Origin of the sequence: Helicobacter bilis (assembly GCF_001999985.1) — a bacterium.
GTDB classification, from domain to species: domain Bacteria; phylum Campylobacterota; class Campylobacteria; order Campylobacterales; family Helicobacteraceae; genus Helicobacter_A; species Helicobacter_A rappini.
The window spans coordinates 173,014-634,386 of record NZ_CP019645.1 but is presented as its reverse complement, the minus strand read 5'-3'; the positions used below and the strand labels follow the sequence as shown (position 1 = coordinate 634,386).

Sequence of the window (461,373 nt, the reverse complement as noted above, 5' to 3'; positions counted from 1 at the left end):
TATCTCTTTAGATTCGCTAGAAGTGCATTCTAACTTGATATTAAGACTAGAATCTAGGAGGGAATAGTTTAAGAGTGTTAGGGTGCTGTTATTTAGGAATATTTGGAGAGTTTGGGTAAAGCTCTCTTTAGAATCTTTTGTGTCATAGTCTGTTTCGCCGATTAAGTGATACACAGGCTTAGATTCTATAAACACGCCCTCTTTGTCTAATTCACCAAAGAATAAGGGATTGTTAGGAGTTTCTTTAGAGCCTGCAAGAGTGCAACCATCAAAAGTTATAAAGACATTGTATTCTTGAATGCTTTGTTTGTCTTGTTTGGTATAGGAATTAAGGATTGGGAGAAGTTCTTGTATATCAAGGATAAAATTATCTTTTTCTATGCTAAGGATTATGTCGTTGTCATTCTCAAAGATTCTAAACCTCTGTGTTTTAAATTGATTTCTCATTGTGCCATTCCTTGTGTTGCTCTAGGGTATAATGCTAGAGTTTCATTTTTATAGCATTTTATTAATAACTCATCGGCTTTGCGGTTTGGATTACAAAAGATTTGTGTCCTAGCCGTGATATATCCGATTAATGAAGTGGCAGTGTGGCTATCTTGTATCAGTGGATTAAGCTCTTTATCCACACTCACAAAAAATGAACTCTCTTGGATAGCAAAAAGATAGGCTAAAAGAGATTCTGCTTCTAAGCCTTTAATTACATCTTCTTTTAAGATTTGGATATACACTCCCTTTTCTTGTAAATACAATATTGCTTCAATGATGTTGCTTGTATCTTTTTCTAAGAGAAATTTTGCTTCCTTTGTTTTTATCTGGGCTTCGAAGACTCTTTGCTCTATGATAGCATAGAGCCAATTTGGTGGGCTTTTTACTTCATAATAACCATTTTCTCGTGCTTCTTTTGGAGCTTTTTCTGCTTCTCGTTTATAGAGAATCTTATGCACCGCTAAAGCAATGGTATTGCAATATTCCAAAGCCTTTTTGCATTCTCTATATTCTTTTGTATCTATTTCGTTATGTTCTTTTAAAAACTCATCTTTGTGTAGCTCGTATTCTGTTTTAACCTCTTTGCTTGTTGTGTCAATAAGAGATTCATTTACCTCATACAGATAAGCATAAAAGTATAAAATCTTTGCCATAGAAGTGATTCTATGTGAATCTAATCCCCCAAAGTTGAGATTTAAAAGAAAGTAATTTCCCTCTATGTCTTTGCCTAAATGCTGTGTGGCATTTTCTTTGATAGATTCATTAGCGTGGTGCTTTTCATTAGTTTTATTTTGGGATTCTATATGGAAGATTCTATCGCTTACGCTTAGTTTATAGCTCTCTTTATTTCTATTGTTGTAGTTATGGGTTAGAGTTTGATAGGCAAGCAGAAAAATATCGCTTATAGGATAGACTTGATAAAGTATCGCGTGAGCCATACCTGCATTAACAATATAACTATGTAAAAATATCTTATGTGGTTTTAGCTCACTACTAGGTATCTTAGAAAAATAGATTTGAAATGCTAGTGAGATATTTTGTTGCTGAGTTAGTGTATTTGCTAGAGTTTCCCACCATTCTGTGTTTGCATTGGGGTCTCCTTTTGTAATTTTAGCAAACATTGCCTGGGCTGGATTAGAAGCCTTAATAATACTTTCATCAACTTCATAGATTTGCTTAGAATCTAGTATGATATGCGGTTTTAGATTCTTCGCACCAGGTGCATTAAAGGTATACACTTCATTAATGATAGAATCTTGATTGAATTCAGTAGCCAAAACATCAGGATTCTTAGCAAAACAGAGGGCAAATATTTGAGCCAAACAACCACCTAGAGAGTGTCCTACTATATTTAAGCTTTTAGGCTTAGTAATCTCTGGATATTTCTTGGCACAAGATTCATAAAAAAGTATCATTGCATGGAGATATTCAAAAGGTATAGTAGAATCTTTAAGGAGATTCACAAAGTCTGTTGTGTAATCAGCAGAATCAAAGCTTCCTCGTATGGCTAAAGTATATTCTTTAGTTTCTTTATCTTGAAATAAACAAGCGTGAAAGCCTTCTTTTTGTCTATTATTTTTTGTATCAAATTTTGGATAGTAATCTAAAAGTTCATATTTTTCAAAAAAGTTTTTTACTTGAGTGGGAGTCATGTCGCCCTTGAGTTTGAGGGTATTAGTAAATGTGCTATCTTGTGTTTCATAGTTGTAGTATTCAACATTCATTACATCAATTAGCGTTATATCTTTAAATTCCCGATATTTATATTTATTGTTGGCAATCTCCCCAAATTTCTTTCCTATCAAATCATAATACCCATACGCAGCCTGTGCTAATTCCGCATTATCTTTGAGTTTGTTAATCATTTCTTTGTTTTTCATTACTTTGCTCCAAAAAAATAGGCTGTATCCCTAAATCTCTACAAGTAAAAGATCTTTCGTTCCACTCCCAAGAATACGCAGTAGAACCTTTTGGTTCTAAAAAATAACGATTTGTCTTAAAAAAACTTGCAAATGTTTTAATATATGTAATATGCTCTTTTGACACGCCATTATTATTAAAATATAAAGTAACATCATACCAATATTTTCTTGTTTTGTTGGCAAGCACATTACTTCTATATACCCTTATAGATGGTAAATAATCTGCATATTTGCCATCTATACTATTACTCAAATCTATTGCTACTTCTTTTAACCCTTCCCAATCCAAATTATCTAAATCTGTATCAAAATACCCTAGAATCTTATTATATTTATATTCATCATTTGGAAGCTCATTTAATTTACATATTCTCCTAAACTGCCAATAACTAGGCTCTACATAAAAAGAATAAGGTGTATAGTAAAAAATAATTAAAATAATACTTCCAAGAAAAACTAAAAACTTAGAGATTTTCTTTTTAGATTTAAAAATGATTCTATAAATAAATTTTAATATAAGATAGGAAAGAATAGTAGAAATTGACATTAAAAGAAAGATATAAATCATTAGACTGCCTTTTTAGATTCTAAATGAGAATTAAAAGTATAAACTTCATTAATATTTGCTTCATTGCTATCATCACATATACTTAAAGCAAGCATTTGAGCTAATGCTCCACCTAGTGAATGTCCTACTATATTTAAACTTTTAGATTCTGTCATAGCAGGATATTTTGCTTTGCATTGATTGTAGAAACTTAGCATATCATTATATTGTCCTTGTGGAATGTATCCTAGAGCCATTCTTGCATCTGTTTTTAAATCTCCTGTATCACTTGGCTCTGTGCCACGAATGGCTAAAGTGTATTCCTTAGTTTCCTTATTTTGAAACAAGGTCGCAGAAAAACCTGAATCTGTATTAGGGCAATGTTCTACAAGATCGTAGCGTTCAAAAAATCTTTTAGTTTGAGTTGGAGTGAAGTTTCCTTTGAGTTTATCATTAAATATCAAACCTGTATCTTGAACTCTATGATTCCGATAAGTCATATCTAAGATGTCATAGAAAGTTATAGTTGGATTATTTTTTCGATTTGTGTTTTTAATATCTTCGCCTTCAAACTCTTTTCCTATAAAATGAAAATATCCATAGGCAGCTTGGGCTAATTCAGCGTTATCCCTCATCTTGTTGATTAATATCTTATTATTCATTTCTTGGTCTCCAAGTTGTATTTTGTTATCTTGTTGCAATATAAATCTTCTTCACTCCAATAAAATCCACTTCCTTCATTGCCATCTAGGTAATAGCGTCTTGTATGCCATTTTCCAAGTATTATAGCCAAAGTGATATTACTTTTTTTAAAAATCTTTTCATTGCTATACAAACTTGCAAAAATAGAATACCTTGAGTTTCTTATTTCACCTATGAAAAATTCATATTCTACTTCATTAGGGGAGTAAAAATGTGCTTTCTCACCCATTGCCTCTACTTCCCTATTCAACTCTTCCCAATCTAAACTATCCAAATCTGTATCAAAATACCTTAGAATCTTATTATATTTTTCCTCATCATTTGGCAGTTCATTTAATTTACACATATTCCTAAATTGCCAATAACTAGGCTCTAAATAAAATGAATATGGTGGTGTGTAATAAAAGATAATTAAACCTATACTTCCAAGAAAGACTAAAAACTTTGAAACCTTTTTCTTTGATTTAAATGCTTTTCTATAGATAAGCCATAAAAGAAAATAAGAAAGAGATAGGGCAATACAAAACATAATTAGAAAAAACATTGTAATTCCTTTAGGAGTTTAGATTCTGCATTCTTTTGTTTGCGTTTTTCACCAAATAAAGTAGCAGAGAATCCTGAATGTGTATTTGGTTGGTGGATAAGTAAATCATACTTTTCAAAGAATCTTTTAACTTGAAGTGGGGCGAAGTCGCCTTTGAGTTTGTCATCAAAAATCCAACCTGTATCTTTAACTTCATAATCTTTGTAGGTAGAATCTAGGATGTCGGTTTGGGTGATAGTGAGATTATCTATTCTAGGGGAATTTTTAATTCTTTCATCTTTTATATCGAACTTTTTTCCCACTAAATCAAAATACCCATAACTAGCCCATGCAAGCTCAGCATTGTCTCTAAGCTTTTTGATTTGTTGTTTATTTGTCATTGCTTATCTCCTTGATATTGAAAAAATTTCCTTTTTATAATGTATGTGCAACCTATACTATCCTCGAACCACGTAAGATTATAACTAGCCATAGATTCTCGCTCTAAATGATAGCGTCTTGTATACCAAGCACCATGGACATTAATTTTAGTTAAATTTTGAGGTGCAAATCCATTTTTATTGGCAAATAAATTAACATAACCATAAATTCTTCTTGTTTTCTTTTCTGCTGGGGAAACTCGATATTCTACAATATCTTTTATATAATTATCGCTTCTTTCATCTAATTTTGCAGCCTCCCTATTCAACTCCTCCCAATCCAAACTCTCCAAATCTGTATCAAAATACCCTAGAATCTTATTATACTTCTCCTCATTGTTTGGTAATTCATTAAGCTTACACATATTTCTAAATTGCCAATAACTAGGCTCTAAATAATAAGAATAAGGTGTGTAATAAAAGATAAAGAGAAAAAATAGTATTACTAAAACACTGCCTATGTTATATTTAAAGCGAATAAACAAAACCAAAGGAATAATAATAAAAACTACATATAAAGGGATTTCTATAAGATAGATAATCCCAATAAGGAATAAGATTGTAAATTTTTTTAGAATCTTTTTTATCTTAATAAGATTCTTTTTTCTTTGAAGCCGTTTTTCCATTGTTGTCATTATTTGTGCCTATGTAGTAGTCATTTATTAAATCTTTGATTTGCTCGAGCTTAAATTCTGTGCCTCTAATAGCTAGGGTGTATTCTTTAGATTCTTTATTTTGGAATAAAGTAGCAGAGAATCCAGATTCTGTATTTGGTTGATGAATGAGTAAATCATAGCGAGAAAAGAATCTTTGTGTTTGATTGGGAGTGAAGTCACCATCGAGTTTGCCTACCTTTATTTCATCATCTGGTTTATGTGGATTTGATTCCACTGCAATGTATTTATTGTAAGTTAAGTCTAATATGTCGGTTTGGGTGATAGTGTCTTTTTGTCGCGTTTTGCTTTTTTTGTGAAACTTCTTTCCAACCAAATGAAAATATCCATAACTTGCCATTGCTAATTCTGCATTATCCCTTAGTTTTTTAATCCGTTCTTTGTTGGTCATTTTTTACTCCTCATTTTCTTTAACAATATCACCACAACCTAAAGTTTCCTCACTCCAATAAATTCCTGTCCCTTCGTTACCACTTAAACAATAGCGTCTTGTTTGCCAAACACTAGAAAAATACATGAAGTTGATATTATGGCGATTTATCTTTGACTCATTGCTAAAAAAAAAAGAATTGTCATCTCTATTCGTGAATTTTTATATTTCCAATCTGTTGCTGTTCGGTATTCAAATATATTTTTTTTGTACCAACCATTTGTTTGTTTAAGTTTCTCCACCCTACCATTCAACTCCTCCCAATCTAGTGTATCTAAACTTGTATCAAAATACCCTAGTATCTTATTATACTTCTCTTCAGTATTAGGTAATTCATTAAGCTTACACATTTTTCTAAACTGCCAATAACTTGGCTCTAAATAAAAAGAATAAGGTGTATAGTAGAAAATAAAGAGAAAAAAGAGTATTACTATAATACTTCCTATATTGTATTTGAAATAAAAAAACAAAACTAAAGGAATAACAATAAAAAATATTATGGCTAACATTAGGCTGCTTTCTTAGATTCTAAAGAGGTATTATAAGTATAAACTTCATTAATGATATGAGAATAGCTTAAAGCAAAGAGTTGAGTGAGATAGCCTCCTAAAGAGTGTCCTACTACATTAATCTTTGTAATACCTTTTTCTTGCATTAAAGGCTTTAGAGTTTCCTCATAAAAGATTAGCATATCAAAGTATTGCTCTATTACTTTATCCAAATCATCATTATTTGTGCCTATGTAGTAATCATTGATTAAATCTTTGATTTGCTCTAGGTTAAATTCTGTACCTCTTATGGCTAGGGTGTATTCCGAATCTTTAGAATCTGCTTTTGTGTCTTTAAAAAGCGTAGCAGAGAATCCTGAATGGGTGTTGGGTTGATGAATAAGCATATCATATTTATCAAAGAATCTTTTGGCTTGGGTTGGAGAGAAGTCGCCACCAAATAACTTATCATCAAAAAAACTATCTTTTAGCTTTCCTGTTTTTTCATCTCTGAAGTATTTGTGTTCTATATTGAGAATGTCAGAGTGGGTTGGATAAGTGTTTTGTAGTTCTTGGTCTGTGGTATTGGGATTTTGCTTTATTAATTCATCTCTTTTAATATCTCTAAAATGCTTTAACCTCTCTTTATCTATCTCATCTTTATTAAAATCATAATTAGGGTTTGCGAAATGGAAATACCCATAAGCAGCCCAAGCTAATTCCGCATTATCTCTCAACCTATTGATTTGTTGCTTGTTGTTCATCATCAATTCCTTTCTTCAAAATGACTACAACCTAATCTGCTTCCAGATAAATAAAATCCTGTTCCCTCATTACCTGCTGGGAGTCCTCTTAAATCACGCCACCAAACATTAAGCTCAATCAAAGAAATATTATCTAAATTTCCTTTAATGATATTGCCAGCTTCATTACTCCCCTTAAAAAGAATAGTGATACTGCTTTGAATCCTATCATTTTGTCGTTTTCTAAGTATACTCCAATTTCTTTTATTATCATTTAAATATTTAATGAAATCATCAATATTTGCATCAAAATACTTTAACACTTTATTATAATACTCCTCATCTAGCTTACCACCATTAGCTTGATAAATCTCTGGGTTTAACTTACATATATTTCTAAACTTATGAAAGCTTGGCTCAAGGTAGTAAGAATAAGGTGTGTAATAAAAGATAATCAATCCAATACTTCCAAGAAAGACTAAAAACTTTGAAACTTTCTCTTTGGATTTAAAGAGGATTCTATAAATAAATGTAAGTATGAGATAAGAAAGAATAGTAGAAATTGAAGTTAAAAGAATTATATAAAACATTAGACTGCCTTTTTAGATTCTGTGTTATTGTAAGCTATCAGCAAAGAATCTGACATTTTAGAATCTTGTTTTTGTTGCTCTCTTTGTGTTTGTTCTTTTTCTAGTATTGCTTTAGATTCTTTAGAGTTACATTCTAATTTGATGTTAAGACTAGAATCTAGGAGGGAGTAGTTTAAGAGTGTTAGGGTATTGCTACCTAGAAATACTTGGAGGGTGTTTAGGGAATTGTTAGAATCTCTATTGTTGCTTGTAGATTCTATAGAGTTAGAATCTATCTCACCGATTAAGTGATAGATGGGTTTAGATTCTATAAACACTCCATTTTTGTCTAATTCTCCAAAGAATAGGGGATTATTAGGGGATTCTTTAGAGCCTAATAATAATTGAGAATATAAAAAGATTTGAGTATTACTAGAATGCAGAGAATCTAAAGTAAGTTTAGATTCTTGATTGCAATCAATATGGGATTTTTGATTGCTAGATTCTGTGTTATTAGATTCTGTATATCTTTGTTTATAGTTCGCGATAAGAGATTCTAACTCTTGTATATCTAGCGTTGTATTATCTTTTATAAAAATGTCTATCTTGCTATCGTGGATATGGATAAGGTTACTCATTGAAATATGTAAGGTGTTAGAATCTAATTTATCTAAAAATATGATTGTAATACTTTTATCATTAGATTCTAAGATCATAGAATCTTGTTTGCTGAAACAATTTGTGTGTAATCCTGCTTGTATTCTCTCTTGTCGTTGTTTTTCTTTTTGCTCTTGTGTGTATTTCTCATAACTTAATTGCGAGATTCTATTCCGTTCCTTTTGATATTCCTTTAATCTTTCATCTTTTAATTGCATTATGGATTTATACAAAGCTTTTCTGGCTTCAAGGTATGTAGTGCTTAGAGAATCTTTTCCATATACAAAAATGTTTGCAAAGTCAGATTTATAGCCTAGTATCTTACTAGCATTTTCCTTTGTGATAAAGCTTTCATCGTTTTCTTTACAAATAGCAAAACTCTTGCAAGTGTATAAAGCTCTAAGCAAATGGATAGGGGAATCTTTTGTGAGGGAATGAATAGTCTCTAGGTCCAAAGGTTTAACAAAAAAGTTTTTATCCTGATTTCTGATATTAAAGAAATTTTCGCTCACAATATTTTCTTGTTCTTTGGCTATGTAGTGTAACTCATAATGTAAATCATCATATTGCATAGCTTGTCCTTTATCTCAATAACATTAATTGTTCCCAACCACACCAATAGCAATCTATCATAGGGGTAGAATCTTCTGTAATTCTGGATTGCACCAAAAGCTCGTCATAAATATTTTTTATGGATACTAAAATAATCAACCACCCAGCCACATTCGTTATTTTCATAGCTTTTAAAGCCCCTTTTACTGCCCCACTTCTTTTGAAATCATCAAATTTTGTTATCAATTTAACAGCATCAAGCTTTAATTCAATGGTTTCACTAGGGAGTATATGATTACCAAATTGTTGCATTATCGTTTCTGTATCTGCTATATCTATAGTGTAGATTCTATAAATTTCACTTTGTTGTAGAGCAGGTGGTAGTTCTTTATGACTATTTGGTAGATATGCAATGAGATTATCGACTGCTTTACTTAACTCTTGATTAAGCGTAAAGACTTCGGTATTAATGGTATGTGGGATAAAGCCATCAAGGCGTATTTTTACAAAGATATTTTTTCCTATCTCTGCTTTATGGATTTCAGAGAAAAGCAAACTCGCTCCTAGCTTTGCGGTTTGGGAGTTATAAGTATTAAAGTGCTTTTCTAAAAACTCTCTTTGTAGATATTGTGGAATCTTGTCTTGTATTTCTTTATCATTACAGACAAGCAGTCCTTCATCTAATTTCACATTATTTTTAAGTCTCTCATCAACTTGAATACTTACAAACTCATCAAGATTGCTATCATAAACACTAAAGTCAAAGGCAACTTGTTTTGTTATTTCATTAGCAATATTAACAGCCACATTGACATATTGTGTTGTGGTATTTTGTGTTACTCCTGTGGCATTAAAGGTATAGACTTTATTAACTTTATCAGGAAAAGAGAGGGCAAAAAGCTGGGCAAGATACCCACCAAATACATGTCCTGTGATAGTAAGTTTTTTATCTTGGATAATGGGCTTTACCTTTTCATCATAGAATCGCAACAAACTTAAATAATAATTGATAGATACCTCACCTCGAATAATCTTTATTCCAGACTTCACAGCATTCACAAGATTCCAATTAATCCTAAATATATCAATGCCCCTTATAGCTAGGATATATTCATTATCCTCTGTATCATAGAATAAAGTAGCAGAAAACCCTGTATCATTATCTTGGCTAAAGGCTAAGACTTCAAATCGTGTAATGAAGTGATTGGCTTGAGAATCGCTAAAACCGACATTGTATTTTTCAAAGATAAGATATTGAGATTCACTAAGGGCTTGGTGGTAGGTGGGATTGTCTTCATTGTTATTTGCTCTTTCTTTAAAAATTTCACTATTTCTATTACCAAACTTTCTTTCTTCATTCCCAAACATTCCTTCATTAAGCCCCTCACTATAACTCGCCCAACAGAGTTCAGCATATTTGACTAATTGCATATATTGTTGCATTCTTGTCATTTTAGCCACCATCTTTGTTTGATAAGTTCTTTGGTTTTGTTTATGGAAGCACAACCAATTATTCTCTCACTTTTGGGAATCATACCTATATCTATCCAAAGATATGTTTTATGTTTTTCAAAGAGATTTTCTGTTCCATATTCATAATAATAAACTTCCTTTACTTTTATTCGCCAAGATTCTTGTGTTAATTCTGTTTTGAGGTCAAAACCATAGCCTGTAGTTTGTATTCTCTCATAAATCTCCTGATTATATATAGTAGTCGTATCACCCCCATCCTCCTTGCACAACCTCTCAAATTCCCTAAAGCTAGGTTGCCACTCAAGTGGGACAAAGCTAAAGCCAAACCAAGAAAGCATAATAAGCGGATAAGGTAAGGCTAAATAAAGCTTTTTAACTCTTAGATTCTTTTTAAAGATTTTATTAAAGCTATATACGCAGAATCGTAAAAAAAGATATACCCATATACAAGAGAGAATAAAAAGTGTAATCCAACCAAAAAATGGAAAAGGAATAAATGTAAGAGGATAAAATAAAATAATATTAAGCCAAGTTAACAATACAAGCAAACCATACTTAAAAGTGTTTTTCATCGTTTTCCATAATTGCTTTTTGTTTTTTGGAGGAGATGGAGTGCCTAGTAAATCAAAGTCTATCATTATATTGTTTCCTTAGTCAATTCATAATGGCATCGTGTCAAAGATACTGCTTCTTAAGCCCACTAAATCGATATTATATTATTATAGTATAAATCTATACATTGCAACACATTGAGTATCTTTTTTAATAAAATCCATTATACCTACATCCTCATTCCCTACCTCACCTCCACCCTCATTCTCTCACACCCATTAGGCGCTAGTAATACCTTGCCTTGTATATGAAGTAAAGATATTTCTGTGTCATTTTCTTTATTTCCGTCTTTATTGCCCACATCGCATTCTCTCACATAATCCCTATTTGAATCTATAAAGCTTCCATAGCCATAGCTTAATTCATCTTTATTTCTTTTCTCTTGTAATAGCTTTATTATAAACTTAGGCATAATCTTTGGTACAATAAGCAAGTATTCATAGATACTATAAGTTATTCGTAGAGTAAGGATTCTATAACTAAAGAATATAGGATTATATATCTTGCTTATATCTTGTAGTATTGGCGTAAGAGTAGGATTAGAATCTAGTCTAGCATAATCTGTGTTTTTAGATAATGGGGGGGGGGGGTAGTGTTATCTCTAGTGTATCATTTGGCGCATAAAAGCCACTTTGTGAAGAAATGTATTGTTCTTTAGATTCTCTATTTTCATAAGTGCCTGGTGTGAAATAATATTCCTCTAAATCTCTATAAGGCGTAATAAGAGTGAAAGAGGGAATAGCAATATCTATTTGAGAATCTAGGGCTTCTTTACTTTGTGCCCTTGCATTATTAGGAGCTGGAGCATTAATCTTAAAAGTATTTTCTTTAGGTGTGCAAATAATAGGAAATCCTTTATCACTCATTACACCACTAGAGACTAAATCTTGCATAATTGGATAATCATCATTAAATTTTTTTAACCCTCTTACATTTGGAAGTATAGTAGCTACCATAGTGCAAGGTCCTCCACTAAGTATAGGATTAGTGCAACCTATGATAGAGCTATGTAATAAATCAGATTCTAGAATCATAGGTATGCCTTTAGACTTAAAAGATTTACCTTTATTACTCTTTAGTTTTACTACTCCATTATGAGGACATTTTAATTCATTATCTTCTAGTATGGGGTGCAAGAATGCGGTGCTTGTTGTAGAATCTATGGGGGTGGATTCTTTTTGTTCTTTAGTGGCTAGAGCAAGTCTATGTTGTTGTTCTGTTTGTCTTGAAGGCTTTGTTTGTGTAGAGAGATTGATACCAAATCTTTTATCTATTGGTTGTATCTCTTTAATACCGCTTATATCATCATTATGGCTAGATTCTCTGCTATTATCCCTTTTTGTTGTGTTGGTTTTCATTATTTTGCAGCCTCTTTGTTATCTCCATAGATATTACTTCTTGTCTTTCCTTTATGCTTTATATAATTAGCTATAGGCATGATAATAGTAATTTGTCATACATAATCTTGCATTATTATATAAGACTTCTATATTATCACGCTCATCACTAATATCACTTCTCCATTTTCTCCATAGAAATATCTAGGCTTATTCATATCTTCTTTACCACCCCTAAGTGCTAAAGAGTAAAAATACACATCACAAGGCAAGTTAAAATCTAATCCCAAATCTTTTTCTAAATGCTTAGAATCTATAATGCTGTTGTCTTTGGCAAAGATGGTGATTTTGTTAGAATCTTTAACTAAACCTACACCTACAATTTTATTCATTCTACTTCAATTCTTTATATTATGCTTTTTGGCATAAGATTGTATTTTATCACGCAATTCTTGCGGGAAAGATTCTCTATATATAGCTGGGATTGTGGGGTTTAGTTTAAAATCTAACTCCCCTTTTTCGAACCTTTCCTCTATCTCTTCAGGAAAATAATAAAATGGTGCATTAGGATAGCCTTGAGGGGGAGTAAGGGCTAATATCTTAGCTCGTAAAACAACTCTCTTTGCATGTCTCTCTACTTGATAATCTTCCCATTCTTCTTTAAAGCCAATAGCATCATAGGGATTTTTATGCCAACTCATAGCTATTTTTCTATAAGTTTCTCTACTTTCTTTGGTCGCCTTTGGATCTGTAGGGCTTAAAAGCTCACCGCTTTTTATCTTTTCATTTAAAAATTCTAAACGCAAAAAGCTAGGATCTCCCTCATAATTTGTTCTATTTAGCTCCTCACTAAAAAGAATATCTATATATTCCGTTAAAAAAGGGCGTAATCCATACTCATCTTTTGGAATCTTTTTGAGTAATTTCATATATTGCTTTCCTAGCCTTAATTCATTCTCATAGCCAAGCTGTAGGGCTAGAATATGAGCTTGTGATGCCCTTGTAGCAAAGCCCCATCGATTAAGCCCAAGCTCTGCCCATATAAAACCATCTCTATTGCCTAATATCCCAAGGGAGAGGCAATATTCTGCATTAAGCAACTCCCTATCCCAGTCATTACTTAGTGTCCTAAAGGCATCATAACTACCATACTGCAAGGCTAACTCAAACCAATATTCTGGTGTTTTGATGGTGTTTGGGGCATTATAATACACCTTTACAACACTACCAGATTGTTTTTGTATAACACAATAGCGATACATACCATAATAGGCATCAGGAAGACTATAGGCTTCTATGAGTTCAAGTAAGATATTTACCGATCGTTTTGTTTTTGCTTGAATGGTTGATTTTATTCTTTTAATAGATAATGAAAGTTCTTCTTTGTTGTCATATGGATATGGTGCTAATGCTGCAGCCACATAATAATCCTCATTCATATACACTTCAGCTAAAAGCAATCCTGCTTTATAATCCCTGCTCTTAGTATAGACAAACTCAAGCTTTTGTATTACGCTTTCAAACTGAGCATACCTTGTTTTATATATTTGGCCTATCTCATCATCACTCTTAAAATAAAAGTTCTCGTTTTGTATAGATAGCAACAAAGCTTCATATTCCTCTTTTGCCTTATCATAAGTTTGCAAATAGACTTGTTCCCTAGGTCGCTCTATCTCTCTTAGAGCAATATGCTTATACACAATGATACTGCTTTCTATCCCACTTCTTGCAACAAGATAATTATATCTTTCTCTACCATTAAGACTTTGATAATAGGCTTTTTCACTATTTGTCCAAGGTGCTATCTCTTTTCCTTTTACACTCTCCTTCAGATAGATCTTTTTCCACTCTAGCATATAGAGATTTGAAGTTTTAGCTCCCATAAAACCATTCACTATAGAATCTTTTTTATATAGCAATGGTTTGTAGTTTTTATATGGGGAGCTATCCATCTCTTTTCTTGCATCAAGTATCATTTTTGCCTTTATTTCTGGTGCTTTTGTTAAATCTGGATATTTTTCATTTGGATATTTATTATTTGGGATAATAAGGTTTGTTTTAGAATCAAATATAACCTCTAATCCATTTGGTGCTTTTATGGTATATGTCTTTACTTCCCTATCAAATAAGAACATAATCTTTCCTCCAAACCAATTATTCTATTTTTCTCCATCTCTTGCTTTATTTCCTCCTTTAGACTAACACAAACCCAGCTGCTACTAATAAGAGCACCTGTGCCACATTCAAGCGATGCCTTTCCGGCTGCTTCTCTATCTAGCTTATCTTGTATGATTGCAATGTGTTTTTTACAAGTGCTTTCAAATCCGGATTTATTAATCATAAAAGCTATAGGCAGACCAAGTGATAATCCAACTATACATTGGATAATTCTCTGTTTTTTATCTTTTGGTTTTTTAGCCTTTAGGTAATGTATCAGATCTTCTATTCTTTTCATCTTTTATCCCCTTATCCTAAGTAAAATCCATCTTGCTGTATAATTGTCGTTGCTATGCGTCCAAATATTTTTGGCTGTTTTACTCTGTTTGTATCACTCACTCCTTCATATATGGCTAAGATATTATTCTTTGCAATATTTCTAAGGGCTTCCATAAAGTTTCTTGTATGTGTTGTTTTATGTCTCCCAGAAATCTTAGCAGTTAAATAATCAATGCAGAAATTATAAGAATCTACAATAACATTGGCATTTGATTTGAAATTTATCTTTTGTTTTTCACACTGAGATTGCGAAAGATTGTAAGATTGTATAATCTCATTTATATCTTGCCCATTTTTTCGCAATCTTATGTTATTGGTGTCTAGGCGATATTCACTCTTAAGTGTATTTGGGCTTAGTTCTTTTGTAAGGAAGGTTTTATAAAAATCCCTATCTTCCATTCCGCCTCTTAATTCATCTGAGATAATAAAAGCTAGGATTTGCTTTATTATCATATGTCTTGTAAAGGCACTTTGATTTGTTGTTTTACCTGTAGTTGTGAGTTTTTGTAAGGCTGCATATAGCAGTATATTTGGTGCAATCTCTAGACCACCTGCGCTTAAACTCCCACCAAATAATCCATAAGCGAAATTGTAAATAATCATTCTTGAGTGAATTGGCATAGGATAGGTGAAAAATGTATCGCTGTCCATAATCAATGGTGCATGGTGTAGAGATTGTAGTTTATATTCTAAACTTTTGTATCTTTCTAATAGTGTTTTAGAATCTGTTTTAAAGAGAGAGTTTATGATCTGTGTAAGTGTTGCGTCTGCTAGTGCAATAATGAAGGCTTGAGAACTTGCTTTGAGTGCCTGCTTGCCAATAGCTTTTGTAGTTTCCCTATTTATTTGAGTATTATCTGCTTGTATTGTAATATGTTTTGGTTGTTTTATTGGATTATTATTGTTATCTATAATGATTAATTTAATACTTTTACTCTCTTTGCTTATAATAAGTTTGTTTCCCGCTCTATCGTGTTTAATATCAGATGTTTTAATATTTTTTAGATCTATTTTTTTTAGCAAGTCATTAATTTGTTGATTTTTCTTTATATTATTTGAAATTTTTATAGAATCTTTTTTATTATTCAAAGCACTTTCTAGTATTTCAAGTGTAGCATTTTTTATGATGTTTGGTATGTCTAAAATACCTTTTATACCAGTTGCAGTGCTCAAGAGAGATAATGTAATTTTGTTATTGTTTTTGGTGAGATACATAGCAAAGCTAAAGGTTATAAAAAGGATTGATAGGGCTTCTAGTTTTTTAGATTCTGTGTCTGCAAAAAATATTTTTGTGGTTGGTAAAATATTTGTAAGTGTGTTTTCTCCAATAGATTGCATTATAAGTGGCAGTGCTTCATCAAGTTGTTTATGCTTAAAGCCTATGTATTGCTCTTTTATATGATGGCTTATAGATGAGAGGCTAAGTGTATTTGTATCATTTGAAAATGGGTGTAGTGCAATATTTCCGAAAGAATTACCAAGCACTATCTTGTAGTTGTTATTTGCGTTTTCTTTATATTGTTTCATAGCTTCTTTAATCTGATCTTTTAAGTCAATTAAATCAATAGGGATCGCTTGATTTTGATTATACTGAACGAAAAATGTAGTCCTTTTTCCTTGAAGTATTGTTTCTACACTTTGGGCTTCTGCATACATTTTGCTCATCACATATCCCTTTTTAATCTCTGCACCATCTTGCTCTAAATAATATAAAAACAATGCTTTTAAAAAGATATTTTCTGGCGTATAAAAATATTTTTCTCCACCAAAACCAATATCATTACTTGCGGTATATACCTTAAATTTTACACTATCAAATAAAAACTTATAATACCCAATATGTTCCTTGATAAATGTTTGTCGCAATTCTTTGATAAATTTTATATTTTGTTCTTGTATCATAAGGCTTTGTATATGTTGTTTATCATCATAAGATAGTGCCTTGTTATCTTTGTATTCCCCCTTTTTTGTCTGATGTATCTTTATAAATGGAGAGATATATAAGAATAAATTTTTTGTATCTATATCGTCATGCGTGTAGCTACTATAATCTTGTGTTGGATTGTTATTGGTTAGTTTTGGTGGATTTGGTCTGCCTTGTATCTGCAAACCCATCTCTTTTAAAACTGCCTGCATACTGCCAGCTCTTTGTTTATCTGGCGGTGGAGTAAGTGTAATATAATTTCTATTAGATTTTGTTGTATTTTCTTCCTTTATAGTGGTTGCTAGCCTTTTTGATGTAAAGGCTGGATGTGCCATATAGATAAAATTTGTATATGATTTTGCAAGTTTATTAAAAAGATTGTATGCTGGGCTTTTAGTATTAGAATCTGTATGTAAAGGAGATATACACATAGATGAATATTCATTATTGTCATTTGTGATATATTCTTGTTGTTTTTTAAGTATATCTATAATACTTTGTATATTTCCATGATATTTTCCCTGTATGATTTGATTAAGCTCTGGCGTAAGATTAAAAGACTTTTCTTTAATCAGAAAATCAGCCTCTAATCCACTAAGATCAATAAAATTACCATCGCTATCAAGTAGCATAAAGATATGAGATTCTACCAAACATACTGCAAGAACTTCGCTAATATCCTTAAAAAATGCAGTAAGTATAGGCACTGCAACTGCCCTATAATATCTATCGTTTCCCAATATATTGAGTTCTTTTGAAATATCATACATCTCTCTTATAGTCGAAGCTGTTCCCAAACTTAAAGCAAGGAATACAAAGAGACTTCCACTACCAAGAGATAGACATACACTAATAATTGCTATCCCAATCTTTAATGCTATAAGCAGAGTAGTCCTTGTTTCATCATCTGCCTTATTCTGCTTTGTGTTGCTTAGATTTGTTAAGATCTCATTGCGAGTATGCATGAGTTTTGTTTTGAGGTCTTCTAACTTTTTGTCTCTTAGTTGTTTATCTTCAATATATGCCTCATAATAACTCGTTACCCTCTCTACAATATCAATAAAAAACTCTTTTATATATTGTATGCCTATGGAATCTGTATTTTTTATATCATAAAAGTTTAGTGTCGGCTCTTTTGGGATATAGGCATTTGAATATTCAAGCAATTCTATATCTTCAAAGAAGCTATGCCTTCTTAGTTTTTCTTGATTTTCTCTTACAGAGTTAATATTGTATAAAACTCCCATGCTACCAGATCCAACTTGTATTGAAGCAGTGGTAAGAACACTTGCTATACCATAAACAATATTAGTTTGTTTTTCTTCTTTTTGTTGGTTGTTTCTTATCTTTTGTGCCTCATTTGCCACTTTATTAATGAATATTTCTAATGGATTGTTACTATCTTCATTTATGTATTGAATATTGAGTTTGCTTTTATTCCTTTGTCTTTGTTGCTTGTAGATATCTGATAATAAATTATCAAGCTTAATTGGATAAAAACAAAGAGTCTTTATCTTACTAGCGTCTATATAACTATCAAATTCTTGATACAATCTCTCTGCTATAAAGTCAGTAGGCGCGATAATATGTAGAGCAAGATGCTTGTCTCTAGCATTCTTTAAAAATTTCTCTATAATTTCTTTTATCTCTTGTGTAGGCTTGATGTTATGTATCTTTTCTATACTAATAGTATTTTGCACATATTTATCCTCTCTCATTCTCTACCTCACATATATATTTGACAAAGCATTATAGCTATTATGATTGCCTTGCGTATCTTCTCTTTCTTCATTGCCAAATTCTATCATTAGTTTTTCAGCTCTAGTAGGATATAACCATATTTCTCTACTATAGATTCTATGTTCTTCATAAAGTCTTTTTGTGTTATCTAAAAGCTTAAACCCTCCATAACCATAGTCTTTATGTTTTTTAGCTTGTTCATTCTCTTTATAGAGTTTCTCTAATATTTTTGGAATATTTTTGCGAATAATGGCTATATACTCTCTTGTGTGATTGTCAAACACTATGCAAAAGCTTTTATGTATATAATGCTTTGTAGGATACTCTGCTTGTATTGTTTGTGGAAGCGTTGTAAAATCTACTTCTTTGCATTCTGAAAGATGAAGCATATAGTTTTGTAATGGCATATCCTGTGTTATATTCTCCATATTGATTTGACAAGCATAGATATTAAGAGAATTTTTTTGTAAAGAATCTATTTTATAGCATATTGTAAATATTGGCTTTGTATATTGTATTTGAGATTCTAATGCTTCTTTGCTTTGTGTATTAGCATTACTAGGATTTGGTGAGTTTATCCTAAAAGTATTTTCTTTAGGTGTGCAAGTTAGAGGGAAGCCTTTGTCAGTGAGACAACCACTAGAGACTAAATCTTGCATAATAGGATAATCATCATTAAACTTTTTTAATCCTCTTGCATTTGGAAGTATAGTAGCTACCATAGTGCAAGGTCCTCCACTTAGCAATGGATTAGTGCAACCTATGATAGAGCTATGTAATAAATCAGATTCTAAAATCATAGGTATGCCTTTAGACTTAAAAGATTTACCTTTATTGCTTTTTAGCTTTACTACACCATTATGAGGACATTTAAGCTCATTATCTTCTAGTATTGGGTGCAAGAATGCGGTAGCGATTACATTGTCATTCTGAGCTGTAAGCGAAGAATCTTTTTGTTTTTGTGCTTTTCCTCTCTCTAATATTTCTTTAGATTCTTTGCTTTTAGATTCTAGTTTAATGTTGAGACTAGAATCTAGGAGGGAGTAGTTTAATATTGTAAGGGTAGAGTTGTTTAGGAATATTTGGAGTGTTTGAGTAAAACTCTCTTTAGAATCTTTTGAATCATAGTCTATTTCGCCGATTAAGTGATAAATAGGCTTTGTATCATCTAATCCCATAGTATCTTTAGAATCTAACTCACCAAAAAAGCATTCGTTATAGGGTTTGTTAGATTCGCTGCCACCTGTGAGTTCTATTCCCATAAAGTATATTGTAGAGCTTAGAGAATCTATGCCTTTAGATTCTAAAACTTTGCAATCTATGATTTGGTTATCACAAGCATATAATGTTTCTCTGTGTCCTGTGCTAGTTTGCTGTGTGTCTAAAGAAGTAGCCTTTGTCATAAAAATCCTTTATGCGTTGGCTGCTTTTCGTATCTTATGGAGTGTTTCACTCCAATATCTCAAATCATCGTTGCCACTTAGGATAGCAAGGTAGCTTTGAAAGATAGAATCTGTATAGCCTTGAGAGATAGAGGGATAATGATAGTTTTTATACAAACATCTTGAAAGGATAGTGTCTTTGGGGTTAAAGATATATGGAGCGTATTGATTAAGTGTCCAATTATTCATAGGTATGCTTGGGTCAAGCTGACTTTCCTCATAAGGCTCATAATCCTTATCTTTACTTCTTAGCACTATTTTATGCGATTGTTTGTCATAGCTAATAAAAGTAAAATCCCCTTGTATATTCGTGTATCCTAAGTTTTCTGCCTTTTGTATTTGAGAGCTTAGAATCTTATCAAGCATAGCATACACATATCGTAGCTGCTCTCTTGTGTGTTGTAGCTTTTCTTTCCACGATTGCAGTGTCGCTACAAATCCCTCATCTTCACTAGAGCAAGTAATATCGTGTTTTGAAAGTCTATTGTAGTTTTGGTCTAGTTTGCATACAAAGCGATTGCCTATCATACCTCTAGCCCAAGTCCTAAAGGCTTTTGCTCCTTTGATAGATTTTAGGTTAGAATCTATACTTTGGAATTTGCGAAAGATAGTATGGTAATATGCGAGGTCAGCAAGAGAATCTTTTAGAGTATTGATAAAATTAACTTCCATATCAAAGGCATATTTCATAAACACCTTTCTTGCTAAGGCACTAGGGCTAAGATTGGGGATTACATCAGGCAGCCACTCTTTGCTATCAATAATCTCTATACCTATGGAATCTAGTTTGTTGAGAACCCAAGTAACGCAGTTGTGGATAGGATCAGAACTCATCGGATTTGAGTTATAGTATAAGTTTTTGATAGGATTATCAAGTTGCGTATCATCTTGCTTCAAATTCGGTGTCCTTTTCCTTGTCTGCTCTACTTCTGTTTTAATAGAATCTAAGAGTTTTTCATATTGTTCTTTTGAGATTTCAAACACACAGCGGTTTTGTTGCCAAAAGGTAGAGAGTGAGCGTTCTTTGTAATAATAGGGCTCTACATATTCATTGACTACATTATTGCCTTCTGGTGCATATTGATTATTTTCATACACTTTGCCCCAATGATTTCTAGCGTGTGTAACGGGACCAAAGCCAAAGAATCCTTCACCTTCAAATTCATCGCTTAATATACTAGGATACACTCTCTCATACCATTTGCCTTTGTCTTTTTTGATAGTATTAAGATAACAACCTATGAAAGAATCATATCGTGGATTAGAATATTTCTCTATCTCAATATTGCCTTGTGAATCTAACTCATCGGGGTGGGTATGTGTCAAGCCCAAAAAGGCGTGAGGAATGGTAAAGGGCATAAAATCTAGTTTTGGTTTCATAGTATCGATATAGATTGTTACAAAATACTGCATAAAAAATCCTTTTTATTTAATTGGTCCTGTGCAAAAACTTATAGCACAAAGCCACCAAAAACTTGTTAGCAAAACAAAACAAATCAAAAAACTTGATGCATAGATTCTGTATTTTAACTTATTTTTCTTATAGAGAAAACATATAATGATAAAAGGAATAAGTGAAAGAATACTAAATTCTAAAGCCAAATCATAAAAATCACATTTAAACAAATGCAATCCAGCTTTACCAAAAAAGCTATAAAAATAATAAAGTGGTTTTATAAATATAGCAATGGAGACTATCATCAATGCCACGCACACAAAGCAATCTAGGATAAATTTAGAAAAATCAAACTTTTCTTTTTTCATACGATTTCCTTGAAGTTAGAATCTAATATGCTAGGATAAATATTATTATGCCACATATCTTTTACATGTATAAGCGTAGGCTTGTCAGAATCATATCCTACTTGATATTTGTATATATCAATATCTTTGAGTTTATCTAGCTCATCAGGATGAGTATGTGTCAAACCTAAAAATGCGTGAGGAATGGTAAAGGGTATAAAATCTAGTTTTGGTTTCATAGTATCGATATAGATTGTTACGAAGTATTGCATAGGGAATCCTTAGTTATTAATTATTTGCTAAAACCGCCATTAGCAAGATGATAAGCCGCAAGCCACCAATAGCTATTTATGCTTATAAAAACAAACCAAAAGCTTGACTTGTAGATTCTGTATTGTAACTTATTTTTCTTATAGAGAAAATATATAATGGCAAAAGGAACAAGCGAGAGAATATTAAATTGCAAAGCTATGAAATAAAAACCATCATAACCAATAATGTTAAGACCATTTCTAATAAAAAAACCATAAAGATAATAAAGTGGTTTTATAAATATAGCAATGGAGACTATCATCAATGCCACGCACACAAAGCAATCTAGGATAAATTTAGAACAATCAAATTTTTCTTTTTTCACACGATTTCCTTAAAGTTAGAATCTAATATACTAGGATATACCCTTTCATACTATTTGCCTTTGTCTTTTTTTATCGTATTAAAATAGCAACCTATGAAAGAATCATATTGTGGATTAGAATATTTCTCTATCTCAATATCACCTAGTGAATCTAGCTCATCAGGGTGTATATGGGTAAGTCCTAGAAATGCGTGAGGGATAACCATAATATCTGTAGTGTTAAAAGCCATTGGATTAATATAGATTGTTACAAAATACTGCATAAAAAATCCTTTCTATTTTCTGAAATTATAACTGAGTGTGTAATCTACAAAAACAACAAATATCACTAATATCAAAAAACAAAAGATAAGGCTTGTTTTGTAAAACTTATAAAATTTACTATAACAAACCAATGGTAAAATCAATGATGGTGGAACAAATATAATAGTGAATGAAAAATTACGAAAAAACTTCGAGCTGTCTATGAATAAATTTAATGAATATTCAATCATTTGTGTAAGATATGAGATAGGCATAAAAAATACAATGCTTGATACTATCATCAATCCCAAACAAATAAAACAATCTAAAATAAATTTAGCAAAATTAAACTTTTCTTTCATTTTCTAGCCTTTTATTTTACTGATTATTTTCATACACCTTACCCCAATGATTAGTAGTAGATTCTACAGGGGCAAAACCAAAGAATCCCTCACCGCCAAAGTTAGAATCTAATATGCTGGGATAGATTTGTTCATACCATTTGCCTTTTTCTTTTTTGATAGCATTACAGTAAGATTGCGTAAAAGGGTCATATTGCGGATTAGAATATTTTTCTATCTCAATATTGCCTAACTTGTCCAACTCATCAGGGTGTTTGCGTGTTAAGCCCAAAAAGGCGTGAGGGACAACCACAATATCTCTAGTATTGAAATCCATTGGATTAATGTAAATAGTTACAAAATATTGCATAACACTTCTTTATAAATGACTAAAAAAATAATATCCAAATACGGTATAACATACCATAAAAATTAAACTCAAGCCCAAACTCACCTTGTGTATCTTATAGGAAATATTGATTACAAAAAATACAATAAGGCTTAGTGAAAAAAAACCAACGATAAATTCCGCTATATCACCAATAGTATGAATGTTAATATCAAAAAGCCATTGCGTTGGATATAAAAGCCATTGCAAATTATCACTTTTTACTAAAATAGAATATACAATTGGAGAGATTATTACAACCCCAAAACATATAAAACAATCCAAAATAAATTTCTGCCATTGAAATTTATCTTTCATAGATTCTCTCTTATTGCATATTGATTATATTTAAATACCTTACCTGCCACATCACATACTTCGCTTACACCCGTGCCAAAGCCCCAAAAGCCATTGTTATATTCATTTGTATCCATTGTTTCATACCATTTCTTATCGAAATCTTTCCAATCAGCATTTTTAAGCTTTTTATCTCTTAGTTCTTTATCTATTTTATCTAATTCATCAGGCGATTTACCTTTGGTGAGTCCTAAGAAAGCGTGGGTGAAGTCGCCACTAAATAACCTTAATTCTTTTAATATATCTATATAAATCGTTACATAATATTTCATTTCACAAGTCCTCCTAGTATTTTAAATAATTGAAACATTAAAGTGATAAAAGTTATGCCAAAACAAAAAACAATAAGAAACCTCCATTTTCTAGCTATCACACAAACGCTCACTACACATAGAAATGATATACCTAAAGCTACCCAAATTGCACTATTAAGGTAATTTACAAAGCCAAAAAATAAAATGATAAAAAATACAACTAATAATAATGGTGGTATATTTTTTAGATAAAAGAAATTAAATACAAAAATAAGGAGCATATATAATAAAATCACATTCTGATTATTGTCTGCGAAATAGAAATACAGCATAGGAGGGATAAAGATTCCCACACTACACATAAACCACGCAATCTGCCCACTTGTGATAGAATCTAGCCCTTTAGATTCTAGCTTTGCTTTGATATGTGAGTAAATAGGAAGTTTCATTTTACACGACCTTTTTAGATTCTAAAAATAAGATTCTACAATATGGTTGCTAATCCCATCATTACACTTTAATCTATATATAGGGATATTATCTTTTTGTAATGGAGTGATTTTATAATGCAGTCTTAGTGTTGGTTTATAGAGCTTTATTTGTGGCTCTAGCTTTTGTTTATTTTGTGTATTAGCGTTTGTGGGCTTAGGCAAGTTTATCTTAAATGTATTAGGCTTAGGTGTAGCAATAAGAGGGAATCCTTTATCACTAAAGACATTGCCATTAACTAAATCTTGCATAATTGGATAATCATCATTATATTTCTTTAATGCTCTAGCACTAGGGAGTATTACAGAAATAAGAGTGCATGGAGTAGGAACACCTGCGATATTATTAGTGCAACCTACTATGCTAGAGTTGATTAAATCAGATTCTAAAATCATAGGGATATCTTTAGATTTAAAGCTTTTACCTTTATTACTTTGCAATCTTACTGCTATCACAGGATTATGCTTTGCTTCTTTAGTCCTTAATATTATGCTTTTTAGCATAAGCTAGTATCTTTTCTCTTAGTTCTGCTGGGAAGCTTTCTCTATACATTGCTGGGATTCTAGGGTCTAGCTTAACATCAAACTTACCATCTTTATAAAGCTCTTCTAAATACTCTGGGATATAGTAAGTAGGAGCATTAGGATAGCCTTGAGGGGGAGTTGCTGCCATGATTTTGGCTTCTAAAAGCATAGTATCTATATACAAATCTGCTGATTGCTGCGTCCGTTCATTATTTAAATCAACATCATACCTCCAAAAGCTTATTTTTCCCATGCTTTCTTTAAACTCTCTTCTTGTTTGTTCGGTAGCTTTAGGATCTCTAGGGTCTAGCAGTTTGCCTTCATATATCTCATCATTGAGTCTTTCAATAGTAAATCCATTTTCATCTACTGAATATCCATAGTGTATATTCAAATCCATTACCCAATCCACCCCCATTATCTCATCAATGTATGGAAGCATACCAAATCTATCTGGCTTTATTTTCTTAGCTAGGGCAGAGAGCTGTTGTTTGCGTAAAGGGTTTTTTCTTATACCTGTTTTAAAACTCCCCAAATAATCTTCTCCATACACTTCTATTGGCTTTGATATACCTCTATAATCTATTTTTGGATTGAGTTGAATGTATAATATTGTAGATTGCACATATCGCGCACTAAAGCCTGTTAAATCTGAAGCAAAATATTCTGGATTCCCTAGTATCCCCGCCGCTATACCCCATTCTGTTGCAAAAAATTCAGATCTTAAAGTATCTTTATTTTTATCTACCTCATAAAATATCTCTTCATGTTCTGGATTTATCACTCTGCCATTCTCATCTACTCCACCTATGGCATCAAATGGTATATCTATGACTGCACTTCTTAAGCCACTTCTAATAACAAGATATTGATATCTCTCTCTTTTTGTCTTTAGAGATTCATAATATGCTTTTTCGCTCTTAGTCCAAGGGGCTATCGCTCCTTTTATAGGGTCTTTATAATAAAGCTTTTGGATTTCTCTAAATTCTAATAGAGTAGAAGGCTGTCCTGTCCTTATTGTGGGGTCTAGATAGTTAGGTTTATACTTTTTCTTTGCCTCCTCCATTATCTGCCAAGCTTCTATAAGAGCTTTAGAATAAGCTTCTGTGTATTTACCTGTTTTCACATCATTTCTAGGGGTAAAATGAATTTTATTTGTGCTTTTATCAACTTGCAATGCCAGTGCATTAGGTGTGTAGATTTGATAAGTATCACTCACATATTCTCCTTATATTTTGGTTTATAAAATCTAGCCTAACCATAGTCCATCTTCTATGATTATCGTAGTGGCTAGTCTACCTATGAGTTTAGGACATTTCTCCTTGTTTTTATCTTCACCTACATCTGTTCCTACAATATGTGGTGTTGGCGATGGATTGTTTAGGTTTTCCTTATCGTTTATCCCCACATATAAAGCCCTAATATTGTTTTGTCCTATGGTATTGAGACATTCTAAAAATCTTCTTGCTTTATTCTTATCTTCTTTATAGCTTAACATTATACCTTTATCATTGACTTTTCTTGTATAAGTAAAATAATAGTCTGCATAATCAGCAAGTATGCTTATAGCTTCATTATACGCATCAATGGCTGATGCTACCCCTTTTCTCTCCAAATCCTTAAACTTCCGATACAAGCTACTCTCTTTTGGCACTTGATATTTTAGGATATTATCTAGTGATATTGTAAAATCATCATTAAAAAACACTTCATCGCTGATAAGATTCGCAGAATCTCGCTTTTCACTTCGCATTTCATCAATGATGAGATAGCCAAGCAATCGTTTCAAAGCAAAATGATGACTTTCTTCTGATTTTGCATCTAACTCATAATGAAAGCTTAGATGATTATGAAATACTCCTGTGCAAAGATTAATACCATAAAAAAGTTTTTTTAAATCAAAGCTCATAAATCTAGCATTTACAACCATAGGATAGGTTACAAAATCATCTTTGATTAAGGCATATGGTGCATCATACTTGAATGTATAAAACCTATATATAAGATTATCGTATTGTTGTTTTATGGCGTCATAATTACTTGGAAAAATTAATTCTAATGCTATGACGAATACAGCTTCCCTTGCCATTTGAGCCATATTGCTTTTAACTTCTTTTATTATTTTTGTATATGTGAGGTTTTTTGCATCGGCTATAATTTTAAGAATTTGATTTTTACCGACAAGATAGCTTTGATGGGGCTTTGAGCCATCATAATAAAAATACATTCTATCTATAAATTTCTCATCTATTGCATTTATACTTCCTTTAGCTTTTAAATGTTGTTTGATAGATGATTTTAGGTTAGAGAGATTAAGTTCTTTTTGGTTATCTAATTTTTGCTTTATCCCTGTGATAATAGCTGATTTTGCTTCAAAATGCGCTAATTGTTTTTTTGTTAGTCTTAGTTCTGTAATAGCATAATCTTTGGTAGTTTGCTTAATTTTCTCCCCTCCTTCTTTAATAGATTTTTTGTTATTGTTTAATTCTACATAGCTCTCATCTGGAAAAAATTTTTGTTTGGTCAAATGAAACACACCTAACATATCAAGTATAGCCTGATCCAACCCTTGCGTAGCTTGTGTAACCATAAATTTAATTATACGCTCCATAATTTTTATATAATTATCATCAAGAGCAAAGTTGATAAAAGGACAAGTGCAAGCTAATATGTTGTAAAAAGAAATGGTTACAATTTCTTCTATCTTATACTGATACCTATCTTTCAAGTATTCATCACCATACAAAAATGTAAGTTCTTCGTCAAAATTATTAATTGTTTTTACCTTGCCATTAAGCTCTATTTTTTTAGGGTATTCTAAAGATTCTTGGTTGTCTATTTGTTTTTCTAAATCTTGAAAAAATTGTGATGTTTTGATTTCATCAACAGGTATATTTGTATTTGATTGTAAATAATCATAGATTTTTACAAATATATTATTATAACCCTCAAGATAACGACACTTTATCTCGTATTTTGTATCAAGATAGTTTATTACGCACACTCCTTTATCTGTTATAATTGTTATATGAGGAAAAAGTTTCTTTGTGTGATGCAGGGATAGTGCTACCTTCAAAAACATTATTGATATATCACTTGTTTTTAATTGTTGTTTGTTTGCCATATTGTTTATATTGTTGAAAATATTTTGAGAGAAATCTTGCAACATTGTTAAATACTCTTTTGTAAGTTCTTTTTCTTTTTCTATAATACTTTTTTTATCTTCATTATTTTTAAAGAATTGGTTGATATATCTGTAATTATATATATTATCATTTGCAGTATATAATTTATTTATATCATTTTTAATCCCTTCATTATCGCTATGTGTTATATGTAATATATTCCACTTACTTTGTGCTTCGTCTAACTGAGTATTTAATTCAAGCAATTTTGTATAAGATTCTTTAAATTCATTATATTTATTTCTTGTGATTTTCACAAATGGAGAAAGCTGCAAGATAAATGGTTTATCATTGTCAGCTTCTATCTGTATCGCATAATTGCTATAATCTCTGCTACTATTGTAAGTATTTTGTCGTTCATTATATGTAAATCCTATCTCATTCCTATGTTTATCTTGGATATGATTATTTGCTATAGTTTCAGTGATTACCTCTGTGAGTTTTGCATTATGTTTGCTTGGGGCATTAGTGATAATAAGATAATTTTTACCCATATTTGTGATTGTTTTATTCTCCTTATTAGCAAATGATTCGGCTAGTTTGGCAGAATTAAAGTAGGGACTTTCTATATAAGAAATATGATTAAAACCTACAATACTTTTACTAAGAATTGGATATATACTATTGCTAGCTTTATGATTAAGATAGAGGGTTGAATCAAAAGTATTATTAAACAATTTAAATGAATTAGATTGATCGTGACTTTGTAAGAAAAATTTTTCTATATCTATTTCACCATTGGGTATAGAAGCCTTATAAGCGAGGTTAGATTCTATACAAGATGAATGAGCCATAACATCAATATTAAATGAAGAAATATCTAAAATTTCTTTTTTATTAATAATCAAGGCACAAGTTAAAAGATGAGTATTTGCATAACCTATAAACATACCAAATTCTGTTGCCAATAAATTTGCCAAAGGAGTTAGAAGGTGTTGATATTCTCTATTTTGTAGTTCATTAAACTCATCCATAAATAAAGCCACACTAGCACCTATCCCCACGATACCTATAGCAAGGCTATAAGGGTTAGATAATAAAGGTATGTTTATTGCAACATCAAATACAAGTTTAATAGCTATCTTCCATGTATCATTGTCTTTATTTTCCAAGAGTTTTTTTATATGCTCAATCAATGATTCTAAAGAATGCTTGAAACTATCATTCAAATAAGGTTTAATTTTTTCTGTAAAAAGCTTAGATTCATCAATATTGTTAATATAATTTTTCATATATTCCTTTAAGCTTTGAAAATTCGCATTTCGTAATTTATCCTTATCAAGAGATTCAAATAAATCTTTCAGTGTTTCTACATTTTTGTTATTAGTTTGGTTTTTAAATTGCTGAATGAGCTTAATTAGCGGATTATCTGTATAATGATATGAATTGATTGTAATACAATTTTTTCCTTTGGGAGAATGTGAAACTAATTGATCCCCAAAAGATTCTAAATATCTTATATATTTTTGCTTTTCTAAAACTGCCAAGTTCATATTTTGATCAATTTCATTAAATGTATGAATAGTAATTTCTACACTAGTATTTTTATTTTGCAAGGATTTAAGTTCTTGGATAATCTTTTTAAAAATGTCAATATTCTTTGGAGGTATATTATCGTTTTGTGTTTTTGCATAAAGATAATTAAAATAATTAAAATTTGGACAAATAAAATCAATTTTGCTTATCGAGTATCCATCTTTTGGCTTTAGTAAGGCTTCAATCTCCCTCAAAAGCTCTTTTCTAGTATGTATTAGCATACATTCTCCTCCATAATTTGCCTTTCAACACCGCTCATAGCATTTTTGCATATATCTTTAGTGTCATATATCACTATACCATTTTATCCTGCATTATACACCAAGTATCCTTGTAGTTTCATATATCTCCCCACAATCTCTCACTATGTCCTCCATTGATGACACTACACTTTAAGATATGAGAATCCACATCATCTTTAGATTCTGTCATAGAATCTACTCCATTAGCTAAATGTATTTCTATTTTCTTTGCTTTAGCTGGAGTGAGGAGAGTAATGATATATTGTGTGAGTGCATCTCCATGTAGTCCTATATTAGTATAGTCATTATTCTTTACTTCTAATTCCCTACATTCACAATACCTATAAACATACTGAAACCTCCCTACACCATAATCTTTATATTCATACTCTTTATATGCTTTATCATAGACTTTAGGGATTTTCTTAGGGATAATGAGTATAAGTGATAAAAGATTAGTATCTAGCTGTAAATCTATCTCTTTAAACTCATAGTATTTAGGATAATCCTTAAGGAGTAAGGATAGTAATGAAGTAGTAGAATCTGTAGCATTGTTGTCTGTAGTGTTTGTATTATTATGAGTAGTAGTATTATGTGTAGATTGTGAGCTATATGCTCTCTTATCTAGCTTTATAGTAGAATCTAAGTCTTTAGTATCCTTATGTATATCAAGAGTTATACTTTTCAGCGCCTCATCATCACTACTAGATTCTATAATCTCACCATTAAGCTTTAGTCTATATATAGGCAGATTATCTCTTTGAAGTGTATTTATTTTATAACGCAATCTCATACTTGGTTTAGTAAGTCTTATCACTGAAGCTAATGCTTCTTTACTTGTATCTTTAGTATGAGTGGGCTTAGGCGAGTTTATCTTAAATGTATTAGGCTTAGGTGTAGCAATAAGAGGGAATCCTTTATCACTAAAGACATTGCCATTAACTAAATCTTGCATTATGGGATAATCATCATTATATTTCTTTAATGCTCTAGCACTAGGGAGTATTACAGAAATAAGAGTGCATGGAGTAGGAACACCTGCGATATTATTAGTGCAACCTACTATGCTAGAGTTGATTAAATCAGATTCTAGAATCATAGGTATGCCTTTAGACTTAAAAGGTTTACCTTTATTACTCTTTAGTTTTACTACTCCATTATGAGGACATTTTAATTCATTATCTTCTAATATTGGGTGCAAGAATGCGGTGCTTGTTAGAGAATCTATGGGGGTGGATTCTTTTTGTGTCTGCTCTCTTTGTGTTTGTTCTTTTTCTAGTATTTCTTTAGATTCTTTAGAGTTACATTCTAATTTGATGTTAAGGCTAGAATCAATAAGAGAATAATTAAGGAGGGTTAGGGTATTACTACCTAAAAATACTTGGAGGGTGCTTAGGGAATTATTAGAATCTATATTATTGCTTGTAGATTCTATAGAGTTAGAATCTATCTCACCGATTAAGTGATACACAGGCTTAGATTCTATAAACACGCCCTCTTTGTTTAACTCACCAAAGAATAACGGATTATTAGGGGATTCTTTAGAGCCTAATAATAATTGAGAATATAAAAAGATTTGTGTGTTGCTAGAATGCAAAGAATCTAAAGTGATACCATAATCTTGATAGGCTTTTGCTAACTCTTGTATATCAATAGTGTTTGTATCTTTAGTAAAAATATCTATTCTTTCATTATGGATATGGATAAGGTTGGATAGAGAGTTAGCAGAATCTAAAAAGATAATCACATTATTTTTGTCTTTAGATTCTAAGATGAGATTGTTGGTGTTGGTGTTTCTACTTGAAAATCTCTCTTGCCTCTCTTTTTTTCCTTGCTCCTCTTTGTATTCCTCATAGCTCAATTGTGAGATTCTTGTCTGTTCTTTTTGATATTCTTGCTCTCTTTCCTTTCTTAGATTCATCATTGTTTTATATAAGGCTTTTCTAGCTTGTAGGTATGTATCATTTAGAGAATCTTTATTGACGATGAAAGAGAGATAAAAATCATCTTTGTAACCAAAATTTTGCGTAATGACTTTGCTATTGAGTGTTGTATTATTTTCATTATCTAGCACTAGCAAAGGATTGCATTGATACAAACAATAAAAATATCCTAGCTTAGATTCATTATCTAAATCATTAATACTTAGATTCTCTATGTCTTTAGAATCTACATAAGTATAGTAGGCATTGTGAGAGTAGAGGGAGGATAGGAGGTTATAGAGATTGTGGTCTTGCTCTTGTGCAATATCTTTAGGAAGTTGTCTTATAATTTGCTCTCTTAAAGAATTATTAAACAGGGCAATTTTGTAGGTTTGCTGCTCCAAGGCAGCATGACTCGTTTCTGTAAATTGTTTTAAGTTTATCAATTTATCAAACATAACTTTCCTTATCAGTAATATAAGAAATTGCATATAAAAAATCAGTTGGATAATCCATTTCCATTATCATTGTTTCTAATTCCTCTTGACTTATATCAATATCATTAGATAATTTTTCTTCCAAAACAATGTTTTCTTGTGTTATATGGGTAGAGTAGGATTGATATTCATGTATATTAATTTGCTCTTTGTATTGATTGTATTCTAATAAATTATTTATGCCATTATTAACCTTACTATTGATTAGCATTATAGCCTCCTGCAATGTCATAATTAGTGGTGATAGATAGTGAGAATCAAACCATTTATCGACTCTAAAATATCGTATTCCTGTAAAATGCTCCCCTAAAATATTAATCGCATAATGCTTCCCATCTATGTCTTTACCTAAATCTTGTATAAGATTATCTATTTTTTTATTATTATCAGGATTAGAGTCATCATCGGCTTCTATATGGTGGATAGAATCTTTACACGCTAAGGGTTGCTCCAGTCTTTTATTGGTAAATAAATTTTCTATTTTATTGGCGTAAAATTCATTAAGACGAATCGCATAAAGGGTAATTTTTATCTGACTATAAGAGTCAATATCTCTTTCTACTTTACCGCTAATAAACAAATGATGAAAATTCGCATTTGGCATATCATAGCCACTCTTGCACTTTTGATAGATTTCTCTTAAAAGTTCATCTACTTTATTTTTGTGTGATTTTATTCTCTTGAGCGTTAAAACCTTTTGGAGATTATCCTCATAACTATTATTCATATCAATTAATACGGCATTGAGTCCAAGCTTTTTAGCACCAGGAGAGTTATAAGTGTAGATTCCCTTAATAATGCCAGAATGGGTAGGTGTAGCAAAGGATAAGGCAAAAAGTTGTGTTAAACACCCACCTAGCGAATGCCCCACAACAATTAAGGGAGTAGATTCTGTGATATAACTTTTCTCAATACATTCGCCATAAAAGTCTAGCATATCCAAATATTGCTTTTTAGGTATAACACCACCAATCAAAGAAACATCAGCTTCAAATTTATCTTTAGAATCTTCTGTGCCTCTAAAGGCTAAGATATACTCTGAATCTGCAAATTCTGCCTTAGTATCTTTAAAGAGTGTAGCAGAGAAACCTGAATCAGTATTAGGCTGATGAAATAAAAGCTTAAAACGATTAACGAAGTTTATGGTTCTATCGCTTAACTCTTTAGGATATAGCTTTATACATTTATTTATTTCTGCATTAAAGATATGACAGCCATTGCTATCTTTGTGTTGCGTAGAATCTATTTCTTTAGATACATTTTGGATTTGATTTTTGTATTCTTTGCCTTTTGTATCTTGTTCAAATCGTGCTTCAATAGCTCGGGCGTAGGTGGAAATTTGCTCTGTGTTGGTGTCTTGATGAAAGTAGGTTGAGCCTAGAGTTTGTTTATCACCCTTTACCTCTACCTCTTTGCCCTCATTATCAACATCTTTAAAATTTTCCTTTTACTACTTCTAAAAGAGCATAGCTTGCATCAGCACATTCCGCATAATCTAAAAATTTCTTAACTAAATTTATGTCTGCTTCGTGTGTTCTAATGTCTTTTTTCATTTTTTAAATCCTCGCATATTAATATGTTGCTCGTTTTCCAATGCCACCCAGCCGCTTCATCGCCTTTTAAGTATAATCCAAAGTATTTATAGTTATATTCTATTTGGGTTGCATAATGTATATTGTTGTAATACCTTTTTATTGAAAGTTTGCTTAAGCTACCTCTTTTATACTCTGTGCAACTTTTATAATTAAAATTACCAAAACAAATCTCTTGTTTTAGTTTTTGACTATAAAAACAGCCTCTATCATTGGTTTCAATATCGCTATGCTTTTCTATAATTTCCCAATAGTCCTCATTATAAATAGTTACTTCATCTTCAGCTTTCTTGCACAACCTCTTAAACTCATAATATTGCGGGTCAATGTATTTAAAAGAAAAAGAACAACCATTCAACAATGCAATCACGAAGATTCCAAAGATAAAATATAAGGCATATTTTGAAGAAGCATAACTTGCATCAGCACAATTAGCATAATCTAAGAATTTCTTAATCAAGTTTATGTTTGCATTATGTGTTTGTATGTTTTTACTCATTGTGTATCCTTAGTCAATTTTTCAGTAAATCTTGTTTTAACGCCTTTTTGAAACCATAAAACATTTTTGTTTCCCTGTGTGTAGCCAACTTGATAACTTAATGGTAGTTGTTCTAAAAATGCACCATATAGCCATCGTTCGCCCTTTTCTAAGATAAACTCATTAGCAACAAGACATCGTGAGTTACTGCTAATAGGTGCTAAAAAATAGCTTTTTTCATAAATAAAGTCTATTGTAATTGCATTGGTGCTTGTTTTTATCACATAGCCATCTTTGTTTTTTAGCTGATTGCCATACATTGTAACAACTTGTGCTATATTGCCTTGTTTGTTTAATATGTATTCATTCGTTTCATACGACTCCCATTTCTCATTATTATCTAACTGCTCATTAGAGAATGATTCAATTAAGGGGGTTGCGTATTTATAAGTGCCACTTATTTCTTTACATAAATCTCGAAATTTATGGTATTCTGGGCTAAATATTGAAAAGAAATTAAAGTTTGATTGTCTTTCAGAAATGCCCATACCTCCAGCAAACCATAAAGCCACATAGATAATAGCTCCAAAGAATGCAGGCAAAAAAGCAAAAAGTAGATAAGGAAGTGTCTTTTTGTTTTTCCTCTTACACAAGAAGTTAAAGATAAAAACAATAAGGACACATACGATAAATATATGCAAGAATGCCCATAAAGGCACAACGACAAATATATACAACGCAATCATTTACTTACCTTTAAAAGTATTTTCTTTAGGTGTGCAAATAATAGGAAAGCCTTTATCACTCATTACACCACTAGAGACTAAATCCTGCATTATAGGATAATCATCATTAAACTTTTTTAATCCTCTAGCACTAGGGAGTATTACAGAAATAAGAGTGCATGGAGTAGGCATACCTGCTATATTGTTTGTGCAACCTATAATGTGAGAGTTGATTAAATCAGATTCTAGAATCATAGGTATGCCTTTAGACTTAAAAGATTTACCTTTATTACTCTTTAGTTTTACTGCTCCATTATGAGGACATTTAAGTTCATTATCTTCTAATATTGGGTGAAGCATAGAAGTAGATTGAATAGAATCTTGGGTTTTAGAATCTTGGTCTTTTTGTTGCAAGGCTTGTCTGTATTGTTGTTCTGTATGTTTTGTAGGGGGAGTTTTGGTAGAGAGATTGATAGCAAAACGAGTGTCTATTGGTTGTATCTCTTGTATGTCTTTATGTATTGGCATAGCAATCCTTTATGTATTTATGTATGATTAGAATCTTTTCTTGCATTCTCTTAGATTCATTGTGTATTCCCTTGATTCTTTTATACATTAGCTATATGCGTGATAATAGTAGTTTGTCATAGATACTCTTGCATTATTATAAAAGATTTCTATATTATCACTCTCATCACTCATATATACCTCTCCCTTTTCTCCATAGAAAAATCTAGGATTGTCTATATCCTCTTTACCACCTCTAAGCAGTAAGGAGTAAAAATACACATCGCAGGGCATATTGCTCACATCTATACCAAAGTCTTGTTCTATTTGTTTAGAATCTATAATGCTATTGTCTTTGGCAAAGATAGTTACTTTATTATTGTATTGCAATATGAGATTAGAAAAACTAATGGGTGTGTTGTCAGGTATTGGCATAAGCTTTAGAATGAGTATAAGTATGTTTTAGAGAATCTAGGAATATGATTTTTGTGTCATTAGATTCTAATACAAGATACGAATCTTTTGTGATATAAGCATTATTGTTTATGGTTAGATTCTGTGTAGTGCTTGTATTATAGGTATTTGCTAGATTCTTAGAGAATCTTGCTTGTCGTTGTTCTTGTCTCTCTTTTTGCCTTTGCTTCTCTCTTAATTCTCTTTCTTGCTTTCTTTGTAATTCTTGCAATTTAGATTCTCTTACTTTAGAATCTAATCCTTGTAATTGCTGCTCTAGCTCTTGTTGACTTCTTTGTAACTCTTGTATTTCTTTATCTTGTTGTTCTTTTCTTATTTGCATTATGGCTTTATAGAGGGATTTTCTTGTATTGAGGTAGTCTTGGGTTAGGGTTTGTTTGTCAGCAATAAAGATAGTATAAAAGTCGGATTTGTAGTTATAAAATTCTCTCCAATTTGATTCTTTTAATAACGGCTCTTTATTAGAATCTAAAAGTATATAATCCTCACAGAAAAAGAGGGCTTTAAGGAGGTGTAGGGGAGAATTTGGTGTGAGAGATTGTATATCGTTAGGATTTATTTTTTGAATATATGCTACCTTTGGATTTGTAAATGAAACAATAGGAATAGGCTTATACGCATTAAATTCTGTGTTAGTTTTTTGGATATTATGGTAGAGCCTTTGCATTTCTTGTTGTAGAGATTGTGTTTTAGATTCTTGATTTTCATTTTGTAAAAAGCTACATAGTATCATATCTTGGTTAAAGAGATTAGTATAGTTTTTATCATTGCTATATAGTGAGCAGATATTGTTTTGGAGGGTTTTGTAATTGGGATAAATATATTTATTTGAAGCATTAAAGCCCTTTTGAACAAACACTCCACCAGAGTATGCGACTTTAGCCCCAGTATTCTTAATAAGAGAGGCGATTGCTGAAGGTCCAATCAAAGAACCAAGATAATACAATGGTCGCTCCTTTGCGTCTTGGATTATTTGATTAACAACCATATCTCTAATGGTAGAGTTATCTTTTATAAGTTTTATTGAATCGACAAATACCTTAAATTCCTCAATAGCCTCCTGTTGCTCTTTATCCTCACTATCAAAAATAAAATCTTTTAACCCAGAAACTTTGTATAAAAATTCAGAGAAACCATACGCAGTACCCACCACAGAATCCCAAACACCATCGGCTAAATCATCAATATGCTTTACAATAAAATTCTTCTCTGACATAATTTATTCCTTAACTTTATGTAATGGCATAATAGCTAAAATACATAACTTAAAAACATTATATACAATGATTGAGAAAAGAAGTCCGACATTACTACTAAAGCCAAGTTTTTCAAAAAAATTTAACATTGTTAAAAAAAATAATAGTATAGGCATAAAATCCGCAAGCATCATATAAAGAAAGGAAATAAACTGACTAACCTTATATTTTGCATTACAGTTCTTACAATACAAAACACGACCATAGCCGATAAGATACAGATTCCAAATACTCTGTAATTTATTAATTTTATTCCCACATACTTCGCATTTTTTATACAAAAACATTTTAAAATCTCCTAACTCTCTAATCCGAATATATTGTAACATATATTACTCTTTAGCTTTACTGCTCCATTATGAGGACATTTAATCTCATTATCCTCTAGTATTGGGTGAAGCATAGCAGTGCTTGTTGTAGAATCTATGGGGGTGGATTCTTTTTGTGTCTGCTCTCTTTGTGTTTGTTCTTTTTCTAGTATTTCTTTAGATTCTTTAGAGTTACATTCTAATTTGATGTTAAGGCTAGAATCTAGGAGGGAGTAGTTTAGGAGGGTTAGGGTATTGCTACCTAAAAATACTTGGAGGGTGCTTAGGGAATTATTAGAATCTCTATTATTGCTTGTAGATTCTATAGAGTTAGAATCTGTTTCATTGATTAAGTGATAGATGGGTTTAGATTCATCTAAGCCTAGACTATCTTTAGAAACTAATGTGCCAAAGAAGCATTCATAACCTAAACTCTTAGATTCATTACCACCTGTGAGGAGGGTAGATTCTAAAAAAATCGAGATATTGTAATTTTGTAAATCCTGTTTGTTCTGGTTGGTAAGATTATTTATATCTTGTAATAAATCCTTGCAATCAAACACATCCCCATTATAAGTAAAAATATAGATTACATCTTTTTCTTTATCAAAAAATATTTTGCATTCTAAAGAACTATAGAGACTTTTGGTGGTCTTGTAAGGATTCTTTGGTGTGATAACCAAAGGACTTGATGAAAAAAGTAGCTCTCTGCTCAATGCGATATAGGCTTTTTGATATTCATTCATTATTGTAGATTCCTTAGGCAGTTTTATAAGATTGCAAAATTTGCGAGACTAGATTATTAAAGGTTTTATAGTAAAAGATTTCTGCTCTATTGCTTTCATTAAGTATTTCTTTGTTGTTTTCATCAACTACCATAAAGGGCTGACATTTTAGCACACTTCGTAATTCTGCTACACTGCATTGCTTGTTTTCTAATTCATCAAAGAATTTTTTATCTAGAATTCTTATATAAATTTTTGCTTCTTGTAGTTGCGTGATTAAATCTATCATCTTATATATGTTAAATTCCTCTATGTCCTTGCTATTTTTAAATCTTGCTATATAACTCACCTCATTTAAAAGATATACAAGAGGAAATATCTTTTTTGGCGGATTTGATGTATTTTTATCGTTCTTTTTTTGCTCTTTGTATTTGTTTTTAACTTCACTCAAGACTACTTCATTCACTTCCCTTAGGGAATTGTAATTCCATTGCATAAAGTCATTAAGTAAAGCAGTAATGAGTTGATATTTACCTTTGTTTTTAGCAGCCTTGTATCCTATGTGATTTAAGGTAGTAGGATATTTAGGATTAGATTCTAACTCCTTAATACGATTTGAGAGCTTTTCTCTATTTGTCTCCAAGTCTAAGAGATATTCATAGAAATACAATATAATCACAGAGCTTTTGATAGAGTGGCTATCCATGCCCTTTATATCTATTCCAATATTAAGATAATAGTGTTTGCCTTCTATATCTTTACCTAGATTCTGTATAAGCTCATCTTGCCATTGATTATTTTCTGTATTGTTATCGTTATCTGTTTCTATGTGATATACTCTATCGCTTACGCTTAGTTTATAGCTCTCTTTATTTCTATTGTTGTAGTTGTGGGTTAGGGTTTGATAGGCAAGCAGAAAAATATCGCTTATAGGATAGACTTGATAAAGTATCGCGTGAGCCATACCTGCATTAACAATATAACTATGTAAAAATATCTTATGTGGTTTTAGCTCACTACTAGGTATCTTAGAAAAATAGATTTGAAATGCTAGTGAGATATTTTGTTGCTGAGTTAGTGTATTTGCTAGAGTTTCCCACCATTCTGTGTTTGCATTGGGGTCTCCTTTTGTAATTTTAGCAAACATTGCCTGGGCTGGATTAGAAGCCTTAATAATACTTTCATCAACTTCATAGATTTGCTTAGAATCTAGCATGATATGCGGTTTTAGATTCTTCGCACCAGGTGCATTAAAGGTATACACTTCATTAATGATAGAATCTTGATTGAATTCAGTAGCCAAAACATCAGGATTCTTAGCAAAACAGAGGGCAAATATTTGAGCCAAACAACCACCTAGAGAGTGTCCTACTATATTTAAGCTTTTAGGCTTAGTAATCTCTGGATATTGTTTAGCACAAGATTCATAAAAAAGTATCATTGCATGGAGATATTCAAAAGGTATAGTAGAATCTTTAAGGAGATTCATAAAGTCTGTTGTGTAATCAGCAGAATCAAAGCTTCCTCGTATGGCTAAAGTATATTCTTTAGATTCTTTATCTTGAAATAAACAAGCGTGGAAACCTTCTTTTTGTCTATTATTTTTTGTATCAAATTTTGGATAGTAATCTAAAAGTTCATATTTTTCAAAAAAGTTTTTTACTTGAGTGGGAGTCATGTCGCCCTTGAGTTTAAGGGTATTAGTAAATGTGCTATCGTGTGTTTCGTAGTTAACATAAGTAGAATCTAAAATGTCGTGGAGAGTTATTTTTGTATTTGTTCTATTCCCATATTCCTTTTTGTGTGCAAACTTCTTACCTATCAAATCAAAATATCCATATGCCGCCCAAGCTAGTTCAGCAGCATTTTTAATTCTGTTGATTGTATCTTTATTTTTCATTTATTACTCTCCATTAATTAAACTTCTTGATGCTTGTACAAGAAATATCTCTTTCTGTCCATTCTGCTTGAAATGGAAAATCTGTCATATACTTTCGCTCCAAAAAATAGCGTCTTGTTTTCCAGCTACCATATGTTTCAATATGAGTTATGGCTTCCTTTGAGAATCCTTTATTGTTAGTATTAGTATATAAATCAACCGAAATATCGTAACGTCTCTTTTGAATTGTTGCAACCTTTACTCTATATTCCAATCTACCTTCAATATAATCCAAATTGAAGCCCTTAGTTAATTTTAATGCTCTCCCATTCAACTCCTCCCAATCCAAACTCTCCAAATCTGTATCAAAATACCTTAGAATCTTATTATACTTCTCTTCAGTATTAGGTAATTCATTAAGCTTACACATTTTTCTAAATTGCCAGAAACTAGGCTCTAAATAAAAAGAATAAGGCGTATAGTAAAATATCCCTAAGCCCATAAGAATCAAGAATCCATAAAATATTTTTTTCATTTTAACTTCCCTTAACTATTAAACTTTTTTATTTTGAAACAAGCGTGAAAACCCTTTTGCTGTTTATTGTTTTTGTTATCAAACTTAGGATAGAAATCTAGTAAATCATATTTATCAAAGAATCTTTTTGCTTGAGTGGGAGACATATCACCTTTGAGTATGCCTACTTTATCAGGTTTAAATTTTGGCGATAGTTGTGGTTTATATACCTTATAATCTGCAAATGTGTTATCCATAATATCAATAAGAGTAATATCTTTTTTGATGAAATCTTCATTTTTCTTGTTTTGTATTTCTATAAATAACTGATTATCGCTATTTGTCATTAAATCATAATATCCATAAGCAGCCATTGCTAATTCTGCAGCATTTTTGATTTTATTGATTAATAGCTTATTTTTCATAGATTTCTCCTCTTTGTATTTTTATTATATTAATTCTTATCCCATTTGTTATAAAAATCAGTGCAATTTATATAAAACTCGTCCCACTTAAGCTTTCCACGAGAAAAATCAGAGGCACTTAGGTAATATCTGCCAGAGTACCAAGTGTTAATATTATTGAAACCATTTTTATTTTTATAGTTATTTATACTTTCTTCATTGCCTATACCTTTCTCATAAAAATCATATTGCATTCTGCACATTTTCTTAAACTTATGATAACTGGGCTGAAAAGAATAAGGCACAAGCCACCCCCAACCACAGCCATTAAAAAATAAAGCAACACTAGATAATATTATAAAGTTTAGAAATTTTTTCATTATATAACTCCTTTAGATTCTGTATTCCTTTGTTTTCTTTTTTCACCAAATAAAGTAGCAGAAAAGCCACTTTCAGTATTTGGCTGATGAACGAGCAAATCATAGCGAGAAAAGAATCTTTTGGCTTGGGTGGGAGTCATGTCGCCTTTGAGTTTGCCTACTTTTATTTCATCATCTAGTTTATATGGATTTGATTTTACTGCGATGTATTTATTGTAAGTTAAGTCTAGGATGTCGGTTTGGGTGATGGGTTTATTTTTTTTATCACCATATTTTTTCTCATTTTTGATTTTCTTGCCTATTAAATGAAAATATCCATAACTAGCTTGTGCTAACTCTGCATTATCTCTTAGTTTTTGTATTTGTTGTTTATTATTCATTATTTGCTCCTTTTGGTGTCATATTGTCTGCATTTACATCAACACATGATAAGGTTTCTTCATCCCAATAAAAGTGATAACTGGTCATAGATTCTTGCTCCAAATGATAGCGTCTTGTATGCCAAGTGCCATCAATTGCCATTACATTAGTGTTGTGTCTAGTGATTGGGGATTGATTACTATAAAAGGCTGCTATTATTCCCAAACGAAAATTTATTTCTTTCTCTCTTGATAAAGTTGCATATTCAAATACTCCTTTTTTATAATCCCCACTATCTTCTGAAATTTTCCAAGTTTTCTTATTCAACTCCTCCCAATCTAGTGTATCTAAACTTGTATCAAAATACCTTAGTATCTTATTGTACTTCTCCTCATTATTAGGCAATTCATTAAGCTTACACATTTTTTTAAACTTATGATAACTTGGTTGCAAGTTATATGGCACAAGCCACCCCCAACCACTAATACAACCATTAAACAACAAAGCAACACTAGATAGTATTATAAAGTTTAGAAATTTTTTCATTATATAACTCCTTTAGATTCTGTATTCTTTTGTTTTCTTTTTTCTCCAAATAAAGTAGCAGAAAAGCCAGATTCTGTATTAGGCTGATGGATAAGTAAATCATAGCGTTCAAAAAATCTTTTTGCTTGTGTGGGGGCAAAATCGCCTTTGAGTTTATCGTCAAATATTAAGCCAGTATCTTTGACTTTATAGTCTTTGTAAGTTAAGTCTAAGATATCATGGAGGGTTATGGGTTTGTCAGCTTTATCACCATATTTTTCTCTATCATTCTCAATTTTCTTCCCTATTAGATGAAAATATCCATAGGCAGCTTGAGCTAATTCAGCATTATCTCTTAATGTTTGTATTTGTTGCTTATTGCTCATTATTGTTCCTTAAGTATTGCATTTCTGCATTTACATCAACACATGTTAATGTTTCCTCACTCCAATAAAACCCACTCCCTTCATTACCGCCTAAAAAATAGCGTCTTGTTTGCCAAGTAGCTAAAATGCCTATTATGGATAAATTTTGTTGAGAAAATTTCTTTTTGGAATGTGGGTATAAAAAAACATAATTATAACCTAATCTACCCTTATTTTTTGGAGCAGAAGAAGAGTAATTGATTACTTTTCTTCGATAATCAATTACAATAGGTGAGCTATGGGCTATTTGTGCTTCTTTATTCAACTCCTCCCAATCTAATGTATCTAAACTCAAATCAAAATACCCTAGAATCTTATTGTATTTATATTCATCATTAGGCAGTTCATTTAACTTACACATTTTCCTAAATTGCCAGAAACTAGGCTCTAAATAAAATGAATAAGGTGTATAGTAAAAAATAATTAAAATAATACTTCCAAGAAAAACTAAAAACTTAGAGATTTTCTTTTGAGATTTAAAAATGATTCTATAAATAAATTTTAATATAAGATAGGAAAGAATAGTAGAAATTGACATTAAAAGAAAGATATAAATCATTGGGCTACCTTTTTAGATTCTGTGCTTATTATAGCTAGAATGTAGTTTATATAGCCATTTTATTTGTATATTTTATTTCTTTAGATTCTGTATCCTTTTGTTTTCTTTTTTCACTAAACAATGTAGCAGAGAAGCCCGATTTTGTATTTGGCTGATGAAAACAAATTTTATAGCGTTTTGCAAAGTTTTGTACTTGAAGTGGGTTAAATTCTCCATTAAGTTGATCGAAGTTGGTTTTTTCATCTAGTGTATTTAGCAAATTTGATTTCCAAGTATCATCTTGCTTTAAATTTATCAATGCTTCTTGCCCTCTATATTCTTTGCTTACTATGTGTTCCAAGCTAATTGCTACTTCTTTATATCCTCTTGGATAGCTTGTATCCTCAATTTTATTACCTTTAGAATCTAATTCATAAATCTTTCTAGGGATACCATTAGAATCTTTTAGTAAATCAAAATAAAAATAGGAAGCCCAAGCTAGTTCCGCATTATCCCTAAGTTTTTTAATTATTTCTCTATTTGTCATCTATTTTTCCAAAGCTCAAAAAAATTTGAGATAATATATAAGCGTAAAAAATAACATTAAAACTAAATTTATCAATTTCCATACCCTAAAGCTTTTTATTATTTCTATAATTAAAGATATGGTAACATATGGCATTAATAACCAAATCATATAAAGACAAAAATGCACAATAGCTTTAGGCATATCTGACCCAGTTCCATTGAGCCCATAACCGAGTATTGCAAAAAATCCAGCCACAATTATACATACTATAAAATATAGTAATGCTATTTTATTAGAAGTTCTCATATAACCCCTTATCATTATAATTCTGTGCCTCTAAAGGCTAGGATATAGTTTGTATAACCATAGTCATTAGTGTATTGTGTTGCTTTAGATTCTGTGTTGGTTTGCTTTCTTTTTTCACCAAACAAAGTAGCAGAAAAGCCTGATTCAGTATTGGAGCAATGTTCTAATAAATCATACTTTTCAAAAAACCTTTTAGCTTGGAGTGGGGAGAAGTCGCCACCTAAGAAATGTTTATGATACCAAGAGTCTTTCGGTTTGCCATTATTGTCTTTAAAATATTTGTGTTCTATATTAAGAATGTCTGCGGGAGTGGGAATAGCAGTTTGATTTTTTGCGATTTTTTCTCTAAAATATTCTAATCTCTCTTTATCTGTGCTATCTTTATTAAAATCATACTTAGAATCTGCTAAGTGGAAATAGCCATAAGCTGCCATTGCTAACTCTGCGTTATCTTTTAGTCTATTAATCATTTCTTTGTTTTTCATTATTTAGCCCTTTTTTAAAATATATGCAACTTATTGGGACACTTCCTAAAAAAAAATCCAGTTCCCTCATTACCTGCTGGGAGTGGTCTTATTTTATCCCAATTAATATAAAACATTATATTTTTAATATTATCTCTTCTTGCTTGATTATCTTTAAAAAGTAATGTAAAATCCTGATATATTCTATTATGATACTTCTCGAATTCATACCAATATGTTCCTCTATCATTAACTTTTAAATTCTCCTGAATATACTCCCAATCTAAACTCTCCAAATCCGTATCAAAATACTTTAACACTTTATTATAATATTCCTCATCAAGCTTACCACCATTAGCTTGGTAAATCTCTGGGTTTAGTTGGCATATTTCTTTAAACTTATAAAAGCTAGGCTCTAAATAGTAAGAATAGGGCGTATGGTAAAATATAATCAACCCAATACTTCCAAGAAAAACTAAAAACTTAGAGATTTTCTTTTTAGATTTAAAAATGATTCTATAAATAAATTTTAATATAAGATAGGAAAGAATAGTAGAAATTGACATTAAAAGAAAGATATAAATCATTAGACTACCTTTTTAGATTCTGTGCTTATTATAGCTAGAATGTAGTTTATATAGCCATTTTATTTGTATATTTTATTTCTTTAGATTCTGTATCCTTTTGTTTTCTTTTTTCTCCAAATAAAGTAGCAGAAAAGCCTGATTCTGTGTTAGGGCAGTGTTTTAATAAATCATACTTTTCAAAAAATCTTTTAGATTGGAGTGGGGAGAAGTCGCCTTTGAATTTGCCTACTTTTATTTCATCAGTTTGTTTGTGTGGATTTAATTTTACTGCAATATATTTGTTATAGGTAATATCTAAAATATCAGTTTGAGCGATGATGGGAGTCGATTCTCTGTTTATGTCTTTTAAAATCTGTTTATCAAACCTTTTGCCTATTAAATCATAATATCCATACGCTGCCTGAGCTAATTCAGCGTTATCTTTGAGTTTGCTAATCATTTGCTTATTTGTCATTGTTTAAATCCTTTGGGTGTCATATTTTCTTTTGCCACATCAACACAAGCCAATGTTTTTTCTATCCACATATCACCGTAACTTAACAAATTTGTTATTTCAAAAAAATAGCGTCTAGTGCGCCAAGAAATATTAATTGCCATTTGATTAATATTATAACGATTTATTTCCGCTTCATTGCTTAAAAAACTCGCTACCATTCCTAAACGAGAATTTATTTCCTTTTCTTTTGTTAAAGTTGCATATTCATAAATTCCTTGTCTGTAATACCCGTGTTCTTTGGTAATTTTCCACTTCCTTTTATTATCGTTATTATTATTCAATTCCTCCCAATCCAACCTATCCAAATCCGTATCAAAGTAGCTTAGAATCTTGTTGTATTTTTCCTCGTTATTTGGAAGTTCATTAATCTTACACATATTTCTAAATTGCCAATAACTAGGCTCTAAATAAAAAGAATAAGGTGTATAATAAAATACAATTAAGCCCACTGCTCCAATAAAGACTAAAAACTTTGAAACCTTTTTCTTTGATTTGAATATGATTGTATATATACTTTTAAGTATCAGATAAGAGAGAATGGTAGAAAATGTGGTAAGAAGCAATATGTGTATCATTGGATTATTTCCTTAGATTCTTTACTTTTAATACAATAAATGATTGATTAGTATCATTTGTTATTAAGTCATAATATCCATAGGCAGCTTGAGCGAGTTCGGCAGCATTTTTCATTTTATTTATTAATAGCTTATTTTCCATAAATTTCTCCTTTTTGCACCTTGCTATACCAATCCTTGTCCCATTTGTTGTAAAAATCAGTGCAATTTATATAAAATTCATTCCATTTAAGTCCATACAAAAGAGCGTGAACAGTGGGATAATACTACCAGAATGCCAAGTGGCAACATTATTATAACCATTTTGCTTTTTATAGTTGTCTATATTATTCTCATTGCCTATGCCTTTCTCATAAAATTCATATTTCATTTTACACATTTTCCTAAATTTCCAATAACTCGGTTCTAAATAAAAAGAAAGTGGCGTGTAATAAAAAATCCCTAAGCCCATAAGAATCAAAAATATTTTTTCATTCTACTTTCCCAATTAACTTTTTTAGATTCTCTATCTTGGAATAAGCAAGCGTGAAAGCCTTCTTGCTGCTTATTATTCTTTTGTAGATGAGAATCATCATAATATGGTGTAACATCAGTATTAAAAGTTTCGTTATAAATCTTTTCTATTGCATTTCTGCGTTCATAATCTTTGTATATCCATTCTTTAAAATTAAACTTCAATTGTTCAACTTTTGTGTTTGCAAGAGTGCCTTCTTTTGCATTAATTCTCTTACCTCTTTATCATTTTTCATGTATGTATCATAGATTTTAATAGGCTTTCGCTGCAAAGCATGTTCTATAAGCTTTGCAACACTTATACACGATTAGTTGCATAATTTGTTCGTGCTTTATTGGAAATTACATCATTAATTTTAAAAGTCCATTCACCTGTTTTGTCATTATAGTGTAACACAATTGTTTCTCTTGGGGATTCTAGAATCTGTGTAAAAAAATCATAATAGATAGGACATAGGAATCCACGCTGCACCAAATTCAGCGTTAATCTGTGTTGCTTTTAAATCCTTAGGCAATATTTGTTCTAAACTTTCTAAATTAGATTCCAAGTGCATTCTTAAATCATTTGACATGGAACTTTGCATATCCTCTAAAATTGCCTTTACTTCTTTATATTTTTTCTTAACATTACCTGACAAATAATGATTGGCAAGTATATACTCAGATGGATTATTATGATTAATAAAAATAAGTTTCTCATGGAGTAATGAATTTTTTATAGAATCTTTTGAGTATTGGGTAATTTTATTTGAAGAATTATTTATATCATTTACACTCTTTTGCAAAAGCTCTTGCATATAGTCCAAATCTATATTACCAAATTCATTTAAACTTGCAATTAATGCTTCCTTAGGAGCATGAGCAACAACCTTTGTGTATAGGGCTATTGTTCTTTTATAAAAAATATCAGATTTTTCTGCACTAGGATTCATAGGTGCTACACCATGTTTTATAGCCACACTTTTTGAAATGCCTTTATTATAATTCTTTTCCAAAGCTAAAATCTTATTGCTATGCCTATCATACCTAAAGGCTTTCTTATTCACATCTCTATTAAGATAGCCTTCTGTTTTTACAAAATCATCATAAAGTCTATTTAGTTTTTGTCTTAACGGATCTAAAACTTGATTCTCTTGGCTATTCTTTTCTAAAGTTATTAAAGAATTTAAAGTATCCCTGATGGCAATCATCTTTACAATGCGTGTTTTATCTTTTTGATTAGGAATAAGCGAAATAACTACTTGAATATTATCTTGTGTTTCTAATTTGGTTTTTTGATAAATTTCATCCTCCAAAACAAAATAATTACCACTTTCTATAGTTGCCAAATAATCTTTTATGTGTTGGTATTGTAAAGAATCTTTTGGGATTATTTTCATGTCTTGCTTATAAGTAGTTTCTCTATATCGATAGACATCTTTAGGCAAAGATTTTATGAAAGCATCAAGTTGTAATGTTAAGACTTTATCTTTATTTGGAGTACATATAATCTTGTAATCCTTATGTTCAGTTGTAACAAGTTCTAAATCTCCTGCAATATGTTGTGGGTTTAACAAACATTCGTTAATGTTATACTCTTTACCTTCTCTTTGAATATAGCTTTTACTCTCAATCCAATCTTTGTTGCTTGTTGCATCAAAACCTTTTTTAAAGAGCACTATATCAGTTGTTACACCTGTATTTGCTCTACCCTTAAAAGTATTGTTTGGCAATCTTATTGCATCCAAAAAAACTTGCTTCCTTTGCGATTAATTCTCTTACATGGTTTTGCGTTTTATCTAGGAATCTATCAGAAACTACAGATGCAATAATTCCATCTTGCTTTGTATTTTGGATAGACTTAGCAACAAAATAATCACAAACCAATAATCCATTTAAATTAACATTCAATTCATCTGCGATCTTCTTTTCACCATAAGGTGGATTACCAACAAAAGCATCATAATCTCTATTAAATCCATGATTCTGAAAGCCACCTAAAAATATTTCTTGATTAGGGTAGAGTTTCTTTGCTATTCTGTAAGTAATATCATCTAATTCTATTCCACTAAAGGCATAATTATTGCCATATTTATGTGCATGTGATAAAAATGAACCAATTCCAATTGAGAGCCCAAAGATTTCTTTTGTATGTGGAGTATTATTTAATCCTAGTTGTTCTAATCCCTTATAGATTGCACCAATAATGATCTCTGGTGTATAAACGCATCTTGTGTTGCATTTCTAGCTCTTTCATATTCTTCTTTACTGAGAATTGATTGTAAGAGCCCATATTCTTGCTGCCAATCCTTATTATTTATATCAAATGCCTGTGGAATTCCGCCTCAACTTGAAAAAAGATTGAGTACTTTTTGTTCTTCTAGTGTAGCATATCGTTCTTCTTACTCTAATTGTTTTAACAGAGTAATTGCCTCTATATTCTTATTGAATCTTGATTTTGGAGAACCAATGTGTGGATCTCCATTCGCTCTAAAATCTATTCGTAAGGACTCTTGCTCCACGCTTTTGGATAATTCTTGGCGTATTTCTGTATGATCGGTAGGATAAACTTGTAATAATTCATTTCCCTCATCTGTGCTATATCCAAGTCCAAATAACCCTCTTGCTTCAACTTCTGTGCTTCGTTGCTCTCTAGTATTTCTAGTTCGTAATTCCTTTGTTCGCATAAGGCTTTGCGTATTTCTGGATTGTGAATCCCTAAATCTGCCATCATTCCCCTCAATAATACATCCACCGAATGAGTATCTTCATTCCATAATTGTCGTAGAGATCCGCCCTCCAAGTGTTCTCGCACCTCATTGTGAGTATTGCTATGTAATCTTGTTGTGGCAATAGTCTCTCTAATCTCTCCATGTCCTTGTCGTCTGGATAGGTATAATTCTCTTGTGCTGGTATCGGATAGCCCTCTTCCTTTCTCTTCTCTTCCAGCAATCTCTGTTTCATCATGTTTTCCCTCTCTTCCCATTTCTCCTTGTTCATAAGAGAATAAAGATTGTCCTCCATACGCATCCGTGTGTCTATTTGTTCGAGTGTTTTTAACTCGCATGAGTCCATCATTTCCATCATAAACAACACTTTTTCTTTGTTTGTTTGCCACTTTGTCTTTTCCCAATATTCTACTGGAAGTGTGAATATATTCTGCGGTGTTACTTGTTACCTCATTTCCTCGAGTGTTATTTCCTTGTTCATTAACTTCTCCTTGATCTAAAGTTTTAAAATTATGCTTTATGTCTTGCTCGATGAAATCAAATAAACTTCTACCTTGATATAAATCTTTTTTTGGTCTTGCCATCGTCTTTCCTTATGTTTAATGACAAGAACTATAAAATAAAAAGGTAAGAATTTTAATATTTGATACAATGCAATACTTAAATTTATTAGGTATTAAAAATTTTAAATCGCATATATTGCGATACATTCATTTTTAACTTTTGTGCTTCAAGGCGTATTTCATTTAATTCATCTTCTGTAAAATTGATTGTAAAGGGTTTGTTCTTTTTTGCCTTTTTTAAAACGATGTTTGTGCTTGTTTCACCACGAGCACTATTAATAAAACTTTCCTCAGTATTGCCTTGTTCGCTTAGTTTTTTAAATCCCATATAATTCTCCTTATTCATAAATGATAAACAATTGCTCTTTGGAGTCATTCTTTATCATTTTATACAACATTATACTATATTAATATAATACATATATTATAAATATAATCTAAATATATTAAACATTAAATAACTAAGTAATATTAATGTAATTTACATACATATTACATAAAATATTTTTTGCGTTTGTAAGTAATTCTTGATAGAATGCCTCAAAATCTATTAAAGCTTTATCAGAATTATCACAATACTCTTTTATACTCTTGCCCTCAATAACTGCCTTACGATAAGCCTGTCTTTCATAGATAACAGAATCTCAGACTTTTACATCTTCTAAGCACATTTCTTGTTTTGTAACATGAATATAATCTTTAAGATTTCTCAGTTCTTTTGTAAGAAATGGATTAGGTGAAACACGATTAACCAAAATAAGCGAGAGTAGCTTAGGGTTTAAATCCTTTGCTTCAGCATAAAGTTCTAACATATGATCTAGCACATTGACATCATATTGTGATGGAATTGTGGGGATAATGATAATGTCTGATACCAATATTGCCTTTCTCATCTCCTTAGAATCTCTTCCACCTGTATCCACTATAATGCTATCAAAATGGCTACGCATACGCTTAATCTCATCGCCTAGACTTATACCAGTTTTTGAAACACTAGAAAAAAGTGGCTCTAAGTTAGCTTGACCTCTCATATCTGAAAACACTTCAGTTGATTTTTGTGGATCTGCATCCACTAATAAAACATTATCTCCATCTTCTGCAAGTCGTGCAGCAAGATTAACTGCTAGGGTTGTTTTACCGCTCCCGCCTTTTTCATTTACAATCGAAATAATCATGCACTAATCCTATTTATATTATTTACTTAATGTAATAATATTAAATAGTTAATATCAATATAAAAAATAAATATAACACTATAATACACATATATAATATAGTTATAAATAGTCTATATACAATATTATATATGTATAATAAAAGTATATTTTATGTATTATACATGTAGTTTTATTTACTAGAAATTAATGCTAAACTCTGTGCTTGGCATTCTTGCAAAAATAGTGTAAAGGCGGTAATATCATTTTGCATTTGACATTGTTCTAAAAGTTCCAAATATGCTTTTCGTTGCTCGTTTATAATAAGCGGAGGAATAAAATCATTTTGAATGGCTTGATATGTCATAATAAGTCTACCTGTCCTCCCATTACCATCAGAGAATGGATGGACTTTTTCAAAACTTATATGAAAATAGGCAATTTGTTCTAAACTTAAAGCATTACTAGGATATAAAAAAAGCAAATTCTCTAATTCTTGGGCAATAAGGTGAGGCAGTGTTAATTTTACTTGCAAACCTATAATCTTTGCCTGATTTGTCCTAAATGCACCAATAGGTTTAGCAACTAAATGCGGCATAACCTTAAAAGCATTTTCAAAAATAAGATAATGAATATCCTTAATAAATGAAGATTCTAGAATCCTACTCTTATCACTTGCCTCTCTTATAATTACATCATAAGCATTTGCAAACCCTAAAACAACAAGTTGCTCATCAAGAGGCTTATTATTTGCCGTCTTACCACTTTCAAGTAATGTTTTTGTTTCTCCAAAGCTTAGTGTCAGTCCTTCAATAGCATTACTATGATGAGTAATGTTTATACGCAGTGTTTTAAAAAGCCTCTCTCGCTCTAATACAGATAGTTGACTTAATGCAAACATTTCATTCCTTTATATTTTCGGTATTTATCTCATTAATCTCTATTAATCCCAATATCTGCCCATCGCACATTTGTATTGGGTTTTTCTGATCTTTCTTTGAATATGTTAGGTAATGCATTTTGTTGCAAAAGCATTGCAACTTGTGGTTGGTTATAAACCATAGGGAGCTTGGGCAATACTCGCACAAATTTTCTATTGGTGGTAGCATGGATGTTATATCGTGCTCGTTTTGCTTTTTTTCTATTTCTATTTCTATTTCTATTAATATTGGACTCCGATAAGATTCTCTGTCTATATCCCTTGTAATAATTTCTCTTGTCATAATTTTGCTCGGTAATTCACTGCAATCTATTTGCCTATTTTCTTCAGTATCTGTTTGATTGTTATTCTTATTTGTGAATGCTTGAATAGGATGATTCACTTTTTTCGTGTATCTTGAGAGAATTTTAATAAATCAGCACACCCTACAAAACTCATCAAAGATGTTGAAAGCAATGTAAAAAAAGCCCATGTTGTATAAATGGCATACCACTCCTTTTTTTGTATATTAATTTACATACACAAATATTATACACAATATCAAAAAAAATACTTTTGAAATATTTTTTAATTAAATTCTTTGAAATAGTTGTGTTTTTCCACCCAATAAATTTTGTAAAAATTCTTTACTTTGTTGTATTTCTTTGGCTTGGCATTTGATAACCTTTATCCTCTTTCATTTTTGTTCCTAATCTTTTTTACTTTTATTTCAAGTTCTGGTAGAATTTCGCTAAAATGTTTCATAGCAGTTTGTGCTACCTTTTCTCTTTACTATTTGTGTCGATATTTTTCATTATCACCTCTCTTCCCTATTTGTATTCTAAGCTCTGCTGATAAAATATCTTGGATTTTCATTAAATCACTTTTTGATAATTCTCTAAAAATAGTTTTGTTAGTTTCTTGATATAGATTATTAAAAGTAGTATGAGCGTGATAATTTTTAATTACTTTACCGTTAAATTTACTCACATGTTATTCATCTCTATAAATGGAGATATATAATATATTTGCCTTTTTTAGTTTGGGCATTTTTATTTAAGATTCTCAAGAGCCTTTTTTGAGATCTTGCATTGTATGACCTTTTTATATTCATTATAACTTCTTTTACTAAACTTCCATTTGACCTTGCTTTATTCTGTGGGTTTGTAATTTTATGTCAATTATTGCTTTTTTCTCCAAGAGTTCTTTTTGTTTTCTGTCTTCTCTTTTTTGACTTAATCTTTCAATTAATTTTATAATGCTTTATCGTTATAATTATCGGGGATAGGTAAAAGTTTAACAAAAATAGTAAATGCGTAGTAGGTGATGTCTTGGAGATAAATACTTGAAATAGAATAACTATGGAAAATTAAGATTCAATTTAAGTATTATAATTTTATGGTATTTTTCTGCATATTGACCAAACCCTATTATAATATCAAGAATTATAAAACCTTAACAAAGGATGCGTATGGCACAACCAGCTTATATTAGGATAGAAGGTGTTACTCAAGGTCTCATTTCCAGTGGAGCTTCTACTGAAGCAAGTATTGGTAATAGATATCAATCAGGACATGAAGATGAGATAATGGCTCAAGAAATATCTCATATTGTAACAGTTCCAACAGATACTCAAAGTGGACAACCAAGTGGTCAAAGAGTGCATAAACCTTTTGTTTTCACTTGCTCTTTAAATAAAGCGGTGCCGCTTTTATACAATGCTTTAACAAAAGGCGAAAGATTGAACAATGTAGAGGTGCATTGGTTTAGAACATCAATGAGTGGTGGAGCCGAACATTATTTTACAACAAAGCTTGAAGATGCTATTATTACTGATATTAATCTTGTTATGCCTAATGCGCAAGATAAAAACAATAATGATAAGACAGAGCTCTTTCAAGTTTCTTTAAATTATAGAAAAATCATTTGGGAGCATGTTGTTGCTGGAACGAGTGGAAGCGATGATTGGAGAAATGCTTAGAAGTAAGTGACACAAGCCAATATTTCTCTATCAAACCTCTAGGATTAGATGGGATTAGCATTACACTGGATTATTAAAACGAAACTATTTAAAAAATAATTCATCTCGCAAATAAAATTAGAGTTTTTCTTATGCTCTTCAATCATATTACTTCTTAATTACCAAAGGGTTATTATGCAATCTTATCTCTCACTCTCCATCTTTTCAAATCTAAAAAAACATTATTCTAGTCAAGACACAAAAGAATCTAAACCATCTCTCAATCTTACACTTACTCAAGCAACTATTAAAGAAAGTCTAGAAACTCCATTGAGTATAGAATGCAATGGTTTTATAGAATCTATGCAAAAAAACCTTTTATTAGAAGTAAATTCCCATAATTCAAATATCTCTTTGCAGCCAAAAGACTTTCTTAATTGTTTAGCCACTCTCAATATTTCTCATTCCCCTCACAATAAGGATAGTAAGATAATTTATTTTGATCGTTCTTACTCAAATATGCAAACCACAACCTATAAAGGCATTATCACGCATTTGCAATACCTTGGTTCTTTTCAACAAAATACCACAAATACACTTACCTATAGACATAATTTTACCCTTACATTGCAATCACCGCTTCTTCGCTTATCACTCAATACTGCTTATAGAATCTATACTGATATAACACCAATAGAAGTTATCAAACACACCTTAAAATTTTATGAAGGATACTTAGAAAAAACTCTTGATTTTTCTCAAATCATTCAAACATATAATACGAAAGAAATTATTTCTCAATATAATGAATCTGATCTAGATTTTATAACTAGAGTAGCTCATAACCATGGTATTTACTTTTATGAAGATGCAAATACTATTTATTTTTGTGATAGTTTGACAACAAAACCTACAAAAAATATTGCTTACAATCCTCATGCAGTTGCTAATACACTTCAAGAAGAATGTATCCATAACTTTTCTAAAGAAGAAAACTTACATAGCAATTTATTTACTTATTCAAGTCATGATGCAAATGCTCCAATTGATATATTTTCTTCTCAGATTTATACATATCAAGATGAAGAAACAGGGCAACCAGATAATACATTGACTTCTTTTACACATACTTATGATAGCAGCTCTTCTTTTACACAATCTATTGATACAAGAAAGCCACTGCATCTCAAAGCAAAAAGATTACAAATGCTTGATGCAACCCTAAAGGCACAAAGCAATATTTATCATTTAGGTCTAGCAGACTTTCTGCAAATAGATTATGAAAAATATAAATATGCAAATAATGATAACACTCTGCTTAATAAACATAAAGAGTTTATTGTTGTGGCCATAGAACAAACACTCATAGATAATGCACTTTTAACACAATACAGCACAACACAAGGAGATGTCGCTCACACAGCAATAAGTAACTCTCATGACAATGAATCTATAATATCATCATCATCTAAAAATCAAAATGGCTTTATGCGATCTTATAGCAACACTTTAAAGCTTATGCCTTCTCATATGCTTTATGTCCCAGATACTAAAGCTAAACCAAAAGCACCATTGCATACACAAGGTATTGTAATAGGAGAAGGTTATCTAAGAGCACCAACACAAGAGAGGGCAAATCAAACGATTTTGCAAGAACACAACACAATCTATACAGATGAATATGGTCGAGTAAAAGTGAGAATGAATATCTATGCAAATCAAGAAAAAAGAGATAATGCCCTCTTAGAAAGAATCCAAAAAGATAACGCACAAGATAGTGATTCACAAAGTAATATGCACACTAATATACAAAATAATGATTTACAGAATAATCAAATTACTAGCAATAGTAGCAATATTGTAAGTAGCAATAACAATAGCATAAATCAAACAAACACTAATCAAGAAAACATAATCACAATAACCAACCAAACACAACACAATAAAGATACCACCAACACAAATACTATACAAACACATTCTAGCCCTAACAAAAGATACTCTTACACTCCATTCCTTAGAGTAGCTTCTCCTATTGCAAGCAACTCTTCTGGCTTCTATCATACTCCAAGAATTGGAGATGAAGTTATAATCTCTTTCTTAGATAATGATATAGATAAGCCATTTATATCTGGAAGTTTATATAATACAACTAATCCTAGCCTAATACATAATCCCCTAGATTCCCATAAGACTTCTTTATCAAGTAGAACAATAAACTTAACAAATATAAGAAACTCATCAGATTCACTAAACCAAGCAGATTCATCACAAACAGAGCATTCAAACACAGCAAATATCATTGAACAAGGTTATAATGAACTTACCCTATCAAATATAAAAGATAATGAAGAAATCTATATAAGAGCACAAAAAGACTATAGAGAATCTATAAACAATAATTTCTCTCAAACCATACACAACAATAAAGATTCTAAAGTCAAGGGAAGTTACACAGAATCTATTACTAAATATCATAAACAAGAAATACTCGGCTTAAAAGATGTAAGAGTTGGAGCAGAATATCTTACCAATGTAGCACTCTCTAAAGATACCATAGTAGGATTAAGTAATACTCTAAATGTAGGAGCAAGTAATACACTAAGAGTAGCTAATGATAGTAGTGAATATGTAGGAGGGGATAAGAGGGTAGAGGTTGGGGGGAAATTTCAAACACATATTGAACGCTATAAAATTGAAACAATTGATGACAATGCAACACAAATTGTGCAAGGTTACAATAATATACAAACTAACAAAGATTTGCAAATCGATACACAAGGTGAGACCTTGATTAAATCTCAAAATAATATTCATGTGCATACCTCACAATCTGTATCTATAAATGCTGAAGTTAATAGCACCTTATTGAGTGATGCTATTCATACTATAGCTAAGAGTGATATATATAATCAGGCACAAAACCAAATCCTACACCAAGTAGGAGAATCTACTATCACAACCAAAGGAGACTCTGTTATAATCAAAGCAGGTGGAGTTGAAGTCATAATAGATTCCAATGGGCTTGTGGTTAAAGGTGGGGAGATTAAGAGTGAGTGAAAAATAAAGACAACAAAAGCAATACAATCTTTGGATAATTTCATATAAATTTCATATAATATAAAGAACAACTAATGAAGTGAGACAATAGATGGTAAAAACACAGCAATTAAAAGTCAAAGTATATCTTGAAGATGCTTTCACTCCTGTAAATGGCGTAAAAATAACACTTATTCCGCTGCATGTTAAAGACTCCACAACACCCAAGAATGAACAGCAAGAACAAATTTCTAAAAACGGAGAAGCAATCTTTACTCTTCCTAATAATGCTAACAAATTTAGATTTGAAGTTTTTGATGAAAGATTTTATAAAGAAGCGAAAAGTAATATGGAGAGAACTACAAATAGCTACAATGATACAAATAATACAATCTCTCTTAATCTCTTATCTAAGCCTAGCCTATATTTCAATGGGAAAGAACTCTATATAAATAATGGCAATAAAGTGATAGATTATTTTAGGGCTTATAGTGGAAATGCTTTAAGCATAAAAGAAAAAGAAAGCTTAAAAGAGCAATATGGATATGAAAACTTTGTAAGTTATAAAGAAAAAGAGAATGCTATTTCTTATTTTTGTTTGGATAAAGGATGGCAAAAAGAAAAAGATAAAGGAGCAATACCAGAAGGAATCTACTACATAGATATAAACAAAAGCACAGACAATACACAAAGTGGCATAAGAACATACAATAATACTTGGTATTCTCTCTCAAGAACTAAAGAAGGTGAAAAGCAATGGGGTAAATATAATATCCCTATCTATACTGATAAAGATTGCACAAATACACTAGAATCCACCACACAAAGAGATAGCTTCTATCTACATGGGGGAGATAAATATGGCAATGCTGGTGGGATTGATTTGGCTAAAGAAATCGATAGCTTTGTAGCTTCCTTGCAGAGATTTAGCAATCAAGCCAAAGATGATAAACTTTCAATAAAGCTTTTAGTAGAATATGCCCATATTCTCTCTAGCACAGATTTGCAATCTGTCGATTTACACAGGGAGATTCAGATTCAAATAGCAAATAATACTCCCACAATAAAAAAACACAGAGTAGCACTCACTGCTAATTACACTAAGCCAGATTCTATGAGTGAAGAAAGCTTTAAAGCACAAAAACAACAAACCTATTGGGGATATAAAGAAATAGCACAAACAGAGGAGTATAACCTTGAGGAAGTAAGGATTAAGGATATAACACTCTTTCAAAAAAGACAAAAAGATTATAAAGGAAAAAATATAGAGATTAATTTAAAAGACTATGATTGGCAGCACTGCAATAAACAAATCATAGTCTTTGCTTTTTTAGATACAGATAGAAATATCAATGCAAAGGGAGAAGAAGTGCTAAAGAAGCCTAAATGGAGAATCATTACTTGGCATAATCCTATTGTAAATCCTAGAGTAACATTGTTTAGTTTTAGTGGGAACAGTGATAGAATAGAAACTGCTATGTTTGGATATTTTACTAAAAGGGGTTCAAAAAAACATCAAGGCATAGATTTATTTGCAAAGATTGGCACAAAGCTTTATGCCCCACTAGATTGTGAGGTGGTAAGCATAGGAAATTCTTCTAGTTATGGATACACCATTACCCTAAAAGTTACAGAATCTAGCTTAGAGATTCTAAAAATACGACGAGCATTCATAAACTACCAATTGCAATATGTTACATATAATAACAATGGGAGTGTTAATGAAAAGAATAGCGAAATAGAACAAGAGAAATTCAATAAAGAGGCAAAATCTTATTATCTCTTCTATGCACATTTATCAGAAGTTCATGTGAAAAAAGGAGATAAGGTGGTCGCAGGACAGATTCTAGGCTTAAGTGGGACATCAGGCAATGCAAAAGGCACAAAAGCACCGCATTTACACTTTGAAATAAGGGATACAGATAATGTAGAAAAAGGGCTTACAAATAGAATTAATCCAGCATACTATATAGAATGTAAAAAGCTTTACAGCGAATTTAGCGAAGACGAAAAGCAAGAGCAACTAGGAGTTTGCAAAACAACTTGCAAACTACCTAAAGAATAAAGGAGAGAGAATGCCATATATTGCACGAGGATTAGATACTTATGAGGAAGAACATCAAGAACTCCCTAAGGACATAACATTAAGAAAACAAATCATTAAAGATTGGTATATTACACGCCTCATTGCATCTATAGACAAATGTGTAGCAGACAAAAGTAGAATACTTAGTGATACAACGACAAAAATATATAGGGAGAGAGAATATGATACAGGTTTCATTGTTCTTGATAATTTACCCTTAGAAGAACCTTTTAAAGAATATGGTTGGCTAAGTGATACCAGACTCACAGAATACACTTATTATAATTCAACCATTCCCTATATTTATCATCTCAAGCATCTAGAATACATTAATGGTTATAAAGAAGAAAACACTTTATCCTTTCTAGAACTCATTTATCCCACAAAAATGCCTACAAAAGATTATTTTCCCTTTGTAGAGTTTGATATTGCCACAAAGATACCCCTACTACTCACAGAAGAAGAAAAACAAAGATATAAAGAAAATTTAGATGAGTTTTCAAGCCTAACGATAGACGAAGATCTTTGGCATTATTGTATTCTTTGGATAGATAAGAATAGAATGTTTGTGAGTTTAGAATACACAGTTTATTATTTCAAACAAATAGGCAAAAATGTGCATTTATTTGATTTGGGATTTCAGTAAAAGTAACCTACAAGTTCTCTAGCCTCCCATCTTCTGTCTTTAGATACTAATGATACTGCCCTTCTTATCAGCACACTTATATTAAAAAGCTTGGATACTTCTATCACAACCAAAGGAGACTCTGTTATAATAAAAGCTGGTGGCATAGAAGTAGTTATAGATTCTAATGGACTTGTAGTTAAAGGTGGAGAGGTTAAGAGTGAGTAGGACAATACAGAAATATCAAGCAAGAAAATACATTATGAAAGGCTTTAGAAGCAAATCACAAAAGATTTCAACAAAACCAAGCAAATTTTACAAAAAGACAATGCCAATATTACAAAGCGATATTTATAGTATAAGATTAACTAGGAATTAATGGGGAGAACAAATGTCAAATAGAGAAAACACCCAAGAGTATAGTAAAGATATGCTAAGAATACAGATTGTAGATTCCAATGGCATAGCTATAATAAACAAATCATAGTCTTTGCTTTTAGCCCTAAGGATATACTACAAAATGAGAGTGGGGAAGAAGTGTTAAAGAAGCCTAAATATAAAATCATTACAAGAGGTTTTCGATACGATATGCTAAAAAGAGTGTTTAATGGTATTAATTATGCGATATTAGAAACCACGCCCACCACACAAGCACAAAGAAATCAACACAATGAAGTAAATACTAAAGTGCAAAAACTAAAAGATATGGTAAATGAGTTTAATAGACTCCATACTAATAATGAACCTATGTTTGTGCATTATAAGCTTGATACTAGGGCAAGGATAGAGCATTTCTTTGCACAAAGTTGGGTAGAGACTTGGGCTGGGCAGTTAAGACTTGCTGAAAGTATTTCTAAAGAAAATGCCAACAAAAATTACAATCGATATGGCAATAGACCCAACACAGATGATGGCTATAACTTTAGAGGGAGAGGATTATTGCATTTAACCTTTAAAGATAATTATCATGCTTGCACAAGATATTTGCACAATCAAGGTTGGCTAAGTAGTGATATAGATTTTGAGGCACAGCCACAGCTAGTTACAGATTCTGGAGTGTATGCTTTGCTTAGTGCGGTGTATTATTGGAATACAAAAACTTATCCTAATGGAGTCAATGTTAGTATTCCAGCTTGGAGAAATTTTCATCTCTATGAAATAGCAGATGATGAAGCTAATGGTAATACTATAATCCCAACAATAGATGAGGACACACAGCAAGAAATTGACCTGACACAAGCCCAAAGAACAATCAGTGTGCTTGTAAATGGTGGAAGAAAAGGTTTAACAAGTAGAAGAGATTCACACAATAGGATTAGAAATAATCAAATATTTGTAGAGTTTGACAATCAATAATCACTTAAGGAGGCAATAAATGCTTAGAATCTTGCTTATTACATTACTATCCAGTTTATCTTTTGGGGCAGATTCTCTTGGTATCTTTGAATATTATTCTAAGAATGAAGCCAAAATGGGAGAATTAGAGCCTAGCTTTAATTGTGCTAAGGCTATAGATGGTGTAGAGGAATATATCTGTTTTTCTGCAAATGCTGGTATGGCTGCTACTCCTGCATTGATATTGATTGATAATCTTTTTACATCATACTACAAAATGATTATGCAGTATACCGCTACACTACACAAAGATAATATAAGATCCATAACAAAAAAGGCGATGAAACAAAGGGATAAAGATTTTAATGCTATTGTATGTGATACTCAAATGAGTAGTGCCTACTGCCAAATCTTAAAAAATGATAGCGTATTTCGATCGTATAGTTTGGGTATTATGGAATTATCAAAAGTCTTAGCGGAAACTAATCCAACTTTGTTGCATAGCATATTTTTAAATCATACGGAGCAGATTCTACAAAATGGCATTAGTGAGCAAATACTAGATTCTCTGTATCAAGACAACCTAATTAATGAAATAGGTAAGTTGATTGTCAAGGTGGATTCTAAGTAATGAGACAAGGCGATGGCTATAACTTTAGAGGTAGAGGATTATTGCATTTAACCTTTAAAGATAATTATCATGCTTGCACAAGATATTTGCACAATCAAGGTTGGCTAAGTAGTGATATAGATTTTGAGGCACAGCCACAGCTAGTTACAGATTCTGGAGTGTATGCTTTGCTTAGTGCGGTGTATTATTGGAATGATAGAAAATGCTATCCCAATGCCAAAAAACATCAAGAAGTTTTAATATTTAAAGGAAAGCATCTCTATGAGATCATAGATGATGAAGCTAATGGTAATATAATAATCACAAAAGAAAATGTAAATACTACAAAAAGTGTTTTAGCAATTAGTCTTACCATAAATGGTGGCACAAATGGGCTAAGTGATAGAACTAAGCAACATACAAGAATTAAATCTCAAAATATCTTTAAGGATTTTGAAACATAAGGAGCAAATAATGAAAAAATGGATATTTATGTGCTTGATAGTGCTTATAGTGTATGCTCATGATACAAACAAGAAAGAAGGCATATATGATTATTTCTATAACAATGAGGAAAGAATGCTAGAGAGTTTAGAGCCTAGTATTGATGATGATTTTGAGTGTAGCGATGAAGTCGCAGCAGTGATAAGTTGCGCTGCAGGTTGTGGAATGGCAAGAAGTCCCACAATAATCTTTTTAGATAATTTTTTTACTAGCTACTACCACCTCATAATGCAACACATATCTGAATATAAAAAGCAAGAGATTAAAAACATAGCAAGAGAAGCGATGAAAAAACGGGAATATATAGGTGAATGTAATAAGAAATTTACAAGCGGTGCTGGAATCCAAATGTGTTCACACGATTATATTGGAGTAGCATATGAATATGGGATACAAGAATTAAGCAAGTATCTCGCTTTCAATAACCCAAAGCTTTTAGATTCTATATTTTTACAATATGCAAAGGAAGTTGAAAATATCAGTGTTAAAGATGATATGGCTAGGCTACTTGATAAACTTTATATTGACAACTTAATTGATGAAACAGGCAAATTAATCGTCAAGGTAGATTCTAAATGATAGGACAAGATGATGGCTATAACTTTAGAGGTAGAGGAATGATTCATCTTACAGGGAGAAACAACTATCGAAATTTCACAATAAGAGCTAGAGAATGGGAGTGGATAGACAATGCAATAGACTTTGAAGTAAATCCAAACCTACTCTTTGAAAATGGTGGTTATGCTATAATGAGTGCGGCGTATTTTTGGAGGCAGAATAACTGCTTTGTAAATGCTAATGCTGATACGAGAGCTAGTGTAGATTCTGTAACAAGAATCATCAATCGATATACCGATAGCTATCAAGCAAGGTGGAATCAATATGAAAGGATACGAGATGATAGGATATTTGATGAGGATTGGTTGTAGTAATTGTATATTTTTTTTGATATTTGCATCTCTAGTCTTTGCTAATAGTTTTGAGGATATTGCGAAGCAAAAGTATATTCTAAACCTACCCTATAATAAAGAAAATATCATCACAAAATCTTATAATATACATACGGACAAGAAAGATTTTATTTTAATAACTTTATTTAATTGGGACAATGATGAGCTAGGGAGAGCTGTTAAGAAATATAGTTGTATAAGCATTTTTGATAGTGATGTAATCATGCAAGGTTTTTGCTTTAGTGACAATATAGGTATCGTTGCTAACAAAAATGATTTCTTTACTCTCACTTCTTTATGGCAAGACAGAATAGGTAATATCACCAATACTTATCTTACTTTTAAGCTTATTGAGAATAGATTCTATCTACATCAATATAGTAGGGAACTAGGGCATATTGATGAATATATTGATAAGGAAATTATAGATACAACCCACATCTACTACCGCCAACCACGAGATGACCCAAAGAAAGAGAATCTTATCCCTTTAGATTCTATAAATGATGAGTTATTGCAAAGATTAGAGAGTGGTAATGCTGTAATATTACAAAATAGAGAAACGCAATGACAAGACTGCAGTGAAAAGAACCAATGACAATGGGAGAGGTAAGCAGATGAGTATAGTAGCAAAGAAAGTGATGTCATACAAAGACATTAGAATGAGTGCAAATATACAAGCGAGTAACCCAAAAACCTCACAATCCATAAAAATAGCTAAAATAACAAGAACAATATAAGTTAAATTAGGAAAAGCAATATGACAGGACAAACTATATTAACTATCAAGGTCTTTCTTGAGGATAGCTTTACGCCATTAAACAATGTCCGCATACGACTTACTCCTCTTGATACAAAAGATTCTAAAAAGCCAAAAGATGAAACGCAAGAGAGCATAAGCCAAAATGGAGTATTGCGGTTTAATCTGCCTAGTAATGCCAACACATTTGAGCTCAAAATCCTTGATACAAGATTCTTAGAAAAAGCAAAAGGCGATAACATAAAAACAACAAATAACTACTCCAACACCCCCAATCCAACCATTACTCTTAATCTTATTGGTAAACCTTCTTTGTGTTTTAATGGCTATGAGCTCCAAATCCATCAAAATAATAAAATCATACAATCTTTTAAAGCCTATAGCGGCAATGCCCTAAGTGAGCAAGAAAAGGTAGATTTACAAAACAATAAGAGCTACAAGAAGTTTGTTGCTCATGAATATACAGATTCTGCACAAAACATTATTCAATATTTTTGCCTAGATAAAGACTATCAAAAGCAAAAAGATAAAGGAGCAATACCAGAGGGGATATATTATATAAACATTAGTCGAAGCACAGATGATAAACAAAGTGGCATAAGAACATACAATAATACTTGGTATTCTCTCTCAAGAACTAAAGAAGGCAAGAAGCAATGGGGGAAGTATAATATCCCTATCTATACAGATAAAGACTGCACTAACACTACAGAATCTAGCACAAAAAGACAAGGCTTTTATATACATGGAGGAGAAAGCTATGGCAATGCTGGTGGGATTGATTTAGCTAAAGAAATAAATGGCTTTATAGCTTCCATACAGAGGTTTAGCAATCAAGCCTTAATGAGTAATGCTATAGAATCTAATAATACAATTCCAATAACACTTCTAGTAGAATATACCCATATTCTCTCTAACACAGATTTACAATCTCTCTATTTACACAGAGAGATTCAAAAAGCAGATAGTAATACCCATACAACAGAAAAACACAGAGTAGTCCTCACTGCCAATTATATAAAGCCAGATTCTATGAGTGTAGAAAGCTTTAATGCACAAAAGCAACAAACCTATTGGGCATATAAAGAACTCTCACAAACAGAGGAGTATAATACCGATAGTATCTTACTAAGTGAACTACAATTCTTTAAAAGAAATAATCAAAAACACAGAGGTGAACAAATAGAAATTAATCTCATAGAACACCAATGGCATAGCTATAATAAACAAATCATGGTCTTTGCTTTTAGTCCTAAGGATATACTACAAAATGAGAGTGGGGAAGAAGTGTTAAAGAAGCCTAAATGGAGGATTGTTACTTGGCATAATCCGATTGTAAATCCACAAATAACGATATATACACAAAGCCAAATAAATAATCCACAAAATGCTACATTTATGCATATACGATTTTACAGATATAATACCTCTACACAACAAAGAGAACCTAGACCACATCAAGGCATAGATTTGTTTGCAAATATCGGAACACCTGTGTATGCATGTTTGGATGGAAAGGTAATAAAAAAACGTTTTGCTACAGGCTATGGTAATGGTATACTAATAGCAATAACAGGATTAGATTTAGAAATTATGAAACATAAGCTAAGAAACTCTACTTATTCTCCATATTATATTAAAGGTAACTTAAGAGAAAGTGATAGTAATGAAAATAGTGAAGTATTTTATTTGTATTATGCTCATCTAAGCACAACAAGTATGTTAGAAGATGGGGAAGAAGTAGTTGCTGGACAAATTATAGGATATAGTGGGGTAAGTGGCGTTGGCTCTACTTATGGACCACATTTACACTTTGAAATATCATCTAGTCAAAATAATGGAATTCCCCGTTACAGAATCAATCCTGCCTATTTTTTCCATTACAAAAATCACAATGAATTAACGAATGAAGAAAAAAATGTTCAATATAATGCTTCACGAATACTGCATAGGGAGTAAAATGAGACATTTGATATTTTTTTTATGCTTTATTTTTTGTATTTACGCACAAGATTCTCACGCATTGCAATGGCAAAGTATGGATTGCAAAGAAAGCGATAATCTGCTCATAAGGTTGTATGGCTTTATCCCTGCATGTATGGATAAAGATTGCAAAATAAGTTTGTGTCAAGGCGGACTACAAAATGCACGAAAAGTATTTATCAATTCAAGTGATATATCAGATGCTTATAAACAATGGTATCAGCAAGATGGGGTTATGTCTCAGATGTTGGGCAATATGCCTTTAGTAAACACGACTATTGCACTTTATAAAGATATTATAACACCATATATACGCTATACTTGGAAAGATTATAAAACACTTATTATAGAAGAAGAATACGAATGCGGTGAAGTTGATAACACATACCCTATTGGACGATATATAATCTTTCAACAAATAAGAGATAAGGTATTGATTATAGAAATTTATAATCAAGTGTGTTGAGGACATTCATTGCGTGATCATTTTTTGGCATTCCATGCAAACTTTATCATAAGAGGTTTTCGATACGATATGCTAAAAAGAGTGTTTAATGGTATTAATTATGCGATATTAGAAACCACGCCCACCACACAAGCACAAAGAAATCATTACAATGAAGTAAATGCTAAAGTGCAAAAATTAAAAGATATGGTAAATGAGCTTAATAGACTCCATACTAATAATGAACCTATGTATATGCGCTACAATCTTGATACTAGAGCAAGACTAGAGCATTTCTTTGCACAAAGTTGGGTAGAGACTTGGGCTGGGCAGTTAAGACTTGCTGAAAGTATTTCTAAAGAAAATGCCAACAAAAATTACAATCGATATGGCAATAGACCCAACACAGATGATGGCTATAACTTTAGAGGGAGAGGATTGTTGCATTTAACCTTTAAAGATAATTATCATGCTTGCACAAGATATTTGCACAATCAAGGTTGGCTAAGTAGTGATATAGATTTTGAGGCACAGCCACAGCTAGTTACAGATTCTGGAGTGTATGCTTTGCTTAGTGCGGTGTGGGTTTGGAATACATACAGAATCAATGAGCAAAATCTTTATAATATCGCGAAACCAAGATATTATTCATGCACAATATAGTTTTACCAAAAATCGAAATGGCACAGGTGGAACTATTACATTAAATAATGTGAGTCAAAACCTAAGGTTAATTACTGAAAGAATTAATGGTTGGTATAATAATTTGGCAGAAAGACAACAAACATACACAAGGATAAAAAATGCTGAAATATTTAAAGATTTTGAATAAATTTTATATTGTATTTATTTTGGTCTCAAGCCTCAATGCCTTAAGCCTTGAAGAAATGTTGCAACAAGATAACATTAAGCCTAGCTTTGATTGTGATTTGCCAAAACTTTCAGAATCTGAAATGGATATATGTGGTGGTGTGGGCATGATACCTGCTTCTTATTTTGCCATTATTGATAATTTCTATTCAAGTTATTATAAAGCAGTAATCAAACATATAGATTTAAAAGATAAAACAATCATTAAAAATATTTCTTTAACAATGCTTAAAGAGCGAGGTAAGGTATGCCCAAATACAAAGTTTGACGATAATGTAAGCTCTGGATTAAATTCTGCATTAGCCGCACAATGTTATTGCTATCCATACAACAAAGCCCTGCGAGAAATCACAGAGTTTATTTATAATAATCCTAAATATAAAAATATTTTTGAACAAATCTTTTATCCGAATCCAAAAGGTTATTACCAACTCATAATGAATAAGAAACCACTAAATCCAGACTCTCCATTTGATGATGATGCCGAAGTGATATTTGATGTAATTGACAAAGCCGCTAAGGATAATCTCTTAGAATCTAATGGGGCGTTAAAAAAGCATGAGTGAAACCTATTTTTTGTTAAGACTAATACTGATACTAGGGCTAGTGTAGATTCTGTAACAAGAATCATCAATCGATATACCGATAGCTATCAAGCAAGAAAATACATTATGAAAGGCTTTAGAAGCAAATCACAAAAGATTGCAACAAAACCAAGCAAATTTTACAAAAAGACAATGCCAATATTACAAAGCGATATTTATAGTATAAGATTAACTAGGAATTAATGGGGAGAACAAATGTCAAATAGAGAAAACACCCAAGAGTATAGTAAAGATATGCTAAGAATACAGATTGTAGATTCCAATGGGAAGCCTATTCCTAATGCGGAAGTTGTTTTATTAGCTATGGGGCAAAAAGTAGGGCAAAAGATTGCTTTGCCTAATAAAACAAATTTTCAAGGAGAAACTCTTTTTAATATCCAAGAACACATTAAAAATATCAATAGATTTGAAATTACAATCAATCACCCAGATTATTATTCATACCCTATAAACCGCAATAGGAAAATATGTAGAAGTTATGAGTATGGGCATTTGTGTGTAGAAAGTTTTGCTAAGATACCTACATTTTATTTTAATGGTAAAATGCTCAATGTGTCTCACTATTCAAACCCCACTAAAACATACGCTTTAAAAACCCTATTAAATCAAGATTCTAATAATCAAACACAAAAAGAATATTATATACAATTACAAGAAAACTCAACCTCTCTTAAAATCTATACAGATGAAAATCTCACCAAAGAAAGTGAGTATGCTTTATCCTTAGAGACTGCCACACAAACAAAATCCAATCAAATACAGCACACACAACAGATAAGACAAACACAAGACTTACAACCAGAATCTACACTATCACAATCTAATACTACTATGACATTAAACTTTGATTCTAAAGAAAGCCTAGAGCAATTCACAAAAGATATACAAGAGATTATCATTAAAGACAAAAAGAAAGGGTATACTAAATTGGTACATAGGTTTGTGGTGAGGGAAGAGAAAATACAAATATTCAACAAAGAGGGAATCTATCTCTTTAGTATAGAGAGAAAAGATAGAACAGAGACTAGGCTTAGTGTCAGTGGGTTATATAAACTACAAGGGATCCAATGGTTTGAAAGCAGCGCAGAGAAATATCATAAGCTTTTAGATGTCAATCCAGACTTAAAAGATAAAGAAAAATGTCAAAAACTTGGTGTATTGTATTTTACTTGGAGGGATATTGTGGAGTTTGCGGAAGTGGATAGATTTAGCTCATCTTTTCGTAGTGGTGGCAGTGGTGATTGGAAGCAACTTCCAAAAGGTGCTAGAGGTTTTATTCTTGTCTCAATGGAAGGGATTCCATATTGGGCTGATGCAGTGGGACAGATACCTTATGCCATTGGAGTGTATCGCAATTCTTTAGAAGCACCATTTGCTGAACAAAAAGATGCTGAAGAAGCAGTTATAGTCAATAAATATGCCTTTTATGATGGCAATTTGCCAAAAGGTACTTTAAGAAAACTAGGTATTTTATCAATCCCAAAAGATGAACTTGCTGATAATTATGATAATAAAATGGTAGATAGGGGATTAAAGTTTGCTATACAAAAATATATAAAGAAAAAAACGAAGTCGCTACCTACACACGATGAATATGAGATTATAGACTTACAACCAAACCCATGTCTTTTGGCTTTAGATTCTAACAATAAGGTAATTTATGAATAAAAAGTCTATCGCATTATTTTTAACTTTTTTGTTTTCAATACTTATCAATTTTATTGTGGGCTTATTAGTTGCAAATTATGGTATTGTTTTTATTAACTTTATAGCCTTTAGGCTATTTAATGAAATAGATTTGTATGTATATCGTAATACAGGGGCTATTTTTGGGCTTTATATGTCGCATCTAATCAACATAGCATTTTGGTCGCTTTTTATGTATAGCATTTTTTGCTACTATTTATACATAAAATATCAAGACACAAAATTCTTTCTTATCATTTTTGTGATTTTTGTAGCGTATTGTGTTATTTTTTGCTTGGTATTTTCTAGCTATAGATTAGTAAGTTTATTGTTGCATTTTACCACCTTTTGGCTTATGTATATAGAAATTATTCTTTTGTATCGTATAAAAAGTAAGGCTAGGGTGAATGATTGCGAGCAACAATGCAATGATTCTAAGAGGTGTAAATTGGGCTGAAAAAAGATATTATAAGCCAACGGTCAGTGATTGTTTTGATGAGATTTCTATCAAAAATTGCGGTTATAAAACCTTGAGGGTTACTGATTATCCAATATCAAATTTATCAAAGGATTCTGGTGGAAAAGATATATTGTAGGAAAATCTATTATCCAACGATTACTAGCCTATGTTTTGCGGTTACTCTAATGTTTGCTAGAATCTTGTTTGATATAAGTTATTCACTTATTTATGATATTTTGGCGGTGTGCTGCGGGTTTGTAGTGGCAGTTATTTTTAGTAGTTTGACAAAGCTTAAAGCCTTGTGTGTTGCAATGTTGCTTTTTATATTGTATTTTTGTTTGTTTAATGTCCCTATGAATGCGATAATCATCACATTATGTGGCTTTGGCATTCAAGTTTTAAGTTTGCATTTATCTAATACATTAAAATTACTCATCATTATCTTAGGCTTTCTTACATTAGCGTTTGTGGCATATAAAAGTGGGGCTATGAGACTTACATTTTTCTTGCAATTTGTGCTTTTGTGGCATGTATTGTGGTTTATTTTAGGGTTGGTTGCCATTAATATTCTAAGGAGATAATAAGATGGTAGATAGAGGATTAAATTTTGCTATACGCAAATATGAAGTAAGAGACAAAAGATTTGATTAATGCAGGATTACTCTTTGAGAAAGAAACTTTTTTTAAATTCAAAAGCCATTGGATAGTATGGAATACTATACCACAAAGTAATGGCAAAGACATAAATTCTCACATACGAGATAATGTCACCATTACACAAAATGCTATAACTTGGGGATATGATAACTACAAAGTGCCACATAGAGAGTTACAACAATACCTGAGCTATAACTTTGGAAGCTTGGTAATCTTGCCTATATCTTATGAATTGGGAGAATATGAATAATGAATATAAAACTTTGCCTCTTGTTTTTTGTCGTATGTTTTTTACATGCTTGTAGTCATAATAGTGATTTGCAAACAACAAACATTGCTATAAAAAGCATCACTTCATTAAGCCAAAAAGATATGGAAAAATACATTCCACCCTCTTTGGACTATGGCGAATTAGACGAGAAAGCTAGCCAATTAGCCCTAGAGTGCAATGGTACGCGTGAAGCTGAAAAGCGTGCGAGTTTATTTATAGCCAACCCTAGACAAATAGACAATATATTGATTTGTTATGATTATTATCATGCTAGCATGCTTAGTTCTAGTAAAGTTATTTTGCATATTAGGGATTTAACAAACAATAAACATCTATCGTTTAAGAATGCGGGCCTTTCAGATATATCTGCAGACAAAGAGTTAATATTAATTGCTCAAAAAGGCAAGTTTTTTCTCTTTTCAAAGACGCTTGATATTATTAAAACATTTAATGAAAACCCAATATTTTCAAATACTAGGTTTAGTTCGGCACATTTTTCACAAAATCAAAAATATATTGTGCTTGAAACAGATGATCAAGTCTCTATTTATGACTTTAATACATATAAACTTCTCTATCGTATTAAAGCAAACTCCAATACTGATTTTTACATAACACCCACATTTGTATATATTGAATCAAAAAAGACAAATGAAATGCAATTTATCGCATTAGGGGATAAGCTACATACATTTGTCATTTCATCGAAAGAGCTACTTGAAGCTTATCCTTATATTTCATTTGCAAAGTTTCCTAAGTATCTCATTGCAATGGATAGAAAGTTGGAATTTTATCTTGTTGAGTTAGAAAGTTTGTAGCAAACATAGCAAATACCATTGAACCAAATATCATTGAACAAGGTTATAATGAACTTACCCTATCAAATATAAAAGATAATGAAGAAATCTATATAAGAGCACAAAAAGACTACACAGAAACAATCAAGCATAATTTCTCTCAAACCATACACAACAATAAAGATTCTAAAGTAGAAGGAAGTTACACAGAATCTATCACTAAATATCATAAGCAAGAAATATTAGGTTTAAAAGATGTAAGAGTTGGAGCAGAATACCTAACTAATGTAGCCCTAAGCAAAGATACTATAGTAGGCTTATCTCATACTCTAAATGTAGGAGCTAGTAATAAACTAAGAGTAGCTAATGATAGTAGTGAGAGTGTTGGAGGGGATAAGAGGGTAGAAATACAGGGCAATTATACAGAATCTATACAGGGGGATTCTAATGCAATAATAAAAGGGGAGAGACAAGAGCATATTGAGGGGAGTTTGACACAGAACATTCAACGAGAAATGTTTCTTGATATTCAGCAAAACTTCTCTACCAATGTAAAAGAAAATCTTGCCACTAATGCCAAATCGATGCAACATAATATAGAAGAACAATATTCACTTCAAGCCGACAATACTACACTAGAATTACAAAGCGATTGCTCCATACAGGCAGGAAATGAAATTGCATACAAAGTAGGTGAAACCACTATAACGATTTCGGGTGATAAAATAATCTTAAAAGCAGGTGGAGTTGAAGTAGTTATAAATTCCAATGGTTTAGTAGTAAAAGGTGGGGAGGTTAAGAGTGAGTAGAGAATCTAACAACCAAAAACATATAAATCCTACAATGTTAGAATCTAACAATGAGACAAAACCCACAGAATCTATAAAGCGAGATTCTATACAAGAAACTTCTATAAGCACAGAATCTAACAAACTAGAATCTAAAAAACCAACCGACACTAAAAACAAAGACAATATAAAGCTAGATTCTAATGGTGATGAGATTATTTGGGAATCAAAAAAATCAAAAATTGGTTTAATTTTATATTGTGGGATTAGAATTATAGCTACATTATTTATCTCATATTTTGCCATCCCAAAAATCCACACCGCAGATAATTCTTTTGGCAAATTTCTTGCTATAGCAATATTCATTCTTTTTTATCTTCTTATAATTAAAAATGTTTTCTCCGCCTTCAATTACAAGGGATTATATTTTACAAAAGATAAGATGGTCGTTACATATCACTTTACCAAGGATATTATTTTGCAATTTGGAAGTTTTTATGCTTATTATTCTATATCAGCCAATTCACCATTTGTAGTGCTTAGTAGTGATTATGCTTTTGTAACTTGGAATCGTGATATTGTCTTTTATATACCAGATATACTTATAGGTAATATAGATATAGGTCCTTTTTTTGAGAAAATCTATGAACTTATGAAACCACACTTAACAGAGTATATGCTTAACTTAAGTGATGAAGAATATATAAGGATTGGAAAAACCTTAAAAAATGAAGAAAGGCTCACATATCTTGAGGAAATAGATTCTTTACGAAAAGAGGCAAAAAATGACTGATAATAAGGTGATTTATAAAGGTTTAAAATGTCATTGTAATAAATTTGAGAAGATTCCTATCAATCGTAGGGATTTAGGAATAGCTGGAGATATAGCACCTTATGGAGTAATGAGGAGCAAAATGTGAGCGAAGCTAAAGATAAAACTATCTGGGAGCTAAAAAGGATAAAAAATATCTTTTTTTGTATCAATTTTTTATGGAGTATTCTTTTTAGATTCTGCATATCGTGTTTCCTTATTTATGCTATTTTTGCATATTTTGATAAATTGAATTTCTTGATATTTTTGCCCATTATTTTGATAATATTTTATTATTTGTTTGGCATCTTCTTATCTATCAATATCAAAACTATACAAATCACTACAAATAATTTTATACTTCAAAAATACATAGGGTCTGATATGGTTTTACCATTGGGGACTTTTTATATGGGTGAAGAAGATGAAATTATTAAGATTAGTTTTGATACCATTATTGCAATACGACCATTAACAATCCAATCAATTTTGCCAAAATATTTTTTTATTGATTTTAGCAATACAAATATACAAGAAATATATGAAATCATAAAGCCATACATTAAAGAATAGTTTAATACAAATGAATGAAAATGATTATAATTGCTTCAAAAATAATTCTTTTTTTAAAGATGGAGTGCCAAATAATTATATAAATTTTTGCGAAATTGATATTTTACGCAAGGGGAAAAATAATGGTTGAAAACAAAAATATCTATAAAGGTTTAGAATGTCATTGCAATGATTTTAAAAAGATTCCTATCCACAGACGAGACTTTGGAACAACGGGAGTTGTTATTTCTAATGGATTAGTAATTGCAGAAAATTTATCCATAGAAACACTTGATAAACATCTTAAGAATAATGGCATAGAAAACAAGATAAGAAAGATTCCAAAGATTAACATAATGATGAATTTTGGAATCCTAAACTTTCTTTACAAAAAAGCAGAAGGTAAGTCAAATCAAAGAACATTAATTGAATTAGGAGTAGAAACTTCAATTGGTTTAGCTACTACTTCCAAACTTGCAGTCAAAACAGGCATATCCCTCCTCACTCGCATTGCCACAGGAGCAGCTACTGGTGCAGCAGTTGGCTCTACTGCACCTATTGTAGGCACAATAATAGGTGCAGTAGCAGGAGCATTAATAGCTGGTGTTATTAATGATGTAATATTTGCAGAAGAAGACGAACAATTACAAAAAGACAAAGCAGAAAATGAAAAAATAGAACGCTTAGAAAAAGAATACAAACTAAAGATTGATAGAATCAATGATTATCTTATACGCAATCACTATATAGAGCTAAGAGAGCTTACAGAAGTAGAATCTGAAGAACTTTGTAAAGAAGCAAGTAATCTTAAGAGTAGTTATTTTAAAACTATTATGCTTATGCAAAGCTTTCCTAATTACCTAGATAGAGATAAAACCTTTTATAAAACATTGCAAGAAAAAGCGTTAGATTCTAAGAAAGAATCTAAAGAGACAAATAAGACAGAATCTAAACAATTACACATCAAACCCATAGCAGATTCTATACCTCTTACTATAGAGATAGAGAAATGCCATAATGGTATAAGTGGGAATCTCCTAAGAAATACAACAATATATATTTATAATCATAGATTTAAAAGGGTGGTAGCTAAAGGCAAAAGTGATAATAACGGAAAGCTTATAGTGCATAATGTCTATGTAGGGAAAGAAGATACTATAGATAAATTAAGCTTTATTCCTGATAGAAATAACTTTGATGAAAGTAACTTTGAATTAAGCCTTAATCAATATGAGAGCTTTACAAATATACAAAAGAAACATAAAAGCACAAAAGAATTAAAACTCTTACAAGCTTATTTTAGCTTTAATGGTTCAAAACTAAGCTTTGAATATGAATATGGAGTATCCAATCTCAAAGCAAATATCTACAACGACACCATAGAGCTAATCCCTACACATAATCTCAAAGATACAAGGTTTAGACAATATATCAAATACGCTTATATGGTATTTGATATAACTGATAGCAATATAGATGAGAAAATAAGCAATATCACTATTGCAAATAGAGCAATACTGGGACTAAAGAATCTGGGGAATGGGGGAAATAATAAATATCAAATAAGGGAGAGTTGGAGGGATAAAATAGTTGTATTCTTTGCTTACTTTGATAAACAAGAAAAAACACCTTGCTTCAAAGCTTCATTCATTAATAAACCTATTGTGATTTTAGACTTAGGTAATAGTGGTGCATTAGCCACAAAGTATGAGCAAAAGAGTGTGAAAAGAAAAGATATAATATTTAGTGTTATTGATAAATTAAGCAACAACATTAAACCAATAGTATATCCAATAATACAATCTTTTTTAGCACTAAAATATCGCCATAGACTTGCTGATTATGCCCGACTTCAAAGGTTGGCTCTAGGATTATATGCCTTGCTTCATAGCCTTTAGAAAGCAGGGCATCAACACATAAGAGGCATACAAAATTTTCATTAGAGCTAAAATTTGTGGTTGTGTTTCTGTGGATTATAAAGCCTTTGCTTTCATTATCTATACTTGGATATTTGCCCTCTTTGAAGTTAGAATCTAGTGGCTCATAATTGATTTTTTGCGTGGCGAAATCGACTTCTATTTTTGCGTTATTTGTGTAGATTTTTGTATAAATCTGTCCCTTTGCGATGAAACCTAGTAACTCTAACACTTCTTTTAAATTTTGCTGCGTAACCATTAAGTAGCCTTTTTGTTAATGATGTGGATTAAAATGGTATCAAAATATTATAATTTTTTTCAGTATTTTATACTATAAAGGCATTATGCTTTGCGTTATAACTTTATATATGCGTAATTCATGATAAATTATGTTGATTAATATTAAATTATCATATTTTATGCTTTAACTATTTTGCTTTTTAGAATCTAAATATAGAATCTTTGTATTATGTGCTATAAGTCTGTGTTGTTTATAAGCATTAAAGCAAATAAGATTCTATCTCTCTAAGCCTTTTTTATTTTGTTGTGTTTTATTTTGTTGTGCTTCTTTTTCTCTATTTTCTTTTAGCTTTTTAAGAATGGCTAAAAAGTCTAGATTCTCTTGTGTGATTTTTCTATCAGCTATTATTAGATATGGCTCTTTACTTCCATAGCTAAACTTTACATATTCTACTTTAAAGCTTTGCTTTAAGCTATTTTCTAACTCTTTATCATTTTTGGCATGTTTTAATGCGATATTTAGCTGCTCGTGTATAAGAGATATATTTGTCTCAAGCACTTTTTCCCCGCTTAGATTCTCAAACTCTCGTGCGATTTTATTGGCGTTATTGCTGCTTATTATTTTGCTTACATTAAGTATAGGGATTATAGGTTTCTCCGCTTTTAAAATCATGGACTAGATTAGAATCTTTTATAATGGCATATTTTGCTTTTTCTGTTTTTATCATATCATAGCCATCATTGTATTCACTCTTAATTGTCTCATAATGTCTTATAAGGGCTGTTATAGGTGTGTTTAGAATGGCATTAAAGCCATTTTCACTAAGATAGCTTAAAGATTGTGTTTGGTCTAATAGTGGCATGTTTTTAAAGGCATTAGGATTTTGCTTTATTGCTTTAATCTTTTCTAATTCTTGTAGTTTTGTCTCTTCTTTTTCTTGTATATTTAAAATAGCTTTTTTCTCAAACTCTCTAATATCTATTATATCGCCCTTATCGATAATATAAGGTGGGGCACTAATTGGACTCATATCATAATATCTGGCTCTATCACTCAAAGCCTTTGTATCTACAAAGCTATTTAGCCCTAATTGCCTTGAGATTAATGCTTGAAACTCTCTAAATGTTTTAGAATCTAATAAGTTTAAAGGTGTTTGTGTAGGGATAATAATGCGGAATCTATCCACTGCCTTTTTATCGCCTTTTATCTTTTGTTGATTCTTACTTAGGATTATAAGGGCTTGAATGTTTTTATTCTCTAAAAGCTTTTTTGCGTCTTGTATGCTTAAATAGGGCATATTCTCTTCATTATCAATATCAAAGATTAATAGCTTATGAAAACCTTTTACATTCTCTCCCTTGCGATAATTATCCTTAAATATCGCATTAGAATAGCGATTAGTCTTTACAACAACAGCTAAAGCTCTAGGCTATCTATATGCTTTATCTCCCAATTACTTGTAGCATATTGTGTAGTATCATTACATATTGAAATATCTATATTTAACTTCATATTCTCCTCTTGTTGTGGTTTTAACGCCTTAAGTCGTTCTCTCCAATTTGGCTTTTCTTGTGTAATTGTAGATTCTAATTGCTTTTTATAAAGATTATCACAAATATCTATGGCTAGACTAGCTTGCGAGATTAGTTTGTATGTTAGCTAAATGTTATTAATTTTATTATTCAAGTTCTTTTTATTACTTATTTAAAAAATTATAAATAGCTTTTATATTTAAATTTTAAGTTTGCATTGACTATCACATATCAAAATTCCCTTTAAAAACGAAAGGATGCATAAAATAAAAGCAAAAAACATAAAATTCTATCCATTTTCCACATAAATTGTTGAACTTTCCCCTATTCCCTATAAATATTTATAAGATTCTATAAAATCTTATAAAAGAGCGTAAAAGGTATGGCTTCTAAGGAAGCCTACATTGTCTTTTTATCAAACGCCGAGCAAAGCTTGTCTTATCGATAAAAAAATGCGTTTCCAACGCGGTAAAAATAAGGTTTTTTTAAAATAGCGTAAGAATGTCTTTTTGCTGTGGCGGGAGTATCGACTTTGCGTTGTTGGTTAGGCTTTGATTGTAGCTTAGCGTTTCGTTATTGTTTGTAAGCGTTATTCCAAAGTTTTTAAGTAAGAATTCTTGAATCTTTGTTTCGATTAAATCTTGTTTTATTTCGTGTAATTGTTTTGTAGAGAGTGTTTTTTCAAATTGTAATTGCTCAAAGATTGAATCTATTTTGTATTGGCTATTATTTCCTTTATGTGTTAGCATGTAGCGAAGCATAGCTTTTATCGACTCTGTGTGTATTTCTCGCTTTAGCGTTCTTGTAGGATTTATTTCTTTTTTGCAGAAGTCGCTAAATTCTAATAATGCTTTTTTATATCCACTTAGCAACACACAATAAAACATTCTCTCTAACACTCAAAAACACACAAACACATAAAAGCCTTAAATAAAGGGTTTTTTATATTGTGTTAATGTGTGTATGCTCTCATATTGCAAAATAAAATAAAGCTATATCAAGTAACCACTTCCTTATAATTCCGCATAATCTATTGTTTTTAGCTTTAAAAGGTTATACAAAAGGTTATACAAATTTTTCACTTATTAAAGTATGTTTTATGTGCTAATAAAGCATATAAAACTACACAATAAAAGCTTATAAAATCCATTAAGTAGAGAATGCAAAAATTAAAGCATTGTTTGCTTATGTAATTTTAATTTGTATCAAAGTATTAATTAATTTGTAACGCTTTAAAAATGATTTTGTATCAAGTGTTTTATATACTTTGCATTTTGTAAAAGCTTTATTTGTATTTGTGAAAACACGCATAAGCATTAATGTTATTATGTGTGTAATGTATATGCTAGTATGCAATATTAATGCTTAACACATGCAAAGGCTTACATATACTTTTATGCTCGGCTCTTAGTATGCAATACATAAACATTAATACACATGCAAAGCATAACACCCTTACATACAAACACTACTAAACATACTTTATAAAGTAGATAACAAACACTATTTTATAAGGAATGATAAACATGCAATATACAACACTACATGATATAAAAAGGGTTATAACAAGCTTTGAAAATAGCATTAATAAAGCAAGTAATAAAGCTAATGCTAATAACAAAGCAAGTAAAGATTTATTAGTAAGCGATAGCACTTGTAAGGGTTTATATCTTTACTTAAGACAAAACAAGCAAGGCATATCTAAGGCTTTTATATTCAAATATAAGTCTAGCAATAGAATATATAAGCTTACAATAGGACAATATCCACATATAAGCCTTGATAAAGCAAGGGATATAACAACAGAATATAACTCTATATTGCAAAGCTTAGAATTTAAAGAAAAAGGATTAAGCCTTAAGGATTACTTGCAATACATGCAAGATAAAGATAAAAATACAAAGCTTACTTTTAATCATGTATTTAATGAGTGGATAGAAAAAAGGGATATAAGGGATATAACAAAGCAAAATTACAAAAGGCACATTAAGCATTTTTTAGCTAAGTTTGGAAATAAGCTAATACAAGATATTACTAAAAGCGATATTATAGAGTTTTTGCAAAGCTATCAAGTAAGGGATAAATTAGCTATATGCTTTGAGATATTTGCAATTATTGGACAAGTATTTAAATATTGCGTATCTTATGATTATATAGATTATAGCGTATGCGATAGGTTTGAATACAAGATATTATTTAAGCCTCGAAATAAAAAAAGGCATTATAAAACAATACATGAAGATGAGTTAAAAAGCTTTGTTTTATATAGCAATAAAGCCTTATTTAATGATTTAGATATACATACATATAGCGATAAATTCACAAAATATAAAACGCTAGATTACAGACTATTTGCAGTGATGTATAAGTTTAATATGTATATGCCCTTAAGAATACATAATATTTTAAACTTAGAATGGGGGGATATAGATTTTAAAAATAAAATGTTAGTGATACCTGCTTATAAAATGAAACTCAATAAAGAGTTTAAATTACCTTTAAGTAGTCAAGCACTTGAAATACTAGAATTTATGTATAAGCAAAAGCTAGACAAATATGTATTTTCATGTGCTTTAAGTGATAAGGTAAGAATGCAAAGACAAATAATTAAAGGGCTAGATGAGTATTTAGAGTTACAGAAACAAGGCTTAATAACACGACAAACTAAAACAAAACTAGCTAACAAGTATAAAATACCTTATGTAAGCATTAAGGCTTTTATATGTCGTTATTTACAAGACAACACCATAAGAGATAAATATCAAAAGTCAATAGATAACGCATATAACAAGCCGCTTTTATATTGGAGTTATAAAGAGTATCTAAACATACACAAGCTAAACGCTCCACACAGAATCCGCTCCACATTCTCAACAATATTATATGACTTAACACCAAAACATAAGCTAGATTTTAGCATTATTGAAATGTGCTTAGCCCATAGTGTTGGAAATATGGTAATACAAAGTTATAACCATAGCGAAAGAATGCTAGAGAGACGGGAGCTAATGCAATTTTGGGCTAATTATATAGACAAATTAGCACATGAAAACACATTGCAACAAGTAGTAAATAATAGTGATTTATATGTATTAAATCCTACTAATGATGATGATACATTAAGGTTTTAATATGTATGCGTTATGTGTTTGCAAAGGCTTAAATGTGCTTTTATGCTCGGCTCTTAGTGTGGCATACATTCTAACTATAAGCAAGGCATTAATATACATGCAAAGGCTTTATTATGTGTATGTGCTTTTATATGCTTTGATTGATTTATATGTGTATGGCTTTACTTAGCTTTTATGTTACATGTTATGTTTTTTGCTAACCTCAACATTAAGCAAATATATTACATGATGAGGTTATAAGGCTTATTAGTTATAAATCATGTAATGTTATATAGTGTTATGTAATGCTATGTTATGTAATATTACTTTGTTATAGCTAAGGATTAAGGGTTTAATGTTTTTAAATGTTTATTTGATTGATTTTTTATTAAAGGTTTGATTATGGAATTAAAACTAGAAAAAGGGTATTATGTAGATAATAACAATAACAAATGGAATGCAAAGGCTTATAATGAAAATGAAGCTTTACAACATAGCAAAGGGTTAATTAATTGTAATAATTGTATTAATTGCTTTGAATGTGTTAATTGTAGTAATTGTGTAGATTGCATAAATTGCGAAGCTACAAGCGGTAAAAATTGTAAAAATTGCATACATTGCGATAAATGCGAAAAGTTACATTATATGCTTAAGTGTAGTTTTGATATGCTTTAAGCATGTAAGGATTATAACATAAGTTAAAACATATAAAGCGTTTAAAGTATATATGTATGCAATACTTGCTTTTAATTTTTAAAGACATAAAAACTATCAACAAGAATTTTGTAGCACATGCACAAGGAAAAACACTAACACCAACAAAGCTCGGTAGAACTAAAAAATGAATGATAAAAGAGATAAAGTTTATGATATTTATTGTATTCAAAACGAACTTAATAAACTTGAATTAAAAGCACGAACAAACATCTAATATCGGCAGAGTATTTTCGAATAAAACTTTTTAGTAAATAAAACGCAATTCAAAGCACAAAAACATAAATTTTATGTAAGATTTTTTGCCATTACTACAAAATTTTTCATATTATCATTATCTATAGATAAATGATAGAAATCTCTCATTTTTTCTAAAAATACAAAAATTCTTAAACGAATTCTTGCCTTAAGAAAACTTTTTAAATAGTTAGATTTTTTTATTCCAATCATCATTTAAATTTGCAAAATGTGGATTCTTTATTTGTAATAACACAATTTCATTCACACTTAAATCACTAAATGTTTGGTATATTCGTCTGATATGTTATAAGCTTCTGTAGCTGCGTCTATCTTTTCTTTAAAAACATCCACATTGATTTCTTGAACATTATGCAACTCTACAAACACTTAATAAACTTGCTAGAATTAATTTTTTCATTATTTCACCTCTATATTTACTACTTCTTTACACAACCTTTGATACTCATCATAATTCATATTCCATTCATCTAGGATACGCACCTCAAACAACATCTTATCTCTCCCTAAAAACTCTTTTGCATAGTTGCAAGAACGTGTTAGTCTATCCCTAGCCTCTTCCATGTGAGTTAAATCCTCTTTCTTTGCACCATTGTTTAGCAGTTTTTCATATTGAAACTTCCAGACTTTATATGCACTTAAAAATGCTTGTGCTTGGACGCATAATTCACTATTGTAGCAAAAACACGTCTCTGCATGCATACTCACAAATAAAAAGCAAGACAACACAAATTTTCTCATTTTTTCACCTCCCCCTCATCAAAATTACTAAAATCTACACCTAATTCTTTTTCTAAAAAACTTAAATAATTAAATATAGCATCATATGCTATGACTTGCTTTGTTAACCTTGTTAGCTTTGCTGCATTATTTAAACGCCTTAATGTCTCTGTGTCTAATTTAACATGTATTGAGCCATAATACCACCTCTATGTGTATCCTTATACTCTTAGTATTACCTCCTAAATAATCTAGAAAATCTTTATTTTTTTATATCAGATAAACCTGTTATCTTTTGTTTATTTGCTGCCATGTATTTCCTTTACTAAAATTTCATTACAAAAGTCTTTAAATTCAATCAAAGCTTTATCATTACTTCCACAATAATCAAATAAACTTACTTGATTATCTGTGGCATGTTGGTATGCAACCCTTTCAAACAAAACGCTATTTAAAAGAGATATATTGCTTTGTTTGCTTTTAATAATCTCTTTTAATGTTTCAATTTGTTTAATTTTTGGATTTGAATTAGCCCTATTTATGATCATATAAGCCCTTAAATCCCTATTAACACGCATAATCTTTTGTAGGTAATCTATGATTGAATTAAGTATAATAATGTTAAATGCACCAACGTTTATAGGGATTACACATACATCACTACGCTCAATCAAAAAGCCATTATATACCCCTATCACTACCACTAGTATCTGCAATAACGAATCTATGTTGATTTAATATGGTATTGATTTCTTTAGTTTCTTTTGCATATTTTACCTGCAGCCTTTTATCATTACCACATGAATGCCATAAAATACGCTTCTTTGAGGGTCTGTATCAAGCAGTAAAATATCATGCGTTTGGAGTGTGAAAAAGCGTGCTAAATTTATAGCTATAGTGCTTTTCCCAACACCGCCTTTTGGGATTAAGGATAGTATATTTATTTTTTATATTGATATTCACTAAATAACAATATATTATATGTATAATATATTGTTATTAACTATTTAATATTATTACATTAAGTAAATAATATAAATAGGATTAGTGTATGATTATTTCGATTGTAAATGAAAAAGGCGGGAGCGGTAAAACAACCCTAGCAGTTAATCTTGCTGCACGACTTGCAGAAGATGGAGATAATGTTTTATTAGTGGATGCAGATCCACAAAAATCAACTGAAGTGTTTTCAGATATGAGAGGTCAAGCTAACTTAGAGCCACTTTTTTTCTAGTGTTTCAAAAACTGGTATAAGTCTAGGCGATGAGATTAAGCGTATGCGTAGCCATTTTGATAGCATTATAGTGGATACAGGTGGAAGAGATTCTAAGGAGATGAGAAAGGCAATATTGGTATCAGACATTATCATTATCCCCACAATTCCATCACAATATGATGTCAATGTGCTAGATCATATGTTAGAACTTTATGCTGAAGCAAAGGATTTAAACCCTAAGCTACTCTCGCTTATTTTGGTTAATCGTGTTTCACCTAATCCATTTCTTACAAAAGAACTGAGAAATCTTAAAGATTATATTCATGTTACAAAACAAGAAATGTGCTTAGAAGATGTAAAAGTCTGAGATTCTGTTATCTATGAAAGACAGGCTTATCGTAAGGCAGTTATTGAGGGCAAGAGTATAAAAGAGTATTGTGATAATTCTGATAAAGCTTTAATAGATTTTGAGGCATTCTATCAAGAATTACTTACAAACGCAAAAAATATTTTATGTAATATGTATGTAAATTACATTAATATTACTTAGTTATTTAATGTTTAATATATTTAGATTATATTTATAATATATGTATTATATTAATATAGTATAATGTTGTATAAAATGATAAAGAATGACTCCAAAGAGCAATTGTTTATCATTTATGAATAAGGAGAATTGGATAAGTGAGAAAGAGGGGAATAGTGATTTAATAGAATTTTACAAAAAAGAGGGGGGCTTGGCAATGAGCTATCTCTATAACATTAAGATTCCTAATTTCCAACTTTAATACTTAAAAATTATATATACTTATTGTGTATATTTGTTGGGAGCTAGATATGAAAGCAAAAATGTTTAAAAATGCTAATTCACTTGTAATAAGATTAAGAAAAACATTAAAACTTACTAAAGATTATGAGCTTAATATTCTATAAGCCCTAAACTAGATAAATCTCAAGACTTGAAGTTGTAATGCGACTATAACACTTTATTAAATCATATTATTTTAGAATCTTTTTTCATTTAGCACAATACAATTAAAAACATTACAATAGAATCTAATCATAAACAAAACAACTCTTAAATTCAACTAAAAAATAAATAATCTTGTTTTGATATTTATACTAAAATATTATTTTTTAAATTACAAAAAAGTAGATTGCATGTTTGAGTATATTAAACAATCCATAGAGCCAATAAGCAAAATAGAAACTAACGAGCAAACATTCTTATGTGAGAATTTTGTGCCAATTTGTGAGAATGGACTTACAATGATTAGTGGTAATGGTGGTAAAGGTAAATCTTTTTTAAGCATTCAAATAGCATTACAATTAGCTATGCAACATAAGACTAAATCTCTTTTATGGCTTAGTGAAGATAGTAAAAGCATTTCAAAGCAAAGAGCAGAATTAATACTTCAAAATATTATTAAAACAAATGCAAGAAGTATCTTAAATTTAATAGATATATGCGATGAGATTCCACCAGCAATAACTGAATCTAGTCTCAATAATTATATAAATCTTTTTAAACCATATCAATTTATTGTAATAGACCCACTCATTGCCTTTTATGATGGAGATGAAAAGAGCAATACTCAAGCAAGAGCTTTTATGAATTGTTTAATTAAAATCGCAAAAACAAATAAGCAATCAATACTCATAACTCATCATAACACAAAGCAATACACAAATGAGCCAAGCAGAAGTAGAGGAGCTTCAGCCTTTATTGATGCGGTAAGATTAGCTTATGAAATAGATTTTATTAATGATGAAAACAATAAAAATGAGGGAAAAAGAATGCTAAAAATCACAAAAGATAATTTAGGATTAAAAACAAAAAAAAGAATGGCAAGATGGCATAAAATTAATACAAATTCTCCCAACTAAAAAGATTAAAACTAGAGCAAAGATACAACAAATAAATAATGATGATAGATTTATACATATTATCAGTGAGAGTGATGATGATATAAAAAAATGGGAAAAAATACAAAAACAAGACAATCAAGGCATTAATCTATTTTAAGGAATAATCATGTTAGCCAATATCAATGATATGCTCCATATATTCGAGCAATATAGAAAGCAATTTACAAGCACTAAATTTGAAAACTTCTTAGGCTTATTTCTACCAAGCAAAAATATAACAAAAAGCAGAATCTATAAAACATTCTTAGAAAATAATCAACAATACATTCTAAGAGATGACAAACACATGAAAATAACAATTACAGGCAGACTACTCACACAAAAGCATAAAGACATACTAGAATGTATCTTTACTAGCACTAAAGATAATGGGACATTTAATCTTTATAGAGACAAAGCAATATGTCAAATTATAATGAGTCCATATAATCTAAAAAAATCTTACACATCACTTAGTGGAAACGAAACAAAGATAAATTGGATTTATGATAAACTTACTGAAATCTCAAATTGTGGAGTTGAGCTTTATTTTAAAAATACTGATGAGAAATTCTCTTTTACTTTCATAGATTCTATATATCAAAAAAGCGATAAATTGATCGTAATAAACTTTAGTCAAGCCTATACATTCTTTCTTGCTAAAACACTACTTCTTGAATACAAAGACTATGTTAAAGCCATTATGTTGTGTCAGCGATACTTCATATAAATCGTTTTCATCTTGATTGTTTAGATGAACATAAAATGGATAATATAAGTTTGGTCTGTTTTTAGAATTAACTTTACTATTTCTGTTCCGCAACTCCATTAAATTGAAATTGCCATTTTCATCACAAAAAGTAAAATTCTTGTTTTCATTTGTTAATAGATTCAATTCATCGCTTTTTACATCTTTTTGATATATCAAAACATATTCGCGTGCAATTGGGATTCCACCATAGTTTCTAACACTATGATTTGTTGCTATTGGGTAACACACCACAAAATTCCCATCCCCAAAAACTTCATCAAAAAGCCCCTTGACATAAACTTGATTCCTATCATCTATACTGCGGATAAAGCATTGATAAAAAATTATCGCGTGTTATGGCATTGTCATAATTTGTTTCTGCAAACTCCCCTAAAACGTCCTTGCCATAAGGCGGGTCTATATAGATGACTTTCACTTTTCTTTTGTAGTTTATAAGTAGATTCAAAAGGGTGGGGTAGTTGTCGCCGATAATTAGGGTATGCGTTATTCTTTGCTTAAGCGTTGGCTTTTGGGCTAAAAATGGCGATTGCTTCGTCTCAGCTTCGGTCATTACCCTTTTAGGCAACTCCCTTGCTTCGCCTTGCAAAGCCCCATTTTATCTCCAAAATCCTGCCGCCTATGAATCTAGATTCTGCATTTCTGCATTTTCTTGCAAAATCTTAGAATCGTTTTCTTTTGTGGATTCTGCTTTAGAATCTGCTTCGCCCAAAGGCTCAAAGCTTAGCTCCTCATTTTTCACAAAATACTTTATCGTCCCATCGCTCTTTTCTAACCGCACATCAAAAGCAAAGCCTATGCGTTTTAGGCTCATTCCTAAGGCAGATAGCTTTAGCACGGATTTTTTAGATTCTGCATTTTCTATGAGCTTAGTGAGAAACTCGGCATTTTTTCTAAAATCTTATCTCTACGCCTTTGCTTGATTTTTGCTATTTGCTCTTGCTTTAGCTCATTTAAATTACTTTGTGGATTTTGCATTATCTATTCCTTTGATGATGTGATTTTAGAATCTTTTTAGAATCTCACTCACCCTTACTCTCCCCCAAAACTAGCACAGATTCTATTAAATCATCAATATCCCCATCTAGCACACCATCAGTATCGCTTGTAGCGTAATTGCTCCGCAAGTCCTTTACCTGCTGATAGGGGGCTAGGACATAGCTTCGTATTTGATGTCCCCAGCCTATCTCGCTTTTTTCGGCATTTGCCACGCCCTCACTTTGTTTTAGTCGCTCTAGCTCATAGAGTTTGCTTTGCAGCATTTTCATAGCTGTTGCCTTATTTTTATGCTGACTGCGATCATTTTGACACTGCACGACAAGCCCCGTTGGAAAGTGCGTTATGCGGATAGCAGATTCTGTCTTATTCACGTGCTGTCCGCCCGCACCACTGGCACGATAGGTATCAATGCGAATGTCCTTATCCAAAATCTCAATATCTATGTCTTCACTGAGTTCCGGGCTTACCTGCACGCTAGCAAAGCTTGTATGCCGCTTGGCATTGGCATCAAAGGGCGAGATTCTAACCAGCCTATGCACGCCATTTTCGCTTTTGGCATAACCATAGGCATTCTCACCTTTGATGATAAACGCCGCCCCCTTAATGCCCGCTTCTTCACCATCTTGATAGTCTAGCAGCTCCACTTTAAATCCCCGCCGCTCACTCCAACGCAAATACATACGATAGAGCATAGAAGCCCAGTCTTGGGACTCCGTCCCACCGGCTCCGGGCTGAATGGTAATAATGGCATTTGTTGAGTCAAACTCCCCACTTAGCATAACCTCAATTTCTACCTTTTGTATGTGGCTTTGCAAGGATTCTACATTTTCAAACAACAGCTCCAAAGTGCTAGAATCTTCTTCACTCTCTGCTATCTCAAATAGCTCTTTTGCGTCATCTAGCTCGGCTTTCATCTCCGTATAAGTGTGTAAAATCCGCTCACATTTTCGCTTTTCCTTTGTGATTTCCCCCGCCTTTTTTGCGTCATTCCAAAACTCTTGGTGCGATTCTAATGCGTTAATCTCATCTAATCGCTTTTGCAGAGAATCTGGGTTTAGAATCTTTGCTATATTTTGCGCTTTATTTTGCAGAGTTTTTAACAACTCGCCATATTCATAAGAATCCATTGTGTGCCTTTATCATGCTTGGAATTATAAAAAATTCATTATTATAACAAAAGAATGTCCAGCGTGAAACACGGCTGTCAAATAACCACACAATAAGAATAGATTCTATAATACAAACTTTTTAGAATCTAAAAAATCTACTTACACATTGCTTTAATACCTAAGGCACAAGCCCTCTTGTGTGCTTCGAGCACTTCCTCATGTGTATCGCCATTAATACCGATGAAAATGCAAGAGCCAGCATGTTTCATATCACATGCTTTATGTGCGTATTCCTTTGACTTTGCCCTATCTCTCTCAAATTCGCCATGCCCCTCAAAATAAAGCAAGGCTAAAACATGGCAATCTAGCGCATAATTTGCATTACAGCCTTTCAGTGCAAGGTCGTGTGCTTTTTTGAAAAATGTCTCACTCTCTCCTACTGGATAATCTGACTGATCTGCAAGAGATGACAGCTTTAAGCAACTTTTGCTATCATTTAAAGAACAACTTTTTACAAGCATTTGTATAGCTTTTTGTCTATCGCCCCTAGAGCCATAACCATAGAATCTATCATGATAAATTTCAGCTAAGACAGAGCAGTCTCTCTCTTTTGAATCTTGGCATATCTTTTTTGCTGTCTCTTTCCACTCATCTACACGCCATACACCCTCTTTTAGATTATCAAGCTTATTGTAGGATTCTATTCTCTTTGTATCCTTTGCTTCAGGTGGTGGTGCTTTTATTACTTCTTTTTTAGCACAACCCATAATAAAACATGAAAACATTATACATAAAAACACCATTATACGCATTCTAACCCCTTTATCTTTAGAAACTTTGCCTTAAGTGTAGCATAAATTTATGCAAACAGGACCCTATAAATCTAGATTCTATTCCATAAAATCATAACCTATTTGTTTAAGCGTGTCTTTACTTGTATTCCAGCCTTTTATAGTTTTTACAATGAGTTCTAAAAATATTTTTTGTTCGGCAAGGTATTCGCATTTTTTTCTTGCAATACTGCCTAATGACTTAATGGTTTCGCCATTTTTACCTATAATCATTGCTTTTTGAGAATCTTTTGCGACAATAATTTGTGCTTTTATGTATAAGATTGTAGGCTTTTGGGTAATTTTTAGAATCTTTACATCACTTTCATAGGGAATCTCATCGCTAAATCTCTCGAATACAGCTTCTCTTATCGCTTCCTTGTAAATATCACGCATGATAGTTGTGCTTATCATGTCATTATCATAAAAATGTGGGTGAATGGGCAAATTTTTTGCTAGTAGCGATAGGATTGAATGTATTGTTTGAGAGTTAAGCTCCTTTGCTTTTATGGGGATAATGCCTAGATTTTTGTTTTGATATTGCTTGTAAGATTCTAGACATTCTAAGAGTTCATGTTTATTTAAAGTATCTATTTTATTGAGTAAGACAATATGCTTTTTATCATGTTGGTCTAAAAAGTTTTTGTAATGTAAAATCTCGCTTTTTTTAGGACTAGCAACAGCGACAAACACACTTAAATCAGAATCTCCAACTGCCTTTTTTGCTTCTTGCAGCATGTATTCATTCAGTAGCTTTTTACTCTCATGTAAGCCGGGGGTATCAATAAAGATTAATTGTGAGTTATAATCGCTATCTTCAAAAGGCACAATAATATCCATGCGTTTACGAGTAGCATTTATCTTTTTTGATACTAGGGCGATGGGGCTTTTTACAAGATTATTGAGCAGCGTTGATTTACCAGCATTTGTGCGACCAATAACGCTAATAAAGCCACTTGTCATAATTTTTTCTTTCATTTCTATATAACTCCCTTTTCAAAACATTACACATTTAAGTCATACGCATATAAAAATAACAATAAAGTTAAAAACAACACAGAATTTTTGTATAATATTAGCCTTTTTTCATAAATGGTAAAGGAGTTCTAAAAATATGCGTAAAGGTATGTCTCTTAGCTCAAAATTGCGATATGTTATCGCAACGACCACAATCATCACGATAACTGCTTTGTGTTATGCAGTTTTGATTCAAATGAAACACAGAGAAATTGAGAATGCTCAAAATGGCATGTTGCTTTCCGCAAAATACAACTCAGGCAAGATTCTAAGTGAGCTTAATTCAAACTTACATTCATTCAGCATATATGGCAGCACATTAACGCACAATCTTGCAAATAACCGACTCTCTTCATATCAAACGATAGTAAAACAAATTGTCGATTTAACACAAGAAAATAGAAATACAATGTATGGTTTTTTATACCTAAAAGATAAAGATTATTCGGCACTGCCCGCACAATTTCGTGTTGGTAAAGATATGATGGTAATAGCAGATAGCAATGGCAAGGCATTGCAGGCAAATAAGGCTATCCTTGATTTACCAGCGATACAAGAGGCATTGAATACAAAGACAAGCCGATTTAGCACACTAAGGACAATCTCTGTTGATAATAAGGAAGTAAGGACTACAATCTTTGTATTTCCCGTGTTAAATTATGAGGGGGATCTTGTAGGTGTGCTTGGAGGAATGATTGATATTAACCTAATTTCAGCGGATTTATTGGCAACAAAAAATAGCGTATATCCAAATGAAGCAAAAGTGCTTGCTATACACGATGGCACAATCATTGCCGCAAATAACACAAAGATTGTTGGGGCAAAATTGCAGGATTTAGCTAAAATGCAACCGCATTTAGCACCACTTGTAACGCGTGTAATGCAAAACGAAGAGATTACAGCAGCAATGGTTGATACAAGCGGACAAGAGACTTTTGCAGCACATGCTGATGTCGATGTGTCATTATTCAAAGATGTGCATTGGCATATCGTTACACTCACACCTCGCAGTGATGTCTTAGCGGATTATTACGCATTGCGGACACAAACTATTATCTTTTCAGTCGTTGTGCAAGTCATTCTCTTAGTTGTGCTAAGTCTTTTTGCAAAATTTCAAATTGTTGATAGATTGCGTAGTCTAAATGAATACCTTGAAGACTTTTTTAAATATATTAATCACGAGGGCAAACAGCCACGAGCGCTTGTTGTAAAGGCACATGATGAGATTGGTAGCATGGCAAAAGTCTTTACAGAAAATGTGAAGCGAACGCAATTGGGGTTGGATAAAGATTCACTACTTGTAAGAGAAGCAGTGCAAACTGCTAAAGAAATAGAGCAGGGGCATTTTACCGCTAGAATCACTGAAGATTCTCATAATCCACAATTACAAGAACTTAAAAATGTGCTAAATCAAATGCTTTCCGTCCTAGAAGAAAAGATAGGAAAGGATATGAATGAGATTCAGAGAGTCTTTGATTCTTATACGAATTTAGACTTTACTACTGAAATAGCAAATGCAAGTGGCACGGTGGAAAAAGCAGCAAATACACTTGGTGCAGAGATTAAGGAAATGCTTGCAACTTCTGCTGGATTTGCAAGAAATCTTACAAATGAGTGTAAAACACTTGAAGATTCTGTATTAAAACTTACAGAATCTTCTAATTTACAAGCAACAAGCCTTGAGCAAACCGCCACTGCAGTAGAAGAGATCACCTCATCTATGCAAAATGTAAGTGGCAAAACAGGTGAAGTTATATCTCAAAGTGAAGATATTAAAAATGTGGCAGAAATTATCCGCGATATTGCTGACCAAATCAATCTTTTAGCGTTGAATGCTGCTATTGAAGCCGCAAGAGCTGGGGAGCATGGCAGGGGCTTTGCAGTCGTAGCCGATGAGGTGCGAAAACTAGCAGAAAGGACACAAAAAAGCTTAGGTGAGATTGAAGCAAATACAAATATCTTAGTGCAGTCAATCAATGACATGGTGGAATCTATAAGGGAGCAAACTTCAGGTATCGCACAAATCAACACAACACTTTCACAACTTGAAGCAACAACGCACAATAATGTAAGCATAGCCCAACAAGCCGAAACAATCAGTGTAAATGTCAATGAAATCGCAAACGATATATTAAAAGATGTGAATACGAAGAAATTCTAAGACATTTTTATGCCTGAAGCTATCGTTAGACGCATTAGTCTTAAGGTTCATGGAATCTTATTTAGATTCTATAGGGAACCTGCTGCAATATTTTAATGCGACATAACAAAAGGTATTGTAAATACCACCTAGATTCTAAGGCTTGTTTATACACTGCCTTTATAACTCCATATCTAGCAATTCTGCTATTTCATAAATATTATCAATCTTTCCGCCCATAATTGTGCAAAAGCCTTTCAACCCATAGTCTTTAGCAAAGATAATAGGTCTGCCATCATCAATTTCATTTTGAATCTGCAAAGTTTTAATCTCATAGAGTGAATCTAGGTATTCTAAAGATTCTAAAATCGGCATATAGCGTCTTGCATCAGCTTTCATTAATGGAAAATTGCTCGTTGCATTTTGCTTAAAGGTTTGAAGTATCGTATAAGGGCTTGTGGCTTGTGTGAGTGGGTTATTAGAATCTTGTAGGTTATAAGCTTTAAGCTTAGATTCTAAGGAAAAATCTCGCCAAGCAAAATGCGGCGTGTATCGCACGTGGCTTAGCGTATAGCAGTCTTTTGAAGGATATGGCATAAGGGAGAAAAATGCCCCATCCATTATCGTTACTGATATGTCTTGTAGGCTTACAGGGACATTGACTAACGCCATTTCTGTCATTTCAAATTTAAGTGGGAGTGGGGGCAAGTGTGAATTTTGCAATAAGTGATTTATGCCAGCATAGGTGCAGTTGAGAATCAATGAGGCGTGTAGTTTTTGTGTTTCCCGCATTGTCTCTTGGGCGCTTTTAGCGGATTGTTCGCTCAATGCTCGGTCATTTGCCTTTAGCAAACTCCCTTCGCCTTTCGCTCCAAAACCACTAAAATCACTCCAAGATACTTCCGCAGGGGCATTGCTAGTGTTGGAATCTAAGCTCATAGATTCTGCGTTGCCAGAATCCGCTTGAGATTCTTTGGCTTTAGAATCCGCTGAAATAGCATTACAAGCTGAATGCCCTATCTTTTGAATTTCAACGCATAACCCAACCTTATCCTCTCTCACACAAACAGCTTGTGTATTTGTAGCTATCTCTATCTTTTTAGATTCTAATCTCTCTTTTAGAATCTCCCTTAAAATCGCCGCGTCAAAGGCGTATTCGCGTGTCAAAAACACATCACTTACAAGCTTTTTATTAAACATCGCTTTAATGTGATTTGGCACAGATTCTATAAAAATATCAAATTGCTTAAAAAGTCTGTAAAACTGCGTGCTAGAAGTCTTTGAGCCAATATTTGCAATCGCATAATATTTAGCAAAATCATTTTTTATCGCCGTTTTAAACTCATTGCAAAAGGTTTTAAAATGCCTTCTGCTGCTGATAGCTGTGCTTAGACTACGCGGATAGTGGTAGCCATTATGCACACGGGCTTGATTATTTAAACTTGCGTGAAGCAACAAATCACTTTCTTGCTCTAGCACCAAAATGGAGTTATATTTCTCCTTAAGCTGCAAGGCGATATATGCCCCAAAGAATCCACCACCGATGATAATGCAATCGTATTTGTCTAGCTTTGGCATTCTTAGGGCTTTAAAGTGAGTTTTGGGCGAGACTATGGGCTTGTGAGAGAAGGGCTAGGGTGGTGTGAGAGAAACTTAAATGCAGATTCTGCGTTGTCTCTTGGGTGCTTTTAAGTGATTCTACACTTAAGGCTCGGTCATTTGCCTTTGAGCCACTCCCTTTACCTTTGCTTTGAAAAGCTCTGCTTTCTTTAGTAAAACACTTAAAATCACTCAAAGATACTTCCGCAGGGGCGTTAGTGCAAGATTCTAAGCTTGTAGAATCTTGCTTCACTCTCGCACACATATTTTTAAAGCTATCCACAGCAAAGCTAAGATTATTTTTCTCATCAAAAATGGGTAAAGATTTACTAGATTCTATTATGCTAAGCGGTGTGGGGGATAGCATATCAACGCTAATTATAGAATCTGTTGTATGGATACGCAACAATCGCTTTTTATCATTTGAAAGTAAGCTGCAATGAAGTGATAAAACAATCTCTTTTTTACTCCCTTTCTTTTGCAAGGCACTAAACTCCAAAGCAGCACTTTGTTTTTTAGAATCTAAAAATTTGCACGACTTCACACAGAGATTTCTAAAAAGTCCAAGCTCCTGCATAAAGGCAAATACGCTGATATAATGCACTCCTATGACTTCTAGCACACTTTCATTTTCATAAAAATTGCCATATTGTGTGATTTCTGCTTGTATAGATTCTATATGTTTTCCTTGCAATATTTGCAGGGCATAGAGAATAGATTGCGAAAATGTGTAAATATAATCTGTGAATAGAATCTTATTGTTTTTTCTAGCTAGATTTAGCAGTGTTTCAAATTCTTCTTTTGTGGCGGTGCTAGGCTTTTCTACAAAGACATTGCAGTTGTGTTCAAGGGCTAGTTTTGCAAGCTTAAAGTGTGAAGAAAGCGGTGTAGCGATAAAGGCTAAATCTGCTTTATCTAAAGCTTCGATTAAGACTTCATCTTTGACATCACGCCCAAAAATATGAGAAATTTCATAATGTTTTTGAATGTAGCGTTGCAAAATCTTGCCCCAATAGCCCCTGCCAATAAGAATTGCCTTTTGCATATTAATCCTTTTTATTGTTTTTTCAGGCGTAAAAGCTTAAAAAGTCGCCAGATTTCACTTAAATAAATGCGTGAGAGTGAAAAGATTCTCACTTTAGAATCTGTGCTTTCATCTTCCCACTTTACAGCGATTTCTTTTATAGGAATGTTGTGATATTGTGCTATAACTAGCATTTGTGTGCAGTAAAACCAGCTTTTGTCATCATTACAGAGATTTTTTAGATTTAAAGCCACTTGCGATTGATAGAATTTAAATCCACACATCGCATCGCTAAATTTTGCTTTGAGTGCGATTTTAAGGATAAGATTTAAGGTGCGAGAGAGAAATTCACGCTTCAAACTTCGCCCAATCACCACAGAATCTTTTAAAAGCCTAGAGCCTACAATAATCTCTACACCATTTTTTAGATTCTCATACACTTCTTGTAAATGTCCTATATCCGTGGATAAATCTATGTCCATATAGCCGATAAAGCCACAAGGCTCACTTCTTTTGGCATTATGTGCTATCGCTTCCCTTAATGCCAAGCCCACACCCCTTTCTTCCAAGCGTAAGTATTCTACTTGTGAAATAAACTCTAATATGTTGGCATTCAACTCTTCACATAAACTTTTGGCAATCTCTTGTGTAGAATCGCTTGAACCATTATCTACAATGCTTATAATGTGTGGAATCTTTGCTTCCCTTAAAAACGCCATTGCCCCTCTTATGCCATTTTCAAGCCGATTTTCTTCATTCAGCACAGGGATAATAATATTTAAAATTTTATTAGATTCCATATTAGTGCCTTTGTATATTTTTGTTTTCAAAATTAAGATTGACTGAACTTGTCTCATTGACAATTTCATAGGGCGTAGCACCTTTTAGCTTGATGAGAGCAATTCGCACATATTCGCCAATGATTGAAAGCATTAAAAACAGCCCGATATTCATAGCTACCATATACAGCGAAGTAGAAGTCCAGCCACTTGCGATATGGGGCAGTAAAAAATAAGTGCTAAGGATATAGAGTGCATAAAATGCGTTCCCACAAGCAAGCAACAAGCACATACAAGTGCCAAGCCTAAGCAGCTTGTAAGATTCCCCAAAAATCACATCTAGCCCAAGAAAAAGAGAATCTAAAAACTTTCTTTTTGGATAAGACTTTGGCGTGTAGGGATATTCACAAATGTTTAGCGTTGTGTCAAAATGCAGTAGTCTTAAAAGCTTAATATCGTGTTTATGCGATAAAAGTGTGTGGATAACTTTGCGTGAAATCACACAAAACTCACTATAATCCTCCCTTGCTCTATTAGCAAAAAGGGCAAGTGTTTTGTAGAAAAGCTTTGAGCTTAGCTTTTGCAATATATTTTGCTTTTTATTCTTCCTTGTGCCAATCACCATATCATATTGCGGGGCAAGTGAAAGCATAGAAAGCCCATCAGTAATAGAATCTGTCCTTAAATCCATAAAAAGCAGATAATCGCCAATGCAATTTTGTAGAAAAATCTCATATTTTAATGAGCCTAGATTTTCATAACTACAAAGCGGGGAGTTTATCTCTAAAATCCGCACATTAGGGATAGAAGCTAGATTTTGCGTCGTCTTTTTGGTGATTTTAAGGGAGTTTGCTTTTTGTGCTTGCTCACTACCGCTTAGGTAGCTTCTCGCACAAAAAGCTTCACAACCCTTAAAATCACTCCAAGATACTTCCGCAGGGGCGTTTGTGTGTTTGTTGGAATCCGCTTGAGATTCTGCTTTTTGTTTTTCACAAACCAAGTGGAATGGATTGCTAGAAACTTTGGTGCTAGATTCTGTTTGTGTGGAATGTGGATTTATATCGTGGGGGGGGGGGGGTAATATGTGTATTTTGCTGTTTTATTGTGTCTTTGTGATTTTTATCAAACATATCAAATAAGGGATTAAGGATTAGAATCTCAAAGTAGGCAAAAGATTCTTGCAATTGCTTACTTAACTCACGCAATAAATCCATATTGATATGATTATCTAAAAGGGCTATGGATATAACGCGATGTTTATCTTGTAGTGGTTTTTGCGAAGTGGAGCTATGTGAATCTACGCTATTTTGCATACAAGCCTTTCTGTGAAATCTAGCTGGGATTGTAACATAGAATCTTTGAAAATGTTAAACAATCATATTCTTTGCGTGTAATTGCCCAAGATAAATATGTAAATAAGTTTTAGCAACAAATGCACCCGATAAAACAATAGAGCCAAATGAAACTTCTACTACCCCCCCCCCCCCTTATACATCAAAACAAAAACCTTCGCAATCACACCAACACAAAATCTCTATTTCCCATCTAGCACATCTTCACCTTTAGGTTTATAAAGCTTTTGGAATCTCTCATCAAGTGGGGCGATGATTCTATAAAATATTGGCACAACAAGTAGGGATAAAAACATAGAGACTAAAAGCCCACCTATCATAGAAATGCCAATAGGGGCTTTCATCGCACTGCCATCGCCTGTGGCAAAGGCTAAAGGAAGCATACCTGCTACCATTGCGATAGTTGTCATAAGGATTGGTCTAAGCCTTGAGTGTCCAGCAAATTGTATAGAATCTGCTATGCTTTTGCCTAGCTTTCTTTGCTCATTTGCTACATCTACAAGCAGAGTTGCATTTTTGCCTACCATACCAATAAGTAGTATTAGCCCCATCATAGAGAACATACTCATAGACGCATCTGCCCCACCTGTAAGCTTTATCGCAAAAAATGCACCGCTAAAGCTAAGCGGCATTGTTATCATAATGATTAAAGGTTGGATAAAGCTCTCATAAAGGGCAGCTAAGATAAGATAGATAAGCACCAAAGCCATTAAAATCGCTGCACCAAATGCCTCTTGACTTTCTACCTGACTATCTGCTTGTCCCATAAACTTGTATCCCGCTCCACTCTCAAGCCATTTTGCACCCTCTGTTGCATTATCCCGTATAGCCTTTGTCATTTCGCCCACACTAAGCCCACTATGCTTTATAGGCTCTACTGCAAGAGTTATGCTTCGCTGTCTATTATATCGATTAATCGTTGTAGCAGTAAAGCCTTCTTCAATCTCTACTAAGCCATCAAGGAATACCAAATCACCATTTTTTGTTCTCACTTGGATTCTTTGCAAATCTTTAGAATCAATGCGTTTAGAATCTGGGGCTCTCAAAGTAATATAGTATTCTTTCCCTGCTTCTTTATAGTAGGCAACCTGCATTTCCCCTGAAAAAGCACTAGAGAGAGTTTGTCCTATATCTGTTGTGCTTATGCCAAATTGTGCTAGATTCTGTTTTATTGGCTTTAGCCTATATGCTGGCATAGAATCTGAAGTATTTTTATGATAGTTTGTGATTTTCCCTTGAAAGCTTTTTTCTGTTTCATTGATAAATCTCTCTAGATTCTCTACACTTTTTTGCATGATAGAATCTATTGGAGAAAAGACTACGACTTGCACTGGTGTATTATCCTGCCCACCGCCAACAAGTGGCACTTCAGAGCCATAAATATCAAGCCCTTTTGCTTCTTCACTCGCCCTTAGTTCTGCTAATATCTGTTTTAGAATCTCATCTTGACTATTATTGCCTTTTTGCTTTTTTCTCTCTTTTAGTGGTTGCAAGGATACATAGATTTGTGCGAAAAAGGCTTGGGCTAAATCACCCGGTCCAACTTGAAGTGTAGTGAATTTTACAAAGGGATTCTTTTCTACAATCTTTGTAAAGATCTCTGATTTGCGTTTCATTTCTTGGATTGAGATTCCGGGCTTTGCCTTGATTGAGATTTGAAATTCGCTTCTATCTTCTTTTAGCATAAATTCATTTCCTAAAGTCCCTTCTACATAGAGTGAGAATATAAAGACTCCAAATACACAAAGAGTGGCAAGAGTCATATTTTTCTTACTACGCATAAGAAATGCTAGAGTATTTGCATAGATTCTATCTATCTTTTCAAAGAAAGGCTGTGTGGCATGATAGAATCTTGATTGTTCTGCTTTTACTACAATAGAGCTACACATAGGAATGATAGTTATAACAACAACATAGCTTATAGCAACAGCTACTGCAACGGTTAGCCCAAAGCTTGAGAGAAATTTCCCTGCTATACCACTCATTGTCCCAACAGGGATAAACACCGATAAAAGCATCGCAGAAATTGCAACAATAGCAAAGCCAATCTCTCTTACACCTTCATAGGCGGCTTGTCTTTTTGTCATGCCATGCTCTAGCTTTTTATGTATGTTTTCAATAACAACAATGGCATCATCAATGATTATCCCAATCGCAAGAGTGAGAGCTAACATTGTAAGCATATTAAGCGTAAAGCCCATAACATGCACGAAAAAGAAAGTCCCTAAAACTGACACAGGAAGAGAGATAGCAGAAACTAGTGTAATTGTCGCATTGCGTAAAAATACAAATACAATAAATACTGCTAAAACACCCCCTAAAGCTAAGTCAAACTGAATATCTTTGATTGATGAGCGGATATAGTCTGTGGTATCCCAAAAGGTTTCTATATCATATCCCGGGCTTACTAGCTTAATTTGCTCTATTGCTTCTTTTACGCCATCTGCTATGTGAATCTCATTTGCACCCGTGATTTTTTGCACTTGTAGAATTACACCCTTTTTGCCTTTATAGGTCGCATAAGACTTTTCTTCTGCTAGTCCATCTTCTACTAATGCCACATCTCTTAGCTTCAATCCATCTTTAATAGTAATATCACCTATTTCTTCAACGCTTATGCTATTAGAATCTGTGATAATGTAAAATTCTTTTGTGCTAGATAAAAGCCTACCGCCATCCATTTCTCTATTTTCTTTGCCTATTATGCCCGATAAATCTGTAAAAGTGATTCCATATTTATTCATCAAAGTTGGATCTGGGAAGATTTTAATCTGCCTTTCACGATAGCCACTAAGCTGCACATTACCTACACCACCTATGCGTTGCAGGATTGGAGCTACGACATTATTTGCATGTCGCATGAGTTCAGGCGCACTCTTATCGGTGGATAAGAAAAGTGAAACAATAGGAGTGCTGCCTGTATCTAGCTTTTGCACACTTGGCTTATCAATCTCTGAATCAAGCACAATCGCATTGACCTTATCACGCACATCATTGACTGCCACTTCAATGGGTTTTTCTAACTCAAACATAACGGTTACTATGCTAATATTTTTTGCTGATACTGATGATACAAATTTTAAACCATCAATAGCTAATACCGCTTGTTCTATCTTATCTGTAATTTTTGTTTCAATCGTATCTGCACTAGCCCCTTTATAAGTCGTCTTTACCACAACAACAGGGAAATCTACATCAGGGAATAACGCCTTTGCCATGTTATTTAACGCATAGAATCCAAATAGAATCAAAGCCATAGCAAACATAAAGGTTGTAACCGGTCTTTGTATCGCAATTTTATACATAAAGATAGCCTTTTATGCTTAGTGTTTATTAGAGTTATGAAAATTAAAATCGTATTATAATCAATGTGTTGTGAAATAATGTAAAAATTATTTGCTATTGCAAATATTTTTTATAAAGAGTGCCTAAAATTACCCATTTATGCTACTTTGAATAGCGGTTTGTGCTTAGAATCTTAATATATGTGGTTCTACACTATTTCACCATCTCAACGCAACAAAGACTTTCTGTATTGATATAATGTAAAGCGAGTTTTATTTAAAAATATCACAAAGCATTGTGAGTTAAAATTAGCTTTTGTTAAAGAGAGATTTTGTATTCATTTAGAAACTTAAATAAACATTTACCAAAAATGCAAATTTTTAGATAATATCGAAATTCTAAGATTTTATAAGGTTTTTATTTGGAAAATTTCTTTCGCTTTTTTGTTTTTTGTTTAATCGTAGGACTTGGATTCTACTTTACCTTTCCTTATGGATTGAGTAGTGCGGATTTAAATGCGACTTTTAAAAGCATTGGAATCACGCTTATACTTACTACCGGTGGGGTTTTTATAGGTATTGTGGTTGGAGTTTTACTTGCATTTTTGCGAATGCTGCAAATTCGCATTTTAAACTTTCTTATTGATGAATATATTGATATTTTGCGTGGGACACCTTTGCTTATACAGCTTTTAGTGTTTGCCTATATCGTATTTGCGACATTGAATGATAACTTTTTAGCTGCCCTTGTTGCTATTGGATTAAACTCATCGGCATATATCGCAGAGATTGTAAGGGCTGGGATACAAAGTGTAGATAAAGGGCAAATGGATGCTGGTAGGGCTATGGGACTAACACATTCTGCGACAATGAGACATATTATCATGCCACAAGCGATTAAGAATATCTTGCCTAGCCTTGCGAATGAATTTATCGTTGTGTTTAAAGAAACTTCTGTCGTGGGGCTGATTAGTGTCAATGACTTGACAATGCAGGCAAAGGCATTGCAAGCGGTTTTGTATAATCCAACGCCATATATATTTGCTGGGGTGTTTTACTATATGTGTGTGAAAATCTTTTCATGGCTTACAAAGCTTTTAGAAAGGGAGTTGCATAAACATGATTAAGGTGCATAATCTCGTAAAAAGCTATGGCGAACATACAATCCTGCATGGAATCACAACACAGATTAAAGAGGGCGAGGTAGTCGCTATCATTGGTCCTAGTGGTGGTGGTAAAAGCACTTTTTTGCGTTGTCTCAATCTACTTGAGATGCCAACAAGTGGGCAAATCATAGTCGATGGCATAGACATTATGGATTCTAAAACAGATATTAATAAAGTGCGTCAAAAAGTTAGCATGGTCTTTCAGCATTTTAATCTTTTTCATAATAAAAATGTGATAGAGAATCTCACATTAGCCCCTATCCAAACAGGGATTATGACAAAAGATGAGGCAATGCAAAAGGCTAGAAACTTGTTGCAGCGAGTAGGACTTTTAGATAAAGAGAGTGTGAAGCCCTCAAAGCTTTCAGGCGGGCAGAAACAACGCATTGCTATTGCTAGAAGCTTATGTATGAATCCTAGCGTTATTTTATTTGATGAGCCGACTTCAGCCCTTGATCCAGAGATGGTTGGCGAAGTCCTAGCGTTAATGCAAGAGCTTGCAAAAGAGGGCATGACAATGGTTGTTGTTACGCACGAGATGGGCTTTGCAAAGAATGTTGCAAATAGAATCTTATTTATGGAAAAGGGGCAAATTGTCGTTGATGACAACCCAAATAAAGTTTTCAATACACCAGAAAATGAGCGTTTAAAAGAGTTTTTAAACAAGGTTTTAAATCACTAGAAAGGAAATTTATGAAGAAAATTTTGTCGTTATTATGTGTTAGTTTTGCGTTATTTTTTGTCGCATGTAGCAAGGAAGAGGCATGTGGTGGAAATGATAAGGAGTTAAGAGTTGGCTTAAATGCAGAGTATCCGCCATTTGAATACAAACAGGACGCAAAAATAATAGGCTTTGACATAGATATACTTGATGCAGTCAGTAAGAAAGTAGGCTTTAACTATACGCTAAATCACATGAGCTTTGATGGTCTTATACCTGCATTAAAGGCATGTAAAATCGATATGATTATCTCAAGTATGAGTGCGACACAAGAGCGTATGAAGCAAGTAGATTTTAGCATTCCTTACTATGAGGGTGAAACTTTGTATATAAAGCGAAAGGATAGTGCTGATATAGTCGATAAAGATTCTATTAAGGGTAAGAAAGTCGGCGTATTTCTTGGCACGGTGCAAGAACAAGCTGCACAGAAAATGAAAGATGAATACAACATTAAAGTGGTAATGAGTGAAAGCATTTTAGGTGCGATACTAAATCTTAAATCGGGCAAAGTCGATGTGGCATTAGCCGATTATGTAACCGCACAAGGCTATCTTAAAGAAAATGAAGAACTCATTGGATTCTATCATGAAAAAGATGGCAGCGAGGGACTATCCATCGCATTTGATAAAGGCAAACATGCAGAATTACTCGCTAAAATCAATGAAGCAATAAAAGAGCTTAAAGAAAGTGGCGAATATGATAAACTTCTAATAAAGCATAACTTAAGAAATGAGAATTTAAAGTAGCTGTATATTATTTCATGTTTGATAAGTGTTGCATTAAGATATAGAATCTAGCGATAATCTATTGTAGATTCTAAGCTATATTACTAAATATTAGCTGATGATATCTTTGGTTTTCATGGATTGGTATCTGTGATTGCAATGGTTTTTTGCAGATTGCTTGGTATGTTTGGATTTTACCTAACAATTCACAAAAACATGTTGAGTGTAAATCTGGAGAATATTGGCACAAGTAAGAGTTATTTAAAGGTTTTTATGTCTATCTGGACATCTACAAAAAAACACTTAACCACAAATACAAAAATACATTATAACACATAAAATCTTATATAAGAGTTTTTTATAACCTTATTAATGTGTTCGCATGCTCTAATTTTGCAATAAAAAGACTTTATTTCTAAGTTCATTTTCTTATAATTCCACAAATCTTTTGTTTTAATCTAAAAAAGGTTATACAAATTTTTAACTTATTTAAAGTGTGTTTTATGTGCTAATAAAGAAATAAAACTACACAATAAAAGAATCTAAAACCACATAAAACAAACACACATAACTATATGTAAGATATAAAAACACAAGCCCGTTAGAATCTCGGGGTTATCATTCAAAGTCAAAAAATCACAGAAAAATGATAAAATAGGCGGTATTTGTTTTGTATTTTGCCATATTGAAAGAGGAAGCATGGATAATAGGATATTTTTAAAGAGTGAAAAAGGGTATTTTGGAGAGGGCGATTTTAGGTTTGGCGGGTGCTTTATCCCCGAGATATTGTATCCGGCACTAAATGATTTACAAAAAGCATATAAACAAATATTCCAAACAAAAGGCTTTCAAAAAGAGTTAAAACGACTTCTAAAAACATTTGTTGGCAGACCAACACCCCTTATCTATGCAAAAAACGCTTCCGAAATACTTGGGAATGAAATCTATCTCAAGTTTGAGGGTTTGGCAAATACAGGCGCACATAAGATAAATAACGCCCTAGCCCAAGTTCTACTTGCAAAGCGAATGAAAAAAACACATATTATCGCAGAAACGGGTGCAGGGCAACATGGTGTAGCGGTGGCTAGTGTATGTGCCTTTTTAAAAATGCCTTGCACGATTTTCATGGGTGCGACAGATATACAAAGACAGCGACCAAATGTATTTATAATGGAGCAGTTTGGTGCAGAAGTGGTGGCAGTAGAGAGTGGGACAAAGACGCTAAAAGACGCGGTAAATGAAGCCCTGCGTCAGTGGAGTAAAGTCCCACATGAATATTTTTATGTATTAGGCAGTGCGCTTGGTCCATATCCTTACCCCGATATTGTGAGAGATTCTCAATCTATCATTGGCAAAGAGATAAAAAAGCAAATAAAAAAAGCTTTAGGTAAGTATTTAAACACATTTCTGCCAGATTATGTTGTCGCATGTGTTGGTGGTGGTAGTAACTCTATGGGGGCATTTAGTGCATTTTTAGAAGATATGGAAGTAAAGCTTGTAGGGGTAGAAGCTGGGGGAGATGACTTTAAAGCAAATAAACATGCCATGCGACTTGCTGAAAATAGTGGGGCAAGTATCGGTATAGCACATGGCTATCGTTCCTATTTTTTGCAAGATAAACATGGGCAGATTTCAAATACGCATTCTATTAGTGCGGGGTTAGATTATGCTGGGGTTGGACCTCAACTCGCACACTTAAAGCATATTGGAAGAGTAGAGTTTATGGCTGCTAGTGATGATTCTGCCTTGGAGGCATTGCAGTTTTTTGCTAGGCATGAAGGGATTTTGCCTGCATTAGAATCAAGTCATGCGTTAGCTGGTGTGCTTGAGATCGCAAAGAAAGAGAAAAATAAGATTATAGTAGTAAATGTGAGTGGTAGGGGCGATAAGGATATTTTTATCACGGCAAAGGCTTTATGCACGAATGCGTGGAGAGACTTTTTAGAATCTGAATTGCAAAGTGTAGAAAAACTATTAAAACAGAAAAATAAACCAAAAGAAGTAGTGGTCCAAGAAGAAAAAGATGAAGAAGAATCAAAGCAAAGGCAAAATGAGCTAAAACTTGCCTTACAAGATATAAGCCACGAGGATATGAGCTTTTTCGATTCTACCAATACAGAAAATGATGACACAAAAGCACAAGACACACAGCATTTAACAAGCGCGCAAGTGGATTCTACAATACAAATGAAAGACGATAAATCTTTACACAAGCTAGACACGCAGGATTTATCATCAATGACTTTGGATTCTATAAGTGAGCAGAGCTTAGAAAAGCTAGATTCTATGCTTTCTAATCAGGGCGTGGAATCTAGGGCAGATAGTGAGAATCTAGAATCTAAAGCGGCTTGTCATACTTCGCTTAACACGCAAAATGATAAGACATTGGATTCCACAGATTCAACAGAATCTGCCACTACAGAAGCCATAGAAAATCTAGAATCTACAAATTGTCATATTAACCTTGAGCAAAGCGAAAAGGAAATATCTAGTATAGATTTAGAGAGTGAGAGCAAAGAATTTTTAGAAAATGATGAAAATCTAGAATCTAATCTCACTAACACAATAGATAATACAGAGATAAACGACACAGAAACAATACAAGATATTTTAAAACAAAGTGAGACGGAACAAGAAAATAATAATCTTCAAACAGAAAGCATAGAGGACAATTTGCAAGATTCTCAAGATTCTATAGAATCTAGCGAGATAGAAAATGTAGCAGATTTAATAGATACAGATTCTCTAAACTTAAATGAAAGCGATATGGAATCTTCACATAAAGAGCCGCTGCATTTTTTAACCACAGATTCTAATATAGAAACTGATCTTTTAGAAATCACGCCATCTAGCAAGGACACACAAGAAGCACATATGCAAGCATTGCGTTTTTTACAAGGGAATGACTTGCAAGATAGCGACACACAAGATAATGATGACTTACAAGATGAGAGCGATTTGCAACTTGATATAATAAGTCAAATAGACACAGAACAAGAAATAATATCTAAAGAAGATTCTATAAATCCCATAAGTGAATTTTCACAAGAAACAAGCGACAACACAGAATCTTTAGAATCTAGTGAAATAAGCAATGAAGCAGAGATTTTATCACAAGATACAGAAGCAAATTTGCAAGGTTTAATAGAGACTGATGACACAGATTCCTTAGAAATGCCCACAAATGCAAATATATCACAAGATACAGATATATCATTAGAATCTTTGTTGAATGAAGATTCTAATATAGCCCCAAATGATGATACACAGAATCTCCAAGATGATATAGAGCAAGAGAATATAGATTCTAAAAATAGCATGGATTCAAGCGAAGAGTTAGCCCAGCAGCTTTTGCTTGACCTACAAGCTATGCACGAGAGCGCCCCAGAAGCTTTGGAAGATTTACAACATTTATCAACACAATATAGGCAAGAAGATTCTACTGATGAATTAACACAAGAACCAGCAGAAACAGATACGACAAATGATGAATTAGGGCTTAATGATATAGAAAATATAGAATCTAGCACAATAGAGAAATGCAAAAATGCAACTGAGACAAGCGATACACAAGAAAGCATTCTTAATATAGATGTAACAGATAATATGCAAGAAGATGAGCTAGAATTAGCCAAAGACATATCACTAGACAATGTATCAACAGAAAATACGCAACAAATAGATACTCACGAATCGCCCATAAATATAAACGCCTTTGATGAAATGCTAGGTTTAGAAAGTCTAGATTCTACAAATGAGGCAACACAAGATTCTGGCATTTTAGATTCTTTGCTTAACGCAGAAACGATATCGCAAGATGATTTAAATATAGACTTAATGACTAGCGAAGATTCTGTTAGCCCACTCATGCAAACCAATGATTTAGACTTAGATTCTAATGAAACAAATGGGGCAGATGATATACGAGACGATTTTGATTTAGAAGAATCAAATATGCAGATAGACACTTTTACGCAAGATTCTATACAAGAAAATTCAGTTGAATTAGAAGAATATAAAGAAGCCACACAAGAACATGTAAATTTACAAGATTCTATGACAGATGAAAATATAACCACAGATACGCTAGAATCTAACCCATTTCATTCTACCCAAGATGATGATATGGCTTCATTAACGCAAACTGATGATCTATTAGATGATATGGATTCTACGCATGATGACTTAGAGAGTTTAGAGCAAGAAATAGAAAATGAGTTGGCAGGTATCTTTACAGATACCATTGAAGACATAGATGATATAAAGCAATCAAATGAAAATAATGCAAGTATAGATTCTAACAATGAAGTTAATATAAGTGATAGTGAAAACAATATAGAAACAGATTTTTTATCACATGATTCTTCAAGTGATATTTTGGCAGAAAACCCAGACACAACAGAAGACTCCAACACGCAAGATTCTAAAGATGAAGCGACAAGTAATCAGACTCTAAGCTACATTAATACAAACATTGCTAAATCTCGTGTTTTTAAAACTGACCCAGAATTAAGTAAAATCTGCGGCAAGTCTTTAAAGTCATAATAGTCTCATACAACATGTTTGCAATTTTATGGTGGTTTTCGCCACAAAACCAGCCAACATATCACAACAGCAATAATATCTTTTGCAAAAATAACATAAAATTAATAAACTTTTAATCTAAAAAACACTAATATAATGGCTTACATTCTAAAAATGCTGAAAGGATAAGGGTATGCTAAAAAAGTTAATAACCGCAGGTGCGTTAAGCATGGCTGTGTGTGGAGTGAGTTTCGCAAAAAATGGTGCGTTAGATATTATGGAGTGGGCATTGCAAGATGCAGCAAAGGCTGGTGTCGCGTATCATTGTGCTGGAGATAGCGTTCATGCGACATGCTATTTCAAAAATGTCGATAGTTTCTTATTCCAACTCAAAGATATGCGTGCTGATATATGGCTAAGTGATAATGAAGTGAAGCGAGAGGTATCAGGCAATATCGCCGCCAATTTTGGGGAAGATCTCAATCAATTTATCCCTAAAAGCTTTACATGCAATAGTGTCTCTACACTAAAAGACTTACAAAGTAATGCCAATGGGACATGTGTCATTAAAGCCGATGTGGCGACTTTACATTTAGAGTCAAATACACTTGTAGAATCTAAATCATTTAGATATAAGACTATGCCTACGCTTTTAGTGCAGTATATTGCAAAGGTAGATGAGTTTAGCAAAGAGTATGATCGCATTCAAACAAAATATGAAAATGATTTAGAAGCCTTGCAACAAGAAGCTGCTGATATGCTAGATGATATTGATGCAGATATTGATATGCTAAGAGTATCGCAAAGAAATACGCAACATGAATATGGTTGTGGTTGTAATAGCTGTAGGTCGCAATCTCAAACATACGCCATAGAGAAAGAAATCGATCGTAAGCAAGAAATTAAAGAACAAATAAGAAAATCCTATGAAGATAAATACGACAAGATTCAAAAGCAATATGAAGAAGAAATGCAAAACTTTAGCGATTCAGTCGTAGCGTGGCTTAGCCAATACAACTATACTATGCAGGAAGCACGCGTTTATGTCCGTGCTAATAAACTTGCAAAAAGTGCGTTTGAAACCTTTGCAAAAGAATATCTTGCCTTTAATGAGAATATCCCGCTATCAAAAGATGAGAGAATTGAAAGGGCAAACGAGAAGAAACGCATTACAGCCCAATACTATTCTAGCTTAGAAGCTGGTCGTGCTGGTGGTATGACTTTTGTAGAGCAAAGCCCATATTTAGCACCACATCTAAAGAAAAGCTTGCAAAAGATAGTGTCAGATCATGCACAGCTTTTAGATCCAAATGCAAAGAAAAGAAGCGTGAAAATCCTTATCACGCCGCTAGATAGCACAGCGATGAATCTCGGTGATGAAGCACAAAAGATGATCAACGCTTATAACAAAAGTAGAGGTCATGGACTGATGAAAACATTCTTTGATATTGTAAATAAATATGAGATTAAATCTGTGCGTGTATGGCCAGAAAATAACTAGCAATATTTATAAAGATTTGATAAAGAGTGTTTAGTTTTTTACAAGTTAGCTACGCTTCATTGCGGTTATACAACACTAAAATAAAGTGTAGTTTGCATTGACTATTCTCTTTGTTTAAATATAGAAGCCATGTAGCTTTGAAAACATGCAAAGAGTTTCTGCCAATACAACCCATACACACAAAAATAAGCTATAATCCACATAATTTATATATCTAGGATTACATAAGGTTAGAATATGACACTAGGGATAAATGGGCTTGGGAGAATGGGTCGCACGATCTTGCGTGAGGCGATTAAAAGGGGACATACCATCAAAGCACTCAATGATATTGCACAATGGGAGATTTTGACTTATCTCATTGAGTTTGATAGCGCACATGGCACACTTAGTCGCAATATTTCCTATCACAATGACACACTATGTATTGATAATCAAAAAATACATGTAAGCAATCATAATAACCCAAAAGACATTGATTTTGGTGAAGTAGATATTGTGATTGAATCAAGTGGTAAATTTCTCACGACAGAATCTATCAAGCACCATTTACAAAAAGGTGCGAAAAAAATCATCATTTCAGCCCCACCACAAGATAATACAAAGACATTCGTGCTTGGTGTCAATCACTTGGAATATAATGGTGAGTTAATTATTTCAAATGCGTCTTGCACGACAAATTGCATTGCCCCTATTTGTGCCATACTTGATAAACATTATGGAATCACAAGTGCTACAATGACTACAATCCATAGCTACACAAACGATCAGAATCTACTTGATAACGCACACAGAAGCGATAAAAGAAGATCAAGGGCAGCCGCAAATAATATTATCCCCACCACAACGGGGGCGGCTATCGGTCTAAAGCGAGTTTTACCGAATCTAGAGGGTAAAATTCACGGACAGAGTGTGCGTGTGCCTTTGATTGATGTTTCAATGGCAGATTTAAACTTCTATCTTAATAAAGCCACAAAACTAGATGAGATACATGCTTTATTAGAATCGTATGCAAATGATAGTATGAAAGGCATATTAAGCATTGATTCTAAATATCGTGTAAGTAGTGATTTTTTAGGGAGTGCGTATAGTAGCATTGTAGCAAAAGATTTAAGTGTGCAAGTTGGCAATATGCTAAAAATAATGGCATGGTATGATAATGAAAGCGGCTATGCAAATAGAATCTTAGATATGGCAGAGTTTATACTTGGATAATTGATACAAGATTCTAGATATTTGCGATTATCCTTAGATGTTTATTATTAAAAATATTGCCAATATGTTGGATTTTTAATGCTACAATGTTTGCCTATTTTGCGAAAGATAAAGGAAAATGATGAAGAAATGGGGCTTTTTCATTGCATTTGGTGCGTGTCTTGTTGCAATCGTTTGGGTTGTAACCAAACAAAAAGATGAAGCGCATAATACTCTTGTGTATATTGATTATGATATAAATAATAGCAATGTAATTAAAAGTGAGACAACTTATATTTCTGATTCTAGTCATACTTTTAAAATCTGTCAATCTAGAGATGGCGATACACCATGTAAAGAGATTTCAGGGGTGAAGCATGGGATACAAAAATGGTATGGTGATAGTGTTTTGAAATATGAAGATTTTTATGATCATGGCAATCGCACACATACAATAGCCTATTACAACAATGGGTTAAAACGAAAAGAGTGTTTATATCAAGATGATAAGCTTTTACAAACAAATTTTTACGATAAAGATAATGCCAATTCTTTAGTTGAAACGATATTTTATAAAGATAATGAAGAGGTAAAAAAGTATTATATTAATAATAAACTTCACAAAGAGGAAAAATATCGCAATAATAGGCTTGTAAGTAGAAAAATCTATGATAGCGATGGGTTGTTACAGCGACTTGAAGAGTATAATTTCATTGGGAATAATACAGATTCTTTTGATAATTTTTTTGAAGGGCTTGATTCTATAAATCCATTTTTATTTGAGTTTGAGAATCCAAATCCTATGCAAAGACCATATCAAGATAAAAATACAGGGGATAGTGGTTTATGGATTTAGTCCATTTGTGATTACTCATATTTCTTTATAATAGCTAAAAATCTAACTCAAACTTTTGCTACCTTTGAGACAAAAAATAATGCGCATTTATTTAACCCATACGCATAACGCCTTGTTTAATCGGCACAAAAGAGCAAGATTCTAAAATATGGCTTGTGAGTGTATGATCTTTTTGTTTTACAAATCGTGCGATAACTTGTCCGCCATTATGATATATTGGGGCTACAAGCACTCCATTTACTTGTAATTGATCGCTGAGTGTTTTTGGGATACTCTCTGTGCATGCAGAAAGTAAGATTCTATCATAAGGGGCGAAAGACGCCCAACCATTCATACCATCATCAAGCTTTATATTGATATTCATAATTTGTAGTTGTGCTATACGCGATCTTGCTTCAAGCCATAGAGATTCTATACGCTCAATGCTAAAAACTCTGCGTATAAGATGAGACAATACAACTGCTTGATAACCACTCCCAAGCCCTATTTCTAGCACACTATCTGGCTCTAATACGCTATCGCCTAAATCATACGCCATGAGATAGGTTGTCATCTTTGCCACAGTGAGTGGTGCGCTAATCCATTGCTCATCGCTTATAGGCAAAGCGTTATCAAGGTGAAATGCGGAATGTTTTACGACAGAGGGGACAAAAAACTCCCTATCAGTTTGGCGTAATGCAGCAATGATTCTAGAATCAAAGCTATCTTTGACATCTTTTAGCATTTCCATATTTTTTATTTCATGAAGTTTCATGCGTGTGGGATTCCTGTGTCTATATGTATTCGCATTTTTGTAACTTCAGCGAGATTTACTTGTGCTTGTATCATCTCTTTAGAATCATTTTTATACACGATTCCATAAGGTGTGATAATGCTACTACCCTTTGCATACTCATTGCCTGCACATGAACTAGCAATAACAAAACTTTGATTTGCAATGGCTAAAGCACGCGTTAGCGTTTGAAAATGCACTTTCCTTGCCTTACCCCATGCGGCTGGGACAAAAATCACTTGTGCGCCTTGAATCTTTTTCCATAAATCAATAAAGCGGACTTCAAAACAATTGAGAGCCGCACATAAGATTCCATCAAGCATAAAAGTCTTAATATCCTTTATATCCCCCGCTTTAAAATGCAAGTGTTCGTTACCTAAAGGAAAAAGCTTTGCCTTTTTTTGTGTATAGGCTATGCGTCCTTTATGAAATACTTTCAAGCGATTGACATATTTTCTGCCCTCTTGTTCTATCATAGTGATTACAATAGTTTTATCTTTGCTTAATTCCTGTAGCTTTCGTGTAGCAATCTCACTAAACTCACTTGCTTCTGCCATTTTTTGATATGCAAATCCTGTGAGAAAAACTTCACTTGCAAGAATGTAGGAATCTTTTTCACACTCTAGCAATTTTGCTTCAAGTCTAGCTAGATTATCTTCCCAATTTGCTTTTGTCTTTAGCTGTAATGTATAAAAGGTCTTAAAAATCGTCTTCAAATTTTAATTCTCCCCGTGTGTAATTACGCACTTTTGCTTCAAAAAAGTTTGTCCGCTGATTGTTAAAATTTACCTGTTCATCTACCCATTGTATGGGATTTTGCGTGTTATATAGGATAGGATAATCAACTGCTTTTAATCTTTTATCCGCTAAATACTCAATATATTGACGGATAATTTTTGCAGTCAAGCCTAGAATTTGCCCTTGCGTAATGTATTCCCCCCAGCTAGATTCTAAATCTACTGCTTGACGAAACATCTCCATAACCTCATCTTGTAATGCTTGTGTAAAAAGATCTGGTCTTTCTTTACGCGTAGAGATAATCATTTGTTGAAAAATCGTTAAATGTGTAATTTCATCGCGTTGGATAAAGCGTATCATTTCTGCACTATTTTGCATTTTACCACTTCTAGCAAGTGTGTAAAAAAACGCAAAACCGCTATAAAAATAGATTCCTTCTAGAATCTGATTAGCAAACATGGCTTTTATAAGATTTGTTTCTGTTGGGTTTTTTGCAAGGTCTGTATATACATCAGCAATATAGTCATTTTTTGAGCGAAGTTTGTCATCTTTACGCCACATTTGATAAATCTCATCAGTATTTGCAGATATAGAATCTACCATAACCGCATAGCTTTGTGCGTGCAGAGATTCTTCAAATGCTTGACGCACTAAAAGCATATTTATTTCTGGGCATGTAATATATGGATTGATATTGTCTGTTAAGTTATTTGTTTGAAGTGAATCCATGAAAATAAGCTGGGCTAATGCTCTATCATAGCCTTGCTTCTCTTGCAGGGTTAGCTCCATATAATCGCGTTTATCTTGATTCATATTCACTTCTTCTGGAAACCAAGTATTTGCAAACATTGTGCGTAAAAGATTATAAGCCCACTGATATTTAATCTTATTTAACTCAAATATTGCGGTTGGATTCCCACCAAATATACGCCTTTCATTGACACTTTCTGTTGAGTGTGGATTATAGATTTTTTTGCGAGATACTCTATTATCTTGTGGTGCATTCTGCGTGTTTTCACTAATCATACTCATATCCTTTAAATGTGGAATTATAACAAAAAAGGCATAATTTTATGAATCTTTATTTGAGAATTTTGAATGCAGAAAAGCAATACCAATAAATCCTACGCCAATAAGCCCTGTGATAATCTCACTTACTTCCATAAAAATCTTTAATAGCATAATAATAGCTAATGCCCCAATAGCATAATGTGCGCCATGCTCTAAATAGATAAGCTTTTGCAGTGTCTTATGCTCTACAAGATAAAGCGTCAAGCTACGCACAAACATAGCCCCAATGCCAAGCCCAATCATAATAATAAAAATATTCTCACTCAAGGCAAATGCCCCAATCACACCATCAAAACTAAAACTTGCATCAAGCACTTCTAAATACAAAAAGCCCATAAGTCCATTACGCACACCACCAGCCCCAAGGAATTTATCCGCCGAATGAATGATTAAATACAGCACAATCGCACAAAAATACGCCATGCCTACAAGTATATTATCCGTTAGGGCAAGCAAGATGATTCCAAGTGTAATTGCAAGCAATAAAGCAAAGTTTGGGAACTTCATAAAAAATCGCATAATAACATTATCTTCAATAAAACTTAGCCAATGCACCTCTTTATCTTCACTAAAAAAGAATTGCAAACATACCATAAGTAAAAACCCAGCACCAAAGGCATAAATCTCAAAACGCGTTTCTTCAAGTGTTTTATGATACTCTTGCGGTGAATATAAGGCAAGATTCAAAGTCTCTAGCATACCAAGCCTTGCAGCTACTGCCACAATAACAATGGGGAAAATAAATCTCATACCAAATACAGCGATGGGAATCCCCCAATAAATAAATCGCTTTTGCCATTTTATATCCATTGTATCAAGCACTTTTGCATTAACCACAGCATTATCAAACGAGAGACTAACTTCTAAGATAGAGAGTAAAATACATATATAAATCGCCTGCCACGCCCCAACATAAAATGCCAAAACTAGCCCAATCAAAGTTACAACAAAAGAACTATAAAAATGCTTCATCACTCCCTCATTTTGTAGTAGAATAGTGTGCGTATTGTAGCATACTTTATACACACATAATAAACGCAATAAATGTGAATCTAAGCAAGTTTGCCTTCTGTATGTCTATTACTATTTTTACTGATACTTTGAGAAAAAATACTGCACTTTAAGTTTTTATTTGCTATAATTCTGCAATTTTATTTCTAAGATTAGTTTTTACTTTTATATTATTTTTCACATTCATTATTAAGGGGATTTTCATGGATAAAGCAATTACTAAACGATTGGAAACTCTAGATTCTATACTGCTTAGACTACGCACTTCAATCAAGAAAAATGGCTTAAAAAACTCAAAGCAGAGAGAAGAAATTATAGGTGTTCTCTACAAAAGTGGCACGCATTTAAGCCCTGAAGAAATCGCTAATCAATTACGCATTAAAGATAAGAATACAAGCATTTCATCTGTGTATAGAATCTTAAGTTTCTTAGAAAAAGAGCATTTTATCACAGCACTTGAAGCGGATAAAACGGGTAGAAGATATGAGATTGCTGCTAAAGCCCATCATGACCATATTATTTGTTTGCAATGTGGAGAGATTATTGAATTTGTAGATTCTGATATTGAGAGATTGCAAGTTGATATTGCAGAGAAGTTTGGCACACAGCTTATAAGCCATGACATGCGACTTTTTGTGATTTGTGCTAAATGTAAAAATGCCTAGCTAAATGCGAAAAATCTTGCATACAATCACACTTTATCTATTACGAAAAAGCGTATTTGAACGCATTATCCTTTTATGTTTGTTTGTAGTGTCTTGTGTTACTTTGCTTAGCTATATCGAATATGATGAATGGGTGCTTACACAACGCAAACAAGTAGATATTACAACTATGCAAAGCAATATAGCCTTACTTTTTCAAGATTATGAGATTACGAGCAAATGTAAGAATGCGATTTGTTCCAATAAAGAATTAAAACAAAGGCGAATGCAAACTACACTGCCCTATACAACAAATCACTACACTTTATTTTTTACTTGCAAGGCAATGCTATGCTATGAATTTATACACGCCCTTGAAGCATTGCCTACACTTTTTATACATGAGATTTCATTGTCAAATGCGACAATACGAAATCTAGATTCTATGCCTTATGGGTGGAATATGGGAGTTAAGGCACAAGACAGCAAGAGTCTAGAATCTACAAATGCAGAGAATCTAGATTCTATACATTTTGCACCCCAAAGCCCTGCACCCGCCCAAGTGGTTGGGAATCTAGATTCCATAAATGATATGCCATTCACACAGGATATAAAAATCGTATTTTCTGTTGGGACATATCAAATATGATAACTTTAAAAACCTTTTCTAAAAGATTTATTGCAATCTTTGTTTGCATAGCTTTTCTTTTTATTGTGTTTAAAGATAGATTCTTTATTACACCAACAGATGATATAGAATCTAAACTTTATTTTATACAACAACAAAAAGATATTCCACACAAAGATTTTTCTTTTATAATCGATTTTTTAAGACCGAAAGAAGATAAGACTTTACCCATTGAGCCATTATCACAGGAACATAAAGAGCCACAAGCACCGCTAAAACTCCATGCCATACTTAATAATAAAGCCTTAATTAATGAAGAATGGATTAGCCTTTATAGCACAATTAACTACAATGACAAAATCTATATTTTAGAAAAAATTACTAAACATGGAATCTTTTTATATAACAAAGATGATAGCAATGATAGACTTTATCTTGAGATTTTTACCACACCAAAAGAGCTTTTTTTGGATATAAGATAGTTGATGAATGTTTTGGTTGTTAAAAGTTAGCACAATCTTTTATGCAATAAGCCATAGTGTTTTAATATAGTCGCATTTCTATTTGCCATAATTTTTAATTCTTTGCGTGTATTTTTGTAATTAGGATAGAATCTTTCTACTTCTTGCCAAAAGAGTTTAGAGTGGTTTGGGTGTCTAATATGTGCCAACTCATGCACCACAAGATAACGCAGTAATCTCTCATCGCACAGCACATTGCGATAATCAATCTTTATTTGAGCCTTACTATTGCATTGCCCAAGATATGACTTTGCGAAACTAATTATTAGCTTTGTGTAGTTTAGCTGCATTTTCAAAGCGTATTCATCTAATATTTCTTTTGATTTTGCATATAATCTTTGACATAAAGATTCTATAGTGCAATCTTTTGCTAAACATTGTGTCCCAAATACTACAAGTGAGTTTGGATACTCGTTTAGATATTGCGTTGCTAAGTTATTATTTGTATTGAATCTTGTTTGCTGTTTTAATAAAAATGTATTCATTTTAGCATGATTTTCTTTTATATATTGTTCTGCAATTTGTAGTGTATTTTTTGTGCGATATGGAAAATGAAAAATAAAAAAGCCCTCCACATTACACACAATACGCCATCTCTTAATGCGTTTGCTTGTCTTAATCTCAAACCAAAACCCCATAAATTCTTGCAACAATTATCCTTTTTTTCTGCTAAAATAACGGCGATATAGTAGCAAATCAACTTAAAGGTGTCAAATGCGCGTTTTATTAATCAAAGATGTAGCAAATCTAGGCAAAGCTGGGGAAATAAAAGAAGTAAAAGATGGATATGCCAATAACTTTCTCATTGCTAAAGGACTTGCAAAACATGCCACAAATGAAGTTATCAATAAATACAAAGCAGAGCAGAAAAAACAAGCAGAACTAGAAGCATTACAGATTGCAGAAGCAAAGCAAATGCAACAAGCACTAGAAAAAATCGAGCTTACAATCTCAAAAAAAGTCGGCTCAAACAATCATCTCTTTGGATCACTCACAAAAGATGAAATCTCAAACGAATTGCAAACCCAGCACAGAATCTCAATCGATAAAAAAGCCTTTGAGATTCCACAGATAAAAACTCTTGGCAAATTTCAAGCGGTTGTAAAACTTGGTCATGGACTACAAGCTAAGTTAAATTTAAATGTGATTGCAGAATAAGGACTTATAATATCAGCAACTTATCGCATTTTACTACAACTGCATGCCCCACATATTAAGCAAACAAATCTCCTATATACATGGCTTCCTACGAAGTGATTGTGCGAAGCGATTGCGAAACACCCCGCCTTACTTTAATGATCTACTCAACAGAAAAATATTACAGAAACACACTTATAACGAAGTATAAAGTCTAAAACAAGGACTTATGAATTGACGATAAGTAGAGAAGTAAAACAACAAGTTTTCTAGTATTAAACAGATCCTTTAATCTAATTTAACACATGCAATTCTCACCCTTTTGGGAGAGACTTTAAAGAAGTGGGGCTTAACGATTATATTTCTTTCTAAATCGCTCTACACGACCCGTTGTATCGGCAATCTTATCACTGCCGGTATAGAATGGATGACAAAAGCTTGATATATCAATGCGTAATTCAGGCTTTGTGCTCAGTACCTCAACTTCTTTACCGCTTGTTACACAGGTTACTTTGCAAGGAACATATTTAGGGTGAATATCTTTTTTCATGGTAGTTTATCTCCAAACGAATATAAAATAAAACTTAGGATTATAGCCAAAATATTCTTAAATACAGCTTGTAAATTTAAATTAATCATATTTTTGGTATAATTATCTACTCTAATAATCAAAAAAGCAAGGAATATTTCATGACTCAACCAACAGATATTGATTTTGAAACACATGTGGAAAAAGTGAAAGATATCATCAAGCAATTAAACGACAACACACTAAATCTAAAAGATGGTATGAAGCTATACAAAGATGCACAAGCACACATCAATATGGCAAACAAAATGCTAGAAGAAGCAGAGTTTGAATTAAAAAATGCCCTAGAACAACAATAATATTAATATTCCATTGATAAAGGCAGTGGTTTGTTGCTGGGAGCACTCAAATATAGTTAGAGGTATCTCTATAAAATCTTAAGAAATCTAAAACAATCAATTGCTAAGTCTTACAAAGAATATGTAGTAACTCAAAGCCACAAGCATATTAACAAAACCAACAAAACAATACAAAATAGTGCAAACTTTACAGGTATAGAAGTGTGTTTAAATGAATTAAAGTGTATCCAAATAAGTCCGGGTTATATACTATATGGAGATATAGAGTTCTAGCGTATTGTCCTGGGGTAAATACATAAACAAAACAATTTTGTTTAATTTGTTTATAGTATCAAATAAGGATTCTTGTGTTTGTTGTAGAAATGTAGGCTTGTAATTTTGTCATTGCGTGACTAACCAACAATATTGTGCTCTAGCAAAACTATACGAAAGTTTGATAACAATAATTATGGTAATTTGCAATAATGCAATCTCTTTTATGCTGTCGTAGATTCTATAGATATGGCATTTTGCTTGCTATTTCCCCGCAACTCTTTGTGGATATGCAATCTTTCCTTTTGAAAAGGCGATGAGTTCCTGCAGGGTTTTTACTTCTTTTGGGAGTGATTGCATACATATTTCATATAGTCTAAAAGCGGTTAGTGCGTCAGCATAAGCCCTATGGGCTTGTGCTGTGTTTATACCTAACATATCGTTGAGATAGGCTAATGCGTATTTTTTTGATACGATAGTCCTACGACTAAGGTCTAGCGTGCATAATCTGGGATTAAAGAGTGGTGGCATATCATATTCATGCAGACTTTCTGCGATAAAGTTGTAATCAAATGAAACATTATGTGCGACAAATACGCTATCGCCTAAAAATGCGCGAAACTGCTTTAATACCTGCTCAAGTCGTGGTGCATCTTCTAGCATATAGGAATCTATGCCTGTGAGATCAATAATATCCTCTGGCACAAATGGGCTATACACAAGCGTATCAAAAGTGTCTAGTATCTCTCCATTTTGTGCGATTATTGCCCCGATTTCAATGATTTGCCCATTTTTCACACTTGCCGATGTCGTCTCTATATCCACAAAGCATAGTTTTGCTTCATTGAGATTAATATTTTTTATTGTTGTGTCAATAATATAATCGCTAGATTCTATATCACTCACTCTATAAAGTGGTGCATGTAAGCCAATCATTACTTCAAGCAGCGTTTCGCATTCAAGCGTGCCATATTCAGGTAAGACATTGCTTAATTGTGTGTGAAAACTCTCAAGGCTTAGGGGCATTTGATCAAGCAGATTAAAATAGTGTCCAAAATACTGAAGTGCCATACTCTAACCTAAGCTATGCGATAGACCTTAGCCATTGTAATAATATATGAATCTGTCTTTTTACCTCATCGCTTCCACATCCCCCAAGACTATTTCGCCTTTGCATAGAATGCTCTAGGTTTATGGCAAGTTTTAAGCTCTCACTTGATATTGTCGTTACAATAGATTCCATATTGCCTTTTTGCGTTACAAGATTTTTAAGCTCTTTTTCTAGCATCTCACAGAGTGAATCTATCTCAATATTGCTTAAATCCTTGCCACAAGATTCAGCATACTGCACGCATACACCTGTAATATGATGGGCTTCTCTAAAAGGGACATGACACTCTTTTACTAAAAGATCTGCTAAATCTGTTGCGACTAAATGTCCCTTTTCACACATTTTACGCATATTCTCGGTATTAATTGTAAGAGTTTTCATGCTTTCTGTTAGAATCTTAAGGCTAATGATTGCAGTTTGCACCGAATCAAACACACCTTCTTTATCCTCTTGCATATCCTTATTATACGCAAAAGGAAGTGCTTTCATAGTGGTTAATAATGCCATAAGATTCCCATAAACTCTACCCGTTTTACCCCGCAAAAGCTCGGCTACATCGGGGTTTTTTTTCTGTGGCATGATAGAGCTTCCAGTCGCAAAGCTATCAGCAAAAGTTACAAACCCAAACTCATAGCTACTCCACAAAATAAGCTCTTCTGCCATGCGTGAAACATGTAGCATAACCATAGCAATATCATACAATATATCTAGGGCAAAATCTCTCTGCCCAACAGAATCCATAGCATTTAAACTCGCTGTTTTAAAGCCCAAACTTAAGGCAAGATTCTCTCTCTCATTGCCATAGGGCGTGCCAGCAAGGGCTGCACTCCCTAAGGGGCAATCATCGCTTCTTTGCATACTTGATTGCAATCTCTCAATATCGCGTTTCAGCCCAACACACCAAGCCACTAAATGATAACCAAAACTTATAGGCTGTGCGTGTTGTAAATGTGTCATACCGGGCATTATAGTGTTTGTGTGGTGCTGTGCTATTGAAAGAAGAGATTCTATAAGCTCGATTAATAGCTTTTGTATAACAAGATTCTGCTTTCTACAATAGAGTTTAAAATCAAGGGCTACTTGATCGTTTCTACTGCGTGCTGTGTGTAGCTTCTTCCCCGCATCGCCAATCTTTTCACTCAAAGCCTTCTCTATTGCCATGTGTATGTCTTCATCTTGCAGAGAAAAAGTGAAATTACCCTGCATAATCTCTTGCTTTATCTCTTGCAATCCATGCGTAATAGAATCTAGCTCATGTATGTCTAAAAGCCCGATAGAATAAAGCATTTTTGCATGTTCGATAGAGCCTTGAATATCCTCTTCCCATAGATTTTTATCAAATGGAATACTCGCATTAAACTCATCAAGCAAAGTGTTTGCATCTGTTTGAAACCTACCAGCCCAAAGTTTCGCCATATATGTCCTTTATGTGAGCTTAAAATATCATGGTTAGAATGATACAAAAATTTTGTTAAGTGTTGTTTGGCAATTGCATGTCATTCTTGGTATGATATGTTTTTGCTATTTATCATATTAAATAAAGACAAGTTAAAATTTTAAGCATGAAATCTATACTTATACGCATTTTCTTTGCTTCGTGTTGATTGTGTAAGATACTAAAAAGCAAGGTTGCATTAGGTATGGGTGTGTTCAGAATAAGTATGCCACAAGGAATTCTGATGTGTTTATATAAGATGTGGGTTGCAGATGTCTCTACTGTTCTGTGTGACAACCCTGATATAATATATGTTAATTTTGGTTACGATTTTTATATTCTAGAATCTAGCGATTTAAAGGTAAAAAGCCTTATGTAATACATTAATCACAAAGGTTTATATTGATATATCAAAGTAGATCTATCATCATTAAACAATGTAATAGGATAGAGAATCTTTAATCGCACCACAGCAATATCAAGTGTAGAGTAACTTGCATGGAGATTTACAAGCGGATTTAATAGCTCTTCGATTAAAGTCGTGCAATAGAGCTTGTCAGTAGAATCTATCTTCTATAACAAAAGCCTTACCTACATAGCGACTATATGTTTTTGTAATATAGCTTTTGTCATTTGGGCTTAGCTTATAGCGTTTTATTGCGATATTTGTCGCATGTGAGAGAAACTCTTCTAAACTGCTAAGGATCACTTGATTTTTTAACTTTGGATTATCTTCTGTGCTCGCATGTAGTATCTGTATGGGATTGAGTGATACAATAATGCCTACATGTGTTAGATTGCCACCACTAGCCTTTGCGATTAACTCACTATCTACGCCGATACCATATCTAAAGATTATATCGCCTATCTCAAGGGCTGGAATATCGCCGAGATTCTCAAGCTTTAAGCCCTTGAAGTCATCATGCTTGTTATAAAAATAAATGAAACTAAAAGGGATAATACTAAGCATAATAATAACTAAAAGCTTAGTTTTCAATGGTTAATCTTTTCGATATGATAGATTGCAGACTTATATACTACTTTGAATCGCCTATCATCCATGTTCCATTAACTCTTACAAGTTTAACCTTTCTAGTTTCAGTCTTATCTGACTTATTGTAGCTAACTTTTAGCGTGATCTCTGCCTTATCGCCCTCAATCTTTTCTTCAGTTACCTCTATATCTTTTATACCACCTTTTTTAATCCTGCTATCAATGCGATTTTGCCCTCATACTCATCTCTTTTACTCTCATCTTCTATATGTATGAGTTTTACCGCACCTTTCTCATCACCATTAGCTACAGCTTTATAAAACGATATTGCCACATCTTTTGGCTCTGCATTAGAACACGCAACAAAAAATACTGAAAACAAAGCAAATATAACACTAAAAACTGCAAATCTAGATTTCATAAAAACCCCTTAAAAAGTAAAATGCTTGAGATTGTAATATAAAAATACAGAATTGCTTAATAAATTTTAAAAACACGCTATTTTTTGCTCTTTAGATAGTTTAATACACCAGAGATTATGTGATTTAAAAAGATTTATAAAATTCAATAATACTAAGATTCTAAACCACTTTTTATCGCTTAGAATATAATCAGTCAGATTTCAAATACTCATTCTCTCTCTTTAAAATCTTTTACAAACAACCCTTTATTATCAAAGCTAATCTCATATTTATGTCCTGTTTGCATATCAATAAGATAGCATTGCTCAAGCGTTTCGGTTACTGCTCTTTGTGGTGGGACTTGCTTTAAATGCAACAACACATCATCATAATCCCTGCATAAATCTGGGAATCCAAATAGCATTAATTTATATTGAAACATTGCATTTCCTTTTTAACTGCGTATTCCTAACATATTTGTTACAATTCGCATTCTATCCTAAAAATATTTTTTGTTATAATGAGTTGTTTAAAAACTACAAAAAGCGATATAGATATGTTTAAAAAAGTTGCATTTTTATTGATATTGCCATGTATATATGTGATGAGTTTATATGCGGCAAGACCTTTTAATACCGATGATGCAAGGGTTGTGGCAAAAGGGCATTGTCAAATGGAGACATGGATTGAGATACACGCACAAGGTGATAGTGAGCTATGGAGTTTGCCTAGCTGTAATCTTATTTGGGGGACTGAAATCACGCTTGGCGGTATGATAGGATTGCAGTCTAATTCTGTGCAGTTTCAGCTAAAAAAGCTTTTTGTTGATGCTGATGAGAAAGATTGGGGCATTGGCATTGCGGTTGGGAATATTCATAATTATCTCTTTGGGGCGGATAATGCAAACGAGATATATGCCTATATCCCTGCTACTTTTTTATTTTTAGATTCTAAGATTGCATTGCATGTGAATGTGGGATATAATTTGCAAAGCCTTATGGAGGGAATCTATACGCTTGGTGTGGGCTTAGAAACAGAGATAGTATCTCGTTTGTATGCTATCGGTGAAGTCTATTATAGTCGTTTTGATCCAGTTATGTATCAAGTGGGACTGCGAACATGGCTTGTGCAAGATATGTTGCAGCTTGATGCAACTTATGGAAATGCTTTTTATGGCGGACTTGATTTTGTAAGCTTTGGTTTGCGTATATTACCGCCGAAGTTTTTGTGATATGGATTCTGGATTTACTACCTGTCGCTCTGATTGGTAGCTGAAAAAGATTTTTGTGAATCATAAATGTGGGCAACATCTCTATTAAGTCTTTAATATGATAATCATTGATAGGTTTATTCTGAGAAAAATGTAATTAAGCTTCTTTGTGGAGATGTTTTTCGAGTAAGATTAGTGGCTTTGAGTAACAAGGCGGATAAATTACATGAAAGTACAGTGATTGGAATCTTTAGTGAGCATTTTCCAAAAGCACCATACATATTCAACACTTGTTTAGTCTCACAAAAGAGAGAACACAGAAACCAAAGGATATAAAGGTGTCAATTATTATACTTCTGGGGTTGGGGCTTGGCTTTATTGTGGCGGAGATATTTTTTGGCTCATTTTTCTTGCTTTTCATCGGTTTAGGGCTATGTATCACAGCGGGGATTGAAGCATTTGTGGGCTTTGGCAACATCATAGGTGGAAGTGTGGAGAGCGTGTATGCGTGGCAGGTGGTAAGCATTTGTGCTTTTGCTTTTCTTACACTTATTTTGCTAAGAAAGCCCATAAAATTGTGGTTTAAAGGCTCACAAGTCTATGAAGATTCTCTGCAAAATGGTGGCGGTATGGGTGAGATTCAGCAAGGAATGGTGTATTTCAAAGGGACATTGTGGGCGTATGAAAAAGCCCCTACATTAGATTCTAATGGATTAGAATCTAGCACATTAGAATCTAACACGCCACTAAAAGAAGGCGATAGGGTGCAGGTGTTAGAGATTAGAGATAATAAGGCGATTATCAAGGTTTGAGTTTTTATTCCACCGTTACACTTTTTGCTAGTTTCCTTGGCATATCCACATCATTGCCTAGCCGATAGCAACTTCAAGGGCAAAGATTTGCAGTCGTGTTCTCCGCACACCGCACACTATGTAAATTAAGAAGAAACAACTTTGTTAGAATTGATAAAGATGTTTGGCATGCAAAAGACATTTATCCTGAGTTGTGCTACATTATGCCCTTTTACTACGCAAAGAAACATTGACATGGTAGAGCAATATAGGTTGATTTAGAGGACAAAAAACACTAGCGAGATTCAGTCAATGAGAAGTAGTGTTACAATATATCGTAGAATATCGCCAAGCTCACATTGCAAAAGAGAGTGTTGAATTTAGAGGATACCTGTTTAGTTTTGTAACTTTTTAGCATAACATAATATATAAATCTCATGCGTTTGCTTACGATACACAGAATTTCTAAAAGTTAAACTTTGCATGTAAATCCTTATGCCCCAACCTTTTGCGTATTATAATGTTACATATCGTATATTTACACACAAAAATGGTTTTTATAATGAGGCAATAATTCGCTTTATGCGTAGTTAGTGGATATTATATTAACGATGCAGTTACAACATACACTTAGGAATAGCTATGTCTAAGATTTTTACTTTACTTATCATATCGACTTTCACATTACTTACTGCCGCTTATGCTTCTAGTGATTATGAACTTGGCATTGGGAATTCCCCAACACCACCAGCTAATTCTAAAAAGCAAGTTAGCCTAGTGCAAGGACCCAACCTATCTAAAAAACTCATGCGTCCCAACACAGATAGAAAAGGTAATCACACGCCCACAAAGCATACAGAGTTGCCTTTGCTAGGCATTAATGGTGATTCTAGAAGCTATACTTCAGATCTTTTATCCATCATGAGTCCTGAAGGTGGGGTTTTGACGCTTTGGGCGTTAAATGTGGGGAATTGGGTGTGGGGCTATTCTCTCATAGATAGTAAGGATTTCGGTGGAGCTAGGATTTGGCGGATTTTTAATAAGGCTGATGGGAGTGCTGCTATACAAAATGCTAAAGAAGGCACTTGTTTAAGTGCATATAGAAATGGCGTGATTCACACATATTGCAATATGGAAGATCCTGCACAATTATGGACTTTCAATCTCTTTGATAATCAAGCCGTGCAGATTCAAAATGTCGCCACTAAGCAATGTTTGCAAACCCCAAGCAATCAAGCGACAAGATTTTTTAGCATTTTTCTTACAAGTTGTGTGAAAGGTGGTAAGTTAAATAGCGATCAGCAATGGTTTATCATCGCACCACCTTTAAATGCTGGTGTAGTGTTTAGTGTAGATGGCAAATAAAGGAATATTGATGAAAGTTATTATACTTATGCTTTTTAGTTTTAGCCTACTTTTTGGAAAGATTGAGGACTATGTTGTCGGCACTTGGAATCTGCAAGGCTCTTCAGCTAGCACTGAAAATAAATGGAATGTCAGTGTAAGACAGCTTATCACCGGCGATAATCCTGTGGATATTTTGATGGTGCAAGAAGCCGGCAGTGTACCTACAAGTGCAAGACCAACGGGCAGAATGATTCAGCCCGGTGGAACGCCTATTCAGGAGTATGTTTGGGATTTGGGTACTAGATCAAGACCACGCTCGGTTTTTATCTATTATGCAAATATTGATGCTGGTGCTAGAAGGGTTAATCTCGCCATTGTGAGTGGTAGACAAGCTGATGAAGTGTTTGTTATTTCACAAAGCACAATTGCACCTGAAGTTTCCCGTCCTGTGATTGGCATACGGCTTGGCAATGATGTGTTTTTTAATATCCATGCTCTTGCAAGGGGTGGTGGCGATGCTACAGCATTGGTTACAGCAGTGCATGATAATTTTCTTAATCGCACAAATTTAAATTGGCTCATTGCTGGTGATTTTAATAGAGATCCTGCGAATCTATTATCTGGGCTTGATACAAGGATCACAAATCACACACGCATTGTTACGCAAAATTCTGCAACACATTTTAGTATGGGTGCGGCAAATAGAATCCTAGATTATGCAATAGTTGGCAGAAGCTCCAGTGAGACTAGGACTAGGTTGGCTTTACCAGCAATTACCGCATTACTTATGGCTGCTAGTGTGAGATCGCACCTGTCATCAGATCACTTTCCTGTGCGTTTTGGGAAATTTTAATCATAAGGATTGTAATGAAAAGATTACTAATAGCTTTAATGTGCGTCATAAATGTTTATGCGATAGATCCAGATTTACCTGATTTTGTGGAATTTACACCGCCGATTTCACTAAGAAGTGCCTTTTCGGGTGATATTGTGGGCTTTGGAAAAGATAGAAATTGGGTTATACGCGATATTCCATTAACTGAAGATATGTTAAGAAACGATCCTTTTAAAGATTTTCATCTTGGGGCAGTGCAATTCGTGCAAGTTGGCACAAAAGATATGTGCTTAGCGATTGCTGAAAGCGGATTATTCACACGCAAATCCTGCAATGATGACTTAAAATCAAAAAAGTATGAAACCCTTTATACAATTATCCCAACCACCACACCAGCGGTGCAAATCCGCTCTTTTGTGTTGAATAAAAATGAATGTATGACAGTGTTTAATAACCCACAACTTCCAAGAGGCAGAGGCATAGGAATCCGCCCTTGTGATGTAGATAGTCTCTTTTCTGTGGATTTAGATAATCTTTTTTTGATAAATCCGCCAATACGAGATGCAATGCTGATTAATCCTTAAGAATCTCATAGATTTTGGTTTTTTATAGAGTTTCATTTAAGATTTGTTATGTAGTAAATAAACTGCTGGTTAAAGTTAGATCCTGTAACATTAAAAAAATAAAATCTAGTAAAATGCCACAAGATTTCTCAAAAACAATAAGCAATTCTTTTGCATACGCCAAAATAAATATTAAGATTAGGTGGGGACTATCTTATTGGCACAGATCCCAATGCATTAAAGCTGGAATCTGACATCACATTTTCTAAGCTTCTTTGTGAGAAAAGAAACCGCCCATCATATACAAAGCTAATCTCTTGCCAATCGGTGTTGTTTAGCTTATCACATATTTTTTGTAGCATTGTAGAATCCACTTTAAACTTTGGAAAAATCGCTAAAATAGAGCTATCATAAGCATTGCAAGAGTGTAAGAAAAAGGGCTTTTTATTGCGTGTTTTGGTATTGACATAAATGCGAGGCATTTCGCTTTTATGATAATCTCTCCCGCATCCCCCCATTTTGTAGATCATTTTATTTTACCGATTTGGCAAATATTTTTCTGCAGGTAAATATAATTTTATTTGCAGAAACGATAGGAAAATTGATTATCTATCCACATTCCAAATATCTTTTATAAGTTCATATAAAAGTCGCGATCGTTCATTGAGAGCAGTTTTATCGAATTTGTCATAAGGCTTGAAACTTACCCCTTTTTCATTTTTTAATCGTTCGTTGAAAGCAAGAAAATATTGATTTGTTTTATGATAAAAACTTTCACAGAGAGTATGCCCCCACACAAGCGAATTACTATAGGTTTTAAGCTTGTCTTCATATTCTTCATTGCTCGATGAAATGTTTATTTTATCCTTAAGCAATAAAAGTCCACCTAGAATATTGCGTTGAGAGTCAAATTCTTCTTCATTGCTAAAAAATTTTATATTAGTTATATTGCGGGATAAAATGTGTTCAATATGATAGCCAGTTTTGTCTCCCGTTTTTGTTGTGATGTATTCAATGTCATTCTGAGGATTTATCTTGATTTGCTCACACATATATTTTTCTATTCTTGCAAATAGATAACGCAATAATCTTTTATTTGTATTTGCGTAATCTTTTGTTATAAATATTTCGTATTCAAGCAATGACTGTATCTTATCTGCCTGCCTTTTCTCTTTGAAGGTTTCTTGAAGTATGGAATCAAAAATACATTCATACCGATCAATTTCAATACCCTTTAACTTCTTGTTTAATTCATAAGAAATCTCTTGAAACTCGTTGCTATCATAAATACCATTAAGATGTAAAAGCAACCATAGCCTTTCATACTCCCTAGCTATAATTTCGATCTTACGATCTTCATTCGCATCTTCCATAGTACACGCAGCAAGAATGATTTGATATTGTCCGGTAAGCTCATTTATATTTAAATACTTTAAAAATTCATTGTTGCTATTGCAAATTTTATAATATAACTTTGCGTAATATTTAATCTCTTTTTCAATGAAGTTTTTAATATTTAAAATGTGGCAATTATTACCACTGATTTTAAAGCCCAAACCTTGTGCTATGGAATTATCTTCAAATATGTATCTATGATAAGATTGATTAATATTTTTCTCAATATCTGAATTCCTTTTAAAAACAAACTTTGATTTAATTAAATCAATAAAAAATTCATCTTCTTTCTTGGGCAAATTTTTAAGAGAATCCTCCCAAATTTTACAAAAATATTCGGTATCATCTTTATTTAATGTGCCAATCAATTTTCCTTTAAGTATCTCAAAAGGCTTAAGTGATTCCCCTCTATCATTTATGACTTCAAAAATCATTGGCGTATCATTTTGATTAATTGCCAATTCCACCAAAACCAAACGTTTAAGGAAATATAAGATAAAAAAATTTAACTTTTTGTCATCAGAATTTTTAAATTTGTTGTTAAGATAATCCGATATATCTTTATATCGCTCATTAAGTGTTTTTTCTGTGATATTTTCATACTTGGATTCAAAGCTTTCCTCGCGAAAAATTGCTTCCATTATTCTATGTCGTTTTTCATTGTCTAAATTATAGCTAGTCCCAAAACCATTGTTGCTATAAATGCATTCAGCCAGTAATTTAGATAAATGCTCAAGATTTTTATATTGCTTAGAGAGATGATATAGTTTTGTGGCAATTAATGTGAGCGTCGATAGTCTTTGTTGTCCATCTACAATATAAGTTTTGCTTTGTATTTTATTTGTAATATAAACATTTAGATAATACCAATTATATTTTCCCATAATTTCTTCACTGATTTCGCTATTTTTATGCTCATTGTAACCAAGTTCGAACATATAGAATATATCATTAAGCAGAGTTTCTGCGGTTTGTTTCGACCAAACATACTCTCTTTGGTAAAAATCTATATAGTAGTTTTTTCCCTTGAGACAATTTTCGACACTTTGTTTATCTGGTGTAATTGTATGTTCCATTGCAATATCCTTAGAGTTTTTTTTTGATGAGTTGTTATTACAGCTCCGTCTTTAACACCGCGCCATTTGCGGCGTTGCTTACAAGCAGTGAGTAGCGTTTAAGCCATTTGCTCTTTATCTCTTTTTGTATTGGCTTCCATTTTGCCCCTCTCAATTCTAGAGTCTTAGAATCTACTTTCAGCTCCAAGCTCCCACGCGAGACAGAAATCTCTATAATATCGCCATCTTCAATAAGTGCGATAGGTCCTCCCTCAGCAGCCTCTGGGCTTATATGCCCGATACAAGCCCCCCTTGTCGCCCCGCTAAATCGCCCATCGGTGATGAGTGCCACGCTTTCGCCTAAGCCCATTCCCATAATAAGACTTGTAGGGCTTAACATTTCTTGCATTCCCGGTCCCCCCTTTGGTCCTTCATAGCGGATAACGACCACACTTCCAGCCTTTACCTTACCCCCAGCAATGCCCTTAATCGCTTCATCTTGGGAGTTAAAGCAAATCGCCTTGCCGCTAAATTCTTTCATAGATTCTGCTACTGCTGCGACTTTTAGCACCGCCCCTTGTTCGCAGAGATTACCAAAAAGGATTTTTAATCCGCCAACTTGTGAGTAGGCATTGTCATTGTGGCGGATAATTTCTGGGTCTGTGATGTTTGCGTTTGCTATGCGTTGCCCCAAAGTTTCGCCTGTGATTGTGAGGGCGTCTAAATACAAGCTTTGCGTTGTCTCTTTGGTGCTGCTGGAATTTACCACCATAGAATCTAGTCCTACAATTGCATTAAACTGCTCTTTATTTGTTTTAAAATATGTGCCTTGTATGGTGTCTCCATACTTATCAAAAAAACCATAACTTTCTTTGTAATATTTTTTTATTTCCAAACTTACATCGTTTATGTCTATATTTAAGTCATTGATGTGTTGCAGAGTGATTAAATCCTCTGTATTCTCTATTATCTCAAAAATACCATCAAATTTTTGCTGACCAAAGGCATAGGTTAGAATCTTATCGCCTTTTTTCATTTCTTCTAAGCATTTTCCATACTTTCTTATATTTCCACTCTCATTATATTTATCCCACTCCCATTTTCCACTTATTCTCAATCGTGCGTCTTCTTCATTGTTGTAATAACCTGCAATCCAATAATCTACCACACTACCACGCTTAGAAATCTCATTTATCACAGCCGATACGCCTCCCGCACGATTTATATCCTCCATATGCACACTACTTAACGCCGGGGCGATTTTAGCGATATGTGCGACATTTGCGGCAATATTATTGATAGATTCTAGGTTGAAATCCACTTCCGCTTCTTTGGCGATGGCTAACATATGTAAAATCGTATTCGTGCTTCCCCCCATTGCCATATCCACGACAAAGGCGTTATGCACGGCTTTTGCGTTCAAAATATTGCGGAATCTAAACTTTTCACTTAAGCTAGAATCTAGGGCAATCTCTACAATGCGTCTAGCCCCCTGCCTTAGTAGCTCTTCTCGCTCTGGTGTAAGGGCTGGAATCGTGCCATTACCCGTTAATGCTACGCCCATAGCCTCACACAGAGTATTCATAGAATTTGCAGTAAACATTCCACTGCAGCTCCCCCCACTAGGACAGGCTTGACACTCTATCTCGTGTAATCTTTTCTCATCAATTTTGCCGCTTTCATACGCCCCCACCGCTTCAAATGCGGAGTTTAAATCAAGTATTGTGCCATCACTCAAACGCCCTGCTTTCATAGGACCGCCGCTCACAAAGATAGTCGGCACATTCACACGCAATGCCCCCATAAGCATTCCGGGCACGATTTTATCGCAGTTTGGCAGGCAAATCATCGCATCTAACGCGTGGGCATTCATCACAGATTCTATACAATCAGCAATCAGCTCTCGACTTGGCAGAGAGTAGAGCATACCGCTATGCCCCATTGCGATACCATCATCTACGCCGATAGTGTTAAACTCAAAAGGCACGCCCCCTGCCTTGCGGATTTCGTCCTTTACAATCTCGGCATATTTGTTTAGGAAAAAATGCCCCGGAATGATGTCAATATAGCTATTTGCCACGCCGATAAAGGGCTTGCTAAAATCCTCATCTTTTAGCCCTGTTGCTCTTAGCAAACTTCTGTGTGGTGCGCGATTATGCCCCTTTTTTACAATATCACTTCGCATAGAATCTCCTTAATTAATCTCTGCGACATTGTAGCATTAAAGCGTGATTGTGAAGTGTATGTGAGAACATTTCTATAAGAATTCCTATAAATTTAGCTACAATGCAAAGCTGCAAACAGATTCTAAAGGGAGGTTGTAATGTATAAGATACTAGTAAAATGTTTGGTGATAGTTGTGTTATGTAGTGGAGTTAGCACAGCACAAGCTGATATAGTGGAGCCACGCAATTTTATTAGCAGAGATACTGATAGTTTTTCTAAAGGCAGTGAGTGGGAGGGCGTATGGGGAGAGATGAGCCTGTGCGATCCACTTAATAAAATCGGCTGGTGCTATAAGCAAAGTGCGTTACAAATCTATGACTGCTACCAAATAAATGAATATAATTATGAAGATAAAAGTGCGATATGCACGCTTGGTTTAGCAATGCGTCAAATTCTTGACCCCGCTAAGCCTACGGAACATCTCATTTGTGATAGTGGGGCGTTCCCGGGTGAAGTGGAGATTCTCATAAATGGCAATAAGGCAGAGCCTAAGAGAGAGTATTTTGATCTTGTGTGTGGTCATACAGAAGGAGCAGAGCGGAGCAAGTGTGAGAAAAATATGAGATTTACTCTTAGCAAAGATTCTAAAGGGATTTATTTTCACTCTAGTAAGGGGTTAGATTCTAGCACTTGTGAGACGCCAAGTGATGAGAGTAGGGCAGGCACTCTAAGTGGAATCTATCCGCGATTTAGAGGGAGCTTTGATTGTGAGAAGCAGGGTTTGAGTAAGATTGAAAAAGGCATTTGCAATAGCTTTTATACTCTGCGTGATGATGTGAGCTTAAATGCGATGTTTGAATATGCGATGGATTTTGCGTGGAGCAATGAGCAAAAATCTAGGCTTAAAAAAGAGCAACTACAATGGCTAAAAGAGCGTAATATGAAATGTGTTAAGGCAAAAGATGGCGATGAGCTTTTAACCTGTTTGTATCAAGCGATAAATCATCGTATAAAAGAATTACACGAAACAATAGATAAATCACAACAAGTAACGCTAGAGCTAGTAAGCCAGATAGGTGCGGTAAAAATCTATGAAAATCCAAGCCTAAAATCCCCTGTGCTTTATACAAAGATTCTAAATAGTGAGGGGGAAAATGCAACAAGGGACTATGGGGCGATACTACTTGCACCAAAATCTCTTAATGGTTTTACAAAGATTATGTTAATGGAGTTTTCACAGGATATAAATCCTAATGGTAATGCCATTGTAGGTTATGTGCAAAATGCTAATGTGAAAAGGGATAAGGAGCAAGAGAGTGCGTTGTGAGAAAAAGTAAAAGAGATAAAGTTTGGGCTATTTGATTTTGTGGATTTTATATATTATTTGAAGTGGCTTCTATGACTGATTTGAATCTTTATACATATACCCCCTATATGTATATTTACAAATATGTGGAATAATGCCTTATTTCAAATCAGCTCAAAATGCTGTGATATATGGAGGGTGAAATGAAGCCAAAGCACCACGATATCATTCAAGGATATGGTGTAATGCAGACACAAAAGACATTTGTCGTTGATACAAATTGCTTGCTTTTAAGCTGCAATCTTACCTTTGATATTTGCCACAAAAATGGTTTTAAAATCATTATTCCACAAATCGTAATTGATGATCTTGATAGATTGAAAGATAATAAAGGGCATAAAGAAAATAGAATGCACATAAAGCAATACAAGCAATCAATAGCTATCAATGTGAAATCTACAAGAAACGCTTAAATGGCAAAAAGCCAGATGAGCAAATTAGGCAATGTGCGAGTGAATCTAATGCCTACATCATCAGTGAAGATAAAACCTTTAAGACTTTGTATAAACAAACCCTGACAACAAAAGAATTTAAAGAACAATTTGCAACTTACCTTGATGATATTCCAAATTTGGCAACAGAACAGCTTTTTAACGCGATACAAAAAAGAGATATAAATCAAGTAAAAACACTTTTAAAAGAGAGTGAGTTAAAAATCAATGCTTATGATAATAAGGGCTTAACACCGCTTATTTATGCAATTAAGAAAAGAGACTTAGAGATAGTGAATCTTGTATGTGAATATAAAGACATTGACATACATAAATATGATAAATCGCATTTAAAGATGACACCCTTAGCGTATGCTGTGCAAGATGATAATGTAGAAATGGTTATTTTGTTGTTAAAACATAAAGCGTGTGCTTATATTGGCAATAGGGGTAAAAAAGCCATTATATACCCCTAGCGTTATAAAATTACTCTCAAACTACATAAACAAGGGAATTGCAAACATACTACATAATCACATGTTTATAATTCTGTATAACCTTTTGTATAACCTTTTAAGATTAAATCAAAAAATTACAAGTAAAATAACACATATTCTAAAGATTTTAACCCTTTAAAATACCATTCAATTATAACTAAAAATACAAGCCTTTTTTATATGATTTTTGCATTAAGTTTATAAGTTACATTTTCACTTTACAAAGTGTTACAAACTAAGCAATACAAAATTACAAATTAATCAATACTTTGATACAAATTAAAGTTACACACAATACAAAAACGTTAAAGACTAGATGCAAACTTAATAAAACATACAATACAAACATTACTAACAAACAAAAGATTAAAAGATACATTAGAAACATAAAAGAAAGGTAATAAAACATTAAAAACATGATTAGCGTATGATTAACTTGTATATATGTATCGTGCTTCCTAGCTTTTTAGTTCCTCTCTCTTGCCCTGTAACTATGGGAGATATATTTGCAATCCCTAAAAGATCTCTTACCCAATAATTCTGTTGCGACCTCTTTTTTTTGTTTTGCCATTGTATTCCTTTATGGTTATAAGAAGTATAACAAATTTTTCAGCCACCTATAATATCTTGTTGGCAATAAGAAACTTACATTTTACCTCGACAAACACTAGGTGTTAATCTTTATGCTTTTACTTTAGAATTAAATCAATGAGAATGCGATAGAATAGACTAGATGATTTGTAATTTTATATCTGATAACTTTTCGATATTGCATAATATGACTATAAGTTTATTTACAGGGAATTTTAGATACAATACGCCTTTTTTACTTCCACACAAAAGGTTTAACTATGAATAACGATGCTTTTTTACAGGCGATGCAGTCGCGTTTTGCTTGTAAGATTTTTGATAAGACAAAAAAGATTCCAAATGATGAGTTTCAAGCGATTTTAGAATCTGGTAGGCTTGCACCAAGTTCCTTTGGGCTAGAGCCTACACGCATGATACTTGTAGAATCTAATGAGATGAGAGAGAGAGTAAAAGAGGCATGTTGGGGACAAAATCAAATCGTTGATGCATCTTGTGTCATCGTTTATACTTCATTAAAAGCTGATATGTTGCCACATACAAATTATATTATCAATAAATTTTCACGCCGACTAAAAACACAAGAAGAAATCAAGCATTATGCAAATGAGCGTTATGGACAAAGAAAGCTAGAGACATTAGGCTATACAGCAGACATTGAGAAGCTAGGGCTTGGGCATCAAGCCTATATTATGGCGACTACGATGATGAATCATGCTGCATTTCTTGGGATTGATTCATGTATGATTGAGGGCTTTGATAAGAAGGCTTTAGAATCTGTTTTAGAAATGGATAGCTTTAAAGAGCAAGTAAGCCTGCTTTTATGTCTTGGGTATCGCAATATGCCACAAAGCAAACGACTTCGCATGTCTTTAGATGAGATTGTAAGAAGTATATAAGGGGAAGTTATGCAGACAAAATATGTGATAAAGAGAAATGGCTTGATGGAAGAGCTTGACATTACAAAGATTCAAAAGCATACTTCAAGTGCAGTAGAGGGGCTAAGCGGGACAAGTCAAAGTGAGCTTGAAGTCGATGCGAAATTGCAATTTTATGATGGCATAACAACAGAGAGAATACAAGATACACTTATAAAAACTGCGGTGGATAAAATCGATGTGGCTAGTCCTAATTGGACTTTTGTAGCAGCTAGGCTTTTTTTATATGATTTGTATCATCGTGTGAGTCATTTTACTGGATATAGGCATTTGCATGAGTATTTTGAGGTTGGAGAGAGAGAGGGCAAACTCTTAAAGGGATTGAAAGAAAAGTTTGATTTAGACTTATTAGATTCTAAGATTGTAGCTGATAGGGATTTGCAGTTTAATTATTTAGGTATAAAGACGCTTTATGATAGATATTTGCTAAAAGATTCTAATGGAAAGCCAATTGAGTTACCCCAACACATGTTTATGGCAATAGCTATGTTTTTGGCACAGAATGAAAAGGATTGCAATGAATGGGCGATAAAATTTTATGATGCTTTATCTAACTTTGAGATTATGTGTGCTACACCGACACTCTCAAATGCAAGGACTACAAGACATCAATTAAGCTCATGCTATATTGGTAGCACGCCTGATAATATTGAGGGAATCTTTGATTCATACAAAGAGATGGCATTACTTAGTAAATATGGCGGTGGTATTGGCTGGGATTTCTCACAAGTAAGGACTATTGGTAGCTTCATTGATGGGCATAAGAATGCAGCAGGTGGGATTATCCCATTCTTAAAAATCACAAATGATATAGCTATTGCAGTAGATCAGCTTGGCACAAGAAAGGGGGCGATAGCAACCTATATTGAGATATGGCATAATGATGTAACAGAGTTTATCGAGCTGCGTAAAAATAGCGGTGAAGAGAGAAGAAGAACGCATGATTTATTCCCTGCTTTATGGATTTGCGATTTATTTATGGAGAGAGTATTAGCAGATTCTCAATGGAGCTTCTTTGATCCATATACTTGCAGGGAGCTAACAAATCTTTATGGAGATGAGTTTAAAAAGCGGTATGAAGAATTAGAAAAAATGCCTAATATGGTCGTATCAAGTATGCCGGCAAAAGATTTATGGAAAAAGATTCTAAATAGCTATTTTGAGACAGGGCTACCTTTCCTATGCTTTAAAGATAGTGCAAATAGGGCAAATCCAAACGCACATAGTGGCATTATCCGCAGTAGTAATCTTTGCACAGAGATTTTTCAAAATACAGAGCCAAGTCATTATAGGGTTGAAGTAGAGTTTGATGATGGAGAGAGAATCTATTTTGAAGAGAATGAAGAAGTAGTTGTAGATAGCGGTGTAACAAAAAGGGCAAATAAGCTAACAAGTATAGATTCACTCAAAGGCAAAAAGATATTTAACACACAAAGAGTGCAGACAGGCGGGCAAACTGCTGTGTGTAATCTAGCTAGTATTAATCTTAGCAAGATTCATACGCATGAAGATATTGAGCGGATTGTGCCTATTGCGGTTCGCATGCTTGATAATGTGATTGACTTAAACTTCTATCCAAGTCGCAAGGTGAAAGTAACAAATATGGCAAATCGTGCGATAGGGCTAGGCGTTATGGGGGAGGCTGAACTTCTTGCAAGTAAGCTTGTCTTATGGGGGAGTGAAGCACACTTTAGCCTTATTGATAGCATTATGGAGGCAATTAGCTACAATGCGATTAAAGCAAGTGCAATGTTAGCAAAAGAAAGGGGGGCATATCCTACTTATGAAGGTTCAAACTGGAGTAAGGGCATTTTCCCTATTGATAAGGCAAACGAGAAGGCAAAAGCCATTGTAGAGAGAAGCTTTCACTATGATTGGGAATCTTTAAGGGATTTAGTGAAGAGTGAGGGCATTAGAAATGGCTATTTAATGGCTATCGCACCTACAAGTTCTATTAGCATACTCGTTGGGACGACACAGACTATTGAGCCTATTTATAAACAAATATGGCATGAAGAGAATCTAAGCGGAATGATAAAAAGCGTTGTGCCTAATCTCACACTAGAAACAATAAACTTCTATCCATCAGCCTATTCTATTAATCAACATGACCTTGTGCGTGCAGCAGCCGTGCGTCAAAAGTGGATAGACCAAGGGCAAAGCTTAAATATCTTTATACGACTTGATTCTGTAAGTGGAAAGCAGCTACATGAAATCTATATGCTTGCATGGAGTTTGGGACTAAAATCTACTTATTACCTACGCTCTCAAAGCAAAGAAGCCGATGATGTCGTTGATAGAAGCATGGAGTGCGTAAATTGTCAATAAAAAATGGCACAAAAGAATATGCAAAGAAACTCGCACTTTTTCATGCTTTAAGCAAAACGCCTATTAAGACAAGCAAAACTATACAATCATTTTTAAATGAATGTAAAAATAAACTTATATCTACAAAAGGTGAATATTATTTTCTACCAAAAGATGTAAAATTTATGGTAGTTACAAAACTAGAGAAAATCCCACATACAGACACTTCCTATAAACTCATGCTAACAGAAGCCTTTTTTAGCATATCTTATAAGAGACTTCAAGCCCAAAAAGATTCTATACGAACAAATCCTTATATCTATTATGTTGCACTCACTTCAAAAAAGCCATTGCAAATACATGATTTACTACTTATTAGAATAAAAAAAGATTCTAAAAAATATCAAGAGATTCCAAAGCATGACTATAAAAAAGTCATGCAGTTAGAATTACACTATAAACATGGGCTAAACATAATAATAAATAAGAATCTATATTATGCAAATAATCAACACACAAGCCACATAAAACAAGATTCTAAAAAACATAAAACAACAGAATCTAATGCAGTAACAAGACATATTTGCATGATTACAGAACGCAAAAAAAGAATAGTAGCACAAGCCCTGAATACCCGCATGATACTACCTGTAAAAGCCACACAAAAAGCCCTAAAAGCCCTGCCAAAATTTACACTCATAGCAGTTAATGAAAATCATGAGATAACAGAAGTTTTAGGGAATCTCACACAAGGCAGTTTAGATAGAGAAATAGCCCTCTATATCAACGACTACACACCAAAAGACTTTAGCCAAAAAGCCTTGAATGAAGCAGAAAATATGGCAAAAAGCTTTATGAATACAGAATCTATACCATTGCCTAAAAATCATATAAAAAAGCAACTAGATAATACATGTCGCTATGATTTGACACATTTGCCTTTCTGCACGATTGACCCTGTGAATGCAAAAGATCATGATGACGCGATTTATTATGATTCTAAACATAGCATTTTATATGTAGCAATCGCTGATGTAAGCAGCTATGTCTCTCTAGATAGCACTTTAGATAAAGAAGCAAGGGATAGGGCTTTTAGTCTGTATTTTCCAAATAAAGTCTTTCCCATGTTGCCACCACAGCTAAGCTCTCATGCTTGTTCCTTAAAGCAAGATGAAAAGAGACTAGCATTAGTTTGGGCTTTAAAACTGCATAAAAGAAATGTAAAAGTCCTGCATTCTCAAATCTTTAAAGCAGTGATTTGCTCGCATGCTTCACTCAATTATAAGCAAGTCAGCCATTTTTTAGAATCTAGACTAGATTCTAAATCTTGCAAAAATATAGAATCTAAACCCATAAATAATCAAGCCATTGAAGAGTCTTTACTTGCTTTTTCAAAACTTGCAGTTTTATTATACAAAAAGCGTATGCAAAATGGGATCGATTTAGCGTTAAGGGATTTTTCCTTACAAGTAGATGATGATGAAAAACTAGATTCTATAACAATAGATTCTAAAGATATTTCTCACACTATTGTAGAAGAAGCAATGCTACTTGCAAATCAAGCAAGTGCAATGTATCTACACAGCATAAAACATGGAATCTATCGTAATCATGCAGAGCCAAATAAAAGGGATTTCTACAAACTTTTAAATGTTTTATCAAATATGAATATAGGCAATAAAAGCATAGAATCTAAACGCAATAAAAAACACAATAGTATGCTAACTACCCTACAATCTTTACAAAAAGAGGCGATAAAAAAGCATAAAAGGCATATTGTAGATTTTTGCATTGTAAGGCATTTTGCTAAAGCAAATTATATGAGTAATAGTATCGGGCATTTTGGATTAGGATTCCCATTTTATACGCATTTCACTTCGCCTATTCGCCGTTATAGCGATCTTTTAGTCCATCGCTTAATCACAGCACATTTACAAAATAACACAAAAATATTACAATACATTATGCGTGAAACAAAGACTATATTAGCCCATATCAACAAGAGAGAAGTGCAATTTGATTCTATAGAATCATATTATAAACGCTTAAAAATGCTTCGCTACGCACAAGACTTAGTGCCTTTTAATGATGAAGCCTTAGTCTTTATGGTGAGAAAGAGTGTCGCCTATGGTTTTCCTTTGCATAAAGTTGGCTATTGTAGTGTTGAGATTGATTGTAAGGATTGCGTTATAAACACACATGAAGTTATACAGATTCAAATAATTGGTGTCGATTTTAATACTTTAAGCCTCAAAGCAGAGCCTATAATACAAAAAAATAATACATAAAGGGAATATATGAACGCAATATTTAGAATCTTGGGTAAAGGCATAATGGTGATTTTGCCATTTGCAGTTGTAGTGTGGCTACTTTTCTTCTTATTTGGAATTTTGGAGGGTATATGGATTCTCATACTTGATATGGTGCATTTTATTGTGAAAAAGATAGCAAATGAGAATCTTGATACAACACTTCCTAGCATTGTTGTAAGCATTGGCTTACTCTTAGTCATGTTTGCGATTATCCTTTATATTGGATATAAATTTGAGAAGCGTCAAAATGCCATTTTTGTGAAGCTTGGGGAGTGGGTGCTATCTAAGATTCCTGTTATGGGAAGTGTGTATTATACGATTAAAGATCTAGTCAGCATGATAGGTGGCAGCTCAAAGGATAAATATTTGGGGGTTGCTTATGTAACGATTGGTGAAGGGGAGATTCTAGGATTTATCACAAAAGAAGAGGGGGAGTATTTTTGGGTATTTTGTCCGCTTACACCACCTACTTCTGGGCTTTTATTAAGGATTCATAAAGATAAGCTGAAAAAGTCGTCAATGAGTGTGAGTGATGGTTTGAAAAAGGTCGTATCTTTTGGTATGAAATAGATTCTTAAATAGAGAATAATATGTCTATTAAAAAGAAAAATAAAAAAGAAAAGAATGAAGAACAAGGCGGTATCCCACTCTATACACCCCTAAAGCATAGCCTTGAAAAAAGTGGCATGGATAGTGCAACCGCAGGGCAGACTTCATGGCTTTTTGTCAGTCTTTTTATTGCCTTAATTATGAGTGGGCTATATGTCTTTATTGTTTCTGTTTTTAACTTGGGCTTTCCAGAATCTTTAGCAAATAATCCATTTTTTGAAAATGGTTTTTTATTTGTCGCTGTGATTTTGCATTTTTGTGTTGTTATGTTGCGTTTAAAATACTTGCTTGTCAATACGCTTTTTATTATTGCTGCTTATATTGTGCTTTATGTATTGCATTTGCGTGATATTTATATGCTTTTATTGCTAGGCTTTGTGCTTTTTATTAGCTATTTATTGACACCGATTTATTCATGGCGTATTAAAATGCTTGATGGTATTTTGTATTTTATTTATGCTATCACTGCTTTGCTTTTGACTTATGGTTAGTTTAGAATCTAGCCTTAAAACCTTACTCATTAATAACATGTAAATGATATCTAGGACTTTTGTAATCGATACTTTTTTGTTATAATCCTGCTTTTAGTCTTATAAAGGGGTTTTATGCAAAATACAAGCACAAGGGATAGAGAGAAGCTAGATTCTAATATTTATCATACTAAGCCTTTAGGCGAAGTATCTCATATGGAATCTAAAGAAGATATTTCGCCTACGGCTCAATATGACAAAAAGCTAGATTCTAAAACTTTAGAATCTACAAATAACACAGAAACTTCATCACAACAAAGCAACCAAACACATAACACAGATTCTATAAATCCACAACAAATAACAGAAGACACAAATAATGCAAACACAACACAAAAAGAAGAAAAACAACAAGAAAAGATTCTAGGCGTCCTGCTTGGCGTTGGTTTAGCTCTTATTATAGGTGCGATTGTGTTTTGCTTTGCATATTTCTATTTACATGCAACCTTGAAAGTTTCAACGCTTATAGGCATTATGGGCTTACTTGTAACACTTTGGACGAATAAGGCATTGCCTATGGGCGTTGTATCCTTGCTTCCTATCATTTTATTCCCAAGCTTTGGCATACTTGATACAAAAAGTGCCACTGCAAACTATGCTAATCCTATCATTTATCTCTTCTTAGGTGGCTTTATGATAGCAACCGCGACAGAGAAGATAGGACTCCACAGAGTGATAGCAAAATGGTTTTTAGCAAGATTCCCAAAGAATACAAAGGGCGTTATATCCGCCTTAGGTGTGGCTTCTGTGGCACTTGGGACAGCGTTATCAAACTCCACTGTTGCCCTATTATTACTCCCTGTTGCTATGTCAATTACAGATAATAAGATTTTACGCACAAGGTTTTTACTCGCAGTAGCTTTTGGGGCAAGTATTAGCGGCATTACGACGCCCATTGGCAGTCCGCCCAATCTCATTTATCTTGGCTTTTTAGAATCTCAAGGTTTAAGCGGCATTAGCTTTACAACTTGGATTTTTATGATGGCGCCCCTTACATTTTTAATGCTATTTATGATGATAAAGATTCTATCCTATGGTGTGAGTGAAGAGCCCCTTAATCTTAGCCTATTTGATTCTATCCATGTGAATGGTACGCATAAAAGACTTTTAGTTTTCATTGCTGCTTTACTTGTGATATTGCTTTTAAACTCGCCGATACGACCATTTTATAATGGGCTTGGCTTTAATGAAAATGTCATTTTACTTGCTTTTGGCTTAATGATGTTTATCCCTAAAATTGGCTTTTTAGATTGGGACGATACAAAGTCTATACCTTATGAGATTATCTTTTTATTTGGTGCTGGATTCTGCATTGCCACTGCGTTTTCACAAGCAGAGCTTGGCGGGGCATTTACCTCATTTTTTGCGCGTTTTGATGGTCTGCCTTTCATTGCTTTTATCTTTTTTGCTTGTGTGTTTTCTATTATAGCGACTGGATTTTTATCAACTACGGCTTTAATCGCCATACTTTTGCCTATTATAGAAGTCGCCACACAGCCATTTTTAAGTGATACTTCTCGTGTGTTGCTTATGCTTGTGGTAACTATTTGTGCGAGTTTTTCATTTATGATTCCTATTAGCACACCGCCTAATGCGATAGTTTTCGCACAAGGGGGAATTAAGGCATGGGATATGATACGCTTTGGCTTTTTATTAAGCCTTGTTGGCATTGTGTGTGTTACGCTATTTTCTGTGTGGTATTGGTGGAGCTTCCTTGAAGTAAAACCGCTTGGCTAAAACTAGATTCTAAATAAGGATAACTATGGAGCGTAAAAAAGCACCTAAAAACAAAACTCATGCTAAAAGAGATGCAACAACTAAAACACAAAAAATACTCACAAAAAAGCCCATACGAACAGAGCAAGGCGAAAAGGCTTATAAACTACTTGCCTTGCAACGCAATATATCTACAAATAAAGCAAAAGATTTAATTGATTCAGGTAGGGTAAGCATTAAGGGGAAAAGGTTGCTTATCGCAAGGACTTTACTGCCGCTTAATACAAAGTTTGAAGTGCTTACTACGCCTTGTGTCGTGATATTTGAAGATGATGATATACTAGCCCTTGATAAAAGTGTGGGGATTGAAAGCTATAGTTTGCTTAAAACCTATCCGCATTATAAGCTTATAAATCGCCTTGATAAAGACACAAGCGGCGTGATTTTACTTGCAAAAAATGAAAAAATGCGACAAAAAGCAATCCAAGCTTTCAAGCAAAAAGAAGTGGAAAAAATGTATTTTGCCTTAATTGAGGGCAAACTCTATGAAGAAATAAATATTGAAAAAAAGATTAGCACACAAAAAGATTCTAAAGCAAAAAGTTATGTAGATAATGAAGGCTTACATGCACAAAGCATAGTTACACCCTTGCAAACTTTTACGCATACCACGCTTGTATCCGTGCAGATTCCAACAGGTAGAACCCATCAAATACGAATCCATCTAAAAAGCATTAAACACCCAATCATAGGCGATATTATCTATAATAAAACAAGCTTAATAAAAGCAAAGCGATTAATGCTGCATTGTCAAAAGACTTCACTTCTAGGCTATACATTTGAAAGCAAAGTAGATATACACGAAGCCTTTGGGGTGAGTGAGTCTTGATTTATCATTGCCTAGTTTATCATTTTATTCAAGTATTATTTTAATGTTAAAAAGTATTTGAGAAATAAAATTATACAATCAACAAAGGCGTATTATGAAATTAAATGAAGAGCAATACAAAGCATGTAATGCCCCCTTAGGGCATAATCTTGTAATAGCAAGTGCTGGGACAGGCAAAACCTCAACGATTGTAGGACGCATTGCAACCTTAATTGAGCGGGGCATTAAACCTCATGAGATTTTACTGCTTACTTTTACAAATAAAGCTTCACATGAAATGATTGAGCGAGTGGGAAAGATATTTGATAAAACATTAGCAAATAAGATTGAAGCAGGGACATTTCATAGTGTCGCTTACCGCTATTTAAAAGAGCATAAAAAAATCACGCTTAAGCAGCCACGAGAGCTAAAGATTCTATTTAAAAGCATTTATGATAGACGGCAGTTTAAGTTTGATAAAGCACCCTATTCCTATCAATATCTCTATGATTCATACTCACTTTATAAAAACAGCACAATAGATCAAAGCTATGGAGAATGGCTAAGTAATAAAAACGCAGAACAGATGGATTTTATCGATATTTATGAAGATATTTTTGATGAGTTTCAGAATCTAAAGGCAGAGTATGCTTATGCGGATTATAATGACTTATTGCTTTTATATAGAGAAGAGTTGGTGCGATTAAAAGAGAATGGCGAGATACCCTATATTGAAGTGCTATGTGATGAATATCAGGATACTAATCCCTTGCAAGATTCTATCATTCGTGCGATTTCACCACAAAGCCTTTTTTGTGTGGGGGATTATGACCAAAGCATTTATGCGTTTAATGGGGCAGATATTAGCATTATTACAAACTTTGTGGAGAATTATCAAAATGCAAATGTCTTTTCCTTGAGTAAAAATTATCGCTCAGGCAAACATATCTTAGACCTTGCAAATAAAGTCATCTCACATAATCCTAGAATCTATCCAAAAAGCCTTGAGGTGATAAAAAGTGGCGTAGCACACCTGCCCTCTGTGCTTGTGTATGAAGATATGTTTTCACAATATAGTGGTATTGCAAAGCGGATAAAAGAGATACATGAAAGAGAGGGGCTGCCCTATAATGATTTTGCTATTATTTATCGTAATAATGTCAGTGCCGATGGTCTGCAAGCAGCATTAAGAGCGCTTCATATTGGTAGCAAGAGAAAGGGGAGTGGGAGCTTTTTTGATTCTAAAGAGATTGAGTTTTTACTATGTTTATGCAGTGTGCTTACAAATGAGCGGGATATGATGAGCTACATTCATATATTAAGCCATGCAAAAGGTATTGGGAATAGCATTGCAAAAGATATTTTTGAAGCCTTAATCATTCTAGGGCATGGGAATTGTAAAAAGGGTTTATTAACACCAGATAGAACAAAAGAGTGCTATCCAAAAAAGGCTATAAATAGCGGTTTGGGGCTATTTGATGACTTTTTTCGCCATGAGGAATGCTCTAGATTCAATAACATTTTACACAAAGATTTTCACTCACACCCGCTTTTTTCACATCCTAAAATAGAGCATGAAGCAGCCTCGTTTTTTAATGATTTTTTTACCGCATATAAGGAAAATAATGCTATTTTCACGCCAAGGTCTCTATTGCAAAATCTAATAGAAACACCACTTTATAAAAATTATACAGAATCTCTACTCAAAGATCGCTCAAAAACTAAAGATGGAAAACAAGATGACACACTCTATGAAGATTCTAAAAAAAGGCTATTATCGCGTCTTAATATCCTGTGTAATATCAGTGAAAACTACTCTAATATCCAGTCGTTCTTAAATGCAATGGTGCTTGGTGGCAGTGATATAAATGAGGAAGATGGGGTAAATCTTTTAAGCGTGCATGCGAGTAAAGGGCTGGAGTTTTCATGTGTATTTGTAGTGGATTTAATGGATGGTAGATTCCCAAATCATAAGCTTGCAGCAAGGGGTGGAAGCATTGAAGAAGAAAGACGACTTTTTTATGTAGCTTTAACTAGGGCAAAGGAGTATCTCTATCTCTCTTATGCAAAGCAAGATAGCAAAACCTCATATAAGCCATCAGCTTTTTTATTTGAAGGGGGGTTATTAAACAAGCAAGATTTTGCATGAATGTAGTTACCATATTATTACTTCGTCTAAAATAATTCTCACAATATTTTCATTTCTAAATTGGTAAACGAAAAAACGCTTTTTAGATTCTGCATAACTTCCTTAGCTCTGTTAAGCTAGAATTTCATGTTGTTCGCCCACAAACCCCCTGTCTCAAGTGATACTCTAAGGGTGACAGATTGCAAAAAAAACTTGTTTTTAAATCCGAATCTTTATGTGTAAAATACTCTTAGTTTCTAAAATCTTGTCATATTGAGTGCGTAAGCACGAAATATCTTTGATTCTATATTAGATACTTCGCTCAAAGGCTCAGTATGACAATTTGTTATAGAAACTAAAATTCCATATTACATATATCAATATAGCTACCCCACAAACCCACTGATAATATCCCCCATTTTTTCACAGCCTATCAGCTTTGAATCTTTATCCATCATATCGCCTGTGCGATAGCCTTCTTTCAAGGCAAGATTCACCGCATTTCGCACCGCTTGTGCCTCTTGCTTTAGCCCAAATGAAAGCTCTAACATCATCGCCACGGATAAAATCGTGCCAATAGGATTCGCCTTATCCTGTCCGGCAATATCCGGTGCGCTGCCGTGGATTGGCTCATATAGCCCTAAAGTGCCTTGAGAGAGTGAAGCTGAAGGGATTACGCCAATGGTGCCTGTGATGACACTTGCTTCATCGCTCAAAATATCCCCAAACATATTCTCCGTTAAAATCACATCAAACGCACTCGGCATTCTACAAATCTGCATTGCTGCATTATCCACATACATATGCTCTAGACTTACATCGGGATAGTCTTTTGCCACATTTTCCACCACTTCACGCCATAAACGCGATGAGCTTAACACATTTGCCTTATCCACGGACACAAGGTTTTTTTTGCGTTTTTGTGCGATTTCAAAGCCTACTTTTGCGATAGATTCAATTTGAGATTGTGTATAGCTCATCTCATCGGTAGCGACTTTTTCGCCATTTTTCTCCTCACACAAATGCCTACCAAAATACGCTCCACCCACAAGCTCACGCACGATAACAAAATCAATGCCCTTTTGTAAAATCTCACTCTTTAGCGGACTAGCATTTTTTAGCTCCGGCAAAAGCGTGGCTGGGCGGATATTAGCAAATACGCCTAGCTCTTTTCTAAGTCGTAAAAGGGCGGATTCTGGGCGATTATGGCTTGGCTCTTTATCCCATTTTGGACCGCCAACCGCCCCTAGCAAAACGCTATCACTATTTTTACAAACTTCTAAACTTTCTTTGGGCAAACACTCCCCACAAGCATCAATCGCACAGCCACCTGCTAAGACTTCCTTATACACAAACTCGTGCTTATACACTTTTGATATAGAATCTAACACCTTTAGGGCTTGTGTGATGACTTCTTTGCCGATACCATCGCCCTGTATTACTGCGATTTGTTTTTTCATTCTCTCTCCTTTTTATAAGATTTGCCCTTGTGCTAACATTCACATTCAGTCATTTGTATTATTTTTGTACAACCTAGATCTTTTTACACTAATGTGTAGGCAAAACATCTTTTACATGGAAGCCATGTTGGGCTTTCGTAATTTAACATGTTTTTTCCAAAGATACGCATAATTTGGAAGAATTTATGCATCGGATTTGTAGTTTCGCCCACTACACATTCGCTTCTGTGATGACAAAACTTTAGAATCTAATCCCAAAAACACACAAAGCGTAGATGACAAACTACATTTTTTGCCTTGCGATAAACACAACAAGATTAAACTAAGAATTTAGCGTGTAACAACAGATATTTCATACTCATCAAGGTATTTCAATAAAACTGATGGATCAGCATCTATTTTTGCAATTAAGTTTGGTAAATCTGCAAGTTCTAGCATTGCCGCACTTTTACGCTTTAGCGTAATAATCGCTTGTTGTTTCTTTGAGAGTGCTATATCGCCTAAGGCTGCCGCTGCTTTTGAGACTTGTTCTAAACTAGATTCTGAAACTCTTGCATTGGCAAGTCCTACTGGCACCATAGCTACGCCCATATTCACGGTTGCGTTATACTGCTCTTTTGTGAAATTTGGATCATCTTTTTTCAAAACATTAAACATCTTATTTGCAAACTGAATGCCCTTCACATCTAAAACAATCTCTCTAATATCAACCTTAAAATCTTTCAACTTTTGCTGCATATTAGAATCATCAATATCCTCTAGCATTTGCTCTAAATCATCAAACACTTTGTCTATATCCTTGTTTAAGAATCTATGTGATTCCATAGAGCCAACACCCTTAGTTTTTAAAACATAGGTTGGCGCGATAATCTCGCAATTTATCTGCCCCTTATATGTTTTACCTTGCAAGCTGCTAGGCGAAGAGCAAACTACTCTTTTTGGTATAAACTCAAGCATTTCTCTATCCACTCTAGGATCTGATACTTGTGTATCAAAGGATATTGCCCCATTTAAATTTTTATTGTCTATCATGTAATCAAGCTTTACATTGCGAAAGCCAATCCCATCTTCATAATCTATCTTCTTAGCAACGCAACTAGCTTTCACATCATTGCCTTGACAATCATAGGTAAAGTTTGACACGCCTTTACCTAAACCTATCATCGCTTTTTCCACAGAATCTTTTGCACTTATCTTTGCATGTAGTGGTGAAACAAGGCATAAAGCCATAAGCACACCACATGTTGAATTTTTAAAATTTAACATTTAAACTCCTAAAAAAATAATTTTTGCATTATACTGAAAAACTATGTAATTGATAAAGTATCCATGTGTTTTATCGTATGTTTTACTATTTACACAGAATTGATATGCAATAACACATAATGTGGTGAATGGATATAAACCCAATCACACAACAAAAGTAAAAAAACAATAAATAAATTTAGCAGATAAATACACGAATACGCAAGAAATTAAAGAGTTAAGCAAGGATAAACAAGAAGTGATTTATGCTTCAGGGAAATAAAATCAGGAATAATGCCAATTGGATATTGATTTCAATTTATAGCAAGATTTTGCGTTGAAATCCATAAGCTAGGTTTTAGAAAATATCTGTTTCTAAAACCTAAGAGATTAATCTATTTAGAATCTTCAATGCTATTTTACATTATAAAATTTCTAAGTTTCATTTATTTTTCATGTATATCATATCAGTAAGCATAGCCAACGCCATCTTGGTTTATATCATTAGTTAATCTTGTAAGATGTGTATTTGTTGGGGATTTACCACTAGGGTATTTTCCGCTAACAAGTTTGCCATTTTATGCATTGGCTTGCCAGATAAATTTTTTCTTTGTCATAAAATTTTACAATGCCGTTTATCTTGTCATTTGTATATTGGATTTCTGCGGATATATCTCCGCCTGGTCAATAGAATATTGCCGTGCTTTCTCGTTTATTATTTTCAATTGGCATTTCAAATCGAAGATTCCCGCTTTTATTATATAGCTTATAAATACTTTCTAATTTTGCATTTTTAAATAGCATTTTGGACTTTAATCCCACTTCAATAATGGTTTTTTCCTGTACCACATATCGCTCCGTTTTTATATGGTGCTTCAATATAAAGATTTTCATCTTCATAGTAATTCCTTCTCGACATAACCTATTCTTGTATCCTCTTTGCTTTATGTTCCTTTAATGATTTGCATGTAAGAGTGAAAAAGAAACAACACTGCACAAAATCATTGATAAAATCGAATTTTCACTCATAGCGTTTTAAATCTCATATCCATTCTATTTCTATTCCGCATTCTTTGCCTAATTACTCCAATATCAATATCTACAATAATATTAAGCCATCAAATCTTATATCCCCCCCCTTTTTTTTACTGCAATTCTAAAGGTGGTATTTTTACTTAAAACAGCTACAATGCTCACTTGCGATCACATTTTCACTTGTAGATTCTAATATTTACTAACAACTTTTTTCTTAGCCCATCTTTGCTTGTTTGTCGAGATTTTTCAATGTTTATTGATTGGATTTTACCAATCTCACATAATGTATGAGAGTCTCCAATAATCTTACAATGCGGCAACAAATCTTTCGGTTTTTCCAAAAAGTGTGCTTTTACCAGAGCAATTTATGCCAACAATGCAAATTTTAATATTTTTTATAATGACACACTCCTATCAATTTGTCTAGAGGTTGTCTTAGTGTTTGTATATTTTGCATAATGCTTGATAGTGGGTTATCATATTTCCCATACTCCTATATCTTCAATAAAACACATACAAGGATACACTTTTTACAAAACTTAAACACAAAAATACCCAATCACAAATACAAACACACACCAACACTTGCAAACCATTATTTAAGGAATTTTTAACAAGTTATTTAAAGTTACCTATATGTTAAATTCTTTTTTACTTCCATACACATTTTTTTGTCTGTGCCTTATGTGTATTTTTTTATGTATTCTAAAAAAGGATACACAAAAACATTGCTCATGTTTAAAGTTAGGTTTTATGTGCTTAAAAGGCATATAAAACTACATAATAAAGATTATAAATCTATTAAGTAAAGAATGCAAAAACTAAAGTATTTTTGTTTACATTGTTTTAACTTGGATTAAAGCATCAATAATCTTGTAATGCTTTAAAGATAATTTTGTTTCAAGTGTTATGTTGGCTTTTGTTTTACAAAACAAAGTTTCCCATGTGTGCTAAAGTGGATACTATAGTTTTGTATCAAGGAATTTAAATTCTTTAATCAGAACTTATCTTGTTGGTGGTCGCACTATCGTTTATCTTCAATTGTATTTCTTGGTTGAGTGAGCTTTTTTGTGCTATATAGAATATGTTTTTTTAACGCGATAAAATCATAGTCACTAATACCTTTTCGACATATAAAAACAAAGGCATATCCCCTGTATTTTGTGCCACATTCCTGCATAACTGCCTTAATCCTGCGTCTAATGAGATTTCTTTTGCATGCTTTCGCCACTTTTTTATTAATGCTAAAACCCAAAAGCATTTTAGATTCTATAAAACGATTGTATTGTTTTTTTTTGCGTAAATGAAATATAAAATCACGCAAAGGCATAGCATAAATTGCCATGAAATCCCTATTAAAACGCAAACCATTTTTAAACACTATATCAAATTCATAGGAATTTTTTAGCGTGTCTATTTTCTTATGTTTTGTATTTGTAGATTGCTGCATGAATATCGCTTAATATTATAGATGTGAATCTTGCTTATTAAACACCCAATGATAAAAATAAACCGGGATTTCTTTATCTTGTGTCGCATTTTTAACATCAATCTTAAATCTAGCTTGATAATACCCTTGCATAGGTAATGAAAAAGTTTTAGTGGAATATGTATTTTCCTCACTCTTTTCCATAGGAATGGTAAGCACACTCACTTCCTTTTCACCTTGGTCAAGTCTTACAAACTCTAATCCGACAGATTCTATAAGCATATCTTGTATATTATTGCTATCTTTTTTCTTTTCAACATATATTGTGATTACATTATCTTTACTTTGCAATAAACCCTCTTTTTCTGGTGTGTCTCGTGGAACAGGGGTTACATAATAGGGATTTTTCATAATCACTGCATTCATGCGATCTCCAATGGTGCTGATACGCACATTATAAAGACTTTCAAAGGCATTTTGTTGTTGCATAATGGCATTAATTTTTTCATCTAGCTCTATGCGTTTTAGGTTAAAAGTGCGATCTGTATCAATGCTTTGCTTACTTGAAATCCTAATGCTTATCACAATGAGAACAATGCCCAATGCGATAACAAGCAATATCCCAAGTGGCCATAATGTGCGTTTTCTTTCTGTCATCTTTATCCTTTTTTCTTAAATGCAAGTAGCCCAAATCGCACTAAAATAAATAAACCAATGAGAATGAGTAGCATGGCGTATATTATGACTTTTGTTACATCGCTTTGCTTTTCCATAGGTTTTGGTGCGTTAAGCTCAAAATTATAATGCTTTGCAATTTTATGTGTTAATGCAAGATATAGATTTGACACCCCTTCATTTACCCCATCATTATATCGCAATGTCCCAACGGAATCAGCGGGTAAATAAGGATAGGCATAGTCTTCTAGTAACTCTGCTGCATGAGTATCGTTTAAAAAAGGCAAATTGCTTTTTAGCGTTATGGCATGGTCATTATAGAAAAGAAATATAATAGCATAATTACCCTGTATTTGTTCTGTAATGTGAGTCTCATAGGATCTTCTGTTTTGAAATTTTGCATTTATATCTGTCTGTGTATCATTTTGCGGCGTATTTTTAACAACATGTAAAAAGACTTTTACACCTGTTTTTTCATATATAATACTAGAGAGTTCTTGCACGATTGTAGGTGCATTTTGCGAGAGTATATCAATATCCCCTTGCAAATATGCACTAGCACCTTGTGCCAATTTTTCATTAGTTTTAGAATCTTTGCTAGATTTATCTAGCAGAGTAGATTCTGTATCTGCAATGCTAGATTGCTTACTACCATTTGCAAACATAAATGTTTGCAGTATGGCTAAATGAATAATATATATTAAAATATATGCTTTATTCAAACTGCAACTCACTTCTTGCTTCATACTGCATGCAAAAATTCATAAGGCATAAGCGTAAGCGCGATAGTAAGTAAGCCAAATCCAACAAGCACAAGTGCTACAAATTTTTCAAGTCCTGTAAATTTCATCATAAACTCCTTCCTATTCCTTGCTTTCTACAATTTTAAACGCATCACGATTTGCAGTGTCATTCTTTTTTAGATTATGTGAATCAATGCTATAAAATGTTGTAGCACTTGATTGCTGAATCTTTACAGCATTATAACCGCCAATCGCTGCTGCAGCCACTACAAGCAACACGGCAAGTAAAAAGCCAACCAAACTATTTAGAATATTTATAATCGCTTGCATACATTCTCCTTAGATTACTGAATCTTTTGCTTTGCTGCGATGAATGACTGCAAAGCTTCTACTTCTTTTTGACTTAGATTAAGATATTCAAAAGATGGCATAAGACCTATTTCGCCTTTTTTGCCATGCTTCAAAACATTTGCTAAAAACTCAGTTTTTCCATAGGTTTGAAGTGATGGACCCATATCTTCTACACCCTCGCCATTAGCACCATGACATTGAAAACATGTGCCATTTTCTTCACTATGATAGATTTCATTTCCAGCTTTTACTAGCTCTTCATCATATTTCATAGAAGTGTCTTTAACGATTTCACTCATTACATAGTGAGCAACTGCTTGAATATCTTTTTCTTCACTTAAAAGACCCGGAGGCATACCACCAAACTCTTCGCCATTCTCTTTTGTAAGCCCTGTGCTACCATTGCGGATAGTATCCATAATGCCATCGATCTTACCCCAATGAGTAAGATTCTGTGCTTTACCATCATTGCCTTCAGCTGTTAAACCATGACATTGTGCGCATTGCACAAGGAAGATTTGCTCACCCATTTCACGCAATTTATCTGAATCTAGATTTGCATGCACGGTTTCAAACTTTTGATTATAGGCATGAGATTCCTGATTGTATTCACCAATTTGTGAGTAAGCGTTCAAAGGATAGCCAAAAAGGATATACCAAACAGCCCATATCATAAGTCCCAAAAGGGATAAAAGCCAACCCGTTGGGATATTATTATTAAACTCTTTAATACCATCCCATGAATGCTCCGTAAGCTCTCCACCTACACTCTCTGTCTTCATCTTTTGAATGTAAAACCACGCTATTGCAATGGTTAGTAAAAGAATCACCACAGCACCAATAAAGCCAAGTAAATTGACATGATCGCTTAACCAACCCATTATTATCTCCTTTCTGCTGTCTTGTTGTTTTTGTCATCACAAGATTCTATTAACGCATCGTCTAAAGAATCTTGAAGTGCAAGTTTGCCATACTTTTCATAATCTATTTTTCCAGTCGCTTGAGAGCGATAAAGATGATAAATGTAAGCATATAGCCAAACTGCTAGAAAAATAGTAGAGAGCAAATAAGCCCCCTTTAAACTCAATAAATCAAAACCATATATTACAAGACTCATACAAATCTCCTTTTAGATTCCAATCTATTTAACAATTCTACTTGAACCCAAACTATTAAGATAGGCAATGAGTGCGACAATCTCAGTAATCTTACCATTGCCATCATCAAACATTTGAGCGGTTTGACTATGCTTCATCTCTTCTACAATCCGTGCTGCATCAGTCTTAAATTGCTCTTTTGCCTCTTCTATAGTCCCAAGCTTAACGCTAGTCTTTAATCCCTCAACATCATAAGGCACATTAAAGACTTTCTTTTGAGTTAATGCTTCTGCATACGCAGTGTCAAAATCTATTTCTTTATCATATAAATGCTTATATGCTGGCATAATGGACTTAGGCACAACAGAGTTTGGATCATACATGTGATTAGCATGCCAGTCGCTACTGCTTCTATCGCCAATTCTATGTAGGTCAGGTCCAGTTCTCTTAGAACCCCATAAGAATGGTCTATCATAAGCATACTCACCACTAAGGCTATACATACCATAGCGCATTACTTCGCTTTTAAACTCACGGATAAGCTGTGAATGGCAGTTATAACAACCCTCTTTAATATATACTTGTCTCCCGGCAGTCTCAAGCACTGTTAGCGGACGCAAACCCTCTATAGGTTGCGAAGACTTTCTAAAGTCAGGGATAATCTGCACCAACCCAGCCACAGAAAACACAACAACAAATGCAATTGTGAAAAAGAAAGGATTTTTCTCTAACCAAGCAAACATAAAGCCTCCTTAAGATGCCATAGGTGAAGCATACTCAGGCTCTTTATTAAGAGTTCTAGCAGCCACCATAGTCATTACAACATTATAGATAAACATTACAAAGCCAACAAGATACAGCAATCCACCAATACCTCTCATAATAAAGTATGGTTTTAATACCGCAACAGTATCAATGAAAGAATATTTAAGCTGACCTAAAGGTGTAATATCTCTCCACATCATACCTTGCACTATACCTGCAATCCACATGCTTGAGAAGTAGAATACAATACCTATTGTCATAATCCAGAATTGTGCTTCAATAATCTTTTTAGAATAGATTTCTCTACCATAAAGACGAGGCAACATGTGATACACACTAGCAATAATAGTGAAAGCAACCCAGCCAAGTGCCGCATCATGCACATGCCCTACAATCCAATCAGTAAAGTGCGCTAAAGCATTAACTGATTTAATAGACTGAATAGGACCCTCAAGTGTCGCAAGCATATACCAAGTAGATGCTAAAATCAAGAATTTGATTAATGGTGACTCTTTAAGCTGATGCCACTGCCCTCTCATGGTTAAAAGCATATTTACAGCAGTTCCCCAAGAAGGTAAAATAAGCACAACAGAGAATACAGACCCAAGAGTTTGCACCCAATCTGGCACGGTTGAGTAGATAACATGGTGTCCGCCAGCCCAAATATATACAAACATTAAACTCCAGAATGAAAATAATGTTAATTTATATGAGAATACAGGCTGTCCAGATTCCTTTGGTAAGAAATAATAAATCAAACCAATAATACCAGAAGTGAAAACAAATGCAACCGCATTATGCCCCCACCACCACTGAATCAGTGCATCATTTGTCCCCGCATACATAGATATACTATGCCAAAAGCTACCATAACCCGTAACTAATTGTGTAGGAACAGAAAGGTTATTAAAGATATAAAGCACAGAAATAGCAGTAAAAGTAGCAATGAAATACCACAAAGAGATATAGATAACCTTCTCTCTTCTAACTGCCATAGACCCAAACATACTCATACCCCATAGCACCCAAGTAACTACAACCAAAAGATCCACAATCCATGGAAGCTCTGCATACTCTTTTGATTGAGTAATCCCAGAAAACAATGTATAAAGTGCTAACACAAGCACCACAAGATACATGAAAAAGTGCAACATACCAACAAGTTTTAAAAACGGGTGGTCATGATATGTGATTTTAAGCACCCTTTGCCCTAAATAATACCAGCCAGCCCAAATACCGCTCAATGTAAAACCATAAATAATCACATTTGTGTGTAATGGTCGCAATCTACCAAAAATAGAATATTCCCCAGCGATATAGTTTAAATCTGGAACTGCCAACTGAAATGCCAAAACCACACCTATCAACATACCTAGAAAGCCCGTTGCTATACAAACAAGCAAAAAAAGCTTCGCAAGTGAGTAGTCATACTGCTTTATGCCCTCTTGCATACAAGTCTCCTTCTTCCAAAATTTTGAGTCACATGAACACGAGTGTAATTTTAGTATTCATTTTATTAGTAATAGCTTAAATAAAGGAAATGGTTAATAAAAAATTAACGACATTACACTACAACAATTTAATGCAGTGCTTCGAGATAGTTATGGCGTTACTTATTGCAATAAAGTTACTTGCTTTACACCACATGCTAATGCAGCTAGAATCTATCATCTAAAACACAAAAAGGTAATCCCAAAAATCACGCACATAATAATTGATGAAACCAAATGTATCTAGATTATGTTGCACAATGTATAAAAATAAACAGCAAAACTTAAAAATTGAGTAAAAGCTTAATGTAGCAAGATGTGCTAGATTCTGTTATCCCAAGAAAATTTGCTTTTCAAATGTCCTGCAATGATCTCAAAAAACATTAGAATCTAGCTTGTAGTCATAAGGCGTGATTAAGATAATATGATAATATGCGATTACACTTTATCTTTAATATTCAACGCTTTAATGGTTTTAATGTAGCTTTCATATTTATTTTTCTTTAAATACTTCAGCAAACTTTTTCTTTGTCCAACAAGCTTTAAAAGTCCCAATCTACTTGAGTGGTCCTTTGGATTGCTTTTTAAATGCTGTGTGAGATTTGCAATCCTATGTGTTAAAAGTGCGATCTGCACTTCACTTGAGCCTGTATCCTTAGAATCTCTAGCAAATTGTGAGATAATCTCTTGCTTATTTGCCAATTCAGTAGCCATGATGACCTCCATAAATGGTAAAATGAAATTAAAGATTGGATTTTAACATATTTTTCAATATTTTTGGTAAAATATGCAATTTATTTCTAAAAACTTAAAGGAAACTAGATTCTAAAATAACTTGTTTATGCTGAGCGAAGTGGAATATCCAGCTATGGATTTGTAAGGTAGTTCGCCTTTTTCAAAGGATCAATATGACAAGAAACAGGAATTTAAGGTAAAAATTATTATGGCAGACAAAGAACAAAATGGTGGTATTCTACAACGAGCTTTTCCGTTTCTAAAGCTCATTGGGAAGTCAAAGGATCTTGGTGTTGTGGTGTTTGTAGTGATGATTCTAGCAGTCATCATTGTGCCACTACCAGCACCTATGCTTGATTTATTATTAACCATTTCTATTGCCCTTTCTATTCTTATTATCTTAATCGCACTTTATATTAATAAACCTATGGATTTTTCTACTTTTCCAACCCTGCTTTTATTTGTAACGGCGTATCGACTCGCACTCAATGTAGCTACAACGCGTATGATTCTTAGCGAGGGTAGCAATGGTGCAGCACATGTGAGTCGCATTGTAGAAGCATTTGGCGAGTTTGTAGCAAGTGGTAGCTATACCATTGGTGTTATCATCTTTGTGATTCTTATCATAGTGAATCTGCTTGTTATCACAAATGGTTCAACGCGTGTAACAGAAGTTAGAGCGCGTTTTGCCCTTGATGCGATGCCCGGTAAGCAAATGGCAATTGATGCGGATATGAATGCAGGGCTAATTGATGAGAAAGAAGCAAAGCAAAGGCGTGAAAGTTTAGCGCAAGAAGCCGACTTTTATGGTGCAATGGATGGTGCGAGTAAGTTTGTAAAGGGTGATGCGATTGCTGCTATTATCATTACTATCATTAATATTATCGGTGGATTTTGTATCGGTGTATTTCAAAATGATATGACAATGGCAGAAGCGGCAAAAGTATTTACCATTCTTACTATCGGTGATGGTCTCGTAGGACAAATCCCAGCCCTAATCGTAGCGACTGCTACAGGTATCGTAGCGACACGGACTACAAAGGGTGAAGAAGAAAACTTTGCAAACAATCTTGTAAAACAATTAACAGACAAATCAAAAACACTCATCATTGTAGGCTTTATCCTATTTATATTCTCACTTGCCCCAAGCTTTCCTACCTTACCACTTGCATTTGTTGGTGCGGTATTTTGGTTTGCTGCATGGCTTATTAATAGGGATAATGAAGATTCTGTATTTGCGAAATTCAATCAATTAATAGGCGGTTTTGGCAACAAAAAAGCAAAAGAAAAAAAAGCCGCAAAAAAGGCAGCACAAGCAAGCGGGGAAAAAGTGCCGATACAAGAACCAGCACCAAAACGACCACCAAAAACACAAGAAGAAATCAAAAAAGAAGAAGAAAAAGCAATAAATGAAGTGCTAAAAGTAGAATTTTTAGAGTTGCATTTAGGCTATCATTTAATCCGTCTTGCCGCAGTAGATCAAGGTGGAGATTTACTAGAGAGAGTGCGTGGGATTAGAAAAAAGATAGCAAGAGACTATGGCTTTTTAATGCCTCAAATCCGCATGACAGATGACCCGGGCATTGGACCTACAACTTATCAATTTTTCTTAAAAGGCATTGAAATTGGTAGCGGTGAAGTCATGCCAGATAAATTCCTTGCTATGAATACAGGTATGGTAGCAAAAGAGATTGATGGAATCCCCACAAAAGAGCCAGCCTTTGGGCTTGATGCTATGTGGATTGATGCGAATTTAAAAGAAGATGCGATTATTCAAGGCTACACGGTTATTGATCCATCAACGGTTATTGCAACTCACATGAGTGAGCTTGTGAAAAAATACGCTGAAGAATTTATCACAAAAGATGAAGTTAAAAAACTTATGGATAGACTTGAAGAAGAGTATCCAGCCGCAATCGAAGAGGCAAAGAAAGTGCCTTCCAGCGTTATCCGCAGCGTATTGCAAGCCTTGCTGCATGAGGGCATACCGATTAAAGATATGCTTACAATCCTTGAGACAATCACAGATATTGCCCCAAGTGTGCAAAATGATGTGGCAATTATCGTGGAGCAAGTAAGATCTAAGCTTTCACGCGTTATTACAAATGTCTTTAAATCTGAAGATGGCAACATAAAGCTTGTTACACTCTCTCAAGATTCTGAGCATTTCTTATTAAATAAGCTAAAAGACCAGCATGGTGCGAAATTCTTACTACTGAATACAAGCGAAATGCAAAAGCTAATTGACGCAGTAGAGCAAGAAAGCGTGAAAATCTTACAAAGAAATATCACACCTGTTATCTTAGTGGTTGATCCACAATTACGCATGCCTTTAAGCATTAAATTAGAGCAATTTAAGCTAGATTCCGTCGTAGTTTTAAGCCACGCTGAAATCGATCCAAACGCTTCATTTGAAGTGCTTGGGACTATTGAAGTTGGATTTTAGAAACTCAACCATTTGGGCGGGTGCAGGGCGTAGGGGTGCAAGATAATGAGAATTTAGAATCACTAGAGACTAAGCATTTGAACTTAATATGTGCTATAATACAAGGCTTTATTTTATAATACGGAGTTGAATTTATGAGAAAATTGCGTTTAAATCCATTAGGCGGTGTGAAAAGAAGATTAAATGGCGTTAATGAAGGTTTGCATGCTTTGCAGAGACTTACTAGCACAAGCCATGCGATACAAGCTTGTGTGAAAAATGAAGAACATAAAGATTTACTCTTTGCAATGCTTCAAATGGGATTGTGGGTATCAGTAGATTCTCGTAAGTCTTGCATTGAAAATACAAAAAAATATCTTAATGCTGTGCGTCCTGCAAAACTTGATAATCTTGTGCGAATGGGTGGCAAAATGGATGGTGGATATGTGATGTTACCCCCCCCCCCCCATTGTCAAACTCACAACCAAAGGCAGTCTCTCTAGGCGTTTCTGACTTTTCCCCTTGGGATTTAGAAATGGCAAATATGGGCTATCAGGTATTGCAATATGATGCGAGCATAGAAAAAGCCCCAGATACACATAAAAACATGATTTTTCATAAAAAATTTGTTGGAGCGACAAGAGATCATCAAACAATCACTTTTGATGACATTATGCAGCAATATAGCTTCAATGAAAAAGATCATAATATATTGCAAATAGATATTGAAGGGGCGGAATGGGAGATTTTTGAAAGGCTTGATTTTAGCATACTTGAAAAATATTTTTCACAAATTATTTTAGAATTCCATGATTGTGATCCTAGAGTCTCATTGCAAACAGAACGACATGTAGCCATACTAGAAAGGTTTCATCATGCCTTTCAACCAATACATTTACACTTTAATCCATATGGACATAATTTTTATGTCAAAGATCGTTTTATGGCAAATGTGTTTGAGGTGAGCTACGCAAGAAAAGACTTATTACCAAGAGATTTTACCTTACGAAATGAATGTGGTGATATACCAAATCTTGATTATCCAAATGGTGAGAAATTGCCAAATATTCCAATTTCATTTTAATAATCTTTTACTATAGGACAAACACATGAGACATGTGAAACACAATAATATGTTTTTGTTAGCAACACGATGGTATACAATGCAGAGCTAGATGTGCTTAAATATTAGCTTTATATACTATAAAAAACAAATGACTTCATATTATTGTTTTAAAATTATAAATGTCGGATTAAATATTTTTTACATTAAATATCTAATCCATGTTGTGCTACACAATGAAATAACCAACCAATATGAAAAACCAGAAAAGACATTCCACATATATTTACAAACATGAAAATAAGATAGATTCCACGACTTCACCCAAATTCACTTTAAACGCCCTATCTCTTACCATTTTGCTCTTTTTTAAACTTATCTTTTGCATTCATCTCTTTTGATCTTTTGAGTTTCAATTGCATACCAAGTGCATCTAGCATATCCATACTTACAGAGTCGCTTGTAGCTTTTGTGTTTTCGCTTTTGATGGCTTCAGTGAGTTCTGCACGCAAAATAAGTGTTTTTGGTGGTGCTTCAAACCCTAGCTTCACGCTGCCTTTATCAATGCTTACCACCTTAAGAATAATATCATTTCCAATAACGACACTCTCTTCTTGTTTTCTGGACAAAATCAACATTTATCAATCCTATTTAAAATATATTTTACCTTGCCATCTTGAAATACTTCAATGATTCCAAAATGCGTGTCAAAATCTGCAAGCAATATCTTGCTTACAGAATCTTTACACATGGTATCTGGGCAAACTTCCTTGTTATGACACCCTGATTCTAAATGAGTTGCTTGTATATTTTGCGATTGCTGCGTGTGTTGTTTAGAATCTTTCTTAGAATCTGCTACACACACCATATCACTAAAAATCTTTGCACACAAAGAGGGATTAAGTATAAACTTTGCACCATTATATGCGATTTTTGCATATTCTGTAAGCTGAATTGTATCATATTTTAAGGCATTTTTTATATTTAAAATTATAACTTTTGCATTTTGGCGTATCCCTTGTATTTGCAATGGCACTTCTATGCACCCTAAAACATTATTTTGTTTATGTGTCATAGAATCTTTAAGCATATTTTTATAATTCCACTCTCCCTCTTGCACTCTCTCTAAGCTACATAAACTCCCGCATATCCCTAGATTCTTAGCAATAATCTCCCCTATACTGCGGATATATCCACCCTCACTCACACATACTTCAAAGCTTAAGAAAGGATGTGAATAGTTTAGAATCTTTATATACTTTATATCTGTTGTAATCGTATCTATATCAAAGTCTATGCCCTTTCTCATAAGCTCATAAGCACGCACACCATTAATATGCTTTGCACTAAATTTTGGTGGTTTATAGGATATATTGCCTTGTATGTTTTGTATTGCTTTTTCTATCTCTTCGTGGCTATATGGTTTTATTTGATGAAGGCATACGATATTTTCAATATCAAGGCTTTTACTCTCTAAACCTAAAAATAGCACGGCTTTATATGTCTTATAGTCTTTCCTAATGTGTGATAATAGCTTTGTGTAGTGATTTACACCAAGTATTAGCATACCATGTGCGAATGGGTCAAGTGTGCCAGAGAATCCTATCTTTTTAACAGGATAGCCTAGCTCTTTCAAACCTTTTTTAAGCATATTAGCAAAACTAAGACTTGAAATATTTGGTGGTTTAGAAGCGATTGCAAAAAAGTTTTGCGGCATTGTATCTTGCAAAAATAGCCCTTATTAAATAGAGTCGTAAGGTATATTTTACTTCATATTCGTTATAATTATCTAAATAAAATAAAAAGGATAAGCTTTGGAAATAGAGAGAAATGGTAATGAGCTTATTTTACATGAAAGCAGTCTTATCACTTCAAAAACGGATTTACGCGGTTATATCACCTATGCGAATTTTGATTTTATAGCATTTAGCGGTTATGATGAAGAAGAACTCATTGGGCATAATCATAATATTATACGACATCCGCTTATGCCACGCATTATTTTCAAAGTATTATGGGATACGATAAAAAGTGGCAAAGAGATTAATGCCTTTGTGCTTAATAGAAACAAAGAGGGCTTAGAGTATTGGGTATATGCAAATGTAACGCCCTCATTTAATGCAAATGGCGAAATTATTGGCTATTATTCCGTGCGTAGAAAGCCAAATCCACAAGCCCTACCGACTATACGCGAACTCTATACAAATCTCACTAATATTGAAAAAAATGCAAAAGAGAAAGGTAAAAATGATATGGACGCAAGTTATGCAGCATTGGTAGCAACGCTAGAAAAGCTAAAGATGACGCACCAACTCTTTTTTATCACAATGCAGCATGATGGTGGCGTGGGGTAAGGTTGGCATGACTTTTGCTATTTTCTATGCGTTTTTGTAGTCCTTGATTGCTTAGATTCTATTTACTTATCATCAAAGCATAAGTGAGTAAAATTATCTTTAGAATCTAGATATTCATTTATAGCGAAAGAAAATTACTCTGCCTTAGCATACGCACGGATATTTGTAATACGGCTTATCTCTTCTTCGCTTAGAAATATAATGAAAGCATAGCTATTTTCTTCTGCCTTCTCACGCACAAGGAAGAATGATCGCAAACGATATGATAAAGCCATCGGACTTAATGGCTCAACTTGATAGGTTGCAAAGGTTGTGCGTTTTGTATTTGCGAGTAAGCGGCTAATCTTTCTCTCCATTTTTGTATTATAACACTCAAGGCTGTAATCCCTAAAATCTGAATACACGCCAACAATATGTTCTTGTGTAGAATCTGTGAAAGAAAAATACAAATAAGATGAAAGGCGATGCAATTTTTGTGCGAGTAAGCGGGAGTATTCAAGTGGTATGGCTTGAAAATTATCAAGGTAAAAATGTTTAATTCCATACCAGCCTTCGCGTTCTATATACTCTAAATCAAAATCGCCAAATGCCACGCACGACATATCGAAATGACGCAAATCCTTTAGATTCCGTATAGCCTCATTAGAACAATAAGTTTTATTTGAAAGCTGTGCAAAAAGTGTGCGAAGAGTATCCAAATATACATTATTGTAATGAAAATCAAAACTTACAACATAAGGATAAAATACAATATTGTATTCATTACGATAGCCTTTTTGAAGTTCTTGCGTCAATCCAAACTCATTATAACGCGTTAAAAGTGGGCTTTTTGCAAGTGAATTAAACTCTTTTATAGCGACATGATATGCACTCCCAGAGAGTAATGGGGCGATAAATTTTTCATCAATCTCAGCATAAAAGTCAGTATCCTGCGGGACTGCTTGAAAATCATGTGTGATATCTTGTGGATTGAGATTATACATATCCGCGCTTGCCATATTATTCCTTATCAAATATTTTCATGTAAAAGTTCAAAATCGGATTATAACACGAAAGCAATAACGCAAAATTAAGTTTATACACATAAAATCTTATATCTATGTAACATTTTGATACAAACATATCACATTTCTTCAAATACTACAAAATTACGCTCATTTTGAAATACGCTTTGTATCTCTAAAGTAATATCGTGTGGAATCTGCGTGTCAAGGATAACGATAGGATTCATACTCTCCATACCACACAAACCATATCTTAGGTGCATTTCTTGTGTGTATTTTGGGGGATTTTTTATCATATCGGCTACATTCTTATAATCTGTGTTAAAGAAAAAATTCAAAGTATTTATATCTATAAACATGCTATCATCTTTTTGTGAAAAGCCAATGAGCAGCTTAGAATCTAGCTTATATCGCTCTTCTTTTTGGGTTAAAAAGCTAACTTTTTCTTTGTTTGAAAGGTCTTTTAATTGTGTTTGAAAGATTTGATAAAAAGATTCAATCTTTGGTTTTGCCCATGTTATTTTACTGCTTTTTGCTTTCTTTTTTGAGTTAGATCTTGCAATAATGTATGATGGGATAACCTCTTTTTTATGCCAAACTCTGCCGAGTAAAAGTCGCCACACAAGGTTTTCTTGCTGTGTTAAAACATAGCCTTTTCCCTCTTTTTCTAGTATATCCCTTTGATTAAATGTTAGCTTTCTGTATTCATTGCTTGCTGGCATAATCTGCCCACTCACATTACTCATCATCTCAAATACAACTTTATCCTGTTTGCTTCTTTGCTGTTTTAGGGCAAACTGACAACCACAATAATTCTGTCTATACAGCCTATCTTCTTTTGCAAGCTCGTTTTGCTTATTAACCCCGCCATTTGCTCTAACATTTATCTTAATAAACTCTAAATCATTTTTTGCCGCAATTATATCGCCCTGCTTATAAAGGACTTGCTGTTCTTTCATAGGGCTGCTTAAAAGCGTTGTAGTAAATTTTTGAATCTGCATTTCTTTTGCAAGTTGTGCTGTCTTTACAAGCCTTGTATCAAAGCATACATTACACCTATCACCCTTTTCTGGTTCATCTTCTAAACCCCTTACATTTTCAAACCAAACCTGTGTATCATACTCACCCTCTATAAGTTTGATATTAAGCATATTGCAACTTCGCCTTACATCTTGCAATCGCAAATCATGCTCTTCTTTTGGGTGAATATTAGGATTATAGAAAAAGCCTACTAGATTCTCATCTGGATATGCTTTGTGAAGCTCACTTAGAAAATAATGACTATCAACACTGCAACATATATGCACTAACATTATTGCTCCTTATTTATTCTTATACGCAAAGAAAATATAACCACCCAAACCGACAATAACAACCAGCAATAAAAATATCACTAACACAATATCTAAAGTTTCCATATTACCTTCTTTATTATGATTAAAATATGTAGGGGATTAAGTCTATGAAAATAAAAACACGAATTATAGAATCTAAAAGCTTAAAAAGTTATATAAAGATTCTAAAATTTAGTTTAAAGCAATCTGTGTATGCAAACCAAATGCACATTGAAACGACTTCTTTGTTTTATTTAAGATTCTGTAATACTATCTGCAATCATCTTTCACATATCTGCATGTTATCCCTTATTTTATTTTCTAATATGTGATAGTGATATTGCAAAATAAAATCATACTCAGTTAAAAATCCATACTTACAGAAATATAATATCTTCTACCTTCATAAATTGTTGCATAGTTATTATAAGCAGTAGTTGCACTTCCATTAGAGCTACTTTTAGCAAGATAATAATCAATAAAGTTATGATCCAAAAGATTATAGATTCCAAAATTAAGCCTTAGATTATTAGTGATATTATAATTGCCACCTAGATGCAAAAGAAAATATGGTTTATAATATATGCTTAAGCCCGGATTATTATTATAGAAAGTTTCTAGTGCATCTTTAGAACTCGTTCTGCCTAATACATTCATACGAAGTTGGTTTGCACGAAATTCACCGCGTAAAAATGTGCCAAATATATCATTGTAGTTATAATTTATCGCCATATTTAGTGTGTGCTCTGGTATCCCTGTAAGTGGTAAGCCTTTGCTATTTCCAGAAGTAGCTTCATTTTTATTCCAAGTGTATGACAATGTAGCACCAATATCACCATACACTATATCAATCGGTTTTAATTGCAAGGCAAGCTCTATTCCATAGCTTATTGCACTATCAACATTATAATAGCTTTGACATGATGGACTTATAGTGCCACTGCTAGTATTACCATTAGCCCAATTAGCCTCACATGTGAATCCTGCAGGCAAACTCCCACCTTTTGCAACCGCATAACTTGCAATTTTGTCATAAAACTGAGTAAAAAAAGCGGTAGCAGATATATCGCTATAATCTGTGTCATGCATAACCGCAAGTTCATAGTTAATAGAAGATTCTGGCTTTAAATCTGGATTTCCATATACCCTAATAGCTCCTTTTCCTGTGCTAGAGCTCCACCCGGGTGTTACATTTGTAATAGTTGGCATTTTGTAACCTGTAGATACGCCACCCTTAATAGTGAGATCGCCAAATGTTTCATTTTCTATCGCATGGTAAATGAGATATGCTCTTGGAGAGAAGTTAAACCCGAATGCAGAATTGACATTCATTCGTCCGCCAAATGTCAATATTAAATCATCAAGTATCATATATTCATCTTCAGCATAAATACTTAGTGTATGTCTATCTATAAGCGATGGTGTATCCCCGCCAAATGCAGTGCCATTGAGTGCTGCAACACTATTATACACATATTGAGCTCCTGCTATAATCTTCATACGCCAAAATGGAAAAATTGTCCTATGTTCTAGTATGACATCTTGTGCTAGACGATTTCTAGTTTGATTATACATGGAGTTATATTGCATACTAGAATCTGTGCGTATAAGCCCCTTTTCCCCATAACTGCCTTGGTGTCGTGCAATCAAATTATTGCGTGTAAAAAATGAATTTTCAAATACATTTGGATCATACCATTGATTAAAATGTGCTGCATCAACATAAAAGTAATTATTTTCATTCATAGTGTAGCCAAGCCTTGTGCCAACTTGTGCTTGATTATTCTCACCTGCACCAATGATTGAGCTATTGCCTGTGAGTGTTGTTTGACTATTTGGTATAGGCACAACAAAAGTTTTTGGTGCAAATTGATAGGATTCTTTTGCCCTAATTTGCAAAGACCACTTCTTTGCAGAATCAAGCGGACCCGCACTAAATAACATAACGCCTGCAACATGCCCAAAATTATTTTTCTCTTGGAGTGTCGTTTCTATGGTTGCATTACCCACCCATTTTTCAAAGTGTCTTTTCAAGATAACATTAACAACGCCGCCAATAGCATCACTGCCATAAATTACTGATGCAGGACCTCTTATCACTTCAATTTTATCAATTGCACTAATAGGCGGCATAAATGAGCCTTGAGAAAAGCTAAAGTTTGGAAATGCTTCACTGCTTACATCTTGCCTTGTGCCATCAACAAGGAATAATGTATAGCTACTTGGCATACCGCGTATAGACACAGAGTATCCGCCAGTATTTGTTGCCCCTGCATCAATGCTAACTCCGGGTATTTGTGAGACTGCATCGCCTAAATCACGAATGGGACGACCTTGCAAGTCTTTATTAGTTATAATAGACATGGACGCTGGGGCATTCTTTAGTTCCTGTTCAAAACCGGTGGCTGTGCTAACAGTGGCAATCACTTTGTTTAATTTATAGCTTTTTGCAGATGATTTCTCTTTATCAAGAGTGTTGTTATCCTCTGTGTTTATCGCATACGCAACATTGAGCCAAACACAGATTAAAAAGATTCCAAATATTCCCTTATGTTTCATTATTAAATTATCCTTTCAAGTTTTATGACATTTACACAAAAATACAGCTTTATACGCCAAGCAATGTTTAGGTATTTACACCAAAATTTAATTATAATAATAGCATAAAATTTTATTATTATATAAAATATAATATCCATTACTATTATTATATATATATTTTAGTTGAATGTAAGTGATACATGATTTTGAATCCAAATTTTAGGATCGTGTTATTTGCGCTGTGTAGAATCTAAAAATTTAAAAGGCTATATAAAGACTCTGAAATTGAGTTTAATTTTTTAGCTATTGATTGTATGGCAAAATAGATTCTATAAACGAAGCATAGAGTCGCTACATAAGCCATTCATATTTGCCATATCTCATAAAGTTTTGCTATAAACTCTCTGTTAATTTATACGACAAATAGACAAAACAAGCTGATATAAAAGGAATAGCAATTATGAAAAAACTCCATGTAGTCTCACTTGGGTGTTCTAAGAATCTTGTAGATTCTGAAGTTATGTTAGGTAAATTGCAAGATTATGAGATCACGCAGGATTTAGGCAGTGCCGATGTGATTATAATCAATACTTGCGGTTTTATCGAGGCAGCAAAAAAAGAAAGTTTAGGACATATATTTGAAGCATTAGAGGGGCGTAAAAAGGGGGCATTGCTAGTGGCTAGTGGCTGTCTTGTAGCACGCTATGCAAAAGAGATTAAAGAGATGATTCCAGAGATTGACATTCTCACAGGTGTGAGTGATTATGACAAAATAGATACAATGATTAAAGACAAAAAAGGCGTAATGAATGATAGCGTATATTTGCAAAAAGATGAAAAGCGAGTGATTACAGGCTCACAAATCCATGCTTATGTGAAAATTAGCGAAGGTTGCAATCAGCAATGCTCATTTTGTGCTATCCCTAACTTTAAGGGTAAGCTACAAAGCAGAAGCATAGATTCCATATTGAATGAAGTGGAATCTCTAGCAAAAGAGGGCTATAAGGATATAAGCTTTATCGCACAAGATACAAGCTCATTTTTGCGTGATAAAGGTGTGAATGATGGACTTTTAAAACTTATTAATGCTATAGACGCACAAGGGGCGATTAAGAGTGCCAGAATCCTTTATCTATATCCAAGCTCTACAGATATAGCGCTGCTAGATGGCATTGCAAATTCACAAATTTTTCAAAACTACTATGACATGCCAATACAGCATAGTGCAAAATCCGTGCTTTCACACATGCAAAGAAGCCATAAAGACATGATGAAACTACTTGAATATATGAAAAAAATCCCAAATAGCTTTGTGCGTAGCAGTGTGATTGTAGGCTATCCAACAGAAACTGAAGACGATTTTAACGCTCTTTGTGAGTTTTTAGAATCTTTTCGCTTTGATAGATTAAATGTGTTTGAATACTCAAAAGAAGAGGACACAGAAGCTGGAAAGCTAGAAGAAATCCCGCGAAAGATACGCACACAACGCATTAATAAAGTAAAAAAGATTCTAGCAAAAATTGATAAGCAACATTTTTCTGCCATGCTAGATACACATATCCCCTGCATTATCGAGGGTAAAAGCATGTTGAGCCCACATTTTTATAGTGCAAGAGATATGAGATGGGCAAAGGATATTGATGGTGAGATTCTCATAAATGATGGTGAATATAGCGGACCGGGCTACTATAATGTGCATATCACACAAACAAAGGATAATATCCTAATTGGTAGTATAAAAAATCGCTTTGAGTGATACGATAGCAATTGTTAATAGCCCAAGCCCAACTATATATTAGACTTTTTGGTTTGTTATGCAATTGAGAAAACGCCTAACTTAATAAAATATATCCACACTTCCCCCTGCTCCAATACTTACATTTATGCTAGTCTCACTCTCTGGTATATCCACAATGCTAAACTTCATTTCCCCAAACTGCCCATTTCCCCCTGCATTTCCCACGCCACCTTGCGCGGTTACAAAACTGCCAAAGGAAGAGGGCGTGCCTCTTGTTGTGGCATTATTTGCCCCTGTGCCACCTAAGACATTTACAAACACTCTTTTTACATTTTGTGGCTTATTCCAGGTTGTTGTCTGTGTGAAATTTTCATGAGTTAAATCACTCATTAAAAAAGAAAATGTGCTTTTTAGCTGACTTATTGTCTGTTCTGTGAGTTCATTTATAGATTCTAAACTGCTTTCTTTTTGTGAATCTATGCTTTGTAAATGCTCTTCTTTCTTCGTCTCTAGCTCTGTTTGAGAGTTTTGCAGGGCATTTGGGATTGTTGTATTTATGCCCTCTTGTATTAAAGTCTGTGCTTCTTGTCCTTTATTTTGCAAGTTTAAAAGCCATGTCTCATACTCTTGCCTTACATTTTGATCAAGTGTGGTCGTGTTATTTTTGATTTGTTCTAATAGTCTTTGGGCTTCTGTGCGAATCTCTTGCATACCCTCTGTTTTAATCGCATTTAAGGCTTCTTGTGATTGTGTAGCAAAGCTGTTTAAATGCGTATTATGCTCTTGTATCATTGTATTGACATTGTTTTCTACTTGCTGTGTTTTTGTTTCTATCTCTTGGAGTTTAGAGTCTAGATTTGTATTTGCTTGTGTGGTGTTGTTTTCTATTTCTTGTATTTTTTCCTCACCTTTTTGAATGATAGATTCTAGGCTTTCTTCTAGCTTGGTTTGGAGTTGTGTCTCATGTGTGCTTGCCTCTTGTCGTATCTCATTTAGCCCATTTTCTTTTGCTTGTTCTAACTCGGCTTTTTTAGAATCTAGCGTATTTGTTATCTCTTGCTTTTTATTTTCTGCTTCTTGTATGAAGTTTTGCGTATGTGTTTCTAGTTCGGCTTTTTTCTCATCGCCTTTTGCTGTGATAGATTCTAAGCTTTTTTCGCTTAAATCTGTGATTGCTTGGAGGTATAACTCTTTTTTAGTATTGCATTCTGTGGCTAGTTCATTTGCCTTTGTCTCTAACTCTAAAAGCCCCTCTGTTTTCTTTGTATCTAGGGCTTGTAAAGATTCATCACGCAAGGCTGTTAGTCTTGCATTTACTTCAGTATCAAGGGCTTTTACTTCTTGGAGTCTATTGTTTGCAACAGAATTTATCTCATTGATTGTGTCTGTTTTTATTTGATTTGATTCTACTATGAAATCTTGGGCTTGTGTTTGGAGTTGTGCTAAAAGCTTGTTGAATGCTTCTTGCAAACCTGTGTAATTATCTTGCAAATCTCTTTCATACTCTTCTTTTTTTAGCATTAACGCAGCTATTGCGTTATTTAACTCTGTATTTAAGAAATCTCGCATATCATTTAAAAGGCTTTCGTTATTCTCTGTAAGCCTCTCAAACTCTTCTATGGCTTGTTCTAAATTCCCTATATTATGTTCTATAAGCTGTAATTTCTCATAGGTTTGTGTAACCTTTTGCATGGTGTTTTTTGTATCGGCTAAATCTAGCTGACAAGCATCATGCAGGGCTTCTATTTCATTACGCAGGGCAAGGGAAGTAGCGTTTGCATTATCTATTTCTTTTAAGGCTTGCATGATGTAGCCGTTTGCAAGTCTCACCATTTCGCTAAATCTCTTATTCATCGCTTCAATGTCAATGACTGCTACCTCAATGCTTTCTTTATTGTCTTTAAGCAATTCTACATGATAGAGATAAAAGTCATTTAAAATACGCATAATAGCAATGAGTTCAGTAATGCCCCTTAGGCTTAAATCTGTTTTAATAATAAAGTTTGCATTCTGTGTGAGTGCGTTTTGCATATCTGTATAAACTTTTTCTAGCCTGTCTTTATCGGCTTGGGTTATGCTTTGTGGGGGATTTATTGGGTTTGCTAGGTCTGCTTTTTTATCTTTTACTTCTTGGGCTATTTGTTTATCCACTTCTTGCATGGCGTTATGTAATTGCTCTGTAATGCTTTGGGCTTGTGTAGATTCTGTTTGTGTGTCTTGTGTTTTAGAATCTAGTGCATTTGCTTCGCCCATCTTTTGGCTTTCATCTGGGCTAGAATCTGCTTGTGTGTTTTGTGTAACTTCTGCTATTGTTGTTCTTTGAAATTCTTGTGTGTCATTCATATTTAATCCTTTTTTAATTTTAAAAGCTTTCATCTCGTGGTAACAAATTAATGATTTACCCTTTTGTCATGTTGAGCCGCAAGGCGAAATATCTCTAGCTTTGCAAATAAAAAGATGTTTGGGCTTTGATGACAAATCTGCCTGTTTGCTTTAACTGCAAACTAGAGACTTTAAAGCGTGAAGTATTTTGAGGCGATTTTAAGTGTTGTTGAAATTTTTGTGAAGGGAGTTACCTATAATAGGTAATGACCGAACAAAAATTGATAACTCACTTAAAAGCGTCCAAAAGACAAACGCCACTTAAACAATTTTTCCCATACACTTTTACTTACTTCATGCTTCAGGGCGTGTATTTGCTTATCATGCAGGGCTTGAAGTTTTTTTACTTTTTCAATCTCTAGTCTTAAATCTGCCAACATTTGCCCATGCAATAAAAAGTCTGTTTGCAAATCGGTTATACAATTAGTATTTACTTCTTCTCTCTCTTTTAACTCTTGGGGGTTAAAATCCTTAACTTTTTGCAAACTTGTTTCTAGCTTTTGGATTCTAAATGCAACTGTAGACAAAGGATCTGCAATCTCAATAATAGGCTTTGCCCTATCGAGTAAATCACTATGCAAACCCTCTTTTATCTTTAGGTTATAAATATCACCTGCGTTTTTATCTGCAATACCTTCGGTTTTATTAATCTTAGAGAGTAGGTATTGACTATTTTCTGCATGTTCTTTTAAGGTTTTCTGCAACGAAAATGTAAAATCTTGCAAACCCTTAATCTCTTGTATAAGTGTATTCACCACTTCGCCTAAATTGCCCTCGCTTTTTTGTTGCTCTTTTAGCTCTTGTATTTCTTTTGTGAGATTTGTTACAATTTCTTGTAATTCTTTTATTTGTAATTGCTGAATGTCTTTATCTTGTGGTGTTTTACGCCTTAGTGCCATTTGTTATCCTTTTTTAATTTTTTAAAGCTTTCATCTCGTGGTAACAAATTAATGATTTACCTTTTTTTATAGCAGGAAAGTGGTTTATCTGCCTTTTAGGCTGCCTTGCTTTTTAGCTTTATCGCCTTGCATGTAACTAAACTAGATTCTAAGATTTGCAAATTGCAAACTAGAGACTTTAAAGCGTGAAGTATGTGCTGCGGCAATTTTAAGGGTTATTGAGATTTTTTGAGAGGGAGTGTATTATACATACATGACCGAACAAAAAAGCGATAATTCCCTTAAAAGTGTCCGCAAGACAAACGCTAACTAAATTTTATTCTTTAGAATAAAACAACCCAATCGTGGCAAAATCCTGCCCACTATACTTTAATAACCCATTATCATCTTCACCAAATCTAGCCTTAGCAATTGCCATAACTCTATCCATACCTACTGCGATTTTTCTTCCTGCATCTTTTTGTTCTACATACATTCTAGGGCTTAGATTCCCAGCGATTAACAATGCACTAGCTCCAATTAAAAAGCCAATTGACACTGGCTGTGCGTCTGCATAATCACTAGGCTTTACAATCTTATTATGTGTGTTATCTTTATTTAAAAAGCGTAAAAAGTCTTTATCTTTGACTTCAGAATTGCATAATCCCGCTGCTGCTTCACTCCATACGCCAAAGTCTAATACTGGACAGCCATCAATCATGCCTACTAATCCCATAAAAAGATTATTGCTAGGTCCTCTCTCCCCTGCGTATTTTTGCATGTCTCGCCATTCTTCATCATTCTTTAACTGCTGGATTCCATAGCTATCAAGCATAATAATATAAGAATAGTGCATTGTGCTTATGCCGCCATTACTCATGCTTTGTGCGCGGATTGGTTTAAGTGGGAAAATCTCTCTATTTTTATAATCAATGCCAGTCCTTGCTAGAAAAATCGCCCTGCGGATTGCTTTAACGCTGATTGTATCGCCCTTTTGTATCTTTTTACTTGCATTTTTGACACTTGTCTCAGCTGTGGTGTCTTTGTAGCCATTTGTGGCATCAGCTACTACGCAGTTTGTTAAATCATTTGTTAAAGCGGCTATAAATTGCTTATCTCTTGTATCCATCATCCATGTAGCAAGGCTATCTTTTGCTTCTTTTTCAAAGTCAATAAACTGCATTTCACTATAATGAAATACTGGGCTTAATAAACCATTACCGCTAATTTTTGGGTAAATTGTCTGATTTAGGATTTCCATTTCATCATAATTTGTTTGAAATTCCTCATTATCTTGGACTCCTGTGCCGGTCAATCTTGCTTTAAGTCGTGGGCGGAATGGCTGTTTATTTGCGATTTGATAACTTCTTATGCCTCTGTCGCTTCCCTGCCCTACAAGTGGTTCAAAAGGGCTTTTAATCCAACTCATAGACTCTATTTCTTTGCCGATTTCAATGCCTATGTTAGGGTTATTTATAATATCTGTTAGAGTGTAACTCATTGTCTTAGCTCCTGTGTTGTGAGTATTTGTTTTGTATATTAGTTTGTTTTTGTGTTCATTTAAAGGGGGGGATATTTTGTTTTTTATTTTTTCTTTTTTAAAGCTTTCATTTTGGTTATACATTTCGCAAATTTTCTAAATTTTGACTAGTCATTATCGCTTAGATAACTCCTAGCCAAAATTTAGAAAAAATTACAAAAGCTATAACGCAATCTTAAAAAGCTGGTTTTGTCTTTTGCATGGTTTTAGGGCTTTGTTGCGTTTATGTGGTTTCTTTGCTTTGTGGTGTTATTTTATGTTGTGTAAAAACATGTTAAAAACAAAGCCTCCTTTCTGGCTCTTGCTAGAAAAGAGAAAATTGCCGCTTAAGTTCGTAGCTTAAGCGGCAGTAAAATTATACTTCAAATCTACAAATAAAAGCTTCTTTAGCAAAAGACAGAGACTAACAAAACTTATAACATTCCATTTTGTATTAAATTATCTAAATTCTTATCTATTGTATTTTGTGGTAAGCCATGATTCTTTCCATCGATTGCAAGTTGTGTAACAAGCTTGCCTATTTCTTTTTGTAGAAAATCTTTATCGACTTTGTGTTTGAGTGTAACTCTGTGTGTGATAAGTAGGCGATAATATATTACACTTATGCTTTCCTCACCGTCCCACTCTTCCACTTCATAAGGTTGAATGCTAAACTCCCCTGTTGCAATGCTATCTACATAAAAGTATTGTGTTTTTATTGTGTGTCTAAACCCTTCGCCATCATAACTTGCAATAAATATTTTATGATTGCTATCGCTAAATACATAATCCCCTTTTTGAAACGCATATTTTTTTAGGGTTAAATCTGTCCTACTTAGATTAACCTGCCTTAAATAAAATCTTTTATTTACATTTTCTTCTTTACTCTCAAATTCCTTTTTCTTTATCTCTCTTTGTTTTGTGTAGTTTTCTATAATCTTTTTTGCTTCTTCTTCACTTGGAGGGGTTCTTTTGCCCTGTGTTTTTTCTTTGCAAATATGTGGGGAATAAAACCATGCCTCTTTACTCTCTGTTAATTCCACAAAACCAAACTTTAGCTTACTCTCCTCGCTTAATTGGCTGTATAGATTCATATAATCTCTATAATATCTGTCTATGCTTTCATCGATTAAATCAAGCTTTAAATAATGCGTGATTTTTGGCTGATAGCCCTCTTTGTATCTGTTTTGTGAATCTTTTAGCTGTTTATGTGCGATTTGGTTATTAAAGCGTTTTATGCTTGGGTTTATTTCTTGTTCTTGCATATCTGTTGGGATATGTGCTTTTACTTCGCAAATATCGTTAAATTCTCGCAAAGCCTTATATCTTTTGCAATAATGCAAACTGCATAACGCCAAAACACCCCCTTTTACCACTTGTGCGACTGCGGCTTCTTGTGCTAAATCTTTTGTAATATCAATTTCTTGTGCTTTTTCTAGCTTTATATTAAAACCCCTTTTACTATACTCATAGTCATAATGATTGCTGCCGGGCATTTCTTTACTCTGTCTGTTTCGCATGGTATCTAGAATCTTGCCCTCGTTTTCATTTGAATGCTCTCTTTTTTCTTGCGGGTTTTCTTCTTGTGGTTCTTTTGCAAAGTCTATTTCGTTAGTATCATCTTTTCCGGGTGCTGTTGGGTTAATATCAGGTATTGCCTGACTTAAATCTTTACCGCTTTTTTTCATTACCTTTTTAACCCTTGCTTTAAATGCGGGGAGATAATTATCCATAATATACATTATGCTTAACTCATCAAGCTCAGCATAGCCTTCTTCATGCACTAAGTCGTTAAACTCTTCTTTTTGCATTTCTATATAGTTTGTTACCCCGCTTAATAATTCTTGTTTGTTGCCATCGCTAATCTTAGCCCAAGTTACAAACATCTTTATCACAAAATACAACTCATTTATATAATCTGGGTATTCCCAAAATTTTTTAGTAAAGGTATAAATTATTTCTAATCCTAATTGCGCTAAAGCTAAAACTGCACTCATAAGCTGTCCTACTAATGGGATAAATTGAGATCCAATACTTGCAGCGGTTAAAACATAACTAGCTACATCTTTTGTTAATGAGACAATACCCCATTTCATATCTTGTAGCACCTTTAATCGTCTTAGCTTTCTGTAAAAATGTGTTGCTAAATCAAAGATTAAATCTATTTCTTCATTATCTAAAACAATCATGGGTAAATTATCACTTTTAAAGCTTGTTAGCATAAAGGGATATTTGTCTAAAAAGCTTTGGTTGTAAGGGTAGGTGTGTTCTCTTACATCTTCTACTTTATACATTGTTATTTATCCTTTCTTTTTAAAAGCTTTCATTTTGGTTATACATTCTGCAAATTTTCTAAATTTTAGCTAGTTACATACGACTAGTATGCGCCTAGCTAAAATTTAGAAAAAGTTACAAAAGCTATAACGCAACCTTAAAAAGCTGGGTTTTGTTTGCCTGTTTTTAAATCTTTGTTTGCCTTTCTCTTGTCATGTTGAGGCGTTAGCCGAAACATCTTTACTTGCATAAAGGTTAGATGTTTCGTGCTTTACACTCAACAAGACAAGGAAAGGGGCGGACATGACAAGTGTGTCTGTTTGCTTTACTTCTTTACATGATTTCCCTTCATAAAAGTAAAAATCTTATTTGCTGTTATACAATTTTGTATAGATTTGTTGTATTTTTGTTTCACTTATACTTTCAGGCGAAAAGCTTGGCATATATAAGCCTCCTTCTCTTACAAACCTTAAAAAAGTTTCATAGCTTATATGTTTATTCTCAATAGGTAATAATAGATTTTCATTTAATACATGGCATTTTTTACATTCTGTATCCTCTAAGGCTTTAATGTTATTTTTTATTAATACAATTTTCCCATCTGCATCTTGCATTTTTTGCCTATCTCTTAAAGACACTAAAACACTAGCATTTGAATCTATGCCTAAAATGATATCATCTAGCTTTGCGTTTAGTTGTATATATAAAAATAAGGCTAAAGCAGCAAAAGCTATTATTGTTTTTGTATTCATTGCAATTACCTTTATATGTCTTTTTCTTTATTTGCTTGTGTTTTAGATTCTGTTTGTGTGGTGTGTGTTTGTGCTAGCTCTTTTAGTTTGTTTTCTTGTTGTGTGCTTTGTGGCTTACCTGTTAGGGCTTCTTGTAATAAGGAGTCTGTATGTATCATCTCTTTAAATTCTTTTTCATATCGATTCCGCATAAGTCTGTAAATCTCTAGTTTTATAGCTACCCATATTAAAATGCTTATGTTAAAGGGTGTTGTGCCAAGTAAGATAATGGCTACAAGTTGCAAGGTTTGATATTCTTGCAGGGCATCACTTTTAAACATAGCAGAAACGCTTAAAATAACAACTAAGCTAACGAAAAATTGCATTAAAGCGCAAAAGCTTAAAAATCGCCACTTCACACCCTTTTCATCAACAAAAAACTCTACACCCCGACTCATATATTCCATAGCATAGAATATACTTATGCTTAAGAATGGGAGTATAAAGAATTGATAATAATCATAAATAATATTTCCAATTGTTTTTAGCATTTTGCTTTTTATCCTTATGGTTTATTGTTGAGTCTCTCACTTGTCATGTTGAGGCAAAGCCGAAACATCTTTACTTGTAAATAAAAAGGATTTTACCCGCCTTGCAAAACTTGCGAGATGTTTCGTGCTTTGCACTCAACATGACAAACGCAACATGACAAGAGAAAGCAACGAGGCAAGGCTTTTTTATACTATCTTAGAGTTAATCCCATTACGCATATGCTAATAATGGGGGCTTATGCTTTATTGCGTAAAACTGCTTAAAACATAAGCGATACTTTTTATTATATTTACTTTTTTAATTGAAATATAGGGGCTTGTTTTATTTGGGATTTTGTGGTATGATTTAGTATAATGTTGTTGTCGGTTGTGTTAAAAGTCTGTAACGCATTAAGTCATTCACGCTTACAAAAAAGGAATATGAAATGATTTTAGCCACAAGTGAGTTAGAAAAAATCCGCCACAATATCACTGCCCTAAATGATAACAATATAAGGGGAAGTAGCATTGATTTAAGCATTGATGACAAGGCTTTTATTAAAAAAAATGATGATATAATTGATTTGTTTCAAGTGGATAGTGTGGAAGATTTATGTGCGGATATTTATGATGAAGTGGATTTAGCAAAGGGCTATGAGCTTAAGCCACAAAGCTATCTTTATTCAAAAAGTGTAGAAACTATCACTATGCCAAATACAATGTGCGGCATAGTCTTACCGCGAAGCTCCTTTGCTAGAATAGGCTTAATTCTGCCTATTTCATCGTATGTTAATCCCGGGTATAATGGAAACTTACCTATTGTGATTTTCAATGCCTCTAATTCTATTATTAAAATTCCACCTTACATAAGGATTATGCAATTATTGTTTTGTGAATTGAAGGGTGAAGCTATCCCTTATGGCTCACTCAATGACTCAAAATATCAAAATGAAAATGAGCTTTCAATCCCTAAATTTAACGATAAAGAAATAGGAGAAATCCTTGCACGACTCAAAAATAAATAAACTCATCACAATCATACAATGCACGATACAAGAGACTATGACTAAGCAAGAGCATTTAACGCCAACTCTAAATGATATTTATGATAGTTTTAACTTACTAGGCTTAAAACTAGAGAGACACGAAAATAACAGCAGTGAGATTCTAAAAATGCTGAAAAATAAAGAACATACAAATTGGGATACTTTTATCATAAAACTTTTGCAAGTGTATAAAAGTCAAAGATAAAGCTATCTATTGTCTTTTAGCTTTTTTATATTATAATATCGTTACAAGTTTGGGGCTATGGACTTATAAAGTCGGCTTCGCGGTTTGTTGTATCCCCCAAAGAGCCTCGCTTTTTACTTTCTAGCTATTGTAAATATAACCTTGTTTTTTTATGTGTTTTTGTGGTATAATTACACTCCCTCCAAGGCTTAGAGATTTTTAATCTAGGGGGAGTTAGAATAAGGAATCCTTGGTGATGTCTAACTAACCACTTTTACGCAATTTCTCACCTGTGCAATCACATCTTTTAAATCAGTCATCGGCATACCTGTAATGTCTATTCTGTCGTTATCTTGCGTTATATACATATAATATAAATCGTGTGTTTCTTTATGCTGGTAAGCCTTAATATAGCCTTTTCTTGCGTGTCCTTCTCTCTCTAATTCTAGTGTAATGTCTGGGTGTGCTTTGGTGTCATCAATAAGTTTAGAATAAAGTTTTCTTTCTCTCTCATCGATTTTCCCTTTAAAATGTTGAAATAAATTTTTTATATCATCTCTTGGCATACCTTCTGGCATAGGGGCTGGTTTTGTTTGAGTAAAATTAAGGCAGGTATGCTATAACTTCGCATACAGCACTTGAGAGCTAAACATTTTCTTAATTCTGCCAAAATCTCTATTACTCATAGGAATAAATGTTGTATTGATAATGTTTCCCTGTATATCTAACGCATAGCCAACCATATAATTAAATTTATCCTTAATTTTATAAGGCTTAAAGAATACATAAGAATCTTGTGCTATACTTTCATCATCTCTAGTCTGCACTAGTTTGCTATTTTGCATTTCCCTAGCATTCGCAGACACTTTAGGATTAGGGGTATATTCTTGCTTAACGATAAAAAGCGGGTCGGCAAGGGTATCAAGGAATGCACCGCTATATAAACTTCTATCTTTCTTGTAGGTATTGCCTTTATTCAAGTGATTCCAAGCGTGGTTTAAATTAATTTTTATATTTCCTATGGGTGTTTGTATTGTGCTGTATCCCTGCTTGTCTTTATGCGGGATTTGTGCTAAAAATTCTTGCTGATTTAGCATATCTGGCATTTTCTTAGCATAGCTGTTTAATACATCTTCTCTAATTCTGCCATTTTCTATAAAAGTGCTAAATAAATCCAAATCTTGCCCTTGCATTTTTACTTTAGATTCTAGCATATTTGCGGATTCTTTTATATTGTTATTTTTAACTATTTCTTGTGAGGTTTGTGGTATAATGTTGTTGTCGGTTGCGTTAAAAGTCTGTAACGCATTAAGGCTTTCATCAGCAGAAATAGTTTTGTTAGCACCGATTTTTTCTAATATATCAGGGCTTAGATTATTTGCTTCATAACTTGTGATTATCCATTGATTTTCGCCTTTTTTATCCCAACCTTTACTTAATCCTACTAAAAATACTTTGTTATCTTTTTGTAAATAAAGCGTATTTACGCCATTTTCAGTAAGTAGTTTGCCATTTTGTATAATCTCATTTATACCATTTATAAGTTTTTGTTCTTCTGTATTTCCGCTAAAACTTGAAAACTCATCGCCATGCTTTTCAATAATCTTAGCAAGTCCCCAGCCTTTAGCTTCTTTGCCTTTGCCTGTTACTTCTCCCCATACTAAATCAATATCCCCCAATTCTTTACGATGAAATGCCCCTGCAACTTGTCCTTTATACTCGCCCTTAGCTCCGCTTTCTTTATGTGCTTGTGCTTCATTTATGAGTTTTTGTATAGCAGTCTCGCCGCTGTGATAATGTTCTGCATAGTTTGTGCCAAATTCTTTTATGGGTTTAATGTTTAGCTGTTTTTCTATCAACTCTCTTGCTAATGGTACATCTTTTATCTCTCTATCTAGTAACTCTTCCCCTCGCATTAACCTAAATATAGTGAAAAGCCTATCTTGTAAAACTCTGTTAGCTTTTCCTTCTTTCTCTAAAAGTTTTTCTACTGATAATAATTCGCCTAAAAGTTCTCGTTGTTTTATATCTGTCTGTTCTAAAAATTTTCCAAAAAACCCAGTTTTTGTGAATGTCAGTTTGTTAGCAAATCCAAATTCAGGCTGCTTCATAAATGCAAGGTATCTGCCTAATTTATGGAAATTATCAATGCTAACATCTGCCTTGTTTGCAATATCAATAGAGTCAATATCCTTTTTAAGTATGGCAATGATTTCATTTACTTTAGAATCCCGTTGCTCACTCATCTCAAAGTGAGTATCCCAATATTTTTTATCTACAGAATCAATTTCTTTCGCCATCTTTTCAAAAACAGGATTATTTACAATATCCATATATTCTTTAGCAAAAGAGACATATTCATTTATGCTTACATTTTTATCTTTTAAGGCTTTTAGATTCTGTGTTGTAGCTTCCTTATAGTCTTGTTGAGTAAAATTTGGATATTTAGCTAGAAAGGCTTTTTCATCTAAAGTAAAGAAATCATATTGCGTGTTGTATCGCTCTAAAAACTCGTTTTTAAAGCGTTTAAAATAGATATGTGTATTTATATCTCTTTCATTGTAAAACTCTTTCATTATTGGATATTTATCAAATAAAGGACTTACTATTTTTTCATATTTCTCTGTCTCTTGCTTTTCTAAAGTGTTGCGTATTAAGTTGGCTTCATTTGTAAATGTATCAATCTCTGCTTGTTTATTTTCTAATTGCTTTAAACTTTTTAGCATTTCTGCATAATCGTTAGAATCTAAATCGTTTTTTATGCGTTCTGTTAGCTTTTGTGGTATAATGTCGGTATCGGTTTTAGCAATAGTCGGTAAGTTTTGTCCGCCTTGTCCATTTAGTGAGTTAAAACCGCCCTTGTTAGCTTCTATATCTGTCGGGCGTGTAGAAGTGTTGAAGCGAGGGGTTAATTCTAACTCTACACTATATATTCTATTTTTATTTTTATCTAGGCTTTCTTTTGTCGTTATCAGTGCATTAGATTCTTTAAAAGGTGCGTTTAATCTGTGAATGATTACGCCCGGGTTATTCTCTCTGTGGCTGTGTGCGATTGCTTCTTTAGAGATGCTAAAAAGCCTTTCTATATCCGCCACCGCTTCTAAGTGTTCTTGCTTACTAAATCCGTTTTCTACGCTTTTTGTTATGGCTTTATCGCTTATCATTTTATCGATTGAAGCGTTATTTAAATAGGCTTGTAAGCCCTGCGTATTTCTCAAAGGTTTGTCTAAAATCGGCTTTAAAATTTGCGACAAGTATTCTTTTATCTCGCCTCTTTTTGCTGTATTTAAGTTGATTTTAGGTAACACTTTTATTTTTTCATCTACGCCTTTTTCTATTGTTTCACTAGCTTTCGCAACTTCTGGCTTATACTCTAACAACAATTGCTTCTGTGCTTGTGCTTCTTTTATCTCTGCTATATCTGCATATTGGTCTCTGTATGATTCTAGTGTTGCGTTTTCGTTTTTGTCTCTTTGCATTAACTCATCATAAGTTTTTGGCTGTGCTAGCTGCAATTCTTGTTTTTCTATGGCTGTGATGTTGTTTTTATCTGTTGTTATGAAATAGGTTTCATTATTTGCCTCTGCTTTTATTATGCTTTTATTTGGCGTGTGGATTGGGTTATTGTGTGTGAGTTGTTGGGCTAGTTGTTTTAATAACTCTGTGTTTTGCTTTATCTCTTGTGTGGCAACAACTAGATTATTTAATATATCTTGTTGAATGTTTTCTTTATTTGCTTCAAATTGGCTTATTTTTTGTGTGAGTTCTTCATTATACTTTGCTTGTCTCTCCATGTTTTGAATGAGTGGATTACTTGCAATGGCTTCTATCTCGCTTGTATCTTTTGGGGTTAATATCTGTGTATTACCTCTTATTTGGCTCTGTAATTCTTTATCACTTAAAGGTGTGTTTGCCTTGTATTCAAATCTTGGTTTATTCTCTTTATCTTTTATGGGTTTAAAGCCTTTGTCTAAATCTGCTTTATTTAGCACTTTAAGCGTTTCTAGTGTGATTTCACTTGGGTATTTTAAATCTTTTATAGCACTTTGCAAGGCTTTTGTTATGGCTGCATTATCGCCTATGTAAGGGATAAAGGCAAAAAGCTTTTTAAATAATCTATTGGTTAAAAAGACTTTTATTCTGCCCTCTAGTGTTGTGGCTAATGCACCGCTGCCTACTTGGTTTTCTAATGCTTTTGCTTTGCTTATTTCTTGGGCGAATTGATAGCTTTTAGCATAGCTTTTAAAAGTATCGAGTATAGGATAGATTTCAGGGTGCAGTGTAAGCTTTTCTAGATTCTCAATATCGCTTAAAATCTTAGTAAAATCAATTGGGAATGTATCATCATTTAGCTTTACATTTCTGTCTAATGCCCTAAGTATTGTTAGCATTTGTGTGTGTTTTTGCATTCTTGGATTAAAGTTTTTAAATATTGTGTTCTCTAGCCCTTTTATGCTATCACCCCATTGTGTGTCTAGCACTCTTTGTTTCCATTGCTCTATGGTAAGTCTTGAATCTAAGTCTTTTTTATTCATGCCTTTGGTTAGGGCTTTGGCAAATTTGTCATTTAAAGACTCTTTTATTTGTGCGTAGTTTTTATTTGCTTGTTGAAAGTTTGAAAAAAGTTCGTCTGCTTCTTGACGCGTTAATGTTTTTTGGGTAGGATTTGGGCGGTTTGATAAGAGAACACCGCCATCGTTATGTTGGAATCCCGACTTATCTGTAAAATTAGCTTCGTAACTAGGACTGCTAATCCCCAACTTCTTGTTTTTACGATCATAAAAACCACTTAATACGAATTGATTGTTTTCTCTTTTTCCTAAGACGATTGTTGCTTTTGGTGTTTTTAAAATAATTTTATGCTTTAGACTCTCAAAGACAACTGCTTCATCTATCATTCTAGGCAAATCTTTTACAAATTTTAAAGCTTTTTCCTCCCCATATTGTTGGGTGCGTCTCTCTAATATATGTTGCAAACCTTTTTCAGAATCACCCCAAATAAAATCAATATCACCCACGCCTTTTTTATGCATCGCAGCTTGAACTTGCCCACTTCTTGTTTCTAGTAAATGGCTGATTGCTTCTTGTGGTTTATGATAAAATTGTGGATAATTTTCGCCAAATTCCCTTATTGCAATTTCATCTTTTATAACCTTAGAATCTAGGGCGTTTTTAATCGCATTATCAATATTATCTTTTATGTTATCTAGGTGTTTATTTGCCCTAAACTTCTTTAAATCACTGCTGCTTTTTTCATAATTTCGCATGATTTCATTTATATTTTTGCGTAATTCTATCGCTTCGCTTAGACTTATATTTGGTTTAGATTCTAGCTTTTGTGTTTCTCGTATTAAAGTATTTGTGAGTTGATTATCAAGTCCTAAGCTTTCAATTGCATCATCTGTTACTTGTTTGTAGCCTTGCAGTAATGTAGCTTTAAAGTCTGTATCACTTAGGGCATTTTGTAAGTTATCAATGCTTGCATGTTTGCTTCTTGCTAGTGGCAGTAATTTTCTTGCTTTTGCAGCCTTTTTAACTCTTGCATAGAATCTAAAGGGTCATTAAGCCTTCGCACTAATGTCTTTAAAAAACCACATTTTAATATTTGCATATGCAAATATTTGGAGAAAAATCCAAATTTTAGGCTATAATGTCGATTTATGAAACATATTTGCAAATATATCATTGCATTAGTGTATCATAATGTAAAAGGGTGGTAACGATCATTTACACAAATGCTTGTAAAATACGCAATATAAATGATTGAGAGTAAAAATATTTTGGGGTAGAGAATGTATAAAAACAATTATATATTAAAATTATTTCAATATATGGGTGTAGGGATTTGGGGCAAAAAACATAATTTTATACATTCGCAAAGATTCAAAACCATAATAAAACAGCAAGATACAAATATCATAGAATCTAAAACAGATTCTTTGCTTGATATGCAAAGCAGAGATTCTCTAAGAAATGGCAAAGTTTTGCAATCTAAGATAGTTTGTCATACTACGGCGTTAGCTGAAGTATCTAACCTAGAATCTAAGCAAGATTTAGATTCTAAAAAAGATTTTTCGTCCTCGCTCAAAATGACAAGCAAACAAAGTGTTAAAGATGTGGAAACAAATGTAGCGGGTATAACACATAAAACCGCAAATATGAAAATTAAGGGTATAAAAACAAAAAAAGATTTTTCGCCTATGGCTCAATATGACAAGGTTTTAGAATTTAAACAAAACCTAATCTCTAAACAGAATCTAGAATCTTGCAATTTTGCACCCCTACGCCCTGCACCCACCCATTTGGATAAGAATCTAGAATCTAAAAATTGTCATATTGAGCGAAGCGAAATATCTAGCCAAGATTCTAAAAGAGATATTTCGCCCTCGCTCAAAATGACAAGAAAACAAAAAACCACAAATATAAAAAAGAGATTTTTCGCTATCGCTCAAAATGACAAGAAAACACAAAATGACAAGAATGCTTTTTCCCAAAATGACAAAATAATACAAACACAATATGACAAGGTTTTAGAATCTAAAACAATAGATTGTCATATTGAGCGAAGCGGAATATCTAGCCAAGATTCTAAAAGAGATTTTTCGCTATCGCTCAAAATGACAAGAAAACACAAAACGACAAGAATGCTTTTTCCCAAAATGACAAGCAAACAAAAAACCACAAATATAAAAAAAAGATTTTTCGCCCTCGCTCAAAATGACAAAAAAACACAAAACGACAAGAATGCTTTTTCCCAAAACGACAAAATAATACAAACTGAAGATGTCGGCAAACAGGCATACATGCAAAAGCGTTGGTATTATGTCTATTTTCATGTATGTTTTATGCGAAGATGTCAGCAAATAGGCATAAATACAAAAGCAGTAGTATTATGTCTATTATCATGTATGTTTTATGCGAAGATGTCGGCAAATGGCTTTAAGATACAAGAGCAAAGCTTGAATGCCACAGCTTTAAGCTCTGCGTATGTAGCAGGGGCTAGGGGTGCTGATGCAAGTTACTATAATCCTGCGAATATGGGCTTTAAAAATGACTGGGGGGAAAATAAGCATGAGTTTGAGTTTGCTTTCTCACTTATTAATATCCCGGGATTTAAGTTTCAAGTGCCGACTACAAATCAAGGCTTAAGTTCTGTTACATATATGGATTATAAGGGCCTTGTGGGGCAAGTAGAGGGAATACTTGGCAGTTTAATACCAAAGAAAATAGAATTGCAGCATACAAAAGCAGATTCTGCTATGGTAGATGGCTCGACTGGCGATACAAACTTTATGTTGCCAAAATTTTTCTATAAATCAAAAAATTATAATGGCTTTACCTTTGGGGCGAGTTTCATCGCCCCTAGTGGTTTAGCGATGAAGTGGAATGGCTTAGGCGGTGAGTTTCTACAAGATGTGTTTATATTCTTAATCGAGTTTGCCCCATCGATTAGCTACACCTATAGAGATAGAATCTCTGTGGGTTTTGCCCCACGCCTTTTATATGGTATGGGGAAGTTTAATAATATCGTATATGTGCCGTTAGGGACAGCCCAACAACAAGGGCAAAATGGTAATGGCGACAAATTGCCAGAAGAGATACAGCAGGAACAGATACAGCAGGGAAAAGAACCAACGGCAGGTAAAAATTGCACACCATCTTTTGATCCAACAATTTTAGAATCTTTACCGGACGGACTTATCCCACCCGATATGGCAGGCATGTTTGATGCTATTATTGAGAATCCCGGTGCATATCCTTTTCTTGGATTGCCACCAAATGCAACTAGGCTAGACGCCATTAAAGCTATGGTAGCCAAAATTCAAACCTGCCTTGTCGGCACAGCACAAGTCGTGCAGAAAAGTGATGGTAGTGATATAGGCTTTGGCTATCGTGCAAGTGTGTCGGCCAGAGTGGGAGATGGCGGTATGTTTTCTGTGGTGTATAATAGCCCGGTTGCCATGCAGTTTAAAGGTAAGGTGAGTGCAGATACGATTATCGGTGGTCCAGTAGGCAGTGTGCGAATGGACGCCCCCCTATATCTTTATGTAACTATGCCTGAGATTCTAACCATTGCATATAGCCATGACTGGACCTTTAAAAATAAGCATAAGTTACGACTAGAGGCGACTTATGAGCGGACATTTTGGAGTAGGGGTAGGAAGTTTGACACAGAGTTTGGCTGGGACGAGGCAAAATTTACCGCAAGTCCGGGCAGTGTGCCAGAGAGCTTTAGCCAAGAGCAACTCATGGGTATGGTGGGCTTGGCTGATTTTACTGCGGTAGCTATGGGGAATGGCTGGGTGGATACACATACTTTTAGGGTTGGGGCGACTTATATCACAAAGCGTCTGCGACTTATGCTTTCAGCAGCGTATGATAAAGCCCCTGTGCCACAAACTGCCATAGGTATCCCTGATAGTAATGGCTATATGATAGGGCTTGGTGCGAAGTATAATTTCCGTGATTTTGATGTGGGTGTGTCTTTGAGTAATACTTTTAAGGATAGCTCAAGTAGCATTTATGCAAGTGGTGGTGTAGGACAGCTTAGGATTGCTACTTTTTCGTTGGGATATAGGTGGTAGTGCTTTGGCATTTTGCAAAAAAGATATGAAATAATGATGAAGTAGGCTATAATTAGCCTTTATTTTTCTAATGATTTAGGGGAATGCTATGAGTAGGAAACTATTAAGCTTAGGCTATATTTATGAGATGATAGGCAGGCATGAAGAGGCGTTGGCATTTTTTGAGCAGGTGCTTGAAAAAGATTCTAAAACCTTAAGCACAGAGCTGATAAAAGAAGCACATTTAGGCATAAAAGCAAATGAAATGGCATTAAAGTTTAAGAGAGATAAAAGCCTTATCACAAAGAATCTAGACATGAAACTCATGCAGGAAAAAATCGCTATATTTAAAGAGAATCCAAAAAATTTAACAGGGTGGTTTAGTCAATGGAATTAAAAGATGTTGTATTGCAAACGCTGAGTGAGATTGAAAATAGCGTTGATGAAAAGGGATTTAAGGATATAAGGCTTGGTGTAAATACTGGTGAGACGGAGTTTTTACAGAGCTTTAAAGAGCGTATATTTGTGCTATTTGAGGGATTGAAACAAGATGATTTATGGTTAGAGAGTGCTGAAGATACACAGAATCAAATACAAGCAAAGCTAGATCTTATACTAGGATTCTTGCAGTTTCAATTAGCCCTGCTTGATGCAAGGTTAGAGGTGCTTGATAAAAGGAATTTTGAGGGAGAGTGAGTTTTTATTGTAGGTGCTTTATTTGCATGTTTTAGTGTTTGATTGCTGTTTTATTTAGCGTTAATTGTTTGGCTTGTGATTGTTGTTGAAATTAGTTTTAGTGATATTTTTATTTAATTGGGATAGGGCGGTATATTTTCTATTAGATACTGCATTGACAGACTAAGAATCTAAGGATATAAACTTTGTTCATGTTGTAAGATTCTAATAACTCTAGAATCTTGCATATATGTATCCCATAAAGCTTTACGCTCAATTGAGAGATTTTCGCAATGTTTTTTATCTGGGGCTAGGGCATTTTTTGCTACTTGCTTTTCTGCTTGGGTGAGTTCTGGGATATACCTATAAAATCTCGCACAAGCACAACTTTTTGCTACAAAATCAACAAGCTGTGTGGGATATGAAAATACGCTTAATCGCTCTCCTTGCGGTCCCACTCTCACACCATCAGAATCTTGTATAAAAATCGTCCTATATGTATAAATATAGGGTTTGCATATCTCTTCTTTTGGGGTGAGGGCTATCTCTAAAGATTGTGTATCCCATGTGAATTTCAATGTTTGAAATGGGGTTATTTTATCATATTGGGCTTGTAAGTCGATACTTGTTGTCTGCATGTCTTTTAACACATAGCTATAATCTTTGATAATGTCAAAATGCGTGAAAATCTCTGTCTTTTTATCCGCTATTATCGCAAAAAAGGCTTCTTGTATATTCATATCTGGGTAGAAATAAGTATCTTTTATCTTTGTCGCACTGCAATCTGGCAATATACACGAAAAAGATTCTAGAATCTGCATGATATCTTTATCATTTTTATATGTATGTCTTAGTCTTACAAAGGTTTTATCTATAATCTTTGCTTCTTTTATGCTGCTTTTTTTACCTTTACTTTTTCGTTGCAAATAGGCATTATAAAGGGCTGTATAATCATTTACTTCTTTTGGAATCTCTTTTAAAGTTAGCGAATTAGAATCTAGCTTTTCGGTAGTATATGCTAAATTACTGCTAGTTTGCATGAAAATATTTGTATCTTTTTTATCGCTATCACAAGCTACAAAAAGAATGGATAGAGAAAAAAGTAAGAAATAAATACAAGGCATTACAAAGATTCTATTCGTATCATATAGGGCTTTTTGCTGACTTCTTTTAAGTTTTCTAGTGATTCTAAAGCTTTTTTTATCTGCACTTCAGAGCATGTATGTGTGGCAAGTAAAAGCAGGGCTGAATGTGTGTCAAGGTCTTTTGGCTTTCTTTGGATAAGCGATTGTATAGAAATATTATGTGTGGCTAATACTTCTGCAATATGTGCTAATACGCCGGGCTTATCATCGACTTGCAATCGCACATAGTAGCGACTTATAATCTTATCTTTTGGTAGTAGCACCATGTTTTGCTCTAAGCTATGCTGAAAGCCTGCGACATAGCCTAGCATAGGTGCGGTTTTGCTACGCACAATCTCTATAATATCACTCACAACAGAGCTTGCCGTCTCACTCCCACCAGCACCCGCTCCATAATACACGCTTTCACCAACTTTATCGCCTATTACACTAATGGCATTCATTGCACCATCAGTTTTTGCAAGCATAGAATCTTTTGGTATCATACATAAATGCACGCGTAATTCAAGTGCATTTTCCTGCTTTTTAGCAATGCCTAGCAGCTTCACACTATAATCATGCTCACAAGCAAAGCGGATATCTTCAAGGCTAACATCTTCAATCCCCTCAACGATAATATCCTCCATCTTCGCATGGATACCATAGGCAAGTGAAGCAAGTATTAATAGCTTATGTGCGCTATCACTGCCATTAATATCAAGTGTGGGATCGGCTTCTGCATAGCCTAGATTCTGTGCTTGTGTCAAAGCAGTAGCAAAATCTGTGTTGTTATTACTCATTTGTGTTAGGATATAGTTACTCGTGCCATTCATAATGCCACGGATACTTAAGATATGATTCGCACATAAGCCATCACGCAAAGCCTTGATAATAGGTATGCCACCGCACACACTCGCTTCAAAACCAATGGAAGATTCACTCCCTTTTAGCTCTAGCTCATGCCTGTGATATGCAAGCATAGCTTTATTTGCAGTAACAAAGCCTTTTTTATTTGCTAAGGCTTTAAGGGCGATTTTATAAGGCAGCTCCACACCGCCCATAAGCTCTACGATAATATCAATCTCTGGGTCATTTAGCGCGTCATCGATATTTGTGCTTAAGGGGATATTGACATTTTTATTGTGAATATTTCTTGCGATACCAATCTTTGGGATAATAAAAGCCCCTGTTCTTGCCTGTATGATATCTCTATTTTGCTGCAAAATCTCAATAACGCTACTCCCCACAACCCCAACGCCAATAATTGCTACATTTATAGTTTTCATAATATACCTTGAATGCTTTTCTTTTCAGTGCGATATTATAACAGCAAAATGATGATTTGGGAAAATTCGCTAGTGTGTTGAGATATAAGGTATTTTAAATAATCTCAAAATATCGCTATTCTAGCAAAGGCAATGGCGTTTTTGTGTCGCTTATATTGTGTTTTTGTAGTAATAAGTCAAGCTCGTTTATATAAAGCATTTCATAATCATTTAATAATATTTCTTTATATTCTTTTAATACTTGATAGGTTGCTTGCTTTGGGTGTCCTATCGCGATGACATAGCCTTGTTTATCTGCTATTCTTAATGCTGTATTCAGTTGTTTAGCAATGGAGGCAACATTTGTTTCATTATCTAAAAACACATTGCGTGCGATATGGATTTTATGTTGTTCTTTTAAAAGTTTTCCAGCAACACTTTTTGAAGTCGTTAGAGAATCTACAAAGCTAATTTTATGTCTAGCAAGGACTTGCAGTAATTTCTGCATATCTTCCCTGCTTTCTGTGTAGCGGCTGCCTGTATGATTATTAATATAGGCTAATTTTGGAAAATCTTTTTTAATTTGTGCGATGTGAGATTCTATTGTTTGGAGGCTATCGCCTATGCGTAAATTTATAACGCCTTGTTGCTCAAAATTATGTGCTTCAAGTGGCAAATGTATCATGTAAAATTCAAGTGTTTTTGCAATGTCTGGGTTATTTTTGCTGAAGAATTGCTTTGGAAAAAGCGATAGCGTTAGCTTTAAATGTAATGATTGAAAGTTTTTTATATCTTTTTTGTTTGCTAGGTCATCAATAATTATTACAACCTTTGGCTTTTTGTAGAATCTTTGTAGATTTTTTGTGTATGTTGTGGTTGTTTTGTCGCTATTTTTTATGGAGTTTGGAAACTTATCATTTCTGCAAGGGTGGGTAATAGATTCTTTATTACTAGTAACAGGTGAAATATCGTTTTTAGAATCTGTGTTAGATTGTTTGCTATACTCAAAATGGCAATTATTAGAATCTAAATTTTGCTTAGTTTCTATGTTAGATGCTTGGCTTTGCAAGTCGTGGCAAAAAGTGGATTTTGCATTATGGCAATTATTAGAATCTATTTGTGTTGATATGTGATTACCCTCATTATTAAAGCTTGCTGAATCTAGCTGTTTTGAATCTTTAGGGTTTTTGTTGGCTGTTGTAGATTCTATATGTGTTTGGATATGTATGGGTGGGGCTTCGTTTATTTGTAAGTGTTGCATAGTCTGCGAGTCTAGAGACAAAGGATTAATATCTTTATTTTTAGAATCTTTTTCAATGTAATACCATGAAAAGACACTGAGTATAAAGGCTGTGATAATAAACACGAGATATATGATAATAGATTTTTTCTTATGTGATTGCATATCGTTCATAAATTAAGACTTGTTGGGCTGTAACACATGGTTATAGCTATTGTGGTTTTTTATCATCTTTTTGTTTGGTTAGTCTTAACTCTGTTACACCCCTTTTATACATAAGAATAATGCGTGCAAAAAAGGCAATGAGTAAAGTGGCAAGCAATAATTTTAGTATCAGCTCACTTTGATTTAAAAAAGATTCTGAATCTGGACTTGCCATAACTTTTGGCTCTTCATTGAAAATCTTTGCAATGTTTGGTGCATAAAATAAACCAAATAAAAACATAAGGATAGCATTTAGCACATTGCACGCCCATACAAAAAAGGTGCTTTTTTGGAATCTATAGCTCATCGTTTCGTAAAATAGCATAAAAATAGCCGCAAACACAAGCATATATCCAACCTGCAAAAGTATGGGCGCAAGAATAATGCCTTGATCATATTTTGTGATAAGCGTGGTGCTAAAATCATTATTTCTAAACACTATATCTATACTCATGATAATAGATTCTGAAATATTTGTAACAATAATGCCACCTATGCAAACCCCAACAAGAAGCAGATAAAACCCAGCTAAAATCTTTGCAATCATATAAATCCTAAACTAAATCACCATAATAATGCCATGCTGTTTTGTCAAACCATCAAAATACGCAAGCCTCTCAGAATCATCTTTTACTTCAATCGAGCAATTAAGCGCGACATATTTACCATGACTTGAGATATGCTCCACAGGGGCAATATCTGCCTTACCCATAAAGACTTTTTCAATCGCTTCTAGCACAATTTCTTTACTAAAACCTATCACACGATAACGCCATATACATGGATAATCAATCTGTGGTTTTATGTCAATATTTATTGGGCTATGTTGATGATTCATATTATTCCTTTTGTAATATTTGGCTTATAAAGCTAATCTTTTGCTAACTTATAAAGATTCTGTTATGCTAGATTAATCTTTGCTTATAGAATCTAGATTCCCTAATATAGCGGTATAAATCCGCATTCATTTATATAGAATCTATTTTCTAACAATTATCTGCGTTTGATAACTGGAGCACCGACTTCATCTACTTGCTGTGCTGCCTTAGAAGTTTTACCCATTTCATCACAAGCGACTTGCAAGCCTAGCTTGCATGACTTTTGATAGAAGCTTTTTGCTAAGTTTTTATTATTTTCATATTTATCAAACCAGTATGCAACATAGCGACACGACATAGCTTCATTTAACGCACAAGAGCGTTTAAAATAATCGATAGTTTGGGGTGATTGCATAGGCAATCTCACAAAAGGCGCAATGGCATAGCCTAAGTCAAGCCCCTTTGTTACAAAATAATCAACATCAGCATAATGGTCTATTATACGCAACATGCGCGCATGAAAAAAGCATGAGGTCGCATCATCTCTCTCACACTCTTTTTTTGTAAGATTTAATGCTTTATCTACGATCATTTCATCATTATGATGTTTTAGAGATGGTGCGATAATTTGCTTTAAAAACTCGTTGTTATCATCTAAGGCTTCAAATGCAAAAAAGAGATTCACACAGCCTAAACTCTCACCTTTTTTACACGCTTTTCCATTCTTTACAATGCTTTTTGTAAGATCTTCTGCAAACTCCGCACTATCATAGTTACTTAATGCCCTTTCTTCCCCAATATAATAGGCATTTAAGCATTCAATGACTGAGCCAAGTTTGCATTCCTTATAATGAAGTCCATAAGCCTTATCATACTCTTCGTCTGCTATGGCAACATTCGCATAATAGCCTGAAGTTTTACCATGTAGTTTATTCATCTCTGCATGTAAAGCGGCAATTTCTTCTGCTACACCTTCTTTATCATCGTCTTTATCTATGTTAGAATTCCCCGCACAAGCGATTAAAAGCAATGCCATTAAGAAAGCAAAGATATTAACACTAACCTTTTTCATATATTCCTCACCTATTATCATTTGGAATCTAAAGTATAACTAAAAATCGTGATTTTTAAGATATAAAGGGGGTAATATTTTGGTTTTTATAATCTATTGCCACAAGCACACAGCACACAAAGCGTGTAGTTATGATACATGCTCTAACAAAAAAAGTATATCGCAACATTGCGGATAAGATATATGCCATAAAGTATGGCAAGACATGATTGCTTCTTACATCTTAGTCTTAATATTAATGCCTAGCATATTAAAGCCTGTTGTAAGGCTTAAAGATACAAGTAAGAATATTTTTAGAATCCCTGCTTCATGCTCGGTTTGTAAGATTCTATGTGCGTTGTAGAATGTGTGAAAAGATTTTGCGAGATTCTTTAGATATTCACATAATTTCTGTAATGCTCTCTCTTCATAACTTTGATTTAGCACATAAAAAAGCCCTAAACTTTGCAGTATTAGCTGCATGCTATCTTGCCCTAAGGAATCATTACTATCTAATAAAGTGCTTAAGTCTGTTTTGTTTATGTCTTCAAGCGATAGGCTAGATTTTTCTAGTAAAGTATGGATTCTAGCATTTGCATAATTGATATAAAACACGGGATTTGAAGAATCTTCTTTACTTAAATCCTGCACATCAAACTCCAAATGCGTATCAAGGCTCTTACTCAAAAATACAAACTTTAAGCTATCAGCCCCAATATCATTTACCACATCTTGAATGAGAATGAAATTTCCCGCTCTTTTACTCATTTTATAAGGTTGCCCATCTTTTAAAAGGCTTACCATTTGTGCGAGTAATACTTCTAGATTCTTAGAATCAAATCCTAAAAAATCAATACTTGCTTTAATGCGTGCTATATAGCCATGATGGTCAGCACCCCAAATGTTAATGTAGTGATTATAATCTCTATCAAACTTGTCTTTATGATAGATTATATCCCCTGCCATGTAGGTTGGCATACCATTATCGCGGACTAAAACCCTGTCTTTTTCATCGCCCTTGAGTGTTGATTGTAGCCATATTGCACCATCTTGGTGTAAAAGGGCATTATGTGTTTCTAGGGTTTTCATCGTGTCATCAAATCTTGTGTATAGCTCTTTTTCACTCACAAAATAATCAAAGTCAATGGATAAAGAAGCTAGATTCTCTTTAATTACTTCTAGCATCATGTCTTTTGCGTATAGTCCTATCTTTTGTAAAATATCTGTTTTTTGTGAATCTGCTGTGCGAAAAAAACTCTCTCCAAAATGCTTAATCGCGTCCTGTGCGACAGAATCAATATATTCTCCCTTATACACTTCACCGCTAAGAGATTCTAAGTTTAGAATCTTTGCCGCACTATTATAGACAGATAGAGCTAACATATCGATTTGACTACCTGCATCATTGACATAATATTCACCCTTTATATCATAGCCTAGTCGCTTTCCTATGCGTTGCAGGACACTCCCAAAGATCGCCCCGCGTGCATGTCCTATGTGAAGTGGTCCTGTTGGATTTGCACTTACATATTCAAGTAGAATCTTTGTATTTTTACACTCACCTTTTGCAAAATCTTTTGGTGATTGTAATGCTACTTCTAACATATATGTAAGGAAACTATGCGTGAGAGTGAGATTTAAATAGCCATTTAGAGCCTCTATAGATGAAAATATTTTCTTAAAAGGTTTAGTGCTATTAGAATCTAAGTCATATTGCATAAAAAAGTCTTGCAAACTCTGTGCTAATACTTTTGGATTTGTGCGTAAAATCTTTGTGAGTGTAAAGCAAAGCGGTGTTGCAAAATGTCCGTGTCGTTTATCTTTTGGGTGTTCTAATGCGATGATTAGATTTATTTTTTCTTGTGAGCTGTTAGAATCTTTCTTAGATTCTGTTTTAGATTCTATTATGGAATCTTGACTGATATTTGCATTATGCTTTGATGAAATTTTCTTTTGGTTTAAGGCGTTATTAGTGCCTTGCTGGACTACGATATTTGTGCGATCTATTGATGATAGATAGGCTTTCGTAGCTTCTGTTAGAAATTCTTTTACCTTGTAATACATTATAGCTTTCCGTTTATATTTTCTCGGTTTGCTTTTGCTGGATAGTTGGACTAGATTCTATAACTTGGGCTTCTATAACTTCTGGCTTTTTTTCACTCTTTTGCTGCGGTTTAGCTTCGCTACTAGTTTGTTCCACCTTTTTGTCATCATCGTCTTCCATTTCTTTTTTAAAGGTTTTGATACCACTACCAAGCCCTTTTGCTAGTTCTGGAATCTTCTTCGCACCAAATAATAAAACAATTACAAGCAACACTACAAGCCAATGCCATATACTCATGCTTCCCATCATTATACGCCTCCTAGATCTTTACTTTTTGCATATCTTGATCAAAAAAACTAACAATAACACAATCGCAATAATTACAAGTAATACTACAAACAACACTACAAGCCAATGCCATATACTCATGCTTCCCATTATTTCTCCTTTATGTCTTCAACCTTTTACTATTGCTTTAGCTATAAAGCATACTGTGCTAATAAGGCTTGTATCTTTGTCTCATGGTTTGCAAACATAAGACTTTTTGCGATATGTAAAATAGCCTTTTTAGAGTTTGTCATATTATCATTAATTAGCAAATAGTCAAAAGTATTTGCGTATTTTAACTCTTCTTTCGCATTAAAAAGTCGTTTTTGTATCACTTCATCGCTATCAGTCCCCCTTTTGCAAAGCCTATCTTTTAAAACATGTAGATTTTTGGGCGTGATAAATACAGATTTTGCAAGTGGATAGTATTTTTTAATGCTATTATGCCCCCTTACATCGACATCAAAGAGAATAAATTTGTCTTCTTGTATGGCTTTTTCTATCGGTTTTATGCTTGTGCCATAAAAGTTATCATGCACCTCTTCATACTCTAAAAACTCACCCTTACTAATACCTTCTTTAAAGGCTTCCTTTGTGCTGAAGTAATACTCTCTGCCGTGTATCTCATTTTCCCTTGGCTTCCTTGTGGTAGTGGATATAGAGAAATAGAAGTTTGGTATTTCTGCCTGCAAAACCTTTGTTAATGTGCTTTTTCCAGCTCCAGATGGTCCAGATATGATTAGCATATTGTAATAAGCATTATTCACTAGAATCCTTTTTTATTTGTTTTAGAATCTTATTTACTCTCTTGTGCAACATAGCCTTTGATATCATGCTTTGCGATAAAGGCTTTTGCTTCATCATAGGTTTTAAATCCACGCAAAGCGACACGATAGCCCTTATCAGTTGGCACAATATCGATTGAATAATTCGTGTCTTTTACTATGCTTTGATTATCATCTTTGAATGATTTAGCTCTATTTTCATCACTAAAAACATTGAGTGAAATCATAAAATTGCCTTTATTAATATCACTTGTCGCAGTGTTATTAGAATCTATTTGTTTAGAATCTGTGTGGCTAGGCTGTTTAGATTCTGTATTTTCCACTTTAGAATCTGTTTTAGAATCTATTGCAGTTTGCTGCGTGTTTTCTTTTGCTTGGTTTTTTATCTCATTTTGTGCTTTTTTAGCAAGATTCTCTGTGGAATCTTTTAGCCTTTGCATAGCTTCATCTATGTCTTTTATAGATTCTGTATTATCAATATGTTTTGGGGTAATGCCGACAAAAGCAGAATCTAGAGTTTCATCTTTTGTTGGTTGTGGCTTTGGCTTTGTTTCATGTTTTGCTTCTTTAGTTTTACTTTGTGTTGTATCTTCAAATTCTGGTAATTCTTCTTCACTGATTTCAAAGGGCGTGGAATCTATTTCTTTGTTTTCTACTTTTGGACTATTTGCTACATTGCTTGTTTGATTTGTATAGCTAGATTCTATTTGTGGCGTATTTACAGGTGTATTTTGTGGGTTTATGCTTTGTGTTTTAGAATCTTGTGTAGGCATAGTGTAAGTATCTGTGCTTTGGGTGTTACTATGGGTTTGTGTGGTATTGTTTGTTTGATTTATATTTGTAGATTCTATTGCGTGTGTGGTTGGTTCTTGCGGTATAGATTCTGTATGTGTTACTTGCGTATTTTGTCTTGGCTTTAAGATTGTATTTTGCTGCTGTGGTGCAGTGTATTGTTCTTTTGGTGGCTGTGGGCTAGATTCTGTATGTTTTACTTGTTGCTGTGTGTTTGGCTTTTGGTTAGTTTGTTTAGGCGTTGCTTGCGGTTTGGAATCTTTTGGTGGTGTATTATGGACTAAATCTCCACCAAAGCCTACTACCTCAACTCGCACATTCGCAATACCTTTGCCAACCATAGCAATATCATGTGCTGCGACATTTGATAAGTCAATAATGCGTCCTTCAACAAATGGTCCCCTATCATTTATCCTTACCACAGTGGTTTTGCCATTGTCTTTATTATAGACTTTAACGATTGTATTCATAGGGAAAGTTTTATGGGCTGCGGTGTGTGCGTGCATGTTGTAGGTTTCGCCATTTGAAGTAGCCTTAGCGTGAAAATCTGGTCCATACCAACTTGCTATACCATCAAATGTATCACCGACTTTTACAGGGTGTGGGCGGTAAGTCTTACCCCGCACGGTGTAGGGTCGCATAGTAGCCCTTTGTATTGCTTCACTATCTCGCATTCCACCTAAAAGCGATTGTGTAGGCGTAAAGCTCCCATCGCCTTTTACGGGCGGTTCATAATGCGTATTTGCTTGATTTGTTTGTGTGGATTTTGTGCCTTTTTTGCTTGTGGTGTGCTGCTGTGTGGCTCTATTATTTTGCGGTGTTTGTCTAATATTGTCTCTATCGTTTGCTACAAGGGTGCTACTAAAGCTTGATTGTGTAAGCTGTGTGTAGTCTTGCCTATATTTAATGGTGTTATTGCCATAAGCATCCATTGATTCATAACTACGCAATGCACCATTGCCACCATTATACTTACTCTCTGGGGCACATGCGTTGAATAAAACAATACTGCCCAATGTCGTTGCTATACAAATATGTTTGTGTAAAAAATGCAATTTAGCTCCTAGTGATTTTTTTGGTTTTCATCTGCTTGGTATTTACTGCTGTCGTGCTTCCCTTTTGAATGCTTTGTTGTGTGTTTAGTGCAGGAAGTTTTAGCATTTGATTTACCATGAGTGCATTTGATTTTAATCCATTTAATTGTCTTATTCTATCAACACTTGTATTATGTTTCCTTGCAATACTTGAGAGGTTATCGCCTTTTTTCACCTTATATGTTGTAAAACGCGGTCGCGTATCAAGTGCATTTTTAAAATGCTGTTTAAAATAGCTTAATTTTTCATAGGGCAAATATACTTGATATTCCTTTTGTGAAAATGGCACAAAATCATATTTAAAATGGCGATTATAATACCATAAATCATCAACTTTCATATTCGCACCCTTTGCAATATTTGCAAGTGAATTTCCAGCTTTTACATTCACAATCACAAGAGAATCACCCGCTCCGCGATTAAGCATATATTCTTTATCAGCTTGTTTTAACTCATGTGCGTTTGAGAATGTAAGAGACATAGACATAATTTTACGCAAATAATTGCGTGTTTCAAGTGGTAGATATTGCTTTTCTTCATCAAGTAACACTTCTATACTATCGCTTTCTGCTTCTCTTATCGCGCGATTTAATCGCCCTAAACCGCAATTATATGCCATCGCAGCAAGATACCATTTACCCGTTGCTTTATGAAGATATTGTAAGTATTTAATAGCTGCTTGTGTGCTTTTTATAGGGTCTTGCCTTTCATCTATATATTCATCTATGATTAGTCCTAGCTCTTTTGCTGTGGCTGGCATAAGCTGCCATATACCAGCGGCTTTTTTGGAGCTTAGGGCTTGTGATTTAAACTCAGATTCTGCCATAGCAAGAAATAAAAACTCCTGTGGCACATCTGCATCAGCTAACATTTTACGCAAGATAGGGATAAACTCGTAGCCATTATCAAATTGACGCGTAAGATATTTCCACTTTGTTGTATCTACATCGATTAGTCGCCCTTCAGATTCTAAAGTCGCAATGTATTCAATAGGTATATTAAAAGCATTGATTGTAGTCGTATCAAAGCGATTAAAATACTTATTTGTATTTGGTGTGTGCATACTATATTCTAAAAAGTCAATGCTACTAAGAGTATCTGCAAACATTTGTGCTGTAAAAACCTGCATTGTAGAAATGGAAATACTACAAGCAAGAATAAACTTTTTCATCACATATATTCCTTTAAATGTTTAGTTTAGAGTGTAAATTAATACTTTGAGAGTGTAAAGTCAATGCAAAAATAATTCCTTAGAGATTTCATTTTCAAAAAATAAAGCGAAATTCTACAACATGTATGCTAATAATTACCAATATTTGTTTTGAAAATGCTATCATTATAGGGATTTTTGATACATAATGATTTGATTTTAAGCAGAATGGACACTTAGATTCACATTTTTAATATTAAATATTGCATGATTTATATAGAAAAGGGAAAAGCTAGAATGGATAGGGCAGATACAAACAAACAATACAGACTAAATGTCGCCGCTATCATTGTGTCATCGCAATATCCACGCATTTGTGAGTTTTTTGTCGCTGAAAGAAGTGATTTAAAGAATGTATGGCAGTTTCCACAAGGCGGCATTGATGTAGGGGAAAGTCCAAAAGATGCGTTATTTAGGGAATTAAAAGAAGAGATAGGCACAGATGATATAGAAGTATTAGCAGAGTATCCCACATGGCTAACTTATGACTTTCCACCTATGGTTATAGAAAAAATGAAACCCTATGCAGGACAGAAACAAAAATATTTTCTTGTGAAATTAAAGCCCTTTGCAGAGATTAATTTGCAGACACAAGAGCCAGAGTTTTCACAATATGAGTTTATGGATTTAGCTTCATTGCTACAAAAGGTTACAAAGTTTAAAAAGCATATTTATACGCAAGTGCTAGACTATTTTAAAAAGGAAGGTTATATTTAATGCTAATAGTTCAAAAATATGGCGGCACAAGCATGGGCAGCACAGAGCGGATACAAAATGTAGCAAACCGCGTAAGCAAAAGCGCAGAAGGCAATAATCTCGTTGTGGTAGTGTCTGCTATGAGTGGTGTAACAGATGAGATACTAGGCTATGGTAAATCTTTTAGCCCGATACCAAATGAGAGAGATTTGGATATGGCTTTAAGCAGTGGTGAGCAAATCAGTGCTGCCCTGCTTAGCATTGCCTTAAATGCTATGGGTTATAAATCAATCGCCTTTAATGGCAGACAGGCTGGAATTATCACAGATTCTAATCACACAAAAGCACGCATTAAAGATATTAATACTGCAAATATTAAGCAGCATTTACAAGATGGATATATTGTAGTTGTAACGGGCTTTCAAGGATTAAGTGATAAAGGCGAGATTACTACACTTGGTCGTGGTGGTAGCGATTTATCCGCCGTAGCCCTTGCTGGTGCGTTACATGCGGATTTATGCGAGATTTATAGCGATGTAGATGGAATCTATACGACAGACCCACGCATAGAAGAAAAAGCAAAAAAGATTGAGCGAATAAGCTATGATGAGATGTTAGAGCTTGCCAGTATGGGAGCGAAAGTCTTGCTTAATCGTTCCGTAGAGCTTGCAAAAAAGTGGAGTGTCCCGCTTTATGCAAAAAGCAGCTTTAGCGATGATAAAGGCACACTTATTACAACGGAGGAAAACATTATGGAAAAACCTATTGTTAGCGGTATAGCACTAGATAAGAATCAAGCACGAGTGAGTTTAATTGGCATTAAAGATAAGCCCGGTATCGCCGCAGAGCTTTTTAGCAAACTTGCTTCAGCAAATGTAAATGTAGATATGATAGTCCAAACCATAGGTAGAGATAGTAAAACTAATCTTGATTTCACAGTGCCAAAAAATGAGCTTGATAAAGCAAAATTGACACTTGAAGCCTTTAAAGTCAATGCGGATTTAATCGACTATGACCATGAAGTAGCCATCGTATCAATTGTAGGTGTTGGTATGAAAAGCCATAGCGGTGTCGCAGCAAAGGCATTTGAAGCAATGGCAAATGATAATATCAATATCCGCATGATTAGCACAAGTGAGATTAAAATCTCAATGCTAATTGACTTAAAATATGCGGAATTAAGTGTGAGAACACTCCATGCAGCTTATGAGCTTGATAGATAGAAAGCTAGATTCTATACCTTGTATAAGTGAGCGCAAGGATTCTTGTGTATTTTAAAAGAGTTTGGATTCTACACCTTTATGGGTGGGTGCAGGGTTAAGGGTGCATTTTAGATCTAAAATCAATCCACCTCTTTTAACAGAACTGCATAAGCTTCAGAAATCTTTCGTAAATCCTGCCCGCCGCTTTCATTATATGGTTTGCCTAGATTTCTTGGATCAATTACATTTTGCCTTTTTTGTTTGAAAAAGTCGTTGTATTTAGAATCCAGCTCTTCTTTTGTGAAGCCATCATTAAGCCCAAAAAGATTCATTGCCTCTTCTTTTGTAAGCGGCACATACTCTTCATTCAAGGCTTTAAAGCTATCATACAGATGATTAAAGTCAGCGTTGTCGATCTCTAAAATCGCAGCAACATTGATGATAGAATCTTCTTCTTCTTGTGAGAAATTCCCATCAGCATAAGCCAATGCAAACATAAATTCCACTATTTTTACTCTCTTTTTATACTGCCCAATTGTCTCGCTTGCAAAGAGTTCTGCTAACTCTTGTATATCATCATTTCTAGATTCCTTATAGATTTCTAAATACAACTCACTTGGCTGGTCAGAATCTTTTGCCATATCATCAATAATGCCCTTTACAAGTCTCTCTTCTAACATACAGCTCTTGTCATCAGCAAAGCTTAATCGCCCTAAAATACTCACAATAATGCCATATTCTGTGCGTTTTAGTTTTTCTTTTGGGCTAAGTATTGGACGCTCTTCTACATAGTCTTGCTGTCTTTGCGGCTGCAAAATATCTCTATCTGTTGGGACGATTGGATTGCTAAGATAGCCTTGAAAGGTCTTATAAAGGTAGAATATAATCCCCGCAGCGATTAAAAATAATACTAATTCCATTTGGTTTCCTTATATGAAAATATCTAGAGTTTTAACTTCTTTTTTAACTCTTGCTTACGCATTTCTTCAGCTTCAAGTGCTTGTTTTTTGAGTAGCTTTTTCTCTTCATTTTGTTTTTCTGCTAGAATGCGTTTTTTCTCCCTTGCCTCTTGAATCTTATGGCGATATTCATCTCTTTCTTTTGGGTCTTGATAGCTAATTGGCTTGATAAATGAAGCAAGTAATATCATAGCCGCTAAAATCCCAGCAATTGGTGCTTGTTCCGGTCCATTTAAATGATACCATGCCATGCCGACAAAACAAGCAAAAAAAATCTTTAAAATGACTGCCATACTCTTAAAAATCTCCGCAATAAATAGTGCTATGAAGCATTTTTGGAAGCCTTATTGTGCTGCATAAAATCTGGATTTATTTTGTGTGTTTCAAACCCTGCTTCATCTGCCTTACCAAAGCAAACTAGCAATATCTGTGCCATATTGAGACTTGCTATGCTGATAGGATCTCTCTTGCAATATTTCGTGCATAAATCCTGCTTATTATCAAACATATCAAAGGTAGAATCTGCAAATGCACATAAAAAATCCACCCCTAAATCAATCCCTTCATACAAAAGATCCCCGCTTTTTTGATACGCCTTTTCAGAATCAATATGTGCTAAATGCGTGAAGGATTGCAGGCTAAAGGGCTTACTAAGATAGGTTAAACCCAGAATCTTGCATAACTTTTCTATATGTTTATACTCGCCCTGCATATTGCAATCTGCATGTCTGCTACCATAAAAGGCACAAGAGCTAAAGCCTTTTGTGGTATTATTTGGTGAGATATGCGGTAAATTTCTCTCATTTTTACCAAAGCTATATTTTATAGACTGCTCTATCTCTGTCATATAGTTAGCAAGTATCGCTGGAAAATAGGCAATGTGATTCTGTAATATATCTATATCAAGGATAATGCTTTGACTTTGCAATTCAGCTATAACAAAATCCCTTAAAGACTGATTATTGCGTAACAAATCAAGCGTAAAAACAAGATTCGCATAAGAATCTTCTTCTAAGGCTAATAGCTTTTTCTCTTCAAGACTAGCAAGGGCGATATTATACACATTTGCAAATATAAACTGCTCTAATGCACCTATTCTGCCAAAATATCCGCCATGTGCCTTAAATCTTTTATTAGCATCTAGCGTTGTATAAGGTATATTTAAATGCTTTAAAACCTGCTGTGTCGCAATGCTAAATGGGCTATTTTTTAAGCAATCATATATGAGATACATAAAGATCCTTTATTAATATGTATTAGCATGTAAAATGCCTTGAATAAATGGCGTAAAACTCTCTGCGGCGTTGTAATCGGCTATGCGATTTTTACATGTAAATTGATATTGTGAGTTAATGTAAGACCCAAACCCTAGCCATTCTTTATCCTTACATGTAGGTGAAATCAAGGCGCTTTGCAAAGATTCTATCTGCGTATCTATCGCCCTATTATGCGGTAGCATAAAATTTGCAGTGCTAACATGCCAGAAAATGCCACTCTCCCTGCAAGAAATAAAACGCAATAACTTCTCTTTATACAATGGATAACGCAAACACAACCATTTAATATACAATAAAAAGCCATCGCCACAATATGAGTCATCATAGGTTGGCACGATAAAGTTTATAAGTAGGTATTTTTTTAACTCTTCTCTATCACTTGGTGCGATAAAATCCATTACATAAAAAAAGTCATTATACCTTGCAAATGCCTTGTCCAAATCAAGCAATAAATCTTTCTTTGCATATCGCTTGTTTAAAGGCTCAATCTCTAAATAACAACCAAGCTTTTCTACAATCTCTTTTACCCCAAGATTCCCAAACACTGCATAACCATTAATCCTGCAATGTATAAATTGCAGATCTATACCAAACTCTTGATACCCAAAGTTTTTAGAATCTACTGCTTGAAAAATGTCTTTTAGCGTATCATTTGCCTTATAATGCACCTCTTGTCTTACAAAGCCATTTTGAAAATCTATGCGTGAATCAAATGAAAATATGCTTAAATATAGTTTGCCCATATAATTCCTTTATCTTGCCCTTATCTTGTGTGCTGATAAAACCCATTTATAATACCAAAACAATACTTAGTGATAAAAGTAGAATCTTACCTTTATTTCTTATCTTTTTCAAGCAAAACATTTAAAGTTTTTAAACTAAAATAGAATGAATCGAATAATATTACACTTTTTTAACTCCAAACGCCTCAAATACCGATACTCTAAACACTAAGCAAAAAGCCCTTTTATAGTTCTGTGCAACCTTTTGTATAACCTTTTAAGATTAAATCAAAAAACTACAAGTAAAATAACACATATTCTAAAGATTTCAGTTTCGATTGTGTCGTATGAATAAGGTTTTAAAGTTTTGTTTCTTTCCTATCTTTTTAAAATACCCTTACATTATAACTTAAAATACAAGTCTTTTTTATATGAATTTTATATTAGTGATTATATATTACATTTTCACTTTACAAAGTGTTACAAACTAAGCGATACAAAATTACAAATTAATTAAAGCTTTGATACAAATTTAAAATTACACACAATACAAAAAAAACATTAAAGACTAGTACAAAACTACTTAATACTTCATTATTTGCATGTATTAAATCATTATAGCTTGTAATATAGCGTTATTGTCTTGTAAGTCATTATCAGTGCCTGAAACTTCATTAAACACATCATTTTTGCTAACTTGTCAATATTATTACTTAATTTATCATGCCTTTTAGTATTAAGCAAATTTTGTATATTGTTATAAAAGGCTTTACCTGCATAATCAAGCAAAGTATTATTAGACTTTGCAAAGGTATCAATATGCTTAATACTATTAGCACATCATATAAGGCTTTTTTTGCTTTGTATGCTAATCCATAGTATATACAAGTTTTTTGATGATCGGACTTTATTGCAAACACTTATAGAAGTCTAAAAAGACAAAGCAAAGCGTATAAGTAACAATATTATAAAAGTTTACCAGCTTATTCTTCATTTTAATCAATATTATTTTCTTTTACCTTTATTAATTTTTAGCTTTGATGTTATTTAGGCAATAATGTGTCCCACATATTATACATAAATAAACTATTCTCAGTCATTAAATCTAACTTGCCTTTACACTTATAAAATGCTTGTCTTGCAATATTATATTTTATGCAAATATTACTCACACTATCAATACAAGCTGTATAATCAATCAAAGCATTAGCAAGTATGTTATTATTGTTTGCTTTATAACTTTGCTTAGTGTTATTGCTTACCTTGCCTTTTGTATTACTTGCCTTGCTTATAGCCTTTAAAACCCGATTTACTTGCTTTATGGCTTATATCGCTTACATTATTTTAGGATTTAATACATATAAATCACTATTATTTGCTACTTGTTGTAATGTGTTTTCATGTGCTAATTTGTCTATATAATTAGCCCAAAATTGCATTAATTCTTTTCTCTCTTGCATTCTCTCGCTATGGTTATAACTTTGTATAACCATATTTCCAACACTATGAGCCAAGCACATTTCAATAATTGTGAAATCTAGCTTATGCTTAGGTGTTAAATCATATAATATTGTTGAGAATGTGGAGCGGATTCTGTGTGGTGTGTTTAGCTTATGTGTTGTTAAAAAGTTTGTGTATGCTTTGTATTTTGTGTGATTATGTAAAGCATTATCAATAAACTTTTTATACTTATCTTTTATGCTATTGTCTTTTTTGTATTTATGTATCAAGTCTCTAATACTAGAATAACTTACTAGATACTTATTAGCTAATTTCCTTTGAGTGTTTTCAGTGATTAAGCCTTGTTTTTGTAATTGTATATACTCATTCAAAGCATTATATAAATGTCTTTGCATTCTTACCTTATCGCTTAAAGCACATGAAAAAACATATTTATCTAGCTTTTACTTATGCATAAATTCTAGTATATTAAATTTATACATAATTGCAAATAGTCTATAATCTTGTCATTTGAGTGTGCAAGCACGAAACATCTTTTATAGAATCTAGATTCTGTTTAGATTCTATAATTATCTTGTGTTTGCCATTAATTTTTCACATTTACTAAAATGTGTTTTTTAATAGAATTTTACAATAAATCTATATCATTTGCCCTCAACGCTTCCATAATGTGTAAGGCTTCAATATGCTCTTTTACATCATGGACTCGCACTATGTTTGCGCCATTTTGCCATGCTATGCAGTGGGCTATGAGGGTGGCAGGTAGATTGCCTTTTTTTGTGGATTTTGTATTTTGTAAAAATTCGCCCTTGTCTATACAATTTGAACGATTGAGCGAATTAGATGGGCAGTCATTATCGTTTAGATAACTCCTGCCATCACAATTCAGCCAAAGCCCGTCCAAAGCCATAGAGCAACCGCTAGAATTTGTGGTTTTGTTTGCATGGTTTGTTTGCGTAGATTCTAGAATCTTGTCATTTTGAGTGTCGAGCGAAAAATCTTTTTTAGATTCTATGTTAGATGTTCCGCTACGCTCAACATGACAAGGATTAGAATCTAATCTCTGTAATTCTTGCGAGTTAATGTTCGCACTACACTCAAGCGGATTAGAATCTAGATTTCCTATTTCTAAGCCCTGCGTTCCGCTTGAGGTGATACTAGATTCTAATTTCTCTTTACCTTGCACCCCTACGCCCTGCACCCGCCCAAATGGTTGAGATTCTAGAATCCTTGTTAAAAAACTCTTATGACTAGCACCAATTAAAAGTGGTAAGTTAAAATGTTTAAAATGTTTTAATTGATGAATTAAAGTGATATTTTGCTGCATATCTTTTGCAAAACAAATGCCAACATCAAGGATAATGTTACTGCAATTATGCTCTTTTAAAAAAGCGATTTTTTTCGTAAAAAAGGCGTCAATATCAAGGATTAGATTCTTATATTTACAATGCTTTTGCATGGTTTTGGGTGTGCCTTGTATATGCGTTAAAATATAGCTTACATGCGGGTTTTCTTGCAATACTTTTATCATATTTTCTGGCTTACCGCTTATATCATTAATAATGCTAAATCCATGTTCAACCGCAACTCTTGCCGTCTCTTCATTATAGGTATCAATGCTAAATTGTGCTTTAGTATCTAGCTTTTTTATCTCTTTTAAAATGGGTTTTAATCGCTCTAGTTCGACTTTAGATTCTATATATTTTGCACCCGGTCTAGAGCTTGCCGCACCTATGTCTATGTAGTCTATGCCAAGTTCTATATAATGATATATTTGTCTTATTGCTTCCTTACTGCTAAATTCTTTATAAAAGCTATTAGAATCTACATTGATTATCCCCATGATTTTTCTGCCATAGTCTTCTTGTGGTTGTAAAAAGATTTTTAGCTCTTGTGCGATTGTTTTTAATCCAAAGGGTTGCATTTGCATTTTTGATATTAAAAGCTTCAATGCTTTTTGTGTGCCAAATAAAAGGCAGTCATAATGTGTTTTTTGACACAATATCGCATCTTTTGGCGTTACAAGCTCTGCACCATTGCTTAAAGCGTCTTGCTTTAGAATCTGCATGGCTTGTAATTTTAATTGCTCTATTTTAAAAGCTAGAATCTGTGTCTTTTCTTTCATAATCTTATAGCCGATATTATCTGGCTCGACGCTTTTCATAGCTTCATTGATATTTGTTACTCGCTCAATTTTCATAGCTATCCTTTGACTAAAGATAAAAGTAGTGGTAAAAGCGCGATATGTACGCTTTGTTTGCTATATAGGGCTTTTAGTGCTAGATCAAATCTCTCTAGCCCCTTTTCATCAAGCAAAATATTATGTGCGATTATAGAATCTAGAATCTGTGAGAGTATATTTCTGCCCTGCTCATAGCTTATATGTTCTTTTTCAAGCTTATTTACATACTCATATACCATGGGAATGGTAAGCCTTGTAAGGTCTAGATTGATGGGCTTTATGTGCGTTTTTTTACTCTTATTGAAGACTACAAGGCGTGAAAAAATCGTTGGTATAAGCTTATTTCTAGCGGTGATATATAGCATGAAAATAATATGGCTTGGTGGCTCTTCTAGAATCTTTAGGAGTGCATTTTGTGCGTAGTGATTGTAGCTAAACGCAAAAATTGCGATGATTTTATCCTTTGTGGTGGCAATATGTGCTTCTTCTATAATCTCATGTGCGTTATCCATCTTTAATTCTTCTAAATCATAAATCCTTATATCTTCTTTTGCGTAAGTGTTGCTTAGATAGTTTTTCTCGCTCTCGTAATCATTGCTGATAATGATACATGATTTTTTGAATGTAGTAATAAATTGCGGGTTGATCTTTGATGGAGCATGAAAGGTTGTTTTAGATTCTAGATTCTCATTTAATTGCGTTGTCTCTTTGGTGCTTTTCGCGGATTCTTTGCTCAAAATTCGGTCGTTATCGTTTAGATAACTCCCTTCGCTTTTGCTTTGAAAACTACTAAAATCACTCAAAGATACTACCGCAAGATTCTCGTTTGTGTTTGTAGTGGTTTCTAGATTCTCATCTGTTTGAGAATTTAGACTAGATATTCCACTCCACTCAACATTACAATTACTAGTTTCTAGAAACCCATCAAAATGCACTCCACGCTCTGCACCCGCCCATAAAGGTGTAGATTCTAGAATCTTATCGCCTTGCATGTTTAGCAAAGTATTTTTTCTAGAATCTAAATTATGTTTAGATTCTATGCTCGATATTTTCTTTTCACTTTTGGGGTCAATATTGCAAGATTCTATATTCTTGTCATATTGAGCGTTAAGCGAAATATCTTTTTTAGAATCTAGATTCTGTTTAGATTCTGTATTTCTTGCTTCTTTAAACGGATTAGAATCTTGTAGTAATGTGGATTCTGTATTATGTATAGAATCTAGCTCTTGCATGAGTGGTCCTTATATATTCTCAAGACTAAATTCGCCACAGATTCCTGCAAAAAGGGCTTTTTCAAAGATTCTATATGCTTGTAATAGCTTAAAATCAAGATTATAATCATTAGAATGCAAGGTAAAGGAATGCTCTAAAGACTCATCTAATATCCAAAGAAAAGATTCTCTAAACTCTAAGCTAAATTGTGCTATCGCATTTTCAGTTTGCCCAATATACCATAAAGCATAGTTTTGATAAGACATATCAAGCAAATCTTTGACACTTTCGCCCTGCTTTGCTTCAATCAACCCAATAAGGGAAGAATCAAGCGCATAAATAGGCACAAAAGGGCGTTTTGTATCAATCGTATTTAATCTATTTAGAATGTAGTGTTGTAGCCACGCACTCTTTTTATCCGTGCAAAGTAAAAATGTGCCACCATTAAGCAAGAAACTAATCGCTCTTGCTACAAGCGGCGTCCAGCCATTACGATCAATCTCAAGCCATTGCAATGGCATACGATTAAGCTTATCTGCATCTTTTCTCAATGTATGCAACATCCATTCATTAATATTTGTCAAATGCTATCCTTTCAAATACTTTCTTTAAGTAAAGATTCTATATTTTATTTATTGTTTGCATATATCATACCAGTAATCACCGCCTATTTCAAATTCATCTATTTCATTAGTTAATCTCGTAAGGTGTGCGTTTGTCATAACCTTACCGCTCACACATTTTCCACTAATAATCTTTCCATTTTGTGCGTTTGCTTGCCAGATAAGCTTTTTTCTTTATCATAGAATCTTACGATACCATTGATATTGCCGTTTGTATATTGGATTTCCGCTTGTATATCCCCGCTTGAATAATACGCTTTTACTATGCCCTCCATTTTTCCATTTTTATATGGTGTTTTATACTCAAGATTCCCATCTTCATAATATCTTTTTTCAACGCCCTCTTCTTTTCCATTTTTTAATGACACTTCGGCTTTAAGATTCCCGCTTTCATAATAAACTTTTCCTATGCCCTGTGCTACCCCATTTTTAAATGGTGTTTCAAGTATAAGATTTCCATCCTTATATAGTTTTGCAACACACCCCGCTTCTCTACCTTCGTAGCTTTCACATTTCTTTAAATTATCCGCATGCAAGAGTGAAAAAGAAGCAACACTACACAAAATCATCGATAAAAACACATTTTTGCTTTTAAACTTTTTAAATCCCATAACTATCCTTTAAGCTAAAATAAAACTAGATTCTACAAAAAACAAATACAAATATCAAGCAAAATATATAAGAGATTAAAGGTTTAGAACTAAGATTTACTAGATTCTATAAAATTAAATTCTAATTTGCTCGAATCCAAATTTTGCGAAATAAGATATTTCGACTGCATCTCAACATGACAATTTTAGAATCTAAATTTTGTAATCTTTTCATGCTTTACTTGATATTGGTTTTTTGTAGAATCTAGTTTTATTTTAGATTAAAGGATAGTTGCGGGATTTAAAGAGGTTAAAAGTAAAAGTGTGTTTTTATCAATGATTTTGTGTAGTGTTGCTTCTTTTTCACTCTTACATGCGGATAATTTAAAGGAGTGTGAGAGTGAAGAAGATAAACAAGCTGGGTGTGTTGAGAAAGTATATGACGAAAATGGGAATCTAATGTTTGAAGCACCATATAAAAAGCAAAAAGATGAGCTAGAGATACAGCAGGGAGAATTACATAATCATATTTTAAAAACAAAGAAAGAGTTTAAACTTATCATTAAAAACTTCATGCAATGCTATGAAGCAGCCGCACAAAGAGAACAAGATTTACTAGAAAAAGCAATAAAAGATAAAGAGAGTAAAAAAAGCAAACTACAATCACACATAAAAGATCATGATGACTTAAAACAAAAATTAAGCAAAGCTAAAAATGCTTTTAATAGTAAGAAAAATGAGATAAAAGAACAAATAGAGAAAATTAAAAAATACTCTAAAGAGAGATTCTACAAAGAGAGTGATATAGATAGTATTAAAATAAATGAGCTACAAAATGTGCTAGATTCACTAGAGAATACAAGAAGGACATGTTTGGATTTTATAGCAAATAAAATAAACATGCAAAATAGGGATATGGAGAAAAAGATAGAAATAAATCTAGAATCTCTTTTAGAAAATATAAAAAAAGAGATTACTAATAGCGTTTGTACACCAAAAGACCTAGCCTCTACCTTGCTGTTTGCAGCGATTAAGGGAGAGCAATGTCTTATAGGGCATTTAGGTGATGGGGCTATTGGTGGGCTTTATGGAAATGAACTTAAATGTATCTCAAATCCAGATAATGGAGAACATGCAAATGAAACATATTTTGTAACTACAAAACATGCAGAAAGAGCATTAAAGATTATAAAAGGAAATATAAAAGAAAAAGATATTCATGCTTTTGTATTAATGTCAGATGGTAGCACAGAGGGATTATATAGCAAAAGAGAGAATAAATTTATAGAATCTTTGCAAAAACATATGTTAGCAATAAGAGAAGGACAAGATAAAGTCAAAAAAACAACAAGATATAGAAAATCTTATAGAAAAAGTAAAAGAGCAAAAAAGCTTTGATGATTGTAGTATTGCGATATTGGTAGAAAACTAGTTGCATCGTGGCTAACAGTATATTCTACACGATCTGTCAAAGAATTGTGAGAGTAAGAATCTTGCTATGTAGCACGACATATTTATCCAAATATACAAGGGGCCGTAAAATAAACTTCGTTTTTACAACAACCTTCTAACAACAAACATTTGAGTAGAAAATAAAATAACTAAATACAACACAGAATCCGACTACAAACCCTATATAATCTAAAAATACCCAAGTTTTGTTAGCCCATACACAAGAAAAAAGCCGCCAATACAAAGCAGAATAAATAGTATAAAAGCAAGCATGAATGCCCCACCACCAGCGGATTTAAACTTCTTAAAATCAATCTGCAAACCCAAAGCACTCATAGCCATAGTGAGACAAAATGCCGATACAAACTTACACGCCATAACAATATTATCCGAAAAATCCACATAAGAATGCAAGATAACCACACCCAAAAATCCAAACGCAAACCATGGGATATGCAGCTTCTTACCACCACCATCTTGCGTTTTGCCGCATAGCATAGGGACAATTAAAAGCAGGGGTATAAGCAGTATTACGCGTATCATTTTTGTGATAAGGGCAAAATTCGCACATTCATCACTGATAGCCCCACCAGCACCAACGACATTTGCGACTTCATGCAGGGTTAAGCCGATGTATAGCCCCTCTTGCGTGTGTGTGAATGGGATAATGTCGCTTGCATACAAAATGGGATAGGCAAACATGGCGATTAAACCAAAGATTACCACAGTGCCAACGGCGATAACGCCCTTATAGGCTTCTGATTTCAAAGAAGATTCTAAAGCAAGGATTGCCGCTGCCCCACAAATCGCACTACCACCACTAACTAAAATCGCAATATCTCTATCAAGCTTCAGCCACTTCATGCCAATCCACACACCAAGCCCCATGATACAAACCACGACAAACACACACGCCGCAATGCCGATAAAGCCCACTTCCCCAATCTCTGCTATTGAGACATTAAAGCCATACAGGATAATTCCAAAGCGAAGTATCTTTTTTGCACTAAAAGTTACGCCAAGCCCAACAGAATCTTGTTTTTTGTGATAAACAAATGAGAGTAAAACCCCAAGTAAGATTCCAATAATAAGTGGTGAAAGAGAAAGGGCAGCAATGGAGGGGATTCTAACAATAGTAATGCTTAAGAAAGCAAGCAAGGCTACTGCCACGACGCCTAAAATGTAATTTTTTGCAATGTTTACTTGCATAAAGTTCCTTTCAACCTAGAATACGGGCTATTTACAACAAATCTAAGTCATAGTGATAGCCTTTGCAAGCGTTATTGTATAAGACTAGCATAACCAAAGATACAATACAAAATATTTTTACAAGATAATTTTACATAGAGTTACGAAATATATATTTTCAACTTCCAAACGAAACAAAAACAGCTATATCTATAATCTGTTTAGTTGAGATTATTCACATTTTGTGTCATGGAACACACTTCAGGCAAATGCTATGAAATCTTTAAAATCTATATATTAAGAGGCTTAATTCATTTAGCAAAGTAATGACTTTCTAAAATTGGTGGAATCTACTCTAATATTTCATATATAACACTATAGATTGGCAAATCTAAATACAAGCATTTTAAATCTACTAAAGCAAAGTTTTAAAATACGCAATCGTCTTTTCTAGCCCCTCTCTTAACTGCACTTTTGGACTAAAATTTAGCTCTTTTTTGGCTAGGGTTATATCTGGCTGGCGTTGCTTTGGGTCATCTTGGGGCAGGGGTAAAAACACAAGCTTTGATGTAGAGCCTGTAAGCTCAAGCACATTTTGTGCGAGTTCTAGCATACTGAATTCGTGTGGGTTGCCAATATTTACCGGTCCATAGAATCCATCTTTGCTATCCATAAGAGCGATCATTCCATCAATCAAATCATCTACATAGCAAAAGCTTCGCGTTTGACTCCCATCGCCATAAATGGTAATGTCCTCCCCACGCAACGCTTGAATGATAAAGTTACTCACCACTCGCCCATCATTTGGGTGCATTCTAGGACCATAGGTATTAAAAATCCGCATTACTTTGATGTTTAGATTATGCTGCCTTTGATAGTCAAAAAACAGCGTCTCCGCACATCTCTTGCCCTCATCATAACACGCCCTTATGCCGATAGGATTGACTGAGCCTTTATAAGATTCTACTTGCGGGTGGATTTCAGGATCGCCATAGACTTCGCTTGTGGAAGCCTGCAAAATCTTTGCTTTCACGCGTTTAGCAAGTCCTAGCATATTGATCGCCCCCATTACAGAAGTTTTCGTTGTTTGCACAGGGTCAAACTGATAATGCACCGGGCTTGCTGGACAAGCAAGGTTATAAATCTCATCAACCTCCACATACAGCGGGAAGGTTACATCGTGTCGCATAAACTCAAATCTAGGATTTGACAAAAGATGTAGAATATTTTGCTTTGTGCCGGTGAATAGATTATCCACGCACAGCACTTCATCGCCGCGATCAAGTAGCCTTTCACATAAATGTGAGCCTAAAAATCCCGCACCGCCGGTTACTAGAATCTTTTTGTTTAGCATTTGTATTCCTTTATAAAAAATGTGGATTTTAGCATAAATATCGCATGGATTAAAAAAGATAACAAGATTTATGCTTACTCAAAGTTTTAAAAGCTACAAAGATTCTAAACCTTTATAGAATCTTTTTATGTTGTTTTGTGTATAAAAATATGATACTTAAAACGAGCTTTATTGCACTTAACTTGCATCAATATATTCCACATCATCTGGTGGCTGAAATATAAACACGCTGCCATCAATCTTTGCATTCATCTTCACATTCTCAAAGCGTATAGTAATGACATTATCAATACTATCAGTATATTTTAGCTCATAAGGCTTAGAATCTTTGATAATCACATAGTAAGCAATATCGCCAATTTGTGTTTTATAGCTATCTTTTCCTATCTTTTGCACTCTCTTTAGAATCTGTATGAAATCTACATTTTCTTTGAGATTCCCAATCGTTACTTGTTTTAGCTCTGGTTCGTAGATATAGGCTTGTGTCTTTTCTAAATACACTTCTTTTGCAAGAGGTGCTACATACAGCCATTTTACCTTATTGTCTGCTGCATAGAGTTTGCCTTTATACACGACAGGTATCGCACCCTTTTCACCCTTAATCTCTTGTGTAAAGTCTGCCTCAATGCTTTTTACATTACGCCATACTTCTTGTTGATTTTCTTGTTGATTTTGCCCAAATGAAAATGCGCTAAATAAAAGTAATATCATACAAAGTTTTTTCATCATTCTCCCCTACATTGCAATAAAGTATAGATTTGCTTAGATTCTAGAATCTTAGTGTCATATTTAATGGTAAGCAAGTTTTCTTGCAAATTCTCATACCATTCCCTAATGCCTACAAGCGAATTTAGAGATTCTAAATCTTTTAGTCCTATCGTATCCATTGGAATGTAGAGTGTTTTGTGAGTTTCAGGGTTTTTAACAAGCATAATCACGATAAAAATCCATAGAATCATACTCGCCATAAGTGAGCCAAAAAGCACCCAATGCCATGTAACAATCGCTTCATATTGACTAAAAAAGCCACCTATCATAGCCCCCACAAAGCTCCCACCAAAACCAGCCGCACTAAAATCGCCTATAACACCGCCACGATTTTTCGCCTTTGCATACTTGCTTATCATGCTTTGCAATAAGGCTTCTTGCATGGAAAATGCTGCAAAAAAGCATGCAAGTCCAATGGCAAAAATAATGATTCTATCAATCCATAATGCCATACAAAAATATGCGATAAAAAAGATTGCTATGCTTACAAGTAATACTTCTTTTGATTTGCCCTTTTTCTCACTTATCACTGAAGTTGGACCAAGGGCTATAATACCAGCAAACATAGCAGGGACATAAACATACCAAAAATGTGTTTTATCTATATGCTCGTTTAGGATAATAGGCACTAATGCAAAGGTTAAAACCATAAGTAATTTTTCAATAAAGCCACTCAAACTCACCGCAAAAATACTTCTTTTAATCATAGATTCTGAAGCTTTATCCTCATCATGATTTGGATATACATAAGCGATTTTTGGTGTTGGCTTTACAAATACAAAAGTGATAATAAGCGAAATTATAGTAACCACTGCGCTTAAGGCAAAAAGTGAGTTTAGCCCATAATGTGCGCCAAGTATCGAGCCTAATATCATGGCGATAACAAAACTTACAAAGATTCCAACGCCCATTAATGCCATAGCACTTGTGCGTTTCTCTTCTTTTACAGAATCTGCAACTAAAGCCGTGAGTATCCCGCCAATAGCCCCCATACCCTGCACACATCGCCCAAGTATGAGATAATAAATCGAGCTTTCAAACATGCAAATAATCGTGCCAATAAGAAATATAACAAGCCCTAATATAAGGATAGGTTTGCGACCATAAATATCACTCCAGCGACCAAAAAAGGGCTGACAAATCATCTGTAAAAGATAGGGCGCACCAATCGCCATGCCAACATTCACAATATTTGCATGAGGCATTGTAGCAATCAGCAAGGAAATAACAGGCAATACGATAAAAAGCCCAATAAAACGAAATATCAAAATACTCAAAAATGGTAGAATCTTTATAAACATTAAAACGCCTTATATCTCATTTTATTTTATAAATTTTAGATTCTAAACATAGAATCTTTTACAACAATCTTGACTAAAAGAATAAACCTAACTTAGAATAAATAAGTGAAAATAAACAAAAACTAGTATTGTAGCAAAAAACATACAGCATTTTAATTCTAAATGTAAAAATATAACTTTAGATTGATATAGAATCTTGTGTGTAGTTAATAAGGTATCATAAATGCTTATTAAACATGTTATAATTACTTGAAAATAAAGGGATTGCAATGGGTGTTTATAGGTTTTGTTTATTATCTTTTATATCGTTTCTTGTTTGCATTGTTTTTCCTAGTTGCACCGCGGAGCCAAGCACGGCAAACGCTAGTGATCTTCAGCAACAAGCTATTGATGAGCGATTGAGTGGTTTTGAGCTTGGTGCTTTGCAGTATGCTTGTGATGGTTGTGATTTCTATATGCAAGAAGCTATTGCGAGTAAAAGTGCAGATATGAATGTAGGCAGAGTTGGCGGATCGCGTAGTCAAACCGGTGTGAAAGTTTATATTTTTCATAATAGCTCAATTGATCGTGCATTTTATAAGCTTTTAGATTCTAATATCTTTGCACGCAATATGGATAGAGAGCTAAAAGATTCCCTTATGCGTGCAATCTTAGCAAAAAAGAAAGACTTTAGCGAGCAAAATGGCGTTGATGAAATCGGGCTATATGCCTTTAGCTCACTTTCCTATGCAAAGAGACTAAATAATGATGCCTCATCACCAAAAGCCATGCTAGATTCTGTAGAAATCGTGCAAAAGCAAGATGAATCGCTTCATAGCACAAACTCTCTAGAAGCCTTTATTGTGAATAAAACAATTGTTATTTTGCATTTCTATGGCGAAAATAACTCATGGACAAGGCGTTAAGTATTGCATAAAGTTTTATTAAATCTTGTTTTGATGGGTTTAGATTCCATAAGATTTTCTCAAGGGCTGTTTGCCATTGTTTAAAATGTAGAGAAACTACAAGCATGGATTTCAATCATTTTACTACTACTTATTGCTTGATATTTTCTTTATTTTATTTTTAATCTTATCTATGATTTTTCTTCCAATATTCCGCTTTTTTGCTATTTTTTGACTAGATTCTGTATTTTCTATATTTTGACATTGATTTTGATATTGCTCAAAGGTAAAAAGACTATCTCTCAATATAGAATCTTTTGTAGTTGAAATGCTTTTTCGCTTAGATTCTTCCATAAAATAAAAGAGTGCGTTAAACCAATCATCAATATAAAGAATGTTAAAAATATCGGGGAAATTTCGCACACACCAAATATAAAGCTTTTGGTCATCGTCCATAATATTAAAAGACACAAAGGCTTGCAGTGCCTTTTGCATACATTCATTAAAGCTTTTCCACGCCTCTTTTGAGCCATATAAACAGCCACCAATAAGAAAATTGCTACTTCCTTTTAGCAAAATATGCGGCAATGCCCTATCATCTTTACGCCCCAAACAGAATAGATTGAGTTTAGAATCTATGAGTGGGGCTTGTGGAATGAGAATAAAATCAAACTCATTAGAATCTACAAACATAGCCCCATTAAAGTTATAACCAAAATCAAGCCATAGAATCTGCTCGTTTAAATAGGGCTTTGTGAGTGGATTATGTAGTGCATCGCACACAAAAAAGGACTTGCAATACATAAGATAGTTATATTCCGGACTTGTGTGGGGTGGGTGCTCAGGGTCAAATCTATCTGCGGCTTGATTATAATCTTTAAAAACTTTGCGGATAGAATCTAGGGCATTTGTGTCAAAAGATTCTAAGTCTTTATGAATGATTATTGTTTTAGATTCTAATCCACATAAAGAACGCATCGCATAAATTTCTAAATCTATATCTTCATTTGTGTAAATGATGAAGTTGTTTTGCAGTTTTGATAAAAAGCTAAAATATTCAAGGTAGATTTGTGTTGTGCGTTTTGCTTTATAAGACTTTGTGCTTTGTGTGGCTAAATCAAGCTTGTAAAAAGCAGTGATGATTGTGGGGGGGGGGGGGAACTAACTTGATGAGTTATTTCAATAATTTTATTCATTTCTATTTCTCACCCTTTCTAAAATATCTGTTATTATCTACACATTAAACCTAAAGTGCATAATATCGCCATCTTGCACGATATATTCCTTGCCTTCAATCCGCATAGCCCCCGCTTCTTTTGCCTTTGCTTCTCCGCCATACTTGATAAAATCTTCATAACTTATACATTCCGCACGGATAAAGCCCTTTTCAAAATCCTTATGTATCACACTAGCCGCCTTTGGTGCTAAATCCCCACGCCTTATCGTCCAAGCCCGAACTTCTTTTACCCCCGCAGTAAAGTAGCTAATAAGCCCAAGCCGTGAAAACCCCTCTCTAATAATCTGCTCTAGCCCACTCTCACTTGCCCCCAGACTTGCCAAAAACTCCGCCCTTTCACTATCCTCCATTCCTACCATTTCTTCTTCAATCTTCGCACAAAGCTTGATAGCAATACCCCCATTTTTCTCGGCATATTCACGCACTTTTTTTACATAAAGATTATCAGATTCTAGCCCATCTTCACTCACATTTGCCCCATACATCACTTCTTTATTTGTGAGAAATCGTAGCTCACGATTAAGCGTTATAAACTCTTCACTCTCTTTTTTAGCAAAGGTTTTGACCGGCTTATTAGATTCTAAATGGGCTAAAAGCTCTTGTGCAATAGAGAGTTGTGCGTTTGCCCCCTTTTGTGCCTTGCTCTCTTTTTGTAGCTTTTCAATGCGTTTGTTAAGACTTGCCATATCGGCAAAAAGCAGCTCTAGCTCAATAATCTCAATATCGCTAATAGGGTCAATCCGCCCTTCCACGTGTGTGATGTTAGAATCTTCAAAGCATCGCACAATATGCAAAATCATATCCGCTTCTTTAATGTTTGCTAAAAACTGATTGCCTAGCCCCTCACCCTTACTCGCCCCTCGCACAAGCCCTGCAATATCCACAAACTCCACGACTGAATGCTGAATCTTTTGGGGATTTACTATCTTTGCTAACTCATCTAGCCTAGAATCTGGCACAGGCACAACTGCCTTATTTGGCTCAATCGTGCAGAATGGATAGTTTGCCGCCTCTGCGTTTTGTGCCTTTGTGAGTGCATTAAAAGTTGTTGATTTACCAACATTTGGAAGCCCAACAATACCAATTGAAAGTCCCATAATTTACCTTTTTTTGTGTTTTTGCTAAAAAATAAAGGGCTAGATTCTACCATAAAACATACATTTTTGTGTATTTTTAATAACTTAACATGATTTATGTCGCACCCCAACCTGCCTAAATGATAAAATGGACTTCACAACATTTAATCTAAAATCCATCACGACAATTTTTTAAGATATACCCATTTATAAAATTTTATACAATCCACCCTAAACAAAACCATATCTTACATGCAAAGGCACATGGTAATATATTTATATTGACCTTTTTAGAATCTTATTTAAACACAACTCTTAAAAGCATTTAACATACGGCAAAATACCAAAAACTATAAATTACAAGCTACAATATTTGCTTACAAATAATCTATATAGAATCTCAATAAAATAGCAAGGAAATATATGTTTTTTTGGTTTGTTGCTCTAAGGTATCTAAAGCCCACGCTTGTGATTTTATGCGGACTAGAGTTTTTCTTTATCTGTGTGGATAGTCTGCAATATTTTGATGCCCTAGCCCAATCTGCTAATAATGCGATATGGTTTCTTGCATTTGATGCGATGTATGCGTTTAATTATGTTTTGCCCCTAGCCCTTTTGCTTGGACTTATTGTATTCTACATTAGCCTTATTAAAAGCAATCAGTATGTAGCTTTGCTATCACTTGGATACTCACGCAGGAGGATTTTTTATCCCCCTTTTCTTATTATTAATCTTGTTGTGTGTGGTTATATCGGCTTAAATGCGACTGATTTTGTATATGCGCAAGAAAGGGCAGATAATATCGTGAGTAGTAGCAATAATGCCGATGTTTCTAAAGATTTATTTATCCGTTACAATACTGATTATGTGTTTTTTGAGAAAGTATATCCGCTCTTACAAAAGGCTGAAAATATACAAATCTATCACACAGAATACAAAGATTCTAGGAAGCTTGTAAGCATAACTCGTGCAAAAGAGGGCTATTTTCATAATGATGAATGGGAGCTTTTAAACCCGCAGGTTTCAATATTGCCCACTAGCTATGACTTAGGCGATAAGGGCATGATAACCACAGGGCATGATTCCACAACTACACTAAAGGGCTTTAAACCAAAAGTGCTTGATACATTTTACAAAAACAAACCTGCCATATCCATTACTGACGCATTTTATTCATTACAGATTCTCATGCAAGAAGGAGCAGATACGGCACGCACAAGAGGTGTGCTTTATACCCTTGCTGTTACGCCATTTTTTATCAGTATGCTTTGTGTTATCATTGCATATTATGCCCCGCCACTTGCACGATATGGGAATCTTGCCATGCTTGGAGTGAGCCTTAGCGTGCTATCTTTGATGGTATGGGGTGTGTTTTTCTCACTTGGTAAATTAAACGCTAATGCCGTTTTTATACCAGAATTCAGTATGCTTGTGCCACTTGGAATATTATTGGTTGTTAGTATTGTTTATTACCGCAAGTTAGATGAGATATAGATGGGGAGATAGTTTATAGAATTTATTTATAGTTTCTTTGATCTTATGGAAATATAAGACATTTTAGCTTTGTATTACAAAGATTCTAGCTTTCATGAAATAAGCATAAATTGAAAAACATAAAACAGATTCCATAAAAAAATAAAACCAAAGGTTAAAGGCTTAGAAGTTAAGTTATTGAATATGTTGAAACTTTAAAATATTATGGATATATCATCAAGATTAAATATTTTTAGAAAATTATCTTATGTGTTTTATATTTAATTCAATATAAGATAAAACCCTACATATTAGTATCTCTAGTTGCAAAGCGTGTAAAATAATTACATTTAGATTCTATTCAAAGTTAAACCAGACAAATACTACCCATTCGCATTCAAAAACTGCTTAATATTTTCTGCCACCATCTGTAGTAATCTATCTTTTGTGTCCTTATACGCCCATGCGATATGCGGCGTGATGATAACTTTATGTGCGATTTTAGAATCAAGCAAGGGGTGATTAACTATCATTGGCTCTTTTTCTAACACATCTGTGCCAAATAGAAAGTCTTGTATTTGCAGGGCTTGTGCGAGATCCTTTTCATTGACAATGCCACCACGACCAAGATTAAGTAGAATTGCTCCCTTTTTTAGCATTTGTAGTTGCTCTTTTGCGATTAGATTCTGTGTTGTGCTATTTAGCGGAGCGTGAATGGATATAATATCACTTGTTTTTAGAATCTCATCTAGGCTTTTGTGCGGTATGTCATTTTGCGTATTATTTCCGCTTGTGGAATGATAGCTAACTTCCGCACCAAAGGCTTTTGCGAGATGGCATACCTGCTTACCAATGCTACCATAGCCAATAATACCCCATTGCTTACCATAAAGATCTTGTAAATCATAAGTGAGATGGCAGAAAATCTCACTCTTGCACCACTGCCCTTGTTGCACATATTGTGAATAATAAGGCAAACGACCAAGCAGACTTAATGCCAACATAAGCGTATGCTGTGCGACTGAATGTGTGGAATAACCCGCTACATTTTTTACCGCTATATTGTGTGTCTTAGCGTATTCCATATCAATATTATTTGTGCCTGTTGCACTTACACAAATAAGCTTCAATTTGGGTAAAGAAGACAGAATCTTAGAATCTAGCACAACTTTATTTGTGATGATAATATCTGCATCTTTTGTGCGTTCTAAAACCTGTGTAGAATCTGTAGTTTGATATGATTTAAATTCGCCAAATTGTGCGAAAAGTGTCTCATCAAAATCACCAAGTGTCATTTTATCAAGTAAAACAAGCTGCATATTTTTCCTTTCTATGAGATTTTGTATTCTAAAAGTCTTTACAGAACGCTTTTTTGATATAGCTATATCAATCTATAAAAGACCAGAATAGATAAAGTCTTACAATTCTAGCATTATTTCACATAAAACTATAGTGTAAAACTACATAAAAGTTATGTCAAAATTATCTCTCCGTAACACATTTGTAGTGAATTACAAAGGAATTATTTCTAGTATATCTCTTAGATTCTATAACAAAATATCATGATTGGGCCTTTAGGCGAAATATCTAACATAGAATCTAAAAAGATATTTCGTGCTTACGCATTCAATATGACAATTGGTTTCTATCATCAATGCGATTTAAGAATTTCTTACAACTTGCAATGCGTGTAAAAAGCTTACTTTCTCAATCTGTATGCCTGAAGTCATATTTTTGACAGAAAGCGTTTTTGTTTGAAACTCTTCATCACCAATAATTATGCTGAATTCATGCCCTTTTGCGTTTGCATAGCCGAGAGACTTCTTAATCTTTACTGCATCTGGATAGACTTCAGCTTTTACATTGCTATGTCTTAAAGCCTCTGCGATCTTATGTGCGAAGGCAAAATACGCCTCATTCGTTACAATCAGTAGCACTCTCACCATAGTCCCACGCAACTCTAAAAGCTCAAGCTCCATTAATGCCGCAATAAGCCTATCAAGACCAATACTCGCACCAACGCCACTTAATCGCTCTTTGCTAAAACTTTGTGTCAAATTATCATAGCGACCGCCACTACAAACACTCCCGATACTTTTTAGTCTATTTAGCGTTGTTTCATACACAATGCCTGTATAGTATCCAAGCCCTCTTGCAATAGAAAAGTTGATACGACAACTCGATATATCAAGCTCCAAATCATCAAGAATACTAAACATAGATTCTAAATCTTGCAATCCTTTACGCAATATCTCATTATAATCTTTAAGGTAGGCAATCTCTTTAAAGAAATCACTATAATGTGAAGTCTGCTTAATCATAACAAGTCTGCAAATCTCTTGTGCTTTTTCTGCTGTAATATTTAGCTCTTTTTGCAATTCTTTTTGCACTTCATCAAGTCCAATCTTATCAAGTTTATCTATGATACGCAAACCAGATTCAACATTATCATGCAAGCCAAAATATGCAAAGATTCCATTCAAAATATCTCTATGATTAATCCAAATGGTAAATTCCTGCAAACCAAGTGCATTAAGTGAACTATAAATAACCTGCAAAATCTCTGCATCACAACTTAGCGAATCACTCCCAATAAAGTCAAAATCACATTGTGTAAATTCCCTATATCGCCCCTTTTGTGCGCGTTCCCCACGGAATACATTGCCTATCACATAGCGTTTAAAAGGCATGATTAATTCATGTCTGTGCTGCGTGATAAAACGCGCTAATGGCACGGTTTGATCAAATCGCAAGGCGACATCTCTATCGCCATGGTCTCTAAATCGATACAATTCCTTTTGTATCTCTTCGCTTCCTTGCTTCACCAAAATGTCAGCATACTCTAAATGCGGTGTCTCAATAGGCATAAAACCATAGCTTAAAAACACTTCACTCACTTTTTCCACAATACTCGCTTTTGCATAAGCCTCTTGTGGCAATCTGTCTTTAAATCCACTTAATGTGCGTGGTTGTATCAGTGTATTACCCATTTATTCTCCATTTTGCAAAGTTAGCCTTTTGCTTATTGGTCCTTAAATATAGTTCTAGTTTTTTTTGTTTTTAGAATCTTTTATGGTATATATCTCTTGCTTTTTCTAATTGACCTTAGATTCTATAAAAACACATTAAGTTTGCATTGTAACAATAAAAAGTGGATTTCTAAATAACATGTGTAAAGACTATGATGTTTGACATATTTGGTTTATGATTATGTGATTTCAAGATTCCAAAACTTCTCTCTTTTATGATTCTTGTTGATTTTGTAGAAAATTTTTATTATTTTTGTATTTTTTATTGCTACAATCAAAGGGCTTTTTAGCCTTTGCAGCATTTTTTACAAGGAGTTTTTATGAATCACACAAAATACAAACGCGGCTACTTTATGCCCCCAAATTCTAACAAAGATTCTAAATCGTATTTAGAATGGAGCAAAAAAGAGTATATAGAGTCCGCACCTTTATGGTGTAGCGTGGATTTACGCGATGGGAATCAAGCTCTAATCACCCCTATGAGCTTGGAAGAAAAAATCACATTTTTTAAACTCCTGCTGCAAATTGGCTTTAAAGATATTGAGGTTGGATTCCCCGCGGCAAGTGAAACCGAATACCGCTTTTTGCGAACACTCATAGAGCAGAATCTAATCCCAAAAGATGTGCGTTTGCAGGTGCTTACTCAAGCAAGAGAGCATATCATCAAACGCACTTTTGAAGCATTACAAGGCTGTCCTAATGCGATAGTGCATTTTTATAACTCAACTTCCTACGCCCAAAGAGAGCAGGTCTTTAGAAAGTCAAAAGAAGATGTGAAAAAAATCGCCATTGATGGGGCGTTATGCGTGAAGCAAATCGCACAAGAGACAGAGGGCAATTTCTCTTTTGAATACTCGCCAGAAAGTTTTAGCGGCACAGAGATTGACTACGCACTTGAAGTCAGCAATGCTGTGATTGATATTTTTAAGCCCACACAGGATAAAAAGTTTATTTTGAATCTCCCTGCCACCGTTGAGATGAGCCTGCCTCATATTTACGCGCAACAAGTGGAGTTTATGAGTAAGAATCTTTTGCATAGGGAAAATGTGCTTATATCCTTGCACCCGCATAATGATAGGGGTTGTGCGGTAGCGAGTGCTGAGCTTGGAATCTTAGCAGGGGCAGATAGGATTGAAGGCACACTTTTTGGCAATGGCGAACGCACAGGGAATGTGGATATTATCACCCTAGCGTTAAATCTCACCACACACGGCGTAAATTCTAAGCTTGATTTTAGCAATCTCCCGCATATTTGCGATGTGTATGAATCTGTAACAAAAATGCAAGTGTATGAGCGGCAACCCTATGCCGGAAAGCTTGTCTTTGCTGCCTTTTCTGGCTCTCATCAAGACGCTATTGCTAAGGGTATGGCGTATCACAAAGAGAAAAATCTTAGCACTTGGAGTGTGCCTTATCTCCCGCTTGACCCGCAAGATGTGGGGCGAGTGTATGAAAGCGATGTGATACGCATAAACTCACAGAGTGGCAAGGGCGGTATTGCCTACATTTTGCACGAGCATTATGGGGCGAATCTGCCGCCACTTTTTAGAGAGGAATTTTCCTACTATATTAAGGACATTTCGGACAAAGCACATAAGGAGCTTAGCCCAAGTGAGATATGTGAGATTTTTGAAAAGGATTTTGTGAATGTTGCGGAGCATTTAGAGATAGGCGAGTTTAGCTTTGATACGCACGAAAATGAATGTGAAGTGCGTATAGAGCTAATAAAACCGCAAAAAAAGAGCATAGATTCCAAAGGCAATGGGCGACTTGATAGCATAGCAAATGCGTTGAGAGAGCATTTAAATCTAAGCTTTGATATACTAGATTACAGCGAACACGCTTTGAAAAATGGCTCAAATGCTAAGGCGATAGCCTATGTGCAAATTGAATCTAATGGCAAAAAATACTTTGGCGCAGGGATTGATAATGATATTATCAAAGCTTCAGTGTATGCGTTAGTGAGTGCGTTAAATCGTGCGTATGCGAAAGGTATAACTAGATTCTAAAAAAGTTTTCTAAATATTTTGGAGGCTATACGAGATGGCGAGTTAAAAAAGGAATATATAAAAGCTTATCAACATAAAGAGACACATGATATTTTTTACATTGTTGCTACAAAAGAAAACGATAACATCATATCAACGGGGTTGCCAACAACACGGATAAGTAAAATTATTAATAATATTAAAAGTAGTGAGAGAGCAAACAGCGGAGGCTCTTTAGGGAATGCAACAAACCGCCAAGCTGACATAAAGTCCAATGCCCTAAACTTGCACCCAAATCCTACCCAAAAAACATTAACGCGTCAAGAAGCAGACGAACTTTTTTCAAACTTTCAACAAGCAAATAAAAACTACGCACAAATAAAAGAGTCTTTAAATGACAAATTTGCCAAAGCCCTAACCAAAGGCATGAATAAAAAAGACTTAGATTCAAGACTTACCATAGAGCAATGGAAACAAAGAGTGCTAGACACACAATGGGGTGATAGCATAAAAGGGCTAGAGAACACAATATTTAAAAACTTTAATCCAAGAATGCAAAAACACACACAAATGCTAACAATACTTAGGGCATTAGACAGAAATGTAAAGCTAAATGATGATACATTCCCAATTGATTTTACTAAGATTTTAAGCGATATTGAGAATCTAGAAAAGCTTACACTGCACCCTGAAATCTATCCTATACTCGATACTTTTAAAAGCTATGCTAAAAGCTATCAATTCGCCCAAGAAATAAGCAAAGCAAAAGCATTAGAAAACCAAGTAGGCAGCGGTGCATTAGCCACAACACTAGAGGGCAGAATAAAAGTCTTTTTAACCAATAGATTATTTAAAAAGCTTTTTGCCTTTATCCCTTACATAGGCGATAATGCAGCCATAACAAAAGCCTTGCAAAGTGCTATAAAAGATTTAAAATACCCAAGTGAAATCACACTAGAAACGCTTAAAGTGCTAAATAAAGCAGATTTAGACAAAGGCTTTAAACCCATAAAAGATAAAGAGAATAAACCAAGATTTGAATACAAGGCAAACACACCTTTAAGTGATAAAGAATTACAGAGCCAAATAAGAGGTAATACACAGATATTAACCCCAAAAGATACAAGCGAGATAGAAGCCATTGCAAGTAATCCACTCATTCAAAACATGGAGAGACAAGCAAAGTATAATGAAGAACTCACACAAAAAATAAGCCAATTTGAAGCAAATAAAGAAAACATTCAACAAGATATATTAAATAATCTAGTTGTTGCCACACAAGAGATAAAACAGGAACGCTATATTATTACAAGCCTTTTGTAAGCAAGGACAAGGAATATCATATTACAAGTATAGCAGTAAAAACAGATGGGACACTAGATTATGCCACAAGCTATAATGCTACTAAAAACAGATTAAATCAAATGATAAAACATAATGAGTTGGTGTATATGGAGAGTGGTTTGTCTTAGCAGGAAATCCGCAACCTATAATGCGTGAGTAGGTGAAGCCTGCCGCCCAGCCACAAAAGCCTAGACAGATTTTTTTAATGTTAAGCCACGAGACAAACCATGCGTTATTATACCACAAAAAAGGATTTAAAGTGATACAAACAAAAAATCTCACTCTAAAGAAATTCCAAGAGAATTTTGATTTTCAGAATCTTAGTTTTTTATAGAAGCTAAGATGAAAGATAGCTAAATTATAAAGACGCCTTAGATAGCTTTGTAAAGTATATGCCAAAATATGTTTTAATAGAGCTATGCTTTTACAGATGACCAAAAGGCTTTAGCTTATAGTGATTTTATGGCTAAAACATTTTTAGGCGTATTTCAAAGTGCAGTCCAAACAGCATTAACCATAGACCAAAACGAAGTAGCTACAAGAGACGCACAAAATCAAAGTGCATTAGGCATACTAGGCAAAATAACAATAAAAGAAAAAAGAAGTAGTATGCTATCCAATCAAGTGAAAGAAAGCTTTTTTAAGATACAAGCAAGTAAAATGCAAACAGCTCAACTTCAAGCTCAAGCCAAATATTAACATGAAAGAGAAGATAAAATCAAGGCAGAAGTATTACATAAAAGTGCCAATGATAACGCACAGATAAATAAGGCTAATTGCCAAAAACATTAATCAGTAATAGCTATCAAAATGTCCTATCAAATGCAAATAAACCAGACTTGCTTAAAAGCTATGATATGCAGCAAACCACCGTGAATGCACTCAAAGCAATAGGTGAAGCTCCAATCAGTGATTATACAGATGAGTGGAAAAAGGTGCAAATACCTGACTACAATACAGACTTTGATACTACTATACTAGAGATATATGCTACTAAGAGTGTTATAGCTATTGATGAAGTGATAGGATTTCATATTGTTACCTCTATTGAGTTAGTAGAAGTTGAGTGGGATTTTGGTGATGGCGAAGTGAGTAGCCAAAAGGATAATATCTTAAAGTCTTTTAATAAAGAAGGCTCGTATAATGTAAGATTAAGAATGTGCAATTATGTATCGATTGGATTGTGAAAGTTGATGGCTAAAACAGATTATTGTTACTTACAATATTCAGCCTATTCCTTACGCACACAAAAGCATTATGTAGCCCATCACATTTGTTGCAGTATCTGTAATGTGAGTTTTGCGGCGGCTTGTTGGGCTGCTTTCTTGCTTACACCATTTGCACTCGCATATATTTTATTTTGAATCTTTACTTGCATGGTAAAAATCTTTTTATGATCTGGTCCTTCTTGTGAGAGCATTTCATAGCTTGGGATACAGCCAAATCTCTCTTGTGTGTATTCCTGCAAGCTTGACTTATAATCACTTGTTAGTAACTCCTCATTAATACGAAACTCATTATGCAGAATAGGATAAAACACACGTTTTACAGAATCTAGCCCAGATTCAAGATAGATTACCGCCATAATTGCCTCAAAAGCATTACTCAAAATACTTGCTTTTAATCTCCCTCCATTATTAATTTCTGAAGTGGATAGATTAAGATATTCACCTAAATTAATGGATTGAGCGAGCTTACAAAATGAAGCTTCATTCACCAAAGATGCACGCATTTTTGATAACGAACCTTCATTTTTTTGCGTAAATGTCTCAAAAAGATACTCCCCTACAACTAAATCAAGCACAGCATCACCTAAAAACTCCAAACGCTCGTTATTATAAGGCTTTTTGAAAGATTTATGTGCTAGTGCTTCTGCTAATTTTTTCTTATTCTTAAATGTGTAGTTTAGTTTTTGTTCTAATATATGGATATGTGGTGAGAGTGTCGTTTCCAAAATAACCCCTTAAAATAAATATTAAGCTAGAATTCTAGCAAAAAATATCAACAAACTCATATTCATGCGTTATGTAGGCAAGGCAAAATTTCTAGAATACGACCTAATTTGCTACATGTATGTCAAGCAAAATAAAACTTTTGTGAATCTTAAACTAGATTCTATATAGTCCAACATATAATATACTAGTCTCTGGAATCTCGCTAAGTATTTCTTACAAGATATATAGCAAATAAAAGCATATCGTATTATTGATTTTTCAGCAATTTTAAGTTATAGTTAAAGATTTAAAATAACTTAATAAATACAAGAATAAAGCTTATTAGATTATATTGAAAGTGCAGTTTCTCATGGAAAGATTAAAAAAGCAATTACAGACCTTAAGCGAACTGGTAATGTTTGAGCATACCATTTTTAGTGCAAGTTTTATTGTGATTGCTATGATTGTATCATCAAACGCATTTTATGATAGCGGATTTTTTGGGTTTAAAACGCTTTTTTTATGTGCTTTTGCCCTAATCACTGCGCGTAATTTTGCGATGGCTTTTAATCGGCTTTGTGATAGAGATATAGATTCTACAAATGAGCGGACAAAAAATCGCCCAAGTGTTGATGGTCGCTTGAGTCTTCCTGCTTTACTTCTTTTTTGCGTGATAAATGCGGTGCTATTTGTCTTTGTAAGCTATCTTATTAACGATTTAGCTTTTAAGCTATCTTTTCCATTTTTATTTATACTTGGTGTTTATAGTGTGATGAAAAGATTCTCATGTCTTGCACATTTAGTGCTTGGCTTATCGCTTGGACTAGCCCCTATTGCTGGGGATATTGCAGTAAGTGGTGCGGTGCATGTATGGACTATTTTTCTTAGTCTTGGGGTGCTATTTTGGGTGGCTGGATTTGATATTTTATATTCCTTGCAAGATATAGAGCATGATAAAAGGCATAATCTCTATTCCATACCTGCACGATTTGGTGCGGAGAATGCGTTGCAAATAGCACGGATTTTTCATATCTTTTCTGTGTTTTTCTGGGCTTTATTCTTGCGTTTTAGCACGACTTATCATCTTGCTATTGTGGGGCTTATTTTGTCAGCTTGTATGCTTTTTTATGAGCATTTGATTGTGAGAAAGGATTTTTGTAATATTCCTCGTGCATTTTTTACAACGAATGGATATTTGGGCTTTGTCTTTTTATTTTTCATTATTTTAGATAGCATAGTGAGGTTTTAGTATGGATTTAGAAACACGCTTGGTTGATGCGAGTTTGCAGATAGAGTTACAAGTCCTTGATGATTCTATAGAGTTAGAGGCTATCAAGGAATATGAAGTGATTACGCAGTTACATGCAAACTCTATTGATAAATGGCTATCTTCACTTAAAGCAAAAAGTGGTGATTGTAAATGCGGTGGCGGCACAGCTATACTTGGTGAAATGCTAGTGCATATTTATAAGAAGTTGGAGCATCTTGAGAATCTTATAACAGATTCTCACGAAAAATACATTCCATTAAAGCATAGCATTCATACCAAGCAGTTAGGACATGGGGCTATTATTCTAGATTCTACAATGCTAGATTCTACACCACTTGAGATAGATAAGCAGTATTATGTGCGACTTTTTTTACCTGTGTTTCCAGTGCGTTGTGTGCCTTTATTTGCTATCGCAAAAGATACGCAGATTTTACAGATAAAAAAGATGGCAGATAGAGACCTAAAAGATTATGATAGCTATATTGTAAGTATTGAACGAGAAATGCTTAAAGCACGAAAAACACAGAATCTATAATAATGAAAGGGGTTATATGAATATTACAAATGCAATGAATCTTAGCTATGAAATGATGAGTGTCATTATGGCGGGATTATTTATTCTTATGATTATTATTGTGCTACTTTATATCTCACTGAAAGAAAAAGAGAGTGCAAAAAAGTTTGTGCGACTAGAGGCTTCTATCGAAGATGTGTATAAAGAGATTTATAAGATTCAAAAATGGATTATGGAAAATGAAAAACGCACACTTGAGACAAAACCAAACACAGAAGCCTTTAAAGCAATGGCAGATTTAAAAGCAGATATTTTATCATTACAGCATGGCTTACAAAGTGATAGGGAATATTTTGAAGATAAGATTCTAGTGTTAGAAGAGAGATTGCGAAGTTTAGGGCATTTTAACGCCCCATCGCAACAAAGAAATGAAAAGCAGATTCTAGATCTTTTTAAAAATGGCTATACAATCGATGCGATTTCTAAGGAATTGCGTATTACAAAAAGTGAAGTGGAGTTTGTATTGAAACTATCAGAGCTACATAAGGGAGAGATAGCATGAGTTATATGCCACCAAAAGAAAAGGCGATGAATAAAAACACATTTATAATCGCTATTAGTCTTTTTACATGCGTAATAGTTGCCTCTAACTATCTTGTGAGCTTTACAATCGGTAGCGTGCATATCCCTTTCATTGATATTACGCTTAATCTAAGTCATGTTACCTATGGGGCATTAACCTATCCACTTTCATTTTTGATTATGGATATATTGAGTGAAAAGCATGGCAGAAAAGATGTTTTAAAGGCACTTCGCTATGGACTTTTAATCGCATTTTTACCATCTTGTGCGATTGCCTTTATCTCAAATGAGCCACACCTTGCTTTGCGTATTGCAATAGCGAGTGTGAGTGCCTTTTTTGTAGCACAATTTTTAGATGTTGTGATATTTTATAGATTAAAGCAGAGATTCCCTAGCCTTTGGTGGTTTCGCAATGGTGTGAGTGCGTGTATGGCACAATGTATTGATACCTTTGTATTTTTTCATATCGCATTTTTGGGGATTCTGCCTTATTATGATGTGTTTATGCTATTTTTATTTGATTATGGGATTAAATCACTTGTGAATCTACTTGATATTCCCATCTTTTATCTTATTGCGATTAAAACTTATAAAAAAGTGCGTTATATTGGGAAGTAGTAGTATATGGAATATTTTGATTTTTTTTCAGAGCTTCATCCTTGCTCTTACTTTGAAAATAAAGAAAGTCAATTTCGATATTTAGGTATCAAGGATTGCACACCATATTTTTATCAAGGCTTACTTGAGCGTGGGTATCGCCGCTTTGGTGAGTATTTCTTCGTGCCACAATGCCCTAATTGCAAGGAATGTATTACGATACGACAACTTGTAGATGAGTTTCAAATAAGCCCCAACATGAAGCGGATTCTAAAAAAAAATAGTGATACTATTATACAGATAAGACGACCTTTAACAAATGATGCAAGAGTGTGCTTATATGTGAAATATCACACAAAAATGATGCGTAAAAAAAACTGGAGTATGAATAATATCGATATGTCTCGTTATACAAATTCATTTGTCGCTGGGAGTGAATACTTTGGCTATGAAATGTGTCTGTATCGCGATGGCAGACTTATTGGCGTGAGTTATTTTGACATTGTGCTGAGTTCTATGAGTGCAAATTACTTTTTTTACGATCATGATTATGAAAAGCTAAGTCTAGGCACACTTAATATTATATTGCTATTAAATCTTGCAAAAAAGTTAAATCTCAAATATTTCTATCCGGGGTATTGGATAAAAAATCATAAATCTATGGGCTATAAAGAGAGATATAAACCTTTTGAAGCCTTGCTAAATGAAGCCGACTTTTTTGATAGGACATATTGGAAGAGATATGATTGAGAAAATAGAGAATAAATGTGGGTAGCCATATTATCATTATTTACTCAAAAATTTAGATTAAATTGCTTATATATTGATTCTATAAGATCTTCTTCAAGCATAAAACTAGGGATTTTTAAGCCAATCAGGTGTTTGTTGCACTCTTTAAAAGTTTGCAAAGTCATTGTATCTAAATGCTTGCTAAAGTCTTGTCTTCTCTGTTTTATGGCAGGAAAGTGCCATTGCATAAGCGGTGCGTGAATATAGATTATGTCTTTTGGCACAACTTGCTGTTCAGAATATAATATATTCTCATAATTCTCTTTATCAATCCATTGAGCGGCTTTAGAAGTTTTTCGCTCAACAAAATCAATATCTCTATTACACACTAATAATTGATCATAACCACCAATGAAACCATTTGCACCATTGTTTTGCACATAAATTTTATATAAATTTTGCTCTCTTTTTATAATAAAATTTATCCGTGGATAGACAATCGCATGTTTTTGCGTTTGTGGTAGATAAAATGTTTGAAAAAGTATTTTAGCATTATAGATATGATCAACATCTATTTTAATAAGCCATTCATCTTTAGGGATATGGTCTAATACAAATCTATAGTAATAATGTAGTTTGTTGTATTCATGTTGCGGATTTTCCAACATCACTTCATAGGGATATTTTACTGGGATAAAGCCTGTGTATTGTTTGCAAAAATCTAAAATTATAGCTTCGCTTCTATCCGTGCAATCATTATAACCAATCACTCCTCGTTGAATTGCAGGCAAGATAGAATCTAAACTTGCACGCAATGTAGCCTCCTCATTTTTTACACGAATGAACGCCCATGGATTAAGTGGTGATTTTGTATCTCTTGCATTGTTATCATATTGATATAGAGGTGGAATCCCCCCCCCCCCCCCATAGTTGCTTTGTATGTCCAAACATTGTTTATTTGTGCTAAAACATTTGGGGGTGTAAGTGAATCTAATGTCTGCAAATGTATGCCATGCAGCATCTGCTGCGACGGACTTTTTTTAAATAAGGTTTTAATATATTGTGATAGTTGCATTGTGTCTCCTTGTATGAAATTGCTATTTACACTTTATATATCTAAAAACTTCTTTTGCTTCGGTATATCAAAAAATAAGCCTTTTTGCAATAAGTCAAAAAATAGTTCATTGCTTTTTGTTCTTGCTTTATGGTGTTTGTGTTGATGTTTAAAGTCTTTTGCTTTTTGTATAGCAAGAAGAATTTCTTCTTTTATTGCATTTGCATGAAATACACTAGGATACTTACTTCCCATTCTACCATTCTGTCTTGAGCCGATATTAACGCTTGGTATGCCTAGATATGGGGCTTCTTTTAATATGCAACTTGAATTGCCAATTAAAAACTTTGCACCTTCGAGTAAAGCGATAAAATACTCAAACCGAATGGATGGATAGAATCTAAAATGTGGATTATCTCTCAAACTCTTATAAGATTCTAAAATGAGATTAAAACCTAAATCATTATTGGGATAAATGATAATGTAGTTTTCCTTGCTTTCTTGCAGTGCCTGTATCAATTCATCGCTTTGTGCTTTTATGGAATCTAGCTCTGTTGTTACGGGGTGAAACATGACAATGCCATATTCTTTAAAGTCCATATCATAATAGCTTTTTGCGTCTTCCAGACTTATAGTATCACTATCCAAAATGTCTAAATCAGGCGAACCGATGATAAATATAGAATCCTTATTTTCTCCAAGCTGCAATAATCTCTTTTTAGCCCTAGAATCATTCACCAAATGGATATGTGCAAGTTTTGAAATAGCATGACGAATGCTATCATCTATCGTGCCAGATACCTCGCCGCCCTCAATATGTGCTACTAAAATATTATTTAAAGCCCCTACAATGCTAGCTGCTAGTGGCTCTACTCTATCCCCATGCACGACTATTAAATCTGGCTCATATTCAGCGATAAACTTTGAGAATCCATCAATAGTATGAGATAAGGCTAAATCCATTTGATAATATCTATCATGATTAATGAATTTATAAATATTCTTAAAGTTCGACTTTTCTATCTCTCTCACGGTTAAACCAAATTGCTTACTTAAGTGCATGCCTGTCGCAAATATATGTAACTCAAAATCATTTGATTCTTCAATCTTTAACATAAGTGATTTTATCTTTGAGAAATCCGCTCGAGTCCCGCTTACAAAAACTATTTTTTTCAACTCTACATCCCTTTATTAGAAACTTTATCTAAAATCTTCATATTGAATCTGCACATTTTCTGCAATATCTCTCACTGCTTTTTTACCCAATATAGATTCAAACTCTTCTGCATGGATTCCACCTTTTCCCGGTCTTTTTACCCAAATATTAGACATATCTAGTATTTCGCCCTTTTTAATAGGCTTTATACTTACAACACTTGCAAAAGCAAAATCAATTGTTACTTGCTCTTCTTTTGCTGCTTCTTTAGATTCTTTGCTTGTGCCTTTCATAATGAATAATTCTTTGCTTTGTGTGATTAGCTCTTTTAATGCGTTTTCATCCATTGAACAGATTATATCAGGTCCATCTCTATCCATAGAATCTGTAAAATGTCTCTCCAATACACACGCTCCAAGTGCTACTGCACCAAGACATGCAAGATTATTTATGCTATGATCACTCAAGCCAACAAGGCAGTTAAACTCTTCTTTAAGTCTTAGCATTGCGTTTAATCGCACAAGATGTGGCGGCGTGGGATAGAGATTTGTCGTGTGTAATAACACAAATGGGACTTCAAAATCTTTTAGTATCTTTACACTTTTAGCAATAGATTCTATATTATTCATACCTGTGCTTAGGATAATTGGCTTTTTAAAACCTGCGATATGCTTTAACAATGGATAATTATTGCATTCACCGCTACCGATTTTAAACGCACTCACGCCCATATCCTGCAATCTATTTGCCGCCGCCCTTGAGAACGGAGTGCTAAGATAGACCAAGCCTTTCTTTTCTGTATATTCTTTTAATGCAAGTTCATCATTAAAGCTTAAAGCACAATTTTTCATAATCTCATAAATGCTTATATCCGCATTGCCCGGGATTACCTTTTGTGCTGCACTACACATTTCATCGTCTATGACATGTGTTTGATGCTTGATTAACTTAGCCCCAGCCCTGTAAGCAGAATCTACCATAAGCTTTGCTATCTCTAAACTACCATTATGATTTATACCAATCTCTGGAATAACAAGCGGTGGGACAGATTCTCCAATCTCTAAATGCTCTATATTAAATGTTGTCATGTTTTATCCTTTCTTTAAATTCTTAAAATAATGTCTCATATCTCGTGGCAGTCGTATTAAATCGCTAAATATTTTAAAATAGATATTGTTGTGCATTCTATTCCATTTGTTATTTTTTGGCATGGCAATTTCTATGCGTTCTATATCATAAGCACTTGGTATCAATATATCTTTTGTATAGTTGCTTGGTTTTTCAGTAGGCATAAAGATATTATTTGTGATGGGTGCTAATGGAACATATTGTGTTAATGGACTATTTGGACATAAGCTATAAAACTTTATCCCATAATGTCTGCTTAGAAAAGTGAGTGCCTCTAAATCTGCTTCTTTAGAATGATAGCTTGGCTTTCTATTTGGATTAAATTCATCAGCAACAGCCTGTTTAAATTTAGGCATGAGTTTCAATAAATTTTTTTGTAAAGTATCAAACGCGTACGCTTTGCCTTCATAAAAATCAATCCCTGCTAAATAAATCTCTTTATATCCCATAGATACAGCAATAGCACAAAGCAAGATGCTTGAGGTTGGGTGCTTACCAAAAAACATTGCTTGTATTTTTAAATATTCTAAAAAAGCTTCAATATTATGAGAATATTTTCCACCATACATTCTATGCACAAAAGAATCATGATTAAAAATTTTTGTAAGCACTTCAAGCTCAAACTCTTTTTTTGCTTTTGGTAATACATGACTTGAAGGAAGAAAAACAGATTCTATATTATATTCATTGTTGCTATTCAAATGAAGTGTTGTGTATAATTGTTCTGCAAATGTCTGTGTAGCAAAAGTTGCTGCCTTAATATTTTTGCCTAAGTAATATTTATCTTCAAAATAAAACTGATTGCAGCGAAACACATCGTAACTGTTTGTATCACAACTACGGGGGGGGGGGGGTAGTCTTGTGTAATCTATTTCTTTTAGACTTGGTCCATTACCAGCGACAATAGCATATTTATTTGAGTCTATATTTTCATTCTTTGTTTTGAGACTTTTATGGGAATTTGTTGTGGATGCTGAACATATGTTGTCTAACACAAAAATATCCTTGTTGTGATTTTAAGTTGTGATTGTAGCATAATTTGATGTGATATTGTCTTGCTGTATATTTCACATAAAATTCAGCATAATAAATATTTGTACCCTTGTGCTTATGCCATGTATCAATTTGTTCGACAATATCTTCGCCTAATATTATTGAAACACTCTTTTATGCTTCCTTAAATATAGCAATATTACACATTCTCTCATATTTCTAACGCCAACTAATTAAGCCAAGATAACAAACATTTCATGCTTGGTGGACTAGATTCCCCAATTTCTAATTGTTCTATATTAAATGTTGTCATATTTTATCCTTTCTTTAAATTTTTAAAATAATGTTTCATGTCTCGTGGCAGTCGCATTAAATCATCGAAGATTTTAAAGTAAAAATTGTTTTTAATCCTGTTTCTTTTTTGCAACTTTTCATCATGCAGGTGCAAGTTAAACCTTAATGCATCTTGCATATATTTTACTCCTTTTCCCTGCGGTATCAATATATCTTTTGTGTAATTTTGCGGCTTTTCTTCTGGTATAAAAGTATTATTCGTAATGGGTGCTAGTGGGAAATATTGTGTTAATGGACTGTTTGGACATAAGCTATAAAACTTTATCCCATAATGTCTGCTTAGAAAAGTGAGTGCCTCTAAATCTGCTTCTTTTGAGTGATAACTGAACTCATTTTTATTACCAAATTGTTTGCTGTCTATATCCATTCTAAAATGAGGCATAAGGTGCAGAATATTTTCTTGTAAAACATTAAATGCATAGTCTCCACTCTCATAAAAATCAATTCCTGTTAAATAGATTTCTTTATACCCCATAGATACTGCGATCGCACAAAGAAAAATAGCTGAAGTTGGATTTTTATAGTAATATAATTTTTGTAATTTTATATACTCTAAAAATGCTTCAATGTTGCATGAATATTTACCTTCATACAATGTTTGTATGAAAACATTGTGGCGGAATATTTGCACCAATCTTTCCAACTCAAGTTCCCTTGGTGTTGTTGGTAGTACATGATGCTGTACAATAAAAACAGATTCTATATTATATTCATTATTGCTATTCAAGTGAAGTGTTGTATATATCTGTTCTGCAAGCATCTGGGTTGCAAAAGTTACTGCCTTAATACTTTTTCCTAAGTAATATTTGTCTTCAAAATAGAATTGATTACAGCGAAATACATCATATTTTAGAGGCAACCTTTTATAATCTATCTCTGCAAGACTCGGAGCATTTCCTGCTACAATAGCATATTTATTATTTATCATTTCATTATTTTGCATTATTGCCCTCCATAGAGATATGACATATAATACATGTGTGATATATAGAAATGTGGCATTGTTTCTTATAAATACTATTTGTTTTTTCATCAATCGTGGGTGTTACCCCCCCCCCCCCATTTGTTTTAATAAATTTTTGCATTTTTTTATTCAACCAACATCCCTTTATATGTCGGCGTATAGCATTTGGCAATGCTATAAAGTCTTTACACAATCTATAAATGATATTATTTTTTAGTGCTTGTTTATAACGAAATATGTCTAACTCTCGTTGTTTCTCTAATGGATGAATACGCCAAAGATTAGGCTCTACCCCATAATTTAACCTTTCATATGCATTAACGGAAGGTATCAGTACATCTCTTATAGAATCTTCTCTTCTTTCTTCAACTTGAAAAGTGACGATGTTTTGCGAGGTTGCTAAGGGGATATATCTATTTATTGGGCTATTTGGACATATGCTATAAAATTTTACTCCATAATATTTTTCCAAAAAATGTAGGGCTTCAATATCTATTTCTTTTGAGTGAAAGTTGCCTGGTGTAGTGCTAAAATATGGAAATATTGCTAACAAATTTTTCTGCATAGTATCAAATGCATAAGCATCTTTTGCACCATATAAATCAATACCTGCTATATAGATTTCCTTATATCCCAATGCAACGGCAAATGCACACATGTAGATTCCAGAAGTTATTCTCCTTTCATGATATAACTCATTATAGCGTATAAAGGCGTAAAAATCCCTTAGATTGAACAGCTGTTTTGAGCCACATACCACATCATCAAATACATGCGAATATCTTAAATAAAATGAATCCATATGCTTAAGGTTAAAATCTGAAACGACAATATTTTCTATCTCATATTCTCTTGCATACAATAATGTTTTGTATGTATAGGACTGCTCAAAAAGAAAAGGTGAAATAGCAAAAGCAAATTTTACTTTTTTGCCTAAAAAATATTTATCTTCGAAATAGAATTGATTGCAGCGAAATATATCGTAATCATTTATATCAAAACTAGTATTACAACTACATATGGGGGGGGGGGGGTAGTCTTGTGTAATCTATTTCTTTTAGACTTGGTCCATTACCAGCTATGATGGCATATCTATTGGCATTTGAATGTGTATAATGCAACACAGTCATTCCTCTCTTATTTTATTGTTAATTGTCGGAGTACATTATAGCACAATATTCACTTCACACCCATAACAACTTTAAAGTTTTATTACAAATTCTACTCGACATATTCTTTTAATGTTAAATGAATGTATTTGTCCGTGCTTTATAGATAAATTTCCTTTAGGAGATTAGGCTCTAAAACCAAATAAAGACCACATTGCTATATACCTTGCCTATAAATTTACACCTTTAGTTTCTGTATAGCCAGCTTTCTGTCCTTTTGCTTAAAGATATAATTACCAGCGACAGCTATATCAACGCCGACATTTTTTAGGGCATGGATATTTGTATCATTGATACCGCCATCAACTTCTATAAGGCATTGTGGGTTTCGCATTAGAATCATATCTTTTAAATCTGCTATTTTTTCTATCATATTTGGGATAAACTGCTGTCCGCCAAAGCCCGGATTCACACTCATGATAAGCACCATATCAATATCGGTAAGAATATATTTCAATCCATCAAGTGGTGTGTGCGGATTGAGGGCGATAGCAGGTGAGATTCCATAAGATCTAATCTTTTGTATCAGTCTGTGCAAATGCTTTTCACTCTCAATATGCACACTCATATATTTTGGTCCTAAAGGCGCATATAAATCAACAAAAAAGTTTGCATCTTCAACCATAAAATGTATATCTAGCGGGATCTCACTTATGTCCTTAATCCCCTCTAATACGCAAGGACCAAGTGTCATATTTGGCACAAAATGCCCATCCATTACATCAATATGTAAGAGATCGCACCCCCCTTTTACAACAGATTCTATCTCTTGTGCTAAGTATAAAAAATTTGCGGATAAAAGACTCGGGGCGACTTGCATGAAAGCACTTTGGGCTTGTGCGTTATTAGCAAATTGTGGCTCACTATAATCTTCTGAATCTATATTTTTCATAGATATTTTTGCTAAATCATCAATATCTCGTGCTTGTTTTAATGAATGGAGTAATTTCTCAAACTTTGGATCTAACATGCCCTATCCTTGCAAATCATTTGAAATATTCTTACCAAATAATCTTGTAATAATACAAAATAATCGTTAATTTCAAAATAATCATTATTGTAGAGAACATCGCATGTTAAGGCAAGTATATAAAAACATGGAATCTAGTCTCAAAAATCTATATATTGCATCCAAGCAATTAGAAATAATCACTAAAATACGCTTTCCCCTCCGGGATAATCTCTTCTAAAATATCAATTGTTATGTCGTCTGCATCAAGCCTATTAATCTGTCGTAAATATAGCGGTCGCTTATATCCCATAAGCATGGTTGTGAGTGTTTGGATATTAATATGTAGCGTATAGATAGAATCCCCTAAGTCTTCAAGGCTAGAGCTAGTCTCTCTTTCCATAACCTTTACTTGCTTTACGTTTGGGCTAAACTGCACGATAAATTGCTTATTATTCCACTCAAGCAAAGGATCACTCACAATAAAGCAAAGCATAACATTCATATTGATGGAATCAAAAGGATATTGTGATAAAAACTGCATAACATCAACGATTCTTGCCATGATATAGGGCTGTGTGGTCTCTTTTATATGTCCATCTTCTAGCAAGAATGCAAGGTTATGATTGCTATAATTTGCTCCTTTTACCTTATCAAACATAGATTGATGTGCGTTTATATAACCCCAGATTCCATAATGGGCTTCTTCATTGAGATAGACTAACTCTTTGATTTTAAACACATCATTTTCTAGCAGATACACAATGTAGCCTGTGGGCTTGTCGTTGCTATCATAATAGATTGCGATCACCTCATCATCGACATCCCACCGCCAATACTCATCCCATGCGAGTTTATTGCGGATAAGACAGCCATGCGTTTGTTTTGCAAACTCATCGTGCAGGGCGATTAAGTCCTTATTATCACAATCTACCCTTTGTATGATTCCATCGACTTTTGGGACTTTTGGAGTTTGGTGGTCTTTCATGCTAAAAGTCATTTTATCACTTACAATCTCCCAGCCACGAGAGCGATAATAGGGGATTGAGTAAGGATATAGGCAGGATATGCTTTGCTTATTTTTCCGCATAGTTGATAGAATCTCTTTCATTAAATCTGCCATAAGACCAATGCCAGAATACTCTGGATAAGTCGCAACGCCTGTTATACCACCCATCTCAAAAATGCTATTATAAATGTTTATTTGCATAGGATAAAGTGCGATTTGAGAGACTAGTTTGTCTTTATTAAACCAGCCAAGCACATAGGCATTTTTTAACACAGGGTATTTTGACTGCTTAATAGCGGCATTATTCCAGCCAAATGTCAAAAGATCTTTTTCTGTTACTTGAAAGGCATAACGCAAAAGCTCATTAAACTCTTCTACATCATCTGCTACAAGTTGCCTTAATGTGAGTTCTTTTTTTAATTGTGATTTTTTCATGGCTTTCCTTTGTTTAAATATGAAATTATAGTTTAGATTCTCATATTTATCATTTTAAGCAAAGAAAAAATGTGGATTTATTGCTATATGCAATAGCTTATTATTGATCGCTGATATTAAAACCTTAAACAACAACCCCAAATCAATACAAAAGCGTTATAGAATCATACATATCCTGCATGGCTTGTTTTTTACTAGGATTATTGTGAGTTAGCATATATTTATGAAACATATTTGCAATGCTTCGTGTGATAATGTCTGTCTCAATATTTACTCTGCGACCTATCTTGTAATCCATAAAAAGTGTATTCTGCATTGTATGTGGGATTATCACAAGACTAAAGCTAGAATCTTGCACTTCATGTATCGTAAGGCTAATGCCATCAATACATACACTGCCCTTATCTACCATGTAAGATAGGGCTTTTTGCGTTGTTTCTATGTGGAAAACATGCTGATTTGCCTGCATTTCTCTAGACTTTATCACGCCGATAGAATCAATATGCCCCTGCACGATATGTCCATGCAATCCATCGCCTAAACGCAAGGCTGGCTCGATATGCACTAGCCCTTGCAAGTTTTCTGTGGCGATTAATGAGGCACTCTCTTTACTAAGCTCTACGCTAAAATGCGTTTTTGTGCTTTCTATGGCGGTAAGACATGCTCCATTAACTGCTATACTATCGCCTATATTTGGGTTTAAATCAGATTCTAAACACAGGATTTGATCGCGATAAAAACGCACTTTTGCAAATTGTCTCACAAGTCCGCTAAACATAACTTTCTCCATACTAAATGCGTAATCTTACCATAATCATGTGCTTACTCAATATTTGTGCTGTTTTTTTGTCTTGTATGTAGCATGATTGTAACTTCATCTAGCTGTTTTGTCTCTTGTTTGTTGTTTTCTAGCGTTTGTGCATCTTTGGCTTTGTTGTAGAGATATAGCGTTTTTTCATGTTCTAGGTGTGCTATGCGGATTTGCTGCTTAATGTATTCTTGCTCTTCTTTCAAAATGCCTATTTGCCTTTGAATCTCGTGTATTTCATAGAGATAGGCTTGGATAGAATCTTTTTGACTTTGATAAGCACTGAAGCTACCAGATGAGGGCATAGGAATACTAGCAATCTGCGTATTGATAGAATCTATATCAGCATATTTACGCGTGATTAATGTTTGATTGCGTAATAGGTTTTTTTCCTGCATATCAAGTTGTTGCTTTGCGATTTTTACAAGATTAACAAGCTGTTTTGTCATAACATGTCCTTGAATACAAATAAGCACTCTGAATTATAGCATGTGATTTTGAAACTACATTAAAACGCTATGGCTAGATTCTATATTTGGCTAAATCTCACTTTGCTTCTAATACTTATTTTGTAAAATAGAATCTATCATCTCAATTTAAAAGGGAAATTATATTGCTAAAGTGTGTTTATAGCTTTTCTTTCATTTCATAGTATGGATACAAATATGTTAAAAGAGTGTGAAATTTGAAAGCTGTTTTTAATTGGCGCTCTATCTAATGGTAACTATGGAATCAGTAGAGTTTAGCTCATGTAAGCAACTTTACACCTTATTGCATGAAACATATTCGTGAATCCATTATGACTATCTTAAAATTTACCTTGCTACAAACAATCAATATGCAGGATAAAACACGCTCAGAGACTTACCCTGTTTGTGTCCCCCCCCCCCCCCATTTTTACAAGATTGATATTGAAATCTATTGAGAACAATTTAATCCAGTAATAGCAAGTATTGAAATAAGAAACATCTTCTTTATCAAATATTCATACACTAAAAGTGATGGACACCTACCATGTTTTGCATCGCTACTTCCTGCTACGAATAGTATCATCAATCGTTGGCACGATTTTTTCCAGTGGTAGTCTGTATTGTTGATATTGTTTGCTTTGCTCTGTGTTTAATTTTTGCCATTCAAATGCTTTACTTAATACATAATAGGAATCTAGAGCACCTACAAAATCGATTTTATCATTTCCTTTTGGCACGATTTTGCCATGATATGTTTTACAATTATAAAAATTATAAATTGCCCCATCTACAAACTGCCCTTTCTTATTTTCTGTGTAGCCATATCCAAATACGACGCCCACACTCTTCCTTCCGCGTAGCTCGACATTTTTATTGCATGAATCACTTACTGGTTCTGCCTCAAGATTCTTTAGTCCATAGACATAATATTTGCCATTATGCTTAAAAATCTCAACGATAGCCTGACCCCCTTCAGTGCCTTTATGTGTTAAATAGATACCAGAAATATCCCCCGCATACACAGCACCAAAAAGTCCCCATAATAAGCACACTCCATAGCGTAATAGACGCATATTTCCTCCTAATTACAAGATTTTACAATATAGGATTCTAATAATGTTTTTGGGACTTTTGCTACTATTTTATAAACTTTATTATCCGTAATGTTCTTGTGTTTTAGCCCACCAGCATGCACATCATTTGGGAAAAATACGCAAAGACACGCATTGCTTGAAATGATTCTATGAGTAGATTTTTTTGATTTATATACAATCAAGTCCTTTTCTGCATTATATGATTCTATAATCTTAAAATCTTTAGAATCGCCTATCATAAAGCATTCACTACCATGGATTGTAAGCTGAAAATCAACATATTCTTTATGTGTCTCAAAAAATGCGCGTTTATATGGTTTTAGCTTGTAGGTTTGCAACATAGCAAAAATGCCAGAATCCAAATCAATGCGAATCTCATTTTCATAGTCTCTTTTTTTATACTTGCCCTGCAAACAAGTCTCAAAAAACCTATAAAGCTGCTTTAGTGCTTCATGCTGACAAAAAAGCCACCCACAATTATCAAGTTTTGAAATAATAGCCATTCAATCACTCTCCCATTCCCATTAAAACCGAAACTCTATAATAAACTCTCTTAAAAATCGCTTTAAAATAAAAACTAATAAGAAAATATCACCACGCATTTCTATTTTTACACATTAGATATAAATGTATTGTCATTTTATGATTATAAAACTCATCGTGCCTTTAAATGTATCCAAGGGCAAGTAACAAGCTTTATATTTTTCAGTTATAATCCTTACAAAATATGTTTCTTGCTTCACAAAAAAGTTAGCGTTATTTACTCTACCATATCATTACAAAATGTCAAGTTGTTTTATTGTAGTGTAGTTTAGACTAATAGCAACCAAGCAAAGAACATGTTTTCATTTTATTCAAGGAGCAATTATGGCGTGTGTTTTACAGATTGGTGCAGGTGGAGTTGGCGGTGTGGTAGCGCATAAAATGGCGATGAATAGGGAGAGTTTTACTCGCATTATCTTAGCTTCTCGCACCCTTAGCAAATGCCAAGCGATAGCAGATTCTATCCGCCAAAAAGGCTTAGGTGAGATTGAGATAGATTCTGTCGATGCCGATAGCGTAGAGTCTGTGGTGGCTTTGATTGAAAAATACCGCCCAAAACTTGTGGTAAATGTTGCATTGCCCTACCAAGATTTAAGCATTATGGAAGCGTGTCTTCGCACAAAAACGCATTATTTAGACACGGCAAATTATGAGCATCCAGATTCAGCGCATTTTGAGTATAAAGAGCAGTGGGCGTATGATACACGCTATAAACAAGCAGGGATTTTTGCGTTGCTTGGCAGCGGCTTTGACCCGGGCGTTACAAATGTGTTTTGTGCTTACGCACAGAAGCATTATTTTGATGAGATACACACTATTGATATTTTGGACTGCAATGCGGGGGATCACGGCTATGCGTTTGCGACAAACTTTAACCCAGAGATTAACTTAAGAGAGGTTAGCTCTAAAGCGAGATATTGGATAAAAGATATTGATTCTAAAAAAGTGGATTCTAATGTGGAATCTAATAGCCTTGTTTCACAAGCTGATCTAGCCTTAAATCCGGATTTAAAACAAGACACCATTTATCGCAAGTTTGAGCGAGAAGAGAAGCATTTTACACTAGATTCTAATACGCAGGATTTGAAAGTAGAATCTTACTTTAACGGGCAGTGGCGAGACATCGCACCCCTAGCTTTGATGAAAGAGTGGGACTACCCAGAAGTTGGCGTGAAAAATAGCTATTTGCTCTACCACGAAGAGCTAGAATCGCTTATCCGCAATATCAAAGGTTTGCGAAAAATCCGCTTTTTTATGACTTTTGGCGAGAGCTATCTCACGCATATGAAGTGCTTAGAGAATATTGGCTTTTTACGCATTGATGAGGTGGCACACAAGGGTGGCAAAATCGTGCCTATTGAAGTGCTAAAGACACTTTTGCCAGATCCTGCTAGTCTAGCCTCTCGCACAAAGGGGCAAACGCACATTGGCTGCTATATGAAGGGTGTGAAAGACGGCAAAGAACGCACGATTTATATCTATAATATTTGCGATCATACGGCTTGCTATAAAGAAGTCAATGCGCAAGGTGTGAGCTATACGACAGGTGTGCCGGCAATGATTGGAGCGAAGCTCATCTGTGAAGATAAATGGGGGCTAAATGCGCCTAAGGGGCATTCAGTATTGAGCGATAAATCAGGGAGTGCTTCGCCTCGCTCACTGCAACGCACGCTTAGTGCGTCTCATTCGCAAGACTTGCACAACCCTGATTTCTCATCTCAATCCTTAGAATGCCAAGATTCCAAAAAAGATTCTAAATTAGACTCTCAAAAAGTGGGTTCTGCCCCTTGTCATACTGAACGCAGTGAAGTGTCTAGCATAGAATCCTACAACGCAGAGCGACTAAAACTTAACGCTGATATGCCAAAGGGCGGAGAGTATCAGGGGATAGATTCTAGTAGTGGTAGTGGCGTGTGGAATATGGAGCAAAACGACCCCGACCCCTTTATGCAAGAGCTCAACAAACAAGGACTCCCTTATGTTGTGTGTGAAATAGAATTTAATGGCAACCTAAAAGTGCTAGAATATGGGAGAGGGTAGAATCCCAAAAATACAAATAAAAACATTGTGAAAAGCAACAAGCCACGATAAAAAGGAGTGGAAATGGCAGAAATGAGAGCAGAGCGCAAAACAATATTTGATTATCTTTCAAAAAATAAATTTTTGATTCCAATGTATCAAAGAAATTATGTCTGGAGTGAAGATGAATGTTTGCAGCTTTGGGAAGATGTATGTAGCTTTTTTGAAAATAAAAAAGAGGACGAGGAGTATTTCTTAGGTTGTGTAGTGGTATATAAGGAAAATTATAGACAAAACATCATCGATGGACAGCAAAGAACCACAACGCTCAATCTCTTAATCCGCGCATTGTATGAGAAAGCAAGGGGGCAAAATGGTATAGATAAGCTTAAAAGTGATTTAGCGGCGTGCTTATGGGATAGCAATGCACTTACAGGACAGATTGATTTTGATAAAGTGCATTTAAAAAGTGAGGTGGCAACAGATTTTGATAACCAATCTTTAGAAAATCTTTTTAAAGACACTTTAGATATTAAGAGCAACATAAAGCTTTCTTTATATGAGAAAAACTTTTTGTTTTTTCAAGGAAAAATTGACGAATTAGCAAGAGAAAAGCCTGTAGAGTGGTTTGATTTTTGCTTATGCCTTTTACGCTCTTGTGTGCTTTTACCCATTGAATGTGATAACAGAGATAAAGCCTTGCGCATTTTCAATACACTCAATAATCGCGGTGTAACTTTAAGCCCTGCGGATATTTTTAAGGGTCTTATTTTTGAGAAAAAGGATGAAGAGGAGAAAAAGATTTTTGCTAGAGAGTGGAAAGAACTAGAGAGCAAGATACAAAGCTCTTCCCATCTAAAAAAGGAGGATATTAGCTTTCTTTTCACGCAGTATGAGCATATTATCCGTGCGGAATATAATGATGTAGATACCGCGATACCAAGCACGCTAGATTTTTGGACACAAAAGCATAAGAAAAACACAAAAGGTCGTGATGTCAATTACGCGGCAAATGATGATATGTTGAGCAAGGAATCTACTTTTATTTTTATCCAAAAATTAGGTGATTTTTGGTGTAACCCTTATGAATATTTAAGCCAAGATTCTAAAAAATATTTTGCACTTTTAGGCATATATCAAAATAAATTGTGGCAAATGGTTGTAAGCGTGTGCTTTTATAAACACCATCAAAACAAAGAAGCATTACAAGAAGCGCTAGACATTATCTTGCCACAGGTTGCAGCATATTGTGCGATTGGATTATTGTATGGTAAAGGTGGAGCTTCAGGCTTGCTTTGGGGCTTTATGAAGGCAAATATCCATATCCACAATAACAATATACAAAAGATTTTTGAAACATCTAAAAATATTCCCAATTTAGTTATGCCAAGTTTGGAGAGTTTTATCCATTTTTCCAAAAAGGCTTTACCTAGACATATACGCTACATCTTAGCCCTCTACGCACTTATGCTAGATTCCAAACAAGAGCTAGAATGGAATCTAAATGGCAAAAACTACACGCTAATGAGTGCAGAGATTGAGCATATTTTGCCTAGAAAATGGCTGGAAGCTAACTATAACGGCTGGGACAAAAAGGATGCACAAGAATTTTTAGAACATATTGGTAATAAAATGTTGCTAGAAAAGAAAGTCAATATAGAAGCAGGAAATGGTTATTTCCACCGCAAAAAAGAGAGCTATAAAAACTCTCACTTCAAAGAAGCACAGCTCCTAGCACAAAATGAGCAAAAAGATTGGGCTAAGACTGATATTGAAAAAAGAAATAGGCACATATATGAGAAATTTAGAGATCTTTTTACAAGAGTGTTTTAGGCTTGATGTGTGAAAAATTCAGTAAACAAGGATAAACAATGGAATTTTTATTTATCATTTTTGTTGTTAGTATTGCTTTTTTGTTACTATATAAACCAAAGCGAAAAAAGCTTACAAAATCTAGAAGTTATGTTGTAGATTATGCTGCTATAAATAAACAAAAAGGCGATGATTATGAACGACAGATTGGCAGATTCTACCAACAGCAAGGCTATAAGGTGTATTTTAAGGGAATCAAAGAAGGGCGGAGAGATCAGGGAATTGATCTAATAGCATATAAAGGCAGGGAAGCGATTTTGATTCAATGTAAAAATTGGGAAAACACACAGGTAAAACAGGAGCATTTAAGAATCTTTTTAGGGGATTGCACTGCATATTTGGAGCAGAATCAAAAGATTTTTGCAAAAAAGAATGTCAGCCGCGTATTTGTAACAAGCTGTGAAAACCTAGATTATGGCGTGAAAAAATTTTTAGAAGAAAATAGTATGGAGTATAGGATTATCCCCTATGAAAGAGTGTAAAAGCACAACACAAAATATAACTCTAAAAAATAATACAATAGCATAAGGGCAACAAATACAATGTATTTTTTTTACACAACAATCTCGTTGTCAGCCATACCTTAATGGTAGATTTTCCACAAACTTATGAATTTGACGATTTCAAAAGAGAAAGGTTGCAATGTTATAAAATCTAAATTATTAGATATTTCGCTTTGTTCAATATGACAATTAATCAGAATCCAAAAAACACAAAAAGAGCATGAATTTTGCTAAAAAACATTATGAAACAAAAGCAAAGTAACTAGGATTTAGAATCCCGCAAAAAAACTACAGAAGATCACGCCAAGCAGAGTAATTCATATACTAAAGGGGCATAGAGAAAACTCACCTATGGTAAAAAATGGTAATCAAAAGACTATTGCATTTGATGAAGTCGCTAATTATCAAAACTATGTAGATATTGCGGATTTACAAACTTTAATAAACGACCATAAAGGCAAAAAAGTTTTGCTTAGCAACAGCAGATAAATAGATGCATGTGTAGTCGCAAAGGAGAAGCGACAAAAGGACAATGAATAATGAATTAAGTTTTAAAAGTATGTATTTTGAAAAAAAGATGTGACTAAATCAAACGACTTTAAAAAACGCTAACCATTTAGAAAATGGTATCTCCGACATACACGATTAACATTGGAAATTTAGATAACGCACTAAACCTTAAGTCCGTACCACAAACCTACCAACAAAACAAGCCCCTATAGTCTAGCCAAAAAAAGTCAATACAATAAACATGTTTCGTTCATAATTTTAAAAAGCAAAAGCACAAGTCCTTGCTATTAGTACATGCGTAGTGGGATTTAAAAGATTTTTGTTTTTTCTTGTTATTGCAAGATTGCAAAGCAATATAACGGCAATCTACAAATAATAATAAAGTGTTTTGGCTTGCGGTAGAACATGACAAAGGGAAAGGCATAACAACGAAGTCAATATAAGAATCAAGATTAAAAAGCACTAACAAGCAAATAGTAAGAATAAGACAATTTAAGATAAAAGCTATATGCTAAAAATGATTGGAAATATCATTTATGCATTATCTATGCTTCCCTAACGACGAAATTTTTTCTATATTTTATCTTCTTTAATAAATTTAGATTGGTCGAATGTCAGATACTACAATCCGCGCATTTCTTAATCTCATCTAAAATAGCATCATTCATAATAGCAGGTATGAAATCTAGAACTTGCACTAGCCTAGAGTATGTGGGGCTTTACAGAATTTCAGCCTAAGACTCACAAACCTACCGCATATCACACGACTTCTTATCGCCGAATTTACACGCTTTACTAAAATAGCCACCTGCTACTTGAGTATCACGCCGCACACCCATGCCATCATAATACATAGCCCCAATATTATAACACGCATTAGAATGCCCCATATTGCATGACTTTAGATAAAGTCCCAATGCTTTTGGATAGTCAATATTCACACCATCGCCCTTATTATACATAATCCCTAAGCTATAACAAGCCTTAATATGATGCATATCACATGCTTTAGTATAAAGTCTAATTGCTTCCGGATAGCTTTGTTCCACACCATAGCCATAATCAAATAAGATTCCAAGATTATAGCACGCCCCAGCCCTATTATCCGCACACACTTTGGTAAAAAATTCCCTTGCTTTATCATAATCTTTTGCAATGCCCTCGCCCTTTGCATACATTACGCCAAGATTATCACATGCATCATCATGCCCATATTCACATGCTTTTGCATAAAGATCTGCTGCCCTCTCGTAATCCCTATCCCCACCTTTACCATAAAAGTAGAGATTCCCTAAGCTATAACAGCCCTCTGCCTTTTTACCATCACATGACTTTATATATAAATCACGCGCTTTCTTTTCATCTTTTTCTACACCCAAGCCACCCATATACAAATAGCCAAGATTAAGACAAGCCGCAGCATGATCGACATTACAAGCCTGCGTGTATAAATCAAGTGCTTGTTTGTAATCCTGTGATACGCCTTGCCCCTCTTGATATAATACACCTAAGTTATAACACGCATTCATTTCTCTTGCATGACATGCTTTACGCCAAAATTTTTGTGCTTTTGCATAATCTTGTGGCACATTATCAGCTACATAATACATATCGCCAAGTATAGAACAAGCTGTCATATTGCCTTTATTGCAATGCTTAGTAATATTAGATATATCTATGCCAAGTGCTATTTGAAACAATAAAAACAAGATAATGCTAGTCTTTTTCATGCCATTCCCCGAATCTATTAAAGAAGATTCTAATATTTAATAGAAAAATTGCGATTATGCAAATAAAATATTATAATAGCATAAAATAAAGTGCATTAAGTCAAAGATTTAAGATTGATTATAAGGATTTTAATGGAGCAAGAAAACGCAAAAAACATACATAGAAGATTGAAAAAAATCATAGGGCAATTGAATGCGATTGATAAAATGGTAGATGACGAAGTGGCATGTGTGGATATTTTAATACAAATCAATGCCGCTAAAAGTGCATTACATAAAGTTGGGCAAATCGTCTTAGAGGGGCATGTAACACATTGTATGAAAGATGCCATAAAACACGGAGATTCTGATACAAGTCTTGATGAGCTAGCAAAGGCAATAGAGCATTTTTCGCGTATGTCTTAGCGGCGTTTAAATTTAATGATATAGGTTTTAGAATCTTTATTTTTGCGATGAATTCAGATTTTGGACTATAACATTATGAAAAAACAAATATTAAACTTAAGGAAATGTTGCTATGAATATGGGATTTACACTCGAGGGTGAATTAGAGGGGAGAAAGCTTAGTCTTACTTGCACTGGTGTTATTAGAGACTATGAATCTTTTAAAGCATTTAAGGCGGATTTATTTGATATTGTAGGTGTGAGCGAAATAGAGCATTTGAAAGAAAAGGCTTTTGATGAGCTAGAGGTAAAGTTTGCTGACTCTCATCCGTTGCCTGATTGTCTTGTAGGTTTTTTCTTAAAGCTTTCAGAGAGAGATAAAATAGCCGTTAGTTTAATGACAAATGAAAACAAAATGTTAAGTTTTTTCATCTCATTATTTTTAGATGAGAAATTAAATGTGCGTTTATATTTATAATTGAAAATATTTTGCTACCATTTTGTATCTTTTAATGTGATAAGGAGTTGTAATGCAACAATATTCTAAGAGGATCTTAAGCCTTAGTGAATCTGCCACAATCGCAGTAGCAAGTCTAGCAAGAAAACTGCAAGCAGAAGGTAAAGATGTATTGAGTTTTAGTGCTGGAGAGCCTGACTTTGACACACCTAAAGTAATTAAGGAAGAGGCGATAAGGGCGTTAAACTGCGGTTTTACAAAATATACTGCAGTTGCTGGTATCCCTGAGCTTTTAAAGGCTATTTCACAAAAGCTAAAAAGAGATAATAATCTAGAATATGATCCAAAAGAAATCATTGTAAGCAATGGTGCAAAGCAATCGCTATTTAACGCATTTCAAGCGATCATTGATGAGGGTGATGAAGTGCTTATACCTACTCCGTATTGGGTAACTTACCCTGAATTAGTTACATATAGTGGTGGAAAGCCTGTATTTGTAGAAACAAAAGAAGAATATGGTTTTAAGGCAAGAGGTATTGATTTTGAAAGGGCTATTACGCCAAAGACTAAGGCTATTGTGCTTACGAGCCCATCGAATCCCACTGGCATGATCTACACAAAAGAAGAGTTAGAGTCAGTTATTGAAGTTGCTTTGAAACATAATCTGTGGATTATCAGTGATGAAATGTATGAAAAATTAGTCTATGATGGCACTTTTGTAAGCATTGCTTCGCTTAATGATTCCATTATGCAAAAGACGATTACAATTAATGGCTTAAGTAAATCTGTGGCAATGACTGGTTGGCGTATGGGCTATGCAGCATGCAAAGATCAAAAGTTAATCAAGCTTATGGATAACTTGCAAAGTCAATGCACTTCAAATATTAACTCTATCACGCAAAAAGCCGCAATTGTAGCCCTTGATGGCAGTGCGGACGCTGATATTGAATCTATGCGAGAGGCGTTTAAAGAACGCAGGGATATTGCATGCGGGCTAATTGATGAGATACCCGGCATTAGCGTTGTAAAGCCTGATGGTGCATTCTATCTTTTTATTAATATAAACAATGTAAAGGGATACAATGGTAATAGTATGGAGTTCTGCAAAGCATTGCTTGAAAAAGTCGGCGTTGCATTAGTCCCGGGAAGTGCATTTGGCATGGATGGCTTTGTGCGTATGAGCTTTGCTTGTGATTTAGCACAGATTAAAGAAGGCTTTGTGCGTATTAATAAGTTTGTAAGAGGTGAGTGTTAGTAATATCATTTGTTGCCTAACATATAAACAAAACGCAGGGGGGGGCATTATGATATGCACAAGGGTATTTTGGTTATTTGTCTCACCATAGGCATAAACATTGAGATATTTTGTTGTGCTTAACACGATTAACCGCTGGGTTCTAAAGTGTTATCATATCAAAGCCCTTAAAACTTAGTCAAATAAAGTTTATTTGAAAAAAATCGCTACCTATTGCGCGAAAGCCGAAAAATCGTAAGAATAAGAAACAATACACATTAAGATTCCAACACGCTGTAACACTTCATGAATAGTTACAACATGACTGAAAATCAATGCTTGAGAGTTAAAAAAGTAGCTTTAACTTGAGTTAGACTCTAGAATCCCTCGCCTTTAATTTGTGCTACCCATGCATCAAGTCTTTCATCAGTTTTGTCATCTTGATTTACTTCATCGATAGCTAAACCTACAAATTTTCCGCCTTCTACACCTTTAGACTCATCAAACTCATAGCCATCAGTTGAGGTTGCACCAACAAGTTTTGCACCTTTTGCTACATTTTTAAGATGATAGAGTGCATCACAGAAAGTGCTGCCATAGCTATCAGCATCACCTAAAGCTAGTAATCCTACGACTTTACCGCCAAAATTTGCTCCAGAAAGAGTTTCTGCATAGCTTTCCCAATCACTTTGTAATTCACCATCGCCCCATGTTGAGCTTGCAAGTATAATTTTGTCAAACTTATTGATTGCATCAGCATCAGCATCAGCTACATTGATAAGCTCTGCACCGCCCAATTTTTTTGCCAATCTTTCGCATACATCAGTTGTAGTGTCATTATCACTTCCAAAAAATATTCCAATACTCATTGTGTTTCCTTTATAATGTAAAATTACAAACCATGATTTATAATGTAAAATTACAAACCATGATTTTGGTTTGTTTGAATGCAAGGATACTACATTTTACTTAACTGCATTCATATTTCTGCTATACTTACACATATTTTTTGCAAAAAGGGAAAAAATGGAAACAAATATCTCAAAGCTTATAACACAATCGCTTTTATTTACACCCGGTCCAACGCCTACCCCAGAGTTTATCCGTCAGGCTATGGCACAGCCTACACTACATCATAGAACAAGTGAGTTTGAATCTATATTTAAAGAGACTAGAACACATTTAGCTAAAATGCTTGGTATGCCAGAGATACTCATGCTTGCAAGTAGCGGCACAGGAGCTATGGAAGCTTGTATTGCCACTTTTTCTTCACGCAAGATTCTAAGTGTAAATAGCGGTAAGTTTGGCGAACGCTTTGGGGGCATAGGCAGGGCATTAGGTAGAGAAGTAGTTGAGATTATAAATGAATGGGATACGCCAGTAAGTGTAGATTCTATACAAGAAGCCTTAGCACAACACAAAGATATTGAATGTATATGCTTACAGATTTGTGAATCAGCAGGTGGTCTTTCACATCCTTATAAAGAAGTTGCAAAACTAGTAAAACAGCATAATAAAGACATTTTTGTCATCGCTGATGGCATAACAGCTATGGGTGTAGAATACATTGTTACTACACATATTGACGCTCTAATCGGCGGTAGTCAAAAAGCTTTTATGTTGCCACCGGGATTAGCCTTTATCGGTTTAAGTAAAATGGCGATTGATTTTATAGAAAGTAATCCAAAGGGTTATTACTTCAATCTCTCAAAAGAGCTAAAGAATCAGCGTAAAAATACCACAGCATACACAGCGACAACTTCTATCATAATAGGTATTAAAGCATATTTTGACATGCTTGCAAGTAAGAATCTAACAATTACAGATATATATGAATATAGTGCAAAAATAGCAAATGCCACGCGTAAAGCCTTGCAAGCCCTAGACTTGCACATTTATCCAAAAACACCAGCAAATAGTATGAGTGTTGTAGATTCTACACATGCAAAAGATATTATAAAGATTCTAAAATCACATTTCAATATCAATGTGGCAGGTGGGCAAGATAGGCTAAAAGACAAAATCTTTAGAGTAAATCACATGGGATACATTCCATTGCATGAGATTGCCTTTGTGATAAATGCCATAGAATTGAGCCTAGCAATGCTTAAAATACGAGAATTTAATGGAGAAGCAAATAGGGTGTTTTTTGAGGTGTTGGTTTAAACATATCGCTAACTAGAGTAATTTAGATAATATTTTATGTATATTTATTGTTGCAAAAATCATTTGGGTAATATAATGTATGCTATCTCAAATCACAAAAGCACAAAAGATTAGCAACAATACAAACTTAGATTCAGGAATATTTTCCTATAATACAATCTTTTATGTGATTGTTTGTCAAATTTTTATCAAAAGGATTAAGCAATGTTAAACAACATGAATGTGCGATGGCGGCTAAGATTATTTCCACTATTTTTGGCGATTATTTTTATTATAATTTATAGTATTTTTAGCAATGAAAACAATAAGGCTTTGGCAAGACTAGATCAAAATGAGACATTAACTAAGATTCAAATAAAATTTTTAAATGCAGGTCAGCTTTTTTATCAAAATGGTCGCTCAACAGAGGCATATAAAGAGTTTATCGATACGCTTAATGAGGTTGTAGGCGATTTACGCAAGCTTCAAACGACATTTTTTACAGAAGAAAGCCTCTCAATGTCAAATGATGTAATTAGTAGCCTTGAAAGCTATATTAAAGCCCTGCAAGAGACTATGCAAACACGCATAAAGACCGATCAGAGTGATGGCATTAAAGGTATGGACGAGTATGCACAACGAAATTCTTCCATACGCAAAGAGGCTTCAGACAAACTCAATACACTTTCACATTGGCTAACCACTCAAACCGCCCATTCACTTGCATTCGTTGATACAGTGATGATTGCTATGCTGCTTGGTTCTGTTGTTGTCTTTGCATTTTTATCTTTTGCTGTTATTTGGGGTATTGTTGGACCACTTAAAACAATCCGTGAGGGCATTATTTCGTTTTGTGCATATATTAATAATGAAACAAATGAGATTAAGCCCATTGTTATTAAGAATAGAGATGAGTTTGGTGAAATGTCTCGAGTTTTAGACCAAAATATACAAAAGGTGCAGGCTGGTTTGCAAAAAGATAATGCCATGATACAAGAAACTGCAAACATTGCAAAAAAGGCTAGTAGCGGATTCTTGAAACTGCGTATTGAATCTACCCCACATAGCCCAAACCTTGTTGAATTACAAAAGATACTCAACGACCTATTACAGGCATTTTATGACAACATAGCGCAGGTAAGAGAAGTGCTATACACTTACACAAATAATGATTTTACAAAACGCGTTGATAGCACACAGCTAAATGGGATCATGCAGGAACTTTTTAATGGTGTAAATCATATGGGCGATGAGATTAGCAAGATTCTAAAGGTGCAGCTTGACTTGGGTGAGAACTTGCAAAACAAATCTCAAAATCTAAGAGATTCTATGAATGCTTTAGCAGATTCTATGAATACACAAACTGCAAGCTTGCAACAAACTGCAACTTCTATTGAAGAAATCACAAATTCTATGCAAAATATAGAAGACAAAACAAGTGAGGTAACAGCCCAAAGTGCAGATATTAAAAATGTTATTGACATTATCAAGGATATTGCTGATCAGACAAATCTACTCGCACTTAATGCCGCTATTGAAGCGGCAAGAGCTGGAGAGCATGGTAGGGGCTTTGCAGTTGTTGCTGATGAGGTAAGGAAGCTTGCAGAACGCACATCAAAAAGTTTAGGCGAGATTGAAGCAAATACAAATATGCTAGTGCAAGGCATTAATGAAATGTCAGAATCTATAAAAGAGCAAGTAGAAAGTATAAATCAAATCAATTCTGCAGTTACACAGCTTGAAAGCATTACGCAAGAAAATACAAATATCACTATCCAAAACAATGAAGTCGCAAGTGAAGTTTCTAAAATGGCATTAGATTCTGTGGAAGACTCCAAACGGCGTAAGTTTTAGTGGATATAGCGATCAAAATTTTGGAATATATGTAACAAATTTTAGCACAAAGTAGTTGTAAGCGGTAAGAAAATGTGCCAACCACTTTACACACAAAGGTAAATGATGACAAATATACATAAATCCGTTTGGATTACTTTTATTTTATTTAGTGTTTTTTTATTTAGTGTTAATTATGTATTTCCTACACAGAGCGATGATTTAGGTGCTGGTTTTGGGGGATTAGATGGTGCTATAAGCATGTATATGAGTTGGAATGGGCGATTTGGTGAGTTACTTAGAACAGCTTTTATTGGCGCTCTTGCTCCAACACTATTTTTTAAGATAGCAAATACCTTAGTTGGAGTTGTGTTTTTGCTTGCATGGTTTGTAATTCTTTATGCAAGATTGCCAAGGAGTTTTAATGACAGCGTAGTGCTTGCATTAAGCGTGTTATGTATTTTGTTGTTTGGTGCGTTTGGCTCAATATTTGTATGGGCTGCTGGTGCGCTTAATTATCTTTGGGCTTACACATTAGTATTGCTTGTTTGCATACCTTACAGGCTTTTTTGGCATAACTATTTTATATATAATACTACCCCCCCCCCCCACAGATTCTAATACTGATTCCATTTTTTATAGTAAGCTTTTTTGCTGGAATGTCAAATGAGATTACAGGCATTATTGTTGTTATTATTCATATTTGCTTACTCTTTTATGCAGTCTTTATCGCAAAGGTTAGATTACCATTTTGGTATTATGCTGGAGTGATTTTATTTGTATTGGGTTTTTTAGCATTGTATCTATCACCCGGTCATGCGAAGAGAGCGGCGTTATCTGCATCACAAGGGCATTTTTATTCACTTGGAACTTTATGGCAGATGAGTCTTTATGAAAAACTACAACGCATAAATGATGTATTGCGACCAAGGGGTGTTACTATTGCTACATTTGCCTGTTTTGCTTTATTGTTTTTTTATGAAAGATATAAAAGCAAATCTTACAAGCATATTGCTATTGCAATCGTAATTATCGCATGTGCTACTGGTGTGCAGTTTCTAGAGGTTTTTCCACATACTGCAAGTGTTGTCATGTTTCTTATGGTTACATATTATGCGTATAGTATTTACAAAAAAGAACATAATACAACATTATCTCGGTACTATCTCTATGTATTTTTGATATTTGCTGTGCTTCATGTGTTTTTATTGCTAACGATACAAGCAGTATTTTCGGGAAGAGCTGGATTATTTATCGTATTGGCTGGAGCTTTACATTATATACTTTTGTATAGGGCTATATTATTTCTCCACCCAAGCATAGAGTGCAAACTACAATATGGGGTATGTATCTGTGTATTTTTATATGCTATGTTTGTCCTGAGTGCTTTTATTGATATGCGTATAAAATGGGAGACTATGGTAAAAGATGTGGCACAGCAAAAAGCACAAGGGATAGAAGATATAGCAGTAAGATCTAAATATTTTCACAGCTTTTATAAACACTATGGAGATTGGGATAGTCCGGGAACAGATCCAAAAGCATTCCCAAATCCGCTTTATGCAAGGTATTTTGGCGTGAAAAGCTTTGTGGTTAAAGAATAAAAAACATGTGAATTATTTTTCATAGTCTTAAATGTGGATATTACTGTAAAATTCATGTATTGCCATTAGAATCTAAAATATTTTACACACAAAGGTAAATGATGACAAATATACATAAATCCGTTTGGATTACTTTTATTTTATTTAGTGTTTTTTTATTTAGTGTTAATTATGTATTTCCTACACAGAGCGATGATTTAGGTGCTGGTTTTGGGGGATTAGATGGTGCTATAAGCATGTATATGAGTTGGAATGGGCGATTTGGTGAGTTACTTAGAACAGCTTTTATTGGCGCTCTTGCTCCAACACTATTTTTTAAGATAGCAAATACCTTAGTTGGAGTTGTGTTTTTGCTTGCATGGTTTGTAATTCTTTATGCAAGATTGCCAAGGAGTTTTAATGACAGCGTAGTGCTTGCATTAAGCGTGTTATGTATTTTGTTGTTTGGTGCGTTTGGCTCAATATTTGTATGGGCTGCTGGTGCGCTTAATTATCTTTGGGCTTACACATTAGTATTGCTTGTTTGCATACCTTACAGGCTTTTTTGGCATAACTATTTTATATATAATACTACCCCCCCCCCCCCACAGATTCTAATACTGATTCCATTTTTTATAGTAAGCTTTTTTGCTGGAATGTCAAATGAGATTACAGGCATTATTGTTGTTATTATTCATATTTGCTTACTCTTTTATGCAGTCTTTATCGCAAAGGTTAGATTACCATTTTGGTATTATGCTGGAGTGATTTTATTTGTATTGGGTTTTTTAGCATTGTATCTATCACCCGGTCATGCGAAGAGAGCGGCGTTATTTGTAGAATTAGAGATTGAATATTATTCCATTGGTGACTTTTTACATATGAGTTTATATGAAAAACTTGCAAGAATCAGTCATGTTATGAAGTCCACAAGCACAACCCTTGTTACATTTGCATGTTTATTATTATGTTTTTTATACACTCAAATTAAACAAAAACAATGGCAGCACATTGGTGTAATACTCCTATTTGCCGTGATTTTTATTGCAGTCTTTTCTATACCTACCTTGCATTTTATTAAACATCTTGTTGGCGCATGTTTGTTTATTGTGATATGCTATTACGCTTCGGTTGTCTATAAAAAGGATGACAATATGGAATTATCTAGGTTGTATTTTTATGCTTTTTTACTTTTTATTTTTTGTCATATATGTCTTTTATTGACACTGCAGGTGAATATCCCGCCTAGGGCCCGTCTCTTTGTGGTTCTCATAGGGATTGTTGGGTTTTTAATTGTTTATAAAGTCATAGAAAATTTGTTTTACAATCACGAGAAAAAGTTTCAATATGCAATCTTATTGTTTAGCTTTCTTTATGGGAGTTTTGTCTTGAGTGCATTTGTTGATATGCGTATAAAATGGGAAAATATGGCAACTTATATAGAGACACAAAAGGCACGGGGGATAGAAGATATAGTGGTAAGCTCTAAATATTTTCACAGCTTTTATAAACGCTATGGAGATTGGCAGAATCCAACCGATAAAGCCGATGAATTTCCAAATCCAAGTTATGCAAAGCATTTTGGCGTGAAAAGCTTTGTGGTTAAAGATGATTAAGTAACTCAGTCTTTGGGGGAGGAGGGTCTTTTATAGCCCTTATTTTCTTAATATAATTGAAAATATTGAGGTGGGTTTTATAAATCCCAAACCTATTTAATCTATCTTGGGCAGGCAAAATAACATAACTTCATCTGTTGGATGGAAAACAGAAAGTTTTGCAATAAAAAAGCTATACCCAAGATCCCAAGAATCTATGAGTTCTTTTGTATCAAAAAATTGCTCCGCATTATGATATATTGCAATGATTAATATAGGTCTGTGTAAATATATGGTTTCCTTTGCCCCAAGCAAAGCCTTAATTTCTGCCCCCTCAATATCCATTTTAATTAATCCAATCTCTAAATGAGAATCATGCAAACTAGATTCGGTGGTTATTTTTGGAATATTACCCCCCCCCCCCCCATTGTTTGCAATTAGCACAGAATCTAGTCTTACAGATTGTTCTGTATTGCAATTGGACACAGCAAGATTGAAGGCAAAAGCGTTTATATTGTATTTTTTAATATTTTCGTTGAGCTCATTAAAACACAAAGCTTCCATCTCAAAACTCACGATTCTATATGGGTTATATTTAGCAAAACAGAACGCACTATCGCCATTTGCCGCTCCCACATCTATTATGGTTTTATTGTGAATACGACTTGCAATATAGTGTGTTGGAAGCAGTTTAATGCCATTATGATAATAATATACTTCACTCATAAAGTAGTTAGATAGTGGATACTCTGACCACATCTTGTTATCTAGAATCTCTTTTTGCAAAGCTAAATCTCTTTGTGAAAACAGCGTATTTTTATCAAACAATGCTTTTTGTGTGGAACGCGGGATAAGACATATTAGCTTCTCTAGCACTTCATCAATAATGCTACAACTTTCCATATCTAAACCATGTTTTAGCTTTTGAATCCGCACATTAATATCTTCACAAAATATCAGATCTTTAAAGCTATCAGCCCAATTGTAGCCAATATCAATAAAACTATAAGGCGATTTTCTCTTTTTCTTTTTAAGCTTTAGAAAATATAGTATTTTATAAAGATATTGTTTTATCATCTCTCATATCCTTTTTAATTTTTTGCGAAGTATTTTGTAGGCACGCCATTTTTGAAAATATTTAAAATCAGTTGCGCGTATCATCTTTTTATATCGATACAACAAATCACTAGGTTTTGAATCAATTTCTGCACAAAACAAACTATAATGAAGTGAAATTTTATGCCTCTCCAATAATGTGGAAAATAGTTTTTGCACAGATAAAGCACGATGAAATTCATATTTTGAAGAAAAAGTCTTTCCACAATGATTATTATTGCTATGCACACGATAGTAAATGCCTTTGAAATCTAAGTGAAATATTTTTGCCCCAACCAATGCGGCACCATAGATTATACAATCATCAGCCCGTATTCTCCATTCATTTTCCAATGAAAGTGGCAAGATTCTGCTAAGCATCTGTTTTGTAATTGCTATTGTAGAAGTAGAGTGTCCATAATAAGAGCCATTAAAGTAGGTATCAAATATACTAAAACCTAAATCACCATAGGGCAAAACCTCATTATCACCATCGCTTATTTTACCATCTTGCATGATAAATAAATCGCAAAATAACATATCGCACTGGGACTCTAAAAAAGTTTCCACAGCTTTTTTGATGTAGCCCTCACGCATATAGTCATCAGCATCAAGAAAAAACACAATTTCACTCTTCCCATCAAGGTGAATAAATCCGGCATTAAACGCACTTAGCTGACCGCCATTTACTTTTGTTGTCAATCTAATATTTGCATATTGTTTGCAATAATCCTGCACTATCCTTACAGAATCATCGCTGCTTCCATCATCTACGACATGAATGAGAATATGCGGATAATCCTGCTTTATAACAGAAAGGATACATTCGCTAATATATTCTGCATAGTTGTAAAGAGAAATGATAATCTCAACTTGCGGAAGTTTCATGTTGTCCCTCTTTTTTAAGATTTTCTTTAAAATCTTGCACGCATTTTTCCACTTCTTTTCGCTCAAAATCATTAAAGAACCAATCCCACTCTTGTTTTTCTATGACTTTATATTGCAGGTTTGAATAATGTTTGGGATCTAGTATTTCTTTATCCAAGCGTATCGGCTTAATTGCACCTTGTCCAAATTCCTCAATAAAATCACAATGAAATCCATCACAAATAAATTTAATCGAACATTCTTCACATCGTTTTGGCTTAATCTTTTCCTTAAGAATGTCATCAAACACAAGGTCTTGCTCTAAATAAAAATGCTCTAATTTACTAAAGGATTCTATGTTTTTTACATTTGGAGTATAGAACTTAATCTTATCTAAAATTGGCTTTTCATAGGGTTGGATTGGTGCATATTTGTCATCAAAACGAATATAGGGCAATATTGTGCGTTTTAGCCATGTAAAGCTTTTGTGTCGTTTTGCCATGCGTCTTTTGTGTTGTGTGAAAAAGCGTATGACATCTGGTTTTTCTGTCGTTAGTTTTGCTGCCCTTTGAGGTTGTCTCTCAATCCACAATCTAGAGCTTCTCTCCCATTCATGTAGATCATATATCATTTGCAAACTATTTGCAATGTTTTTTCTATGTCGCTCTTCAACAACGCAAAATGGCAGGAATCTCAAATTCACTTCAATGCCATGAGATTCTAATCTATCAATACAAGGCGTAAGTTTTTGCCCTATCACATCATAATATGGAATATTGTGCGTATCTCTTACCCTCTTTTGATCACCTGCATTATTGTAACCTAAAAAATTTACCACTCGTGCATTATATTTAATTGCAAGATCAGTAATTTGCGGCAATTCATCTATAACCTCATTTGTTAAAACGCAATTTGCCCGTATTGGAATCTTTAGTATTTGTAGATTTGTAAGGGCTTTAATTTGTCTCTCAAAGCCACCTTTTTTACCTACAATCTTATCATAGGTAGCACCAATACCATGCAAAGAGCAGAGAAAATCATAAACCCCTGCCTCTTTAAATTTTTGTGCGTGTTCAAACTTTGCTAAAGCAATAAGGTTTGTTATAAGACTTGGTTTTAATCCGATTTCATTGCAGTATTTTAAAAGCTCAAAAATATGAGGATAGATGGTCGGCTCACCGCCTTGAATATCTATGCTATTACAATTGAACTCATCAACATAGATTTTACAGATTTCTTTTGCTTTATCAAGAGAGAAAAATGGATGCTCAGGGTGCTTCTTGTCAGCGATCCGCTCAGCAAAGTAGCAAAAATAGCAATTGAGATTGCAGGTCTGCCCTAGCCACATAACGCCACGCCTCGTGGGTAGTTTCTTTTGGCATAAAATATAATTTTCGTTATTGCAGAGGTATTGCCCCCCCCCCCCCGCTTATACGCACATGATTCATAGAGATCTCCTTAAAAAATAAAAATAATGCGTTACTCTATCCAAATAAAGTTAATAACAAAAACCAAATCCCACTTGATTCTAAACAATTAAAATTATCACATTGCAACACGCTCAACAGATTCTTATTGCAAAATATTTTCTATAATGTTGCAAATTTTGCAGCATAAATTACAAAACTCTAACACAACAAAGCAATAAAAGATTTTGCTTTTTTTGTTATAATTTTAACTTTACTTAACATATATAAAACTGGATTTTACATGAAACACATACCAAATATTCTTACATGTTCGCGTATTTTACTCGCTGTTTTGCTGCTTGTTGTGATGCTTCATTGGGAGCATATCGTACCTTCATGGGTAGATATTTCTTGGCGGAATTATTGTGCTTGTCTTATTTTTTGTATCGCTTCTATTACAGATTTTTTTGATGGCTATATTGCACGGCAGTTTGATTTGGGTAGCACATTTGGCGAAGTCTTTGATCCTTTAGCAGATAAAATGCTGATACTTGGGGCATTCATCGGCTTATTGTTGCTTGATAGGGCGAATGCGTGGGCGGTTTTTATCATCTTATCGCGTGAGTTTTATATCACAGGCTTGCGTGTTGTAGCGGCAAACTCAAAGCAAAATGTCGCAGCAAGCCCGCTTGGAAAATACAAGACTGGTTTTCAGATTCTAGCGATTGCGTTTTTACTTGCTGACTTTTTCCCCGGCGGCACACTTTTTTTATGGATTGCAGTGATTGTTACGCTATATTCTGGGCTTGATTATACCTTTAAATATTACAAGGCTATGGCTTAATGGGCTTATTATTTGCCATTTTGGGACTCTCATTCCTCATATTTTTTCATGAACTAGGGCATTTTTTATTTGCGCGTTTATTTGGTGTTAGAGTTTTAGTTTTTAGCATTGGCTTTGGTAAAAAACTCATCACAAAGCAATACAAAGGCACAGAATACACCCTATCTCTCATACCACTTGGCGGATATGTAAAGCTCAAAGGTGAGATTACAAAAGATTCTATATCTAAAGATTCTAATGAGATAGAATCTAGTGTTTCTAGTCAATACGATAAAGATTCTCTGCTTTCTAAGCACCCATTTCAGCGGATTTTAATCCTTCTTGCAGGTCCTTTATTTAATTTTATTTTAGCATTTTTCATATATATAATCATTTTTGCACAAGGTGTGCCAAGCTATTCTAATACCCCTATTATTGGTGATATTGGCAAGGAATTTTTAGCTTATAATATCCTAAAAAAAGATGATGAGATAATAAGCATTAATGGAATCAAAGTGGAAAAATTTAGCGATATTAGCCATATTTTAAATGAGAATAAAACACAAAATATGGAGGCAAAGCTGCTTATATCTCGCCCTATTTCTTATGAAAAATCCAATAAAAACAAAGAGACTCTAGAACTACTTGTGCCTTTAAGCAAGGAAAAGGATCGCATAATATTGGGCATCACACCTGCTATTACAATCATGTATTTTAGTCCCGTTGAGATATTACAAAATGCTATGATGAAAGTCCATGATGATATTATGTTGATATATAAGGGATTGCGGGATATGCTGCTAGGGCTAATTGGGCTTGAGAATCTAAGCAGTGTGGTAGGCATTACTGATGTGAGTGCGAAGGCATATAATGCGGGATTTATTAATTTTATTTTGGTGTTAGCCATCATTTCTGTGAATCTTGGCGTAATAAATCTTTTACCCATACCCATAGTCGATGGCGGGCAAATCCTTTTTACTCTCTATGAATGGCTAACCGGAAAGGCTCTGCATGAAAGAATAGCAAATATCCTTGTCGCATTAGGACTTAGCCTTATTATAACGTTTATGTTGCTTGGACTTTACAATGATATTGTAAGGATTGTTGGGGGATAAAAGTAAATGCAATGGATATGTAAAAATAGAAAATAATCAAGTAACTATAAAGAACACAAATACTAGCACAGATTCTAATGACATATGCAAATCCAATCTTTACTTTTGACTTTAATTTTTTTTGGGGGAGGGTATTAACTATTCTAGATTTTTCATGTCGTAAAGTTGGTATTACCTTATGCAAATATTACTCAATTGACGATATCAAGAACAATCTATCAAAAGGCTTTCTATATACAGAACTTTACAAGAAACTTTGATTGAGCGAAGCTTAAGGCTTTTAAAGGAAGCGGGCATACAAGAAGTTATCATTGGCACAGGTTATGAAAACAAAGCTTATAATGCCCTAGCAGATAGGCTTTCAGCTAAAGATTTTAAGATAATAACGCATAAGAATGAAAAGTTTGCAACTACTGGGAGTGCTTATACGCTGTGGTGTTAAGAGAGTTGATTACACAAGATTTTTTACTTTTAGTATCTGATTTGGTATATGAGCCTCTAACGATTAAAGACCTACTTCAAGATAACTCGCAACACTCTCACAAATATAAAGCAGGAGAAAACCTACCCTATCACTTTTGGTACAATGAAATAGCCATCTTTTGCTTTTGGGGCTTGTTTTAGGATTTGGTCTCGTATTGCGGAATCTTCTGGTAAATCTGGTCGCATGGGGGTTTTATCATCTTTTTGCAATGCAATACTATCTGTATCGACTTCCTGCAGGCTATCCATTTTGGCGATAATTTCGCTTAATTCTTCTTTAAAATCCTCACGCTTTTCTTGTGCGATATGTATCATTGCTAATTTTTCAAGCTTATCAAGTAATTTATCATCTACAAACATAAATAAACCTTTCCATACAAAATAGCGTGTATTTTAGCAAAATATATCGCGGTTTTACTAAATAATATATTCATACATGCTTTTTAAAACGATGTATTAGATTTTTCAAAGCCATCATAATGGCTTTGTGTGGTTTGCTTATACGCTCAAGCCGTCTCTTCATTGCAGGAAAGTTATAATGTCCTTGAAATTCCCTTAATTGTCTTGCAAGTGCTATGGCATATTCAGGCAAACCTTCATTTTCTATATTTTCTACTTGTGCGTTCAATTCATTTTCGAATCCACTGCATAACCTTGCCATTTTACACCATACATCTTTATGTGGATATATATTTGGCATAAAATCTATCGTAAGTTTATTATAAGCCCCAAACCATGCTTTTGCTGGACCATTGCAGTGGAGAATCTTGGCATTTATCATTGCTTTTTCATATCGCTTTGAAAAATCTATATTAGTAGAACAAGCTGCTTCAAGTGATTGATAAGCAAGTATCCCCCATTGTTCACCCAAATTATACACCCTATCACGCATAGCAAAGTTTAGGGCATCTTGGTCTGCAAACTCTGTTTCATACTCTCTCAAAAAACGCATTGCCTCAATATCTACATTTTGTTTTATCCACTCTTTTGTATTAATAAGCATAAGCCCACTGCAAAAATAAAAACTTGTTTCAAACGATTTTACTGCTTTTTTACCGCCCTTTTTCTTTCTGTAGATTCCATAACGACTAATTGTTGCATTTGGACTACCACTCGATGAAGCAGCAATATAGCCATCTAAATTGAACGCAAAAAGCTCTCGCAAGTCTGTTAATATAAGCATATCTGTATCTAGATACAAACATTTATCTACATTGTTTGGTAAAAAATCCACAAGTTTAATACGATAATAAGCCGCATATTGTTGCGCTTCTTCATAGCCCCACTTTGGTAAATCCTTGAAGTCCTCATCATTAATGATGTGGGCTTCTATTTGACACGGATAAATATCTTGCAAGGTGGTTTGCAATATATGAAATTGTTCCAAAGTTTTCTTTGTAATAGAATCTGTTATAACATGAAAGTGATAGCCCTCTAAATTAATGGAGCTTTGCTCCGCATTTATAGGGTTTTCTCTATTTGCGAGACTTTCTCCCCAAGTTATGGGGCTTTGCCCCCCCCCCCCCATTTATTTGCATAGATATGTTGGAATCTTGGGTTTTATTTTTAGATTCTGTGCTATGAAAGGCGAAATCTACATATTTTTTACTTGTATCTGTGTAATGTATGATGTTTGTTATCAGCACTGCTACATATTTCATGTAATTTTGATCAGCATTAAATACAATATGAAACATTCTAAATCCTTAATATTAAGACAAAAGTTTTTTAGATTCTATTTGCACTGCCTAAGACTTCCATTCTCTCTGCGATGACATTACTCATAGCTTCCATAGCTGGTGCAAAAAACTTGCGTAAGTCAAATTGTGATTTATCTTTATTTGCGAGTTTTCTCACTTCAGCGATGAAAGCAATGCGTAAATCTGTATCTGTATTTACCTTATTTATGCCCCCTTTTACTGCCTCTTGTAAGAATGAGAAAGGCACACCCTTACTACTGCCAATATCCCCACCACTCTCACTAAAACTCGCCCTTACATAATCTGGTATAGCACTCGCCCCATGTAATACAAGCGGGATTTTTGTCAGCTCTTTTACAAGCTTTAATCGCTCAAAATCAAGCTTTGGCTCACCTTTAAACTTAAATGCCCCATGACTTGTGCCAATGGCTGGGGCTAGATAATCTATCTTTGTTTCTTTTACAAACTGCTCTGCTTCCTTTGGATTTACAAGCACAGCATCTTTCTCATCAACCGATATATTATCTTCAATCCCCATAAGTCTGCCAAGCTCTGCCTCTACGCCTACACCCTCTTTATGTGCCATTTCTACGACTTTTGCACTCTCTTCTAGATTCTCATGAAAAGGATGGTGTGAAGCATCAATCATCACAGAAGTAAATCCCGCTTCTACCGCACTTTTACATGAAGAAAAGCTAGTGCCATGATCAAGGTGTAATGCCACAGGGATATGCGGATAACGCTTTGCCATAGTTTTTACCATGCCTACTGTCATATCAATACCCATGTATTTTAACGCCCCTTCACTTGCTTGCACAAAAATGGGTGAGTTTGCCTTATTTGCCGCTACAAAAATAGCATTTAGCATTTCAAAATTCACAAAGTTAAATGCACCTACTCCATAGCCCTCTTTATTCGCTTTGTTTAGAATCTCTTGTCCAAAAACTAGCATATTTGCTCCTTAAAAAATAATTATTATCTATCCGTCATTGTATCAAAAGTGTGTGAGTTTAGGTTACAATGCCTTATAAGTTAAACATAAAGAATACATAATATTTTATGCTATAATGTGTGCTTTGTAAATCCCAAAGACTTAATTTTTATAGAATCTTAAAGCAAGAGAAAAAGGAAATAAGTGCAATACACAACACATTACAGCAATATAGAATCTCTAAAGCACCACCTAGACACTTTTAAACAAACAAAAAAGCTTCCAGCTCCCCTGCTGATACTTGCCCCACTTGCTGGTTTTAGCGATGTGCCTTTTAGAAAGGTAGTAAAAGATTTTGGTGTAGATATTACCGTGAGTGAGATGATAAGCTCCCATGCCCTTGTTTATGAGAATGAAAAAACGCTAAAAATGGCATTAAAAAGCCCGAATGAGACGCCCTTTTCCCTGCAGATTTCAGGGAGTAAAGAAGAGATTCTAAAAAGGGCAGTTGAAAAGATTAATGAACTCTCTTGGGTGGATATTATTGACTTTAACTGCGGTTGTCCCGCTCCAAAGGTGGCAAATCATGGCAATGGCAGTGCGCTTTTAAAAGATTTAGATAAATTTGTATCTTTGCTACAAATCATTCGCAAATATGGCAATAAGCAGGTATATAGCGTAAAGGTTAGACTAGGCTTTGATAAAAAGATACCGCTAGATTTAGCAGAAGCGATTAATGAAAGCGGTGTGGATTACTGCGTAGTGCATGCTAGGACAAAAATGGATGCGTATAAAAAGGATAAAATCGATTATGATAGCCTTGCTTTGATGAAAGAAAACTTGAAAATCCCCATGATTGCAAATGGCGAGATAGATGGTTTAGAATCTTTTCAAAAAGTCATGCAAATCACGAATGCAGATGGGGCGATGATTGGTCGGGCTGCGTTGAAATCTCCTTGGATTTTCTGGCAGATACAGGCTAAAACAAATGACTTTCCACTTGCTTTGAAGAAAGATTTAGTATTAAAGCATTTAGATTCTATGTTTGAGTTTTATGGCGAAAGAGGGGTTATTATGTTTAGAAAAAACCTACATGCCTATGCGAAAGGGCAGAAAGATTCTAGCAAATACAGGGAGTTTGTCAATAATGAAAAGGATTATCATTTAATTAGAGAATCTATAAAGGACTTTTTTGACACCACAAAGCTAGAGTCAAGTGATATTTGTCCTATTTTTAATAAAAAGAGTGTATAAGGGGAGTAGAATGAGTGGTTTAAAAAGAGGGGTTTTTATTATCATTGTGGGGATTTTTTGCTGTATAGAGTCTGCATGGGCGGTTCGCTATCAGTTTTTTCTTGGGATAGGGCAAAGCATAGGGGAAGGCTCACTTCATACAAACTCTACAAATCAAATGACAAAAAACACTTCAAGTGTAAATGAAAAAGGCGGCTATTACTACTCACAAACGCAACTTGGCGAGTATAGTGGTAGCGTGAAAGACATTACAAGCGGTTATATCGGCACGGAAGTAACCTTTGATAAAATGGGGATTTTTACCCTGCGTGGTTATATCAGTGCGAGTTATTCTAATAAAGTCGATCTTGGCTCTATATCAAAATCAAATGTGCGTGATGGGAATCTGCGTAAATGCGGTGCAGATGAAATGCCCGGTCTTACAAATATTTGCTATCGTGATGGATTCTATGTATCCGCACCGGGTAATAATGGACAATATCAAGAAATTAAGTTTAATAAGAATCCAAACTTTGCAGAAAATATCTCAAATAATGCCTTTATGTTAAGCTACTCTGTTGGCTTTGACTTTGGTGCAAATATACCTATACATATTTTGGTGGGAACTTTGAGTGATTATAAAAAGATGATTCCATTACGCATTGGTGCTTATGGTGGTATTGGCTATGAGTTTATCACCTATAGCTTAGGGCATTATGATAGCAGAACCTATAATAACACAACCAAAGACAGCGTAACGCTAAAAGCAGATGATACACTCTATCTAGCTGGGGCTGGTGCGTTTATGCGATTTGGTGCAAGTCTTTATGCTTATAACAACATACGATTTGACATCGGTGTGAAAATGCCTATACAAATCGCAGGTGATCCAAGTGCTAAAAGTCAAAGGTGGTATCAAATGGATTCTACAGTAACCTTACCACCTAGTGTGGATAAAGTCTTCGCTCAACAACTCTTACGACAAGAACACAGCACAACACTTGGTATGTATTGGCAATTCGCAGTTAATGTTTTGTTTTAAGGCTTGGCATACTTTAAGATTTTTAGAATCTGTCTTATTTGGGTGAGACAGGGTTTAGGGTGAAAACGGGTTTTAGATTCCATCTCAAAATTCTAACCGACATTTTTTCATTGTCAAGCGTTTGTATATTCTAAATTGAAATAAAAAGGTGGGCTTGGCCCAAATATTCCCCCCCCCCCCCCTTTTTTTTTAAGCTAAAGCAGGTTTGAAATACTGCAATATTCCAAATGGATATCATACCACATATAGATTTTAAAGTCGTGTTGTTTTGCACCCTTACGCCCTGCACCCACCCGAATGGTTGAGAATCTGATCTCTAAATCAATATAAAAAAGCAAGTTTGAAATACAAAAGATTCCCCACTTTAAAAGTGGGAATGGAATTTTAATAATGTAAGGTTGTAAGACTGAACAAATAGGTTGAAACAAAATAAGGCAGAACAAATAAAGGTTATGCCCTATAAAACATTAGAAAATGTAAGAATAACCTACATTAATCACATGTGTATTCATTAGTATTTCGCTTTTATCATTCTTAGTCTTTGAGCTATATCCAGCTGATAGGGCTTGGATTTTTGCACCGATTTCTACTTTATGTGATCCTGCAAAAGTCGCTGCGATACCTACATTTATAGGAATATTGAATCCATTGTAATTCTGTTCTTTACTCAAAGTATCAACTATCATTTTTTCGCCAGTTAATCCAGTGATACCATAGCCAAGCCCAAAGCCTACATACGCACCAAGTGTGAAGCTATCTGTATTTAAGAAATTCACCATTACATCGGCACTTAATGTTTAATTACAGATATAACACTTTTCAAGCTTCAAACACCCCTTTATAATTCTGTATAGCCTTTTGTATAACCTTTTAAGGTTAAATCAAAAATTACAAGTAAAATAACACATATTCTAAAGATTTAACCCTTTAAAATACCCTTACTACAACTTAAAATCTAAGCCTTTTTTATATGATTTTTATCCAGTGATTATATATTACATTTTCACTTTACAAAGTGTTATAAACTAAGCAATACAAAATTACGAATTAATTAAAGCTTTGATACAAATTGGAATTACATATATACAAAAATATTAAAGTTTTGATACAATCTTAACAAAACCTGCAATGTAACATTACCAACAAACAAAAGATTAAAAGATGCATTCCAAAACATAAAAGAAGGTAATAAAACATTAAAAACATGATTAGCGTATGATTAACTTGTATAAATGTATGATTGAGTTGTGTAAGTAGTGTTAAGATATGTTTTGCATGTGTATTAAGTTTTAAAATCTTGTTTGCCTTGTTTTGCATGTATTGCAAATGTTAGATTATTAAATTAAGACTGAATGATTAAGGCTTTATTGACTCCACTTGCAGAATCCACAAGAAAGTCACCGAATTGGCGCATTGTTGTTGCAAAATCTTTTCCTAACTTATGTAGCCTTATTAATATTTTCACTACTTGCTACATTTTGCAAAGCATTGTTAAAAGCGTTTTGCACATGATTTAAACCTTTTAAGCCTTTATCATTAACTCCGCCCGCTTCACTCTTTTACTCCACCACTTAAAGCCCTCAATTGATTAGCAGTTAGCCCCGCATACTTAAATTCTGTAAGGCTTCATGCAATACATCACTAGATAGATCATCAAATATTTTATCTTGTGATTTATCTAGCAAAGTTTGTAACTGTGTTTTCCAATCCATTTTACCCAGTCATTATGATTTATTCCAAGTTGTGATAAATCTTTGTTGGCGTTTATGCTTGTTTTATTATCTTGTTATATGTGCTATTATTTTAAATCATCTTTATTTCTAGTGATTAACTCGCTCATATTTTGCACGGCTTGTAAGGTTTTGTCACCAAAGTTTTTAATGTCAGTGATTTTTGCTTTATATTGATTATTTATATATTCCTTGCCAAAACGAGCAATTTTATTTGATTTTTTATGGTGTTTGTATATTCACTTTAGCTTTATAATCCCAGTTCCCATTACAGCAATACTACCAATCCCCGCCATACTTACAAAGCTCATCATTTTTAATTTATTATGTATCGTTGCTAAATGCTTTTTAGTATGCTTTCATCCATTGTTAAATTTATTGAGGCTTTTATGTGTTAGTGTGTTTTTGTATTTGTGGTTAAATGTTTTCTTGTGGGTTAAAAAGTTAAAGTTTGATGGCAAATGTGCAAGAATTCTACATGAAATATCTATAAAGCACTATTTGGAATCCTTCAAAGCAATTCTAGAAAATTTCACATTTGTTGTAGATATTCTAAGACATTGAGTATAATTTTATTTCTATACTATATTTATAAGCTATTTGGATTAACTCTATGGACTTTTTACAAAAAATATTTTTTGAATTACCGCTTATTGCAAGTTTTTTGGGTGGGATTCTAAACTTTCTTGCACCTTGCATTCTGCCGCTTATACCATCTTATATGAGCTATATTTCTGGGAGTGTGCTACATGATGAGACAAAGTATTCTCGCTTTAGTATGTTTCGCAATGCAATGCTTTTTGTTTTTGGGTTTGGGCTTGTATTCTTTTTGCTTTTTTTAGCCATGTTTCAAATTATCGATAATTTTTTTAATTATCCCATTGTGCGATATATTTCTGGCGGTATTGTTATCCTTTTTGGTATCCATTTTTTGGGAATCTTTCATATTGCAATGCTTAATCAAACAAAGCAATTAAACCTACAAAAGCTAGAACAACATAAGATTCTAAGATTTATCGCACCATTTATTATAGGCGTGGGTTTTGCGGCGGGCTGGTCGCCTTGCTCTGGTCCTATTATTAGCTCTATTGCCCTGCTTGCTTCTATGAATGAGGGACTTGCTATATACGCTAGTTTAGCTTTTATAGCCGGGCTTTCACTCCCTTTTTTATTATTAGCTCTCTTTTTAGACAAGGGATTAAATCTCATACGAAAAGCAAAAAAGCAATTAAGAATTATTGAAAAAATATGTGGTATCTTTTTAATTGGCATTGGAATCTTAATCATTTTGGGTGATACTTCTTTATTTATGAGTTAATGAAAGGATAGATATGCAAGAAGATAAAATACAATGTTTTAAAAATGCGAAAATATTTGATGATGAAAAGGGCTTTGTGCAAGGCAGTGTGTATGTGCAAAATGGCAAGATTATACAGGTTATACAAGATTCTATTTCGTTTAGAGATGATTTGCGAGAATGCGAAGAGATTGATTGCAATGGGTATGCGATATTGCCAGCTTGTATTGATATTAATGTATTTCCACTTGATAAAAAGCTTGGGGCAAAGCCCATACACACACTTGCAAATAAGGCACTTTATGGCGGTATCTCTACCATCTTTCTTAATCCATACACACAGCCAAGCATTGATAATGAAGCTATGAATGCCCTTATTGAAAGCATTAATTCACACAATAGTGTAAATATTTATCCACTTATTGCAAGCACAGATTCAGAATCTAGACTAAGCAATATCGATACATTGCATAGTCTTAATAAAAATGCAAAGGCAATTTTTAGTAATTCTGCGATTGGGTCTAATCTCTTATATCAAAGTATGCAATATGCTAAAATGCTTGATTTACCACTTTGTGTATTTGCATTTGATTTCAATATCGAGCAAGGTGTGGCGTATGAGAGTGCGTTTGCAAGGGGGCTTGGACTACCTATGATAACGCCGATAGGACAAATTAAAGAAGTTGCAAAGATAAAAGAAATGGCAAAATTCCTTGATATTGAAGTCATTTTTATGTCTATGAATATAGCCCATACACTCGATATGATTTGCCATGAAAAAAACATGCACGCACAAGTTGGACTCCCACATTTAATCTTTAATGAACAAAGCATAAAAACCTATGATACACGCTACAAAATGACCCCACCCCTGCTTACTCGGAGTAAAAAAGAAAAACTTGTAAAAAGATTGCAAGAGGGCAAAGTTTCTCTTCTAACAAGTATGCAGCAAGAAGTCTCAAAGCAGTATAAAGAGCAAGTATTTGAATATGCAAGTGAGGGTGTATCTGGTATTGAATACTTTTTTAGCCTTGCATATACCTTGCTAGTGAAAGAAGAGATTCTGTCAATGCGAGATTTAGTAAAGCTTACAAGTAGCAATGCAAGTAAGCTTATGCGACTAAATAAAGGACATATTGCTACACAAAGAGATGCTGATTTTATGATCGTTGATTTGGAGGAAAAATTTGAAGTTTTAGATTCTACAAGTCTTTATCATGGTTTAGAACTATATGGGAAGATTAAATATATGGTAGTTGATGGCAAGTTGCATAAATTGTGATTGCGTTGTAATGAAAGTTTAGTGTAGATTAAAATCTACTTTTATAAAACCATCTTATAATCATTTGGAAACAACAGATAACATTAGAATCTATAGTATGCCATGCTTAGTATCATGTTTATACACCTTTTATAGTATTAAAGACACTAGGGGATAAATTTAAGGATAATTTGAGTTTGTAACTTGAAATTTTTACTTTGGGGATAGAAGATAGAAATCTTGTGTGTTAAATATTGCTATCCAACACACCAGATTAGCTAATACATTGCTTGTTGCTTACTGCAATAAGCACAAGTTTTTACTCAACAAATTCAATGATAGCCAATGTAGAAGCATCACCTCTTCTAATGCCACTTCTTTGAATACGAGTATAGCCACCATTTCTTGCAGAAAACTTAGGAGCTATTTCTGTAATCAATTTTTTAGTTGCCTTCTTATTTTGCAATTCAGCAAATACATATCTATGTGTATTAAAGTCCGCATTCTTTGACGCAGTAACAAGCTTTTCAATATAGCTTTGTAACTCTTTTGCTTTAAATACACCTGTTTCTATTCTACCATGCTCAATAAGGGCGATGCTTAGATTCTTTAACAATGCCTTTCTATGAGAAGAAGTCCTGCCTAATTTCCTATAACCATGTTTATGTCGCATATTATTCCTTTTAATTTTGTCCTTTTAATTTTGCCAAACGCTTACTTAAAGTCGTAGCTAATTCATGTGGTAAATCCGCACCAACCGCATAGCCAACTTCATTTAGCTTTGCTGTAATCTCATCAAATGAGCGTTTGCCTAAATTTTTAATATTCTTTAAATCACTCTCATTCATCAATACCAACTCACCTATGTATTTGATATTTGACTTCTGCAAACAATTGCTTGGACGATGCTCTAGGTTGAGTATCTCAACACTCGATAGTAATACCTTTAACTCTGGGCTATCACCATTTAAACGACCATTGCTTGTTGGCACATCACTAAGTTCTGCACCAAACACACTCATTTGAGAGTGCATGATAGCAACTGCTTCTTTGAAAGCTTCCATAGGCTCAATTTGCCCATTTGTTTCTACTTCAAATACAATCTTTTCAAAGTTAGGGTTACTTTCATGTAAAACATTCTCAATGTCATACACAGCCCTTTTTACCGGCGTAAAGTCAGCATCAAGTGGTATATACTCACTACCTATTTCTTCACGGATGGTCTCACTCGCTACAAATCCTAAACCTTTATGTATTAAAATAGAGAATTTAAGCTTTGCATCACTATTAATATTTGCTAAATGTGAATCCGTGCTTAATACCGTGATATTTTCATTGCTTAAATGCTCACCACGCAACTCCATTGGACCATTAAACTCATAATGCAACTCAAATTTTTCGTGTTGCTGCATATCTTCATTTACTTTGAATTTCAAGTTTTTAATATTCACAATGAATGGTGCTACATCTTCAGCAACTCCACGCACAGTATCAAACTCATGTCGCACACCCTCAATCTTTATACCTATTGGCGCATATCCCACAGAGCTTGATAGTAGCAATCTGCGGACAGGATGAGCTATCGTAACAGCATAATGGGGTTCAAACGGATATGCGTGTAATCGAATGTGATTTGGCGCAATTTCTTCTATCTCAAGTTTTTCTGGAATATATGGTCTTACCTTTATACTTTTCATACTAAACCACCTTATGTATTATTTTGAGTATAGCTCAACGATTAAACGCTCCTCTATTGGAATCTCAACTTCGCTTCTTTCTGGATTGCGCGTAAAAATACCAAACTTTTTATCCTTATCAATATCAACCCAAGGCACAATACCAATTTGATCAGTAAGATCAAGAGAACGCACAATTTGCACATTGTTTTTACTTTTTTCTCTTACTTCAACTTTTTGTCCTTGCTTGATTTGGAATGATGGAATATCTACTCGTTTGCCATCAACTAAGATATGCCCATGTGTTACAAGCTGTCTTGCAAATCTTCTTGTAGTCGCAAAGCCCATTCTATACACAACATTATCAAGGCGTAACTCAAGCAATCGTATGAGATTCTCACCTGTGTTTCCTTCTTGTCTGTTCGCTTCTTTAAAAATAGAGCGGAATTGCTTTTCACTAATGCCATACATAAACTTTGCTTTTTGCTTTTCGCGTAATTGCAAACCATAATCAGATATTTTACCTCTTCTCATGCCATGCTGTCCGGGACCATAATCCCTTTTTTCACGCGCACTTTTACCAGCTAGTCTTCTCTCACCTTTCAGTGCAAGAGAAACGCCTAGTCGTCTTTCAATCTTTTCTACAGGTCCTCTATATCTTGCCATGCAACACTCCCTTATACTCTTCTTCTTTTAGGCGGACGACAACCATTATGTGGCAATGGCGTTACATCCTTTATCCATAACACTTTAATACCTTCAATCGCACCAACGCTTTTTACAGCAGTTTCACGACCACTACCCGGACCTTGCACCTTAATGCCCACTTCTTTAATGCCATGTTCTTTTGCTTTAGATAAAGCAGATTCTACAGCTTGTTGTGCGGCATAAGGCGTAGATTTTTTACTACCTTTAAAGCCTAATCCACCAGCAGTAGCCCAACACAAAACATTACCCATTTCATCAGTAACTGTTACATTTGTATTGTTAAATGAAGCAGCGATGCACACAATCCCGCGAGCAATATTCTTTTTTACCACTCTTTTTTTAACATTTGTTTGTTTCTTTGCCATACGCTACTCCTTATTTGCTACCAACGGTTTTCTTCTTACCTTTTCTTGTGCGAGCATTATTTTTTGTTGTTTGCCCACGCACAGGTAAGCCTTTTCTGTGTCTTAAACCACGATAACTACCTAAATCCATAAGAGCCTTAATATCCATTGTTACTTTTTTGCGTAAATCACCCTCAACCATATAACTTTCTTGAATCTTTTTGGAGATTTTTGAAATATCATCTTCGCTGAGATCATGAACTCGCTTATCAAAAGAAATATTTACAGCATTCAAAATATCTCTTGAGCTTTTAAGCCCAATACCATAGATATATGTGAGTGCATATTCTACTCTTTTCTTTTTTGGCAAATCTACACCAGCAATTCTAGCCATTTTTTATCCTTGTCTTTGTTTATGTTTTGGATTCGCACAAATCACGCGAACCACACCCTTGCGTTTAATGACTTTGCATTTATCGCACATTTTTTTGACCGATGGTCGAACTTTCATAACGGACTCCTAAAAAATACGGATTTAACCCAATTTTTTGGATTAAGCCGATGATTATATCTAATAATGGTAAATATGAAAAAATATCATGAGTTTCAAATATCAAAACTTAAAATATTTTTCTTGTATAATCTCAACAACTCAAATACATAAAAAATGAATACTGCAAATTAGCACAATTAACAAATGCTATTGTTTCATTTTACAACTACAACTCTTTGTGCGTAATAGCCAACAATATTTAACAATAAGCTTAGAACAATAAGCATAAAAATTGCATAAGTAAAGCTATGATATGTATCATGGAGTTTTCCAATAATCCATGGACAAAGAGAAGCCATAAGGTAGCCTATACCTTGCGACATGGCTGAGAGTTTAGTTGCTATGAATACATTTGCGCTTTTGCTTGAAATAAAAAGTAAAGCAACGCTAAAAACGCCACCCAGTGGAATACCAATCAAAACAGAAGCGAGTATAATCGACCATACTTCATGTGAAATAAGTAGCAAAAAATAGCTTACCGCATAAAGCATACAAATGACAACAATAAAAATATTTCGCATTTTTTGACGCAGAGAATGCAGCCATAACGGAATGATAAATGAGAGTGGGATAATAACGCATTGTGTGAATGTCATAATGCGAGAGATAAAATCCTTTTCAAAGCCAAAGTCAATCAGCAAACTTGGATACCATGCAAAAAAGCTATATGCCATCGCACTTTGTAAGCCCATGAATAGAGTGATTTTCCATGCATTTATATTTGCAAATAGTGAGTTTATCTTTGTGTAGCTTTGCTTTGAGCGAAAGATTCTGCGATTTTTGATTTGCGGTAGATAGCTTATAAACGCAAGAATGGCTAATATGACCCAGCAACTAAATGCTAAAGGTAGTGGTAAAACATGTGTCAATGGGAATATAGCGATTATCCCTAATGCAGCGGAAATATTTAATACTAAGCTATAAATCCCCATAATCTTTGGAATCTCTCTGGGAAACTTTGCCTTTACAAAGCTCGGCAATAAAACATTTGCTATAGCGATACCAGAACCCATGATTGCCGTGCCGACAAATAAGGCTGTGTTGCCCCCAACACAACGCAATATTTCACCAAGAATTATACACAAAAGTCCAAAAAACATTGCCCTTACAGGCTGAAATATTGCAACCAAAAATGAAACTATTCCAAATGCTAGTAATGGTAGTGAAGTTAATAATCCAACTTGTGCTGAGCTAAGTCCGTAGTAGTCTTGAAGTAAATTTGCAATCGGACCAGCTGAAGTAATGGGAGCACGCAAATTTATGCTGATAAGTATAATTGGCAAAAGATTAATAAAATAAATCTTTTTACGAGACATCTTATTGCCTTTTATTATTTGCGTAATGTAAATAAGCGGTTTCTATGCGTCATTCTTTATGCTGTGTGCTTAATGACTACAACCGCAGCCACCCCCGCCACCGCCACAGCAGCCACCTCCGCCATGTCCATGACCGCCACCGCTAGAGCAACCACAGCCACCCCCCATACTTGCTATAATCTCATCATCAGTAGCCTCTCTTACATTTAGCACTTCAACCCTAAAATCTAAAGTTTTCCCCGCTAATGGATGGTTATAATCAATAAGCACAGAAGTATCGTTAAAATCCGCAACAATGACTTGCACAGGCATACCATTTTCAGCTTGACCAAATAAAGTCATACCTTTTTCTAACTCAATATCTCCAAATTGTTCTCTGCCAACTTCTTGCATAAGCTCTGGATTACGCACACCATAGGCAAGTTCAGGTTCAACACTAAATTCTAGCTTATCACCCACTTTTGCGTTTTTTATGTGTTGCTCTAAACCCTCAATGACTTGAGATTGCCCGACAATAAATTCAAGCGGTTTGTTATCCTTGCTACTATCAATTGTCTGCTTTGTTTGAGAATCAAGCACTTCATAATTAATTGACACAACATTGTTATTTTCTATCATAATGTATCTCCTATTTTGATAAAATATCTTGGGCTTTACGACCTTGTTCGCTTTCGGGGAACAAGGCAACCAAGGTTTGCAAAAATTTTCTATAATTATCTGAATCATTTAGATATTTAAATGACCATGCGGTATGCCATAGCAAAATCGGCATGTAACTCGCCTTACTATCAAGACTAGCACTTGTCTTGTAATAAGGCAATGCCTCGTTATACTCTTTTCTTGCATAGTATATCTCACCGATATAATAACTTGATTCTGCTACTGCAAATTTCTGATCGATAAGATATTCAAAATAAGCCTTCGCTTCTTCATTGCGTTTTTTACGCAAGAGATTCTTTGCTTCACTCAGATTCTTGCTATTATCAGGTGAAAAATTATACGCTTGTTTTGGCATATTGTTGCTTGTTTGCATAGAATCTATGACTGGCTGATTTTGGATACCTTGTATATTATTTTGCAATGCTAAGGCTTGTTCGCTCAATACTTGGATTTGTTTTATAATCTCATCATTTGCTTGCAAAAAAGCTTCTGACAATTTATCAATTTTTTGATTAATCTGCTCAATATTTTTTGTATTTGCTTCAACTTGGGCTTTCAAATTTTTAACAAGCTCTGCTTGAGATTTTTGCGACATTTGATAAGAATCTACAATATCTTGAATATTTTGGATTTTATCTATCTGATTCTTAATTGTAATGCTATCTTGTCTTGAAGTCGCACTCATACCTTCATAAACGGTTTTTAATCCATCAACCGCTTGCTCCAGATTCACAATTTTATTTTGAAAATCACCAATAACAGAACGAGTAAAATCTGCAATATCTTTAAGGTCTCGCATATCCTTTTTTGTAGCACCACTTTGCAACTCAAATGCCGAAGGTTCGGCATAGAGTAATACAGATAATGAAGCAAATGCTAACAAAGACCTCTTAAATCTCATTGCAAAAACCCTAGCCAAGTTGTTACTTTTATTACTTCTCAACTATATCTGTGCGTCTATTTTTCGCATAGCACTCAGCAGTTTTTTCTCTACACACAGGTTTATGCATACCATAAGAAATTGTTGAGAACATATTTCTTGGTAGCCCCTGTAATACAAGCGCATCACGCACTGATATGGCTCTCTTTAGTCCCAACGCTGTGTTATATTCATCGCCACCAAACTCATCGGTATTGCCTTGCAATACAACCGCTTTAATATTTTTTTCTTTTATGAAATCAGCATTTGCTCTTACATAGTCTTTCATATCAGATCTAATGTCATATCTATCAAAGTCGAAATAAATTGTAGTGAGAGAATCTACTTTGATAGCATCGCCATATGCTGTGCCCTCATTATTTCCGGCATACTCTTCTTCAGTATCGCCATTGGAGTTTCCAGACATACCATTTTCACCAGCATTGTTATCTGCATACGGATCGCTTGAATCAGAATCACCACTGCCATCATAACCATCTCCCCCACTCACAGCACCATCAGGCATAAAACCACCTTCAGGCAAACCTGCACCACCCGGATTTGCCACTGCCTCTTCAGGTTCTTGACCATCAACTTCTTGTTGCACCTCTGTAGTTTTCTGCGTGGTGTTGCCATCCTTTTCTACACTTTTACTACCACAGCCAACCGCAAAAAAAAGTGCAAGTAAAACACTTGAAAGCTTCAAATACTTCATGATATCTCCTTAAATCTCAAAAAAATGTTTTGCTATTCTATCAAAAAAACAAAAAAATTACCAATCAAACGCTTGAATTTTTACATTTTTTAGTGGAAAAAGGAAACTTTTGTTAATTGATAATCGGATAATGCCAATTGCTTGTTCATTTTTTTGTTGGCGTAAAAACATAATAGAATCTCCATCATGAGAGAATGCTGGGATTCTATTTGTACCTATTTTACTCAAACGACGAACATAGTCGCTATGGGCTGAAACTAAATAGAGATTAAATACATTTAGCCCTGTCTCTTCATCACTTTCTCTACTAGAATACACTATATATTGCCCAAAAGTTGATAGTGTGCTATTGTTGCGTCCCTTAAATACAATTTGTGTAACATTGGCGTTTGGCATAAGATCTTGCATGAAAATATTTGGATACCCAAGTCTATCAGATACAAATACAAAACTTTTTTCATTATTGGTAAAATGTGCATTGACATCAATGCCTGAATACCTTGTGAGTTGTGTTAGCTTTTTACTCTTTATTTCATATAAAAAAATATCGCTTAATCCAACTGGGGCAAGTGATAATAGTAACTTATCGCCATGCTTTGACACATCAGACACTACCGCCATGCCTTGACTTGAGATGACTTTCTCGTTTTTTCCACTATACATATTATATTTATATATGGTCGCCTCATGCGTTACGAGTGTGTAGTAGAATTCTTCTTGCTTACTATCTGCCCATTTTGGAAACATGTTGAGACCATTACTGATGATAGTTTTTTGGTAGGTAAAGGTATAGTCTGCAATGAGAATATTGCTACGACCAGAACCAACATAATTTGAAAAAACGACATAACGATTTAGCCAATCAGCATTTGGTGCTTTGATATAATCATTAAGATAGCTCGCCATAGCATGGGCGATAAATGGATAGCGTTCTATCTCATCTTCTCTATATTCTGTTGTGATGGTCTTACCACTTGCATACTCATATAGGCTAAGGGTGGCTATGAGACTACCACCTTTTTTCTTTTGTGAAACTTGTGCGATAAAATTCATATTTTTATTTTTATAATCCTGCAGTGCAAGATTATTTTGCAAAATATCAGTCTTCAAGGTATCATCATAATATACATTAAAATGTCCAAGTGTCTTTAAGTCTTGCACCAACATTTTGTATATTGCCATGGTATTATCAGCACCATCACTACTTACAACTTGAATATTTGGGATATTGTCTGTTTGTCTTGTTACAACAATTGTTTTATCTTCCGCGTATAAGCCCACAGAATGCATGGCAAACATTGCACAAAACGCAAATATTGCATAAAAACACCTAAAGCGATACATTACACTTCCTTAGCTAAATTTATTGTTCGTGTAGAATGATAGCAATTTATTGTTAAAACATAAAATAAAACGCTGTTTAATCCACAAACACTACTCATTGTATTGCAAAATTGTTTATAGCTATGGGCATACATGACCTGAGATTTGTGCTATAATCTTGCACTATTCTTTAACCATCTCGCCATCAATTTTTAAAGTAGAAATTAGATTTTCTATTTGGTTTATCTTCTGCAATATATTATCAGTGGTGAATGCAGCATTAAGGCTATCGTTGCTGATATGTATGAGTTTGTAGAATCTAGGATGTAGTTTCTGTTATATTGAGCATTTAAAAGGGAGAAATATCTTTTTAGATTCTAAAGTGTTAGACACTTTGCTTTGCAGGTCATCATAGTGACTAGATTTGTGAGTATTGTAAATGAAAAAGTGTTACAAAAAAAAGGGCAAATGCTTTTGTAAAGCATGGAAGAAGGATTGTAGATGTAAATAAAAGCTATGAATGTGAATATGAAGTATGGAATTATGGCGGAGTGGAAGTAAAATATTATAAGAGTATAAAAGAAGTAGGGACAAATAAGGCAGTAGAGATAAAGCAAACAGAACCTATCGCACAGACTTATAAATGCTATAAATGGCTAGTAAGAGAAGAGGCAAAGGCTAGGATACGATTTAAAGATAGAAAGCATAGTGTGCATTATACAGCGAATATATTTTCAACAGAAGAGATACGAACGCCTTGTGTGCCACATTTTGAAGCAATAGAGGGGGAAATTGTTGTGCCGCCTAGTTTTATTAATGGCAATCGCTTTGAAGAGACTATAAAAGCAATAGTAAGAACAGATGTATGCAGGTATTTTGACACAAATACTCGTTTTGCATATACAGATGGGGAATATAGTATTAATAACCCATTTGCTAAATTTGTGGCAGTAGCTGATACGCCAAATAGGGATTTTATAGAAGTAACGATATATCATAAAGAGAGTAATCAAGGAAAGAGTATAACGACTTACTTTGGAATAAGTCCATTTTTGAATGCAAAAAGGAATATAACGATGTTTTAACCGACATTTGAATTTATTTATAGCTTTGTTATGCTTTGTGTTTAGCTTTTTAAGGTTGCATTATGGCTTTAATCGTTTTAGTCTTTAAAAAGCTTTGAATTATTTTTTAGATGTTTCGCTTACGCTCAACATGACAAAGCGATAATGACTAGCTATTTTTAGTCATAATCTTTGAAATGAAATGCCAAAACTGAATTTTAGTTATAAAGGAATAAAATGAAAGAGAACAAATACTTTAAAGAAGCTGAGTTTAAATGCAAATGCGGTAAATGTGAGTTGCCAAAAAGTATGCCAACAGATGAGTTAATCGACACGCTAGTAGAGATTAGAGAGCATTTTAACGCCCCTATTACTATAAATAGCGGTTATCGCTGTCCTACACATAATAAAAAGATAGGTGGAGCTTCAAAGTCAAGGCATATAGCAGGTGATGCAGTGGATTTTGTGGTAAAAGGCATTCCTACTAAAAAGGTATTCGAGCATGTATTAAAAACATATAATGACAAGCCCTTTGGTATTGCAATAAGCATAAATCCAGCCGATGAGTTTAGGGGATTCGTGCATTTAGATACAAGGGGTTATAAGGCAAGGTGGAGTTATAATAAAGCAGGTGAAGTGTATCTAGCAGAGATTAAAAAAGAACTTAATCTAGCTTAGTGTGTGATACTTTGAAACAACTTTACACATAGCTTCATGTTGGTTTAAGTCTTTTATTGCAAGTTAAGTTAAAATCAAGTAATATCCATGCAAAGAAAATAAAAGGCAGGTGTTTGCAAATGGATAAAGAAGCAATATTAAAGGTTGTTTGTGTCTAAGTTAGATGAGAAAAAGGCAAGGCTTGATGAATTGCGAGTGTATAGAAACTTCGCACTTACTTCGCTATTGGCAGTAGTAGGCTTTGTTTTTACTAAGATGACTGAACTTAATTTGTGGTTTTTAGGTTTATGTGCGTTTGGTGTTGTCTTGCTTGGAGTAGGTGTAATTGTGTTGCAAAGGAAAATACTAAAGATTATCAAAGAAATAGGGGAGCTGTAAATGGAAATATTAGCAAGTGGTGTTATTATATTTGGCTTACTTAGCTTTTTTACTGCGATTATGCTAGTAGTAAAAGATTAAAATATACAGAGTTTTTAAAATAAGAAAGGTTTAGTATGGCAAGTTTAACTGATTTAATACAAAATATGATTCAAGCAAATGAAACTACACAGCAAGAATTGCAATCTACAAAGCAGGAATTCAAAGTTTTAAAAGCAGAAGTAGATGAGAAAATAAGTGATGAAAATATATTAGATATTATGCACGAGCAATTCATTAAAGATGAGTATTTCACAAGTGAGAGTTTCTATAATGATATAGGACAAGCTTTAATCAATAAATATGGCTTAGGCAATCTTATAAACTTAGATAGAAATCAAGTCAATGAAGCGGTAAAAGAGTATCTAGCAAAGAATCTAGACACAAAGGCTGTAACTGAATATATCATGCAAAATTATACAGGTGAAATACGAGATGCAATGATAAGAAGAATACGCATAGAGAGTAAAAGTATCCTTGATAATTATGACTTTTCATTGCAAGTATTGCCACGACTTGAAGTGCTATTTAAAGAGTTTGTAAAAAACTATGAATTAACAAGCTATTTAATGAAAAGCACAGCACAGCTTTTTGTGGCACAAGAGAGTAATTTGGCGTTTATGTTGGAATACATAGTAGCTAAAGAATTCATACATAATTGAGTGCGGCAATATTGCGAGGCAATTTTAAGGGTTTTCAAATAAAAGTCAAGGGAGTGTATATATAATACATGACCGCAGACTTTTATGCAGATGCAGTTGCGTAGCAACAAATCCACACTTGCAAATCCCTTAAAAGCGACCAAAAGACAACGCAAGGTGTTTTAAAAGGGAAATAAGAAAATGGAATGCAAGGCTATAAAGCCTTGCAAAAAGCAAACTAGATTTTTAAGGTTGCATTATGGCTTTAATAGTTTTAGCCTTTAGTAATAGCTAGGAGTTATCTAAGTGATAATGACTAGCTATTACTAAAGGCTAATTCTCTTAAATGTATAATCAAAGTGAAATCTCTAACAAGAAAGGTTTAATAAGAAAATGGAAGTCTTTACCCTACTTTTAGAAATCCGCTCAAGGCTGCATGATGAAGCTACACAAAAGTGGAATGATACAGAAATACTAGACTGCCTTAACCTTAGCTATGTGAATCTAGCAAGGGTGTTACGACTATTTTTACAACAAAAAGAATATAAGGTAGAAAAAGACTTTATACAAGACTTGCCTACAAACTTTTTAGATGTAAAGAATGTAATAAGAAACAAAAAAGAGATACCAATACTTAGGGCATATCAAGCAAAGCATATAGCAAGTGGTGAGTATGTGAGTATTAGTAATGATAAGATTGTGTTTAATCATGCTGGGGATTATGTAATGACTTATTATTGTTATTACAAGATTGTAGATAAGCATGATAGCTTTAATCTGCCACTTATTGCTAATAATGCTTTATTGTTTTATGCAATGTATTTATTATTACAAAAAAAGCCTAGTCAAAATGCTTTGCAAGAAGTGGGATTTTATAGGGGATTGTATGAGAGTGAGATTAGGGAATTGCAGAGAGATATGTATAGGACACATGAAACTAGAATGCTTACTAGTCAATATATTTTATTGTAGGTGCGTTATCTTGCGGACACTTTTCAATGAGTTATCAATTTTTGCTCGGTCATGTATGTATAATACACTCCCTCGCAAAAATCTCAACAACATTGAAAATTGCCTCGCAATATTGCCGCACAGAGAGAAAGGAAATATTTATACATTTAAGAGATTAAGCCTTTTTTATAGTAGTCATTACTGCTTAAGGTAACTCCTACTATAAAAAAGGCTTAAAGCTCATAAAGCCATAATGCAACCTTAAAAATCTAGTTGTGCTTTGCAAACATAAAGAAAGGATAAATATGGATAAAAAAATACAAGTCTCAACTATTGCTAAACCAAGAGATGAATATACAAGTCAGTTTAAACCAAACACAGAGATAAAGACAGAATGGATACCAAAAAAGCCTAGTGTCTTTAAAACTTTAAAGTTTGAAAATGAGAGTGTAAATCCTAGTGATTATTATGCCCCTGTATGTAAAAGCTATAGAGAAAATGGCATATTTCAAGCTGGGAGTAATGGCTGTGTAGTCTTTGTGCTATGTGTTGGGGGGCATGGGTATGGGACTAATACAAAAGGTTGGGGAGATTATTATGATAGCACTTGGAGTAATCCAGTTTATGGTTGGCAAATAGATGATAATACTGACCATAACACACAACTTTATAACTTTAGACTGCAAAGAAGAGATTATAAACATAATCCCCCTGCAAGTGTTGCTAGTCCTTCTACCTTTGGAAGCTATCTTAGCTCTAATGCTGGATTAAATATCCAAAATGATACAATCACACAATATCAAAACTATAGAACTTGGACTATTAGAGGTTGGGCTAGTGGCTGGGATTGGGGAAGTGGGCAATATAGATATAGAAGTGAAACCCAAAATGTAAAACTCTCTAGTGGGGCGTATGATGGGGATTTGTTAGGCACAAGTGGCGAGGTAAAGTTTGGCGTATTTAAACTTAATCCTAATGAAGTAGTCAATATATCTGTTGGAGAAGGCTTTGTAAAAGGGCATGTAGATATAGTGTATTTTGAATTAAGAAATGGCAATGATGAAGCTATTACTAAACCAAGTCAGCCTAATGATGTAACTGCTGGTATTCCTTTACCTGCACCTACTCCACCACAAGTAACACCAACACCGCCGCCGCCTTTGCCTTTAACTTTGGGGATAAAACCTGAAAAGCTAGAATTAGAAGTAGGGACTACACAAACAATAGAGATTATCACAAATGCTACAAGTTATACAAGTAATATGCAAGATGATACTATTGCAAGTTTCAATGAAGCTACAAAAGAAATCACTGCAAATCTTCAAGGTGATACTATGCTAACTATTGAGGGCATAAGAGATAATGAGAGTATAAGAAGGGCGGTAGCAATAAAGGTTATTGAAAAACAAACAATAATCAATCCTACACCACCAACTACCACACCACAAAACACACCTAAAAGCATAAATTTCACAAGTCTTTTACCTAACTTGCAAACAATGAATACAGAACAATTAAGCTTTATGTATGTTATAGGCTTTGTATGGCAGGAATTATTTAAAATCGCACAAAATGATAATAATATGACTTTGCTGCATACAACTATCACTGAAAAGAGAAAGAAAGAATTGCAAGATTTATATGATACACAAAGAATAAACTACACACAAAAGCAGACGCTAATAGGTTATGCCCCTGTTGGCTATCAAATACTCTCTACACATATAAGTGCTTATCCATTCTTACAAAGCAAAGATGAAGCACATTTGCAAACACTAGAAAGCCTTATTATCGAAAAAGAGAGTGTAGAACAAGGCATGACCTTTACACATGCTTTTAGCGAAGCAGTAAAAAATATGAGTAATGAAACTTTTACAGATAATTTAGAAGTATGGATTAAAGAAGCACAAGGGGTTATAACAAGGACAAGGCTTGAAGACCCTATAAATCAAACACCACAAGGGCTAGACTCTTTAAATGTAGTTTTCTCTAAGAATCCAAATAGCTATATTGCAAGGAATGAAACAAGCGATGAGTTAAAGATAGATAGATTTAATTGTGTTTGGGAAGACCCACTAGAGACTGATTATATACATGAATTGTTTTGGTTTATTGTATATGATGAAGCTAAAGTAGGTTTTGATATGCAAAAGGTAAAAGAAACATGGATAACACAAAAAAATCATGCTGGGGATAAGAATGTATCTAATACGCCTGAAAAAAGACAAAATTTTATCAATGTAGGAAATAATATTCAAGTAGGGGCAATAGGGCAGATATTTAGAAAAGCCTACTTTACTGATATGAAAGATGAGCTATTTGAAGCTTATGATGTAGCACCTTATAAGATGAGATTAAAAGAGAGTATCTATCAATTAAGTAAAGAAGACTTGCTAGAGTTATTTACTAGGGCATGTCAAAAGGTGTATGCGATAAGTAAAACTTAGTGTGGCAATCTTGGCGGACACTTTTAAGGGAATTTTCACTTTTTGTTTCGGTCATGTATTATATATACACTCCCTCACAAAAAGCTTAATAACCCTTAAAATTGTCTCGCAATATTGCCACACATAGTATTACTTGATGTGGATAATAACCGACATATATTTAATTCTTAACATCTGCTATTCTCATGCAAATACTTAAAAAAGGCATTGCATGGGATACATACTCACACCAACACAAGCAGAAAATGATAATAAACTCATTAACAATACACTTGAAAGCTTAAAGACTACAAACCTTTTAAAACAATCACAAGATACTACCATTAATCCTAATCTAAGCACACAGAATACACAAACAACACAATCATTGCAATTACCACCAAAATTGCCACAAGGAAAAATCCCACAAATTAACACAGATTCCACAAAAAATACACAAAATCCACAACATAGCAACACACAAAAAAATATCGGTAATGCTATCAGTATGGGTAGCAATGTCTTATCTATGCAAACAAACCAAAATACACTCCCACAAGCTAACAATACAACACCACAAACACATACAAACACCACACCTACACAAGCAAAGACTAACGCAAATAACACACAGACTACACAAAAGCCCTTTAATACTCAAATAGCCCTAAGTAGTGATAAAGATTTCAAACCACAAAGTGAAATGCCACAACAAACACAGATTCCACAAATACAAACACCACCTAAAAAAAGCAGACTACAAAGAGAGATAGAATCTACAAAGTATGCAACAAACTTTAATCAATCAGCATATACAAGAAATACAACTGCATTCTTAGGCAAACCGCATGAGTTTAGCAATCATAAACTAGCTATGGCAGCAAAATTAAGGCTATTAGAAAATTTCGATAGTAATGCAAATATAGATGATGAAGTCTTTCAAAGATATAACATAATAGATAATGCAGTAGCAGCCCTAGAGACTGCTAAAAAGATACATGGGGAAAACTCTAAAGCATATAAAGATATTTTAGACCAATATATGCAATATGGCATATTAAAAGATAATGGCATTAAAGATTATGCAAGTTTGGCAGAGTTTTATAATAAGGGCGGTAATGTAGGGATTAAGACAGAGTTTAAAGGAAGTGAGGGCAATGCAAGTGGGCTAGATTCTGTTGATGATAAAGAGAGTAAAAATACAATAGGCAATGATAGCATTAAAGCCTTTGCAGAACAAAAAAGAGATTTTATGAAAGGAGAGCAAGATAAAAGCTATGCTAATGGTTGGTTTAATCATTTATTGAAAGATAAAGTGCTAGACGAGTTTAGTAGTGATTCAGTTGAAAACTCAATAGAACAAAATAAAGCTGGATTAAGTGTTGATAGGCAACTTGGCATATTAAAAAAAGAAGAAATAGATAAAGCCTTAAAGCAAGGCTTAGATAAGGTTAATAAAACACAAGGTAGGCATAAAGATGAAAAAGACGCTACACAACAAGAATATAACAAAGAGATAGCAAAGCGTTTAAAGCCTAACTACTTGCAAGAAACATGGCAAGATATAAATGTAGTTGATAATTTCAATAAAGGAAATTATGCCGCTGCGGCAGGAAATGCTGCAGGTGGTTTGACTAAATTAGCATTAGATGGGGCAGCTATGACACTTGAAGGTGCGGCTGATACTATTTTTCATGGAATGACAAGAGATGCCTTTAAAAATAAGGCTGAATTAGTCTTAGATGAATATAATCTGCCAAATTGGAGTGATACTAGTATGGGGGAGTATATAGCTAAAAGCAGAAAAGAAGGCAGTGATTATGATGATTTTTTAACCTTTGTAGGAAGCCTTCAAAACTCACTAGTAGCAAGTAAAAAGGCAGAAGAGATATGGGATAAGGAAACAAGAGATAAATTAATAGAATATGTAGAAGCACAAGGCAGCCCTAAAGAAGCAAAAGCATGGGAAAACTTGGATAAATCAATCACTAAGCTAAAACAAGAATGGGATAACTCCCCTGCTAAAGTCTTAGCAGATAGTGATTTAATCGCTAAAGCTATGACGATGAAAAATCAGCATGATTATGGCAGATTTGTATTCAATCTTCTTAAAGAGCCTGAAAAAAATATGGAATTAGCACAAAGCTATATCAATGATTTAGAATATATTTTAAAAACAGATGATAACTTTAAAGATGTAGATGAAGTAGCACTAACAAGAAGCGGACAGGTAGTTATAAGAAAGGGCGACCAGTATCAAGCGTTAGAACAAGGCTTTTTAGAAAGCATACTGCACGGAATACATGATAGTGCCGCAGAAATTACTTCATCTTTAGGTGGGGCTTGGTGGGGACTTAAAAAAGCCCTTAAAAAACCGAGCAAAAATTATTGGCAGACTGCTGCAAAGGCTGGAGTATATTCTAGTGCTGGAGCTGCTGTGGGTGCTGCGGCTGGTGCTATTGCAGATGAAGAAATAAACTCATGGACGACAGGTTATAAAAATAAAGATGGCGGATTAAAAAGGGCAGCAGAAGCAGCTACATTAAGCATAGCAGGGGATATTATTATAGTAGGTGCTGGAGCTGGTATAAAGCAAGGCTACAAGGCTATTAAAAATGCTAACCTTGATGGCTTAAGTGGAATTGGCAATAAGATTGTAAATGAAACTCAAAAGTTAGCAAATGGCAATGTAAATGCAGTTACAAACTTCCTAGCTAAAAATGCACTTGATAATAACGAGAGAGAGGCTATAAAAGAAGCCGCACAAAAAGAGTTTTTAAATGGAAAAAGTCTTGCTGATTATAAGAGTGATTCAAGCATTCCTAAGCTAGAGAGGCTTAAAAACGCTTGGCAGTATGAAAAGTTTATCAATAAAGAGAGTATGACAAAAGGTAAAGACAAGCTAGAAGCCTTAAGTAAAGAGTTTGAAAGCTTTCAAACTACAAGTATGGAATCTAATCGTCCTATTATGAGTTTAATGCAAGATATGTTTGAGGGCAAGGCTACAAGACATGAAAGAGAGAAGTTTTTACGCTTTGTAAGTCAAAATGAAGCTTTGCAATCTGCTTTAAGTGGTGTATTAGCTAAGAATCCTACACTTGCACTAAACTTTGGGCAGTTTATAGATAAAAGGGCAGCACAAGTAGCAAAAAGCATAGAGAGTGAAGCCCTTACGCAAAGAATGTTTAAAGATATGGATTCTAGCTATGCAAAAGGCTTAAAGGATAGATATGGTAAGGTAGAATATGATATTAAAAGGACACTTGATAATATCAATTTTAGTAGCACTGGCACAAAAATAGCTGATATTTTAATGGATTTAAAAGAGAGTATCCCACATGTAACAAACGCAGGGCAGACTATTAATGCAATGCTACAAAAGCTACAAGCAAGGGGTATTAAAAGCTTTGATGATGATATGCTTGAGTTCATAGAGCCAAATCTAAATATTGATGATTTACTCAATATCCGCAAATACTACAATGATATATTAAGAAGTAAAGATTTTAAAAATGCAAGTTTCAAACATTTACAAGCCATTAATAAAGAGATAGATTCAGCAGTAGAGAATGCCTTGCAAGATATAGCACAGCAAAGTGGCATTAATACAGCAAAGCTTTTAAAGAATTATAAAGATATAAACAAAGAGTATGCAGACTATGCGAAGTTTAAAGAGAGTGATTTCTATAAAGATAGTGTAAAGACTAAAAAGAGAGAAAAAGACTTAAGCGAAGATAACTTTAATAAAGCTATACTCAAACAAGCACAAAGAGAAGAAGGCTTTAATAACAAAGTCTTTAATCGCATTGCAAATAATACTGATACAAACTTACAAGCCCAAGCTATAAAAGAACTCATACAAAGAAATATAGCCAATGGGAATGGACAATTTAGGGCGGTTAAATGGCAGGAATTAATACAAGATTTAGAGAAGATAGAACATAGCATTACAGATGAAGGCTTAAAGAATCTAGTCTCAAATCTCAAACAAGCACAAAGGCTATATAATGGCGATAATGAGTTTTTACAAGCAATACAGCGAAGTGTAGGAAGCAAACCTGCAAATGTATTAATAAGCAGTGCTAATGGATTATTTGGTAGAACGCTTTTATTATTCTATAACTTCGTGCATAAGATAATGGCTAGATTTGCAGGGGCTTTAAGTGAAAATCTAGCACATCAAAGCTTAGAAGACCAATTAGGCAAAGCCTTGCGTTATGCAAGAGATACAAAAGACTTTATACATGTCAGTATAGATTCTATCTCTAAGAACTTGCCAAAAGAAGATAAAGAAACAAGCAAGGTATTAAAAGAGTTAGAATACTGGAAAACACAATTTGACAAAGATGATATAGCAAGTTTCTACACCATAAAAGACGCACAAGAAACTCAAATTGCAATCACAGCCAATAAACAAGAATTACAAGAGAGAAAAGAAGTTATAGATAATGCTTTGAGTGAAGCTAGAAAAGATATAGAGACTATACAAAGGGAAGTTATAGAATCTAATCCTAACTTCATGCCTACTAGACAAATAGATGACTTTGACAATGAAGCAACTTATAAAATGGAAGTAGAGTTTGATAAACTCGGTATGCAAGAGTTTCAAAGAAAAATAGAGAGTGGGGAAATACAGCTAGATAAACCTACTCAAAAGACACTAGAGAATGCCTATTCACAATATAATCATTTATTACAAAAAAGAGAACTGCTAGAGAAAGACTTGCAAAGCTTTAAAGCCTTTGATGATAACAATATCTTAAAGACAAATAGCACACTTATAGCACAAACACAAAGAGTATTACATCAAATACAAGATGATATTAGCTTTACCAAAGAAGCTATAAAAGATATAGAGAGTGAATTAAGCACAAGTAATAAGGCTTTAATGCTTTTAAATACTCATGCAGAGACTAAAAAAGAAATCCATGCTTTTAGTAATCTTTTAGTCCCAACACAAACACAAACTAAACCAAGCTTTGCTACAAACTTAATGAAACAAGATACACAAGGCTTAATCCCATATAACAGCACACAAGCAAATAATGCTTTAATCCCTTATAACACACCACAAGACACTAAACTACTAGCATATAATGAAACAAAGCTATTAGAGTATAAAGAGACACTACACGCCTTGCAAAAGCTAGACAAAAGCTTTAAAGACTTTATGAGTATGCCGTTTAGCATTATTGTAGATTCTAAAGGCAATGCACTGCCTTTAACTTCTCAAGCTATAAAGAACTTTATATTTCATAATCTTTATAAAGAGTTTCTAAATACTACAAAAGCATTAAATAAGCCTTTAGCACAATTAGACTTTAAACCTTTAAGCAATGAGATAAAAGCACTGCCATATAAAGCTAATGCTAACCTAAAAGCACATTTAAGAGATATTAATGCTAAGACTAATGACTTTTTAGATTCTATGCAAGAGATTAAAAACACTACAAAAGAGATAAAGCTGCTGCCATATAATAAACCTAGTGAAAATAAAGCAGTAGAAGTGGATAGGTTTAGGAATGTGCTAGTTTCTAAGCCTTTGCAACATGAAAGCTTTGTTAGACAAGATTTGAGAAAGAGAGTTTGGCAAGAAAACGAGAATTACGATATTAGCAACCCCAAACTTTTTAGCTATAAATTCCTTGACAACAAAGAAATAATAAATATGCCAGACTTTGCATTAAGCGATAGGGGAAGGGCAATAAAAAAGGTAGTGGCAGAAGAGCCAAAACAAAGAGAGTTAATAGAACAGATAAATGCAGGGCAGACAGAAAAGTTTAGTGAATTTATGGATAAAGAAAGGGAAGCCCTGCAAGCCTTAAAAGTTAATCTACAGCATGATGAGACTACCGCACAAAGATTTATAGACATGGCAAATATGTTTAAGGATAATGAGCTAAAAAGGGAATATTTCAAAGAAATGCTTAATGTTGCTGACACTATAAGGCATCACACAAACACAACTTACCCTATGTTTGAAAAAGCATATAAAGATTTGTTAAAAGAGATGTTCCCAACAAAGCCAAAAGACATTCACTTTACAGACAAAAAGGGTAAGGAACATATACTTACAAAAGAAGTGCAACAACAATGGCTAGATACATTTAACCTTAAAAGCTTAGATGATACATTTATTCCAAGCATTCCACAAGAAGTAAGGGAAGCCATAGGTAAAGATATTAAAGTCAATTTTAAAGATTTATTGAAATTGGTAGAAAATGGTAGAGAAAAATATATCCCACAAATACGAGAAACTTTTTCAAAACCTGAAGCGGCGTTTATTGACGAGCAAAACGATTTAATATTTGCAAGGACAATGACAGATAATTTATTTTTTGTGAATGTGAGTCGTGATTATGGGGAAAATTTCTTAAATGTAACACTTAGTCCAAAAAAACATAATACTTTGTTAAATAAATTAAAAAATGCAAAAGAAGTATTTATTGATAAAGTGTCTCCCGAGCTTCGAGATTCCTCAGCACATAAAGCTTCTACAGATTTCCTGTCTTCCACCAGCAGAGACACACAGAATCCTACCACAAAACAGGAAATAAGTAAAGATATAGAATCTAAAAGCACACAAGAACCTGTAACACAAAAAGAAACACAAGAGAATACACAAGCAATAAATCAAAGTGAAGGCATAAGAGAGCAAAACCAACATTTACACCTTGAAAGCTTAGATACAACACGCTTTTTTGAAACTATCAATAATATGCAAGGCAAAAATCTAAGCAAAAAAGACAAAATACAATTATTTGATAGCTTTACTTCTGCCCTGCAATCTAGGCAAGATTTAATCATTGATGAAATTGAGAGAATCTTAAAACATGCAAATAAAAGCGGTGATAGGAAATATAAAGACTTTAGCGATTTAGATGAATACGCTATGAAGGAAATTTTCTTTAAGCTTAAAAATAGGGATTTATATGATGATTATGAAAGCATACTTAAAGCTTTAAAGGCTAATAAGGATATTGATTGGGATAAAAGCATTTTTAAAGAATTTCAAAATACTGAAAAAGGCATTGCTTTAAGTAATAATAAGATTAGCAGTGGCGTTGCAGAAGACTTTGCAAAAAGTCTAAAGGAATGGGAGCTAGATAATAATCATATTGTTAATAAATTTAAAGATACAATACAATCACAAAAAATAAAGGATACACATGCAAACACAAAACAAAACTCAAACACAACAAACCATACAGACAAAGAAACAAGCACAAAAGAGAGCTACACAGACAATCAACATGAAGCTACTCAAAGAGAGAATGGAGCTGACACTGAGTGGATTACTACACGCACGAGCAATAATCCACAAGAAAATAAGGACACAGAGACAACTCTCACAAGAGACAATGGAATTAGCGATGAGTATTCACCAAGCTCAAAAGAGATGGCACAAAGCGGGAATGAAAAAACTCATGAAAAAAGAGATATACGAGATGACTCTAGCCATAGCAGCAGCGACATTGAAGCCAATGCTAATATTAGCAGAGATACACAAGGACATAATGCTAGAATCAGACCTGATGAGACTGACAACAAGCGATATAAGCATGATGGAAACGATGATAGGACTAACTCAAGGACTAGAATACACAGAAATGTATCTCTAAAGAAAAAAGGCAAAAAGGATTCTAACACAAATATAGAATCTAAAGTTGCCACACAAGACATAGACACACAATCTACACCACAAGTAAAACCCAAAAAACTCACTGATAAGGAAGTAATCGATAATTTCTTAAAAGAATATGATGATGGAAGTAAGGAGTTTGCAGCATTAAAAGAAGTCAAAAACCCTAGCATTATGCAAGACTTAGCAAAATATATTAAACAACTCGATGAATCCAAAAGACTACAAGATAATATAAGAAAACTTGATAGTAATAATGAACTTACACAGATAGACTTTGTTGAGTGGTATAAAGGTGCTTTAAAAGAAGTTGCAAAAGGAAGTGGGGATAGTTTTGTATATTCCGTCAATGGATATTTAAAGAAACTTAGAGAAGAGAATAATTATTTAGATTGGAAAGCCGCACAAGAGATACAAACAACACCAAAAGATACACAAGAAAAAGATGTTTCGCTTAACGCTCAACATGACAAGGAATTACCAAAGACTACACGAGAAATAATAGATGAAGCAAAAGCAAGTGGCAAAAGTGCAAAAGAGACAAAGAAGTTAGTCCAAAAAAATAAGGAATTAAGCAAAAAAGTAACAAGCAAACTCTCAAAAGATGAGTTAGATAATCTGCCAATTGCGACACAAGATGAGTTAAGGGGATTTTTAGAATCTGTTGAGAAAAAAGAGTATCAAAACGCCCCAGATGTTTTGAAAATAGCAACTCTTAACGATGAATTAAAATCGTTGCTAAATCATAATAATAATGCGAATGTATTTATCACAAAATCAACAGCAGGGCATATTTCACAGAATAGAAAAGGGCAATATAATCAAGCCTTAAGAATGGAAGAAAAGCTAGAAATACCACAGATTATAAATGAAGCAAAAACTGCTTACACAGGCGGTGGCGATGGTTTTGTTATCCCATTTGCAGATAAAATAAATACAGATAAGATTAATTTAATTGTTTTAAACTCTGATGAAAAAGGCAACTTTCTAATCACTACAAAAAAAGTAAATACAAATGATTTTAATGAAGGTGTATATAAAGAAGCAAGGGCAGGAGTCGAACCTGCTACCACTACCCTACATAGTGTAGAGCAAAAGCCTACCGAAGCTATTTCACTTGCTAAACCTAATCCTACCACAAAAGTAGAAAAAAGTCAAAAACCAAAAGAAAAACAAAGTCCAAAAGAATTAGAAAATATAGAAAGTGATAGCAATCCAGCAGGCATTCTAAACCCTGAAGAATTAGCAACACTGAATAAAGAATTTAAACTCGGTGAAATACAAGACTTAAAAGGACAAAAAGCCCTATATGATGCAAATATAGAATCTCTTAGTTTGCTTGATGATATACTAAAGAGTGGCAGAGTAGCAACTGATGATGAAAAAAGGATTTTGAGTAATTTTAGAGGCTTTGGTAAGGCAAGTAATGAATTATATCAAGTGATAAAAGAAAAAGGTGAGAGACTAGATAGCCTTAATAAGCTTTTAGAGAGTTTGAGTGAATCTGTTGGAGCAAAGATAGATGCTGATTATTTATTCCGCAGGGCAGGTGATGCTTACTACACACCTACACCTATTGTAGAATCTATGGTAAAACTTGCTAAGGATTTAGGACTAAACAATAATCATGTTATACTAGAGCCTAGCAGTGGGAGTGGTAGATTCTTAGGGCAGTTTCACTCTAATGCTAATGTAGTAGGCATTGAGCTAGACCCTTTTACTGCTAAACTATCACAGACTATATATCCCTACTTTAAGATAGATAATGCAGGATTTCAAAACTCTAAATTTGCAAAAGATGACTTTTATGATTTAGTTATAGGCAACCCCCCTTATAGTAACTTTACTATTAGAGATGATAATTTTAGTGCTTCGGCTCATAACTACTTTATGAAAAGGGGTATTGATAAATTAAGAGTTGGGGGTATTAGCATACAGATAGTAACAAAAAGCTTTATGGATTCTAGTAATGACTTAGTGCGTAAAGAGATAGCTAAGAATGCAAAGTTTCTAGGTGGAGTAAGACTGCCAAATAATGCTTTTAAAGATGCAAGTGTAACGACTGATATACTTGTATTTAAAAAGGTGAGTGCTGCTGAAGCTAAAAAGCTAGATAACTCATGGATAGAGACAACAGAGTTAAATGGCATACCTGTAAGTAAATACTTTGTAGATAACCCACAAAATGTTCTCGGTGAAATGAAAGTTGGTAAAGGACAATTTGGGGATATAGTGCATGTTATAAATAAAGAGGGCATTGACTTTTCTAACTTTGATTTAATGCCATATTTAAATAAAAAATATGATTTTGATACATTAAGACTAAAAGATAATAATACGCATTCATTAAAAGACTTAGAGAGTGAAGTAAAGACTACACAAGATATTACAGATAGTCAAATGGGTGCTGTAAGATATGATAAAGAACAAGATAAGTTTATAAAAAATGATGGGGGAAGTGATGATGAGCTTGACTTAAAAGAGTATCTACAATCACTAGAAGTTACTTGGAAACCTGAAACAATAGAAAAAAGAATAGCTGAATATAAAGAGTTAGCCCCAAAGATAAGCGAATTGCAAAGCACATTAAAAAGCTTACAAAAAGCAGAGCTAGATTCTGAAGCAAGTAATGAAACAATCTCTGCATTAAGACAAAAGCTAAATAGTGATTATGAAGCAGTAGTGGGTAAGAATGGTAGCTTTTATACAAAGGATAAAAAGGTATCCCCTAGATTTAAACTCTTTGAAATGGTAGATGATACAAGCTTTGAAATCTTTGCATTAGAAAAAGCACCGCTTGTAAAGAATAATAAAGTAGTAGGGGCAGAAAGGGCAGATATTTTTACTAAGCGAATAAGCTATCCTTATGTAAGACCACAGAGTGCAGATAATCTAGCTGATGCCATGCATATAAGCTTAAATGAGACTGGATATAATGATTATCAAAGGATAGCTGACCTTTTAGGAAGCGATGTAGATTCTGTAAAAAAAGAGTTTTTAGATAAAAAGCTAGAGTATTTAGACCATAATGGCGAGAGATTAAGTAAAGATATATTCTTAAGTGGTGATGTAAAGACAAGACTAGAATCCTTTCATGATGAATATGGATTACCAAAGTTTAGCGATGATGAAACAATCGCTCATTATCAAAAGATAGCCTATGAAGATTTAAAGAATGTTATACCTGATGATATAGAAGTGCCACATATTGAAATACCATTAGGGGCGAATTGGCTTGATAAAAACATTACTGATAGCTTTTTAAGTGAGATTGTAGGACTAGACTATCTTAACACAAATTATATACATGGGGTTGGTTGGAAAGTCAATTTTGATGGATTAAAAGATAGAGACTTTATGATTGCAACAGGCAAGGATTTCAAAGCAAATACAGGTGTAGAATATATCAATGGTATTGATTATATAGAGGATATGCTAAATAATAAAACTCTAGTCGTGCAAAAGACAATAAAAGGTGATAAGGATAAAACAATCATATATAGAGACCCTATTGCAACACAAAGCCTAGAATCTTTAAAAAAGCAATTAAAAAGAGAGTTTAAACAATATATCCTAGATAATGATAGCTTCAGTGAAATAGCACAAAAGCAATATAATGATACTTTTAACAGAGAAGTAGCAAGAAAATATGATGGCAGTCATTTAAAACTACATGGGGCAAATAGTGATATAGAGTTAAGAAAACACCAAAAGAATGCAGTATTTAGATTTTTCCAAGAGTTAAGCTCTCTTTTAGCCCATGATGTAGGCACAGGTAAAAGCTATACAATGATAGCTTCTGCGATTGAGGGAAAAAGGCTTAAAGTGCATAATAAGCCTATGATAGTATTACCTAATCATGTAGCCCCACAAATAGCAGCAGAAGCAAGGAGATTATATCCTAATGCGAATATAAAGCTTATTCAAGCAGTATCAAGGAAAGATAAAAACAGAGCCTTAGCAAGTCTTAAAAACAATAGCCATGATATTATCATTACGACCTATACCGCTTTTACAAATATGAATGTAGCCCCAAGTGCTTTTCAGGATTATGTAGAAAAGGAAATCAAGTTTTTAAGGCAAATACAAAAGAAATTAAAAGAAGATGGTAATGCTTCTAAAAGAGAGTTAAACTCTATTGAAAGTCGCATAGAAAAAGCAGAAGAGAGGGCAACTAACTATGCTAAAAGTGTAGCCAATGATAAACAGAATGTATTCTTTGAAGATTTAGGTATAGACACCTTAATGTTTGATGAAGCACATTATCTAAAGAATCTGCCTATATTTACCGCTCAAAGAAATGTAAGAGGTATAGGAAGTGCAGATTCACAAAGGGCAATTGATGCCTTTATGAAAATAAGTCAAATGAGAGATTTGCCTAATAATAGAGTGCTATTTGCAACAGGCACACCGATTACAAACTTTATCAGTGATATTTTTACAATGCAGAGATTTTTAGGCTCTAAAGACTTAGAAGCTAAAGGCATAGATGTGTTTGATGAGTGGTGTAAAATGTTTGCAGGGGCTAGTAGTGAATTTGAGATGAAAGCAACAGGGGAGTATAAACTCACTTCAAGGCTTAGAGACTTCTCAAACCTGCCAGAATTAAAAGCTATGTATTATAAGTTTGCAGACTTAGTAACTAAAGAAGATATGCAAAAAGCCATACTAGAAGAAGGTGGCAAGATTATAGAACCAAAGGTAAGAAGAATACCTGTTGTATTAAAAAGAAACCAAGCACAAATAGATTTTATGGAGAGTGTGAAAAAAAGGGCAAAAGTTTTACAAGAAAATCCACAAGCTGCAATGGAGAAAGGCGGGGATAATATGCTAAAGATTATCTCTGATTCTAATAAAGCAAGTATTGATATGCGTTTAATTGATTCTTCATATAAAAGAGATGAGAATGGAAAAATATCAGCAGCAGCTAATAATATCTTAGAAGTGTATAATGACTTTAACGAGCATAAAGGCACACAATTAGTATTCCTAGATACTTCAGTGCCAAAAAAGCCCATCAAACCTGAAACACTAGAGAAATGGCAAAAAGAATTAGAAAGAATAGATTCAGTAATACAAAATCAATCTCATAATCTAAGCGATAATCAACTAGAAAAACTAAGAGATAAAGCAAGTGATTTAGAAAGCAAGATTGCAAGGGGAAGTGATGGATTTAGTGCTTATAATGATTTAAAAGATTTACTCATAGAAAAAGGTATTAAAGAAAACGAAGTAGCATTCGTGCATGACTTTGAGGGCATTAAAAAAGAAACTCTATCTCAAAAGATTAATAGTGGTGAGATTAGAGTATTAATCGGCAGCACAAGTAAAATGGGTGCAGGGAGTAACTTCCAAGAAAGACTAGCAGCAATACATCACCTAGACCTAGATTGGACACCTGCTAATATGGAGCAAAGAGAAGGCAGGATTATAAGACAAGGTAATCGCTTAATGGATTTAGTCCCTGACTTTGAAGCTAGAATCTATACTTATGTAACAGAACAAATGAGTGATAGCTTAATGCTTCAAACACTAGAGCAGAAAACAAAGATAATAAAACAAATACAAGACCCAAACCTTAAAACAAGAGTGATAGAAGATATAAGCGAAGATAACTTGCATGGCAGACTAAAAGCTATGACTAGCCCTAATGCGGAACAAGAGTTAGAAGCTATGAATATAGTAAAATCCATTGATGAAGTAGAGAATGCCATAAGCACACATGATTTAATCCTTAAAAATAATCACAATAAAATAGAGAATGCAAATAAATTAGAATCTAGTATGCAAAAGGATATAAACACACTAGAAGCTTTTAAAAAGCAAACACAAGATAATACTACCATAAGCTTTGGAAAAGAGAAAATAAACTTTGCTAAGGATAATAAGGCAAAGACAAGTAAAGATAATAAAACAGACACACCAAAGGCTACAAAAGATAAAGACAAAAAGAAAGAAAAAAGCCCTGAATCTTTAGCTAATGAAAAACTAAATGCAATCATACAAGACTTTGCAAAGTCTAGCGATAACATTAAAGTAATATGTGAGTATCGTGGATTAAATATCTTAGCAAAAAAGGGATATAGCGGCATGATTGACTTTTATTTAGGTAAAGATTTAAATGAAGCTTTAAGCATTTCTATAAGACTAGATGTAAGAGATGCTGCATATACAGATAAAAACTATATGCAAAGATTTCATAATGGCTACAATAAGCTTATAAGTGATGAATATATAAAAGAATTACAAGGGCAGATACAAAAAGCAAAAGATACAAGAGAAAAGGCAAAAAAGGCTTATGAAAAAGAGATTGCCAACAAAGAGAGTGTAGCGGAGCTTAGAAATAGCTTGAATGAAATGCTAGTAAGACAGGCAGAATTGCATAGCTTTTTAGGCAGGGCAAGTGATTCTGAAATAGAGAGACTAAAAGCTATATATGGTGATGACTTTGAAGATATTGTAAGGGGGAAGTTTAGTAAAAAGGAAGTAGAAATGAAAAACAAACAGCATACAATCCCAACAAAAAGTAAAGTAGAAAAGGATTTAAGCACAGATGAGATAAAACAGATTATAAACACATGGGATTTAAATAACCCAAAGAAAAGCGATAAACTCATAATATCAAAGGTAGATGAAGCTGAACTAGAATTACTTGCTAAAGATTTTGATTTTAAGGGTAATTATGCGGTTGCAAGGGAAATAGATTCAGAGCATTTAGCTCATGCTTTAAATAGGCATGGTGATGAGATTGTTGAAAAACAAAAAGGGCAAAATGCGATTAATGTTGATGAAATCTTAACATATTATCCTGCCATTACAAAGCCAAATAATCACGATTTACGCATAGTGCAAGATAATGGAAATATTTTTTATGCTAAACAAATCAATGGACATTTTATCGCAATAGAAGAAGTATTAACAGGTAGAAATAAAATAAAATTTGTAACTGCGTGGAATATCAATGGAAGCTTAAATGATAAGATGATTAAAAAACTAGGGCTACCCCATTACCTGCGACAAACAGGTGTGTCTGCAAGAGCTAAAAACTCAACTTAGACCGAACTCTAAGCGGGGAATCAGAACACGAATACTCCTAGTTGCTAGGATTATACCATACAAAAAGGTAAAAGTTTATAAAAAGATGACAAAAAAGGATTTAACATGTTAGACACAAAAAATCTCACTCTAAAGAAATTCCAAGAGAATTTTGATTTTATAGAAGCTAAGATGAAAGATAGTCAAATATATAAAGACGCCTTAGATAGCTTTGTAAAGTATATGCCAAGCTATGCTTTTACAGACGACCAAAAAGCTTTAGCTTATAGTGATTTTATGGCTAAAACATTTTTAGGCGTATTTCAAAGTGCAGTCCAAACTGCATTAACCATAGACCAAAATGAAGTAGCTACAAGAGACGCACAAAATCAAAGTGCTTTAGGCATACTAGGTAAGAAAAAAGAAGTAGCAATGCTATCAAATCAAGTGAAAGAAAGCTTTTTTAAGATACAAGCAAGTAAAATGCAAACAGCACAACTTCAAGCCCAAGCCCTGCAAGATAAAATCAAGGCAGAAGTATTACATAAAAGTGCCAATGATAACGCACAGATAAACAAAGCAAATTGTATGGTAAGCTATCAAAATGTCCTATCAAATGCAAATAAACCAGACTTGCTTAAAAGCTATGATATGCAGCAAACCACCGTGAATGCACTCAAAGCAATAGGTGAAGCTCCAATCAGTGATTATACAGATGAGTGGAAAAAGGTGCAAATACCTGACTACAATACAGACTTTGATACAACTATACTAGAGATATATGCTACTAAGAGTGTTATAGCTATTGATGAAGTGATAGGATTTCATATTGTTACCTCTATTGAGTTAGTAGAAGTTGAGTGGGATTTTGGTGATGGCGAAGTGAGTAGTCAAAAGGATAATATCTTAAAGTCTTTTAATAAAGAAGGCTCGTATAATGTAAGATTGAAAGCCCTAGTAGAAGTTGAGAATAAAGACTATGTCAATGATAAGAGTCAAGATAAGTTTGTGATGAAAGAATACTTTAGAGACTTAGAGATTTTGGTGTGTTAAGTGTTTTTTTTGCTAGTGTTTAAATGTGTTGTAGAATCTTGTTTTATATGTTTTTTGTGTGCTAGATTCTGCATTTTTTAGTTTAAAATCTGTATTTAAGCCAGTGCGACCCTTTCTAAGCTCACACGCCACATTTAAAGCCCAAAATCTAAATTTATGCGTTTTTGTTTGTTTATCAATGTTTCTGTGTCTTTGTGTTTGAGTGTTTTATTCACGCCACATTTGAAAGCCAAAATTGCAATTTTTGCATTTTCAAAGCCCTACAATTCACACGCCACATTTTGCGAGATTTTTATATCTTACATGTTTGTTGATAGTAATATATATAAGAGAGAACATATAAAAAAGATTGTTTGTGAGTTTTTTTGACAAAAACACTATGAAATGAAGCAGACGAAGCGAGAATTTAACAAAATTGCAAGAAAATGTAAGTCATTTATGTAAGTTTAATGGTAGTTTTAAGTGTAATTTCTATCAAAAAAGCAAAACTAGCCACAATGTAGCCTAGTGTAGCTTAGTTTTAGAGCCTTATTTCAGTGGAATATCAGCCAAAATTACACAAATAACACACAAAAACCCTAAATCATGCAAACATAAATCACACTAGCCTTTGCATTCACACAAAAGCCAATCAAAGCAAGACAACTTTACAAGAGCCAATCACACAAGCCACAAAGCTTTAAATATTTAAAAATATTTCAATCTCTCTGCAACTTATCTCATTCTTTAAGATTTTCTATCACACATAAATGACACAAAAAATACACTGATGACACAAATTTTGACACACATATACATTTTATGCCCTATTTTGCGGACTTTGGATAGAATTGTGATTCCAACAATGAAATTTTAAGTTATTTTTAAGTTTTAAATAAAGCTTTATTTAAGCTAGGTTATAAAGCATATTTACGCATTGCAATCACTAAGAACATAGCACACAAGGGGAATTTTTACTCTCACAATAAAATGCAATTACCCACTTATGCTAACTCACTTTATATAAGTTACAATATTACACACAAGCATATAATTTTTAAATTTTTTTTCTAGCTAACTCTTATAAACTTATATAACTAGAGAAAATATCGGTTTTTTGGGAATTTGGAGGCAAATAAATTACAATTAAAATGAGCGGACATTTTGCCAAGCCCACCTTTTTTATTTCAACTTAGAGTAAATATAACGACTTGACAATGAAAAAAATGTCGGTTAGAATTTTGGGTAGGAATAAAGAATCTCACAATCCCATCTTATTTGGGTTTAAGATATTATTTGGGTCAAATGCACTTTTAATACTTCTAAACAAATTCATTTCATCTTCATTAAAGGCAAGATTCATAAATGGTGCTTTAGCAAGTCCAATGCCATGCTCTCCGCTTAAAGTCCCCTCTAGCTCAACTGCGATTTTAAAAATCTCTGTGATAGCTTCATGCCCTTTATCTAAATCTTTTAAGTCTTCAACCATGACATTTGTATGCACATTACCATCGCCTGTATGTCCAAAACATGGAATCTTAAAGCCATAACGCTTACTTACTTCATCTATTTTTTCTAGTAATTCTGGCAGTTTTGCACGAGGGACGGTGATGTCTTCATTTAGCTTTTTCTTACCATAGATGCTAATGCTTTGACTTGCATTCTTCCTTGCAAACCATAGATCCTGCCCTTCTTTAGAATCTTTTGCTACCTTAAACTCAACGCAGCCATTTTCTTTAAATCTAGATTCTATAAGTTTTAATTGATATTGTATCTCTTCTTCTAAGTTACCATCTACTTCTGTAATAAGAATTGCTCCAGCTTCAGTGGGTAAGCCTTTGTTAAACTTACTCTCGACAGCACGGATTGTAAGATTGTCTAAAAACTCCATAGCTACTGGTGTAACTCCACTTGCCATTGTCTTATATACTGCATTCATCGCATTTTCTATTGTGTCAAAAATACCCATCGCCGAACGCGTAATCTTTGGCTTTGCGATGAGTTTTAGTGTGATTTCGCTAATGACTGCGAGTGTCCCCTCACTTGCGATAAGTATCCCTGCGACATTGTATCCTGCCACATCTTTAATCGTCTTTTTACCCGCACGGATAATATTACCATTTGGCAGCACCGCACGGATAGCCATAACATAGTCTTTTGTGATTCCATACTTTGCGGCACGCATACCACCTGCATTTTCACTGACATTGCCACCTATTGTGCTTTGATTTTCACTTGCGGGGTCTGGTGGATAGAAAAGTCCATGAGATTCTACAAAGTTTTGTAAATCCTTATTAATCACTCCGGGCTGCACTCTTACTATAAGATTTTTTGTATCAAGTTCTAGAATCTTATTCATATGCTTTTCTAGGGCTAATACAATGCCACCATCTGCAACAATGCTCCCACCGGTAAAACCGCTACCAGCCCCCCTTGGCACAATGGGAATGAGATGAGTATTGCAATACTTTAAAATATCGCTAATATCCTTTTCATCTCTTGGGAAAAGCACCATATCTGGTTCTCTAGATTCACGCGTAGCATCATAGCTATATGCAAGTTTATGCAAGGAATCTATTTTTGCGTTTTCTTCACCTAATAGTTGTTTAAAATACTCTATATGTGTAGTTTCTAATGCCATAATTTTCCTTTTTAAAGTTTTATCATATTGTAGTCTAAAAATTTATATTTTAAGCTTTCTTACTGAATAGAATCATACATGCCAACTGCATACTGATGTGCATCGCCACAAGATTCTATAAAAGCGGCAATATCACTGATTTCAACCTTTATGCCACCTCTTGTATTATTTGTGCGGATAATCCAAATAGCTGCATCTGGTATAAGATTTGGTCGCATGAGAATCTTTGTCTGTATTTTTTCTTTATTCCCAACCGCTTCATTTGCAACTATTCCTTTTGCATATAATCCACAAGTTTGCGGTTTGCCTGTGGATATATAGGTAAATTCAAGTTTAAAGTCTGTGAAGTCGTTCAACGCACTCACAGATAGCTTTTCCCAACTTGTTTCATTTATAGTCTTAATATATTGCGTGTTAAATAGCCATATTTCTTCATCTAAAGTGGTAGTTTTTGAATCTATTTTGGTATCATTACATGCGATAAAAGCAGTAATGAAAGAGAATATACAAAAAATATAAAGATAAAAACGCATAGTATCCTTTCTTGAATAAAAGGCTAGATTCTACCATAAAATGCGAGTTTAATACACATAAAGAGATATATATTTTAGAATAAAATTAAATAATGGATTAGTTAATAATGCAGTGTTATAATACAAGCCAATTTAATTTTAAGGAGAGATTATGGATCTTACAAAAATCAGTTATGGTAAAGTCCCAAATGAGATTAATGCGGTTATTGAAATACCTTTTGGTTCAGACATTAAGTATGAGATAGATAAAGATTCTGGTGCGGTTGTAGTGGATAGAATCATGCGTTCAGCGGTGTATTACCCTGCAAACTATGGATTTGTGCCAAATACATTAGCAGATGATGATGATCCTATGGATATTTTGGTGTTAAATGAGTATCCCCTGCAGGCTGGCTCTGTCATTAAATGCCGATTAATAGGTGTTTTAATCATGGAAGATGAAGGCGGCATGGATGAAAAGCTACTTGCTGTTGCCCTTGATAAAATCGATCCTACATATAGCGATGTGAAAAGCTATAAGGATTTGCCAAAGCTTACACTTGATAGAATCAAGAATTTCTTTGAGACATATAAAATGCTTGAGCCTGATAAATGGGTAAAAGTAAAAGACTTCCAAGAAGCAGATAAAGCCGCTGAACTCTTACAACAAGCTATCAAGAATTATAAAGGTTAATTCCAATCTTACCTTTGCAAGCATTTCTTAGTTGTTATTTGAATGTTATATTATTTGCAAGGTTTAACCCTTGCAACAAGCTTATGTGCTACTACACATGCTTTTGTATTACTATAATGCATAGAATTATGTTATAATTATTTGCTGTTATAACATAATTCTGTATATTAACTCAATAAATTTGCTAGTTATAAATTTTAAAAAGGAAAGCTATGCTAAACAAAAAGATTCTAGTAACCGGAGGGGCGGGATATATCGGCTCTCACGCAAATGCCCTGCTCAATACTCTAGGATTTCAAACCATTGTGCTAGATAATTTAGTCTATGGGCATAAGGAATCTTTACATTATGCACCACTTCCTTTCTCTTATACGAGTCCATTTACTAAAAGCCCTACTATCTCATCGCAATATCTAGATTCTACACTAACAAACCACGCAAACAAAACCACAAATTCTAGCAATTGCTCTGTGGCTTTGGAGGCTTTAGCTAAATTAGAGGGTAGGAGTTATCTAAGCGATAATGACTACCCCTCTAATTTAGCTAATCGTTCAAATTGTATAGACAAGGGCGAATTTTTGCAGAATCTAGATTCCAAAACACCCAACACACAAGATTCTGTGCTAAATTTTCTTACACAATTAGAGCGAAATTTTAACGGGGGGGGGGGGGCAAATACACAGGATTCTATTCTCTATAACAATCTTAAATCTAACTTAAACTCCAACAATGATTTATCCCGCCAACTTCAAACCGCCCACAAAAACACCACTTTTATCCACGCCGATTTAAGCGATAAAGCTACTCTAGATTCTATCTTTAGCACATATCAAATACAAGCAGTTATGCACTTTGCTGCCTTTGCCTATGTGGGTGAGAGTGTCAAAGACCCTAGCAAGTATTATTACAACAATATCGCAAACTCCTTAAATCTCCTAGAATCTATGCGTAAAGCCAATGTCAAAAACATTATCTTTAGCTCCACTTGTGCCACTTATGGACACCCCTTGCATCTGCCCATCACAGAATCCCATCCGCAAAATCCCATAAACCCCTATGGCTACTCAAAGCTTGTGGTAGAAAATATGCTAAAAGACTTTAGCCACGCTTATGGGCTAGAGTATGTCATCTTGCGTTATTTTAACGCCGCTGGGGCGAGTATGCTTTTTAATATCGGTGAATCTCATAGCCCAGAGACGCATTTAATCCCACTTCTTTTACAGACTGCTTTGGGGCAGAGAGAGTGCTTAAGCATTTATGGCGATGATTATCCTACAAAAGATGGCTCTTGCATAAGGGATTATATCCATATAGATGACCTGGCAAACGCACATATTCTAGCCCTAAAGTATCTCTTAAATGGTGGCAAAAGCGAAGCCTTTAATCTTGGCAATGGGGAGGGCTTTTCTATCTTTGAGCTGCTAGAGTGTGCTTCTAGGCTTTGTGGCAGACAGATCCCCTATACCATAGAATCTAGACGAGAGGGCGACCCTGCCACACTCATTGGCGATAGCTCTAAGGCACAGCAGATTCTAGGCTGGAAGGCACATTTTGCAGATATTGAGACAATCCTATCTTCAGCACTTGCTTGGCATAGCAACCCACGCTATTAAATAAGGGAAGTTAATGCAGTTAATAAAGTATGTTTGTGTCGCTTTTCTAGCCCTATTTGTCAATCTCATCTCAAGGCATTTTCTAAGCTTTTATATAAGCTTTTCAAGCAGTGTGATTATCGCTTATATCTTAGGGCATTTTGTGAATTTCGCCTTATCCGCAAGGTATATCTTTTCTCGCAATATAAGCTTAAGACTAGCCTTTATCCGCTTTAGTATTGTGGCTCTTTTTGGGCTACTTATTGCCTTATTTGTGAGTGTGGGGACACTTTGGCTTTTACAGAGTTTTTATACAACTTTGCAGGATTTTATACAATCTTGCCCCTTTTTAGCCCCACACAAAAGCTTCCTACTTCATCAAAAACATTTAGAGTTTGTAGCCCACATTAGCGGTGTGGGCGTGGGCTTTATCTGCAACTATTTGGGGCATAAATATTTTAGTTTTATTAAATTTACAAGAAAGGATAATAAGTGAGACAAAATAAAAAAGTCTTAATCATCGGTGCAGGACCGGCTGGGCTTAGCGCGGCTAGAGTGCTAAGTGAAAATGGATATAGTGTAGAGATTTTTGAGCTAGATTCACAAGTTGGCGGAATGAGTAAAAGCATAGAGCTATTTTCACAAATTGTAGATATTGGACCGCATAGATTTTTTAGCAAAGATAAACGCTTAAATGACTTTTGGCATTCTCACACAAATGGCGAGTATGAGAAAGTCTCACGATTGACTAGAATCTTTTATAACCGCAAGTTTTTCTACTATCCTTTGCGTGGGTTTGACGCGCTTTTTAAGCTTGGCTTTGTAGAATCTGCCCTTTGTGTCCTAAGCTATATTAAAGCAAAAATTAGCCCTTTTAAAGGCGATAGCTTTGAATCGTGGGTGGCAAATGCCTTTGGCTATCGCTTATATAGCATATTTTTTAAAAGCTACACAGAAAAGCTCTGGGGGATTAAGTGCAGTGAGCTAGATGCGGATTTTGCCGCACAACGCATTAAAGGGCTTAATCTCTATGAAGCGATAAAGTCCGCATTTTTTGGCGGTGGGGGCAAAAAGCATAAGACTTTGGTTGATGAGTTTAGCTACCCCAAAAAGGGCTGTGGCGTGGTGTATGAAAATATGAAGCAAGAGATTATCAAACGCGGCGGCGTGGTGCATTGTGATATTGAAGTGCTAGGCATTAAAACGCAGGGCAAAAAGGCGGTGGGTATTACTACAAACAAGGGCGAGTTTAGCGGGGATATTGTGATTTCTACCGCACCTTTTAGGGATATGGTGTTGTCGCTAGAAGAGCTAGATTCTAGTGTGAAGGCATTGGCGGGGAGGTTAAAATTTAGAAACACGATTTTAGTTTATGTAGAAGTAGGGGATTCTAGTGTGGATTGCCACGCCACCGCTTCCGCAGTGTCTCGCAATGACAGAAATTTGGATTCTAGCTTTTGTGCCCAAAACGCTCAAAGTTTAAACAAGTCGCAGGCGGAAGGATTTTGCGATGATTTTGGTGGCTTTCAAGGCGGGGGCGAAGGGATTTACCTAAGCGGTAATGAGCAAGCCCCCGCCGCAGAATCCGCCAAAAGCGCGCAAAAGCCAACGCTATTTAAAGATAATTGGATTTATGTGCATAGCAAGGATACTTCCACCGGCAGAATCACCAACTTCGCTAATTGGACTAAAGATTTACAATGCGGACAAGACTCAGCGATTTTATGCCTTGAGTATTGGGCAAATGATGATGAGCCTTTGTGGAAGCTAGATGATAAAGCCCTAAGCGAGATGGCAAAAAAGGATTTGCTAGAACCTAAGCTTGTAGCAGACTCTAGCCTTATCAAAAACACCAGCGTGCTAAAAATCCACAAAAGCTACCCCGTGTATGAGCGGGGCTATAAAGACAATCTCCATAAAATCTACAAAGCCCTAGATGACTTTAAAGACTTGTATTTCATCGGGCGAAATGGCAGCTTTAAGTATAACAATCAAGACCATAGCATTCTTATGGGGCTTATGTGTGCGGATAAGATTTTGGGCAGGGAGTGTGATTTGTGGCATATTAATACAGACTATGACTACCAAGAGAGCGGCAAAGCATAGGGCATAGGATTCGGTCTTGGGTAGGCAATGCGAAACGATTGTGCGATTTTTAGGGTAGTCATTACCGCCTTAGGTAACTCCTACCCCAAAAATCGCACAAAACAACCACAGCCCCACCGCAATTCCTAGAATCCTAGAAAAATAAAATAAGCCGAATGAGAAAAACAGCTAATAAACAAAATACAAAGGAGCAAACAATGTTACACAATCTTTTTACACGATTTCTGCAGAGTGTGGATTCTATCGCACGAAATAGGGCATATATGCTACTTGGGGGAGTTTTTGTCCTACTTGTTACAAGTAGCATTTTCTACACAAAAGCAAATAGATTTGCCGATGTGGAGAGTCATATCCCAGCGACAATTTTAGCCCTGCAATATGGCTATGATTTGGAGGGATATGGGCTAAGCTTTGTTGGTGCTAAGGGCATAGAGGATACTTATGGCAATGGGACATTAAGAATCTTAAATGAGGGGATTGTCCCACATTCTTTTGGTCATTACAAATCGACCATAGGAGTGCAGGGCTTTTTCTATGCGTGGCTCTATCAAACCTTTAATCTCACAAGCTTTAAAGCTCTCTATTGGCTTAATGCCCTTTTTGGTGCAATGGCGTTACTTGTATGCTCAATTTTGCTAGGCAAAATCTTTGGCAGGGTGTTTGGGATTATATTCTTTCTGTCTCTTTTTACAGATAACTGGATAGCAAGATTTGGCGGGAGTCTTTACTTTAGCCTTGCTTTTTGGATTCTCCCTGCAATTATTGCCTTTAGCTTATATAGAGTGGCAGCAACACAAAATAAACTCTCTAAAATCACACTCACTCTATTTTGCCTAGCCTATATGTTTGCCATAGCCCTGCGTGCAAGTATGAGTTATGAGTTTCTTACAAGCATTATTCTATTTTCTCTTAGTCCATTTATTGTAAGCTTTATCTATGGGGTGCTTACAGGCTCTCAAAGCCCCTTTCTTAGTATGCCAGCAAAAAGAGCTTTCAAATATGGCTTAGGGCTTTTTATCCTTGCTTGTGTGGGGTTTTTGCTTACCTTTATAATCCATACTTATATCCGCGGTGGTGGGGATTTATGGGCTGGATTTGCGGATATTTATCACAATGACTTTTTACGCAGAATGACAGGTGGTAATCCTAAGGACTTTCACCCGGGTTATGCCCCATCACTTACTGCAAATGCCTTTGAGGTTATAAAGATTTATCTCAGTAAGCCCTTTTTGCTTTTTTTACTTGGAGTGAGTATGCTGGTTTGTCTCGTGGAATCTAATAAAAGTTACAGAAACTTCTATATCGCCTTGCTTATATGCTTTGCCCTACCTGCAATAAGCTGGTTTGTGCTTGGTAAATCTCATAGCTATATTCACACACATTTCTGCTTTGTGTTATGGTATTTAGGCTTTTGGGCGAGTATTATCTATATCCCACTGCATTACTTTTATCGTAAGAAAATAGCATAATTTTTTCTTATTGGTTGAATATTGATATTGCATGTAGTAGCTGCCAACCCATAGAGACTAATTAAAAGTAGCTAAACATTCAGCAAGCCTTTTGAAAATAAACCACAAAACAAGTTCTTAATGCGTGTTTGTTTATATAACGCATTCTAAATTTTACATTAAATTACACATACACACTTTTTTATAGTAAAATACAAGTGAATATTCTATGTGAGGTGTTGTATGCCATTTGTTGTGATTATTATGGGAAGTAAAAGTGATTGGAAGGTTATGCAGGAGTGCATTGCTATTTTAAAAAAGTTTGAAATCCCTTTTGAAGTGCATATATCTTCAGCTCATAGGACACCAGAGAGAACAAGAGAGATTGTGCTGACTTCAGAAAAACGCGGAGCGGCGGTATTTATTGGAGCGGCAGGTATGGCAGCACACTTGGCAGGTGCTATTGCAGCACACACCTTAAAACCTGTTATAGCAGTGCCACTTGCAGGTGGTGTGCTTGATGGTTTAGATGCGCTTTTATCAAGCGTGCAAATGCCACAAGCAGTCCCTGTCGCTACTATGAGTGTAGGCAAGGCTGGGGCGATTAATGCTGCTTTTTTTGCATCACAGATTCTATCTCTTCTGCCACAATATCCAAATCTAGCACAGCTTCTTGTAAAAGAAAGAAAAGATCGTGCAAGTCAGCTAGAAAAAGATACACAAAGCATACAAAGTGAAATCTAAAAGCTTATAAAAAGGGAAAGTTATGGCAGAACAGGAGAAGTTGCAATTACAAGGCTTAAAGACAATACGAGAAATGCAAGAAAGCATTCAAAATGAGAGTATGCAAAATGGTAATACAACAAGCAATTCTCTCATAAAAGATAGTGAGCAAGACACACTTCGTGCGTATGTGAAAGAAACGCAAAAAATCCTTGATGGCGATATGGGTACTGAGAGTAGCACTCCAGATCTATCTCATGCAAAGACAATTAAAGAGAGTATGCAAGACTATTTAGATGAAAGTGATACTACAAAACCGCAAAAAACAATACAAGATTCTAAACAAACAATAGCCCAAAGCACATTCAAAGATAACAAAGCCACCATAAATAGCCAAACTCAAGCTGCCACCCTGCAAGCAACAAAAACACTAGATTCTAACACGCCAGAAAAAGTAGAATCTCAAGGAAAATTAGATACTAAAGTAAAAACAGAAATTAAAGACGAAATAGAATCTAAACAAGAAAAATATCAGCAAATAGTAAAAGCCAATGCAAACACAAAGCAAGAGACTTGGCTACTTTTAGATGAGTTTTTAAGGCTATCGGGTTTGGAGAAAGAGAAAGTAGCAGAGTTAATAAAAGATAAGACAATTAAGAGTAAGCAAGAAAATGGCAGAATCTATGTCGAAGCAAGCACAGGCACATCAGCCCTTATAAAAAAGGTGGAAAATCGCTTAGTTTCACTTGATATGAATGGCAACGCACTAGACCCTGTGTTTGTAGAGAAGACTATTGCTACTATTTTAGGCTTGCATGATAAGGTCTTAAGCTCCAAAGATGAGACGATAGCAGCTTTTAAAAGTGAAAATAGCTTTCTAAAAGAAGCGCTTGTGTCTATGCAAGAAATCTATGATGATGATAAAAAGACCATAGAGATTCTAAGACAGCAACTACAAAAGACACAAGAAGAAGTGGAGTTTGTGAAACGAAAATACAAACTCATGTGGGGTAAAGTGAGTAATAGCACAACATGATAAATTATGAAGCTGTCAATACTCAAACACTAAAGACTACAAATATTACAGAATCTTAAAAGAGATATCTTCCGCTCTAACTTGTATTAAAAAGCATAGTCTCAATATAGCTTAAGAAGTTAGACTTGATTTATTTAATAAAGATTCTATAATGTAAGTTTAATACATAGAATACAGCGATTTTATAAGCCTTAAAAACACATAGAACTTTCATAGGTTATAAACAATATAACAATTTTAGAAATAAAACTCACAATACAAGATTTTATATCACACAAAAAATGGAATAAAATCGATAATAAAATACAAGTTTTTATGATTTTAAACACAATAGATACAAAAAAAGTTTGCTTACAAGCATATCCAAAAATTCAATGATTAAGTAACTACATAAAATCATAGAATTTTTTACTCTAGCAAAATTACAAATTAACTAAAGTTTGTAAAACATGCAATAAGATTGAAATCTCCATTCCATTAAAACAAATCCTAACATAAATCTATCTGCAATAAGCCTTAAATACATAAGCTATAATTAACATAGAAAGCTAGATTCTATACTGTTTAGAATCTTATCTTGTTTTTTTGTGTTTTTGTTAGTTTCTTGTTGTTTTATGTTTCTATTTGTATTCTTTCTTTTAAAGCCCTGTTTGTGTTTGCTTTTGTGTAAAAGTATGCTAGATTGTATTCTTGTTAAGTATTAAATTCTATATTGTTTGGAATCTTGTCATGCTGCCCTTTTCTCTTGTCATATTGAGCGTAAGCGAAACATCTTTATTAGGTTTTTATTTTAATTTGATTATCTCTGTTGTTTTGTGATAAATAACGATAAACAATCATGTTTTTTTAGTGCTAGATTCTATATTCAATGTCATTGCGACCCTTGCAAAGCAAGTCATGGCGATCCATTTATCGTTTATGTTGCCATATTTGCCATGCCACACTTTAAAGCCCAAAATCTAAATTTATGCGTTTTTGTTTGTTTCTCAATGTTTCTGTGTCTTTGTGTTTGAGTGTTTTTTCACGCCACATTTTAGGTTTTAGAATCTGTGTCATGTTGAGCGGAAGCGAAACATCTTTATTAGATTCTGTGCTATCTCAATTTCACGCCACACTTGAAAGCCAAAATTGCAATTTTTGCATTTTCAAAGCCCTACAATTCACACGCCACATTTTAGAAGATTTTTATATCTTACATGTTTGTTGATAGTAATATATATAAGAGAGAACATATAAAAAAGATTGTTTGTGAGTTTTTTTGACAAAAACACTATGAAATGAAGCAGACGAAGCGAGAATTTAACAAAATTGCAAGAAAATGTAAGTCATTTATGTAAGTTTAATGGTAGTTTTAAGTGTAATTTCTATCAAAAAAGCAAAACTAGCCACAATGTAGCCTAGTGTAGCTTAGTTTTAGAGCCTTATTTCAGTGGAATATCAGCCAAAATTACACAAATAACACACAAAAACCCTAAATCATGCAAACATAAATCACACTAGCCTTTGCATTCACACAAAAGCCAATCAAAGCAAGACAACTTTACAAGAGCCAATCACACAAGCTACAAAGCTTTAAATATTTAAAAATATTTCAATCTCTCTGCAACTTATCTCATTCTTTAAGATTTTCTATCACACATAAATGACACAAAAAATACACTCATGGCACAAATTTTGACACACATATACATTTTATGCCCTATTTTGCGGACTTTGGATAGAATTGTGATTCCAACAATGAAATTTTAAGTTATTTTTAAGTTTTAAATAAAGTTTATTGTAAGCTAGATTATAAAGCATATTTACGCATTGCAATCACTAAGAACACAACACACAAGGGGAATTTTACTCTTATAATAAAATGCAATTACCCACTTATGCTAATTCATCATTATATAAGTTACAATATTACACACAAGCATATAATTTTTTAAAAATTTTTTCTAGCTAACTCTTATAAATTATATAACTAGAGAAAATATCGGTTAGAATTTTGGGTGGGGACTTAGAATTTAAACAAATAGTATTGTACGAAAAGTTATAAAATCAGCAAACAAACTATAAATCTTTTAACACTTTAATAAATATCAATACACTTTTATCTACTCTTGATATGCATCTTTGAGATTTACAAACTTAATGATTCTATATTTTTTTTGTAATGCCTCTTTGATTATCTTTGTATCTTTTTGATCAGATTCTATGATAACTTCACACACGGGTGAAAAGCTATTTTTATGTCCATCATATTCTACTTTTATTACATTATAATTGTGTTTTGCTAGAGTTGTGAGAAACTCTGCAATTGCCCCATTTTTATTTTCAAATGAAACAATAACCCTAAAGCTCACTTTTGCATGTTTTGCCCATGTTACAAATAGCTGATTTACGCCTTGATTAATTCTCTCATTTGCTTTATCACAAAGCTTGTGATGCACGATTGCCCTCTGTCCATTCTTTATAGCAACTACCGAATCGCCAAATTTTGGATGACAGCAATGATCAAAAATTAACTCACTAATATTTCTATTTGTATGTAGGATTAGGTTATCGAATTTTTGCTCTTTTAGATTCAGTGTCTTAAAACGCATAAATGCAAAGAAACTATTATCAATCTTATATTCTCGCTTAAAATCATTCTTAATTTCTTGCAAAAAGGTTAAATCTGTTGCAGCTTGTCCTATGCGATCTTCTAAGTTATGATTTCTTATAAACTCACCAAAAAACTTATGTTCTTTATCAAAAATGGTGGTTAAAATATTTATAGCTACTTTTTTATCAATTTCTTTTATTTTATTATGACACATTGTCCGCATGTGAATCTTTGCTTTTGAAGTTTTCACAGAATCTATCCAAGTGCAACGCGTTTGTGCGACTTCACCCTTTTCGATTTTTACAATATCACCACTCTTTAATTTTTGCAGTAAAGATACCCTTTGATTATTCACAAATGCTTTTTCAGCCATATCTCCTACATCACTATGCACCGCATACGCATAGTCAAGCACCACAGAGCCAACAGGCAAACTAAAAGTCTTTCCATCTGGACCAAAAACGACAATATCTTCTCTGTAAAGATCATTTTTTGTTACTTCATAAAACTCTTCGGCACTTTTGCTTACACTGCTACTCTCTTTCATATCTTTTAGCCAATTAAGATTTGGCGATACACTGCCACTTTTGTATTTCCAGTGTGCTGCCATACCCATTTCGGCACTTTTGTGCATATCATAGGTGCGAATCTGGACTTCATAAACCGCTCCATCATCAAACACGGTAGTATGTATTGTTTGATAGCCGTTCTCTTTTGGCAATGCAATGTAGTCTTTAAGCCTTGAAGGTATAGGATTTAGATTAATATGCACGATACCCAAAGCGCGGTAACAATCTATCTGATTCTTGACAATGATACGCACCGCAAGTAAATCTAGCATTTCGTCCATACTAATGCCCTTTCTTTGCATTTTTAAATGTATGGAATAATTGCGTTTAATTCGACTCTGAATCTCAAAGCTATCCCGCAGAAAGCCATTGTTTAGTAAAAGCTTAGAAATCTTTTGTGTGAAATCATTTAGACGCAACTCAAGATTCTGTCTTTTCGCATTCTTTTCTTCTTGTATCTTATTATAAGAGTCAGAATAGATATAATAAAAGCTTTTATCTTCTAGTTCATTTTTTAATGAAGACATGCCAAGTCTATGAGCGATAGGGGCATAAACGACAAGCGTTTCTTCTGCGATTCTTATCTGTTTTGCTGTGCTTAGGGCATCAAGCGTTAGCATATTATGCATTCTATCACTAATCTTTATGACAAGCACCCTTGCATCTTGTATGCTTGCTATAAGCATTTTACGGAAAGATAAGGCTTGTGCTACAAGCTTTTCATTGCTTGTATCCGAAGTAAGCTCTTCATTGCGTATCTCAACAATCTTTGTCAAAGCATCTACTAACGCTCCGACTTCTTCGCCATAACTCTCATGGATATAGTCAATCTCACACAATGTATCTTCTACAATATCATGAAGCAACGCAGCACACACCATTGCTTCATCGCCGCCATAATGTGCTACAATACAAGCCACACATATAGGATGCACAACATAGGGTATGCCACTTTTACGCAATTGCCCCTCATGAAACCTTTGTGCGTCCTCTATGGCTTTTACAATTTTTGGTGTAATTGTTTGCAAGGATTCTAATTGCTTTAGTGCATCTTCTATTGTCTCAATTTGTGCTAAATTATCAAAAAAATCCATGTAGCAACCTTAAGGCTTATTATTGTCAATGGCTCAATACTTTGTAGAATCTATTAAAGATGGTTTGCAAGTGTTACTTTACCATCAGCTATTTCTTGCAAGGCAATGTCGCATGGCTCCATTTTTCTTAGATAATCATCTGGATAATTCAGTAATGGCTGTGCCCCAACACTAAGCTCTTTCACTCTTGCAAACACTAATACAGAAAGCTTATATCTATCATTCCCTGTTTGCTCTAATGCTTTAGCAATTACTTGTTCAGTCCGTGTTACCATTTTATTCTCCAAACACAAAAATAATAAAAGCTTGTATTGTAGCAAAAAAATATTAATTTATATGAATCTCATTTTTATATCATATCGCTTTGTTTTCAAAAAAATCAGTTCCTTAGCATATTGATTTGATAAGTTTTTTATTCTGTATCTCAAAACTTCATAGCTTACTCAAATAAATGATAAGAACTAGATTTTATGATTCTATATCCTAAACCTTCCGCCAATCCATAAAAGCAGAGAATACGGAATCTATCAAGTTATTGTTATTTTGATTTTATCGTTCTGTTGTAAAAAAAAAAATACAACTTTAACATGTGATGTGAGTTTGTAACCCTATTTATTGCAAATCCCGACACACACACAACACCAAAAAAAACTTGTGCTTTGTGCTATTATTTAAACCAAACATCAAAATCACAAATATCCAGCCACTAAAGCTAGAAAATATCCAGCTACACAAGAGCTAAACACACCGATTAAGCCCGGTAAAATGAAGCTATGATTGATAACAAATCGTCCAATATGCGTTGTGCCGCTTCTATCAAACTGAATTGTTGCAAGATCGCTTGGATAAGTTGGCAAAATATAATAGCCATAGCACGCTGCTGCAAAGGCTACAATGATTCCGGGTTCAACCCCGATATTTAAGGCTAATGGCACAAATGCTGCGATTGCTGCTGCTTGAGAATTGACAAACTTTGAGATTAAAAGTAGCATAATCGCATAAGTCCAAACATGTGTTGTTACAATATTGCCAAGTGCATCTTTCATCATCGGTGTATGCACGGCAAACATTGTATCTGCCATCCATGAGATTCCAAACACGGCTACAAGTGCAATCATGCCAGATTTAAAAATCTCATTGCTACCGATTTTTTTCACATCAGTATTTGTAAAAATAATAATAAGCGAGCCAGCAAGTAGCATAAACATCTGAATCACTGCTACCATTGAGAGTGAATCTATTTTAGGATTCCCCAACGCATCAACTTGTGCTACGCCATCTTTCATTATTTGCCCCCAATTTGGTCGTAAAGAATCAAAGATTCCAAGCAAAGCTACACAAGCAATTGCAGCTAAGAATATCCACATAGCAATCCAGCTACTCTTTGGTAAATCAACGCCTAGCAAGGTTTTGCTATCGCCATAGACATATTTTTTAAATTCGGGGTCTTTGAGTTTAGCTTGAAATTCAGAATCTTTATCCAAATCTTTACCCCTAAACCATGAAAAGATTCCAATACACAATACACCAAAAAGTGTGCTAGGGATAGTGATTTGAAGCAGATTGATATAGCCATCAAATCCTGCAAGTTTATGCTCGGAGTTTAAAAGTAGGGCAGTAAGGCTTACAACCGCAACAGACACAGGCGAGGCAATAATCCCCATTTGTGAAGCAATAGAAGCAGCAGCCATAGGACGCTCTGGGCGGATATTATTTTTAATCGCAATATCATAAATGATTGGCATAATCGTATAAACCACATGCCCAGTCCCACATAAAATAGTAAGAAAGCAGGTAACAAAAGGCGCTAGAATCGTTAAGAGTTTTGGATTTTTTCTTAGCACTTTTTCTGCGATTTGCAGCATAACATCTAGCCCACCGCTTGCCTGAAGTGTAGCACTCGCTACAACAACTGCTAAGATGGTAAGCATAACATCAATTGCTGGCTTTCCGGGCTTAATATGAAAGAAAAATACAAGCATTAAGATTCCAATACCGCCCAAAAGCCCAAGTGCAATACCACCTTTTCTTGCACCATAAAACAGACATATAAGCACGACTAAAAGCTGAATGCCAAACTGCCAACCTTCACTAAGATTTGTGAGAAAATCCATGCAACGCTCCTAAAATAAAATATGCGAAGTATAGCAAAAAAGCCCTTAATCTTCATAATAATACTATGTGGTTTTATGTTATTAAATTGTCATTATTGTTTGTGGTGATGGGTGGATTCTATGCTTGAGGCGATAGGGTTATATCATAATAACCTTTTCAATAGATTAAATGGGGGGGGGGGGGGATTCTAAGTTTTACATGCTGGTAAGTTGTTTTACATAGCACGCAATGTAAATTTTATAACAAGTTTCTGCATACAGCCCACAAATATCATATAACAACTACATTATCTTGATTATCTAAAGTTAAGGGCGTGATTCCCTAAGTATTCCTTTGTGGGATGACCGCTTCTAAAACTCATTAATCGCATGGGATTATAAAGCTCCTTTGGGCTTTGCAAGGCAAAGAGATTAGAATCTATTAAGTCATTTCGCACAAAAAAAGCATTTATACCATTTAAGTTTGTAGCAACTAACCTATAACCTTTTTTCTCTCCAAGATCTGCTAAAGCCTGCAGAGACGCCCCCTGTCTATCCGTGCCATCCCATACATGCTCTTTGTTGTAGGGCATAATCCAGCGAGCTGGTGGTGGGAACTTCGCATTATATTCCACGACAATTACACGCGGATGAATACACTCAATTGCCTCAAAGATATAATAATCATTCCCATCAATATCAATCGACAATAAATCAATTTCATCAATCTTTGCAGCACCATTCTCTTGCATAAGATCATTAATATTTTCACGCGTGATAAAGGCATTCATCACCTTTAGTCGCCCCTCACTTATTGGACTAGCAAACTTCTCTTGAATCTGTGCTACATATTCACTGCTACCCTCCATAAAGACGCCATTCCACCCTTGCAGAAGCAAGAAATGTGTATTACTCTCTAGCCCATCTTGCACGCCAAACTCCACAAAGAAGCGATTTGTCGTGCCTATACGATTAAATATCTCTTGTATGATTCCATCTTCATCACCCTGACTATATGCTTTATATCCAAAATGCTCAAGTCGCCTAGGATCGCTGTATTTTTGCGTTGATAATAATTGTGTTTGCAGGATTTCAGCTTGCAGTGCATGAAGATTTGAGGCATACCAACCTTGTTCTGCCATATACCCCTTTATTCGTCTTTTAAAAGTAGTGCTTAGAAACATGAGATTCCTTAAATTTAGAATATAGCCTTTACATAAGCAAACGCAACTATACAAAAAAAAAAACGATTCAAGGGTTTTTGATGTTTTCTTATATTACATGAAATTTATCTCACAAACATACAGAGTGGTTTGAGTTGTGATAATATGAAATGCAATTACATTTTTCTCTCTTTACATAATGTTTTATTTACCCTTGATTTGTTTTTTTTTTTTTGTAGAATGCCAAACTCATTACAAATTTTTAAGGAGAAATCATGGGATTTGAAAAGAGTATAAAGGCAAGTGTTTTATCTTTAATGCTTGTTTCTAGTATGGCTTATGCAAGTGAAAGCACAGAGAGTGTATCCACAGAGAGTAAAGGCAGGGCATTTGTTGGCTTACAGGCGGGGACTTCTATGTTAAAAGATAAACATAAGTTGATTGCAAAGCATGATAATATTACCAATAAAGATTCTATAAGCGATTGGAATTTTAGTGTCGCATCTTATGGTGTGATTGGTGGTTATGAATATTGGTTTAGCAATAATTTGGGAGTAAGGGGATATGCCTTAGTGAGTATGTCTAGCACTTATAGAATGTATGCAACGCATTTTGGGATTGGTGCTGATGTTATGTATGATTTTGTGGAAATTGCTGGCGGAAATATTGGCGTTGTTGGTGGATTGCAATTAGGTGGTGTATATTGGGGTAAGGGATATTATATAGTTTATGAACAAGAAACGGTTAAAAAGCCTCTTGCATTTGATATAGCGTTAAATATTGGTTTGCGTTATTCTCAAGATAAGCATGTGTTGGAATTAGTCGGCAAGATTCCATTTATAGAATCACACATTGGCACAAGGGATCTTAAGGCTGCTTCTTATGCAAGTGATGAGACCTATGCTAGAGAAGTGTATTCAATCATCGCTCGTTATATGTATAGATTCTAAGATTTGTCTTTTTACTATCCGTATTCGACTATAAAGACATAGAATCTAAGTTGTGCCATTTGCGTGTAGCGAAAAATCCTTTAGAGATTTTACCACTTTAAGATATTTCGCTTTTTGTCATACTTAAAATGATAAGATTCCAATTATTTATAACTTGCCATCTACTGCCGCATTTTGTATTTTGTGTGCTTACTTGCGGCATAAATATCCTATATAATGGAATCTAGGCTGCAAGATTATAGAAAAAAGCAATAAGAGCAGGTATGCTACCAAATTTATTTATAAACTATAACTATCCCAATCAAAAATAGTCTTTACCTTTTTGGTTTCATTCAGTTTTATTATATGCGTTTTAGCTTCTTGTGAAGATTCTTTTAAATTATTTTGCTTTTTCTTTGTTGGTTTTAGAATCTCTTTTATAGTTATTTCATCTGTATTATAAGATTCTAAAATGCCATTTATAATCGTTTTATTTGACATGGTTACTGCGACTTTCTGCCCTATGCTGCATAAAAAGTGCTTTGGCTTTTTTAGATTTCTCTCAACACCGGGCGAACTCACCTCTAGATGATATGCCTCCAAATCGCTTAACTCTACATCTAAAAGTGGTGCAATAAGCGTGCTGATATTCTCACAATCATCAAGACTAATACCCTCTTTCTTAAAGATTGAAATGCGTAAAATCATGCTTTCATTCTCTTTTAACAACTCAATATCATAGAGTTCCAAGCCTTTTTGTGTGATTAAAGATTCAATCTTATCATGCAAATCTTGTGTTATCATTGCTTTATTCCTTATTTTCGTTATTGCTTGATTTGGCATTAATTTGTGCAAAAATTTTATCAAGATTATTTTGTATTTGCAAACTTTCATCAAATACTAAGGTAATCTTTGGGGCGGTATGCCATGAAGTTGCACTCAAAATATATTCTTGTATGATGGGACGAGCTTTTTTGAAAGCCTGTAAAATCTTATTTTGCATAGCTTTATCTATGCTGCTTGATTCTATAAATACTTTGGCATCATGTTTGCCTTTTGAGCATTGCACTTTTGTAACTTCTAGTGTGTTAAGCAGACTATCGCCCAAACTTCCTAACGCTTCATTAACTATCTCTTGCAGGAAAGCTTCCCTGCGTTCCTGTAAAATCTTGTTTTGCATGTCTTCTCTCTTAATTTAGATTTTATTACCTTGCACTCTAAACCCAGTAGCCATCTATAAGGAATAGATTCTATAATCTAAGCATTGAATAAATGTAGTATTTTGTTGAGATTTGCTCTCTTTGCTTTTGGTATGATAAGAAACATATCAAGCCCCCACCATATCGCTACACCCACTAAGCCCACATAACCTGCGATAAGTAAACTCAGCGAAACAATAGCCAAATCTGATAAATGCGTAAAAACCGCACTAATCATCAATAATGCATAAGATATAAACAAAAGGCTAACTTTCAATGCACCAATAACCCGATCTCCAATCATAAAGCGACCTACACCAAAAATGCCAAGTATTACACTGCCAACCCAAAACACCATTTGCACATTATAAAGCTTAAGTAAGGGCAAACCTATAACTATTTTTGCAAGCCCTACTTTATCAAGTTTTTTTAGCTTGCCTTTCACAAGTGTAATGCCTTCATTTGGAATCTTATCGTATAGATGCAACATAATAAGTGATGGAACCATGATTTTCCTTTTACATTACAAGATTTTTTAGTTTGTTTTTAAAAAGCAATCCAAGAATCTCTTCTTCTTTGATTTGATTTGTATGGATTGTGCGTTTATGTTTTGTGCTTAAAATCTCACACAACTCTGCTATACATACAGGGCAAATACGCAAGGGATGCTCATAAAAAAGCCTTGTATCTACGCCACTAGAACGCACTCGATAATCAAAGGCATTTTTTGTCGGCACACATACTTTTATTAACTCTTGTGATACCCTTTTTATTGCTTCACATCGAATGAAATGCAAATATGGTGAATCTTGCTTTGCAAATGTGCGTTCATCAAGAACATAAATATAAGCAGTTGCCAAGTGAAGCTCTGCCCCAATGTATAACTCAAAAAATTTAGAATTGCTGTTAGATAAATCAATTTTCATTCCTTTTTGCAAGGTTTCGCTATCAAAAACACTTAAATTTGCTAAATGTTGTAATATTGTTTGTGTTTTGGAAAAAAGCTGTGAATCTTTTAATGATTTTTTTATCACATGATTGCTTTGTGCTGTGCTTGTGGTATTAGATTCTATATGAGTTTTTGTAGGGTGTTGCGTTTTAGTAGAATCTATTGTTTCAATAGATTCTTTTTGTATGGGATTTTGGGTTAAATCTGTATTTGAATCTTGCAGTATGCTTGTATCTGGTATGGCTATTGGCTTGATTGGATTTTGAAAGGTTTTTAGGAAAGCATGTTGTGCGTTATCTTGCATTATTCTAGTCCCTTTTGGTTGTGTGTTTTATAATTGTATATTCTAGTTAGCATTCTTTACCTTTAATCCCTTATAAGATTTTACACACTTTAGAATCATAATTTTACATATCAAACAAATGAGTATTCTATAAAAAACCAAACTTTTATAATACTGCAAAAAACATACATAAAGTAGATTCTATCCTTGAAATTGCAATCTCATATATTTGTCATTTTGGTAATTGCAAAGACTCTATATTTGGTCTTTTTGCTTGATAGGGTGCAATCTCTTTTTCACTCATTTTTCGCCATACAAGTGTTTTGCCAAATACGCCTTTTTTATCCTTACTTACACGCACTTTTAGCTTACCATTATCCCACTCTGCACTTACATGATAGGTTGTGCCATTTTGAAAGTTATAGAGTTTGCCATTTTGATATTCATTATCTTCTTTATTATATGTAAGATTCCATAAAAAGACACTTCCACCGACTTTTCTATCGCGAAGCTTTGGATCGGGATTTTTCACATCATTGCCAGAATCTTTGCCACTTTTATTTGCAAAGCCCACACCATAAAATTTGCCATTTTTTTGAAAAATCTCAACATAAGATTCATCATCTTTTGAAGGTATTGCATACACACCAGCAATATCACTTGCAAACAACACAGAGCTAAAACACAGCATAAAACAAGTTAGAAGAAAACGCATAAAAAACCTTTAATAGAATCTAGTAAAAATAGTTGAGATTATAACATACAAAAAAACCATATTATAAATATGTCTTACTTTGTGATATATTTTGGAGAATCTCTATGTATCATGGCATAAAAACTCCATGACAGCCATGCGGATTTTCACACCATTTTGCACTTGTGTAAGCACCTTGCAACAAGGACTTGCCAATACATCATCATCAATATCAATGTTTCTATGCACAGGTCCGGGGTGTAAAACGATAATATCTCTTCCTGCAATCAAGTCTTTAGTAATACAGAATCTATTCGCATAATCTTTTAGGCTACCATAGATTTGCGTATTATGCCGCTCTGTTTGTGTGCGTAATGCCATGATAATATCTACTTCATCAATCACATCTTTTAGGTCATGTGCGATTTGCAATCGTGTTTTGTATAGAAAATGTGGTGGGGCTACTAGCACGACATTTATGCCAAAACGAGTGAGTAACTCAATATTGCTATTTGCTACCCTTGAGTTTTTAATATCACCAACGATTGCTACTTTTTTACCTTTTAGCACAGATAACCCACGCAAACAATCATTATCGCCAAAATGATTTGCCATTGTGTAAAGGTCAAGCAGGGCTTGTGTCGGGTGTGCGTGTGCGCCATCACCCCCATTAATGATAGGACATGAAGTAAAATGTGCTAGAAAATTTGGTGCGCCAGCACTTTTATGTCGCACTATGATTCCATGTGGCTGCATAGCATTTAGCGTTGCAGCGGTATCTGCCATGCTCTCACCCTTAGCAGTAGAGCTTTTTGCTACATCAAGGCTTATGACTTCTCCGCCAAGATTCTTAATCGCTATGGCAAAGCTACTTAATGTGCGGGTAGAGTTTTCAAAAAATATGGTAATAAATCGTTTATTTTTTAGCGTTTCTCTATTATCAGTCATGGCTGCAGTGCGTTCAAATATATGCTTAATCTCTTCTATGTGTAAATCAGTGGTTTGTATGAGATGCCTTATACTCATGTTTTACCTTAAAGTGTAATTTAGCTAAGTATTATAACAAATTTGCTAGAATACGCAGTAAATCTTTATATGAAAGCCATGTATGCAGATAGTTTTTAGGAATCTTTTATTATTGTTTTGTGTGTTGTGTTTTGGTTGCTCATCATATTTCTCAAAGTCTGAATTTTTAGATACGCCGACTGAGCTACTAGCACAAAATAGTCGCATGGTTTTACTTTCAGGTGTTGATGAAAAGCTAAAGATTGCCGCGAGATTAACGCATTTAAACAGCCTTGATAGCAGCATTTATAATGGTAGGGAATACTTTTTTTTAGAGATATTTAACGATGATGAATATGTTATAGTTCCAGATTCTATGCAGCTTAGCATGTTTGGCAGAAAGCCCTTGTGGATACGCCCCATAGAAGCTAGAGAGTTTGATGACTTGCTCACTTTATATAATAATCTATCTAATGGCTATCTCATTGCGTTTAGATACCCATCTGTTTTTGAAAAAAAGAACATGAAAATAGAGCTTAATATAGAGACCTTTAAACCGGCAGTATTTGACTTTTCATATATTATATTGGATTCAAAGTTGTGAATTTACATGATTTTTATGAGATTCTGTGTATAAATAATTTGAAATCGAATGACATAATATTTTGCTTTCATTATAGGGAATACTTTAGTTCTATATTTCATTGCGACATGGATTTTAGTTTGTCAGTGCAAGAGATTATTTAATGGCAAAGTTTCTATTAGTATGGTTTTAAGTGGCATATTATTCTTATTATGTTAGCATTATGGTTTTGAAAGATTCTGTCTCAAGGAAGTAATATGTGCTTAGCAATCCCCTCTAAAGTCATAAGCATAAATAAAGAAACAAATATGGCAACACTTGATACACTTGGAGTGCAGCGTGAAGCAAGCCTTGATTTAATGCAGGATAATGTAGCTATCGGCGATTTTGTCTTACTGCATGTTGGTTATGTTATGGGTAAAATTGATGAAGAAGATGCGATTGAGAGTCTAAAACTCTATGCAGAAATGATAGCAGCCATGCAGGAAGAAGATGAAGAGCGACTTATGCTAGAAGAGGCAAATAGATTGTGAGTAGCACTTCATGTAGATTAGTTTATTTGAGGCTCTAGAGTATTTACGCTTGTGATGCTAAACATTAAATAGGATGCGTTCATGTTAAAGATTAGATTCTTCTATAAACCTGTAGTATTAGGCGTAAGGCAAATCTATATTCAGTATTTACCTAGCACTATATTCCACACCTCAAACCATCCAAATAATCATGCTTCGAACATCCGATACCCCCCCCCCCTATTTTTTGAAACACTCTTGGTATGCTAGAAATGTTTTAAAAAATAAGCAAAGGAAGATGGGATGCTGAAAAAATAATTAGTGTGTAGCGTTTTAGCTTAAAATGGAGTCCGTAGTTACATAATTATAAACGATGCGTATGGGATTTGTTGAATCTTAACCGCGTAAAATTAAAGAATATGGGAATATGATATACTAACAACTATTATACTAGGGCTTACGAGTAGCGGTGTATGTTTTTTAGCGATATTGGAGTTTTTTGTAGATAGCGGAGCGATGAATTTCTAGAATATTGGCTGATTGGGATTCCAAGCCCACAAAAATCTAACTTGCCTTATAAGCTTTAGGCTTGCATAAACTCTCTCACAAGTCTATCAATCTTAGGGGCGGCACTTACAGCAGATTCTATAAAGCATATACTAAAATACCCATCAAACCAGCTAGATTCTAAATTATTTAACACACTCTGCTTTGCACATTGACTAAATTGTGCAACATTTAGCACTTCTCCACTTGTGCCAATGCAGACAAATAAGCTATTATCCGCCGCCCTTAGTCTCTCTAGCTCTCTATCTAATAGGGCATAGTTTGGGGCATATTCGCTAAACATCACAATATTATGTCTTAATGCTTCTTTCCCACAAGATTCACATATAAGTTTTGGCATAGCTTGATAACCAATATTTGTGATAGCACAGCAAGATTCACATCTCACTTCAGGTAAGAATCCGTGCAAATGCAGCACATCTTCACACAAAGCCCTTTCCAACAAGTCATCTACATTTTGTGTGATAACAACCACTTCTTGCGGATAGTTTGCTTTAAGATTTGCTATCATCTTATGTGCGACATTTGGATTAACTTGCCCTAATTGAATCCGCCTTTTATCATAGAAATCTAGCACTTTCTGCCTATCCTTAGCAAAGCCACTCGCACTACATACTTCCATAATGTCAAACTCTTCCCATAAGCCATCATTATCCCGAAAAGTCCGTAATCCACTCTCTGCACTAAGTCCTGCTCCGCTAAATATCATTACTCGTTTAGAATCTTTCAATTATTACCCTTTTTGCCTTAATAAAAAGTTGAGTTCTATTTTCTTATTATTTTGAGATAAAGTAAAAACTTTTTTCATCACGCTCAATAACAAGATATTTAGAATCATTCCTGCAACCCATATTTGTTTTTACTCAATATAAGATTCTAAAAGCGGCATGCCCCCTTTTATGTCTTTACTAAAAGTTTTGCCAAGTATGGAATCTAGCTTTAATGGCGACATGCCAAAACAAGGTCTCACACATGCAATATTCTCAAGGCTTATTATCTCTCCAGCCTTTACATCTTTTGAGACAAACAGGCTACGCCCAAAGTTTCGCCCCTTTTTCTCTTTAGAATCTATATGCGATTCTATAATGGGTAGCAATCCTCTCTCTTTATCACACATTTTAGAATCGTTATCATAAAAATCTTTTGCTAACTCACAAATTTCACGCACGCTATTTACCATAAGGCTAAATTCATTCACATCAAGGCTAAATGCACTATCTACACCACCTAGATTCTTATCTAAAATAAAATGCTTTTCAATCACACTCACACCACAGAGTGTCGCCATAAGTGGCACACTAATGCCTAGTGTATGATCAGATAAGCCAACCTTTACATTATAGTGCTTCCATTGCTCTTTTATCGCTTGAATGTTTGTGAGTTTTGCATCACTCAATGCGGCAGGATATGCAGATATGCAATAAAGAAGTGTGATAGATTCATTATCCTTTAGAATCTCTAGGGCATGTTTTATCTCATCATCATTTGCTATTCCAAGTGAAAGAATCACGGGCTTTTTTGTCGCTGCTACTGCCTTTAAAAGTGGGGTGTGCATGACTTCAAAGCTTGCGATTTTATAGATAGGGCAATTTAGATTTTCTAAAAACTCTACCCCCTCCACACTAAAAGGTGTGCTAAAAGATTCTAAACCTAAAGTATGTGCTAAGTCAAATATCTCTTTATGCCACTCCCATGGCATTTGTGCGTCTTCATAAAGCTCCCATAAATAAGAATCTTTCCACAATCCATCATTAATCCTAAAATACTCATTTTTATAAGGCAGGGTAAGGCAGCTTGGCTTATAGGTCTGCACCTTTATTGCATTTGCACCTGTTTTTGCGATGGCTTCTACACTTTTTAGGGCGACCTCTAGGCTTTGGTTATGATTTGCACTAAGCTCTGCGATGATAAACGGCGTTTGCATGTAATCTCCATATAACAGATTCTATTTAGTATTGTAAGTAAAAATTTTTAAGTTCTTGTGATTTGTGCTTGTATTTTTAGAATCTCTTTGTATCGCTCGTATGTCTATATCGTAACATTTGGTTTTGCTACATTATAAACTTACAATAAAATGACAATAAAGCACACAAATTTATGCTATAAAACATTTTCATTTTATACTTAAGGTTCATTATGTCTCATAATAAATCCAGCATTTTTGCTTGGTTGCCTGTTTTGTGCGTTACTTTTGGTGCGTTTATCTTTAATACTTCGGAGTTTATACCTATTGGGCTTTTAGGTGCGATTGGCAATGACTTTTCTATGAGTGATTCTGAAGTTGGAGTAATGCTTACTATCTATGCGTGGGTGGTAGCCCTTGCGTCCTTGCCGCTTATGCTCTATTTCGCACAAAGCAATCTCAAATCCCTTATGTTGGGCGTCATCGCTGTATTTGTGCTTAGTCATTTCATCTCGGCTTTATCACAAAATTTCATTATGCTTGTAGCCTCTCGCATCGGTGTAGCCCTATCTCACGCGCTCTTTTGGTCTATCGCCTCTGTTATGGCGGTGCGTGCTGCCCCAAAGGGTAAGCAAAGCAGTGCTTTAGGCTTTGTGATTACAGGTAGCTCACTTGCTATGATTGCTGGGCTGCCGCTTGGGCGTATGATAGGGCTATATGTGGATTGGCGGGTGAGCTTTTTGTGTATTGGGCTTGTGGCGTTGTGTGTTGGCATTGCTTTCTGGCGGGTGTTTCCTACTATGCCAAACACGCAAAATATTTCGCTAAAAACGCTTCCTACACTTCTGCAAAATAAGGCATTTATGAAGATTTGCTTTCTCACACTTGTATTTGTGAGCGGACATTTTAGCGCATATACTTATATTGAGCCATTTTTGGAGAATGTGGCGGGGTTTAGGGCGAGTTCTGTTACTTTTATCTTGTGCTTATTTGGGCTTATGGGTGTGGTAGGGAGTGTGCTATTTGCAAGATTCTATGAGAGATTTCATTTAGCCTTTGTGCGTCTTAGCCTTTTTGGTTTGGGTTTTAGTATGCTTTTATTGTATGTTGTGAGTGAAACTAGTCTAGCTACCACGCTACTTTGTGCGATATGGGGGCTATGCTTTATGCTTTTTGGTGTGATTTTTCAATCACAAGTGATTGCTGCTGTGCCAAATGCTACAGCGGTAGCAATGAGTATTTTTTCAGGTATTTTTAATGTTGGTATAGGCAGTGGGGCGTTGATTGGCGGCTTGGCATATACGCATTTTGGGATAGAATCTATTGGCTTTGTGGCAAGTGGGATATGTGCTTTTGCGGCGTTGTATTTTATGAGTGCTATGGGCTTTGCGAGGGTGTTTAGGAAGTTTAGAAGAGTGTGAATTATTTTTTCTTTTTATGTAAAAGCAGGGTTTGCAAGATAAAAAGGGCAATACCGCAATCAATGATAATATCAGCAAAATTAAATATAGGAAAGTCAAACTTATAATGCCAATAGATATAATCCACAACACCGCCATGTAAAAATCTATCAAGTATATTTGAAGTCCCACCTGCAAGCATAAGCGAAAAAGCGATATAATGCTGTTTAAAAAGATCTTTTTGTGCGAATAAGATTCCAACAATAAGGGCTATAAGACCTACTTGTATGTATTTTAGCCATTCCCCAAGCCATGTAAAAAATGAGAAAGCAACACCTGTATTAAAGACAAGGGCGATAGAAATTACCGGCATATCAGCAATCATTACAAAATCATGCAAACTTTGTGGCTGTGCGATATAAATCATTGTGTATTTTATAGCTTGGTCTAGGGCTACAAGGAAAAGAAAAAGTATGCTAAAGTGTCGTATTTGCTTTGACATATTAAAACCTTATGTGAATCTAAAATAAAAGCGGCATTGTAGCAAAATGATATAAATATGTCTTTGTAGTTTTGGAAGCCATGTCTCTGCAAAATAAGTACAATGGTAGAATAATCGAATATGGAGGCTAGGACCAACGCAAACTCAATCAAAATGATTTGTTTTTTAAAAATTAACATATGAAGCTACATTAAATTTTTGTTCGATAAGTCGGTATAGTCCATAAAGGATATCACACAACCCTTTTATTTTTTGACATTTTCCCCTTGACAGACACTAGGTGTTAGGCTTTATAATATCACTCTTAAAGATTTTATGTGTTTGTCTAAACCCGCTTGTTAGCATTTTTCATAGACAAATATTATAGAATCTTAGCTATTTTACTACCCAAAGGAATTTTATGCTTTTAGAAGAAAATCTAGCCCAAGCCAACAATGGGCAAAAAATCACCGCAAAAGGCTATGCAGTTACGCACAAAGATGACACATTTAAGCCTTTTAGCTTCACTCGCCACGCAATGGGAGAAAATGACATATTGATTGAGATTCTCTATGCTGGAATCTGCCATAGCGATATACACTCTGCTAGAAGTGAATGGAAAGAGGGAATCTATCCTATGGTCCCAGGGCACGAGATAGCTGGGCGTGTGGTAGCTGTGGGTAAAAATGTGAGTAAGTTTAAGATCGGCGATTATGCGGGGGTTGGCTGTATGGTGAATTCCTGTGGGGAATGCAATGCGTGTAAGCAGAGCCAAGAGCAGTTTTGCGAGAATGGCAAGGCGGTTTTTACCTATGATTGCCTTGATTGCTTCCACGATAATGCCCCAACTTATGGAGGTTACTCAAATAATATCGTTGTGAGTGAAAAATTTGCGATAAGTGTGCCGCACAATGCCCCGCTAGAGAAAGTCGCCCCACTGCTTTGTGCTGGGATCACCACTTATAGCCCCTTAAAATTTAGCAAGGTAAAAAGGGGCGATAAGATCGCAGTAGCTGGATTTGGCGGACTTGGGCTTATGGCGGTGAAATACGCCCTATATCTTGGGGCGGAAGTGAGTGTGTTTGCACGAAATACACTTAAGGCACAAGAGGCTAAGAATCTAGGCGTGAAAGCCCTTTACACAAGTGCGAGTGAATGCAGTGAGCGATTTGATTTTATCATCTCTACCATTCCTACGGCTTATGATGTCAATAGCTATGTGGATTTGCTGAAATTTGGCGGTGAGATGGCAATTGTGGGGCTGCCGCCTGTGGAGCTAAAAACGCATATTGATGTAACAAGGCTTGTTTTTAGTGCGGGTAAAAAGGTGTATGGCTCACTCATTGGCGGCATTAAAGAGACGCAAGAAATGCTAGATATTTCTGTGAAAGAAGGAATCTACCCTGAAGTAGAAATCATTAGTGTAAAGGACATTGACACAGCATATAGCAATCTTACAAGCGGCAAGGCAAAATTCCGCTATGTGATTGATATGGGAAGCTTGGAGGGGGAGTAATTTCAGTAGATTTTAATTCTCCGCTTAGACGAGCTATCTCTTATACCCATAACCCACATAGATTTGACAGGAAATCTAGCTAGATTCTAATGCTTTTTACTTATCTTTTGGTGGGTTATCATCGTGCATTTTCTCTGGCTTACTAGGCACTATCATCGCATCATCGCCTAGCTCTTTTGGCTCTGGCATTCTGCCATTATCAAGGTGGCTTAATAATGCCTTTTTAAACGCCAAAGTAGAATCCACTTTATAGTATTTTCCGCCGCTATCTTTGCTTAATTCCTGCAAAAACTCCACTTCTTCGCCCAAAGCAAAGCTATGAAACACCACTTGATTGATAGCAAGTTCTGGCTTTCCTTGCGTGATGTTGCGATTGAGACTTTTCATTGTGCTAAGAAGTGTTTGTGCGCGGAAGCTATCTGGAGGTGTTGGGTTACTTGCAAAAATATATAGCTCTTTTACCAGCCCATTATCCTTAGTAAAATGCTTCATACTCTCAATCATAGCGACATTAAGAAGATAGAGATACTGCGGATTTAGGCTAATCTCTTGCACCGCTTTATCAAATGATTTTGGCTCATAAAATGGTCCAAGCGTATTTGCAAGCATACTTTTATAGTCATTCACCACTGCCTTTGTGAAGAAATCAGGCTTATAAATTCGCTTTGCAATATAGGGGGCGATTTCCTTAAAAGCCTTAATATAGGGGTGCAAACTAAAAGTGTTGCAATACACAAAGCCCATTTCCTTATAAGGCTTTTCACGCAAATAGATTCCAAAATCAGCATTTTTTTGCGAGAAATTTACTAGGGTAAAGCTTGTCTTTTTACACACAGAAGTGATACGCAAAAGCCCCGCTCCACTCGTATCAAGGCTATATATAAACTGTTTATCATCACTCATATAGCTCCCATCTTTTTGCAAGATTCCACCATTTAGGATTCTATCTGCAAAGCAAATCCTTTTATCCACGCTAGAAGATTGGATACTCTCTCCATTTTTGGCATAAATCACGCCTTGTTGCTCTTTATGCTGCTCTAAACTCTGCTTAGAGCAGTCCATTCCATTGATAAGATTACTTAGCTTTTCAAACACGACTTTTTCATCAATTGGGTCAAACTCTGCCATTTTCACTTCCTTTATGTGAGATTTACTTATCCTTAATCATTGCGTATTTTTCACTAATCAAAGGCAAATACGCGTAGTAATAGCGGACTTTGTAACTCTAAAGTTACTTTTGGAATCTAATGCTATAATTTTATTTATATTATTCTAAGGATAAAAATGCAAAAGAAAATGACATATTTGGAGGCAATAAGTTGTGTATTGCAAGATGCTACTGAACCGCTCAATTGTGGGCAAATTTGGGATTTAATAGTAGCAAGTGGATTGGATAAAAATCTAGTCAATGCAAGTCAAAAACCATCGAAAATGGTGTATGGTCGGATTTATAGAGATATGAGAGATAAGCAGGATTCTATATTTATGGTGGCTTCAAGAGCACCCACGACCTTTTGGCTAAGGGCGAGAGAGAATGAGTTGCAGAATGGATTAGAATCTCTAATACAGACAAGCAAGACAAGTAACGAGAAGCAAAAAGGTAGGGGCTTTCACGAGCGGGATTTGCACCCGCTGTTTGTGCGGTTTGCAAAAGATTATTTTGATGTGTATGCAAAGACGATAAAGCACGAAAAGAGTAAAAAGAGCCAAAGTGGGCAGGATAAGTGGAACTATCCCGATATTGTGGGTGTGCATTTCCCATTTAATGATTATAGTGAGAGAGAAACGCTAGAGCTAAGCCAGAATCTAAACTGCCGTGATTTTAAGATTTACTCCTTTGAGCTAAAAGTTTCACTTGATTTTAGCAATTTGAAAGAGAGCTACTTTCAAGCGGTGAGTAACTCTAGCTTTGCAAATGAGGGGTATTTGGTGGTATTTGAAGAGCTAGATTCTGAAGTGTTTGATGAGCTAAGGCGGCTGCATAGTAGCTTTGGCATTGGGCTTATAAAGCTAGAGCTAGAGCCTACTGAATCTTCTGTGCTTTTGCCCTCAACGCTAAGAAACTTGGATTTTAAAACCATTGATATGCTAGTGAATAAAAATGCGGATTTTAGGGAGTTTATTGACACGATAAATGGCGATATACAGACAAATGATAAAAGGCGGATTGCTCTGCAGTATTATGACAGGGTGCTTGATGATGAGAGTTTGGATAGGTATTTGAATGAGAAGGGCTTAAGGGGTTAGGTTTTTTGCAATCTTAATTTAGGGATAGTTGAAGCTATAAAAAGGGGTGTTTATGCGGTTTGCTGTGATTGTGCTATGTGTGTTTTGGGCGATAGTGGCAGTGGAAGCTAGAGGTGCGGAATCTAAGCAAGAGTGCCTTACCCAAGAGCAGATAGAGCAAAAAGCCTTTGCTGTGCGTGTAAGCAAGGAGTGGTTTGACACGGATAAAGTGGAATCTATGTTGAATAAGCTTAAAAGTTTATATCCGCAAATCATATTTGTTAGGGCGGTATCGTGGGGGAATGAGAGTGAGATTCTAGCTTTTGAAGTGCCTGTAAAAGATGTGCGTGTGATAGGGCATAAAGATGATAAGGTGAGCGTTGATGATTGGTTCCCTAATGGCAAAGGGTATTGGGACTTTAGAATAAATGGGCGTGAGATATTGTATAAAGAGCATTTGCCAAAGGGCAGTGTCTTAGCAGTCCAAAGTGCTACGCCCGGGAGTGCGAGTATTGGCGGGGTGGTGGAGTTTATGCTTGAAAATGGGGTAAAGATAGAGCATAGAATCTATGAAGACGCCATAGGCACGGATTATTTTTACAACGCACAAGGGGAGATGTTGGTAGAGTGTAATGCGATAGATTAAAGATTTTTTTGTGTGAGATGAGAATTTTAATGGACTAAAATCACTTTAAAATATAAGAGTCTAATACAAATACACTAAAAATAGAAGCGGAGAAAACGGACTAGATTGGCTTTGAAAAGATAAAAAAAACTTACTCTGGCAGAGGGGAAGGGATTCGAACCCCCTGAATCTTCTGTGCTTTTGCCCTCAACGCTAAGAAATTTGGATTTTAGAACTATTGATATGCTAGTGAATAAAAATGCGGATTTTAGGGAGTTTATTGACACGATAAATGGCGATATACAGACAAATGATAAAAGGCGGATTGCCCTGCAATATTATGACAGGGTGCTTGATGATGAGAGTTTGGATAGGTATTTGAGTGAGAAGGGCTTAAGGGGTTAGGTTTTTTGTAATCTTGTGGGGCTAAACTCTTGTGCAGTTTGTTGCGATTATGATTCTAGTGCTTAGCGTATTGGGAGTTAAATTTTAGAATCTTAAAGGCTTTTTAAGAGATTTTATAGGCATATAAAATAAAATTATTTCTTTGTGGCTATTTGTGTTTTATATAAACAATATAAGTAGGATTATGTCTCAAAGAAGTTTGTTGTATTAAGGGGCAAAAATGGCGGTGATTTATCTTGCTGGTGGTTGTTTTTGGGGAGTGCAGGGCTATTTTGATAGGCTTAAAGGTGTGCTAGATTCTGTTGTTGGCTATGCGAACTCTCAAATTGCAAATCCATCTTATGAACTTGTATGTAGTGGGACAAGTGGGGCGGTTGAGACCTTAAAGCTAGAGTATGATGAATCTGTGCTTTCATTGCGTGAGATTATGGAGCGGTTTTTATCTATCATTGATCCTTGTGCGTTAAATTATCAAGGCAATGACAGAGGGACGCAGTATCGCAGTGGTGTGTATTATGTAGATTTGGAGAATGAGAATGTAATAAGAGAATGCTTGAGAGCGTGGGAGCAAAGGCAGAATCGCAAGGCAGTTACAGAGATTCTGCCTTTAGCTAATTTTTATGAAGCAGAAAGTTATCATCAAAAATATTTAGAGAAAAATCCCAATGGCTATTGCCATATTAATATAGATACTGCTTTGCGAAGTTTTGGACGAGTTCAAATAGAATCTGAGGAATAAATAATAGTTTCGATGAATTGTGATGAACTAATAATTGAATTTCGTAAAAGAGTTTCTGAAAGATCGAGCTATTTAGGGGAATATTAGATGAGATGAAGCAAGGCTTAGATGTAAGCAATCTAGGCGATGAAGCCTATCAAAACAAGCTAAAAGGACAAAGGATAGAAATGCCCGGAGGCAAAGGCACTGACAATGGTGCTGGTATAAGAAATCGCATAGATATAAATACAATCAAGCAGTATTTTAACACTATACAAAATAGCAAAGCTTTAAAAGAAATAGCCGAGCTTTTAGGCAGACTAGAAAAAGAAGAGGAAGAAAGTGAAATACAAAAAATAAAAGAGTTAAAAAGCTATTCCTATACGCAAATAATCCCCACAAAACGCTACAAAGAAGAGATATGCGGGGTAACTTTAGGCAGAGATTTAGAGAAACTTTTACCACAAGAATTAGCAATACTAGAAGATGGGATTTTAGAACTATTGTTTACTTTAAAATATTTCACAACTGCTTGTTTTTGCTATGAAAAGCAAGGTTATCACTTTTAACTGAAAACTTGCGTATTTATTAACATTAACCTTTTTACTTTTAAAATTGACTACGCAAAAACATATCAGCCCCCCCTTTTTTTACTTTTCTTTGTTTATGTTGAAATAAGTTTTTATCATTATTTTAAATATTAAAATCTATTACTTTATTGATATATTAGCACTAAATATAATGCGTATTATTTGTATAATAAATGCTACATTAATACTATTTTGTAGTTTATTTGATTAATTTTTATTATTAAATAAGATATATTATTATGTTAATAAAATATTTATTTTTGATTATTTTTATGTAAAACAATATACAAATAAGTAAATTACAAACACTATATTGGTATTAAAGTATATGTATATAAGGCTTTAAATAACAAGAAAATAGATATTTATATTAGCCTTACATGTGTTTATTTTCTACTTTTAGCATTTAGGCTTTATAATTTTTAGCATTCTTAGGTTCTACATGTGGTGTAGGTGTAGCAGTAAAGCCTCCATTTTGCATAGCTTGTAACATTCTCTCTTGGTAGCCTTGTCTATCTCTGCCTGTTTGTCCTGCTATTCTTTGTGCCATACCACTCATACCCATTGCACTTGCTACCCCACTTGCGATACTTCTGCCAACGCCATTTTGTCCGCCTGTTTTATAGTTCAAATCATTTTTTGCTTGTGTATAGCCCTTAAAGCCTTGTTTTGCCATAGCACCTGCCCCTTTTATTAGAGAATTTTATTAAGTAACCAAAGTAATATTTTTATAAAACCTATCTTTGAAGCTAAAAATACAATTACAATAAGAATCAATAGAATAATTTCGTTTTCAAACCAAACCTTTCCTATTTCTACAATTATATCTGTCATTTCTAGTTCCTTTTACTCTCAAAAAATGTTGAAGTGAAGTCAGGTTGTCCTATGTCATTACGCTTAAATTTTTCAATTTTTTTCGGTTTAATTGTGTCTGCTTTCGCAGGATTTGTTTCTTTTATTGTATCTAATGCCATACTTGCATATAGAGTATTCATATTTTGGCATTCATATTTTGCATAACTTCATATTGTGATACTAAAACTTGCAATATCATGCTTTGTGTTCTTAATAGGGATTCTTGTCTTTCTTTCTCATTCATTGTTCTAATTTTTGTATCGCTTAGTTGTTTTTGAATCTTACTCATCATTTCTTGTGTGTCTTTTCTGTAAAGCATGTTATATTCACTGCCATTGCTTGCACTGCCCTCTGTGTAAAGATTGTATGAGTTTAACACTTTATTGACACTTTCATTTTGTGTTTTTGCAATATTTTGTTTTCGTTTATCCTCTACTTCTTTTGCTTTTACAATCTCTTTGCGATAATTATCCATATCTCCATTTTTTAAATACTCTTTTTCATTTGTATTGCATGATTTTCCTTATTTTCCTCATGTTCTTGTTCCTTAGTAGCTGTGGGTTGTATAGTCGTAGTAGTTGCAATATCTTGCGTATTTTCATCGTTTTCCTTTGTGTTAGAATCTTGTGTTTGCTGTATCATCTATATTCTCATTTTTACCTTGCAGCAAAGGGATACATTAAACCTTCAATCTGCAAATCAATATGTAAAAGCTTTTTTCACATTGTGGAAAACTTGCAGCAAGCCTTTCTATCACACCTTTTTCAAGCTTGCATTATAAGCTAGGACAAGGGCATTTGGCGGGATAGAATCTAGCAGGGCCTTGATGAGATTAATTCTTGGGTCAATACCACTTTGTGCTAAAAAACTCCTTGTGTTCTAGCTTACCATATGCCTAAAATAATAAATTTATAAACTCCAAGTAAGCTAAGTGGAAAGAGACTTGAGGTATTAATATAGTTTGATTTCTAGGAAATATGCTTATTTTGACAGCAGTGCTTTACAAAAAGATGTTATAATTTCTGGTTCTTTTTAAGGAAAATATTAAAATTTGGAGGAATGTATGTTAAGACATAAAAGAGTAGTGGGCGTTATTTGTGGGTTGGCTTTGAGTATAGAATCTATGCAGGCTTCTGGCTTTCGTTTGACAGAGCAAAGCTTGAATGGCACGGCACTTAATTCAGCGTTTATCGCTGGGGCTTATGGAGCAGATTCTACCTACTATAATCCTGCAAATATGAGTTTAGGTAGGGATAGTGATAAGTGGGAGTTTGAGGCGAATGGGACGCTTATTTATATCCCTAGCTTTTCATTTGATACTGAAAATAGGGATATGGGGATAAATGTTGAAGCGTCTGGTCTCAGTGGTTTGGTAGCTAATGGGCATTTCTGTGAAAAAGACGGACATTCAAATAAGGTAAATAATAAAGCAGAACCCGGTGTGCCTTGCGGTGCTGCAAGGGTTGGTGGATATGCGACTACAACCTTGCAACCTGTGCCAAAATTCTTTTTAAAATCTCGTGCCTATGAGTTACCATTGGGCATGAAAACAAACTTTGGCTTTTCATTTACTACACCTTCTGGTCTTGCTATGCAGTGGGATGGTGTCGGTGGTGGATTCCTAAAAGATGTAAGTATTGCTATGATGGAGTTTAATCCTGTTGTATCTATAGCTTATGATAATATTTTTGCCTTTGGTGCTGGTGTAAGGGCGATTTATGCCTTCGGTGATTTTTCTAATACGCTTTTTGTGCCGAAAAGTATGGACAAAAGCAAGTGTATTTCAGCATTTTGGCGTTCTAAATGACAAACATTATACAGATACAAGACAGATTGCTAGTGGTCTTGTCATGCTATGCAAAACACAGAGAACACAAGCCATTATGCAAGAGTGGCTCAATGTCTTTTATCATCATTTTGAACTTGTTGATGATAGTCCAAGCCCTATACCCAATGATGAAAGCTTTATAGAAAATAGGCATGATCAAAGTATTTGGAGTATTCTCAATAAAAAACATAATATTGTAAATTTTGATGGTGTTGATTTTCCAGACAAATCCACAAATCCAGCACGACACCCCATAGTTGCAGCGCGAAACAAAATATTCTTTAATGATAGAATATTAATAAATTTACGCGGACAAAAAAGTGCAATCAAATCAATTATGCCCACACTTACTGCACTTGGCAAATTGCACCCATTCAGTGCTGCAAGAAAGGCAGCAAGAGCATTAAAAGATTTTCTCTCATCATTATAGGATTTGGTTGTATATTAAAGCCACCATAGTAGCCCTAAATCCCGCTAAATCCTATATGAAATTTTTGCTATCTTCTTACATGCTTTCTTATCTAAAGTTAATGCTAGAAGTTAATGTTTATAATATATCAGTATGAAACACAATAAAAACAAAATGTGAAAAATATTCACACCAAATAATTATTCTGCAATATTTCACAAACGACTATATATAGGCATTTTCATAACTTTGTAAAATAGATATTCCGTTAATTTATAAGAAAATTTATATTAAAGTTGTAATTTTAGTTTTTATTAAGTTCTAGCTAGTTATAATTAAAAGTGTTAAGCATATTTTATTAATAAATAAAGGAGATATTATGTCATACGCAAGTAATGTTCTCAACAAATTAAAAGAGCAATATCCTTCACAGACACTTTTTCATCAAGCTGTGGAGGAAGTTTTTGAGTCCCTTGAACCGGCACTTCAAAAGGATAAGAGATATGAATCTTATGCCATACTTGAGCGTCTTACGATTCCTGATAGAGAGATTCATTTTCGCGTAAGTTGGGTTGATGATAAGGGCAAGATTCAAACAAATCGTGCCTATCGCATTGAGTTTAACTCCGCTATTGGACCATACAAAGGTGGGTTAAGATTCCACCCAAGCGTGAATGATGGCGTGATTAAATTTTTGGGCTTTGAGCAGATTTTTAAAAACTCTCTTACAACACTTGCTATGGGCGGTGGTAAGGGCGGAAGCGACTTTGATCCAAAGGGTAAAAGCGAAGGTGAAATTATGCGGTTTTGTCAAAGCTTTATGAATGAGCTGTATCGCCATATCGGTGCGACTACCGATGTCCCAGCGGGTGATATTGGCGTAGGTGGGCGAGAGATAGGCTATCTCTTTGGGCAGTATAGAAAGCTTACAAACCGCTTTGATGGGGTGCTTACAGGTAAGGCTATCCCGTGGGGTGGAAGCCTTGTAAGGACAGAAGCCACAGGCTATGGTTGCGTGTATTTTGCTGAAGAAATGCTAAAAGCACGAGGCGAGAGCTTGGAGGGTAAAATTTGTAGCGTATCTGGTGCTGGAAATGTAGCCATTTACACGATTGAAAAGCTCTATCAGCTTGGGGCAAAGCCCGTAACGGCAAGCGATTCTCAAGGTATGATTTATGATAAAGATGGCATTGATTTGGCATTGCTAAAAGAGATTAAGGAAGTGAGAAGAGCGTCTCTAAGTGAATATGCCAAAGAGCGACCACAAGCGGTTTATACGCCAATTAGCGAGTATCCAAAAGATAGCAATCCGGTGTGGGCTGTGCCTTGCTTTGCGGCATTCCCAAGTGCGACACAAAATGAGCTTAATGGCAATGATGCTAAGATTCTCCTTGCTAATGGTTGCAAATGCGTGAGTGAAGGGGCAAATATGCCCTCAAACCTTGATGCAGCACATCAATTTATCAATGCTAAGATTTGCTATGGACCAGGCAAGGCTGCAAATGCTGGTGGCGTGGCAGTAAGCGGACTAGAAATGGCGCAAAATGCAAGTATGAATCCGTGGAGCTTTGAAGTGGTGGATAAGCGATTGCATAGCATTATGGAAAGTATTTTTGCTAATGCAAGTGAGACGGCAAAAGAGTTTGGCGATCCTACAAACCTTGTGCTTGGTGCAAATATCGCAGGATTTAGAAAGGTTGCTGGAGCGATGATTGACCAAGGTGTGATTTAACCCCTGCTTGTAGATTCTAATACCTACAACAAATTGTTATGTTGAGCGAAGCAAAATATCTAATCACATGGAATCTAAAAAATTTTTTGCCTACGGATCAAAATGACAGGGATATAGATTTTGTATTGTGAGAATCAAGCATTTTTCTCTTAAATATAGTAAAACCTCTTAAAATTATAAGAAAGCGCAAAATGGCTTTACTGCCACACAAGCACAACGCATAAACAAAGTTATAGAATCTAAAGCTATAGTGTTATGACACTTCCTTATGGCTTTGCAACTCATTATACAAACTATCACGCTCCACAGGTATAAAACCTGCATCTTTTATTTGATATATCATTTCTTCCTTACTCACACCATTGCGACTTTTCGCCCCAGCGGCTGATTGTATGCTCTCATACTCGATTGTCCCATCCATATCATCTGCACCAAATTCTTGAGATACAATAGCAAGGTTAAACGAGAGAGACGCCCAGTAAGCCTTTAAATGCGGGATATTTTGCAATAAGATTCTAGCAATCGCCATAGTTTTTAGAATCTCTTGTGCGCTTGGGGCTTCCTTTGCCTTTAAAAAGTTATTATCCCTTTGATAAAGCAGGGGGATAAAAGCATTAAAGCCGCCTTGTTTATTATTAGCTTGCTCTAATGAAGTCTGAATCTCTCTTAAACGAAGCATGTGATCAATTCTGTGATGTCTCTCTTCAATATGTCCAAAAAGCATAGTTGCATTACTCATTTTGCCAAGCTTATGCCATAGTTTATGTATCTCTAGCCATCTCTCTGCGTTTGCCTTACCATGACAAAGTGTCTTTCTCACCTTTTCATCAAAGATTTCCGCACCACCGCCGGGCAGGGAATCAACACCAGATTCTATTAAATCATTTATGACTTGCTCTAAAGGGAGATTAAACTTTCTTGTGAGATAGTCAATCTCTGCTGCACCCATAGCTTTTACATGAATGTGCGGGACAGAATCTTTTACCGCACGAAACATATCTAAATAATGCTGATATTCATGCGTTGGGTGATGGGCTGCTACGATATGCACCTCTTTTGCACCATTATTGTAAGCATTAACACAGAGATTTACCACTTCATCAATGCTCATGCTATATGGATTTGGATTTTTACGACTTGCTGAAAACGCACAAAATTTACATACATCAGCACAAATATTTGTAGGATTTATATGGCGATTGATATTGAAAAATACCTTTCTATCAAAATAAGATTCTCGTATTGAATATGCTGCATTCCCAAGCTCATAAATATCATAATCATAAAGTTTAGCAAGAGTTATTGAATCAAGGTCTGCTATATCACCACGCATTGCTTTATCAAGTAAATCCATAGTATTCCTTTTTATTTTGTAAAGCGTAATTATACGATAAAATCGCAAGGAAACATAAGTCATGCATGTATTTCTTTACATAAAAATGCTAATATGTGCGTTTTAGATTCTACAAACTAAAGATGATTACACATATTCACATAGCAAAGATGAAAAAGGAATAGAGTGCAGATTCAGAGTATCAAAGTTTTACTTGCAGGATATTTGGGTGTCATTTTGCTTGGGACATTAATCCTAAGTATGCCGCCTATGTACCATACGAATGTGAGCTTTTTAGAAGCCCTTTTCACGAGTGTTTCGGCGATGACTTGCACAGGACTTGCTATAAAGAATACAGGGCTTGACTTTACTACTTATGGACAGATTGTTATTTGCGTGTTAATCCAGCTTGGTGGCTTTGGACACATGAGTATGGCTGGAATCCTTTTCTTACTTATTGGCAAAAGGCTTAGTGCTGCTGAAAAAGATTTAATAAATGTCGTTGATAACCTTAATAATAACTCTGTGCAAGGCATTGATAAAGCGATTTTAAAAGCAATTGTGTTTGTATTAATCGTGGAGTTAATCGGGGCGTCCCTGCTTTGCCCTTATTTTGTATGGCAGCTTGGCGATCTTAAAGAGGGCATGTGGGTTGGAATCTTTCATGCTATTTCTGCGTTTAATAACTCTGGATTTACTATACTAAAAGATGGCTTATTGCCCTATCAAGCAGATATTGTCGTGAATCTTGTTATCCCTATGCTTATTATTATCGGTGGTTTTGGCTATCTTTCATCGCTGGAATTTTCACATTTTTGTTATGCAAAGGTGCGTTATAGTCGCTTATTTACACACAAAGCCCCCCGAATGCGATTAAGCCTTAATACGCGTATTGTGTTCGTTATGAGTGTGTTATTGCTTATTTGCGGTATGATTAATGTGCTTATTTTTGAGTGGTCAAATCCTAGAACACTAGAAAATGTGCCATTTTGGGATAAGATTATGAATGCTTTCTTCGTATCTACAAATTATAGGACTTCTGGTTTTAATATCTTTGATATTAGCGGTTTTGAAGAACGGACAATGTTTTTTTCTATCTTTTTTATGATGATAGGTGGTGGACCGGGGGGAACTGCTGCTGGGATTAAGGTTACAACCTTTGCGGTGCTTGTAGCCCTATCTATTGCTATTGTTAAGAATAGAAAAAATACTACGATTTTTGGACGCACAATACCGCAAGATATTGTGTCAAAGGCATTTTGTGTATTTATTATCGCCCTTGTTTATCTTTCAGTAGCAACCTTTTTTCTGGCTATATTTGAGCCAAACATTCCTTTTTTACCACTTTTATTTGAAGTGGTATCAGCATTTAGCACCGTTGGAATGTCAATGGGCGATGGAGACTCCCTTAGTCTTTGTGCGGATTTTAATACAATCGGGTTGCTTATCATTATGATTTTAATGATCTCTGGTAAAATCGGCATTTTAGCCTTTACGCTTATATTTATGGGTGGGGCAAGGACAAAGCATGTGCAGTATGTGCAAGAGAAGGTTTTGATTTAGGAAAAGTATTAATTTAGAATCTTTAATTTAAAGGATAAATATGGCAAAAAGTTATGCAGTGCTAGGGCTTGGTAAATTTGGCTATCATGTAGCTCTTGGACTTGTGGAAAATGGTGAAAATGTGATTTTATGTGATAATACAGAATCTAGCTTTGTTAATTTACGCGATAAAGCAGAACAGATTTATATTATCGATTGCACGGATAAAATCGCTTTAAAAGAGGCTGGAGTAAATGAACTTGATATTGTCATTGTAAGCATAGGCGAAAATATTGAGGCAAGCATACTCACTGTTATGGCATTAAAAGAGTTAAATAATAAAAAAATCATCGCAAAAGCTATATCAAGCACACATGGAGCAATCCTAGAAAAGCTTGGCGTAGATGAAGTGGTATATGCGGAAAGACAGGCGGCAAATCGATTGCTTAGTGAGATCACAGAATCTAATGTAGAAGAGATTGAGCTAAGTGCAAATATGCGTGCATGCAAGGCTATTGTAACAAGCTATTTTGTAAAGCGAAGTGTTGGCACAATACGAGAGGAAGATAATGTAAAAATCGTTGCTGTGCGTAGGGGCGAGACTTGGAATATTGATGTAGATTCTGATTTTATTTTACAAAGAGGCGATGTGGTACTTTTCTTAGGACTTACAGAACATATAGAAGCGATTATGCAAACTTTGGAGGAATAGCGTTGTGTAATTGATGATAGAAGGCTTTGTAAGGTTTTTATGATTTATACATTTCTATTTTTATATGAATATGTGAATATTTTAAGACATAATCTTAGAATCTGGGTTTTATGCAGCTTGTTTTAACACAATAAAAGGACAATAAAATGATAATGCTTGATGTTTATATGCGTTTTGAGATAAAGGATAATGTTATTGATTTGCTACTTGCAAATGGCTATGATGATTTCTTTTTCATTGAGGCAAAGAAGTATGCAGCAAAAAATATGCTTTTAAGCGATGAAGAGCAAGTAAGTGGGCGGCAAAACTATGCTATTATTAAACTTTACTTAAACGACACTGCTGCGGGTATGCTTGCAAGTCTTATTAAAGAAGAGTTTAAAGATGTGCGTGTATTCGCAGTAGAGTGTCAGCCTCTTGCATTTTTTGGCATGTAGTTTTAAAGGTATGATATTGCGTATTTTAAAAGCATGAGTTTATACGCAAATGAAACATAATAAAAACTTATACAAAGCCTTGATAAAACCGTTTGCAAGAGTGATTAAAATTATATTCTACAATTTAAACACAACATTTTTACGATATAATCAAGGCTTTATTCAAAGTTAAAGGAATCTATATGGCAAAAGTCGCATTAATCACAGGGATAACGGGGCAAGATGGGGCATATTTAGCAGAGTTTTTACTCAATAAAGGCTATGAAGTGCATGGCATAAAGCGTAGAAGTTCGCTTTTTAACACCGATAGAATCGATCATATATACCAAGATATTCACGCAGACAATGTGAGATTTCACCTGCATTATGGGGATTTGACAGATTCTACAAATCTTATACGCATTATGCAGCTTGTAAAGCCAGATGAGGTGTATAATCTTGCCGCAATGAGTCATGTAGCTGTTAGCTTTGAGACACCAGAATATACCGCAAATGCCGATGGTATAGGTACGCTTAGACTTTTAGAGGCGATTAGAATCTTAGGCATGGAAAATAAAACAAAGATTTATCAAGCCTCTACAAGTGAGCTGTATGGCTTAGTCCAAGCAGTCCCACAAAATGAAAATACGCCATTTTATCCACGCTCACCTTATGCCTGTGCGAAACTCTATGCTTATTGGATTACGATCAATTATAGGGAGGCATATAATATTTTTGCTAGTAATGGGATCTTATTTAATCATGAAAGTCCTATTCGCGGTGAGACATTTGTAACGCGTAAAATCACACGCGGTGTGAGTAAAATCGCACTTGGACTGCAAGATAAACTCTATTTAGGGAATCTTTCTGCAAAAAGAGATTGGGGACATGCAAAGGATTATGTAGAGGCGATGTATCTTATCTTGCAACAAGACAAGGCACAAGATTTTGTCATCGCAACAGGTGTTACCACAGAAGTAAGAGATTTTGTGAGATTAAGCTTTAAAGAACTTGGCATAGATATTGAGTTTAAGGGTAGTGGTGTAGATGAAGTGGGCATTGTAGCAAAATGTAGTGGTGATTATAAGCTGCCTATTGGTAAGGAAGTCGTAGCGGTTGATTCTCGCTATTTTAGACCTACTGAAGTAGATTTATTATTAGGTGATCCAAGCAAGGCACAAAAGATTCTGGGTTGGAGTCCAAAATATGATTTATCAATGCTTGTTGCTGATATGATGCAAAGCGATTTAAAGCTTATGCAAAAGGATAAATATTTAAAAGATGGTGGCTATACGATTATGCGATATTTTGAGTAGAGGTTTTAGATTCTAAAGAGAATGCAATATGAAATATACAAGACTACAGGGGCTTTATGGTATCAGTGATACAAAGCTAACGCCTACAAAGACTTTAATAGCACAATTGCAAAAAGCAATACAAGGTGGTTTAAAGATATTTCAATATAGAGATAAAGATTCTAAAGATAGTGAGATTATAGGACTTGTGGGGGAATTACAAGCCTTATGTAATGAAAATAATGTGCTTTTTGTGTTAAATGATAGATATGAGCTTGCTATAAAGCTTGGGGTAAGTGGGCTGCATTTAGGCAAAGATGAAGTATCACAGCTTTTGGATATTAGAGAATCTTTTAAGGGTATTATAGGGGTGAGTTGCTATGATAGCATAGAGTTAGCACAACGCTATGAGAGTGCTAAAGTCGATTATGTAGCTTTTGGGTCTCTCTTTCCCTCACCTACAAAAAGGGACGCTAAGCCTTGTCCTTTAAGCGTTATAGTAGAAGCTAAACATAAACTAAAGATTCCAATATGTGGCATAGGTGGCATTTGTGTAGATAATGTATCTTTACTAAAAGAATGTGATATGATTGCTGTGATTTCTAGTTTGTGGAATATAGATTCTAAAAATTACGCCCCAAACCCCGCAGCCTACCCAAATTTGGCGGATAAAGCGGATAAACTAGATACTAAAACAACCGCTTGTCATACTGAGCCTTTAGGCGAAGTATCTAGCATGGAATCTAAAAAAGATTTTTCGCCTATGACTCAAAATGACAATAAACAGATTCTAGATTCTAAATCAACAAACCACGCAAACAAAACCACAAATTCTAGCAGTTGCTCTATGGCTTTAGAGGCTTTAAGCGAATTAGAAGATATGAGTTATTTAAGTGATATGACTATCCATCACAATTCGCTTAATCGTTCAAATTGTATAGACAAGGGCGCAAATTTAGAGAATCAAGATTCTAGTCAAAATGCACCCCTAAACCCTGCACCCACCCAAGCGGTTAAAAATCAAGATTCTAAAAATCTTGCACCATTTAAGGCAGAAGATCTAAAAAATAGCGATTATAATTACATAACTGCTAATGCAAAGAATCTTATAGCCACATGGCAGACTAAATAATCTAAAAGGAATGAAAATTGAAAAAAGTTACATATATTATTACAGGCTTTTTGTGTGCGTATATGCTCGTTAGCATTACTTCATTACAGGGCGTTGTATATGCACATACAAAAGAGGGCGATCAATATAATGAATATAGGGCAAAATATAGCAAACCAGTAAGTGAATGGGAAAAACCACATATTGATGATGGAATCTCTTATAAAGAAATGCAAGCCCTGCCAAAAATAGCAAAAGATACAAAAGAAAATCCCTACACAGAAGCAAAAATGCTACTTGGTAAAAAACTCTTTTTTGAGCCAAAACTCTCAAAATCAGGACAGATAGCTTGTGCGAGTTGCCATAATCCAGAGTTAGCCTTTGGAGATTCTATAAAAACTAGCTTTGGACATGATAGACAAAGGGGAAAACGCAATGCACCAAATATTATGATGAGTGGCTTTTTTGATGAGTTATTTTGGGACGGAAGGGCTAAAGGTTTAGAATCGCAAGCCCTTATGCCGATTACAAATCCTATTGAAATGGCACATGAGCTTAATGCTATGCAAGATTCTATTGCCAGATTAAGAGAGTATTACCCCTTATTTATCCTTGCCTTTGGAGAGACACAAAAACAATATGAAGTTTTAGGGATAGTATCTAAAGAAGAGTTTAAAAAAGTCTTATTAGATTTATTAAGCCTAGATTTACAAAATAAAGATTTAGATTCTCTTCTTCAAAGCAAAACTCTATCAAAAGAGCAAATCACATTAGCCAAAAAACTTATCACAAAAGAGAATATAGCAAAAGCCATTGCGACTTATGAAAGAAGTCTTGTGCCTAAAAATACGCGTTTTAATCGCTTTTTAAATGGCGATTATAAAGCCTTGAGTGATAAAGAGATTTATGGACTACATATTTTTCGCACAAAAGGGCGGTGTATGAATTGCCATTATGGAGTGGCATTAAGCGATGGAGAATTTCATAATATTGGCTTAAGCTTTTATGGTAGAAAGCTAGAGGATTTAGGACGATATGAGATAAGCAAAGATGAAAAAGATTTAGGTGCGTTTAAAACGCCCTCACTCATAGCAGTATCAAAAAGTGCGCCCTATATGCACAATGGCATATTTCCTACATTAAAAGGTGTCATCAATATGTATAATGCAGGATTCCCCACACATACAAAAACACAACATGCTATATTAACCCCAAAGACTTCAAAGCTTATACAACCATTAAATCTTAATAAAGAAGAGCTAGAAGCCCTAGAAGCATTTTTACTCACATTATAGAATCTAGTAGAAATAGGGTAGGGCAGGGCGATATTGCGTAATGTCTATAAAAATAGAGTTAGTATAAATAGAAGTTAAATGGATATGAAATAGGGGTTGTCATAGAGAGAGTAAAACATAGCTTTATTATGTAACTTTGCAAAATCACTCCTTGCCACAACGCATACAAGCTAGATTCTATATCTACGCAAAAAAGGTGGCTATAAAGCACACAGGCGGTAAGCTTAAACTAAAACACACAAAAAGCAGGGGTAAAATCTTTTGTGTAAAGCGTAAAAGTGTAAGCATAAGTCCAAGGGCAGAGTAGATTAGCCCACCGATATGAGCAGATAAAAAGACATTGTGTATGTAAGGCTGAAGCGAAGTAAGCCCTAGCTCATTCATATCTTCTAGCGTGATGAAGCCTTGCGTATAGAGAAAAATTTCTATCTCTGCAAGGAAAGATGTAATCTCTATGTCTTTTACTTCAATAAGTGAGCTAAAAAAGAGTAAAGAGTAGATAAAACACGCCATAAGCCACGCATAGCTCATAAGTATTCCTACTTTAGCAAATCGCCCTTTTTGTGAAAGAAGCATAACTCCTCCTGCAATTCCAAAAGGTGCAAGCCAAGTAGGGATATTTGGGATATTATAAACTCTCCAAAAAAAAGAAAAAAGTATAATAAGCCCAACACCCACAAATAAGCAAAATCGCTGGAAACCAAAAAATTGCTGTTCTTTATAATCTAGCGTGAAGTCAAACATAATGCCCCTTTTGTAAAAATTCTTATAAGACTAAGAATCTCATTAGATTCTTGTAAAAGTGGTATTTTAACAAAAAAAAACAACAACAATATATGCTGCTTACAAATCCTATTGAAACAGCACATGAGCTTAATACCATACAAGATTCTATTGCTAGATTAAGAGAGTATTATTCATTATTTATACTTGCCTTTGGAGAGACACAAAAACAATATGAAGTCTTAGGGATAGAATCTAACGATGAGTTTAAAAGAATCTTATTGGATTTATTAGGCTTAAATTTGCAAAATAAAGATTTAGATTCCATTTTGCAAAGTAAAACTTTATCAAAAGACCAAAATAAAGAAAAGCTAGAAGCATTTTTACTCACATTATAGAATCTAGTAGAAATAGGGCAGGGCGATATTATGCAATATCTATAAAAATAGAGTTAGCACATATAAAAGTTAAATAGATATGAAATAGGGGTTGTCATAGAGATAATAAAACATAGCTTTATTATGTAACTTTGCAAAATAATGTTATACTTAATGTTTTGGATTTTTCGCTATTAAGCATGTAGATTTTAAGTTAAATAATGAAAGGAAAGAGAATGAAATACGCCTTTATTTATCCCGGGCAAGGCTCACAAACTAAGGGCATGGGTAGAGACTTTGTTGAAAATTTTTCTATTGCAAAGATGCTTTTAGAAGAGGCAAGTGATAGTTTAAAGCAAGACATGGCAAAGATACTTTATGAAGATGAAGAAAAGCTAAATGAGACACAATACACACAACCAGCCATCTTTCTAGTCAGTGCTATGGCTCATAAAATTGTAGAAAAAGAGTATGGCATAAAAGCAGAGATTGCTTTTGGGCATTCATTAGGCGAAGTAAGTGCGTATTGTCTCAATGGTGGGGCAGGCTTTGGAGATTCTATATATTTGACACATAAAAGAGGGCAGTTTATGGCAGAATCTTGCAAGGGTAAAGCGGTGGGTATGCAATCTGTGGGTATGATGGTATGCTTGGGACTTGCTACAAATGTATTAGAAGAAATTTGTATAAAAGCACAAAAAGAAGGCAAACAAGTCTGGGCAGCAAACTACAATATGGAGGGGCAAATCGTATTAGCAGGGATTAAAGAGGACTTAGAATCTGTAAGCGACACTTTGAAAGAGGCAGGGGCGAAACGCACATTATTATTAAAAATGAGTGTAGCAAGTCATTGTCCTTTATTACAAGATTCTATACCGCCTTTTAAGGCACTTTTAGAAACAAGCATTAATGATAGCATTATAGAGATTATCTCAAATGCAAATCTCTCTTTATACAAAACAAAAGAAGAAGCCTTGCAAAATCTCACACAGCAGCTTATAAAACCTGTGCTATATCATCAATGTGTAAGCAAGGCAAAAGAGCTTGGTGTTACACAATTTATAGAGTTTGGCAATGGAAGCGTATTAGCGGGATTAAATAATAAAATCAGCGATATACCTACAATCAGTATAAATTCAGTGCAGTCAATACAAGGGCTTGGGTCATTATAATGGTAAAAATGCGACAGAGACATCTTTGTGTGTTTGAGTTTGAGAAAGGCTCATTTGATGAGATTCTTGCCTATATTCAGTATAATGCGGATTTCATGCGAGATAGATTGCTTGCATTTCATGATGATATTACGCCAGAAATACGCGATTTTCTATGTGATTTAGGGGCTATGCCCTTTAAGGTTGAGAATAAAAAGATACTGCAATCAGGCAAAGTAAAACAGCTTATCACAGAAGCCCCTATACAAGACCAAAGCACTACTTCACATGATGACAAGCAAAATACTGCGGTAAAAAAGATTAAGATTACTTTAGATTCTAATGATTCAGCACATGTTGTTATGGATAGTAATGATGAGAATCTTAATCAAAAAAGTATAGAGTCTGTTTCCATTAGTAACACTCTAAAAGATAGCGATTCTAAAGATTCTAGACTAGATTCTACACCTATAAAAGATTCTATAAAACAAGCACGAAATGGCTTGATAAGTGATATAGAATCCATGCCTATGGTAACCTTTAAACGCACTATCCGCAGTGGCGAAGAGATTATTTTAGAATCTCATGCTGCTTTTATTAAGGATATACATGAGGGTGCTTTGATAAAAAGCAGTGGAAATTTACATATTTATGGTAAATGTCATGGAATATTAGAGTGTTTTGGCGATTATATTATCATTGGAGAGTTTGATATGGGTAGAATCTCTTTGCAAAATGTCATTGTGGAAGGGAAAATGCTTGAGCGGCTAAAAAGTAGCAAAAAGCTAAAAATGCTTACCATAGAAAATGGCGAAATCTCTCTATGTGAGCTTCTATAAAAGGATAAATATGAAACAAAGAACGATAGCAAAAAAAGTGGAGCTTGTAGGCATTGGACTGCATAAAGGTGTGCCGGTGAAAATGATATTAGAGCCATTGCCAAGTGATAGTGGCATTGTCTTTTATCGTAGTGATATGGGGGTTAGCATACCGCTTAAGATAGAAAATGTGATTGATACGACTATGGCAACAGTTATTGGTAAAAATGGGGCAAAAGTCTCTACAATCGAGCATTTACTCTCTAGCATACATGCCTATGGTATCGACAATATACGCATTATCCTTGATAATGAGGAAGTGCCTATTATGGACGGATCAAGCATAGGATTCTGCATGTTATTAGAAGAGGCTGGGATACAAGAGCTAGATAAACCAAAAAAGGCTATTGAGATTAAAGAAGTCGTTGAGGTAGAAGAGGGTGGTAAATTTGTGCGACTTGAGCCAAGTGATGCTATAACCTTTGATTTTACGATTAAATTCCCACATCAAGCTATAAGGGAGCAAAGCTATAAGTTTGAGTTTAGCACACAAAAATATAAAGAAGAGATAGCAAGGGCTAGGACTTTTGGTTTTTTACAGGAAGTCAATCAGCTTAGAGCTATGGGCTTAGGGCTTGGCGGTAGCTTTGATAATTGCATTGTGCTTGATGAAAAGGGCATTATGAATGCTGAAGGACTGCGATATAAAGATGAGTTTGTAAGGCATAAGATTCTTGATGCAATCGGTGATATGTCCCTGCTTGGTATGCCAGTCATTGGTGGATATATCTCTTTTGCAGGTAGCCATAAGCTCAATCACTTTTTAACAAAAAAGCTTTTAAGCGCAGCCCATGCGTATAGCATTGTAGATTTACAAGACAAGGTAAAAGACACACAAAAAGCCTATGTCCCCGCAAAAGTAAAGGCTTAGATTCTAGTAAAATATAGAATCTCATTTTACAAATATGCCTCGTTTATTTAGCATTTTTAAGGGCTATACTTTTTTGTTTTTTTCGTATAGTTTTGTTGAAAATAAAGCTTTGTTGTTTTAAGTGTATATTCTAGTGTTTTTTATTGTTGTCATGGTTGTATTATAAAATCAACTTCATTTTATATTTTTTCTTAACAAGTGTATGTTTTTTTAAAGATATTTCACACAAACTCATCATAACTTATTTTTTATTTTTTTTGATATAATCTAGTTAAATAAGACTCTTTAAGTTATAGTTAGTTATATAGTATAAAAGGAGATATTATGAATAATCCGCAGATTTTAGTCCTTGATTTTGGTTCTCAATATACACAGCTTATTGCAAGAAGATTGCGTGAATATGGCATTTATACAGAGATTGTCCCCTATTTTGAAACACTAGATTCTATTAAGGCAAAAAAGCCTAAAGGTATCATTTTAAGTGGCGGTCCAGCAAGTGTGTATGAAGAAGGGGCATATAAACCAGATTCTAGAATCTTTGATTTAAATATTCCTATACTTGGGATTTGCTATGGTATGCAGTATATCGCACACTTTTTTGGTGGGAGTGTAGTAAAGGCTGAAGCGCAAGAGTTTGGTAGGGCGGTTTTAACGATTCTAAATGGAGATTCTACAACTTATGATATGGAATCTCATAGCACACATACAAACAACATGGAAAGCAATAATATAAAGCAAATAACAAGCGATACTCTCATTTTGCGAGAGTTTGTCTCAAGTGATTTAGAGGATGTAGAATCTATGCTTTTAGATTCTGAAGTGATGAGTGCATGGGGCAGGGCTTTAAGCAAACAAGAGGCAAAAGAATGGCTAGATAAGCAAATGCAGTCATATAGAAAGTATGGCTTTGGCTTATTTGCAGTTGTTGAAAAAAGTAGCAATGAGATAGTAGGGCAGTGTGGCATTACATGGCAGAGTGTGCAAGATTCTAATCTTTATGACACAATTAAGGCGAGTTTGAGTAATACAGACTATTTAAACCGTGCAACACAACATGCTATGCAAACCTTGCTAGATTCTAAAGCACCATTATTACCTGAATTAGGCTATATCTTTAAAAAAAGTCATTGGCATAAAGGTTTGGCAAGTAAGGCGGCTAAAATGTGTATGGAATATGCGTTTAAAGAGCTAGGTTTGCCCCTGCTTATAAGCCTTATAAAAACGGATAATATCGCCCCGCAGAATCTAGCAAAGCGACTTGAAATGCGTATCATAGGTAAAAGCAATAAAACTTTTGATAATAAAGATATAGCACATTTTGTCTATATGCTAAAAGCAAGTGATTATATGGGGCTAGATTTAAATGCAAATGATTCTAAAAAAGTCTTGCTTGAGTTTGCAAGTTATACAAAAAATAATCCTATGAGTGCCGATACAAAAGATGAGCTTTTAAAGATATGGAGAGATTCTGTGCATGCAACCCATCATTTTTTGAAAGCAAAGGATATTGATGAGATTGCAAATGATATGGAGAATCTTTTAGATTCTGTTTGTTTGGAATCTAGTTTGACACAGAATCTAGATTCTACAAAACGTACAAAAGGTGGTTCTGCGGAAGTATCTTTAGGCAATTTTGCAGGTTGTGTAGATATTGCAACAAGGAGTTATCTAGACGATAATGACGCAGTTGCAATATCAAACTCCTGCAAAAGTGGCAAAGAGACAACGCAGTCAAACAAGAATCTAGATTCCAAAATAACGCACCCTAAACCCTGCACCCACCCAGATTTGGTAGAGAATCTAGATTCTATACATTTTGCACCCCAAAGCCCTGCACCCGCCCAAGTGGTTGGGAATCTAGATTCTACGCATATTATTGTAGCAAGCGATTACGACAAAAAGCTAGGCTTTATTGCGTTGCGAGGCAATAAGATTGAAGCCCTATTTATAACCCCTAGTGCGTTTAAAAAAGGTGTTGGAAAAGCATTGATAGCAAAGGCTTTAGAATCTGGCTTAGGCGATTATGATTACATTCTAGTTGATTGTAATGAAGCAAATACTGATGCAATCGCATTCTATCATACACTAGGCTTTGCTATCTTTGGCAGAAGCCCTAGAGATTCACATAATAGGGATTTAGCGCTCGTGCATTTTAAGGCAAGTAGTGCGTTACTCATGCGTTCTTTTAATCTTAGCTATGATATGCCTTTATTTGAGACAGAAAGACTTATAATAAGGGCTATGCGTAAAAGTGATACAGCAGGGCTTAATGCTATGCTGCTTGATCATAAAGTAATGAGTTCATGGGAGTATAACTTTAATGATTCAAGTGTGCAAGAGTGGCTTAACACGCAGTTAGAGAGATACAAAAAGTTTGGCTTTGGGCTTTGGGCTGTGATAGAGAAAGAAAGCGGGGCAATGATAGGACAAGCAGGACTTAGTTTGCAAACCTATAATGATAAAAAAGTGCTTGGCATGACCTATATCATCGCAAAAAGCCATTGGAAAAAAGGCTATGGTGCTGAAGTGGCACTTGGGTGTAAGCACTATGCTTTTAGCGTATTGAAAGCAAAAGAGCTATACTTGCTTATTAAAGAAGATAGTGAAGCGTCAAAGGCGGTAGCAAAGAAACTACAAGCATATTTGCTTGGAGAGACGACTTGGACTTATCGTGGCAGAGAAATGCAGCGGCTTGTATATAGAATCAAAAATACAAATACAACGCATTTTAGCCTTGAGACAAACCGCACGATATTGCGTCCTTACAAAGACTTAGATTATCCTATGCTTAGGGCAATCTTGCAAGATAAAGAGACTATGCAATCTTTCAATGGTGCATTAAGCGAAGAGGAAGTGCAGACTTGGATAGAGAGAGAACAAAGCAGTATAGATCGATTTGGCGTTGGCTGGTGGGTTATCGCTGATAAAAATAATGGCAGTGTGATTGGACTTGCAGGACTTCATTATACAAAATATCTTGAAATGCAGTATGTATTGCATAAAGACCATTTGCATAAAGGCTATGCTATTGAAGTAGCCCTTGCATGTAAAGAATATGCCTTTAAGCATTTGCGTGTAAAAGAGATGTATTCGCTATGTAGGGAAGAAGATATTGCTGCACAAAATGTAGCAAAGAGAATTGGCATGGAAAAAATGGGGATTGTAACTGATGAAAATAGCAATACAAAATACATAGAGTTTTGTGCTACAAGTAGGATAAATCCACTCTCTTATACAAAATATAGCTACACAGATTCTATGGAATCTCTAGAATCTTTGCAAAAAAATCTTAGCAGATTAAATCTAAAAATTAATTCATTGAATACGCTAGATTCTAAAGAAGTGCTAGATTTAAGTGCGTTATGGCAAGAATACTTTGCAAAAACGCATACGCATGTATCACAAGAAGCAATCATTAGTAGTGGTAAAAATATGCAAGACATTCTCTCAAAATGTCATCAATGCTTGGTGATTGAAAGTATAGAAGAGAATGCGAAAGAAAATGAAGCATTAGGCTTTTTAGTCGTATATGATAAAGCAGATAAAAATAGCTTTGTAGAGATATTTTTATGCACGAATAAGGCAAGATTGGAAAAAGAGGGTATAGCATTATTACAAGCATTATTGCATACAAATGAGAGTGAGACAATTACGCTACCTTGCCTTTTAGAGCAAGATGAAGCAGGGCTATTATATGAGTATCTGGGCTTTATTAAAAGCGGTGATGACACTCACTTTAAACACCTTGAAAATGAAATATCAAATACAGATAAAAATCTCGTGTATAACTATCATAATACAGAATTGCCCTGCTTTATTTATGGGGTTACAAAAGATAAGCTGAAACTTTCATTGCGTTCATTTTTATTGCAAGATTCCCTATATTGCGATAGAGAATCTTTGCGTATAAGCACATATTCAACGCTAAGGGGTAATACTCATAATAATGTAGAAAATAAGAATAACAAGATAGCATTATTTGCTAATGTGAAGCAAGATTCTATCGTGTGGATGAGCCACGCTGATAAGGTGGAATCGTTGCCTAATGGATTTGTAGAACTTGCTAAAAGTGGAAATACGCATTATTGTGCTATTGCAGATTTTAAACGACAAGTATATGCTTTGCAGTTTCACCCAGAAGTGGTGCATAGTGAATGCGGTGGGGAGATTCTAAAAAATTTTGCTGTTGGGATTTGTGGGGCGGATACAAGCTGGAATATGCGGAATTTTGCGCAAAGTGAGATTGTGAAGCTAAGGGAAAAGGTGCTTGGATATTCTAAGATAATACAAGGGGGGTTAGAATCTAATGCGGAAGGATTGCAAGAGTGTAACGATACATTAAGGCGAAGTATTTTAGATGAGAAATTGCCGCAAAGAGATTCTGCGAATGAGGCGTATAATGACAATACGCCGCTAGACGCAGCAGAAACGAGTTGCGGTGATTTATCGCTAAAAGACAAGCCTTTTTCTAAGGTTTTGTGTGCGGTGAGTGGTGGAGTAGATTCTAGTGTCGTTGCTACGCTTTTATATCGTGCCATAGGGGAGAATCTTATCCCTGTTTTTGTCGATACCGGACTTTTAAGAAAGGGGGAGAGAGAAGCGGTAGAAGCGATGTTTAAGGAAAACTTAAAAGTGCCTTTGATTGTAGCGGACGCTAGGGAGCTATTTTTAGGGCGATTAAAGGGCGTAACAGATCCAGAAAAGAAGCGAAAAATCATCGGCGAAACCTTCATAGAAGTCTTTGAAGCTGAAGCTAAAAAGCACAACACAAAAGGCGAGATAAAATTCCTAGCACAAGGCACACTCTACCCAGATGTGATTGAATCTGTGAGCGTGAAAGGTCCTAGCAAAACGATAAAAAGCCACCATAATGTCGGCGGATTGCCTGAATGGATGAAATTTGAGTTAATCGAGCCTTTAAGAGAGCTGTTTAAGGACGAGGTAAGGGCGTTAGGCAGAGAATTAGGAATGCCAGAATCTATGCTTATGCGACACCCTTTCCCTGGACCCGGACTTGCCATACGCATTATGGGCGAGGTGAATGCGGCGGATTTAGAGCTTTTGAAAGAAGCAGATTCTATTTTCATAGAAGAGCTACATAAATGGGGCTTGTATGATTCTGTATGGCAGGCATTTTGTGTGCTTTTAAATGTGCGAAGTGTGGGCGTAATGGGCGATAACCGCACTTATGATAATACTATTTGTGTAAGAGCAGTAGAAGCAATGGACGGAATGACAGCGAGTTTCTCACACTTACCCCACGCATTTTTAGAGAGCGTTTCAAATCGCATAATCAACGAAGTAGCAGGGATTAATCGCGTAGTGTATGACATCACCTCAAAACCCCCGGGGACTATTGAGTGGGAATAGGAGAGATTATGGATAACTATCTAAGAAACAAACTATCACAGCAGTGCAAAATGCAAAAATGTTTCAATGCGTCAGATTGTCTTAAGCTGACATACCAATACAATGGTATAAAAGTAGCTTTATATTTTGATGAATATGATGAAATTACTTGTAATCTTTTTCTTATTTTAAGTTATGGTGATTATGTGTATTTTGCAAAACTAGATATTGAAACTTTGGTGACAAAAAATCCATATCTTGAAGAGACTCCGTTAGCAATTTTAGAACAAATTAAAAAAGATGAAAGTTTGCAAAATTTTTATGATGTTATGCGAGATAAGATACAAAATACAGAACTGAAAAAGTCAAGTTATAATCACCAAGATTTTAAGCAAATGGCTAATAATAGTAAAAAGGGCGATGAAGTTTTCTTTTGGACTTTAAGACGAGCAAATATGCAAAAAGATCATTTTGATTTTTTACAAAAAAAATTAAAACTATCCTCACATATATTACAAGCAGTTAGAAATCAAGGCTATACCATAGTCACTACTAATGATATTCATAAAAGAAAAAAGCTTATATACATACTAAACCATTATAAAATCAAATTTTAGGACTTACCGAATGAATTATTTTCTAAATCAAAGCATAGTCCTTGCTAATCAAAGAGATTATTTAGACCAGCTTTTTAGAGTGTATCCTATGTCGCCAGATAATATTAGAGAGATAGATTCTACAAAATGGCAAAGATTTGAACAGGCTTTTGCTGAAAATAAACAAAATGAAATCATAGAATCTTTGCTTGATTTTGAACTTTTCCCCATCAAAGATTCTTATATTGCTTATTTGAGACGCAATAAAAGTGCGATTGAGAGAAATCCACTGACAATTGCTAGAATCTGTGGGCGATTAAAAGAAATGGGGCTAAATAAAATTTATGAAAATCTTTCACAACCAAAAGAAACTAACAGGCAAATTGGTCCTCTTTTTAAGCGTTGGGTAAATAGTGGGGCTTTGGGATTAGAATCTGTTAGTATCAATGATTTTTTACATACAAGAGATAATGCGATTTTAAATGCTTCTGATTCTGTGATGAAACATTATGCAAAAGAATATTTAGGTTATGAGAGAGAAAAAGGACTTGATTTTATTGCACGATTTAATGGAAAGATTATCATAAGTGAAGCAAAGTTTTTAACAGATTTTGGGGGACATCAAAACGCCCAACTTGAAGATGCCTTGCAGCTTTTAAAATGTCCTTTAAAAGAAAATGTTGTAAAAATTGCTATTTTAGATGGAGTATGCTATATCCAAAATAAAAGCAAAATGAATGCTATGTTGTGTCAAAAATATGGCGATGAAAACATTTTATCTGCTTTGCTTTTACGCGATTTTTTGTATTCTTTGTAGGTGGTGGTATGATAGAAGTGTTTCAAAAATTGCCAGATTCTAAAAGCATTTTGCAAGATACCTATAAGTATAGATTAAGTGGTAATTTTAATGCGGATAATTTACTTATTTATGATGATAATTTAAATGCTATGCGATTTTTAGTACAAGAGCTAAATTATAAAAAAAGCATTGATTTAGTCTATATTGACCCGCCTTTTGGCACAAATAATATTTTTAAACTCGGTAGCACAATGAGTGCGGAAAAAGATTCTAAAATCGCTTATAAAGATAAATTTAGTTTAGAATCTTATTTAGAGTTTTTATATTGTCGTCTTGTTTGGATTAGGGAACTAATGAGCGAAAAAGGAAGTTTGTATTTGCATATTGATAGTAAAATGGGGCATTATGTTAAGATACTTTGTGATGAAGTCTTTGGTAGGGAAAATTTCATCAATGATATTACACGCATAAAATGTAATCCTAAGAATTTCAAGCGTAAAGCGTATGGCAATATCAAAGATATGATTTTGTTTTATGCTAAAAGTAGTCAATATATTTGGAATGAGATAAAAGATGAAGTGCTAGAATCTGATTTGAAAAAGAGGTTTAATAAACAAGATAGCAAAGGCTATTATACGACTATTCCCCTGCACGCACCGGGCATTACACAAAATGGAGAGAGTGGGCAAGAGTGGAATGGTATAAAACCACCTAATGGCAGACATTGGAGGTATAGTCTAAAAGAGCTTGACAAGTTGCAAGAAGCAGGGCTAATTGAATGGAGTAAAAATAATAATCCACGCAAGAAAGTTTATATAGATGAATGCAAAGGCAAAAAGATACAAGATATTTGGGAGTTTAAAGACTCTCAAAATCCAGCGTATCCTACCGAGAAAAATAGAGCAATACTAAGGCGTATTATCGCTATGTCATCAAATACAGAATCTAAAGTTATGGATTGCTTTTGTGGTGGGGGAGGGTTTTTACAAGAAGCCCTAAATTTAGGGAGAAAAATTATCGGTATTGATGAAAGCATTGAGGCAATAAAACTTAATCAACAATGGATAAAGGAAAGTGAAAATCATTTATTCAGCCGTAATATTGCTTTGATTGGGAAGTGTGTCTCAAATCGCATAATTAATGAAGTGAAAGAAAATAATCATATGGAAAGGATAAGCACTTGAAAACTTCAAGAAATGATTAATTTGGAGTAAAATCCAATTGCCATTGTTACAACTCAACAAATTTAAATATATTTTTTGGATAAATATTACTCTCATGGTTACCTGTTTGTAAAATTTTTTATTATGAAATTACAAGGAGATTTAAACAACAATAATGCTGGTTCTCACCATGTTTTAATACACCTAAAGATTCACAACTATCCAAACACCAAACTATCGCCAACTTTTAGATTTTGAGATTGCAAAAAGCTTGTTATTGTCATTTTTGATTTATTTTGTGGTGTTACAGATTCTATCCATAATGCACCATTTTCACATGCGATACATGCCATGTTTTGTTTTATTGCTAGGATTGTGCCTTTTTGCTTAGCTACTTTATTTTGCATAGAATCTTTTGGGATAGAATCTTGTAGTTTAGTATCTCTTAAAGTAGGATCTTTCAAACTAGAATCTTGTAAAACAGAATCGCTTAACACAGAGTTATCTAACACATAATCTTGTATCATATTAATCTTTAAAACGCTATCTTTATACTTCGTCCATACCCCAATATGTCCTAATGCTAAGAAATGCAAGTAGCAAGTATAAGAGTCTATAAAATCTAAATAGCAATCATTTTTTGTAAGCTTTTTGCAATAGCTTGCAATGTCGTGGTTTTGTGGTGTAGTTTGCAATGTATTGTGCTTTATATCATTAAGCACTTTTTCTAGCAAAGAGATTCCATAAGGTGCTAATGTATGAAAAACTTCTGCTACATTTTTCCTTGCGACTATGTCTTTTTCTATTGCTTGTATTGCGGCGATATTGCCACTATCAAGCCCCTCATTCATGTGAATCACGCTTAAGCCAAAGTGTTTATAATCATTCATAATACTTGTTTGAATGGGACTTGCACCACGATAATGGGGCAGTAAAGACCCATGCAAGTTAAGGCAAATATAACGAGATACAATCTCTTTTTTTAGAATCTTGCCATAGGCTACTACAATGATGGCTTCAATCTTTTGCTTTGTGTCTATATTATGTAAAATTTCTATAATATCTATGCTTTTTTCAGGTTGAAAGCAAGGGATATTATTTGCTAAAGCACATTCTTTTACTTCTGGTGCTTTTAGAATCTTTTTTCTACCAAAGGGCTTGTCTGGCTGTGTTATCACAGATAAAATAGTGTGATTTTTCATAAGTCCTTCTAGAATCTCTTTAGCAAATAATGGTGTGCCTAAAAAAACAATATTCATAATTCCCCCTTATGATGCGATTTGTTCGCTGACAATCTCTTGATTATAAAGCCATTCACTACACCATGAAGCAATGCCTAACGCATAAAGTGTAAGCTGTGCGTTAAAAAACTCGCCACGAAGCATACTGCTACTACATAGCACAAAATATAAAATGCTAAGAGAAAGTAAAATAATATTTGCATATTCATAGAATCCAAATAGCTTTTTATTGCGAAATAGCACATAAAGTAGTAATATATTTGCCATCACAAAACAAGTAAAATGGATATATTTACTCACTAAGGGCGAAAAATAGGGGTGATAGGCATTTGCACTCATAAATATGATGATAGTCGTTATACTTGGCTCTAAAATAAGCATGGATTTACCGATTCTATGCTCTATATTAATCTTTAGAGAGAGTGCCTTATAAGCTAAAGGCAAGATAATAAATAAAATCCAGCATGCAAATGAGATAAAAAACTCAAATGAAGTATAGTAAGACTGCCATGTCTGCATGACATTTTTTTCACTAAGTAGCAAGTCCATAGAATCTTTTTCAAAAATCTTTCCACTTAGCCAATACAATAATACACATACAATACATAACAAAATAAAAGCGGTAATACTGACTATAAAAGGTGCTGTTTTGCCTAAAGTTTGCCTTTGTTTATACATGCGGATAGGCATACTAAGAAGTGTTAAAAGCACGACAAAAAGCAGAATACAAGAGAATATATCATATATGCGACCATCTTCTGCTAATAGAGTAAAAAGCTGTGAGAAAATAGGCATAAATTCTGCACTTAAAAGAGCTAACGCATTAAAAACAAAAAGGGCAAAAAATAGATAAGAATACACAATAGTATTAAATCGCAACAATATCTCCAAATAAATATTTTCATTATTGTAATAAGAAAAAGCTAACCCAAAAGCATAGAATCTAGTCTAGCCCAGAGTGATTTTCACCCTTTTTATACGAGTTTCTTCAATCTCTAAGACTTCATATTGACATTTTTCATCACTAATTATATCGCCAATATTTGGCATATCGCCAAAGAGTGTTAGCACATAGCCACCAATGGTAACTTGCATAAACTCTTCATCATACTCAAAGCCAAAGATACTCTCAACCTTTTCTAAATCCACCTTGCCATCAAACTCATAGGTTTTATCATCAAGCTTTTTATAATCAGCATTCTCTTTAGTATCCATTACAATGCTACCCATAATTTCATGCATAATATCTTGTGAGGTAATCATACCTGCTGTGCCACCGTATTCATCAATGACAAGGGCAGTATCTACTTTCTTTTTATTCATCTTTAATAGAATCTGCGAGATTGAGGCACTCTCTGGGACGATAAGCATTTTTTTTGCAAAGGAATCAAAGCTAATAGGCTGATAATTATTCTTAATATTTGCCGCAAGCACATCGCGTATATGAATAACGCCTATCACATTATCTTTACTGCCATTACAATAAGGATAACGCGTATGATTAGGACCTGATATAATAGTCTCAATATTTTTTTCATAACTCAAAGTCTTATCAAGGCATATCATATCTTTTCTAGGTGTCATAATCTCTCTTGCAAGAGTATCGGAGAAATCAACCGCATTTTTGATAATCTCCCCTTCAATAGAATCTAAAAAGCCCCCCTTTAAACTCTCACCCACAATGATTTTTAGCTCTTCATCACTATGGGCTTCACTATGGGCTTGAACTTTTAATAGCTTTAAAAACATAGATGAAGCAAAGTCAAAGAATTTAATCACTGGGAAAAAGATAAGCCAAAACAGATAAAGCGGACGAGCAATCGCTAAAAAGGCTGTCTCACTTTTAGCAATAGCAATGGATTTTGGGACAATCTCACCTAAAATCACATGAAGAAGCGTTACCAAACTAAATGATATAAGCAAACTAATGGTATCTAAAAGCTGCGTATGGACTTGAAAAATCGCATTCATACTATATAGAATCAAAGCGGTGATATGATTCCCCACCCAACCTAGTGCAAGTGAGCTTAGCGTAATGCCAAGTTGAGTAGCGGAGAGATAGCTATCAAGGGAATTAGACATTTTAAGGGCTAGTCTTGCGACTTGATTATTTTGCTTTACAAGCTCTTCTAAGCGAGACTTTCTAACTTTTACCATAGCGAATTCGGATAACACAAAAAAAGCATTCAAAAGAATAAGAATAAATGCCAATAAAACCATACCAATCGAGTGATAACTATCCGTATCCAAAATAACTCCTTGTTACATACAGAATCTTTATGCTAAAACACAGAGTGCAAAAAGGATTCCATAAACATAAAGCAATATTCTAGCATGTTAATCTTAAAATGTGCTAAAACACACTTTGATATACTTTACTTAAGATTGAAGCATTCATATTGTAGAAATCTACAAACGCATTGCTAAAACACTTTAAAGCGTAACCCACATTCTGCAAATATTGTAAAATCATGCTGAAAATATCTATCACTAAGCCATGTCCCAACCTTTAAGGCGGCAAATGGCGTGAGTTTTTTATACTGCTTTAGTGGATTATGATAGATTCCTATCGCAAAGATTCCATGTCGCCATATACCCTTATATGAGCCTATCTGCTCTATCACGCCATCAACGCCAAAGCGTATGCCAAGACTTGTGATACTATAAAGTAACATAATATCATGGGCTACATGCACATCGCTTGGTCTTACTACAACATTATCTGTGGAATAGTATAAAAATGTATTAGGACTTACATCAAGGGCTTTATATATAGTAATAAAAGGGCGATACACAAACACCAAAAAGTCATCTTTTATAGGCAGACCGAGTGTAAGATAGGGGACGATTTGAAAAAGCAGGGTATTGCCACCTGTGCGTATGACTTCTTTTGTGCTTTTTGGTCCGCCTGTAACCGCATGTGCGTAATCTCTTTGAGATTCTATAAGCACGGGTTTGCCAAGCTCACTCCATGCCCCTTCATAAGTTACATTAAACACAATCCCAAAAAAGCTAAATGGCTGAAAATCCACAAAAGCCCCAAGTCTTCCATAACTTGTAAAAGTCGCCTCAATCCCGCTATTTACTTCAGCACTCCCAAAAAATAGCGGATGTTTATCTCTAAATAATGCGCGTTTATAGTAGAATTGACTTGTGTAACTTGCACCTAAATAGTTGTATTTAAATCCGCCCTTATTTGTGAAATACCAGCCTGTCTCATCGCTTAAATCTGTGATTCTAGATTCTAATTTTTGTGCTACATTATCTCGCAAATGTTTTTCTAAATTCTCACTCTCTTTTGTAGTATCTGCAAAGCCCATAACAAAGCAAAGCATAAAGCATATAATACTTTTTTGAAATCTTTTCATAGTTTGTCCCTATATGTTAAAACATAATTATTTAAATTCCAAAACAATATTATTATCTTGCGGTTTTAAGTCATGCCAAATATTTATAATCAAATCTCTCTTTTTATGTAGCACGAGTTTGCCAAACATACCTAACTCTTTAGAATCTGGGATAAGCTTTTGATTTTTTTCTGGCATCTCATCGCCCCTGTAATGAGCGATAAAGGCATTGCTGATATAAGGTGCTAGTATATCTTGGTCTTTTTTGCTTACAAAGAATTTATTCATAACCGCTTTGCCAAGCACTTCAAAGCCATTTTTTGTATATTCTGTGGCAAATGTTTGAAAGTCTTGCACACTTGGAATCTCTTTTACAATAGAGGTTGTGATAAAAGCCTTATTATCCTTTAGTGTTACAAAGCGATAAGGCGAGGGTGCGGATACAAGTGAGCCTGTCTCAATATCATATAGCACCTTGCCATTAAACTCTTGCATACTTATATCATTCGCATGAAAATGTCCCGTGAAAACCATGCGGACATTATAGAAAGCAAACATTTTTGCTATCGCTTGAAAATTTTCTATCAAATATTCGGGGTAAAAGGTCGCATTACCTGTATAATGCTCTAATATTCCGTGATGAAAAAAGGCAATGACTGCTTTTCCCTCTCTATTTGCCTCAATTAAGTTTGCTTCAATCCATTGTAGCGTTTGCGGATAGAATTTCCCATCTACAATAGGATCTTTTTTCATGTTATTTTCACGGAATCTCGTGCTATCAAGCCCAAAAATCCATAAGCCCTCCACTGGCTCTATAATATAGCTTAGAGAATCTGGATCTTTTTTTATCGCTTGATTGTAGCCAAAATCCGCATAGATTCTAGCAAAGTCTTCTTTTTGGGCGGACTTTACTTGCTTTGTTGTAGCACCATGAAAGCTTCTTGCATGAGAGTTATTTATATCATGATTGCCCGGGACTACATAGGTTTGAATGCCTTGTGCTTTTAATGCGTATAAACGCTTTTGTAATAATTCATGTGAGCTTATCTCGCCATCTTTTGTTAAATCCCCTGAAATTAGCACAAATTGTGGCTTTTTTGAGGCAATATCACTTAGGGCAGATTCTAGAATCTCTACACTTTGGACTAGCATTTTTCTATCATTATTGAGATATTCCTTGAAAGCCTCGCCATCTATTCCAAGATTTGTATCATAGATATGCGTATCGCTTAATACCGCAAAATAGGCTTGTGGATATGCGTGGGCTGCCTTTTCTTCTATGCTGCTTTTAAGTGTAGAATCACTCTCATAAGAAAAAGTTGGCAAGGTAGAAGAACACGCGCAAAATATAATATTTACACATAGGATTAAAAGAAATTTTTGCATAATACACCTTTCATATAAATTAATGTAGTGTATTCTATCGCTGTAAAATTATTATAAAATGGCTGTAAAAATCATCTCTTAAAGATTTAAAAAGCTAAAAAGGTATTATTTTGTGTGATTGTAATATTGATATTGCGTTTAGATTCTATAAGTCGATATTAGACTAGATTCTATGGGTGAAATATCTCTATGATTATGCTAGATTCTATAGATACAAAGCTATCTCTCTATAACAATACCATTTGCTAAAAAACTCTCATTAGATTCTATACAAGTAGGACATGTATTACAATGCTTCTCACCACCCCTGTAACAACTATATGTCTTTGTATAATCAACACCCAAACTTAAACCAAGCTTTACTATCTCTTTTTTATCCCAATTACAAAATGGACTACAAAGCTTAACTGCACCACCACTTCCTTGCATAATACTCTCATTCATAGAATCTATAAAAGATTGTGTGCAGTCTGGATAGAGTGGATGATCTCCTGCATGATTTGCTAATACAATCTCTTTATAGCCAAGAGATTCTGCAAGTCCAGCCGCAACACTAAGAAAGATCCCATTTCTAAAAGGCACAACAAGTTTTGCCATAGATTCTAGATTATAAGAATCTTGTGGAACGCTCTCACTGCTATTTTGCAGCAAGGCACTCTTAAAGCCCACAAATACGCTACTCATATCTAAAAGTGTGTAGGATATATTTTCATTTTTACATATCCGCACAGCAGAATCTATCTCTCTTTTATTATGCAAACTTGGATATTTAAAGATTAAGGCATGTGTATCACACTCTTTTTTACTCCAAAATAATGCTGTGGTGCTATCTACTCCACCGCTAAATAATACTAATCGCATGTTTTTACCCTATAATATTCTGTATTTTTAGATTCTATCTAGATTCTATAAAAATTCGCCCTTGTCTATGCAATTTGGGCGATTGGCTGAATTGTGATGGATAGTCATATCGCTTAGAAACTCATACCATCACAATTCAGCCAAAGCCACAGAACAACTGCTAGAATTTGTAGTTTTGTTTGCGTGCTCTGTTGGTGTGGATTCTAGATTCCCCATCAAATCTTGGCGGCTTGCAGGATTTAGGGCGTAATTTTTACAGAATCTAGAATCTAAAAATGACTTGTTGCGTTAAGTATAAGCAAACATCTGGTTCAATTTTAAAACAGATTTTTACCTATGATTTGCACGAACGAATCCCTTGCTTAATATTTGCACAAATAACAATAATCTGCAATCATTCTGCACTTTGTAAGTCCATTATGATTTTATGTGTGTTTGGTAATGGCATACAATGGCAAGAAATAATGTAAACCTACAATTATAACAAATCTTTTTTAAATCTAGTATTTTTGAGTTAAATGTGGAGTGTCGACTAGTTCGTGTGTATCGGTCATACAAAGACAGATATTTATTTGTCAAGATAAGATTGATTAAATGCTGTAATAAATGGTCTTAATTATTTTCCATAAAGATATTAAAAGCAAATATACAACGAGGCAAGGCTACAATCACCTGAAATCTACAGAATCTATATGATAAGATAAGACTTTCTTATATTTTCTTTGTTTGAGATATTCTAGAGCGAACTAAAACCAAGATAGAGTATAAAGCCACAGCCCACAATACTCATAATCCCAAGTAGAGATTCTGAAACTTTTGCTACACCTAAAATCACCACAATGCTTACAGCGATAAGTATGAGTGAGCCTAGATTTGTCCCGCAGATTATTTTTAAGACTTGTGTGCTTTTGCTTTTAGAATCTTGCCCTTTTAGCGTATTTTTTAGCACAAGGGCAACCAACTTGGTGTAATACACTCAAATCCCCATAAAGTAAGGATATTTCAATATATTTATTTGTTTGAACTTTGGCTGCTAATAAGATAATTTTGTATCAATTATTATACCATTAAAGATATTACTCCATATACAATGCCAAAGATTCCAACTATTATAAGCACAATGTCGCTAATCTTTGTTATGAGCGTTTCAAATCGCTCTAGTTGTATCTTTTGGGAAATGTAGCTTATAAAAAGAAGTAGGCTAAAATCAAGGGCTATCCACGATAGCGTAAGAATTGTAATGCTAAGATAAATGGAATGCGTTATACCTAAAAATTGCGGAAAAAAGGCGATAAAAAATAAAATGTCTTTGGGGTTTGATAGGCTTAGAAGTAGTCCCTGTAAAAAGTATGGTTTGCTTTTAGAGTTTGTATTAAAGTGGTTATTCTCGTGTAAATTATTATGCTTTGTTATTTGGGAATGTGTTTGTGTCTTTTTTGCTTTAAAAGTGTGGTAAAGAGAGCTAAATCCTAGATAAAAAATAAAGCAAGAGCCTACAATACTCATAATCCCAAGCATAGATTCTGAAACTTTTGCTACACCTAAAATCACCGCAATGCTTACAGCGATAAGTATGAGTGAGCCTAGATTTGTCCCACAGATTGTAAAGAAGGCATTTTTCATAGGTTTATTAGTTTTAGAATCTTGTATGCTAATAGCATTTTTTATCACAATGGCAACAACGGGACCGGGTGTAGCAATGAGTGCAATAATTGCCAAAAGATACGCACTTAATATATCAAAATGTATCATCTTAATCCCTTTTTAGCTGAAAATCTAAATGGACAAACCTTGAATATTTCTCGCTCTTCTTGTAAAGTATATTGCCTCCATTCTCTATTATCTTCATCACCAAAAAATCCCAACTCTTTTGGAATAATACCATTATTATAATCTTTAACCCTTTCTCTAATTCGCTCTCTAACTCTAATGCCACTTTTTTTACTGCCACTTGCAACAAAATCAAAATTTTCTCTAGGATTTATCACAAATGCTATGTAAGCACCTAAATTTCTATTTTTATACATATCATGGTGCGGACAACTTACATTTATAAATAACTCAATATCCTGAAAGCAAAAACACCATTGCGGACTATCTGTATCAAGTGGAATATGGGAAGGATAGGGTGTGTATCGTTGTCATGCAAGAATTGAATTTGCTCCCATGCAAAAACATGTTCTTTTTCCAATGTATCAAATTCCTGTTTAAAAAATATGACGAGTGGATTAGTAAGTCTATTTTTTATAGGTGTATTTTTCACAAAACTAATATATTCCATTAAGCCATTCAATAATAAGCTTTGCTTGTCATCAATAAATAAAAACAAAATACCCTTATTACAAAAAGCATTTAGGGCAAATAAGCAAGGAAATTGCCTATTTGTAAGCCTCGTATAAAAATCATCTTTTGCCTTGCGCATCCAGGATTGACTATTAGAATAACTTTCTAGCTTTTCTTGTGTAACTAAATAGCTAAAAGTCATATCCTACCTCCAAATTTTATAAACTTATTTAAACATTGAGATGCTTTGACTATCAGTTACCTTTACTTGCAATCCTTTCAATCACCGCATTAAAGCTTTTACTCGGTCGCATAACGCTTTCAGCCTTATTGTCATCAAATTTATAATATCCGCCTAGATCTACTTTCACGCCTTGAGCGGAGTTAAATTCAGCTCTAATAGAATCTTGCTTAGATTCTAACTCATTAGCAATGGGCGTAAAGAATGCTGCAATGCTAGAATCCACTTTTTGCTCACTCAACGCCCTAGCAAAATACATCGCCAAGTAAAAATGGCTTGTGCGGTTGTCATCTTCGCCCACTTTGCGTGAAGGGGCTTTGTTATTATCAAGCCATTGTGAAGTAGCAGAATCTAGCGCATCTGCTAACACCTTTGCCTTAGAGCTATTTTGCTTTTGCGCGTAGAATTCTAGGCTTGCTTGCAAGGCTAAAAACTCACCCAAGCTATCCCAACGCAAGTGATTTTCCTCCACGAGCTGTTCTACCTGCTTTGGCGCACTGCCACCAGCCCCGGTTTCAAACATCGCCCCGCCATTTAGCATAGGCACGACGGAGAGCATTTTCGCACTTGTGCCAAGCTCCAAAATTGGGAAAAGATCCGTCAAATAATCACGCAAAACATTGCCTGTGATAGAAATGGCATTTTTCCCAGCACGGATAAGGCGTAAAGATTCTAAACACGCTTCCTTTGGGGCTAAAATGGCTATGTCTTTACCCTTTTCTTGCAAGCGTTTCTTAACTAAATCAATCATAATTTTATTACTAGCCCTTTTAGAATCAAGCCAGAAAATCGCCTTATCCCCTGTCAAATCCGCTCTTTCAATCCCTAAATCAATCCAGTTTTGCACCGCATCAAATTTCGCTTGATTAGCTCTATAAATATCGCCCTTTTTCACGCTATGAGTAAGCAGCGCGTTATCATTAGAATCTACGATAATAAACTCGCCATCATTTGGGGCTACAAAGGTTTTGTCGTGTGAGCCATACTCTTGAGCTTTTTTCGCCATTAAGCCTACATTGCTAACACTGCCTAGCGTAGCGGGGTTTAGCACTCCATTAGCCTTTAAATCTTCAATCACGGCTTCATAAATAGTCGCATAAGTCTTATCAGGGATTACAGCGTTGGCATCGCATTCCTTGCCGTCTTTATCCCATAATCTCGCGCCATTTTTCAGCATAGCAGGCATTGAGGCATCAACGATGACATCGCTTGGGATATGCAGATTCGTAATGCCTTTGTCGGAATTTACCATAGAGATTTTGGCAGACTTTTCTAAAATCTCATTGTATTTCGCAAGAATCGCCGCTTTTTTGGGGCTGGATTCTATCTTTGTAAGTAGCTCACTTATGCCATTATTGGCATTCACACCTAAAGATTCTAACTCGTCCTTAAACTCAGTAAAAAGCTCCTTAAAATACGCTTTCACCGCATAGCCAAAAAGGATTGGATCGCTTACTTTCATCATCGTAGCCTTTAAATGCAGTGAAAAGAGTATGCCTTGCTTTTTGCAGGATTCAATTTGCTCTGCGTAAAATTCACTCAATTTTTGAGCGTCCATAAAGGTGGCATCTAGTATCTCATTTGCCTCTAGTTTTAGCCTATCTTTTAGCACTTTCTCACCATTAGAATCTTTGAAAATAATCTTAGCAGTCGTGGGAGATTCTATCAAAACCGCCTTTTCATTATCAAAGAAATCGCCCTCTTTCATATAGCTCACACAGCTTTTTGAGTTTTTATCAAAAGGCGTTACTCGGTAAGGGTTTTTCTGTGCGTAGGATTTTACAGCATTGGTGCTACGGCGATCAGAGTTACCCTGCCGTAAAACAGGATTCACCGCTGATCCTAGCACCTTTTGGTATTTTTCTTTCACTGCCTTTTCTTGCTCGTTGCTCGGCTCATCTGGGAAATCTGGCACATTATAGCCCTTTGCTTGTAGCTCTTTTATGGCGTTTTTAAGCTGGGGGATTGAAGCGGAGATATTTGGGGTTTTAATGAGATTCGCATTTGGCGTTTTGACAAGCTCACCAAGCTGACCTAGGGCGTCTTCTACGCGTTGATTTGGAGCTAGATTCTCCGGGAATTGGGCTAAGATTCTAGCACTTAGCGAAATGTCAGCAGTCTCTACTTTGATGTCTGCGTGGTTTAAAAAAGCCTTTGCGATAGGCAGAAATGAGTAGGTCGCTAGGGCTGGGGATTCATCTGTGAGTGTGTAAGTGATTTTCATTGTGTGTCCTTTTGTCGTGAAATTAAAAGTGTCTTTAGTATAGCAAAAATCATCATTTTTGGAATAATAGGCAAGATTTTTTTAAACTTTTGGTGTGATAAGGGCGGATAGGTAGCAATGCGCAATGATTTGCTTGGTGAATAGATAGTTTTTGGATTTTTATCCAAATGCGCACGGAATTATCTCGTTGAGCGAAGCAAAACATCTCAATAAAGAAACAAAGGTAAACCCTGCTAAAAACTTACACACATTGCGCCAAGAGCTAGAAGCCGAGCTAACACTAAAAATAAATATTCCAATAGAAAATAAGAATGATGGACGAATAGCAATCATCACCAAAAAAGGTATAGAGAAAATAGAAAGCGATAAAGCTATACAAAAAAGTATAGCAAATGGTTTTAGCGAACAAGAACATTTAACAATCGCAAAAAGATTAGATGAGTTATATCAAAATTCAGTGTTTAAGGAAACGCATAAGGATAAGAATGGCGTTGAAAATATACAAATACACCGCTATATTTCAAGGGTTGATGACAATACAGAAGCCTTAATTACATTAAAAAGAAACAAAAGAAGGAAAAGATCAGGGGAATAGAATTTATAGTATGGGAGTTAGATAGTGTTATGCGGTTAAACAGCGCAGACCAAACCACTGCCCACACAACAGGAACGCAGAGTCTTAACTCAGGAACGAATGGCCTGTTTATCGAACAGCCCCCCGCATTCCTATCCCACAATCCTACCCAAAAAACATTAACGCGTCAAGAAGCAGACGAACTTTTCTCAAACTTCCAACAAGCAAATAAAAACTACGCACAAATAAAAGAGTCTTTAAATGACAAATTTGCCAAAGCCCTAACCAAAGGCATGAATAAAAAAGACTTAGATTCAAGACTTACCATAGAGCAATGGAAACAAAGAGTGCTAGACACACAATGGGGTGATAGCATAAAAGGGCTAGAGAACACAATATTTAAAAACTTTAATCCAAGAATGCAAAAACACACACAAATGCTAACAATACTTAGGGCATTAGACAGAAATGTAAAGCTAAATGATGATACATTCCCAATTGATTTTACTAAGATTTTAAGCGAAATGACACAGAAATATCTTTACTTCATATACAAGGCAAGGTATTACTAGCACCTAATGGGTGCGAGAGAGTAAGGGTTGGGGTGAGATAATAAGCAATGATTAATTGAAGTGGAAACATAGATAATATGTTATCATTATGGAATTTGAGATAAGGATTTAAGAATGTTGTATCGTGCATGTGAAGTATGTGGTGAGAAGTTTAACTTATTAACATTAGATTCTACCGGTGAAAATAAATATGATATCATGTGTGAATGTCAAAAATGTAAGACAAAATACAAGGTATCAAAAATAAATAAAAAGAAAGTATATGTGGCTACAATACCACTTGCGATTATATGTGTTCTTGGGTATGTCTTGTTTGACTTGTATTTGGTTGTAGATCTTTTCTACGCTAAGGTAATAATTGCATGTGTTCTTTTTATCCCTGGTGTGATTATCTTCATAAATCATGTTAAAAATCTTAAATTTGAAAAGATAGATGAAAGTGATATAGGGAATACAAATGAACAATCATCTCAACATTCAAAATAAACCAAACTTTATATCACCAGCACATATAGGCTACAATTCTACTATAACACTTGAAGTTTTAAAGCCACAAGATGCCAATCAATATAAGCTAACAAATGTTATACAAATGCAAGTAGCAGATTTGCAGTTAGCCTCGCAAATATTTTTTAATCAAAAAGAAGTTGCATTGCAATCAAAATATATTTTTACATTAGATAAAAGAACACAAATAGCACTAGAGTGCAATAGCAAGAAAGAAGAGGGTAACATTAAGGGGATAACGCAAGAAGCTTTCCATAATGCCATATCGCCCATCTTGCCAAACAAACAAGAAACCTTAGATATAAACACGATTATGGTAGAGTTAGCCTCATTTTTAAATGAAAAAGATATACAAAAAAGCATAAGTAAAATTGATGATAGATTTAATGAAATAAAAAGGAAACCACATATCCATCTGATTTAAAATTGTTTAAGTGTAGATTTCAAACGCTTTCTTCGCACATATCTTCAGTTCGCATAACCGTCAAAGACAGAGACTCTAAGGCTACTTGTTATTTAAGCATTAAGCAAAAAGATCCCTTTTTTAGAATCTTTAGGCTGCTTATCTTATTACCAAATCAACACTAGTTTTTAGATTCTAGAAATTTACAAGGTTGGCATACTATTTGCTTAGTTTTAAGGAAATTTTAATACAAGGATGCGTTATGGACAAGATGTTGCAAACTTTTAAGAAGCATTTAGGTGGCTTAGATAATATCGAAGATATTATGATGAATGCAGTGCCACAAAGCAAAATGCAAACACATCGTTTTGGTGAGGGAATAAAGGCTGCTAATGAACTTGTAGGCTGTCTGCAAGTGTTAAGTGCAAAACTAAATAAACTACAAACTATCGTCTCAAAGATAGAGTTTAGCCTAGAAGAAGATCCTACAAATCCAGCAAATGTGAATATGAGTGAGATCCTTCTCTCACAGGCTAGAGATTTGATAACAAATACGCGTTTTATCGATAGAGATTTGTTTGATACAGAGCTTAGTGCATCAATGGGGACACATAGCGTATCTTTTGAGATGGCAAGTCCCATGCCACTTTTAAATGCTAAAGATTTTCAATCATTACATCAATACATAGACACTAAGAAAGAAGAGATTATGGCATGTATGGAGGCAATCCGAGCATTAAGTGAAGTAAATGTAGCAACAAGTGATGTTTCTATGACTAATCTGCGTGGAAAAACTATTGGCGAAGCACTAAGAAATAGCGGATTTTAGATTACGCTTTACTTCTAGATTCCAAATTTCTATAACCACCCAGCTAAAATAAGCAAATAAAAACATATGAAAAGCTATGTTAGCTCGACTTATAATTTGCGAAGTTTTATTTTGTTTTAGCATAAAACTTAATAAAGGCTTTAAACTCTCATAAATTCTAAATGAAATTCTACTCTTTTATAAGTCTTGCATGTATTCTATTTAATTGCTAAATCTCCTATTCTTTAACTTTAAATCCTTTTTGATATTTAAAACAATGTTGCAAATTTACACAAAGTTTTTTGTGTGGTTGAGTACCTTAATATGAACGCTTTTGTGTGTAATCTGTTCAATTAGCATAAAACTTTGTAGTTTTGCCTTATTGCTATATGACAAACAATAACATAAAGCAATAAAACTTTAATAAAAAGGATTTACATGTTAGTTCTTACCAAAGACTTCAGCGAAAAAAGAGAGTTTAAGCCACCCCCCCCCCCCCATAAAACGAGTAGATGCCAGTGATGAATACAGAGGCTTTGAGTTTTACGACATGCAAAGCATAAAAAAATACCATGATTGCTACTTGCAAACAAAGATATTAAAGCCTCCAAGTAACTTTTTATTGTGCTTGTATGAAAAAGGTGAGTTTAGCCCAGATGAAGAAGCCTTAAAGTTTTTAGAAAACTATAAAAAAGGGCAAGAGAGGGCAAAGATAGTGCAAGAGAGAGCAAATGAGCTGTCAAATAAAGCTTTTATTGATTCTGTGCGTAAAAAGCTGGGATTAAAAGAGCAAGAGACAAAAAGGGCAATATATAAGTTTATATTGCTTATGTATGAGACTTTTAGTCCGCAGGATTTAAGAGACTATTTTGCAGAGTTTGACAGGTTTGCTTTAATAGAGCAAAAAGAAAGGTTTTTCGCATGATTGTTTGTGCTTGTGATGTTGCCCTTTTGTCTCACTTTGTCATGGTTCTGACTTTGAAAAAGTTGAAACATCTTTATTTTCATGCTAGTGAGATGTTTCGGCTAACACCTCGTGCAATCCGTAAGGATTTCACCCATACTTGCAAAAATGACAATAGAAAAAAGGCTCAATATGACAAAAAATGGGCTAGTTTCTAAGTGTCCTAATTGCATAAAATCTAAACCACCAGAATCCCTACAATAAATCCTACAAAATGATGAAAAAAACGCAAAAAGCTAATTATTTTTATCAATCCACCCTATGCGGAAAGCCACAACTGCCACACAAGTAACAAATATGGGTAAAAATCAAGATGGCGTAGCCTTAGGTAACGCCACTTATGAACGCTACAAAGATTCTATGGGAAAGGTGAGCAATGAAATTTCGCACAATTTTTCTTTAGAAATCTATAATAGAGATTCCACACTGAACCCTAGCCACCTTTTCAAAGTTTCAATACATTAAGTTTAGCAATTTCATAAAGTTTAGAGAGAAGTTTAAAGCAAAGTTTCTAAAAGGCTTTATCTGCCCAGCCCTTTAATCATGTTAAAGGAAACTTCCCTGTAGGTTTTTAATATGGAATTTAAGCCACAACACAAATATTTTCGCTAGAATCCACAAAATATATTTAAGGAGTAGAAAACGACTTTAATACTAGAAAATGTCAAGCAAGAGTTTCTAAATGACTTTAAAGCCCCAGCGGACAAGGCAGAGGAGGGTTTAGGTGTGAAGCAGACAAAAGCCGATGACTTCCAGCAATTACACGAAGCTATGCTATAAGATTTAAAAAAGTTAGAAAATAGAGCCGTGTTTGAAAGGCTAAAAGATAAATGAAATATTTAAGCTTACAAGAAGTGCAAATAACGCACGATGATATTATCAATGAAATAGGTGGACTAAAGGGGGCAAATCCTAAGCAAATCGCTCTTTTAGATTCTGCTTTGAAGCAAATCCAAAACGATGACTACTACCCAAGATTTATAGACAAACTTACGCATATAATGTTTGCTTGCGTGAAGTTTCACCTCTTTATAGATGGCAATAAATGCACCCCATTATTTATGGATGATGTGTTGGTAATACTAAACACAAAGCCACACTAGAAGTAGGCAGATAACGGAGACAGAATTAAAACCCTCAACTACATAAAACTCCCTATTTCATTGCATTTTGATTTATCGCATTGCGTGATGCAATAAGGTTATTAATATAAGTTTCATTCAATGTGATTATATTGATTTTATTTTGCATATCTTTTGCGTAAGCAATATAAGCATAAGTTCCATGAGTGAGTATCTTTGGGTTTATAAAGCTTCCCTTTGTGCTTCTATCAAGTTCTTTTAAAGTTATAAAATCGCTGCCATTCCATACGGCTAGATTGATTGTCGTATTCTCTCTATTTGTATAAAGTAGCACGATATAGCGTCCAAACACTGCTGCACTCATAGCCCCAACGCTTAGGTTACTACTCTCTTGCATATCTTCAAATTGCAATGAGCCATTACTTATCTTGCAAAGTTGATAGGCTAGATTTGGCGACTCATCTTGTATTGTTTTATTGCTATATAGGGCTAAACATTGATGTGTTGCAGAATCATCTGCTGGATTATTTATATCATAGATAGGATGCAATGGGAGTATAATCGGGTTTGTATAAAGTATGTTATCGTGTGGTTTTACTACCTCTTCTAGTTGGAGTTCTTTATTAAAGATTCCAAAGAATGCTTGATCTTTTTCTATATGTGTAAAAAATGGTAAGATTATGCCTTGTATAGTATTATTTGTGCCAAAAAAAGTGCTTGGTTTATGCGAGAAAAACGCATTTGTCCTTGCAAATAGGCTTAATGCCGGATTTTCATGCAAGCTAAAAAGTGGTTTTGCATTCTCTTGTGTAGTATTAGATTCAATAGCTTTTGCAATATTTTCTAAGTTTGCTTGAAAGATATATGTCCTTGTGGTAAGTGGCTTTTGCAATAGGGTAGCATTAAGAAATAAATAAAGATTAGAATCAATATTTTGCGTCAAGGCACTATGCAAGGAATGTATGTGTTGCTTTGTTTGTGTGTTAAGAGTTTTTGTGTCAAAGAGTAGTATTTCTTGGCTATGTGTTTTTGTGTTTGTGGCAATATTTTGCCATATTCCTTTTTGGGTTAGTATGCTGTATTTGCTTGGGTAAAAAATCATGCCATATAGATTTGTATTATTATCTTTATCCTTGCTTATGTAGCTAATGAGATATTTATCAGGGTTTATTTGTGTTATATCCATTGAGACTAGATTTATAGAATCTAGCTGCCATTGCTCTTTCTCATATACTTCATATCGTGTTGATTCAAAAGTAGGCAGAAAAAAATACATATCAACGCTGCGATTAAAGCTAAATAATCCAATACTTGCTACTATACATAACGCTATGTAAAAGAGATAATCAAGTATTTTCATATATTTAACCTATAGAATCTCTATCTTATCTACTTTGTAGTTAAGTGTAGAATCTCCCATAAATACAGAGATATTACCTAACTTAGATTCTATGCTTTCTCCAAATGTAAAAGGGCTTCTTTTAAGAGTGATTTGCTTGGTGAAAGGCAGCTTTATATCATATATCTTTTGTGCGTTAAGGCTTAGAAAATGTGAGAGATTCTCTAGCTTATTATGCTTTGCAAAAAGCGTACATAAGGCTTCAAGTAGAATTGGCGCACTAAAGATTCCAGCCGCTCCATCTAGCTTTGCTTGTATCGTATGTGGCGCACTATCAGATCCAAAGCTAATTTTAGAATCTCCACTCAATGCCGCCTCTAGTATCGCATCTCTATCTTTGGGTGTCTTTACCACAGGTTTGCAAAACATAAAAGGATTAAGCTTACCGCCTATAATATCATCAAGCGTTAAAAGCATGTGATGAAGTGTAATCGTGCCATAAAGATTGCTAAACTTATGGATACACTCAAGTGAATGCCTATCGCTTAAATGCTCGATGATTATCTTTAGTTGCGGAAAAGTCCTTGCTAACTCGCTAAAGATTTCTAAAAATTCCCTTTCTCTATCCATGCTAAAACCCGCACTCTCACCATGTATGCTTAGAATCATATCTAGATTCTGTGCTTCTTCAAGCAGGGCTAATAAATGCTTATTTAGCACTTCACTCACGCCATTTTCAGCATTTGTAGTAGCCCCCCTTGGATAAAGTTTTAGAATCTTAACTCCAGCTAAATGTGCTTCCTTTAGCATATCAAGCGTGAGATTATCATGGATATATAAGGCAATAATGGGGATAAAATGCTCTCCATTTAATCCACAATTTTGTGAATCTTTTTTAACTAATCGCATAATCTCTTGTCTGTAAGCAAGTATAGATTCCGCATCCATTAGTGGTGGATTTAGATTTGGCATAGCAAGCAACGTGCTAAAATGCCGCACACTATAAGGTAGCACTGCTTCTAGCATAGAATCTTGTCGTAAATGTATGTGCATATCTATTGGATTTTGCAAGATGATGGTATCCATGTTTAACCCCATGAAAATAATAAAAATCGAAGGCAATCGCACTGAATAAGCTGGAGCGAACTCTCTATTAGAATAAAGGCAAAATTATAACACAAGAATAGAGTATATGTTGTTTAGAAAATAGTAAATTATTGTCTTAGCTTATAGGCACGACCAGCCGCTTAGAATCTTAACTTTAAAGCATATAATTTCAATGTGAATAAGATTCTATAATATTCTAAGCCTTATTTTTTTATTTTTTTGGATCGAGTATATCAATGTGATTAATCCTACACAATTGCTTACATATAGCAATTGATTTATCTTATTGTTTTGGGAGTATCTTATGCGTAGATTCTAATAAACTTTTTGTGGTTTAATAGAATCCACTCACCCAAGCCAACAAAACTCTAGCATTCAAAGCTTAAAAAATGCTCTCATTCTATCATAAAAAAGCTAAAAATGTAATTTTCTCGTTACACTTTTTTCCCGCATATAAACACGCTTTGGCTTTTTTGTCTTAAAATCCATCAAACAATTTTATATTATAAGCTACTTTTATAAAACAAAAACATAATAAAAACGCAATTTCCCCTTATTTTGTGCGTGCGGCTTTTGGTGTGTTCGTGCGTGATTATTTTTAATGTGCGTGCCTTTGCGTTCGTGCGTGTGTGTCCTTAAAATCCAACGCCTCTAATTTTGTGTGCTTTCTTTGTGCTAATTTACATGAAAATCGCAAATGTGCCAACAAGAGAAGCCCAAGCAAACAGGCAGATTTGTCTCGTTGAGTGCAAGGCACGAAACATCTAACACATAAACAATAAAGAGTTTTGCTAACGCCTCAACATGACAAAAAGATTAAAAGAGTTACACAAGAAAAAGCAATAAAAAAAGAAAACCATACCAAACAAAGAGCCAAAAACAAAACAGCCAACATGATAAAAACAAACCTCCTTTCTGTTATACCTAGCATGTAACAATTTGTAATAAAAATTAAAATTTGTTAATACATTGGACTAACAAAAAGCGCAAATAGCAAGAATGCTATTATAATAAGCTTGTTTATCATATAAGTTTCCTCCTTTCTTTAGCCTTGCCCTATTAATGCAGGTTTGGAAAGGTAAAAAACTCCCGCTTAAGCTACCAACTCAAGCGGTAATAAAATTATACTACAAATCTACAATTAAATCAAGCTTTTTTATATATTTTTATGTTATAATTATAGAAAATTTCTAAAGGCTAATAAATGGATAAAGTTAAAGAAGTTTGCAAGATTTTAGGTATAACGCAAAATCAATTAGCAGAATTAATGGGATTGCATTATACAGCTTTTTCAAAATGGAAAGCCAAAACGCCCAAAAATGCGGAAATTTTTCTTAACTTAATCATAGAAAATTACGAATTAAAACAGGAATTAAAACAGATAAAAGAAGCAATAAAGATTTTAAAAGATTTAGGGTAAATGTAGTAAATTCTTTTTTAGATTGTCGCCTACTCACTCAAATCCGCTTTATTTATCAACTCCAGCAATTCCCCATCACTCATCTCACTTAAATCACTCTTTGCATTCTGTGTAATCGTTATCTCTTTTCCATACAATGAAGTCTTTAACTCATTAAAAATCTTACTCACCTTTTCACTACATGCAATAATCGCCATTTTGCTTTGCATACTTCCATCATCATTTATACTTAGTTCCATTAACGCATTCTTTGCGATACTTGCATTCAGTGCTAAACTTTTATTAATATGATTTAAACTCATTGCTTGTATTAATAAACTTTCACTTGCCTCATTCATCAGCGAATTTAAAATAACACTATCTACATTATACGCACTTTCCCCTAAGTTTTGTATAATCTCATTTTTTAAGCGATTTTGTGCGGTTTTTGTAACTAGATTAAAACTCTCTGTAACAACTTCTTTACTTGTTGTTTCAATATCTTTTATCGCAGAGCCACTCTCCCAGCCCTCTTTTTCAATCCACTTTTTAATCGTAGTATAAGGCAAATTAAACTTCCTTGAAGTCTCTGCAGCGTTCGTATGATTTGATTTATAAAAAATTTCTACTTCTCTTTTTATCTTTTCATCGTGCATTTTATGTCTTTTTCACTATAAATAATAAATAATTAATTTATTTTAACTTGATTTAATTGTATTTTTGTAGTATAATTTTATTACCGCTTGAGTTGGTAGCTTAAGCGGGAGTTTTTTACCTTTCCTAGCGAGGCTAAAGAAAGGAGGAAAAACGAAATGTTTAAAAACAAACTCATTATAATAGCTTTCTTGCTATTTGTGCTTTTTGTTAGTCCAATGTATTAACAAATTTTAATTTTTATTACAAATTGTTACATGCTAGGTATAACAGAAAGGAGGTTTGTTTTTAACATGTTATAAAAAGGTTATATATGATTTATGCAGAATTTGACAAAAGATTAAAAGAAGTGAATTTAAGTAAAAAAGAGTTTGCAAAACTTGTAAATATGCAGTATGAAAGCGTAGTGAATTGGAAAAGGGCAGAAAAAATCCCCGATTGGGTAAAATCATGGCTTTATTATTATGAAAAATCTAAGATTTTAGACACATTAATAACAAGCATTGAAAAACTAGATAAAGAATAAGCTGTATTTTAGCCTTTATCTAAAAGTATTATAACTTCAATAACCCCGCACTCGCTACTACATCATTTGTAGCTTGTATATGCCTTTGTGTTTCATAGATTGATTTTTGTCTCTCTAGCAAGTCTTTTAGTTCTTGTATTTGTTCTTTATACATATCTTTATGACTATTTAATAATAGCTCACTTTGTCTATTTATATATTTTACAAACCACTTGCAAAAATAAAAACAAGCTATCGCACTAAGACATAATCCCATCAAAAAACCCTTTACAAAATCAACACTTGACACGCTAAAAACACTTATTAAAGTTTCCATTTCTTCCCCCTAAAATTTAATCACTAAAATAATTACAATTATACAATTTTTTTTACATAAAGGATACATAATGTATGACTTCATCTGGGGCGTAATGTTTGCGTTTGGTACTTCTTTCTTATTTTTGTCTATTTCTTTTATAATCTTTCAAATATTATGTTTTATCACTGATATTTTAAAAAAGGCTTTTAAAAAGCTTATAAAAACAAACAAAAAGTTAGACTGATTGTCATGTTGAGCCGCAAGGCAAACCAAGCTTTCCAAGATTGATGGTGGGCTTTTAATGCTTTTACCCTTTTTTATAGCAGGAGTTACCTAAATGCGTAATGACTGCTATAAAAAAGGGTAAATCATTGAAATGTTACCACAAGATGAAAGCTTTTAAAAAGAAAGGATAAAAGCTATATCCGCCACCCTTTCTTCACCGCATGCCTATTTAAACTTAACGCCCTATCCGTTTTCAAAGCAGGGGGCAAACAATCTTTATGTGCTATGCAACTTGCAATGCAGTCTATGCAATCATCTTTTCTAAAAGGCTTTTCTGGGTTAAAACTTAGCAATTCCTTTTTTATTTGATTTATCCCACTTGCACCATGTAAAAAGACTAAAAAGCCTGTATTATAATAGCTTCTTAATGCCTTTATTTTCTCTACTTTTGCCACCTTTCTACTGGCTACATATACATTTATGTCATTACTGATTATTGCTTTATCCTGCCTTTTTAACCTTTCATTGATTAAGACTATTTCTCTTTGTAGTAAGCGATTTAGCGTTATGCCGCCGCCATCTGATTCGATATAAACACCTGCTTTATTAAACTGCAACATTGTTTCAATTAAAAATTTTATAGTCTCTTCCTCATTCCATATTCCAAACAAACAATTTTTAATAATATATCTCGTGCTATTTTGATAGTTTTCCAATCCAACAACAACAATCGCCCTATTATCCGCACTCTCATTTAACGATAGGGCAGAATCTACAAATATATAATCCTTAGTTTCACTTATTTCATAGCTTGGAATCTCTTTAAAATATATGCTTTCAAAATACCCTGCTTCACTTGCTTGGGGCTCTTGCTGATATTGTGTCTCAAACTCATCTTCACCCAACTGCAAACGCAAGGAATGCAAAGCTTCTATATCATGCTTTTTTGTAAATAGCGGTTCGTTTGCTTCTCTCTCATAAGTAAAATCATCAAGTGCATAAATCTCTTTTTCTTTATTCAATGCTACTAGCTTTATATGCTTCCATGCTTTTATACTCTCATTGTCAAACTCTTTAGGATTGAGTAAAAAGCCGCATAAATCCTCGTCCCCTAACCTCTGCATAAGTATTGTAATATTGCTTTTATTATCCTGCAATCTTGTAACGATATTTCGTAAAGTATCATTTACCTTATCTCTTTCTACCTTATAACTCATATCACTGACTTTTATAGGATCATCGATTAAGATTTGGTGTGCATGAAAACCTGTTATTGCACCCCTAATTGTCGTTACAAATAATCCCCCGCCTTCTTCTAATATCACTTCTTGGCTTGATTCTCTTAAGAATCTCGGCGGCTCTTTAAATATACTTAACCAAAATTTAGATTTTAATAAAGCCCTTATTTCATTAATAATCTTTTTACACAAAGTATCACTATAACTGATATAAATGTATTTTCTGCTTCTATCATTCCCTAAAGCCCATGCAGGAAAAGTCCTTGCAATAATCTCTGTTTTACCATAGCTAGGCGGCATGTTTAGCATAAGCCTTTGTATTTGATTATTTGATTGTGGCAGGGTTTGCATTAAAGCCTTACATAAATAATCATAATGCCAACTATCAATAAAAGGCTTCTGGTTAAATCGTTCCCATTTTAAAAGCAAAAAGGTTTTTAAATCTCTTTTTGCAAGTGTCCGTAATGCAAGTTCTTTAAGTAATTTTTCTTTTTGCATTAAGCTATTATCCTTTTTACAATTAAAGTGGGGTAAATAAAACGATATTAAAATAAAATAAGATAGTTATGTAATGGTATAAATAAAAACTAATTAGCCTTGCAACCTTTAAAATTAAAGCTTTCATAAGGTAGTGTATGGCTACACTTTACATTGCTACTTGCATATATCATAATAGCTATATTACAAAGCAATAAAAACAAAGATAAACTAAGCATAAAAATCTTTAACACGATTAAGCCATCCATTTAAAAACTTTGCATTCTGTCCCTTTTTTGCAATCGCTTCAAAAAATGCCTTTCTTTTATCGCATAGCTTATTACATAATTCTTTACCTTCTTTTTCATTTATTGCTTGTAGTGTTTTATTTCCTAAGTTTCCATCAACTACTACACCTAAAACTTCTTGCAAACTTTTTACAGCTCGACTTACACCACTATTGACTGCAAAATCATACAAAGCATTTGCTACTTCTTGTCTCTCTATAAGATCGCCCTTTATCTTATCCCAAAATTCTTTACGATAAAAGTTATCCATTTCTTTTTTAAATTCCGCATTGCCCAAACATAGATTCTCCAACTCTTTATAATTAGCTTTTCCGAAACTCTCATAATTTCTTTTATAAGTATCCATGATACCCCATAAACTCAATTTTGGATGCATATTTCTAGCAATACCAAAGATAGTTTCGCCACCCCTATCGCCTGCTACATTACAATAGCCGCCTTCCCATTTGAGAGTTTTGCTTTCTGCGATGTTTAATTCTGCCATTTGTTATCCTTTTTAATAAAATAAAGTTTTCTACATTTTGGCTAGGAGTTATCTAGATAACTCCTAGCCAAAATGTAGAAATTCAAAAAGTGTAAATAAGTGGGCGGCAATGAATGAAGCAAAAAAGTTAAGGAATGCCTATAAAAAGCGGGGGCCGCCTTTCCTTGTCATGTTGAGGCGTAAGCTGGAAACATCTAACCCTTTTGCAAGTAAAGACACTTCAGCTAACGCCTCAAACGAGACAAAAAAAAAGAAATCATGTTAAGTTTTACAAGGTTACAATGCAATCAATTCATTTTTATTAAGGTTTTTTGGGGTTAAAGAACGCATTGCCGCCCACTTATTTACACTTTATGCAATAGTAAAATATAAAGTAAATAAAATAAAGGGGGTTGTTTTGTTTTTCTTCTTAGCTTTTATCTTGGTTATACATTTTAATGATTTGCCCTTTTTTATGATAGGAATTCACGCATATAGGTAACTCCTGCTATAAAAAAGGTAAAAACATTAAAATGTTACCACAAGATGAAAGCTTTCACTAAAAAAGGATATTAACAAAATGACACTCTCTCTAAACCCATCAGTAATCCAAGACAAAGAAAAAAACACAGAAATACAAGTAAATAATATAGATTTAGTTGCACAACATAAACCAATGCCACAACAAGAAGCACCAACACAGCAGATTTAAACACACAAGAAAACAATACAGAATCTAGAATAAACACACAAGAGCTAACACAAGCACAGCAAACACAAGATTTTGCATATGCAAACGACCCAGAGTATATAGAATTCACAAAACAACAACTAGAAGCAAAAAAGCAGCACAGAATCTAAAAGACTCAAGCAAACTAGAAGATGAAATAGATAAAAGCATAGCAAAAGGCACGCATATTGTAAAAAACAACCCCGCTAGCTATATTAACCGCCCCTAAATACATGTTACGGGGACACTCTATGCTAAAAGACCAATTAGAAGCAGAGGGGAGAAAACTATATGACTATGCAGTAAAATATAATGCAAAAGCAGAGACACTAGGATTAACAAGCTTTGATAAAGAAAAGCTAGAACATGCAAGAATAAGACAATCGCTAAAAGGTATAACAGACCCAAAAGAGTTAAATAAAGAACAAAAAGAGTATCTAGAAAGAAATCAAGGCTTTATAGACTGGGGCTATGATAAAGTATTTACAAAAGAAAGCAAACATCATGAAGAATTATTAAGAAATGAAACAAGAAAAGAGATTAAATCACAAACACTAAACCAAGCCTTAGCTATGGTATCATCAAATACAAGTCTTACAGATATATTTAGAGGGAAAGAACACAGCAAAGAGCAAAGACAAACAATCTTAAATGAGGGGTAGGAATTAGCAAAAAAGACATGGTTATAAAGCATTTGTATATGTAAAAGAAACAGGGGATTATGCATTTATTGATGATAAAAATCAATTATTACATATAGACTCTAAAAGCATAATAAAAAACTTTGACAAGTTTGTAGTGAATAATTATAACGATATTGTAATGACTTCTATCCCCGTAGCTGGATGGGGAGCAAAAGGCGCACAAAAAGCTATGAGTAAAGCAGGGTGGCTAAAAACAGCAAGTAAAGAAGCTGCAAAAGTAGGGGCGATAAGCTTTGCAGCAAGCCCGCTAGATTATGCAGCACAAAGAAATTATATAGAAATGGATATAGACCCAGCACAAATGCTAAATTATGCAACAGGTAATGCAATAGGTGCTGCAGCAGGGACAATGGCAGCAGCAGGTTTAATAAAAGGGGTAAGTATAGAACTTAACAATATCAATAAAATAAAACGAAAAGTGTGCAAACTTGAAAAATCAATGAAAAATAAGGATTTAAACATTGCAAAGTAAGATATTAATAAACAAGCTCAAAGATAATGCGGAATTAGCTCAAGCAGCTTATGGATATTATGATTTAATGACAACAGACGATAATCAATTATTCATCATATTGAAAGATGAATATGGCAAAAATAAGACAGATTCTAGTGGAAACTTTGTTACAAAACAAATTACTCTCGTTGATATTATGAATATCGCATTTAAGTATGTTGTATGAGCTAGAGATAAATGATCTTTATAAAATAAATAAACTTAAAGGCGATTTTGCCCCACTCCAAGCGCAAAACTTTTTGAAAAATATGATTTACTTATGCAACGGTCCAATACAGAATCTGGAGGCTATAAATTTTTGCATCCCCAAACCTTGCATCCATATATAAGGACAAAGAATAAACTATCTGAAGTTGTTATGTTTCTCAATATAACAAGCCCTATCTTCTGACATCTGTTTAGAATCTAGTGTATCTTGTGCCATAGGTTTTGCAACTTTCTCGGTAAGCACAGATTCTAATCTCTCATTATCTTTCATTTCGTCCCCTTACATTAATGCTTGAGATTATAGAATCTAGCTTTTTTGAATTTATGTTATCTAAAAATTCTTTAGCTAAATGCGATTCTATAACACAATAGCCTTTATGCTGTATAAATACAATTCGCTTTTGTTTTAGAAGTGTAGTAAGTTCTTTTTTTACGCCTTTCTTACTCATGGATAGCATTTTTGCAGACTTATCATCAACTATGAAACACTCATTCTTGCTATTTAGCTTTGCGATGAGATTATATACTTCATTTATATCTCGTGCTATAATTAAATCTAGCTTGCCATCATTTCGCACTTTTACTACTTTTGCTTCATATTCTTCATAAAGATTTAGTGGATAGCTAAGTGTATTGCTATAAATCATTCCATGATAATAATGTGGCAAAACTACGCATAAGATTCCAATAGGTGAGCTAGAAATAGTCCATATTTTCACATTTTTATGTAAAAGATTCTGCGTTTTACAGGGTTTAAGCAGGGGATTTATATCCTTTTTTGCGATTAGCCTTTTCATTTTATCCTGCGTGATACGCACGACTATATGCGTATGATTTGCGTATTGATGAAGAGATTTTGTTGGCATGAAGATATCTTTTGCAAGCCCAATATCAAGAAAAAGTCCATCTTTATTACTATCTCTAATCTCAAGCCTTGCAATCTCATTTAGCATGGCTAAGGGCTTTTTAGTCGTGGCTAAGATTCTATCGCTAGAATCTGTGTGGATAAAAACTTCTATATAGTCGCCGATTTCTTCATTGCCAGTTATGTAGGCGTTGGGTAGTAATACAATTTTATTCAAGTCTAGATTCTGTAAAAATTCGCCCTTGTCTATGCAATTTGAACGATTGAGCGAATTGGATGGATAGTCATTATCGCTTAGATAACTCCTATCCTCCAATTCGCTCAAAGCCTCCAAAGCCATAGAGCAATCGCTAGAATTTGTGGTTTTGTTTGCGTGGTTTGCTGGTGCGGATTCTAGAATCTCTACCACTTGGGTGGGTGCAGGGTTCAAGGGTGCAAAATTATTAGAATCTATTTTTTTGTCATTTTGAGCCTTTGAAAAAGGCGAAAAATCTTTTCTAGATTCTATATTAGATGTTTCGCTTCGCTCAACATGACAATTTGTTATAGAATCTAATCTCTTGTTATTTTGTGCCTTAATCTCCGCAGTCTGCCTAAGTGGCATAGAATCTAGACTATCTTTATCACATAATTTTGCCAAATAGATTCCATGTTGTGTTTTTTTTACAACGCAGAGTTTTTGCATAGAGCCAATACAATCTGCTAAATCATGCTCGGCTAATATACTTTCTTTTTTCATGTTGTATCTTGTGTTTTTTTGCTTATACACTACTGCTCTCCGCGTAACTGATAGGTGATATCCCCCGCTCCAAGCCCAATGATTATATCCTCACTCAATGTCTCTATGACACAATTTTTAGAATCTAAAAGTAAGATTTTCTCTTTATCTCGCTTTACTTTACTTGCAAAAATGGGCTTATATTCACTAAAAAGTGTGGCAAAATCAAAGTTAATAGGCTCTTCTCCTGCCGCCCAAACAGGCAGTATGACTAATCTATCACAATCCTTAAAGCATTTACAAAAAGCCTTTAAATTATCACGCAAACGCGAGTATTTATGCGGTTGAAAAATCGCTGTGATTTTGTAGCTATTTTTAGAATCTTTTTTTAATACCTTTTGTGCTTCTAAAAGTTTTGCGTATTTTTTCGTGGCTTCAAGTGTGGCGACAATCTCTGTTGGGTGATGTGCGTAGTCATCGATAATACATGGAGTGTTATCGCTTAGATTCTGTAATATATCAAAGCGTTTTTTAATCCCTTTAAATGCTAAAAGATTGTTTTTAATCTCTTCGAGTGGTAATAAATCCATTGCACTTAAGACCGCTATACTTGCATTCAACGCATTATGATAGCCAATCCCATAAATGCTAAAACGCCCTAAATCTTTAAGTGTGAAAGTCGTATAGGGGAGTAAATCTTTCAATTCATAAGTGATATTTTGTATATCATCATCTGGATAAAGACAGATAATCGTACTTGATTTAAAGCCAGAATCTTTTAGTCTTACATAAAGATTCTGTAAAATCTCACATTGCATATTTAGCACAACTTGCTGCCCTTGCTGCATAAAAGAGAGATAGGCATCTTGAAGTTTTTTAAAGTCATTATCATAGCTTTCTAAATGCTCGGCTTCTGCGTTAATCACTATGCTTTTATATGGATTTGAGTTAAGGAAACTTTTATCACTCTCATCTGCTTCAAAGACTAATAAATCATCTTTAGACACTCTCACATTTGAGTTAAACTCTTTGCTAATCGCCCCAATAATCGCCCCGCTATGCGGCAAGATAGCGGCTAATATTGCACTTGTGCTAGACTTGCCATGAGCCGCACAAATGCTTAATACCCTCTTTTTGCTTAATAGAATCTTTAGGGCTTCCTTGCGAGATAGAATCTCTTTATTTAGTCTTTTAGATTCTATAATCTCGATATTAGAATCTTTTATAATCGCTGAATGGATAATCAAATCTTTATTGGCTATCACTTCCTTATTATGCGGTATGTTGATGGCTATACCCTCATCTCTTAGCGTCTGTGTGATTGAGGTGTCTTTAATGTCCGAACCACTTACAATAGCCCCTTGTGCTTTTAAGAATCGAGCCAATCCACTCACACCAATCCCGCCAATACCGATAAAATGCACTCTAAGTTGATAAAAATCCATAGCAAACCTTAAATTTATTTAAATCTTATGCAATAGCTTTTAAGCCTATAACAGAAAGCAAAATTATAATATCTTTTTGTGTTTTTGTGGGATGATTACAATAGAATCTACTTCCCACAAAACCCATAATGGCTAAACATTTTTTCTAGTAAAGATTCTATTAAGTTATACACTTCTCTAAAGCCATCATCACTATTGCAATAATATGGATCTGGGACATCTACTCCATTATCAAAATCGCCTAATTTTACCACCTTTTCCTTTGGGAAGCCCAGCGCTAAAATATCCCTTTTATTATTAGAATCCATTGCTACAATAAGGTTAAACTCCATATCGCCATAAACGCTAATAGGGCGGGATTTCTGCATGGATATATCAATGCCATTTTCTTTTGCTATGCGTATAGATTGCCTGTGTGGTGGCTCTCCGCGATGAAAGGCACTCGTCCCACAAGAATCTATTTTTAGATGCCATTCAAATCTGTCATTCATGCTTTTTGCTATGCCTTCTGCTAAAGGCGATCTGCATATATTTCCTAAGCATACAAATAAAACACTTTGTAATTTCATGCGTTTTCCTTGCAAAAAAATGCTAGAATTATAGCAAAAATTTTTCTTTCATTAAGGGTTATTCGTGGCGATTAGTATCCGCATTTTATTCTTTATTGCACTTGTGCTGCTGCATGTCTTTATTTATTATATGCTGTTTAAAAATATTTCTACAAGTCCTGCTATAAGGCATGTCGGTAAACTCATTGTAATTTGTAATTTCCTTTGTATTGTTGTATTTTTAAAGCTATATCACACACATATTGATTCCATGCTTTATACGATTTTATCAAGCACACTTGGGGTGTTTTGGATAAGTTGTAATATCGCTTTGCTTGTGTTTATTGCGACTTTGTTTATACGACTTTCTTTTGGTGCGTTTGTGCTTGAAAGGGTGCAGATTTCAATCCTTTTAATAGCTTGGTGTGCCATCATTGCTTTGACACTTTTAAGCTTTTATTTAAACGCAAAAGAGCCAAAGATAACCACCACGCAAGTCTCACTGCAAGGTATCACAAAGCCACTAAATATTGCCGTATTAACCGATATGCACATCGATGTCTTAATGGATAAAAAGGCAGTCGTAAAGATTGTAGAACAGACTAATAGCACCATGCCAGATATTATCCTGCTTGGCGGCGATATTGTGGATAATTACTATCATATCGTAGAAGATTCTGTAAAAGAGTTAGCAAATCTCAAGGCAAAATATGGAATCTATTATGTGCTAGGCAATCATGAGTATTATTACGATACATATACAATCATAAAAGCATTAAATGATCTAGGCATAACAACGCTTACAAATCAAGCGATGGTTTTGCGGAATCTTGGCTTAAATATCGCAGGAATTGCGGACTTAATGGGAGGACATGAGAAGTTTAAAGATAGTGTATTAGTCCCTGATTTAGAAAAGACACTAGCCTATACAGATAAGCAATACCCAACGATACTACTCGCACATCAGCCAAAGGTTTTGAAAATGCTACAAGGTGAAGACATAGGACTTGTGGTAAGCGGACATACACATGGTGGGCAAATATTCCCATTTCATTTATTGGTCTTACTCGATCAGCCATTTTTATCAGGGCTTCATTCATGGGAGCATAAAGGCAAAAATACACAAATCTATGTTAGCAATGGTGTAGGCTGGTGGGGTATGCCTATGCGATTATTTGAGAGAAGAGAGATTAGCTTATTGCAAATCATTCCGGGGTGAGATGTGAAAATGCAGATTGCAATTTTAGATCTTATTTGCACCACATAGAATTATTTTTCGTGTTATTCTATTATGCTGATTAGCTATGATTTTTTATAAGCTAATCTTCAATGTGGAATAATTTTTTACATCGCCTTTTTAAAGATTGTTGTAATCGTTTTAGTCTGTTTCGTAGCTTAAAAGATTTTATATGTTTTTGTAAAGATAGGATAGATTCATAGAGCATATCTTCTTGCTTTTTCATATATGAAGCATAAATATCCTTATAGAAAACAGGTGTATCATGGGCTATTTCCCACCATTTATTTTTATAGTTGCAAGTCAATATGGTGTCATTTTCGATAAAAGGTGGTCGCCATGGCTTTAACCATGCGTAATGAAATATCATGGGATTGTCTTTTGCGTGTTTATATTCTTGGTATGTATAAGTTAGCATGGCATTTTCACTCTCACCCATAAAATCTTGTTGTTTATATCGCAATAACACAAGAATGAAATTCCACTCTAGCGGTAAAACGCAAATATAATCACTTAATATTGCATTTAGTGTATCTTGGTCATGCATTTCTGGGATATATTGACTAAGCCATTCAAAACACTTTGCCTCTACATCATATCATGCTGTCTATATTTCTCCAAATCAATAAACATAAAACCTGAATTAAAATAAGTGTGGTTATTAAGCACAAAAACTTTGCTATCCATATTTTTAGATTTGATATTAGAGTTATGGTAATATGTGCCTATTGGATCTAACACAACGCCACATATCTTCCCTTGCAAATCTGTATAAAAAATCTCTCTAATATCTGCCACACATATCATATCAACATCAAGATACAAACAAGTTTTAATATCTTGCGGCAAGCAACTTGCTATTTTTAATCTAAAATATGCAAGATAATTGCCTAATAATTTTGGCAAACCTTGAAATATAGAATCCGATAGCGTATAAACACGAAATTCGCATGGATAAATTTTATTCAATTCTATTTGAAAGGCTTGTAGCTTTTGCCGTGTTTCATGTTTTAAACCATCAGTTAATATATGAAAGCAGAATGGCTTTTGTTTGTCTTGTGTTGCGGATTTATTATTACTTTGGGGTGTGTTGTTTATCTTATCTGTTATGTTAGTAACAATGATTTCACTATCAGGTAGGGGTTTGCCCCCCCCCCCCCATAGTAATATTTTCGGTAACATTTATACTCTCACCCTTATCGTATTGAGTATTATTTGCTGCATTTTTTACAATGCTATAACATAAAGGGGCAAGATATTTAATATAATTGTCATTAGCACAAAAAACTACATGATACATATGAAATCTCCGTTTCTTAAAATAATGCAGCATTATAGCAAATTATGCGTTGAGGATTGCATAAAGATGTATCAAAAAAAATATATCAAACCTACAAGTAAGAATTTCAAAAAACTTGCGAGTAGATTCCATGACACTCAACCAGCCAGTATAAATCCATACCAGCGGATATAAAGATACAAAAGACGAGATTGTATAAAACTACTCCAACAATTCTTGCACTGTTTCAGAAAGCTTTCTTGCTTGGTCTGCATCAACATTTAAAACTTGTCCAACACCTTTTAGCGTTTGCTCAAACATCTTTTCATCCATTTTTACAAGGACATATAGCATAGGTGGTGTTGCTTGTTTATCAGTCCATTTTTCAGCTATTTCTGTTTTCTTCAGATCGGCTTCTACCTTTTGTCTTGCTACTTGCTGACTATTGGCTGATATTTTCATGCCATCATTTTGCTCCAAACTTTCAATGGCTTGTTGAAGCTTTGCACTAACTTGTTGTGCGATTTCAGCACGCGCTTGCATTGCCGCTTGATTGACCGCATAGTTTAGATTCCCATCTAAAATTTTTGCAGATCCAAATAAAATGCCATATTATAAAAGAAACTAGAAAGGAATAAAATATCGGTTAAGATTGTATTGTTTTAGTGTAGTAAATAATCTTTTTTATTGCAACTAAAGCAAGGCAAAAGCCTTGCCCCTGCTTACCACAGGCATTCTTAGTCTATCTTTTAGCTATTATTTTAGCAAAGCTAAAATTAAGCTCAAAAAAGATATAATAAACCCAAGAATTGTTAGTAGCAATTCGGCGTTCATATAAACTTCCTTTCTTAAGGTTGTTTAGATTTAACCGAAAGGTTGCGACCCTTTCGGTTAGCAACCTCAAATAAAATTATATCTACTAATCACTGAATTATCTATAATCAAAAGCGAAAATTTTTATTGTGTCTTAGCAAGGTTATGGATTGCTACGACTTACTCCGCAAGTCTCGCAATGACAAGGAAAAAGCAATGCGGAAGTATTTTTGATTGATTTTAAGGGTTATTAAGTAAAAGTCAAGGGAGTGTATATATAATACATGACCGCAGACTTTTACGCAAATTCCCTTAAAAGCAGCAAAAAGACAAAAAGAGAATTAACCGATATTTTATTCCTTTCTCGTTTCTTTTATAATATGGCATTTTATTATGGGAGAAACTATAATGCCTACACAAAATACACAAACACCACAAGACCAAACACAGACACAAACTCAAGCACAACAAGTAACGCCACAAGTGCCACAAACTACACCACAAGCACAAAATCAAGTGGCAGATAAAACAACAGGCGATACTTATGTAACAGAGAAAAATCTAGCAGATATTCTTAAGAAGTTAAATCAAAGCTTAGGCGATGAAGCCCTAAAAGAGATTATCGAACAGCAAAAAGAAGCCCTAGAACAGCTTAATAAAGAGTTTGCAGAGCAATTAAAAGAGAAAAATGACAAGATTGCAGAGTTAGAAAAGCAGATTAATGACTTATTATTAAATCAGCCTGTAAATCCTAATGACCCAACACTTGCGACTACTTTAGTGGATTTAAAAAAGCAGATTGACACATTAAGACAAGAGGCTGCCGCTGAAGCTTTGGAGCAAGACCAAATTAAAGCAGATTTAGAAGCAAATAGCAATGAAGATATTGTAACTAAGCAAGAGTTAGAAGCTATTAAAAAGCAGATTGAAGGTTTAGAGAATGGTTTAAGCCCTGATTTTATCTTAAATGATATATTAAAAGACCCTATAAAAGCACAAGAGATTATAAAAGAGATTCTAAAAAATCCGCATAACTTCCCCCCTTTTAACTTAAATCCACTAGTAGATGCAAATAGTGATATATTCGCACAAGTAAGAGAGACACTCAATACTTCAAGGGAGCTTTTAAGGCTTTTAGCTACACTTGATTATGTGAATAATGACTTTCAAGGTGATGTGAATAAATTTAAAGAAGAGTTAAAACAAGCCTTGCAAGAGATTTTAGATAAAAGAGATGAAGCCCTAAAGCAATTTGAAACTATTATTACTGCTTTAGAGACTGAAGTAAAAGATATTAAAGCTATCATGCAGACACTCACACAAGAGAGAGAAAAATATGAGTTTTTAAAAGATGAAGTTAAGTATAAAGGCAATAAGGCAAAGTGTGAAAAATGGCTTTACTCCACAACAACATATAAGCGTACAAGAAAGAAAGCAGGGAAGCGATATTTTATATTCTTAAATTAGAATAATTGCGGTTAAATGATACTTAATACTAATGGTACACAAAGTATGTCAAACAACCTGAAAGCTATGATGGATAACTGGTTTTGCCAATACCTCCAAGCATAGATTTTGTGATATAATGCTCTTGGCAAGTAGGCGATGTGCTTAGCGGAAGAGGCTGGGCTACGATATGCAGTTCGATCTGCTCCCCAATAGTTTTAATATTTACTATTATTCAACATCTCTCTATTTGCTTTTTTGTTGCAATAATATCGCTACTTGGCCCATCAGTATTAAAGTGCATAAGATTAAGTTTAGCGAACTTTTGTTTATTCAAGCGCTATAAAAACCTTACATGTTGATGTCAATATGGGTGTTGAAGTTGCCTTTTATATTGTTCTAAAATGGCTTAATTCTTTTTGGTTAAAAACACTTTATTAAATTAATTCCTCAAGCATTCTGTAAATATAGTGGTAAGTGCGATTTTTAGAATACTAGGTACTTTTTCATAGCCATCTTTACCCATACATACTTATAAAGGTTCCATATTTTCCTGAAACAAGGTTCTATGTATGCCAATATTTTTTTATATCGATGCCTAAGCGTTTTGTGGGGGATGGCAAGGCAGATAACTTCATGTCTTCATAGCCTTCACACTTTAGCGATATATTAACCCTAAAGTGTGATTTAAAATTTCCTTATCCGCCAAGATATTGTCGCAATTGTCTGCCTATTCTTGGATGTTTAAGCTTTTTAATCGCACTTGATTCAATCTGTCTTACACGCTCTCTTGTAACATTTAATGCCTTGCCGATTTCTTCTAGTGTCCTATCACTTTCATCTTCAAGCAAACCAAAACGCATTTTAATCACCGCTTTTTCTCGCTCATTAAGCTGGTCTAATACATTATCAATTTGCTCTCTTAAATCTTCTTTTAGCATAATATCCATAGAACTCATCGTGCTTTTATCTTCTACAAAATCTCCAAATTTACCATCATCATCATTGCCTATCGGTGCTTCAAGGCTTATTGGCTCTTTTGTGATTTTGATTACATTTTTAACTTTATCTACACTTAAGCCAACTTGATTTGCAATAGATTCTACATCAAGTTCTTCGCCTTTTTCTTGTGCGTGTTTTCGCATAAGATTCTTAATCTTATTGATAGTATCAATCATGTGGATTGGAATCCTTATAGTGCGCGCTTGATCGGCTATGGCACGACTGATTGCTTGTTTTATCCACCATGTCGCATAGGTTGAAAACTTGTATTGCTTACGATATTCAAACTTATCGACTGCCTTCATAAGCCCGATATTGCCCTCTTGTATCAAATCTAGGAATGGCAAACCTCGATTGGTATAACGCTTTGCAATGCTTACAACAAGACGCAAATTACTTCTACTCATCTTTGTCTTAGCAGTATCTGAAATCCTTTTGCCCCGCTTAATTTGCTCTAGAATCTCTTTTAGTTTTTCTGGCTCAAGATTAAATCCACTCTTACTTGCTTCCCTTGTGCGATAGAGTTTTTGTATCTCTACATAGGTTGCAACCATTGTATTTTCTGGGACTTGCGCTACAATCTCTTCCCTTGTCATATTAGCAATATTTTTTAAAAGCTCTTGATGATTTTGTCGCAATGTATCATTAAAAAGATTTAGTCTATACTCTAATCTTTTTAGCTCTCTATCAAATCCATCGTCATTTTTCAAGCTATTTTCCATAGCTTTTGTAAGCTCATTAATAAGCTTACTTGTAGGTCCTAAGCTAAGCAGCCTTTGCTTTAAGATGTGTTTCTTATGGGCGAGTATAAGCGTATGTAGTAATTCATCATCACCTTTTCTTACAAGCCCTTTGCTTTCATACTCACTATCTTCTTGCAAAATCTTTAGCCAGTCATTTTTTGCATCATTTAGGGCTTGAAAACTTTCAAGCACTTTTTCAATGCGTGCTTCATCAGCTTTTGTATTTTTTCTTGCTTTTGGCTTATTCTCTTCATCAAATTCTTCTTCAGAGCTATCAAACTCAATATCATCAGAATCATCATCGCTTTGCGGATCATCAAAGCTTTTGAAAAGCTCTTTTACTCTTCTCTCTCGATTAATCAAAGCATCTTTATAATCATAAATAAAATCGATTAAATAAGGCACGGAACATATCGCATCAATGATAATATCTTCGCCTTTTTCCATGTCCTTGCTTAGATTTATCTCTTCTTCCTTGCTTAGTAATGGAATCTGCCCCATTTCTCGCAGATACATACGCACAGGACTATCGCTTCTACTCCATTCAAGCAGCTCTCTTTCTCGCTGAAAGTCAAACTCTTCACTTAAAGATTCTTCCATATTTTTTTGCTTTATAAGATCTGCTTGAATCTTATCCTGCTCGTTTAGGTTCTTTGCCATTTCAGATGAGCTGATGAGCTGCTTTTTATGGGTTTTACAAAGTGTTTTTATCTTTTGTAAGATTGCCATTGTGGGTTCTGTATCAATGGTTTGTGCGATCATCTCATAAGAAATACAATCTTCTTTTGTGCTTTTAAATAATTGCTCCAGACTCTCATTGAGTTTATTCTCATTTAATTTGCTCACTGCCATACTCACTCCTTACTAAGCGATTAGAATCAGTCATTATATCGACAGAACAAAAATAAAATATTAATAAAATGCACTTATTTTATGTCATATTGTAAAAAAAAGATAGATTCTATTATTGCGCTACAATGGTTTTCACTTCATTATTCACGATATTATAGATTAAAATTCTCTTTGGTTTGCCATTATATGCCTGCAATGCATTTTGAAAGTCTGCTACATTTTTGATAGGCATATTTTCTACTTGTGAGATAACATCACCCTTTTGGAATCCTAACTCTTGTGCCTTTGAGTTTTGCATTACATTACTCACAAGCGCTCCATTAATGTCGTTTGGCACACGATAGACTTGACGCACTTGCCCTGTTAGATTATCAATGCTTAATCCATCAAATGCACTGCCACCACTTGGTGCTACTTTGCTTGGCTGATTTATCGTTGTGCTACTTTGAGATTGCTCTGCAAGGACTAGCTTGATTTGCTTTGTTTCAAGGCTTGCTTTATCGCCTTTCATATTGTTTCTTAAAAGTGTAAGTGTGATGCTTTGATTTGGTGGTATAGACCCGATTAGATTCCGCAATTCAGCTGCACTTTTGATAGGTTTGCCATTTACCGCAGTGATTAAATCCCATACAGCTAATCCCGCTTTTTGTGCGGGTGAATTTGCCTGCATACCAACGACTAATGCCCCTTGTGTATCGCCATAAGTGCTTGCAATATCAGAATCTAAATCTTTAATGCTTACACCAAGAAAGCCACGCCTAACCTTACCGCTTTTAATGAGTTCAGTCGCTACACTTTTTACCATTTCAGAAGGGATAGCAAAGCCAATACCATGATTCCCACCGGTGCGTGAGATAATAGCGGTATTCATACCGATAAATGCACCTCTACTATCAATCAAAGCCCCACCAGAATTTCCCGGATTAATACTCGCATCGGTTTGAATGAAGTTTTCATAATTACTAATCCCAAAGCCATTCTTATTTAACGCAGAAATGATACCTTGTGTTACACTCTCACCCACACCAAAGGGATTACCAATCGCAAATACCACATCACCAACAGCATAGCGACTACTTTCAGCAAAAGGGAGTATCGGTAAATTATTTCTCTCGATTTTTATCACAGCTATATCACTTTGAGAATCTTCTCCAATAAGTTTTGCGGGGTATTTCTTTGTATCACCGGGTAGTGTTACATGAATCTTATCTGCACCTTTAATCACATGGCTATTTGTTACAATATAACCATTACTTGCAATGATAACACCAGAGCCAATACCACCTTGAAGTCTATCTTGTGGCACCATATCGCCAAAAAATTGCTGAAAAAATGGATCATTAAAAGGGGAATTACCACCGCCAACTTTCCTTTCAGTCGTAATATTTACAACAGCCTTTGTAGCATTTTTAATCGCTTCGTGGTAAGAAAAGACAACATTTGCATTGCTAGAAGGTGTAGATCGAGTGAAAGAGGGGGCAACCGCTACATCAAGCCCATGACTTAAACAAAGACTTAGTGGCATTATCGCAAGCATTTTTACCAATGTATAACGACTTGTTTTTTTCATATTTCTAAACTCCTTAAGATAATATCTTAAATAAACATGCAAAGATTCTAATATGTTTTCATAAAAATTTTTTAAACAGCAAAATAAACGACATAAATATCGCATTTTCTTTAGTTATTTTGTAAAACTCAATATATTCCAATAGAATGACTATTTTTAAACAAAAAGTTATTTTCTATTAACTAACTTTGTTTTTTTTTTTGTAAAATCCAAGCAAATTTCGTTTATAAAGGATTTGCTATGAGATTGTATTCATGCTTTATGGCTTCAGTTTTGTTGTGTGGTTGCACAAAACCCACTTTGCTATTACCAGAAGCAAAGCATATTGTAATTACGCATGAGAAACCAAAAGACTGCGAGTTGATAGGGGAGGTTGATGGTTATAAGAAAAATTCTTGGGAAAATTTAAACTTGAAACAAGTAAGAGATTCTGCAAGAAATGATATAAAAAATAATGCCTATGCAATGGGAGCAGATACAATACATATTGTGGGAGAAGACAAACTCACAAGCACAGATGGGTTTGGCGTTGGAACTTCTGTGGGTTCTGTTGGATTTGGTTCTTCTAGTAGCACTCAAGCCGCCAAAGAGATGCATATTCAGGGTTTTGCATATAAATGTAAAAAATAAATTTTGTCATATATGCAATTAGCTTGTTTTGTTATTTTATGGTAGAAATTTATTGATATTTTTAGAATCTTAAATACATCACGACATAAAAATATCATACGCATGATAAAGTAGTAAGATAGAAAAACAAGCAAACAGGATAGAACAAATCTTATCGATAATATGAAAAACCCTATCGCAAATTAGATTCCTAAAAAAAGTGGCAAGTAAAATAACAGAAAAAAACGCACTACTTAAACCACAAAATAGCACAGATAGACTTATAAGCGGACTAGATTCTATAAATGGGGCAACAATGACGCTAAAAAATAAAATTGCCTTTGGATTTGATAGATTAATGATTAAGGCTTTAAGATAAGTGTCTGGTTTATCTTTTAAGGTATTAGAATTTTGAGAGACTTGCGAGTTATTATTTTGTAGATTAGAATCTGGAATATCAATATGTGTTGCACTCTTTTTAAAAAGCATAAAGGCAATATAGGCTAGATAAATTGCCCCAAGATTGCTTAATGCAATCTGTGCCATCTTACCATTAAAAAGATAGCCAAATCCAAAATAAAGCACCGCCAAATAGACAATCCACCCACTAGCAATACCGCTTAGAATCTTTACGCCTTGCATAAAGCCAAATAGCAGAGTATTACGCATGACAAGCAAAATATCTGGTCCGGGCGTAATCGCTCCAACAAATGCAAGTAAAAAAAGTGTTAATAAGCTCATACATTATAACCCTAGAATCTTATGGATAACTAATATTCAGGTGGCTTTGGACACTCAAGTAAAATATCTGCTACACCTTGATTTGGGACCTTATTTAAGTCAAGTAAAACTTGCGGACTTGAAGTCTTTTGTGCTTCAAAAGTGCGTGAAATGATGAGAGAACAAGCCGTTATTCTTGGTGGCATAGGCTCAACTTTATAAAAACTCCCTGCAAAATGCGTTACCTTATAAATGTTTGGTGCCATACGCGTATATTGCCTTGTCGTATTGCGTGTATGACGATAGAAAGTAATGTTGTTATTATCGGAGCGAAAGATTGTGTAATTGCCATGATTATACATGCCTTTTGCCACTATATTTGTGTTATTTTGCGGATTTAATGCTTCTTGTGGTATGGCTATCATGCGTCCATAAGGTGTATTTTGAACCAACTCTGGAGTAATGGGTATAACATGAGAGGTTACAAAGACAAGCATACTAGGATCATCTTTACTCTTTTGAAACGACTGGCTATCCTCATCTAAAAAAGTATCTGCTAATACAAATGCAGACATCATCATACCAAATAATGCAATATATCGCAGCATAAAATAATATCCTTATTAAAAATCAATAATGCTCAAGCAATTAAGATTCCACAATGAATGTAAGTCCTTAGCTATCCATTCCATATTTCTTACTATTTTGGCGTATGCAGGGTTGCATAGAATGGTTTTATAAACTAGAATTGTTCTGTGTTTTTAAGTCCGTTGTGGGTTTATATATTTTTTAATCAGGAGATGCATTGTGGCACTTAATGGCATAAAAATATAGCTTAAAACCTTTCATCATAAAATATATTTTCCACCACAAATAAAAACATTCACTAGGACAAACACATAAAACAAATCATCACAAACTTCGCAATCTAGCGATTTCATCTCTTAGTTGTATTGCCGCTTCAAAGTCAAGTCGTTTGCTTGCCTCAAGCATTTTTATTTTTAAGTCTTTGATAAGATTTTCTTTTTCTTTTGCTGGGATTTTGTTTTTCTTACTCATTTTATCATAGACTTTTGTGCTATCTTCTAGTCTTAATTCCTCTTCTACATTGCGGCTTACTGAAGTTGGAGTGATTCCATGTTTTTTATTAAATTCTTCTTGTTTTTTGCGTCTATAAGTCGTTGTATCCATAGCTTTACGCATGGAATTTGTGATTTTTTCTGCGTATAGAATCACCTTGCCATTTACATTTCTAGCAGCCCTGCCCATCGTTTGTATAAGGCTTGTTTCACTGCGTAAAAAGCCCTCTTTATCTGCGTCCATAATCGCTACAAGGCTAACCTCTGGTAAGTCAAGCCCTTCCCGCAATAAATTTATCCCTACTAATACATCAAATACGCCTAAACGCAGATTGCGGATTAAGTGATTTCTCTCTATCGCATCTATTTCACTATGTAGATATTCGATTTTTATGCCCTCTTTTGCGTAGTATTTTGCGAGTTCTTCGCTCATTTTTTTGGTTAAAGTCGTGATTAATACCCTCTCTTTTCGCTCAACACAAACTTTTATTTCTTCTAATAAATCTTTGACTTGGATTCTAGAATCTCTTACTTCAAACTCTGGGTCAAGCAGTCCTGTCGGGCGGATAAGCTGCTCACATACATTATCTTTGCTTAGTGATAGCTCTAGCTCTGCTGGTGTGGCAGATACAAATAAAAAGTTAGCCTTTTTGTTAATAAACTCATCAAATTGCAATGGGCGATTATCAAGCGCACTAGGCAGTCTAAAGCCATATTCTACCAATACTTCCTTACGGCTTCTATCTCCCGCATACATACCGCCAAATTGTGGCAGGCTTACATGGCTTTCATCAACGATTAATAGATAAGGCTTTTTTTTGTATTCAAAATAATCAAGTAGTGAAAAAGGGGTTTCGCCGGGCTTTTTGCCTGTCAAATGTCTCGCATAGTTTTCAATACCTTTGCAAATGCCATTTTCTTTTATCATCTCAAGGTCAAATTCTGTGCGTGATTTTAACCTTTCATACTCTAGCATACGATTTTCACTCTCATAGAATTTCAATCGCTCTTGCAATTCCTGCTCGATTTCTACAATCGCATTTTTTAATCGATTTTCTCCAACAATAAATTGATTTGCCGCATAAAGCACATAAGAATCTAGCTCTTTTACAAAAGTATTATCAAGTGATTCTAATACCGCAATTCTCTCAATCTCATCACCAAAAAATTCAATGCGTATAAACTCCACTTCATTATACGCAGGGAAAATATCTACTACTTCACCTTTAACACGAAAGCATCCACGCTCAAAGCTTGTTTCATTGCGTGTATAGCCCATTTCTACAAGCTTTGTTAAAAGCCTTTTTTGCTGATAGGTTTTAGAGACTTCTAGCTTTTCTATCATTGTGAGGTATTCACTAGGATTTCCTAAACCATAGTTTGCTGATACACTGGCTATAACTATCACATCATCATAGGCAAGAAGTGAAGTCGTAGCCGATAGACGCAGTCTCTCTAACTCATCATTAATGGAGCTATCCTTTTCTATAAATAGATCTCTACGCGGAATGTAGGCTTCTGGCTGATAGTAGTCAAAATGGCTGATAAAATATTCGACATGATTATGTGGAAAAAAGCTTTTAAACTCGCTATAAAGCTGGGCACATAAGGTCTTATTATGACTCATGATAAGTGTTGGCATGTTGAGATTTTGTATAATATTTGCCATGCTAAAGGTCTTACCGCTGCCTGTAACGCCTATTAAAGTATTATATTTTTCATTATTATTAATCTGTTTGCATAGGAAATTTATAGCTTGTGGCTGGTCGCCTGCTGGTTTGTAGTTTGAGGTTAAATTAAATAGATTTGTTTTCATCATTACACCTTTTTTAGCTACAATTATACAGAAACTTTATTGCCTTAAGGAGAAGTCATGCAAAATCATCACAATAATTACAGCGAAAATACGCAGAATACAGAATCTAGCGCAGCCCAGCAAAAAGAAGGCGTAGGCTTACTACCATTAGTCCATGAAGTAAAGCAGCTACTTGAAACAAAGCATAATAAAAAAATCGAAGATTTAGAATTTAAGCTATTAGAAAAAGAAGAGAAAATCTCACAAATGGGCTTAGAGATTAGCACCTTGAAAGCTCAAGGCGAAGAAAAAGATATAGAGATTTATAGAATGCGAGAAGAGATTAATGAAAGCAAAAGGCTTTTAGAGCAATTTGTAACAACACTAAGCAGAACGCAAGAATAATAGCGGAATATCAAATATCTATGAATAATAGTAATGGCGTAAAAATGGATTCAAATACGCAGGATAACACGAATATAGAATCTTCACAGAATGTAGCCAAAACTCCTGTTGCTAATCAAACAGAAAAAAATCCAGAATCCAAGATAACCTGTCATGTTGAGCAAAGCGAAACATCTCATAGAGAATCTAAGCAAGGTTTAGATTCTAAGATAAATTTAAATAAGGATATTTCGCCTTTTTTAGAGACTTACATAATTCGCAGGGATTTTGCCCATACCTGCAAAGATGACAATAAACAGAATTTAGAATCTAGTGGGCAATCTCTAAACCCTGCAAGCCATTCAAAAAATAAAAAATCTAAATTCTATCAAGGATACATATGAAAGCTAAACGCCAAAGTGAGTGGCAGAAAGGCTAGATTCCATAGTTATATAATCTATATCATATAGTTTAGAATCTTATCTTAAATTAAAAGCATTAAGCATATAAAGGCAGACAATGATTTATTATTCACTTTTTACATATTCTCTTATGTGTGCAGCAATAGCCCTTGGCACACTCTCTTTTGTGCGGCTTTTTTTTGGCACATTTTTACAGCCATTTACGCGTGGAGTGATTAGCCTATTTGCGTTTATACTAAGCATAATTCCCATACACCATATAAGCTTTTCCATGCTTCTTTATAGTATGTTTGATACACCTAGCTTTTTATTGTTTTTTCTTTGCTTATTTTCTATTGTTAGGACCTTTGTTAATCAAATAGGTTTTACAATAAGTTATCGCGGTTTCTTATTTTTAGCTATTTTGTGGTTATTATTCGCAGGTAATGCTTTTGGAATCTTTGACTGGGCGTATGGACCTTTAGGATATAAAATCCTGCTTATTTCTTGTGTGATTGCGATTTGCTATTGCATTGATAGAATCTGTGCGGTCTTTATGCTTATGGCTTTTAGCTTGTGGTTACCATTTGCAAATACGCTCGATTTGTATAATGCAGTATTTGATAGCAATGTAGCATTATTTGGTTGGCTTATGCAAAGTATGCCGCTTTTTAAAAATAATTTTCATGTAGCATTATTAAAACCAAAGATAAAATAATAAGGAAAAATATGCATGAATATTCCATTATAGCTTCACTTCTTGAGCTTTGCTTGACACATTTGCAAGAGCATAATGCAGCAAAGGTACAAAATATCGTTGTAAGTGTGGGTGAGCGATCAAACATTGATAAAAGCTTATTGCAAAGTGCTTTTGAAGTTTTGCAGACAGAATATGATTCTATAAAAGATGCGACTTTGACACTTACAATAGAAAAGATTTTGCTAGAATGCAAGGATTGTAAAAGCACTTTTCATAGCCTAGATAATCCAGCCTGTCCAAAATGTGAAAGTAAAAATACACATATCATACAAGGGCGAGATATAAGGCTTGAGAGCCTAAGCCTTGAAGCAGATTGAAATTAACTACATAAGGAGTAACACTTGAGTTTGCAAGAAGATGAAAAGGAAGTATTAGCACATATCGTGCAAAATATCGATGAGCAAGAGATTTTCCTTGAGTTTGTTGCTAAGGCTGAAACGATAAAGGAAGCATGGCAGATTGCTAAAATCTTTGAGAGTAAGAAAAAAGAATTTGTAGAGAGTATGCAAGAATATGAGATTCTAATCAAGGCAAAAGAAAAGCAATTAAAGAATCTAAACGCAGAGATTACAGAAGCAAACAATCTGTTAAAAGATGCAAACATAGAGTTAGCAAATATAAAAACTGAAATTGAAGAAATGCAAAACAAAGCTCAACTCTATAAAAATAAGATCATGCAAAACAAACAAGCAGAAAGTATGGAATCTTTTGATACACAAGCAAGTTTTGCTTTAACTAAAAATGATGATTCTAACCCGCTTGATTTTAGTGGTATAATCGCTGAATTTCAACCGCTAAATGTGGTAAGTGTGCATGTAAAAAATGGTGCGACTGCTATGGCAAGGGCAGCACAGATAATCTATCCACAAGAATTGCATGATGTATATCTTAAGGCTGCTAAGCGATTATTTCGCTTAAAAGATAAAATCAGTGAGCTTGAGCTAAAAAATGAAAAATTGCATATAGAGCTTAGAGACCTAACAGAAGAAGATAATTTTAAAGAGCAAATGCGAAGTAAGATAAATGATATAGATGATGAGTATATGTCTATTGGCACACCAAAAACACTAAGTCAATCAAGTAATATTTTAAGCGGTATGTCAAGTAAGACAACCCTTAAGGAAACAACCCGTAAAGAAACAATTTTAGATAAAAATAACTTTGATGAAGAAACACAGGCTGATAGAATAGCACGAATTGATAAGAAGAAAGAAAGGGTAGAAGAGATGTTAAGCCAACTCTCCAATGTTTTAAGAGAAGAAGGGGTTAGTCAAAAAAGTGCTGATGAGTTTTTAGAAGCATTTAAAGCAAGAAATAAATGAGAAACTAAAATGAATACTTTAAATTTTCATTTAATAACTTTTAAAAATGCTTGTGAAGTAAATCTAAACGCATAGGGAATACATATGCTATACGCAAAGATAAAAAATTTTTCTTATATAAAATCTTTTAGACAGGATTTAGAGCGATATGATTTTAATGATATCAATAACCTGCCTAGCAAATGTATTGTAAATTTTGAGAATAAAAGCTTTGCTATAAGCAAGTGGGTAAGCCCCAAACGCACAAGATCTTATCCTTATGCTAGAGTGTATGATACTTTTAGCAGTGGCACAAATAAGGTAGTAACGATAATCCCACTAATCAAAGATGAAGGGATAAATGGCGATAGGGATTATCTGCAATGGGATAGCCTTAGCCTTATGAGTTTGCTCAATGTTTATGTGATTATCGCCTTTTATGACAAGGCAGATTTGCGCCCCACAAAGCAGGGCAAAATTACCAATCAGCAATTTAATAATGAGTATATTTGCAAACAACTTAGTAAGCTTACAAATTATCATCAATCAGCATTGCATTGGAATATAAATCAGCTTGAAAATCTTCCTGCCTTAGCACAAAAAGCTAAAAATGCTTATGTGGATATTGCTACATCTCTTGGTGTAAAACTACACAATATAGAAAATATTGATAAATTCATCGCAAAAATCATAAAAAGCAAAGAATCTTTTATGGATTTCTCAAGGACAAAGGCTAGGGCAGCACAGCATAGAGAAATGCTAACTTTGCAACCAAAAGAGCAAATTGGCATAGGGCAAAAATGCAAAATCACCATAGAAAACTATTTAGGTGGGCAGTATTTTTTCACTTGTGATGATGTGCTATTGCAGGATAATGTTTTAGTTTTATGCGAGAGTAAGCATAGTAAAAACGCATTGCTTCCAAGTAGTGATGATATAAAAGATGGACTTTTAAAACTTATGCTTTATAACAATATAGATTCTATTGTGGGTTATGAGAAGTTTAAAGTAGTTTTGCGACTTACTTCAACACTTTCACAAGATAGCCATATATTGCCTAGCGATAATTTACAGGATTTCATCAAACGCAATTCTTTTTCAAAGACTCACATTACAATGCTTGAAGCACTTAATATAGAATCTAGCAGCAATCATTTTGAAGTATGGATAAATCTATGAAAAATTATCACAAATCTCCGCTTCGCTATCCCGGAGGCAAAAGCAGAGCGATAAAGTTTCTACAAGACTTTTTTCCTAAAGATTTTAAAGAGTTTAGAGAGCCATTTTTTGGCGGTGGGAGTGTGGGGATTTATCTCGCACAAACGCGTGAAAACATAAGCCTTTTTGCTAATGATTTAAACTATGATTTATACTGCTTTTGGCAGGTGCTAAAAGTGGATTCTATGCGGCTTATTGAAAAGATTGAAGCGATAAAAGAAAGCTGTAAAGATGGCAGAGAGTTACACACAGAGATTCTAAGCCGCAGGAAGCAAGATTTAAGCCCATTGCAAAGAGCGGTAGATTTTTTTATCTTAAATCGCATTAGCTTTTCAGGGCTGCTTGATTGTGGCGGATATTCTCAAAAGGCTTATGAATCTCGCTTTACACAAAGTAGCATTGAGCGGCTTAGGGCAATGCCTAAAATTTTGCAAAATTTTCATTTTAGCAGCGATGATTATGAAGTGCTATTGCAAAAAAAGGGGCAAGGCGTGTTTATATTTCTTGATCCACCTTATTTTAGTGCGATTAAATCAAAGCTCTATGGCAAAAAGGGTGATTTACACACAAGCTTTGACCACAAAAGACTTTGCGAAAATCTCAAAAACACAGCACATAAATTTTTGCTAACTTATGATGATAGTGAGTTTATTAGAGAGCTTTATAGGGATTTTTATTGTAAGGAATTTAGTGTGCAGTATGGTATGAATAATTTTAAGCAAGATAAGGCACAAAAGGGCAGAGAGCTTTTGATTAGCAATTTTTCTCTTTCCCATCTTTCGCTTTTTAGTGCGTAATTTATATGATAGTTATCAAGATTGCGTGTAGGTATTAAAAATCTAAATTAATATATTTAAGCATAAAGTGTAAAAATGAGCTAAATTCTGAATTTAAAGATATAGAATCCAAAATAAATGATTTAAGGTTGTATAATAGCATTTAAAAAATATTTGGGGAGTGAATCTAAACGCATAAAGGACTTAAATACTATACGCAAAGATAAAAAATTTTTCTTATATAAAATCTTTTAGACAGGATTTAGAGCGATATGATTTTAATGATATCAATAACCTGCCTAGCAAATGTATTGTAAATTTTGAGAATAAAAGCTTTGCTATAAGCAAGTGGGTAAGCCCCAAACGCACAAGATCTTATCCTTATGCTAGAGTGTATGATACTTTTAGCAGTGGCACAAATAAGGTAGTAACGATAATCCCACTAATCAAAGATGAAGGGATAAATGGTGATAGGGATTATCTGCAATGGGATAGCCTTAGCCTTATGAGTTTGCTCAATGTTTATGTGATTATCGCCTTTTATGATAGGGCGGATTTGCACTCCATGCCCTACGCACACCCAAGTAAGATAGATTTTAAAACTTAAATCTCATTTACACAATGCTTAGCTTATTAAAAATGACTTTACCTTTACTTATACACTACGCGTGGTGGTTTATAGCTAAGTTTAAATAAAGCGCGTTTGATTTGTATATATGTGCGATAGAATGGCTTTAAGATTCTATAATGCAAGGGTATTACCCCCCCCCCCCCTTATTGATTGATCTATGCGTGCCATCAGCATTTATGATTGTAGAATGTGTAGCTATGCTATCTTCTCCCACTATAAATGGCTTATAAATAATATTATCAACATGATGCAGGGCAACATGCTCCATATAAATATCAACGGGGCTATCCCATATCTTTTGTGTGAAAAATGCCTTAGCTGCACTCGGTGTAATATAATAGCCTAATGTGCCATTGGTATTTTTGAGTGAATAATGATAGTTTGAGTTATCAATTTTGTAAATATATTTATCTCTAGATCTTGCAGAAGTAAAAAATCGCACAAATGAGAATGTCGTGCGTTTCATATCTTGCAAAGCAGACAAAAAATGCTTTTCAAAAAATATATCATCTTCTAGCACAATAATTGGCTCATCAAGTCGCACACACTCTTCCCAAAGGCTATAATGAGAAGCATAACATGCGATTTCATTATCAATTAAGATTCTACCATGCCACAAATAGCATAACATAGGATTAAACATTGCTTTATATTCTTTAAAACTCTCACTTTTAGAATCTATTGCATTAAAAAAGCTATAGCTTAAATCTAGCTCTTTAAAAAGTGGATCTTTTTCTAGCAAACTAAGCTTTTCTTGCATGTGTGCTTTTCTATCCTTTGATCTCTCTAAATTAATAACAAATATTTTCATATTCTAGCCTTTTATCATTTCTGTTTCACGCCAAAGTTATCCGCACGATCAAGCACTTGATTAATATTTGTATCAATCCATTCTGCTTGTAGCCATTCATTTGGATTTACAAAATGCCCTTGCACAAGTATCGCAAAAAAGAGACTAGTGGTAGTAGCAAAGCCACTAGCACCCATTTGCCCTATTTGCATAAGAGATTGCATATCTCTTGGTAATGTTGGGATTGCGTTTAAATAGCCATAAATTGAGCTTAGTCCTAACACATGATTTAATACCACGAGATTCCCATACGATCCAATATTGCCCTTGAAAGCCACTATGGCATTATTACTATTAATTACGCGCATATCATTTTCAGCGATAAACTCTATACCATATCGCACAGAAGAGCCCACATGCTCTTTATGATACTTATATATATACTCATCGCCAAAGCGACCAGATGTTTGTGCCTCTTTTATAGGGGCAAAGACATTTAATCGTGGTATATTAGATTCTATATTTGTTTGCTTTGATATTTGAAAAAAGTTTGCTATCCTTTGATTATCTTGATGCCTGATCGTTTCATTAAAAAACTGAAATTTTTCAATATTTGTTGTTAAATCTTGCGGCATGATTACATTATCTTCTAGTTTTTTAATAAGTGTTTGCAGACGAGAATCACTTATAAGTATATTAAACTTTCTGCGTGGATAATTCACATTTGTAGCAATTGGAATCTGAATCTTTGTTTCATTCATCGCACTATCAATAACTTGTATCGTGCCATCAAAAAATGTATTTTTAATAGGCCATGCAATAAGTGAGAGATAGACTACTTTTCCCTGCTTATTCTTAAAAGGATAGGCTTCAAACTCATCATGCCCATTGCTTACTATCACCTTATCTATGAGAGAATCTTTTGTCTTATCATAAAGCCCTAGTTGCTGAATGCTAAAGGCAATGAGCGCACTGCCACCATACATGATTTGCTTTGAAGCAGCGATAACTTGCACTTGTGGTGTGCTTTTATTGATTATGAAATGTTTTGTAAGCTTTGTTTCATTCCCACGAAAAAAGTTTGAGTTACTCCAGTCTCTCACACTCACATGATAAAAAACCTCATCGCCATCAGCTAGATTTGGAATCTTTGGCAATGCGATATTTAGCTCTTCTGTCTTTTTAAGCAGCACTTCACTCTCTTCAACCAACACCTTGCCATCTTTATCCGTAATACTTACATAATATGAAGCAAGACCGCTTGAATCATAGGCATTTAAATGAATGGTATTTTCAGGGTTAAAAAATGAAGTGTGAATGTGATGCAATATTTTATCATTCTCTTTTAATACATAGAGTTCTAGATTTGGCGGGATTCTCTCAAAGCTTGAAGTATGCAGTAAAAGAAAAATGGAGATAAAGATAACACAACTCATTCCCGCTAAAATCAATCGTCTCATACACCACCCCCAATAATGCCATAATACATAAGCACCTTATTTAAAGTTGCAATAATAGAGGCTAGATAAATAATAACCAAGATTCTATAATGTATTTGTGCGTTCATACTATCAATGAGTCTTGTGCCTATTACCACCCCAACAAGTGAAAAAGCCCCAAGCAAAAGCCCAGCATATAGCACACTATCTGTTATAACACCATGCCTTACAAATGAAAATGTCCCACTCAATGCTGCACACATAATAAAAAAAAGTGAAAGTGGGACAATCTTTTTTGTATCAAACCCCAGAAAATACATAAGCAAAGGCACAAGCATAACACCACCGCCAATGCCTAAAGAAATCGCAAATACACCAGTCAAACTCCCGATTATAACAAGTATGCTCCTTTGCTTTGCTTTTGTGAGACTTACTTTTTGTGGCGTTTTTTTCACACTAAAAAGGAATTTATAGAATGTAAAAAGGCTAACGCAAAGAAAGATTAAAGCTAAATGTTTTTCCGCGATATACATAAGCACAACACCACTAAATGCCGCACCAATAAACCCACCGATCCCTAAAAATATCGCAGAATCTAAACACAAATTCTTCTTTTTGAAAATATTTATAGCACTCCCAAACACTGATGAAAAAATCATTTGCATAACAGAAATGCCAACCGCATCATGTGTAGAAAAGCTAAGATCTGGCAAAAGATAATGCAAATACAGCATACAAGGGACGATAATCATACCTCCACCAATACCAAATAAAGCAGAAATGCTACCGGTAATAATCCCAAGTATCGCTAAACACACAATTTCCATAACGCCAAACTTTATTTAAAATCAAGGCAAAATTATAACAAAAAACATAAAAAAAGCAGTGATTTTGTGGTATTGCTAGACTTATTTCATAAAGATCTGTTGAGGTGATATTTACTATGAGTAAAAAATATTGGAATTTATTTTTTGATTGCTTTAGGATAGAAATGCTTAGTTTCCAATCTAGTAGCTATGACACAGAAACCACATAAACAAACCCTACCCAAGCACAACAGCCCTGCCTTGCTTTACCATGACTAAATCTTCAATACGCACACCAAAGGTTTGTGGGATATAGATTCCGGGTTCGATAGAAAAAACCATGCCATCTTCAATGATTGTTTCAGAGCGGCGAGAGATAAAGGGCATCTCATGTATATCTAACCCTATGCCATGCCCTGTGCTATGTGTGAAATACTTACCATATCCACCTTTTTCAATAATATCCCTTGCGATAGAATCTATCTCTTTGCCACTCATACCAGAGCGAAGATTCTCAATCGTAGTTATTTGTGCTTTTTTGACAAGGTCATAAATCTTTTGCTTTTCATGTATGCTTAGTCTATCCTTATTTGTGCTTTCATCTAATACCATAAAATCTTGGTCTTTTTGAAAAATTATAGAATCATCAAAAAAAAGTGCGGTGCGAGTGCAATCAGCACAATATCTCTTATACTTCAATCCGCAATCAAGCAAAAGTGTATCGCCATTTTGTAAAAAAGTCGTATCGCTTGGCAGAGCATGTGGCTTTGCTGCATTTCCTTCAATACCTACAATTGGCTCAAAGCTTAGTGGATACTGCCCATAGTTACTCAAAGTATCAGCGATTTTATACCATAAAAATTTCTCGCTTTTTTCCCTGCCCTCTTTTGATATATATTCCCCAAACGCATGTATTGCTTGTAGGTTTAGAATCTGTGCTTGTTGTAGAATCTTAAGTTCTTCATCACTTTTTTTCATACGCATGATTTGTGTGAAGTTTGGCATGGGTGCAAGTGATACAATATCTTTTAAGTTATGATGTTCCTCCACACACATACGCATAGGATCAAAGCTAAGATTCTTAATATTATGCTGTGTGATTTGCCTTTTTGCCTCTCCCAAAAGATCGCTAGATTCAATAATCTCTAATGCAATATTTTTCTTACATAATTCATTTGCCTCTGTGCTGTAACGCGCATCTGTTATAAATTTAAACTCACTTCCAAAACGCATAAGAATGGCATTATCCGCACTATAACCACACAGATAATACATAGCACTTTCATCGCGAGTGATAAAATCTTTTGCTTCCATACATATCCCTAGAATCTTTGAATACGATTAATAAAAATCACAATAACCATTAAAGGTGCTAATACACGCAAACTATACAGCCAAAAGTAAAAGGCAACATCGCTTTTAAGATAGCCTTTAGTCCATTCACGCAATTTATCCTTTGATACAAAATAGCCAATAAATAAAGAGCTAAAGAAACTCCCCCAAGTAAGTAGCATATTCGCACTTATCCAATCAATCCAATCAAATAGATTCTTCTCAAAGAAAGTAAGAGTTGCTTGATAATTCGTATTCATCGATAAAATCACAATAATACCCACTAAAAATATACCAAAACTCACTATATAAGTAAGAGTTGCACGACTATACTTTGTCTTATCAGTAAGATATTTTATACATGGCTCAAGCAAGGACACGGTAGAAGATAATCCAGCAAATAATAGCCCAATCATAAATAACGCACACAAAAATCCCCCAAGCGCGCCAAGATGCCCAAACATCACAGGCAATACAATAAAGATTAACCCCGGACCACCAGCTACATCAGCCTTGCTACCATAGGCAAATACAAATGTAAATATCATAAGCCCCGCAACAATAGAAATGATAATACCCGGTATAACAATCCATAATGCACTTGCAAAAAGATTCTGATTTCTATTCACATGTGATGAATAAGTGATGATTGTCCCAGCCCCAAGTGAGAGGGAGAAAAAGACCTGCCCCATAGCATCAATAATAGTATTTGAAGTGAGTTTTGAAAAATCAGGCTTAAACATAAACTCCACACTCTCACCAAAGCTAGGCAAACTCATCGCATAAAACAGCAATCCAAAAAAGATAATAAAAAGCAGGGGCATTAATACATAGTTTAATCTCTCAATACTCTTAATCCCATACACAATGCTATATGCAGTAATCGCTAGAATGATAGCAAAACAGAGAATCTGATAGGAAATCTGTTCTGTATGTGAGCTAAAAGTCTCAAAGATAGCCTTGCTTTGTGCAAAATCTGCGGGTAGATTAAAGCTAACAGATACAAGATAGTATAAAACCCAGCCTAGCACTGCACAATAAAATGTCAAAATAAAAGGACCAGCAAATAAAGTAATGCCCACAAAACGCCATGAAGTTTTAGGATTTTGCGTAATCTCTTTAAAACTATCAGGCACATTTTTTCTACCTTGCTGCCCTACAAGCATTTCTGCTACAAGCATAGCTACACCCACAAACAAGGCAATACCTAAGAAAAGCAACACAAACGCCCCGCCACCATTCATACCCGCAGTTGTAGGAAACCGCCAAATATGCCCTAAGCCAATAGAGCTACCAAGTGCTGCCAAAATAAATCCAATCTTTCCAAAATCTTTTTGCATTCAGTTCCTTATGCGTAATTTTTGCAATAAGTTTTTATTCTAGCAAACTTTTATAGTTTTTTTACTTTTTTATGGTTTTTAATGCGTAGATTCTGTATTGGCAAATCTCATATATTTGAATTTGTGATTTTAATGGCATATTGCTTTCATTACTGATTGTCTTATGATAGATTCTGGTAGCCAAAAATATATTTGCAACTTTAAATGCTATAATTACAAAGTTTTTCTGGCATACATCTTGCTTTTAACATAATCTAAAATTTTAAGGTGTTCATAATATGCAAAACAATATTTCTACTTGCTCTAGTCATACAAATAAAAACTCACAACACAATCTAAATGCAGAAGCTGCAAACACCATGCGAATAAATAATAAACGGGGGGGGGGGGGTGAATCTAGTGAGATCTATAATCAGCAAACAGGTTTTGTCCTTAAGCACGATAATTTTGTAGAATCTGGCACTATTCGCACAAACACACAGCTTAAACTTCAAGGTATGGAATCTGATACCACACTATCTTTACAACCACCTAAAAAAATCGCTGTAATTATCCCCTGCTACAATGAGGAAAAGACTATCGCTCAAGTTATTGATGAAGTCTTTGCTGTCCTGCCAAACGCACATATTTATGTGTTTGATAATAATTCAAGTGATAATTCAAGAAATATTGTTAAAGCTAAAATCACAGAAATTAACGCACTAAGAGCGAGCAATTTAGAATCTCAAAGCACAGATTCTAAACCGCTAGACTCTAAAACCCCCACAAAATCTCTCACACTCCATAGTGTTAGCACGCAAGGCAAGGGGGCGGTTATGCGAGAGGCATTTGCCTTGATTGAAGCAGATTTCTACATAATGATTGATGCAGATACTGAACACGATGCTTCTATCTTACCACAGGCACTAGCGTATTTTAGCACTCACAAACTTGATATGCTAAATATCGCAAGAGAGGCAGACTCTAGCACATATCGCAAGGGGCATAGCTTTGGCAATAAGCTGTTTTCAAAAAGCACACAAATGCTTTTTGGCACAAAAATTAACGATATGCTGAGTGGTTATAGAATCTTTTCTCGCCCTTTTGTGAAGAGCTTCCCAGCCCATAGCAATGGCTTTGAGATAGAGACTGAACTCACCATTTATGCCCTAGAGCAAAGGCTTCGCACCGATGAGATAAAAGCCCCTTATAAATCCCGCCCAGAAGGCAGCTTCTCTAAACTTTCAACCTTCAAAGATGGCTTTAAAATATCGCTTATGATTCTAAATCTCTTGTTTAGTGAGCGTCCTTTGCTTGTTTTTGGTGTGCTAAGTGCTATATGTTTTTTGCTGTCTCTATTCTTTGGTGTGCCTGTCTTTGTGGAGTTTTTAGAGACTTCTAAAGTGGCGAGATTTCCTACACTTTTTGTGTGTGTTGGGCTTATGGTGATTGCTGTGGTGCTTTTTATCGCAGGGCTTTTAGCCCATCTTGTTACAAAAAGCATTAAAGAATCTCGCTATTTAGCCTATTTGCAAAGCAAAAGGGAAAGCTATAAGGGCATATATGGCGAGTGATATTGTATCTTATAGAAAAGATTCTAATGATATGGAATCTAGTGTGGATTCTAAGAAGGCTTGTTGTGTTAAGCGAAGTGAAACATATTATCATACTAAGCAAAGCGAAGTATCTAATGTAGAATCTAAACAAGATTTTTCGCCTATGGCTCAAAACGACAAGATTCTAGAATCTACACCAACAAACCACGCAAACAAAACCACAAATTCTAGCAATTGCTCTGTGGCTTTGGAGGCTTTGAGCGAATTAGAGGGTAGGAGTTATCCAAACGATAATGACTATCCCTCTAATTCGCTCAATCGTTCAAATTGTATAGACAAGGGCGAATTTTTACAGAATCCAGATTCCAAAACACATAAAAGCTTAAAACAACTCATACTATTTTTCTGTATCGGTGGGGGTATTACTCTTTTAGAGCTTTTAGGATTCTATATCCTATATAAAATTTTTGGGGTGCATTATATTCTTGCTTCGCTTATTATGTTTGTGCTAGCTAGTGGGATTGGTGTGTGGCTATATCGGCGGTTTGTGTTTGGTGGGACGCATTTGCATAGAGGCTTAGAAGTGGGGCTAACCTATCTTATCAACACCATAGGCATAGGGCTAAATACGCTAATTCTATGGCTATGCGTGGAGTTTTTGGGATTTGAAGCGATTGTGGCAAAGATTCTAGCTTCTTTGCTTGTGGCATTTTATGGCTTTTATGCGAGAAAGCTTGTCATTTATAGAAAAGAACCTAAATTCTATTTTTACACAAAAAGCCCTGCATCCGCCCATAAAGGTGTAGATTCTAAATTTATCAAAAAGGAGTGTCAATGATTGAAATTCTAAAATCTGTGCGATTAAGCAAGGGGAGTAAAATCGCCCTTAGCGTGTGGTTTATTCTGCTTATGCTTGTGGTGATTATCTTTCTAGCTTTGCGTTTTATGAGTAAGGATAGGATAGATTATGCGGATATGATTGTGGATAGTGAGATTACTCGCACAAAAGGGGAATGCAAGGCAACATGCAGTGAGGCAACACCGATAAATTTTCAAAAAAATGGATTTTTTGAGATTTGTAAAAAGCAATGCATGGATACTAACACATTGCATACTTATCGCATTAATTTAGTCTTTAAAAATGAAGTATTTAAAGCACAAAGATTCTATGGGGATATTCACATTGCCTATATAGAATGGAGTAAAGATATAGAAAAGCTTGGTAATGTAGCTTCAATCTATCAAGCAGCAAAAGATAATGGCAATCTTGAGATAGTAGCCCCCTATCAATTACAAGTAGGGCAAAATATAGGTATCGCGAGTTATAGCACAGAATTTTCAACATTGCTTTTGCAAGATTATGCGGGTAGGCTTATTTTCTTGTTTGGGCTTTGTGTGATGATGTGGTTTTTATATGTGCCTCTCAGACTATATTTAGCTAGATTTAATACAACATATCCAAAACAACATATAGAACAATATGCCTTAAATTCTGCGTTATCTTTGAGGGATAAACTCTTTTTAGCATTAAGTGCATGTATTATCATTGCCTTGTTTATATTTCAGTTTTGGCTTGGATTTCCGGGTTATCACCTTATAAGCGATAATTATATTAGTGTTAATCTAAATACAAGGAATCTTGCTCCAGTATTGCCCTCTTATGTTTTAGGAATCTTATATTTTCTTTTTGGAAAGCATTTATATTATATGTTTCTTTTCAATCTCGTGCCTTTTTATACTGGACTTTTGTTTTTGGTATGGGGCTTTTATATCCGCTTTAGAAGTCTTTTTGCGATTTTTTTAATATTTCCTGTGTTTATAGGCAATATCTATTTTCAAAACTTTCTTCAGCTAACTAGCTTTTCTTTGCCTATGCTTTTATTTTGTGGTTATGCTATGGTGCTTTTTATGCTGCTTGTGCCTTTGTCTGCAAGAAAAACTAAGATAATGTGGTGGCTTATTGGCATAGTATTCTTCTGTGCAATTTTATGGCGGCATAATGCGATTTTTAGCGTATTTCCTGTGAGTTTTGTGCTTGTGTATATGTGGCTTTGCAATCGTGGTATAAATACTAAAGAATTTGTAAAAAAATATATAAATGGTGTCATAGCCTGTGCGATACTCTGTCTTTGCGTGGTCATCATTGTGCCACGAAATCTTATCTTTCCTCGCCCTGCATTACCTGCCAATCATGTGTTTTTACACCAAATCGCTGGGGCTTGTGTGCCTGCCGATGATAGCAGTTGTTTTAAAGATGAGTGGTATTATCCACATAAAACTTGGAGTGATGTTAAGGAATTATATAAAGAGCGACTACTTGATGCAGACCCTTTTAATGTAGGTTGGGGTTATCACGATAAACGACCTTTTCCATCTAAACAATTCGATGGACTTTATACGCAATGGCTTAAAGCAATATTTAAACATCCTATATACTTCGCACAACATGAGCTAAGATTCTTAAAAGCCATGTGGTTTAAAAAAGAAGTGTATATGTTTGATAGTAAAGTGTTGCAAGAAAAAACAACAAATCCTCAGTTTATATATTTTGCAAGTAAATTTAGAGAATCTGAACGAAGCATTGTATTCACACCCACACAAGAAAAGATTTATGACTTTTTATATGAACATCGTTTGCTGTTAAATCATTTCTGGGGTGTGGCTTTAAGCTTTGGGGTGATGATACTCTCTCTTATATTATGGCTAGTTAAGAGAGATTTACGCAATAGCTTACTTATGTTTAGCTTTGGTGTGGGCTTTGCAGGATTTTTTAGTGCATTATTTATCGTGCTTTTTACCCCTCTTGATGATTCTCGATATATGTCACCGGTATTGCCTTTAGGACTTTTAGCAATCATTGGTTTTATAGCATTTATGCTTGATTGTTATAAAAGGGTTAAGGTGTGATTTTTTAGATTTTTTGGTTTGTATGTAATCTTTGCTATGCAACAATAGAATCATATATCACAATGACTTCAAAGTTTTGCTAATAGATTTCTAACAATCTCTCTAGCAGATTCTTGGAAGTAGCTCACCTTGTGGATATTCTAAAAATCTTTTACTGCCATATTTTGTATGTAACACAACTTTTTGGTAATAGGTGGTTTTGCTTATTTGTGCTTTATTATCTTTAGAATCTTGCAAGTTAAATATCGGGTTAAATACCTTGCTTACTTCGCCAATGATTGTGGCATTCACGCCTAGTGTATGCCCTCTTAATAGAGATAACACTTCTTCTGCATATTGCTTAGGCATGGCGATCACACATACACCTTCATTTGCTAGATCATAAGGCTCTAGCCCTAGCATTTCACATACACCATGCACTTCAGAATCTATCTGTATTTTCTCTTCATAAATATCAATACAAGCATGTGAGCTTATAGCCCATTCATTTAAAACGCTTGATAGCCCACCACGCGTAGCATCACGCATAGCATGTATAGGGATATTGCTTTGCAAGAGTGATTCTAACATAGGATAAAGACTAGCACAATCGCTTTGTATATTGCTTGTAATTGCGATATTGTTCTGCTCTAAAAAGATTCTTGCACCATGACTTCCTATCTTACCGCTTAGGATAATTGAGTCGTTCTCGCTTAGATTCTTCGCACTTATGCAATCTTTTTCAACACTGCCAATGCAAGTTGTATTAATAAATATGAGTTTATCTTTTGCTTCTGTGCTATCTGTAACCTTTGGCAATACTTTAGTATCTGCGGATAGAATCTTTGTGTTAAGACTCTTGCATTCAAGGGCAATAGATTCTGCAATTTGTTTTAATAAATCTATCTTAAAACCCTCTTCAATAATAAAGCCTATGTTTAAATATAATGGTTTTCCACCCATCATAGCCACATCATTACTGCTACCACATACACAAAGCTTACCGATATTTCCACCTGCAAAAAATATGGGATTTATAGTATAGGAATCTGTGCTTGTTACATATTTCATATCTTTTATACTAGAAAAGATTCCACAATCTTCATTTGCATAGGGCATAAGGTCTTTGAAATAGGGCATAAAAACCTTTTGCACAAACTCGGCTGCATTTATGCCGCCGCTACCATGTGCTAATGTTACAATATCCATAATTTTCCTTTTTAGTAGTTATTCGTTTTCCATTGCCGATGGGGCTTTATTCATACTTTTCCCAGACAACACATTATTGATTTTATTAGCAATGAAGTGATTACGCGTTGTAAAATGGCTAATGATTTCACCTATAATATCATCAGGTAAGCTATCTTGCATATCTTTACAATGCCCCTTAAACTCATCTTCGGTGATACCCGCTGAATCTTCAAATAGCTCAATGTATCTTCGCATGAGTTTTTGCTCTCTTTCTTTCTGTAAGACTTGCTGCATAATCTCATCATAAGTGGCTTGTAAATCTGCGATTTTCATATCAAATAATTCATTTTTTGTGTAAATACCACTAATTTCTAGAATCTTAGCAATAAGAGTGCGTTTCTCTTTGCTATTGTCATAGAAAGGTTTATATTCAGATTCTAAATCTCTGCTTAGAAAAGTTTGCATGATATTAAGCTTTGTTTCAGCTGTTGAGCGTAAATACTCTAGCGTCCCAGAGCTTTTATAGCGATTGTGCAGTTTCTCTAACCATAGCACATCATTACGCATACTTTCATAATGTGCTATGAGTGTTTCTCTCTCTTGTGGTGGCAAGGATTCTAAATCGCTTTTAATCTTATCTAGCACCTCATCTTGCACTCTTGCATGCACGATTGCTATAATCTTTTGCAAACGAGTATAAGGCACAGGCATTTTAATCTCCGCCATAAAAGCGATTAAATCCGTTGGCATATAGGTATGTAAAAATTCATATAAAATATCATATATATCATCTGTTGTTTGAGCTTGTTTTAAGACATCGATAACATCTCTTTTCTTTGCCTCTAAAAATTCTATTTCAGAGTTTTCTTCCTGCAAAAGATTATGATAATATGAGATGCCCTCACGCACAATGCGTTCATACTCTGTTTGCAACTCTTCAAGTCCTAAATCCACCACATTATCAACACCATGTGTCCGCAAGTATTCCTTTAATGCAATGCTATCGTGCATATTTTTCCTTTTATTTGCCTTGTAATCTCTATGTAAAAGTATAGCATATTAAGGATATTTTGTTATGTGAGTTTCTAGACTAGATTCTATGTGAATATAGAAAAATTTGCTAAAAAAATGTAGAATCATCTTTTCATACATTACTACTTAGGAAATATGCCATGCAAGACCAAGCAATGCTTACCATCATTCTACCAACTTTTAATAAGAAAGATTATATCGCCCAAACCCTAGATTCGATATTCATGCAAAAGACTACATATAGCTATCAAGTCATTATTGCTGATGATGCCTCGAGCGATGGCACACTTGATATTGTGAGAGAATATAATCTTAAATATCCAAATGCAATACAGATTTTAGAATCTAGTCAAAATCAAAAGCTTTTTAAAAATATAGTGAGGGCTTATGAAATAACAAAGACTGAGTATTTTTGCGTGCTTGACCCAGATGACTACTGGATAGATGAAGAAAAGATACAAAAAGCACTTGATTTTTTAGAAGAGAATAAGGACTTCACAGCGTATTCTCAAAATACACGCATGTTATATAGTGATGGCACGACAAAAGAATATATCGGGGCGAAAGAAGACAAAGTCTCAACCTTTGATGATTATTTAAATGATAGGGCGATTTTTGGACATACTTCAAGCTGTATTTTTAGAAATGTGATCTTTAAAGACGGACTTCCAAAGCAACTGCAACATTTGCAATATGCAAGTAATGAAGTGTCATTTCGAGGCGATTCATTTCGCAATCTCATTCACATGCATAAAGGCAAAGCTATGTATAAACCCGGAATAGATAGTGTATATAGAATCCATAGCGAGGGCATTTGGCAGTCTCTAGATACAAATAAGCAAATGATTATAGGCTGCATGTTTCATAAAGATATGTATTTTTATTTTGATAAAAAGTATATAGAGTTATTGTTTTTCTCATATAGGCTTTATGAGCGACTTTTGCAAAAAGAAAATTTGATTACTACTTTTACAATGGAGCATAAAAACTTTATGTCCTTAATGAATGAACTCTATGAATTACATGGAATCTATAAGCCATTATTAGCCCAGCTAAAAGAGACTAAAAAGCCAAAAAGTTTAAAATATAAACTCTTTTTATCATGCTATAAATTCTTACATAAAAAGCTTACTAAGAAAGGGTATTTGTAATTGTGTGGTAAGCAAAAAATTGTTATTGTATTGTTTAACTTGTTTTTAGACACTAGATTCAAATGATCCCTGCAATATGCAGTAAAAATCATAGACAAATGCGCTTATATATTAAGTCTTTAGAATCTAATTGCTACAATGCACACTCAATCCAGCACTTGCTTGTGTTGTAGGCATAATCTCAATAGAGTTAATATTTACATGTGGTGGTTGAGTGCTTACCCAAAAGATTATTTCTGCGATGTCTTTTGCATGGAGTGGCTTTGTGTGTTTATAGACATTATCCGCCCTCTCTGTATCGCCATGAAATCGCACAATGGAAAAATCGCTTCCTTCACATAATCCGGGTTCAATATTACTCACGCGGATATTTTTATCATACAAATCAGCACGCAAGTTACGACTAAATTGCTTTACAAATGCCTTTGTAGCCCCATATACATTTCCACCACGATAGGCATAACTACCAGCAATAGATCCCACATTAATAATATGCCCACTTCCCTTTGCCACCATGTTGGGCAAAATGCAATGTGTGATATGGCTTAGAGCTTTTATATTAGTGGCAATCATTTCTTCCCAGTCGCTATAACTCGTATTTTCCGCACTTTCAATGCCCCTTGCAAGACCAGCATTATTGACTAAAATATCAATATCTAAATCTTTTGTGCTTTTTGTGATAAATTCTTTATCACAAATATCTCCAGCAAGGATTTCAACACAAATATTTTTTTGCATTGAGAGTATTTCTTGCTTGAGTTTTTCTAGCTTTTCTTTTCTTCTTGCGATAAGATAGAGTGTGATATTATCCCATTCTCTTGCATAAGTTAGGGCTAGATAGTAGCCAAAGCCAGAGCTTGCCCCTGTTATTAAGATATGCTTTTTATCTTGTGTGTTATCTAGCATGTTTTCCCTTTGTGTGTATATTTGGAATCTAACCCTATTTACACTCGCCCTAAAAGTGTAGATTTAAAACCCACACTAAATGGAGATTCTAAAATAGCCGCGTATGATTGTATATTGATTTCCGCCATAGAAGTTAATCGCCGGGGTGTTGTTATATACGCCTGTGAGATTTAGTCCTACTTTGCCTTTCATGTAGGTTCTAAGCTGTCCATAGCGATCTCTTTGTCGCCATATAGGAAACTCACTCTCACCTTTTATCTCAAAGCTTGTTACACTTCCAGTAGGCAAAAAGCTACCACGCACACTAGCTTTTATCTCAAAGAGATTATCCCAATGAAAACCCACACTCCCATAAGTCGTAATAGCCCCCGCCCAAAACATACCAACGGTGTATTTAAATGGTGTGAGTTGCCCATAATAATCTATGAGTTCTGCTCCACTTGGTGTAACGCCTATAAGCCCTACCTTTGCTTCTACTAAATCAAGGTATTTTACTTTTTGTTCTAGCCATGCAATCCCCGCCATATCTTGATTTGTGCTACCAGCATGTGCGGCTAACTCAAATTTATGATTAACATTTGCAGGGAAGGTATGCGGATAGTATTTGTTGTAACCTGCTATATGCAGCTTTGTCTCCATTTTAATATCATGCGTAATGTAATAAGACATTGCCGCTTTCACACCAAAGGTAGTAAAAAATCCAGTAAAATAGAGATAAGGTTGTAAATGTATATGCTTTGGCAACTCAAAATCAGCACTTAATAAATATGTCCCAAAGCTGCTTAAATCCGTGCGAAATGGCGTTACATACTCATTTGTTACCATAGCACTACCATAAGATGCTAAAAACTCTAGTGTCGTGTAAGGAAGCGCACTATATCCTACTTGAAATCCTTGAGAATAGTAGGTATTCCATTCTGAATTTGCCTTATATCTCCCTGCTATTGCGTGTAAGCCTAGCTTATTATCCAGATAATCCACATAGGCGGTATTAAAAAGAAATATTTGCTTTACATCATTATAAGTCTCACCATGTCCATGACTAAAATCAAGAATGGGTGCGGCAAGTAGCATACCTGCCGCAGCTTTCAATCCATTATATCTCGCAGTAGAATAGTAGCCTAGAAAAGTTGCATCAAGGAAGGTAATCTCATCGCCAAATGCTTGTTGATAGAATATAGACGCTGAAAGCTCATGCGATGCTTTATTCCACAACGCATCGATTAAGCTTTGCGTGCTTGGCTCATAAGGTTTGGGTGCTGCAGCATTAAGGATAAATGGAAATAAAGCACAGCTTATAAGACTACTTTTTTTCATTAGCATACCTACCTAATTAAAATCTAGCTTAATTAAAGATCTAGCTTAGTTAAAAGATAAAAGATTCTATGTTAAGCAAAGGTTTAGAATCTCGTGCAAAGTGATAAAAAGGATTCTAGCAAAAATCAATCCAAAGTCATTATAAATTTGAATTTTACTCGCATTTTTGATAAAATCATAATAAAAAGGTTTTTCATGCAGCAATCAAACACAAATCATATTTTCTTAAATGCTTCTGCTGGTAGTGGCAAGACTTTTGCCCTATGTGTGCGTTATATCGCCTTGCTTTTTCAAGGTGTGCCAGCAAATGAGATTCTTACACTCACATTTACCAAAAAAGCTGCAAATGAGATGAAAGAGCGTATCACACAGAATCTTTTTTTGCTTTATATTACTCAAGATTCTAAACTTAAAGAAGCAAAAGAGATTTATAAAGAAAATTATGAAAAGATTCTAAAACAAAGAGATGATATTATAGAATCTTTGCTTAGCTATAATCTTACAAAAGAGCATATAGAAGCACAAATTACAAAGGCTTATAAGCATTTCTTACAAGCGGATAAAAAGATAAGCACAATCGATTCTTTCTATACGCAAATGTTGCGTAAATTTGCCTTTTTTATCGGTATAAGAAGAGATTTTGATATGCAAGAAAGTGGGCTAGATGATGAGATTTTTGAATGCTTTTTAGAAAAAATATATACAGATTCACATTTACATGAAGCCCTGCTTTCTTTAACAAATGATTTAAATATCCATATTGATATGACTGCAAATTATGGCACGACACTCACACTAAAGCAGCTTTTAGCAACTCTTTATGATAAATCCATTGAGTTTAAGACAAAACAAGATCTTATACACGCTATGCATCCACTATTTACACAGCAAAAAATACTTGAGTTTGCTAAGACTTTTATGAGTGATGAGGTTTTAGAATCTCTTTTTTGTTGTGTTGAGAAAAGCAAAACATCTTTGCAAAATGGGCAGATGCAAGATAATGAGATTCTAGAATCTATAAAAGATTTTTCGCCTTTTTTAAAGGCTCAAAATGACAAAAATATAGAATCTAATCCGCTTGAATGTGCCACTGAATTTGAGTCGCAAAAAATAGAGAATATAGAATCCAAACAAAATCTAGATTCTATAAATTACGCCCTAAACCCCGCAGCCCACCCAGAAACATTGCAACTAAACCCAAAACGCATTGAAAAAATAATTCAATCTCATGCTAAACAACTCAGTGATTTTTTACAAAACATTGCACCAAATGGGGAGACTAAACCCCGCACAAAAGCAATATGTGAAAAATTAGAATCTAGTAGTGCCAAAGAGATATTGCAGCATAAACTCATAGTAGAAAAAAAGCATAACTATATCAAGCAAGATTTAAAGCTAAATGAAGCTATGCAGCAAGAAATCGCATATAAATGTGAGCAGATACAACAGCTTGGAATCTTATATACAATGTGTGTTGAGAGTGCGTTATTATCGCATTTATACATGTTTTTGGAGATTTACATACAGGCTATAAGAGAGATAGAATCAAAGCATAATATACTAAGCTTTCAATCCATCGCACATAAAGTTTTTGCTATTGCGACTGATACTTTAATGATAGATGGGGATTTTCAAAGTGATTATTTCTTTTTTAGATTAGATTCTTGCATTAGCCATATACTCTTTGATGAATATCAGGATACAAGTATTATGCAGTATAGAATCTTTGAGCCACTTTTTAATGAAATCCTTGCAGGAAGTGGGACAAAAGATTCTAAAAGTTTGTTTTTTGTGGGAGATTCTAAGCAGAGTTTATATGCCTTTCGTGGTGCAAATATATCTGTATTTGAGAAGACAAAAAGGCTAGATTCCATGCGGCAAGAAAGTCTAAGTCATAATTATCGCAGTAAAAAAGCAATCATTGATTTTGTAAATGATAAGTTTGCAAATCTCTATAAAGAAGAGTATATAAAGCAGCTTTATAGTGAACATTCACAAGATATAAGCGGTGTGGTGAATGTGAAATTATATGAAGACACTGGTGATAAAGAGATAAATAAAAACGCAGTCTTCACAGATACTCTCACGCAACTAAATAGGCTTATAGAATCTAATGTGCCAAAAAAAGAGATTGTCATTTTAGCAAGAAAAAGAGATACCCTACATGAATTTAATCTATTCTTAAAAGAGAATGATTCTACTATAAAACTAAACCTGGATAAAAGCGGAAAGCTAATAAATCAGCCAAGCATACAGGCAATATTTTATGTCTTTAAAACACAAGAATATAGAGATGAAATAAAGCTTATAGAATCTAGGTTAGCCATATTGCAAGATTCTATGCAGAAAGCAACTATACAACAAGATTTTAGCCCACAAGATTCAAGACTAAAAGATTCCACAGAATCACTACAAGAAAAGCTAAGAAAAGCAAGAAATAATTATAAATTCGCACAAAAAAAGCTCAATAAACTCTTAGGAAAAAGCTATTTTGATAATCAATATATCACTATCCCGCAACAAACTTCTACATATTATTCACTTGCAAAATCTATAAAAAGCATTATAGAATCTCTAAGATTCTATAATGATGATTGTATGGAGTTACTAGAAATAGCAAGTGAAAATATTGATATAAAAAATATTGATTCTTTGTTTGAGTTTATAGAAAATAGAGAATCTGTCATCATGCAAGAAGAAGCCATTCATGCGATGAGTGTGCATGGGTCTAAAGGGCTTGGGTTTGAGTATGTGATATATTTAGACTACGAGGCACAAAAACAAAATAATAATGAAAAAATACTTTATAGTTATAATGATATTTTCTTAGATTCCATACGCATAGATACTACAACAAAGGCTATGAATATTTATAGATATAAGACATTGCAAGATTTAGCGGATAAAAAAGAGAGGGAAAACCTGCAACAAGAATATAATAATCTCTATGTAGCATGCACGAGAGCTAAAATTGGGCTTTATATATTTGCAAACAAAGAAAGCTCTATTGCAACACATCTTGCTTTAAAAGATAATGAAAACTATGGCAAAGAAATACTTGTAAAAAGAGATTCTAAACAAGCACAAAATAATCTCACAATTATTAGCAAGTTACAAGCTAAAAATACAACACAAGAAGAGTTTTTGCAAGAGAGTAAAGATTCTTTCTATCAGCATAATATTTCTATGCAGCATAAGCAAATACTAGGCTTAAGCCTTCATTACTCACTTGAACTCATGCTAGGTTTCGGCATTAAAAATCCTTATACTATGCTAAATTTTTCGTATGGATTCTATCTAGATGAAAGCATGATTGTAGAGATTTTACAAAAGGCAAATAACATTTTTAAATCTAGCCTTGAAAAATTGCTATATATGGATAAAAATACGATAAAATGTGAGCTGTCTTTTCTGCAAGAAAATAGCATAAAAAGATTAGATGCCCTTATACAAAATGGAGAGGAATTTTTTGTTATAGAATTTAAAAGTAGTCAAAATATCAGTGAAGCATTGTTGCAAGAACATACCGCACAATTACAATCTTATATGGAATCTATTGCTACTATCTCTCAAAAGAAGTCCCAAATAAAAGGCTATTTAGTCTATTTGCAAGACAATGTTGCGGTAAAAGAAATCACTCTATAAAATATAGAATCTTTTAATAAAAAATCAATTATAAATTTTACATATCTTTAAGGCAAAACTATGGGGCTAGAGCATAAAAACATACATGCACAAGAGATGCAACAAGATAAAATCGATCATGCAAACAATACGCTAAAAAACTTCATCACACATGAATCATTTGGCGGTGTTTTACTCTTTTTCTGCGTTACTATGGCAATGATTATTGCAAATACAAACTTTGGAATCTTTTATAATGAATTTTTTGGTATGTATTTGGATTTTCATATCGGCGGGACTAGAGTTATACATATCAGTATTTTACATTTTATTAATGATGTGTTAATGTCTTTTTTCTTTCTCATGGTGGGCTTAGAGATGAAGCGCGAAGTGCTTTATGGGGAGTTGGCTGGATTTCGTGCGGTAAGCTTTTCTGTGTTTGGGGCTATTGGGGGATTAGTGCTACCTAGTGCGATATATATTTTTTTCAATCTAGGCACACCGAGTGTAAATGGCTTTGGCGTTGCAATGAGTACTGATACCGCCTTTGCCTTGGGTGTTATATTGCTACTTGGCAAAAGGATTCCAAGTGTGATTAAAATCTTTCTTGTAACCTTAGCGGTTGCTGATGATTTAGGTGCGATTAGCGTTATTGCTATCTTTTACACTGACCAGATTAATTGGATTTATATCTATATTGCCATCGTGCTACTTGCTGTGTTAATCACCTTTAATTATTTGGATATTAAGTATTTATCGCTTTATTTTGCAGTGGGCTTTTTACTTTGGATTTGCTTTTTTCTAAGTGGGGTGCATGCTACCGTTGGGGCAGTGCTACTTGCCTTTACAATACCGGGGAAGTCTCAAATATCACAGCATAGCTATCTTGGATTAAAAGAAGCTTATAATAAGCTTTATTTTAAAACTAGGGCAGATTTTACCACTTTTACGCCAAGCCACACAGAAGAGAGAAATAGATTTGGGGCGATTTTGTATGGTTTTAAGGACTTTTTTGTAAGTTCATATCAAAATATTAAGAAATTTATGAGTTCAAAAAGCGATATGGAAAGAGAAGTTGATATGCACAAAGAGCATGAAAGAGTGGAGATTCTAGACACAATCGCTAGATATTCAAAATACGCACAAAATCCACTCGTGCGGATTGAATATATCTTGCAACCTTTAAATGCGTATTTCATCGTGCCTTTATTTGCCTTTGCAAATGCGGGAGTTTCTATTGATTCTAGTCTTAATTTTAGCGTTGATGGAATCTTTTGGGGTATTATTCTAGGTTTAGTGCTTGGTAAGCCCTTAGGCATTTTAGGCTTTACATGGCTTAGTGAGAAACTTCGCCTTGCAAAGCGACCAGAGGGCTTAACAAATACGCAAATCTTTTCTGTTGGTGCATTAGCAGGCATAGGCTTTACCATGTCTATGTTTGTAGCAAATCTTGCGTATAGCTCAAATATGAGTGTAGATTTAGCAAAAATCTCTGTGCTAATTGCCTCTGGCATTGCCGCTATTATCGGCGTAACAAGCCTTTATTTCAACACAAAAGATTCTAGTGAAGAAGATATTCGTATTGAAGATTAGTGAGTGTGAAAAAATGTAGTGCTGCATGTTCTAGCCTGAAGTGAGCATAGTCATTGCGATATAAATGTTTTATGCTATAATGTAGCTTTCATAACTTCAAAATATCTGTTAATTACAATAAAATCAAAGGAATTTTTATGTTAATACGGCTTGTTGGCGGACTTGGTAATCAAATGTTTATTTATGCTTTTGCAAAAACTATGAGTTTAAAGGGCTATCCTATTTTGCTTGATGCGACATATTTTAATGAGAATTTGCATAAAGATGCTTTTAGTCAAGTTTCTACAAATAGTGTAATGACTAATGGGGGGGGGGGCAAGACCTGCGACTTTTTGAGTTAATGTTATATAATATCTCTTTGCCACTATGCTTTGATTACAAAACCTTAGTTAAATATTTTTATTCTAATGACAAATCTTTGAAATACAACTTCCCATTGCAATACATTCGATACGCTACAAGAAGTAAATATCATAAATTATACTGGCTAGCATTAAAACATTATAAATATTTTTATGATGAAGATCCACAAGGCGACAACATTGTAAAAATGTATTTAAATGATAGTTTAGAGAAGCACGCTTATCCCTTTGGATACTTTCAAAATCTTATATATTTTGATGACATATATTCTATAATAAGAGAAGAGTTTTGTCTAAAAATACCCTTAAAACCACATAATCAAACGCTAAAAGAAAAGATAGAGAAAACAGAAAATAGTGTATTCTTGCATGTAAGATTGGGGGATTATTTAAAAATGGAAGCAACAGATGGAGGCTATGTGCGTTTAGGAAAGACCTATTATCAAAGTGCAATCGAGATTATAAAAACTAGGCTAGGGCAACCACATATTTTTATTTTTAGTAATGATATAGAATGGTGTGAGAAAAATTTATGCAATTTACTTGACTTTAAGGGTTGCAATGTTGAATTTGTTAAAGCTAATGGTGAGGGCAATGCAGCAGAAGAAATGGAGCTTATGAGAGCTTGCAAACATGCAGTTATTGCTAATTCAACATTTAGCTGGTGGGCTTCTTATCTCATCGATAATCCAGACAAACAAATCATTATGCCAACACAAGTTTTTAATGACACAAGAAGGATTCCAAAATCAAACATGCTTGCTAAAAAGGGTTATATACTCATTGATCCATTTTGGGGGACGCATAGCATTGTGTGAGACAACTTGACAACACCCTCTTTTTATAAGCAATGAACTCCAATGTTTGCCAAAAAAAAGCAATTTTAAGCATTAAATATATCTTATAGCCATTAAATGTGTATTCACCATATTTTATTTGTGTTTGTAAATGCGGGTATCTCTATTAATTCGAGTCCCATTTGGCTTTTAAATAAAAATCTTTTTATACATGTTGTTTTTGCCTTTTATAATATTAGGGATTTGTAACCACATGGGCTACAAATCCCATCCAAACACCTAATTAACTCTCAATTTGGCACGGATCTTTTTGCCCTACTTGCGTTTTTTTTTTTTGTTGTAGAATACGCCCTGATTTTATGGAAAAGGAATAAAATATGAGAAAAATAGTAAGTATAAGTGCAGTATTGTGTAGCATAGCATTTGCGAATAACTCTATGTCAATGCAACAAGATTACATAGACAACCCCTATGACAATATGTCGCAAACTAGCACACACAATCAAGATATGAGAAATGATAATGGCTGGGGCGGACTTAGTCCAGAAAAAGAAAGTTATAATGCAAAGAAGAGGGGTTGGTTTATAGGCTTTAATATTCCATTTGCAAATATTCATTCGCGGCTTTATACCGGCAATTTATTATCCATTACAACATTAGATATAAAAGGCAGATTAGCTGGATTTGGAGTAAAGGGAGGGTATCAAACCTTTCAAGATAAGATTCCATCATTATATTTATGGGGTAATAGATTTTATATGAGCTATGACTATATGGGTGCGACACTTGATGGGCAAAGTAATCCAACTGCCACAAAGAGCGACAAATCAATTTATGTGCAAAATATTTTATTTCATGTAGATGCTATTATAGATATTCCATTTAATTTTAAAAAGCCAAATTCTGGTTTAAGTGTATCTTTTGGTGTGTTGCTTGGCGGACATTCTCATTATACCGGGATTTCAAAGATGAGTTTCTCTCTTGCATTGGGGATTGAAGCTGGAGTTGGGGTAAATATTGCTGCAAAGCATAGAATCGAATATACATGGCAGTTTCTATTGCCATATGGCAAGGAAGAAATTGGAAATTATGCAAAACCACTTGTTTCTAACAGCATATATTCCACTGCTGATAGCCTAAAAAACTCAATGTTTTCAAGTGTAAGTTATAGCTATGTGTTTTAATGGTGCAATTTGATTCTATCCATAGTTTAGATAAACACTCATTACAAAATTATTGATATAGAATCTTACTTAAGATTCTATGCTAACTCTATATAGAATCTACCTATTATACCCACTCTCATACAGCATAAACATAAATCGCTTCGCTATCATCTCTGCCCTTTCCATAATCATTACAATATGCTCTTCTTTTGCATACACAGATTCTAAACTCTGCTTAAAAAGCTTTAACCACACAGCAAAAAGCTCTCTAGGAAAAGGGGGCAAGTCAAGATGGGCTTTCAAAGGGTGTCCGCTATAATCGCCACTATTTAAAAGCATACCCTGCCAAAATGTCGCAATCTTTGCCTTATGCTTCTCCCACGCCATATCATCACTGCCAATTTTAGCATTAAACACATCGCCTAGCCCACGCTTATCAAAACGCACCTTATTATAAAAAATATCCATAAGCCTAATAATAGAATCTTCATTTATCACATCAAATTTTTTCTGCATATTCGCTCCTTTTTGAAATTAACTTCACATATAAAATGCCATTTTTGCTAACACCACGATGAAAAATCCAAGCACCAAAGCCACCTTATGAATGCTCTTTGCCAATGGATTTTTTAGTCCTAAAAACTTACACGACAAAGACACAACCACCATACACACAATACACAACGCCAACACGACTTTTATCATCAATAGCACCTGCAAAGCCGAGTCAAAAAATCCTTGCGTTGTGCCTACATAGCGGCTTATCATCGCCCCACCACTCAGCAGCAGCAAAAGCAGACAAAGGGGCATTATCTTCACACCCCGCTTTGAGACAATACTAAAGATCTTATCGGCTAACTCATCGCCAAGTGCCTTTTTTAGCGGACTAAGCAACACCACATCGGTGAAAATAAATCCTAAAAATATAATCGCACAAAGCAAATGCAGCGTAAGCATATACGGATAGATTGCTTCCATTTTATTCCTTTCATCAATGATAATAGAATCCCAATGCAATGCTAGACAAAATTACACAAGAAAACATTGATATATGTTAAGATTCTCTATTTTTAAAGGATTATGTATGCAAAAACTTTTTAATATTTTAGAGCAAATCGGCAATAAACGCACATATCAAAACGGCGAGATTCTATTCCTTCAAGGTGCTATGCCTACGCATTTATACCTACTTCTTAGCGGCAAAGTGCGACTTTATAAGACAAAGGAGCATATCTCAAGCACACAGCTAACGCTACACACACTTTCATCTCCGCAATTCATCGCTGAAATGCCCTTTTTTATGCAAAGCCCCTATCCAGCAAATGCCGAATGTGCCTCAATATGCGAGATTATCGCTATAAGCCAAGAGAGTTTCCACACGCATTGTTTGGGTAATAGCGAGATTTGTTTGCTTTTTATCACTTCATTATGTAAAAAGATACAGATTCTAGAATCTCACATTGCCCTGCAAAATCAAAGTTTGCAAGAAAAAGTCCTAAGCTATCTCTCACACAACAAAGATAGCCTCCACACACTCACCCAACGACACATCGCAAACGCCCTAAATATCGCACCAGAATCCCTATCCCGCACCCTAAAAACCCTAAAAACACAGGGCATACTTACCACGCATAAGGGTAAGGTTACACTACTCTAGGCTACTTTTCTGCTTTTTAGGCATAAAGTCTGCAACAATAAAGTTTTAATGGGGGGGGCAATACGATTATATCTTTGTCATTTTTTTGTAAGTATAGATAAGAGATTGTATTAATATCTTTAATCCTGCACAAACTCCCTTAGCAAACTCGGTTTATTCGCACTCATAAAGTGGAATTTATTATGCAATGTTTGTAAATCCTTAAAAAGCTCCCTTGATAGCTCTAAGCCGATTTTTCGCTCTACTTCTTTGCCTTTAATACTCGCCTTTTCTAGCTTTTGCACCCATTCATTTGGGATATACACGCCGGGCAGTTTATCCCGCAAAAATAACGCCACCTTATAACTTAGCACAGGGAAAAATCCTAGAATCATCACGCAGTTTTGCCCTAGCTCTTTATTTATAGATTCCATACTCTCAAGTAAAAACCTTGCGGCTTCAAGTGAGAATACAGGTTGAGTAAAAAGCCCTTGCACCGCTGAATTACTAAGCTTTTTTAGCATTTTCTTTTTTAAAGATTCTGTGTTGTTGGCATAGGAATTAATAACTGAAAAATTATAGATTGTCTCCACGCTATCCTTTAGCACCTTGCCATTTGCTGCTATGCCTTGATTTAGCCCATCTATAATCCTGCCTAGTTTTAGAGAACTTTCTTCAAATACGCCCTTAGCCCCCGCACAATCGCCATTTTTCACCCCATCGCCACTAAGACTTAAAAAGGAGCGAAGTCCAAACTCATTTGCCCCCAAAATATCGCCACACAAGGCAATGGAGTTTCTATCTCGCATTGAAAGCGTGCAGATTAAGGGCTTTTTTAGGGCATTTTGTAGCTTGATAGAGCTTAGGATTGAAGAGGGTTTGAGCCGTGCAAGTGGGGAATCTGTGCAAACAAAACAATCTGCTTGGCTTAAAGATTCTAACTCATCTATTACGCTTTGCCCGATTGTAGAGCTAAGGCTTGGCGAGACTTCTACGCTTAAAAATGGCTCGTTACTTTGGAGTTTAGTGATGAGTTGCTCTAACATTTTCTATCCTTTTTATTTTAGTTTTTTACGAATCTCCTGCCACTTGCTAAATTTTCTAATTTCTCTTTATTTTTCTATGCTTTCTTTTTTTCGCAAAAAGGGGTTTATCCCCTCCCCGCTCCCCTTAGCCCCGAAAAAGTCGCCACTTTTTACCCTTACGGGATTTGCAAAGCTACATCGGCAATCAAGGGGAGAGCCTCGCTATTCCCTATCACACTTCGCTTTGGCGGTGGCACTGCTGCCACCTTATTCCCAAAGCTACACACCACGAGAGGGGCGAGAGTGGGACTTACACGCTTTGCGTGTAACATTGATTTTTATGGTGGCAAAGTCGTGCTTTGCCACTTTGGCGATTGTGGAATCTGATTGAGATTCTAAGCCTTTTAGATTTTTCGTCTTTTTCAAAGGCTCAAAATGACAAAAAACATAGAATTTGCGTAAGATTCTGCAATGCTAGAATCCACATTGTTTGAATCTTGGCATTCTAAGGATTGAGATGAGAAAACCAGCGAAGCGGTGCAAGGCGAAGCCACAGCAGGTTTCTTTAGTAAATCGGCGTTTCAAGTGAGCCAACAAGAAGCTTACTTCAGCGTAAGTGCCGCAGTTGGCGAACGCAGAATCGCCGATTTATCGCTCAATACTGAATGCCCTAGCCACGCACTTTTTTCACTGCCTCTACTATATTTTGCAGACTTGGCTTCACCTCTTCCCACTTCCTAGTTTTTAGCCCACAATCTGGATTTATCCATAGCTGCTCTTTTGGCAACACTTCAAGTAGAGCGTTAATCTGTGTTACTAGCTCTTCAACACTTGGGATTCTAGGGCTATGTATGTCATATACGCCCGGTCCCACTTCATTTGTATAGCCTACTTGCTTAAAGACTTTTAGTAGCTCATTGCCACTTCGTGCAGTCTCAATGCTAATCACATCGGCATCAAGGGCTTCAATGGTTTTAATAATGTCATTAAACTCGCTATAACACATATGCGTGTGAATCTGCGTCTTTGGCGTAGCAATCGCCACAGAAGTTTTAAAGCACGACAACGCCCAAGATTCATAATCCTTGATATTTTCAGCTCTCAAAGGATAGCCCTCTTTGAATGCCGCTTCATCAACTTGTATAACTTTAATCCCCGCCTTTTGCAAGTCATCAATCTCATCGGCAATACACAAAGCCAACTGCTCGCAGACTTCCTTTCTACTCAAGTCATCACGCACAAAGCTCCAGTTTAAAATCGTTACAGGACCGGTTAGCATTCCTTTCATCACTTTTTGCGTAAGACTTTGCGCGTAAGTTATCCACTCAATCGTCATCGCCTTAGGACGCTCCACATCGCCATAAATGATAGGGGGCTTCACACAGCGGCTACCATAGCTTTGCACCCACGCATTTGCGCTAAACACAAAGCCGCTTAACTGCTCTCCAAAATACTCCACCATATCATTTCGCTCCGGCTCCCCGTGCACCAACACATCAAGCCCAATAGAATCTTGAAATTCCACGCAATCCTTGATATACGCCTTTATGCCTTTTTCATACTCTGCCTTGTTTATCTCGCCCTTTTTATAGCCTAGACGCAATGCCCTTATTTCGCTAGTTTGCGGGAATGAGCCAATCGTTGTGGTTGGCAAAAGTGGGAAGTGAAAAGCTTCTTTTTGAATCTTAATGCGTTCTTTAAAAGGCAGACTTCGCTCTTTTATACTATAAGATTCTACTCTTTGGCGTATAGTTGTATTATGCGTTTTACTAGAGTTTTTGCGAGATTGATTTATCGCTTTATTCTGCTCTAAAAAGCTTTGTGTAGCAGAATCTAAGCTCCCTCTATACGCCTTTTCTATCGCACAAAGCTCAGTAATCTTCTCTCTAGCAAAGCTTAGCCACGATAAAATCTCTTTTTCAATCTTATTTTCTCCCTCTTTACTAAAAGGCAGGTGCAAAAGTGAGCAAGAAGCACTCACTACAACCCTATCTTTTGGCACAATCGCACTAATAGATTCTAAAAGTTTAAGCTTAGATTCAATATCTGCTACCCAAATATTTCGCCCATCAACAACCCCCGCGTAGAGAATCTTATCACTCTGTGCGATTAAATCTAAACTCTCTTTATTTTTCTCCCCATAGATAAAGTCAAGCCCAAGCCCTGCAACTTTTGACTTTACAAGGATTTTTGTAAGCTCATTGCTATGCTCAAAAAATGTGCTTACAATCGCCTGTATGCCGCTATCTGCAATGGCGTTATAAACATTTAATACTTCAGATTCTATATCAATGCCACTAAAAATCTCTTTGTTTAGCCCACGCACAAAAAGCGGCTCACTAAACTCAATAACGACTTTAGAATCTAGCTTTGCAATTTCTTTTATTAACTCCAAATACGCCGCTTTTAGCTTATTAAAAATCGCAGTAGGATTCCCATTTGCAATCTTACTTAGCCCAAAAAATGTAAAAAGCCCAATGAGTGAGATTTTAGGATTGAAACCTAGTGCTTTTGCTTCATTATAATAGGCTTTAATATTGCTTATATCTGCCTTGTAGTTATCATCTTCACTTAGCTCTGGCACGACATAGTGATAGTTTGTATTAAACCACTTTGTCATCTCACAAGCCACGCCATTCTTATGCCCTCTTGCCATTGCAAAATAGCCCTCTAACCCGCTTAAATCCTTAAATCGTTTAGGTTTTGCGTTTAACGAGTATGCTAAATCTAGCACATTATCATACAAGCTAAAGTCATTCACACATACAAAATCCAAATCCTTTTGCTCCGCCCAGTGCTTTTCTCGCAATGCCTTTGCCACAGATTCTAAATCACTTTGTGTGCTTTTGCCACTCCAAAAGCTCTCCAACGCCTTTTTTAACTCTCTATTTTGTCCAACTCGTGGAAATCCTAAAATATTGCCCATTGTGTTTCCTTTTTGTAATGTTATGGTGCAATTATGGCATAAAAATTTAAAAACACAATATGTAATTTAAATTTTTTGCATAAAAATTGTATTTTTTATATAAAAAATCATTCAATAACGCATGACAAGGCACTTAGAAATAGATACAAAAAGTAACAAACACAATATGTAATCTAAATTTTATGATCTAATTTTGCATTTTACATAGAAATTATTATAAAGATTGAAAACATATTTGAATCTTATGTGAAGTAGGTTTTTATGTAAAAGAGAAGAGATATTTTCAAGCTATAAGAGAGAAACTCAGTAAATTATAAATACAAGCATGATTAAGTATGTAATCTAAGATTCTAAAGCATCACATAAATCTATATACAGAATCACTCACAAGTAAAAAACCCGGCAACATCTTGCAGTGAATCTGTAATTTTGCATGGCTTTTTTGTATGAATGTCAATGTGTGCGAGTTTTACTTTTAGGCTAAAAACAAGCTCTGGTGTATCTAGTGCAGTATTACATGTAGCAATTCTAAATATTTCTTGTTTTAAAATCAGTGAAGCACTTTTTATCTCTAAAGGTGTAGTTTGCACTTTATATTTATCGCCTAAATGCAGTGTTTTTATAAAGCTAGATTCTATCTCTTTGACTACAAAGCCATGTTTTGTATTATGCGGAAGCATGCCTTTTTCAAAAAAGAGTAAAGAGCGCGCCCGCTCACAAAAGACAAGGTAATTTGCATGATATACGATACCGCCACAATCTGTATCATCATAAAACACATACGAGACCATGTTGCCCCCTTAAGTTAGGATTGTAAAAGCAAAAACTTACTTGCCTCTTCTTTTGCATAGGGCATAAGCGTTAAAACCTCATCGCCAATACGCACATTATACGACTTATCAAGCTGTGTTTTCGCATAGCCAAGCACAATTCTTGCGGCTAAGATTCTATCATCTTTATGTGCGTTTTTCTCCACTAACGCCATAGGTCCTTGTATATCTTGTAATTCTATTTTATCCATAAATTCATGCTCTATATCAAGCTTTCTGCCCTCTTCTTCATTGCGTGAGATAACGCACCTTGTGCCATTTTCTAGCACCATGTAGCGACCGATTTTAAATAATGCAACATCTTCAAATACCACTTTTCTATGTGCTTGCATATCCTTAATCTTTAGGGCGACTGAAGTATCTGTTAAGAGACAGCCACCGCCGGGCTTTTCATGGTATTTCCAACCATATTTTTTGAGTAAGTCAAGCTGTCTTTGTCTGCCTCTCCCACTTACATCAAGCAATCTCTCTCTATCTACCCAACCCATTTTTTCAGGAAAGGTTTCTGGCATGAGTTTGGCACTCATAGGGCGAAGGATTAACTCATCAAGTGTTTTTGGCTTACTAGGATTACTTCCATCTCGACTTAGGATAGAATCATATAGGGGATTTTCCCCGATTTTTCTTACAAGCTTTTTTACTTGATCCATTGCCTCTTTTCTTTGACTTTTTGGTCTCTGCCCTAATACTTCACCACTGATGGCAAAATCAGCCCCAAGCTCTACCATTTTCGCAAATGCGTGTGAAAACATATTTGCATGGCAGTCAATACATGGATTAAAATACTTCCCATAGCCATATTGCGGCTTAAATAGAATATTATCAAAAAACTGCTTTGCGATATTTATCTGTATGAGTTCTGCCCCAACTTGCTTAGCTGCGTTATAAAAATACTCACTTTTATCCTTATTACTACCAAAGCCTATGTTAAAATTTAGCGCATATACCTTAATGCCTTGCTCGTGCAACAACTGCATAGAAATCATAGAATCTAATCCACCACTAAATAATGCTACCGCACTTATTTGCTTTTTTGTCATAGTTATAAACTCCAAAATATTAATATTTTTTTAATATGTGAGATTATAACTTAAAATTACAAAGCTTTTATTTGTTATAAGATTCTAATTCTTAAGATATTGCCTTATGTGATTAATGATACATTCAGCACCATTTTGCTGTGCCATTGTGATAAGCGACTTTGAGATAGCAGAAAGATTTATTTGTGTGATTTTTTGTGCTAAATCGTTTATATCAATGCGTGAAATTTCATCTTGTGTGTAAAGCAGTGCTAAGTCTTTATCAATAAGGCTTTTTGCATTAAAATATTGATGATTTTTTGCTGCGTATGGGTAGGGTATAAAAAGTGTGGGTAAGCCATTGCTCACAAGTTCCCAAAGGCTTGATGCTCCAGCACGACTAATGCAAAAATCAGCCATATTCATAAGTTCTGCCATATCCCTGCTAAAATCAAATACAAATATATCCTTATTGCCACTTTTAAAATCCTGCATAGAATCTGCTAAATTGAAGCCTTTTTCAACATAGGCTTTATAAGTGTTTTCATAATCTATTTTTCCTGCTTGATGCAGGATTTTTATATTTTTCTCTTTAAGTAAGGGGGCAAGATTTAATGCTAGTTCATTAATCGCTTTTGCACCTTGAGAGCCACCAAAAAAGGCGATAGTTTTAAGCGTATCTCTCTCTCTTTGCTTCATAAAAAAATCACTATTAATAGGATAAGGCGTAAGGGTAACATTAGGATACTCAAAGCTTGAGAAAAAACTTTTTGCAAATGGCTTTAAAAGCTTATTTAGCGATCCCATACACGCATTTTGCTCATGTATAAAAAATGGAATCCTGCTAAAAATCGCCCCAAAACTCCCTGTCGCTGCACTAAATCCACCGACACTAATACACGCATTAATATTATGTTCTTTTAAAAGCTTTTTTGCACTCAAAGATTCTGTAATATTTTTTGCTAACGCACTCCATTTACCAAAAAAGCTTTGATTAACAACCGGCATAGAATCTAAAAAGGCAGTATGTGTAAAAGGTGTGCTTTCATTATCAAACCATTGCTTATCCTGCCCTTTTGTCCCACCTATATAGAGTGTAGTGATACCCTGCTTCTTGCACTCTTCGCCCAATGCCCTTGCGATTGCTAAATGTCCGCCTGTGCCACCCCCAGTGATTGCTATATTCATGTAAATCTCCGTTTTTATGTGTGAATCTCTAATTTTTGTAGTATTATAGCAGATTCCATTCATGTAGAAAGTCTAGGGGTTATGTATGAAAAAGTTTTTAATTGTTATTATCACAATGTGTAGCGTGTGTCATCTTTTATACGCAAAGAAATTACAAGTAAGTGTGAGTATCCCACCACTTTCTTTTTTCGTGCAAGGGATCGCAAAATCTAGGGCAGATATTCACATCATCGTGCCACAAAATAAAAATGCAGAGACTTATGAACCAAGCTTTAAAGACATGCAAACTCTAGCAAATAGCGATATATTTATCGGTATAGGCATGCCTTTTGAAAATATATGGCTACCAAAGATTCTAAAGGCAAATAAACAGCAAAATATACTAGAAATTGTAATGCTGCATGAAGACTTAAACAAAAAGGATCAAATGCACCTATGGCTTAGTATCGAGAATGCTAGAGAGATTACAAACATTATTACCATTGCATTAGCTTCAAAAGATCCGCAAAATGCAAGTTTCTACACTGAAAATGCAAAGGAAATATACCATGCATTAGAGATTTTAGAGCGGAAAATAAAATCGCATTTAGAGAAAATGCCACATAAAGACTTCATAGTCTTTCACCCATTATTTGATGAAGCAGCTGCTGAATATGGATTAATAGAGCATGCCCTAGAGCAACATGGAAAAACCTATGGCATGAAAGAGATTCTAAGTCTTGCTGACTTTGGTAAAAAAGCAGGGATTAAAAAAGTCTTTGCAGAAAGTAATAATAAAGATATAGCAACACTTGCAAAGACTATGGGGGCTAAAGTCATTCTTATTAACCCTATGAGTAGTGATTATATTAAGAATGTAGAATCTATTTTTGCAGAAATATCGAAGAGTTATGAATAGGGGACTAAGAAGATTCTATATATTATAATGCGTTAATGCATTTGCCAATATGTTGCATTTTATGACATATACTATCATAATAAAGATTCTTATACTCTTTTGAAAAATTTTCTAAATTTGTAGCACTCCCTTGTAGTTGCAAGGTAATGCTAGTTTGTAGAAACTCTCTATCAATCACTTCAAGTTGATGTTGTGTAGCTAAATGCAGGATTTTATTATACGCACTGCTTTTTACATGAATGCTTATGGTATCTTTAGCTTGATAGGGCAGGATTTGTCCTAGATTTTCAGCTAAAGTGATAGTTTGCAATGTCGCTTGTGTATATGCCCTTACTAATCCCCCAACGCCAAGCTTTGTGCCACCAAAATAGCGTATGCAAACACAAAAGATATTGATTAAGCCTTTACCACGCAAGACTTCAAGCATAGGCACTCCAGCACTCCCTTTAGGTTCGCCATCATCACTACTGCCCTCTATTATTTGCTGATATTCATTTAAGATTCTAAACGCCCATACAAAATGCACTGCTTTTTTATGTGCGGCTTGAAGCTTTGCTAATATGTCATTTCTTAATATTTGATTAGAATCTAGAGTTGTATTTGTAGCTATATCAAGTGGGAAAAGCAAGGCTATAAACTTTGAGCCTTTACATTCAAAAATTATCTCTTCTTTAGATTGTGCTGTGTTTTCTTGATAGATAAAATACTGCATTATTATCCTTTAGAATCTACGCCTTATCAAAATCTATACGCGGATCAACAACCATATAAAGCAAGTCGCCAATAATATTAGCAAATAAACCAATAAGCGTAAAAATAAAAAGTGTGCCAAATACAACAGGATAATCTCTAGTAATCACGCTGTCATAGCCAAGCAGCCCAAGCCCATCGAGATTAAAAATAATCTCTATCAACAGATTAGAGCTAAAAAACATACCAATAAAAGTAGCAGGGAAAAGCGTAATAAGTAACAGCATGGCATTGCGAAATATATGCAGATACAACACACGCATATTGCTTGCCCCCTTACTTCTTGCAAGTAGCACATAACCCTTATTTATCTCATCAAGAAATGAGTTTTTAACAAGTAGAGTAAGACTTGCAAACCCGCCAACACAAATGCAAATAAGCGGCAGAGTAATATGCCATAAAAGATCTTTTATCTTATCCCACAAACCCATCTCATGAAAATTTTGACTAACTAAATCTTTCAGTGGAAATATATCCCAAAAACTCCCTCCAGCAAATAGGACAATTAGCAAAATAGCAAACAAAAACGGCGGGATAGAATACAAAAGCGTAATGCAAACACTAGTAAAAGTATCAAATGGGCTATTGCTATATAACGCTTTAATAATGCCAAGCGGAATGCTTATAAGATAGATAATGAGTGTGCTAAAGATTCCAAGTGTGATTGATACAGGCAGCTTTTCTTTAATAATATCAAGCACACGAGCCTCCCTATAAAAACTCTCTCCAAAATCAAATCGCATATAATTTTTCAGCATGATAAAAAATCTCTCTAAAATGGGCTTATCAAAGCCATACATTTCCTTTAATTGCGTAATGAGAGCAGAATCAAGCCCCTTTGCACCTTGATAGCTTGATAGCCTTATACTCCCAGCATTACTCTCACCTTGCAGAGTATTTGTAAGCCTCGCACTCATTTGCTCCACAGGACCACCGGGTGCTAACTGAATGATGAAAAAATTAAGCGTGATAATACCAAGCAAGGTAGGTATAACTAAAAAGATTCTCTTAAAAATGTAGGATAACATAAAATGCCTATATATAAATTTTTACAAATTTTTATAATATGATACTATAAAATGTGTTTGTGATAAAATTATACGCATAAGAAGTATAAGATTGCAAACAAATTTGGATTCCCATTAGGTTTAATCAGTCTTACTTCATGTGGTAAGATTTGTCAATTTGAATATAGATATTCTAAGGTAAATTAGTGTGTTTAAGGCTTATCTCAACAAGGAATATGGTTATAACATTTATGCTAAAAAAGATTCTATAAAAGATACTGCAAAAGATTCCAAAATAGAATCTAAACCGCATTGCAAAATGATAAAAATAAAGGTATTGAACACTAAAATGTATGATATTTAGCACTTGCCTTTAAAATAGACTTGGCTGGTCTTTGTTTCCTTGCTTTTAACAATTAAATCTTGAATAAATTGGTTTGTGTTGTCAAGGCTCTCGCAAAATTCTTTCAATTCTTGGTTAATTCTAAAGCTACGATTAAATGTAGGTTCTTTTCTAGGTCTGCCACCTTTATTTTTTTCCTTGTCTCCATTTTTTGTCCTTTATTTCTTAAATAATCTCTATTGGCTTATCATCTGTTAAAAGCTTAGTCCTTGAGTATTCTGTTGTTGTCATTCTATATGATTTAGCAATATTTTCTATATACTCATACTCTTCTTGTGTGAGATAAAGCGTTATTCTTTTTACTCTTTTGTCTTTCTCATCTTTTAGAATCATACCTTTTTTCACGCCACCTATTTTTCTAGTAGGCTCACTGCCACTTGCATTATTGATAAATTCTTGTAATTTATCAGAATCTATATTTTCTGCTTTTTGTTTTAGATTCACTTTTTTAAACATTGTCTATCCTTTCATTTGTGTTGTTTTGTGTTTTATCTACTAACACTTCTTGTTTCAACTCATCTGTATAGTCATTTTTTGTGAGATTATCATTTGTATTATTATATTCTACAAATACTTTCATGTTGGCTTTAACACCACTAGATAACCCCTTAAATGCCTCTACATATTCTTTTTTTACATTTTCGACTATTAAGGTCATGTATATCCTTTCTCATAATTTATGATAAATCATGATAAATTATAATATTTTATTATAAATCAACATAATTTATTATAATTTATTTCATACTCTTGCATATTTCTTTATACAGATTCATAAAATCTGTATATGCCTTATCACTTTTATTGCAAAATTCAGTTATTCCTATGCCATATTCTACTGCATTTCTATATGCTTCTCTCTCATATATTACTGAATCCATTAAAGACAAATTCTCTAATTTTTGTTCTCTAATATATGTTTTTAGATTATCCACCTTTTTTTGTAAGAATGGGTTAGGACTAGCTTTTGTAACGATGATATAAGCTTTTGACTTCTCGTTAAACACTCTAGCTTGTTCGTATATCTCATTCATCTTGCTTAACACCATAATATCATATTGACTAGGGATAAGCGGTATTAATACAATATCTGCTACAATCAAAGCTAATCGCATTTCTTTAGAATCTCTACCGCCTGTATCTATAATGATAATATCATATTTAGATTCTAAGCTTTTCACTTCTTTTGCTAATGAGTCGCCTATCTTTGATAAGCAATGAAAAGTTAAATCTTTATTCTCATTAGTCCTCACATTACAAAAAGCTTCACTGCTTCTTTGTGGGTCTGTATCTAACAATAACACTTCCTTTTTATCCATGCTAAATTGTATAGCTAGATTCACACTTAAAGTAGTTTTACCACTTCCGCCTTTCTCATTTGCTATTGCAATAATCATTATATATCCTTTAATATGAAATACAATGTTAAAAACATTATTTTAACGCAAAATATCATCTTTAACATTAAAACAACATTTTTAATCTTAAAACACTATTATCTATTTTAAATCATGTCTATTTATGATAATTAATCATAAAAGATTATAAAATATCATAAAATACTTTTACCTACTCACAAAAACTTGGGTGGGGCTGGGTTGCGTGGTGTTTTTCGCCCTGCTTCCGCTCCGCTTTTAGCTCTCGCTTTGCCCTGCTTTTGTTTTTGCATTAATGTTGTATGTAATAATTTCTTGTTTTTTATCATTTCGCACTATTTGCATACTCTCATTAACATTAGAAACGATAGCATGGGTATATCCTCTCTCATTTAGCATTTTTCTTGCCATTATTAAAGCTTCATCTGCTATTCTTGTAATAAGATTTAGCTTAATTTTTGGATTTGTATCCTGTGCTTCATCTGTTTCTTTCCACATTTCTAATTGAAACTCCTCCATTCTTTCAAGCCTTTCAACTCTCTCCATTTCATCTTGGTATTCTTGTGTCTTTTCAATCTCTTGCCAACTAATCTCTTGGTGTATATTTTGCAATACCAGATTCTCTAGTTTTTTTAGCTCCTGCTTGATATTTTCAACGATTTTCTCTTGTTCGCTTGCTGTCAATTCACAAAATATAAGCTCATCATCAAGGTGGATTTGCAAAGACTTTATCCTATCTATTATTTCATTTTCAATTCTTTCAATTATTGTTTTCATGTCCTAATCCTTTTTATTAATGTATTTTTTATGATAATTTATCATAAAATATTTTAAATTATTGTAGCATAACACTTCAACTTTTACAAAAAAACTTGGGTGGGGCTGGGTTGCGTGGTGTTTTTAGCCCCGCTTCGCCCCGCTTTTAGCTTTCGCTTTTGGTGGACTGCCTTTATAACCCTTTTTTCAATTACACTATTAAAGCTATCTATATGCTTGTAGTCTGTAAGGCTTTTATGCTGTTTATGCGATAAAGATATATCTTTCATGCTAAAAGTTAGCAATGATTTCTTTTTAGCTTTTAAATCTAGTTCTTGTTTAGATTCTGTGTTCTGTAAAGCTTTGTTAGAAAAATCTTTTCTTGCAATAGATTCTGTGTTTTCTTGTTTGATTGCTTCAAAGATTACTTCTTTTAATTTTTCTTTTAATATTTGATTATTTGCTATCCCATTATATGCTTGTGGATATGTCATTGCAATATCTATAAAATGTAATTTAAAAATCTTTTCAAATTCTATTTTTGCTTCTTTCTCATTATGCAACGATTCTATAAGTTTAACATGTTTGCTTATATCATCTTTTAAACACATAATCTTTTCTATTGTGTCTTTATCTGTGATATTAGCTTCTTTAGATAATAGATTGCATTTCGTTTATATATTTGTTTTCTGTGTTTGCTTCAAACTCTGCTTTATCTAATTGTGTTTCATTGTCTTTAATGCTAGATTCTGTGTTTTCTGCATTAAAGTCTGTTTGTATTTCTGCTTCTGTTGACTCTGTTTCTGCTTCTTGTGTTTCTTGCATATTTGTATCTATGCTAGAATCTGTTTCACTTTCACTATATTTCTACGATTTCATCGGCTTTGTAAAATTCAAGTGATGAAAATTCGTTTTTATCATTAACTAACATTTTTTCTTTATGGATTGTTAGTTCTGTTATGTCGCTGTCTTTGCTGTCTAAAAATATACGATTATTACCGCTTGTAAAATGTTCGTATATTCTTTTTTTGCTGTCTCTGCTGTCTAGCTCCGCTTCTTTGTATGTCTTTGCTAGATAGTTAATCATGTCTTTTAAACTTATGCTTACAAAAACTCTACTGCGTGTAAATCCGCTGTAATATTCGCCTTGTAATTGTTCTGCTACAAAACAATCAATAATTTGTATTTTTGTTTTCATGTCTTTTACTCCTTGTCTAGCAATACGCTTTTTAAATGTTCTTGTGTTATCTCTAATATATCTATATTTTGAGATTCTGCCCTTGTCTTTGCTAACTCGTTTTCTATTAGCTCGTTAAGCTTTTGTGCTGATTCTTTTTGATATGTTGGGTAAAGCACTGATAAGCAAAAAATAATATCCTTTTCACAAAATAGCTTTTTTAAAATCTGCATTGAATAATCATTTTGCATTACATTGCATATATAAAAAATAGTTTTCATTCTCCCCCCTTTATTCTGTTTTGCTATCTTGTGATTCTAAATCGCTTTCGCTTATTTCATAATCCATTAATTCACTTGCTAGGCTTTGTAAATATCCTTCAATGATTCTATTTTTTGCTATGTCTGGTGAGTTTAGAGTCTCTGTAACGCTCATTTGTATAAAATCTGTTCCGCTTGTATCGCATTCACTGCAAAGATTATCAAAATATTCGCTTATCTCTTTTTCGTTTTCATCATAGAATTTTTCCGCTGTTGCATACCAACATAACGCATGCCCTGTGCTACTTATGTGATATTGCAAAGTCTCTAGCTCATCTTTTAGAAAATCAAAATCTAGCTCTTGACTCTCTTTTTTCTTTTCTAGTTCTTGTATTATTTCTGCCCTTTCTTGCTCTGTGCCATAATGTGAATACTCTTTTCTGTTTTGTATTTCTACTTCACAATCCAATCTTTGCAAACTCAATAGAATGGGATAATTATCCGCTATTGTTTCCAACGCTTCTGCATTTAATCTTAAATCATCATCTTTTAAAACTTCACTTAGTAACATTTTTTATCCTTTCCTTTTTAAACATTTATTTATTTTTTAATTACTATTAATTTAACACTTTAATAATAATTAAAAAAACTTTTTAATCTCTGCCTTGCGCAGCAAGGCAACTATAACAAATAATTCTTTTCCGCCGATTTTTTAGCGTGGGCTTACCACTTAACAAGCCCTTGTTTATGGTCGAGTCCGACTCGGTGCTTCTCGTTGGCGTTCTTAATAATCGCATGTTTTAGCCCTGTTTCACGCATTAAGATTAAAGCGGTTTGCTCGGCTTCGGTTAGATTCTTGGTTGCTGTTTCCACGCTTCCTACACTAACAAGCGTATATAATACCCCCTGTTCTTGTTGAAGTAGTGTAACTTCGTAAAATTCTGTTATAGGCTCTTGTAAGCTGTCAATAACTCGCAAGACTCCGCCCTTTGCTCTCTCTAGTGTTTTGATGTGTTGTTGTAGCATGTTACGCCCCTTTCTTGTTGTCTAACAATATGCAATGTTTAGCATTTATGCACTTTTCAAAATAGCATGTCATAGGCTCTTGTTCTTTTACATGTTTTAGCAAGGCTTGTATGTCATTATGCTTTTTAAAGCTTTTGTGGTTTGATATAAAGCTAATTTTATTTGCTTCTATTGTCCCAAACTCTACTAACTCGCCTTTAAAACTGCTTTGGCATAAAAACACACATAAGGCGGATTTTAAGCCCGTTATGTTCCTTTTGTGTGATGAAATAGCGTTATAATATGTTGCACCTGTTGTCCTGTTTGTCTGCCTTGTCGCATAAAATTTTGATATTTTCATATTGCCCCCCCCTTATGCTTTCTTTCTTAGCCTAATTTCGCCTTTTATGATTGCTTGTAGTAGCTCCATGTTGCTATAATCAACTGCTATTTCTAAGGCGTCCGCTAATGTAGAATCCGATTCGCAATTAAAAAAACTTGCCATGCTGTCATAATAAGGGTTTAAAAGCTCGTTTAGGTCTATATTATAGCCGAGTCTATTTAGTATGCCTTGTGCCTTTTCTAAAGTGTGATTAATAGCTAGGTAGCAAATATCTACTTTTTCATAATCTGTAAAAATTTCACTTTCTAGGCTTTTATGGAATAAATCCGCTAATTTGTCGGCGGTCTCGCTCTCGCGGTAGATTCCGCTTAATATCTCCAATGCCTTGTAAATGTCGCCATATCCAAAGGGGCAAATTTTTGTTAAAAATCTGTCAAAGGTATAATCGCTGATTTCTTTTTTCATATTAGCCCCCTTGTTGTTAGCTCCGCTTTTATAAACTCAAAAAAGCCATTTTTTAAAGCTTCTTTTAGCTCCGATTCGCCCATGTTCTCCAGCTTTGTTTCAAGCAGTGCGGTTTCGTTTTCTTGTATTTCTTGCTCGTGCTTATCTCTTAATAGCACATTAACAAGGTTTTCTAAAGTGTAAAAATCATTATAGCCTAACATTGTTTTAACCTTTCAAGTAAAATTAAAAGGTTATTGAAGTATTAAGGGGTTAAAGTGTGGTTATTTTTGCTTTTGTTCGCTCTCTTTAATATCTTTTCTTGCTTTAAATTCTCTGTATATAACATAACATAAAATCATACACATACAAATAAAATTTAAAGTTACTGCAATTTCGTTTATATTCATGTTTTATGCTCCTGTAATTTAAATTCTTGCTTCAATTTTTCCATATTATCATAATAAAGGATAATAAAAAGGATTGTAGCAAACACACAAACAAATAAAGCAAATAAAGGCAATATTTTATAATTGCTATCATTATATATAAAAACGCTCAAACCTGCGTCTATACTTGCAAAAAATAAGGCTACTGCCCTGTATGTTTCCGCTGATACCTTATAATATTCTTTCATACTGCCAAACCTTAGCAAAAAAAGCTAAAAGCATTATAACCTATTTTAACATTAATATTTCAAATAACCCTTAGAATCTAAAGAGAAACAAAAGGCTAAAAAAACTTGACTTTATTTTTTAATCTCGCTATAATGTCGCTGATTTTATTTGCTTAAAGTCAATTTTGATTTTATCTATATTATTTCCTCTTATTTTTATGTCTCTCATTGCTATATGCTTATGTGTTAATTTCTCTTGCATTCATCTGTATAAAAAATTGATAGATTGTATATGTCTTTAATATGTTGTTTTCTGTGAGTATTTTTACTTCATTATTACTAAAATCCACTTTTGCTTTTATAATCACATTAGTGCCTGTTATTTGATAGCTTTTGTATGGAATTTCTTTTGTGTTTTCTATTGTGTTTGTCATATTGTGTCCTTTCTAAACTAATAATCCCTCTAAATTAACTTTTTCTACTTGTATCTGTGGCTCTGTTTCTTGTGGTCTCATTTTAATTTCTTGCTCTCCTTTAATTTTTCCTTGCGGATATGAGTGTGATTGTTTAAAATATCTATTCATATCACTACTACTATTCTTGCTTGTGTCGTGTAATGGCGTTTCAAACATGAGAGTGTTTCTATTAAACTCTACATTGTTTTTTCCTAATACTCCCTCTTGCTTATTCTTTTTAATGTTGATTATGTATTCAAAATCATCATCTTTCTCGTTCTTTTCAATGGATAGTATTATTGATGGCACATATTGCCCTATAACACTTCCATAAGGCGATGATTTATTAGCTTTTGAGTATTGGACTATCAAAAATATTGCAATCTCATACTTTTGGACTAATTTATGCAATACTTGAAATTTCTTATTTTGCTTTTCTACTTCATACTTTTCATCATGCACTTCTATACACATTTGTGAATCTATTAAGAAAAACTTTACACCCTGCTTTGCTAGATTTGCTATGGCTAATTCTAGTCTATTTAGTTCTCTAGTGTCTGTATCTAAGAATCTATTTATCCGCATTGCATTATATGTATCTTGTGTTATTTGATTTTCTTTTAATAAGATTTTATCTATCTTATTGCTTCTTTCTATGTAGCTTTTAGCACTAAATTCAAGGCTAAAATAGCAAGTTTTATGATTTTTGCTAAGATTATGTAATATTTGTAATCCTAAGCTTGTTTTTCCACTTTCAGCGTCCCCTGCTATTAATATTAACTGATTAAGCTTTATACCGCCTTTTAAAGCATTATCGATACAATTTAGCCCTATTTGGTATCTCACATTGTTTGTATCATGTTCTTTGAGATAGTTTTCCCATTCAGCAAAGCTTTTAATATGCTCGTTTGTTCCCATGCTATCATTGATTTGTTCTATTGATTTTATGGAATTAAAGAGTATAGAATTGATTGTGCTTGAATCATTTTGCAATATTTCATTTCTAAGATTTGATAGAAAGTTAAGCGTTGTTAATGTTTTATTGTTTTCTACAATTTTTATCACATACTCATCAATATTTGCAATAGGTGATTCTGCCATGATTAATGCAATATCATCAAGTGTTATGTGTGGCATATCCTTTTTTGCTTCCATGCAAATCATCTCTGGCGTAAAGGATTGATTTTTTATATTCACTTAGCAACTCAAAAAAAACACTTAATCACTAACTAAAAAACACACAAACACATAAAAGCCTTATATAAAGGGTTTTATGTGTTTGTGTTTTATAATATGCTTATATGTTATAATTCCTTTTTTTTACTTCAACATGATGTTTTTTTGTTTATATCTTATGTGTATTTTTGAATGTATTCTAAAAAAGGATACACAAAACATTACTACATATTAAAGTATGTTTTATGTGCTTAAAAGGCATATAAAACTACACAATAAAAGCTTATAAAATCCATTAAGTAAAGAATGCAAAAATTAAAGCATTATTTGCTTATGTAATTTTAATTTGTATCAAAGTATTAATTAATTTGTAACGCTTTAAAAATGATTTTGTATCAAGTGTTTTTTATACTTTGTATTTTGCAAAAGCTTTATTTGTATTTGTGAAAACACGCATAAGCATTAATGTTATTATGCATGTAATGTATATGCTAGTATGCAATATTAATGCTTAACACATGCTAAGGCTTAAATGTATTTATTGCTTTTATGCTCGGCTCTTAGTATGCAAACAATGCTAACTAAGCAAGGCATTAATATACATGCAAAGGCTTATAAAGCAATATAAACAAGGCTTTAAAGCTTTATATATTCTAGTTTTCATTTGCTTACAATCTCTACTTCAATATGTTTAACAAACTCTTTATTATTGTTAATGTTATTATTGTCTTTGTTAATGTTTATCTGTTGTGCGAATGCTGGGGGTTTTGGAATAACTTGCAATGTGTCGTTAATGTCTTTTATAGCACTTGTGATATTTTTTAAATCTTTTGTATTTGTGATTCCATTATCTAGTAAATCATTACATATATGTAAAATCTTATTGCTTAAATCTTGGAATATATACGCAAAATAAGGGTTTTTTTGTTTGACTATGTTTATAACTTCACTTACTATTAAAGTATTAATATTTTTACATTCTATCAAATCGTTATTTTGTGTATCAATTAAGCCTTTATTTTGTATATTTTGCAAGTGTTCGTTAATTTGCAAACCTCGTTCGTTAATTATTTTTTCAAGTGTTGAAAAGCCGCTATTTAGGGCATTTGTAGCATGTTGTGCCTGTTCGTTAATTCTTATATTATTTTGTTTAATATACTTGCATAATGTGCTTTTTGAAATGTTATATTCTTTAGCTAGTTTTGATATTGAATAATACCCTGTTTGATACTTTGGAATGATGTCTTTATATGGTATGCTTATTTTTCTACTCATTTTTATGATTACCTTTATATTTGATATTTTGGAATGTTTAAAAAGTGTTTTGTAAGTGTAATTATAGACTATATAAAAAGCAGAATAACTTTATATAGTCTTTTTTACATAATTCATAAACAATTCATACTCATCATCACTAAGTATCTTTTTCAAGCTAGAGAAATTGATACTATTTGCTCTCTTAATCTCTTTATCGCAAGTTTGAATGATGTCTGCAATAAATTTCTGCGGTATCACAAAGGATTTAAGGCTATTACTTTTCTCTCCCTCCCCCCTAAACAAACAAATCAAATCAAAAATATTTTTAATTTTTGATTTTGCATTTGTTTTTATATCTACTCTAGCATTTAATATGCTAGAGTTTTGTATATTTGTATCTCTATATAGTATAGAAACTGACTCTTTTGGATACACTTTTGATTCATTTGAATACATTTCTGTATCTGTGAAATTTGCAATATTTTTTTGCTTTGTTTTGCTATATTTATTAACATAATTTGGTACAATATCACTTGAAGTTTGAGAGTTGCTATGTGCTTCTTTAAAACTTTTTCTTCTTACACTTATATAGTTTTGGGTTACCATATACTCTTTGCAAGACTTAACAATTAATTCTCTTTTTACTAACTTCCCTAAGATTTTGTAGAGATGTCCCCGAGCTATGTTTAAGTGTTCTGCTATCTTTGTAATACTTATACGATAACTTTTACAATTACGATTATTGTAGTAGTAGAAAAAATCTAAAACTATTGCCTCTTTTATACCTACGCTTAATGATTTTAATAAACTTTTGTCTATAAAGTAGTTAGACTTCATATTTTAAACTCCTAAAATTAGCAGTTTATGTGTCAATGTGTCGCACAAGTGTGTCAATTTTCACTTTTTTACGATACTATAAACGCCTAAATTGCTATGTTTTAAGAGAGTTAATAGAATTCTAGTTCCAGCAACTTATATCCAAGGTCTAGCACCTCTTGCGGTGTGATTAGTCTCATGCAATTATGGTGTTTTAGGGGGCAGGTCTTTTGTTTGCAAGGCACACATGAAAGATCTTTTTGTATAGAAATCGTATTTTCTGTAATGTAGTATTCTCCCCTTTTTTCAGTTTCTAAAACACTCCAAGGACTACACCAAGAAAAGGGCATAGGACCAAAGATAATAATGCTAGGTAAATTTAGCGCTCTAGCAATATGTGTCGTCCCGCTGTCATTGCCGATATAAAGTCTGCATTCACTTAAAGATTGAATGAGTTCTTGCATGCTAGTTTTCCCGCTTAGATTCTCTAATCTTTCATAATCGCTTTCTTTCAAGGCTTCTTTCACACTTTTTTCTATCTGTGCGTTTCTCTCTATATCATCTTTAGCCCCATAGATTCTAACATTATAGCCTTTGTGTATGAAATCTACAATCACTTCTATGAAATGTGAAATAAGCCACATTTTAGAATCTCCATAACTCGCACTTGTGCTAATGGCAATAATCTTTTTTTTCGACTTTTTCTCTGTAAAAGGAAGGTAGAGTTGTAAATCTTTTGCTTCATTATAAAGCATATTTTGCACACGACTTGCAAGCGGATTGTAATGCACGCTTTTAGAATCTAACTTGCAATCTTTAAAAAAACTATGCGGTAAAATCGGCAGCAATAAATGAATATAGCTTAACACCTGATGTGTGCAAAGTGGCGGACGACCGCTTGTATATTTGACTATATGAGTTAAGAGAAATTTACGCATACCAAAAGCATTTTTATCACCATAGCCAATGCGTTTTTTAACCGCTATTTTTGAGAGTAAAAAAGCTGAAAAAAAGTTATTTTGCGTAGTTATCGCACAATCAAGTGTTATATTATTTTCATGCAAATAGCTATTAACCTCTCCTGCAAGTTTAGTTGTCTCTCTAATGCGATTTATAATGCCTTTTTTTTGCTTACTTTTATCAGTAAAGATTTTTATAAAAGTTTTATTCGTGTTAAATAAACTCACACTCAAAGCATTACCAACGAGAATGATTTTTGCTTGTGGGAAAAATCGCCTTATACAAGCAATGGTCGGTGTTAGCATCATTGTATCGCCAAGCCAATTTGGAAGTTTAATTAAAATATATCGCATTTGATACCCTTCTGTTTGGAATCTAGAATAAAAAGATTCTATGAAATAGATTG

445 protein-coding genes and 9 pseudogenes (1 of these 454 only partly in view) are annotated in these 461,373 nt (G+C 34.2%); 181 read left to right on the top strand and 273 right to left on the bottom strand.

Going from position 1 to position 461,373, the window contains the following annotated elements; translation table 11 throughout:
• The 63 genes and pseudogenes from XJ32_RS03000 to XJ32_RS02695 all read right to left on the bottom strand — a co-directional run.
• Positions 1-447, bottom strand: partial view of a hypothetical protein gene (locus XJ32_RS03000; protein ID WP_367635285.1) — the beginning only. It extends 507 nt beyond the left edge of the window; 447 of the gene's 954 nt are visible here — the first part of the coding sequence; the start codon lies at positions 445-447; the stop codon falls past the left edge of the window.
• Positions 444-2,369, bottom strand: a complete 1,926-nt coding sequence (locus tag XJ32_RS02995) for a lipase family protein (protein ID WP_254422453.1) — start codon at positions 2,367-2,369, stop codon at positions 444-446. The genes XJ32_RS03000 and XJ32_RS02995 overlap by 4 nt, the downstream gene beginning before the upstream one ends.
• A complete protein-coding gene (locus XJ32_RS12665) occupies positions 2,347-2,979 on the bottom strand; it encodes a hypothetical protein (protein WP_254422452.1) in 633 nt (210 codons plus the stop codon). The genes XJ32_RS02995 and XJ32_RS12665 overlap by 23 nt, the downstream gene beginning before the upstream one ends.
• Positions 2,979-3,620 carry a Tle-like phospholipase domain-containing protein gene (locus XJ32_RS02985; RefSeq protein ID WP_077388312.1) on the bottom strand — a complete coding sequence of 214 codons (642 nt, stop codon included), beginning with the start codon at positions 3,618-3,620 and terminating at the stop codon, positions 2,979-2,981. The genes XJ32_RS12665 and XJ32_RS02985 overlap by 1 nt, the downstream gene beginning before the upstream one ends.
• Positions 3,617-4,189, bottom strand: a complete 573-nt coding sequence (locus XJ32_RS02980) for a hypothetical protein (RefSeq protein ID WP_005219889.1) — start codon at positions 4,187-4,189, stop codon at positions 3,617-3,619. Before XJ32_RS02980 ends, XJ32_RS02985 begins: the two co-directional genes overlap by 4 nt.
• A 2-nt stretch (positions 4,190-4,191) precedes the next feature.
• Complete coding sequence (locus tag XJ32_RS02975; protein ID WP_077388311.1) at positions 4,192-4,584, bottom strand: hypothetical protein; 393 nt, start codon at positions 4,582-4,584, stop codon at positions 4,192-4,194.
• The gene (locus XJ32_RS12660; RefSeq protein WP_437339628.1) at positions 4,581-5,108 is read right to left on the bottom strand and encodes a hypothetical protein; all 528 of its coding nucleotides are present in this window, start codon (positions 5,106-5,108) and stop codon (positions 4,581-4,583) included. Before XJ32_RS12660 ends, XJ32_RS02975 begins: the two co-directional genes overlap by 4 nt.
• Positions 5,109-5,211: 103 nt before the next feature.
• Positions 5,212-5,688: a hypothetical protein gene (locus XJ32_RS02965; protein WP_077388310.1), complete on the bottom strand. Its 477-nt coding sequence runs from the start codon at positions 5,686-5,688 to the stop codon at positions 5,212-5,214.
• Positions 5,689-5,691: 3 nt separating this feature from the next.
• A pseudogene (locus XJ32_RS02960) lies at positions 5,692-6,236 on the bottom strand (hypothetical protein).
• On the bottom strand, positions 6,236-6,979 hold the full coding sequence (locus XJ32_RS02955; protein ID WP_077388309.1) for an alpha/beta fold hydrolase: 744 nt from the start codon (positions 6,977-6,979) through the stop codon (positions 6,236-6,238). The pseudogene XJ32_RS02960 and the gene XJ32_RS02955 overlap by 1 nt, the downstream one beginning before the upstream one ends.
• 2 nt (positions 6,980-6,981) lie before the next feature.
• A complete protein-coding gene (locus tag XJ32_RS02950; RefSeq protein ID WP_077388308.1) occupies positions 6,982-7,548 on the bottom strand; it encodes a hypothetical protein in 567 nt (188 codons plus the stop codon).
• Positions 7,548-8,756, bottom strand: coding sequence for a hypothetical protein (locus XJ32_RS12655; RefSeq protein WP_254422449.1), 1,209 nt, complete (start codon positions 8,754-8,756; stop codon positions 7,548-7,550). The genes XJ32_RS02950 and XJ32_RS12655 overlap by 1 nt, the downstream gene beginning before the upstream one ends.
• Positions 8,757-8,766: 10 nt before the next feature.
• Positions 8,767-10,188, bottom strand: a complete 1,422-nt coding sequence (locus XJ32_RS02940; protein ID WP_077388307.1) for an Mbeg1-like protein — start codon at positions 10,186-10,188, stop codon at positions 8,767-8,769.
• The gene (locus XJ32_RS02935) at positions 10,185-10,847 is read right to left on the bottom strand and encodes a hypothetical protein (protein ID WP_254422448.1); all 663 of its coding nucleotides are present in this window, start codon (positions 10,845-10,847) and stop codon (positions 10,185-10,187) included. The genes XJ32_RS02940 and XJ32_RS02935 overlap by 4 nt, the downstream gene beginning before the upstream one ends.
• Positions 10,848-11,005: 158 nt before the next feature.
• Positions 11,006-11,233 (bottom strand): hypothetical protein, encoded by a 228-nt coding sequence (locus XJ32_RS02930; protein ID WP_077388306.1) that lies wholly within the window; start codon positions 11,231-11,233, stop codon positions 11,006-11,008.
• A 157-nt stretch (positions 11,234-11,390) separates the two neighbouring features.
• Entirely contained in the window at positions 11,391-12,179 is a 789-nt protein-coding gene (locus tag XJ32_RS11725; RefSeq protein ID WP_254422447.1) for a hypothetical protein, read from the bottom strand.
• Between the two features lie 128 nt (positions 12,180-12,307).
• Complete coding sequence (locus XJ32_RS02920; protein WP_077388305.1) at positions 12,308-12,550, bottom strand: hypothetical protein; 243 nt, start codon at positions 12,548-12,550, stop codon at positions 12,308-12,310.
• A 6-nt stretch (positions 12,551-12,556) separates the two neighbouring features.
• Positions 12,557-14,293, bottom strand: coding sequence for a hypothetical protein (locus XJ32_RS02915; RefSeq protein ID WP_077388304.1), 1,737 nt, complete (start codon positions 14,291-14,293; stop codon positions 12,557-12,559).
• Positions 14,269-14,613 (bottom strand): hypothetical protein, encoded by a 345-nt coding sequence (locus XJ32_RS02910; protein ID WP_077388303.1) that lies wholly within the window; start codon positions 14,611-14,613, stop codon positions 14,269-14,271. Before XJ32_RS02910 ends, XJ32_RS02915 begins: the two co-directional genes overlap by 25 nt.
• Before the next feature lie 11 nt (positions 14,614-14,624).
• A complete protein-coding gene (locus XJ32_RS02905; RefSeq protein WP_155761441.1) occupies positions 14,625-18,278 on the bottom strand; it encodes a hypothetical protein in 3,654 nt (1,217 codons plus the stop codon).
• A gap of 21 nt (positions 18,279-18,299) precedes the next feature.
• Positions 18,300-19,721, bottom strand: coding sequence for a hypothetical protein (locus XJ32_RS12650; protein ID WP_254422446.1), 1,422 nt, complete (start codon positions 19,719-19,721; stop codon positions 18,300-18,302).
• Between the two features lie 9 nt (positions 19,722-19,730).
• Positions 19,731-21,173, bottom strand: coding sequence for a hypothetical protein (locus XJ32_RS02895; RefSeq protein WP_077388301.1), 1,443 nt, complete (start codon positions 21,171-21,173; stop codon positions 19,731-19,733).
• Positions 21,174-21,185: 12 nt separating this feature from the next.
• Positions 21,186-21,524 (bottom strand): hypothetical protein, encoded by a 339-nt coding sequence (locus XJ32_RS02890; RefSeq protein ID WP_077388300.1) that lies wholly within the window; start codon positions 21,522-21,524, stop codon positions 21,186-21,188.
• Positions 21,521-21,775 carry a hypothetical protein gene (locus XJ32_RS02885; protein WP_077388299.1) on the bottom strand — a complete coding sequence of 85 codons (255 nt, stop codon included), beginning with the start codon at positions 21,773-21,775 and terminating at the stop codon, positions 21,521-21,523. Before XJ32_RS02885 ends, XJ32_RS02890 begins: the two co-directional genes overlap by 4 nt.
• 20 nt (positions 21,776-21,795) lie before the next feature.
• Entirely contained in the window at positions 21,796-22,140 is a 345-nt protein-coding gene (locus XJ32_RS02880; protein ID WP_077388298.1) for a hypothetical protein, read from the bottom strand.
• 50 nt (positions 22,141-22,190) lie between these two features.
• Positions 22,191-22,403, bottom strand: a complete 213-nt coding sequence (locus XJ32_RS02875; RefSeq protein WP_077388297.1) for a hypothetical protein — start codon at positions 22,401-22,403, stop codon at positions 22,191-22,193.
• Positions 22,404-22,761: 358 nt separating this feature from the next.
• Complete coding sequence (locus XJ32_RS02870; protein WP_077388296.1) at positions 22,762-23,094, bottom strand: hypothetical protein; 333 nt, start codon at positions 23,092-23,094, stop codon at positions 22,762-22,764.
• Between the two features lie 9 nt (positions 23,095-23,103).
• Complete coding sequence (locus XJ32_RS02865; RefSeq protein WP_077388295.1) at positions 23,104-23,430, bottom strand: hypothetical protein; 327 nt, start codon at positions 23,428-23,430, stop codon at positions 23,104-23,106.
• Positions 23,427-23,741, bottom strand: a complete 315-nt coding sequence (locus XJ32_RS02860; RefSeq protein WP_077388294.1) for a hypothetical protein — start codon at positions 23,739-23,741, stop codon at positions 23,427-23,429. Before XJ32_RS02860 ends, XJ32_RS02865 begins: the two co-directional genes overlap by 4 nt.
• Positions 23,738-24,172, bottom strand: a complete 435-nt coding sequence (locus XJ32_RS11720; protein ID WP_155761440.1) for a hypothetical protein — start codon at positions 24,170-24,172, stop codon at positions 23,738-23,740. The genes XJ32_RS02860 and XJ32_RS11720 overlap by 4 nt, the downstream gene beginning before the upstream one ends.
• A gap of 21 nt (positions 24,173-24,193) precedes the next feature.
• Positions 24,194-24,715, bottom strand: coding sequence for a hypothetical protein (locus XJ32_RS02850; protein ID WP_254422445.1), 522 nt, complete (start codon positions 24,713-24,715; stop codon positions 24,194-24,196).
• Positions 24,687-25,955, bottom strand: coding sequence for a hypothetical protein (locus tag XJ32_RS02845; protein WP_077388293.1), 1,269 nt, complete (start codon positions 25,953-25,955; stop codon positions 24,687-24,689). The genes XJ32_RS02850 and XJ32_RS02845 overlap by 29 nt, the downstream gene beginning before the upstream one ends.
• A gap of 30 nt (positions 25,956-25,985) precedes the next feature.
• Positions 25,986-29,678 (bottom strand): hypothetical protein, encoded by a 3,693-nt coding sequence (locus XJ32_RS02840; protein ID WP_005219887.1) that lies wholly within the window; start codon positions 29,676-29,678, stop codon positions 25,986-25,988.
• Positions 29,679-29,796: 118 nt separating this feature from the next.
• Positions 29,797-32,079: a lipase gene (locus XJ32_RS02835; RefSeq protein WP_254422444.1), complete on the bottom strand. Its 2,283-nt coding sequence runs from the start codon at positions 32,077-32,079 to the stop codon at positions 29,797-29,799.
• On the bottom strand, positions 32,072-33,262 hold the full coding sequence (locus XJ32_RS02830; RefSeq protein ID WP_367635312.1) for an Mbeg1-like protein: 1,191 nt from the start codon (positions 33,260-33,262) through the stop codon (positions 32,072-32,074). Before XJ32_RS02830 ends, XJ32_RS02835 begins: the two co-directional genes overlap by 8 nt.
• A gap of 392 nt (positions 33,263-33,654) precedes the next feature.
• Positions 33,655-34,209: a hypothetical protein gene (locus tag XJ32_RS12405; protein ID WP_077388291.1), complete on the bottom strand. Its 555-nt coding sequence runs from the start codon at positions 34,207-34,209 to the stop codon at positions 33,655-33,657.
• Complete coding sequence (locus XJ32_RS02820; RefSeq protein WP_077388290.1) at positions 34,206-34,934, bottom strand: hypothetical protein; 729 nt, start codon at positions 34,932-34,934, stop codon at positions 34,206-34,208. Before XJ32_RS02820 ends, XJ32_RS12405 begins: the two co-directional genes overlap by 4 nt.
• The gene (locus tag XJ32_RS02815) at positions 34,935-35,441 is read right to left on the bottom strand and encodes a hypothetical protein (protein ID WP_155761439.1); all 507 of its coding nucleotides are present in this window, start codon (positions 35,439-35,441) and stop codon (positions 34,935-34,937) included.
• 87 nt (positions 35,442-35,528) lie between these two features.
• Entirely contained in the window at positions 35,529-35,855 is a 327-nt protein-coding gene (locus XJ32_RS12645; RefSeq protein WP_254422443.1) for a hypothetical protein, read from the bottom strand.
• Positions 35,842-37,110, bottom strand: coding sequence for a DUF4670 domain-containing protein (locus XJ32_RS02810; protein WP_254422442.1), 1,269 nt, complete (start codon positions 37,108-37,110; stop codon positions 35,842-35,844). The genes XJ32_RS12645 and XJ32_RS02810 overlap by 14 nt, the downstream gene beginning before the upstream one ends.
• Positions 37,111-37,113: 3 nt before the next feature.
• On the bottom strand, positions 37,114-37,479 hold the full coding sequence (locus tag XJ32_RS02805; RefSeq protein WP_077388289.1) for a hypothetical protein: 366 nt from the start codon (positions 37,477-37,479) through the stop codon (positions 37,114-37,116).
• Positions 37,449-38,204 (bottom strand): hypothetical protein, encoded by a 756-nt coding sequence (locus XJ32_RS12640; protein WP_254422441.1) that lies wholly within the window; start codon positions 38,202-38,204, stop codon positions 37,449-37,451. Before XJ32_RS12640 ends, XJ32_RS02805 begins: the two co-directional genes overlap by 31 nt.
• 13 nt (positions 38,205-38,217) lie before the next feature.
• Positions 38,218-40,083 (bottom strand): lipase family protein, encoded by a 1,866-nt coding sequence (locus tag XJ32_RS02795; RefSeq protein ID WP_077388288.1) that lies wholly within the window; start codon positions 40,081-40,083, stop codon positions 38,218-38,220.
• A 13-nt stretch (positions 40,084-40,096) separates the two neighbouring features.
• Positions 40,097-40,597, bottom strand: a complete 501-nt coding sequence (locus XJ32_RS02790) for a hypothetical protein (RefSeq protein WP_077388287.1) — start codon at positions 40,595-40,597, stop codon at positions 40,097-40,099.
• An 11-nt stretch (positions 40,598-40,608) separates the two neighbouring features.
• Entirely contained in the window at positions 40,609-41,001 is a 393-nt protein-coding gene (locus tag XJ32_RS02785) for a hypothetical protein (RefSeq protein ID WP_077388286.1), read from the bottom strand.
• Positions 41,002-41,030: 29 nt separating this feature from the next.
• Positions 41,031-41,360, bottom strand: a complete 330-nt coding sequence (locus XJ32_RS02780) for a hypothetical protein (RefSeq protein ID WP_077388285.1) — start codon at positions 41,358-41,360, stop codon at positions 41,031-41,033.
• Entirely contained in the window at positions 41,360-41,740 is a 381-nt protein-coding gene (locus XJ32_RS02775; RefSeq protein WP_077388284.1) for a hypothetical protein, read from the bottom strand. The genes XJ32_RS02780 and XJ32_RS02775 overlap by 1 nt, the downstream gene beginning before the upstream one ends.
• A complete protein-coding gene (locus XJ32_RS02770) occupies positions 41,733-42,266 on the bottom strand; it encodes a hypothetical protein (RefSeq protein WP_077388283.1) in 534 nt (177 codons plus the stop codon). The genes XJ32_RS02775 and XJ32_RS02770 overlap by 8 nt, the downstream gene beginning before the upstream one ends.
• Complete coding sequence (locus XJ32_RS02765; RefSeq protein WP_077388282.1) at positions 42,266-42,631, bottom strand: hypothetical protein; 366 nt, start codon at positions 42,629-42,631, stop codon at positions 42,266-42,268. The genes XJ32_RS02770 and XJ32_RS02765 overlap by 1 nt, the downstream gene beginning before the upstream one ends.
• Complete coding sequence (locus XJ32_RS02760) at positions 42,621-43,229, bottom strand: hypothetical protein (protein ID WP_077388281.1); 609 nt, start codon at positions 43,227-43,229, stop codon at positions 42,621-42,623. The genes XJ32_RS02765 and XJ32_RS02760 overlap by 11 nt, the downstream gene beginning before the upstream one ends.
• Positions 43,230-43,275: 46 nt before the next feature.
• A complete protein-coding gene (locus XJ32_RS02755; RefSeq protein WP_155761438.1) occupies positions 43,276-43,755 on the bottom strand; it encodes a hypothetical protein in 480 nt (159 codons plus the stop codon).
• Between the two features lie 302 nt (positions 43,756-44,057).
• Entirely contained in the window at positions 44,058-44,528 is a 471-nt protein-coding gene (locus XJ32_RS02745; RefSeq protein WP_155761437.1) for a hypothetical protein, read from the bottom strand.
• Positions 44,529-44,542: 14 nt separating this feature from the next.
• Complete coding sequence (locus XJ32_RS02740; RefSeq protein ID WP_254422440.1) at positions 44,543-45,094, bottom strand: hypothetical protein; 552 nt, start codon at positions 45,092-45,094, stop codon at positions 44,543-44,545.
• A 46-nt stretch (positions 45,095-45,140) separates the two neighbouring features.
• On the bottom strand, positions 45,141-45,548 hold the full coding sequence (locus XJ32_RS02735; RefSeq protein ID WP_077388280.1) for a hypothetical protein: 408 nt from the start codon (positions 45,546-45,548) through the stop codon (positions 45,141-45,143).
• Complete coding sequence (locus XJ32_RS02730) at positions 45,545-46,165, bottom strand: hypothetical protein (protein ID WP_077388279.1); 621 nt, start codon at positions 46,163-46,165, stop codon at positions 45,545-45,547. Before XJ32_RS02730 ends, XJ32_RS02735 begins: the two co-directional genes overlap by 4 nt.
• 4 nt (positions 46,166-46,169) lie before the next feature.
• Complete coding sequence (locus XJ32_RS11710; RefSeq protein ID WP_155761436.1) at positions 46,170-46,307, bottom strand: hypothetical protein; 138 nt, start codon at positions 46,305-46,307, stop codon at positions 46,170-46,172.
• 314 nt (positions 46,308-46,621) lie between these two features.
• Entirely contained in the window at positions 46,622-46,843 is a 222-nt protein-coding gene (locus tag XJ32_RS02720; RefSeq protein ID WP_077388278.1) for a hypothetical protein, read from the bottom strand.
• A gap of 272 nt (positions 46,844-47,115) precedes the next feature.
• Positions 47,116-48,405: a winged helix domain-containing protein gene (locus XJ32_RS02715; RefSeq protein ID WP_077388277.1), complete on the bottom strand. Its 1,290-nt coding sequence runs from the start codon at positions 48,403-48,405 to the stop codon at positions 47,116-47,118.
• Complete coding sequence (locus tag XJ32_RS13400) at positions 48,371-48,664, bottom strand: Eco57I restriction-modification methylase domain-containing protein (RefSeq protein ID WP_437339627.1); 294 nt, start codon at positions 48,662-48,664, stop codon at positions 48,371-48,373. Before XJ32_RS13400 ends, XJ32_RS02715 begins: the two co-directional genes overlap by 35 nt.
• A gap of 490 nt (positions 48,665-49,154) precedes the next feature.
• A complete protein-coding gene (locus XJ32_RS02710; RefSeq protein WP_051355118.1) occupies positions 49,155-49,970 on the bottom strand; it encodes a hypothetical protein in 816 nt (271 codons plus the stop codon).
• 85 nt (positions 49,971-50,055) lie between these two features.
• A complete protein-coding gene (locus tag XJ32_RS02705; RefSeq protein ID WP_004084737.1) occupies positions 50,056-50,277 on the bottom strand; it encodes a plasmid mobilization protein in 222 nt (73 codons plus the stop codon).
• Positions 50,278-50,410: 133 nt separating this feature from the next.
• Positions 50,411-51,124, bottom strand: a pseudogene (locus XJ32_RS02700) (AAA family ATPase).
• A 172-nt stretch (positions 51,125-51,296) separates the two neighbouring features.
• Positions 51,297-52,004, bottom strand: a complete 708-nt coding sequence (locus XJ32_RS02695) for a Fic family protein (RefSeq protein WP_077388276.1) — start codon at positions 52,002-52,004, stop codon at positions 51,297-51,299.
• A gap of 1,489 nt (positions 52,005-53,493) precedes the next feature.
• Here XJ32_RS02695 and XJ32_RS02680 point away from each other — a divergent pair.
• The 4 genes from XJ32_RS02680 (at position 53,494) to XJ32_RS02665 (ending at position 59,753) form a co-directional block, all read left to right on the top strand.
• Positions 53,494-54,003: an Hcp family type VI secretion system effector gene (locus XJ32_RS02680; protein ID WP_004084744.1), complete on the top strand. Its 510-nt coding sequence runs from the start codon at positions 53,494-53,496 to the stop codon at positions 54,001-54,003.
• A gap of 174 nt (positions 54,004-54,177) precedes the next feature.
• A complete protein-coding gene (locus XJ32_RS02675; RefSeq protein WP_077388275.1) occupies positions 54,178-57,042 on the top strand; it encodes a type VI secretion system Vgr family protein in 2,865 nt (954 codons plus the stop codon).
• A gap of 91 nt (positions 57,043-57,133) precedes the next feature.
• Positions 57,134-59,086, top strand: coding sequence for a M23 family metallopeptidase (locus XJ32_RS13145; protein WP_077388274.1), 1,953 nt, complete (start codon positions 57,134-57,136; stop codon positions 59,084-59,086).
• A 10-nt stretch (positions 59,087-59,096) separates the two neighbouring features.
• Positions 59,097-59,753, top strand: a complete 657-nt coding sequence (locus tag XJ32_RS02665) for a hypothetical protein (protein ID WP_077388273.1) — start codon at positions 59,097-59,099, stop codon at positions 59,751-59,753.
• Here XJ32_RS02665 and XJ32_RS11690 read toward each other — a convergent pair.
• Positions 59,747-59,983, bottom strand: a complete 237-nt coding sequence (locus tag XJ32_RS11690; RefSeq protein WP_155761435.1) for a hypothetical protein — start codon at positions 59,981-59,983, stop codon at positions 59,747-59,749. The two genes, XJ32_RS02665 and XJ32_RS11690, sit on opposite strands and share 7 nt — an antisense overlap.
• Positions 59,984-60,269: 286 nt before the next feature.
• Between XJ32_RS11690 and XJ32_RS02660 the strand changes: the two genes are divergently transcribed.
• The 19 genes from XJ32_RS02660 (at position 60,270) to XJ32_RS02570 (ending at position 75,714) form a co-directional block, all read left to right on the top strand.
• Positions 60,270-61,088: a hypothetical protein gene (locus XJ32_RS02660; RefSeq protein ID WP_077388272.1), complete on the top strand. Its 819-nt coding sequence runs from the start codon at positions 60,270-60,272 to the stop codon at positions 61,086-61,088.
• A gap of 19 nt (positions 61,089-61,107) precedes the next feature.
• On the top strand, positions 61,108-61,698 hold the full coding sequence (locus tag XJ32_RS02655) for a lysozyme inhibitor LprI family protein (RefSeq protein ID WP_005220052.1): 591 nt from the start codon (positions 61,108-61,110) through the stop codon (positions 61,696-61,698).
• The gene (locus XJ32_RS12400) at positions 61,698-62,141 is read left to right on the top strand and encodes a hypothetical protein (RefSeq protein WP_077388271.1); all 444 of its coding nucleotides are present in this window, start codon (positions 61,698-61,700) and stop codon (positions 62,139-62,141) included. The genes XJ32_RS02655 and XJ32_RS12400 overlap by 1 nt, the downstream gene beginning before the upstream one ends.
• A gap of 10 nt (positions 62,142-62,151) precedes the next feature.
• Positions 62,152-62,760, top strand: a complete 609-nt coding sequence (locus tag XJ32_RS02645) for a hypothetical protein (RefSeq protein ID WP_077388270.1) — start codon at positions 62,152-62,154, stop codon at positions 62,758-62,760.
• Complete coding sequence (locus XJ32_RS02640; protein ID WP_077388269.1) at positions 62,757-63,110, top strand: hypothetical protein; 354 nt, start codon at positions 62,757-62,759, stop codon at positions 63,108-63,110. The genes XJ32_RS02645 and XJ32_RS02640 overlap by 4 nt, the downstream gene beginning before the upstream one ends.
• Positions 63,079-63,702, top strand: a complete 624-nt coding sequence (locus XJ32_RS12395) for a hypothetical protein (RefSeq protein WP_174566007.1) — start codon at positions 63,079-63,081, stop codon at positions 63,700-63,702. The genes XJ32_RS02640 and XJ32_RS12395 overlap by 32 nt, the downstream gene beginning before the upstream one ends.
• 46 nt (positions 63,703-63,748) lie before the next feature.
• Positions 63,749-63,871 carry a hypothetical protein gene (locus tag XJ32_RS13140; protein WP_302475945.1) on the top strand — a complete coding sequence of 41 codons (123 nt, stop codon included), beginning with the start codon at positions 63,749-63,751 and terminating at the stop codon, positions 63,869-63,871.
• Between the two features lie 20 nt (positions 63,872-63,891).
• Positions 63,892-65,850: a peptidoglycan DD-metalloendopeptidase family protein gene (locus tag XJ32_RS02630; protein ID WP_077388268.1), complete on the top strand. Its 1,959-nt coding sequence runs from the start codon at positions 63,892-63,894 to the stop codon at positions 65,848-65,850.
• Between the two features lies 1 nt (position 65,851).
• Positions 65,852-66,340, top strand: coding sequence for a hypothetical protein (locus XJ32_RS02625; RefSeq protein ID WP_077388267.1), 489 nt, complete (start codon positions 65,852-65,854; stop codon positions 66,338-66,340).
• A 9-nt stretch (positions 66,341-66,349) separates the two neighbouring features.
• The gene (locus tag XJ32_RS02620; RefSeq protein ID WP_077388266.1) at positions 66,350-66,982 is read left to right on the top strand and encodes a hypothetical protein; all 633 of its coding nucleotides are present in this window, start codon (positions 66,350-66,352) and stop codon (positions 66,980-66,982) included.
• 140 nt (positions 66,983-67,122) lie between these two features.
• On the top strand, positions 67,123-67,755 hold the full coding sequence (locus tag XJ32_RS02615; protein WP_020995579.1) for a hypothetical protein: 633 nt from the start codon (positions 67,123-67,125) through the stop codon (positions 67,753-67,755).
• A 234-nt stretch (positions 67,756-67,989) separates the two neighbouring features.
• On the top strand, positions 67,990-69,462 hold the full coding sequence (locus tag XJ32_RS12630) for a nuclear hormone receptor family protein (protein ID WP_254422438.1): 1,473 nt from the start codon (positions 67,990-67,992) through the stop codon (positions 69,460-69,462).
• A 425-nt stretch (positions 69,463-69,887) separates the two neighbouring features.
• Positions 69,888-70,076, top strand: coding sequence for a hypothetical protein (locus tag XJ32_RS11680; protein ID WP_155761434.1), 189 nt, complete (start codon positions 69,888-69,890; stop codon positions 70,074-70,076).
• Positions 70,057-70,521 (top strand): hypothetical protein, encoded by a 465-nt coding sequence (locus tag XJ32_RS02600; RefSeq protein ID WP_077388264.1) that lies wholly within the window; start codon positions 70,057-70,059, stop codon positions 70,519-70,521. The genes XJ32_RS11680 and XJ32_RS02600 overlap by 20 nt, the downstream gene beginning before the upstream one ends.
• Positions 70,522-70,969: 448 nt before the next feature.
• The gene (locus XJ32_RS02590; RefSeq protein WP_155761433.1) at positions 70,970-71,686 is read left to right on the top strand and encodes a hypothetical protein; all 717 of its coding nucleotides are present in this window, start codon (positions 70,970-70,972) and stop codon (positions 71,684-71,686) included.
• Between the two features lie 5 nt (positions 71,687-71,691).
• Complete coding sequence (locus tag XJ32_RS13395) at positions 71,692-72,474, top strand: bacteriophage T4 gp5 trimerization domain-containing protein (RefSeq protein WP_077388261.1); 783 nt, start codon at positions 71,692-71,694, stop codon at positions 72,472-72,474.
• Positions 72,467-73,246 (top strand): hypothetical protein, encoded by a 780-nt coding sequence (locus XJ32_RS02580; protein WP_077388260.1) that lies wholly within the window; start codon positions 72,467-72,469, stop codon positions 73,244-73,246. Before XJ32_RS13395 ends, XJ32_RS02580 begins: the two co-directional genes overlap by 8 nt.
• 402 nt (positions 73,247-73,648) lie before the next feature.
• Positions 73,649-73,837, top strand: a complete 189-nt coding sequence (locus tag XJ32_RS11675) for a hypothetical protein (protein ID WP_155761432.1) — start codon at positions 73,649-73,651, stop codon at positions 73,835-73,837.
• A gap of 122 nt (positions 73,838-73,959) precedes the next feature.
• The gene (locus XJ32_RS02570; RefSeq protein WP_077388258.1) at positions 73,960-75,714 is read left to right on the top strand and encodes a hypothetical protein; all 1,755 of its coding nucleotides are present in this window, start codon (positions 73,960-73,962) and stop codon (positions 75,712-75,714) included.
• Between the two features lie 535 nt (positions 75,715-76,249).
• Here the strand turns inward: XJ32_RS02570 and XJ32_RS02560 are convergent.
• From XJ32_RS02560 to XJ32_RS02555, 3 genes are all read right to left on the bottom strand, one after another.
• The gene (locus tag XJ32_RS02560) at positions 76,250-76,645 is read right to left on the bottom strand and encodes a hypothetical protein (RefSeq protein ID WP_254422436.1); all 396 of its coding nucleotides are present in this window, start codon (positions 76,643-76,645) and stop codon (positions 76,250-76,252) included.
• On the bottom strand, positions 76,605-77,270 hold the full coding sequence (locus XJ32_RS12620) for a hypothetical protein (RefSeq protein WP_254422435.1): 666 nt from the start codon (positions 77,268-77,270) through the stop codon (positions 76,605-76,607). The genes XJ32_RS02560 and XJ32_RS12620 overlap by 41 nt, the downstream gene beginning before the upstream one ends.
• Positions 77,271-77,990: 720 nt before the next feature.
• Positions 77,991-78,392 (bottom strand): hypothetical protein, encoded by a 402-nt coding sequence (locus XJ32_RS02555; RefSeq protein WP_155761431.1) that lies wholly within the window; start codon positions 78,390-78,392, stop codon positions 77,991-77,993.
• Between the two features lie 639 nt (positions 78,393-79,031).
• Here XJ32_RS02555 and XJ32_RS02550 point away from each other — a divergent pair.
• Positions 79,032-80,636 (top strand): tyrosine-type recombinase/integrase, encoded by a 1,605-nt coding sequence (locus XJ32_RS02550; RefSeq protein WP_077388256.1) that lies wholly within the window; start codon positions 79,032-79,034, stop codon positions 80,634-80,636.
• A 1-nt stretch (position 80,637) separates the two neighbouring features.
• On the top strand, positions 80,638-80,805 hold the full coding sequence (locus XJ32_RS11670) for a hypothetical protein (RefSeq protein WP_155761430.1): 168 nt from the start codon (positions 80,638-80,640) through the stop codon (positions 80,803-80,805).
• Between the two features lie 1,181 nt (positions 80,806-81,986).
• On the opposite strand, the gene XJ32_RS02540 is transcribed toward XJ32_RS11670, so the two are convergent.
• From XJ32_RS02540 to XJ32_RS02530, 3 genes are all read right to left on the bottom strand, one after another.
• On the bottom strand, positions 81,987-82,328 hold the full coding sequence (locus XJ32_RS02540) for a hypothetical protein (RefSeq protein ID WP_077388254.1): 342 nt from the start codon (positions 82,326-82,328) through the stop codon (positions 81,987-81,989).
• Positions 82,329-82,606: 278 nt separating this feature from the next.
• On the bottom strand, positions 82,607-83,023 hold the full coding sequence (locus tag XJ32_RS02535; protein WP_077388253.1) for a ParA family partition ATPase: 417 nt from the start codon (positions 83,021-83,023) through the stop codon (positions 82,607-82,609).
• 57 nt (positions 83,024-83,080) lie between these two features.
• A complete protein-coding gene (locus XJ32_RS02530) occupies positions 83,081-83,197 on the bottom strand; it encodes a hypothetical protein (RefSeq protein ID WP_254422546.1) in 117 nt (38 codons plus the stop codon).
• Positions 83,198-83,358: 161 nt separating this feature from the next.
• Here XJ32_RS02530 and XJ32_RS02525 point away from each other — a divergent pair.
• The 3 genes and pseudogenes from XJ32_RS02525 to XJ32_RS02515 all read left to right on the top strand — a co-directional run bounded on the left by XJ32_RS02525 (position 83,359) and on the right by XJ32_RS02515 (position 86,164).
• A pseudogene (locus XJ32_RS02525) lies at positions 83,359-84,073 on the top strand (AAA family ATPase).
• A gap of 614 nt (positions 84,074-84,687) precedes the next feature.
• Positions 84,688-85,413: an AAA family ATPase gene (locus XJ32_RS02520; RefSeq protein WP_077388252.1), complete on the top strand. Its 726-nt coding sequence runs from the start codon at positions 84,688-84,690 to the stop codon at positions 85,411-85,413.
• A 148-nt stretch (positions 85,414-85,561) separates the two neighbouring features.
• Positions 85,562-86,164, top strand: a complete 603-nt coding sequence (locus XJ32_RS02515; protein WP_077388251.1) for a hypothetical protein — start codon at positions 85,562-85,564, stop codon at positions 86,162-86,164.
• Positions 86,165-86,495: 331 nt separating this feature from the next.
• On the opposite strand, the gene XJ32_RS02505 is transcribed toward XJ32_RS02515, so the two are convergent.
• The 5 genes from XJ32_RS02505 to era all read right to left on the bottom strand — a co-directional run bounded on the left by XJ32_RS02505 (position 86,496) and on the right by era (position 90,119).
• Complete coding sequence (locus XJ32_RS02505) at positions 86,496-86,756, bottom strand: hypothetical protein (protein WP_077388249.1); 261 nt, start codon at positions 86,754-86,756, stop codon at positions 86,496-86,498.
• A 66-nt stretch (positions 86,757-86,822) separates the two neighbouring features.
• Positions 86,823-87,041 carry a hypothetical protein gene (locus XJ32_RS02500; RefSeq protein WP_155761429.1) on the bottom strand — a complete coding sequence of 73 codons (219 nt, stop codon included), beginning with the start codon at positions 87,039-87,041 and terminating at the stop codon, positions 86,823-86,825.
• A 184-nt stretch (positions 87,042-87,225) separates the two neighbouring features.
• Positions 87,226-88,329: a peptide chain release factor 2 gene (gene prfB, locus XJ32_RS02495; protein WP_077388247.1), complete on the bottom strand. Its 1,104-nt coding sequence runs from the start codon at positions 88,327-88,329 to the stop codon at positions 87,226-87,228.
• A 137-nt stretch (positions 88,330-88,466) separates the two neighbouring features.
• A complete protein-coding gene (locus tag XJ32_RS02490; RefSeq protein WP_077388246.1) occupies positions 88,467-89,123 on the bottom strand; it encodes a tetratricopeptide repeat protein in 657 nt (218 codons plus the stop codon).
• Positions 89,124-89,201: 78 nt separating this feature from the next.
• A complete protein-coding gene (era, locus tag XJ32_RS02485) occupies positions 89,202-90,119 on the bottom strand; it encodes a GTPase Era (protein WP_233706000.1) in 918 nt (305 codons plus the stop codon).
• 136 nt (positions 90,120-90,255) lie between these two features.
• Here era and XJ32_RS13135 point away from each other — a divergent pair, with 136 nt between their 5' ends.
• Positions 90,256-92,319: a methyl-accepting chemotaxis protein gene (locus tag XJ32_RS13135; RefSeq protein WP_077388245.1), complete on the top strand. Its 2,064-nt coding sequence runs from the start codon at positions 90,256-90,258 to the stop codon at positions 92,317-92,319.
• 159 nt (positions 92,320-92,478) lie between these two features.
• On the opposite strand, the gene XJ32_RS02475 is transcribed toward XJ32_RS13135, so the two are convergent.
• The 6 genes from XJ32_RS02475 to XJ32_RS02450 form a co-directional block, all read right to left on the bottom strand.
• Positions 92,479-93,876: an FAD-dependent oxidoreductase gene (locus XJ32_RS02475; RefSeq protein WP_077388244.1), complete on the bottom strand. Its 1,398-nt coding sequence runs from the start codon at positions 93,874-93,876 to the stop codon at positions 92,479-92,481.
• 10 nt (positions 93,877-93,886) lie between these two features.
• Positions 93,887-94,942 carry a Gfo/Idh/MocA family protein gene (locus XJ32_RS02470; RefSeq protein ID WP_077388243.1) on the bottom strand — a complete coding sequence of 352 codons (1,056 nt, stop codon included), beginning with the start codon at positions 94,940-94,942 and terminating at the stop codon, positions 93,887-93,889.
• 11 nt (positions 94,943-94,953) lie between these two features.
• Positions 94,954-95,721 carry a glycosyltransferase gene (locus tag XJ32_RS02465; protein WP_077388242.1) on the bottom strand — a complete coding sequence of 256 codons (768 nt, stop codon included), beginning with the start codon at positions 95,719-95,721 and terminating at the stop codon, positions 94,954-94,956.
• Position 95,722: 1 nt separating this feature from the next.
• The gene (locus XJ32_RS02460; protein ID WP_077388241.1) at positions 95,723-96,700 is read right to left on the bottom strand and encodes a glycosyltransferase family protein; all 978 of its coding nucleotides are present in this window, start codon (positions 96,698-96,700) and stop codon (positions 95,723-95,725) included.
• 28 nt (positions 96,701-96,728) lie between these two features.
• Positions 96,729-97,013: a hypothetical protein gene (locus XJ32_RS02455; RefSeq protein WP_077388240.1), complete on the bottom strand. Its 285-nt coding sequence runs from the start codon at positions 97,011-97,013 to the stop codon at positions 96,729-96,731.
• A gap of 221 nt (positions 97,014-97,234) precedes the next feature.
• Entirely contained in the window at positions 97,235-100,357 is a 3,123-nt protein-coding gene (locus tag XJ32_RS02450) for an efflux RND transporter permease subunit (RefSeq protein ID WP_077388239.1), read from the bottom strand.
• Between the two features lie 401 nt (positions 100,358-100,758).
• Here XJ32_RS02450 and XJ32_RS02445 point away from each other — a divergent pair, with 401 nt between their 5' ends.
• The 7 genes and pseudogenes from XJ32_RS02445 to XJ32_RS02415 all read left to right on the top strand — a co-directional run bounded on the left by XJ32_RS02445 (position 100,759) and on the right by XJ32_RS02415 (position 111,023).
• Positions 100,759-101,463: an amino acid ABC transporter permease gene (locus tag XJ32_RS02445; RefSeq protein ID WP_004085863.1), complete on the top strand. Its 705-nt coding sequence runs from the start codon at positions 100,759-100,761 to the stop codon at positions 101,461-101,463.
• Positions 101,456-102,184 carry an amino acid ABC transporter ATP-binding protein gene (locus tag XJ32_RS02440; RefSeq protein WP_005217399.1) on the top strand — a complete coding sequence of 243 codons (729 nt, stop codon included), beginning with the start codon at positions 101,456-101,458 and terminating at the stop codon, positions 102,182-102,184. Before XJ32_RS02445 ends, XJ32_RS02440 begins: the two co-directional genes overlap by 8 nt.
• Before the next feature lie 11 nt (positions 102,185-102,195).
• A complete protein-coding gene (locus XJ32_RS02435; protein ID WP_077388238.1) occupies positions 102,196-102,969 on the top strand; it encodes a basic amino acid ABC transporter substrate-binding protein in 774 nt (257 codons plus the stop codon).
• 678 nt (positions 102,970-103,647) lie between these two features.
• Positions 103,648-104,865 (top strand): annotated as a pseudogene (gene trpB / locus XJ32_RS12610) (tryptophan synthase subunit beta); the annotation flags it as partial.
• 2,800 nt (positions 104,866-107,665) lie between these two features.
• Positions 107,666-108,973 carry a hypothetical protein gene (locus tag XJ32_RS02425; protein WP_077388236.1) on the top strand — a complete coding sequence of 436 codons (1,308 nt, stop codon included), beginning with the start codon at positions 107,666-107,668 and terminating at the stop codon, positions 108,971-108,973.
• 237 nt (positions 108,974-109,210) lie between these two features.
• Positions 109,211-110,188, top strand: a complete 978-nt coding sequence (gene gap, locus XJ32_RS02420) for a type I glyceraldehyde-3-phosphate dehydrogenase (protein WP_005219936.1) — start codon at positions 109,211-109,213, stop codon at positions 110,186-110,188.
• 118 nt (positions 110,189-110,306) lie between these two features.
• On the top strand, positions 110,307-111,023 hold the full coding sequence (locus XJ32_RS02415; RefSeq protein ID WP_005219935.1) for a toxin-antitoxin system YwqK family antitoxin: 717 nt from the start codon (positions 110,307-110,309) through the stop codon (positions 111,021-111,023).
• Positions 111,024-111,114: 91 nt separating this feature from the next.
• Here XJ32_RS02415 and XJ32_RS02410 read toward each other — a convergent pair whose 3' ends face one another.
• Genes XJ32_RS02410 through XJ32_RS02395 form a run of 4 tightly spaced genes read right to left on the bottom strand, consistent with a single transcriptional unit; the run spans position 111,115 to position 114,576 of the window.
• Positions 111,115-111,777, bottom strand: coding sequence for a protein-L-isoaspartate(D-aspartate) O-methyltransferase (locus tag XJ32_RS02410; RefSeq protein WP_077388235.1), 663 nt, complete (start codon positions 111,775-111,777; stop codon positions 111,115-111,117).
• Positions 111,774-112,511, bottom strand: a complete 738-nt coding sequence (locus XJ32_RS02405) for a carbon-nitrogen hydrolase family protein (RefSeq protein WP_077388234.1) — start codon at positions 112,509-112,511, stop codon at positions 111,774-111,776. Before XJ32_RS02405 ends, XJ32_RS02410 begins: the two co-directional genes overlap by 4 nt.
• On the bottom strand, positions 112,495-113,559 hold the full coding sequence (locus tag XJ32_RS02400) for a ribonucleotide-diphosphate reductase subunit beta (protein WP_077388233.1): 1,065 nt from the start codon (positions 113,557-113,559) through the stop codon (positions 112,495-112,497). Before XJ32_RS02400 ends, XJ32_RS02405 begins: the two co-directional genes overlap by 17 nt.
• A gap of 45 nt (positions 113,560-113,604) precedes the next feature.
• Complete coding sequence (locus tag XJ32_RS02395) at positions 113,605-114,576, bottom strand: DUF475 domain-containing protein (RefSeq protein WP_077388232.1); 972 nt, start codon at positions 114,574-114,576, stop codon at positions 113,605-113,607.
• Positions 114,577-114,818: 242 nt separating this feature from the next.
• Here XJ32_RS02395 and fur point away from each other — a divergent pair, with 242 nt between their 5' ends.
• The 3 genes from fur to XJ32_RS02380 are packed head-to-tail and all read left to right on the top strand — an operon-like array spanning position 114,819 to position 116,369.
• Positions 114,819-115,280 carry a ferric iron uptake transcriptional regulator gene (fur, locus tag XJ32_RS02390; RefSeq protein ID WP_004084175.1) on the top strand — a complete coding sequence of 154 codons (462 nt, stop codon included), beginning with the start codon at positions 114,819-114,821 and terminating at the stop codon, positions 115,278-115,280.
• A 4-nt stretch (positions 115,281-115,284) separates the two neighbouring features.
• Positions 115,285-115,908, top strand: coding sequence for a hypothetical protein (locus tag XJ32_RS02385; RefSeq protein WP_077388231.1), 624 nt, complete (start codon positions 115,285-115,287; stop codon positions 115,906-115,908).
• Positions 115,905-116,369: a hypothetical protein gene (locus XJ32_RS02380; protein WP_077388230.1), complete on the top strand. Its 465-nt coding sequence runs from the start codon at positions 115,905-115,907 to the stop codon at positions 116,367-116,369. Before XJ32_RS02385 ends, XJ32_RS02380 begins: the two co-directional genes overlap by 4 nt.
• Positions 116,370-116,395: 26 nt before the next feature.
• Here XJ32_RS02380 and XJ32_RS02375 read toward each other — a convergent pair whose 3' ends face one another.
• On the bottom strand, positions 116,396-117,058 hold the full coding sequence (locus tag XJ32_RS02375) for a M48 metallopeptidase family protein (RefSeq protein WP_233706025.1): 663 nt from the start codon (positions 117,056-117,058) through the stop codon (positions 116,396-116,398).
• A 64-nt stretch (positions 117,059-117,122) separates the two neighbouring features.
• Here XJ32_RS02375 and rplI point away from each other — a divergent pair, with 64 nt between their 5' ends.
• On the top strand, positions 117,123-117,566 hold the full coding sequence (gene rplI / locus XJ32_RS02370) for a 50S ribosomal protein L9 (protein ID WP_005219928.1): 444 nt from the start codon (positions 117,123-117,125) through the stop codon (positions 117,564-117,566).
• A 328-nt stretch (positions 117,567-117,894) separates the two neighbouring features.
• Here the strand turns inward: rplI and rpmE are convergent, their stop codons facing one another.
• Positions 117,895-118,095: a 50S ribosomal protein L31 gene (gene rpmE, locus XJ32_RS02365; protein WP_005219927.1), complete on the bottom strand. Its 201-nt coding sequence runs from the start codon at positions 118,093-118,095 to the stop codon at positions 117,895-117,897.
• A gap of 140 nt (positions 118,096-118,235) precedes the next feature.
• On the opposite strand from rpmE, the gene xseB reads away from it, so the two are divergent.
• Positions 118,236-118,433: an exodeoxyribonuclease VII small subunit gene (gene xseB, locus XJ32_RS02360; RefSeq protein ID WP_077388229.1), complete on the top strand. Its 198-nt coding sequence runs from the start codon at positions 118,236-118,238 to the stop codon at positions 118,431-118,433.
• A 516-nt stretch (positions 118,434-118,949) separates the two neighbouring features.
• Here xseB and XJ32_RS02355 read toward each other — a convergent pair.
• The 5 genes from XJ32_RS02355 to XJ32_RS02330 form a co-directional block, all read right to left on the bottom strand.
• Complete coding sequence (locus XJ32_RS02355) at positions 118,950-119,756, bottom strand: 3'-5' exonuclease (protein WP_077388228.1); 807 nt, start codon at positions 119,754-119,756, stop codon at positions 118,950-118,952.
• A gap of 13 nt (positions 119,757-119,769) precedes the next feature.
• On the bottom strand, positions 119,770-121,212 hold the full coding sequence (argH, locus tag XJ32_RS02350; RefSeq protein ID WP_077388227.1) for an argininosuccinate lyase: 1,443 nt from the start codon (positions 121,210-121,212) through the stop codon (positions 119,770-119,772).
• A 575-nt stretch (positions 121,213-121,787) separates the two neighbouring features.
• Positions 121,788-122,228 (bottom strand): C40 family peptidase, encoded by a 441-nt coding sequence (locus XJ32_RS02345; RefSeq protein WP_254422434.1) that lies wholly within the window; start codon positions 122,226-122,228, stop codon positions 121,788-121,790.
• Positions 122,229-122,417: 189 nt separating this feature from the next.
• The gene (locus tag XJ32_RS02335; protein ID WP_077388226.1) at positions 122,418-122,645 is read right to left on the bottom strand and encodes a nuclear transport factor 2 family protein; all 228 of its coding nucleotides are present in this window, start codon (positions 122,643-122,645) and stop codon (positions 122,418-122,420) included.
• A gap of 209 nt (positions 122,646-122,854) precedes the next feature.
• Positions 122,855-123,067 (bottom strand): hypothetical protein, encoded by a 213-nt coding sequence (locus tag XJ32_RS02330; RefSeq protein WP_005219632.1) that lies wholly within the window; start codon positions 123,065-123,067, stop codon positions 122,855-122,857.
• Between the two features lie 114 nt (positions 123,068-123,181).
• Between XJ32_RS02330 and XJ32_RS02325 the strand changes: the two genes are divergently transcribed.
• The 5 genes from XJ32_RS02325 (at position 123,182) to XJ32_RS02305 (ending at position 127,392) form a co-directional block, all read left to right on the top strand.
• Complete coding sequence (locus XJ32_RS02325; RefSeq protein ID WP_254422433.1) at positions 123,182-123,856, top strand: PA4824 family protein; 675 nt, start codon at positions 123,182-123,184, stop codon at positions 123,854-123,856.
• 317 nt (positions 123,857-124,173) lie between these two features.
• Positions 124,174-124,647 (top strand): NfeD family protein, encoded by a 474-nt coding sequence (locus XJ32_RS02320; RefSeq protein WP_077388224.1) that lies wholly within the window; start codon positions 124,174-124,176, stop codon positions 124,645-124,647.
• Positions 124,648-125,268: 621 nt separating this feature from the next.
• Positions 125,269-125,991: an RICIN domain-containing protein gene (locus XJ32_RS02315; RefSeq protein ID WP_005219750.1), complete on the top strand. Its 723-nt coding sequence runs from the start codon at positions 125,269-125,271 to the stop codon at positions 125,989-125,991.
• A 10-nt stretch (positions 125,992-126,001) separates the two neighbouring features.
• The gene (locus XJ32_RS02310) at positions 126,002-126,826 is read left to right on the top strand and encodes a cytolethal distending toxin subunit B family protein (protein ID WP_077388223.1); all 825 of its coding nucleotides are present in this window, start codon (positions 126,002-126,004) and stop codon (positions 126,824-126,826) included.
• A gap of 14 nt (positions 126,827-126,840) precedes the next feature.
• Positions 126,841-127,392: an RICIN domain-containing protein gene (locus XJ32_RS02305; protein WP_077388222.1), complete on the top strand. Its 552-nt coding sequence runs from the start codon at positions 126,841-126,843 to the stop codon at positions 127,390-127,392.
• Between the two features lie 188 nt (positions 127,393-127,580).
• On the opposite strand, the pseudogene XJ32_RS02300 reads toward XJ32_RS02305, so the two are convergent.
• From XJ32_RS02300 to ilvD, 3 genes and pseudogenes are all read right to left on the bottom strand, one after another.
• Positions 127,581-127,877: pseudogene (locus tag XJ32_RS02300) on the bottom strand (class I SAM-dependent methyltransferase); the annotation flags it as partial.
• Between the two features lie 99 nt (positions 127,878-127,976).
• Positions 127,977-129,842 (bottom strand): DUF262 domain-containing protein, encoded by a 1,866-nt coding sequence (locus tag XJ32_RS02295; protein ID WP_077388221.1) that lies wholly within the window; start codon positions 129,840-129,842, stop codon positions 127,977-127,979.
• 37 nt (positions 129,843-129,879) lie between these two features.
• Positions 129,880-132,006 carry a dihydroxy-acid dehydratase gene (gene ilvD / locus XJ32_RS02290; protein ID WP_077388220.1) on the bottom strand — a complete coding sequence of 709 codons (2,127 nt, stop codon included), beginning with the start codon at positions 132,004-132,006 and terminating at the stop codon, positions 129,880-129,882.
• Positions 132,007-132,144: 138 nt separating this feature from the next.
• Between ilvD and XJ32_RS02285 the strand changes: the two genes are divergently transcribed.
• The 11 genes from XJ32_RS02285 to XJ32_RS02240 all read left to right on the top strand — a co-directional run bounded on the left by XJ32_RS02285 (position 132,145) and on the right by XJ32_RS02240 (position 146,298).
• Entirely contained in the window at positions 132,145-133,314 is a 1,170-nt protein-coding gene (locus XJ32_RS02285; protein ID WP_077388219.1) for a lysozyme inhibitor LprI family protein, read from the top strand.
• Positions 133,315-133,484: 170 nt separating this feature from the next.
• Positions 133,485-133,766: a PIN domain-containing protein gene (locus XJ32_RS12605; RefSeq protein ID WP_254422432.1), complete on the top strand. Its 282-nt coding sequence runs from the start codon at positions 133,485-133,487 to the stop codon at positions 133,764-133,766.
• Positions 133,767-133,852: 86 nt separating this feature from the next.
• The gene (locus XJ32_RS12600; protein WP_254422431.1) at positions 133,853-134,260 is read left to right on the top strand and encodes an ankyrin repeat domain-containing protein; all 408 of its coding nucleotides are present in this window, start codon (positions 133,853-133,855) and stop codon (positions 134,258-134,260) included.
• 872 nt (positions 134,261-135,132) lie between these two features.
• A complete protein-coding gene (locus XJ32_RS02275) occupies positions 135,133-135,768 on the top strand; it encodes an NAD(P)H-dependent oxidoreductase (RefSeq protein ID WP_077388218.1) in 636 nt (211 codons plus the stop codon).
• Positions 135,769-135,777: 9 nt separating this feature from the next.
• Positions 135,778-138,135: a ribonucleoside-diphosphate reductase subunit alpha gene (locus XJ32_RS02270; RefSeq protein ID WP_077388217.1), complete on the top strand. Its 2,358-nt coding sequence runs from the start codon at positions 135,778-135,780 to the stop codon at positions 138,133-138,135.
• The gene (locus XJ32_RS02265) at positions 138,117-140,402 is read left to right on the top strand and encodes an RNB domain-containing ribonuclease (RefSeq protein ID WP_155761428.1); all 2,286 of its coding nucleotides are present in this window, start codon (positions 138,117-138,119) and stop codon (positions 140,400-140,402) included. Before XJ32_RS02270 ends, XJ32_RS02265 begins: the two co-directional genes overlap by 19 nt.
• 9 nt (positions 140,403-140,411) lie before the next feature.
• A complete protein-coding gene (locus XJ32_RS02260; protein ID WP_004088515.1) occupies positions 140,412-140,996 on the top strand; it encodes a DUF502 domain-containing protein in 585 nt (194 codons plus the stop codon).
• Between the two features lie 20 nt (positions 140,997-141,016).
• Entirely contained in the window at positions 141,017-141,526 is a 510-nt protein-coding gene (locus XJ32_RS02255; RefSeq protein WP_077388215.1) for a hypothetical protein, read from the top strand.
• 114 nt (positions 141,527-141,640) lie between these two features.
• Positions 141,641-143,302 (top strand): SLC13 family permease, encoded by a 1,662-nt coding sequence (locus XJ32_RS02250; RefSeq protein WP_254422430.1) that lies wholly within the window; start codon positions 141,641-141,643, stop codon positions 143,300-143,302.
• Positions 143,303-143,327: 25 nt separating this feature from the next.
• Positions 143,328-144,170 (top strand): RluA family pseudouridine synthase, encoded by an 843-nt coding sequence (locus tag XJ32_RS02245; RefSeq protein WP_077388214.1) that lies wholly within the window; start codon positions 143,328-143,330, stop codon positions 144,168-144,170.
• A gap of 94 nt (positions 144,171-144,264) precedes the next feature.
• On the top strand, positions 144,265-146,298 hold the full coding sequence (locus XJ32_RS02240) for an ATP-dependent helicase (protein ID WP_077388213.1): 2,034 nt from the start codon (positions 144,265-144,267) through the stop codon (positions 146,296-146,298).
• A gap of 365 nt (positions 146,299-146,663) precedes the next feature.
• Here XJ32_RS02240 and leuB read toward each other — a convergent pair whose 3' ends face one another.
• The 12 genes from leuB to rpsO form a co-directional block, all read right to left on the bottom strand.
• A complete protein-coding gene (gene leuB, locus XJ32_RS02235) occupies positions 146,664-147,737 on the bottom strand; it encodes a 3-isopropylmalate dehydrogenase (protein ID WP_077388212.1) in 1,074 nt (357 codons plus the stop codon).
• A gap of 330 nt (positions 147,738-148,067) precedes the next feature.
• Positions 148,068-149,003: a hypothetical protein gene (locus XJ32_RS02230; protein ID WP_077388211.1), complete on the bottom strand. Its 936-nt coding sequence runs from the start codon at positions 149,001-149,003 to the stop codon at positions 148,068-148,070.
• Positions 149,004-149,666: 663 nt separating this feature from the next.
• Complete coding sequence (locus XJ32_RS12595) at positions 149,667-149,882, bottom strand: hypothetical protein (protein ID WP_254422429.1); 216 nt, start codon at positions 149,880-149,882, stop codon at positions 149,667-149,669.
• Between the two features lie 1,159 nt (positions 149,883-151,041).
• A complete protein-coding gene (gene rnpA / locus XJ32_RS02220) occupies positions 151,042-151,467 on the bottom strand; it encodes a ribonuclease P protein component (RefSeq protein ID WP_077388210.1) in 426 nt (141 codons plus the stop codon).
• A 15-nt stretch (positions 151,468-151,482) separates the two neighbouring features.
• The gene (locus XJ32_RS02215; RefSeq protein ID WP_077388209.1) at positions 151,483-152,103 is read right to left on the bottom strand and encodes a hypothetical protein; all 621 of its coding nucleotides are present in this window, start codon (positions 152,101-152,103) and stop codon (positions 151,483-151,485) included.
• Between the two features lie 2 nt (positions 152,104-152,105).
• Positions 152,106-152,867, bottom strand: coding sequence for a hypothetical protein (locus XJ32_RS02210; protein WP_077388208.1), 762 nt, complete (start codon positions 152,865-152,867; stop codon positions 152,106-152,108).
• A gap of 117 nt (positions 152,868-152,984) precedes the next feature.
• Complete coding sequence (locus tag XJ32_RS02205; RefSeq protein WP_004088124.1) at positions 152,985-153,194, bottom strand: DUF4006 family protein; 210 nt, start codon at positions 153,192-153,194, stop codon at positions 152,985-152,987.
• A 14-nt stretch (positions 153,195-153,208) separates the two neighbouring features.
• Positions 153,209-154,096, bottom strand: coding sequence for a cytochrome-c oxidase, cbb3-type subunit III (ccoP, locus tag XJ32_RS02200; RefSeq protein ID WP_005219055.1), 888 nt, complete (start codon positions 154,094-154,096; stop codon positions 153,209-153,211).
• Between the two features lie 2 nt (positions 154,097-154,098).
• On the bottom strand, positions 154,099-154,332 hold the full coding sequence (locus XJ32_RS02195) for a cytochrome c oxidase, cbb3-type, CcoQ subunit (protein WP_005219054.1): 234 nt from the start codon (positions 154,330-154,332) through the stop codon (positions 154,099-154,101).
• A 24-nt stretch (positions 154,333-154,356) separates the two neighbouring features.
• Positions 154,357-155,055 (bottom strand): cytochrome-c oxidase, cbb3-type subunit II, encoded by a 699-nt coding sequence (gene ccoO / locus XJ32_RS02190; RefSeq protein ID WP_077388207.1) that lies wholly within the window; start codon positions 155,053-155,055, stop codon positions 154,357-154,359.
• Between the two features lie 9 nt (positions 155,056-155,064).
• Complete coding sequence (gene ccoN, locus XJ32_RS02185) at positions 155,065-156,528, bottom strand: cytochrome-c oxidase, cbb3-type subunit I (RefSeq protein WP_077388206.1); 1,464 nt, start codon at positions 156,526-156,528, stop codon at positions 155,065-155,067.
• Positions 156,529-157,005: 477 nt separating this feature from the next.
• A complete protein-coding gene (gene rpsO / locus XJ32_RS02180) occupies positions 157,006-157,281 on the bottom strand; it encodes a 30S ribosomal protein S15 (RefSeq protein WP_004088133.1) in 276 nt (91 codons plus the stop codon).
• 229 nt (positions 157,282-157,510) lie between these two features.
• Here rpsO and flhA point away from each other — a divergent pair, with 229 nt between their 5' ends.
• From flhA to XJ32_RS02165, 3 genes are all read left to right on the top strand, one after another.
• Positions 157,511-159,748, top strand: coding sequence for a flagellar biosynthesis protein FlhA (flhA, locus tag XJ32_RS02175; protein ID WP_077388205.1), 2,238 nt, complete (start codon positions 157,511-157,513; stop codon positions 159,746-159,748).
• 134 nt (positions 159,749-159,882) lie between these two features.
• The gene (locus XJ32_RS02170) at positions 159,883-160,230 is read left to right on the top strand and encodes a hypothetical protein (protein ID WP_077388204.1); all 348 of its coding nucleotides are present in this window, start codon (positions 159,883-159,885) and stop codon (positions 160,228-160,230) included.
• Between the two features lie 32 nt (positions 160,231-160,262).
• Positions 160,263-160,811 carry an FkbM family methyltransferase gene (locus tag XJ32_RS02165; RefSeq protein WP_077388203.1) on the top strand — a complete coding sequence of 183 codons (549 nt, stop codon included), beginning with the start codon at positions 160,263-160,265 and terminating at the stop codon, positions 160,809-160,811.
• Positions 160,812-161,134: 323 nt separating this feature from the next.
• Here the strand turns inward: XJ32_RS02165 and XJ32_RS02160 are convergent, their stop codons facing one another.
• The gene (locus XJ32_RS02160) at positions 161,135-161,428 is read right to left on the bottom strand and encodes a carbon storage regulator (RefSeq protein WP_005219578.1); all 294 of its coding nucleotides are present in this window, start codon (positions 161,426-161,428) and stop codon (positions 161,135-161,137) included.
• Complete coding sequence (locus XJ32_RS02155) at positions 161,422-162,519, bottom strand: pseudouridine synthase family protein (RefSeq protein ID WP_254422428.1); 1,098 nt, start codon at positions 162,517-162,519, stop codon at positions 161,422-161,424. Before XJ32_RS02155 ends, XJ32_RS02160 begins: the two co-directional genes overlap by 7 nt.
• Positions 162,520-162,604: 85 nt before the next feature.
• On the opposite strand from XJ32_RS02155, the gene XJ32_RS02150 reads away from it, so the two are divergent.
• Complete coding sequence (locus tag XJ32_RS02150) at positions 162,605-163,144, top strand: PAS domain-containing protein (RefSeq protein ID WP_077388202.1); 540 nt, start codon at positions 162,605-162,607, stop codon at positions 163,142-163,144.
• Positions 163,145-163,278: 134 nt separating this feature from the next.
• Here the strand turns inward: XJ32_RS02150 and XJ32_RS02145 are convergent, their stop codons facing one another.
• The 3 genes from XJ32_RS02145 to XJ32_RS02135 form a co-directional block, all read right to left on the bottom strand.
• Positions 163,279-164,142, bottom strand: a complete 864-nt coding sequence (locus tag XJ32_RS02145; RefSeq protein WP_077388201.1) for a hypothetical protein — start codon at positions 164,140-164,142, stop codon at positions 163,279-163,281.
• 125 nt (positions 164,143-164,267) lie between these two features.
• Complete coding sequence (locus XJ32_RS02140; RefSeq protein WP_077388200.1) at positions 164,268-165,461, bottom strand: epoxyqueuosine reductase QueH; 1,194 nt, start codon at positions 165,459-165,461, stop codon at positions 164,268-164,270.
• A 384-nt stretch (positions 165,462-165,845) separates the two neighbouring features.
• Positions 165,846-168,041, bottom strand: a complete 2,196-nt coding sequence (locus XJ32_RS02135; protein WP_077388199.1) for a TonB-dependent receptor domain-containing protein — start codon at positions 168,039-168,041, stop codon at positions 165,846-165,848.
• Positions 168,042-168,483: 442 nt separating this feature from the next.
• On the opposite strand from XJ32_RS02135, the gene rimO reads away from it, so the two are divergent.
• On the top strand, positions 168,484-169,779 hold the full coding sequence (rimO, locus tag XJ32_RS02130; RefSeq protein ID WP_077388198.1) for a 30S ribosomal protein S12 methylthiotransferase RimO: 1,296 nt from the start codon (positions 168,484-168,486) through the stop codon (positions 169,777-169,779).
• Positions 169,780-169,860: 81 nt separating this feature from the next.
• Here rimO and XJ32_RS02125 read toward each other — a convergent pair whose 3' ends face one another.
• The 6 genes from XJ32_RS02125 to XJ32_RS02100 all read right to left on the bottom strand — a co-directional run bounded on the left by XJ32_RS02125 (position 169,861) and on the right by XJ32_RS02100 (position 178,096).
• Positions 169,861-172,104 (bottom strand): coiled-coil domain-containing protein, encoded by a 2,244-nt coding sequence (locus XJ32_RS02125; RefSeq protein ID WP_077388197.1) that lies wholly within the window; start codon positions 172,102-172,104, stop codon positions 169,861-169,863.
• A 272-nt stretch (positions 172,105-172,376) separates the two neighbouring features.
• Positions 172,377-173,042, bottom strand: a complete 666-nt coding sequence (locus XJ32_RS02120) for a hypothetical protein (protein WP_077388196.1) — start codon at positions 173,040-173,042, stop codon at positions 172,377-172,379.
• A 316-nt stretch (positions 173,043-173,358) separates the two neighbouring features.
• Positions 173,359-174,522 (bottom strand): phage capsid family protein, encoded by a 1,164-nt coding sequence (locus XJ32_RS02115; RefSeq protein WP_005219796.1) that lies wholly within the window; start codon positions 174,520-174,522, stop codon positions 173,359-173,361.
• Between the two features lie 452 nt (positions 174,523-174,974).
• Positions 174,975-176,834 (bottom strand): hypothetical protein, encoded by a 1,860-nt coding sequence (locus XJ32_RS12590; protein WP_254422427.1) that lies wholly within the window; start codon positions 176,832-176,834, stop codon positions 174,975-174,977.
• A 345-nt stretch (positions 176,835-177,179) separates the two neighbouring features.
• Entirely contained in the window at positions 177,180-177,566 is a 387-nt protein-coding gene (locus tag XJ32_RS02105) for a hypothetical protein (protein ID WP_077388195.1), read from the bottom strand.
• 11 nt (positions 177,567-177,577) lie between these two features.
• Positions 177,578-178,096 (bottom strand): hypothetical protein, encoded by a 519-nt coding sequence (locus XJ32_RS02100; RefSeq protein WP_077388194.1) that lies wholly within the window; start codon positions 178,094-178,096, stop codon positions 177,578-177,580.
• Between the two features lie 425 nt (positions 178,097-178,521).
• Here XJ32_RS02100 and dcd point away from each other — a divergent pair, with 425 nt between their 5' ends.
• The gene (dcd, locus tag XJ32_RS02095) at positions 178,522-179,100 is read left to right on the top strand and encodes a dCTP deaminase (protein WP_077388193.1); all 579 of its coding nucleotides are present in this window, start codon (positions 178,522-178,524) and stop codon (positions 179,098-179,100) included.
• A complete protein-coding gene (locus XJ32_RS02090; RefSeq protein ID WP_077388192.1) occupies positions 179,078-179,326 on the top strand; it encodes a hypothetical protein in 249 nt (82 codons plus the stop codon). The genes dcd and XJ32_RS02090 overlap by 23 nt, the downstream gene beginning before the upstream one ends.
• A 239-nt stretch (positions 179,327-179,565) precedes the next feature.
• Here the strand turns inward: XJ32_RS02090 and XJ32_RS02085 are convergent, their stop codons facing one another.
• Entirely contained in the window at positions 179,566-179,883 is a 318-nt protein-coding gene (locus tag XJ32_RS02085; protein WP_004089046.1) for a hypothetical protein, read from the bottom strand.
• Between the two features lie 39 nt (positions 179,884-179,922).
• The gene (locus tag XJ32_RS12390; protein WP_174566005.1) at positions 179,923-184,572 is read right to left on the bottom strand and encodes a putative barnase/colicin E5 family endoribonuclease; all 4,650 of its coding nucleotides are present in this window, start codon (positions 184,570-184,572) and stop codon (positions 179,923-179,925) included.
• A gap of 1,578 nt (positions 184,573-186,150) precedes the next feature.
• Between XJ32_RS12390 and XJ32_RS13390 the strand changes: the two genes are divergently transcribed.
• From XJ32_RS13390 to XJ32_RS02065, 3 genes are all read left to right on the top strand, one after another.
• The gene (locus XJ32_RS13390; protein WP_077390043.1) at positions 186,151-187,890 is read left to right on the top strand and encodes an OmpP1/FadL family transporter; all 1,740 of its coding nucleotides are present in this window, start codon (positions 186,151-186,153) and stop codon (positions 187,888-187,890) included.
• Positions 187,891-187,978: 88 nt separating this feature from the next.
• Positions 187,979-188,266, top strand: a complete 288-nt coding sequence (locus tag XJ32_RS02070; RefSeq protein ID WP_005219639.1) for a tetratricopeptide repeat protein — start codon at positions 187,979-187,981, stop codon at positions 188,264-188,266.
• Complete coding sequence (locus tag XJ32_RS02065; protein ID WP_004087570.1) at positions 188,257-188,565, top strand: CiaD-like domain-containing protein; 309 nt, start codon at positions 188,257-188,259, stop codon at positions 188,563-188,565. Before XJ32_RS02070 ends, XJ32_RS02065 begins: the two co-directional genes overlap by 10 nt.
• Positions 188,566-188,735: 170 nt before the next feature.
• Here the strand turns inward: XJ32_RS02065 and XJ32_RS02060 are convergent, their stop codons facing one another.
• The 11 genes and pseudogenes from XJ32_RS02060 to XJ32_RS02010 all read right to left on the bottom strand — a co-directional run bounded on the left by XJ32_RS02060 (position 188,736) and on the right by XJ32_RS02010 (position 200,459).
• A complete protein-coding gene (locus tag XJ32_RS02060; protein WP_077388191.1) occupies positions 188,736-189,668 on the bottom strand; it encodes a hypothetical protein in 933 nt (310 codons plus the stop codon).
• On the bottom strand, positions 189,668-190,954 hold the full coding sequence (locus tag XJ32_RS02055; protein WP_077388190.1) for a homoserine dehydrogenase: 1,287 nt from the start codon (positions 190,952-190,954) through the stop codon (positions 189,668-189,670). Before XJ32_RS02055 ends, XJ32_RS02060 begins: the two co-directional genes overlap by 1 nt.
• 115 nt (positions 190,955-191,069) lie before the next feature.
• On the bottom strand, positions 191,070-192,347 hold the full coding sequence (locus XJ32_RS02050; protein WP_077388189.1) for a divergent polysaccharide deacetylase family protein: 1,278 nt from the start codon (positions 192,345-192,347) through the stop codon (positions 191,070-191,072).
• A 37-nt stretch (positions 192,348-192,384) separates the two neighbouring features.
• The gene (locus tag XJ32_RS02045) at positions 192,385-192,924 is read right to left on the bottom strand and encodes a hypothetical protein (protein ID WP_005219727.1); all 540 of its coding nucleotides are present in this window, start codon (positions 192,922-192,924) and stop codon (positions 192,385-192,387) included.
• A 12-nt stretch (positions 192,925-192,936) separates the two neighbouring features.
• The gene (locus XJ32_RS02040; RefSeq protein WP_005219726.1) at positions 192,937-193,215 is read right to left on the bottom strand and encodes an HP0495 family protein; all 279 of its coding nucleotides are present in this window, start codon (positions 193,213-193,215) and stop codon (positions 192,937-192,939) included.
• 155 nt (positions 193,216-193,370) lie between these two features.
• Entirely contained in the window at positions 193,371-194,267 is an 897-nt protein-coding gene (locus XJ32_RS02035) for a hypothetical protein (RefSeq protein WP_254422425.1), read from the bottom strand.
• Positions 194,268-194,483: 216 nt separating this feature from the next.
• Positions 194,484-196,310 (bottom strand): arginine--tRNA ligase, encoded by a 1,827-nt coding sequence (argS, locus tag XJ32_RS02030; protein WP_254422424.1) that lies wholly within the window; start codon positions 196,308-196,310, stop codon positions 194,484-194,486.
• A gap of 13 nt (positions 196,311-196,323) precedes the next feature.
• Positions 196,324-196,599: a twin-arginine translocase TatA/TatE family subunit gene (gene tatA / locus XJ32_RS02025; protein WP_004087480.1), complete on the bottom strand. Its 276-nt coding sequence runs from the start codon at positions 196,597-196,599 to the stop codon at positions 196,324-196,326.
• 170 nt (positions 196,600-196,769) lie between these two features.
• Complete coding sequence (gmk, locus tag XJ32_RS02020) at positions 196,770-197,363, bottom strand: guanylate kinase (protein WP_437339626.1); 594 nt, start codon at positions 197,361-197,363, stop codon at positions 196,770-196,772.
• 1,055 nt (positions 197,364-198,418) lie between these two features.
• Positions 198,419-199,024 (bottom strand): annotated as a pseudogene (locus XJ32_RS13385) (septal ring lytic transglycosylase RlpA family protein); the annotation flags it as partial.
• A 226-nt stretch (positions 199,025-199,250) separates the two neighbouring features.
• Positions 199,251-200,459 (bottom strand): lytic transglycosylase domain-containing protein, encoded by a 1,209-nt coding sequence (locus XJ32_RS02010; protein ID WP_077388185.1) that lies wholly within the window; start codon positions 200,457-200,459, stop codon positions 199,251-199,253.
• Between the two features lie 276 nt (positions 200,460-200,735).
• On the opposite strand from XJ32_RS02010, the gene XJ32_RS02005 reads away from it, so the two are divergent.
• Together XJ32_RS02005 and XJ32_RS02000 are read left to right on the top strand one after the other, a co-directional pair.
• Complete coding sequence (locus tag XJ32_RS02005) at positions 200,736-201,215, top strand: RNA pyrophosphohydrolase (protein ID WP_077388184.1); 480 nt, start codon at positions 200,736-200,738, stop codon at positions 201,213-201,215.
• Complete coding sequence (locus XJ32_RS02000; protein ID WP_077388183.1) at positions 201,215-202,417, top strand: aspartate kinase; 1,203 nt, start codon at positions 201,215-201,217, stop codon at positions 202,415-202,417. The genes XJ32_RS02005 and XJ32_RS02000 overlap by 1 nt, the downstream gene beginning before the upstream one ends.
• Positions 202,418-202,536: 119 nt before the next feature.
• Here XJ32_RS02000 and XJ32_RS01995 read toward each other — a convergent pair whose 3' ends face one another.
• From XJ32_RS01995 to XJ32_RS01955, 9 genes are all read right to left on the bottom strand, one after another.
• Positions 202,537-203,316: a TerB family tellurite resistance protein gene (locus XJ32_RS01995; RefSeq protein ID WP_077388182.1), complete on the bottom strand. Its 780-nt coding sequence runs from the start codon at positions 203,314-203,316 to the stop codon at positions 202,537-202,539.
• Positions 203,317-203,339: 23 nt separating this feature from the next.
• The gene (locus XJ32_RS01990) at positions 203,340-203,648 is read right to left on the bottom strand and encodes a hypothetical protein (RefSeq protein ID WP_005219943.1); all 309 of its coding nucleotides are present in this window, start codon (positions 203,646-203,648) and stop codon (positions 203,340-203,342) included.
• 29 nt (positions 203,649-203,677) lie between these two features.
• Positions 203,678-204,589, bottom strand: a complete 912-nt coding sequence (locus XJ32_RS01985) for an HdrB C-terminal domain-containing protein (protein WP_077388181.1) — start codon at positions 204,587-204,589, stop codon at positions 203,678-203,680.
• A 12-nt stretch (positions 204,590-204,601) separates the two neighbouring features.
• Complete coding sequence (locus XJ32_RS01980; protein ID WP_077388180.1) at positions 204,602-205,375, bottom strand: DUF5644 domain-containing protein; 774 nt, start codon at positions 205,373-205,375, stop codon at positions 204,602-204,604.
• Positions 205,376-206,688: 1,313 nt separating this feature from the next.
• Positions 206,689-207,210 carry a site-specific integrase gene (locus tag XJ32_RS01975; RefSeq protein ID WP_254422423.1) on the bottom strand — a complete coding sequence of 174 codons (522 nt, stop codon included), beginning with the start codon at positions 207,208-207,210 and terminating at the stop codon, positions 206,689-206,691.
• 233 nt (positions 207,211-207,443) lie between these two features.
• Positions 207,444-209,015: a dihydropteroate synthase gene (gene folP, locus XJ32_RS01970; protein WP_077388179.1), complete on the bottom strand. Its 1,572-nt coding sequence runs from the start codon at positions 209,013-209,015 to the stop codon at positions 207,444-207,446.
• A gap of 2 nt (positions 209,016-209,017) precedes the next feature.
• Positions 209,018-210,229 carry a DNA polymerase III subunit delta' gene (locus XJ32_RS12580; RefSeq protein ID WP_254422422.1) on the bottom strand — a complete coding sequence of 404 codons (1,212 nt, stop codon included), beginning with the start codon at positions 210,227-210,229 and terminating at the stop codon, positions 209,018-209,020.
• 9 nt (positions 210,230-210,238) lie between these two features.
• A complete protein-coding gene (locus XJ32_RS01960) occupies positions 210,239-210,793 on the bottom strand; it encodes a HobA family DNA replication regulator (RefSeq protein WP_077388178.1) in 555 nt (184 codons plus the stop codon).
• 149 nt (positions 210,794-210,942) lie between these two features.
• Complete coding sequence (locus tag XJ32_RS01955; protein ID WP_254422421.1) at positions 210,943-211,443, bottom strand: toxin-antitoxin system YwqK family antitoxin; 501 nt, start codon at positions 211,441-211,443, stop codon at positions 210,943-210,945.
• Positions 211,444-211,746: 303 nt separating this feature from the next.
• Here XJ32_RS01955 and XJ32_RS01950 point away from each other — a divergent pair, with 303 nt between their 5' ends.
• Entirely contained in the window at positions 211,747-212,820 is a 1,074-nt protein-coding gene (locus XJ32_RS01950) for a protein phosphatase 2C domain-containing protein (protein WP_155761427.1), read from the top strand.
• A gap of 243 nt (positions 212,821-213,063) precedes the next feature.
• Here the strand turns inward: XJ32_RS01950 and XJ32_RS01945 are convergent, their stop codons facing one another.
• From XJ32_RS01945 to XJ32_RS01930, 4 genes are all read right to left on the bottom strand, one after another.
• Positions 213,064-214,083, bottom strand: a complete 1,020-nt coding sequence (locus XJ32_RS01945) for a YeiH family protein (protein ID WP_077388176.1) — start codon at positions 214,081-214,083, stop codon at positions 213,064-213,066.
• Positions 214,084-214,477: 394 nt separating this feature from the next.
• Complete coding sequence (locus XJ32_RS01940) at positions 214,478-215,416, bottom strand: UDP-glucuronic acid decarboxylase family protein (protein WP_077388175.1); 939 nt, start codon at positions 215,414-215,416, stop codon at positions 214,478-214,480.
• A 177-nt stretch (positions 215,417-215,593) separates the two neighbouring features.
• Positions 215,594-216,145 (bottom strand): LolA-like outer membrane lipoprotein chaperone, encoded by a 552-nt coding sequence (gene lolA, locus XJ32_RS01935; RefSeq protein ID WP_077388174.1) that lies wholly within the window; start codon positions 216,143-216,145, stop codon positions 215,594-215,596.
• Positions 216,142-217,485 carry an MFS transporter gene (locus tag XJ32_RS01930; RefSeq protein ID WP_077388173.1) on the bottom strand — a complete coding sequence of 448 codons (1,344 nt, stop codon included), beginning with the start codon at positions 217,483-217,485 and terminating at the stop codon, positions 216,142-216,144. The genes lolA and XJ32_RS01930 overlap by 4 nt, the downstream gene beginning before the upstream one ends.
• Before the next feature lie 269 nt (positions 217,486-217,754).
• Between XJ32_RS01930 and XJ32_RS01925 the strand changes: the two genes are divergently transcribed.
• Entirely contained in the window at positions 217,755-218,390 is a 636-nt protein-coding gene (locus XJ32_RS01925) for a hypothetical protein (RefSeq protein WP_005219428.1), read from the top strand.
• Positions 218,391-218,516: 126 nt separating this feature from the next.
• Here XJ32_RS01925 and XJ32_RS01920 read toward each other — a convergent pair whose 3' ends face one another.
• Both XJ32_RS01920 and ychF read right to left on the bottom strand, forming a co-directional pair.
• Positions 218,517-219,509 carry a WlaTC/HtrL family glycosyltransferase gene (locus tag XJ32_RS01920; RefSeq protein WP_077388172.1) on the bottom strand — a complete coding sequence of 331 codons (993 nt, stop codon included), beginning with the start codon at positions 219,507-219,509 and terminating at the stop codon, positions 218,517-218,519.
• 93 nt (positions 219,510-219,602) lie between these two features.
• Positions 219,603-220,703: a redox-regulated ATPase YchF gene (gene ychF, locus XJ32_RS01915; RefSeq protein WP_005219432.1), complete on the bottom strand. Its 1,101-nt coding sequence runs from the start codon at positions 220,701-220,703 to the stop codon at positions 219,603-219,605.
• A gap of 402 nt (positions 220,704-221,105) precedes the next feature.
• Between ychF and XJ32_RS01910 the strand changes: the two genes are divergently transcribed.
• A complete protein-coding gene (locus tag XJ32_RS01910) occupies positions 221,106-222,176 on the top strand; it encodes an LptF/LptG family permease (protein ID WP_077388171.1) in 1,071 nt (356 codons plus the stop codon).
• Positions 222,177-222,538: 362 nt separating this feature from the next.
• Here the strand turns inward: XJ32_RS01910 and XJ32_RS01905 are convergent, their stop codons facing one another.
• Positions 222,539-223,474 (bottom strand): D-2-hydroxyacid dehydrogenase, encoded by a 936-nt coding sequence (locus XJ32_RS01905; RefSeq protein WP_077388170.1) that lies wholly within the window; start codon positions 223,472-223,474, stop codon positions 222,539-222,541.
• Positions 223,475-223,816: 342 nt separating this feature from the next.
• On the bottom strand, positions 223,817-225,133 hold the full coding sequence (hisS, locus tag XJ32_RS01900; protein WP_040462836.1) for a histidine--tRNA ligase: 1,317 nt from the start codon (positions 225,131-225,133) through the stop codon (positions 223,817-223,819).
• Positions 225,134-225,504: 371 nt separating this feature from the next.
• On the opposite strand from hisS, the gene XJ32_RS01895 reads away from it, so the two are divergent.
• Positions 225,505-227,193 (top strand): 2-isopropylmalate synthase, encoded by a 1,689-nt coding sequence (locus tag XJ32_RS01895; protein WP_077388169.1) that lies wholly within the window; start codon positions 225,505-225,507, stop codon positions 227,191-227,193.
• An 18-nt stretch (positions 227,194-227,211) separates the two neighbouring features.
• The gene (locus XJ32_RS12385; protein WP_174566004.1) at positions 227,212-228,495 is read left to right on the top strand and encodes a hypothetical protein; all 1,284 of its coding nucleotides are present in this window, start codon (positions 227,212-227,214) and stop codon (positions 228,493-228,495) included.
• An 81-nt stretch (positions 228,496-228,576) separates the two neighbouring features.
• Here the strand turns inward: XJ32_RS12385 and XJ32_RS12165 are convergent, their stop codons facing one another.
• Complete coding sequence (locus XJ32_RS12165; protein ID WP_167619974.1) at positions 228,577-228,798, bottom strand: hypothetical protein; 222 nt, start codon at positions 228,796-228,798, stop codon at positions 228,577-228,579.
• Positions 228,799-228,978: 180 nt separating this feature from the next.
• Here XJ32_RS12165 and XJ32_RS12575 point away from each other — a divergent pair, with 180 nt between their 5' ends.
• Positions 228,979-229,215, top strand: a complete 237-nt coding sequence (locus tag XJ32_RS12575) for a hypothetical protein (protein WP_254422299.1) — start codon at positions 228,979-228,981, stop codon at positions 229,213-229,215.
• Between the two features lie 77 nt (positions 229,216-229,292).
• Entirely contained in the window at positions 229,293-229,703 is a 411-nt protein-coding gene (locus tag XJ32_RS12570; protein ID WP_254422420.1) for a PKD domain-containing protein, read from the top strand.
• Between the two features lie 80 nt (positions 229,704-229,783).
• On the opposite strand, the gene rnc is transcribed toward XJ32_RS12570, so the two are convergent.
• Positions 229,784-230,470, bottom strand: coding sequence for a ribonuclease III (rnc, locus tag XJ32_RS01875; RefSeq protein ID WP_005217768.1), 687 nt, complete (start codon positions 230,468-230,470; stop codon positions 229,784-229,786).
• Between the two features lie 350 nt (positions 230,471-230,820).
• On the opposite strand from rnc, the gene mqnP reads away from it, so the two are divergent.
• The 5 genes from mqnP to XJ32_RS01850 are packed head-to-tail and all read left to right on the top strand — an operon-like array spanning position 230,821 to position 234,163.
• Positions 230,821-231,699 carry a menaquinone biosynthesis prenyltransferase MqnP gene (gene mqnP / locus XJ32_RS01870; protein WP_077388168.1) on the top strand — a complete coding sequence of 293 codons (879 nt, stop codon included), beginning with the start codon at positions 230,821-230,823 and terminating at the stop codon, positions 231,697-231,699.
• Position 231,700: 1 nt separating this feature from the next.
• Positions 231,701-232,255, top strand: coding sequence for a hypothetical protein (locus tag XJ32_RS01865; protein WP_077388167.1), 555 nt, complete (start codon positions 231,701-231,703; stop codon positions 232,253-232,255).
• Positions 232,256-232,271: 16 nt separating this feature from the next.
• Positions 232,272-232,796 carry a hypothetical protein gene (locus XJ32_RS01860; protein ID WP_077388166.1) on the top strand — a complete coding sequence of 175 codons (525 nt, stop codon included), beginning with the start codon at positions 232,272-232,274 and terminating at the stop codon, positions 232,794-232,796.
• Positions 232,793-233,434 carry a queuosine precursor transporter gene (locus XJ32_RS01855; protein WP_077388165.1) on the top strand — a complete coding sequence of 214 codons (642 nt, stop codon included), beginning with the start codon at positions 232,793-232,795 and terminating at the stop codon, positions 233,432-233,434. Before XJ32_RS01860 ends, XJ32_RS01855 begins: the two co-directional genes overlap by 4 nt.
• 6 nt (positions 233,435-233,440) lie before the next feature.
• Complete coding sequence (locus XJ32_RS01850; RefSeq protein WP_004087759.1) at positions 233,441-234,163, top strand: arginyltransferase; 723 nt, start codon at positions 233,441-233,443, stop codon at positions 234,161-234,163.
• A 44-nt stretch (positions 234,164-234,207) separates the two neighbouring features.
• On the opposite strand, the gene XJ32_RS01845 is transcribed toward XJ32_RS01850, so the two are convergent.
• The 10 genes from XJ32_RS01845 to XJ32_RS01800 all read right to left on the bottom strand — a co-directional run bounded on the left by XJ32_RS01845 (position 234,208) and on the right by XJ32_RS01800 (position 244,610).
• Entirely contained in the window at positions 234,208-235,089 is an 882-nt protein-coding gene (locus tag XJ32_RS01845) for a beta-1,4-N-acetylgalactosaminyltransferase (RefSeq protein WP_167619984.1), read from the bottom strand.
• 161 nt (positions 235,090-235,250) lie between these two features.
• Positions 235,251-236,372 carry a UDP-N-acetylglucosamine 2-epimerase gene (neuC, locus tag XJ32_RS01840; protein ID WP_077388163.1) on the bottom strand — a complete coding sequence of 374 codons (1,122 nt, stop codon included), beginning with the start codon at positions 236,370-236,372 and terminating at the stop codon, positions 235,251-235,253.
• A 24-nt stretch (positions 236,373-236,396) separates the two neighbouring features.
• Positions 236,397-237,440 carry an N-acetylneuraminate synthase family protein gene (locus tag XJ32_RS01835; RefSeq protein ID WP_077388162.1) on the bottom strand — a complete coding sequence of 348 codons (1,044 nt, stop codon included), beginning with the start codon at positions 237,438-237,440 and terminating at the stop codon, positions 236,397-236,399.
• A 3-nt stretch (positions 237,441-237,443) separates the two neighbouring features.
• Positions 237,444-238,475 carry an alpha-2,3-sialyltransferase gene (locus XJ32_RS01830; protein WP_254422419.1) on the bottom strand — a complete coding sequence of 344 codons (1,032 nt, stop codon included), beginning with the start codon at positions 238,473-238,475 and terminating at the stop codon, positions 237,444-237,446.
• Between the two features lie 314 nt (positions 238,476-238,789).
• Positions 238,790-239,770, bottom strand: coding sequence for an alpha-2,3-sialyltransferase (locus tag XJ32_RS01825; RefSeq protein ID WP_167619983.1), 981 nt, complete (start codon positions 239,768-239,770; stop codon positions 238,790-238,792).
• Positions 239,760-240,770 (bottom strand): alpha-2,3-sialyltransferase, encoded by a 1,011-nt coding sequence (locus XJ32_RS01820; protein ID WP_254422545.1) that lies wholly within the window; start codon positions 240,768-240,770, stop codon positions 239,760-239,762. Before XJ32_RS01820 ends, XJ32_RS01825 begins: the two co-directional genes overlap by 11 nt.
• Before the next feature lie 368 nt (positions 240,771-241,138).
• Complete coding sequence (rpe, locus tag XJ32_RS01815) at positions 241,139-241,780, bottom strand: ribulose-phosphate 3-epimerase (protein ID WP_077390035.1); 642 nt, start codon at positions 241,778-241,780, stop codon at positions 241,139-241,141.
• A gap of 319 nt (positions 241,781-242,099) precedes the next feature.
• Positions 242,100-243,353: a GNAT family N-acetyltransferase gene (locus XJ32_RS01810; protein ID WP_077388160.1), complete on the bottom strand. Its 1,254-nt coding sequence runs from the start codon at positions 243,351-243,353 to the stop codon at positions 242,100-242,102.
• 142 nt (positions 243,354-243,495) lie between these two features.
• Positions 243,496-244,131, bottom strand: coding sequence for a riboflavin synthase (gene ribE / locus XJ32_RS01805; protein WP_005217136.1), 636 nt, complete (start codon positions 244,129-244,131; stop codon positions 243,496-243,498).
• Between the two features lie 44 nt (positions 244,132-244,175).
• Positions 244,176-244,610 carry a flagellar FliJ family protein gene (locus XJ32_RS01800; protein WP_004085747.1) on the bottom strand — a complete coding sequence of 145 codons (435 nt, stop codon included), beginning with the start codon at positions 244,608-244,610 and terminating at the stop codon, positions 244,176-244,178.
• Between the two features lie 350 nt (positions 244,611-244,960).
• Here XJ32_RS01800 and XJ32_RS13130 point away from each other — a divergent pair, with 350 nt between their 5' ends.
• Positions 244,961-245,086 carry a hypothetical protein gene (locus tag XJ32_RS13130; protein ID WP_302475944.1) on the top strand — a complete coding sequence of 42 codons (126 nt, stop codon included), beginning with the start codon at positions 244,961-244,963 and terminating at the stop codon, positions 245,084-245,086.
• Between the two features lie 102 nt (positions 245,087-245,188).
• Here the strand turns inward: XJ32_RS13130 and XJ32_RS01795 are convergent, their stop codons facing one another.
• The gene (locus tag XJ32_RS01795) at positions 245,189-245,704 is read right to left on the bottom strand and encodes a DUF2147 domain-containing protein (RefSeq protein ID WP_077388159.1); all 516 of its coding nucleotides are present in this window, start codon (positions 245,702-245,704) and stop codon (positions 245,189-245,191) included.
• 8 nt (positions 245,705-245,712) lie between these two features.
• Positions 245,713-246,228, bottom strand: coding sequence for a NanQ anomerase/TabA/YiaL family protein (locus tag XJ32_RS01790; RefSeq protein WP_077388158.1), 516 nt, complete (start codon positions 246,226-246,228; stop codon positions 245,713-245,715).
• 364 nt (positions 246,229-246,592) lie between these two features.
• Here XJ32_RS01790 and XJ32_RS01785 point away from each other — a divergent pair, with 364 nt between their 5' ends.
• The 4 genes from XJ32_RS01785 (at position 246,593) to XJ32_RS11660 (ending at position 251,151) form a co-directional block, all read left to right on the top strand.
• On the top strand, positions 246,593-248,308 hold the full coding sequence (locus tag XJ32_RS01785) for a saccharopine dehydrogenase family protein (protein ID WP_077388157.1): 1,716 nt from the start codon (positions 246,593-246,595) through the stop codon (positions 248,306-248,308).
• A gap of 63 nt (positions 248,309-248,371) precedes the next feature.
• Complete coding sequence (locus XJ32_RS01780; RefSeq protein ID WP_077388156.1) at positions 248,372-250,120, top strand: DUF262 domain-containing protein; 1,749 nt, start codon at positions 248,372-248,374, stop codon at positions 250,118-250,120.
• Positions 250,121-250,158: 38 nt separating this feature from the next.
• On the top strand, positions 250,159-250,641 hold the full coding sequence (locus XJ32_RS01775; RefSeq protein WP_077388155.1) for a restriction endonuclease: 483 nt from the start codon (positions 250,159-250,161) through the stop codon (positions 250,639-250,641).
• Between the two features lie 372 nt (positions 250,642-251,013).
• Complete coding sequence (locus tag XJ32_RS11660) at positions 251,014-251,151, top strand: hypothetical protein (RefSeq protein ID WP_155761424.1); 138 nt, start codon at positions 251,014-251,016, stop codon at positions 251,149-251,151.
• 770 nt (positions 251,152-251,921) lie between these two features.
• On the opposite strand, the gene XJ32_RS01770 is transcribed toward XJ32_RS11660, so the two are convergent.
• The gene (locus XJ32_RS01770; RefSeq protein WP_077388154.1) at positions 251,922-252,902 is read right to left on the bottom strand and encodes an SEL1-like repeat protein; all 981 of its coding nucleotides are present in this window, start codon (positions 252,900-252,902) and stop codon (positions 251,922-251,924) included.
• Positions 252,903-253,034: 132 nt separating this feature from the next.
• Here XJ32_RS01770 and XJ32_RS01765 point away from each other — a divergent pair, with 132 nt between their 5' ends.
• The 3 genes from XJ32_RS01765 (at position 253,035) to XJ32_RS01755 (ending at position 254,998) form a co-directional block, all read left to right on the top strand.
• Positions 253,035-253,307, top strand: coding sequence for a metal-sensing transcriptional repressor (locus XJ32_RS01765; RefSeq protein WP_004087347.1), 273 nt, complete (start codon positions 253,035-253,037; stop codon positions 253,305-253,307).
• 118 nt (positions 253,308-253,425) lie between these two features.
• Positions 253,426-253,764 carry a hypothetical protein gene (locus XJ32_RS01760; protein ID WP_223808369.1) on the top strand — a complete coding sequence of 113 codons (339 nt, stop codon included), beginning with the start codon at positions 253,426-253,428 and terminating at the stop codon, positions 253,762-253,764.
• A 52-nt stretch (positions 253,765-253,816) separates the two neighbouring features.
• Positions 253,817-254,998: a pyridoxal phosphate-dependent aminotransferase gene (locus XJ32_RS01755; protein ID WP_034565040.1), complete on the top strand. Its 1,182-nt coding sequence runs from the start codon at positions 253,817-253,819 to the stop codon at positions 254,996-254,998.
• Between the two features lie 356 nt (positions 254,999-255,354).
• On the opposite strand, the gene XJ32_RS01750 is transcribed toward XJ32_RS01755, so the two are convergent.
• Positions 255,355-255,846, bottom strand: coding sequence for a flavodoxin (locus XJ32_RS01750; protein WP_077388153.1), 492 nt, complete (start codon positions 255,844-255,846; stop codon positions 255,355-255,357).
• Positions 255,847-256,003: 157 nt separating this feature from the next.
• Between XJ32_RS01750 and XJ32_RS01745 the strand changes: the two genes are divergently transcribed.
• The 5 genes from XJ32_RS01745 to XJ32_RS01725 all read left to right on the top strand — a co-directional run bounded on the left by XJ32_RS01745 (position 256,004) and on the right by XJ32_RS01725 (position 262,154).
• A complete protein-coding gene (locus XJ32_RS01745; RefSeq protein ID WP_077388152.1) occupies positions 256,004-257,143 on the top strand; it encodes a pyridoxal-phosphate-dependent aminotransferase family protein in 1,140 nt (379 codons plus the stop codon).
• 204 nt (positions 257,144-257,347) lie between these two features.
• The gene (locus tag XJ32_RS01740; RefSeq protein WP_077388151.1) at positions 257,348-258,976 is read left to right on the top strand and encodes a methyl-accepting chemotaxis protein; all 1,629 of its coding nucleotides are present in this window, start codon (positions 257,348-257,350) and stop codon (positions 258,974-258,976) included.
• A 105-nt stretch (positions 258,977-259,081) separates the two neighbouring features.
• Positions 259,082-259,576, top strand: coding sequence for a DUF6056 family protein (locus XJ32_RS01735; protein ID WP_027338349.1), 495 nt, complete (start codon positions 259,082-259,084; stop codon positions 259,574-259,576).
• 38 nt (positions 259,577-259,614) lie between these two features.
• Positions 259,615-260,559 (top strand): DUF6056 family protein, encoded by a 945-nt coding sequence (locus XJ32_RS01730; RefSeq protein WP_077388150.1) that lies wholly within the window; start codon positions 259,615-259,617, stop codon positions 260,557-260,559.
• A gap of 101 nt (positions 260,560-260,660) precedes the next feature.
• Positions 260,661-262,154 carry a DUF6056 family protein gene (locus tag XJ32_RS01725; protein ID WP_077388149.1) on the top strand — a complete coding sequence of 498 codons (1,494 nt, stop codon included), beginning with the start codon at positions 260,661-260,663 and terminating at the stop codon, positions 262,152-262,154.
• A 96-nt stretch (positions 262,155-262,250) separates the two neighbouring features.
• Here the strand turns inward: XJ32_RS01725 and XJ32_RS01720 are convergent, their stop codons facing one another.
• Genes XJ32_RS01720 through XJ32_RS01710 form a run of 3 tightly spaced genes read right to left on the bottom strand, consistent with a single transcriptional unit; the run spans position 262,251 to position 265,443 of the window.
• The gene (locus XJ32_RS01720) at positions 262,251-263,210 is read right to left on the bottom strand and encodes an FkbM family methyltransferase (protein WP_254422418.1); all 960 of its coding nucleotides are present in this window, start codon (positions 263,208-263,210) and stop codon (positions 262,251-262,253) included.
• A 3-nt stretch (positions 263,211-263,213) separates the two neighbouring features.
• Complete coding sequence (locus XJ32_RS01715; protein ID WP_020995815.1) at positions 263,214-264,116, bottom strand: glycosyltransferase family 2 protein; 903 nt, start codon at positions 264,114-264,116, stop codon at positions 263,214-263,216.
• Complete coding sequence (locus tag XJ32_RS01710; RefSeq protein ID WP_077388148.1) at positions 264,097-265,443, bottom strand: radical SAM protein; 1,347 nt, start codon at positions 265,441-265,443, stop codon at positions 264,097-264,099. The genes XJ32_RS01715 and XJ32_RS01710 overlap by 20 nt, the downstream gene beginning before the upstream one ends.
• Positions 265,444-265,805: 362 nt before the next feature.
• Between XJ32_RS01710 and pgsA the strand changes: the two genes are divergently transcribed.
• From pgsA to XJ32_RS12565, 3 genes are all read left to right on the top strand, one after another.
• On the top strand, positions 265,806-266,348 hold the full coding sequence (gene pgsA / locus XJ32_RS01705) for a CDP-diacylglycerol--glycerol-3-phosphate 3-phosphatidyltransferase (RefSeq protein WP_005217685.1): 543 nt from the start codon (positions 265,806-265,808) through the stop codon (positions 266,346-266,348).
• On the top strand, positions 266,348-267,442 hold the full coding sequence (rseP, locus tag XJ32_RS01700) for an RIP metalloprotease RseP (RefSeq protein WP_077388147.1): 1,095 nt from the start codon (positions 266,348-266,350) through the stop codon (positions 267,440-267,442). The genes pgsA and rseP overlap by 1 nt, the downstream gene beginning before the upstream one ends.
• A gap of 256 nt (positions 267,443-267,698) precedes the next feature.
• A complete protein-coding gene (locus XJ32_RS12565; RefSeq protein WP_254422417.1) occupies positions 267,699-267,884 on the top strand; it encodes a glycosyltransferase family protein in 186 nt (61 codons plus the stop codon).
• Between the two features lie 122 nt (positions 267,885-268,006).
• Here the strand turns inward: XJ32_RS12565 and gatC are convergent, their stop codons facing one another.
• From gatC to XJ32_RS01675, 4 genes are all read right to left on the bottom strand, one after another.
• Entirely contained in the window at positions 268,007-268,285 is a 279-nt protein-coding gene (gene gatC / locus XJ32_RS01690; RefSeq protein ID WP_005218206.1) for an Asp-tRNA(Asn)/Glu-tRNA(Gln) amidotransferase subunit GatC, read from the bottom strand.
• A 70-nt stretch (positions 268,286-268,355) separates the two neighbouring features.
• Positions 268,356-269,453 (bottom strand): glycosyltransferase family 8 protein, encoded by a 1,098-nt coding sequence (locus XJ32_RS01685; RefSeq protein ID WP_077388146.1) that lies wholly within the window; start codon positions 269,451-269,453, stop codon positions 268,356-268,358.
• The gene (locus tag XJ32_RS01680; RefSeq protein WP_077388145.1) at positions 269,401-269,622 is read right to left on the bottom strand and encodes a hypothetical protein; all 222 of its coding nucleotides are present in this window, start codon (positions 269,620-269,622) and stop codon (positions 269,401-269,403) included. Before XJ32_RS01680 ends, XJ32_RS01685 begins: the two co-directional genes overlap by 53 nt.
• Positions 269,623-269,653: 31 nt before the next feature.
• Positions 269,654-270,577: a class II fructose-bisphosphate aldolase gene (locus tag XJ32_RS01675; RefSeq protein WP_077388144.1), complete on the bottom strand. Its 924-nt coding sequence runs from the start codon at positions 270,575-270,577 to the stop codon at positions 269,654-269,656.
• 270 nt (positions 270,578-270,847) lie between these two features.
• Between XJ32_RS01675 and XJ32_RS01670 the strand changes: the two genes are divergently transcribed.
• Together XJ32_RS01670 and XJ32_RS01665 are read left to right on the top strand one after the other, a co-directional pair.
• Positions 270,848-271,810 (top strand): tRNA dihydrouridine synthase, encoded by a 963-nt coding sequence (locus XJ32_RS01670; protein WP_077390033.1) that lies wholly within the window; start codon positions 270,848-270,850, stop codon positions 271,808-271,810.
• Positions 271,811-271,820: 10 nt separating this feature from the next.
• Positions 271,821-272,831, top strand: a complete 1,011-nt coding sequence (locus tag XJ32_RS01665) for a hypothetical protein (protein WP_077388143.1) — start codon at positions 271,821-271,823, stop codon at positions 272,829-272,831.
• A 467-nt stretch (positions 272,832-273,298) separates the two neighbouring features.
• Here the strand turns inward: XJ32_RS01665 and XJ32_RS01660 are convergent, their stop codons facing one another.
• Entirely contained in the window at positions 273,299-273,610 is a 312-nt protein-coding gene (locus XJ32_RS01660) for an outer membrane beta-barrel protein (RefSeq protein ID WP_077388142.1), read from the bottom strand.
• Positions 273,611-275,174: 1,564 nt separating this feature from the next.
• Here XJ32_RS01660 and XJ32_RS01655 point away from each other — a divergent pair.
• Positions 275,175-275,879 carry a cytochrome c biogenesis protein CcdA gene (locus XJ32_RS01655; RefSeq protein WP_077388141.1) on the top strand — a complete coding sequence of 235 codons (705 nt, stop codon included), beginning with the start codon at positions 275,175-275,177 and terminating at the stop codon, positions 275,877-275,879.
• A 13-nt stretch (positions 275,880-275,892) separates the two neighbouring features.
• Complete coding sequence (locus tag XJ32_RS01650) at positions 275,893-277,140, top strand: amidohydrolase family protein (RefSeq protein WP_077388140.1); 1,248 nt, start codon at positions 275,893-275,895, stop codon at positions 277,138-277,140.
• Between the two features lie 298 nt (positions 277,141-277,438).
• On the opposite strand, the gene rplQ is transcribed toward XJ32_RS01650, so the two are convergent.
• The 11 genes from rplQ to tolB all read right to left on the bottom strand — a co-directional run bounded on the left by rplQ (position 277,439) and on the right by tolB (position 285,354).
• The gene (rplQ, locus tag XJ32_RS01645; protein ID WP_004088500.1) at positions 277,439-277,792 is read right to left on the bottom strand and encodes a 50S ribosomal protein L17; all 354 of its coding nucleotides are present in this window, start codon (positions 277,790-277,792) and stop codon (positions 277,439-277,441) included.
• 10 nt (positions 277,793-277,802) lie between these two features.
• Positions 277,803-278,816 carry a DNA-directed RNA polymerase subunit alpha gene (locus XJ32_RS01640; RefSeq protein ID WP_077388139.1) on the bottom strand — a complete coding sequence of 338 codons (1,014 nt, stop codon included), beginning with the start codon at positions 278,814-278,816 and terminating at the stop codon, positions 277,803-277,805.
• Positions 278,817-278,834: 18 nt separating this feature from the next.
• Entirely contained in the window at positions 278,835-279,461 is a 627-nt protein-coding gene (gene rpsD / locus XJ32_RS01635; protein WP_004088493.1) for a 30S ribosomal protein S4, read from the bottom strand.
• An 11-nt stretch (positions 279,462-279,472) separates the two neighbouring features.
• Entirely contained in the window at positions 279,473-279,868 is a 396-nt protein-coding gene (gene rpsK / locus XJ32_RS01630; RefSeq protein ID WP_004088492.1) for a 30S ribosomal protein S11, read from the bottom strand.
• 10 nt (positions 279,869-279,878) lie between these two features.
• On the bottom strand, positions 279,879-280,241 hold the full coding sequence (rpsM, locus tag XJ32_RS01625; protein ID WP_004088490.1) for a 30S ribosomal protein S13: 363 nt from the start codon (positions 280,239-280,241) through the stop codon (positions 279,879-279,881).
• 3 nt (positions 280,242-280,244) lie between these two features.
• Positions 280,245-280,358 carry a 50S ribosomal protein L36 gene (gene rpmJ / locus XJ32_RS01620; RefSeq protein ID WP_005216958.1) on the bottom strand — a complete coding sequence of 38 codons (114 nt, stop codon included), beginning with the start codon at positions 280,356-280,358 and terminating at the stop codon, positions 280,245-280,247.
• A gap of 197 nt (positions 280,359-280,555) precedes the next feature.
• Positions 280,556-281,716: an MFS transporter gene (locus XJ32_RS01615; protein WP_077388138.1), complete on the bottom strand. Its 1,161-nt coding sequence runs from the start codon at positions 281,714-281,716 to the stop codon at positions 280,556-280,558.
• Positions 281,717-281,785: 69 nt separating this feature from the next.
• Complete coding sequence (locus XJ32_RS01610; RefSeq protein WP_034564942.1) at positions 281,786-282,334, bottom strand: FKBP-type peptidyl-prolyl cis-trans isomerase; 549 nt, start codon at positions 282,332-282,334, stop codon at positions 281,786-281,788.
• A gap of 10 nt (positions 282,335-282,344) precedes the next feature.
• Positions 282,345-283,277 (bottom strand): tetratricopeptide repeat protein, encoded by a 933-nt coding sequence (locus XJ32_RS01605; RefSeq protein WP_077388137.1) that lies wholly within the window; start codon positions 283,275-283,277, stop codon positions 282,345-282,347.
• A gap of 31 nt (positions 283,278-283,308) precedes the next feature.
• Complete coding sequence (locus tag XJ32_RS01600; protein ID WP_254422416.1) at positions 283,309-284,010, bottom strand: OmpA family protein; 702 nt, start codon at positions 284,008-284,010, stop codon at positions 283,309-283,311.
• A gap of 57 nt (positions 284,011-284,067) precedes the next feature.
• Complete coding sequence (tolB, locus tag XJ32_RS01595; RefSeq protein WP_005216965.1) at positions 284,068-285,354, bottom strand: Tol-Pal system protein TolB; 1,287 nt, start codon at positions 285,352-285,354, stop codon at positions 284,068-284,070.
• A 530-nt stretch (positions 285,355-285,884) separates the two neighbouring features.
• Here tolB and XJ32_RS01590 point away from each other — a divergent pair.
• From XJ32_RS01590 to XJ32_RS12560, 8 genes are all read left to right on the top strand, one after another.
• Positions 285,885-286,418 (top strand): hypothetical protein, encoded by a 534-nt coding sequence (locus XJ32_RS01590; RefSeq protein WP_077388136.1) that lies wholly within the window; start codon positions 285,885-285,887, stop codon positions 286,416-286,418.
• Between the two features lie 216 nt (positions 286,419-286,634).
• Complete coding sequence (locus XJ32_RS01585) at positions 286,635-287,075, top strand: D-Ala-D-Ala carboxypeptidase family metallohydrolase (RefSeq protein ID WP_077388135.1); 441 nt, start codon at positions 286,635-286,637, stop codon at positions 287,073-287,075.
• A 150-nt stretch (positions 287,076-287,225) separates the two neighbouring features.
• Positions 287,226-287,453 (top strand): hypothetical protein, encoded by a 228-nt coding sequence (locus XJ32_RS01580; protein ID WP_020995862.1) that lies wholly within the window; start codon positions 287,226-287,228, stop codon positions 287,451-287,453.
• A gap of 116 nt (positions 287,454-287,569) precedes the next feature.
• Positions 287,570-288,154, top strand: a complete 585-nt coding sequence (locus tag XJ32_RS01575) for a hypothetical protein (protein ID WP_077388134.1) — start codon at positions 287,570-287,572, stop codon at positions 288,152-288,154.
• A gap of 372 nt (positions 288,155-288,526) precedes the next feature.
• Entirely contained in the window at positions 288,527-289,105 is a 579-nt protein-coding gene (locus XJ32_RS01570; protein WP_077388133.1) for a phage adaptor protein, read from the top strand.
• A gap of 284 nt (positions 289,106-289,389) precedes the next feature.
• Positions 289,390-291,531, top strand: a complete 2,142-nt coding sequence (locus XJ32_RS01565) for a hypothetical protein (RefSeq protein WP_077388132.1) — start codon at positions 289,390-289,392, stop codon at positions 291,529-291,531.
• Between the two features lie 211 nt (positions 291,532-291,742).
• On the top strand, positions 291,743-306,208 hold the full coding sequence (locus XJ32_RS01560) for a helicase-like domain-containing protein (RefSeq protein ID WP_077388131.1): 14,466 nt from the start codon (positions 291,743-291,745) through the stop codon (positions 306,206-306,208).
• Between the two features lie 105 nt (positions 306,209-306,313).
• Complete coding sequence (locus tag XJ32_RS12560; RefSeq protein WP_020995884.1) at positions 306,314-307,240, top strand: PKD domain-containing protein; 927 nt, start codon at positions 306,314-306,316, stop codon at positions 307,238-307,240.
• Between the two features lie 1,240 nt (positions 307,241-308,480).
• Here the strand turns inward: XJ32_RS12560 and XJ32_RS01545 are convergent.
• Entirely contained in the window at positions 308,481-309,860 is a 1,380-nt protein-coding gene (locus tag XJ32_RS01545; protein ID WP_077388130.1) for an FAD-linked oxidase C-terminal domain-containing protein, read from the bottom strand.
• 59 nt (positions 309,861-309,919) lie between these two features.
• Positions 309,920-310,393 carry a hypothetical protein gene (locus XJ32_RS01540; protein ID WP_077388129.1) on the bottom strand — a complete coding sequence of 158 codons (474 nt, stop codon included), beginning with the start codon at positions 310,391-310,393 and terminating at the stop codon, positions 309,920-309,922.
• A 151-nt stretch (positions 310,394-310,544) separates the two neighbouring features.
• Between XJ32_RS01540 and ppa the strand changes: the two genes are divergently transcribed.
• The 7 genes from ppa (at position 310,545) to XJ32_RS01505 (ending at position 317,971) form a co-directional block, all read left to right on the top strand.
• Positions 310,545-311,066 carry an inorganic diphosphatase gene (gene ppa, locus XJ32_RS01535; RefSeq protein WP_077388128.1) on the top strand — a complete coding sequence of 174 codons (522 nt, stop codon included), beginning with the start codon at positions 310,545-310,547 and terminating at the stop codon, positions 311,064-311,066.
• A 212-nt stretch (positions 311,067-311,278) separates the two neighbouring features.
• The gene (gene galE, locus XJ32_RS01530) at positions 311,279-312,679 is read left to right on the top strand and encodes a UDP-glucose 4-epimerase GalE (protein WP_077388127.1); all 1,401 of its coding nucleotides are present in this window, start codon (positions 311,279-311,281) and stop codon (positions 312,677-312,679) included.
• A 13-nt stretch (positions 312,680-312,692) separates the two neighbouring features.
• A complete protein-coding gene (locus XJ32_RS01525; protein ID WP_002957209.1) occupies positions 312,693-313,154 on the top strand; it encodes a GtrA family protein in 462 nt (153 codons plus the stop codon).
• Positions 313,151-314,764 carry an FAD-dependent oxidoreductase gene (locus tag XJ32_RS01520; RefSeq protein WP_077388126.1) on the top strand — a complete coding sequence of 538 codons (1,614 nt, stop codon included), beginning with the start codon at positions 313,151-313,153 and terminating at the stop codon, positions 314,762-314,764. Before XJ32_RS01525 ends, XJ32_RS01520 begins: the two co-directional genes overlap by 4 nt.
• Positions 314,765-314,961: 197 nt before the next feature.
• A complete protein-coding gene (locus XJ32_RS01515) occupies positions 314,962-316,233 on the top strand; it encodes a hypothetical protein (protein WP_077388125.1) in 1,272 nt (423 codons plus the stop codon).
• A 222-nt stretch (positions 316,234-316,455) separates the two neighbouring features.
• Positions 316,456-316,956 carry a 5-(carboxyamino)imidazole ribonucleotide mutase gene (purE, locus tag XJ32_RS01510; RefSeq protein ID WP_077388124.1) on the top strand — a complete coding sequence of 167 codons (501 nt, stop codon included), beginning with the start codon at positions 316,456-316,458 and terminating at the stop codon, positions 316,954-316,956.
• A 517-nt stretch (positions 316,957-317,473) separates the two neighbouring features.
• Positions 317,474-317,971 (top strand): DUF3972 domain-containing protein, encoded by a 498-nt coding sequence (locus tag XJ32_RS01505; protein ID WP_027338353.1) that lies wholly within the window; start codon positions 317,474-317,476, stop codon positions 317,969-317,971.
• Between the two features lie 2,102 nt (positions 317,972-320,073).
• Here XJ32_RS01505 and XJ32_RS01500 read toward each other — a convergent pair.
• The 4 genes from XJ32_RS01500 to XJ32_RS01485 form a co-directional block, all read right to left on the bottom strand.
• The gene (locus tag XJ32_RS01500) at positions 320,074-322,227 is read right to left on the bottom strand and encodes a RelA/SpoT family protein (protein ID WP_077388123.1); all 2,154 of its coding nucleotides are present in this window, start codon (positions 322,225-322,227) and stop codon (positions 320,074-320,076) included.
• Between the two features lie 53 nt (positions 322,228-322,280).
• A complete protein-coding gene (locus XJ32_RS01495; protein ID WP_004084069.1) occupies positions 322,281-322,502 on the bottom strand; it encodes a DNA-directed RNA polymerase subunit omega in 222 nt (73 codons plus the stop codon).
• A 414-nt stretch (positions 322,503-322,916) separates the two neighbouring features.
• Positions 322,917-324,341: an anaerobic C4-dicarboxylate transporter gene (locus XJ32_RS01490; RefSeq protein ID WP_077388122.1), complete on the bottom strand. Its 1,425-nt coding sequence runs from the start codon at positions 324,339-324,341 to the stop codon at positions 322,917-322,919.
• A 296-nt stretch (positions 324,342-324,637) separates the two neighbouring features.
• Entirely contained in the window at positions 324,638-325,462 is an 825-nt protein-coding gene (locus XJ32_RS01485; protein WP_254422415.1) for a hypothetical protein, read from the bottom strand.
• A gap of 296 nt (positions 325,463-325,758) precedes the next feature.
• Between XJ32_RS01485 and XJ32_RS01480 the strand changes: the two genes are divergently transcribed.
• A complete protein-coding gene (locus XJ32_RS01480; RefSeq protein WP_077388120.1) occupies positions 325,759-326,433 on the top strand; it encodes an outer membrane beta-barrel protein in 675 nt (224 codons plus the stop codon).
• Between the two features lie 279 nt (positions 326,434-326,712).
• Here the strand turns inward: XJ32_RS01480 and rimP are convergent, their stop codons facing one another.
• The 6 genes from rimP to XJ32_RS01450 form a co-directional block, all read right to left on the bottom strand.
• Entirely contained in the window at positions 326,713-327,216 is a 504-nt protein-coding gene (gene rimP, locus XJ32_RS01475; protein ID WP_004084967.1) for a ribosome maturation factor RimP, read from the bottom strand.
• Positions 327,217-327,220: 4 nt separating this feature from the next.
• Positions 327,221-327,592 carry a 30S ribosome-binding factor RbfA gene (gene rbfA, locus XJ32_RS01470; RefSeq protein ID WP_004084965.1) on the bottom strand — a complete coding sequence of 124 codons (372 nt, stop codon included), beginning with the start codon at positions 327,590-327,592 and terminating at the stop codon, positions 327,221-327,223.
• 77 nt (positions 327,593-327,669) lie between these two features.
• Positions 327,670-328,119, bottom strand: a complete 450-nt coding sequence (locus tag XJ32_RS01465) for a hypothetical protein (protein WP_004087495.1) — start codon at positions 328,117-328,119, stop codon at positions 327,670-327,672.
• A 10-nt stretch (positions 328,120-328,129) separates the two neighbouring features.
• Complete coding sequence (locus tag XJ32_RS01460; protein ID WP_005219698.1) at positions 328,130-328,864, bottom strand: hypothetical protein; 735 nt, start codon at positions 328,862-328,864, stop codon at positions 328,130-328,132.
• A gap of 211 nt (positions 328,865-329,075) precedes the next feature.
• A complete protein-coding gene (locus XJ32_RS01455) occupies positions 329,076-329,558 on the bottom strand; it encodes a DUF2147 domain-containing protein (protein WP_077388119.1) in 483 nt (160 codons plus the stop codon).
• A 102-nt stretch (positions 329,559-329,660) separates the two neighbouring features.
• On the bottom strand, positions 329,661-330,563 hold the full coding sequence (locus XJ32_RS01450) for an aspartate carbamoyltransferase catalytic subunit (protein WP_077388118.1): 903 nt from the start codon (positions 330,561-330,563) through the stop codon (positions 329,661-329,663).
• A gap of 82 nt (positions 330,564-330,645) precedes the next feature.
• Between XJ32_RS01450 and XJ32_RS01445 the strand changes: the two genes are divergently transcribed.
• Entirely contained in the window at positions 330,646-331,146 is a 501-nt protein-coding gene (locus tag XJ32_RS01445; RefSeq protein ID WP_077388117.1) for a hypothetical protein, read from the top strand.
• 236 nt (positions 331,147-331,382) lie between these two features.
• Positions 331,383-331,658: a HypC/HybG/HupF family hydrogenase formation chaperone gene (locus XJ32_RS01440; RefSeq protein WP_077388116.1), complete on the top strand. Its 276-nt coding sequence runs from the start codon at positions 331,383-331,385 to the stop codon at positions 331,656-331,658.
• 562 nt (positions 331,659-332,220) lie between these two features.
• Here the strand turns inward: XJ32_RS01440 and XJ32_RS01435 are convergent.
• Positions 332,221-332,913, bottom strand: coding sequence for an SIR2 family NAD-dependent protein deacylase (locus XJ32_RS01435; protein ID WP_077390026.1), 693 nt, complete (start codon positions 332,911-332,913; stop codon positions 332,221-332,223).
• 150 nt (positions 332,914-333,063) lie between these two features.
• Positions 333,064-334,128 (bottom strand): pseudaminic acid synthase, encoded by a 1,065-nt coding sequence (gene pseI, locus XJ32_RS01430; RefSeq protein WP_077388115.1) that lies wholly within the window; start codon positions 334,126-334,128, stop codon positions 333,064-333,066.
• Between the two features lie 212 nt (positions 334,129-334,340).
• On the opposite strand from pseI, the gene XJ32_RS01425 reads away from it, so the two are divergent.
• Positions 334,341-335,528 (top strand): sugar transporter, encoded by a 1,188-nt coding sequence (locus tag XJ32_RS01425; protein ID WP_077388114.1) that lies wholly within the window; start codon positions 334,341-334,343, stop codon positions 335,526-335,528.
• A 1-nt stretch (position 335,529) separates the two neighbouring features.
• Here the strand turns inward: XJ32_RS01425 and lspA are convergent, their stop codons facing one another.
• The gene (gene lspA, locus XJ32_RS01420) at positions 335,530-336,009 is read right to left on the bottom strand and encodes a signal peptidase II (protein WP_020995988.1); all 480 of its coding nucleotides are present in this window, start codon (positions 336,007-336,009) and stop codon (positions 335,530-335,532) included.
• A 400-nt stretch (positions 336,010-336,409) separates the two neighbouring features.
• Here lspA and XJ32_RS01415 point away from each other — a divergent pair, with 400 nt between their 5' ends.
• Positions 336,410-337,504 carry an NAD(P)-dependent alcohol dehydrogenase gene (locus tag XJ32_RS01415; protein ID WP_077388113.1) on the top strand — a complete coding sequence of 365 codons (1,095 nt, stop codon included), beginning with the start codon at positions 336,410-336,412 and terminating at the stop codon, positions 337,502-337,504.
• 96 nt (positions 337,505-337,600) lie between these two features.
• Here XJ32_RS01415 and XJ32_RS01410 read toward each other — a convergent pair whose 3' ends face one another.
• Positions 337,601-338,632 (bottom strand): hypothetical protein, encoded by a 1,032-nt coding sequence (locus XJ32_RS01410; RefSeq protein WP_077388112.1) that lies wholly within the window; start codon positions 338,630-338,632, stop codon positions 337,601-337,603.
• Between the two features lie 156 nt (positions 338,633-338,788).
• On the opposite strand from XJ32_RS01410, the gene XJ32_RS01405 reads away from it, so the two are divergent.
• The 5 genes from XJ32_RS01405 (at position 338,789) to XJ32_RS01385 (ending at position 342,047) form a co-directional block, all read left to right on the top strand.
• Entirely contained in the window at positions 338,789-339,751 is a 963-nt protein-coding gene (locus tag XJ32_RS01405) for an HTH domain-containing protein (protein WP_077388111.1), read from the top strand.
• Positions 339,752-339,803: 52 nt separating this feature from the next.
• Positions 339,804-340,376, top strand: coding sequence for a hypothetical protein (locus tag XJ32_RS01400; RefSeq protein ID WP_077388110.1), 573 nt, complete (start codon positions 339,804-339,806; stop codon positions 340,374-340,376).
• 222 nt (positions 340,377-340,598) lie between these two features.
• Positions 340,599-340,760, top strand: coding sequence for a hypothetical protein (locus XJ32_RS12555; protein ID WP_254422414.1), 162 nt, complete (start codon positions 340,599-340,601; stop codon positions 340,758-340,760).
• A gap of 220 nt (positions 340,761-340,980) precedes the next feature.
• A complete protein-coding gene (msrA, locus tag XJ32_RS01390; protein ID WP_077388108.1) occupies positions 340,981-341,499 on the top strand; it encodes a peptide-methionine (S)-S-oxide reductase MsrA in 519 nt (172 codons plus the stop codon).
• Positions 341,500-341,591: 92 nt separating this feature from the next.
• Positions 341,592-342,047 carry a hypothetical protein gene (locus tag XJ32_RS01385; RefSeq protein WP_254422413.1) on the top strand — a complete coding sequence of 152 codons (456 nt, stop codon included), beginning with the start codon at positions 341,592-341,594 and terminating at the stop codon, positions 342,045-342,047.
• A gap of 427 nt (positions 342,048-342,474) precedes the next feature.
• Here the strand turns inward: XJ32_RS01385 and XJ32_RS01380 are convergent, their stop codons facing one another.
• The 4 genes from XJ32_RS01380 to XJ32_RS11650 all read right to left on the bottom strand — a co-directional run bounded on the left by XJ32_RS01380 (position 342,475) and on the right by XJ32_RS11650 (position 343,565).
• Complete coding sequence (locus XJ32_RS01380) at positions 342,475-342,744, bottom strand: hypothetical protein (RefSeq protein ID WP_104686068.1); 270 nt, start codon at positions 342,742-342,744, stop codon at positions 342,475-342,477.
• Positions 342,745-342,904: 160 nt separating this feature from the next.
• On the bottom strand, positions 342,905-343,063 hold the full coding sequence (locus XJ32_RS12160; RefSeq protein ID WP_167619982.1) for a hypothetical protein: 159 nt from the start codon (positions 343,061-343,063) through the stop codon (positions 342,905-342,907).
• Positions 343,060-343,398 carry a hypothetical protein gene (locus XJ32_RS01375; protein ID WP_254422412.1) on the bottom strand — a complete coding sequence of 113 codons (339 nt, stop codon included), beginning with the start codon at positions 343,396-343,398 and terminating at the stop codon, positions 343,060-343,062. Before XJ32_RS01375 ends, XJ32_RS12160 begins: the two co-directional genes overlap by 4 nt.
• Positions 343,399-343,409: 11 nt before the next feature.
• Positions 343,410-343,565 (bottom strand): hypothetical protein, encoded by a 156-nt coding sequence (locus tag XJ32_RS11650; protein ID WP_155761421.1) that lies wholly within the window; start codon positions 343,563-343,565, stop codon positions 343,410-343,412.
• 421 nt (positions 343,566-343,986) lie between these two features.
• Between XJ32_RS11650 and XJ32_RS01370 the strand changes: the two genes are divergently transcribed.
• The 3 genes from XJ32_RS01370 to gdhA all read left to right on the top strand — a co-directional run bounded on the left by XJ32_RS01370 (position 343,987) and on the right by gdhA (position 346,892).
• Positions 343,987-344,730, top strand: a complete 744-nt coding sequence (locus XJ32_RS01370; RefSeq protein WP_077388107.1) for an outer membrane protein transport protein — start codon at positions 343,987-343,989, stop codon at positions 344,728-344,730.
• Complete coding sequence (locus XJ32_RS01365) at positions 344,672-345,181, top strand: hypothetical protein (RefSeq protein ID WP_254422411.1); 510 nt, start codon at positions 344,672-344,674, stop codon at positions 345,179-345,181. The genes XJ32_RS01370 and XJ32_RS01365 overlap by 59 nt, the downstream gene beginning before the upstream one ends.
• 358 nt (positions 345,182-345,539) lie before the next feature.
• Positions 345,540-346,892, top strand: a complete 1,353-nt coding sequence (gene gdhA / locus XJ32_RS01360; RefSeq protein ID WP_077388106.1) for an NADP-specific glutamate dehydrogenase — start codon at positions 345,540-345,542, stop codon at positions 346,890-346,892.
• 253 nt (positions 346,893-347,145) lie between these two features.
• Here the strand turns inward: gdhA and mqnE are convergent, their stop codons facing one another.
• The gene (mqnE, locus tag XJ32_RS01355) at positions 347,146-348,246 is read right to left on the bottom strand and encodes an aminofutalosine synthase MqnE (RefSeq protein WP_077388105.1); all 1,101 of its coding nucleotides are present in this window, start codon (positions 348,244-348,246) and stop codon (positions 347,146-347,148) included.
• Between the two features lie 165 nt (positions 348,247-348,411).
• Between mqnE and XJ32_RS01350 the strand changes: the two genes are divergently transcribed.
• The 6 genes from XJ32_RS01350 to XJ32_RS01325 all read left to right on the top strand — a co-directional run bounded on the left by XJ32_RS01350 (position 348,412) and on the right by XJ32_RS01325 (position 354,596).
• Positions 348,412-349,788, top strand: a complete 1,377-nt coding sequence (locus tag XJ32_RS01350; RefSeq protein ID WP_077388104.1) for a potassium transporter TrkG — start codon at positions 348,412-348,414, stop codon at positions 349,786-349,788.
• A gap of 40 nt (positions 349,789-349,828) precedes the next feature.
• Positions 349,829-350,479: a potassium channel family protein gene (locus XJ32_RS01345; protein WP_004084985.1), complete on the top strand. Its 651-nt coding sequence runs from the start codon at positions 349,829-349,831 to the stop codon at positions 350,477-350,479.
• A 146-nt stretch (positions 350,480-350,625) separates the two neighbouring features.
• Entirely contained in the window at positions 350,626-350,916 is a 291-nt protein-coding gene (locus XJ32_RS01340) for a DUF3240 family protein (protein WP_020995636.1), read from the top strand.
• 182 nt (positions 350,917-351,098) lie between these two features.
• Positions 351,099-352,211, top strand: a complete 1,113-nt coding sequence (gmd, locus tag XJ32_RS01335) for a GDP-mannose 4,6-dehydratase (RefSeq protein ID WP_077388103.1) — start codon at positions 351,099-351,101, stop codon at positions 352,209-352,211.
• A gap of 28 nt (positions 352,212-352,239) precedes the next feature.
• Entirely contained in the window at positions 352,240-353,322 is a 1,083-nt protein-coding gene (thiE, locus tag XJ32_RS01330) for a thiamine phosphate synthase (protein WP_077388102.1), read from the top strand.
• Between the two features lie 17 nt (positions 353,323-353,339).
• Positions 353,340-354,596: a cytochrome-c peroxidase gene (locus XJ32_RS01325; protein WP_077388101.1), complete on the top strand. Its 1,257-nt coding sequence runs from the start codon at positions 353,340-353,342 to the stop codon at positions 354,594-354,596.
• 183 nt (positions 354,597-354,779) lie between these two features.
• On the opposite strand, the gene XJ32_RS01320 is transcribed toward XJ32_RS01325, so the two are convergent.
• Positions 354,780-355,340, bottom strand: coding sequence for a hypothetical protein (locus tag XJ32_RS01320; protein WP_077388100.1), 561 nt, complete (start codon positions 355,338-355,340; stop codon positions 354,780-354,782).
• Between the two features lie 92 nt (positions 355,341-355,432).
• Between XJ32_RS01320 and XJ32_RS01315 the strand changes: the two genes are divergently transcribed.
• From XJ32_RS01315 to XJ32_RS01280, 8 genes are all read left to right on the top strand, one after another.
• Entirely contained in the window at positions 355,433-355,717 is a 285-nt protein-coding gene (locus XJ32_RS01315) for a hypothetical protein (RefSeq protein ID WP_077388099.1), read from the top strand.
• Between the two features lie 215 nt (positions 355,718-355,932).
• Entirely contained in the window at positions 355,933-356,868 is a 936-nt protein-coding gene (fabD, locus tag XJ32_RS01310) for an ACP S-malonyltransferase (protein ID WP_077388098.1), read from the top strand.
• Between the two features lie 8 nt (positions 356,869-356,876).
• On the top strand, positions 356,877-357,686 hold the full coding sequence (locus XJ32_RS01305; protein ID WP_254422410.1) for a septum site-determining protein MinC: 810 nt from the start codon (positions 356,877-356,879) through the stop codon (positions 357,684-357,686).
• 10 nt (positions 357,687-357,696) lie between these two features.
• Positions 357,697-358,596: a UDP-3-O-acyl-N-acetylglucosamine deacetylase gene (gene lpxC / locus XJ32_RS01300; RefSeq protein WP_077388096.1), complete on the top strand. Its 900-nt coding sequence runs from the start codon at positions 357,697-357,699 to the stop codon at positions 358,594-358,596.
• 324 nt (positions 358,597-358,920) lie between these two features.
• Positions 358,921-363,966, top strand: a complete 5,046-nt coding sequence (gene guaA, locus XJ32_RS13380) for a glutamine-hydrolyzing GMP synthase (protein ID WP_077388095.1) — start codon at positions 358,921-358,923, stop codon at positions 363,964-363,966.
• A gap of 8 nt (positions 363,967-363,974) precedes the next feature.
• Positions 363,975-364,562: a hypothetical protein gene (locus XJ32_RS01290; RefSeq protein ID WP_077388094.1), complete on the top strand. Its 588-nt coding sequence runs from the start codon at positions 363,975-363,977 to the stop codon at positions 364,560-364,562.
• Between the two features lie 10 nt (positions 364,563-364,572).
• Entirely contained in the window at positions 364,573-365,358 is a 786-nt protein-coding gene (locus XJ32_RS01285; protein WP_077388093.1) for a restriction endonuclease, read from the top strand.
• Between the two features lie 8 nt (positions 365,359-365,366).
• Complete coding sequence (locus XJ32_RS01280; RefSeq protein ID WP_254422409.1) at positions 365,367-366,524, top strand: site-specific DNA-methyltransferase; 1,158 nt, start codon at positions 365,367-365,369, stop codon at positions 366,522-366,524.
• A 197-nt stretch (positions 366,525-366,721) separates the two neighbouring features.
• Here the strand turns inward: XJ32_RS01280 and XJ32_RS01275 are convergent, their stop codons facing one another.
• The 10 genes and pseudogenes from XJ32_RS01275 to XJ32_RS01225 all read right to left on the bottom strand — a co-directional run bounded on the left by XJ32_RS01275 (position 366,722) and on the right by XJ32_RS01225 (position 378,086).
• Complete coding sequence (locus XJ32_RS01275) at positions 366,722-367,762, bottom strand: methionyl-tRNA formyltransferase (RefSeq protein WP_077388092.1); 1,041 nt, start codon at positions 367,760-367,762, stop codon at positions 366,722-366,724.
• Positions 367,763-367,771: 9 nt separating this feature from the next.
• Positions 367,772-368,623: a hypothetical protein gene (locus XJ32_RS01270; protein WP_254422408.1), complete on the bottom strand. Its 852-nt coding sequence runs from the start codon at positions 368,621-368,623 to the stop codon at positions 367,772-367,774.
• Positions 368,624-368,692: 69 nt separating this feature from the next.
• Positions 368,693-369,994: a hemolysin family protein gene (locus tag XJ32_RS01265; protein ID WP_005218093.1), complete on the bottom strand. Its 1,302-nt coding sequence runs from the start codon at positions 369,992-369,994 to the stop codon at positions 368,693-368,695.
• Between the two features lie 173 nt (positions 369,995-370,167).
• Entirely contained in the window at positions 370,168-371,112 is a 945-nt protein-coding gene (locus XJ32_RS01260) for a hypothetical protein (protein WP_077388090.1), read from the bottom strand.
• Between the two features lie 27 nt (positions 371,113-371,139).
• Positions 371,140-372,477, bottom strand: a complete 1,338-nt coding sequence (locus XJ32_RS01255; protein WP_077388089.1) for a metallophosphoesterase family protein — start codon at positions 372,475-372,477, stop codon at positions 371,140-371,142.
• Between the two features lie 219 nt (positions 372,478-372,696).
• Positions 372,697-373,338: a 7-cyano-7-deazaguanine synthase QueC gene (queC, locus tag XJ32_RS01250; RefSeq protein WP_077388088.1), complete on the bottom strand. Its 642-nt coding sequence runs from the start codon at positions 373,336-373,338 to the stop codon at positions 372,697-372,699.
• 736 nt (positions 373,339-374,074) lie between these two features.
• Positions 374,075-374,314: a hypothetical protein gene (locus tag XJ32_RS01245; RefSeq protein ID WP_077388087.1), complete on the bottom strand. Its 240-nt coding sequence runs from the start codon at positions 374,312-374,314 to the stop codon at positions 374,075-374,077.
• A gap of 83 nt (positions 374,315-374,397) precedes the next feature.
• Positions 374,398-375,090, bottom strand: a complete 693-nt coding sequence (locus XJ32_RS01240; protein WP_077388086.1) for a LysE family translocator — start codon at positions 375,088-375,090, stop codon at positions 374,398-374,400.
• A pseudogene (locus tag XJ32_RS12535) lies at positions 375,087-375,760 on the bottom strand (YqcI/YcgG family protein). Before XJ32_RS12535 ends, XJ32_RS01240 begins: the two are co-directional and overlap by 4 nt.
• Before the next feature lie 115 nt (positions 375,761-375,875).
• Entirely contained in the window at positions 375,876-378,086 is a 2,211-nt protein-coding gene (locus XJ32_RS01225) for an NADP-dependent isocitrate dehydrogenase (protein WP_077388083.1), read from the bottom strand.
• A 151-nt stretch (positions 378,087-378,237) separates the two neighbouring features.
• Between XJ32_RS01225 and XJ32_RS01220 the strand changes: the two genes are divergently transcribed.
• The 8 genes from XJ32_RS01220 (at position 378,238) to XJ32_RS01180 (ending at position 383,017) form a co-directional block, all read left to right on the top strand.
• Positions 378,238-378,681, top strand: a complete 444-nt coding sequence (locus tag XJ32_RS01220; RefSeq protein ID WP_077388082.1) for an LPD3 domain-containing protein — start codon at positions 378,238-378,240, stop codon at positions 378,679-378,681.
• A 29-nt stretch (positions 378,682-378,710) separates the two neighbouring features.
• Positions 378,711-379,232 carry a hypothetical protein gene (locus XJ32_RS01215; RefSeq protein WP_077388081.1) on the top strand — a complete coding sequence of 174 codons (522 nt, stop codon included), beginning with the start codon at positions 378,711-378,713 and terminating at the stop codon, positions 379,230-379,232.
• 114 nt (positions 379,233-379,346) lie between these two features.
• Positions 379,347-379,718, top strand: coding sequence for a hypothetical protein (locus tag XJ32_RS01210; protein ID WP_077388080.1), 372 nt, complete (start codon positions 379,347-379,349; stop codon positions 379,716-379,718).
• Positions 379,690-380,163 (top strand): hypothetical protein, encoded by a 474-nt coding sequence (locus XJ32_RS01205; protein WP_077388079.1) that lies wholly within the window; start codon positions 379,690-379,692, stop codon positions 380,161-380,163. The genes XJ32_RS01210 and XJ32_RS01205 overlap by 29 nt, the downstream gene beginning before the upstream one ends.
• 241 nt (positions 380,164-380,404) lie before the next feature.
• Positions 380,405-380,971 (top strand): flagellar FLiS export co-chaperone, encoded by a 567-nt coding sequence (locus XJ32_RS01200; protein ID WP_077388078.1) that lies wholly within the window; start codon positions 380,405-380,407, stop codon positions 380,969-380,971.
• 529 nt (positions 380,972-381,500) lie between these two features.
• Entirely contained in the window at positions 381,501-381,875 is a 375-nt protein-coding gene (locus XJ32_RS01195) for a hypothetical protein (protein ID WP_077388077.1), read from the top strand.
• Between the two features lie 300 nt (positions 381,876-382,175).
• Entirely contained in the window at positions 382,176-382,379 is a 204-nt protein-coding gene (locus XJ32_RS01185; protein ID WP_077388075.1) for a hypothetical protein, read from the top strand.
• Positions 382,380-382,744: 365 nt separating this feature from the next.
• Positions 382,745-383,017 carry a Fic family protein gene (locus tag XJ32_RS01180; protein WP_077388074.1) on the top strand — a complete coding sequence of 91 codons (273 nt, stop codon included), beginning with the start codon at positions 382,745-382,747 and terminating at the stop codon, positions 383,015-383,017.
• Positions 383,018-383,069: 52 nt separating this feature from the next.
• On the opposite strand, the gene XJ32_RS01175 is transcribed toward XJ32_RS01180, so the two are convergent.
• Together XJ32_RS01175 and pyrC are read right to left on the bottom strand one after the other, a co-directional pair.
• Positions 383,070-384,356, bottom strand: a complete 1,287-nt coding sequence (locus XJ32_RS01175; RefSeq protein WP_077388073.1) for a hypothetical protein — start codon at positions 384,354-384,356, stop codon at positions 383,070-383,072.
• Positions 384,357-384,365: 9 nt separating this feature from the next.
• Positions 384,366-385,421 (bottom strand): dihydroorotase, encoded by a 1,056-nt coding sequence (pyrC, locus tag XJ32_RS01170; RefSeq protein ID WP_077388072.1) that lies wholly within the window; start codon positions 385,419-385,421, stop codon positions 384,366-384,368.
• Between the two features lie 1,225 nt (positions 385,422-386,646).
• Between pyrC and XJ32_RS01165 the strand changes: the two genes are divergently transcribed.
• Entirely contained in the window at positions 386,647-386,862 is a 216-nt protein-coding gene (locus XJ32_RS01165; protein ID WP_077388071.1) for a helix-turn-helix transcriptional regulator, read from the top strand.
• Between the two features lie 29 nt (positions 386,863-386,891).
• Here XJ32_RS01165 and XJ32_RS01160 read toward each other — a convergent pair whose 3' ends face one another.
• Positions 386,892-387,497, bottom strand: coding sequence for a hypothetical protein (locus tag XJ32_RS01160; RefSeq protein WP_077388070.1), 606 nt, complete (start codon positions 387,495-387,497; stop codon positions 386,892-386,894).
• Between the two features lie 311 nt (positions 387,498-387,808).
• On the opposite strand from XJ32_RS01160, the gene XJ32_RS01155 reads away from it, so the two are divergent.
• Positions 387,809-388,021: a hypothetical protein gene (locus XJ32_RS01155; protein ID WP_077388069.1), complete on the top strand. Its 213-nt coding sequence runs from the start codon at positions 387,809-387,811 to the stop codon at positions 388,019-388,021.
• A 28-nt stretch (positions 388,022-388,049) separates the two neighbouring features.
• On the opposite strand, the gene XJ32_RS01150 is transcribed toward XJ32_RS01155, so the two are convergent.
• The 3 genes from XJ32_RS01150 to XJ32_RS01140 all read right to left on the bottom strand — a co-directional run bounded on the left by XJ32_RS01150 (position 388,050) and on the right by XJ32_RS01140 (position 391,051).
• Entirely contained in the window at positions 388,050-388,337 is a 288-nt protein-coding gene (locus XJ32_RS01150; RefSeq protein ID WP_077388068.1) for a hypothetical protein, read from the bottom strand.
• A gap of 401 nt (positions 388,338-388,738) precedes the next feature.
• The gene (locus tag XJ32_RS01145; RefSeq protein WP_077388067.1) at positions 388,739-390,280 is read right to left on the bottom strand and encodes a terminase large subunit domain-containing protein; all 1,542 of its coding nucleotides are present in this window, start codon (positions 390,278-390,280) and stop codon (positions 388,739-388,741) included.
• A gap of 210 nt (positions 390,281-390,490) precedes the next feature.
• Positions 390,491-391,051, bottom strand: coding sequence for a glycoside hydrolase family 108 protein (locus tag XJ32_RS01140; protein ID WP_077388066.1), 561 nt, complete (start codon positions 391,049-391,051; stop codon positions 390,491-390,493).
• 559 nt (positions 391,052-391,610) lie between these two features.
• Here XJ32_RS01140 and XJ32_RS13125 point away from each other — a divergent pair.
• The 4 genes from XJ32_RS13125 (at position 391,611) to XJ32_RS01125 (ending at position 393,144) form a co-directional block, all read left to right on the top strand.
• A complete protein-coding gene (locus tag XJ32_RS13125) occupies positions 391,611-391,742 on the top strand; it encodes a hypothetical protein (protein ID WP_302475943.1) in 132 nt (43 codons plus the stop codon).
• 269 nt (positions 391,743-392,011) lie between these two features.
• On the top strand, positions 392,012-392,422 hold the full coding sequence (locus tag XJ32_RS01135) for a hypothetical protein (protein WP_077388065.1): 411 nt from the start codon (positions 392,012-392,014) through the stop codon (positions 392,420-392,422).
• Between the two features lie 136 nt (positions 392,423-392,558).
• Positions 392,559-392,936, top strand: a complete 378-nt coding sequence (locus tag XJ32_RS01130) for a hypothetical protein (RefSeq protein ID WP_155761419.1) — start codon at positions 392,559-392,561, stop codon at positions 392,934-392,936.
• On the top strand, positions 392,926-393,144 hold the full coding sequence (locus XJ32_RS01125) for a hypothetical protein (RefSeq protein WP_077388063.1): 219 nt from the start codon (positions 392,926-392,928) through the stop codon (positions 393,142-393,144). The genes XJ32_RS01130 and XJ32_RS01125 overlap by 11 nt, the downstream gene beginning before the upstream one ends.
• Positions 393,145-393,321: 177 nt before the next feature.
• On the opposite strand, the gene XJ32_RS13120 is transcribed toward XJ32_RS01125, so the two are convergent.
• The 4 genes and pseudogenes from XJ32_RS13120 to XJ32_RS01110 all read right to left on the bottom strand — a co-directional run bounded on the left by XJ32_RS13120 (position 393,322) and on the right by XJ32_RS01110 (position 396,782).
• Positions 393,322-393,456 carry a hypothetical protein gene (locus XJ32_RS13120; protein WP_302475942.1) on the bottom strand — a complete coding sequence of 45 codons (135 nt, stop codon included), beginning with the start codon at positions 393,454-393,456 and terminating at the stop codon, positions 393,322-393,324.
• Positions 393,446-394,612, bottom strand: a pseudogene (locus XJ32_RS12530) (S1-like domain-containing RNA-binding protein); the annotation flags it as partial. The gene XJ32_RS13120 and the pseudogene XJ32_RS12530, both read right to left, overlap by 11 nt.
• A gap of 206 nt (positions 394,613-394,818) precedes the next feature.
• Positions 394,819-396,213: a UDP-N-acetylmuramate--L-alanine ligase gene (gene murC / locus XJ32_RS01115; protein ID WP_077388061.1), complete on the bottom strand. Its 1,395-nt coding sequence runs from the start codon at positions 396,211-396,213 to the stop codon at positions 394,819-394,821.
• Positions 396,214-396,320: 107 nt separating this feature from the next.
• A complete protein-coding gene (locus tag XJ32_RS01110) occupies positions 396,321-396,782 on the bottom strand; it encodes a low molecular weight protein-tyrosine-phosphatase (protein ID WP_077388060.1) in 462 nt (153 codons plus the stop codon).
• Between the two features lie 64 nt (positions 396,783-396,846).
• Here XJ32_RS01110 and XJ32_RS01105 point away from each other — a divergent pair, with 64 nt between their 5' ends.
• Positions 396,847-397,980: a metallophosphoesterase gene (locus tag XJ32_RS01105; RefSeq protein ID WP_077388059.1), complete on the top strand. Its 1,134-nt coding sequence runs from the start codon at positions 396,847-396,849 to the stop codon at positions 397,978-397,980.
• Positions 397,981-398,080: 100 nt separating this feature from the next.
• On the opposite strand, the gene XJ32_RS11640 is transcribed toward XJ32_RS01105, so the two are convergent.
• The 4 genes from XJ32_RS11640 to XJ32_RS01095 all read right to left on the bottom strand — a co-directional run bounded on the left by XJ32_RS11640 (position 398,081) and on the right by XJ32_RS01095 (position 399,820).
• Positions 398,081-398,545: a glycosyltransferase family protein gene (locus XJ32_RS11640; RefSeq protein ID WP_155761418.1), complete on the bottom strand. Its 465-nt coding sequence runs from the start codon at positions 398,543-398,545 to the stop codon at positions 398,081-398,083.
• Between the two features lie 41 nt (positions 398,546-398,586).
• Positions 398,587-399,180 (bottom strand): glycosyltransferase family 8 protein, encoded by a 594-nt coding sequence (locus XJ32_RS11635; RefSeq protein WP_155761417.1) that lies wholly within the window; start codon positions 399,178-399,180, stop codon positions 398,587-398,589.
• The gene (locus XJ32_RS12150) at positions 399,131-399,298 is read right to left on the bottom strand and encodes a hypothetical protein (RefSeq protein WP_167619981.1); all 168 of its coding nucleotides are present in this window, start codon (positions 399,296-399,298) and stop codon (positions 399,131-399,133) included. The genes XJ32_RS11635 and XJ32_RS12150 overlap by 50 nt, the downstream gene beginning before the upstream one ends.
• A 201-nt stretch (positions 399,299-399,499) precedes the next feature.
• Entirely contained in the window at positions 399,500-399,820 is a 321-nt protein-coding gene (locus XJ32_RS01095) for an LPP20 family lipoprotein (RefSeq protein WP_254422407.1), read from the bottom strand.
• Between the two features lie 554 nt (positions 399,821-400,374).
• On the opposite strand from XJ32_RS01095, the gene XJ32_RS12145 reads away from it, so the two are divergent.
• Positions 400,375-400,617, top strand: a complete 243-nt coding sequence (locus XJ32_RS12145) for a hypothetical protein (protein WP_167619980.1) — start codon at positions 400,375-400,377, stop codon at positions 400,615-400,617.
• Positions 400,499-401,557, top strand: coding sequence for a coiled-coil domain-containing protein (locus XJ32_RS01090; RefSeq protein ID WP_167619979.1), 1,059 nt, complete (start codon positions 400,499-400,501; stop codon positions 401,555-401,557). The genes XJ32_RS12145 and XJ32_RS01090 overlap by 119 nt, the downstream gene beginning before the upstream one ends.
• A 677-nt stretch (positions 401,558-402,234) precedes the next feature.
• On the opposite strand, the gene rpoD is transcribed toward XJ32_RS01090, so the two are convergent.
• Entirely contained in the window at positions 402,235-404,133 is a 1,899-nt protein-coding gene (rpoD, locus tag XJ32_RS01085; RefSeq protein WP_005218363.1) for an RNA polymerase sigma factor RpoD, read from the bottom strand.
• A gap of 112 nt (positions 404,134-404,245) precedes the next feature.
• Positions 404,246-405,679, bottom strand: a complete 1,434-nt coding sequence (locus tag XJ32_RS01080) for a Do family serine endopeptidase (RefSeq protein ID WP_437339625.1) — start codon at positions 405,677-405,679, stop codon at positions 404,246-404,248.
• A 264-nt stretch (positions 405,680-405,943) separates the two neighbouring features.
• On the opposite strand from XJ32_RS01080, the gene XJ32_RS01075 reads away from it, so the two are divergent.
• Positions 405,944-406,333, top strand: a complete 390-nt coding sequence (locus XJ32_RS01075) for a DUF4156 domain-containing protein (protein WP_077388057.1) — start codon at positions 405,944-405,946, stop codon at positions 406,331-406,333.
• A gap of 78 nt (positions 406,334-406,411) precedes the next feature.
• Here the strand turns inward: XJ32_RS01075 and XJ32_RS01070 are convergent, their stop codons facing one another.
• The 3 genes from XJ32_RS01070 to uvrB all read right to left on the bottom strand — a co-directional run bounded on the left by XJ32_RS01070 (position 406,412) and on the right by uvrB (position 409,927).
• Entirely contained in the window at positions 406,412-407,053 is a 642-nt protein-coding gene (locus XJ32_RS01070) for a LysE family translocator (protein ID WP_077388056.1), read from the bottom strand.
• Positions 407,054-407,082: 29 nt separating this feature from the next.
• Positions 407,083-407,640 carry a hypothetical protein gene (locus XJ32_RS01065; protein WP_077388055.1) on the bottom strand — a complete coding sequence of 186 codons (558 nt, stop codon included), beginning with the start codon at positions 407,638-407,640 and terminating at the stop codon, positions 407,083-407,085.
• Positions 407,641-407,944: 304 nt separating this feature from the next.
• Positions 407,945-409,927, bottom strand: a complete 1,983-nt coding sequence (gene uvrB, locus XJ32_RS01060; RefSeq protein WP_077388054.1) for an excinuclease ABC subunit UvrB — start codon at positions 409,925-409,927, stop codon at positions 407,945-407,947.
• A gap of 57 nt (positions 409,928-409,984) precedes the next feature.
• On the opposite strand from uvrB, the gene XJ32_RS01055 reads away from it, so the two are divergent.
• The 8 genes from XJ32_RS01055 to XJ32_RS01020 all read left to right on the top strand — a co-directional run bounded on the left by XJ32_RS01055 (position 409,985) and on the right by XJ32_RS01020 (position 415,353).
• Positions 409,985-410,311 carry a hypothetical protein gene (locus XJ32_RS01055; RefSeq protein ID WP_034563789.1) on the top strand — a complete coding sequence of 109 codons (327 nt, stop codon included), beginning with the start codon at positions 409,985-409,987 and terminating at the stop codon, positions 410,309-410,311.
• A gap of 20 nt (positions 410,312-410,331) precedes the next feature.
• On the top strand, positions 410,332-410,694 hold the full coding sequence (locus tag XJ32_RS01050; protein ID WP_155761416.1) for a hypothetical protein: 363 nt from the start codon (positions 410,332-410,334) through the stop codon (positions 410,692-410,694).
• Positions 410,695-410,809: 115 nt separating this feature from the next.
• Positions 410,810-411,409 (top strand): hypothetical protein, encoded by a 600-nt coding sequence (locus XJ32_RS01045; protein ID WP_077388052.1) that lies wholly within the window; start codon positions 410,810-410,812, stop codon positions 411,407-411,409.
• Positions 411,410-411,420: 11 nt separating this feature from the next.
• Positions 411,421-411,768 carry a hydrogenase/urease nickel incorporation protein HypA gene (gene hypA, locus XJ32_RS01040; protein WP_077388051.1) on the top strand — a complete coding sequence of 116 codons (348 nt, stop codon included), beginning with the start codon at positions 411,421-411,423 and terminating at the stop codon, positions 411,766-411,768.
• A gap of 24 nt (positions 411,769-411,792) precedes the next feature.
• Positions 411,793-412,773 (top strand): nickel-binding protein Mua, encoded by a 981-nt coding sequence (gene mua / locus XJ32_RS01035; protein WP_077388050.1) that lies wholly within the window; start codon positions 411,793-411,795, stop codon positions 412,771-412,773.
• An 84-nt stretch (positions 412,774-412,857) separates the two neighbouring features.
• Positions 412,858-413,931 (top strand): hypothetical protein, encoded by a 1,074-nt coding sequence (locus tag XJ32_RS01030; RefSeq protein ID WP_077388049.1) that lies wholly within the window; start codon positions 412,858-412,860, stop codon positions 413,929-413,931.
• On the top strand, positions 413,928-414,767 hold the full coding sequence (locus tag XJ32_RS01025; RefSeq protein ID WP_077388048.1) for a DNA adenine methylase: 840 nt from the start codon (positions 413,928-413,930) through the stop codon (positions 414,765-414,767). Before XJ32_RS01030 ends, XJ32_RS01025 begins: the two co-directional genes overlap by 4 nt.
• Before the next feature lie 370 nt (positions 414,768-415,137).
• Positions 415,138-415,353 (top strand): hypothetical protein, encoded by a 216-nt coding sequence (locus tag XJ32_RS01020; protein ID WP_217332055.1) that lies wholly within the window; start codon positions 415,138-415,140, stop codon positions 415,351-415,353.
• Positions 415,354-415,504: 151 nt separating this feature from the next.
• Here the strand turns inward: XJ32_RS01020 and XJ32_RS01015 are convergent, their stop codons facing one another.
• From XJ32_RS01015 to XJ32_RS00995, 5 genes are all read right to left on the bottom strand, one after another.
• A complete protein-coding gene (locus tag XJ32_RS01015; protein ID WP_077388047.1) occupies positions 415,505-416,188 on the bottom strand; it encodes a glycosyltransferase family 25 protein in 684 nt (227 codons plus the stop codon).
• 14 nt (positions 416,189-416,202) lie between these two features.
• Positions 416,203-417,627 carry a M23 family metallopeptidase gene (locus tag XJ32_RS01010; protein WP_077388046.1) on the bottom strand — a complete coding sequence of 475 codons (1,425 nt, stop codon included), beginning with the start codon at positions 417,625-417,627 and terminating at the stop codon, positions 416,203-416,205.
• Entirely contained in the window at positions 417,624-418,433 is an 810-nt protein-coding gene (locus tag XJ32_RS01005) for a sulfite exporter TauE/SafE family protein (RefSeq protein WP_077388045.1), read from the bottom strand. Before XJ32_RS01005 ends, XJ32_RS01010 begins: the two co-directional genes overlap by 4 nt.
• A 216-nt stretch (positions 418,434-418,649) precedes the next feature.
• The gene (locus XJ32_RS01000; RefSeq protein WP_077388044.1) at positions 418,650-419,726 is read right to left on the bottom strand and encodes a M24 family metallopeptidase; all 1,077 of its coding nucleotides are present in this window, start codon (positions 419,724-419,726) and stop codon (positions 418,650-418,652) included.
• A gap of 8 nt (positions 419,727-419,734) precedes the next feature.
• Complete coding sequence (locus XJ32_RS00995) at positions 419,735-421,084, bottom strand: sodium-dependent transporter (protein WP_077388043.1); 1,350 nt, start codon at positions 421,082-421,084, stop codon at positions 419,735-419,737.
• 278 nt (positions 421,085-421,362) lie between these two features.
• Between XJ32_RS00995 and XJ32_RS00990 the strand changes: the two genes are divergently transcribed.
• From XJ32_RS00990 to XJ32_RS00980, 3 genes are read left to right on the top strand one after another with little or no spacing between them, the layout of a single operon-like run.
• A complete protein-coding gene (locus XJ32_RS00990; RefSeq protein ID WP_254422406.1) occupies positions 421,363-422,637 on the top strand; it encodes a glycosyltransferase in 1,275 nt (424 codons plus the stop codon).
• On the top strand, positions 422,627-423,457 hold the full coding sequence (locus tag XJ32_RS00985; protein WP_077388042.1) for a GtrA family protein: 831 nt from the start codon (positions 422,627-422,629) through the stop codon (positions 423,455-423,457). Before XJ32_RS00990 ends, XJ32_RS00985 begins: the two co-directional genes overlap by 11 nt.
• Positions 423,454-425,526, top strand: coding sequence for a glycosyltransferase family protein (locus XJ32_RS00980; protein WP_077388041.1), 2,073 nt, complete (start codon positions 423,454-423,456; stop codon positions 425,524-425,526). The genes XJ32_RS00985 and XJ32_RS00980 overlap by 4 nt, the downstream gene beginning before the upstream one ends.
• 102 nt (positions 425,527-425,628) lie before the next feature.
• On the opposite strand, the gene hypE is transcribed toward XJ32_RS00980, so the two are convergent.
• Entirely contained in the window at positions 425,629-426,714 is a 1,086-nt protein-coding gene (gene hypE, locus XJ32_RS00975; RefSeq protein WP_077388040.1) for a hydrogenase expression/formation protein HypE, read from the bottom strand.
• Between the two features lie 18 nt (positions 426,715-426,732).
• Positions 426,733-427,707, bottom strand: a complete 975-nt coding sequence (locus tag XJ32_RS00970) for a hypothetical protein (RefSeq protein ID WP_005217725.1) — start codon at positions 427,705-427,707, stop codon at positions 426,733-426,735.
• Positions 427,708-427,868: 161 nt separating this feature from the next.
• Here XJ32_RS00970 and XJ32_RS00965 point away from each other — a divergent pair, with 161 nt between their 5' ends.
• The gene (locus XJ32_RS00965; RefSeq protein ID WP_077388039.1) at positions 427,869-428,879 is read left to right on the top strand and encodes a glycosyltransferase family 2 protein; all 1,011 of its coding nucleotides are present in this window, start codon (positions 427,869-427,871) and stop codon (positions 428,877-428,879) included.
• 126 nt (positions 428,880-429,005) lie between these two features.
• Here the strand turns inward: XJ32_RS00965 and XJ32_RS00960 are convergent, their stop codons facing one another.
• Complete coding sequence (locus tag XJ32_RS00960; RefSeq protein ID WP_077388038.1) at positions 429,006-429,785, bottom strand: SDR family NAD(P)-dependent oxidoreductase; 780 nt, start codon at positions 429,783-429,785, stop codon at positions 429,006-429,008.
• 75 nt (positions 429,786-429,860) lie between these two features.
• Positions 429,861-431,102, bottom strand: coding sequence for a hypothetical protein (locus tag XJ32_RS00955; protein ID WP_254422405.1), 1,242 nt, complete (start codon positions 431,100-431,102; stop codon positions 429,861-429,863).
• A 195-nt stretch (positions 431,103-431,297) separates the two neighbouring features.
• On the opposite strand from XJ32_RS00955, the gene XJ32_RS00950 reads away from it, so the two are divergent.
• The 5 genes from XJ32_RS00950 (at position 431,298) to XJ32_RS00930 (ending at position 438,662) form a co-directional block, all read left to right on the top strand.
• Complete coding sequence (locus XJ32_RS00950) at positions 431,298-434,747, top strand: UvrD-helicase domain-containing protein (RefSeq protein WP_077390017.1); 3,450 nt, start codon at positions 431,298-431,300, stop codon at positions 434,745-434,747.
• 60 nt (positions 434,748-434,807) lie between these two features.
• Positions 434,808-436,319: a Na+/H+ antiporter NhaA gene (nhaA, locus tag XJ32_RS00945; RefSeq protein WP_077388036.1), complete on the top strand. Its 1,512-nt coding sequence runs from the start codon at positions 434,808-434,810 to the stop codon at positions 436,317-436,319.
• A 137-nt stretch (positions 436,320-436,456) separates the two neighbouring features.
• Positions 436,457-436,660, top strand: a complete 204-nt coding sequence (locus XJ32_RS00940; protein ID WP_077388035.1) for a hypothetical protein — start codon at positions 436,457-436,459, stop codon at positions 436,658-436,660.
• 77 nt (positions 436,661-436,737) lie between these two features.
• Positions 436,738-437,499, top strand: a complete 762-nt coding sequence (locus XJ32_RS00935; protein ID WP_254422403.1) for an alpha-1,2-fucosyltransferase — start codon at positions 436,738-436,740, stop codon at positions 437,497-437,499.
• Between the two features lie 356 nt (positions 437,500-437,855).
• Positions 437,856-438,662 (top strand): outer membrane beta-barrel protein, encoded by an 807-nt coding sequence (locus XJ32_RS00930; protein ID WP_077388033.1) that lies wholly within the window; start codon positions 437,856-437,858, stop codon positions 438,660-438,662.
• Positions 438,663-438,761: 99 nt separating this feature from the next.
• On the opposite strand, the gene XJ32_RS00925 is transcribed toward XJ32_RS00930, so the two are convergent.
• Together XJ32_RS00925 and XJ32_RS00920 are read right to left on the bottom strand one after the other, a co-directional pair.
• Complete coding sequence (locus tag XJ32_RS00925; protein WP_077388032.1) at positions 438,762-439,160, bottom strand: group III truncated hemoglobin; 399 nt, start codon at positions 439,158-439,160, stop codon at positions 438,762-438,764.
• A gap of 24 nt (positions 439,161-439,184) precedes the next feature.
• Positions 439,185-439,622 carry a copper resistance protein CopD gene (locus XJ32_RS00920; RefSeq protein WP_077388031.1) on the bottom strand — a complete coding sequence of 146 codons (438 nt, stop codon included), beginning with the start codon at positions 439,620-439,622 and terminating at the stop codon, positions 439,185-439,187.
• A gap of 106 nt (positions 439,623-439,728) precedes the next feature.
• Here XJ32_RS00920 and XJ32_RS00915 point away from each other — a divergent pair, with 106 nt between their 5' ends.
• Positions 439,729-440,301 carry a Crp/Fnr family transcriptional regulator gene (locus XJ32_RS00915; protein ID WP_077388030.1) on the top strand — a complete coding sequence of 191 codons (573 nt, stop codon included), beginning with the start codon at positions 439,729-439,731 and terminating at the stop codon, positions 440,299-440,301.
• 119 nt (positions 440,302-440,420) lie between these two features.
• Here XJ32_RS00915 and XJ32_RS00910 read toward each other — a convergent pair whose 3' ends face one another.
• From XJ32_RS00910 to XJ32_RS00880, 7 genes and pseudogenes are all read right to left on the bottom strand, one after another.
• On the bottom strand, positions 440,421-441,326 hold the full coding sequence (locus XJ32_RS00910) for a methylenetetrahydrofolate reductase (RefSeq protein ID WP_077388029.1): 906 nt from the start codon (positions 441,324-441,326) through the stop codon (positions 440,421-440,423).
• Between the two features lie 258 nt (positions 441,327-441,584).
• Positions 441,585-441,731, bottom strand: a complete 147-nt coding sequence (locus XJ32_RS11630; RefSeq protein WP_155243509.1) for a hypothetical protein — start codon at positions 441,729-441,731, stop codon at positions 441,585-441,587.
• Positions 441,732-441,778: 47 nt separating this feature from the next.
• A pseudogene (locus XJ32_RS13375) lies at positions 441,779-441,976 on the bottom strand (thiamine pyrophosphate-dependent enzyme); the annotation flags it as partial.
• Entirely contained in the window at positions 441,976-444,231 is a 2,256-nt protein-coding gene (gene metE / locus XJ32_RS00895) for a 5-methyltetrahydropteroyltriglutamate--homocysteine S-methyltransferase (RefSeq protein WP_005218815.1), read from the bottom strand. The gene metE and the pseudogene XJ32_RS13375, both read right to left, overlap by 1 nt.
• A gap of 380 nt (positions 444,232-444,611) precedes the next feature.
• Entirely contained in the window at positions 444,612-445,022 is a 411-nt protein-coding gene (locus XJ32_RS00890) for an acyl-CoA thioesterase (protein ID WP_077388028.1), read from the bottom strand.
• Positions 445,023-445,036: 14 nt separating this feature from the next.
• The gene (locus XJ32_RS00885) at positions 445,037-446,101 is read right to left on the bottom strand and encodes a 7-cyano-7-deazaguanine synthase (RefSeq protein WP_077388027.1); all 1,065 of its coding nucleotides are present in this window, start codon (positions 446,099-446,101) and stop codon (positions 445,037-445,039) included.
• A gap of 84 nt (positions 446,102-446,185) precedes the next feature.
• Positions 446,186-447,268: a UDP-N-acetylglucosamine--N-acetylmuramyl-(pentapeptide) pyrophosphoryl-undecaprenol N-acetylglucosamine transferase gene (locus XJ32_RS00880; RefSeq protein WP_077388026.1), complete on the bottom strand. Its 1,083-nt coding sequence runs from the start codon at positions 447,266-447,268 to the stop codon at positions 446,186-446,188.
• Between the two features lie 85 nt (positions 447,269-447,353).
• Here XJ32_RS00880 and XJ32_RS00875 point away from each other — a divergent pair, with 85 nt between their 5' ends.
• A complete protein-coding gene (locus XJ32_RS00875) occupies positions 447,354-448,166 on the top strand; it encodes a metal ABC transporter solute-binding protein, Zn/Mn family (protein ID WP_077388025.1) in 813 nt (270 codons plus the stop codon).
• 22 nt (positions 448,167-448,188) lie between these two features.
• On the opposite strand, the gene XJ32_RS00870 is transcribed toward XJ32_RS00875, so the two are convergent.
• On the bottom strand, positions 448,189-448,878 hold the full coding sequence (locus XJ32_RS00870) for an IMPACT family protein (RefSeq protein ID WP_077388024.1): 690 nt from the start codon (positions 448,876-448,878) through the stop codon (positions 448,189-448,191).
• Positions 448,879-448,894: 16 nt separating this feature from the next.
• Positions 448,895-449,944, bottom strand: a complete 1,050-nt coding sequence (yejB, locus tag XJ32_RS00865; protein WP_077388023.1) for a microcin C ABC transporter permease YejB — start codon at positions 449,942-449,944, stop codon at positions 448,895-448,897.
• 187 nt (positions 449,945-450,131) lie between these two features.
• Between yejB and XJ32_RS11625 the strand changes: the two genes are divergently transcribed.
• Complete coding sequence (locus XJ32_RS11625; RefSeq protein WP_155761415.1) at positions 450,132-450,287, top strand: hypothetical protein; 156 nt, start codon at positions 450,132-450,134, stop codon at positions 450,285-450,287.
• A 204-nt stretch (positions 450,288-450,491) separates the two neighbouring features.
• On the opposite strand, the gene XJ32_RS00860 is transcribed toward XJ32_RS11625, so the two are convergent.
• The 19 genes from XJ32_RS00860 to XJ32_RS00775 form a co-directional block, all read right to left on the bottom strand.
• Positions 450,492-450,782, bottom strand: a complete 291-nt coding sequence (locus tag XJ32_RS00860) for a plasmid mobilization protein (protein ID WP_077388022.1) — start codon at positions 450,780-450,782, stop codon at positions 450,492-450,494.
• Positions 450,775-450,984 carry a hypothetical protein gene (locus tag XJ32_RS00855; protein WP_077388021.1) on the bottom strand — a complete coding sequence of 70 codons (210 nt, stop codon included), beginning with the start codon at positions 450,982-450,984 and terminating at the stop codon, positions 450,775-450,777. The genes XJ32_RS00860 and XJ32_RS00855 overlap by 8 nt, the downstream gene beginning before the upstream one ends.
• 79 nt (positions 450,985-451,063) lie before the next feature.
• Positions 451,064-451,723: an AAA family ATPase gene (locus tag XJ32_RS00850; RefSeq protein ID WP_077388020.1), complete on the bottom strand. Its 660-nt coding sequence runs from the start codon at positions 451,721-451,723 to the stop codon at positions 451,064-451,066.
• A 237-nt stretch (positions 451,724-451,960) separates the two neighbouring features.
• On the bottom strand, positions 451,961-452,479 hold the full coding sequence (locus XJ32_RS00845; protein ID WP_077388019.1) for a hypothetical protein: 519 nt from the start codon (positions 452,477-452,479) through the stop codon (positions 451,961-451,963).
• 83 nt (positions 452,480-452,562) lie between these two features.
• A complete protein-coding gene (locus tag XJ32_RS00840) occupies positions 452,563-453,069 on the bottom strand; it encodes a hypothetical protein (protein ID WP_077388018.1) in 507 nt (168 codons plus the stop codon).
• 40 nt (positions 453,070-453,109) lie between these two features.
• On the bottom strand, positions 453,110-453,283 hold the full coding sequence (locus XJ32_RS11620; RefSeq protein ID WP_155761414.1) for a hypothetical protein: 174 nt from the start codon (positions 453,281-453,283) through the stop codon (positions 453,110-453,112).
• A 34-nt stretch (positions 453,284-453,317) separates the two neighbouring features.
• Positions 453,318-453,656: a hypothetical protein gene (locus tag XJ32_RS00835; RefSeq protein WP_077388017.1), complete on the bottom strand. Its 339-nt coding sequence runs from the start codon at positions 453,654-453,656 to the stop codon at positions 453,318-453,320.
• A 5-nt stretch (positions 453,657-453,661) separates the two neighbouring features.
• Entirely contained in the window at positions 453,662-453,916 is a 255-nt protein-coding gene (locus tag XJ32_RS00830; protein ID WP_254422402.1) for a hypothetical protein, read from the bottom strand.
• Positions 453,917-453,926: 10 nt separating this feature from the next.
• Positions 453,927-454,466 carry a hypothetical protein gene (locus XJ32_RS00825; protein ID WP_254422401.1) on the bottom strand — a complete coding sequence of 180 codons (540 nt, stop codon included), beginning with the start codon at positions 454,464-454,466 and terminating at the stop codon, positions 453,927-453,929.
• 152 nt (positions 454,467-454,618) lie between these two features.
• Positions 454,619-454,921 carry a hypothetical protein gene (locus XJ32_RS00820; protein ID WP_020995565.1) on the bottom strand — a complete coding sequence of 101 codons (303 nt, stop codon included), beginning with the start codon at positions 454,919-454,921 and terminating at the stop codon, positions 454,619-454,621.
• A 1-nt stretch (position 454,922) separates the two neighbouring features.
• Complete coding sequence (locus XJ32_RS00815; RefSeq protein WP_077388016.1) at positions 454,923-455,261, bottom strand: hypothetical protein; 339 nt, start codon at positions 455,259-455,261, stop codon at positions 454,923-454,925.
• 12 nt (positions 455,262-455,273) lie between these two features.
• Entirely contained in the window at positions 455,274-455,708 is a 435-nt protein-coding gene (locus XJ32_RS00810) for a hypothetical protein (RefSeq protein ID WP_077388015.1), read from the bottom strand.
• The gene (locus XJ32_RS00805) at positions 455,705-455,911 is read right to left on the bottom strand and encodes a hypothetical protein (protein ID WP_004089408.1); all 207 of its coding nucleotides are present in this window, start codon (positions 455,909-455,911) and stop codon (positions 455,705-455,707) included. Before XJ32_RS00805 ends, XJ32_RS00810 begins: the two co-directional genes overlap by 4 nt.
• 182 nt (positions 455,912-456,093) lie before the next feature.
• Positions 456,094-456,324: a hypothetical protein gene (locus XJ32_RS00800; protein ID WP_077388014.1), complete on the bottom strand. Its 231-nt coding sequence runs from the start codon at positions 456,322-456,324 to the stop codon at positions 456,094-456,096.
• Positions 456,325-456,542: 218 nt separating this feature from the next.
• A complete protein-coding gene (locus XJ32_RS00795; RefSeq protein WP_077388013.1) occupies positions 456,543-456,737 on the bottom strand; it encodes a hypothetical protein in 195 nt (64 codons plus the stop codon).
• Between the two features lie 12 nt (positions 456,738-456,749).
• Positions 456,750-457,895 carry an ATPase domain-containing protein gene (locus tag XJ32_RS00790; RefSeq protein ID WP_167619977.1) on the bottom strand — a complete coding sequence of 382 codons (1,146 nt, stop codon included), beginning with the start codon at positions 457,893-457,895 and terminating at the stop codon, positions 456,750-456,752.
• Positions 457,896-458,594: 699 nt separating this feature from the next.
• The gene (locus tag XJ32_RS00785; RefSeq protein WP_077388011.1) at positions 458,595-459,209 is read right to left on the bottom strand and encodes a helix-turn-helix domain-containing protein; all 615 of its coding nucleotides are present in this window, start codon (positions 459,207-459,209) and stop codon (positions 458,595-458,597) included.
• A 90-nt stretch (positions 459,210-459,299) separates the two neighbouring features.
• Entirely contained in the window at positions 459,300-460,028 is a 729-nt protein-coding gene (locus XJ32_RS00780; protein WP_077388010.1) for a MarR family winged helix-turn-helix transcriptional regulator, read from the bottom strand.
• A gap of 110 nt (positions 460,029-460,138) precedes the next feature.
• On the bottom strand, positions 460,139-461,320 hold the full coding sequence (locus tag XJ32_RS00775; protein ID WP_077388009.1) for a glycosyltransferase family 9 protein: 1,182 nt from the start codon (positions 461,318-461,320) through the stop codon (positions 460,139-460,141).
• Between the last annotated feature and the right edge of the window lie 53 nt (positions 461,321-461,373).

What these genes read in the sequence shown, in the direction of transcription:
- XJ32_RS12560 (WP_020995884.1), top strand. Translation starts at nt 306,314, where the DNA reads ATGTTAGACACAAAAAATCTCACTCTAAAGAAATTCCAAGAGAATTTT.
- XJ32_RS02705 (WP_004084737.1), bottom strand. Translation starts at nt 50,277, where the DNA reads ATGGGATTTAAAAAACTAAGCGAACAAGGCAATACTGAGGAAAGTTTT.
- XJ32_RS12555 (WP_254422414.1), top strand. Translation starts at nt 340,599, where the DNA reads ATGCTAGTGAATAAAAATGCGGATTTTAGGGAGTTTATTGACACGATA.
- XJ32_RS01755 (WP_034565040.1), top strand. Translation starts at nt 253,817, where the DNA reads ATGCAACAATATTCTAAGAGGATCTTAAGCCTTAGTGAATCTGCCACA.
- XJ32_RS01790 (WP_077388158.1), bottom strand. Translation starts at nt 246,228, where the DNA reads ATGGCTATTATTTCAAAACTTGATAATTGTGGGTGGCTTTTTTGTCAG.
- gdhA (WP_077388106.1), top strand. Translation starts at nt 345,540, where the DNA reads ATGTCATACGCAAGTAATGTTCTCAACAAATTAAAAGAGCAATATCCT.
- XJ32_RS12650 (WP_254422446.1), bottom strand. Translation starts at nt 19,721, where the DNA reads ATGACAAAGGCTACTTCTTTAGACACACAGCAAACTAGCACAGGACAC.
- XJ32_RS00930 (WP_077388033.1), top strand. Translation starts at nt 437,856, where the DNA reads ATGAGAAAAATAGTAAGTATAAGTGCAGTATTGTGTAGCATAGCATTT.
- XJ32_RS11675 (WP_155761432.1), top strand. Translation starts at nt 73,649, where the DNA reads ATGGTTTTACCATTGGGGACTTTTTATATGGGTGAAGAAGATGAAATT.
- XJ32_RS01500 (WP_077388123.1), bottom strand. Translation starts at nt 322,227, where the DNA reads ATGGATTTTTTTGATAATTTAGCACAAATTGAGACAATAGAAGATGCA.
- XJ32_RS01605 (WP_077388137.1), bottom strand. Translation starts at nt 283,277, where the DNA reads ATGAGATTTAAGAGGTCTTTGTTAGCATTTGCTTCATTATCTGTATTA.
- XJ32_RS00845 (WP_077388019.1), bottom strand. Translation starts at nt 452,479, where the DNA reads ATGAAAACAATAATTGAAAGAATTGAAAATGAAATAATAGATAGGATA.
- XJ32_RS01280 (WP_254422409.1), top strand. Translation starts at nt 365,367, where the DNA reads ATGATAGAAGTGTTTCAAAAATTGCCAGATTCTAAAAGCATTTTGCAA.
- XJ32_RS01450 (WP_077388118.1), bottom strand. Translation starts at nt 330,563, where the DNA reads ATGAGTATAAGGCATCTCATACAAACCACTGATTTACACATAGAAGAG.
- XJ32_RS01380 (WP_104686068.1), bottom strand. Translation starts at nt 342,744, where the DNA reads ATGGCAAAACAAGGCTTTAAGGGCTATACACAAGCAAAAAATGATTTG.
- rpoD (WP_005218363.1), bottom strand. Translation starts at nt 404,133, where the DNA reads ATGGCAGTGAGCAAATTAAATGAGAATAAACTCAATGAGAGTCTGGAG.
- XJ32_RS02100 (WP_077388194.1), bottom strand. Translation starts at nt 178,096, where the DNA reads ATGCTAAAAACAATTGGAAATATTATTTATGATTATTATCAATTCTTT.
- XJ32_RS01135 (WP_077388065.1), top strand. Translation starts at nt 392,012, where the DNA reads ATGCTAAAAGACCAATTAGAAGCAGAGGGGAGAAAACTATATGACTAT.
- XJ32_RS02935 (WP_254422448.1), bottom strand. Translation starts at nt 10,847, where the DNA reads ATGATAGACTTTGATTTACTAGGCACTCCATCTCCTCCAAAAAACAAA.
- XJ32_RS00955 (WP_254422405.1), bottom strand. Translation starts at nt 431,102, where the DNA reads ATGAAAAAAAGTAGTCTTATAAGCTGTGCTTTATTTCCATTTATCCTT.
- XJ32_RS00780 (WP_077388010.1), bottom strand. Translation starts at nt 460,028, where the DNA reads ATGAAGTCTAACTACTTTATAGACAAAAGTTTATTAAAATCATTAAGC.
- rpsO (WP_004088133.1), bottom strand. Translation starts at nt 157,281, where the DNA reads ATGGCTACTGAATTGGCAAATAAGCAAGAGATTATCTCACAATTTGCT.
- rimP (WP_004084967.1), bottom strand. Translation starts at nt 327,216, where the DNA reads ATGATAACACAAGATTTGCATGATAAGATTGAATCTTTAATCACACAA.
- XJ32_RS02630 (WP_077388268.1), top strand. Translation starts at nt 63,892, where the DNA reads ATGACAGGACAAACTATATTAACTATCAAGGTCTTTCTTGAGGATAGC.
- XJ32_RS01985 (WP_077388181.1), bottom strand. Translation starts at nt 204,589, where the DNA reads ATGTATCTCATATATGATTGCTTAAAAAATAGCCCATTTAGCATTGCG.
- XJ32_RS02765 (WP_077388282.1), bottom strand. Translation starts at nt 42,631, where the DNA reads ATGAGCAATAAGCAACAAATACAAACATTAAGAGATAATGCTGAATTA.
- XJ32_RS01415 (WP_077388113.1), top strand. Translation starts at nt 336,410, where the DNA reads ATGCTTTTAGAAGAAAATCTAGCCCAAGCCAACAATGGGCAAAAAATC.
- XJ32_RS01385 (WP_254422413.1), top strand. Translation starts at nt 341,592, where the DNA reads ATGAAGCAAGGCTTAGATGTAAGCAATCTAGGCGATGAAGCCTATCAA.
- XJ32_RS02035 (WP_254422425.1), bottom strand. Translation starts at nt 194,267, where the DNA reads ATGAAAAAGGTTAGTGTTAATATCTTTGCTTTCTTAATGGCATTGCTT.
- XJ32_RS00890 (WP_077388028.1), bottom strand. Translation starts at nt 445,022, where the DNA reads ATGGTCTCGTATGTGTTTTATGATGATACAGATTGTGGCGGTATCGTA.
- XJ32_RS01145 (WP_077388067.1), bottom strand. Translation starts at nt 390,280, where the DNA reads ATGCAAAAAGAAAAATTACTTAAAGAACTTGCATTACGGACACTTGCA.
- XJ32_RS01560 (WP_077388131.1), top strand. Translation starts at nt 291,743, where the DNA reads ATGGGATACATACTCACACCAACACAAGCAGAAAATGATAATAAACTC.
- XJ32_RS12405 (WP_077388291.1), bottom strand. Translation starts at nt 34,209, where the DNA reads ATGAGTAAAAACATACAAACACATAATGCAAACATAAACTTGATTAAG.
- lolA (WP_077388174.1), bottom strand. Translation starts at nt 216,145, where the DNA reads ATGATGAAAAAACTTTGTATGATATTACTTTTATTTAGCGCATTTTCA.
- rpsK (WP_004088492.1), bottom strand. Translation starts at nt 279,868, where the DNA reads ATGGCAAAGAAACAAACAAATGTTAAAAAAAGAGTGGTAAAAAAGAAT.
- XJ32_RS01090 (WP_167619979.1), top strand. Translation starts at nt 400,499, where the DNA reads ATGCCTACACAAAATACACAAACACCACAAGACCAAACACAGACACAA.
- XJ32_RS01800 (WP_004085747.1), bottom strand. Translation starts at nt 244,610, where the DNA reads ATGACAAAACAGCTTGTTAATCTTGTAAAAATCGCAAAGCAACAACTT.
- XJ32_RS02355 (WP_077388228.1), bottom strand. Translation starts at nt 119,756, where the DNA reads ATGGCACTTCAGTATTTTGGACACTATTTTAATCTGCTTGATCAAATG.
- XJ32_RS13390 (WP_077390043.1), top strand. Translation starts at nt 186,151, where the DNA reads ATGCGAAGATGTCAGCAAATAGGCATAAATACAAAAGCAGTAGTATTA.
- XJ32_RS01150 (WP_077388068.1), bottom strand. Translation starts at nt 388,337, where the DNA reads ATGGAAACTTTAATAAGTGTTTTTAGCGTGTCAAGTGTTGATTTTGTA.
- XJ32_RS02865 (WP_077388295.1), bottom strand. Translation starts at nt 23,430, where the DNA reads ATGAAAGATAAATTTCAATGGCAGAAATTTATTTTGGATTGTTTTATA.
- XJ32_RS02760 (WP_077388281.1), bottom strand. Translation starts at nt 43,229, where the DNA reads ATGATTTATATCTTTCTTTTAATGTCAATTTCTACTATTCTTTCCTAT.
- fabD (WP_077388098.1), top strand. Translation starts at nt 355,933, where the DNA reads ATGAAATACGCCTTTATTTATCCCGGGCAAGGCTCACAAACTAAGGGC.
- rimO (WP_077388198.1), top strand. Translation starts at nt 168,484, where the DNA reads ATGAAAAAACTCCATGTAGTCTCACTTGGGTGTTCTAAGAATCTTGTA.
- XJ32_RS01435 (WP_077390026.1), bottom strand. Translation starts at nt 332,913, where the DNA reads ATGATATTTAGCGGAGCAGGACTTAGTGCAGAGAGTGGATTACGGACT.
- XJ32_RS01095 (WP_254422407.1), bottom strand. Translation starts at nt 399,820, where the DNA reads ATGCAAGCGCGTGCTGAAATCGCACAACAAGTTAGTGCAAAGCTTCAA.
- ychF (WP_005219432.1), bottom strand. Translation starts at nt 220,703, where the DNA reads ATGGGACTTTCAATTGGTATTGTTGGGCTTCCAAATGTTGGTAAATCA.
- XJ32_RS13140 (WP_302475945.1), top strand. Translation starts at nt 63,749, where the DNA reads ATGAGTATAGTAGCAAAGAAAGTGATGTCATACAAAGACATTAGAATG.
- XJ32_RS02335 (WP_077388226.1), bottom strand. Translation starts at nt 122,645, where the DNA reads ATGAAATCTAGATTTGCAGTTTTTAGTGTTATATTTGCTTTGTTTTCA.
- XJ32_RS13130 (WP_302475944.1), top strand. Translation starts at nt 244,961, where the DNA reads ATGACTATCTTAAAATTTACCTTGCTACAAACAATCAATATGCAGGAT.
- XJ32_RS01490 (WP_077388122.1), bottom strand. Translation starts at nt 324,341, where the DNA reads ATGGATTTTCTCACAAATCTTAGTGAAGGTTGGCAGTTTGGCATTCAG.
- XJ32_RS01240 (WP_077388086.1), bottom strand. Translation starts at nt 375,090, where the DNA reads ATGATACATTTTGATATATTAAGTGCGTATCTTTTGGCAATTATTGCA.
- XJ32_RS01895 (WP_077388169.1), top strand. Translation starts at nt 225,505, where the DNA reads ATGAATCACACAAAATACAAACGCGGCTACTTTATGCCCCCAAATTCT.
- XJ32_RS01810 (WP_077388160.1), bottom strand. Translation starts at nt 243,353, where the DNA reads ATGAAAAAATCACAATTAAAAAAAGAACTCACATTAAGGCAACTTGTA.
- XJ32_RS01735 (WP_027338349.1), top strand. Translation starts at nt 259,082, where the DNA reads ATGACAAATATACATAAATCCGTTTGGATTACTTTTATTTTATTTAGT.
- XJ32_RS01140 (WP_077388066.1), bottom strand. Translation starts at nt 391,051, where the DNA reads ATGGCAGAATTAAACATCGCAGAAAGCAAAACTCTCAAATGGGAAGGC.
- XJ32_RS12160 (WP_167619982.1), bottom strand. Translation starts at nt 343,063, where the DNA reads ATGAATACTCTATATGCAAGTATGGCATTAGATACAATAAAAGAAACA.
- ccoN (WP_077388206.1), bottom strand. Translation starts at nt 156,528, where the DNA reads ATGCAAGAGGGCATAAAGCAGTATGACTACTCACTTGCGAAGCTTTTT.
- XJ32_RS02645 (WP_077388270.1), top strand. Translation starts at nt 62,152, where the DNA reads ATGAAAAAATGGATATTTATGTGCTTGATAGTGCTTATAGTGTATGCT.
- XJ32_RS01570 (WP_077388133.1), top strand. Translation starts at nt 288,527, where the DNA reads ATGGAAGTCTTTACCCTACTTTTAGAAATCCGCTCAAGGCTGCATGAT.
- XJ32_RS02380 (WP_077388230.1), top strand. Translation starts at nt 115,905, where the DNA reads ATGATAACTTTAAAAACCTTTTCTAAAAGATTTATTGCAATCTTTGTT.
- XJ32_RS02045 (WP_005219727.1), bottom strand. Translation starts at nt 192,924, where the DNA reads ATGATTGCAAAGATTTTAGCTGGGTTTTATCTGCTTCTTGTTGGGGTT.
- XJ32_RS01980 (WP_077388180.1), bottom strand. Translation starts at nt 205,375, where the DNA reads ATGGGCAAACTATATTTAAGCATATTTTCATTTGATTCACGCATAGAT.
- XJ32_RS02625 (WP_077388267.1), top strand. Translation starts at nt 65,852, where the DNA reads ATGAGACATTTGATATTTTTTTTATGCTTTATTTTTTGTATTTACGCA.
- XJ32_RS02885 (WP_077388299.1), bottom strand. Translation starts at nt 21,775, where the DNA reads ATGCAATACTTCGTAACAATCTATATCGATACTATGAAACCAAAACTA.
- XJ32_RS00920 (WP_077388031.1), bottom strand. Translation starts at nt 439,622, where the DNA reads ATGGAAGCAATCTATCCGTATATGCTTACGCTGCATTTGCTTTGTGCG.
- XJ32_RS02895 (WP_077388301.1), bottom strand. Translation starts at nt 21,173, where the DNA reads ATGCAGTATTTTGTAACAATCTATATCGATACTATGAAACCAAAACTA.
- XJ32_RS12150 (WP_167619981.1), bottom strand. Translation starts at nt 399,298, where the DNA reads ATGTATCATGTAGTTTTTTGTGCTAATGACAATTATATTAAATATCTT.
- XJ32_RS02160 (WP_005219578.1), bottom strand. Translation starts at nt 161,428, where the DNA reads ATGTTGATTTTGTCCAGAAAACAAGAAGAGAGTGTCGTTATTGGAAAT.
- XJ32_RS02170 (WP_077388204.1), top strand. Translation starts at nt 159,883, where the DNA reads ATGAGAAAATTGCGTTTAAATCCATTAGGCGGTGTGAAAAGAAGATTA.
- XJ32_RS02260 (WP_004088515.1), top strand. Translation starts at nt 140,412, where the DNA reads ATGAACGCAATATTTAGAATCTTGGGTAAAGGCATAATGGTGATTTTG.
- nhaA (WP_077388036.1), top strand. Translation starts at nt 434,808, where the DNA reads ATGGGGCTAGAGCATAAAAACATACATGCACAAGAGATGCAACAAGAT.
- XJ32_RS01480 (WP_077388120.1), top strand. Translation starts at nt 325,759, where the DNA reads ATGGGATTTGAAAAGAGTATAAAGGCAAGTGTTTTATCTTTAATGCTT.
- dcd (WP_077388193.1), top strand. Translation starts at nt 178,522, where the DNA reads ATGATTTTAGCCACAAGTGAGTTAGAAAAAATCCGCCACAATATCACT.
- XJ32_RS00995 (WP_077388043.1), bottom strand. Translation starts at nt 421,084, where the DNA reads ATGCAAAAAGATTTTGGAAAGATTGGATTTATTTTGGCAGCACTTGGT.
- XJ32_RS02665 (WP_077388273.1), top strand. Translation starts at nt 59,097, where the DNA reads ATGCCATATATTGCACGAGGATTAGATACTTATGAGGAAGAACATCAA.
- XJ32_RS02425 (WP_077388236.1), top strand. Translation starts at nt 107,666, where the DNA reads ATGCTAAAAAAGTTAATAACCGCAGGTGCGTTAAGCATGGCTGTGTGT.
- XJ32_RS01930 (WP_077388173.1), bottom strand. Translation starts at nt 217,485, where the DNA reads ATGTTTATAAAGATTCTACCATTTTTGAGTATTTTGATATTTCGTTTT.
- XJ32_RS01285 (WP_077388093.1), top strand. Translation starts at nt 364,573, where the DNA reads ATGAATTATTTTCTAAATCAAAGCATAGTCCTTGCTAATCAAAGAGAT.
- purE (WP_077388124.1), top strand. Translation starts at nt 316,456, where the DNA reads ATGCCATTTGTTGTGATTATTATGGGAAGTAAAAGTGATTGGAAGGTT.
- XJ32_RS01975 (WP_254422423.1), bottom strand. Translation starts at nt 207,210, where the DNA reads ATGCAAAGACATTTATATAATGCTTTGAATGAGTATATACAATTACAA.
- XJ32_RS02795 (WP_077388288.1), bottom strand. Translation starts at nt 40,083, where the DNA reads ATGAAAAATAAAGATACAATCAACAGAATTAAAAATGCTGCTGAACTA.
- XJ32_RS01610 (WP_034564942.1), bottom strand. Translation starts at nt 282,334, where the DNA reads ATGATAGAAAATAACAATGTTGTGTCAATTAATTATGAAGTGCTTGAT.
- XJ32_RS01865 (WP_077388167.1), top strand. Translation starts at nt 231,701, where the DNA reads ATGGATTTAGAAACACGCTTGGTTGATGCGAGTTTGCAGATAGAGTTA.
- XJ32_RS01955 (WP_254422421.1), bottom strand. Translation starts at nt 211,443, where the DNA reads ATGGGATTTAAAAAGTTTAAAAGCAAAAATGTGTTTTTATCGATGATT.
- XJ32_RS01585 (WP_077388135.1), top strand. Translation starts at nt 286,635, where the DNA reads ATGAAAGAGAACAAATACTTTAAAGAAGCTGAGTTTAAATGCAAATGC.
- XJ32_RS02055 (WP_077388190.1), bottom strand. Translation starts at nt 190,954, where the DNA reads ATGAAAACTATAAATGTAGCAATTATTGGCGTTGGGGTTGTGGGGAGT.
- XJ32_RS11725 (WP_254422447.1), bottom strand. Translation starts at nt 12,179, where the DNA reads ATGAAAACCAACACAACAAAAAGGGATAATAGCAGAGAATCTAGCCAT.
- XJ32_RS01225 (WP_077388083.1), bottom strand. Translation starts at nt 378,086, where the DNA reads ATGAAAATCACTTACACACTCACAGATGAATCCCCAGCCCTAGCGACC.
- XJ32_RS02400 (WP_077388233.1), bottom strand. Translation starts at nt 113,559, where the DNA reads ATGATTAGTGAAAACACGCAGAATGCACCACAAGATAATAGAGTATCT.
- XJ32_RS00985 (WP_077388042.1), top strand. Translation starts at nt 422,627, where the DNA reads ATGGCGAGTGATATTGTATCTTATAGAAAAGATTCTAATGATATGGAA.
- XJ32_RS01850 (WP_004087759.1), top strand. Translation starts at nt 233,441, where the DNA reads ATGGAATATTTTGATTTTTTTTCAGAGCTTCATCCTTGCTCTTACTTT.
- XJ32_RS01075 (WP_077388057.1), top strand. Translation starts at nt 405,944, where the DNA reads ATGAGATTGTATTCATGCTTTATGGCTTCAGTTTTGTTGTGTGGTTGC.
- XJ32_RS01780 (WP_077388156.1), top strand. Translation starts at nt 248,372, where the DNA reads ATGGCAGAAATGAGAGCAGAGCGCAAAACAATATTTGATTATCTTTCA.
- XJ32_RS01640 (WP_077388139.1), bottom strand. Translation starts at nt 278,816, where the DNA reads ATGAAAAGTATAAAGGTAAGACCATATATTCCAGAAAAACTTGAGATA.
- XJ32_RS01685 (WP_077388146.1), bottom strand. Translation starts at nt 269,453, where the DNA reads ATGGGGGGGGGGGGGCAAAGCCCCATAACTTGGGGAGAAAGTCTCGCA.
- flhA (WP_077388205.1), top strand. Translation starts at nt 157,511, where the DNA reads ATGGCAGACAAAGAACAAAATGGTGGTATTCTACAACGAGCTTTTCCG.
- XJ32_RS00970 (WP_005217725.1), bottom strand. Translation starts at nt 427,707, where the DNA reads ATGCACGATAGCATTGCATTAAAGGAATACTTGCGGACACATGGTGTT.
- XJ32_RS01320 (WP_077388100.1), bottom strand. Translation starts at nt 355,340, where the DNA reads ATGTTTGACTTCACGCTAGATTATAAAGAACAGCAATTTTTTGGTTTC.
- XJ32_RS12590 (WP_254422427.1), bottom strand. Translation starts at nt 176,834, where the DNA reads ATGTATAAAGTAGAAGATGTAAGAGAACACACCTACCCTTACAACCAA.
- XJ32_RS01025 (WP_077388048.1), top strand. Translation starts at nt 413,928, where the DNA reads ATGAAAAATTATCACAAATCTCCGCTTCGCTATCCCGGAGGCAAAAGC.
- XJ32_RS01460 (WP_005219698.1), bottom strand. Translation starts at nt 328,864, where the DNA reads ATGCAAGATAACGCACAACATGCTTTCCTAAAAACCTTTCAAAATCCA.
- XJ32_RS01175 (WP_077388073.1), bottom strand. Translation starts at nt 384,356, where the DNA reads ATGAAAATACTTGATTATCTCTTTTACATAGCGTTATGTATAGTAGCA.
- galE (WP_077388127.1), top strand. Translation starts at nt 311,279, where the DNA reads ATGCTAAACAAAAAGATTCTAGTAACCGGAGGGGCGGGATATATCGGC.
- XJ32_RS02415 (WP_005219935.1), top strand. Translation starts at nt 110,307, where the DNA reads ATGATGAAGAAATGGGGCTTTTTCATTGCATTTGGTGCGTGTCTTGTT.
- XJ32_RS02455 (WP_077388240.1), bottom strand. Translation starts at nt 97,013, where the DNA reads ATGCAAAATAGCGTAGATTCACATAGCTCCACTTCGCAAAAACCACTA.
- XJ32_RS02275 (WP_077388218.1), top strand. Translation starts at nt 135,133, where the DNA reads ATGAATAACGATGCTTTTTTACAGGCGATGCAGTCGCGTTTTGCTTGT.
- XJ32_RS02310 (WP_077388223.1), top strand. Translation starts at nt 126,002, where the DNA reads ATGAAAGTTATTATACTTATGCTTTTTAGTTTTAGCCTACTTTTTGGA.
- XJ32_RS02815 (WP_155761439.1), bottom strand. Translation starts at nt 35,441, where the DNA reads ATGCCAATACATAAAGACATACAAGAGATACAACCAATAGACACTCGT.
- XJ32_RS02975 (WP_077388311.1), bottom strand. Translation starts at nt 4,584, where the DNA reads ATGACAAATAAACAACAAATCAAAAAGCTTAGAGACAATGCTGAGCTT.
- XJ32_RS12630 (WP_254422438.1), top strand. Translation starts at nt 67,990, where the DNA reads ATGTCAAATAGAGAAAACACCCAAGAGTATAGTAAAGATATGCTAAGA.
- folP (WP_077388179.1), bottom strand. Translation starts at nt 209,015, where the DNA reads ATGAAAATTGAGCGAGTAACAAATATCAATGAAGCTATGAAAAGCGTC.
- XJ32_RS00960 (WP_077388038.1), bottom strand. Translation starts at nt 429,785, where the DNA reads ATGCTAGATAACACACAAGATAAAAAGCATATCTTAATAACAGGGGCA.
- XJ32_RS12595 (WP_254422429.1), bottom strand. Translation starts at nt 149,882, where the DNA reads ATGAAGATGAAAATCTTTATATTGAAGCACCATATAAAAACGGAGCGA.
- XJ32_RS02470 (WP_077388243.1), bottom strand. Translation starts at nt 94,942, where the DNA reads ATGCAAAAGGCAATTCTTATTGGCAGGGGCTATTGGGGCAAGATTTTG.
- era (WP_233706000.1), bottom strand. Translation starts at nt 90,119, where the DNA reads ATGAAAGAAAAAATTATGACAAGTGGCTTTATTAGCGTTATTGGTCGC.
- rbfA (WP_004084965.1), bottom strand. Translation starts at nt 327,592, where the DNA reads ATGCAAAACAAGATTTTACAGGAACGCAGGGAAGCTTTCCTGCAAGAG.
- XJ32_RS02270 (WP_077388217.1), top strand. Translation starts at nt 135,778, where the DNA reads ATGCAGACAAAATATGTGATAAAGAGAAATGGCTTGATGGAAGAGCTT.
- metE (WP_005218815.1), bottom strand. Translation starts at nt 444,231, where the DNA reads ATGGGCAATATTTTAGGATTTCCACGAGTTGGACAAAATAGAGAGTTA.
- XJ32_RS02840 (WP_005219887.1), bottom strand. Translation starts at nt 29,678, where the DNA reads ATGCTAATACATACTAGAAAAGAGCTTTTGAGGGAGATTGAAGCCTTA.
- XJ32_RS11710 (WP_155761436.1), bottom strand. Translation starts at nt 46,307, where the DNA reads ATGGAAAATAAGCTATTAATAAATAAAATGAAAAATGCTGCCGAACTC.
- XJ32_RS02805 (WP_077388289.1), bottom strand. Translation starts at nt 37,479, where the DNA reads ATGTTACAATATATTCGGATTAGAGAGTTAGGAGATTTTAAAATGTTT.
- XJ32_RS00850 (WP_077388020.1), bottom strand. Translation starts at nt 451,723, where the DNA reads ATGATTATTGCAATAGCAAATGAGAAAGGCGGAAGTGGTAAAACTACT.
- XJ32_RS01405 (WP_077388111.1), top strand. Translation starts at nt 338,789, where the DNA reads ATGCAAAAGAAAATGACATATTTGGAGGCAATAAGTTGTGTATTGCAA.
- XJ32_RS01545 (WP_077388130.1), bottom strand. Translation starts at nt 309,860, where the DNA reads ATGGCATTAGAAACTACACATATAGAGTATTTTAAACAACTATTAGGT.
- XJ32_RS01045 (WP_077388052.1), top strand. Translation starts at nt 410,810, where the DNA reads ATGATTTATTATTCACTTTTTACATATTCTCTTATGTGTGCAGCAATA.
- rseP (WP_077388147.1), top strand. Translation starts at nt 266,348, where the DNA reads ATGGGCTTATTATTTGCCATTTTGGGACTCTCATTCCTCATATTTTTT.
- XJ32_RS12390 (WP_174566005.1), bottom strand. Translation starts at nt 184,572, where the DNA reads ATGCGAAATTATGAAAAAAGCAGCAGTGATTTAAAGAAGTTTAGGGCA.
- mqnE (WP_077388105.1), bottom strand. Translation starts at nt 348,246, where the DNA reads ATGGATTTACTTGATAAAGCAATGCGTGGTGATATAGCAGACCTTGAT.
- XJ32_RS02105 (WP_077388195.1), bottom strand. Translation starts at nt 177,566, where the DNA reads ATGAATACAAAAACAATAATAGCTTTTGCTGCTTTAGCCTTATTTTTA.
- ccoO (WP_077388207.1), bottom strand. Translation starts at nt 155,055, where the DNA reads ATGTTTGCTTGGTTAGAGAAAAATCCTTTCTTTTTCACAATTGCATTT.
- thiE (WP_077388102.1), top strand. Translation starts at nt 352,240, where the DNA reads ATGAAATATACAAGACTACAGGGGCTTTATGGTATCAGTGATACAAAG.
- XJ32_RS01160 (WP_077388070.1), bottom strand. Translation starts at nt 387,497, where the DNA reads ATGCACGATGAAAAGATAAAAAGAGAAGTAGAAATTTTTTATAAATCA.
- XJ32_RS02255 (WP_077388215.1), top strand. Translation starts at nt 141,017, where the DNA reads ATGTCTATTAAAAAGAAAAATAAAAAAGAAAAGAATGAAGAACAAGGC.
- XJ32_RS01030 (WP_077388049.1), top strand. Translation starts at nt 412,858, where the DNA reads ATGCTATACGCAAAGATAAAAAATTTTTCTTATATAAAATCTTTTAGA.
- XJ32_RS01070 (WP_077388056.1), bottom strand. Translation starts at nt 407,053, where the DNA reads ATGAGCTTATTAACACTTTTTTTACTTGCATTTGTTGGAGCGATTACG.
- XJ32_RS01200 (WP_077388078.1), top strand. Translation starts at nt 380,405, where the DNA reads ATGGACAAGATGTTGCAAACTTTTAAGAAGCATTTAGGTGGCTTAGAT.
- yejB (WP_077388023.1), bottom strand. Translation starts at nt 449,944, where the DNA reads ATGTTATCCTACATTTTTAAGAGAATCTTTTTAGTTATACCTACCTTG.
- XJ32_RS01255 (WP_077388089.1), bottom strand. Translation starts at nt 372,477, where the DNA reads ATGCAAAAATTTCTTTTAATCCTATGTGTAAATATTATATTTTGCGCG.
- XJ32_RS01745 (WP_077388152.1), top strand. Translation starts at nt 256,004, where the DNA reads ATGGAAACAAATATCTCAAAGCTTATAACACAATCGCTTTTATTTACA.
- XJ32_RS01525 (WP_002957209.1), top strand. Translation starts at nt 312,693, where the DNA reads ATGCAGTTAATAAAGTATGTTTGTGTCGCTTTTCTAGCCCTATTTGTC.
- XJ32_RS02490 (WP_077388246.1), bottom strand. Translation starts at nt 89,123, where the DNA reads ATGCGTATAATGGTGTTTTTATGTATAATGTTTTCATGTTTTATTATG.
- XJ32_RS02125 (WP_077388197.1), bottom strand. Translation starts at nt 172,104, where the DNA reads ATGAATGACACACAAGAATTTCAAAGAACAACAATAGCAGAAGTTACA.
- hypE (WP_077388040.1), bottom strand. Translation starts at nt 426,714, where the DNA reads ATGGATATTGTAACATTAGCACATGGTAGCGGCGGCATAAATGCAGCC.
- XJ32_RS11680 (WP_155761434.1), top strand. Translation starts at nt 69,888, where the DNA reads ATGATTGCGAGCAACAATGCAATGATTCTAAGAGGTGTAAATTGGGCT.
- tatA (WP_004087480.1), bottom strand. Translation starts at nt 196,599, where the DNA reads ATGATGGGAAGCATGAGTATATGGCATTGGCTTGTAGTGTTGCTTGTA.
- XJ32_RS01275 (WP_077388092.1), bottom strand. Translation starts at nt 367,762, where the DNA reads ATGAATATTGTTTTTTTAGGCACACCATTATTTGCTAAAGAGATTCTA.
- XJ32_RS01775 (WP_077388155.1), top strand. Translation starts at nt 250,159, where the DNA reads ATGGAATTTTTATTTATCATTTTTGTTGTTAGTATTGCTTTTTTGTTA.
- pyrC (WP_077388072.1), bottom strand. Translation starts at nt 385,421, where the DNA reads ATGGATACCATCATCTTGCAAAATCCAATAGATATGCACATACATTTA.
- xseB (WP_077388229.1), top strand. Translation starts at nt 118,236, where the DNA reads ATGACTCAACCAACAGATATTGATTTTGAAACACATGTGGAAAAAGTG.
- XJ32_RS01660 (WP_077388142.1), bottom strand. Translation starts at nt 273,610, where the DNA reads ATGGTGAATTTCTTAAATACAGATAGCTTCACACTTGGTGCGTATGTA.
- XJ32_RS01165 (WP_077388071.1), top strand. Translation starts at nt 386,647, where the DNA reads ATGGATAAAGTTAAAGAAGTTTGCAAGATTTTAGGTATAACGCAAAAT.
- XJ32_RS01210 (WP_077388080.1), top strand. Translation starts at nt 379,347, where the DNA reads ATGTTGTATCGTGCATGTGAAGTATGTGGTGAGAAGTTTAACTTATTA.
- XJ32_RS12640 (WP_254422441.1), bottom strand. Translation starts at nt 38,204, where the DNA reads ATGAATGAATATCAAAAAGCCTATATCGCATTGAGCAGAGAGCTACTT.
- ribE (WP_005217136.1), bottom strand. Translation starts at nt 244,131, where the DNA reads ATGTTTAGCGGACTTGTGAGACAATTTGCAAAAGTGCGTTTTTATCGC.
- XJ32_RS02540 (WP_077388254.1), bottom strand. Translation starts at nt 82,328, where the DNA reads ATGAGAAAATTTGTGTTGTCTTGCTTTTTATTTGTGAGTATGCATGCA.
- lspA (WP_020995988.1), bottom strand. Translation starts at nt 336,009, where the DNA reads ATGTCAAAGCAAATACGACACTTTAGCATACTTTTTCTTTTCCTTGTA.
- XJ32_RS01650 (WP_077388140.1), top strand. Translation starts at nt 275,893, where the DNA reads ATGCAAGAAGATAAAATACAATGTTTTAAAAATGCGAAAATATTTGAT.
- XJ32_RS01715 (WP_020995815.1), bottom strand. Translation starts at nt 264,116, where the DNA reads ATGAAACTTCCGCAAGTTGAGATTATCATTTCTCTTTACAACTATGCA.
- XJ32_RS02120 (WP_077388196.1), bottom strand. Translation starts at nt 173,042, where the DNA reads ATGGCACTAAGGCGTAAAACACCACAAGATAAAGACATTCAGCAATTA.
- XJ32_RS00885 (WP_077388027.1), bottom strand. Translation starts at nt 446,101, where the DNA reads ATGACAAAAAAGCAAATAAGTGCGGTAGCATTATTTAGTGGTGGATTA.
- XJ32_RS01215 (WP_077388081.1), top strand. Translation starts at nt 378,711, where the DNA reads ATGCGGTTAAACAGCGCAGACCAAACCACTGCCCACACAACAGGAACG.
- rpmJ (WP_005216958.1), bottom strand. Translation starts at nt 280,358, where the DNA reads ATGAAAGTTCGACCATCGGTCAAAAAAATGTGCGATAAATGCAAAGTC.
- XJ32_RS01410 (WP_077388112.1), bottom strand. Translation starts at nt 338,632, where the DNA reads ATGGCAGAGTTTGACCCAATTGATGAAAAAGTCGTGTTTGAAAAGCTA.
- XJ32_RS00820 (WP_020995565.1), bottom strand. Translation starts at nt 454,921, where the DNA reads ATGCTACAACAACACATCAAAACACTAGAGAGAGCAAAGGGCGGAGTC.
- msrA (WP_077388108.1), top strand. Translation starts at nt 340,981, where the DNA reads ATGGCGGTGATTTATCTTGCTGGTGGTTGTTTTTGGGGAGTGCAGGGC.
- rpsM (WP_004088490.1), bottom strand. Translation starts at nt 280,241, where the DNA reads ATGGCTAGAATTGCTGGTGTAGATTTGCCAAAAAAGAAAAGAGTAGAA.
- XJ32_RS12655 (WP_254422449.1), bottom strand. Translation starts at nt 8,756, where the DNA reads ATGCAATATGATGATTTACATTATGAGTTACACTACATAGCCAAAGAA.
- XJ32_RS02965 (WP_077388310.1), bottom strand. Translation starts at nt 5,688, where the DNA reads ATGACCAACAAAGAACGGATTAAAAAACTAAGGGATAATGCAGAATTA.
- XJ32_RS01710 (WP_077388148.1), bottom strand. Translation starts at nt 265,443, where the DNA reads ATGTGGCTAGGGCAGACCTGCAATCTCAATTGCTATTTTTGCTACTTT.
- gmd (WP_077388103.1), top strand. Translation starts at nt 351,099, where the DNA reads ATGGCAAAAGTCGCATTAATCACAGGGATAACGGGGCAAGATGGGGCA.
- XJ32_RS01185 (WP_077388075.1), top strand. Translation starts at nt 382,176, where the DNA reads ATGCGGAAAGCCACAACTGCCACACAAGTAACAAATATGGGTAAAAAT.
- XJ32_RS11660 (WP_155761424.1), top strand. Translation starts at nt 251,014, where the DNA reads ATGGTAAAAAATGGTAATCAAAAGACTATTGCATTTGATGAAGTCGCT.
- XJ32_RS00830 (WP_254422402.1), bottom strand. Translation starts at nt 453,916, where the DNA reads ATGAAAACTATTTTTTATATATGCAATGTAATGCAAAATGATTATTCA.
- XJ32_RS01945 (WP_077388176.1), bottom strand. Translation starts at nt 214,083, where the DNA reads ATGCAAGTAAACATTGCAAAAAATTACATTTTAGGCGTCGTGGCAGTA.
- XJ32_RS01010 (WP_077388046.1), bottom strand. Translation starts at nt 417,627, where the DNA reads ATGAGACGATTGATTTTAGCGGGAATGAGTTGTGTTATCTTTATCTCC.
- XJ32_RS02780 (WP_077388285.1), bottom strand. Translation starts at nt 41,360, where the DNA reads ATGAAAAAATTTCTAAACTTTATAATATTATCTAGTGTTGCTTTATTT.
- XJ32_RS02810 (WP_254422442.1), bottom strand. Translation starts at nt 37,110, where the DNA reads ATGTCAGAGAAGAATTTTATTGTAAAGCATATTGATGATTTAGCCGAT.
- XJ32_RS01055 (WP_034563789.1), top strand. Translation starts at nt 409,985, where the DNA reads ATGCAAAATCATCACAATAATTACAGCGAAAATACGCAGAATACAGAA.
- XJ32_RS02245 (WP_077388214.1), top strand. Translation starts at nt 143,328, where the DNA reads ATGGAGCGTAAAAAAGCACCTAAAAACAAAACTCATGCTAAAAGAGAT.
- ilvD (WP_077388220.1), bottom strand. Translation starts at nt 132,006, where the DNA reads ATGCGAAGTGATATTGTAAAAAAGGGGCATAATCGCGCACCACACAGA.
- XJ32_RS12575 (WP_254422299.1), top strand. Translation starts at nt 228,979, where the DNA reads ATGGCTAAAACATTTTTAGGCGTATTTCAAAGTGCAGTCCAAACAGCA.
- XJ32_RS01515 (WP_077388125.1), top strand. Translation starts at nt 314,962, where the DNA reads ATGTTACACAATCTTTTTACACGATTTCTGCAGAGTGTGGATTCTATC.
- ppa (WP_077388128.1), top strand. Translation starts at nt 310,545, where the DNA reads ATGGATCTTACAAAAATCAGTTATGGTAAAGTCCCAAATGAGATTAAT.
- XJ32_RS02465 (WP_077388242.1), bottom strand. Translation starts at nt 95,721, where the DNA reads ATGGAATCTAATAAAATTTTAAATATTATTATCCCTGTGCTGAATGAA.
- XJ32_RS01340 (WP_020995636.1), top strand. Translation starts at nt 350,626, where the DNA reads ATGATAATGCTTGATGTTTATATGCGTTTTGAGATAAAGGATAATGTT.
- XJ32_RS02710 (WP_051355118.1), bottom strand. Translation starts at nt 49,970, where the DNA reads ATGGCAAGACCAAAAAAAGATTTATATCAAGGTAGAAGTTTATTTGAT.
- XJ32_RS02675 (WP_077388275.1), top strand. Translation starts at nt 54,178, where the DNA reads ATGCAATCTTATCTCTCACTCTCCATCTTTTCAAATCTAAAAAAACAT.
- XJ32_RS02995 (WP_254422453.1), bottom strand. Translation starts at nt 2,369, where the DNA reads ATGAAAAACAAAGAAATGATTAACAAACTCAAAGATAATGCGGAATTA.
- XJ32_RS00835 (WP_077388017.1), bottom strand. Translation starts at nt 453,656, where the DNA reads ATGAAAACAAAAATACAAATTATTGATTGTTTTGTAGCAGAACAATTA.
- XJ32_RS01375 (WP_254422412.1), bottom strand. Translation starts at nt 343,398, where the DNA reads ATGGATAATTATCGCAAAGAGATTGTAAAAGCAAAAGAAGTAGAGGAT.
- XJ32_RS01005 (WP_077388045.1), bottom strand. Translation starts at nt 418,433, where the DNA reads ATGGAAATTGTGTGTTTAGCGATACTTGGGATTATTACCGGTAGCATT.
- rpe (WP_077390035.1), bottom strand. Translation starts at nt 241,780, where the DNA reads ATGCAAGTCGCCCCGAGTCTTTTATCCGCAAATTTTTTATACTTAGCA.
- XJ32_RS01925 (WP_005219428.1), top strand. Translation starts at nt 217,755, where the DNA reads ATGGGTGTTTATAGGTTTTGTTTATTATCTTTTATATCGTTTCTTGTT.
- XJ32_RS01675 (WP_077388144.1), bottom strand. Translation starts at nt 270,577, where the DNA reads ATGCTAGTTTTTGGACAAGAGATTCTAAACAAAGCGAATAAAGAGGGC.
- XJ32_RS02250 (WP_254422430.1), top strand. Translation starts at nt 141,641, where the DNA reads ATGCAAAATACAAGCACAAGGGATAGAGAGAAGCTAGATTCTAATATT.
- XJ32_RS01730 (WP_077388150.1), top strand. Translation starts at nt 259,615, where the DNA reads ATGTCAAATGAGATTACAGGCATTATTGTTGTTATTATTCATATTTGC.
- XJ32_RS12400 (WP_077388271.1), top strand. Translation starts at nt 61,698, where the DNA reads ATGAGACAAGGCGATGGCTATAACTTTAGAGGTAGAGGATTATTGCAT.
- XJ32_RS02050 (WP_077388189.1), bottom strand. Translation starts at nt 192,347, where the DNA reads ATGAACGATATGCAATCACATAAGAAAAAATCTATTATCATATATCTC.
- rplQ (WP_004088500.1), bottom strand. Translation starts at nt 277,792, where the DNA reads ATGCGACATAAACATGGTTATAGGAAATTAGGCAGGACTTCTTCTCAT.
- XJ32_RS01485 (WP_254422415.1), bottom strand. Translation starts at nt 325,462, where the DNA reads ATGGCAGAACAAGGTTGGTATGCCTCAAATCTTCATGCACTGCAAGCT.
- XJ32_RS02520 (WP_077388252.1), top strand. Translation starts at nt 84,688, where the DNA reads ATGTTTGAGTATATTAAACAATCCATAGAGCCAATAAGCAAAATAGAA.
- XJ32_RS02590 (WP_155761433.1), top strand. Translation starts at nt 70,970, where the DNA reads ATGGAAAAATACATTCCACCCTCTTTGGACTATGGCGAATTAGACGAG.
- XJ32_RS01750 (WP_077388153.1), bottom strand. Translation starts at nt 255,846, where the DNA reads ATGAGTATTGGAATATTTTTTGGAAGTGATAATGACACTACAACTGAT.
- XJ32_RS01615 (WP_077388138.1), bottom strand. Translation starts at nt 281,716, where the DNA reads ATGTCTCGTAAAAAGATTTATTTTATTAATCTTTTGCCAATTATACTT.
- hypA (WP_077388051.1), top strand. Translation starts at nt 411,421, where the DNA reads ATGCATGAATATTCCATTATAGCTTCACTTCTTGAGCTTTGCTTGACA.
- XJ32_RS00795 (WP_077388013.1), bottom strand. Translation starts at nt 456,737, where the DNA reads ATGACAAACACAATAGAAAACACAAAAGAAATTCCATACAAAAGCTAT.
- XJ32_RS13145 (WP_077388274.1), top strand. Translation starts at nt 57,134, where the DNA reads ATGGTAAAAACACAGCAATTAAAAGTCAAAGTATATCTTGAAGATGCT.
- XJ32_RS02295 (WP_077388221.1), bottom strand. Translation starts at nt 129,842, where the DNA reads ATGGAACATACAATTACACCAGATAAACAAAGTGTCGAAAATTGTCTC.
- XJ32_RS02735 (WP_077388280.1), bottom strand. Translation starts at nt 45,548, where the DNA reads ATGACAAATAAGCAAATGATTAGCAAACTCAAAGATAACGCTGAATTA.
- XJ32_RS02385 (WP_077388231.1), top strand. Translation starts at nt 115,285, where the DNA reads ATGCGAAAAATCTTGCATACAATCACACTTTATCTATTACGAAAAAGC.
- argH (WP_077388227.1), bottom strand. Translation starts at nt 121,212, where the DNA reads ATGGCGAAACTTTGGGCTGGTAGGTTTCAAACAGATGCAAACACTTTG.
- XJ32_RS02860 (WP_077388294.1), bottom strand. Translation starts at nt 23,741, where the DNA reads ATGAAATATTATGTAACGATTTATATAGATATATTAAAAGAATTAAGG.
- XJ32_RS02655 (WP_005220052.1), top strand. Translation starts at nt 61,108, where the DNA reads ATGCTTAGAATCTTGCTTATTACATTACTATCCAGTTTATCTTTTGGG.
- XJ32_RS02555 (WP_155761431.1), bottom strand. Translation starts at nt 78,392, where the DNA reads ATGTTTTATTGTGTGTTGCTAAGTGGATATAAAAAAGCATTATTAGAA.
- XJ32_RS02950 (WP_077388308.1), bottom strand. Translation starts at nt 7,548, where the DNA reads ATGTTTTATATAATTCTTTTAACTTCAATTTCTACTATTCTTTCTTAT.
- XJ32_RS11650 (WP_155761421.1), bottom strand. Translation starts at nt 343,565, where the DNA reads ATGATACAGCAAACACAAGATTCTAACACAAAGGAAAACGATGAAAAT.
- XJ32_RS00910 (WP_077388029.1), bottom strand. Translation starts at nt 441,326, where the DNA reads ATGTTAGAGCAACTCATCACTAAACTCCAAAGTAACGAGCCATTTTTA.
- XJ32_RS12665 (WP_254422452.1), bottom strand. Translation starts at nt 2,979, where the DNA reads ATGATTTATATCTTTCTTTTAATGTCAATTTCTACTATTCTTTCCTAT.
- lpxC (WP_077388096.1), top strand. Translation starts at nt 357,697, where the DNA reads ATGAAACAAAGAACGATAGCAAAAAAAGTGGAGCTTGTAGGCATTGGA.
- XJ32_RS01290 (WP_077388094.1), top strand. Translation starts at nt 363,975, where the DNA reads ATGGATAACTATCTAAGAAACAAACTATCACAGCAGTGCAAAATGCAA.
- XJ32_RS01260 (WP_077388090.1), bottom strand. Translation starts at nt 371,112, where the DNA reads ATGAAAAGATTTCAAAAAAGTATTATATGCTTTATGCTTTGCTTTGTT.
- XJ32_RS12605 (WP_254422432.1), top strand. Translation starts at nt 133,485, where the DNA reads ATGGAGGGTGAAATGAAGCCAAAGCACCACGATATCATTCAAGGATAT.
- XJ32_RS01760 (WP_223808369.1), top strand. Translation starts at nt 253,426, where the DNA reads ATGGGATTTACACTCGAGGGTGAATTAGAGGGGAGAAAGCTTAGTCTT.
- XJ32_RS00875 (WP_077388025.1), top strand. Translation starts at nt 447,354, where the DNA reads ATGAAAAAGTTTTTAATTGTTATTATCACAATGTGTAGCGTGTGTCAT.
- XJ32_RS00980 (WP_077388041.1), top strand. Translation starts at nt 423,454, where the DNA reads ATGATTGAAATTCTAAAATCTGTGCGATTAAGCAAGGGGAGTAAAATC.
- XJ32_RS02135 (WP_077388199.1), bottom strand. Translation starts at nt 168,041, where the DNA reads ATGAAACATAAGGGAATATTTGGAATCTTTTTAATCTGTGTTTGGCTC.
- XJ32_RS02770 (WP_077388283.1), bottom strand. Translation starts at nt 42,266, where the DNA reads ATGAAAAAATTTCTAAACTTTATAATACTATCTAGTGTTGCTTTGTTG.
- guaA (WP_077388095.1), top strand. Translation starts at nt 358,921, where the DNA reads ATGAATAATCCGCAGATTTTAGTCCTTGATTTTGGTTCTCAATATACA.
- XJ32_RS11640 (WP_155761418.1), bottom strand. Translation starts at nt 398,545, where the DNA reads ATGCATGACCAAGATACACTAAATGCAATATTAAGTGATTATATTTGC.
- uvrB (WP_077388054.1), bottom strand. Translation starts at nt 409,927, where the DNA reads ATGAAAACAAATCTATTTAATTTAACCTCAAACTACAAACCAGCAGGC.
- XJ32_RS02915 (WP_077388304.1), bottom strand. Translation starts at nt 14,293, where the DNA reads ATGTTCTTATTTGATAGGGAAGTAAAGACATATACCATAAAAGCACCA.
- XJ32_RS13120 (WP_302475942.1), bottom strand. Translation starts at nt 393,456, where the DNA reads ATGAAAGATAATGAGAGATTAGAATCTGTGCTTACCGAGAAAGTTGCA.
- XJ32_RS01495 (WP_004084069.1), bottom strand. Translation starts at nt 322,502, where the DNA reads ATGGTAACACGGACTGAACAAGTAATTGCTAAAGCATTAGAGCAAACA.
- XJ32_RS11635 (WP_155761417.1), bottom strand. Translation starts at nt 399,180, where the DNA reads ATGTTACCGAAAATATTACTATGGGGGGGGGGGGGCAAACCCCTACCT.
- leuB (WP_077388212.1), bottom strand. Translation starts at nt 147,737, where the DNA reads ATGAAAAAACAAATCGCAGTAATACAGGGCGATGGTATCGGCAAAGAA.
- XJ32_RS02065 (WP_004087570.1), top strand. Translation starts at nt 188,257, where the DNA reads ATGGAATTAAAAGATGTTGTATTGCAAACGCTGAGTGAGATTGAAAAT.
- XJ32_RS02640 (WP_077388269.1), top strand. Translation starts at nt 62,757, where the DNA reads ATGATAGGACAAGATGATGGCTATAACTTTAGAGGTAGAGGAATGATT.
- XJ32_RS11670 (WP_155761430.1), top strand. Translation starts at nt 80,638, where the DNA reads ATGTATGCGTTATGTGTTTGCAAAGGCTTAAATGTGCTTTTATGCTCG.
- XJ32_RS02440 (WP_005217399.1), top strand. Translation starts at nt 101,456, where the DNA reads ATGATTAAGGTGCATAATCTCGTAAAAAGCTATGGCGAACATACAATC.
- XJ32_RS00940 (WP_077388035.1), top strand. Translation starts at nt 436,457, where the DNA reads ATGTTAATACGGCTTGTTGGCGGACTTGGTAATCAAATGTTTATTTAT.
- XJ32_RS02680 (WP_004084744.1), top strand. Translation starts at nt 53,494, where the DNA reads ATGGCACAACCAGCTTATATTAGGATAGAAGGTGTTACTCAAGGTCTC.
- murC (WP_077388061.1), bottom strand. Translation starts at nt 396,213, where the DNA reads ATGGATTTTTATCAACTTAGAGTGCATTTTATCGGTATTGGCGGGATT.
- XJ32_RS01345 (WP_004084985.1), top strand. Translation starts at nt 349,829, where the DNA reads ATGGCAAAAAGTTATGCAGTGCTAGGGCTTGGTAAATTTGGCTATCAT.
- rplI (WP_005219928.1), top strand. Translation starts at nt 117,123, where the DNA reads ATGCGCGTTTTATTAATCAAAGATGTAGCAAATCTAGGCAAAGCTGGG.
- XJ32_RS01795 (WP_077388159.1), bottom strand. Translation starts at nt 245,704, where the DNA reads ATGCGTCTATTACGCTATGGAGTGTGCTTATTATGGGGACTTTTTGGT.
- XJ32_RS02745 (WP_155761437.1), bottom strand. Translation starts at nt 44,528, where the DNA reads ATGAAAAACAAAGAAATGATTAATAGACTAAAAGATAACGCAGAGTTA.
- XJ32_RS02305 (WP_077388222.1), top strand. Translation starts at nt 126,841, where the DNA reads ATGAAAAGATTACTAATAGCTTTAATGTGCGTCATAAATGTTTATGCG.
- XJ32_RS01195 (WP_077388077.1), top strand. Translation starts at nt 381,501, where the DNA reads ATGCAAAGCATAAAAAAATACCATGATTGCTACTTGCAAACAAAGATA.
- XJ32_RS02505 (WP_077388249.1), bottom strand. Translation starts at nt 86,756, where the DNA reads ATGACCGAAGCTGAGACGAAGCAATCGCCATTTTTAGCCCAAAAGCCA.
- XJ32_RS02930 (WP_077388306.1), bottom strand. Translation starts at nt 11,233, where the DNA reads ATGCCTAAGTTTATAATAAAGCTATTACAAGAGAAAAGAAATAAAGAT.
- XJ32_RS00810 (WP_077388015.1), bottom strand. Translation starts at nt 455,708, where the DNA reads ATGAAAAAAGAAATCAGCGATTATACCTTTGACAGATTTTTAACAAAA.
- XJ32_RS02215 (WP_077388209.1), bottom strand. Translation starts at nt 152,103, where the DNA reads ATGACAGAAAGAAAACGCACATTATGGCCACTTGGGATATTGCTTGTT.
- XJ32_RS02060 (WP_077388191.1), bottom strand. Translation starts at nt 189,668, where the DNA reads ATGCCTTGTATTTATTTCTTACTTTTTTCTCTATCCATTCTTTTTGTA.
- XJ32_RS02330 (WP_005219632.1), bottom strand. Translation starts at nt 123,067, where the DNA reads ATGTTTCAATATAAATTAATGCTATTTGGATTCCCAGATTTATGCAGG.
- XJ32_RS01940 (WP_077388175.1), bottom strand. Translation starts at nt 215,416, where the DNA reads ATGCTAAACAAAAAGATTCTAGTAACCGGCGGTGCGGGATTTTTAGGC.
- XJ32_RS00805 (WP_004089408.1), bottom strand. Translation starts at nt 455,911, where the DNA reads ATGTTAGGCTATAATGATTTTTACACTTTAGAAAACCTTGTTAATGTG.
- XJ32_RS02775 (WP_077388284.1), bottom strand. Translation starts at nt 41,740, where the DNA reads ATGAATAATAAACAACAAATACAAAAACTAAGAGATAATGCAGAGTTA.
- XJ32_RS02210 (WP_077388208.1), bottom strand. Translation starts at nt 152,867, where the DNA reads ATGAAGCAAGAAGTGAGTTGCAGTTTGAATAAAGCATATATTTTAATA.
- pseI (WP_077388115.1), bottom strand. Translation starts at nt 334,128, where the DNA reads ATGCAAACGCCGTTTATCATCGCAGAGCTTAGTGCAAATCATAACCAA.
- XJ32_RS01110 (WP_077388060.1), bottom strand. Translation starts at nt 396,782, where the DNA reads ATGAAATTACAAAGTGTTTTATTTGTATGCTTAGGAAATATATGCAGA.
- XJ32_RS11720 (WP_155761440.1), bottom strand. Translation starts at nt 24,172, where the DNA reads ATGAAACTTCCTATTTACTCACATATCAAAGCAAAGCTAGAATCTAAA.
- XJ32_RS02040 (WP_005219726.1), bottom strand. Translation starts at nt 193,215, where the DNA reads ATGAATCATCAACATAGCCCAATAAATATTGACATAAAACCACAGATT.
- XJ32_RS12620 (WP_254422435.1), bottom strand. Translation starts at nt 77,270, where the DNA reads ATGCCCTATTTAAGCATACAAGACGCAAAAAAGCTTTTAGAGAATAAA.
- XJ32_RS00965 (WP_077388039.1), top strand. Translation starts at nt 427,869, where the DNA reads ATGCAAGACCAAGCAATGCTTACCATCATTCTACCAACTTTTAATAAG.
- XJ32_RS01315 (WP_077388099.1), top strand. Translation starts at nt 355,433, where the DNA reads ATGCTGCTTACAAATCCTATTGAAACAGCACATGAGCTTAATACCATA.
- XJ32_RS02875 (WP_077388297.1), bottom strand. Translation starts at nt 22,403, where the DNA reads ATGCAGTATTTTGTAACAATCTATATTAATCCAATGGCTTTTAACACT.
- XJ32_RS01065 (WP_077388055.1), bottom strand. Translation starts at nt 407,640, where the DNA reads ATGCTGCGATATATTGCATTATTTGGTATGATGATGTCTGCATTTGTA.
- XJ32_RS00855 (WP_077388021.1), bottom strand. Translation starts at nt 450,984, where the DNA reads ATGACCTTAATAGTCGAAAATGTAAAAAAAGAATATGTAGAGGCATTT.
- XJ32_RS01770 (WP_077388154.1), bottom strand. Translation starts at nt 252,902, where the DNA reads ATGAAAAAGACTAGCATTATCTTGTTTTTATTGTTTCAAATAGCACTT.
- XJ32_RS01855 (WP_077388165.1), top strand. Translation starts at nt 232,793, where the DNA reads ATGAGTTATATGCCACCAAAAGAAAAGGCGATGAATAAAAACACATTT.
- XJ32_RS02285 (WP_077388219.1), top strand. Translation starts at nt 132,145, where the DNA reads ATGTATAAGATACTAGTAAAATGTTTGGTGATAGTTGTGTTATGTAGT.
- XJ32_RS01905 (WP_077388170.1), bottom strand. Translation starts at nt 223,474, where the DNA reads ATGCAGCTTGTTTTACTTGATAAAATGACACTTGGTGATTTTGATGAG.
- XJ32_RS02695 (WP_077388276.1), bottom strand. Translation starts at nt 52,004, where the DNA reads ATGTTTGCATTAAGTCAACTATCTGTATTAGAGCGAGAGAGGCTTTTT.
- XJ32_RS02165 (WP_077388203.1), top strand. Translation starts at nt 160,263, where the DNA reads ATGGCAAATATGGGCTATCAGGTATTGCAATATGATGCGAGCATAGAA.
- queC (WP_077388088.1), bottom strand. Translation starts at nt 373,338, where the DNA reads ATGCGATTAGTATTATTTAGCGGTGGAGTAGATAGCACCACAGCATTA.
- XJ32_RS01825 (WP_167619983.1), bottom strand. Translation starts at nt 239,770, where the DNA reads ATGCAAAATAATGAAATGATAAATAATAAATATGCTATTGTAGCAGGA.
- XJ32_RS01455 (WP_077388119.1), bottom strand. Translation starts at nt 329,558, where the DNA reads ATGCGTTTTCTTCTAACTTGTTTTATGCTGTGTTTTAGCTCTGTGTTG.
- XJ32_RS01575 (WP_077388134.1), top strand. Translation starts at nt 287,570, where the DNA reads ATGGCAAGTTTAACTGATTTAATACAAAATATGATTCAAGCAAATGAA.
- XJ32_RS02115 (WP_005219796.1), bottom strand. Translation starts at nt 174,522, where the DNA reads ATGAGTTACACTCTAACAGATATTATAAATAACCCTAACATAGGCATT.
- XJ32_RS02615 (WP_020995579.1), top strand. Translation starts at nt 67,123, where the DNA reads ATGCTGAAATATTTAAAGATTTTGAATAAATTTTATATTGTATTTATT.
- fur (WP_004084175.1), top strand. Translation starts at nt 114,819, where the DNA reads ATGGATAAAGCAATTACTAAACGATTGGAAACTCTAGATTCTATACTG.
- XJ32_RS01835 (WP_077388162.1), bottom strand. Translation starts at nt 237,440, where the DNA reads ATGACAACATTTAATATAGAGCATTTAGAGATTGGAGAATCTGTCCCA.
- XJ32_RS01400 (WP_077388110.1), top strand. Translation starts at nt 339,804, where the DNA reads ATGCGGTTTGCTGTGATTGTGCTATGTGTGTTTTGGGCGATAGTGGCA.
- ccoP (WP_005219055.1), bottom strand. Translation starts at nt 154,096, where the DNA reads ATGGGTTGGTTAAGCGATCATGTCAATTTACTTGGCTTTATTGGTGCT.
- XJ32_RS02835 (WP_254422444.1), bottom strand. Translation starts at nt 32,079, where the DNA reads ATGTTTGATAAATTGATAAACTTAAAACAATTTACAGAAACGAGTCAT.
- pgsA (WP_005217685.1), top strand. Translation starts at nt 265,806, where the DNA reads ATGAAACACATACCAAATATTCTTACATGTTCGCGTATTTTACTCGCT.
- XJ32_RS02010 (WP_077388185.1), bottom strand. Translation starts at nt 200,459, where the DNA reads ATGAAAAAGTTTATTCTTGCTTGTAGTATTTCCATTTCTACAATGCAG.
- XJ32_RS02240 (WP_077388213.1), top strand. Translation starts at nt 144,265, where the DNA reads ATGAAATTAAATGAAGAGCAATACAAAGCATGTAATGCCCCCTTAGGG.
- XJ32_RS02395 (WP_077388232.1), bottom strand. Translation starts at nt 114,576, where the DNA reads ATGAAGCATTTTTATAGTTCTTTTGTTGTAACTTTGATTGGGCTAGTT.
- XJ32_RS01860 (WP_077388166.1), top strand. Translation starts at nt 232,272, where the DNA reads ATGAATATTACAAATGCAATGAATCTTAGCTATGAAATGATGAGTGTC.
- XJ32_RS01725 (WP_077388149.1), top strand. Translation starts at nt 260,661, where the DNA reads ATGACAAATATACATAAATCCGTTTGGATTACTTTTATTTTATTTAGT.
- XJ32_RS01910 (WP_077388171.1), top strand. Translation starts at nt 221,106, where the DNA reads ATGTTTTTTTGGTTTGTTGCTCTAAGGTATCTAAAGCCCACGCTTGTG.
- XJ32_RS00880 (WP_077388026.1), bottom strand. Translation starts at nt 447,268, where the DNA reads ATGAATATAGCAATCACTGGGGGTGGCACAGGCGGACATTTAGCAATC.
- XJ32_RS02005 (WP_077388184.1), top strand. Translation starts at nt 200,736, where the DNA reads ATGGATAGGGCAGATACAAACAAACAATACAGACTAAATGTCGCCGCT.
- XJ32_RS00785 (WP_077388011.1), bottom strand. Translation starts at nt 459,209, where the DNA reads ATGAGTAGAAAAATAAGCATACCATATAAAGACATCATTCCAAAGTAT.
- XJ32_RS02850 (WP_254422445.1), bottom strand. Translation starts at nt 24,715, where the DNA reads ATGCTAAAAAGCATAATATTAAGGACTAAAGAAGCAAAGCATAATCCT.
- XJ32_RS00860 (WP_077388022.1), bottom strand. Translation starts at nt 450,782, where the DNA reads ATGTTTAAAAAAGTGAATCTAAAACAAAAAGCAGAAAATATAGATTCT.
- XJ32_RS02730 (WP_077388279.1), bottom strand. Translation starts at nt 46,165, where the DNA reads ATGATACACATATTGCTTCTTACCACATTTTCTACCATTCTCTCTTAT.
- XJ32_RS12580 (WP_254422422.1), bottom strand. Translation starts at nt 210,229, where the DNA reads ATGCAAGAGCTAGATTCTATACATAATACAGAATCCACATTACTACAA.
- XJ32_RS00950 (WP_077390017.1), top strand. Translation starts at nt 431,298, where the DNA reads ATGCAGCAATCAAACACAAATCATATTTTCTTAAATGCTTCTGCTGGT.
- XJ32_RS01740 (WP_077388151.1), top strand. Translation starts at nt 257,348, where the DNA reads ATGTTAAACAACATGAATGTGCGATGGCGGCTAAGATTATTTCCACTA.
- prfB (WP_077388247.1), bottom strand. Translation starts at nt 88,329, where the DNA reads ATGGATTCTTATGAATATGGCGAGTTGTTAAAAACTCTGCAAAATAAA.
- XJ32_RS01665 (WP_077388143.1), top strand. Translation starts at nt 271,821, where the DNA reads ATGAGTGGTTTAAAAAGAGGGGTTTTTATTATCATTGTGGGGATTTTT.
- XJ32_RS01305 (WP_254422410.1), top strand. Translation starts at nt 356,877, where the DNA reads ATGCGACAGAGACATCTTTGTGTGTTTGAGTTTGAGAAAGGCTCATTT.
- XJ32_RS02980 (WP_005219889.1), bottom strand. Translation starts at nt 4,189, where the DNA reads ATGTTTTGTATTGCCCTATCTCTTTCTTATTTTCTTTTATGGCTTATC.
- XJ32_RS02755 (WP_155761438.1), bottom strand. Translation starts at nt 43,755, where the DNA reads ATGACAAATAGAGAAATAATTAAAAAACTTAGGGATAATGCGGAACTA.
- XJ32_RS02315 (WP_005219750.1), top strand. Translation starts at nt 125,269, where the DNA reads ATGTCTAAGATTTTTACTTTACTTATCATATCGACTTTCACATTACTT.
- XJ32_RS01465 (WP_004087495.1), bottom strand. Translation starts at nt 328,119, where the DNA reads ATGGTTCCATCACTTATTATGTTGCATCTATACGATAAGATTCCAAAT.
- XJ32_RS01565 (WP_077388132.1), top strand. Translation starts at nt 289,390, where the DNA reads ATGGATAAAAAAATACAAGTCTCAACTATTGCTAAACCAAGAGATGAA.
- XJ32_RS00825 (WP_254422401.1), bottom strand. Translation starts at nt 454,466, where the DNA reads ATGTTACTAAGTGAAGTTTTAAAAGATGATGATTTAAGATTAAATGCA.
- gmk (WP_437339626.1), bottom strand. Translation starts at nt 197,363, where the DNA reads ATGCTAATCATATCTGGACCATCTGGAGCTGGAAAAAGCACATTAACA.
- XJ32_RS00840 (WP_077388018.1), bottom strand. Translation starts at nt 453,069, where the DNA reads ATGTGTTTAAAAGATGATATAAGCAAACATGTTAAACTTATAGAATCG.
- XJ32_RS12145 (WP_167619980.1), top strand. Translation starts at nt 400,375, where the DNA reads ATGACCGCAGACTTTTACGCAAATTCCCTTAAAAGCAGCAAAAAGACA.
- XJ32_RS01680 (WP_077388145.1), bottom strand. Translation starts at nt 269,622, where the DNA reads ATGTTTCATATTGTATTTAATGCTGATCAAAATTACATGAAATATGTA.
- XJ32_RS01050 (WP_155761416.1), top strand. Translation starts at nt 410,332, where the DNA reads ATGAATAATAGTAATGGCGTAAAAATGGATTCAAATACGCAGGATAAC.
- XJ32_RS02325 (WP_254422433.1), top strand. Translation starts at nt 123,182, where the DNA reads ATGTTTAAAAAAGTTGCATTTTTATTGATATTGCCATGTATATATGTG.
- XJ32_RS02910 (WP_077388303.1), bottom strand. Translation starts at nt 14,613, where the DNA reads ATGAAAAGAATAGAAGATCTGATACATTACCTAAAGGCTAAAAAACCA.
- XJ32_RS01765 (WP_004087347.1), top strand. Translation starts at nt 253,035, where the DNA reads ATGGAGCAAGAAAACGCAAAAAACATACATAGAAGATTGAAAAAAATC.
- XJ32_RS12645 (WP_254422443.1), bottom strand. Translation starts at nt 35,855, where the DNA reads ATGCCAATACCTGACAACACACCCATTAGTTTTTCTAATCTCATATTG.
- XJ32_RS02870 (WP_077388296.1), bottom strand. Translation starts at nt 23,094, where the DNA reads ATGCAATATTTTGTAACTATTTACATTAATCCAATGGATTTCAATACT.
- XJ32_RS00870 (WP_077388024.1), bottom strand. Translation starts at nt 448,878, where the DNA reads ATGCAGTATTTTATCTATCAAGAAAACACAGCACAATCTAAAGAAGAG.
- XJ32_RS01425 (WP_077388114.1), top strand. Translation starts at nt 334,341, where the DNA reads ATGTCTCATAATAAATCCAGCATTTTTGCTTGGTTGCCTGTTTTGTGC.
- XJ32_RS01540 (WP_077388129.1), bottom strand. Translation starts at nt 310,393, where the DNA reads ATGCGTTTTTATCTTTATATTTTTTGTATATTCTCTTTCATTACTGCT.
- XJ32_RS02785 (WP_077388286.1), bottom strand. Translation starts at nt 41,001, where the DNA reads ATGAAAAATAAGCTATTAATCAATAAAATCAAAAATGCTGCAGAATTA.
- XJ32_RS00815 (WP_077388016.1), bottom strand. Translation starts at nt 455,261, where the DNA reads ATGAAAATATCAAAATTTTATGCGACAAGGCAGACAAACAGGACAACA.
- XJ32_RS02515 (WP_077388251.1), top strand. Translation starts at nt 85,562, where the DNA reads ATGTTAGCCAATATCAATGATATGCTCCATATATTCGAGCAATATAGA.
- gap (WP_005219936.1), top strand. Translation starts at nt 109,211, where the DNA reads ATGACACTAGGGATAAATGGGCTTGGGAGAATGGGTCGCACGATCTTG.
- XJ32_RS12395 (WP_174566007.1), top strand. Translation starts at nt 63,079, where the DNA reads ATGATAGGATATTTGATGAGGATTGGTTGTAGTAATTGTATATTTTTT.
- XJ32_RS02570 (WP_077388258.1), top strand. Translation starts at nt 73,960, where the DNA reads ATGGTTGAAAACAAAAATATCTATAAAGGTTTAGAATGTCATTGCAAT.
- XJ32_RS00790 (WP_167619977.1), bottom strand. Translation starts at nt 457,895, where the DNA reads ATGCCACACATAACACTTGATGATATTGCATTAATCATGGCAGAATCA.
- XJ32_RS01600 (WP_254422416.1), bottom strand. Translation starts at nt 284,010, where the DNA reads ATGAAGTATTTGAAGCTTTCAAGTGTTTTACTTGCACTTTTTTTTGCG.
- XJ32_RS02195 (WP_005219054.1), bottom strand. Translation starts at nt 154,332, where the DNA reads ATGAGTCTTGTAATATATGGTTTTGATTTATTGAGTTTAAAGGGGGCT.
- XJ32_RS02560 (WP_254422436.1), bottom strand. Translation starts at nt 76,645, where the DNA reads ATGATTTTAAAAGCGGAGAAACCTATAATCCCTATACTTAATGTAAGC.
- XJ32_RS01180 (WP_077388074.1), top strand. Translation starts at nt 382,745, where the DNA reads ATGAAATATTTAAGCTTACAAGAAGTGCAAATAACGCACGATGATATT.
- XJ32_RS01990 (WP_005219943.1), bottom strand. Translation starts at nt 203,648, where the DNA reads ATGGCAGTCATTTTAAAGATTTTTTTTGCTTGTTTTGTCGGCATGGCA.
- XJ32_RS02920 (WP_077388305.1), bottom strand. Translation starts at nt 12,550, where the DNA reads ATGAATAAAATTGTAGGTGTAGGTTTAGTTAAAGATTCTAACAAAATC.
- XJ32_RS01995 (WP_077388182.1), bottom strand. Translation starts at nt 203,316, where the DNA reads ATGGAATTAGTATTATTTTTAATCGCTGCGGGGATTATATTCTACCTT.
- XJ32_RS02955 (WP_077388309.1), bottom strand. Translation starts at nt 6,979, where the DNA reads ATGAACAACAAGCAACAAATCAATAGGTTGAGAGATAATGCGGAATTA.
- XJ32_RS02985 (WP_077388312.1), bottom strand. Translation starts at nt 3,620, where the DNA reads ATGAATAATAAGATATTAATCAACAAGATGAGGGATAACGCTGAATTA.
- mqnP (WP_077388168.1), top strand. Translation starts at nt 230,821, where the DNA reads ATGGAAAGATTAAAAAAGCAATTACAGACCTTAAGCGAACTGGTAATG.
- XJ32_RS02205 (WP_004088124.1), bottom strand. Translation starts at nt 153,194, where the DNA reads ATGCAAGCGATTATAAATATTCTAAATAGTTTGGTTGGCTTTTTACTT.
- XJ32_RS01370 (WP_077388107.1), top strand. Translation starts at nt 343,987, where the DNA reads ATGTTAAGACATAAAAGAGTAGTGGGCGTTATTTGTGGGTTGGCTTTG.
- rpmE (WP_005219927.1), bottom strand. Translation starts at nt 118,095, where the DNA reads ATGAAAAAAGATATTCACCCTAAATATGTTCCTTGCAAAGTAACCTGT.
- XJ32_RS02890 (WP_077388300.1), bottom strand. Translation starts at nt 21,524, where the DNA reads ATGAAAAAAGAAAAGTTTGATTTTTCTAAATTTATCCTAGATTGCTTT.
- XJ32_RS01655 (WP_077388141.1), top strand. Translation starts at nt 275,175, where the DNA reads ATGGACTTTTTACAAAAAATATTTTTTGAATTACCGCTTATTGCAAGT.
- gatC (WP_005218206.1), bottom strand. Translation starts at nt 268,285, where the DNA reads ATGTTTGTAGATGATAAATTACTTGATAAGCTTGAAAAATTAGCAATG.
- XJ32_RS00925 (WP_077388032.1), bottom strand. Translation starts at nt 439,160, where the DNA reads ATGCAGAAAAAATTTGATGTGATAAATGAAGATTCTATTATTAGGCTT.
- XJ32_RS01155 (WP_077388069.1), top strand. Translation starts at nt 387,809, where the DNA reads ATGATTTATGCAGAATTTGACAAAAGATTAAAAGAAGTGAATTTAAGT.
- XJ32_RS13125 (WP_302475943.1), top strand. Translation starts at nt 391,611, where the DNA reads ATGACACTCTCTCTAAACCCATCAGTAATCCAAGACAAAGAAAAAAAC.
- XJ32_RS11620 (WP_155761414.1), bottom strand. Translation starts at nt 453,283, where the DNA reads ATGCAAGAAACACAAGAAGCAGAAACAGAGTCAACAGAAGCAGAAATA.
- XJ32_RS02000 (WP_077388183.1), top strand. Translation starts at nt 201,215, where the DNA reads ATGCTAATAGTTCAAAAATATGGCGGCACAAGCATGGGCAGCACAGAG.
- XJ32_RS01785 (WP_077388157.1), top strand. Translation starts at nt 246,593, where the DNA reads ATGGCGTGTGTTTTACAGATTGGTGCAGGTGGAGTTGGCGGTGTGGTA.
- XJ32_RS02550 (WP_077388256.1), top strand. Translation starts at nt 79,032, where the DNA reads ATGCAATATACAACACTACATGATATAAAAAGGGTTATAACAAGCTTT.
- argS (WP_254422424.1), bottom strand. Translation starts at nt 196,310, where the DNA reads ATGTATTACAAGGTAAAAGAATTTCTAACAGAAGCTACGAAAGCCTAT.
- XJ32_RS00800 (WP_077388014.1), bottom strand. Translation starts at nt 456,324, where the DNA reads ATGAAAGAATATTATAAGGTATCAGCGGAAACATACAGGGCAGTAGCC.
- XJ32_RS01015 (WP_077388047.1), bottom strand. Translation starts at nt 416,188, where the DNA reads ATGAAAATATTTGTTATTAATTTAGAGAGATCAAAGGATAGAAAAGCA.
- tolB (WP_005216965.1), bottom strand. Translation starts at nt 285,354, where the DNA reads ATGTATCGCTTTAGGTGTTTTTATGCAATATTTGCGTTTTGTGCAATG.
- XJ32_RS02435 (WP_077388238.1), top strand. Translation starts at nt 102,196, where the DNA reads ATGAAGAAAATTTTGTCGTTATTATGTGTTAGTTTTGCGTTATTTTTT.
- rpsD (WP_004088493.1), bottom strand. Translation starts at nt 279,461, where the DNA reads ATGGCAAGATATAGAGGACCTGTAGAAAAGATTGAAAGACGACTAGGC.
- XJ32_RS02940 (WP_077388307.1), bottom strand. Translation starts at nt 10,188, where the DNA reads ATGACAAGAATGCAACAATATATGCAATTAGTCAAATATGCTGAACTC.
- XJ32_RS00990 (WP_254422406.1), top strand. Translation starts at nt 421,363, where the DNA reads ATGCAAAACAATATTTCTACTTGCTCTAGTCATACAAATAAAAACTCA.
- XJ32_RS01445 (WP_077388117.1), top strand. Translation starts at nt 330,646, where the DNA reads ATGCAGATAGTTTTTAGGAATCTTTTATTATTGTTTTGTGTGTTGTGT.
- XJ32_RS02740 (WP_254422440.1), bottom strand. Translation starts at nt 45,094, where the DNA reads ATGATTTATATCTTTCTTTTAATGTCAATTTCTACTATTCTTTCCTAT.
- rnpA (WP_077388210.1), bottom strand. Translation starts at nt 151,467, where the DNA reads ATGCAGCAATCTACAAATACAAAACATAAGAAAATAGACACGCTAAAA.
- XJ32_RS01205 (WP_077388079.1), top strand. Translation starts at nt 379,690, where the DNA reads ATGAACAATCATCTCAACATTCAAAATAAACCAAACTTTATATCACCA.
- XJ32_RS13135 (WP_077388245.1), top strand. Translation starts at nt 90,256, where the DNA reads ATGCGTAAAGGTATGTCTCTTAGCTCAAAATTGCGATATGTTATCGCA.
- XJ32_RS02145 (WP_077388201.1), bottom strand. Translation starts at nt 164,142, where the DNA reads ATGGCAAGCGCGGATATGTATAATCTCAATCCACAAGATATCACACAT.
- XJ32_RS02140 (WP_077388200.1), bottom strand. Translation starts at nt 165,461, where the DNA reads ATGTTAGTGCATATATGTTGCAGTGTTGATAGTCATTATTTTCTAAGT.
- XJ32_RS02475 (WP_077388244.1), bottom strand. Translation starts at nt 93,876, where the DNA reads ATGCCAAAGCTAGACAAATACGATTGCATTATCATCGGTGGTGGATTC.
- XJ32_RS01000 (WP_077388044.1), bottom strand. Translation starts at nt 419,726, where the DNA reads ATGGAAGCAAAAGATTTTATCACTCGCGATGAAAGTGCTATGTATTAT.
- XJ32_RS02085 (WP_004089046.1), bottom strand. Translation starts at nt 179,883, where the DNA reads ATGCCAGAAGGTATGCCAAGAGATGATATAAAAAATTTATTTCAACAT.
- XJ32_RS01720 (WP_254422418.1), bottom strand. Translation starts at nt 263,210, where the DNA reads ATGATAAAACAATATCTTTATAAAATACTATATTTTCTAAAGCTTAAA.
- XJ32_RS02070 (WP_005219639.1), top strand. Translation starts at nt 187,979, where the DNA reads ATGAGTAGGAAACTATTAAGCTTAGGCTATATTTATGAGATGATAGGC.
- XJ32_RS00775 (WP_077388009.1), bottom strand. Translation starts at nt 461,320, where the DNA reads ATGCGATATATTTTAATTAAACTTCCAAATTGGCTTGGCGATACAATG.
- XJ32_RS02790 (WP_077388287.1), bottom strand. Translation starts at nt 40,597, where the DNA reads ATGAAAAAAATATTTTATGGATTCTTGATTCTTATGGGCTTAGGGATA.
- XJ32_RS01440 (WP_077388116.1), top strand. Translation starts at nt 331,383, where the DNA reads ATGTGCTTAGCAATCCCCTCTAAAGTCATAAGCATAAATAAAGAAACA.
- XJ32_RS02410 (WP_077388235.1), bottom strand. Translation starts at nt 111,777, where the DNA reads ATGAAACTTCATGAAATAAAAAATATGGAAATGCTAAAAGATGTCAAA.
- XJ32_RS00915 (WP_077388030.1), top strand. Translation starts at nt 439,729, where the DNA reads ATGCAAAAACTTTTTAATATTTTAGAGCAAATCGGCAATAAACGCACA.
- XJ32_RS02230 (WP_077388211.1), bottom strand. Translation starts at nt 149,003, where the DNA reads ATGTTAAATTTTAAAAATTCAACATGTGGTGTGCTTATGGCTTTATGC.
- XJ32_RS02820 (WP_077388290.1), bottom strand. Translation starts at nt 34,934, where the DNA reads ATGATTGCGTTGTATATATTTGTCGTTGTGCCTTTATGGGCATTCTTG.
- XJ32_RS02450 (WP_077388239.1), bottom strand. Translation starts at nt 100,357, where the DNA reads ATGTATAAAATTGCGATACAAAGACCGGTTACAACCTTTATGTTTGCT.